At 67.1% G+C, this 452175-nt stretch carries 429 protein-coding genes, 6 tRNA genes and 2 riboswitches (2 of these 437 only partly in view); of the genes, 218 read left to right on the top strand and 217 right to left on the bottom strand.

Annotated features, from left to right (window positions below; translation table 11 throughout):
* Positions 1 to 1602, bottom strand: partial view of a long-chain-fatty-acid--CoA ligase gene (locus M5E06_RS06160; RefSeq protein ID WP_252137527.1) — the 5' portion only. 147 nt of this gene lie to the left of the window's left edge; the window shows 1602 of its 1749 coding nt (coding positions 1-1602); its start codon is at positions 1600 to 1602; its stop codon lies beyond the left edge, outside the window.
* A 171-nt stretch (positions 1603 to 1773) separates the two neighbouring features.
* Between M5E06_RS06160 and M5E06_RS06155 the strand changes: the two genes are divergently transcribed.
* Genes M5E06_RS06155 through M5E06_RS06145 form a run of 3 tightly spaced genes read left to right on the top strand, consistent with a single transcriptional unit; the run spans position 1774 to position 3089 of the window.
* Positions 1774 to 2076 (top strand): SCP2 sterol-binding domain-containing protein, encoded by a 303-nt coding sequence (locus tag M5E06_RS06155; RefSeq protein WP_085089532.1) that lies wholly within the window; start codon positions 1774 to 1776, stop codon positions 2074 to 2076.
* Positions 2077 to 2126: 50 nt separating this feature from the next.
* Positions 2127 to 2783 (top strand): DUF6134 family protein, encoded by a 657-nt coding sequence (locus M5E06_RS06150; RefSeq protein ID WP_252137526.1) that lies wholly within the window; start codon positions 2127 to 2129, stop codon positions 2781 to 2783.
* A gap of 21 nt (positions 2784 to 2804) precedes the next feature.
* A complete protein-coding gene (locus tag M5E06_RS06145) occupies positions 2805 to 3089 on the top strand; it encodes a DUF1488 family protein (RefSeq protein ID WP_042702619.1) in 285 nt (94 codons plus the stop codon).
* A 9-nt stretch (positions 3090 to 3098) separates the two neighbouring features.
* Here M5E06_RS06145 and M5E06_RS06140 read toward each other — a convergent pair whose 3' ends face one another.
* A complete protein-coding gene (locus M5E06_RS06140; protein WP_109152872.1) occupies positions 3099 to 3590 on the bottom strand; it encodes a flavin reductase family protein in 492 nt (163 codons plus the stop codon).
* 309 nt (positions 3591 to 3899) lie between these two features.
* Between M5E06_RS06140 and M5E06_RS06135 the strand changes: the two genes are divergently transcribed.
* The 6 genes from M5E06_RS06135 (at position 3900) to M5E06_RS06110 (ending at position 11127) form a co-directional block, all read left to right on the top strand.
* On the top strand, positions 3900 to 5045 hold the full coding sequence (locus M5E06_RS06135) for a flagellar motor protein MotB (protein ID WP_252137525.1): 1146 nt from the start codon (positions 3900 to 3902) through the stop codon (positions 5043 to 5045).
* 288 nt (positions 5046 to 5333) lie between these two features.
* A complete protein-coding gene (locus M5E06_RS06130) occupies positions 5334 to 6716 on the top strand; it encodes a circularly permuted type 2 ATP-grasp protein (protein WP_252137524.1) in 1383 nt (460 codons plus the stop codon).
* On the top strand, positions 6713 to 7690 hold the full coding sequence (locus tag M5E06_RS06125) for an alpha-E domain-containing protein (protein ID WP_136705708.1): 978 nt from the start codon (positions 6713 to 6715) through the stop codon (positions 7688 to 7690). The genes M5E06_RS06130 and M5E06_RS06125 overlap by 4 nt, the downstream gene beginning before the upstream one ends.
* Positions 7691 to 7759: 69 nt before the next feature.
* The gene (locus M5E06_RS06120; protein ID WP_109152880.1) at positions 7760 to 8509 is read left to right on the top strand and encodes an arginyltransferase; all 750 of its coding nucleotides are present in this window, start codon (positions 7760 to 7762) and stop codon (positions 8507 to 8509) included.
* Positions 8510 to 9094: 585 nt separating this feature from the next.
* On the top strand, positions 9095 to 9595 hold the full coding sequence (locus M5E06_RS06115) for a TRAP transporter small permease subunit (protein WP_247870813.1): 501 nt from the start codon (positions 9095 to 9097) through the stop codon (positions 9593 to 9595).
* Positions 9596 to 9615: 20 nt separating this feature from the next.
* On the top strand, positions 9616 to 11127 hold the full coding sequence (locus M5E06_RS06110) for a TRAP transporter large permease (RefSeq protein WP_252137523.1): 1512 nt from the start codon (positions 9616 to 9618) through the stop codon (positions 11125 to 11127).
* 87 nt (positions 11128 to 11214) lie between these two features.
* Here M5E06_RS06110 and M5E06_RS06105 read toward each other — a convergent pair whose 3' ends face one another.
* The 4 genes from M5E06_RS06105 to metC all read right to left on the bottom strand — a co-directional run bounded on the left by M5E06_RS06105 (position 11215) and on the right by metC (position 14722).
* Positions 11215 to 11712, bottom strand: coding sequence for a PRC-barrel domain-containing protein (locus M5E06_RS06105; RefSeq protein ID WP_247871147.1), 498 nt, complete (start codon positions 11710 to 11712; stop codon positions 11215 to 11217).
* Between the two features lie 124 nt (positions 11713 to 11836).
* A complete protein-coding gene (locus M5E06_RS06100) occupies positions 11837 to 12520 on the bottom strand; it encodes a calcium-binding protein (RefSeq protein WP_252137522.1) in 684 nt (227 codons plus the stop codon).
* Between the two features lie 559 nt (positions 12521 to 13079).
* On the bottom strand, positions 13080 to 13514 hold the full coding sequence (gene hisI, locus M5E06_RS06095) for a phosphoribosyl-AMP cyclohydrolase (protein ID WP_252137521.1): 435 nt from the start codon (positions 13512 to 13514) through the stop codon (positions 13080 to 13082).
* 29 nt (positions 13515 to 13543) lie between these two features.
* Positions 13544 to 14722, bottom strand: a complete 1179-nt coding sequence (gene metC, locus M5E06_RS06090; RefSeq protein ID WP_109152864.1) for a cystathionine beta-lyase — start codon at positions 14720 to 14722, stop codon at positions 13544 to 13546.
* A 326-nt stretch (positions 14723 to 15048) separates the two neighbouring features.
* Between metC and M5E06_RS06085 the strand changes: the two genes are divergently transcribed.
* The 5 genes from M5E06_RS06085 (at position 15049) to M5E06_RS06065 (ending at position 20655) form a co-directional block, all read left to right on the top strand.
* On the top strand, positions 15049 to 16068 hold the full coding sequence (locus M5E06_RS06085; RefSeq protein ID WP_252137520.1) for an amino acid ABC transporter substrate-binding protein: 1020 nt from the start codon (positions 15049 to 15051) through the stop codon (positions 16066 to 16068).
* Positions 16069 to 16278: 210 nt separating this feature from the next.
* A complete protein-coding gene (locus tag M5E06_RS06080) occupies positions 16279 to 17478 on the top strand; it encodes an amino acid ABC transporter permease (protein WP_252137519.1) in 1200 nt (399 codons plus the stop codon).
* Between the two features lie 5 nt (positions 17479 to 17483).
* The gene (locus M5E06_RS06075; protein ID WP_252137518.1) at positions 17484 to 18590 is read left to right on the top strand and encodes an amino acid ABC transporter permease; all 1107 of its coding nucleotides are present in this window, start codon (positions 17484 to 17486) and stop codon (positions 18588 to 18590) included.
* 31 nt (positions 18591 to 18621) lie between these two features.
* On the top strand, positions 18622 to 19407 hold the full coding sequence (locus tag M5E06_RS06070) for an amino acid ABC transporter ATP-binding protein (RefSeq protein ID WP_109152860.1): 786 nt from the start codon (positions 18622 to 18624) through the stop codon (positions 19405 to 19407).
* 162 nt (positions 19408 to 19569) lie between these two features.
* Positions 19570 to 20655, top strand: a complete 1086-nt coding sequence (locus M5E06_RS06065; RefSeq protein WP_109152859.1) for a pyridoxal phosphate-dependent aminotransferase — start codon at positions 19570 to 19572, stop codon at positions 20653 to 20655.
* A 336-nt stretch (positions 20656 to 20991) separates the two neighbouring features.
* On the opposite strand, the gene M5E06_RS06060 is transcribed toward M5E06_RS06065, so the two are convergent.
* A complete protein-coding gene (locus M5E06_RS06060) occupies positions 20992 to 21234 on the bottom strand; it encodes a hypothetical protein (RefSeq protein WP_252137517.1) in 243 nt (80 codons plus the stop codon).
* 84 nt (positions 21235 to 21318) lie between these two features.
* Complete coding sequence (gene ispH / locus M5E06_RS06055; protein WP_252137516.1) at positions 21319 to 22296, bottom strand: 4-hydroxy-3-methylbut-2-enyl diphosphate reductase; 978 nt, start codon at positions 22294 to 22296, stop codon at positions 21319 to 21321.
* 220 nt (positions 22297 to 22516) lie between these two features.
* On the opposite strand from ispH, the gene M5E06_RS06050 reads away from it, so the two are divergent.
* The 6 genes from M5E06_RS06050 to gcvPB all read left to right on the top strand — a co-directional run bounded on the left by M5E06_RS06050 (position 22517) and on the right by gcvPB (position 29326).
* Positions 22517 to 23053: a hypothetical protein gene (locus tag M5E06_RS06050; RefSeq protein ID WP_252137515.1), complete on the top strand. Its 537-nt coding sequence runs from the start codon at positions 22517 to 22519 to the stop codon at positions 23051 to 23053.
* A 215-nt stretch (positions 23054 to 23268) separates the two neighbouring features.
* Complete coding sequence (locus tag M5E06_RS06045; RefSeq protein WP_252137514.1) at positions 23269 to 24453, top strand: IS4 family transposase; 1185 nt, start codon at positions 23269 to 23271, stop codon at positions 24451 to 24453.
* Between the two features lie 119 nt (positions 24454 to 24572).
* Positions 24573 to 24688, top strand: a riboswitch (glycine riboswitch).
* A 171-nt stretch (positions 24689 to 24859) separates the two neighbouring features.
* Entirely contained in the window at positions 24860 to 25972 is a 1113-nt protein-coding gene (gene gcvT / locus M5E06_RS06040; protein WP_252137513.1) for a glycine cleavage system aminomethyltransferase GcvT, read from the top strand.
* A gap of 51 nt (positions 25973 to 26023) precedes the next feature.
* Positions 26024 to 26398 (top strand): glycine cleavage system protein GcvH, encoded by a 375-nt coding sequence (gene gcvH, locus M5E06_RS06035; RefSeq protein WP_109152854.1) that lies wholly within the window; start codon positions 26024 to 26026, stop codon positions 26396 to 26398.
* A gap of 1 nt (position 26399) precedes the next feature.
* On the top strand, positions 26400 to 27758 hold the full coding sequence (gcvPA, locus tag M5E06_RS06030) for an aminomethyl-transferring glycine dehydrogenase subunit GcvPA (RefSeq protein ID WP_252137512.1): 1359 nt from the start codon (positions 26400 to 26402) through the stop codon (positions 27756 to 27758).
* Positions 27755 to 29326 (top strand): aminomethyl-transferring glycine dehydrogenase subunit GcvPB, encoded by a 1572-nt coding sequence (gene gcvPB, locus M5E06_RS06025; RefSeq protein WP_252137511.1) that lies wholly within the window; start codon positions 27755 to 27757, stop codon positions 29324 to 29326. The genes gcvPA and gcvPB overlap by 4 nt, the downstream gene beginning before the upstream one ends.
* A 58-nt stretch (positions 29327 to 29384) precedes the next feature.
* Here gcvPB and M5E06_RS06020 read toward each other — a convergent pair whose 3' ends face one another.
* Entirely contained in the window at positions 29385 to 29600 is a 216-nt protein-coding gene (locus M5E06_RS06020) for a hypothetical protein (protein WP_252137510.1), read from the bottom strand.
* Positions 29601 to 29788: 188 nt separating this feature from the next.
* On the opposite strand from M5E06_RS06020, the gene M5E06_RS06015 reads away from it, so the two are divergent.
* From M5E06_RS06015 to M5E06_RS05990, 6 genes are all read left to right on the top strand, one after another.
* Positions 29789 to 32434 (top strand): glycosyltransferase, encoded by a 2646-nt coding sequence (locus tag M5E06_RS06015; RefSeq protein WP_252137509.1) that lies wholly within the window; start codon positions 29789 to 29791, stop codon positions 32432 to 32434.
* A 198-nt stretch (positions 32435 to 32632) separates the two neighbouring features.
* On the top strand, positions 32633 to 33715 hold the full coding sequence (locus tag M5E06_RS06010) for a phosphotransferase family protein (RefSeq protein WP_252137508.1): 1083 nt from the start codon (positions 32633 to 32635) through the stop codon (positions 33713 to 33715).
* On the top strand, positions 33715 to 34107 hold the full coding sequence (locus M5E06_RS06005) for a DUF6285 domain-containing protein (protein WP_252137507.1): 393 nt from the start codon (positions 33715 to 33717) through the stop codon (positions 34105 to 34107). The genes M5E06_RS06010 and M5E06_RS06005 overlap by 1 nt, the downstream gene beginning before the upstream one ends.
* 136 nt (positions 34108 to 34243) lie before the next feature.
* Positions 34244 to 36385, top strand: a complete 2142-nt coding sequence (gene uvrB / locus M5E06_RS06000) for an excinuclease ABC subunit UvrB (RefSeq protein WP_109155837.1) — start codon at positions 34244 to 34246, stop codon at positions 36383 to 36385.
* A gap of 80 nt (positions 36386 to 36465) precedes the next feature.
* The gene (locus M5E06_RS05995) at positions 36466 to 37365 is read left to right on the top strand and encodes a lytic transglycosylase domain-containing protein (RefSeq protein WP_252137506.1); all 900 of its coding nucleotides are present in this window, start codon (positions 36466 to 36468) and stop codon (positions 37363 to 37365) included.
* Positions 37366 to 37410: 45 nt separating this feature from the next.
* Positions 37411 to 38274 carry an alpha/beta fold hydrolase gene (locus M5E06_RS05990; protein WP_109152878.1) on the top strand — a complete coding sequence of 288 codons (864 nt, stop codon included), beginning with the start codon at positions 37411 to 37413 and terminating at the stop codon, positions 38272 to 38274.
* A gap of 42 nt (positions 38275 to 38316) precedes the next feature.
* Here M5E06_RS05990 and M5E06_RS05985 read toward each other — a convergent pair whose 3' ends face one another.
* Positions 38317 to 39444, bottom strand: a complete 1128-nt coding sequence (locus M5E06_RS05985) for an alpha/beta hydrolase (protein WP_252137505.1) — start codon at positions 39442 to 39444, stop codon at positions 38317 to 38319.
* 229 nt (positions 39445 to 39673) lie between these two features.
* Between M5E06_RS05985 and M5E06_RS05980 the strand changes: the two genes are divergently transcribed.
* Positions 39674 to 40162: a hypothetical protein gene (locus M5E06_RS05980; RefSeq protein WP_252137504.1), complete on the top strand. Its 489-nt coding sequence runs from the start codon at positions 39674 to 39676 to the stop codon at positions 40160 to 40162.
* Positions 40163 to 40165: 3 nt separating this feature from the next.
* On the opposite strand, the gene M5E06_RS05975 is transcribed toward M5E06_RS05980, so the two are convergent.
* Positions 40166 to 40810, bottom strand: a complete 645-nt coding sequence (locus M5E06_RS05975) for a GNAT family N-acetyltransferase (RefSeq protein WP_252137503.1) — start codon at positions 40808 to 40810, stop codon at positions 40166 to 40168.
* Positions 40811 to 41199: 389 nt separating this feature from the next.
* On the opposite strand from M5E06_RS05975, the gene M5E06_RS05970 reads away from it, so the two are divergent.
* Entirely contained in the window at positions 41200 to 41370 is a 171-nt protein-coding gene (locus M5E06_RS05970; RefSeq protein ID WP_158282444.1) for a hypothetical protein, read from the top strand.
* 99 nt (positions 41371 to 41469) lie between these two features.
* Here the strand turns inward: M5E06_RS05970 and M5E06_RS05965 are convergent, their stop codons facing one another.
* The 5 genes from M5E06_RS05965 to M5E06_RS05945 all read right to left on the bottom strand — a co-directional run bounded on the left by M5E06_RS05965 (position 41470) and on the right by M5E06_RS05945 (position 45922).
* Positions 41470 to 42816 (bottom strand): globin-coupled sensor protein, encoded by a 1347-nt coding sequence (locus M5E06_RS05965; RefSeq protein WP_252137502.1) that lies wholly within the window; start codon positions 42814 to 42816, stop codon positions 41470 to 41472.
* Positions 42817 to 43172: 356 nt separating this feature from the next.
* Positions 43173 to 44063, bottom strand: coding sequence for an RNA polymerase sigma factor RpoH (gene rpoH, locus M5E06_RS05960; protein ID WP_109152843.1), 891 nt, complete (start codon positions 44061 to 44063; stop codon positions 43173 to 43175).
* A 727-nt stretch (positions 44064 to 44790) separates the two neighbouring features.
* Positions 44791 to 45201 carry a Ros/MucR family transcriptional regulator gene (locus tag M5E06_RS05955; RefSeq protein WP_109152842.1) on the bottom strand — a complete coding sequence of 137 codons (411 nt, stop codon included), beginning with the start codon at positions 45199 to 45201 and terminating at the stop codon, positions 44791 to 44793.
* 35 nt (positions 45202 to 45236) lie between these two features.
* Complete coding sequence (locus M5E06_RS05950; RefSeq protein WP_012974184.1) at positions 45237 to 45512, bottom strand: HU family DNA-binding protein; 276 nt, start codon at positions 45510 to 45512, stop codon at positions 45237 to 45239.
* A gap of 113 nt (positions 45513 to 45625) precedes the next feature.
* Positions 45626 to 45922, bottom strand: a complete 297-nt coding sequence (locus M5E06_RS05945) for a hypothetical protein (protein WP_252137501.1) — start codon at positions 45920 to 45922, stop codon at positions 45626 to 45628.
* A gap of 25 nt (positions 45923 to 45947) precedes the next feature.
* Between M5E06_RS05945 and M5E06_RS05940 the strand changes: the two genes are divergently transcribed.
* Complete coding sequence (locus M5E06_RS05940) at positions 45948 to 46940, top strand: TerC family protein (protein ID WP_252137500.1); 993 nt, start codon at positions 45948 to 45950, stop codon at positions 46938 to 46940.
* Positions 46941 to 46992: 52 nt separating this feature from the next.
* Here M5E06_RS05940 and M5E06_RS05935 read toward each other — a convergent pair whose 3' ends face one another.
* From M5E06_RS05935 to M5E06_RS05910, 6 genes are all read right to left on the bottom strand, one after another.
* Positions 46993 to 47451: a hypothetical protein gene (locus M5E06_RS05935; protein ID WP_252137499.1), complete on the bottom strand. Its 459-nt coding sequence runs from the start codon at positions 47449 to 47451 to the stop codon at positions 46993 to 46995.
* A gap of 1 nt (position 47452) precedes the next feature.
* The gene (locus tag M5E06_RS05930) at positions 47453 to 49405 is read right to left on the bottom strand and encodes an acetoacetate--CoA ligase (RefSeq protein ID WP_252137498.1); all 1953 of its coding nucleotides are present in this window, start codon (positions 49403 to 49405) and stop codon (positions 47453 to 47455) included.
* A 244-nt stretch (positions 49406 to 49649) separates the two neighbouring features.
* Positions 49650 to 50249 (bottom strand): glycerol-3-phosphate 1-O-acyltransferase PlsY, encoded by a 600-nt coding sequence (gene plsY / locus M5E06_RS05925; RefSeq protein WP_252137497.1) that lies wholly within the window; start codon positions 50247 to 50249, stop codon positions 49650 to 49652.
* Positions 50250 to 50253: 4 nt separating this feature from the next.
* The gene (locus M5E06_RS05920) at positions 50254 to 51549 is read right to left on the bottom strand and encodes a dihydroorotase (protein WP_252137496.1); all 1296 of its coding nucleotides are present in this window, start codon (positions 51547 to 51549) and stop codon (positions 50254 to 50256) included.
* Positions 51549 to 52523, bottom strand: coding sequence for an aspartate carbamoyltransferase catalytic subunit (locus M5E06_RS05915; RefSeq protein ID WP_085089487.1), 975 nt, complete (start codon positions 52521 to 52523; stop codon positions 51549 to 51551). Before M5E06_RS05915 ends, M5E06_RS05920 begins: the two co-directional genes overlap by 1 nt.
* A gap of 57 nt (positions 52524 to 52580) precedes the next feature.
* On the bottom strand, positions 52581 to 53468 hold the full coding sequence (locus M5E06_RS05910) for a transcriptional regulator GcvA (protein ID WP_109155218.1): 888 nt from the start codon (positions 53466 to 53468) through the stop codon (positions 52581 to 52583).
* A 196-nt stretch (positions 53469 to 53664) separates the two neighbouring features.
* Between M5E06_RS05910 and M5E06_RS05905 the strand changes: the two genes are divergently transcribed.
* The 8 genes from M5E06_RS05905 (at position 53665) to M5E06_RS05870 (ending at position 59706) form a co-directional block, all read left to right on the top strand.
* Positions 53665 to 53880: a DUF1127 domain-containing protein gene (locus M5E06_RS05905; RefSeq protein ID WP_252137495.1), complete on the top strand. Its 216-nt coding sequence runs from the start codon at positions 53665 to 53667 to the stop codon at positions 53878 to 53880.
* A gap of 3 nt (positions 53881 to 53883) precedes the next feature.
* Positions 53884 to 54333 carry a GFA family protein gene (locus tag M5E06_RS05900; protein WP_252137494.1) on the top strand — a complete coding sequence of 150 codons (450 nt, stop codon included), beginning with the start codon at positions 53884 to 53886 and terminating at the stop codon, positions 54331 to 54333.
* Positions 54330 to 54752, top strand: a complete 423-nt coding sequence (locus M5E06_RS05895) for a GFA family protein (RefSeq protein ID WP_252137493.1) — start codon at positions 54330 to 54332, stop codon at positions 54750 to 54752. Before M5E06_RS05900 ends, M5E06_RS05895 begins: the two co-directional genes overlap by 4 nt.
* Positions 54753 to 55102: 350 nt before the next feature.
* Positions 55103 to 55444 (top strand): ArsR/SmtB family transcription factor, encoded by a 342-nt coding sequence (locus tag M5E06_RS05890; protein WP_109155244.1) that lies wholly within the window; start codon positions 55103 to 55105, stop codon positions 55442 to 55444.
* Complete coding sequence (locus M5E06_RS05885; protein ID WP_252137492.1) at positions 55441 to 56370, top strand: SRPBCC family protein; 930 nt, start codon at positions 55441 to 55443, stop codon at positions 56368 to 56370. The genes M5E06_RS05890 and M5E06_RS05885 overlap by 4 nt, the downstream gene beginning before the upstream one ends.
* A 203-nt stretch (positions 56371 to 56573) precedes the next feature.
* Positions 56574 to 56924: a cupredoxin domain-containing protein gene (locus tag M5E06_RS05880; RefSeq protein WP_252137491.1), complete on the top strand. Its 351-nt coding sequence runs from the start codon at positions 56574 to 56576 to the stop codon at positions 56922 to 56924.
* A 37-nt stretch (positions 56925 to 56961) separates the two neighbouring features.
* A complete protein-coding gene (locus M5E06_RS05875; protein WP_109155223.1) occupies positions 56962 to 57807 on the top strand; it encodes an FTR1 family iron permease in 846 nt (281 codons plus the stop codon).
* A gap of 102 nt (positions 57808 to 57909) precedes the next feature.
* Positions 57910 to 59706 carry a monovalent cation:proton antiporter-2 (CPA2) family protein gene (locus M5E06_RS05870; RefSeq protein ID WP_252137490.1) on the top strand — a complete coding sequence of 599 codons (1797 nt, stop codon included), beginning with the start codon at positions 57910 to 57912 and terminating at the stop codon, positions 59704 to 59706.
* On the opposite strand, the gene M5E06_RS05865 is transcribed toward M5E06_RS05870, so the two are convergent.
* The 3 genes from M5E06_RS05865 to M5E06_RS05855 all read right to left on the bottom strand — a co-directional run bounded on the left by M5E06_RS05865 (position 59703) and on the right by M5E06_RS05855 (position 62561).
* Positions 59703 to 60500 carry an ABC transporter ATP-binding protein gene (locus M5E06_RS05865; RefSeq protein WP_109075399.1) on the bottom strand — a complete coding sequence of 266 codons (798 nt, stop codon included), beginning with the start codon at positions 60498 to 60500 and terminating at the stop codon, positions 59703 to 59705. The two genes, M5E06_RS05870 and M5E06_RS05865, sit on opposite strands and share 4 nt — an antisense overlap.
* Positions 60497 to 61405 carry an ABC transporter permease gene (locus M5E06_RS05860; RefSeq protein ID WP_252137489.1) on the bottom strand — a complete coding sequence of 303 codons (909 nt, stop codon included), beginning with the start codon at positions 61403 to 61405 and terminating at the stop codon, positions 60497 to 60499. The genes M5E06_RS05865 and M5E06_RS05860 overlap by 4 nt, the downstream gene beginning before the upstream one ends.
* A gap of 175 nt (positions 61406 to 61580) precedes the next feature.
* On the bottom strand, positions 61581 to 62561 hold the full coding sequence (locus M5E06_RS05855; RefSeq protein WP_252137488.1) for an ABC transporter substrate-binding protein: 981 nt from the start codon (positions 62559 to 62561) through the stop codon (positions 61581 to 61583).
* Between the two features lie 351 nt (positions 62562 to 62912).
* Between M5E06_RS05855 and M5E06_RS05850 the strand changes: the two genes are divergently transcribed.
* Positions 62913 to 63293, top strand: a complete 381-nt coding sequence (locus M5E06_RS05850; RefSeq protein WP_109155228.1) for a DUF983 domain-containing protein — start codon at positions 62913 to 62915, stop codon at positions 63291 to 63293.
* Between the two features lie 139 nt (positions 63294 to 63432).
* Here M5E06_RS05850 and M5E06_RS05845 read toward each other — a convergent pair whose 3' ends face one another.
* From M5E06_RS05845 to M5E06_RS05835, 3 genes are all read right to left on the bottom strand, one after another.
* A complete protein-coding gene (locus M5E06_RS05845) occupies positions 63433 to 63600 on the bottom strand; it encodes an RSP_7527 family protein (RefSeq protein ID WP_252137487.1) in 168 nt (55 codons plus the stop codon).
* 229 nt (positions 63601 to 63829) lie between these two features.
* Positions 63830 to 64225, bottom strand: a complete 396-nt coding sequence (locus M5E06_RS05840; protein WP_252137486.1) for a hypothetical protein — start codon at positions 64223 to 64225, stop codon at positions 63830 to 63832.
* A 39-nt stretch (positions 64226 to 64264) separates the two neighbouring features.
* Entirely contained in the window at positions 64265 to 65080 is an 816-nt protein-coding gene (locus tag M5E06_RS05835) for a hypothetical protein (RefSeq protein ID WP_252137485.1), read from the bottom strand.
* Between the two features lie 118 nt (positions 65081 to 65198).
* Here M5E06_RS05835 and M5E06_RS05830 point away from each other — a divergent pair, with 118 nt between their 5' ends.
* From M5E06_RS05830 to moaE, 8 genes are all read left to right on the top strand, one after another.
* Positions 65199 to 65969 (top strand): SDR family oxidoreductase, encoded by a 771-nt coding sequence (locus tag M5E06_RS05830; RefSeq protein WP_252137484.1) that lies wholly within the window; start codon positions 65199 to 65201, stop codon positions 65967 to 65969.
* 404 nt (positions 65970 to 66373) lie between these two features.
* Entirely contained in the window at positions 66374 to 68320 is a 1947-nt protein-coding gene (uvrC, locus tag M5E06_RS05825; RefSeq protein ID WP_252137483.1) for an excinuclease ABC subunit UvrC, read from the top strand.
* Between the two features lie 78 nt (positions 68321 to 68398).
* Complete coding sequence (gene pgsA, locus M5E06_RS05820; protein WP_085089472.1) at positions 68399 to 69001, top strand: CDP-diacylglycerol--glycerol-3-phosphate 3-phosphatidyltransferase; 603 nt, start codon at positions 68399 to 68401, stop codon at positions 68999 to 69001.
* A gap of 11 nt (positions 69002 to 69012) precedes the next feature.
* A complete protein-coding gene (mobB, locus tag M5E06_RS05815; protein WP_252137482.1) occupies positions 69013 to 69513 on the top strand; it encodes a molybdopterin-guanine dinucleotide biosynthesis protein B in 501 nt (166 codons plus the stop codon).
* A 38-nt stretch (positions 69514 to 69551) separates the two neighbouring features.
* The gene (locus M5E06_RS05810) at positions 69552 to 70223 is read left to right on the top strand and encodes an HAD hydrolase-like protein (protein WP_252137481.1); all 672 of its coding nucleotides are present in this window, start codon (positions 69552 to 69554) and stop codon (positions 70221 to 70223) included.
* 70 nt (positions 70224 to 70293) lie between these two features.
* Complete coding sequence (moeA, locus tag M5E06_RS05805; protein ID WP_252137480.1) at positions 70294 to 71547, top strand: molybdopterin molybdotransferase MoeA; 1254 nt, start codon at positions 70294 to 70296, stop codon at positions 71545 to 71547.
* A gap of 10 nt (positions 71548 to 71557) precedes the next feature.
* Entirely contained in the window at positions 71558 to 71809 is a 252-nt protein-coding gene (moaD, locus tag M5E06_RS05800) for a molybdopterin converting factor subunit 1 (protein ID WP_149196930.1), read from the top strand.
* Positions 71810 to 71813: 4 nt separating this feature from the next.
* The gene (moaE, locus tag M5E06_RS05795) at positions 71814 to 72266 is read left to right on the top strand and encodes a molybdopterin synthase catalytic subunit MoaE (RefSeq protein WP_252137479.1); all 453 of its coding nucleotides are present in this window, start codon (positions 71814 to 71816) and stop codon (positions 72264 to 72266) included.
* A 24-nt stretch (positions 72267 to 72290) separates the two neighbouring features.
* Here moaE and M5E06_RS05790 read toward each other — a convergent pair whose 3' ends face one another.
* On the bottom strand, positions 72291 to 72881 hold the full coding sequence (locus M5E06_RS05790) for a YqgE/AlgH family protein (protein WP_085089466.1): 591 nt from the start codon (positions 72879 to 72881) through the stop codon (positions 72291 to 72293).
* 194 nt (positions 72882 to 73075) lie between these two features.
* On the opposite strand from M5E06_RS05790, the gene M5E06_RS05785 reads away from it, so the two are divergent.
* The 4 genes from M5E06_RS05785 (at position 73076) to M5E06_RS05770 (ending at position 77064) form a co-directional block, all read left to right on the top strand.
* A complete protein-coding gene (locus tag M5E06_RS05785) occupies positions 73076 to 75199 on the top strand; it encodes a protein-disulfide reductase DsbD family protein (protein WP_252137478.1) in 2124 nt (707 codons plus the stop codon).
* 89 nt (positions 75200 to 75288) lie between these two features.
* Positions 75289 to 75642: a zinc ribbon domain-containing protein YjdM gene (locus tag M5E06_RS05780; RefSeq protein ID WP_252138518.1), complete on the top strand. Its 354-nt coding sequence runs from the start codon at positions 75289 to 75291 to the stop codon at positions 75640 to 75642.
* Between the two features lie 157 nt (positions 75643 to 75799).
* Positions 75800 to 76282 carry a peroxiredoxin gene (locus M5E06_RS05775; RefSeq protein ID WP_252137477.1) on the top strand — a complete coding sequence of 161 codons (483 nt, stop codon included), beginning with the start codon at positions 75800 to 75802 and terminating at the stop codon, positions 76280 to 76282.
* A gap of 134 nt (positions 76283 to 76416) precedes the next feature.
* Entirely contained in the window at positions 76417 to 77064 is a 648-nt protein-coding gene (locus tag M5E06_RS05770) for a hypothetical protein (protein ID WP_252137476.1), read from the top strand.
* 28 nt (positions 77065 to 77092) lie between these two features.
* Here the strand turns inward: M5E06_RS05770 and rnhA are convergent, their stop codons facing one another.
* Genes rnhA through cysQ form a run of 4 tightly spaced genes read right to left on the bottom strand, consistent with a single transcriptional unit; the run spans position 77093 to position 80180 of the window.
* Positions 77093 to 77572 (bottom strand): ribonuclease HI, encoded by a 480-nt coding sequence (gene rnhA, locus M5E06_RS05765; RefSeq protein ID WP_252137475.1) that lies wholly within the window; start codon positions 77570 to 77572, stop codon positions 77093 to 77095.
* A 4-nt stretch (positions 77573 to 77576) separates the two neighbouring features.
* A complete protein-coding gene (locus tag M5E06_RS05760) occupies positions 77577 to 78560 on the bottom strand; it encodes a homoserine kinase (protein WP_136705663.1) in 984 nt (327 codons plus the stop codon).
* 13 nt (positions 78561 to 78573) lie between these two features.
* Entirely contained in the window at positions 78574 to 79407 is an 834-nt protein-coding gene (locus M5E06_RS05755; RefSeq protein ID WP_252137474.1) for a ferritin-like domain-containing protein, read from the bottom strand.
* The gene (gene cysQ / locus M5E06_RS05750; RefSeq protein ID WP_252137473.1) at positions 79404 to 80180 is read right to left on the bottom strand and encodes a 3'(2'),5'-bisphosphate nucleotidase CysQ; all 777 of its coding nucleotides are present in this window, start codon (positions 80178 to 80180) and stop codon (positions 79404 to 79406) included. Before cysQ ends, M5E06_RS05755 begins: the two co-directional genes overlap by 4 nt.
* 159 nt (positions 80181 to 80339) lie before the next feature.
* Between cysQ and M5E06_RS05745 the strand changes: the two genes are divergently transcribed.
* On the top strand, positions 80340 to 80825 hold the full coding sequence (locus M5E06_RS05745; protein WP_252137472.1) for a GNAT family N-acetyltransferase: 486 nt from the start codon (positions 80340 to 80342) through the stop codon (positions 80823 to 80825).
* Here the strand turns inward: M5E06_RS05745 and M5E06_RS05740 are convergent.
* Together M5E06_RS05740 and M5E06_RS05735 are read right to left on the bottom strand one after the other, a co-directional pair.
* Positions 80822 to 81520, bottom strand: coding sequence for an EAL domain-containing protein (locus M5E06_RS05740; protein ID WP_252137471.1), 699 nt, complete (start codon positions 81518 to 81520; stop codon positions 80822 to 80824). The two genes, M5E06_RS05745 and M5E06_RS05740, sit on opposite strands and share 4 nt — an antisense overlap.
* Positions 81521 to 81693: 173 nt before the next feature.
* The gene (locus tag M5E06_RS05735; protein ID WP_252137470.1) at positions 81694 to 84030 is read right to left on the bottom strand and encodes a xanthine dehydrogenase family protein molybdopterin-binding subunit; all 2337 of its coding nucleotides are present in this window, start codon (positions 84028 to 84030) and stop codon (positions 81694 to 81696) included.
* Positions 84031 to 84230: 200 nt separating this feature from the next.
* On the opposite strand from M5E06_RS05735, the gene M5E06_RS05730 reads away from it, so the two are divergent.
* From M5E06_RS05730 to M5E06_RS05720, 3 genes are all read left to right on the top strand, one after another.
* Positions 84231 to 84965: an SOS response-associated peptidase gene (locus tag M5E06_RS05730; RefSeq protein ID WP_252137469.1), complete on the top strand. Its 735-nt coding sequence runs from the start codon at positions 84231 to 84233 to the stop codon at positions 84963 to 84965.
* The gene (locus M5E06_RS05725) at positions 84943 to 85521 is read left to right on the top strand and encodes a thermonuclease family protein (protein ID WP_252137468.1); all 579 of its coding nucleotides are present in this window, start codon (positions 84943 to 84945) and stop codon (positions 85519 to 85521) included. The genes M5E06_RS05730 and M5E06_RS05725 overlap by 23 nt, the downstream gene beginning before the upstream one ends.
* Positions 85522 to 85778: 257 nt before the next feature.
* Entirely contained in the window at positions 85779 to 86579 is an 801-nt protein-coding gene (locus M5E06_RS05720; protein ID WP_252137467.1) for a PhyR family response regulator anti-anti-sigma factor, read from the top strand.
* 109 nt (positions 86580 to 86688) lie between these two features.
* On the opposite strand, the gene M5E06_RS05715 is transcribed toward M5E06_RS05720, so the two are convergent.
* On the bottom strand, positions 86689 to 86946 hold the full coding sequence (locus tag M5E06_RS05715; protein WP_085089454.1) for a GlsB/YeaQ/YmgE family stress response membrane protein: 258 nt from the start codon (positions 86944 to 86946) through the stop codon (positions 86689 to 86691).
* Between the two features lie 213 nt (positions 86947 to 87159).
* On the opposite strand from M5E06_RS05715, the gene M5E06_RS05710 reads away from it, so the two are divergent.
* Positions 87160 to 87600 (top strand): hypothetical protein, encoded by a 441-nt coding sequence (locus tag M5E06_RS05710; RefSeq protein ID WP_109151042.1) that lies wholly within the window; start codon positions 87160 to 87162, stop codon positions 87598 to 87600.
* 113 nt (positions 87601 to 87713) lie between these two features.
* On the opposite strand, the gene rpe is transcribed toward M5E06_RS05710, so the two are convergent.
* The gene (gene rpe / locus M5E06_RS05705; protein ID WP_109151041.1) at positions 87714 to 88367 is read right to left on the bottom strand and encodes a ribulose-phosphate 3-epimerase; all 654 of its coding nucleotides are present in this window, start codon (positions 88365 to 88367) and stop codon (positions 87714 to 87716) included.
* A 218-nt stretch (positions 88368 to 88585) separates the two neighbouring features.
* On the opposite strand from rpe, the gene modA reads away from it, so the two are divergent.
* The 3 genes from modA to modC are packed head-to-tail and all read left to right on the top strand — an operon-like array spanning position 88586 to position 91225.
* Complete coding sequence (modA, locus tag M5E06_RS05700; protein WP_252137466.1) at positions 88586 to 89395, top strand: molybdate ABC transporter substrate-binding protein; 810 nt, start codon at positions 88586 to 88588, stop codon at positions 89393 to 89395.
* Positions 89396 to 89405: 10 nt separating this feature from the next.
* Positions 89406 to 90101 carry a molybdate ABC transporter permease subunit gene (modB, locus tag M5E06_RS05695; protein WP_109075429.1) on the top strand — a complete coding sequence of 232 codons (696 nt, stop codon included), beginning with the start codon at positions 89406 to 89408 and terminating at the stop codon, positions 90099 to 90101.
* Positions 90102 to 90103: 2 nt separating this feature from the next.
* Positions 90104 to 91225 carry a molybdenum ABC transporter ATP-binding protein gene (modC, locus tag M5E06_RS05690; protein WP_252137465.1) on the top strand — a complete coding sequence of 374 codons (1122 nt, stop codon included), beginning with the start codon at positions 90104 to 90106 and terminating at the stop codon, positions 91223 to 91225.
* Between the two features lie 19 nt (positions 91226 to 91244).
* Here modC and M5E06_RS05685 read toward each other — a convergent pair whose 3' ends face one another.
* The gene (locus tag M5E06_RS05685) at positions 91245 to 91553 is read right to left on the bottom strand and encodes a hypothetical protein (RefSeq protein ID WP_109151038.1); all 309 of its coding nucleotides are present in this window, start codon (positions 91551 to 91553) and stop codon (positions 91245 to 91247) included.
* A 358-nt stretch (positions 91554 to 91911) separates the two neighbouring features.
* Between M5E06_RS05685 and M5E06_RS05680 the strand changes: the two genes are divergently transcribed.
* The 9 genes from M5E06_RS05680 to M5E06_RS05640 all read left to right on the top strand — a co-directional run bounded on the left by M5E06_RS05680 (position 91912) and on the right by M5E06_RS05640 (position 100148).
* Positions 91912 to 92283, top strand: a complete 372-nt coding sequence (locus M5E06_RS05680) for an FtsB family cell division protein (protein WP_252137464.1) — start codon at positions 91912 to 91914, stop codon at positions 92281 to 92283.
* Between the two features lie 194 nt (positions 92284 to 92477).
* Positions 92478 to 93497, top strand: a complete 1020-nt coding sequence (gene pdhA / locus M5E06_RS05675) for a pyruvate dehydrogenase (acetyl-transferring) E1 component subunit alpha (protein WP_109151037.1) — start codon at positions 92478 to 92480, stop codon at positions 93495 to 93497.
* A 118-nt stretch (positions 93498 to 93615) separates the two neighbouring features.
* Positions 93616 to 95019, top strand: a complete 1404-nt coding sequence (locus M5E06_RS05670) for a pyruvate dehydrogenase complex E1 component subunit beta (protein WP_252137463.1) — start codon at positions 93616 to 93618, stop codon at positions 95017 to 95019.
* A gap of 16 nt (positions 95020 to 95035) precedes the next feature.
* The gene (locus M5E06_RS05665; RefSeq protein ID WP_252137462.1) at positions 95036 to 96373 is read left to right on the top strand and encodes a pyruvate dehydrogenase complex dihydrolipoamide acetyltransferase; all 1338 of its coding nucleotides are present in this window, start codon (positions 95036 to 95038) and stop codon (positions 96371 to 96373) included.
* A gap of 20 nt (positions 96374 to 96393) precedes the next feature.
* Complete coding sequence (locus M5E06_RS05660) at positions 96394 to 96696, top strand: chorismate mutase (RefSeq protein ID WP_252137461.1); 303 nt, start codon at positions 96394 to 96396, stop codon at positions 96694 to 96696.
* A 15-nt stretch (positions 96697 to 96711) separates the two neighbouring features.
* Complete coding sequence (lpdA, locus tag M5E06_RS05655) at positions 96712 to 98109, top strand: dihydrolipoyl dehydrogenase (RefSeq protein WP_252137460.1); 1398 nt, start codon at positions 96712 to 96714, stop codon at positions 98107 to 98109.
* Between the two features lie 43 nt (positions 98110 to 98152).
* Positions 98153 to 98638, top strand: coding sequence for a DUF29 domain-containing protein (locus tag M5E06_RS05650; RefSeq protein ID WP_252137459.1), 486 nt, complete (start codon positions 98153 to 98155; stop codon positions 98636 to 98638).
* A 62-nt stretch (positions 98639 to 98700) separates the two neighbouring features.
* Positions 98701 to 99657: a lipoyl synthase gene (gene lipA / locus M5E06_RS05645; protein ID WP_109151032.1), complete on the top strand. Its 957-nt coding sequence runs from the start codon at positions 98701 to 98703 to the stop codon at positions 99655 to 99657.
* A gap of 35 nt (positions 99658 to 99692) precedes the next feature.
* Positions 99693 to 100148 (top strand): type II toxin-antitoxin system RatA family toxin, encoded by a 456-nt coding sequence (locus tag M5E06_RS05640; RefSeq protein ID WP_109151031.1) that lies wholly within the window; start codon positions 99693 to 99695, stop codon positions 100146 to 100148.
* 27 nt (positions 100149 to 100175) lie between these two features.
* Here M5E06_RS05640 and M5E06_RS05635 read toward each other — a convergent pair whose 3' ends face one another.
* Genes M5E06_RS05635 through M5E06_RS05625 form a run of 3 tightly spaced genes read right to left on the bottom strand, consistent with a single transcriptional unit; the run spans position 100176 to position 102119 of the window.
* Positions 100176 to 100364 (bottom strand): 4-oxalocrotonate tautomerase, encoded by a 189-nt coding sequence (locus tag M5E06_RS05635; RefSeq protein WP_098739878.1) that lies wholly within the window; start codon positions 100362 to 100364, stop codon positions 100176 to 100178.
* Positions 100365 to 100406: 42 nt separating this feature from the next.
* Complete coding sequence (locus tag M5E06_RS05630; protein WP_109151030.1) at positions 100407 to 100910, bottom strand: CinA family protein; 504 nt, start codon at positions 100908 to 100910, stop codon at positions 100407 to 100409.
* Between the two features lie 36 nt (positions 100911 to 100946).
* Entirely contained in the window at positions 100947 to 102119 is a 1173-nt protein-coding gene (locus M5E06_RS05625) for a bifunctional 2-C-methyl-D-erythritol 4-phosphate cytidylyltransferase/2-C-methyl-D-erythritol 2,4-cyclodiphosphate synthase (RefSeq protein WP_252137458.1), read from the bottom strand.
* Positions 102120 to 102307: 188 nt separating this feature from the next.
* On the opposite strand from M5E06_RS05625, the gene M5E06_RS05620 reads away from it, so the two are divergent.
* The 12 genes from M5E06_RS05620 to M5E06_RS05565 all read left to right on the top strand — a co-directional run bounded on the left by M5E06_RS05620 (position 102308) and on the right by M5E06_RS05565 (position 115440).
* A complete protein-coding gene (locus M5E06_RS05620) occupies positions 102308 to 103138 on the top strand; it encodes a cytochrome C assembly family protein (protein WP_109151028.1) in 831 nt (276 codons plus the stop codon).
* Between the two features lie 156 nt (positions 103139 to 103294).
* Positions 103295 to 104281, top strand: a complete 987-nt coding sequence (gene dusB, locus M5E06_RS05615; protein WP_252137457.1) for a tRNA dihydrouridine synthase DusB — start codon at positions 103295 to 103297, stop codon at positions 104279 to 104281.
* Positions 104282 to 104295: 14 nt separating this feature from the next.
* Positions 104296 to 105495 carry a two-component system sensor histidine kinase NtrB gene (locus tag M5E06_RS05610; protein WP_252137456.1) on the top strand — a complete coding sequence of 400 codons (1200 nt, stop codon included), beginning with the start codon at positions 104296 to 104298 and terminating at the stop codon, positions 105493 to 105495.
* Complete coding sequence (gene ntrC, locus M5E06_RS05605; protein ID WP_109151026.1) at positions 105495 to 106940, top strand: nitrogen regulation protein NR(I); 1446 nt, start codon at positions 105495 to 105497, stop codon at positions 106938 to 106940. Before M5E06_RS05610 ends, ntrC begins: the two co-directional genes overlap by 1 nt.
* Positions 106941 to 107150: 210 nt before the next feature.
* Complete coding sequence (locus M5E06_RS05600; protein ID WP_502801973.1) at positions 107151 to 109469, top strand: sensor histidine kinase NtrY-like; 2319 nt, start codon at positions 107151 to 107153, stop codon at positions 109467 to 109469.
* Complete coding sequence (gene ntrX / locus M5E06_RS05595) at positions 109459 to 110859, top strand: nitrogen assimilation response regulator NtrX (RefSeq protein WP_109151025.1); 1401 nt, start codon at positions 109459 to 109461, stop codon at positions 110857 to 110859. Before M5E06_RS05600 ends, ntrX begins: the two co-directional genes overlap by 11 nt.
* Positions 110860 to 111037: 178 nt before the next feature.
* A complete protein-coding gene (locus M5E06_RS05590) occupies positions 111038 to 111766 on the top strand; it encodes an HAD family hydrolase (RefSeq protein WP_252137454.1) in 729 nt (242 codons plus the stop codon).
* Between the two features lie 61 nt (positions 111767 to 111827).
* Entirely contained in the window at positions 111828 to 112076 is a 249-nt protein-coding gene (gene hfq / locus M5E06_RS05585) for an RNA chaperone Hfq (protein ID WP_012974114.1), read from the top strand.
* Positions 112077 to 112128: 52 nt separating this feature from the next.
* Positions 112129 to 113421: a GTPase HflX gene (gene hflX, locus M5E06_RS05580; protein WP_502801972.1), complete on the top strand. Its 1293-nt coding sequence runs from the start codon at positions 112129 to 112131 to the stop codon at positions 113419 to 113421.
* A gap of 164 nt (positions 113422 to 113585) precedes the next feature.
* On the top strand, positions 113586 to 113894 hold the full coding sequence (locus M5E06_RS05575) for a hypothetical protein (protein ID WP_109075644.1): 309 nt from the start codon (positions 113586 to 113588) through the stop codon (positions 113892 to 113894).
* A gap of 84 nt (positions 113895 to 113978) precedes the next feature.
* Positions 113979 to 114590, top strand: coding sequence for a hypothetical protein (locus tag M5E06_RS05570; protein WP_252137452.1), 612 nt, complete (start codon positions 113979 to 113981; stop codon positions 114588 to 114590).
* A gap of 37 nt (positions 114591 to 114627) precedes the next feature.
* Positions 114628 to 115440 (top strand): inositol monophosphatase family protein, encoded by an 813-nt coding sequence (locus M5E06_RS05565; RefSeq protein WP_252137451.1) that lies wholly within the window; start codon positions 114628 to 114630, stop codon positions 115438 to 115440.
* Positions 115441 to 115683: 243 nt separating this feature from the next.
* Here M5E06_RS05565 and M5E06_RS05560 read toward each other — a convergent pair whose 3' ends face one another.
* From M5E06_RS05560 to M5E06_RS05545, 4 genes are all read right to left on the bottom strand, one after another.
* The gene (locus tag M5E06_RS05560) at positions 115684 to 116511 is read right to left on the bottom strand and encodes a universal stress protein (protein ID WP_252137450.1); all 828 of its coding nucleotides are present in this window, start codon (positions 116509 to 116511) and stop codon (positions 115684 to 115686) included.
* 122 nt (positions 116512 to 116633) lie between these two features.
* Positions 116634 to 117575: an ABC transporter substrate-binding protein gene (locus M5E06_RS05555; protein WP_252137449.1), complete on the bottom strand. Its 942-nt coding sequence runs from the start codon at positions 117573 to 117575 to the stop codon at positions 116634 to 116636.
* Between the two features lie 47 nt (positions 117576 to 117622).
* Entirely contained in the window at positions 117623 to 118390 is a 768-nt protein-coding gene (locus M5E06_RS05550; RefSeq protein ID WP_252137448.1) for an ABC transporter permease, read from the bottom strand.
* Entirely contained in the window at positions 118387 to 119118 is a 732-nt protein-coding gene (locus M5E06_RS05545) for an ABC transporter ATP-binding protein (RefSeq protein ID WP_252137447.1), read from the bottom strand. Before M5E06_RS05545 ends, M5E06_RS05550 begins: the two co-directional genes overlap by 4 nt.
* Before the next feature lie 35 nt (positions 119119 to 119153).
* A riboswitch (TPP riboswitch) is annotated at positions 119154 to 119260 on the bottom strand.
* 133 nt (positions 119261 to 119393) lie between these two features.
* Here M5E06_RS05545 and M5E06_RS05540 point away from each other — a divergent pair.
* From M5E06_RS05540 to M5E06_RS05530, 3 genes are all read left to right on the top strand, one after another.
* Positions 119394 to 120521: an acetoin utilization protein AcuC gene (locus M5E06_RS05540; protein ID WP_252137446.1), complete on the top strand. Its 1128-nt coding sequence runs from the start codon at positions 119394 to 119396 to the stop codon at positions 120519 to 120521.
* Positions 120522 to 120684: 163 nt separating this feature from the next.
* On the top strand, positions 120685 to 121287 hold the full coding sequence (locus tag M5E06_RS05535) for a hypothetical protein (protein WP_252137445.1): 603 nt from the start codon (positions 120685 to 120687) through the stop codon (positions 121285 to 121287).
* On the top strand, positions 121284 to 121838 hold the full coding sequence (locus M5E06_RS05530) for a hypothetical protein (RefSeq protein WP_109154633.1): 555 nt from the start codon (positions 121284 to 121286) through the stop codon (positions 121836 to 121838). The genes M5E06_RS05535 and M5E06_RS05530 overlap by 4 nt, the downstream gene beginning before the upstream one ends.
* Positions 121839 to 121913: 75 nt before the next feature.
* On the opposite strand, the gene M5E06_RS05525 is transcribed toward M5E06_RS05530, so the two are convergent.
* The gene (locus M5E06_RS05525) at positions 121914 to 123578 is read right to left on the bottom strand and encodes a hypothetical protein (protein WP_252137444.1); all 1665 of its coding nucleotides are present in this window, start codon (positions 123576 to 123578) and stop codon (positions 121914 to 121916) included.
* Positions 123579 to 123847: 269 nt separating this feature from the next.
* On the opposite strand from M5E06_RS05525, the gene M5E06_RS05520 reads away from it, so the two are divergent.
* The 3 genes from M5E06_RS05520 to M5E06_RS05510 all read left to right on the top strand — a co-directional run bounded on the left by M5E06_RS05520 (position 123848) and on the right by M5E06_RS05510 (position 126133).
* Positions 123848 to 124642: a hypothetical protein gene (locus M5E06_RS05520; protein WP_252137443.1), complete on the top strand. Its 795-nt coding sequence runs from the start codon at positions 123848 to 123850 to the stop codon at positions 124640 to 124642.
* A gap of 207 nt (positions 124643 to 124849) precedes the next feature.
* Positions 124850 to 125278: a response regulator gene (locus tag M5E06_RS05515; protein WP_252137442.1), complete on the top strand. Its 429-nt coding sequence runs from the start codon at positions 124850 to 124852 to the stop codon at positions 125276 to 125278.
* Positions 125279 to 125629: 351 nt separating this feature from the next.
* Positions 125630 to 126133 carry a single-stranded DNA-binding protein gene (locus M5E06_RS05510; protein ID WP_252137441.1) on the top strand — a complete coding sequence of 168 codons (504 nt, stop codon included), beginning with the start codon at positions 125630 to 125632 and terminating at the stop codon, positions 126131 to 126133.
* Between the two features lie 71 nt (positions 126134 to 126204).
* On the opposite strand, the gene M5E06_RS05505 is transcribed toward M5E06_RS05510, so the two are convergent.
* A complete protein-coding gene (locus tag M5E06_RS05505) occupies positions 126205 to 127107 on the bottom strand; it encodes a LysR substrate-binding domain-containing protein (protein WP_252137440.1) in 903 nt (300 codons plus the stop codon).
* A gap of 130 nt (positions 127108 to 127237) precedes the next feature.
* Here M5E06_RS05505 and M5E06_RS05500 point away from each other — a divergent pair, with 130 nt between their 5' ends.
* On the top strand, positions 127238 to 128419 hold the full coding sequence (locus M5E06_RS05500) for an MFS transporter (RefSeq protein ID WP_252137439.1): 1182 nt from the start codon (positions 127238 to 127240) through the stop codon (positions 128417 to 128419).
* An 11-nt stretch (positions 128420 to 128430) separates the two neighbouring features.
* Here the strand turns inward: M5E06_RS05500 and M5E06_RS05495 are convergent, their stop codons facing one another.
* Entirely contained in the window at positions 128431 to 129195 is a 765-nt protein-coding gene (locus M5E06_RS05495) for a class I SAM-dependent methyltransferase (protein ID WP_252137438.1), read from the bottom strand.
* 99 nt (positions 129196 to 129294) lie between these two features.
* Here M5E06_RS05495 and M5E06_RS05490 point away from each other — a divergent pair, with 99 nt between their 5' ends.
* Entirely contained in the window at positions 129295 to 130149 is an 855-nt protein-coding gene (locus M5E06_RS05490) for a helix-turn-helix transcriptional regulator (protein WP_252137437.1), read from the top strand.
* 27 nt (positions 130150 to 130176) lie between these two features.
* Here M5E06_RS05490 and M5E06_RS05485 read toward each other — a convergent pair.
* The 5 genes from M5E06_RS05485 to M5E06_RS05465 form a co-directional block, all read right to left on the bottom strand.
* Positions 130177 to 130251, bottom strand: a tRNA-Gln gene (locus M5E06_RS05485).
* 120 nt (positions 130252 to 130371) lie between these two features.
* Positions 130372 to 132477 carry a glutamine amidotransferase gene (locus M5E06_RS05480; protein ID WP_252137436.1) on the bottom strand — a complete coding sequence of 702 codons (2106 nt, stop codon included), beginning with the start codon at positions 132475 to 132477 and terminating at the stop codon, positions 130372 to 130374.
* Positions 132478 to 135201, bottom strand: coding sequence for a DUF4159 domain-containing protein (locus M5E06_RS05475; protein WP_252137435.1), 2724 nt, complete (start codon positions 135199 to 135201; stop codon positions 132478 to 132480).
* A 54-nt stretch (positions 135202 to 135255) separates the two neighbouring features.
* Positions 135256 to 136173 (bottom strand): DUF58 domain-containing protein, encoded by a 918-nt coding sequence (locus M5E06_RS05470; RefSeq protein WP_252137434.1) that lies wholly within the window; start codon positions 136171 to 136173, stop codon positions 135256 to 135258.
* Positions 136174 to 136193: 20 nt separating this feature from the next.
* Complete coding sequence (locus M5E06_RS05465) at positions 136194 to 137159, bottom strand: AAA family ATPase (protein WP_252138517.1); 966 nt, start codon at positions 137157 to 137159, stop codon at positions 136194 to 136196.
* A 326-nt stretch (positions 137160 to 137485) separates the two neighbouring features.
* Here M5E06_RS05465 and M5E06_RS05460 point away from each other — a divergent pair, with 326 nt between their 5' ends.
* The 3 genes from M5E06_RS05460 to M5E06_RS05450 are packed head-to-tail and all read left to right on the top strand — an operon-like array spanning position 137486 to position 140041.
* On the top strand, positions 137486 to 138052 hold the full coding sequence (locus M5E06_RS05460) for a DUF1285 domain-containing protein (RefSeq protein ID WP_252137433.1): 567 nt from the start codon (positions 137486 to 137488) through the stop codon (positions 138050 to 138052).
* Between the two features lie 32 nt (positions 138053 to 138084).
* Entirely contained in the window at positions 138085 to 138723 is a 639-nt protein-coding gene (locus M5E06_RS05455; RefSeq protein ID WP_252137432.1) for a CoA pyrophosphatase, read from the top strand.
* Positions 138724 to 138766: 43 nt separating this feature from the next.
* Entirely contained in the window at positions 138767 to 140041 is a 1275-nt protein-coding gene (locus M5E06_RS05450) for a CCA tRNA nucleotidyltransferase (RefSeq protein ID WP_252137431.1), read from the top strand.
* Here M5E06_RS05450 and M5E06_RS05445 read toward each other — a convergent pair.
* Entirely contained in the window at positions 140017 to 141231 is a 1215-nt protein-coding gene (locus tag M5E06_RS05445) for a DUF2252 domain-containing protein (protein ID WP_252137430.1), read from the bottom strand. The genes M5E06_RS05450 and M5E06_RS05445 overlap by 25 nt on opposite strands.
* Before the next feature lie 555 nt (positions 141232 to 141786).
* On the opposite strand from M5E06_RS05445, the gene M5E06_RS05440 reads away from it, so the two are divergent.
* On the top strand, positions 141787 to 142551 hold the full coding sequence (locus M5E06_RS05440) for an SDR family oxidoreductase (RefSeq protein ID WP_252137429.1): 765 nt from the start codon (positions 141787 to 141789) through the stop codon (positions 142549 to 142551).
* A 50-nt stretch (positions 142552 to 142601) separates the two neighbouring features.
* On the opposite strand, the gene M5E06_RS05435 is transcribed toward M5E06_RS05440, so the two are convergent.
* The gene (locus M5E06_RS05435) at positions 142602 to 144182 is read right to left on the bottom strand and encodes a Ppx/GppA family phosphatase (protein WP_252137428.1); all 1581 of its coding nucleotides are present in this window, start codon (positions 144180 to 144182) and stop codon (positions 142602 to 142604) included.
* 23 nt (positions 144183 to 144205) lie between these two features.
* Positions 144206 to 146353 (bottom strand): RNA degradosome polyphosphate kinase, encoded by a 2148-nt coding sequence (locus M5E06_RS05430; protein ID WP_109154617.1) that lies wholly within the window; start codon positions 146351 to 146353, stop codon positions 144206 to 144208.
* Between the two features lie 191 nt (positions 146354 to 146544).
* Here M5E06_RS05430 and M5E06_RS05425 point away from each other — a divergent pair, with 191 nt between their 5' ends.
* From M5E06_RS05425 to trmFO, 7 genes are all read left to right on the top strand, one after another.
* Positions 146545 to 147063: a SixA phosphatase family protein gene (locus M5E06_RS05425; protein WP_109154616.1), complete on the top strand. Its 519-nt coding sequence runs from the start codon at positions 146545 to 146547 to the stop codon at positions 147061 to 147063.
* An 84-nt stretch (positions 147064 to 147147) separates the two neighbouring features.
* Complete coding sequence (locus M5E06_RS05420; RefSeq protein WP_252137427.1) at positions 147148 to 148755, top strand: CYTH and CHAD domain-containing protein; 1608 nt, start codon at positions 147148 to 147150, stop codon at positions 148753 to 148755.
* 159 nt (positions 148756 to 148914) lie between these two features.
* A complete protein-coding gene (uvrA, locus tag M5E06_RS05415) occupies positions 148915 to 151782 on the top strand; it encodes an excinuclease ABC subunit UvrA (protein WP_252137426.1) in 2868 nt (955 codons plus the stop codon).
* A 62-nt stretch (positions 151783 to 151844) separates the two neighbouring features.
* Positions 151845 to 152042 (top strand): hypothetical protein, encoded by a 198-nt coding sequence (locus tag M5E06_RS05410; protein WP_252137425.1) that lies wholly within the window; start codon positions 151845 to 151847, stop codon positions 152040 to 152042.
* Between the two features lie 146 nt (positions 152043 to 152188).
* Complete coding sequence (locus M5E06_RS05405; protein ID WP_252137424.1) at positions 152189 to 152494, top strand: nucleotidyltransferase family protein; 306 nt, start codon at positions 152189 to 152191, stop codon at positions 152492 to 152494.
* A complete protein-coding gene (locus tag M5E06_RS05400) occupies positions 152482 to 152889 on the top strand; it encodes a nucleotidyltransferase substrate binding protein (protein WP_252137423.1) in 408 nt (135 codons plus the stop codon). The genes M5E06_RS05405 and M5E06_RS05400 overlap by 13 nt, the downstream gene beginning before the upstream one ends.
* 51 nt (positions 152890 to 152940) lie before the next feature.
* Positions 152941 to 154284 (top strand): methylenetetrahydrofolate--tRNA-(uracil(54)-C(5))-methyltransferase (FADH(2)-oxidizing) TrmFO, encoded by a 1344-nt coding sequence (trmFO, locus tag M5E06_RS05395; protein WP_252137422.1) that lies wholly within the window; start codon positions 152941 to 152943, stop codon positions 154282 to 154284.
* Positions 154285 to 154306: 22 nt separating this feature from the next.
* Here trmFO and M5E06_RS05390 read toward each other — a convergent pair whose 3' ends face one another.
* Positions 154307 to 155161 carry a phytoene/squalene synthase family protein gene (locus tag M5E06_RS05390; RefSeq protein WP_252137421.1) on the bottom strand — a complete coding sequence of 285 codons (855 nt, stop codon included), beginning with the start codon at positions 155159 to 155161 and terminating at the stop codon, positions 154307 to 154309.
* Between the two features lie 123 nt (positions 155162 to 155284).
* Between M5E06_RS05390 and M5E06_RS05385 the strand changes: the two genes are divergently transcribed.
* The 4 genes from M5E06_RS05385 to M5E06_RS05370 all read left to right on the top strand — a co-directional run bounded on the left by M5E06_RS05385 (position 155285) and on the right by M5E06_RS05370 (position 159132).
* Positions 155285 to 156157, top strand: coding sequence for a squalene/phytoene synthase family protein (locus M5E06_RS05385; RefSeq protein ID WP_109154610.1), 873 nt, complete (start codon positions 155285 to 155287; stop codon positions 156155 to 156157).
* A gap of 70 nt (positions 156158 to 156227) precedes the next feature.
* Positions 156228 to 157157, top strand: a complete 930-nt coding sequence (hpnD, locus tag M5E06_RS05380; RefSeq protein WP_252137420.1) for a presqualene diphosphate synthase HpnD — start codon at positions 156228 to 156230, stop codon at positions 157155 to 157157.
* Positions 157157 to 158533 carry a hydroxysqualene dehydroxylase HpnE gene (gene hpnE / locus M5E06_RS05375; protein WP_252137419.1) on the top strand — a complete coding sequence of 459 codons (1377 nt, stop codon included), beginning with the start codon at positions 157157 to 157159 and terminating at the stop codon, positions 158531 to 158533. The genes hpnD and hpnE overlap by 1 nt, the downstream gene beginning before the upstream one ends.
* Before the next feature lie 5 nt (positions 158534 to 158538).
* Positions 158539 to 159132 carry a superoxide dismutase gene (locus M5E06_RS05370; protein ID WP_109075681.1) on the top strand — a complete coding sequence of 198 codons (594 nt, stop codon included), beginning with the start codon at positions 158539 to 158541 and terminating at the stop codon, positions 159130 to 159132.
* A 62-nt stretch (positions 159133 to 159194) separates the two neighbouring features.
* Here M5E06_RS05370 and M5E06_RS05365 read toward each other — a convergent pair whose 3' ends face one another.
* The 6 genes from M5E06_RS05365 to yajC form a co-directional block, all read right to left on the bottom strand.
* On the bottom strand, positions 159195 to 159557 hold the full coding sequence (locus tag M5E06_RS05365; RefSeq protein ID WP_252137418.1) for a type II toxin-antitoxin system PemK/MazF family toxin: 363 nt from the start codon (positions 159555 to 159557) through the stop codon (positions 159195 to 159197).
* Positions 159544 to 159759 (bottom strand): type II toxin-antitoxin system PrlF family antitoxin, encoded by a 216-nt coding sequence (locus M5E06_RS05360; protein WP_109154606.1) that lies wholly within the window; start codon positions 159757 to 159759, stop codon positions 159544 to 159546. The genes M5E06_RS05365 and M5E06_RS05360 overlap by 14 nt, the downstream gene beginning before the upstream one ends.
* A gap of 61 nt (positions 159760 to 159820) precedes the next feature.
* Entirely contained in the window at positions 159821 to 160198 is a 378-nt protein-coding gene (locus M5E06_RS05355; RefSeq protein ID WP_109075682.1) for an Mth938-like domain-containing protein, read from the bottom strand.
* A gap of 30 nt (positions 160199 to 160228) precedes the next feature.
* Positions 160229 to 161185 (bottom strand): protein translocase subunit SecF, encoded by a 957-nt coding sequence (gene secF, locus M5E06_RS05350; RefSeq protein WP_149197003.1) that lies wholly within the window; start codon positions 161183 to 161185, stop codon positions 160229 to 160231.
* Positions 161186 to 161196: 11 nt separating this feature from the next.
* Positions 161197 to 162795: a protein translocase subunit SecD gene (gene secD / locus M5E06_RS05345; RefSeq protein ID WP_252137417.1), complete on the bottom strand. Its 1599-nt coding sequence runs from the start codon at positions 162793 to 162795 to the stop codon at positions 161197 to 161199.
* A gap of 125 nt (positions 162796 to 162920) precedes the next feature.
* Complete coding sequence (gene yajC / locus M5E06_RS05340) at positions 162921 to 163346, bottom strand: preprotein translocase subunit YajC (protein WP_109154603.1); 426 nt, start codon at positions 163344 to 163346, stop codon at positions 162921 to 162923.
* Positions 163347 to 163598: 252 nt separating this feature from the next.
* On the opposite strand from yajC, the gene M5E06_RS05335 reads away from it, so the two are divergent.
* Positions 163599 to 164465, top strand: a complete 867-nt coding sequence (locus M5E06_RS05335) for an ATP-binding protein (RefSeq protein WP_109154602.1) — start codon at positions 163599 to 163601, stop codon at positions 164463 to 164465.
* Here the strand turns inward: M5E06_RS05335 and M5E06_RS05330 are convergent.
* Genes M5E06_RS05330 through serS form a run of 4 tightly spaced genes read right to left on the bottom strand, consistent with a single transcriptional unit; the run spans position 164422 to position 168432 of the window.
* Positions 164422 to 165720, bottom strand: a complete 1299-nt coding sequence (locus tag M5E06_RS05330) for a peptidoglycan DD-metalloendopeptidase family protein (protein ID WP_252137416.1) — start codon at positions 165718 to 165720, stop codon at positions 164422 to 164424. The genes M5E06_RS05335 and M5E06_RS05330 overlap by 44 nt on opposite strands.
* Positions 165721 to 165728: 8 nt before the next feature.
* Positions 165729 to 166382, bottom strand: a complete 654-nt coding sequence (locus M5E06_RS05325; RefSeq protein WP_252137415.1) for a protein-L-isoaspartate(D-aspartate) O-methyltransferase — start codon at positions 166380 to 166382, stop codon at positions 165729 to 165731.
* Positions 166379 to 167161: a 5'/3'-nucleotidase SurE gene (surE, locus tag M5E06_RS05320; RefSeq protein WP_252137414.1), complete on the bottom strand. Its 783-nt coding sequence runs from the start codon at positions 167159 to 167161 to the stop codon at positions 166379 to 166381. The genes M5E06_RS05325 and surE overlap by 4 nt, the downstream gene beginning before the upstream one ends.
* Positions 167161 to 168432 (bottom strand): serine--tRNA ligase, encoded by a 1272-nt coding sequence (gene serS / locus M5E06_RS05315; RefSeq protein ID WP_109075690.1) that lies wholly within the window; start codon positions 168430 to 168432, stop codon positions 167161 to 167163. The genes surE and serS overlap by 1 nt, the downstream gene beginning before the upstream one ends.
* Before the next feature lie 218 nt (positions 168433 to 168650).
* Here serS and M5E06_RS05310 point away from each other — a divergent pair, with 218 nt between their 5' ends.
* From M5E06_RS05310 to M5E06_RS05285, 6 genes are all read left to right on the top strand, one after another.
* A complete protein-coding gene (locus M5E06_RS05310) occupies positions 168651 to 169871 on the top strand; it encodes an MFS transporter (protein WP_109154597.1) in 1221 nt (406 codons plus the stop codon).
* 95 nt (positions 169872 to 169966) lie between these two features.
* Entirely contained in the window at positions 169967 to 170530 is a 564-nt protein-coding gene (locus tag M5E06_RS05305; RefSeq protein ID WP_252137413.1) for a 1,2-dihydroxy-3-keto-5-methylthiopentene dioxygenase, read from the top strand.
* A 439-nt stretch (positions 170531 to 170969) separates the two neighbouring features.
* The gene (locus M5E06_RS05300; RefSeq protein WP_252137412.1) at positions 170970 to 172253 is read left to right on the top strand and encodes a type III PLP-dependent enzyme; all 1284 of its coding nucleotides are present in this window, start codon (positions 170970 to 170972) and stop codon (positions 172251 to 172253) included.
* A gap of 144 nt (positions 172254 to 172397) precedes the next feature.
* Positions 172398 to 173819, top strand: a complete 1422-nt coding sequence (locus tag M5E06_RS05295) for a homospermidine synthase (protein WP_252137411.1) — start codon at positions 172398 to 172400, stop codon at positions 173817 to 173819.
* A 344-nt stretch (positions 173820 to 174163) separates the two neighbouring features.
* Positions 174164 to 176347 (top strand): LPS-assembly protein LptD, encoded by a 2184-nt coding sequence (locus M5E06_RS05290; protein ID WP_252137410.1) that lies wholly within the window; start codon positions 174164 to 174166, stop codon positions 176345 to 176347.
* Between the two features lie 111 nt (positions 176348 to 176458).
* Entirely contained in the window at positions 176459 to 177184 is a 726-nt protein-coding gene (locus tag M5E06_RS05285) for a PilN family protein (protein ID WP_252137409.1), read from the top strand.
* On the opposite strand, the gene M5E06_RS05280 is transcribed toward M5E06_RS05285, so the two are convergent.
* From M5E06_RS05280 to M5E06_RS05265, 4 genes are read right to left on the bottom strand one after another with little or no spacing between them, the layout of a single operon-like run.
* The gene (locus M5E06_RS05280) at positions 177175 to 179214 is read right to left on the bottom strand and encodes an O-linked N-acetylglucosamine transferase, SPINDLY family protein (protein ID WP_252137408.1); all 2040 of its coding nucleotides are present in this window, start codon (positions 179212 to 179214) and stop codon (positions 177175 to 177177) included. The genes M5E06_RS05285 and M5E06_RS05280 overlap by 10 nt on opposite strands.
* Positions 179211 to 179579, bottom strand: a complete 369-nt coding sequence (locus M5E06_RS05275) for a YdbL family probable chaperone protein (RefSeq protein WP_252137407.1) — start codon at positions 179577 to 179579, stop codon at positions 179211 to 179213. The genes M5E06_RS05280 and M5E06_RS05275 overlap by 4 nt, the downstream gene beginning before the upstream one ends.
* On the bottom strand, positions 179579 to 179827 hold the full coding sequence (locus M5E06_RS05270) for a YnbE family lipoprotein (protein WP_252137406.1): 249 nt from the start codon (positions 179825 to 179827) through the stop codon (positions 179579 to 179581). Before M5E06_RS05270 ends, M5E06_RS05275 begins: the two co-directional genes overlap by 1 nt.
* An 8-nt stretch (positions 179828 to 179835) precedes the next feature.
* Positions 179836 to 181506: an intermembrane phospholipid transport YdbH family protein gene (locus M5E06_RS05265; RefSeq protein ID WP_252137405.1), complete on the bottom strand. Its 1671-nt coding sequence runs from the start codon at positions 181504 to 181506 to the stop codon at positions 179836 to 179838.
* A 187-nt stretch (positions 181507 to 181693) separates the two neighbouring features.
* On the opposite strand from M5E06_RS05265, the gene M5E06_RS05260 reads away from it, so the two are divergent.
* Positions 181694 to 182263 carry a peptidylprolyl isomerase gene (locus tag M5E06_RS05260; RefSeq protein ID WP_085089375.1) on the top strand — a complete coding sequence of 190 codons (570 nt, stop codon included), beginning with the start codon at positions 181694 to 181696 and terminating at the stop codon, positions 182261 to 182263.
* Between the two features lie 77 nt (positions 182264 to 182340).
* Here the strand turns inward: M5E06_RS05260 and M5E06_RS05255 are convergent, their stop codons facing one another.
* Complete coding sequence (locus tag M5E06_RS05255; RefSeq protein WP_252137404.1) at positions 182341 to 184977, bottom strand: serine/threonine-protein kinase; 2637 nt, start codon at positions 184975 to 184977, stop codon at positions 182341 to 182343.
* 284 nt (positions 184978 to 185261) lie between these two features.
* Between M5E06_RS05255 and M5E06_RS05250 the strand changes: the two genes are divergently transcribed.
* A complete protein-coding gene (locus tag M5E06_RS05250) occupies positions 185262 to 186158 on the top strand; it encodes an aldose 1-epimerase (RefSeq protein ID WP_252137403.1) in 897 nt (298 codons plus the stop codon).
* On the opposite strand, the gene M5E06_RS05245 is transcribed toward M5E06_RS05250, so the two are convergent.
* Together M5E06_RS05245 and M5E06_RS05240 are read right to left on the bottom strand one after the other, a co-directional pair.
* A complete protein-coding gene (locus M5E06_RS05245; RefSeq protein WP_252137402.1) occupies positions 186155 to 187030 on the bottom strand; it encodes a lysozyme inhibitor LprI family protein in 876 nt (291 codons plus the stop codon). The two genes, M5E06_RS05250 and M5E06_RS05245, sit on opposite strands and share 4 nt — an antisense overlap.
* Positions 187031 to 187061: 31 nt before the next feature.
* Positions 187062 to 188003: a hypothetical protein gene (locus M5E06_RS05240; protein WP_252137401.1), complete on the bottom strand. Its 942-nt coding sequence runs from the start codon at positions 188001 to 188003 to the stop codon at positions 187062 to 187064.
* A gap of 237 nt (positions 188004 to 188240) precedes the next feature.
* Between M5E06_RS05240 and M5E06_RS05235 the strand changes: the two genes are divergently transcribed.
* From M5E06_RS05235 to M5E06_RS05220, 4 genes are all read left to right on the top strand, one after another.
* Positions 188241 to 191594 carry a transglutaminase family protein gene (locus tag M5E06_RS05235; RefSeq protein WP_252137400.1) on the top strand — a complete coding sequence of 1118 codons (3354 nt, stop codon included), beginning with the start codon at positions 188241 to 188243 and terminating at the stop codon, positions 191592 to 191594.
* A 243-nt stretch (positions 191595 to 191837) separates the two neighbouring features.
* On the top strand, positions 191838 to 193874 hold the full coding sequence (locus tag M5E06_RS05230) for a di-heme-cytochrome C peroxidase (protein ID WP_252137399.1): 2037 nt from the start codon (positions 191838 to 191840) through the stop codon (positions 193872 to 193874).
* Between the two features lie 278 nt (positions 193875 to 194152).
* Entirely contained in the window at positions 194153 to 196726 is a 2574-nt protein-coding gene (locus M5E06_RS05225; RefSeq protein WP_252137398.1) for a circularly permuted type 2 ATP-grasp protein, read from the top strand.
* Between the two features lie 4 nt (positions 196727 to 196730).
* Complete coding sequence (locus M5E06_RS05220; protein ID WP_252137397.1) at positions 196731 to 197669, top strand: transglutaminase family protein; 939 nt, start codon at positions 196731 to 196733, stop codon at positions 197667 to 197669.
* A 10-nt stretch (positions 197670 to 197679) separates the two neighbouring features.
* On the opposite strand, the gene M5E06_RS05215 is transcribed toward M5E06_RS05220, so the two are convergent.
* The 5 genes from M5E06_RS05215 to M5E06_RS05195 form a co-directional block, all read right to left on the bottom strand.
* Positions 197680 to 198060, bottom strand: coding sequence for a response regulator (locus tag M5E06_RS05215; protein WP_252137396.1), 381 nt, complete (start codon positions 198058 to 198060; stop codon positions 197680 to 197682).
* Positions 198053 to 199624, bottom strand: a complete 1572-nt coding sequence (locus M5E06_RS05210; RefSeq protein ID WP_252137395.1) for an ATP-binding protein — start codon at positions 199622 to 199624, stop codon at positions 198053 to 198055. Before M5E06_RS05210 ends, M5E06_RS05215 begins: the two co-directional genes overlap by 8 nt.
* Positions 199625 to 199817: 193 nt before the next feature.
* On the bottom strand, positions 199818 to 201425 hold the full coding sequence (locus M5E06_RS05205; protein WP_085089362.1) for a peptide chain release factor 3: 1608 nt from the start codon (positions 201423 to 201425) through the stop codon (positions 199818 to 199820).
* Between the two features lie 145 nt (positions 201426 to 201570).
* Positions 201571 to 202611 (bottom strand): aspartate-semialdehyde dehydrogenase, encoded by a 1041-nt coding sequence (locus tag M5E06_RS05200; RefSeq protein ID WP_109075713.1) that lies wholly within the window; start codon positions 202609 to 202611, stop codon positions 201571 to 201573.
* 278 nt (positions 202612 to 202889) lie between these two features.
* On the bottom strand, positions 202890 to 205388 hold the full coding sequence (locus tag M5E06_RS05195) for a glycogen/starch/alpha-glucan phosphorylase (protein WP_252137394.1): 2499 nt from the start codon (positions 205386 to 205388) through the stop codon (positions 202890 to 202892).
* A 179-nt stretch (positions 205389 to 205567) separates the two neighbouring features.
* On the opposite strand from M5E06_RS05195, the gene M5E06_RS05190 reads away from it, so the two are divergent.
* On the top strand, positions 205568 to 206077 hold the full coding sequence (locus M5E06_RS05190; protein ID WP_109154578.1) for a GNAT family N-acetyltransferase: 510 nt from the start codon (positions 205568 to 205570) through the stop codon (positions 206075 to 206077).
* Between the two features lie 467 nt (positions 206078 to 206544).
* A complete protein-coding gene (locus tag M5E06_RS05185) occupies positions 206545 to 207018 on the top strand; it encodes a sigma-70 family RNA polymerase sigma factor (RefSeq protein WP_085089358.1) in 474 nt (157 codons plus the stop codon).
* 134 nt (positions 207019 to 207152) lie between these two features.
* Here the strand turns inward: M5E06_RS05185 and M5E06_RS05180 are convergent, their stop codons facing one another.
* Positions 207153 to 208013, bottom strand: coding sequence for an SDR family oxidoreductase (locus tag M5E06_RS05180; protein WP_136705582.1), 861 nt, complete (start codon positions 208011 to 208013; stop codon positions 207153 to 207155).
* A 350-nt stretch (positions 208014 to 208363) separates the two neighbouring features.
* On the opposite strand from M5E06_RS05180, the gene M5E06_RS05175 reads away from it, so the two are divergent.
* Together M5E06_RS05175 and M5E06_RS05170 are read left to right on the top strand one after the other, a co-directional pair.
* Positions 208364 to 208588, top strand: a complete 225-nt coding sequence (locus M5E06_RS05175) for an anti-sigma factor family protein (RefSeq protein ID WP_085089356.1) — start codon at positions 208364 to 208366, stop codon at positions 208586 to 208588.
* 106 nt (positions 208589 to 208694) lie between these two features.
* Complete coding sequence (locus M5E06_RS05170) at positions 208695 to 210185, top strand: hypothetical protein (RefSeq protein WP_252137393.1); 1491 nt, start codon at positions 208695 to 208697, stop codon at positions 210183 to 210185.
* 15 nt (positions 210186 to 210200) lie between these two features.
* Here M5E06_RS05170 and M5E06_RS05165 read toward each other — a convergent pair whose 3' ends face one another.
* Positions 210201 to 211556 carry a tetratricopeptide repeat protein gene (locus tag M5E06_RS05165; protein ID WP_252137392.1) on the bottom strand — a complete coding sequence of 452 codons (1356 nt, stop codon included), beginning with the start codon at positions 211554 to 211556 and terminating at the stop codon, positions 210201 to 210203.
* Between the two features lie 588 nt (positions 211557 to 212144).
* Here M5E06_RS05165 and M5E06_RS05160 point away from each other — a divergent pair.
* Entirely contained in the window at positions 212145 to 212828 is a 684-nt protein-coding gene (locus tag M5E06_RS05160; RefSeq protein ID WP_252137391.1) for a transglycosylase SLT domain-containing protein, read from the top strand.
* 71 nt (positions 212829 to 212899) lie between these two features.
* Positions 212900 to 213742 (top strand): 23S rRNA (adenine(2030)-N(6))-methyltransferase RlmJ, encoded by an 843-nt coding sequence (locus tag M5E06_RS05155; RefSeq protein WP_252137390.1) that lies wholly within the window; start codon positions 212900 to 212902, stop codon positions 213740 to 213742.
* Positions 213743 to 213860: 118 nt separating this feature from the next.
* Here M5E06_RS05155 and M5E06_RS05150 read toward each other — a convergent pair whose 3' ends face one another.
* The 7 genes from M5E06_RS05150 to M5E06_RS05120 form a co-directional block, all read right to left on the bottom strand.
* A complete protein-coding gene (locus M5E06_RS05150) occupies positions 213861 to 214523 on the bottom strand; it encodes a phasin family protein (RefSeq protein ID WP_252137389.1) in 663 nt (220 codons plus the stop codon).
* A 236-nt stretch (positions 214524 to 214759) separates the two neighbouring features.
* Complete coding sequence (locus tag M5E06_RS05145) at positions 214760 to 215758, bottom strand: branched-chain amino acid ABC transporter permease (RefSeq protein ID WP_252137388.1); 999 nt, start codon at positions 215756 to 215758, stop codon at positions 214760 to 214762.
* 4 nt (positions 215759 to 215762) lie between these two features.
* Positions 215763 to 216650, bottom strand: coding sequence for a branched-chain amino acid ABC transporter permease (locus tag M5E06_RS05140; protein ID WP_109074807.1), 888 nt, complete (start codon positions 216648 to 216650; stop codon positions 215763 to 215765).
* Positions 216651 to 216773: 123 nt separating this feature from the next.
* The gene (locus M5E06_RS05135) at positions 216774 to 218003 is read right to left on the bottom strand and encodes an ABC transporter substrate-binding protein (protein ID WP_252137387.1); all 1230 of its coding nucleotides are present in this window, start codon (positions 218001 to 218003) and stop codon (positions 216774 to 216776) included.
* Between the two features lie 210 nt (positions 218004 to 218213).
* Entirely contained in the window at positions 218214 to 219506 is a 1293-nt protein-coding gene (locus tag M5E06_RS05130) for a cation:proton antiporter (protein WP_252137386.1), read from the bottom strand.
* Positions 219507 to 219785: 279 nt separating this feature from the next.
* Entirely contained in the window at positions 219786 to 220259 is a 474-nt protein-coding gene (locus M5E06_RS05125; protein WP_045580172.1) for a MarR family winged helix-turn-helix transcriptional regulator, read from the bottom strand.
* 265 nt (positions 220260 to 220524) lie between these two features.
* Complete coding sequence (locus tag M5E06_RS05120; RefSeq protein ID WP_252137385.1) at positions 220525 to 221586, bottom strand: enoyl-CoA hydratase/isomerase family protein; 1062 nt, start codon at positions 221584 to 221586, stop codon at positions 220525 to 220527.
* Positions 221587 to 221869: 283 nt separating this feature from the next.
* On the opposite strand from M5E06_RS05120, the gene M5E06_RS05115 reads away from it, so the two are divergent.
* The 5 genes from M5E06_RS05115 (at position 221870) to M5E06_RS05095 (ending at position 226389) form a co-directional block, all read left to right on the top strand.
* Positions 221870 to 222763 carry a diacylglycerol/lipid kinase family protein gene (locus M5E06_RS05115; RefSeq protein ID WP_252137384.1) on the top strand — a complete coding sequence of 298 codons (894 nt, stop codon included), beginning with the start codon at positions 221870 to 221872 and terminating at the stop codon, positions 222761 to 222763.
* 19 nt (positions 222764 to 222782) lie between these two features.
* On the top strand, positions 222783 to 223706 hold the full coding sequence (locus M5E06_RS05110; protein WP_252137383.1) for a metallophosphoesterase family protein: 924 nt from the start codon (positions 222783 to 222785) through the stop codon (positions 223704 to 223706).
* 117 nt (positions 223707 to 223823) lie between these two features.
* Complete coding sequence (gene hemB / locus M5E06_RS05105; protein WP_252137382.1) at positions 223824 to 224828, top strand: porphobilinogen synthase; 1005 nt, start codon at positions 223824 to 223826, stop codon at positions 224826 to 224828.
* A gap of 91 nt (positions 224829 to 224919) precedes the next feature.
* Complete coding sequence (locus M5E06_RS05100) at positions 224920 to 225477, top strand: YbhB/YbcL family Raf kinase inhibitor-like protein (protein WP_252137381.1); 558 nt, start codon at positions 224920 to 224922, stop codon at positions 225475 to 225477.
* 51 nt (positions 225478 to 225528) lie between these two features.
* A complete protein-coding gene (locus tag M5E06_RS05095) occupies positions 225529 to 226389 on the top strand; it encodes a helix-turn-helix transcriptional regulator (RefSeq protein WP_252137380.1) in 861 nt (286 codons plus the stop codon).
* Here the strand turns inward: M5E06_RS05095 and M5E06_RS05090 are convergent.
* Positions 226361 to 227011 carry a TetR/AcrR family transcriptional regulator gene (locus tag M5E06_RS05090; protein WP_252137379.1) on the bottom strand — a complete coding sequence of 217 codons (651 nt, stop codon included), beginning with the start codon at positions 227009 to 227011 and terminating at the stop codon, positions 226361 to 226363. The genes M5E06_RS05095 and M5E06_RS05090 overlap by 29 nt on opposite strands.
* Before the next feature lie 95 nt (positions 227012 to 227106).
* Here M5E06_RS05090 and M5E06_RS05085 point away from each other — a divergent pair, with 95 nt between their 5' ends.
* A complete protein-coding gene (locus M5E06_RS05085; RefSeq protein WP_252137378.1) occupies positions 227107 to 228090 on the top strand; it encodes an aldo/keto reductase in 984 nt (327 codons plus the stop codon).
* A gap of 39 nt (positions 228091 to 228129) precedes the next feature.
* Here M5E06_RS05085 and M5E06_RS05080 read toward each other — a convergent pair whose 3' ends face one another.
* From M5E06_RS05080 to dapA, 3 genes are read right to left on the bottom strand one after another with little or no spacing between them, the layout of a single operon-like run.
* Positions 228130 to 229170 carry a class I SAM-dependent methyltransferase gene (locus M5E06_RS05080; RefSeq protein WP_252137377.1) on the bottom strand — a complete coding sequence of 347 codons (1041 nt, stop codon included), beginning with the start codon at positions 229168 to 229170 and terminating at the stop codon, positions 228130 to 228132.
* A complete protein-coding gene (gene smpB, locus M5E06_RS05075; RefSeq protein WP_042704640.1) occupies positions 229157 to 229630 on the bottom strand; it encodes an SsrA-binding protein SmpB in 474 nt (157 codons plus the stop codon). The genes M5E06_RS05080 and smpB overlap by 14 nt, the downstream gene beginning before the upstream one ends.
* A 30-nt stretch (positions 229631 to 229660) precedes the next feature.
* Complete coding sequence (gene dapA / locus M5E06_RS05070; RefSeq protein ID WP_109154562.1) at positions 229661 to 230536, bottom strand: 4-hydroxy-tetrahydrodipicolinate synthase; 876 nt, start codon at positions 230534 to 230536, stop codon at positions 229661 to 229663.
* Positions 230537 to 230572: 36 nt separating this feature from the next.
* Between dapA and M5E06_RS05065 the strand changes: the two genes are divergently transcribed.
* A complete protein-coding gene (locus M5E06_RS05065) occupies positions 230573 to 232558 on the top strand; it encodes a lytic transglycosylase domain-containing protein (protein ID WP_252137376.1) in 1986 nt (661 codons plus the stop codon).
* A 51-nt stretch (positions 232559 to 232609) separates the two neighbouring features.
* On the opposite strand, the gene M5E06_RS05060 is transcribed toward M5E06_RS05065, so the two are convergent.
* Together M5E06_RS05060 and M5E06_RS05055 are read right to left on the bottom strand one after the other, a co-directional pair.
* Positions 232610 to 232798 carry a hypothetical protein gene (locus M5E06_RS05060; RefSeq protein WP_109074782.1) on the bottom strand — a complete coding sequence of 63 codons (189 nt, stop codon included), beginning with the start codon at positions 232796 to 232798 and terminating at the stop codon, positions 232610 to 232612.
* 39 nt (positions 232799 to 232837) lie between these two features.
* Positions 232838 to 233023, bottom strand: coding sequence for an entericidin A/B family lipoprotein (locus M5E06_RS05055; protein WP_199232143.1), 186 nt, complete (start codon positions 233021 to 233023; stop codon positions 232838 to 232840).
* Between the two features lie 295 nt (positions 233024 to 233318).
* On the opposite strand from M5E06_RS05055, the gene M5E06_RS05050 reads away from it, so the two are divergent.
* The 4 genes from M5E06_RS05050 to M5E06_RS05035 all read left to right on the top strand — a co-directional run bounded on the left by M5E06_RS05050 (position 233319) and on the right by M5E06_RS05035 (position 238424).
* A complete protein-coding gene (locus M5E06_RS05050) occupies positions 233319 to 234677 on the top strand; it encodes an MATE family efflux transporter (RefSeq protein ID WP_252137375.1) in 1359 nt (452 codons plus the stop codon).
* A gap of 158 nt (positions 234678 to 234835) precedes the next feature.
* Positions 234836 to 237619, top strand: coding sequence for a DNA gyrase subunit A (gene gyrA / locus M5E06_RS05045; protein WP_252137374.1), 2784 nt, complete (start codon positions 234836 to 234838; stop codon positions 237617 to 237619).
* Positions 237620 to 237642: 23 nt separating this feature from the next.
* Positions 237643 to 238206 carry a pantetheine-phosphate adenylyltransferase gene (gene coaD, locus M5E06_RS05040; RefSeq protein ID WP_109154559.1) on the top strand — a complete coding sequence of 188 codons (564 nt, stop codon included), beginning with the start codon at positions 237643 to 237645 and terminating at the stop codon, positions 238204 to 238206.
* 142 nt (positions 238207 to 238348) lie between these two features.
* A tRNA-Lys gene (locus M5E06_RS05035) sits at positions 238349 to 238424 on the top strand.
* A gap of 178 nt (positions 238425 to 238602) precedes the next feature.
* Here M5E06_RS05035 and M5E06_RS05030 read toward each other — a convergent pair.
* From M5E06_RS05030 to M5E06_RS05020, 3 genes are all read right to left on the bottom strand, one after another.
* Positions 238603 to 238679 (bottom strand) — tRNA-Arg (locus M5E06_RS05030).
* A 17-nt stretch (positions 238680 to 238696) separates the two neighbouring features.
* Positions 238697 to 238993, bottom strand: coding sequence for an ETC complex I subunit (locus tag M5E06_RS05025; RefSeq protein ID WP_014247573.1), 297 nt, complete (start codon positions 238991 to 238993; stop codon positions 238697 to 238699).
* A gap of 77 nt (positions 238994 to 239070) precedes the next feature.
* A tRNA-Pro gene (locus M5E06_RS05020) sits at positions 239071 to 239148 on the bottom strand.
* A 155-nt stretch (positions 239149 to 239303) separates the two neighbouring features.
* Here M5E06_RS05020 and M5E06_RS05015 point away from each other — a divergent pair.
* Positions 239304 to 239708 (top strand): hypothetical protein, encoded by a 405-nt coding sequence (locus M5E06_RS05015; RefSeq protein WP_252137373.1) that lies wholly within the window; start codon positions 239304 to 239306, stop codon positions 239706 to 239708.
* Here M5E06_RS05015 and M5E06_RS05010 read toward each other — a convergent pair.
* The 10 genes from M5E06_RS05010 to tpiA all read right to left on the bottom strand — a co-directional run bounded on the left by M5E06_RS05010 (position 239677) and on the right by tpiA (position 250797).
* A complete protein-coding gene (locus M5E06_RS05010; protein ID WP_252137372.1) occupies positions 239677 to 240909 on the bottom strand; it encodes an ABC transporter permease in 1233 nt (410 codons plus the stop codon). The two genes, M5E06_RS05015 and M5E06_RS05010, sit on opposite strands and share 32 nt — an antisense overlap.
* Entirely contained in the window at positions 240906 to 241628 is a 723-nt protein-coding gene (locus M5E06_RS05005) for an ABC transporter ATP-binding protein (protein ID WP_286208618.1), read from the bottom strand. The genes M5E06_RS05010 and M5E06_RS05005 overlap by 4 nt, the downstream gene beginning before the upstream one ends.
* Complete coding sequence (locus M5E06_RS05000; RefSeq protein WP_252137371.1) at positions 241618 to 243264, bottom strand: efflux RND transporter periplasmic adaptor subunit; 1647 nt, start codon at positions 243262 to 243264, stop codon at positions 241618 to 241620. The genes M5E06_RS05005 and M5E06_RS05000 overlap by 11 nt, the downstream gene beginning before the upstream one ends.
* An 85-nt stretch (positions 243265 to 243349) precedes the next feature.
* Entirely contained in the window at positions 243350 to 243787 is a 438-nt protein-coding gene (locus M5E06_RS04995; protein WP_252137370.1) for a DUF192 domain-containing protein, read from the bottom strand.
* 78 nt (positions 243788 to 243865) lie between these two features.
* On the bottom strand, positions 243866 to 244693 hold the full coding sequence (gene kdsA, locus M5E06_RS04990) for a 3-deoxy-8-phosphooctulonate synthase (RefSeq protein ID WP_252137369.1): 828 nt from the start codon (positions 244691 to 244693) through the stop codon (positions 243866 to 243868).
* 249 nt (positions 244694 to 244942) lie between these two features.
* On the bottom strand, positions 244943 to 245638 hold the full coding sequence (locus tag M5E06_RS04985) for a dienelactone hydrolase family protein (protein WP_252137368.1): 696 nt from the start codon (positions 245636 to 245638) through the stop codon (positions 244943 to 244945).
* A gap of 74 nt (positions 245639 to 245712) precedes the next feature.
* Positions 245713 to 247542, bottom strand: coding sequence for an autotransporter domain-containing protein (locus M5E06_RS04980; protein ID WP_252137367.1), 1830 nt, complete (start codon positions 247540 to 247542; stop codon positions 245713 to 245715).
* A gap of 167 nt (positions 247543 to 247709) precedes the next feature.
* The gene (pyrG, locus tag M5E06_RS04975; protein ID WP_252137366.1) at positions 247710 to 249341 is read right to left on the bottom strand and encodes a CTP synthase; all 1632 of its coding nucleotides are present in this window, start codon (positions 249339 to 249341) and stop codon (positions 247710 to 247712) included.
* Positions 249342 to 249541: 200 nt separating this feature from the next.
* On the bottom strand, positions 249542 to 249874 hold the full coding sequence (gene secG / locus M5E06_RS04970; RefSeq protein ID WP_109154550.1) for a preprotein translocase subunit SecG: 333 nt from the start codon (positions 249872 to 249874) through the stop codon (positions 249542 to 249544).
* A 167-nt stretch (positions 249875 to 250041) separates the two neighbouring features.
* Positions 250042 to 250797 carry a triose-phosphate isomerase gene (gene tpiA / locus M5E06_RS04965; protein ID WP_252137365.1) on the bottom strand — a complete coding sequence of 252 codons (756 nt, stop codon included), beginning with the start codon at positions 250795 to 250797 and terminating at the stop codon, positions 250042 to 250044.
* A 280-nt stretch (positions 250798 to 251077) separates the two neighbouring features.
* Between tpiA and mbfA the strand changes: the two genes are divergently transcribed.
* Together mbfA and M5E06_RS04955 are read left to right on the top strand one after the other, a co-directional pair.
* Positions 251078 to 252034, top strand: a complete 957-nt coding sequence (gene mbfA, locus M5E06_RS04960) for an iron exporter MbfA (RefSeq protein WP_252137364.1) — start codon at positions 251078 to 251080, stop codon at positions 252032 to 252034.
* A gap of 114 nt (positions 252035 to 252148) precedes the next feature.
* On the top strand, positions 252149 to 252661 hold the full coding sequence (locus M5E06_RS04955; RefSeq protein ID WP_098739700.1) for a MarR family winged helix-turn-helix transcriptional regulator: 513 nt from the start codon (positions 252149 to 252151) through the stop codon (positions 252659 to 252661).
* Between the two features lie 21 nt (positions 252662 to 252682).
* Here M5E06_RS04955 and M5E06_RS04950 read toward each other — a convergent pair whose 3' ends face one another.
* A complete protein-coding gene (locus M5E06_RS04950) occupies positions 252683 to 252910 on the bottom strand; it encodes a hypothetical protein (RefSeq protein WP_252137363.1) in 228 nt (75 codons plus the stop codon).
* Between the two features lie 228 nt (positions 252911 to 253138).
* Here M5E06_RS04950 and M5E06_RS04945 point away from each other — a divergent pair, with 228 nt between their 5' ends.
* Complete coding sequence (locus M5E06_RS04945; RefSeq protein WP_136705556.1) at positions 253139 to 253840, top strand: response regulator; 702 nt, start codon at positions 253139 to 253141, stop codon at positions 253838 to 253840.
* On the top strand, positions 253837 to 255258 hold the full coding sequence (locus M5E06_RS04940; protein WP_252137362.1) for an ATP-binding protein: 1422 nt from the start codon (positions 253837 to 253839) through the stop codon (positions 255256 to 255258). The genes M5E06_RS04945 and M5E06_RS04940 overlap by 4 nt, the downstream gene beginning before the upstream one ends.
* A gap of 147 nt (positions 255259 to 255405) precedes the next feature.
* On the opposite strand, the gene M5E06_RS04935 is transcribed toward M5E06_RS04940, so the two are convergent.
* On the bottom strand, positions 255406 to 256095 hold the full coding sequence (locus tag M5E06_RS04935; protein WP_085089312.1) for a LuxR C-terminal-related transcriptional regulator: 690 nt from the start codon (positions 256093 to 256095) through the stop codon (positions 255406 to 255408).
* Positions 256096 to 256620: 525 nt separating this feature from the next.
* Between M5E06_RS04935 and M5E06_RS04930 the strand changes: the two genes are divergently transcribed.
* Entirely contained in the window at positions 256621 to 256794 is a 174-nt protein-coding gene (locus M5E06_RS04930; RefSeq protein ID WP_252137361.1) for a hypothetical protein, read from the top strand.
* Positions 256795 to 256905: 111 nt separating this feature from the next.
* Here M5E06_RS04930 and M5E06_RS04925 read toward each other — a convergent pair whose 3' ends face one another.
* The 3 genes from M5E06_RS04925 to hflK all read right to left on the bottom strand — a co-directional run bounded on the left by M5E06_RS04925 (position 256906) and on the right by hflK (position 260990).
* Positions 256906 to 258402: a DegQ family serine endoprotease gene (locus M5E06_RS04925; RefSeq protein WP_502801971.1), complete on the bottom strand. Its 1497-nt coding sequence runs from the start codon at positions 258400 to 258402 to the stop codon at positions 256906 to 256908.
* A gap of 373 nt (positions 258403 to 258775) precedes the next feature.
* Positions 258776 to 259711 (bottom strand): protease modulator HflC, encoded by a 936-nt coding sequence (gene hflC, locus M5E06_RS04920; protein ID WP_252137359.1) that lies wholly within the window; start codon positions 259709 to 259711, stop codon positions 258776 to 258778.
* Positions 259712 to 259724: 13 nt separating this feature from the next.
* A complete protein-coding gene (gene hflK, locus M5E06_RS04915) occupies positions 259725 to 260990 on the bottom strand; it encodes an FtsH protease activity modulator HflK (protein ID WP_252137358.1) in 1266 nt (421 codons plus the stop codon).
* A gap of 172 nt (positions 260991 to 261162) precedes the next feature.
* Between hflK and apbC the strand changes: the two genes are divergently transcribed.
* Positions 261163 to 262317, top strand: coding sequence for an iron-sulfur cluster carrier protein ApbC (gene apbC / locus M5E06_RS04910; protein WP_109154112.1), 1155 nt, complete (start codon positions 261163 to 261165; stop codon positions 262315 to 262317).
* A 588-nt stretch (positions 262318 to 262905) separates the two neighbouring features.
* On the opposite strand, the gene M5E06_RS04905 is transcribed toward apbC, so the two are convergent.
* Both M5E06_RS04905 and M5E06_RS04900 read right to left on the bottom strand, forming a co-directional pair.
* Entirely contained in the window at positions 262906 to 264156 is a 1251-nt protein-coding gene (locus M5E06_RS04905; RefSeq protein ID WP_109074758.1) for an Hsp70 family protein, read from the bottom strand.
* Between the two features lie 104 nt (positions 264157 to 264260).
* Positions 264261 to 265283 carry an SDR family oxidoreductase gene (locus M5E06_RS04900; RefSeq protein WP_252137357.1) on the bottom strand — a complete coding sequence of 341 codons (1023 nt, stop codon included), beginning with the start codon at positions 265281 to 265283 and terminating at the stop codon, positions 264261 to 264263.
* 190 nt (positions 265284 to 265473) lie between these two features.
* Here M5E06_RS04900 and M5E06_RS04895 point away from each other — a divergent pair, with 190 nt between their 5' ends.
* From M5E06_RS04895 to M5E06_RS04885, 3 genes are read left to right on the top strand one after another with little or no spacing between them, the layout of a single operon-like run.
* Positions 265474 to 265695: a sulfurtransferase TusA family protein gene (locus M5E06_RS04895; RefSeq protein ID WP_252137356.1), complete on the top strand. Its 222-nt coding sequence runs from the start codon at positions 265474 to 265476 to the stop codon at positions 265693 to 265695.
* 45 nt (positions 265696 to 265740) lie between these two features.
* Positions 265741 to 266967: a DUF2478 domain-containing protein gene (locus M5E06_RS04890; RefSeq protein ID WP_252137355.1), complete on the top strand. Its 1227-nt coding sequence runs from the start codon at positions 265741 to 265743 to the stop codon at positions 266965 to 266967.
* A 32-nt stretch (positions 266968 to 266999) separates the two neighbouring features.
* Positions 267000 to 267326, top strand: a complete 327-nt coding sequence (locus tag M5E06_RS04885; protein WP_136705550.1) for a DUF1244 domain-containing protein — start codon at positions 267000 to 267002, stop codon at positions 267324 to 267326.
* Positions 267327 to 267395: 69 nt separating this feature from the next.
* Here the strand turns inward: M5E06_RS04885 and M5E06_RS04880 are convergent, their stop codons facing one another.
* On the bottom strand, positions 267396 to 268022 hold the full coding sequence (locus M5E06_RS04880) for a glutathione S-transferase family protein (protein WP_252137354.1): 627 nt from the start codon (positions 268020 to 268022) through the stop codon (positions 267396 to 267398).
* Between the two features lie 82 nt (positions 268023 to 268104).
* Positions 268105 to 268812: an ABC transporter substrate-binding protein gene (locus M5E06_RS04875; RefSeq protein WP_252138515.1), complete on the bottom strand. Its 708-nt coding sequence runs from the start codon at positions 268810 to 268812 to the stop codon at positions 268105 to 268107.
* Positions 268813 to 269395: 583 nt separating this feature from the next.
* On the opposite strand from M5E06_RS04875, the gene M5E06_RS04870 reads away from it, so the two are divergent.
* Together M5E06_RS04870 and M5E06_RS04865 are read left to right on the top strand one after the other, a co-directional pair.
* Positions 269396 to 272743 (top strand): response regulator, encoded by a 3348-nt coding sequence (locus tag M5E06_RS04870; protein WP_502801960.1) that lies wholly within the window; start codon positions 269396 to 269398, stop codon positions 272741 to 272743.
* Positions 272744 to 272875: 132 nt separating this feature from the next.
* Entirely contained in the window at positions 272876 to 273796 is a 921-nt protein-coding gene (locus M5E06_RS04865) for a response regulator (RefSeq protein WP_252137353.1), read from the top strand.
* Here M5E06_RS04865 and M5E06_RS35810 read toward each other — a convergent pair.
* The 4 genes from M5E06_RS35810 to cobD form a co-directional block, all read right to left on the bottom strand.
* A complete protein-coding gene (locus M5E06_RS35810) occupies positions 273759 to 274946 on the bottom strand; it encodes a PP2C family protein-serine/threonine phosphatase (RefSeq protein ID WP_252137352.1) in 1188 nt (395 codons plus the stop codon). The genes M5E06_RS04865 and M5E06_RS35810 overlap by 38 nt on opposite strands.
* A 3-nt stretch (positions 274947 to 274949) precedes the next feature.
* On the bottom strand, positions 274950 to 275267 hold the full coding sequence (locus M5E06_RS04855) for an STAS domain-containing protein (protein ID WP_252137351.1): 318 nt from the start codon (positions 275265 to 275267) through the stop codon (positions 274950 to 274952).
* A gap of 32 nt (positions 275268 to 275299) precedes the next feature.
* On the bottom strand, positions 275300 to 276688 hold the full coding sequence (locus M5E06_RS04850; RefSeq protein WP_502801970.1) for a diguanylate cyclase: 1389 nt from the start codon (positions 276686 to 276688) through the stop codon (positions 275300 to 275302).
* A gap of 142 nt (positions 276689 to 276830) precedes the next feature.
* Positions 276831 to 277925 carry a threonine-phosphate decarboxylase CobD gene (gene cobD / locus M5E06_RS04840; protein ID WP_252137349.1) on the bottom strand — a complete coding sequence of 365 codons (1095 nt, stop codon included), beginning with the start codon at positions 277923 to 277925 and terminating at the stop codon, positions 276831 to 276833.
* A 69-nt stretch (positions 277926 to 277994) separates the two neighbouring features.
* On the opposite strand from cobD, the gene cbiB reads away from it, so the two are divergent.
* Positions 277995 to 278957 carry an adenosylcobinamide-phosphate synthase CbiB gene (gene cbiB, locus M5E06_RS04835; RefSeq protein ID WP_252137348.1) on the top strand — a complete coding sequence of 321 codons (963 nt, stop codon included), beginning with the start codon at positions 277995 to 277997 and terminating at the stop codon, positions 278955 to 278957.
* 4 nt (positions 278958 to 278961) lie between these two features.
* Here the strand turns inward: cbiB and M5E06_RS04830 are convergent, their stop codons facing one another.
* The gene (locus M5E06_RS04830; protein WP_252137347.1) at positions 278962 to 279555 is read right to left on the bottom strand and encodes a hypothetical protein; all 594 of its coding nucleotides are present in this window, start codon (positions 279553 to 279555) and stop codon (positions 278962 to 278964) included.
* Between the two features lie 159 nt (positions 279556 to 279714).
* Between M5E06_RS04830 and M5E06_RS04825 the strand changes: the two genes are divergently transcribed.
* From M5E06_RS04825 to M5E06_RS04815, 3 genes are all read left to right on the top strand, one after another.
* The gene (locus tag M5E06_RS04825) at positions 279715 to 282081 is read left to right on the top strand and encodes a hybrid sensor histidine kinase/response regulator (RefSeq protein WP_252137346.1); all 2367 of its coding nucleotides are present in this window, start codon (positions 279715 to 279717) and stop codon (positions 282079 to 282081) included.
* 142 nt (positions 282082 to 282223) lie between these two features.
* Positions 282224 to 285040, top strand: coding sequence for a penicillin acylase family protein (locus tag M5E06_RS04820; RefSeq protein WP_252137345.1), 2817 nt, complete (start codon positions 282224 to 282226; stop codon positions 285038 to 285040).
* On the top strand, positions 285037 to 286251 hold the full coding sequence (locus M5E06_RS04815) for a threonine ammonia-lyase (RefSeq protein WP_252137344.1): 1215 nt from the start codon (positions 285037 to 285039) through the stop codon (positions 286249 to 286251). The genes M5E06_RS04820 and M5E06_RS04815 overlap by 4 nt, the downstream gene beginning before the upstream one ends.
* A gap of 11 nt (positions 286252 to 286262) precedes the next feature.
* On the opposite strand, the gene M5E06_RS04810 is transcribed toward M5E06_RS04815, so the two are convergent.
* The 8 genes from M5E06_RS04810 to M5E06_RS04780 all read right to left on the bottom strand — a co-directional run bounded on the left by M5E06_RS04810 (position 286263) and on the right by M5E06_RS04780 (position 292667).
* A complete protein-coding gene (locus M5E06_RS04810) occupies positions 286263 to 287033 on the bottom strand; it encodes an ABC transporter ATP-binding protein (RefSeq protein ID WP_109074744.1) in 771 nt (256 codons plus the stop codon).
* Entirely contained in the window at positions 287021 to 287791 is a 771-nt protein-coding gene (locus M5E06_RS04805) for an ABC transporter permease (protein WP_413340217.1), read from the bottom strand. Before M5E06_RS04805 ends, M5E06_RS04810 begins: the two co-directional genes overlap by 13 nt.
* A gap of 12 nt (positions 287792 to 287803) precedes the next feature.
* A complete protein-coding gene (locus tag M5E06_RS04800; RefSeq protein ID WP_252137343.1) occupies positions 287804 to 288832 on the bottom strand; it encodes an ABC transporter substrate-binding protein in 1029 nt (342 codons plus the stop codon).
* 183 nt (positions 288833 to 289015) lie between these two features.
* Positions 289016 to 289144 (bottom strand): hypothetical protein, encoded by a 129-nt coding sequence (locus tag M5E06_RS35460; RefSeq protein WP_256379244.1) that lies wholly within the window; start codon positions 289142 to 289144, stop codon positions 289016 to 289018.
* A 142-nt stretch (positions 289145 to 289286) separates the two neighbouring features.
* Positions 289287 to 289574 (bottom strand): DUF1330 domain-containing protein, encoded by a 288-nt coding sequence (locus M5E06_RS04795; protein WP_252137342.1) that lies wholly within the window; start codon positions 289572 to 289574, stop codon positions 289287 to 289289.
* Positions 289575 to 289673: 99 nt separating this feature from the next.
* Entirely contained in the window at positions 289674 to 291068 is a 1395-nt protein-coding gene (locus tag M5E06_RS04790; RefSeq protein ID WP_252137341.1) for an NAD(P)(+) transhydrogenase (Re/Si-specific) subunit beta, read from the bottom strand.
* Positions 291069 to 291072: 4 nt separating this feature from the next.
* The gene (locus M5E06_RS04785; protein WP_252137340.1) at positions 291073 to 291492 is read right to left on the bottom strand and encodes an NAD(P) transhydrogenase subunit alpha part 2; all 420 of its coding nucleotides are present in this window, start codon (positions 291490 to 291492) and stop codon (positions 291073 to 291075) included.
* Positions 291493 to 291518: 26 nt separating this feature from the next.
* Positions 291519 to 292667, bottom strand: a complete 1149-nt coding sequence (locus tag M5E06_RS04780; protein WP_252137339.1) for a Re/Si-specific NAD(P)(+) transhydrogenase subunit alpha — start codon at positions 292665 to 292667, stop codon at positions 291519 to 291521.
* Between the two features lie 385 nt (positions 292668 to 293052).
* Between M5E06_RS04780 and M5E06_RS04775 the strand changes: the two genes are divergently transcribed.
* Complete coding sequence (locus M5E06_RS04775; RefSeq protein ID WP_012973951.1) at positions 293053 to 293301, top strand: DUF2312 domain-containing protein; 249 nt, start codon at positions 293053 to 293055, stop codon at positions 293299 to 293301.
* Between the two features lie 51 nt (positions 293302 to 293352).
* On the opposite strand, the gene M5E06_RS04770 is transcribed toward M5E06_RS04775, so the two are convergent.
* Both M5E06_RS04770 and phoU read right to left on the bottom strand, forming a co-directional pair.
* Positions 293353 to 295599 (bottom strand): anthranilate synthase, encoded by a 2247-nt coding sequence (locus tag M5E06_RS04770; RefSeq protein ID WP_252137338.1) that lies wholly within the window; start codon positions 295597 to 295599, stop codon positions 293353 to 293355.
* Positions 295600 to 295875: 276 nt separating this feature from the next.
* Complete coding sequence (phoU, locus tag M5E06_RS04765) at positions 295876 to 296595, bottom strand: phosphate signaling complex protein PhoU (protein WP_252137337.1); 720 nt, start codon at positions 296593 to 296595, stop codon at positions 295876 to 295878.
* Positions 296596 to 296783: 188 nt separating this feature from the next.
* On the opposite strand from phoU, the gene M5E06_RS04760 reads away from it, so the two are divergent.
* The gene (locus tag M5E06_RS04760; protein WP_252137336.1) at positions 296784 to 298097 is read left to right on the top strand and encodes a pentapeptide repeat-containing protein; all 1314 of its coding nucleotides are present in this window, start codon (positions 296784 to 296786) and stop codon (positions 298095 to 298097) included.
* A gap of 85 nt (positions 298098 to 298182) precedes the next feature.
* Here M5E06_RS04760 and M5E06_RS04755 read toward each other — a convergent pair whose 3' ends face one another.
* Entirely contained in the window at positions 298183 to 298698 is a 516-nt protein-coding gene (locus M5E06_RS04755; protein ID WP_109157549.1) for a MarR family winged helix-turn-helix transcriptional regulator, read from the bottom strand.
* A 538-nt stretch (positions 298699 to 299236) separates the two neighbouring features.
* Here M5E06_RS04755 and aguB point away from each other — a divergent pair.
* Complete coding sequence (aguB, locus tag M5E06_RS04750; protein WP_252137335.1) at positions 299237 to 300145, top strand: N-carbamoylputrescine amidase; 909 nt, start codon at positions 299237 to 299239, stop codon at positions 300143 to 300145.
* Positions 300146 to 300187: 42 nt separating this feature from the next.
* On the opposite strand, the gene M5E06_RS04745 is transcribed toward aguB, so the two are convergent.
* Positions 300188 to 300781: a putative metalloprotease CJM1_0395 family protein gene (locus M5E06_RS04745; RefSeq protein WP_252138513.1), complete on the bottom strand. Its 594-nt coding sequence runs from the start codon at positions 300779 to 300781 to the stop codon at positions 300188 to 300190.
* Between the two features lie 92 nt (positions 300782 to 300873).
* Positions 300874 to 301908, bottom strand: coding sequence for a histone deacetylase family protein (locus M5E06_RS04740; protein ID WP_252137334.1), 1035 nt, complete (start codon positions 301906 to 301908; stop codon positions 300874 to 300876).
* A 253-nt stretch (positions 301909 to 302161) separates the two neighbouring features.
* Here M5E06_RS04740 and M5E06_RS04735 point away from each other — a divergent pair, with 253 nt between their 5' ends.
* The 3 genes from M5E06_RS04735 to M5E06_RS04725 all read left to right on the top strand — a co-directional run bounded on the left by M5E06_RS04735 (position 302162) and on the right by M5E06_RS04725 (position 306458).
* The gene (locus M5E06_RS04735; RefSeq protein ID WP_252137333.1) at positions 302162 to 305065 is read left to right on the top strand and encodes an SLBB domain-containing protein; all 2904 of its coding nucleotides are present in this window, start codon (positions 302162 to 302164) and stop codon (positions 305063 to 305065) included.
* Entirely contained in the window at positions 305062 to 305856 is a 795-nt protein-coding gene (locus M5E06_RS04730; RefSeq protein ID WP_252137332.1) for a glycosyltransferase family protein, read from the top strand. Before M5E06_RS04735 ends, M5E06_RS04730 begins: the two co-directional genes overlap by 4 nt.
* Positions 305857 to 305990: 134 nt before the next feature.
* Positions 305991 to 306458, top strand: coding sequence for a helix-turn-helix domain-containing protein (locus tag M5E06_RS04725; protein ID WP_252137331.1), 468 nt, complete (start codon positions 305991 to 305993; stop codon positions 306456 to 306458).
* On the opposite strand, the gene M5E06_RS04720 is transcribed toward M5E06_RS04725, so the two are convergent.
* Genes M5E06_RS04720 through M5E06_RS04700 form a run of 5 tightly spaced genes read right to left on the bottom strand, consistent with a single transcriptional unit; the run spans position 306368 to position 311469 of the window.
* Positions 306368 to 307414 carry a glycosyltransferase family 2 protein gene (locus M5E06_RS04720; protein ID WP_252137330.1) on the bottom strand — a complete coding sequence of 349 codons (1047 nt, stop codon included), beginning with the start codon at positions 307412 to 307414 and terminating at the stop codon, positions 306368 to 306370. The genes M5E06_RS04725 and M5E06_RS04720 overlap by 91 nt on opposite strands.
* The gene (locus tag M5E06_RS04715; protein ID WP_252137329.1) at positions 307411 to 308412 is read right to left on the bottom strand and encodes a GumC domain-containing protein; all 1002 of its coding nucleotides are present in this window, start codon (positions 308410 to 308412) and stop codon (positions 307411 to 307413) included. The genes M5E06_RS04720 and M5E06_RS04715 overlap by 4 nt, the downstream gene beginning before the upstream one ends.
* The gene (locus tag M5E06_RS04710; RefSeq protein WP_252137328.1) at positions 308405 to 309646 is read right to left on the bottom strand and encodes a glycosyltransferase family 4 protein; all 1242 of its coding nucleotides are present in this window, start codon (positions 309644 to 309646) and stop codon (positions 308405 to 308407) included. Before M5E06_RS04710 ends, M5E06_RS04715 begins: the two co-directional genes overlap by 8 nt.
* A gap of 43 nt (positions 309647 to 309689) precedes the next feature.
* Positions 309690 to 310922 carry a hypothetical protein gene (locus M5E06_RS04705; RefSeq protein ID WP_252137327.1) on the bottom strand — a complete coding sequence of 411 codons (1233 nt, stop codon included), beginning with the start codon at positions 310920 to 310922 and terminating at the stop codon, positions 309690 to 309692.
* Between the two features lie 31 nt (positions 310923 to 310953).
* The gene (locus M5E06_RS04700) at positions 310954 to 311469 is read right to left on the bottom strand and encodes a hypothetical protein (protein ID WP_252137326.1); all 516 of its coding nucleotides are present in this window, start codon (positions 311467 to 311469) and stop codon (positions 310954 to 310956) included.
* 368 nt (positions 311470 to 311837) lie between these two features.
* Between M5E06_RS04700 and hutG the strand changes: the two genes are divergently transcribed.
* Positions 311838 to 312662, top strand: a complete 825-nt coding sequence (gene hutG, locus M5E06_RS04695) for an N-formylglutamate deformylase (protein ID WP_252137325.1) — start codon at positions 311838 to 311840, stop codon at positions 312660 to 312662.
* Between the two features lie 111 nt (positions 312663 to 312773).
* Here hutG and M5E06_RS04690 read toward each other — a convergent pair whose 3' ends face one another.
* From M5E06_RS04690 to M5E06_RS04660, 7 genes are all read right to left on the bottom strand, one after another.
* The gene (locus M5E06_RS04690) at positions 312774 to 314447 is read right to left on the bottom strand and encodes an ATP-binding protein (RefSeq protein ID WP_252137324.1); all 1674 of its coding nucleotides are present in this window, start codon (positions 314445 to 314447) and stop codon (positions 312774 to 312776) included.
* A 509-nt stretch (positions 314448 to 314956) separates the two neighbouring features.
* Positions 314957 to 315439, bottom strand: coding sequence for a MarR family winged helix-turn-helix transcriptional regulator (locus tag M5E06_RS04685; protein ID WP_246194136.1), 483 nt, complete (start codon positions 315437 to 315439; stop codon positions 314957 to 314959).
* 241 nt (positions 315440 to 315680) lie between these two features.
* Positions 315681 to 316460 carry an SDR family oxidoreductase gene (locus M5E06_RS04680; RefSeq protein ID WP_252137323.1) on the bottom strand — a complete coding sequence of 260 codons (780 nt, stop codon included), beginning with the start codon at positions 316458 to 316460 and terminating at the stop codon, positions 315681 to 315683.
* A gap of 22 nt (positions 316461 to 316482) precedes the next feature.
* Positions 316483 to 317205, bottom strand: a complete 723-nt coding sequence (locus M5E06_RS04675; protein ID WP_109154003.1) for an HdaA/DnaA family protein — start codon at positions 317203 to 317205, stop codon at positions 316483 to 316485.
* Between the two features lie 13 nt (positions 317206 to 317218).
* Positions 317219 to 318286, bottom strand: coding sequence for an AI-2E family transporter (locus tag M5E06_RS04670; protein ID WP_109154002.1), 1068 nt, complete (start codon positions 318284 to 318286; stop codon positions 317219 to 317221).
* Positions 318283 to 318843 carry a CDP-alcohol phosphatidyltransferase family protein gene (locus tag M5E06_RS04665; RefSeq protein WP_109154001.1) on the bottom strand — a complete coding sequence of 187 codons (561 nt, stop codon included), beginning with the start codon at positions 318841 to 318843 and terminating at the stop codon, positions 318283 to 318285. The genes M5E06_RS04670 and M5E06_RS04665 overlap by 4 nt, the downstream gene beginning before the upstream one ends.
* Positions 318840 to 320225 (bottom strand): DUF2066 domain-containing protein, encoded by a 1386-nt coding sequence (locus tag M5E06_RS04660; protein WP_252137322.1) that lies wholly within the window; start codon positions 320223 to 320225, stop codon positions 318840 to 318842. Before M5E06_RS04660 ends, M5E06_RS04665 begins: the two co-directional genes overlap by 4 nt.
* Positions 320226 to 320322: 97 nt before the next feature.
* Between M5E06_RS04660 and purM the strand changes: the two genes are divergently transcribed.
* The 3 genes from purM (at position 320323) to M5E06_RS04645 (ending at position 322330) form a co-directional block, all read left to right on the top strand.
* Positions 320323 to 321384 (top strand): phosphoribosylformylglycinamidine cyclo-ligase, encoded by a 1062-nt coding sequence (gene purM, locus M5E06_RS04655; RefSeq protein ID WP_252137321.1) that lies wholly within the window; start codon positions 320323 to 320325, stop codon positions 321382 to 321384.
* A 23-nt stretch (positions 321385 to 321407) separates the two neighbouring features.
* Positions 321408 to 322061 carry a phosphoribosylglycinamide formyltransferase gene (gene purN, locus M5E06_RS04650; protein ID WP_252137320.1) on the top strand — a complete coding sequence of 218 codons (654 nt, stop codon included), beginning with the start codon at positions 321408 to 321410 and terminating at the stop codon, positions 322059 to 322061.
* A gap of 125 nt (positions 322062 to 322186) precedes the next feature.
* Entirely contained in the window at positions 322187 to 322330 is a 144-nt protein-coding gene (locus M5E06_RS04645; protein WP_158282093.1) for a hypothetical protein, read from the top strand.
* A gap of 157 nt (positions 322331 to 322487) precedes the next feature.
* Here M5E06_RS04645 and M5E06_RS04640 read toward each other — a convergent pair whose 3' ends face one another.
* The 5 genes from M5E06_RS04640 to M5E06_RS04620 all read right to left on the bottom strand — a co-directional run bounded on the left by M5E06_RS04640 (position 322488) and on the right by M5E06_RS04620 (position 328466).
* Positions 322488 to 325136, bottom strand: coding sequence for a valine--tRNA ligase (locus M5E06_RS04640; protein ID WP_252137319.1), 2649 nt, complete (start codon positions 325134 to 325136; stop codon positions 322488 to 322490).
* 52 nt (positions 325137 to 325188) lie between these two features.
* Positions 325189 to 325878 carry a DUF2497 domain-containing protein gene (locus M5E06_RS04635; RefSeq protein ID WP_252137318.1) on the bottom strand — a complete coding sequence of 230 codons (690 nt, stop codon included), beginning with the start codon at positions 325876 to 325878 and terminating at the stop codon, positions 325189 to 325191.
* A 96-nt stretch (positions 325879 to 325974) separates the two neighbouring features.
* Positions 325975 to 327378, bottom strand: a complete 1404-nt coding sequence (locus M5E06_RS04630; protein WP_252137317.1) for a TolC family outer membrane protein — start codon at positions 327376 to 327378, stop codon at positions 325975 to 325977.
* A gap of 2 nt (positions 327379 to 327380) precedes the next feature.
* Complete coding sequence (locus M5E06_RS04625; RefSeq protein WP_085089264.1) at positions 327381 to 327707, bottom strand: rhodanese-like domain-containing protein; 327 nt, start codon at positions 327705 to 327707, stop codon at positions 327381 to 327383.
* A 102-nt stretch (positions 327708 to 327809) separates the two neighbouring features.
* The gene (locus M5E06_RS04620; RefSeq protein ID WP_109152886.1) at positions 327810 to 328466 is read right to left on the bottom strand and encodes a protein-L-isoaspartate O-methyltransferase family protein; all 657 of its coding nucleotides are present in this window, start codon (positions 328464 to 328466) and stop codon (positions 327810 to 327812) included.
* 320 nt (positions 328467 to 328786) lie between these two features.
* On the opposite strand from M5E06_RS04620, the gene M5E06_RS04615 reads away from it, so the two are divergent.
* The 3 genes from M5E06_RS04615 to M5E06_RS04605 all read left to right on the top strand — a co-directional run bounded on the left by M5E06_RS04615 (position 328787) and on the right by M5E06_RS04605 (position 329681).
* Positions 328787 to 328860: transfer RNA gene (locus M5E06_RS04615), tRNA-Cys, on the top strand.
* 231 nt (positions 328861 to 329091) lie between these two features.
* Positions 329092 to 329167, top strand: a tRNA-Asn gene (locus tag M5E06_RS04610).
* 268 nt (positions 329168 to 329435) lie between these two features.
* Positions 329436 to 329681: a hypothetical protein gene (locus M5E06_RS04605; RefSeq protein ID WP_252137316.1), complete on the top strand. Its 246-nt coding sequence runs from the start codon at positions 329436 to 329438 to the stop codon at positions 329679 to 329681.
* A 7-nt stretch (positions 329682 to 329688) separates the two neighbouring features.
* Here the strand turns inward: M5E06_RS04605 and M5E06_RS04600 are convergent, their stop codons facing one another.
* On the bottom strand, positions 329689 to 329931 hold the full coding sequence (locus M5E06_RS04600; protein WP_085089261.1) for a hypothetical protein: 243 nt from the start codon (positions 329929 to 329931) through the stop codon (positions 329689 to 329691).
* A 77-nt stretch (positions 329932 to 330008) separates the two neighbouring features.
* Positions 330009 to 330188 carry a hypothetical protein gene (locus tag M5E06_RS04595; protein WP_252137315.1) on the bottom strand — a complete coding sequence of 60 codons (180 nt, stop codon included), beginning with the start codon at positions 330186 to 330188 and terminating at the stop codon, positions 330009 to 330011.
* Positions 330189 to 330417: 229 nt separating this feature from the next.
* Here M5E06_RS04595 and M5E06_RS04590 point away from each other — a divergent pair, with 229 nt between their 5' ends.
* From M5E06_RS04590 to M5E06_RS04560, 7 genes are all read left to right on the top strand, one after another.
* Complete coding sequence (locus M5E06_RS04590; protein WP_252137314.1) at positions 330418 to 331446, top strand: S1C family serine protease; 1029 nt, start codon at positions 330418 to 330420, stop codon at positions 331444 to 331446.
* A 78-nt stretch (positions 331447 to 331524) separates the two neighbouring features.
* The gene (locus M5E06_RS04585) at positions 331525 to 332136 is read left to right on the top strand and encodes an NUDIX domain-containing protein (RefSeq protein ID WP_252137313.1); all 612 of its coding nucleotides are present in this window, start codon (positions 331525 to 331527) and stop codon (positions 332134 to 332136) included.
* A 273-nt stretch (positions 332137 to 332409) separates the two neighbouring features.
* Positions 332410 to 333411, top strand: a complete 1002-nt coding sequence (locus M5E06_RS04580; RefSeq protein ID WP_109151359.1) for a cysteine synthase A — start codon at positions 332410 to 332412, stop codon at positions 333409 to 333411.
* Positions 333412 to 333427: 16 nt separating this feature from the next.
* Complete coding sequence (locus M5E06_RS04575; RefSeq protein ID WP_252137312.1) at positions 333428 to 334135, top strand: alanyl-tRNA editing protein; 708 nt, start codon at positions 333428 to 333430, stop codon at positions 334133 to 334135.
* A gap of 51 nt (positions 334136 to 334186) precedes the next feature.
* The gene (locus M5E06_RS04570) at positions 334187 to 335074 is read left to right on the top strand and encodes a rhodanese-like domain-containing protein (protein WP_252137311.1); all 888 of its coding nucleotides are present in this window, start codon (positions 334187 to 334189) and stop codon (positions 335072 to 335074) included.
* Complete coding sequence (locus M5E06_RS04565; RefSeq protein ID WP_252137310.1) at positions 335071 to 335499, top strand: GNAT family acetyltransferase; 429 nt, start codon at positions 335071 to 335073, stop codon at positions 335497 to 335499. The genes M5E06_RS04570 and M5E06_RS04565 overlap by 4 nt, the downstream gene beginning before the upstream one ends.
* On the top strand, positions 335475 to 336092 hold the full coding sequence (locus M5E06_RS04560) for a GNAT family N-acetyltransferase (protein WP_252137309.1): 618 nt from the start codon (positions 335475 to 335477) through the stop codon (positions 336090 to 336092). Before M5E06_RS04565 ends, M5E06_RS04560 begins: the two co-directional genes overlap by 25 nt.
* 49 nt (positions 336093 to 336141) lie before the next feature.
* On the opposite strand, the gene M5E06_RS04555 is transcribed toward M5E06_RS04560, so the two are convergent.
* The 4 genes from M5E06_RS04555 to M5E06_RS04540 are packed head-to-tail and all read right to left on the bottom strand — an operon-like array spanning position 336142 to position 339232.
* A complete protein-coding gene (locus M5E06_RS04555; RefSeq protein ID WP_252137308.1) occupies positions 336142 to 337608 on the bottom strand; it encodes a cobyric acid synthase in 1467 nt (488 codons plus the stop codon).
* Between the two features lie 18 nt (positions 337609 to 337626).
* A complete protein-coding gene (gene cobO / locus M5E06_RS04550; protein ID WP_252137307.1) occupies positions 337627 to 338238 on the bottom strand; it encodes a cob(I)yrinic acid a,c-diamide adenosyltransferase in 612 nt (203 codons plus the stop codon).
* On the bottom strand, positions 338235 to 338759 hold the full coding sequence (gene cobU / locus M5E06_RS04545) for a bifunctional adenosylcobinamide kinase/adenosylcobinamide-phosphate guanylyltransferase (RefSeq protein WP_252137306.1): 525 nt from the start codon (positions 338757 to 338759) through the stop codon (positions 338235 to 338237). The genes cobO and cobU overlap by 4 nt, the downstream gene beginning before the upstream one ends.
* A gap of 11 nt (positions 338760 to 338770) precedes the next feature.
* Complete coding sequence (locus tag M5E06_RS04540) at positions 338771 to 339232, bottom strand: cupin domain-containing protein (protein WP_252137305.1); 462 nt, start codon at positions 339230 to 339232, stop codon at positions 338771 to 338773.
* A gap of 166 nt (positions 339233 to 339398) precedes the next feature.
* Between M5E06_RS04540 and M5E06_RS04535 the strand changes: the two genes are divergently transcribed.
* A complete protein-coding gene (locus M5E06_RS04535) occupies positions 339399 to 340220 on the top strand; it encodes an alpha/beta hydrolase (RefSeq protein WP_252137304.1) in 822 nt (273 codons plus the stop codon).
* A 7-nt stretch (positions 340221 to 340227) separates the two neighbouring features.
* Here M5E06_RS04535 and M5E06_RS04530 read toward each other — a convergent pair whose 3' ends face one another.
* The 3 genes from M5E06_RS04530 to M5E06_RS35455 form a co-directional block, all read right to left on the bottom strand.
* Positions 340228 to 340458, bottom strand: a complete 231-nt coding sequence (locus tag M5E06_RS04530; RefSeq protein WP_252137303.1) for an FmdB family zinc ribbon protein — start codon at positions 340456 to 340458, stop codon at positions 340228 to 340230.
* 89 nt (positions 340459 to 340547) lie between these two features.
* Positions 340548 to 340754 carry a heavy-metal-associated domain-containing protein gene (locus M5E06_RS04525; RefSeq protein WP_252137302.1) on the bottom strand — a complete coding sequence of 69 codons (207 nt, stop codon included), beginning with the start codon at positions 340752 to 340754 and terminating at the stop codon, positions 340548 to 340550.
* Positions 340755 to 340781: 27 nt separating this feature from the next.
* Positions 340782 to 341921, bottom strand: coding sequence for a divergent polysaccharide deacetylase family protein (locus M5E06_RS35455; protein ID WP_286208616.1), 1140 nt, complete (start codon positions 341919 to 341921; stop codon positions 340782 to 340784).
* A gap of 139 nt (positions 341922 to 342060) precedes the next feature.
* Between M5E06_RS35455 and M5E06_RS04515 the strand changes: the two genes are divergently transcribed.
* The 8 genes from M5E06_RS04515 to lexA all read left to right on the top strand — a co-directional run bounded on the left by M5E06_RS04515 (position 342061) and on the right by lexA (position 348216).
* Entirely contained in the window at positions 342061 to 342513 is a 453-nt protein-coding gene (locus M5E06_RS04515) for an STY0301 family protein (protein ID WP_252137301.1), read from the top strand.
* A 112-nt stretch (positions 342514 to 342625) separates the two neighbouring features.
* Positions 342626 to 343234 (top strand): anthranilate synthase component II, encoded by a 609-nt coding sequence (locus M5E06_RS04510; protein WP_252137300.1) that lies wholly within the window; start codon positions 342626 to 342628, stop codon positions 343232 to 343234.
* Entirely contained in the window at positions 343231 to 344265 is a 1035-nt protein-coding gene (gene trpD / locus M5E06_RS04505; protein WP_109155569.1) for an anthranilate phosphoribosyltransferase, read from the top strand. Before M5E06_RS04510 ends, trpD begins: the two co-directional genes overlap by 4 nt.
* Positions 344265 to 345068, top strand: coding sequence for an indole-3-glycerol phosphate synthase TrpC (gene trpC, locus M5E06_RS04500; RefSeq protein ID WP_109151373.1), 804 nt, complete (start codon positions 344265 to 344267; stop codon positions 345066 to 345068). The genes trpD and trpC overlap by 1 nt, the downstream gene beginning before the upstream one ends.
* A 4-nt stretch (positions 345069 to 345072) precedes the next feature.
* A complete protein-coding gene (locus tag M5E06_RS04495; RefSeq protein ID WP_252137299.1) occupies positions 345073 to 345561 on the top strand; it encodes a GNAT family N-acetyltransferase in 489 nt (162 codons plus the stop codon).
* Positions 345558 to 346061 carry a cyclic pyranopterin monophosphate synthase MoaC gene (moaC, locus tag M5E06_RS04490; RefSeq protein WP_252137298.1) on the top strand — a complete coding sequence of 168 codons (504 nt, stop codon included), beginning with the start codon at positions 345558 to 345560 and terminating at the stop codon, positions 346059 to 346061. Before M5E06_RS04495 ends, moaC begins: the two co-directional genes overlap by 4 nt.
* Before the next feature lie 4 nt (positions 346062 to 346065).
* Positions 346066 to 347295 (top strand): molybdopterin molybdotransferase MoeA, encoded by a 1230-nt coding sequence (locus tag M5E06_RS04485; protein WP_252137297.1) that lies wholly within the window; start codon positions 346066 to 346068, stop codon positions 347293 to 347295.
* A 198-nt stretch (positions 347296 to 347493) separates the two neighbouring features.
* Positions 347494 to 348216, top strand: coding sequence for a transcriptional repressor LexA (gene lexA, locus M5E06_RS04480; RefSeq protein ID WP_252137296.1), 723 nt, complete (start codon positions 347494 to 347496; stop codon positions 348214 to 348216).
* Positions 348217 to 348336: 120 nt separating this feature from the next.
* Here lexA and M5E06_RS04475 read toward each other — a convergent pair whose 3' ends face one another.
* A complete protein-coding gene (locus M5E06_RS04475) occupies positions 348337 to 350490 on the bottom strand; it encodes a ComEC/Rec2 family competence protein (RefSeq protein WP_252137295.1) in 2154 nt (717 codons plus the stop codon).
* 156 nt (positions 350491 to 350646) lie between these two features.
* Here M5E06_RS04475 and gltX point away from each other — a divergent pair, with 156 nt between their 5' ends.
* From gltX to M5E06_RS04460, 3 genes are all read left to right on the top strand, one after another.
* Positions 350647 to 352053 carry a glutamate--tRNA ligase gene (gltX, locus tag M5E06_RS04470; RefSeq protein WP_252137294.1) on the top strand — a complete coding sequence of 469 codons (1407 nt, stop codon included), beginning with the start codon at positions 350647 to 350649 and terminating at the stop codon, positions 352051 to 352053.
* A gap of 100 nt (positions 352054 to 352153) precedes the next feature.
* Positions 352154 to 353467 (top strand): citrate synthase, encoded by a 1314-nt coding sequence (gene gltA / locus M5E06_RS04465; RefSeq protein ID WP_109151380.1) that lies wholly within the window; start codon positions 352154 to 352156, stop codon positions 353465 to 353467.
* Positions 353468 to 353489: 22 nt separating this feature from the next.
* On the top strand, positions 353490 to 353663 hold the full coding sequence (locus tag M5E06_RS04460) for a hypothetical protein (RefSeq protein ID WP_158280154.1): 174 nt from the start codon (positions 353490 to 353492) through the stop codon (positions 353661 to 353663).
* Between the two features lie 9 nt (positions 353664 to 353672).
* Here M5E06_RS04460 and M5E06_RS04455 read toward each other — a convergent pair whose 3' ends face one another.
* Positions 353673 to 354071, bottom strand: a complete 399-nt coding sequence (locus tag M5E06_RS04455; protein ID WP_252137293.1) for a rhodanese-like domain-containing protein — start codon at positions 354069 to 354071, stop codon at positions 353673 to 353675.
* A 100-nt stretch (positions 354072 to 354171) separates the two neighbouring features.
* On the opposite strand from M5E06_RS04455, the gene ftrA reads away from it, so the two are divergent.
* Positions 354172 to 355200: a transcriptional regulator FtrA gene (ftrA, locus tag M5E06_RS04450; protein ID WP_252137292.1), complete on the top strand. Its 1029-nt coding sequence runs from the start codon at positions 354172 to 354174 to the stop codon at positions 355198 to 355200.
* 27 nt (positions 355201 to 355227) lie between these two features.
* Here the strand turns inward: ftrA and gloA are convergent, their stop codons facing one another.
* The 16 genes from gloA to aspS form a co-directional block, all read right to left on the bottom strand.
* Complete coding sequence (gloA, locus tag M5E06_RS04445) at positions 355228 to 355623, bottom strand: lactoylglutathione lyase (RefSeq protein WP_109151382.1); 396 nt, start codon at positions 355621 to 355623, stop codon at positions 355228 to 355230.
* 17 nt (positions 355624 to 355640) lie between these two features.
* Positions 355641 to 356852, bottom strand: coding sequence for a lipid-A-disaccharide synthase (gene lpxB, locus M5E06_RS04440; RefSeq protein WP_252137291.1), 1212 nt, complete (start codon positions 356850 to 356852; stop codon positions 355641 to 355643).
* Positions 356849 to 357706: an LpxI family protein gene (locus tag M5E06_RS04435; protein ID WP_252137290.1), complete on the bottom strand. Its 858-nt coding sequence runs from the start codon at positions 357704 to 357706 to the stop codon at positions 356849 to 356851. Before M5E06_RS04435 ends, lpxB begins: the two co-directional genes overlap by 4 nt.
* Positions 357707 to 357718: 12 nt before the next feature.
* Entirely contained in the window at positions 357719 to 358513 is a 795-nt protein-coding gene (lpxA, locus tag M5E06_RS04430; protein WP_109151385.1) for an acyl-ACP--UDP-N-acetylglucosamine O-acyltransferase, read from the bottom strand.
* A complete protein-coding gene (gene fabZ, locus M5E06_RS04425; protein WP_109151386.1) occupies positions 358510 to 358992 on the bottom strand; it encodes a 3-hydroxyacyl-ACP dehydratase FabZ in 483 nt (160 codons plus the stop codon). Before fabZ ends, lpxA begins: the two co-directional genes overlap by 4 nt.
* A 212-nt stretch (positions 358993 to 359204) precedes the next feature.
* Positions 359205 to 359849, bottom strand: coding sequence for an OmpH/Skp family outer membrane protein (locus M5E06_RS04420; protein WP_109151387.1), 645 nt, complete (start codon positions 359847 to 359849; stop codon positions 359205 to 359207).
* Between the two features lies 1 nt (position 359850).
* Entirely contained in the window at positions 359851 to 362190 is a 2340-nt protein-coding gene (gene bamA, locus M5E06_RS04415) for an outer membrane protein assembly factor BamA (protein ID WP_199230843.1), read from the bottom strand.
* 27 nt (positions 362191 to 362217) lie between these two features.
* Positions 362218 to 363351 (bottom strand): RIP metalloprotease RseP, encoded by a 1134-nt coding sequence (gene rseP / locus M5E06_RS04410; RefSeq protein ID WP_109151388.1) that lies wholly within the window; start codon positions 363349 to 363351, stop codon positions 362218 to 362220.
* Positions 363352 to 363387: 36 nt separating this feature from the next.
* Positions 363388 to 364596 (bottom strand): 1-deoxy-D-xylulose-5-phosphate reductoisomerase, encoded by a 1209-nt coding sequence (locus tag M5E06_RS04405; RefSeq protein ID WP_252137289.1) that lies wholly within the window; start codon positions 364594 to 364596, stop codon positions 363388 to 363390.
* A complete protein-coding gene (locus M5E06_RS04400; protein ID WP_353654313.1) occupies positions 364587 to 365399 on the bottom strand; it encodes a phosphatidate cytidylyltransferase in 813 nt (270 codons plus the stop codon). Before M5E06_RS04400 ends, M5E06_RS04405 begins: the two co-directional genes overlap by 10 nt.
* A 19-nt stretch (positions 365400 to 365418) precedes the next feature.
* Positions 365419 to 366159, bottom strand: a complete 741-nt coding sequence (locus M5E06_RS04395; RefSeq protein ID WP_252137287.1) for an isoprenyl transferase — start codon at positions 366157 to 366159, stop codon at positions 365419 to 365421.
* A 6-nt stretch (positions 366160 to 366165) separates the two neighbouring features.
* A complete protein-coding gene (gene frr, locus M5E06_RS04390; protein ID WP_109151392.1) occupies positions 366166 to 366723 on the bottom strand; it encodes a ribosome recycling factor in 558 nt (185 codons plus the stop codon).
* A gap of 4 nt (positions 366724 to 366727) precedes the next feature.
* A complete protein-coding gene (gene pyrH, locus M5E06_RS04385) occupies positions 366728 to 367483 on the bottom strand; it encodes a UMP kinase (RefSeq protein ID WP_109151393.1) in 756 nt (251 codons plus the stop codon).
* A gap of 67 nt (positions 367484 to 367550) precedes the next feature.
* A complete protein-coding gene (gene tsf / locus M5E06_RS04380; protein ID WP_109151394.1) occupies positions 367551 to 368483 on the bottom strand; it encodes a translation elongation factor Ts in 933 nt (310 codons plus the stop codon).
* Positions 368484 to 368632: 149 nt separating this feature from the next.
* Positions 368633 to 369421, bottom strand: a complete 789-nt coding sequence (gene rpsB, locus M5E06_RS04375; protein ID WP_252137286.1) for a 30S ribosomal protein S2 — start codon at positions 369419 to 369421, stop codon at positions 368633 to 368635.
* Positions 369422 to 369662: 241 nt separating this feature from the next.
* Positions 369663 to 371489 (bottom strand): aspartate--tRNA ligase, encoded by a 1827-nt coding sequence (gene aspS, locus M5E06_RS04370; RefSeq protein ID WP_252137285.1) that lies wholly within the window; start codon positions 371487 to 371489, stop codon positions 369663 to 369665.
* Positions 371490 to 371832: 343 nt separating this feature from the next.
* Between aspS and rnd the strand changes: the two genes are divergently transcribed.
* Positions 371833 to 373023 (top strand): ribonuclease D, encoded by a 1191-nt coding sequence (rnd, locus tag M5E06_RS04365; protein WP_252137284.1) that lies wholly within the window; start codon positions 371833 to 371835, stop codon positions 373021 to 373023.
* A 284-nt stretch (positions 373024 to 373307) separates the two neighbouring features.
* Positions 373308 to 374594 (top strand): EAL domain-containing protein, encoded by a 1287-nt coding sequence (locus M5E06_RS04360; protein WP_109155547.1) that lies wholly within the window; start codon positions 373308 to 373310, stop codon positions 374592 to 374594.
* Positions 374595 to 374830: 236 nt separating this feature from the next.
* On the opposite strand, the gene M5E06_RS04355 is transcribed toward M5E06_RS04360, so the two are convergent.
* Positions 374831 to 375592: an SDR family NAD(P)-dependent oxidoreductase gene (locus M5E06_RS04355; RefSeq protein WP_252137283.1), complete on the bottom strand. Its 762-nt coding sequence runs from the start codon at positions 375590 to 375592 to the stop codon at positions 374831 to 374833.
* Positions 375593 to 375734: 142 nt separating this feature from the next.
* Here M5E06_RS04355 and M5E06_RS04350 point away from each other — a divergent pair, with 142 nt between their 5' ends.
* Positions 375735 to 376601 (top strand): YicC/YloC family endoribonuclease, encoded by an 867-nt coding sequence (locus M5E06_RS04350; protein WP_252137282.1) that lies wholly within the window; start codon positions 375735 to 375737, stop codon positions 376599 to 376601.
* Positions 376602 to 376623: 22 nt separating this feature from the next.
* Complete coding sequence (gmk, locus tag M5E06_RS04345) at positions 376624 to 377271, top strand: guanylate kinase (RefSeq protein ID WP_252137281.1); 648 nt, start codon at positions 376624 to 376626, stop codon at positions 377269 to 377271.
* Here the strand turns inward: gmk and M5E06_RS04340 are convergent, their stop codons facing one another.
* The gene (locus M5E06_RS04340; RefSeq protein ID WP_252137280.1) at positions 377272 to 378003 is read right to left on the bottom strand and encodes a DUF6065 family protein; all 732 of its coding nucleotides are present in this window, start codon (positions 378001 to 378003) and stop codon (positions 377272 to 377274) included.
* Between the two features lie 234 nt (positions 378004 to 378237).
* Between M5E06_RS04340 and M5E06_RS04335 the strand changes: the two genes are divergently transcribed.
* The 3 genes from M5E06_RS04335 (at position 378238) to M5E06_RS04325 (ending at position 381577) form a co-directional block, all read left to right on the top strand.
* The gene (locus M5E06_RS04335) at positions 378238 to 379926 is read left to right on the top strand and encodes a methyl-accepting chemotaxis protein (RefSeq protein ID WP_252137279.1); all 1689 of its coding nucleotides are present in this window, start codon (positions 378238 to 378240) and stop codon (positions 379924 to 379926) included.
* Positions 379927 to 380018: 92 nt separating this feature from the next.
* Positions 380019 to 381146 carry a PLP-dependent cysteine synthase family protein gene (locus M5E06_RS04330; protein WP_252137278.1) on the top strand — a complete coding sequence of 376 codons (1128 nt, stop codon included), beginning with the start codon at positions 380019 to 380021 and terminating at the stop codon, positions 381144 to 381146.
* A gap of 17 nt (positions 381147 to 381163) precedes the next feature.
* Positions 381164 to 381577: a winged helix-turn-helix domain-containing protein gene (locus tag M5E06_RS04325; protein WP_109151404.1), complete on the top strand. Its 414-nt coding sequence runs from the start codon at positions 381164 to 381166 to the stop codon at positions 381575 to 381577.
* A 237-nt stretch (positions 381578 to 381814) separates the two neighbouring features.
* Here M5E06_RS04325 and M5E06_RS04320 read toward each other — a convergent pair whose 3' ends face one another.
* A complete protein-coding gene (locus tag M5E06_RS04320) occupies positions 381815 to 382057 on the bottom strand; it encodes an Lrp/AsnC ligand binding domain-containing protein (RefSeq protein ID WP_085089209.1) in 243 nt (80 codons plus the stop codon).
* 4 nt (positions 382058 to 382061) lie between these two features.
* Positions 382062 to 383621: a DEAD/DEAH box helicase gene (locus M5E06_RS04315; RefSeq protein WP_109151405.1), complete on the bottom strand. Its 1560-nt coding sequence runs from the start codon at positions 383619 to 383621 to the stop codon at positions 382062 to 382064.
* 257 nt (positions 383622 to 383878) lie between these two features.
* Between M5E06_RS04315 and M5E06_RS04310 the strand changes: the two genes are divergently transcribed.
* Together M5E06_RS04310 and M5E06_RS04305 are read left to right on the top strand one after the other, a co-directional pair.
* Positions 383879 to 384424, top strand: a complete 546-nt coding sequence (locus tag M5E06_RS04310) for a hydrolase (RefSeq protein ID WP_252137277.1) — start codon at positions 383879 to 383881, stop codon at positions 384422 to 384424.
* A 16-nt stretch (positions 384425 to 384440) separates the two neighbouring features.
* Positions 384441 to 385166, top strand: a complete 726-nt coding sequence (locus M5E06_RS04305; protein WP_252137276.1) for an alpha/beta fold hydrolase — start codon at positions 384441 to 384443, stop codon at positions 385164 to 385166.
* A 6-nt stretch (positions 385167 to 385172) separates the two neighbouring features.
* Here the strand turns inward: M5E06_RS04305 and M5E06_RS04300 are convergent, their stop codons facing one another.
* The 3 genes from M5E06_RS04300 to parE form a co-directional block, all read right to left on the bottom strand.
* Positions 385173 to 385727 (bottom strand): hypothetical protein, encoded by a 555-nt coding sequence (locus tag M5E06_RS04300; protein ID WP_252137275.1) that lies wholly within the window; start codon positions 385725 to 385727, stop codon positions 385173 to 385175.
* An 89-nt stretch (positions 385728 to 385816) separates the two neighbouring features.
* Positions 385817 to 386623 (bottom strand): hypothetical protein, encoded by an 807-nt coding sequence (locus M5E06_RS04295; RefSeq protein ID WP_252137274.1) that lies wholly within the window; start codon positions 386621 to 386623, stop codon positions 385817 to 385819.
* 194 nt (positions 386624 to 386817) lie between these two features.
* A complete protein-coding gene (gene parE / locus M5E06_RS04290) occupies positions 386818 to 388806 on the bottom strand; it encodes a DNA topoisomerase IV subunit B (protein WP_252137273.1) in 1989 nt (662 codons plus the stop codon).
* A 108-nt stretch (positions 388807 to 388914) separates the two neighbouring features.
* Between parE and M5E06_RS04285 the strand changes: the two genes are divergently transcribed.
* On the top strand, positions 388915 to 389310 hold the full coding sequence (locus M5E06_RS04285; protein WP_085089201.1) for an acyl-CoA thioesterase: 396 nt from the start codon (positions 388915 to 388917) through the stop codon (positions 389308 to 389310).
* Between the two features lie 119 nt (positions 389311 to 389429).
* Here M5E06_RS04285 and M5E06_RS04280 read toward each other — a convergent pair whose 3' ends face one another.
* Genes M5E06_RS04280 through M5E06_RS04270 form a run of 3 tightly spaced genes read right to left on the bottom strand, consistent with a single transcriptional unit; the run spans position 389430 to position 392121 of the window.
* Positions 389430 to 390458 (bottom strand): ABC transporter substrate-binding protein, encoded by a 1029-nt coding sequence (locus tag M5E06_RS04280; protein WP_252137272.1) that lies wholly within the window; start codon positions 390456 to 390458, stop codon positions 389430 to 389432.
* A gap of 35 nt (positions 390459 to 390493) precedes the next feature.
* Entirely contained in the window at positions 390494 to 391294 is an 801-nt protein-coding gene (locus M5E06_RS04275; RefSeq protein ID WP_109155532.1) for an ABC transporter permease, read from the bottom strand.
* A 5-nt stretch (positions 391295 to 391299) separates the two neighbouring features.
* Positions 391300 to 392121, bottom strand: coding sequence for an ABC transporter ATP-binding protein (locus M5E06_RS04270; protein ID WP_109151415.1), 822 nt, complete (start codon positions 392119 to 392121; stop codon positions 391300 to 391302).
* A 268-nt stretch (positions 392122 to 392389) separates the two neighbouring features.
* Here M5E06_RS04270 and ftsH point away from each other — a divergent pair, with 268 nt between their 5' ends.
* From ftsH to M5E06_RS04250, 4 genes are all read left to right on the top strand, one after another.
* A complete protein-coding gene (gene ftsH / locus M5E06_RS04265) occupies positions 392390 to 394171 on the top strand; it encodes an ATP-dependent zinc metalloprotease FtsH (RefSeq protein WP_252137271.1) in 1782 nt (593 codons plus the stop codon).
* A 129-nt stretch (positions 394172 to 394300) separates the two neighbouring features.
* A complete protein-coding gene (locus M5E06_RS04260; RefSeq protein ID WP_252137270.1) occupies positions 394301 to 395089 on the top strand; it encodes a substrate-binding periplasmic protein in 789 nt (262 codons plus the stop codon).
* Complete coding sequence (locus M5E06_RS04255) at positions 395086 to 396672, top strand: SpoIIE family protein phosphatase (RefSeq protein ID WP_252137269.1); 1587 nt, start codon at positions 395086 to 395088, stop codon at positions 396670 to 396672. Before M5E06_RS04260 ends, M5E06_RS04255 begins: the two co-directional genes overlap by 4 nt.
* 165 nt (positions 396673 to 396837) lie before the next feature.
* Positions 396838 to 397596 carry a response regulator transcription factor gene (locus M5E06_RS04250; protein WP_252137268.1) on the top strand — a complete coding sequence of 253 codons (759 nt, stop codon included), beginning with the start codon at positions 396838 to 396840 and terminating at the stop codon, positions 397594 to 397596.
* A gap of 1 nt (position 397597) precedes the next feature.
* Here M5E06_RS04250 and M5E06_RS04245 read toward each other — a convergent pair whose 3' ends face one another.
* From M5E06_RS04245 to M5E06_RS04230, 4 genes are all read right to left on the bottom strand, one after another.
* On the bottom strand, positions 397598 to 398647 hold the full coding sequence (locus M5E06_RS04245; protein ID WP_252137267.1) for a sensor histidine kinase: 1050 nt from the start codon (positions 398645 to 398647) through the stop codon (positions 397598 to 397600).
* Positions 398644 to 399042 carry a DUF1987 domain-containing protein gene (locus tag M5E06_RS04240; RefSeq protein WP_252137266.1) on the bottom strand — a complete coding sequence of 133 codons (399 nt, stop codon included), beginning with the start codon at positions 399040 to 399042 and terminating at the stop codon, positions 398644 to 398646. Before M5E06_RS04240 ends, M5E06_RS04245 begins: the two co-directional genes overlap by 4 nt.
* Positions 399043 to 399065: 23 nt before the next feature.
* Positions 399066 to 399617 carry a SiaB family protein kinase gene (locus M5E06_RS04235; protein WP_149197178.1) on the bottom strand — a complete coding sequence of 184 codons (552 nt, stop codon included), beginning with the start codon at positions 399615 to 399617 and terminating at the stop codon, positions 399066 to 399068.
* A gap of 117 nt (positions 399618 to 399734) precedes the next feature.
* Positions 399735 to 401495, bottom strand: coding sequence for a hybrid sensor histidine kinase/response regulator (locus M5E06_RS04230; RefSeq protein WP_252137265.1), 1761 nt, complete (start codon positions 401493 to 401495; stop codon positions 399735 to 399737).
* 480 nt (positions 401496 to 401975) lie between these two features.
* On the opposite strand from M5E06_RS04230, the gene M5E06_RS04225 reads away from it, so the two are divergent.
* Complete coding sequence (locus M5E06_RS04225) at positions 401976 to 403670, top strand: sensor histidine kinase (protein ID WP_252137264.1); 1695 nt, start codon at positions 401976 to 401978, stop codon at positions 403668 to 403670.
* 36 nt (positions 403671 to 403706) lie between these two features.
* Here the strand turns inward: M5E06_RS04225 and hisE are convergent, their stop codons facing one another.
* Entirely contained in the window at positions 403707 to 404153 is a 447-nt protein-coding gene (hisE, locus tag M5E06_RS04220) for a phosphoribosyl-ATP diphosphatase (protein WP_252137263.1), read from the bottom strand.
* A 260-nt stretch (positions 404154 to 404413) separates the two neighbouring features.
* Here hisE and M5E06_RS04215 point away from each other — a divergent pair, with 260 nt between their 5' ends.
* Both M5E06_RS04215 and M5E06_RS04210 read left to right on the top strand, forming a co-directional pair.
* A complete protein-coding gene (locus M5E06_RS04215; RefSeq protein ID WP_247870680.1) occupies positions 404414 to 404608 on the top strand; it encodes a hypothetical protein in 195 nt (64 codons plus the stop codon).
* 42 nt (positions 404609 to 404650) lie between these two features.
* Entirely contained in the window at positions 404651 to 404848 is a 198-nt protein-coding gene (locus M5E06_RS04210; protein ID WP_252137262.1) for a hypothetical protein, read from the top strand.
* 114 nt (positions 404849 to 404962) lie between these two features.
* Here M5E06_RS04210 and M5E06_RS04205 read toward each other — a convergent pair whose 3' ends face one another.
* Entirely contained in the window at positions 404963 to 405724 is a 762-nt protein-coding gene (locus M5E06_RS04205) for a Crp/Fnr family transcriptional regulator (protein ID WP_252137261.1), read from the bottom strand.
* A gap of 188 nt (positions 405725 to 405912) precedes the next feature.
* Between M5E06_RS04205 and M5E06_RS04200 the strand changes: the two genes are divergently transcribed.
* Together M5E06_RS04200 and M5E06_RS04195 are read left to right on the top strand one after the other, a co-directional pair.
* On the top strand, positions 405913 to 406314 hold the full coding sequence (locus tag M5E06_RS04200) for a hypothetical protein (protein ID WP_252137260.1): 402 nt from the start codon (positions 405913 to 405915) through the stop codon (positions 406312 to 406314).
* A gap of 82 nt (positions 406315 to 406396) precedes the next feature.
* Positions 406397 to 407233 carry a DUF502 domain-containing protein gene (locus M5E06_RS04195; protein WP_252137259.1) on the top strand — a complete coding sequence of 279 codons (837 nt, stop codon included), beginning with the start codon at positions 406397 to 406399 and terminating at the stop codon, positions 407231 to 407233.
* Here the strand turns inward: M5E06_RS04195 and recG are convergent.
* Positions 407185 to 409266: an ATP-dependent DNA helicase RecG gene (gene recG / locus M5E06_RS04190; RefSeq protein WP_252137258.1), complete on the bottom strand. Its 2082-nt coding sequence runs from the start codon at positions 409264 to 409266 to the stop codon at positions 407185 to 407187. The genes M5E06_RS04195 and recG overlap by 49 nt on opposite strands.
* A gap of 702 nt (positions 409267 to 409968) precedes the next feature.
* Between recG and M5E06_RS04185 the strand changes: the two genes are divergently transcribed.
* Complete coding sequence (locus tag M5E06_RS04185; RefSeq protein ID WP_109074449.1) at positions 409969 to 410208, top strand: hypothetical protein; 240 nt, start codon at positions 409969 to 409971, stop codon at positions 410206 to 410208.
* Between the two features lie 23 nt (positions 410209 to 410231).
* On the opposite strand, the gene M5E06_RS04180 is transcribed toward M5E06_RS04185, so the two are convergent.
* The 7 genes from M5E06_RS04180 to M5E06_RS04150 form a co-directional block, all read right to left on the bottom strand.
* The gene (locus M5E06_RS04180; RefSeq protein ID WP_252137257.1) at positions 410232 to 410522 is read right to left on the bottom strand and encodes a DUF2934 domain-containing protein; all 291 of its coding nucleotides are present in this window, start codon (positions 410520 to 410522) and stop codon (positions 410232 to 410234) included.
* Between the two features lie 123 nt (positions 410523 to 410645).
* A complete protein-coding gene (gene mltG / locus M5E06_RS04175; RefSeq protein WP_252137256.1) occupies positions 410646 to 411653 on the bottom strand; it encodes an endolytic transglycosylase MltG in 1008 nt (335 codons plus the stop codon).
* A gap of 48 nt (positions 411654 to 411701) precedes the next feature.
* Positions 411702 to 412964, bottom strand: coding sequence for a beta-ketoacyl-ACP synthase II (gene fabF / locus M5E06_RS04170; protein ID WP_109074452.1), 1263 nt, complete (start codon positions 412962 to 412964; stop codon positions 411702 to 411704).
* Positions 412965 to 413091: 127 nt separating this feature from the next.
* The gene (locus tag M5E06_RS04165) at positions 413092 to 413331 is read right to left on the bottom strand and encodes an acyl carrier protein (protein ID WP_014247969.1); all 240 of its coding nucleotides are present in this window, start codon (positions 413329 to 413331) and stop codon (positions 413092 to 413094) included.
* 188 nt (positions 413332 to 413519) lie between these two features.
* Positions 413520 to 414257 carry a 3-oxoacyl-[acyl-carrier-protein] reductase gene (gene fabG / locus M5E06_RS04160; protein ID WP_109074453.1) on the bottom strand — a complete coding sequence of 246 codons (738 nt, stop codon included), beginning with the start codon at positions 414255 to 414257 and terminating at the stop codon, positions 413520 to 413522.
* A gap of 41 nt (positions 414258 to 414298) precedes the next feature.
* Complete coding sequence (gene fabD / locus M5E06_RS04155; RefSeq protein WP_252137255.1) at positions 414299 to 415240, bottom strand: ACP S-malonyltransferase; 942 nt, start codon at positions 415238 to 415240, stop codon at positions 414299 to 414301.
* A 266-nt stretch (positions 415241 to 415506) separates the two neighbouring features.
* A complete protein-coding gene (locus M5E06_RS04150; protein WP_252137254.1) occupies positions 415507 to 416493 on the bottom strand; it encodes an acyltransferase family protein in 987 nt (328 codons plus the stop codon).
* A 420-nt stretch (positions 416494 to 416913) separates the two neighbouring features.
* On the opposite strand from M5E06_RS04150, the gene rpsF reads away from it, so the two are divergent.
* From rpsF to M5E06_RS04105, 9 genes are all read left to right on the top strand, one after another.
* Complete coding sequence (gene rpsF / locus M5E06_RS04145) at positions 416914 to 417354, top strand: 30S ribosomal protein S6 (RefSeq protein ID WP_085089177.1); 441 nt, start codon at positions 416914 to 416916, stop codon at positions 417352 to 417354.
* Positions 417355 to 417624: a 30S ribosomal protein S18 gene (gene rpsR / locus M5E06_RS04140; RefSeq protein WP_012974291.1), complete on the top strand. Its 270-nt coding sequence runs from the start codon at positions 417355 to 417357 to the stop codon at positions 417622 to 417624.
* A 49-nt stretch (positions 417625 to 417673) separates the two neighbouring features.
* Positions 417674 to 418633 (top strand): DUF2232 domain-containing protein, encoded by a 960-nt coding sequence (locus M5E06_RS04135; protein WP_252137253.1) that lies wholly within the window; start codon positions 417674 to 417676, stop codon positions 418631 to 418633.
* Entirely contained in the window at positions 418633 to 419196 is a 564-nt protein-coding gene (gene rplI, locus M5E06_RS04130) for a 50S ribosomal protein L9 (RefSeq protein ID WP_109151437.1), read from the top strand. The genes M5E06_RS04135 and rplI overlap by 1 nt, the downstream gene beginning before the upstream one ends.
* A gap of 254 nt (positions 419197 to 419450) precedes the next feature.
* On the top strand, positions 419451 to 420719 hold the full coding sequence (locus M5E06_RS04125; protein WP_252137252.1) for an SAM-dependent methyltransferase: 1269 nt from the start codon (positions 419451 to 419453) through the stop codon (positions 420717 to 420719).
* Between the two features lie 325 nt (positions 420720 to 421044).
* Positions 421045 to 422268: an NADP-dependent isocitrate dehydrogenase gene (locus M5E06_RS04120; RefSeq protein ID WP_085089173.1), complete on the top strand. Its 1224-nt coding sequence runs from the start codon at positions 421045 to 421047 to the stop codon at positions 422266 to 422268.
* A gap of 148 nt (positions 422269 to 422416) precedes the next feature.
* The gene (locus M5E06_RS04115) at positions 422417 to 422797 is read left to right on the top strand and encodes an oxidoreductase (RefSeq protein ID WP_252137251.1); all 381 of its coding nucleotides are present in this window, start codon (positions 422417 to 422419) and stop codon (positions 422795 to 422797) included.
* 105 nt (positions 422798 to 422902) lie between these two features.
* The gene (locus tag M5E06_RS04110; RefSeq protein WP_109151440.1) at positions 422903 to 423859 is read left to right on the top strand and encodes an SPFH domain-containing protein; all 957 of its coding nucleotides are present in this window, start codon (positions 422903 to 422905) and stop codon (positions 423857 to 423859) included.
* Positions 423860 to 423863: 4 nt separating this feature from the next.
* Positions 423864 to 424307: an NfeD family protein gene (locus tag M5E06_RS04105; protein WP_252137250.1), complete on the top strand. Its 444-nt coding sequence runs from the start codon at positions 423864 to 423866 to the stop codon at positions 424305 to 424307.
* A gap of 93 nt (positions 424308 to 424400) precedes the next feature.
* Here M5E06_RS04105 and M5E06_RS04100 read toward each other — a convergent pair whose 3' ends face one another.
* The 6 genes from M5E06_RS04100 to M5E06_RS04075 all read right to left on the bottom strand — a co-directional run bounded on the left by M5E06_RS04100 (position 424401) and on the right by M5E06_RS04075 (position 431010).
* The gene (locus tag M5E06_RS04100; RefSeq protein ID WP_109074461.1) at positions 424401 to 424769 is read right to left on the bottom strand and encodes a GcrA family cell cycle regulator; all 369 of its coding nucleotides are present in this window, start codon (positions 424767 to 424769) and stop codon (positions 424401 to 424403) included.
* 174 nt (positions 424770 to 424943) lie between these two features.
* Positions 424944 to 425744 carry an anti-sigma factor family protein gene (locus M5E06_RS04095; protein ID WP_109151442.1) on the bottom strand — a complete coding sequence of 267 codons (801 nt, stop codon included), beginning with the start codon at positions 425742 to 425744 and terminating at the stop codon, positions 424944 to 424946.
* The gene (locus M5E06_RS04090; RefSeq protein WP_252137249.1) at positions 425744 to 426295 is read right to left on the bottom strand and encodes an RNA polymerase sigma factor; all 552 of its coding nucleotides are present in this window, start codon (positions 426293 to 426295) and stop codon (positions 425744 to 425746) included. The genes M5E06_RS04095 and M5E06_RS04090 overlap by 1 nt, the downstream gene beginning before the upstream one ends.
* 42 nt (positions 426296 to 426337) lie before the next feature.
* Positions 426338 to 427783: an NADP-dependent isocitrate dehydrogenase gene (locus tag M5E06_RS04085; RefSeq protein WP_252137248.1), complete on the bottom strand. Its 1446-nt coding sequence runs from the start codon at positions 427781 to 427783 to the stop codon at positions 426338 to 426340.
* Positions 427784 to 427924: 141 nt separating this feature from the next.
* A complete protein-coding gene (locus M5E06_RS04080; RefSeq protein ID WP_252137247.1) occupies positions 427925 to 430036 on the bottom strand; it encodes a multicopper oxidase family protein in 2112 nt (703 codons plus the stop codon).
* A 185-nt stretch (positions 430037 to 430221) separates the two neighbouring features.
* Positions 430222 to 431010: a hypothetical protein gene (locus M5E06_RS04075; RefSeq protein ID WP_252137246.1), complete on the bottom strand. Its 789-nt coding sequence runs from the start codon at positions 431008 to 431010 to the stop codon at positions 430222 to 430224.
* A gap of 508 nt (positions 431011 to 431518) precedes the next feature.
* On the opposite strand from M5E06_RS04075, the gene M5E06_RS04070 reads away from it, so the two are divergent.
* Positions 431519 to 431869, top strand: coding sequence for a hypothetical protein (locus M5E06_RS04070; protein ID WP_252137245.1), 351 nt, complete (start codon positions 431519 to 431521; stop codon positions 431867 to 431869).
* Between the two features lie 208 nt (positions 431870 to 432077).
* Here M5E06_RS04070 and M5E06_RS04065 read toward each other — a convergent pair whose 3' ends face one another.
* The 3 genes from M5E06_RS04065 to M5E06_RS04055 form a co-directional block, all read right to left on the bottom strand.
* The gene (locus M5E06_RS04065) at positions 432078 to 432278 is read right to left on the bottom strand and encodes a helix-turn-helix domain-containing protein (RefSeq protein WP_252137244.1); all 201 of its coding nucleotides are present in this window, start codon (positions 432276 to 432278) and stop codon (positions 432078 to 432080) included.
* Between the two features lie 528 nt (positions 432279 to 432806).
* Positions 432807 to 434507, bottom strand: coding sequence for a sensor histidine kinase (locus tag M5E06_RS04060; RefSeq protein ID WP_252137243.1), 1701 nt, complete (start codon positions 434505 to 434507; stop codon positions 432807 to 432809).
* 329 nt (positions 434508 to 434836) lie between these two features.
* Entirely contained in the window at positions 434837 to 436027 is a 1191-nt protein-coding gene (locus M5E06_RS04055) for a vWA domain-containing protein (RefSeq protein ID WP_252137242.1), read from the bottom strand.
* 70 nt (positions 436028 to 436097) lie between these two features.
* Here M5E06_RS04055 and M5E06_RS04050 point away from each other — a divergent pair, with 70 nt between their 5' ends.
* Together M5E06_RS04050 and ccoG are read left to right on the top strand one after the other, a co-directional pair.
* The gene (locus tag M5E06_RS04050) at positions 436098 to 436676 is read left to right on the top strand and encodes an HD domain-containing protein (RefSeq protein WP_252137241.1); all 579 of its coding nucleotides are present in this window, start codon (positions 436098 to 436100) and stop codon (positions 436674 to 436676) included.
* Positions 436677 to 436825: 149 nt separating this feature from the next.
* Positions 436826 to 438343, top strand: a complete 1518-nt coding sequence (ccoG, locus tag M5E06_RS04045; RefSeq protein WP_252137240.1) for a cytochrome c oxidase accessory protein CcoG — start codon at positions 436826 to 436828, stop codon at positions 438341 to 438343.
* A 69-nt stretch (positions 438344 to 438412) separates the two neighbouring features.
* Here ccoG and M5E06_RS04040 read toward each other — a convergent pair whose 3' ends face one another.
* Positions 438413 to 441256, bottom strand: coding sequence for a [protein-PII] uridylyltransferase (locus tag M5E06_RS04040; RefSeq protein ID WP_109151450.1), 2844 nt, complete (start codon positions 441254 to 441256; stop codon positions 438413 to 438415).
* 242 nt (positions 441257 to 441498) lie between these two features.
* Here M5E06_RS04040 and M5E06_RS04035 point away from each other — a divergent pair, with 242 nt between their 5' ends.
* Positions 441499 to 441849 (top strand): hypothetical protein, encoded by a 351-nt coding sequence (locus M5E06_RS04035; RefSeq protein ID WP_109151451.1) that lies wholly within the window; start codon positions 441499 to 441501, stop codon positions 441847 to 441849.
* 197 nt (positions 441850 to 442046) lie between these two features.
* Here M5E06_RS04035 and M5E06_RS04030 read toward each other — a convergent pair whose 3' ends face one another.
* A complete protein-coding gene (locus tag M5E06_RS04030) occupies positions 442047 to 442553 on the bottom strand; it encodes a hypothetical protein (protein WP_109074473.1) in 507 nt (168 codons plus the stop codon).
* A gap of 246 nt (positions 442554 to 442799) precedes the next feature.
* Between M5E06_RS04030 and mutS the strand changes: the two genes are divergently transcribed.
* The gene (gene mutS, locus M5E06_RS04025) at positions 442800 to 445436 is read left to right on the top strand and encodes a DNA mismatch repair protein MutS (RefSeq protein WP_252138511.1); all 2637 of its coding nucleotides are present in this window, start codon (positions 442800 to 442802) and stop codon (positions 445434 to 445436) included.
* 179 nt (positions 445437 to 445615) lie between these two features.
* On the opposite strand, the gene M5E06_RS04020 is transcribed toward mutS, so the two are convergent.
* The 4 genes from M5E06_RS04020 to radA form a co-directional block, all read right to left on the bottom strand.
* The gene (locus M5E06_RS04020) at positions 445616 to 446323 is read right to left on the bottom strand and encodes an SDR family NAD(P)-dependent oxidoreductase (protein ID WP_109151453.1); all 708 of its coding nucleotides are present in this window, start codon (positions 446321 to 446323) and stop codon (positions 445616 to 445618) included.
* 75 nt (positions 446324 to 446398) lie between these two features.
* Positions 446399 to 447847 (bottom strand): amidophosphoribosyltransferase, encoded by a 1449-nt coding sequence (gene purF / locus M5E06_RS04015; protein ID WP_252137239.1) that lies wholly within the window; start codon positions 447845 to 447847, stop codon positions 446399 to 446401.
* A 102-nt stretch (positions 447848 to 447949) separates the two neighbouring features.
* A complete protein-coding gene (locus M5E06_RS04010; RefSeq protein ID WP_109151455.1) occupies positions 447950 to 448639 on the bottom strand; it encodes a CvpA family protein in 690 nt (229 codons plus the stop codon).
* A gap of 59 nt (positions 448640 to 448698) precedes the next feature.
* On the bottom strand, positions 448699 to 450147 hold the full coding sequence (gene radA / locus M5E06_RS04005; protein WP_252137238.1) for a DNA repair protein RadA: 1449 nt from the start codon (positions 450145 to 450147) through the stop codon (positions 448699 to 448701).
* A gap of 315 nt (positions 450148 to 450462) precedes the next feature.
* Between radA and map the strand changes: the two genes are divergently transcribed.
* The 3 genes in view from map to M5E06_RS03990 are tightly spaced (each overlapping or abutting the next) and all read left to right on the top strand, a layout consistent with a single transcriptional unit that may run on beyond the window.
* Positions 450463 to 451272, top strand: a complete 810-nt coding sequence (gene map, locus M5E06_RS04000) for a type I methionyl aminopeptidase (RefSeq protein WP_252137237.1) — start codon at positions 450463 to 450465, stop codon at positions 451270 to 451272.
* Entirely contained in the window at positions 451269 to 451859 is a 591-nt protein-coding gene (locus M5E06_RS03995) for an NUDIX hydrolase (protein ID WP_252137236.1), read from the top strand. Before map ends, M5E06_RS03995 begins: the two co-directional genes overlap by 4 nt.
* Positions 451856 to 452175 carry the 5' portion of a cupin domain-containing protein gene (locus M5E06_RS03990; RefSeq protein ID WP_252137235.1) on the top strand. Its footprint extends 133 nt past the window's final position, so the window shows 320 of its 453 coding nt (coding positions 1-320); its start codon is at positions 451856 to 451858; its stop codon lies off the right edge, out of view. Before M5E06_RS03995 ends, M5E06_RS03990 begins: the two co-directional genes overlap by 4 nt.

The following is a 452175-nucleotide window of genomic DNA, read 5'->3' as shown; positions in this document are numbered from 1 at the left end:
CAGAGCCTCCACCGTCAGGCTGGCTCCCGGCTTCAACTGCACGAAAGCCTTCGGCGTCTGGCCGCGGTAATCGTCGGGCAGGCCGATGACGCAGGCGGCGACCACGTCGGGATGCTGGTAGATCGCTTCTTCGATCATGCGCGGATAGACGTTGTATCCGCTGCAGATGATGAGGTCCTTCAGCCGGTCGAGCAGGAAGACGTAGCCGTCCTCGTCCATCGTCCCGACATCGCCGGTCAGCAGGAAGCCGTCGACCACCGTGCGGTCGCTTTCCTCCGCCCGGCCCCAATAGCCGGCCATGACGTTGGGTCCGGAAATCGCCACCTGCCCCTTCTCGCCGATGCCAAGCTTGCGGGTCGGGTCCTCCAGGTCGCGGATCTCGATGGCGATTCCGGGCAGCGGCAGGCCGATGGAGCCCTCCTTGTTGACGCCCTTCAGCGGGTTGGCGGCGCAGACGGGAGAGGCTTCCGACAGGCCGTAGCCTTCGATCAGGACGCAGCCGGTCGCCGTCTCGAACTGGCGCTTCAACTCCATCGGCAGCGGCGCCCCGCCGGAGATGCAGTAGCGGATCGAGGTCATCGGATAGCGGGCGACCTGCGGGTGGCCCAGCAGCGCCTTGTACATGGTGGGCACGCCGGGGACGAGGGTCGGCTTGCGCTTGGCGATGGTCTTCAGCACCTGCTCCGTCTCGAAGCGCGGCAGCATGATCAGCTCGGCTCCGCAGGCCAGCCCCATGTTCAGCACCACGGTCATGGCGAAGACATGGAAGAAGGGCAGGACGGCCAGCACCCGCTCCTGGCCCAGCGCCACCTCGGGGAACCAGGCCTGAACCTGCCGCGCGTTGGACAGCAGGTTGTGATGGGTCAGCATCGCGCCCTTGGGCACGCCAGTGGTGCCGCCGGTGTATTGCAGCACGGCGACGTCGCGCAGTCCGTCGATCCGCACCGGGCGCAGCGTTCCGTCATTGGCGAGAAGGCTGTCGAAATCGACATGGCGGTCGTCGCGCGGCACGGCGGCGAGTTCCCCGCGCTTCAGCACGCTGAACAGAGCCTTCTTCACCACCGGCAGGATCGATGCCATGCGGCAGACGACGATCCGCTTCATCGGCGTGCGCGCCAGCATCGCCGCGACGCGCGGATAGATCTGCTTCAGGTCCAGCGTCACCATGATCTCGGTCTGCGAGTCGGTGATCTGGTGTTCCAACTCCCGCTCGACATAGAGCGGGTTGTAGTTGACGACGGTCCCGCCGGCCTTCAGCACCGCGAAATAGGAGATGACGTAGGCTGGACAGTTGGGCAGGCACAGCCCCACCCGCACCCCCGGGCCGACGCCCAGATCCTGAAAGCCGCGGGCGGCGCGGTTCACCAGAGCCAGGACCTCGGCGTAGGTGTAGCAGCGGCCCATGAAGTCCAGGCAGGGGCGGTCGGCATAGCGTCCGGCCGCCTCCTCGAACAGCATGTGCAGCGGCATCGGCGCGAAATGCTGGTCCCAGGCGATTCCCTTGGGGTAGTGCGTCAGCCAGGGATGGGTGGTGCCATTGGCGGCGGCGCCATTGGCATTGGTGGTCGGCGGATTGGCGCTCTGCGCAAGCGGCTCGGGCATGGTTCGCTCCCCTTGGCGGTGGCGCGTTCCGGATCACCTGACGGCCGGCACCGAACGGCGGCATCGACAAGCGGCGGGCGTCTGAAACGCTTTCGTTATGACGTTGACGTAAACGTAATGCGCGCCTACTGTCAAGACCAGTCCTACGAACAATCCTGAGGGCACGCTTTCATGGTCGACGACATTCTGCAGGAACTGCGCAGCCGCAGCGGCGATCTCCGCTCGCTCAACGCCTCGGTCCGCTTCCTGCTGGGCAAGGAGGGCGAGGTGATCCGGGTCGATGGCCGCGCCAGCCCGATCAGCATCAGCCGCGACGATGCCGAATCCGACTGCACCATCCGCATTTCGCCGGAAAACCTGCAAAAGCTCATCAACGGCAAGCTGAACCCGATGCTGGCCTTCACCATGGGCAAGCTGAAGGTCGAAGGCTCAATGGGCGTCGCGATGAAGCTGGCTCAACTGCTGGACGACTGACGCAGCGGCCGCAAGAGCCGCCAACCACACCCAACCGGGAGGAAACGAAGATGACGACGATGCGCACCAAATGCGCCACCCTGTCGGCTGCCCTGATGGCGGCCACGCTGTTGACCGGCCTGCCGGGTGCGGCGTCTGCCCAGGGGACAGCGCGCTCGCTGACCTACCAGATCCTGATGGGCGAGGACCCCATCGGCACCGAACAGGTGAAGATCGAACCGCAGGGCGACCGCACCAAGGTCACCGTCACCGCCACCACGCGGGTGAAGGTGCTGTTCATCAACTTCCGCTACGACCACAAGCGGGAGGAGATGTGGAAGGGCGGCGTTCTGGAATCGATGACTACCACCACCGACGACGACGGCACCCCGCACAAGATCGACATGGCGCGCGATGCCGGCGGTTACCGGCTGGTGGTGGACGGCAAGCCGCAGCAGGCACCGGCAGGCGCCCTGCCGCTGACGCTGTGGACGACGGACGTGCTGAAGCACCGCGAGCTTCTGTCGGTGATCGACGCGGCCCCCTACAAGGTGGCTACGCGCAAGATCGGGGCGGAGACGGTGGAGGCCGGCGGCAAGGCGATGGAGGCCGCCCACCACCGCATCGAGGGCGATGTGGAACGCGACCTGTGGTATGCGGCGGACGGCACGCTGCTGAAGACGCGCTTCAAACGCAGCGGCTATGATATCACCTATGTCCTGAAGTGATTTCTGCTGATTGAGGACCCGATGCCCATCTTCCTGTTTCCCGACGACCCCTTCTGGAACGAGGAGGCCGACGCCGTGGAGTTCGCGGTGCAGGTCGGGGAATATCAGGGTCGGGTCTTCGTCACCCGCCGCACCCTGCAGGGCATCGTCGGCCACACGCCGAAGCCGGACGAGGCGGTTCAGCAGGTGTGCATGAACCGCCCCCTGTTCGAACGGGCGACCGAACAGCGCATCATGGCCCGCGCGCTCGATCCCGATGCCAACATCCACCTGACCGGCCGCGACCTTCACCGCGCGGCCGGCTGAACAGAAGACTCAGCGGAGATGGGCGTAGCGGCCGCGGAAATACAGCAGCGGGTCGCCATCCTCGCGTGAGGTCAGATTGCGGACGCGGCCCAGCACGATGATGTGGTCGCCGCCGTCCAGCAGATGCTCGCGGTCGCATTCCAGCGTGGCGAGGCAGCCGGTCAGCAGGCGGACGCCGCCGCGGCCGGTGGTGGTCTCCAGCCCGGCCCAGCGCTCCTGCAGGTCGCGGCGGGAGAAGCGGTTGGACAGTTCCTCCTGGTCGGACGCGAGGATGTTCACCGCGAAATGCGGCGCGATGTTGAACGCCTCGAACGACATCGCGGCACGGCCCAGGCAGAACTGCACCAGCGGCGGATCGAGCGACACGGACGAGAAGGAGTTCACCGTCACCCCCAGCGGCAGCCCGTCGGGCGCGATGGTGGTGATGACGGCGATCCCGGTGGCGAAGCAGCCGAGGGCGGAACGGAACGCAAGCGGGTCGATCGGCTGTTCGGTGGTCATGACGTCCTGTGGTGTGGGCCGAAGTGGAGGGGCATGCGGAGAAGAGGGCAGGGGACCCGTGAAAGGCCCCCGGAGTGGCCGAAGATGACACTGAAAGTAGGAAATACCGCGAATTAATCCAGCACGCCATCCGGTGCAAGCCGCATCTCCGCCCCGTCTCCGTCGCATCCCTAGTGGCGGCAACGTCGTTAAACGGATCTTAATCAAACCCGGTCAAGGTTTTGCCGCGGCGGACGGCCGCCGCATCCACCGCGGCGCCGCGCGCGGAAATCGGCCTTCGGGCCTCGAACCATTCGCCACGGCCAGGGCATGAGCGGGAATTCCGGCGGCGACGAGCGGCCAATCATCATCAAGAAGAAGAAGGGCGGGCATGGCGGCCACCATGGTGGCGCGTGGAAGGTGGCCTATGCCGACTTCGTGACCGCGATGATGGCCTTTTTCCTGCTGCTGTGGCTGTTGAACGTCACCACCTCGGACCAGCGCAAGGGCATCGCCGACTATTTCTCGCCCGTATCGGTCAGCCGCGAACAGTCGGGCTCCGGCGGTATGCTGGGCGGCAAGACCATCACGGTGCCGGGCGCGCAGATCTCCCCCAGTTCGCCGATGTCGGCCGACGTGCCGGTGTCGGGTCCGCCCGGCTATTCATCGCAGCAGACCGACGATGCCGACGATCCGACCGAATCGGCCGTCGGGCCCGGACAGGGGACCGGCCCTGGAAAATCGGGCAAGGACGCCGCCGCCAATGGTGCGTCGGATGCCGACGTCGCCGACCAGAAGCCGAGCGAGACCCGGGCCGAGTTCCAGAAGCGGATGGAGGAGATGGCCAAGCAGCTGGGCATCCCCGGCCAGAAGCCTGGCGAGAAGCTGTCCGACTTCGGCGAGCGGGTGAAGGAGGCGATGGACAGCCTGCAGGGCGCGGCCAAGGAAGCCCGCCAGTTCCAGCAGGCGGCCACCGAGATCCGTCAGGCCATCCAGTCGGTGCCGGAACTGGAGCCGCTCGCCCAGAATCTGATGATCGACCAGACGCCGGAAGGCCTGCGAATCCAGATCGTCGACCAGGACCGCGTGTCGATGTTCCCCGGCGGCTCCGGCCAGATGTATCCGCAGACCCGCCAGCTGGTGCAGCAGGTGGCGAAGGCGCTGTCGAAGCTGCCCAACAAGCTGTCGATCAGCGGCCATACCGATTCCACGCCGTTCCCGGCCGGGTCCGGCCGCGACAACTGGGATCTGTCGACCGAGCGCGCCAACGCCACCCGCCGCGCCCTGCAGGCCGGCGGCATCGACCCGTCGCGAATCCAGGATGTCGTCGGCAAGGCCGACCGCGACCCACTTGTCGCCGATCAGCCCAACAGCCCGCGCAACCGCCGCATCACCATGGTCCTGCTGCGCGAGACCCAGGCGGCACCCGCGGCCGGTGGCCAGTCCGGCGGCGGCGCTCCCACCAAAGCACGATAAGTCTTCGGTGCCGCCGGTACTTTGGCGCTAATTTCCGGAATCGCCTGCGTCCGAATTCTTGCTTTGTCATTGCGTCGCACAACGGCGCGCGCGTTTGCCCTGTTCAAAGCGCGCGGCGATGGGTCATACTTCCTGCACAATGCGACATGGCCGGGGCGATGCCGCCCGGCCCGCGATGATCGGTCAGATACAAGCGCGGGGGAGTCTGTGAGCGTACCCGAGAGCAAACCGTCCGACCTTTTGTCATCCTACAATCCTGGTCTGTACTTCGACGAATTGTTCGGAGCCATGGATTTGCCGGCCGAACATACGGCGCTGATCCGCCAGAGGCTGGCCGCGCTCGACTTCGATGAATTGCGCCGCCGTGCGCAGGATGCGGAGCGGGAACTCTACAATCTCGGCATCACCTTCATCGTCTATTCCGACAAGGACGCCGTCGATCGCATTCTGCCGTTCGACGTCATCCCGCGGGTGATCTCCGCACCGGAATGGAAGCATCTGGAGGCGGGCGTCACGCAGCGGGTCGCCGCGCTGAACCTGTTCCTGCACGACATCTATCACGACCAGAAGATCCTGAAGGACGGGGTGATCCCGCGGGATCTGGTCGAGGGGAACCACAATTTCCGCCCGCAGATGATCGGGCTGGACGTTCCCTTCAACACCTACATCCACATCATGGGCACCGATCTGGTGCGCGACCGCCATGGCACCTTCCGCGTGCTGGAGGACAATGGCCGCGTTCCGTCCGGCGTCTCCTATGTCGTGGAGAACCGCCATATGATGCAGCGGGTCTTCCCCGACCTGATGCAGGACATCGGCATCCGCCCGGTGGACAATTACGGCCACAAGCTGCTCGACGCCATGATGGAGATCGCGCCGGTCGACGATCCCCAGGTGGTGCTGCTGTCGCCGGGCACCTATAACTCAGCCTATTTCGAGCACATCTTCCTGGCGCGCGAGATGGGCGTGCCGCTGGTGGAAGGGCGCGATCTGGTGGTGGACAACGACCGCGTCTTCATGAAGACGACCAACGGCCTCGCTCCGGTCCATTCCATCTACCGCCGGCTGGACGACGCCTTCCTCGATCCCAGGGCCTTCAACCCCGACAGTCTGCTGGGCGTTCCCGGCATCCTGGAGGCCTACCGCAAGGGCAACGTGGCGCTGGCCAACGCCATCGGCACCGGTGTGGCCGACGACAAGGCGGTCTACTGCTATGTCCCGCGGATGATCAAATACTACCTGGACCAGGACCCGATCATTCCCAACGTCGACACCCGCATCTGCCGCGAGCCGGACGCCCTGCAATACACGCTCGACAATCTGGCCGATCTGGTGGTGAAGCCGGTGGGCGAGGCCGGCGGCTACGGCATCACCATCGGCCCGCGCGCCAGCAAGGCGGAACTGGAGGATTGCCGGGCCAAGCTGCTGGCCGATCCGTCCAACTACATCAGCCAGCCGGTGGTCGACCTGTCGGTCTGCCCGACCGTCTGCGACGACGCCATCGAGCCGCGCCACGTCGATCTGCGCCCCTTCGCCATCACCGGCAAGAGCACCTGGGTCCTGCCCGGCGGCCTGTCGCGCGTTGCGCTGAAGAAGGGCACGCTGATCGTCAATTCGTCCCAGGGCGGCGGCTCCAAGGACACCTGGGTTCTGGAAGGTGGTGCGGCATGAACCTGCTGTCCCGTTACGCCGAGTGCATTTTCTGGATGGCCCGCTACATGGAACGGGCCGAGAATCTGGCCCGCATCCTGGACGTGCACGAAACCTTCGCGCGCGACACCCGCGGGGCCACCAACTGGTTCTCCATCGTCCAGCTGAACGCCGACGAGAAGGACTTCTTCAGCCGCCATGACCGCCCGACGGCGGAGGCGGTGATCCACTATTACATGTTCGACGGGCAGAACCAGAATTCGCTGCTGTCGATGCTGCGGATGGCGCGGGAGAATGCGCGGACGCTGCGCCCCTGGATCTCGACCGAGATGTGGACGCAGATCAACGTGTTCCACAACAAGCTGCTGGAGATGTCGGTCAAGGACGTGGCGGCGCAGAACCTGTCCAAGGTGTGCACCTGGATCAAGGAGGAATGCCAGACCCACACCGGCATCACCGAGGGCACCTTCTACCGCGACCAGGGCTGGTACTTCTACCAGATGGGCAAGTATATCGAGCGGGCGGACCAGACCACGCGCCTGCTCGACATCAAGTACCACACGCTGCTGCCGTCGCCGGCCGAGGTCGGGTCCACGCTGGACGTCAGCCAATGGACGACGGTCCTGCGCTGCACCGCCGGTTACCACGCCTTCCGTCGCGTCTATCCCCGCGGCATGTCGCCGACCACGGTTGCCGGCTTCATGCTGTTCAACGAGGGATTTCCGCGTTCCGTCGTGATGTGCGTGCGGCAGATCGACGGGGTGCTGACGCGGATGCGCTCGCGCTACGACCTGCGCGGCGGCTCGGCGGCGATGGAGCGGGTGGACGAGCTGCTGGCCGCGCTGCTGTCCCGTCCGATCGACGCGGTGCTGCGTGACGGCCTGCACGAATATCTCGACTGGATACAGCTGCAACTGAGCGTCGTGACCACGGAAATCGCACAAGCCTTCTTCGGTGCTCAGCCTCCTCTGGCAGTTCAGAGCCAGTCGCAGTAAGCTCTGGTCCGGCGGAGGGGATCACGCTCCTCCGCCTCCTCCTCACTGTCGTGGTGGTTGTCGGTCAGAATGTCGGTCATCCAGCCGCCGCAGCGTCCATTGCAGCAATTCTTCCGGTCGGGGCCGATGCCCTGCCCCTATCTGCCCGGACGTGTTGAACGCAAGCTGTTCACCCGCCTGATCGGTCCCTTCGCGACCGAGGTGAATTCGACCCTGTCACGCGCCGGCTTCCGCCGCAGCCACGACATCGTCTATCGCCCGGTCTGCCCCAACTGCCAGGCTTGCGTGCCGGTGCGCGTGCCGGTCGCGGAGTTCGTGCCGACCCGGTCGCAGCGCCGGGTGCTGAAGCTGAATGAAGGGGTGACGCTGGCGGAGCGCCCGGCTTACGCCACGTCGGAGCAGTACCGGCTGTTCGCGCTCTACCAGAACTCCCGCCATGGCGATTCCGACATGGCCCGGATGGCGATGGGCGATTTCGCCGCCATGGTGGACGAGGGCAGGGCGGACACCAACCTGCTGGAGGCGCGCGACGAGCGCGGACAGCTGGTCGGCTGCATGCTGACCGACCGGCTGTCGGACGGCTATTCGGCGGTCTACAGCTTCTACGACGCGGCGCAGGACCGCCGCAGCCTGGGCACCTTCATGATCCTGGGCCTGATCGAACGGGCGCGGCTGGCCGGCATGCCCTATGTCTATCTCGGCTATTGGATCGCCCACAGCCGCAAGATGGCCTACAAGGCGAAGTTCCATCCGCTGGAATGCCTGGGCGAGGACGGCTGGCGCCCGGCCGGGATCGCGCAGGATGGAGACGGGGAGTAGAAGCATCGTCGCCGCCCCGTCGACGATGCTTCCTCTTGCAGATGATGCCTGCACTCGGGCGGTACTGATGTTGCTCCCGAACCGCTCGGTTTGCCGGTGCATCGATCTTGCCGGTGCATCGACATTGTCTGCCGGGACAGTTGACGCCGGTATCCCAGGCGTGCCCGGTGGCGTTGCGTGCCTTGCCTGCCGGACGTAGCAGCAGAACGCGCTGATCCTTCCATACCTTAACGATGGCAACGATTGCAGTGGTGTGGCCGATGCCGGTGATCGCCGTTGATCGACGCCGACTGGCCCAAGCACATGGCGGGTGGTCGCAGACGCTGCGATTTGCAACGCATTCCGCGCCATCCGCCTACGGGATTCTACGTAGCTCCAACGTAGCCCTTGCCGCTGGGGGGCGGGAAAGGAATAGTCCCGTCCAATCATATCTTTTGGTATACCCTCCAATCGAGAGAGGGTTGCGACCTGTCGCGCGTGCGCGGCTGCAACAAAAGCAAAAGGGGACGGCTGAAGCCGCGCCCCCGCAACAGGGAGGTTTCTCCTTTGAGAGGTCTGCTCAGACTAAGTGGGCTGATCGATGCCATGAACGAAGGCATCGGCAAGCTCGCCTACTGGCTCGTGCTGGTCGCCGTCGTCGTCAGCGCCGTCAACGCAGTGGTCCGCTACGGGCTGAACACCAGCTCCAATGCGTGGCTGGAGCTGCAATGGTATCTGTTCTCGGGCGTGTTCCTGCTGTGCGCCGGCTATACCTTCCTGCGCAACGAACACATCCGCATCGACATCGTGCTGGGCCGCTTTTCCAAGCGGGTGCAGGCCTGGGTCGACATCTTCGGCATCATCTTCTTCATGTTCCCGATGACGCTCCTGATCATGGTGCTGTCGTGGCCCATGTTCATGGACAGCTTCGTGACCAATGAGATGTCGAGCGATGCCGGCGGCCTGATCCGCTGGCCCGTGAAGCTTCTGGTCCCGGTCGGCTTCTTCCTGCTCACCGCGCAGGGCGTCTCCGAACTGATCAAGCGCGTCGCCTTTCTCACCGGTCATCGTGACGAGCCGGGCGAGAAGATGCACAGCCATTCCTAAGGACCGGGAGCGCCCCCCAGATGGTCGAGTTCGTAACCGCCAACATGGCGCCGCTGATGTTCGGCGCGCTGGTGTTCTTCCTGTTGATGGGTTTCCCGGTCGCCTTCGCATTGGCCGCGAACGGTCTGGCGTTCGGTCTGATCGGCATCGAGCTGGGTCTGCTGACCCCGGCGCTGTTGCAGGCGCTGCCGGAACGCGTGTTCGGCATCATGCGCAACGACACGCTGCTGGCTATCCCCTTCTTCACCTTCATGGGCCTGATTCTTGAACGATCGGGTATGGCCGAGGATCTGCTCGATACCATCGGGCAGTTGTTCGGTCCGGTCCGCGGCGGTCTGGCCTATGCGGTGATCTTCGTCGGCGCGCTGCTGGCGGCGACGACCGGCGTGGTCGCGGCCTCGGTCATCTCCATGGGCCTGATCTCGCTGCCGATCATGCTGCGCTACGGCTATGACCGTCGTATCGCGTCAGGCGTCATCGCCGCGTCGGGCACGCTGGCCCAGATCATCCCGCCGTCGCTGGTGCTGATCGTTCTGGCCGACCAGCTCGGCCGCTCGGTTGGCGACATGTATGCCGGCGCACTGATCCCCGGTCTCGTGCTGACCGGCCTTTATACCGGTTACATTCTGCTCACCAGTATCATCAAGCCGGAGATGGTGCCGGCCCTGCCGCTGGAAGCCCGCACGCTGCGCGGTTGGAAGCTTCTGCTGCGCGTCATCACCTCGCTGGTGCCGCCGCTGGTGCTGATCTTCCTGGTTCTGGGCACGATCTTCATCGGCATCGCCACCCCGACGGAGGGTGGCGCCATGGGCGCGGCCGGCGCCCTCCTGCTGGCGCTCGCAAAGCGGCAGCTGAGCTGGAGCCTGATGCGTCAGGCGATGGACTCCACGGCCAAGCTGTCATCCTTCGTGGTGTTCATCCTGATCGGTTCGACCGTGTTCGGTCTGGTGTTCCGCGCGGTGAACGGCGACCTGTGGGTGGAGCATCTGCTGATCAGCCTGCCGGGCGGCGAACTTGGCTTCCTGATCGTCTGCAACATCCTGGTCTTCGTCCTGGCCTTCTTCCTCGATTTCTTCGAGCTGGCTTTCATCATCGTCCCCCTGCTGGGGCCGGTGGCGGACAAGCTGGGCATCGACCTGATTTGGTTCGGCGTGCTGCTGGGCGTCAACATGCAGACCAGCTTCATGCATCCGCCCTTCGGCTTCGCGCTGTTCTTCCTGCGGTCGGTGGCACCGAAGACCGACTATATCGACAAGATCACCGGGAAGAAGATTGCGAAGATCACCACCGGCCAGATCTATTGGGGTGCGGTTCCCTTCGTCTTCATCCAGATCATCATGGTCGCCCTCGTCATCTCCTTCCCGCAGCTGGTCGATGCCGGCCGCGATAAGGGACCGAAGATCAATCTGGACGACGTGAAGATCGAAATTCCGGCCTTCGACAACCAGGAAGTGGCTCCGCCCTTCGGCGCACCGGCGCAGCCTGAGTCGAACCCGAACGACGACATCATGAAGCAGCTGCAGGGCAAGTGACGCCTGTCGTCACCAAGCCTGGACAAGCAAAAGGGGGCCGGTTCATCCGGCCCCTTTCTTGTTGATGCGTGTTCGGTTGGGAAAGGGTCAGCGTGACTTGGTGGCACCGGCCCAGTTGGTCGGCGCGGTTCCGGAAGAGGGAAGAGCCCCGCCGCTGCCAAGGGAAACCATGCGGTCGCTTCCGGCGATGGGCGGCAGGGCGGCGAATTCCTCCGCCGTCATGCCGGTCAGGATCACGGCCTGACGATTGCGGGCGTAGCGCAGGTTGTCGCTGCCGACCATCACCTTGTGCTCGTTCGGGAAGCGCGGGGCGCCAACGGTGACGATCGCCTGTTCCACCCGGTTTGTCGGCCCGATCACGAGATCGCTGACGTTGCCGAGGATCCGGCGGCCGTCCGGCGTCTGCACGGTCAATCCGACGAGTTCCACCGGTGGCTTGGTCGCTACCTCCGCCGATGGGACGCCGCCCATGTCGGAACTGGCGCAGGCGCCCAATGCCAGAACCGGCAGGGCCAGAACCGGCAGGATGGCCAGAGCCGACAGGCTGGGGAGGGGCATGCGCAGGGAAAGGCGGCGGTGATCCATCGGTCTTGGCCCTTTTGCTGACGGCGCGGAACTGTGCGTCCCTAGAACAGCACGAGCATGGCCGGAGGTCCCGCGCGCCGAAGGGGTGACCCCATCGTCGGCGGAAGACCTCCATCGGGACGGGTCAGGTGAAGATGAAGTCGTGGGCGGCACTCAGGCCGATCTGGTCCACCGTCAGCGACGAGCCGTCGGTGAAGGTGAAGACCGAATTCGAGCCATTGGTCGTCATCGCCATCTCCCACGCGGCGTAGCCGTGGAACTCGATCTGGTCGATCCCCTTCTCGAAATAGTTGATGGTGTCGTGGCCGAAGCCGCCGGTGGCCCGCTCCATCAGGAAACGGTCGACTTGACCGTCGGTGTAGCTGACCATCAGGTCGTCGCCGGTGCCCGGCTGAAACAGGTCGGCGCCGCCGTCGCGATAGCTGTCGTACAGCGTGTCGTTGCCGGCACCGCCGATCATGGTGTCGTCGCCGCGCATCCCCTTGACGATGTCGTCGCCGGTGCCGCCGTTCAGCCAGTCGTTGCCGTCGCCGCCGAACAGCTGGTCGTTGCCGGCATCGCCCCACATCGAATCGTTACCGGCCTCGTTGCCGCCATAGGGATCGCCGAGCCAGTCGTTGCCGTCGCCGCCATGAAGCTGGTCGTTGCCCAGCCCGCCTATCAGCGAGTCATTGCCGCGTTCGCCATACAGCTGATCGTTACCGCCGGCGCCGTTGACGCGGTCGTCGCCATCCAGACCGTCGAGCCGGTCGTCATAGGCGGTGCCGGTCATGGCGTCGTTGTTCGAAGTCCCCCAAAACTGGCGCATGGCGTCTCTCCATCAGTGCCGTTAACGTGCTGTTAACGATTAACCAGATGTTAACCATGAGGCCCGGGCGGTCGAAAAGCGATAAAGGGGCAGTACAAACGGGACAGGGAGAGATGACACAGATAATCGAAGCTTAATTGGATTTATGGTCTTTAATGTTTCTTTATTCGACGTATTTGTGATCCAAAGCGGGATCTTTCTGTGACGGAACGGAGACTTTGCTGCTCCTATGGGCAGGTCCAGGCCGGCGGAAGGGCACAGGGGCGCCGGCCGAAGGCGATGCGCGGACGGGGAGGGCAGTAGGCCGCAGGCAAAAGCACTGTCGGAACGGATCGTCCGAAAGAGGATCGGCGGCGCAAATGTGCATTCCGCTGTCCACGATTGCGGATCCGGCGGTGTGCGCAAAAAATTACCGGGCGTCCAAAGGAACGCCCGGTGCAGTCATATACAGGGAGGGTTAGAGACAAGAAGCTGTGTATACCTTTCGGCGCGGGTGCTGCTTTGATGTGGATCAAGAAATCCGGCAGCGGCGTCGAACCGCGTCTTCATCGCCTCCCGCTCAGCCGTGGCTGTGCGAATGCCCGCCATAGAGAATGGACGGATCGGTTTCGACCTCCTGGATCGTTTCCAGCTTTCCCGCCCGCCAAGCCCGATAGAAGCAGCTGCGCCGGCCGGTGTGGCAGGCGACGCCGTCCTGTTCGACGATGAGCAGCAGCGTGTCGCCGTCGCAATCCACCCGGAAATCCTTCAGCCGCTGGACCTGCCCGGAGGTCTCGCCCTTGCGCCACAGTCCGCCGCGCGACCGCGACCAATAGCAGACGCGGCCGGTTGACAAGGTCTCCACCACCGCATCGCGGTTCATCCAGGCCATCATCAGGATTTCGCCGCTGCCCTCGGCCTGGGCGATTGCCGGCACCAGCCCGTCGGCGGTGAAGCGGATGGCGGCCAGCACCTCGTCAAAGGGGCCGGCATCGATCGACGGCGTGTCCGTCATGGCAAATCACTCCTTCACAGGCCCGCGGCTCAGAGGGCGGCGGCCATCCGGCGGAAGCCGGCCTCGAGATCGCGGATCAGGTCGTCGGGGCTTTCCAGACCGGCATGCAGGCGCAGGACCTGTCCCGGATCGGTCCAGCGGGTGGCGGAGCGCACGGCCGCCGGCCGCGTCGGCAGGATCAGGCTTTCGAACCCGCCCCAGCTGTAGCCCATGCCGAACAGCTCCATGCCGTCCAGCATCGCCGCCAGGGCCTTGCGCGGCACCTGGTTGATGATGATGGAGAACAGGCCGCTCGATCCGGTGAAGTCGCGCTTCCACAGCTCGTGACCGGGGAAGTCGGGGCGGGCGGGGTGCAGCACGCGCGTCACCTCCGGCCGGGCGGCCAGCCAGTCGGCGAGCGCCAGCGCGCTTTCCTGATGCTGGCGCATCCGCACCGACAGGGTGCGCAGGCCGCGCAGGCCGAGATAAAGGTCGTCCGGCCCGCCGCAGACGCCGAAGCGGGTGGCGGTCTTCTTCACCGCGGTCCAGCTTTCCTCGTCCCGGCAGGTGACCACGCCCAGCATCGCGTCGGCATGGCCGACCATATATTTGGTCGCGGCATGGATCGACAGGTCGACGCCGTGGTCGAAGGGGCGGAAGAACAGCGGCGTCGCCCAGGTGTTGTCGATCATCACCGTGGCGCCGACCTTTTTGGCCGCGGCGGCGATGGCCGGCACGTCCTGCACCTCGAAGGTCAGCGAGCCCGGCGATTCGAGGAAGACCACGCTGGTGTTCGGCCGCAGCAGTGCCGAGATGCCGGCGCCGATGCAGGGATCGTAGAACTCGACCTCCACCCCATAGGGCGCCAGCGTCTCCTTGGCGAAGCGGCGGGTGGGGCCATAGGCGCTGTCGGTGATCAGCACATGGTCACCGGCCTTGGTGAAGGCCGACAGCGCGATGGCGATGGCGGCGAGGCCCGAGCCGGTGTTCACCGACTTGTAGCCGCCCTCCAGCGCCGCCGCCGCCTCTTCGAAGGCGAAGGTGGTGGGGGTGCCCATGCGGCCGTAATGCACGCCTTCCAGCGTGTTGCGGTCGCTTTCCTCCAGCGCGTCCAGCGTCGGGAACAGCACGGTGGAGCAGTGATAGACCGGCGGATTGACGATGCCGTGGTTGTTCCGCGGATCGCGGCCGGCATGAACGAGAATCGTGTCCTGCGTGACGTCCTTCATCGACTGTCCGTTTGGCTGGTGCGGCGTTCCGGTGCGGCGGAGCCGAACATTGTGTCATTCCGAAGGCCCTGCGGCCAACACCGATTGCGCCGAAGTGCCGTCAGCGGGCGGTATAGTCTGGTATCACCACAAATGCACGGATGATTCGACAAGCGGGATCAAGTTGATACACTCTTGTCCCACGCGCATGGCTGCGTCGCGATCCCCACAGGGGCGGCCCGTCGGGGCTACCTCAGGCTCCCCGGGGATCACATGGCCGGCGTGGTCGGCGCGTCGTCAGACCGCTCAAATGCGAAGAACGCAAGAACAGGGTGGAGTTAATAATTATGAAGTCAGGGCTTCTCGCCGCCGCCGCGGCGGCTGTGGTCATTACCGCCAGCGCCGCCGCCGGTGCTGCCACGCTGGACACCATCAAGCAGCGCGGCTTCGTGCAGTGCGGCGTCAATGCCGGCCTGCCGGGTTTCGGCAACCCCGATAGCGCCGGCAACTGGACCGGCCTCGACGTCGATTACTGCCGTGCCGTCGCCGTCGCCATCTTCAACGACCCGAACAAGGTCAAGTTCACCCCGCTGTCGGCGCAGCAGCGCTTCCCGGCCATCCAGTCGGGCGAGGTCGACCTGCTGTCGCGCAACACCACCGCCACGCTGACCCGCGACACCTCGGTCGGCCTGAACTTCGCCCCCGTCACCTATTATGACGGCCAGGGCTTCATGGTTCCGAAGAAGCTGGGCGTGAAGAGCGCCAAGGAACTGAACGGCGCCACCGTCTGCGTCCAGTCCGGCACCACCACCGAACTGAACCTCGCCGACTATTTCCGCGCCAACAACATGACCTACAACCCGGTCGTCATCGAGTCGAACGACGAGGTGAACGCCGCTTACTTCGCCGGCCGCTGCGACGTGCTGACGACCGACGTGTCTGGTCTGGCCGGCACCCGCGCCGGTGTCGCGCCGGTTCCGGAAGACCATGTCATTCTGCCGGAAGTCATCTCCAAGGAGCCGCTGGCCCCGGCCGTGCGCCATGGCGACGACCAGTGGTTCGACATCGTGAAGTGGACGGTCTACGCCACCATCCAGGCGGAAGAGTTCGGCATCAACTCCAAGAACATCGACGAGTTCGCCAACTCCAAGAACCCGGACGTCCAGCGCTTTCTCGGCACCTCGCCGGGCATGGGCAAGGCTCTGGGCCTGGACGAGAAGTGGGCCTACAACGTCGTGAAGAAGGTCGGCAACTACGGCGAGATCTTCGACCGCAACGTCGGCCCGGGCACCCCGCTGAAGCTGGAGCGCGGCCTGAACGCGCTCTGGACCAAGGGCGGCCTGATGTACGCGCAGCCGTTCCGGTAAGGCAGACCACCGTTTGAAGGCCGCCCGTCGGGAACCTGCCGGGGGCGGCCTTCCGGTAGAGGAGCGGTCGCGAAGGGCGTCAGCGAAACGCCCGCGCAACTGGCCGCATTGGGAGACATGTCGCTTCCCCTACGGTGTGGAAATTGCCCGGAAAATGTCCGGGACCGCGTGGGCACCGTATGGGGCGCGATGGTTGGGGGAGAGTAGTCCGTGGCGACCGAGACCCGGACCACCCAAGGCGCTCCGCCGCCGGGTGGCGTATCCATTTCCCTCAGCGACCCGACGTTCCGTGCGATCGTCTACCAGATCCTGGTGGTCGGCGCGGTCGTTCTGGTCGGCTGGTTCCTTATTTCCAACACGCTCGACAACCTCGCGCGGCGCTCGATCGCGACCGGTTACGATTTCCTGGGGCGTGAAGCGGCCTTCGGCATCGGCGAGTCGCTGATCGACTATTCGCCGAAGGATACCTATGGCCGGGCCTTCCTGGTCGGCGTGCTGAACACGTTGAAGGTGTCGGTCATCGGCATCATTCTTGCGACGATCATCGGCACGGTGATCGGCGTCGCCCGGCTGTCCAGCAACTGGCTGATCGCCAAGCTGGCCTCGACCTATGTCGAGATCGTGCGCAACATCCCGCCGCTGCTGCAGCTGTTCTTCTGGTACGCGCTGGTGTCGGACGGACTGCCGGCGGTACGCCAGGCGTTGAATCCGCTGCCGGGCGTGTTCCTGTCGCAGCGCGGCCTGCGCATTCCCGTTCCGGTCGCCGATCCGGTCTGGACCAACATGGGCATCGCCCTGCTGGTCGGCATCGCCGCCGCCTGGGGCGTGTCGCGCTGGGCCAAGGCGCGGCAGGCGCGCACCGGACAGCCCTTCCCCGCGGGGTGGGCCGGGCTGGGTCTGATCCTCGGCCTGCCGATCCTGACCTGGATCGCCGGCGGGGCGCCGATGGCGCTCGATATGCCGAAACTGGCCGGATTCAACTTCTCCGGCGGCGTCGCGATCTCGCCCGAGTTCTTCGCCATCCTCACCGGCCTGACGCTCTACACCGCGGCCTTCATCGCCGAGGTGGTGCGTAGCGGCATCACGGCGGTCAACTGGGGGCAGACCGAAGCGGCGCGCGCGCTGGGCCTGCCGAGCGGTCCGACGCTGCGCCTTGTGATCCTGCCGCAGGCGCTGCGGGTGATCGTGCCGCCGCTGACCAGCCAGTATCTGAACCTGATGAAGAACAGCTCGCTGGCGCTGGCCATCGGCTACCCCGATCTGGTGTCGATCGCCAACACGACCCTGAACCAGACCGGTCAGGCGATCGAAGGCGTGACGATGATCATGGGCACCTATCTGGTCATCAGCCTCAGCATCTCGATCTTCATGAACTGGTACAACAAGCGCATCGCGCTGGTGGAGCGGTAACGGCCATGACCGACAACGTGCAAAGCGTCGGCCTGCCGGACGAGCGTCCGCCGGCCAACACCGTCGGCCCCATCGCGTGGCTGCGGAGCAACCTGTTCAACACCTGGTACAACGCCATCCTGACCATTCTGGTCCTGGCGCTTCTGGTCTCGGCGATCCCGCCCTTCGTCGGATGGCTGCTGGTCAACGCGCATGGCTTCGATTCGAACTCCACGGTCTGCCGGCAGGATGCCGGCGGCGCCTGCTGGGGCTTCATCGGCGAGAAGCTGCGCTTCATCATGTTCGGCATGTTCCCGTGGGATGAGCAGTGGCGTCCGCTGCTGACCATCGGCGTGTTCATCGCGCTGCTGGTCGCCAGCTGCGACCGCCGCTTCTGGAAGCCTTGGTTCGGGCTGGTCTGGGCCGCCGGGCTGACGGTGGTGGCGATCCTGATGTGGGGCGGCGTCTTCGGCCTGACCTATGTCGAGAACACGCTGTGGGGCGGCCTGCCGCTGACCATCATCCTGTCGGTGGTCGGTCTGGCCGTCGCCTTTCCGGTGTCGATCCTGCTGGCTCTGGGCCGGCGGTCGGACATGCCGGCGGTGAAGGTGCTGTGCGTCACCTACATCGAACTGATCCGCGGCGTGCCGCTGATCAGCCTGCTGTTCATGGCGTCGGTGATGCTGCCGCTGTTCCTGCCGAACGGCGTTTCCGTCGACAAGCTGCTGCGTGCGCAGATCGCCTTCATCATGTTCGCCGCCGCCTATATGGCGGAAGCGATCCGCGGCGGCCTGCAGGCGATCCCGAAGGGGCAGTATGAGGCGGCGGACGGGCTGGGGCTCGGCTATTGGCAGAAGATGCGCAAGATCATCCTGCCGCAGGCGCTGGCCATCGCCATCCCGCCGCTGGTGAACACCTTCATCAGCTTCTTCAAGGACACCTCGCTCGTCATCATCATCGGCCTGTACGACCTGCTCGGCACCGCGAAGGCCGCGTTGTCCGACCCGTCCTGGCGCGGTTTCTACCGCGAGGCCTATCTGTTCATCGGCGTGATCTACTGGATCTTCTGCTTCAGCATGTCGAAATACAGCCAGAAGCTGGAACGCGACCTGAACCGTGGCCATCGCCGCTAGATCAACGCCGTCAAGGGAGACTAGAAGACCCATGTCCCAGGCCATGTCGCAGGGCACCAAGCCGAAGCACACCCTCAGCGGCGAGGAGATCATCCGCTGCACGGGCGTCAACAAGTGGTACGGCGAGTTCCACGTCCTGAAGAACATCAACCTCAATGTCCAGAAGGGCGAGCGCATCGTCGTCTGCGGCCCGTCGGGCTCGGGCAAATCGACGATGATCCGCTGCCTGAACCGGCTTGAGGAGCATCAGAAGGGCACGATCGTCATCGACGGGATCGAGCTGACCAACAACCTGAAGAACATCGAACTGGTCCGCCGCGAAGTCGGCATGGTGTTCCAGCACTTCAACCTGTTCCCGCATCTGACCGTGCTGGAGAACTGCACGCTCGCCCCGATCTGGGTCCGCAAGATGCCGAAGGCGGAGGCGGAAGAGCGGGCGATGAGCTACCTGACGCGGGTGCGCATCGCCGAGCAGGCCAAGAAATATCCCGGCCAGCTGTCGGGCGGCCAGCAGCAGCGCGTCGCCATCGCCCGGTCGCTGTGCATGAGCCCGAAGGTGATGCTGTTCGACGAGCCGACCTCCGCGCTCGACCCCGAAATGGTCAAGGAGGTGCTGGACGTCATGATCGGGCTGGCCGAGGACGGCATGACCATGCTGTGCGTGACGCACGAGATGGGCTTCGCCAAGTCGGTCGCCGACCGCGTCATCTTCATGGACCGCGGCGAGATCGTGGAGCAGGACACGCCGGACGCGTTCTTCTCCAACCCCAAGTCGGAGCGCACGCGCCTCTTCCTCAGCCAAATTCTAAACCACTGATCCGGGCAGCAGGCCGGCACTTCCGTCCGGCCTGCTATTTGGAAATAAAACACCTCGAGTTGGGGTGCGCGACGCAATGTCCTGTGGCGTCGCGCACCAGTTTGCGGTTCAATCGGTCGCCCGACGTGCTGTTCGACCGATCCGCTTACGGAGACCGAGGTTATGGACCTGCTTAGCCCCCGTCCCAGCGTTGGCCAGATCAAGCCGTACCGTCCCGCTCGCCCGCCTCGCGACGGCCGCCGGTGGATCGACCTGTCGCTGACCCACAATCCGCTCGGACCCAGCCCGCTGGCGCTGGACGCCTATTGCGAGGCGGCCACGCGCATCCATTGCTATCCCGACTGGGATCAGGAACCGCTGCGCCACGCCATTGCGCGCCGTCATTCCATCGACGCCGACCGCATCGTCTGCACCGCCGGGTCGGAGGAACTGATCCATCTGGTCGCCCAGGCCTTCGCCGGCCCCGGTGACGAGGTTCTGTGCCACGAGCGGGGCTATCGCGGATTCCTCAAGGCGATCCGCGCCGCCGGGGCAACCGCAGTCGTGGCCGCGGAGCGCGACATGGTGGTGGATGTGGAGGCGATGATTGACCGCGCCAGCGAGCGCACGAAGATCTGCTTCCTCGCCAACCCCAACAATCCGACCGGTACCTACATTCCAGCGGAGGCGGTGCAGCGACTGCGCGCCGGTTTGCCGTCCACCACACTGCTGGTGCTGGATTCGGCCTATGCCGATTATTGCCGGATGCCGGACTACAGCGACGGCACGGAGATCGTCGAGAATTCCGACAATGTCCTGTTGATCCGCACATTCTCCAAGATGCACGGGCTGGCGGGCTTGCGGGTCGGCTGGGGCTATGGTCCCGCCACGGTGATCGAGGCGGTGAATGCCATCCGCGGTGCCTTCAACGTCTCGCTGCCCGCCCAACTGACCGCCGCCGCCGCTCTCAGCGATGCGGAGCATGAGGAGGCGACCTTTGCCCACAATGCGCGGTGGCTGCCCTGGCTGTCGCGCGAGTTGGAGCGGGTGGGGCTGCGCGTCTATCCCAGCGTTTGCAACTTCGTGCTGGCCCGCGTGCCGACCGATCCGTCGCTCGGCACCCAGGCGGTCATCGACCATCTCGCCCGCCGCGGCATCCTGGTGAAGCCGGTGACCGAGTACGGCCTGTCCGACTGCCTGCGCATCACCATCGGCCGCGAGGAGGAGAACAAGGCGCTGGTGGTGGCGCTGGCGGAGATTCTCGGTTGATCAGGCCGGCCGGAAGCTGCGACGGAACGACGCGAACAGAACGCACGGATTTTCGCCTCTTTTGATGCAGATCAACGAACGGTCTATGCGTTTCCGGATAAGGTCCTTCTTGTCTCTAACCCTCCCTGTATCACTGAGCCGGAGCATCCGCATGGATGTCTCCGGCTTTTTCTTTTCGGCCGGGGGGTGACGGAAAGTGCCTGTCCGTTGACCTGCATCAAGGCGGGAGGGGGTGGATGGGCGTAGACCTCTGACTGTCTCTAACCCTCCCTGTTTCACAGGAGGCCCCGGTTCCGGTGCCTCCTGTTTTTTTGTCCGCGTTTTGGACGGCAACGCCTACGAGGGCGGGCGCGTGCGATTCCAGCGCAGGACCAGCCCGATCACCGACAGCGGCACCACGATGACGGCGCCGATCAGGATGTAGGGCAGGGCCCAGCGGCCGGCGTCGATCATCAGCGCGACGATGTCCTGCACCGTCTGCCAGCTGTTCGTCAGGATGCTGGCCGGATCGATGTGCAGGAACGACAGCACGAAGCCGACGACGAAGCACAGCACCAGCGTCCGAATGATCCAACCCACCAAGGCTTCACCTCACGCTCGTCACGGTGGAGCATGCGCTCCGCCTGAAGCAACGCGCCGCCCCGCGACCGGGTTCCGGCGCCGTCAAACGGCCTCCCGCTCCACCGATAACGCGCGCGGCAGCTTGAAGACGATGTTCTCCGTCGCCGTGCGCAGCTCCTCCACCGTCACGTCGAAACGGGCGCGGGCGGCCTCGATGACCTCCTCCACCAGCACTTCCGGCGCCGATGCACCGGCGGTGATGCCGAGGCGGGCGACGCCGGACAGCGCGTCCCAATCGATGTCGTCGGCGCGCTGGACCAGTTGGGCGGCCGGGCAGCCATGGGTCTTCGCCACCTCCACCAGCCGCTTGGAGTTGGAGGAGTTCGGTGCCCCCAGCACCAGCAGCGCGTCCACCTTCGGTGCGATGGCCTTCACCGCCGCCTGGCGGTTGGTGGTGGCGTAGCAGATGTCTTCCTTCTTCGGCCCGGCGATGGCGGGGAAGCGGGCCTGGAGCGCGGCCAGGATCTCCGTCGTCTCGTCGACCGACAGGGTGGTTTGGGTGGCGTAGGCGAGGTTTTCCGGGTCGCGGACCTCCAGCGTCGCCACGTCGGCCACCGTCTCCACCAGCACCACGGCGCCGTCGGGCAACTGGCCCATGGTGCCGATCACCTCCGGGTGGCCGGCATGGCCGATCAGGACGATCTGCTTGCCTTCGTCGAAATGCCGTTCGGCCTCGCGATGCACCTTGCTGACCAGCGGGCAGGTGGCGTCGAGATAGAACAGCCCGCGCGCCTCGGCCGCCTGCGGCACCGATTTCGGCACACCATGGGCGGAGAAGACCACCGGGCGGCCGTCCGGCACCTCGGTCAGTTCGTCGACGAAGATGGCGCCCTTGGCTTCCAGGCTTTCAACCACGAAGCGGTTGTGGACGATCTCGTGCCGGACATAGACCGGCGCCCCATAGCGGTCGAGCGCCGTCTCGACGATCTGGATCGCCCGGTCCACCCCGGCGCAGAAGCCGCGCGGCGCCGCCAGCAGGATCGTCAAGGCCCGGGTGGCCTGGGGAGAGGTCGTGGTCATATGCGCTGTACCGCCCTTGCGTGGAGTGGGTCGCCCTTAGGTGGTCCTGCGCCAGACGGTCACAAGGGATAGAACCGCCGCGCGGTCTTGTGCCGGTCAAGCTGGGACACTAAAGTCGCGGTCCAACAGCCCGTCAACCGATCAGGCCGAACCGATGGACCGCCGCGACCGTAATATAGGAACCCCCGCCCGGAAAAGCCCGCTGGCGTCCCTCTTTGGGATGGGCCGCCCTGCGCTGCTCGCGGCCGGGGCCGTGCTGGTGCTTTCCGGCTGCTCCGGCCTGGGGATGGGGCCGACGAATCCGTCGGAAGCGGCGCTGGCCTGCCCGAAGGTCAACATCGTCCGCGACCTGCAGGAAGTGACGGTCTTCCGCCCCGGCGGCAAGGACCTGACCGATCTGGAGTCGCGCGCCGCCCTGGTCGATTTCACCGGCAGCTGCGACTACACCAGCAACGGCGTCACCGTGAACGTGAACGTCTATCTAGTGGCCGAGCGCGGCCCGGCCCTTCAGGGCAACACCGCCAAGTACCAGTATTTCGTAGCATTGGCCCAGCCAGACGACACGCTGGTGTCGAAGGCCTATTTCGACACCGACGTGACCTTCGTCCCAGGCCAGCCGCGCGCCGGCACCCGCGAGGAGTTGACGCCGAAGATCCCGCTGCCCAAGGACGCCAACGCCAAGGACTGGAAGATCTATCTCGGCTTCCAGCTGACGCCGGAGCAGCTGAACTTCAATCGGACGCAGATGAAGAAGTAAGGTCGCTGTTGATCGGTGCCTGATCGTTGCCCTTTTTGCCGTCATTCCCGCGAAGGCGGGAATCCAGCCGCATCAAACGCTTGACCTGGAAGCCTGGATCCCCGCCTTCGCGCACTGCTGTCCGGGATTTTTGGATGGATTGAAGCTGCACGGCAGACAAAGCCAGAGTTCTGGCCCAAAATCGCAGTCGCCAAACATAGATTTTGAGGTCTGCCGTGCCGTTCCAAGCTAGCGGATTTTTGCGCCTTGTGGAACCTCTGGACCGTCGTGTGGTGAACGGGATTGTGGCGCGGCACCGTGGCAATCATGGGGTTGGGAGTGGTGACAAGGGCTGGACGTGCCAGCGGCACCTGAAGGCGATGCTTTTCGCCCAGTTCGCCGGGCTGAAGAGCCTTCGCGAGATTGCGGAGGGGTTGGCGGCCCAACCGGCAGGGCTTTACCACACCGGGCTGCGGCCGGTTAGCAAGAGCACGCTCAGCGATGCCTCGGCGGCCCGGCCTGCGGCGGTGTTCCGGGAGATTGCCGAACAGGTCATGGGCGGCTTGGCCCGATCGGCGCGTCAGGAAAGCCGGGAGTTGGTGCGGCTGATCGACGGCTCTGCGATCATGTTGCGGGACCGCCGCTTCAACTGGGCCGAAGCCGATTCGCGCTGCCGTGGCCTGAAGCTCCATCTGGTCTACGATCCGCGGACAGCCACGCCGGTGCATTTTGCCGTGGAAACGCCCAAGCTCAGCGAAATCAAGATGGCGCGACGCCTGCCGTTCGCTGCCGGGGCCACCTATGTCTTTGACAAGGGATACACGGATTACCGCTGGTGGCATGAGATCACCATGGCGCAGGCGCTGTTCGTGACCCGGCTGAAGGCCAATGCACACCGCCGTGTAGAGCGAACCGTGGAGGCGGTTGGCGACAACATCGTGGCGGACCGCCGGGTGAAGGTCGGCCACAAAAAGCCGCGTGGCGGCGCGACCAACCCACTCTACGACGCCGAACTTCGTGAAGTGGTGGTGGCGCGTCCGGATAAGGAGCCACTCCATCTGATCACCAATGATCTTGACCGGACTGCTCAGGAGATCGCCGACCTTTATAAGGAGCGTTGGCAGATTGAGTTGTTTTTCAAGTGGATCAAACAGAACCTGAAGCTGAAGACATTCTTCGGTCGCTCGGAGAATGCCGTCAGAATTCAGATCTACACGGCATTGATTGCCTTCTGCTTGTTGCGGCTGTTCCAGAACACCTACGCCAAAAACCATGTCGGCGGTGCGAAGGCCCTGAAGATCAGGCTCAAGGTTGCACTCTTCGAACCTTTCGACACCACCAATCATTGTCCGACAAGACCACGGCCACCGCAAAAAAGACCGCCAGACCGTCAACTTAGTCTGCCCCTGGCGGAGCCCTGAAAATCCCGGACAGCAGTGCGCCTTCGCGGGGATGACAGCCGACGAGAGCGCGGGCTTGGCACCGGATCCGCTGATTGACAAACCTGTCTAATCGCGACAGTGTGCCGCCATCACGCCGATGATCCCTCGCGGGAGAGATCGCTTGTGAGCTTGTCGTAAATCGACAGGTTCTCAGGCGGCGCCGAAGGAGCAACCGCCCCCGGAAACTCTCAGGCAAAAGGACCGCAAGGGGATAAGGCAACTCTGGAAAGCAGCCTCGGCGCCCAATCGCCGCGACTCACCGAAGGAGTAAACCGGGTGTCCGGCTCGACCGGACGGCGGTGAATCTCTCAGGTCCAAGACAGAGGGGGCAGCTTCCTGCATCGATCCCGATGCGGGCGCTGAAACCTTGTCGGAGGACCCGCGCGTGACCGAGGCCGCAACCGCTCTCAAAACCACCCCGCTGCACGCGCTCCATGTCGAGCTTGGCGCCCGCATGGTGCCTTTCGCCGGCTATGACATGCCGGTGCAGTATCCGCTGGGCATCCTGAAGGAGCACCAGCACACCCGCGAAAAGGCCGGGCTGTTCGACGTGTCCCACATGGGGCAGGTCCGCCTGACCGGCGCCGATCCCGCCGCCGCCCTGGAAACGCTGGTTCCCGGCGACATCAAGGGGCTGGCGCAAGGCCGCATGCGCTACACGCTGTTCCTGAACGAGCAGGGCGGCATCCTCGACGACCTGATGGTGACCAATGCCGGCGACCACCTGTTCCTGGTGGTGAACGCCGCCTGCAAGGAGCAGGACGTCGCCCATCTGCGCGCGAAGCTGGCCGGCAAGGCCGAGGTGGAGTTGCTCGACGATCTGGCGCTGATGGCTCTCCAGGGTCCGATGGCGGCCGAGGTGATGGCCCGCTTCGTGCCGGAAGCCGCCACCATGAAGTTCATGAGCTACCTGTCCGCCACCTTCAAGGGCGTGCCGGTGATCCTGACCCGCTCCGGCTACACCGGCGAGGACGGCTACGAGATCTCCTGCGACAAGGGCGATGCCGAGATGATCGCCCGCGCGCTGCTGGCCGAATCGGAGGTCGAGGCGATCGGGCTGGGTGCCCGCGATTCGCTGCGGCTGGAGGCTGGGCTCTGCCTGTATGGCCACGACATCGACACCACCACCACGCCGGTCGAAGGCGCGCTGGAATGGACGCTGCCGAAGCGCCGCCGCGCCGAGGGTGGCTTCCCCGGTTATGACATCATCCACCGGCAGCTGACCGAGGGCGCCACGCGCCGCCGTGTCGGCATCCAGCCGGAAGGCCGCCAGCCGGCCCGTGAGCACACCGAAATCCAGGATGCCAACGGCAACCGCATCGGCGAGATCACCAGCGGCGGCTTCGGCCCGACCGCCGGCGCGCCGGTCGCCATGGGCTATGTCGACATCGCGAACTCCGCGGTGGGGACGCCGCTGACGCTGATGGTGCGCGGCAAGCCGCTGCCCGCCCGCGTCGCCGCCACGCCTTTCGTGCCGCAACGCTATTACCGGGGCTGACGCCTCTCTTCCTCGACCACAAACAACCTTTTTGATCAGGGATCCTTTCCGATGAGCAAGAAATTCACCAAGGACCACGAGTGGGTTCAGGTCGATGGCGATGTCGCCACCGTCGGCGTCACCGACTTCGCCCAGAGCCAGCTGGGCGACGTTGTGTTCGTCGAGCTGCCCGAGGCCGGCCGCGTGCTGGAGCAGGGCAAGGAAGCCGCCGTCGTCGAATCGGTGAAGGCCGCCAGCGACGTGTACGCCCCGGTGTCGGGCACCGTCGTGGAGGCCAACCAGGCCCTGGTGGACGACCCGTCGATGGTCAACAGCGCCGCCGAGACTGATGGCTGGTTCTTCAAGGTCCAGTTGAAGGACGCCTCCGAGCTCGATGGCTTGATGGACGAATCGGCCTACAAGGCCTTCGTGGAGGAATCCCACTAACATGCGCTATCTGCCCCTGACCGAGGCCGACCGGCAGTCGATGCTGGAGGCCGTCCGCGCAACATCGGTCGAAGACCTGTTCCGCGATGTTCCAAAGGCGGCCCAACTGGCCGGCCCGATCGGGGGCTTGCCCAACCACATGGGCGAGCTTGAGGTCGAACGGCTGCTTGGCTCGATGGCGGCGAAGAACCTGCCGGCGGGATCGGTGCCGAGCTTCCTTGGCGCCGGCGCCTACCGCCACCATGTGCCGGCCACCGTCGACCATCTGGTCCAGCGCGGCGAGTTCCTGACCGCCTACACGCCGTACCAGCCGGAGGTGAGCCAGGGCACGCTGCAGGTCCTGTTCGAATTCCAGACCCAGGTCGCGCTGCTGACCGGCATGGATGTGGCCAACGCCTCGATGTATGACGGCGCCACCTCCTGCGCCGAGGCGGTGATGATGGCCAACCGCGTCACCCGGCGGAAGAAGGCGATCCTGTCCGGCGGCCTGCACCCGCACTACCGCGACGTGACCACCACCGACGCCCGCTTCATCGGCTTCGAGGCGGTGGCTCTGCCGGCCGCCCCGACTGGCGGCGAGGATCTGCTGGCGCTGGTCGACGACAAGACCTCCTGCGTCGTCGTGCAGAACCCCGACGTGTTCGGCCATGTCCGCGACTACACCGATCTGGCCGCGGCTTGCCAAGCCAAGGGCGCGCTGCTGATCGTCGTGGTGACGGAAGCGCTGTCGCTCGGCCTGCTGACCCCGCCGGGCGACATGGGTGCCGACATCGTCGCGGCGGAAGGCCAGTCCTTCGGCAACGCGCTGAACTTCGGCGGCCCCTATGTCGGGCTGTTCGCGGTGAAGGACAAATATGTCCGCCAGATGCCGGGCCGCCTGTGCGGCGAGACGGTGGACGCCGATGGCCGCCGCGGTTTCGTGCTGACGCTCTCCACCCGCGAGCAGCACATCCGCCGCGAGAAGGCGACCTCGAACATCTGCACCAACTCCGGCCTGTGCGCGCTGGCCTTCTCGATCCATGTCAGCCTGCTGGGCGAGGCGGGGATCACGCAGTTGGCCCAGCTGAACCATGCCAAGGCGGTCCAGATGGCCGACAAGCTGGCGGCGGTTCCGGGTGTCGAGGTGCTCAACGACGGCTTCTTCAACGAATTCACCGTGAAGCTGCCGAAGCCGGCCGCTGCGGTGGTCGAGGAGCTTGCCAAGCGCCGCATCCTGGGCGGCGTGCCGGTGTCGCGCCTCTATCCGGGCGAGATGGAGGACCTGATGCTGGTCGCCGTCACCGAGACCAACACCGATGCGGACATGGACGCCTTCGCTGCCGCTCTGACTGAAATTCTTGGATCTGGGGTTCTGGCATGAGCATGAACAACCAGGGCCGTCCCTCGGCCATTCCCGCCGGCAGCGTCGGGTTCGACAGCGTGACCGGCACCGTCACCGGCAACCGTGGCCTCCAGATCGAAGAGCCGCTGATCTTCGAACAGGACAGCGCCGGCCGCACCGGCGTCGACCTGCCCGACGTGCCGAAGGTGGCTTCGCGCCTGGGCGCGGTGAAGCCGCGCGCCAAGGTCGGGCTGCCCGGCCTCGCCGAGCCGCAGGTGGTCCGCCACTACACCCGCCTGTCGCAGAAGAACTACGCCATCGACAGCGGATTCTATCCGCTGGGCTCCTGCACGATGAAGCACAACCCGCGCCTGAACGAGAAGATGGCGCGGCTTGCCGGCTTCTCCGACGTGCACCCGATGCAGCCGGTCAGCACGGTGCAGGGTGCGCTGGAACTGATGGACCAGCTGGCCCATTGGCTGAAAACGCTGACCGGCATGGCCGCCGTGACGCTGGCGCCCGCCGCCGGCGCCCATGGCGAAATGTGCGGCATCATGGCGATCCGCTCGGCGCATGAGGCCAAGGGTGACAGCGGACGCACCAAGATCCTGGTGCCGGAGAGCGCCCACGGCACCAATCCGGCGACCGCCGCCGCCTGCGGCTACAGCGTCGATGCCATCCCGGCGACCGCCGATGGCCGCGTCGATCTGGAGGCGCTGAAGGCGAAGCTCGGTCCCGACGTGGCCGGCCTGATGCTGACCAACCCCAACACCTGCGGCCTGTTCGAACGCGACATCATCGCGATCGCCGAGGCGGTGCATGCGGCGGGCGGTTATTTCTACTGCGATGGCGCCAACTTCAACGCCATCGTCGGGCGGGTGCGTCCGGCCGACCTCGGCATCGACGTCATGCACATCAACCTGCACAAGACCTTCTCCACCCCGCATGGCGGCGGCGGTCCGGGGTCGGGGCCGGTTGTGTTCGCGGAGTCGCTGGCGCCTTACATCCCGGTGCCCTACGTGACGCATGGCAAGGACGGCTTCGCGCTGGTGGAGAACGCCGGCGACGGCCTGGCCTTCGGCCGCATGAAGGCCTTCCACGGCCAGATGGGCATGTTCGTCCGCGCGCTGTCCTACATGCTGAGCCACGGCGCCGACGGGCTGTGGCAGGCGTCGGGCGACGCGGTGCTGAACGCCAACTATGTCATGGCGCGGCTGGAGGACGTGATGACGGCCTCCTTCGAAGGGCCGTGCATGCACGAGTGCCTGTTCGACGACCGCTTCCTGAAGGGGACGGGGGTCACCACGCTCGACATGGCGAAGGCGCTGATCGACGAGGGCTTCCACCCGATGACCATGTATTTCCCGCTGGTCGTCCACGGTGCCCTGCTGATCGAGCCGACCGAAACGGAAAGCAAGGCCAGCCTCGACCAGTTCGTCGACGCGCTGCGCGCGCTGGCCGAGCGGGCGAAATCGGGGGATGTGGCTTACTTCCAGGCTGCTCCGCGCCTGACGCCGCGCCGTCGCCTGGATGAGACGGCCGCCGCCCGCAAGCCGGTCCTGCGCTGGACCCCGCCGGTGCCGGCGGAGGCTCTGGCGGCGGAGTAAGTAAGGGGCTCTGCGTGGAAGCTCCCTCTCCCGCAGTGGGAGAGGGAGCTTCCGCCGCTCACTTGTCGGTCTTGTCGACGTACTTGTCGGCCTTCTTCTGATCCTCGGCGGCTTCGCGGGACATCTCCTCGCCGATCCTGGGGTCGATGCGCTTGGCTTCCTCGATCAGGTCGCGCGCCTTGCGGGGATCGCCGCCGGCGGCCTTGTCCAGTGCCTGCTCGGCCAGATCGTGGGCCTTCTTGTGTTCCGGGCTGTCTTCGTGGCGGGTGGCCATGGGGCGCTCTCCTGTATTTTGGGAGTATGGAACCGGACGTTGTCCAACAGAAGGCGACCGCCAGGGTTCCGCTCTCCGCAGCGCACAAAATTTTTTCGAAGAGCATGGAATAGGGAAGTTAGTCTGCCCGTTTGTGCGGATGTCCGGTGGCGAACGGCCACCCAGCAACAGGGCAACGCGAACTCCCCATGAGCAACCCGAAGAACTCGATCCGGCGCGCAGCCATCGCCGCCGCACTGCTGGCCGTGACCGCCGGCCACGCGTCCTTCTGGTCCTGGCGCAACGCGCCCACGGCGGTGGACGCGGAACCCGGCCGCATCGAATCCGTCTCCTATTCGCCTTCGGGCCGCAATTACGATCCCAACCACCAGCCGATCGTCCCGCGCAAGGACATCGAGAAGGACATGACCGCCATCGCCGGCTTCGCCGATGGCGTCCGTACCTACTCGACGCTGGGCTCGCAGGGCGAGGTGCCGGAGATCGCGGTGTCCAAGGGGCTGGACGTCACGCTCGGCATCTGGCTGAGCAAGGACAAGGTCCGCAACGAGCGCGAAGTCCTGCACGGCATTGCGCTGGCCAAGGAATTCCGCGGCATCAAGCGGATCGTCGTCGGCAACGAGACGCTGCTGCGTGCCGAACTGACCGACGCCGAGCTGGCCGGCTACATCAAGCGCGTGCGCGCCGCCGTTCCGGCTTCGATCAAGGTCGGCACCGCCGACGTGTGGTCGGAGATGGTCAAGGCCGATGCCACGGTGAAGGCGTCCGACTTCATGGGCGTCCACGTGCTGCCCTACTGGGAAGGCGTGCCGGTCACCGATGCGCTGACCTGGATCCGCGACCGGCTTGACACCGTGCGCAAGGCGCATCCGGGCAAGCAGCTGTTCGTGGGCGAGGTGGGCTGGCCGTCGGGCGGCGAGAACTTCCACGACGCCTATCCGACGCCGGAGGCGCAGGCCGCCGTCGTTCGTGGGTTCGCGGCGGAAGCCAACGCTCTCGGCATCCATTACAACGTCGTCGAGGCCTTCGACGGCATCTGGAAGTCGACCATCGAAGGCTCGCCCGGCCCGACCTGGGGCGTGTTGGATGCCGACCGTCAGCCGAAATGGTCGATGACCGGTGCGGTCGCCGCCCCCTATGGCGACCGGGTCGGTGCGGGCGTCGCGCTCGCCGTCGGCCTCGCCCTGTCGGCTTTCGCGGTGTTCCGCCGCCGGACCAACGCCGGTTTTGCGCTGGCCGCCTCGATGGGCGCCAACATCATCGGCTTCGCCATCGGTTCGGCCGTCGCCGGTGCCTTCGCCGAGTATCTGACCTTCGGTGCGCTGACCACCTGGGGCTCCGCCTTCGCGCTGGGCGCCCTGATGATGAGCGTCGCCTTCGCCGATCTGGTGGACGTTGCCCGCCGGCTGCTGACCGGCCGCGCTCCGGCGCTGCTGCCGCATGCCGTGCCCAGCATCGACCACAAGCCGATGGTTTCCATCCACGTCGCCGCCTGCCGCGAGCAGCCGGACGTGCTGAACGCCACGCTGGCCTCGCTGTCGCGGCTGGACTACCCGAACTATGAGGTCGTCGTCCTCATCAACAACACCGAGGAGGAGCATCTCGTCCGCCCGGTGGAGGAGATGTGCCGGGCGCTGGGGCGCAAGTTCAAGTTCCACTGGTACAAGAAGATCTCCGGCTTCAAGGCCGGCGCCCTGAACGCCGCTCTGCGCCACACCGATCCGTCGGCGGAGATCGTCGCCGTGCTGGATGCCGACTACACCGTGTCGCCCGACTGGCTGTCGAAGCTGGCCCCGACCTTCGCCGACCCGTCGGTCGGCATCGTCCAGGCCCCGCAGGAGCACCGCGACGGCCACGAGACGGCGCTGAAGGCCGCCATGACCGCCGAATACCGCCCCTTCTTCGACGTCGGCATGCAGGAAGGCGTGTCGTCCCAGGCCTTCATTTGCCACGGCACGATGATCATGCTCCGCCGCTCGGCGATGGATCAGGTCGGCGGCTGGTCGGAAGCCGGCATCTGCGAGGACACCGAACTGGGCCTGCGCATCCTGTCGGCCGGCTACCGCGCCGCCTACACCGACGAGCGGCTCGGTGCGGGGCTGGCCCCGGACAACTTCATGCAGTTCCGCAAGCAGCGTGACCGCTGGGTGTTCGGTTCCACGCAGATCGTCCGCGCCCACTGGAAGAAGTTCCTGCCGGGTTCGGCCGAGCTGAGCGCGCGGCAGAAGCTGGGCTACGTCACCAACTGGATCCGCTGGTGGTCCGACGCCGTCGGCCTGTTCGCCGCCGCCGCCGCCGTGGTCTGGACCTTCGCCTCGCTGGTTCTGCCGCTGCATCTGCCGCCGGTGGCCGCCACCGCCGCCGTGCTGAGCGCCCTGGTCCTGCGTGCCGGCTCCAGCCTGTTGGCGTCGCGCTATGCCTCCGGCAACAGCTGGAAGGAAAGCCTGGGTGCCTGCGCCGTCGGCATGGCGCTGTCCACCACCGTCGCCCTGGCCGTCATGCGTGGCCTGTTCCGTAAGCAGGACGCCTTCCGGGTGACTGCCAAGGGTGGTAAGCGCACCGCCGGCCGCTTCTGCGCCAAGCCCGAAGCGTGGCTGTCCGCCGCCCTGGTCGCCTCCTCGGCCACCGCCGCCCTGGTCAACCCGCTTGGCACCCTGTCGCTGGAGCTGTGGTCGGTGCTGCTCGCCGCCATGGCGGTGCCGAACCTGATGGCCGTCGCTTTCGGTATCGGTGACATGCTGCCGGTCCGCGAGACCAAGCCGGCGCTGGTCCCCGCCGCCCAGCAGGCCAACACGGCCGGCCAGGAGCAGGGGGCGAACCGTCCGGTCGCGGCGTAAATTTCCTCGGCCATATGCAAAGCACGGCCCCTTTCCCGCCTGCAAGGCGGGGGAGGGGCCGACTTTTTTGGGGGTGGAGTCGCTTTTCCCACCAAGGTGAAACTTGTCGGCAACAGCGCTTCGTGCCTACCATCGGCGGCTGAAACCGACAAGAACGCGCGACCCAACGCGCCAAGCAACCTCTGGAGGGAGAGCGCCATGCATGTCGTCAAAGCGTCCGACCAGTCTCCGCCGTCGCTGCTGTCGGGCGACAATCGGACTCAACTGGAAAATTGGCTGGCCGCACAGGCCGGCGCATCCCGCGTCGTGGTGACTGAGGATGGACGGCTCGGCGGTGGCGCGATCTCTCTGAACCTTGCGGTGACTCTGGACATTGATGCCGGGCCGTTTGCCGGGCGGCATGCCTGCGTGCTGCGGGCCGAGGGCGGCGGGCGTATTTCGGCCAGCATCGGCAAGCTGCGGGAGTTCGTGGTGCTGCGCGCCGCCTTCGCCGGCGGGGTGATGGCGCCGGAACCGCTGTTCGCCTGCGACGACCCGGCCGTGCTGGGCCATGACTTCTACATCATGCGCCGCGCCGAGGGGCTGGGCGCCGGCCATGCGGTGACGCGGTCGGAAGCGGCCCAGCCTGAACTGGCGCGCGAGCTTGGCCGGCAACTCGGCCTGCTGCACCGGATCGCCCCGGAAACCGAGGGGCTGGAGCGGTTGGGCGAGGTGCCGGAATGCCCGGCGCAGGAGACGCTCGCCCAGTACCGCCGCTGGTTCGGCGACCTTGGGCGCCGCGATCCGGTGATCGCCTGGGGGCTGCGCTGGATGGAGGTCAACGCGCCGCTGCCGGGGGCGGTGGTGCTGTGCCATCGCGATTTCCGCACCGGCAACTATCTGGTCAAGGAAGGCGCGCTGACCGCGATTCTGGATTGGGAGTTCGCCGGATTCAGCGACCCGATGGAGGATCTGGGCTGGTTCTGCGCCCGCTCCTGGCGGTTCCGCCGGCCCGACCGCGAAGCGGGCGGCATCGCCGACCGGGCGGACTTCTACGCCGGCTATGAGGAGACCTCCGGCCGCCGCGTCGATCCGGCGCGCGTCGCCTATTGGGAGACAGCCGCTTACCTGCGCTGGGCGGCCATCGCGGTGGAGCAGGGGCTGCGTCACAGCTCCGGTGCCGAGCCTTCGCTGGAACTGGCGCTGACCGGGCGGATGCTGCCGGAGATCGAGATGGACATGTTGCGCCACCTCCGCGCCATCGGCGGCATGGCGTCCGGTGCGGTGGAGAAGGTGGCCTGATGCGCGCCAATCCCGACGCCCGCGGTCTGCTGCAGATCGCCGCCTCCACCTTCCGTGCCGATGTGCTTCCCCATGTGGCGCCGGAAGCGCGCTTCGCCGCGCTGATGGTCGCCAACGCGCTGGAGATCGCCGAGCGCGAGTTGAAGGGGTTGGATACCGCCGGCCATTCGATGCTGGCGGCACTCGCCCTGCTCTATGGTGAGGACGCCGACGACGGGCTGTCCGGTGACGATCTGCGAAAGCGGGTGGAGGCCCTGCAGCATCGCTTGTGCATCGAGATCGGCGCCGGTGATTTCGACCACGAAGGCCAGGACGTGCTGATGGATTCGCTGGAGGCCATTGTCCAGGCGCGTCTGGGAATATCGAACCCGAAGGCGTTGGGACCACAGTAAGGCGGTTCCGGGTCGGCGCTGCGTCTCGCCCTGCACGGGATGCAGTGCCGCTCAGCCTGCGCTCGACAGTCGGGGGCGTTGCGGCCATATAATCGGTTCCCGTTCCGTACCCCTCCTCTGATCGGATCGCCGCCCCATGGCAAGTCCCGTTCTGTCCGCCATTCCCGCCCGGCCGCTCGCGAAGCTGGAAGCCGGAAAGCAGTTCGTCATTTCGTCGGAGTTCGAACCCGCGGGCGACCAGCCGAATGCGATTGAGGAGCTGACTGCCGGGCTGCGGCAGGGCGAGAAGGATCAGGTGCTGCTGGGCGTCACCGGGTCGGGCAAGACTTTCACCATGGCGCACGTCATCCAGACGGTGCAACGCCCGACGCTGATTCTGGCACCCAACAAGACGCTGGCGGCGCAGCTGTATGGCGAGATGAAGTCCTTCTTCCCGAACAATGCGGTGGAATACTTCGTCTCCTACTACGACTATTATCAGCCGGAAGCCTACGTCCCGCGCACCGACACCTATATCGAGAAGGAATCTTCGATCAACGAGCAGATCGACCGTATGCGCCACTCGGCGACGCGGGCTCTGCTGGAGCGCGACGACGTCATCATCGTCGCGTCGGTGTCCTGCATCTACGGTATCGGTTCGGTCGAAACCTATTCGGAGATGACCGTCGATCTGCGCAAGGGCGAGGTGATCGCCCAGCCGGAGCTGCTGCGCAAGCTGACCGAGCTTCAGTACAAGCGCAACGACGCCGCCTTCGGCCGCGGCCTGTTCCGCGTGCGCGGCGACACGGTGGAGCTGTTCCCGGCCCACATGGAAGACCGGGCGTGGCGCATCTCGCTGTTCGGCGACGAGATCGAAGGCATCCACGAGATCGATCCGCTGACCGGAGAAAAGCTCGCGGCGCTGGAGGCCGTGCGCGTCTATCCGAACAGCCACTATGTGACGCCGAAGCCGACGCTGAATCAGGCGATCAACCAGATCAAGAAGGACCTGAAGGACCGGCTGGAGGAGTTCGCCGCCGAAGGCAAGCTGCTGGAAGCCCAGCGGCTGGAACAGCGCACCACCTTCGACATCGAGATGATGGCGGCAACGGGGTCCTGTGCCGGTATTGAGAATTATTCCCGCTATCTGACCGGCCGCGCGGCGGGCGACCCGCCGCCGACCCTGTTCGAGTATCTGCCGGGCGACGCCCTGCTGATCGTCGACGAGAGCCACGTCATGGTGCCGCAGATCGGCGGCATGTATCGCGGCGACTTGGTGCGGAAATCGACGCTGTCCGATTACGGCTTCCGGCTGCCCAGCGCCAAGGACAACCGGCCGCTGAAGTTCGAGGAATGGGAGGGGATGCGGCCGCAGACGGTCTTCGTTTCCGCCACCCCCGGCCCGTGGGAGTTGGAGCGCACCGGCGGCGTCTTCACCGAGCAGTTGGTCCGCCCGACCGGCCTGATCGACCCGCCGGTGATCGTCCGTCCGACCGAAACCCAGGTCGATGACCTGATCGGCGAGTGCAAGGAGGTGGTCGCCAAGGGCTATCGCGTGCTGGTCACCACCCTGACCAAGAAGATGGCGGAGGCGCTGACCGAGTACATGCACGAGGCGGGATTGCGCGTGCGCTACATCCACTCCGACGTGGAGACGCTGGAGCGCATCGAGATCATCCGCGACCTGCGGCTGGGCGCCTATGACGTGCTGGTCGGCATCAACCTGCTGCGCGAGGGGTTGGACATCCCGGAATGCGCGCTGGTGGCGATCCTAGATGCCGACAAGGAAGGCTATCTACGTTCCAAGACCTCGCTGATCCAGACCATCGGCCGTGCGGCGCGCAACGTCGATGGCCGGGCGATCCTCTATGCCGACAAGATCACCGACAGCATGAAGTACGCCATCGACGAGACGGCGCGCCGCCGTGAGAAGCAGATGGCCTACAATCTGGAACACGGCATCACACCGGAATCGGTCAAGAAGGCCATCGGCGACATTCTGGAGAGCGTGTTCGAGCGCGGCGACCATGTGACGGTGAAGACCGGCCTGAATTCCAACGAGCTGGTCGGGCACAACCTCAAGAACGTCATCGCCGATCTGGAAAAGCGTATGCGCGCTGCCGCCGCCGATCTGGAATTCGAAGAGGCCGCCCGCCTGCGCGACGAGTTGCGCCGGCTGGAGGCGATGGATCTGGGACTGGAGACCCCCGGCAGCATCGGAATCAGCAGCGCCCGCCAAGGCCGCGGCATTCCTGAAGGCGCTCCGAAGAAGCAGGGCCGCCGCCGCCGGGGACCTTGACCAGCCCTTGTCGTCGGCAGGTTGCAACACCATACTTCCGCTTCCCGCGGGATGACGCGGGAAAGCAGGAGGGTCGAGGTTTGCTGGTTCGTCGTGTCGTGATGGTGCCGTTGATTGCGCTGGTGCTGTGGGGCGCCGGCATCGCGTCGGCACCCATCGCCACAGCGGCGGATGCCAAATCCGCAGCGAAGCCGGACGCGGTGGCCGAACTGCCCCCGCCCTCGCTCAAGACCAAATCCACCGATTGCGAGCTGGCCGAGCAGGGCGACGCCAATGCCGCCTTCCGGCTGGCCCGCCGTTATCTGTTCGGAAGAGGCGTGCGCAAGGACCGGCGGCTCGGCACCGCATGGCTGCGCGCCGCCGCCTCGCGCGGGCATCCGGAGGCGCGGCGGCTCGTCAATTACGTTCCCGGCCGCATGGGGCGCATCCGTCCCTGGTGCCGTCCCGGTGGCGGCCCGGTGCGCGAGATCGGTCCTCCCCCGGCGGAGGTGGTGGCCCTGGTCAACTCGATCGCGCCGAAATACGGAATCGACCCGGCGCTGGTGCTGGCGGTGATACAGGCGGAAAGCGCCTTCCGCACCGATGCGGTGTCGCCGAAGGACGCTGCCGGCCTGATGCAGCTGATCCCCGACACGGCCGACCGCTTCGGCGTCGGCGACGTCTTCGATCCCAAGCAAAACATCACCGGCGGGGTGAAGTATCTGCGCTGGCTGCTGGCCTATTTCCAGGGCGACGTGACGCTGGCGCTGGCCGGCTACAATGCTGGCGAAGGGGCGGTCGACCGCTACAAGGGCGTTCCGCCCTATGCGGAGACACGCAACTATGTCCGTGTCATCCGCCGCATTTACGACGATACCCGGCACCCCTTCGACCGATCGGTGGCGGAACCGTCGCCGGCGCTGCCCGCCATCCGCGCCGCCGCCGGACGCGATGCGGAGGCGGAGTTGCCACGCGGCGCCAAATCGCCGAAAAAGGGATGAGCCCCGTTGAATCGGGAAGTCAAATCCGAACAGGAGTGCCCGCCCGTGCCGATGTCCGAACGCAACGTCCTCGGCCTCAGCGCCGCCGGGTTCCACAAGATCGCCTACACCCAGTGGGGGCGTGACGATGCCGCGCGGACGGCGGTGTGCGTCCATGGGCTGACCCGCAACGGCCGGGACTTCGACCGGCTGGCGCTGGCCCTGGCCGACGGCTGGCGGGTTGCCTGCCCGGACGTGGTCGGGCGCGGGCGCAGCGACTGGCTGCCGGTGCCGGCGCTCTACGGCTATCCGCAATATTGCGCCGACATGGTGGCGCTGATCGCCCGCATGGGGGTGGAGACGGTCGACTGGGTCGGCACCTCGATGGGCGGTCTGATCGGCATGACGCTGGCGGCGCAGGCCAACAGCCCGATCCGCCGCATGGTCATCAACGACGTCGGCCCCTTCATCGCTCAGGCAGGATTGCAGCGGATCGCCGATTATGTCGGCAAGGATCCGGTATTCGAGGATCTGCCGGCGCTGGAATCCTATCTGCGCTTCGTTCTGATGGGCTTCGGCACGATCAGCGATGAATGCTGGCGCCATATGGCGGAGCACAGCGCCCGCCCGATGCCCGATGGCCGGTTCCGCCTTGCCTATGATCCCGCCATCGGGGAGGCGTTCAAGACCGCGCCCATCGCCGACGTCGATCTGTGGGCGCTGTGGGACCGCGTGCGTTGCCCGGTGCTGGTCCTGCGCGGTGCGGATTCGGACCTGTTGAGCGCCGAGACGGCGGAGCGGATGGCGGCGCGCGGGCCGGGGGCGGCCGGTCTGGTGCAGGTGGTGGAATTCCCCAACACCGGCCACGCCCCGTCCCTGATGACGGACGAGCAGATCGCAATCGTCCGCAACTTCCTGGCAGAGGGCTAAGGAGGAGAGGGCGGTGGGCTGAGCGGCCCGCCGCCCTGGACGTCAGTTCACCCGGCGCAGCACGGTGTCGAGCCGGCCGTGGCCGTCCTTGTCCAGCCAGCTGGCGGCAACGCGGCCGTCAGGGCGCAGGCGGTAGCGCAGGATGTTGCGGCCCTTCTCGTCGAAGACCAGTTCGCCATTCTCGACCCGGCCCTTGCGGCGCACCCGTTCGAAGGGCTGGTCGGCTTCCATGCCGGCGCCGAGCACATAGTCGGCATAGACGGCGTCGCCCTCCGCCTTTTCCACCGACAGCGCGACCTCGCGGCCATTGATGTAGCTGCCGTACCACATGCCGATGTAGGGACGGAGCGCCGCGGTCGCGTCGTTACCCTTGGCGGAACCCGACGCGTTGGCGGGCAGGGCCGCCTGCAGCAGTTCCGCGCTGGGGCTGCGGCCCCAGGATTCGTCGCAGGGCGGATCGTTCGGGGTCGGCGGATCCTCGGCGAAGCGGACGATGCAGGCGCCGAAGCGGCGGACGAACAGGCCGGTGTTGGCGGCGCCATGGCCGGTCAGCAGCGACGGCTGGTCGACGATCAGGCTGCTCAGTCCGCGCTGTGTCAGGATGTTGCGGGCCGGCTCGGCGCGCCCGCCCGGATCGAAATCATCGCCGTGGAAGAAGAACATCATCACCCGCGCCCGGCGAACCTCGCGCAGGATCGGCCAGAGCTGGGCGGCGTTCTCGCGGTAGCTGTCGAACGCCTCGGTGAAGTTGCCGAAGGCGGCGGGGGCGGTGGCGACGACGGCGTCGATGGCGTTGGTCTGACCCGCGGCGATCAGCGAGATGAAGGCGCCGAAGGATTGACCGGTCAGGGCGACCCGGCGATATCCCTTGGCCTTCAGCGCTTCCGAATAGCTGGCGAGCGCGCGGGAGCTGTTGGGCAGCGTGTCGCTGACGCGCATGCGGTCCAGCCGATAGACGTCCCAGCCGGCGTCGCGCAGCGCCTTCATGTAGAGCGGGGTGGGCGCCTCCGAATCCTCGGAGTCCACCGAGCGGCCGTGGCTCCACACCACCGCGCCGCGCGCCTTGGCCGGGCCGGCCAGCGACGCCTCCCCATAGGCGGACTTCAGAACGATCTGGGCCGCTGCCGGATGGGCCACCGTCAAGCCCGCCGCAACAGCAATTCCGATCACCGTGACCAGTCCGAAAACAGCTCCCCGTAGTGTCCGAATCATCCCCACCGATCCCCCTGTACTGCGAGTCGGTTCAGGATTGCCGCGGTTCGTTAACGCGACCTTTCCGGCATTCCGGGTGTCACGGGCGTCCGATTTTTGTCACAAGCAGCGGCGCAAATAAGAATGACTCGCAATTGGAATGGAGAGGCGTTAGGATGGTCCTGCAATCGGATGAAGGAGCTGCGGCATGTGCGGGACGATGGAAGAGGGGCGGCCGTCACCCTGGACTGTGATGGACCTGACCACGGCCGAACGGGCGCTGTTGACCGGAGTTCGCCAGTGGTTCCGCGCCGGCACCGCCGGGGCAATGGCGTCGATGCGCATTGGGCTGAACGTGGCCGGCGTACCGAACACGGCGCTGCTGCCGCTGTTCGCGCTGCTCGGTACCTTCGCGGTGACGGGTGCCAGCAAGCCGGAGATCCGCTGTCCGGCCTGCAGCCGCGTCAGTGCCGACGAGGCGGCCCTGCTGGATTCCCTGGCCGCGGTCCAGGGCGGCGATGCGGAGGTGGCGGCGCAACTGTTCGACCGCTGGCTTCCGCCGGTTGCGTTGTGCATGGCGGTCGATGCGATGGGCGAACTGGGCAGCATCCTGGATGGGGCCCGCATCTTCCTGCCGCGCAGGCGGGCGGCCCGGCTGGTGCCCCTTCCGGTCGGCGCGGCGCTGGCAGCGGAATAGCGGTCAGTCCCCCGCAAGCCGCAGGCAACGACCGTTGTCAGGACCTGCGGTGGCGGACTCCGCGCCTTCACCCAGCCGCTTGTGCAGAAGCCATTGGTCGATGGCGACACGGACCAGCCGTCCCTCGGGCGTATGGTAGAGGAACTGGCCGCGTTCCCGGCCACAATGTTCGTATCCCAGCCGTTCATAGAAGGGTAAGACGCCGGCATTGTCGCGGTCGACGCCCAGCTCGGCGTAGGGGACGGCGCGCTGGATCACGACCCGCTCGGCCGCCCGCACCAGCCGGCGGCCGATGCCCAGCCCGCGGAACGGCTGGAACACTCGCAGAGCCCACAGCGTGGCCCGGCCACTCGGCCGCTTGCGCAGGAAATCGATGCAGATTTGGCCGGCCGGGAAGCCGTTGACATCGGCCAGCAGCATGGAGCCGTCGCCGCGTTCCTGCAGACGGAAGGCACCCGTTATGATCTCGCGATGGGGGGTGTGCTGGCCGAACCACTCCAGGGCCGGCAAATCCTCCTGCCTCGCCGGACGGATCGTCAGTGGCAGCGCCAGAATGGCGCGTTTGCCGTCGCTATCGTCCGATTCCGCGCCGAGGCTGTCGTTGTTGGCCGTGCCGTAAGAGCCGGTGCGGCGGTGTACAGTTGCCATGATGCCGATGCCTCGCAGGTTCTTCCCCGCTGCATGCCGTCGATTGGACAGCAGCTTTCGGTGACAACCCTACACGGCACGCGGTCGTTCCCACGCGGCGCTGTCGGGATAAGGCTTTCGGACAGGCGGAGCCATCCCGCGAGTATACCGAAAGTCTCTAAAATTTTCAATAAAGCAAGAATAAATCAATAGGAGATGGTGGTGGGATGAAAGCAAGGGTTTTCAGGTGAAGATTGACCTATGAACTCGTCAGCCGGTTGAGTGACGGAAGTCTTATTGACGCGACCGGATATGTGCTGATACTTCTTTTGGACAGAGAGGTATTCTCTTCAAGAAAAAGAATCTAAATAAATTCTCTAAAATACCAGAGATCGGGCGGGGGTAAAATCATGATGAGGATTGTCAATCTGGGGCGTACGGGTCTGTTCGTGGCGATGCGGGGCGGTGTTCTCACCAGCCTCGGCGGTCGCAGCCATTGGCGCAGCGCCGACGATGTTCGCCGCGCCGCTCAGGCCGAGAATATTCCGGTCAGCGATCTGGTTGTTCGCACGATGCCGTGAGCCGCCCTGTCCGGGCGGATTGGACTGTTGAAGACATCCATATGAAAAAGGCGCGTTCCGTGGAACGCGCCTTTTTCATTTCCAAACCTGGGGATCCGATCAGCCGGCGCGGACGCGGGCAAGGAAGCGTTCGACCTCTGTCCGCAAGGTGTTGGACTGGCGAGACAGCTCGTTGGTCGCCTCCAGCACTTCACGGGCCTCTTCGCCGGCGTTGTCGGCGGAGGCGTTCACCGCGACGATGGTCTCGCTGACTTCGCGGGTACCGATCGAGGCCTGCTGGACGTTGCGGGCGATCTCGGTCGTGGCGGCGCCCTGTTCCTCCATGGCGGTGGCGATGGAGGTGGAGATCTCGTTGATTCGGGCGATGGTGCCGGAGATGGAGCGGATGGCGCCGACCGCCTCCTGTGTCGCACCCTGGACGGCCCCGATCTGCGAGTTGATCTCTTCCGTCGCCTTGGCGGTCTGGTTGGCGAGGCTCTTCACCTCGCTCGCCACGACCGCGAAGCCCTTGCCGGCCTCGCCGGCGCGGGCAGCCTCGATGGTGGCGTTCAACGCCAGCAGGTTGGTCTGGCTGGCGATGTCGTGGATCAGCTTCACCACCTGACCGATGCGGCTGGCGGCATCGGCAAGCCCCTGCACGGTGGCATTGGTCCGTTCGGCCTCCGTCATCGCGGCATTGGCGATGGCGGCCGATTGGGTCACCTGATGGCTGATTTCGCCGATCGAGGCGGTCAGCTCCTCCGCCGCTGCGGCGACCGTCTGGATGTTGACGGACGCTTCTTCCGCGGCGGCGGCGACCTGGGTCGACTGCTCGCTCGTCGTTTCAGCCGTGCGGCTCATGGCCTGGGCGGTGCCCTGGAGCTGCTGGGCGGCGCTTGCCACCGCCTGAACCACGCCCTTCACCTCGCGCTCGAAGCTGTCTGCGGTGCTGCCCAACTCCCGCGCGATGATCGCCGCGGTGTTCAGATCGATATAGACCGACGTGGCGAGGTCCATGTCCAGGAACACCGCCTTGTTGATGGCCTGGAGGAGCTGCGACAGCTTTTCCGGCTTCTTGCGATGGATCTGGGCAGCCAGTTCGATCAGCTTGTTCAGGGTGAAGCAGTAGGCGCCGGTATACCAGCGCGGTTCAAGCCCGATACGCTGGTGGGTCTGACCGATCTTCAGAACCTGGCTGACATAGGCATCATCGAAGGTGCCGGTGAAGACGTTGCGCAACCAGTGCTGCTTCTGCAGATCGCGCGCCCGGCCGGTCACTGCTGGATTGACCAGCATCGGCGCCACCTGCGGCACCGAACGGAGATAGACGTAGAATTCCTCGAGAATCTGATCGATGCGCTGCGCCAGATAGGGCTGGAACTCCCGCAGCGTCGCCTTCGTCGCCTCGTCGATGCGCAGGAAGGTGATGCGGTCAATGATCGATTGAGTCTGGGCAGCGTGCGACATGGAGCCCCTCTCCCATTTTAGATATGACTAGCGTACTAAGTATTGGAGAAAATGCAATCTTTCCCGCGAGCCGCACATCATGCGCAATCATTCGCATCTTTAAACCGGCCACTTTGTCGCACAACACCGAAAAATAGCAATAAGAGCAATGTGTGACAACCGACGGAGACCTGGCGATAGCCTGTCCGCGCAAGAAAATGCCGGCGGGCCAAGGGCGCCGCCGGCGTGAAGGTGACAGGTCTGGAGGCAACTGGCGGGCGGAGTGCCCGCGGCAACGATGCGGTGGCCGGCCGGCTGGCCGGCTCCGCAAGATCCCCGTCCGGCATCGCGTCCGCCCGACGGGGTAACCGGATGGGTCAGGCCACCATTGGCGTGGCCGGACGGCGCAGGGCCTGCGCGGCGCTGAGCACGGCCTTCTGGAGCTTTTCGAAGGCCCGCACCTCGATCTGGCGTACCCGTTCGCGCGAAACCGAGAACTGCTGGCTCAGCGCTTCCAGCGTGGACGGATCGTCCTTCAGGCGGCGTTCGAACAGGATGCGACGTTCACGGGCATCCAGCCGGTCCAGCGCCTGCCCTACCAGCCGGCGGCGTAGCGCCAGTTCGTCGGCATCGGCCAGCATGGTGTCTTGGGTGGGGCGGTCGTCGGCCAGCAGTTCCAGCCAATTGGTCTCGCCGTCGGTCGACAGGGTGGCGTCGAGCGAACTGTCGTTGGCGGCCAGACGGCGGTTCATCTCCACCACCTCGGTCTCCGGAACATCAAGTTCGGCGGCGATGGTGGCCACGGTCTCCGGCGACAGGTCGCCCTGTTCCAACTCGGCCATCTGGCTTTTCAGGCGGCGCAGGTTGAAGAACAGCTTCTTCTGCGCGGCGGTGGTGCCCATTTTCACCAGCGACCAGCTGTGCAGAATGTATTCCTGGATCGCGGCGCGGATCCACCAGGTGGCGTAGGTGGCGAAGCGGAAACCGCGCTGCGGATCGAATTTCTGGGCCGCCTGCATCAGGCCGACATTGCCTTCGGCGACCAGATCGACCAGCGGCAGGCCGTAACCGCCGAAGCCGCGGGCGATCTTGATGACGAGGCGGAGGTGGCTGCCCACGAGTTGTTCCAGGGCCTGCGGGCTTCCGCGCTCCCGCCAGGCGATGGCGAGGTCGCGTTCGACGTCCGGCGCAAGGATGGGGAAGCGCTTGGACTCCTCGATGTAGCGGGTCAGGCTGGCGCTTTCACCGGTCAGCAGTTTCTTCAGCACGCGAATGCCTCCTCTCCAACGCTTCCTGGGACGGCCGATTTTCGAGGGCCGGCCCATGTCGGGGCCCATGGCGGGGTCGCCTTAGAGGCGATTGTCCATCGGCGGACGCAGGAATATAGTCCGTCGCTTCGGCTCTGGCTGGTTCTGGTTTGTTGTGGGGTTCTATTTTGCCCGGTGTCTCAAGGAACTGCGTCCTTTCGACAATGTTAATGTGGCCGCGGAAATGCGGCGGATCAACCCTGTAAAGGGCGTGTTCCGGGTGTTTTTCGGCGTATACCCAAGCTCTTCTTCCACCCGCACCGGCAGTCTGGGGGAGGAGGCAATCCTATGACCCAAGACCTTCGGCAAGGTGCCTTTCGGGCGGGTGTCACCCTTCCAATCGGCCGGCATCTTTCCGGGCGGGCCGCCCTTGATATGCCACCGTCATGCCGCAGCCGCGAAGTGGATCGGCGGCAGGTCGGCCACCGGTCAACAGACATAGCGGGAGGCGACTATGCCTCTGCGGCGAGGAAGGTGATAGGACCGCACACGGCCCATGAACCCTACCGGAACCCTAGATGGGAAGGCCGAGGCGCTTCGCTACCTGAACATTGGTCATAGACCGTTGAACGGGAACGGGGTAGCCCGCGAGATGACGCGCTGGGCAGACCGGCGGCAGGGTGCGGAAAAAGAAAAAGGCGCGCCCCTGGGGACGCGCCTCTCTCTCGACAGCGTTGGGCGTAAGCCGTTATTCGGCCGCCGCACGCTTGCGGCCAAGCCCGAGCTTGGTCGCCATCTCGGAACGCGCCTTGGCGTAATTCGGGGCGACCATCGGGTATTCCGGCGGCAGGCCCCATTTGGCGCGATATTCGTCCGGCGTCATGTCATAGACGGTCTTCAGATGCCGCTTCAGCATCTTCAGCTTCTTCCCGTCTTCCAGGCAGACGATGAATTCCGGCGTGACCGACTTCTTGATCGCGACCGCCGGAACCAGTTCGGCCTTGGCCGGGGCCGGCTTGTCGTCGCCCAGATTGCGGAAGGCCACCTGGACGCTGTTGATCAGCGTAGGCAGATCCTGAACCGGCACCGAGTTGTTGCCGACATAGGCGGCGACGACCTTGGCGGTCAGCGATTGCAATTCGGTTTGATCGATGGACATGGCTGCGCTCCCCCTGGGACGTGGTTGCGGGCGGATCAGCCGTTCACCAGATCGCGCAGCTGCTTGGCCGGCTTGAACTTCGGAGCCTTGGAGGCGGCGATCGCCACGACTTCGCCGGTGCGCGGGTTGCGGCCTTCACGGGCGGCGCGCTCGGCCACCTCGAAGATGCCGAAACCGGCCAGCCGCACATCTTCGCCGCGGCCCAGCGCGCCGGAGATGCCCTCGAACACAGCCTGAACGACCTTGGCCGCGTCGGCCTTCTTGATGCCGGCGTTGGTGGCGACGGTTTCGATCAGCTCGGCCTGGTTCATGCAAAACTCCATTTGTTCGGTTTGGTTTCGGTTTTTCGGAGTTATTGGCAGAACGGCACCATCCGCACAAGAGCGAACACAGATTGGGCAACCATCGGTGTTTTTCTTGCCGGTCATTTCTTCGCCATCTGTGGCGGCATTGCATCAAGCGCCGAGTCCCGATGCCGTTCCCGCCGATCCAGCCGCAGTTTTCCGCAGTGCGGCCGGCATTCCGACGTTGCCGGCGGTGCGACTCGCAAAGGCCAGCGAAAGACGCCGTGCGATGTTTTTGCTTTCGCCGCCTTGTCGCTGTTTGCGGCCATCTTGACCTGCGGCGCGGTGACACCATCTGCGAGGAAGTTCGGGTCCGGGCCCCTCTGACGGCCGAGGCGTCGGTCGTGATGTCGGAACCGCTTGATCTCACCGCTCACGCAGCGTCATCAAGTGGGTTTTGCAATGGACGGTTTGTTTGCAACGATATTCCTGGAATTTCTGGGAAAACCGGTTTGGATTTGGCTCGTTTTCGTTGGGATCGTCCTGACGCTTCTGGTTCTGGACTTGGGTGTTCTCAATCGGCGCGACCATGTCATCGGCGTCGGTGAAAGCCTGAAGCTCTCCGCCTTCTACATCGCGGTCGCCATGCTGTTCGGCGGCTGGGTCTGGTGGTCGATGGGCGGCGAGGCCGGGTTGCAGTACTATACGGGCTTCTTCGTCGAGAAGAGCCTGTCACTGGACAATGTCTTCGTCATATCGCTGATCTTCAGTTATTTCGCCGTGCCCCGCGAATTGCAGCACCGTGTGCTGTTCTGGGGTATCCTGGGCGTCATCGTGCTGCGTGGCCTGATGATCGGCGCCGGTGCCGCTCTGGTGTCGGAATTCCACTGGATCCTCTATGTCTTCGGCGCCTTCCTGCTGCTGACCGGCATCAAGATGCTGTTCGCGAAGGACGAGGAGACCGACATCGGGGAGAATGCCATCCTGCGGTTCCTGAAGCGCCGCATCCGCGTTACCGACCGCTTCCACGGCCATCACTTCATCGTCAAGCAGCCGGTGGGCGACAGCGGCGTGATGCGCTGGACGGCCACGCCGTTGCTGCTGGCGCTGATCATGGTGGAACTGGCCGATCTGGTCTTCGCGGTCGACAGCGTGCCGGCGATCTTCGCCATCACCACCGACCCGTATCTGGTCTACACCAGCAACATCTTCGCCATCCTGGGCCTGCGCGCGCTGTACTTCGCCTTGGCGGCGATGGTCCACCGCTTCCGTTATCTGAAATACGCGCTGGCGCTGGTGCTGGTGTTCATCGGCGGCAAGATTTTCTACACGCAAGTCTTCGGCAAGCCCGACCCGCTGATCGCGCTGGGCGTCACCTTCGCCCTGATCGCCGGCGGCGTGGTGGTGTCGCTGTGGAGGACCAGCCGCGAGACCAAGGCAGCGGCTGCCGAGTAAACGGGTTTGTTGGAATAGGGGGCGGCGCGCAAGTGCCGCCCCTTAGGCATGTTCAGAATCCCAGCCTCGCCAATTCGGCGATGCTGTCCGCCGCATTGCGGTGGAGGATGAATCGGCCCCCGGCCGCCTCCCACGGGTCGCGGGCCTTCTCGCGGTCATCGACCAGGATGGCGCCGGGACTGGCGTAGCGGGCCTTGTCGCGGGCCATGCAGGTGATGACCGGCACCTCGGCCCCCAGCATGCGGGCGACCCAGCGCTTCTTCTGCTCCGGTGCCCAACTGCCCAGCGGCAAGCCGGTCAGGATGGTCGGCCGGTGCGGCGCGCAGAAAGCCCAAAGCTCCTGCGCGTCATGCATGAAGTCCAGCGTGCCGAAAAAGTCGGAGCGGCGGGACAAGGCCCGCCACATCTCCTTCATCGGCAGCTGTTCCGGCCGCTTGCCGGTGACCGCGACGACGCCGCGGTCGAAATCGGCAAGCACGCCGTCGAGGTCGAGGAACAGCGGCGACGCCACCTCACGCCCCGCTCAGTTCCGTCCGCTCGCGGAATTCGTCGAGCGCCTGCGGGTTGGACAGCGCCTCCGTGTTCTTGATCGGGCGGCCATGGACGGCGTCGCGCACGGCCAGCTCGGTGATCTTGCCGGAGCGGGTGCGCGGGATATCGGTGACCTGGACGATCTTCGCAGGGACATGGCGGGGGGAGCAATTGTCCTTGATCCGCTTGCGGATGGTGCCGGCGAGAGCCTCGTCCAGCTTCAGCCCCTCGCGCAGGACCACGAACAGCACGACGCGCACGTCGCCGTCCCATTCCTGGCCGATGCAGACCGCCTCCATGATTTCCGGAAGCTGTTCGACCTGGCGGTAGATCTCCGCCGTGCCGATGCGCACGCCGCCGGGGTTAAGCACCGCGTCGGACCGGCCATAGATCACCCAGCCGCCATGCTCGGTCTGCTCGATGAAATCGCCATGTACCCAGACATTGGGGAAGCGGTCGAAATAGGCGGAGCGGTATTTCGACCCGTCTGGATCGGCCCAGAAGCCGATGGGCATGCTGGGGAAGGGACGGGTGCAGACCAGTTCGCCCTTCTCGCCGCGCACGGCGTGGCCGTTGTCGTCGAACGCCTCCACCGCCATGCCGAGGCCGCGCGTCTGGATCTCGCCCTTCCAGACAGGGGAGATCGGGTTGCCCAGCACGAAGCAGGACATGATGTCGGTGCCGCCGCTGATGGAAGCGAGGTGGATATCCTGCTTGATCGAGCGGTAGACGAACTCGAAATTCTCCGGCATCAGCGGCGAGCCGGTGGATGCCAAGGCCCGGACGCTGGCCAGCGAATGGGTCTTCATCGGCTCCAGCCCGGACTTTTCCAGCGACTGGATGAATTTGGCCGAGGTGCCGAACAGGGTCACTTGCTCCGCATCGGCATAGTCGAACAGGATGTTGCCGGTCGGCGCGAAGGGCGAGCCGTCATAGAGGACCAGCGTCGTGCCGCTGGCCAGACCGGTCACCAGCCAGTTCCACATCATCCAGCCGCAGGTGGTGAAGTAGAACAGCCGGTCACCGCGCTTCAGGTCGCAATGCAGCCGGTGCTCCTTCACATGCTGAAGGATGGTGCCGCCGGTGCCGTGGACGATGCATTTCGGCTTTCCGGTGGTGCCGGAGGAATAGAGGATGAACAGCGGATGGTCGAAGGCGACGCGTTCGAAGGTCGGCTCGGCCGCCGGATGGGGCGCCATGAAGTCCTGGAAGCCGACCGCGCCGGGTATCGACGAGAGGTCGGGCGCCTTGTCGACGTAGGGAATGATGACGGTGGTGACGACGGTCGGCAGATCCTTCAGCACTTCCGCCACCTTGGCACGGACATCGTGGCTCTTGCCGTTGTACCAATAGGCGTCGGGTGCGAAGACCACCTTCGGCTCGATCTGGCCGAAGCGGTCGGTGATGCCCTGGATGCCGAAATCGGGCGAGCAGGAGGACCACACCGCGCCAAGGCTGGTGGTAGCGATCATCGCCGCCAGCGTTTCCGGCATGTTCGGCATGATGGCGGCGACGCGGTCGCCCTTGCCGACACCCTTGGCCTTCAGCGCCTGCTGCAGGCGGGAGACGGTGGCCTTCAACTCCGCCCCGCTCCAGCGGTACTTGACCTTGTCCTCGCCCCAGAAAATGACGGCGTTGTCGTCCGGTGCGCCGGCCAGCAGATTCTCGGCATAGCTGAGACGGGCTTCCGGGAACCAGCGGGCGCCGGGCATCTTGTCGCCGTCCAGCAGATCGACACTGCCGAGGTCGCCGGTCAGCCCCGCCCATTCCCACAGGAAGCGCCAGAACCGCTCCTTCTCCGCGATCGACCAGTTGTAAAGCGCGTCGTAATCGTCCAGCCGCAGTCCGAATCGCGCATTCGCCGCCTCGCGGAAAGCGGTCAGGTTGGCCTGCGCGATGCGCTCCTCACTCGGGCTCCACAGCGGAGTGTCCATTCTCGGTTCCCTCAGCGTCTCGTTGTCCGCCGGCGCCAGCCGCCGGCTCACCTGCCGGGTTGCTTGTTCGTGCCCCGGATTGCCGTGCAGCATAGCGCATGGCCGCACCGGTTGTCTGCGTCCGGGTGGGTGAAATCGGATAGGGAGGGCGAGGGAACTCTAACAGAATCAGAGGACTGCAAACGAAAAGGGCGAGGAGTTGCCTCCCCGCCGCCCATTCGCTCCGCCTCTTCGGTCCGCCCGCTCAGGCAGCCTTCTTCTTGCCGGCACCGATCTTCGGCTCCTCGCCTTTCAGCAGGCGCCGGATGTTTGCCTCATGGCGGATGAAGACCAGCGCCGCGATGAACAGGCAGAGGCTGCCGACCAGCGGGCCACCAAAGTACCAGCCGGTCAGCGGGCTGATGCCCAGCGCCGTCAGCGCCGACAGCGACGAGATGCGGAACAGCGCCGCCATCACCAGCCAGGTCAGGCAGGCCAGCAGCCCGACCGGCCACGACACCGCCAGCAGAACGCCGATCGCCGTGGCGACGCCCTTGCCGCCCTTGAAGCCCAGCCACACCGGGAAGCTGTGGCCCAGCATGGCGCCGCCGGCGGCCAGCACCGCCGCTTCCGGTCCGGCCAGCCACTGCGCCAGCAACGCGGCGATGGCGCCCTTGCCGCTGTCGAGCAGCAGGGTGGCGAGCGCCAACGGCTTGTTGCCGGTGCGCAGCACGTTGGTGGCGCCGATGTTGCCGGAGCCGATCTGGCGGATGTCGCCCAAACCGGCCATCCGGGTCAACACCAGCCCGAAGGGGATCGAGCCCAGCAGGTAGCCCAGCAGGGCGGCGAACAGGAGGATCGGCACCGGATCAGTCCTCCGCCTGCCAGACGGTGCGGCCGTCGACGATGGTGCGCAGCGGCCGGCCCTGGACCGGGCGATTCTCGAAGGGCGAGTTCTTCGACTTCGACTTGAAGCGGGTGACGTCGATCTGCCACGGCACGTCAGGATCGAAGACGACCAGATCAGCCGGCCCGCCCTTGACGATGCGGCCCAGGGCCAAATCGAGGATCGCCGCCGGGTTGGCAGTGACGCAGGCGAGCGCCTTCAGCAGCGGCATCTTGCCCTTGTGCACCAGTTCCATCGTCAGTGGGAACAGCGTCTCCAGCCCGATCACGCCGGGGGCGGCCTGGGCGAAGGGCAGGCGCTTCTGGTCCTGGTCCTGCGGCACATGGTCGGAGGCGATGGCGTCGATGGTGCCGTCGGCCAGCCCCTCGACGATGGCACGCCGGTCCATCTCGCCGCGCAGCGGCGGCGACACCTTGGCATAGGTGCGGTAGTCGCCGACGTCGGCCTCGGTCAGGGCGAAATAATGCGGAGCGGTGTCGCAGGTCACCTTCAGCCCGCGCGCCTTGGCGCGGCGGATCAGGTCGACCGATTCTCCGGTGCTGATGTGGGCGAAATGCAGGCGACCGCCGGTCAATTCGGCCAGCCGCAGGTCGCGCTCGATCATGATGATCTCGGCCTCGCGCGGGATGCCGACAAGGCCGAGGCGGGTGGCGATCTCGCCCGAATTCATCATGCCGCCGGATGACAGCGACGGCTCTTCCGGATGCTGGACGATCAGCTTGCCGAAGGTCTTGGCATAGCTGAGCGCCCGGCGCATCGTCTTGGCGCTGGCGATGGCCTTTGTGCCGTCGGTGAAGGCGACCGCACCGGCCTGACCCAGCAGGCCCATTTCGGTGATCTCGTTGCCTTCGGTGCCGCGGGTGGCGGAGCCATAGGCGAAGACCTTGACCAGCTTCACCTCGCGGGCGCGCCGCGCGATGAACTCCAGCCCGGCGACCTCGTCCAGCACCGGGTCGGTGTTGGGCAGCAGCGCCATGGCGGTGATGCCACCGGCCGCCGCGGCGCGGGATGCGCTCTTGATCGTGTCCTTCTCTTCCTCGCCCGGTTCGCCGATCAGCACCCGCATGTCGACGAGACCGGGGGCGAGGCACTGGCCGGCGAGGTCGATGACCTCCGCACCCTCGGGCGTGGAGTCGTTGAACAGGCCGGGACCGAAATCGGCGATGGTCTCGCCGTCGATCAGCAGGTCGCCGCGCTGGTCCAGGCCCGTCGCCGGGTCGAGCAGGCGGGCGTTGCGGTAGACGATACGGCTGCTCATCAGACGGCTCCCGCGAGATCGGACTGGCGGCGTTCACGGGTCAGCAGGTCGAGCACGGCCATGCGCACGGCCACGCCTAGCTCCACCTGATCGAGGATCATCGAGCGCTTGAGGTCGTCGGCGACTTCCGAGTCGATCTCGACGCCGCGGTTCATCGGCCCCGGATGCATGATGACCGCGTCGGGCTTCGCCACTTCCAGCTTCTCGTAATCCAGGCCGTAGAAGTAGAAGTATTCGCGGGTCGAGGGGACATACTGGCCGCTCATCCGCTCGGTCTGCAGGCGCAGCATCATCACCACGTCAGCGTCGCGCAGGCCGGTCTTCATCGAATGATGGACCTCGACGCCCAGCCGTTCGATCTGCGACGGCAGCAGGGTCGGCGGCGCCACGCAACGCACCCGGGCGCCCATGGCGTTCAGCAGGTGGATGTTGGAGCGCGCGACGCGGCTGTGCAGGATGTCACCGCAGATCGCCACGATCAGCCCGTCCAGCCGGCCGAGGCGGCGACGGATCGCCAGCGCGTCGAGCAGGGCCTGGGTCGGGTGTTCGTGATGGCCGTCGCCGGCGTTGATGACGGAGCAGTTGACCTTGTCGGCCAGCAGCTTCACCGCGCCCGAATCGGCGTGGCGCACCACCAGCGCGTCCAGGTGCATGGCGTTCAGCGTCATCGCCGTGTCGATCAGGGTCTCGCCCTTCTTCACCGAACTGCTGTCGGTCGACATGTTGATGACGTCGGCCCCCAGCCGCTTTCCGGCCAGCTCGAAGCTGGTGCGGGTGCGGGTGGAGTTCTCGAAGAACAGGTTCACCTGCGTGCGGCCGTCCAACAGGTTGGACTTCTTCACGGGGCGGCGGTTCTGCTCGACATAGCCATCGGCAAGGTCGAGGATCTGGGTGATCTCGCCGGCCCGCAGCCCCTCGATTCCGAGGAGATGGCGGTGCGGGAAGACCGTGTCGGGGGACGGGTTCGCGCTCATGGGCGCGGACTATAGGAGCGGTCCGTTACGCCCGCAAGCCGCTCAATTCAGCGCTTTTCAGACCGCTTCCGCCTCTTCGAACAACCAGTCGTGGAAGGCCTTCACCTTGGGCCGGGAAAAGTAATGCTGCGGCGCCACGACATAGTAGGCGAGGCTCCCCGGCAGCCGCACTTCGAACAGGCGGACCAGCCGTCCGGCCGCGATGTCGTCGGCCACCAGAACGCCGCGGGCCAGCGCGATGCCGTGGCCGTTGATCGCCGCCTGCAGGGTGAAGGACGAATCGTCGAATCGCAGGCCGCGGTCGGTGTCCACCCCCTCGATCCCCGCCGCCCGGCACCACACCGCCCAGGAGATGTTGTAGTCGTCGTGCAGCAGCGTGTGGTGCCGCAGATCCTCCGGATTGACCAGCGGCCGGTCGCCGGCCAGCAGCGATGGGTGACCGACCGGGAAGATGTCCTCGGTCAGCAGCCGTTCGACCCGCAAATCCGGCCACAGGCCATTGCCGAAGCGGATCGCCAGATCGACGTCGTGGCGGGCGAAGTCCACCACCTGCGACGTGCTGTGGACCCGCACATCCATCTCCGGATGGCGCTTCTGAAAACGCACCAGCCTCGGCACCAGCCATTTCGACGCGAAGCTGGGCATGGTGGAAATGGTCAGCGTGCCGCTGCTATCGGCGCGGATCAGGCGGTCGGTCGCCTGGGACAGCGTGTCCATCGCCTCGCGCACCGGCGGCAGATAGCTCTGCCCTGCCTCGGTCAGCGCCAGCGCCCGGTTCATTCGGCGAAACAGCGGTAATCCGAGCCACTCCTCCAGCGCCTTGATCTGGTGGCTGACGGCGGCCTGCGTCACATGCAGCTCGTCCGCGGCTTTTGTGAAGGAAAGATGGCGTGCGGCGGCTTCGAAGGCGCGCAGCGCGTTGAGCGGGGGCAGGCGGCGGGACATGGCGGGGGACGGACCAGCGGCTGGATTCGGATTAGCTTAGCTAATCGATTCTATGAGAAAGCGTCGTTTGTCGGCAAGCGGTCTCTGTACCATCCTCAGTTTCACAAGCGATCTGACCAACGGAGCGGCGAGGCCGAGGCCCCGCTCCCCATTCACCGGAAGGAACCGGATCATGGCAAAGGGAACGCATTCACCGATGTCCGGCGCAGAACTGTTCGTCCGCAAGCCGGCCCCGACCGGCGTGGGGCTGGGGGAACGCGTGGTGGCGCTGTTCGACCGCCTTGCCACCTGGAATGAACGCCGCCGGCAGCGCCGCGCGCTGGAGGCTCTGCCCGACCATCTGCTGTCGGACATCGGCATTTCCCGCGCCGACGCGGACTACGAGGCCGAAAAGCCGTTCTGGCGGGGCTGAGCGATGGACGCCCTGAAGGCAAGCGGGGAGGGGGAGCGGGGCTGGACCGGCGGTTGCCTGTGCGGCGGCGTGCGCTATGCCATCGACACCCGACCGGAGCCGATCTCCTTCTGCCATTGTTCCCAGTGCAGGCGCCAGCACAGCCATGTCGGCGCCTACACTGGCCTGCCCCGTGCGGCGTTGCATCTGCTCACCGACTCGACACTGACGTGGTACGCCTCCTCCGAGCAAGCCCGGCGCGGCTTCTGCGCGCGTTGCGGTGCCGGGCTGTTCTGGGAGGCGGTGGAACAGGCCGGTGCGGAGCGCCGCATCACGGTGACCGCCGGCAGCCTGGACGATGCGTCCGGGCTGCGGGTGGATCGTCATATCTTCGTCGACCATAAGGGCGCCTATTACGACATCGGCGACGATGGTGTCGAACGCCGGACCAGCACGGGAGAGGTGGTGGAATGAGCGAAGGCGAGACGGGGCGGGAGCGGGCGCTGGCCGGCGGTTGCCTGTGCGGCGGCGTGCGTTTTCTGCTGGCGGAACGGCCGGATGGGGTCGTGACCTGCCATTGCGGCCAGTGCCTCCGCTTCCACGGCCACATCGGCGCCTATGTCACGGTTCCGCGCGATACCGTCACCTTCGACGCCGATGAAACGCTGTCCTGGTACCGCTCCTCCGACATTGCGGAGCGGGGATTTTGCGGGCGCTGTGGCTCGTCCCTGTTCTGGAAGGGCGACGGCAAGACCGAGATCGAGATCGCCGCGGGCAGCCTGGACCAGCCGACCGGGCTGACGACGCTCCGCCATGGCTATGTGGCCGACAAGGCGGACTACTATGAAATCACTGATGGGCTGGAGCAGTTTCCCGGCTCGTCGGAAGCTTGAGCGCCTGACAAAACGGGGTTTGAGCTATTGGGAGGCGGATGGCTGCACATCACGTCTCCGACGCCCTATGGGTAGTGGTTAAACTGTTGCTCGCTCCAGAGCCTCCCAAGCCGAAGTCGAGTGCCGCCGTCGAGCAGGGCGAGATCGACAACGCCGTCCTGGTTCCGTACATCCGCCGGTCCTTGAGCACAGCGTCCACGTCATGGCGAGTCGGCATGACAGGGCGAAAGCCCCAGATCCACGCCGCGACGAAAGCCACCGCTTCAAGGAGCCCTGCCCGGTTGCAGGAAACTTAGCTAACTGACGAAGTGTTTGCTTGCAAGTGCAATGTCGCGCTGATACTTAGCAACATGGCTAAGCATGATCCCGATCTCTCGCTGCTCTTCCACGCGCTTGCTGATCCGACCCGACGGTCAATCCTGACCCGGCTCGCCAGAGAACCCGCGCGTGTAACGGACTTGGCCGGTCCCACCGGGCTGCGTCTGCCCACGGTGATGCGGCACCTTTCCGTGCTCGAGGACGCTGGATTGATCTCAACCTCCAAGGAAGGTCGAACACGGATCTGCGCCATGGTGCCGGAGGCTATGGATCCGGTGCGGACATGGCTGGATGAGCACCGGGCCATTTGGGAGGCCCGTCTCGACCGGTTGGATGCATTTGTGATGAACGTCATGAAGGAGCGCAAAGAATGACATCGGACCCCGTTTCGACCGGCATGGCGCCGGATGACAGGCCGGATGACAGGAAGGATCGCTTTGCGACGCTGACCTTCGAGCGGGAGGTGGCCGCGCCGTTATCGGTGCTGTGGCATGCGTGGACAGCCCCGGCCGCCCGGAGGGTTTGGGCCGCCCCCACGCCCTCGATCACCGTGGAGTTTCTGGAGGCCGACAGCAGGGTGGGGGGACGTGAGGTCTCGCTCTGCAAGGTGGAGGGGCAGCCGGATATCCGTTGCGAGGTTGGCTGGCTGGAATTGCAGCCTGCGCAGCGCAGCGTCAATTACGAGGTGGTTTCGTCCGGGCACGTGACGCAATCGGCCGCGCTGGTGTCGGCAGATTTCTCAGGCACGGACGAACGCAGCCGGCTGGTCGTTACGGTGCAGCTTTCCTCGATGGCCAAGAACATGGAGGCTGAATACCGGCAGGGCTTTGGTGCGGGACTGGACAATCTCTCGTGCGTGGCCGAGCGGACCATGGTGCTTGAACGAGTGATACAGGCACCCCGGTCCCTGGTCTGGGGGGCGTGGATGAACCCCGAGACGCTCCCGCAATGGTGGGGACCGGACGGGTTCTCCTGTCGGACGACGCGGATTGATCTGCGCGCGGGCGGCGAATGGGTCTTCGACATGATTGCGCCGGATGGAACGGTCTTTCCGAACCACCATCGTTATGGAGAGGTCCGGCCCGAGGAAAGAATCGGCTACACGCTTCTTTGGGGCGAGAATGGGCCGAAACATGCCGACGCCTGGGCCCTGTTCGGGGATCAGGACGGCGCAACGAAGGTGACGTTGGGCATGGTGTTCACCACAGCTTCCGAGTTCCAGGAGGCGAAGGGGTTCGGCGCCGAGAAACTGGGGCAGCAAACGCTGGGCAAATTGGAACGCTTCGTCACATCCCGCTGAAACGGCGAGGCTTCGCTTCGTCTCGACCTGGACTTGTCGAGACGGGCGAACCTGAGTAGGTGGCACGCTACGCCGCCGGGGTGCGCGATTCCGTCGCAGGTGCGTTGCGGAGCCTGCGGGTGCCTTTTCATTTGACCCCGGGGGGCTTGAGTGAGAATGATTTTCAGAAGCAATGGCCCACCAGCCCCTGAGGTTTTCCGCGAATGCGTCGTGTCTCTCTGCTTTCCGCCGCCTTCTTCGGCATCGCCCTGTCCGGAGCCGCCCTGATCCATGCCGTCCCGGCGCAGGCTGCCGACACGGTCACCATCGTCATCAAGGATCACAAGTTCGAGCCGGCGGAGGTGAAGATTCCGGCCAACAAGCGGGTGACCCTGCTGGTCGACAATCAGGACGCCACGTCGGAAGAGTTCGAAAGCGGCGAGATGAAGGTCGAGAAGATCGTCGGCGGCCGCAAGCAGATCAAGGTCATGGTCGGTCCGCTGAAGCCGGGGCGCTATCCCTTCTTCGGTGAATTCCACGAAGCGACGGCGCAGGGCGTCGTGATCGCCGAGTGACGTTGTCCCAGCAGACCGCACAGTACCGGAGACGACCATGCTCGCCAGTCTGATCATCGTCTTTCGCGAGGTCCTCGAAGCGGGCCTCATCGTCGGCATCGTGTTGGCCGCGACCCAGGGAGTGCCCGGCCGCGGCCGGTCGATTTCGCTTGGCATCGTCGGCGGCATGGTCGGGTCCTGCATCGTCGCCGCCTTCGCCGACGGCATCAGCTCGCTGTTCGCCGATACCGGGCAGGAGATGTTCAACGCCACCGTCCTGCTGATCGCCGTCGTCATGCTGGCTTGGCACAATGCCTGGATGGCGCAGCATGGCCGCGAACTGGCGCGCGACATGAAGGCGGTCGGCCGTGCGGTGCAAAGCGGGGAGAAATCGCTGGCGGCGCTGGCCATCGTCATCGGTGTCGCCGTGCTGCGCGAAGGGTCGGAGGTGGTGCTGTTCCTGACCGGCATCCTTGCGTCGGAAGAGGGCGGCATCGCCACGGTGGCCACCGGCGGGCTGGGCGGCATGGCGTTGGGCGCGCTGGTCTCCGTCCTGCTTTATGCCGGGCTGCTGCAGATCCCGACGCGGCATCTGTTCGCCACCACCACGTGGCTGCTGACGCTGCTGGCTGCCGGCATGGCCGCCACGGCGGTCAATTTCCTGGCGCAGGGCGGCATCCTGATGGCGGGCGGCACCGTGCTGTGGGACACCTCGGATGTCCTGCGTGACAACAGCCTCGTCGGGCAGGCGCTGCATGTGCTGGTCGGCTACACCGATCGTCCGACGGAGGCGCAGCTGATCGCCTATGTCGGCGTGGTCGTCGGCATCCTCCTGCTGACCCGCTGGGCGGCCAGTGGGGCGCCGCCGTCGAACAACTCGCGCGTGGCTTCCGCGGCCGAATAATCAATAGCATCTGGGTGTATGGCCACGCTGACGGTTAAGTGTCTGGCATCGGCCGTTGAAATCGCGCCATAGTGCCCCTGCGACAGTCGAGCGGCGGGGGACATGGCGGAGCTTGTGACGTTGGTTGTGCTGCTGGCGGCGATGGTGGTCGCCGTGCCGGTGGCAAAAAGGTTCGGGTTCGGTGCGCCGCTCGGCTATCTCGCCGCCGGGCTGGCGGTGGGGCCGGCCGGGCTCGGGCTGGTCACCAATGTGGGGGCGATCGCACACGCCTCCGAACTCGGCGTCGTCATGCTGCTGTTCCTGATCGGGCTGGAGCTGAGGCCCGCCCGCCTGTGGGTCATGCGGAAATCGGTGCTGGGGCTTGGCGGTGTGCAGGTTGCCGTCACCGGCGCCGCGATCACCGCGCTGTGCGGTTGGGGGCTGGGGCTTGCCTGGCCGACGGCTGTGGTTCTGGGCTTCGGCTTTGCCCTGTCCTCCACCGCCATGGCGCTGCCGATGATGGCGGAGCGTGGGCTGCTCGCCAACCAATCCGGGCGCAATGCCTTTTCCGTCCTGCTGTTCCAGGATCTCGCCATCATTCCCGCGGTCGCGCTGCTGCCGCTGTTGGGCAACGGCAGCGTTCCCCAGGCCGACGGTGCGTGGCTGTCCGTCGCCAAGGCGGTGATCGCGATGGTCGTGGTGCTGATCGGCGGACGCTATCTGCTGCGGCCGATCTTCCACGCGGTCGACCGCGCCGGCGCGCCGGAGATCTTCACCGCCACCGCCCTGCTGATCGTTATCGGCACCGCCGTGCTAATCCAGGAGGCCGGGCTGTCGATGTCGCTGGGCGCCTTCATGGCCGGCGTCCTGCTGTCGGATTCGGAATACCGGCACGAGGTTCAGGCGGACATCGAGCCGTTCGAAGGTCTTCTGCTCGGCCTGTTCTTCGTGTCTGTCGGCATGGGCGCCGACGTGCCGACGCTGATGGCGCATCCCGTCCGCTTCCTCGGCCTTGCCGTGGCGCTGCTGGTGGTGAAAGCGCTGGTAATGCTGGTTCTGGCCCGCATCGCCGGGGTGCCCTGGGCCGGGGCGACGCGGATGGCGACGGTGCTGAGCCAGGGCGGCGAGTTCGGCTTCGTGCTGTTCGGGCTGGCGGTCGGCGGCGGGGTGATGGCCGGGGAACAGGCGTCGGCGGCAATGCTGGTGGTCACCCTGTCGATGTTGGCGACGCCGTTCCTGTTCGCGGCGGAGGAGCGCTGGTTCGCGCCGCGCCTGATGTCGGGGAAGCCCAAGCGTCCCTTCGATACCCCGCCCGACGACAACCCACCAGTCATCATCTGCGGCTTCGGCCGGGTGGGGCAGGTGGTCGGCCGCGTGCTGCGGGTGCGCGGCATACCCTTCACCGCGCTGGAGAGCAGCGCGGCCCAGGTCGATTTCGTCCGCAGGTTCGGCAGCAAGGCCTACTACGGTGATCCGACCCGCGTGGAGCTTCTGCGCGCCGCAGGGGCGGAGAAGGCCAAGGTGCTGGTGGTGGCGCTGGACGACATGGAGCAGTCGCTTCGCGTGGTGGAGATGGCGACGCGCCATTTCCCCAACCTGACCATCTTCGCCCGCGCCCGCAATCGCCGCCATGTCCATCATCTGATGGACCGCGGCGTCACCCACATCGTGCGCGAGACTTTCGATTCCAGCTTGCGGATGACCGGCGACGTGCTGCGGCAGATGGGCTTGGCTGAAGGCGAGGTGACGCGGACGCTCGACACCTTCCGTGCCCATGACGAACGGACCCTGGTCCGCCAGCATGCCGTCCATAATGACGAGATCAAGCTGATCCAGACGTCCCGCGATGCCGCGGCGGAGCTTCAGTCGCTGTTCGAGGCGGATCGGGAAGGCGAAGCCAGGACGAAGGCGGAGGCTTAACCGATCAGCAGGCTGTCGTCGCTGATCTCCACCCCGCCGCGCTGCTTGGCGAACAAGGCCAGCAGGTGCGGCACATCCAGCCCGGCGCGCTCCTCGCCCGCCACGTCGAGGACGACGCGGCCCTCGTGCAGCATGAGCGTACGGTCGCCATAGTCCAGCGCCTGCCGCATCGAATGGGTGACCATCAGCGTGGTCAGGCGGTTGTCGCGGACGATGCGCCGGGTCAGGTCCAGCACGAAATCGGCGGTGGCAGGGTCGAGCGCCGCGGTGTGTTCGTCCAGCAGCAGGATCTTGGAGCCGGCCAGCGTCGCCATAAGCAGGCTGACCGCCTGACGCTGCCCGCCGGACAGCAGGCCCATGCGGTCGTGCAGCCGGTTCTCCAGCCCCAGCCCCAGCGCGGCGATGCGGTCGCGGAAGTTTCTGCGGCGGTCGCTGCCCAGAGCGAGAGCGAGGCCGCGGCGGCGTCCGCGGGCGGCGGCCAACGCCATGTTCTCCTCGATGGTCAGGGCGGCGCAGCTGCCGGCCATCGGGTCCTGGAAGACGCGGGCGACTAGACCGGCGCGGCGCGGTGTGTCCCAGCGGGTGACGTCGGTGCCGTCGATGGAGATGCGCCCCTGCTCCGCCAGCACGTCACCGGCCAGCGAGCCGAGGAAGGTCGACTTGCCGGCGCCGTTGGAGCCGATGACGGTGACGAACTCCCCCTCCGGGATGGTCAGGTCGACCCCGCGCAGCGCGTGCTTTTCCAGCGGCGTGCCGCGCCCGAAGGTGACGTGGATGTCCTCGACGACGATCATTTGGCGGCACTCGGGCTGCGGGAGACGTTACGGGAGGCCTTGGCCTTCAGGCGCGGCAGGATCAGGGCGACGGCGACCAGCACCGCGGTCACCAGATTGAGGTCGGAGGCCTGCAGGCCGATGGAGTCCGCCGACAGCGCCAGCTGCACCGCGAGGCGGTAGAGGATCGAACCGGCGACGCAGCCGACCAGCGCCAGAGCCAGAGCGCGGGCGGGCAGCACCGTCTCGCCGACGATGACGGCGGCGAGGCCGACTACGATGGTGCCGATGCCGGTGGTGACGTCGGCGAAACCGTTGGTCTGGGCGAACAGGGCGCCGGCCAGACCGGTCAGGGCGTTGGACAGGGCGATGCCGGCATAGACATGGGCGTCGGTGTCGACGCCCTGCGCCCGCGCCATCCGCGCATTCACGCCGGTCGCCCGCATCGCCAGTCCGAACTCGCTGGACAGGAAGCGGGCTAGCAGCAGCACGACGACCGCGACGATGACGCCGACCACCAGCGGGCGGACGACGTGGTCGGGGATTCCGAGGCCGTAGAAGGGCGTCAGCACCGTGTCCTGCATCAGCAGCGCCACGTTCGGCCGCCCCATGACCCGCAGGTTGACGGAGAACAGGGCGATCATCGTCAGGATGCTGGCGAGCAGATGCAGGATCTTGAAGCGCACGTTCAACGTCGCCGTCACCAGCCCGGCCGCGGCACCCGCGAGGGCGGCGGCGAGGCTGGCGAGCCAGGGGTTGACCCCGGCGATCAAGAGCACCGCGCAGACGGCCGCCCCCAGCGGAAAGCTTCCATCCACCGTCAGGTCGGGGAAGTCCAGGATGCGGAACGACAGATAGACGCCGATGGCGACCAGCGCATAGACGAGGCCGATCTCGATAGCGCCGAAGAGAGCGATTTCAGTCATTGCGGTGCTTTTGAAGGAGGCTTGGAGGAGAGAGTGTATCGCCCCCTCCCTATCCCTCCCCCGCTTACGCGGGAGAGGGGATTGGACTCTTGTCGGCGTTCTGCGGCAGTTCCCTCTCCCACCAAAGGTGGGGGAGGGTTAGGGAGGGGGCAAAGTGCCTTTCCCCAACCGCCGCTTACTGCCCGACCACCTTCGTCGCGCGCTTCACCACCGCGTCGGGCAGGGTGACGCCCATGGCGGCGGCGGATTTCGGGTTTACGAACAGGTCGGTGCCCTTGGCGAGCGACACCGGGATGTTGCCGGGCTTCTCGCCCTTCAGGACGCGGGCGACGATGGCGCCGGTCTGCTTGCCGACCTGGAGATAGTCGAAGCCGATCGAGGCGACGGTGCCGCGGGCGACGCTGTCGGTGTCGGCGGAGAAGATCGGCAGCTTGGCCTGCTGGCCGACGGCGATCACGCTTTCCAGCGCCGAGACGACGGTGTTGTCGAGCGGGATGTAGACGGCATCGGCCTTGCCGACGAGGCTGCGCACCGCCTGCTGGGCGTCCGACGACTTCGGCACGGAGGCCTCGACCACGGTCAGGCCGGCCTTGGCGGCCTCGTCCTTCAGCGCCTTGACCAGCACGATGGAGTTCGGCTCACCCGGATTGTAGAGCACGCCGATGCGCTTGGCCTGGGGCAGGATCTCGCGGATCAGGGCGACATGCTCAGCCACAGGGGCCATGTCGGACAGGCCGGTGATGTTGGCGCCGGGCTTGTCCATCGACTTCACCAACTGGGCTGACACCGGATCGGTCACCGCGGTGAAGACCACGGGAATGTCGCGGGTCGAAGCCGCCACCGCCTGGGCCGACGGGGTGGAGATCGGAACGATCACGTCGGGGCGGGAGCCGGCGAACTGGCGGGCGATCTGGGCGGCGGTGGCCGGGTTGCCCTGCGCGCTCTGATACTCGACCTTCAGGTTCTGGCCCTGGACAAAGCCGGCGTCCTTCAGCGCCTCCACCACGCCGTCGCGCGTCGCGTCGAGCGCCGGGTGCTGGACGATGGCGGTGATGGCGACGGTCTTGGTCTGCGCCATCGCCGACACCGGCATGGCGATCGGGCCGACGAAGGCGGCGAGGGCAGCGGCAGCGCACAACAGGCGGGTGACGGGCATGGCTGGGTCTCCGGAACGCAAAGGTCTTCCCCTAGACCGCGCGGTCGCCGCCGTCAACTCGGCAGCAGGGTTGGGGAGGCTGGAGTTGAACATTTGAAACGCTATGAAACAGAATCCGGGAGATGTTCCATTGTTTCATCCGGCGTCCGATCCATCATATCCCCCCATATCGCCTCTGCGGCGGCAAACAGCCTGCACACTTCATAGCACGGGGCGGCAGACGGGATAAGGACGGCCCGAAAATCCGGCCGGTCGCCACGATCCCGACTCCGCATGCCCGACCTGTCCGCAATCGGGGGTGTGGTTTGGCGGGCAAGAGCCTATATTGTCCGCAACACGGAAGGAGTGGCCATGATCGCAGGAACCGAAGCGGCTCCGTCGAAGTTTCTCGCCTCTTTCCGCGGCCTGATCGGCTGCTGTCCCAATTGCGGGCGCGGCCGGCTGCTGCGGAACTTCCTGAAGCCGGTGGATCACTGTTCGGCCTGCGGCGAGGCCTACGGCCATCTGCGCGCCGACGACGCGCCGCCCTGGATGACCATCCTGATCGTCGGCCATATCGTCATCCCCGCCCTGCTGTTCGTCGAACAGAATTATGAGCCGCCGACCTGGTTGCATCTGGCGATCTGGCCGGCGCTGACCCTGCTGCTGACGCTGATCCTGCTGCCGCGCTGCAAGGGTCTGGTGCTGGGGCTTCTGTGGTGCACCGGCGCGCCGGGGTCGGAACGCGGATAGGCGGTTGGAGAAACCCTGAATGCGAAAACGGCACCGCGCAGCAATGCACGGTGCCGTTTCTCTATCCGGGCCGTTTCTCTATCCGGGCCGTTTCTCTATCCGGCTGGAGCCTCGCCGGTCGGCGGAGGCCCGTCTGCCGTCAGCGCACGCTCGGCAGCGCGGTGCCGTGGCCGGTACGGCCGCCGAACAGGCCGGCGCGCAGCTTGCCGAACAGGTCGCGCAGATGATCGGCGCGCATCTGGCGGGCGGCCAGGATGATCTCGTCGTAGGAACGGGGATCGCGGACTTCGTTGAAATTGATGTTCATGGCTTTGGGAATCTCCACGTGAGGTGAGAGACGTCCACTCCCTTGGGTTCGTATGAGGCGTTGGTTCGCCTTGTGAAACCCAAGATAGGGCAGAGCCGCTGTCCCATGAAGCGCAGTCCGCGCAATGCCGCCCGACCTTTTCCGTATCAGCTTCATCAATCAACGGAGGAGCGAACTATTGTCGACGGCCATGGTCCGTAGCCTTTCCGACAATAGTTCGCCGTGCCGATTACTTGCGGTCCCGTGCCCCGTCGACCGCGACGTTGCGGTCGGAGACGATACGGTCCGACGATCCCCGCTCGGCTCCCCTGGTGTTCTGGCCCTGCGGGTGGTCGGGCTGGCGCGGCGGCAGCGGGCCGGTGCCGAGGCCGCCGGCCTCCTCGCTGCCGGGAATGCCGAAATCCTCGTCGGGCTGGTCGATCGGACCGCCGGCGCCGGGGCCGATGATGCGCTGGAAGCCTTCGATCCGCTCGTCCACGTCGGGATGCTCGACTGTCCGGGGGATGTCCAGCGGGATCTCGCGCTCGTCGATGCCGCCGCTGTCGCTGGGGCCGGTGGCGTTGCCGATGTTGCGGTCATCCCTGGGGCGGTCATCGCTGCTGCGGTTGCGGTCATTGGCGGCCATGGGCGCTCTCCCGTCTGCTGTGTCGAGGTCTCGGTTCCCTCAACAGGGCGGAAGTACACTCGTCACCGTCCGCACATCGAACCAGCCGCCGACGCTGTGGCGCAGATCCTGTCGCCGGTCCTGCTCCGGCGCCGGGGCGATGTCCCACAGCCAGGACATGTCGGGGGCGGGGAGAGCGAGGCCCCAGGTCGAATCCTCCACCTCGGTCACGGTGCCGCCATGCATCCAGGAGGCGTCGATGTCGGTGAACAGGGCCGCGCGTTCGGCGATGGCGGACAGCCAGCACAGATGGCCGTGGACCATGCGCAGGGCGAAGGCCATCCGCTCCGCCTCCGTGGTCGCCGGGGCGCGGCGTTCCACCGCCTCCAGCGGCAGCAGCGGCAGTTGGGACAGCAGGTTGCAGGAGACGGCAAAGCGGAAGGGGCCACCATCGGGAACCGGCGGTTTGAAATCGGTGGGCAGCGGGCCGCCGCTGTCCAGCGCGGCGGCAAGCGGCGCCAGCGCGCCGCTGACGTCCATCTCGACGAGGCGGACATTGGGCAGGGCCGCCGCACGGCGGCGGACGGCGCGGCTGTGGAGGATGTCCACCAGAACCACCTCGTCGAAACGGGCGGTCAGCGTCTCCAGCGGGATCTCGATCAGCAGCCCCGAACCGGCGACCAGCGCGCGCCCACCCGGTTCCACCCGCTGCACCGCCTGATCGATGAAGCGGTGGCAGGCGGCGACATGCGGCGCCCAGGCCCGCTTCTGGCGCCGGTAGCGGGCTCCCAAGGCCACCATTTCCGACAGGTAGCCGAAACGGCGCGCCAGCGGCGGGCAGGGCGTGGTCAGATATTCGAAGGCTTCGCGCAACATCGCCGGCTTACCCCCTCCGCCAACTTCGCCGCCAACGTCGCCATTGGCCCGTTGATCGGCCGCTTTTCCGGCCGTCTCACCCCTTGACCCGCGACGGTGGCAAGGTACCTATGGCGCCATGGTCGAGATCAAGAGGAAAACGGCCCTGGTCACAGGGGCCGGCAAGCGCATCGGGCGGGCCATCGCGCTCGATCTGGCGGGGCAGGGGTGGGACGTCGCCGTCCATTACCGAAGCTCCCGCGATGAGGCCGATGCCGTCGTCGCCGAGATCGAGCGGGCGGGCGGCCGTGCCATGGCCTTCGCCGCCGACCTCGACCGTGAGGCGGAGGTGAAGACGCTGGTGCCGGCGGCGACGGAGCGGCTCGGTCCGCTGACACTGCTGGTCAACAACGCCTCCCGCTTCGAACGCGACGAGATGGCCGACGTCACCCGCGAATCGTGGGACGCGCATATGGAGGCGAACCTGCGGGCTCCCTTCGTGCTGTCGCAGGATTTCGCGTCTCGGTTGCCGGAGGGCGAGCGCGGGCTGATCGTCAACGTCATCGACCAGCGCGTGTGGAATCCGACGCCACACTTCGTGTCCTATACCCTGTCGAAGATGGGGCTGTGGGCGCTGACCCGTACGATGGCGCTGGCGCTGGCACCGCGCATCCGGGTCAACGGCATCGGACCCGGCCCGACCCTGCGCAACGACCGCCAGACGGTGGAGGAGTTCGCCGCCCAGTGGGACTCGACCCCGCTGCAGCGCGGCACCACGCCGGAGGAGATCTGCGCCGCCATCCGCTTCCTGATCGCCGCCCCGGCGATGACCGGCCAGATGATCGCGCTGGACGGTGGGGAGCATCTGGGATGGGCGCAGCCGGCGCATGGCTTCGTGCCCAACGAATAGCGGCGGATTGCAATCCTTAAACAGGGAAAGGCACGTCCGTCCGGAGCCTTGCGGCCGGCGGGGCGGGTGCGGTGCGGCGAAAATGACCGCGCGTTTTACACAGGTGCCCCACCCCGCGCAAGAGGCGCCTGCACGCCCGCGACAATTTTGTGGCCGCGCGTCAATTCCCGCCCTTGACTCACACCTGACCTAAGGAAATCAACGGCTTAACGAAAATGCCTAAAAAATAGGCGGAAGCATGCGACCCGTTGTGGCGCCTAGCTCCGGATGGGCTACCCCCGTCGTTATCGACAAACTTATCCACAGGTTTCGTGGATATTCTTCCGGAGGGGTGAGTCGTTCCGCATGCGTCCTTCGCGTGCCCAACAGTTGACCCGCGACGGCCGCTCGACGACATTCTGGTCATGTCCGAAACGCATTCCTCAGAGCCCCTGGTTTCCTCTTCCGACGCCGATGCCTCGGGCGGTGAGGACGTTGCCGCGCGTCCGAAACGGCGGCCGGCCGACATCGACCGGGGTGTCGAGATCATTCGTGAGCATCTGAAGACCCTGCCGCAGACGCCGGGCGTCTACCGCATGCTGGCGGGTGACGGGGCGGTCCTGTATGTCGGCAAGGCGCGCAACCTGAAGCGCCGGGTGACCAACTACACCCAGGTGGGAAAGCTGCCAGTCAGGCTCCAGCGCATGGTCGCGGAGACCGAGACGATGGAGTTCGTCAACACCCACACCGAGGTGGAGGCGCTGCTTCTCGAATCGAACCTGATCAAGAAGCTGATGCCGCGGTACAACGTGTTGTTGCGGGACGACAAGACCTTTCCGCACATCATGATCACCAAGGACCACGACTATCCGCAGTTGACCAAGCACCGTGGCGCGCGCGGGCGCGATGCCGATTACTTCGGCCCTTTCGCTTCCGCCGGGGCTGTCAACCGGACGATCACGGCGCTGCAGCGCGCCTTCCTGCTGCGCAACTGCGCCGACACGGTGTTCGCCGCCCGCACCCGACCCTGCCTGCAATACCAGATCAAGCGCTGCACCGCGCCCTGCGTCGGCCGAGTCAGCCCGGCGGAGTATCAGGCGCAGGTCGGTCAGGCGCGCGCCTTCCTGTCGGGCAAGAGCCGCGACATCCAGACGGAATTCGCCGACCGGATGATGGCCGCCTCCGACGCGATGGATTTCGAGACGGCGGCGCGCTACCGCGACCGTATCCGCGCGCTGACGGCGATCCAGGCGCACCAGGACATCAATGTCGAGGGGGTGGTGGAGGATGCCGACGTCATCGCCGCCTATGCCGAGGGCGGGGTGACCTGCATCCAGGTCTTCTTCTTCCGCGGCGGCCGCAACTACGGCAACCGCGCCTATTTCCCCAGCCACGACAAGGCGGCGGAGACGGGCGAGGTGCTGGCCGCCTTCATCGCCCAGTTCTACGAGAACAAGGCGGCGCCGCCGCTGGTGCTGGTCAGCCACGCCCTGCCGGAACTGGAGCTGCTGAGCGAGGCGCTGGCCGTGCGCGCCGGGCACAAGGTGGAACTGGCGGAGCCGAAGCGCGGAGAGAAGCGGCGGATCGTCGAACATGCCCTGACCAACGCGCGCGAGGCGCATGGCCGCCGGCTGGCCGAAAGCTCCAGCCAGGCGCGGCTGCTGGAGGGGGTGGCCGCCGCCTTTGGCATGGACGGGCCGCCGGAGCGGGTGGAGGTCTACGACAACTCCCACATCCAGGGGGCGCACGCCATCGGCGCGATGATCGTCGCCGGGCCGGAGGGCTTCATCAAGAACGCCTACCGCAAGTTCAACATCCGTGAGCAGGGCGCGGCGGGCGACGACTTCGCCATGATGCGCGAGGTGCTGACCCGCCGATTCGGCCGGGCGGTGAAGGAGGACCCGGAGCGCACCTTGGGGACATGGCCCGATCTGGTGCTGATCGACGGCGGCCTGGGGCAGCTGAACGTGGCGTTGGAGGTGTTCGCGGAGCTGGGCATCGATGACGTGACGCTGGTCGGCATCGCCAAGGGACCGGACCGCGACGCCGGTCGCGAGCATTTCTTCATGGAAAACCGCCCGCCCTTCCAGATGGAGCCGCGCGACCCGGTGCTGTATTTCCTGCAGCGGCTGCGCGACGAGGCCCACCGCTTCGCCATCGGCACCCACCGGGCCAAGCGGACCAAGGCCATCGGCAAATCGCCGATCGACGAGATCGCCGGCATCGGTCCCGCCCGCAAGAAGGCTCTGCTGCATCACTTCGGCAGCGGGGCGGCGGTGGCGCGCGCCGGGCTGGCCGATCTGGAGGCGGTGGAAGGGATCAATCGCGCCGTTGCGAAAAAGATATACGATCACTTCCATCCCGATGGTTAGAATGCGGGCACAACAAACCAGCCGGCGCTCTCACGGGCGCCGTGCGGCGACATCCTCCAGCGGTTCGAGTTTTCCGTCATGCTGACCAGCCTGCCCAACCTGCTGACCCTGTCGCGAATCGCGGTGATCCCGGTGGTGGTCGGGCTGTTCTATGTGCCGGAGGCCTGGGCGGCCTATACCGCGTGCTCGCTCTATGCCGCCGCCTGCATCACCGACTGGTTCGACGGCTATCTGGCGCGCGCCTGGGCGCAGGAAAGCGTGATCGGCAAGTTCCTGGATCCCATCGCCGACAAGCTGCTGGTGGCGGCGACCCTCATCATGCTGGCGGGGTTCCACCGGCTGACCGGCCTGTCGATCCTGCCGGCGGTGGTGATCCTGCTGCGCGAGGTGCTGGTGTCGGGCCTGCGCGAGTATCTGGCCGGCCTGCATGTCGGCGTGCCGGTGACCTGGCTGGCGAAATGGAAGACGACGATCCAGATGATCGCGCTGGGTTTCCTGATCGTCGGCGATTATGGTCCGGCGGAACTGCCGGTGACCTTCATCGGCACGGTCGGGCTGTGGATCGCCGCGGCGCTGACCTTCTACACCGGGTGGGATTACATGCGCGCCGGGCTGACCCACATGATGGCGGAACAGCCGGCGAAGCCCGGCACCGCCCGTTCGGCCCGCAGCGCCGGTTGAGAGTTTCCGACATGAAGATTTTCGGCCTTACCGGCTGGAGCGGCAGCGGCAAGACCTCGCTGATGGTGCGGCTGATCCCGGCGCTGACGGCGCGGGGCCTGCGCGTGTCGACGGTCAAGCACGCCCACAAGGGCTTCGACATCGACCATCCCGGCAAGGACAGCCACAACCATCGCTTGGCCGGCGCCACGGAGGTGCTGGTCAGCTCCCCCCGGCGCTGGGCCCTGATGCACGAGCTGCGCGACGGCGAGCCGGAGCTGACGCTGGAGCAACTGATCGGCAAGGTGGCGCCGGTCGATCTGCTGCTGGTCGAGGGCTTCAAGCGCGACCGCCACGAAAAGATCGAGGTCTGGCGGGCCGAGGTGGACAAGGCGCTGATCGCGCCCGACGATCCCACCATCGTCGCGGTCGCCAGCGACGGCGCGGTGCCGGGATGTCCGGTGCCGGTGCTGGACCTGAACGATGCCGAGGCGGTTGCGGCGTTCGTGGTGGCGAGGTGCGGGTTGGGGTGAGGCCCCGCCTTCGCTGATTTGACATACCAAGAGACGACATGGACACCGCACATTCCCACATGCCGCAGGCGCTCGATCGCCGCGGCTATCGGCTTGCCGTCTTCGATTTCGACGGCACGCTGGCCGACTCGTTTCCCTGGTTCATCGGCGTGCTGAACGGCGTCGCCGACCGCTATGGCTTCAACCGGGTGCAGGCGGACGAGGTGGAGCGGTTGCGCGGCTATGACGCGCGGCAGATCATGCGGCACCTGCGGGTGCCGAACTGGAAGCTGCCCTTCATCGCCAACCACATGCGGCAACTGATGGCGCGCGACATCGACAATATCCGGCTGTTCGACGGTGTGCCGGAGATGCTTCGGGCGTTGAGCGACCGCGGCGTGACCGTCGCCATCGTCAGTTCGAACTCGGCGGAGAACATCCGCGGTATTTTGGGACCGGAGGCGGCTGGGCGGGTGGCGCATTACGGCTGCGGCGCCTCGCTGTTCGGCAAGGCGGCGAAGTTCAGCAAGATGCTGCGCATGACCGGTGTGCCGGCGGAGCTTGCCGTCGGCATCGGTGATGAGGTGCGTGACATCGACGCGGCGCGCAAGCTGGGCATGGGCTGCGCCGCTGTCTCCTGGGGCTATGCGCGCGAGGATGCTCTGGCGGCGCGGCGGCCGGACCGGTTGCTGACGCGCGTGGAGGAAATCCCCGGGCTGTTCGGCGGCTGAATGCCACGTCCCGGAAAGGACGCCTTTTCCCCCTTCGCAGCGGATGCCGCGGCGGACTAGAGTGGCGACCATGGTGCAACTCGACAATGATTGCTTCGCCTTCGGCGGGCCGATGATGGCGGTGGAGCCGGCGCTGGCTCTGCTGGCCGGGCGGGTCGGGCCGGTGACGGCGACGGAGACCGTGCCGCTGGCGGATGCGCTCGGCCGGGTGCTGGCCGCCGATCTGGTGGCGCCCTTCAACGTGCCGCCGCACGACAATGCCGCGGTGGACGGCTATGCCGTGTTCTTCGACGATCTGGCTGCCGATCAGCCGACCGTGCTGCCGGTGACGGCGCGGGTCGCCGCCGGGCAGTGGCTGGGCCGGCCGGCGGTGCGGGGGGAGGTGGTGCGCATCTTCACCGGCGCGCCGATGCCCGCGGGCATGGACACCGTCTTCATGCAGGAGGACTGCCGCAGCGACGGTACCACCGTCACCCTTCCGGCGGGCATCCGCCGCGGCGTGAACCGCCGGCTGGCGGGTGAGGACGTACGCGAAGGGTCGGTGGTGCTGGCCGCGGGACGGCGCCTGCGGCCGGAGGACATCGCGCTTGCGGCGTCGCTGGGGCATCCGACGTTGGCGGTGCGCTGCCGGCTGCGGGTGGCGGTGTTCTCGACCGGCGACGAGTTGCGGCAGCCGGGGCAGGTGCTGGAGCCCGGCGCCGTCTATGACGCCAACCGCTTTGCCCTGATCGCGCTGCTGACCCGGCTGGGTTGCGCCGTCACCGACCTCGGCATCCTGCCCGACCGGTTCGAGACGATCCGCGATGCGCTGGCGGAGGCGGCGATGAGCCATGACGCGCTGATCACCTCCGGCGGCATGTCCACCGGGGAGGAGGATCACGTCAAACCGGCGGTCGAGGCCAATGGGCGGCTGGATTTCTGGCGGCTGGCGATCAAGCCGGGCCGGCCGGTGGCGCTGGGCCGTGTGCGCGGCGCCGTGTTCGTCGGGCTGCCGGGCAATCCGGTCGCGGTGGTGGTGACCTTCCTGCGCATCGCCCGGCCGATCCTGCTGCGGCTGATGGGGGCGGCGGACGAGACGCCGCAGTCGATCCCGGTGCGTGCGAGCTTCGCCCACAAGAAGAAGCCGGGGCGGCGCGAGTTCCTGCGCGGTTCGTTGGCCCGTGGCGAGGACGGTGCGCTGGTGGCGGCGAAATACCCGCGCGACGGTGCCGGTGTGCTGTCGTCGCTGGTGGAGTCCGAGGGCCTGATCGAGTTGCCGGAGGATCTGGCCGGGGTCGAGCCCGGCATGACCGTCGATTTCCTGCCTTTCAAAGAATTCCTGTAGAGGTCGCGTGATGAAGATTCTCTATTTCGCCTGGCTGCGCAGCAAGATCGGCGTGCCGACCGAGACCGTGGAGTTGCCGGCGGAGGTGACTACGGCCGGCGCTCTGGTCGAATGGCTGAAGACCCGCAGCCCGCGCCATGCCGAGGCGCTGGCCAACAGCAAGGTGGTCAAGGTGGCGGTGAACCAGGAGCATGTGCCCTACGACCACCCGATCTCCGCGACCGATGAGATTGCGCTGTTCCCGCCGGTGACGGGGGGCTGACGGCATGGCGATCCGCGTCCAGGCCGAGGATTTCGACGTCGGCGTCGAATACGCCGCCTTCACCGCCGGTCGAACCAGCGTCGGCGGGGTGGCGATGTTTGTCGGGCTGGTGCGCGACATCGCCGGCGGCGCTGCCGTCAGCGCCATGACGCTGGAGCATTATCCCGGCATGACCGAGAAGCAGTTGGAAGCCATCGAGGAGGAGGCGCGGCGCCGCTGGCCGCTGGACGATGTGCTGGTGATCCACCGCTATGGCCGGATGGAGCCGGGGGACCGCATCGTGATGGTCGCCACCGCCTCGGCGCACCGCGACGCCGCCTTCGAGTCCTGTCGTTTCCTGATGGACTGGCTGAAGACGAAGGCGCCGTTCTGGAAGCTGGAAGCGACACCAGAGGGCGAACGCTGGGTCGAGGCCAAGGAAAGCGACGACGCGGCAGCGGCACGGTGGGCGGAATAATCTGTCAGGCGGGCGAGGGCGCGCTCAGGCGTGCCCGGCCTCGCCCGACAGCATGGAGACGCTGACGCCCAGCTTGCCGATGGCGCGCTCCCACTTGGCGTCCAGGTCGGTGTCGAACAGCAGCTTTTCGTCGCAGGGCACGTTCAGCCAGCCGTTGGCCTGGAATTCGGCGTCCAGTTGGCCCGGGCCCCAGCCGGCATAGCCCAGCAGCAGCAGGTTGCGGCGCGGGCCGCGGTCTTCGGAGATGGCCCGCAGGATGTCGATGGTGGCGGTCAGGGCCACGTCGTCGTTCACCACCAGCGTGCCGTCGCGGACATAGTCGGTGGAGTGCAGGACAAAGCCGCGGCCCGACTCGACCGGACCGCCGTAATGCACCGGCAGATTGTGGGTCGGCTGCGGGATGTCCATGTCGAGCTGTTCCAGCAAATCCTCGAACGTGATCGACCCGAACAGCCGGTTCACCACCAGACCCATTGCGCCGTCTTCATTGTGGGCGCACACATAGATGACCGTGCGCTGGAAACGCGGGTCCTCCATTCCGGGCATGGCGATCAGCAGCTGGCCGGTCAGCGATTCCGTGGTCTTGGAGTCCGGAGACTTGGTCAGACGCGGCATGGGCGATTATCCTTGTCGTCGGTTCGGTGCGGAAGACCGCCCCCGTCCCTACGGTCGGTTGTGGTTGGCGCTCTGGCGACGCTTTCACCGGAGTGTGACAGCACCGGCCGAGCTTTGTCACCATTATATGGGCTATCATATAGGGTGTCGGGGACGCCGATGCGCCCCTTCCAGGGAAGAGAACAGTGCGCGCGATGAAAAGACATGCCCTCGTCCTCCTGCTGCTTCTGGCCGTGCTGGCCGGCGGCGCCGTACCTGCTTTTGCCCAGGGCACTGGGGCAGGGGGCGGGATCGGCGCCTGGATCAAGGCCGGGCCGGTGGAGGCGCGGCTGGTGTCCGCGGTGCGAGGCACCGGTGACCTGACGGCGCTGCCGCTGGGGCTGGAATTGCGGCTGGAGCCGGGGTGGAAGACCTATTGGCGTTCCCCCGGCGATGCCGGATTCGCGCCGCGCCTGGACTGGAGCCGCTCGGGCAACCTGGGCGAGGCGACGCTGTCCTATCCGGCGCCGCACCGTTTCTCCGTTCTGGGATTCGAGACGGCGGGATACGATACCGCCGTGCTGTTCCCGATCCAGGGGACGCCGACGACTCCCGGCAAGCCCGTCGATCTGGCGCTGACCGCCGAACTGCTGGTCTGTTCGGAGATCTGCGTGCCGCAGACGCTTGACCTCGCGCTTGCGCTGCCGGCCGGGCCGGCGAACCCGAGCGAGGTCGCCAATGACGTGGCGCGCGCGCAGGCGCTGGTGCCGAAGGGGCCGAACGGGCTGCTGCGCATCGACTCCGTGCGCGGCAACGGGGCGTCGCTGGAGGTGGAGGCGACCGCCGCCGACGGCTTCATCACCCCCGACCTGTTCGTCGAGACCGATCCGGCCCTGACCTTCTCCGCCCCCAAGACGGTCTTTTCCGACAACGACCGCCATGTCCGCCTGACCCTGACGGTGACCGACCCGCAGCCGGGGCTGAATCTGGCCGGGCGCGCGCTGACGTTGACCCTGATCGACGGTGACAAGGCGGTCGAGGCGCCGGTCACGGCATCAGCATCGGCGTCGGCCGGTGGCGCCGCGCCAACTCCCGGCAGCGTCGGTCTGGCGGCGATGCTCGGGGTGGCGCTGCTGGGCGGGCTGATTCTGAACCTGATGCCGTGCGTGCTGCCGGTGCTGTCGCTGAAGCTGATGTCGGTGGTCAAGCATGGCGGTCGGGCGCCCGCCGCGGTGCGCGCCGGCTTCCTGGCGAGCGCGGCCGGCATCCTCACTTCTTTCCTGCTGATGGCCTCGGTTCTGGTCGGCGTCAAGGCGGCGGGCGGGGCGGTCGGCTGGGGCATCCAGTTCCAGCAGCCGCTGTTCCTGGTCTTCATGGTCGTGCTGGTCACGCTGTTCTCGGCCAATTTGTGGGGGCTGTTCGAAGTTCCGCTGCCGCGCGCGCTGGCCGACCGGCTGGGCGGCGACGGGCTGGCCGGGCCGTTCGCCACCGGCATGTTCGCGACCCTGCTGGCGACGCCCTGTTCGGCGCCGTTCCTCGGCACAGCGGTCGGATTCGCGCTGTCCAAGGGGCCGGTGGAGGTCTACGCGATCTTCGCGGCTTTGGGCGTCGGGCTGGCGCTGCCTTATCTGGCGGTGGCGGCTTGGCCGCGGGTGGCCGGCTGGCTGCCGCGGCCTGGACGCTGGATGGCGAAGCTGAAAATCGTGTTGGGCTTCGCGCTGATGCTGACGGCGGTTTGGTTGCTGTCGGTGCTGACCGCGCAGATCGGCGAGGTGGCTGCCGCCACCGTCGGGCTGCTGATGGCGGGGCTGGTGCTGGCGCTGTGGGTCGGGCGGAGTGCCCGAGGCGTGACGCGGACTGCCGGCCCGGCGCTGGCCGGTGTGCTGGCGGTCGCCGCCTTCGCCATGCCGGCGGCGGTCGGTCCGTCGGCCGGTGCGGCTCCGGTGGTCAGCGACAGCAAGGCGCGCTGGGTGCCCTTCGTCGAATCGACGATCCGCGACCATGTCGCCACCGGCCGCACCGTCTTCGTCGACGTGACCGCCGACTGGTGCATCACCTGCCAAGCCAACAAGAAGCTGGTGTTGAACCGTGGTGAGGTCGCCGAGCGGCTGGAGGACAAGGGCGTGGTGGCGATGCGGGCGGACTGGACCCGGCCGGACGCGACGATCGCGAAGTTCCTGTCCGACCATGGCCGCTACGGCATCCCCTTCAACATCGTCTACGGTCCCGGCGCGCCGGACGGCATCGCCCTGCCGGAACTGCTGAGCGACGGGGTCGTGCTGGAGGCGTTGAGCAAGGCGGCGGGGAAGGAGGCGGCGACGGCGGGCAAGTCGTCGTGACCCTAATCCGGAAAAGGCCTATGGCCGTTGCGGCTATTCTGCGGTAACAGGGCGGCTCCGGGAGCTTCTCCCGCGCCATGAGGACGATGATGGACGATCAGATCAACTGCCCGCAGTGCAACTCCGAGAACGCCTATAACGACGGCAGCCTGTGGAACTGCCCCGACTGCGGCCATGAATGGAACCCCGACACGGCCGTCGCCGCGGTGGATGCCGATGCGGGGCAGGGCGTGCGCGACGCCAACGGCAACCCGCTGGCCGACGGTGACAGCGTCACGGTCATCAAGGACCTGAAGGTCAAGGGATCGTCCCTGGTGGTCAAGGGCGGGACCAAGGTGAAGAACATCCGTCTGACGGACGGCGCCGACGGCCACAACATCGCCTGCAAGATCGACGGCATCGGCGCCATGAACCTGAAGTCGGAGTTCGTGAAGAAGGCGTGACCTTGGCGGTCTAATGCCAAGCGGATAGTCGGGCCAACCGCGCCTTGCGGCCATCCGCCGCGGGGGATAGAAGGGATGCAGGGCCGGGCTCCGCAACGAGGGTCCGGCCGAACCCGGAAAACGGGTCAGACCCATAAAATCGGAAGGGTTAGAGACGATGAGCATCCAGGTTGGCGATACCATTCCGTCCGTCACGCTGAAGTGGCTGACCGACAACGGCATGCAGGAAGTGACGACGGACGAGCTGTTCAAGGGCAAGAAGGTCGTCCTGTTCTCCGTCCCCGGCGCCTTCACCCCGACCTGCTCCGCCAAGCATCTGCCGGGCTTCGTCCAGCAGGCCGACGCGCTGAAGGTGAAGGGCGTCGACAGCATCATCTGCCTCGCCGTCAACGATCCCTTCGTGATGCGCGCCTGGGGTGACAAGGGTGGCGTCGGCGACAAGGTGAAGATGCTGCCGGACGGCAATGCCACCTTCACCACGGCTCTCGGCCTGACCATGGACGGTTCCGCCCACGGCCTGGGCACCCGCGGCCAGCGCTTCGCCCTGGTGGCGGAGGACGGCAAGGTCACCCACGTCGCCGTAGAGGCCCCCGGCAAGTTCGAGGTGTCGTCGGCCGAAGCGGTGCTGGAGAAGGTTTGATCTCATAGCTTGAGTGCAGAGGTATGGCGTCTCTGCTGAGTTTGCTGCGCCTCTCTCCGTTAATACGAATACGAGATTGACAGCAAAAGAGTTCTCCCAAAGGATTGCGCTGCTATCCTTTGGGAGTAACCCTTATGGCATTGGCTCTAAATGCGTTGATCAAGTGCGTCCACAATTCATTGGAAGAGGTTTGCAACGAATTTCAGGAGATCAGCGGCATCAGTTGCGATCAAATGCCCGAATATCTTTTGACGGCCGGATTGTACCGTAGTCTGAAGAAATTGAAGTCGGTCGGTTGGGTCAAGCCGGAAGCCAACATAAGACAGTCAATGGGTGAAGCCGGTGCTTTAGGACGAGGTAAATTTCCTGAAGCGCTTAACGCATCCGGGCGGTTTGATATTTTTGTTTATGACACTTCCGGTGCGCCGATCGGTGCTATTGAAGTAAAAAATGCGATCAATTCTCATGCTAACATTGCGAGCGACATTTCCCGTTTGCGATCTGCTTTAATGAAATCGCCAAACAGTTCAACTATTCAGTATGTTGGGATGGCATTTCTGGTGGCAAACGGAGACGGCGCGCGTAAATCCGCAGGTGACAGAGTTGACACCAGGGCGCACAACATAGGGGAAACTTGTTTTAGACTCGATTACCAGCGAGCCAAAGAAGGAATTTACCGTTATGGCGAGGATGGAGGTCCCGAGTCTTACAGCTATAGAATTTCTGAAGCTGATGACGAATCGTTCCGATTTGCCTCTTGTTTCTGGGCTATGACACGATGAGGTTGAGTAACGTATTCGAGGTTATGCCCTAAACTTGTGATTTTCGCACGTCGGCCACGCCACGGCGCGCCAGTTCGTCGGCGCGTTCGTTCTCGGGGTGGCCGGCGTGGCCGCGGACCCAGTGGAATTCGATCTCGTGCTGCCGCTTCGCCTCTTCCAGGCGCTGCCACAGGTCGACGTTCTTCACCGGCTTCTTGTCGGCGGTCAGCCAACCCTTGGCCTTCCAGCCATGGATCCATTTGGTGATGCCGTTCTTCACATATTCGCTGTCGGTGAAGAGGCGGACGGTCACCGGCTTCTTCAACGCTTCCAGCGCCATGATGGCGGCCATCAGTTCCATGCGGTTGTTGGTGGTCGCCGGTTCGCCGCCATACAGCTCCTTCTCCACCTCGCCATAGCGCAGGATGGCGCCCCAGCCGCCGGGGCCGGGATTTCCGCTGCAGGCACCGTCGGTGAAGATGTCGACTGTCTTGAGACCGGCTTCGGTCGAGGAGGTGGTGTCGGTCATTCAGTCAGGCCCCGCCCACGTCCGAATCGTCGAGGAAATAGTCGCCCAGCCCGCGGACCGACTGGTGGAAGCGCAGCTTGCGCAGATATTCCAGCGGATCCTTCGGCCGGACGAAGGCGCCCGGCGGGTGGTTCAGCCAGTCGTAGAGGCGGGTCAGCAGGAAGCGCACCGCGCTGCCTCGGCACAGCCAGGGCAGGGCATCCAGTTCCTCGCGGGACAGCGGCCGGACCTTGCGATAGTTGGACAGCAGCAGCCGGGCCTTGGTGGCGTTGAACGACCCGTCGATCTCGAAGCACCAGGCGTTGATGCAGATCGCCACGTCGTAGACGAAGAAGTCGTTGCAGGCGAAATAGAAATCGATCAGGCCGGACAGGCTGTCGCCGCGGAAGAAGACGTTGTCCGGGAACAGGTCGGCATGGATGACGCCGGCCGGCAGCCCGACCGGCCAGTTGGCCTCCAGCGCCGCCAGTTCGGTCTCCAGCGTCGCGCGCAGGCCGGGGGCAACCTCGTCGGCACGCTCGGCCGACTTGGCGAACAGATCCTTCCAGCCGGGCAGGGCCAGCGCGTTCGGCCGTTCCATGCGGAAGTCGCCGACCGCCAGATGCAGGCGGGCCAGCGCCTCGCCCAACTGGGCGCAGTGCTGCGGCATGATCCGGCGCGGCCACATGCCGGCCAGGAAGGTGACGATCACCGCCGGGCGGCCGCACAGCTCGCGCAGGGCCACGCCGTCGCGACCCGCCACCGGCAGCGGGCAGGCGATGCCCTTTTCCGCCAGATGCTCCATCAGGCCGAGGAAGAAGGGCAGATCCTCCTTCCGCGTGCGCTTCTCGTAGAGCGTCAGGATGTAGGGTCCGCGTTCGGTCACCAGCAGGAAGTTGGAATTCTCCACCCCCTCCGCGATGCCCTTGCACGACAGCACCGCGCCCAGATCGTACTGGGCGGCGAAGGTGCTGAGATCCTCGTCGGTGACTTCGGTGTATACGGCCATGATGTCCAGCGCCTTACCGGGTTTCCGGCCTGCGGTCAATTTCCGGTGTGATCGGCTCGTAATATTCCGGGCCGAAGCCGGCCAACTGGCGGCTGGCGGTGTTGAAGGGGCGCTTCAGCCCGCCGCGGAAATGGCGGCCGACCAGATCCTGCCAGAAGGCGACCGGTTCCGCCCCGCGGTCGGTACAGAGATGGACGAACCAGCGTCGGCCGGCGGCGACGTGGCTGATTTCCTCATCATGGATGGTCTGCAGCAGGTCGGCGCTCTCGGCATCGCCGAAGTCGCGCAGGCGGCGCACCGTCTCGGGGGTGACGTCCAGGCCGCGCGCCTCCAGCACCATCGGCACCACCGCCAGCCGGGCGGCGAGGTCGTGGGCGGTTTCCGTCGCGGCCTGCCACAGCCCGTCATGGGCGGGCAGGTCGCCATAGGACGAACCGAGAGCGTTCAGACGGGTTTCCAGCATCTGGAAATGCCGAGCCTCGTCGTCGGCCACCTGGACCCAGTCGTCGGTGAAGCCCTTCGGCAGGCCGAGATGCGCGAATCGGGCGACGATGTCCCAGGCGAGGTCGATGGCGTTCAGCTCGATATGGGCCAGCGCATGCAGCAGGGCGATGCGGTTCTGCGCGCTGCCGCCGCGCCCGCGCTTGGGCATGTCGCGCGGCAGCTTCAGCTCCGGCCGGTCGGGGCGGGCGGGGCGGTCGGGCGGCGGGGCCGGCACGTCGGGCGACAGCAGGCCGTCGCGCCATGCGGCGGCATGAAGGCGGGTCAGGCGCACTTTCTCCAGCGGCGCCGCGGTGGTCAGCACCGCGGTCGCCGCCTCACCCAGGCACGAAACGGAAGAGGTCATTTCCAGCCGTAGGCGACGAAGTGCGGGTTGAGGATGTCGTCCTTGCCATAGACCAGCGGCGAGCCGTCCGGCTGCTCCACCCGGCCGCCGGCGCCGATCAGCACGGCGTGACCGGCGGCGGTGTCCCACTCGCTGGTCGGTCCGAAGCGGGGGTAGAGGTCGGCCTTGCCGCTCGCCACCGTGCAGAATTTCAGCGAGCTGCCGCAGGACACCCGGTCCTTGACCGTGTACTTGCCAAGGAAGTCGTCCAGCACCGACCCGTTGCCGTGGGAGCGGCTGGCGACGACGGTCAGCCCGTCGGCCGGCGGGTTGCGGACGGCGATGGGGTGGTCGTGGCGGCCCTCCGCGCAATGGACGGCGGTGCCGGGGCCGGCCGCGGCGTACATGTCGCCGGTGGCGGGCGCATAGACGACGCCCAGGACCGGGGCGCCGTTCTCGACCAGGGCGATGTTCACCGTAAACTCGCCGTTGCGGGAGATGAATTCCTTCGTGCCGTCGAGCGGATCGACCAGCCAGAAACGGCCGCCGGAGATGTCGGGCTTGTGGCCCGCGGACATCGCCTCTTCCGCGACGACGGGCACGCCCGGCAGCAGGTGGTGCAACGCCGGGACGATCACCGCCTCCGCCGCTTGGTCGGCCTGCGTGACCGGGCTGCCGTCGACCTTGGTGGCGACGTCGATGCCGTCGTTGTAGAAGCGCAGGATGACCTGACCGGCCTCGTGGGCGATGGTGCGGACCGTCGGCAGCAGGCTCGCCACAGCGGCATCGGGCATGGGGTAATCTCCCTATGGTATGAAGAGTCAGCATATCCTGCCCGAAGGCGGGCCGGAAGCTCTTGAACGGGTGTGGAACGGAGAAGGCGGATGACGGCCGGGGAATTGTCGGACATCGGGCGGACTAAGGGCCACGGCGCATCGGCCCTATGGCGTGCTATGACTGCCGCCGATCTGGACCGGATCCTCGCCATCGCGGACATCGTACATCCGGACTATCCGGAAGAACGCGGCGTGTTCGAGGAGAGGCTGGCGCTCTACCCCGCCGGCTGCCGTGTGGCCGAATGCCGCGGCGAAGCAATCGGCTACGGCGTCATGCATCCGGGCAGGCTGGGGGTGCCGCCGCCGCTCGACACGCCGTTGGGGGGGCTGCCGGCGGATGCGGACTGCTTGTACCTGCACGACATCGCGCTGCTGCCGGAGGCGCGCGGCACCGGGCTGGGGGCGGCGGTGCTGGGCTATGCCCATAGGCTGGCGGCGCAGGAAGGGTGGCGGTGGCTGGCGCTGACCTCGACGCCGGGTGCGCGGAGCTATTGGGACCGCGTCGGCTTCGCACCCTATGCGGATGGCGGGCCGGCGCTGGAGGCCAAGCTGGCGAGCTATGGCGGCGGGATGAGCTACATGACGGCGCCGGTCAGCCGCTAGGCCGCCAGCATCGCCATTTCCGGGTCGGTCACCACGGATTGGAAGGCCGGCTTGGCGAACAGGTAGCCCTGCATCAGGGTGACGCCCAGGTCGCGCAGGGTCTTGGCCTCGCCGACCGTCTCGATGCCCTCGGCGATGGGGGTGATGGCGAGATCCTCGCAAACCGCCAGGATGGCCTTGACGATGCTGCGCCGGGCGCGCTCCGTGTCGATGTTGCGGGTCAGCTCCATGTCCAGCTTGATGATGTCGGGCTGGAATTCGGCCAGCAGGTTCAGACCGGAATAGCCGGAGCCGAAATCGTCGATGGCGGTCAGGAAGCCCTGGCGCTTGTATTCGCTGAAGATGCTCTTCAGGTGGTCGTGGTCCACCACCCGCTCGTTCTCCGTCACTTCGAAGATGATGCGGTCGGTGGGGAAGCCGGTGCGGCGGGCGGCGGCCAGCGTAGCCTTGATGCAGGCCTCCGCCTTGTAGACGGCGTTGGGCAGGAAGTTGATGGACAGGCGGGCGCCGTTCATCGGCAGGGAGGAGGCCAACTCGATCGCCTTGATGCGGCAGGACTGGTCGAAGGCGTAGCGGGTTGCATCGGTAACCTGGCCAAGCACCCAGCCGGCACCCTGGCCCTGGGTGCCGCGCACCAGCGCCTCATGCGCCCAGACACCGCCGCTGGCGACATCGACGATGGGCTGGAAAGCCATCGTGAAATCCAGATCGAGGCGGTCCGCACATTGACCGCCGCACCCACCGTCGCCAAACGCCATCGCCCTACCCCTGTCGGATCAAGAATTGCACTTTTAGGTAAGGAACAATGCCATGGATTTCATCAGACGGAGGTGTGGCAAGTGCCACACCTTCCGACTAGGACTTTCCCCTATTCCGCCGCCATGCGGGTCTCAGCGTTGCGGATTGCCGCCCACACCGATTCCGGCGTCGCCGGCATGTCGATGTGGGTGATGCCGAGGTCGGATAGCGCATCGACCACCGCGTTGATGATGGCCGGCGGTGCGCCGATGGCCCCGGCCTCGCCGGCGCCCTTCATGCCCAGCATGTTGGTGGTGCTGGGCACGCTGTTCAGCTTCACCTCGATCGGCGGCATGTCGACCGCCCGCGGCATCTGGTAGTCCATGAAGGAGCCGGACAGCAGCTGCCCGCTGTCGGGATCGAACACCACCCGCTCCTGCAGGGCCTGCCCCAGCCCCTGGGCCACGCCGCCATGGATCTGGCCGATCACCAGCATCGGGTTGATGACCGTGCCGAAATCGTCGACGACGCTGTAGCGCAGCACCTCGACGATGCCGGTGGTGGGGTCGATCTCCACCTCCGCGATGTGGCAGCCATTGGGGAAGGTGCTGGCCGGTGGGGTCCAGCGCGCCATCTCGGAGAAGGCGATGCCGCCGCCGCCGCCCGCCGCCGCCTTGGCCGCCACCTCCTTCAGCGAAACCGAGCGGTCGGTGCCGACGATGGTGAAGCGGCCGTCGGTGAACTCCACGTCGACCTCGGCGGTTTCCAGCAGGTCGGCGGCGACCGTGGTCGCGGCCTTCACCACCTTGGCCGCACCCTCCGCCAGCGCCGAGCCGCCGACCGGAACGGAACGCGAGCCTCCGGTGCCGGCGCCCCAACTGACGCGGTCGGTGTCGCCCTGCACCACCTCGACATCCTCCGGCGGGACGCCAAGCCGGTCGGCGAGGATCTGCTTGTAGGCCGTTTCGTGGCCCTGGCCGTTGGTCTGGGTGCCGATCATCAGCACCACCTTGCCGTCGCCATTGACCTGGACGGTCGCCTGCTCCGGCCCGCCGCCCGAGCACGCTTCGATGTAGGTGGATAGGCCGGCGCCGCGCAGCTTGCCGCGGGCCTTCGCCTCCGCCTTGCGGGCGGGCAGGCCGGCCATGTCGGCGAGGATCAGGCCGTCTTCCAGATTCTGGACGAACTCGCCGGTGTCATAGACCTGCCCCATCGGCGTGGCATAGGGCATGGCGGTCGGCGGAATGAAGTTGCGCCGCCGGATCTCCGCCGGGCCGAGGCCGGTGACGCGGCCGGCATGGTCGATCAGCCGTTCCAGCAGATAGGCCGCCTCCGGACGGCCGGCGCCGCGATAGGCGTCGACCGGCTGGGTATTGGTGAAGACGCCCTTCACCCGCACATAGACGGCCGGAGTCTTATAAGAGCCAACCAGCATCGCCGATCCGGCATCGGTCGGGATGAAGGGGCCGTAGTTGGAAAGATAGGCGCCGAGATTGGCGACGGTGTCGACCCGCAGGCCGAGGAAATAGCCGTCGGCGTCGAGCGCCAGCCGCGCCTTGCTGACATGGTCGCGGCCGTGGTCGTCGCTGATGAAGCCCTCGATCCGGTCAGCGGCCCATTTGACCGCGCGGTTCAGCCGGCGGGCGGCGAACAGGCAGGCGACATATTCCGGATAGTTGAACAGCTTCATGCCGAAGCCACCGCCGACGTCGGTGGTCAGCACGCGGATGCGCTGCTCGGGCTCGTTCAGGATCTTGGCGAACTGCTTCTGCAGGCCGTGGACGCCCTGGCTGGTAACGTAGATCAGCAGCCGGCCGGGGCCGCCGTCGGCCCCCGATTCGACACCGGCGACGCAGGCGCGACCTTCCATCGGATTGGCGACGACGCGGTTGTTGACCAGTTCCAGTTCCACCACGCGGTGGGCGCCGGCCAGTGCGGCCTCCACCGCCGCCTCGTCACCGGTATCCCAGTCGAAGCAGAGGTTGTTCGGCGCCTCGTCCCACACCAGCGGGCGGCCGGGCTCCAGCGCCGCCAGCGTGCCGGTGACGGGCTCGCGGTCCTCGTAATCGACCATCACCAGTTCGGCGGCCTCGCGCGCGGCCTCCAGCGTTTCGGCCACCACCATGGCGACCGGATCGCCAACATGGCGGGCGAAGCCGCGGACCAGCGCCGGGCGCGGGGTGCGGACATAGTTCGACCCGTCGCGCTGCTTCAGCACCGCCTGACAGGGGATCATGCCGACATTTTCGGCGTCGAGATCGGCGATGGTGTAGACCGCCAGCACGCCGGGCTGGGCCAGCGCGTCCGAGGTGTCGATGGCGCCGATGGCGGCGAAGGCATGGGGCGAGCGGACGAAGGCCGCATAGGCCTGTCCGGGGAGAGACACGTCGTCGGTGTAGCGGCCGCCGCCGGTCAGCAGCCGGGCGTCTTCGGTGCGCGGAACCGCCTGTCCGATGCCGAACTTCATGGGTGAACTCCCGCCTTCCGGTTCGATGCGATTGTTGTGCCCCGCGAAGATAGGCCGGCTTAAGCGTCAGGGAAACCCCGACGGGCGACATGGGTGACGGTTGTCCGCTGCAAGGATTGTCGGCTGAACCCTCAAGAACCGGGGCAAACGGCTGGCGGAATGGACCTGCAAGGGCCATATTTTACCACATGTGTGGACGCATGCTTCTCACCACCCCGGTCAGCGAGGTCCAGCGCCTGTTCGGCGTGCCCGAACGGCCAAACCTGATGCCGCGGTGGAATATCGCCCCGACGCAGGACATCCCCGTCATCCGACGCGAGGAGGACGGCCGCCACCTGGCGATGGTCCGCTGGGGGCTGGTGCCGCCCTGGGCCGACGATCCCGCCATCGGCGGGCGGATGATCAACGCGCGCGGCGAATCGGTGGCCGACAAGCCGGCCTTCCGCGATGCCTTCCGCAAGCGCCGCTGCCTGGTCCCGCTGGACGGATTCTATGAATGGACCAGCGTGGGGGAGGGGGCGAAGCCGCGCAAGCAGGGCCACGTCATCCGCCGCCGCGACCGCGGCCTTTTCGCGCTGGCCGGTTTGTGGGAGCGCTGGCGCGGGCCGAAGGGGGCGCCGCCGCTCGATCCGCCTCTGGAAACCGCGACGGTGGTGACGACGGCGACCAACGCGACCCTGTCCTTCCTGCATGACCGCATGCCGGTGGTGCTCGACCCCGCCGACTGGGATGCATGGCTGGATCCGGCGACCCCGCTGCCGGTGCTGGAGGGGCTGATCCGCTCCGCGCCGGAAGAGTGGCTGGACGTGGTGCCGGTGGGGCCGAAGGTGAACAGCGTGCGCAACGACGACTGCTCCTGCCTGGATCCGCCGCAGGAAATCGTTCCGGCCAAGGCGAAGGACAAGCCGGGCGATGACCAGCCGAGCCTGTTCTGACGCGATGCTGATGGCGGTGCTGCTGGCGGTTCTGCTCGCCCTGGCGGGACCGGCCATGGCGCAGACCAATCAAACGGCCAAGGGGCAGGCGGCCAAGGGGCGCGGCCCCATCGCCAACACACCGGACCAGACCATCAAGGGCACCGCCATGGCGGTTGAGGGCGACCTGCTGACCATCAACGGCACGGCCGTCCGGCTGATGGGAATCGACGCGCCGGATCCGGGGCAGAAATGCAAGAACCGGTATGGCCACGAGTTGGACTGCTTCAAGGTCGCCACCGCCGTGCTCGCCAATATGGTGAAGGGTGAAGAGGTGACCTGCACCGTCACCGAACAGGACCGCACCGGCGAGAAGAAGGGCGAATGCCGTGTGCGCGGCGTCGATCTGGGGGCGGCGATGGTGTCGCGCGGCTGGGCCTTTCAATATGCCAGCCTGTCGCCGGCCTATCAGAAGGGCGAGGCCTATGCGCAGAGCAAGCGCATGGGGCTGTGGGCCGGGCAGGTGGAAAAGCCCTGGCAATGGCGAAGCCGGCAGCTTCGCGAGAACGCCAAGTGAGATGAACCAGCCCTTCGACAAATCGGATTCGGTCGGCTCTGATCCTTGGGGCTTGATCGTCGGTTGTCGGCGGGCACCCCCATTTCCCATTCGACCGCCACGCTGCCCATGATAGGATTCGTCGACGACGAAGGACGATCTCAAAATCTGGTTTATGGCCTGACACGATTCGGCAGGGTCGGCGCGTTTCCCCGTTGAACGGTTCGAGAGGCGCGATTCCAGTGCGGCAACTCCCGTCGGGGAGCGGAGTCACGGGTATGCTCGTTTACGAATGCGAATTGTTCGAGGTGGTTCCGGTGCTGCGCCGCTATGCGCGGGCACTGACCGGCACGACCGACCGTGGCGACGCGCTGGTGACCCGCTGTGTCGAGGCGGCGATGATGGCGCCCTCGCGCTTCGGTCTGGATCGTGGCAGCGACGGAGCGTTGCTGCCGATGTATGCGCTGCTCAACCTGCTGTTCGACCGGTCGGAGGATTTCGGCCCGGCCGGCCGGCCGCTTCCCTCGCCCCACCCCATCGAACGCGCCCTTACCGAACTGCCGGAGGTCGACCGCCGTCTGTATCTGCTGACCGCGCTGGAAGGGCTGAGCCTGCCGCAGGCGGCGAAAGTGCTGCAACTGCGGCCGGGTGAGGCGATCGAGAGGTTGAAGACCGCCCGTACGTGGGTGCGCGGCGCCATGATCCAGCGGGTGATGGTGGTGGAGGACAACGCCATCCTGGCGATGGAACTGGGGGCGCTGGTCGCCGAGATGGGGCATGTCGTCTGCGGCACCGCCGGCAACGAGCCGGAGGCGCTCGCCCTGATGAAGGCGGAAAAGCCGACGCTGGCCCTGCTGGACGTCCGGCTGGCCGATGGCGGCAGCGGGATCGAGATCGCGCGGCGGTTGAAGCGCGTGCGTGAACTGCGCACCATCTTCGTCACCGCCTTCGACGATGACATCGAGGCCGGCGACGCCCGCCATCTGGGGCAGATCGTCCGCAAGCCCTTTACCAATGCCGGAATCCAGGCCGCCATCTCCCGCGCCATCTTCATGCCGCAGCCGGTGGCGCTGGCTTGATCCGCTCCGGAATGAAAAAGGGACCGCCGGCCGTCCGGTGGTCCCCTTATCTTGTCTGGCTATGTCTTGTCCGGCTTTCAGGCAAGCCGGCGTGTTCCGCTGCCGCCGCTTAGACCGTCGTCCGGCGGCCGGCGATCATGCGGTAGATGGCGAGAATGATGATCGCGCCGACGATGGCGCCGATGAAGCCCGCTCCCTCGCCCGGCCGGTACCAGCCGACGGCGGCACCCAGATACGTCGCGACGAAAGCGCCGGCGATGCCCAGCAGGGTGGTGATGATGAAGCCGCCCGGATCGCGACCCGGCATCAGGAACTTGGCGACGATGCCGGCGAGAAAGCCGATGATGATCGTCCAGAGAATGCCCATGGTGTTTTCCCTTCCGTTGCGGGACCGTCTTCCCATGCCCAATAACGGGCAGAGACGCATTTGGTTCTCGCCGATGCGTGATCTTTTAGGGTGCCTCGCCTTCGGGTATCCGAAACCCGACCGGGAACCTTTCCGGTGCCGGCCATGTTCTTCGCATCACGTTTCCGACGCTGCACTGCGGTGCCGCCACGGACGACTGTTAGGAGATGCGTTATGAACAAGACCTTCATTTTCACCGCTGTGGGTGCCGTTCTGCTGTCGACCGGCGCGATGGCCCAGGTGGCCGGTTCCGCGACGACGCCGCAGGCCGGCTCCAGCTACACGATGGGCTCGACGACCGGCGTGCCGCCGCTGAGCGCGCCGGCCCGCGGCCTGCCGTTGACCGACACCGCGCAGGGCGGCAAGGTCGTCGTGCTGGGCGAGAGCATCGGCGAACGCCAACTGGCCGAACGGCAGCGGGCGGAGAGCATGACCCCGCCCGTCACCTATTCCGGGTCGAGCGCCGGGACCTACGGCTACAGCAACTCCGGTTCGAGCTATACGGCTCCCAGCTATGCCGCTCCGAGCTATTCCGGCACCGGATCGCAGACGGAAGGCAACATGAGCACGCGCGGCATGAATGGCGGCGCGCCCTATACGCCGCCGACCCGCTGACGAGAGCTGTGGCCGGTCTGTAACCATTCCGGCCTGAATCGAAGCGGCCCCGCAACGCTCCTCCCATCCGGGGGAGCATTGCGGGGCCGTTGACGTTTATTCGAACTGTTCGCTCAGCGCAGCGCGCGGATGTTGGCGGCATACTGGTCCGGACCGCCGGTGAAGGTGGCGGTGCCGGCCACCAGCACGTCGGCGCCCGCCTCGATCGCCAGACGGGCGGTCTCCGGGTTGATGCCGCCGTCCACCTCGAGGTCGATCTGCTTGCCGAGCGCGTCGATGCGGGCGCGCAGGTCACGGATCTTCGGAAGCTGGCTCTTGATGAAGCTCTGGCCGCCGAAGCCGGGGTTCACCGTCATCACCAGCACGAGGTCGATGTCCTCCAGCACATGCTGGATGGCGTCCACCGGGGTGGCCGGGTTCAGCGAGACGCCGGCCTTCTTACCCAGCGACTTGATCAGCTGGATGGTGCGGTGCAGGTGCGGACCGGCCTCCGGATGGACGGTGATGATGTCGGCGCCGGCCTTGGCGAAGTCCGGAATGAACAGATCCACCGGCGAGATCATCAGGTGGACGTCGAAAACCTTGGCGGTGTGCGGACGCAGCGCCTTCACCACGCCCGGCCCGATGGTGAGGTTGGGCACGAAATGGCCGTCCATCACGTCGATGTGGATGTAGTCGGCGCCGGCGGCGTCGACCGCGCGGACCTCCTCGCCCAGCCGGGCGAAATCGGCGGAGAGAATCGAGGGGGAAATCTTCACGGCGCGCATGGGGCTTTCCTGGTGCGGGAGGGGGAGCGGGGAGCGATTATGGAACTGGTCCGATCAGCCGCACTTCCTATCACGGGGCCGCGACGCAAGTCATGACATGATGTGGATGGCCGCCATGCCTCCATGGTGCGGATTGCACCGTTTACGCTTTACCGCAACCGCGAAGCGTTGTATCCGTTGGAATATAGGTGGAGCGACGCATTCGGCAGGAGGTGGCGATGGTCGGTTTGAATGGGACGTTCGGGCGCCGCGGATTCACGGCGGCGGTTTCGGCCGTCGTGCTGGGCATCGGACTGACGGTCGCGGCACCGGCGGCGATGGCGCAGGACGTGCTGGTTTTGGCGGCGGCCTCGACCAAGAATGCGGTCGAGAAACTGGCGTCGCAGTTCAAGGCGAAGAACGGAACCGCCGTGACATCCTCTTTCGCCGCCTCGTCGGCGCTGGCCAAGCAGATCGAGAATGGCGCGCCGGCGGACATCTTCATCTCCGCCGATCTCGACTGGATGGATTATCTGCAGAAGCGCGATCTCATCAAGACCGACAGCCGGGTGAACTTGCTGGGCAACGAACTGGTGGCGGTGGTGCCGAAGGGCTCGACCCTGAAGCCGGACCTGTCCAAGGGCGGCAAGCTGGCGGACCAGTTGGGCGACGGGCGGCTTGCCACCGGTGACCCGTCGAACGTTCCGGTCGGGAAGTACGCCAAGGCGGCGTTGGAGACGCTGGGGCAATGGACGGCGGTCGAACCGAAGCTCGCGCGGGCCGACAGCGTGCGCGCCGCGCTGGTGCTGGTCAGCCGGGGCGAGGTGCCGCTGGGCATCGTCTATCGCACCGACGCCGCCATCGATCCGGGGGTGGAGGTCGCCGCTGCCTTCCCGCCCGACAGCTATCCGGCGATCACCTATCCGGCGGCTCTGGTGGCGTCGTCGAAAAGTTCTGCGGCGGTGGCCTTCCTCGACTACATGAAATCGCCGGATGGCATGGCGGTGTGGAAGGAATTCGGCTTCGTTCCGGCACCCAAGGCACCGTAAGCTCTGCCGCATGGAACTCCTGACGCCGATGGAAACCACCGCGTTGCTGCTGAGCCTGCGTGTCGCGGGCGTCGCCATCGCGTTGGGTTTGCCGGTGGCCGTGCTCGCCGCCTGGGTGCTCGGCCGTTATTCCTTTCCGGGCAAGACGCTGGTCGATGGGCTGGTCCATCTGCCGCTGGTCCTGCCGCCCGTGGTCACCGGTTATATCCTGCTGGTGACGATGGGAACCAAGGGGGTGGTCGGCGGCTGGCTCTACCAGACCTTCGGCATCAAGCTGATCTTCACGGCGGAGGGGGCGTCGCTGGCGGTGGCGGTGACCTCCTTTCCGCTGATGGTGCGGGCGATCCGCCTGTCGGTGGAGGCCATCGACGGCGGGCTGGAGGCGGCGGCGCGCACGCTGGGCGCCGGGCCGGTCGATCGCTTCTTCACCATCCTGCTGCCGCTGATGGCGCCGGGCTTGCTGTCCGGCGCCATCGTCGCCTTCGCCGCGGCGATGGGGGAGTTCGGGGCGGTCATCACCTTCGTCTCCAACATCCCCGGCAAGACGCAGACGCTGCCGCTGGCGATCTACGCCGCGACGCAGGAACCGGGCGGCGACGCGGTTGCGGCGCGGCTGGCGACGATCTCCTTCGGCGTGGCGTTGCTGGCGCTGATGCTGTCGGAGTTTCTGGCGAACAGGGTCCGCCGCCTGATCGGGCAGGTCTGACCATGCTGGACCTGCACATCCGCCAGACACTGGGGGCCTTCACGCTTGACATCGCCTTCACCGCGGAGGAACGCGGGGTGACGGCTCTGTTCGGCCGCTCGGGCTCCGGCAAAACCTCGGTTATCAATGCGATCGCCGGACTGACCCGGCCCGATGCCGGTCATATCCGCGTCGGCGACACTGTGTTCTTCGACAGCGCCCGGCGCATCGACATGCCGGTGGAGAAGCGGCGCATCGGCTATGTATTCCAAGAGTCGCGGCTGTTCCCGCACATGACTGTGCGCAGCAACCTGGAATACGGACTGCGTCGTGTGCCCGCCGGAGAGCGGCGGATCGCTTTCACGCCGGTGGTGGAGTTGCTGGGCCTGGGCCATCTGCTGGACCGCCGGCCTCGTGGCTTGTCCGGCGGTGAGAAGCAGCGGGTCGCTTTCGGCCGCGCCTTGCTCGCACAGCCGCGCCTGCTGCTGATGGACGAGCCGATGGCCTCGCTCGATGCCGCCCGCAAGGCGGAGATCATGCCCTACATCGAGCGGCTGCGCGACGAGATGAACATCCCCATCGTCCTGGTCAGCCACGCGCTGGACGAGGTGGTGCGGCTCGCCACCACGATGGTGCTGATCGCGGAGGGCAGGGTGCGCGCCGCCGGACCAGTGGGCGCGGTGATGGGCCGGCTCGACCTGTCGGCGGTGACCGGCGCGCATGATGCCGGTGCGGTGCTGGACCTGACGGTCGAGCGCCATGTTCCAGAGGATGGGCTGTCGGTGCTGGCTTTCGACGGCGGGCGCCTGACGGTGCCGCAGATCGACCGGCCGCCCGGCACGGCGGTGCGGCTGCACATCCATGCCCGCGACGTCATCATCGCTTTACAGCAGCCGAGCGGCGTCAGCCTGCGCAACGCGCTGACCGCAACCGTCGCGGAGGTAGCGGAGTCCGGCCCGTCGTCGGCCGACGTGCGGCTGGCGGTGGGCGGCTCCTTTCTGATCGCGCGAATCACGCGGGCGGCCGTTCGTGAACTGGAACTGAACCCCGGCCGCCCGGTGGTGGCGCTGGTCAAGGGTATCGCCTTCGAGCCCGACAGCAGCGGCGAGGCATCGGACCGGCGGAGGCGGGTGGTGGACGTGTGACCGTCCACCATGTCCGACCTTACTGACCGCCCGAGGGAGTCGAGGTGCCGGTGCTGGCGCCGCCGCCGGCCGAACCGCCGGCCGTCGAGCCACCCGGCACCGTACGAGTGGCGCCGCTGGTCTCGTTCATCGAATTGCCCGACGTGCCGCCCTGCACCGGTACGCCGGTCGAGGGCGGCGGGACGGTGGTGGATCCGCTGCTCGACCCGCTGCTGGTGGTCGGGCTGCTCTGGTTCGACGCGTTGGAATTCTGGGCGTTTTGGTCGTCGCAGGCCGCCAGACCCAGAAGCAGGGCGGGCAGGGCCACGATCAGAAACTTGCTGCGCATGGGGTATCGCTCCTCAGCCAGTTGGCGGCGCCATCGGCGGGACCGGAGTTGCGAAGACGCAATGGACTCGGACCCGGACACAACGGCACCGTGTGGGTCCAAACACGCCACCGTCGGTTTCATTCCATGCACCTTCGCTCTATGCCGGGTGGATGGCTGTACCGATGAGCGGGAGCGTCGCCCGGCGGGACATCCGATTACCGACGAGAACTTTACAGGAACATCCTGTCGACTTGTGGCTTGGGCGTGACGGATACCCATTACTGGGTTGCGCAAAGATCACGAAGCTTTTGCGACTTGGCTGTTCCATCTTTTTCGTTTGACCGGTGGAAAGCCGCTGTGATTCCATCGTGCCACCATGACGATGATCGCCGACCTCACCGACACGCTCGCCCGCGCCGCCAAAAGCGCGCTCCGCCAAGCAATCATGCCGGCGCTGTGCGCCTGCGTGGTCGCCTACTTCGCCTACTACGCGATCCATGGTGATCGCGGACTGGTGGCGATGAAGCAGATCCAGGGGGAAATCGCCCAGGCGGAGGATGTGCTGAACCAGCTCCGCACCGAGCGGGAAGACATGGAACGGCGCGCCCAACTGCTGCGCGGCGACGGTCTTGACCGCGACATGCTGGAGGAGCGGGCGCGGCTGATGCTGAATTTCGCCAGCCCGCGCGACGTCATCGTCAAGCTTCCCAAACTGGCCGATCCGGAAGGGGCGAGCCAGCAGAAGTAAGGGGATATCAGCCGATTAACCGAATCGCGGTTAATCTGAAATAGCGCTGCAAAAACAGACGTTTGCGCAGACCCAGAAGCTCGTGTAGTGTGCGCGCCATATTCGCTTCCGGTGCGGGCTCTCGCATGCCCGCAACGCGCGGCGGCAAAAGGTGTTGTCAAAGACCTTTGCCGCTTGAACCCTGGGGAGGAATCATGGCCGCGTCCCGACGCCGTTCCACCAAGGCGCAGACCGACACCGCGCCCGCTCAAGCCGTCTCTTCCGAAGAGCTTCTTCATTACTATCGCGAGATGCTGCTGATCCGCCGCTTCGAAGAGAAGGCGGGCCAGCTGTACGGCATGGGCCTGATCGGCGGCTTCTGCCATCTCTACATCGGCCAGGAAGCCGTCGTCGTCGGCGTGCAGGCGGCCCTGAAAGAGGGCGACGACGTCATCACCAGCTACCGTGACCATGGCCACATGCTGGCCTGCGGCATGGAAGCCAAGGGCGTGATGGCCGAGCTGACCGGCCGCATTGGGGGCTACTCCAAGGGCAAGGGCGGCTCGATGCACATGTTCAGCCGCGAAAAGAACTTCTACGGCGGCCACGGCATCGTCGGCGGCCAGGTTCCGCTCGGCACCGGTCTGGCCTTCTCGCACAAGTACCTCAATGACGGCGGCGTCTCCGCGGTCTATTGCGGCGACGGCGCCATCAACCAGGGCCAGGTGTACGAGAGCTTCAACATGGCGGCGCTGTGGAAGCTGCCGGTGCTGTTCGTCATCGAGAACAACAAGTACGCCATGGGCACCTCGCAGGAGCGCGCCTCGGCCGGTGAACTGCATCAGCGCGGCGCCGCCTACGGCATCCCGGGCTATCAGGTCAACGGGATGGACGTGCTGGAGGTGAAGGCCGCCGCCGACCAGTGGGTGAACTACATCCGCGAAGGCAACGGCCCGGTCATCCTGGAGATGAAGACCTACCGCTACCGCGGCCACTCCATGTCCGATCCGGCCAAGTACCGGACGAAGGAGGAGGTCGAGAAGATGCGGTCGGAGTCCGATCCCATCGACCAGCTGAAGTCGAAGCTGCTGGCCGGCGGCCATGCCGACGAGGACAAGCTGAAGGAGATCGATCGCGCGGTGAAGGCGATCGTGACCGAATCGGCCGAGTTCGCGCAGCAGAGCCCCGAGCCCGATCCGTCGGAGCTGTGGACCGACATCCTGGTCGAGAGCTGACCGTCGATCCACCGTCTGGTCCTGACGTCAACGAAAAGCAGGAGCGGCGCCAGAGGGACGGGTTGCCCCCATAAATGGGAGCGGCAACCGGTTTCCCCGCGCCGCCGGAGGTTGAGGAATGCCGATCGAAGTGCTGATGCCGGCCCTGTCGCCCACCATGACCGAGGGCAAGCTGGCGAAATGGGTCAAGAAGGAAGGCGACACGGTGAAGTCCGGCGACGTGCTCGCCGAGATCGAGACCGACAAGGCCACCATGGAAGTCGAAGCGGTCGATGAAGGCCGCGTCGGCAAGATCCTGGTGCCCGAAGGCACCGACAATGTCGCGGTGAACACCCCCATCGCCATCCTGCTGGAAGAAGGCGAGGACGAGAGCGCGCTGTCCAAGGGCGGCAACGCCCCGGCCGCCGCCGCTCCGGCCAATGCCGCCCCGGCCTCGGAAGAGACCAAGGCCGCACCGTCGGCGGTCCAGGCTCCGGCCCCCACCGTGCCGGCCGCTCCGGTGTCGACCCCGGATTCGGACGAGGACAAGTTCTTCGCCAAGACGGTGAAGAAGACGGTCCGCGAAGCTCTGCGCGACGCGATGGCCGAGGAAATGCGCCGTGACGAGAAGGTCTTCGTCATGGGCGAGGAGGTCGCGCAGTACCAGGGCGCCTACAAGGTGACCCAGGGCCTGCTGCAGGAGTTCGGCGAGCGTCGTGTCATCGACACGCCCATCACCGAGATCGGCTTTGCCGGTCTGGGCGTCGGCGCCTCCTTCAAGGGGCTGAAGCCGATCGTCGAGTTCATGACCTTCAACTTCGCCATGCAGGCGATCGACCACATCATCAATTCCGCCGCCAAGACGCTGTACATGTCCGGCGGCCAGATGGGCAGCCCGATCGTCTTCCGCGGCCCGAACGGCGCCGCCGCCCGCGTCGCTGCCCAGCATTCGCAGTGCTATGCCTCGTGGTACGCCCACTGCCCGGGTCTGAAGGTGGTCTCGCCTTGGTCGGCGGCCGACGCCAAGGGCCTGCTGAAGGCGGCGATCCGCGATCCGAACCCGGTGGTCTTCCTGGAGAACGAGATTCTCTACGGCCAGAGCTTCGAGGTTCCGGAGGACGAGGAGTTCGTCCTGCCGATCGGCAAGGCCAAGATCGAGCGCGCCGGCAAGGACGTGACGATCACCGCCTTCTCGATCATGGTCGGCCATGCCCTGGCCGCCGCCGAGGAACTGGCGAAGGAAGGCATCGACGCGGAGGTCATCAACCTGCGCACGATCCGTCCGCTGGACACCGCCACCATCGTCAACAGCGTCAAGAAGACCAACCGCCTCGTCTCCGTCGAGGAAGGCTGGCCCTTCGCCGGCATCGGTTCCGAAATGTGCGCGCTGATGATGGAGCAGGCGTTCGACTATCTGGACGCGCCGGTGGCCCGCGTGGCCGGCCTGGACGTGCCGATGCCCTACGCCGCCAACCTGGAAAAGCTGGCGCTGCCGCAGGTCGCCGACATCGTCAAGGCCGCCAAGCAAGCCTGCTATCGTTGAGAGGAGGGCTGATAGGATGACCGTTCAGATTCTGATGCCCGCCCTCTCGCCCACGATGACCGAGGGCAACCTCGCCAAGTGGCTGAAGAAGGAAGGCGACACGGTGAAGTCCGGCGACGTGCTCGCCGAGATCGAAACCGACAAGGCCACCATGGAAGTCGAAGCGGTCGATGAAGGCCGCATCGGCAAGATCCTGATCCCGGCCGGCAGCCAGGGCGTCGCGGTGAACACCCCGATCGCCATCCTGTTGGAAGAGGGCGAGGACGAGAGCGCACTGGCCTCGGCCGGCTCCGCTCCCGCCCCGGCGCCTGCGCCCGCTGCTGCCGCTCCGGCCGCAGCACCGGCGCCGTCGGCCGCCCCGGCCGCCTCTGCTCCGGCCCCGGCCGCCGCTCCGGCGGCTGCCACTGGCGAGCGTGTGTTCGCCAGCCCGCTGGCGCGCCGCATCGCCGAACAGGCCGGCGTCGACCTGAAGTCGGTCAAGGGCACCGGCCCGCACGGCCGCATCGTCAAGGCCGACGTGGAGGCCGCCAAGGCCGCCGGTCCGGCCAAGGCTGCCGCCGCTCCGGCGGCTGCCCCGGCTCCTGCTGCCGCCGCACCGGCTCCCGCCGCCGCTCCGGCCCCGGCGAAGGCCGAGGGTGTGGATGCCAAGTCGCTCGCCGACAAGCTGGGCATGGCCTACACCGCCGTGCCGAACAGCGGCATGCGCAAGACCATCGCCAAGCGCCTGGGCGAGGTGAAGCGCACCGTCCCCGACTACTTCCTGACGGTCGATGTAGAGATCGACGCGCTGATGAAGGTCCGTGCCGAGCTGAACGGCCGGTCCGACGCCTACAAGCTGTCGGTGAACGACTTCATCATCCGCGCCGTGGCGCTGGCGCTGAAGAAGGTTCCGGCGCTGAACGCCGCCTGGACCGACGAGGCGATGCTGCAGTACAGCCACGCCGACATCTCGGTCGCCGTCGCCACCCCGACCGGGCTGATCACCCCGATCGTCAAGAAGGCGGAAACCAAGGGGCTGGCCGACATCTCCAACGAGATGAAGGCGCTGGCCAAGAAGGCGCGCGACAACGCGCTGAAGCCGGAAGAATATCAGGGCGGCACGATCTCCATCTCCAACCTGGGCATGATGGGGATCAAGCAGTTCCAGGCGATCATCAACCCGCCGCAGGCCTGCATCCTGGCGATCGGCGCCAGTGAGCAGCGCCCGGTGGTGAAGGACGGCGCGCTGGCCATCGCCACGGTGATGAGCCTGACCGGCACCTTCGATCACCGCGTCGCCGATGGCGCCGTCGGTGCGGAATTCCTTGCGGCGGTGAAGAAGCTGCTCGAGGATCCGCTCTCGATGCTGCTCTGATGGTTTGAGGATCCGGTTCCATGTCGAAAAGCCTTGCCCCGCTCCGCGCCGAAATCGACGCCATCGACGACGAACTCGTCGCGTTGCTGGGCAAGCGCCTGTCCGTCGTCCACCGCGTCGCCGCGGTGAAGAAGGCGGAGAACCTGCCGGCCGTGCTGCCCGACCGCGTCGAAGCGGTGAAACAGCGGGCGGCCGAGGCGGGGCTGGCGTACGGCCTGGATCCGGACTTCATGGCCACCCTGTACCAGACGATCATCGACGAGGCGTGCCGGGTCGAGGAAGGCATCTTTGCCGCCGGCCGCGAGGATGCGCCTCGCTCCTGAATGGGGAGAACACCCTTGGCCGACATGAATTACGACGTCATCGTCATCGGCGGCGGGCCGGGCGGTTACGTGGCGGCGATCCGCGCCGCGCAGCTGGGCCTGCACACCGCGGTCATCGAGCGTGAAAACCTGGGCGGCATCTGCCTGAACTGGGGCTGCATCCCGACCAAGGCGCTGCTGCGCTCGGCCGAGGTGCTGCATCTCGCCAAGCATGCCGCCGACTACGGCCTGGTCATCCAGAACCCGTCCTTCGACCTCGACAAGGTCGTCGCCCGGTCGCGCAAGGTCGCCGGGCAGCTGAACGGCGGCGTCAAACACCTGCTGAAGAAGAACAAGGTCGCGGTGATCGAAGGCTCTGCCAAGCTGCTCGGCAAGGGCACGGTGGCGGTGACCAAGGGCGAGGCCCCGGTCGGCACCTTCGGCGCCAAGCACATCATCATCGCCACCGGTGCGCGCGCCCGCACGCTGCCGGGGCTGGAGGATGACGGCAAGCTGGTCTGGACCTATCGCAAGGCGATGACGCCCGACAGCATGCCGAAGTCGCTGCTGGTGATCGGGTCCGGTGCCATCGGCATTGAATTTTCCAGCTTCTACAATGCCTTGGGCGCCAAAGTTACAGTGGTCGAGGTGATGGACCGCATCCTTCCGGTGGAGGATGAGGAAATCTCCGCAATGGCCCGGAAGGCCTTCGAAAAGCAGGGCATGCGCATCATCACCGGCGCCAAGGCCGGCAATTTGCGCAAGGCCGCCGACAGCGTGACCGTGGCCGTCGAGGCCGGCGGCAAGACCGAGGACATCACGGTCGACCGCGTCATTGTCGCCGTCGGCATCAGCCCGAACACCGAGGGGCTGGGGCTGGAGAACACCAAGGTCAAGACCGACCGCGGCCACATCCAGACCAACGGCATGTGCGAGACCGACGAGCCGGGCGTGTACGCCATCGGCGACGTGACCGGCGCCCCCTGGCTCGCCCACAAGGCCAGCCATGAAGGCGTGATCGTCGCCGAGCACATCGCCGGCAAGCACCCGCATGCGCTGAACGTCCGCAACATCCCGGGCTGCACCTACTCGCACCCGCAGATTGCGTCGGTCGGCCTGACGGAGAAGAAGGCGAAGGAAGCCGGCTACGACATCAAGGTCGGCCGTTTCCCCTTCGTCGGCAACGGCAAGGCCATCGCGCTCGGCGAGCCGGAAGGCCTGATCAAGACCATCTTCGACGCCAAGACCGGCGAGATGCTGGGCGCCCACATGATCGGCGCGGAAGTGACCGAGCTGATCCAGGGCTACGGCATCGCCAAGTCGTCGGAGCTGACCGAGGCCGAGCTGATGCACACGGTGTTCCCGCATCCGACCCTGTCGGAAATGATGCATGAGTCGGTCCTTGATGCCTATGGCCGGGCGATCCACTTTTAACTAAGATTTTCCGAGGTGACGTTTTTCCCCTTTGGACGGAGCCATGGACCGCAGCAGCGCCGCCTATGACGAGGATTTCTACGCCTGGACGCAAGCCCAGGCGCAGGAGCTTCGCCGTGCCGGCGCCGAGCGGAACAACGCCCCGGTCGACTGGGAGAACGTCGCCGAAGAGATCGAGAGCATGGGCCGCAGCCAGAAATCCGAGATCGACAGCCGTTTGCGGGTCCTGCTGACCCATCTGTTGAAGTGGCTGTTCTGTCCGGATCTGCGCGAGCGATGCGAACGCGGCTGGCGCCGGACGATCCGCGAGCAGCGCGACCGGCTGGTGGATGAGATCGCAGCCAGCCCAAGTTTGCGGCCCTACATTGCCGCTGTGTTCGACAAGACCTACCGCAAGGCCCGGCTGGATGCCGCCGACGAGGCGGATACCCCCGACGGGCATTTCCCGGTCGAGTCGCCTTTCACGCTTGACCAAGCGCTTGATCCGGCCTATCCGGCCGAACTGTTTCCGCCGGAATGGCGGGTTTGACATCCTCATCGCACCTATTGTCGGGGCCGGGGCATCGCGTCGGCCATCGGGAGCTTTAGACCATGACCCTCGTCGACCAGTCCGAGAAGCTGCGCCACCCCGAGAAGGCCCATAAGCCCGACAACCCGATCCAGCGCAAGCCGGCCTGGATCCGGGTCAAGGCGCCGATGAGCCAGGAATACAACGAGACCCGCCAGCTGATGCGCGGGCTGAAACTGAACACCGTGTGCGAGGAGGCCGCCTGCCCGAACATCGGGGAGTGCTGGAAGCACAAGCACGCCACCTTCATGATCCTGGGCTCCATCTGCACGCGCGGCTGCGCCTTCTGCAATGTGGAGACCGGGCGTCCCGATCTGCTGGACCCGCATGAGCCGGACAATGTGGCCGAGGCAGTGGGACAGCTGAAGTTGAGCCACGTCGTCATCACCTCGGTCGACCGCGACGATCTGGACGACGGCGGCGCCGAGCATTTCGCCCGCACCATCCGTGCCATCCGCGCCGCGTCGCCGACGACGACCATCGAGATCCTGACCCCCGATTTCCAGAAGAAGAAGGGTGCGGTCGAGGTGGTGGTGGAGGCAAAGCCCGACGTGTTCAACCACAATCTGGAAACTGCGCCGCGCCTCTATCCGACAATCCGTCCCGGTGCGCGCTATTTCGCCTCGCTGCAGCTGCTGGCGCGGGTGAAGGAGCTGGATCCGACGATCTTCACCAAGTCCGGCCTGATGGTCGGGCTGGGCGAGACGAAGGAGGAGATCGGGCAGGTTATGGACGATCTGCGCTCCGCCGATGTGGACTTTCTGACGATTGGGCAGTATCTCCAGCCCACGCCCAAGCATGCGGCGGTGGATCGTTTCGTGACTCCTGAGGAGTTCGACGGTTATTCCACTGTCGGCCGCGGCAAGGGCTTCCTGCTGGTGGCCTCGTCGCCGCTGACGCGCTCGTCCTATCATGCGGGCGCCGATTTCGAGAAGCTGCGCGAAGCCCGGCTGCGCAAGCTGGGGGTCGCGGCCGCCTGATCCAGGCGGTTCAATAGAAGGACACGGGTACGGGCATGCCGACGCACGCGGAAAAGAAGGTTCTTCCCTACACGCCCCAGCAGATGTACGACCTGGTCGCCGATGTGGAGAAGTATCCGGAGTTTCTGCCCTGGTGCCTGGCGGCCCGAATCCGCAAGCGCGAAGGCAATGTCATGTTCGCGGACCTGATCATCGGGTTCAAGATGGTCCGCGAACGCTTCACCTCTCGGGTGGAGCTGAGTGCGCCAGCCTGCCGGATCGACGTGCAGTACACCGACGGGCCGTTCCAGTATCTGAACAATCACTGGATCTTCAACGATCATCCCGGCGGCTGCTGCGTCGACTTCTTCGTCGATTTCGAGTTCCGCTCGAAGATGCTGCAGAAGATCATGGGCCTGCTGTTCAACGAGGCTGTCCGCCGCATGGTGCAGGCCTTTGAAACGCGTGCGGCCCAGCTTTATGGGCCGGGCCGGGTGACGCAGCCGGCCTGACGCCGGCCGGATAGAGGACGTGGTCGGTCAGCTCTTGTCCGACCACAGCTCCCCGCCGCTGGCCCAGTCGCTTTTCTTCACGTCCTGAAAGATGATGTCCACCGCCGAGGGCGAGCAGCCGAGGACCTTCACGGTCGCTTCGGTCAACGCCTTGGCGTATTCGCGTTTCTGTTCGACGGTGCGGCCTTCGAACAGCTGGATGTTGATGGTCGGCATCGGGTGATTTTCCTTCTCTGTAAATAGCTTGCCGGTGTTTGTTCAGCGCAGGCTTCCGGTCGGGCGGGCCAGCCGCAACCGCTCCAGCGCCGCCTGAACCGTCGCCATGCGCACGGCATCGCGGTCGCCGGGGAAGGTGTATTCCTTGGCCTTCGCCGCCCCGCCGCGCACGGCCGTTGCGACATAGACGCGGCCCACCGGCTTGGTCTCGGTCGCGCCGCCGGGGCCGGCGATGCCGGTCACCGCCACCGTCACGTCGGCCCGCGACTTCGCCAGCGCACCGACCGCCATGGCGACCGCCACCTCTGGGCTGACCGCGCCGTGGGCGTGCAACAGGCTGGCGGGAACGCCGAGCAGCTCGGTCTTGGCGATGTTGGTGTAGGTGACGAAGCCGCGGTCGACCACCTTCGACGAGCCGGCGATGTCGGTCAGCGCGCCGGCGATCAGGCCGCCGGTGCAGGATTCGGCGGTCGCCAGCATGAAACCGGCGAGGCCGTATTCGGCCAGCACCTGGGCGGCAAGCTCGCGGATGGGCTCGGGAAACATGACGGCCTCTCCCGGTTCTGATCGTTGAATTGGATGTTAGCCGGGGAGCCGGATGGTCGCCACCGCCTGCGCGGCGATGCCCTCGCGCCGGCCGGTGAAGCCCAGTTGCTCGGTGGTTGTCGCCTTGACGCTGACCCGGCCGACCTCGATGCCCAGGATTTGAGCAATGCGCTCGGCCATCGCGGCGCGGTGGGGGCCGACCTTCGGCCGCTCGCAGATGATGGTGACGTCGGCATGGGCGATGACGCCGCCGCGCTCCGCCACCAGATTGGCGGCGTGGCGCAGGAACTTGGCGCTGTCTGCACCGCGCCAGCGCGGATCGGTCGGCGGGAAGTGGCTGCCGATGTCGCCGGCGGCCAGCGCGCCGAGGATCGCGTCGGTCAGGGCATGCAGGCCGACATCGGCGTCGGAATGGCCTTCCAGCCCGTGGTCGTGCGGCACGCGCAGGCCGCAGAGCGTCACGAAATCGCCGTCGGTGAAGCGATGAACGTCAAATCCGCTGCCCGTGCGCACATCCCACAGGCTGCTCATGATCGCGCGGGTGGCGCGGGTCAGGTCGTCGGGGGTGGTCACCTTGAAATTGTCCTCCTTGGACGGCACCAACGCCACGGCCAGACCAACGCGCTCCGCCACCGCGGCGTCGTCGGTCAGCGACAGGCCGGCGGCGGCGCGGTGCGCCTCCAGAATGGCGGGAAAGCGGAAGCCCTGCGGGGTCTGCGCCCGCCAGAGCCCATCGCGGTCCACCGTGCCGGCAATGGCTCCGGCACTGCCGCGCTTGAGCGTGTCGGTGACCTGGACCGCGGCGATGGCGCCCGGCGTGGTCTCCAGCGCGCCGATCACCGCGCCGATGGTGGCCGCGTCGATCAGCGGACGGGCGGCATCGTGGATCAGCACGAGGTCGGCGGCGCCGTCGGCGGCGAGAGCCTCCAGCCCGTTGCGCACCGAGTCCTGACGGCTGGCGCCGCCGGCCACCGGGTCGGGCAGGCCAAGGCCTGCAACGGCGGCGTCATAAGCCTCGCGCCAGGTGGGGTCGATGACCACGCGCACGCCAGTGACCTGGGGGTGGCTGAGAAAGGCTTCCACCGTCCGGCGCATCACCGGCTTGCCGGCGAGGTCGAGATACTGCTTCGGCCGTTCGGCGCCGAACCGCTGGCCGGATCCGCCGGCGACGATCAGGGCAATGCAGGTGGGCGCGATGCAGGTGGGCATGAGGCAAACCGTAAGATATGATAGCCACTTGACGGAAACGTCGCGGAGCCTAGCCTGTCGCCGTGGTTCCGCCAAGTGCCGAGCCTTGCCGCCTGTTAAGCTCCGGACGATGTCCGGGGGCGGGCGGCATGATATGGCGGCACGTCATGGCAGCATGACGGCGGAAGGACGGGAGTGCATTCGGGTCCATGTCGCAGAACATTTTCTTGAGCCTGACGGCGCTGGTGGCCCTGTTGCCTGCCGCCTTTTATCCTTACCGGCGCATCGCGGGGCAGGGGGTGGAGGGCCGCGGCTGGTCCTTCTGGGGTGCCTTGCTGCTCGCCGCCGCCGGTCCGGGCATGTGGGCGATCCTGCAGGTCGCCGGCCAATGGCAGACCGGATTCTCCACCGCGCTGTGGGTCACGACCGCCGCCTGCATGGCGCTGTTCATCGGGCTCAGCCTGCTCCATGACACGGCGTGGAGGCTGGCGCCGCTGCTGCTGCCCTATCTGCTGGCGGTCTGTCTGCTGGCGACGCTGACCGAGGATGCGCCGGCCCCGGTCCTGCGCGGCAATGCGCCGGGCGTGTGGATCGACCTGCACATTGCTGTGTCGGTCTTCACCTATGCCCTGCTGACGCTGAGCGCCGTGTCGTCCTTCGCCGCGGTGATCCAGACGCGGGCGCTGAAGAGCAAGCGGCCGACTCCGCTCAGCCGCTTCCTGCCGCCGGTGGCGGAGAGCGAGCGGCTGCAGCTGCGTCTGCTGATCGCGTCGGAGGTGGTCCTCGGCGCCGGACTAGCCACCGGCATGGCGGTGCTCTATTTCGAGCAGGGTCTGCTGTTCCGCACCGATCACAAGACCCTGCTGTCGCTGGCCACCTTCGTCGTCATCGGCATCCTGCTGCTGGCCGAATACCGGACCGGCGTGCGTGGGCGGACGGCGGCGCGGACCATGCTGATCGTCTATCTGCTGGCGACCCTTGCCTATCCCGGTGTCAAGTTCGTGTCGAACGTGCTGATCGGGCAATGGGCCTGGAGTTGAGGGCGCACCCGCCGCAAGTCGGTGGAAGAGCACAACTTTCACCCCAGGCCTGAGCGCGGCCAAGGGGCTTCGCGCTTGCACATATCCGCGGCAGCGTGATAAGTTGCCCAAAATGGTGGCACTTTGTTGATTTGCCCATCAATCGGGCAGGTGAGAATGACCATACAAATCGGACCCATCACGCTCGCCGGACCGGTGATCCTGGCGCCCATGTCGGGTGTCTCCGACCTGCCGTTCCGCCGTCTGGTGAAGCGCGCGGGCTGCGGCCTCGTCGTGTCGGAGATGATCGCCAGCCAGGCGATGATCCGCGAGAACCGCCAGACCCTGCGCATGGTGGAAACCGAGCCGGAAGAGTTTCCGATGGCTGTCCAACTCGCCGGCTGCGAGCCCGAGGTGATGGCGGAAGCAGCGAAGCTGAACCAGGATCGCGGCGCCGCCGTCGTCGACATCAATTTCGGCTGCCCGGTCAAGAAGGTGGTCAACGGCCATGCCGGCTCCTCCCTGATGCGGGACGAGGCTTTGGCCGGCCGCATCCTCGAGGCGGTGGTGAAGGCCGTCAGCATTCCGGTGACGCTGAAGATGCGGCTGGGCTGGGACGAGACCAACCGCAATGCCCCGAATCTCGCTCGCATCGCCGAGCAGTGCGGGATCAAAATGGTGACGGTCCATGGCCGCACCCGCATGCAGTTCTACACCGGCACCGCCGACTGGACCTATGTCCGCCATGTGAAGGATGCGGTGAAGATCCCCATCGTGGTCAACGGCGACATCACCGGTTTCGAGGCGGTCGACCGCGCGCTTGCCGAATCCGGCGCCGACGGCGTGATGATCGGGCGTGGCAGCTATGGCCGGCCCTGGTTTCCGTCGCAGGTCATGCATTACCTGCGCACCGGAGAAAGGCTGCCCGATCCGCCGCTGCACGAGCAGATGGACACGCTGCTGGAGCATTTCGACAGCATGCTGAGCCACTACGGCACCGACGGCGGCATCAAGGTCGCCCGCAAGCATGTCTCCTGGTATTCGACCGGCCTGCGCGATTCCAACGAGTTCCGCCAGGAGGTCAACCGGCTGGGCGATCCCGCCGCCGTGCGCGATCGCATCCGTGCTTTCTACGAACCGGCAATCGAAAGGATGGCCGCCTGATGGACCCCGTACCGATGACAGCCCCGGGCCAGCGTGGCCGCAGCCGGCCGGGTGCCTCACGGGCGCCCAGGCTGGAGTCCCTGGTGGTGCTGAACAGCCTGCCCGATCCGGTGCTGGTGGTGGACGGCAACGGCGACATCCGCTTCGTCAATCTGGAGGGGCAGGAGTTCTTCGACCTGTCCGCCAACGCCATGGAAGGGATGCCGCTGCCGGACCTGCTGCCGCCGGACAGCCCGGTGATGGGCCTGATCGAACAGGTGCGCCGGGGCAGCCGCCGGGTGTCGCAGGACGGGGTCATCATCGAGACGCCGCGCATCGGCCCGCACCATGTCACGGTGCAGGTGGCGACCATGGGCGACCCGCCCGACCATGTGGTGCTGACCATCCATGAGCGGTCTCTGGCCCGGAAGATCGACCATTCGCTGACCCATCGCCATGCCGCGCGATCGGTCACCGCCATGGCGGCGATGCTGGCACATGAGGTGAAGAACCCGCTGTCGGGCATCCGCGGCGCCGCCCAGCTGCTGGAGGAGAATGCCAACGACGAGGACCGGGTGTTGACCCGCCTGATCTGCGACGAGGCTGATCGTATCGTGGCGCTGGTCAACCGGATGGAGGTTTTCTCCGACGAACGGCCGCTGGAGCGCGCCGCGGTGAACATCCACACGGTGCTGGAACATGTGCGCAAGGTCGCCCAGAGCGGATTTGCCCGAAAAATACGCTTTGTCGAGCGTTACGACCCGTCACTGCCTTCTGTTTACGGCAATCGCGACCAACTTGTGCAGGTTTTCCTGAATCTGGTGAAAAATGCGGCAGAGGCTGCACCGGAATCGGGCGGCGAGATCACCCTGACCACCTCCTATCAGCATGGCGTGCGCATGGCGCTGCCGGGTGGCGATGTGCGCCGGCATCTGCCCCTGCTGGTGACGGTGCAGGATAATGGCGACGGCATTCCGGAAGACCTGCAGTCCAACCTGTTCGACCCCTTCGTGACCAGCAAAGTGAACGGCACTGGCCTTGGTCTTGCATTGGTGGCGAAACTCATAGGCGATCATGGCGGAACCATCGAGTTCGACAGCCAGCCTCGCCGGACCGTCTTCAAGGTGTCGCTGCCGATGTACGATGATTCGAAATACGACGATCCGAAACTTTCCGGGGGGTCGAAGATTTCTGACGCTGGCTTGCAGTCCAAGGGCGGCCGGGGGACTCGGTGATGAGCGCGGCGACCATTCTCATCGCGGATGACGATCGCGCCATCCGCACCGTCCTGACGCAGGCTCTCGCCCGGCTGGGGCACGAGGTTCGCACCACCGGCAACGCCGCGACGCTGTGGCGCTGGGTGGCGGACGGGCAGGGGGATCTGGTCATCACCGACGTGGTGATGCCGGACGAAAACGGCCTGGATCTGATCCCGCGCATCAAGAAGCTGCGGCCCGAGCTGCGCGTCATCGTCATGAGCGCGCAGAATACGCTGATCACCGCGGTGAAGGCGGCGGAACGCGGGGCCTTCGAATATCTGCCCAAGCCCTTCGACCTGAAGGAGCTGGTGTCGGTCGTCGAACGGGCGCTGAACACCAACACCCCGCCGGCCGCCATGCCCGGGGGCGACCTGGAGGGCGAGGAACAGCTGCCGCTGATCGGCCGCTCGCCCGCCATGCAGGAAATCTACCGGGTGCTGGCCCGCCTGATGGGCACCGACCTGACGGTGATGATCACCGGCGAGTCCGGCACCGGCAAGGAACTGGTCGCCCGCGCGCTGCATGATTACGGCAAGCGGCGGAATGGCGCCTTCGTCGCCATCAACATGGCCGCCATCCCGCGCGAGCTGATCGAGTCCGAGCTGTTCGGCCACGAAAAGGGCGCCTTCACCGGCGCGACCAACCGGTCGACCGGCCGCTTCGAACAGGCGCAGGGCGGCACCCTGTTCCTGGACGAGATCGGCGACATGCCGCTGGAGGCGCAGACCCGCCTGCTGCGCGTGCTGCAGGAGGGCGAATACACCACGGTCGGCGGACGCACCGCGATCAAGACCGACGTGCGCATCATCGCGGCGACCCACCGCGACCTGCGCACCCTGATCCGGCAAGGCCTGTTCCGCGAGGATCTGTTCTACCGCCTGTGCGTGGTGCCGATCCGTCTGCCGCCGCTGCGCGAGCGGACGGAGGACATTCCGCTGCTGGTCCGCCATTTCCTGAATCTCGGCATCAGCCAGGGGCTTCCGGCCAAGAGCATCGATCAGGCGGCGATGGACCGGCTGAAGCGCTATCGCTGGCCCGGCAACGTCCGCGAGCTGGAGAATCTCGTCCGCCGTCTGGCCGCGCTCTATTCGCAGGAGGTCATCGGGCTGGACGTGGTCGAGGCGGAGCTTGCCGACGCCACCCCGGCCGCCCAGCCGGTGGAGGAGCCGCAGAGCGAGGGCCTGTCCTCGGCGGTCGAACGCCACCTGAAGGACTATTTCGCTGCCCACAAGGACGGCATGCCGTCCAACGGCCTGTACGACCGGGTGCTGCGGGAGATCGAACGGCCGCTGATCTCGCTCAGCCTGTCGGCGACCCGCGGCAATCAGATCAAGGCGGCCCAACTGCTGGGTCTGAACCGCAACACGCTGCGCAAGAAGATCCGCGACCTGGACATCCAGGTGATGCGCGGCATCAAATAGACCGATCGACGCCCACCCACCACCGCAACCGGCCCGTGCCAAAATTGTGACACAACGTCGGTGCGGACGGTGGTGGACCGAAGGCCAGCAACCGACCTGCGGCTCCTGCGCCGGCTGGCCTAAGCGGTCCTGTCCGAAAGGCAGATCCATTGCGGCTTGGCAGGGCCGCAACAGAGGTGTATCTTTCCGGCAACAGATTAGCGCCGGATGATGCCACTCAATTCCGACACCGCAGCAGCCGGCCAAAGGCCGGTCTGGCAGAAGATTCTCCACTGGTCCCGGCGGGTAGGCCTGGGCAAGCGGATGGCTTTTGCCCTGTCGCTGGCAGCCTTGGCCGCCGGCTTCGCCACCTATGCGGCGATGACGGAAAGCGCGCCGTTCGGGCAGGCCAACCCGCGTACCGTCACGCTTCTGCTGACGCTCGATCTTGCGATCCTGCTGACGCTGGGCGTGCTGATCGCGCGGCGGATCGTCGCCATCCTGATCGGGCGGCGGCGCGGGCTGGCCGGATCGCGGCTGCACACCCGGCTGGTTCTGGTGTTCAGCGTGCTGGCGGTGGCGCCGGCCATCATCATGACGGTGTTTTCCACCCTGTTCTTCTATGTCGGGGTGCAGAGCTGGTTCAGCGACCGCGTGCGCACGGCGGTGAACGAATCCCTGGTGGTCGCCAGCGCCTATCTGCACGAGCACCAGCAGAACATCCGCGCCGACGCCCTGGCGATGGCCAACGACCTGTCGCAGGAGGCGCGGCTTTCCAGCGATCCGGAGCGGTTCGAGCAGGTCGTCGCCACCCAGGCGATGCTGCGCGCGCTGTCGGAAGCCATCGTCTTCAACGGCACCACCGGCGCCATCGTCGCGCGGGCCGGCTATACCTTCACCCTGGAATTCGAACCGATCCCGGAAGACAAGATCCAGCAGGCCCGCAACGGCGAGGTCGCGCTGATCGTCAAGGAATCCGACGACCGCGTCCGCGCCCTGGTCAGCCTCGACCGGGTGTCGGACACCTTCCTCTATGTCGGCCGCATGGTGGAGCCGCGGGTTCTGCAGCACATGGCCTCGGCCGAGGGGGCGGTGAAGGAATACACGGCGCTGGAGAACCAGCGCGGCAGCCTGCAGATCACCTTCACCCTGATCTTCCTGGTGGTGGCGATGCTGCTGCTGCTGGCGGCAGTGTGGGCCGGGCTGAATTTCGCCACCCGGCTTGTCCGCCCGATCAGCGCGCTGATCGGCGCCGCCGAGCGGGTGCGCGCCGGCGACTTGACCGTCCGCGTCTCCGAGCCGCCGGGCGAGGACGAGTTCGTGCTGCTGTCCCGCGCCTTCAACCGCATGACCACCGAGATCGAGGGGCAGCGGCGGGAGTTGCTGTCGACCAACCGCCTGCTGGACGAGCGGCGCCGCTTCACCGAGACGGTGCTGTCCGGCGTGTCCGCCGGCGTGCTGGGCGTCGATGCCGACGGCGTCATCAACCTGCCGAACCTGTCCGCCGCCCGTCTGCTGGGCGAGGAGGATCTGGAGCGTCTGGTCGGCATGTCGCTGGTCGAATTGCTGCCGGACATCGGCGACCTGCTGGAGAATGCGCCGAAGAAGCCCGGCCGCGTCGTGCAGGACCAGATCCAGATCCGCCGTCCGGGCAAGCCGACGCTGACCCTGCTGGTCCGCATTGCGGCGGAGGTGCGCGCCGGCGAAGTGCGTGGCTATGTCGTCACCTTCGACGACATCACCGAACTGGTGTCGGCGCAGCGCAAGGCGGCCTGGGCCGACGTGGCGCGCCGCATCGCGCATGAGATCAAGAATCCGCTGACGCCGATCCAGCTGTCGGCCGAGCGGCTGCGCCGCAAATACCTGAAGGAGATCTCCAGCGATACGGAGGTCTTCACCATGTGCACCGACACGATCGTCCGGCAGGTCGACGACATCCGCCGCATGGTGGACGAATTCTCCGCCTTCGCACGGATGCCGCAGCCGGTGATGAAGCCGGTCAACATCAACGATCTGGTGCGGCAGGCGGTGTTCCTGCAATCGAGCGCCCACACCGGCAAAATCCGTTTCGACACCCGGCTGCCATCCGGGCCGCTGACGGTGGCCTGCGACAGCCGGCAGATCTCCCAGGCGCTGACCAACCTGCTGCAGAACGCGGCGGACGCCATCGAAGGGCGCACGCCGCCCGCCGACGGGTCGGAGCAGCCGCCGGGAGAGGTGGGAATCGCGGTGGAGGACGATGGTGAGAAGGTCGTCGTCACCGTCGAGGACAATGGCAAGGGCCTGCCCGGCGGCGAACAGCGCGACCGGCTGACCGAACCCTATGTGACGACGCGGGCCAAGGGCACCGGGCTGGGGCTCGCCATCGTCAAGAAGATCATGGAGGACCATGGCGGCGTGCTGACCCTGGAGGACCGCGAAGGCGGGTCCGGGGCGCGCGTGACCCTGGTCATTCCACACCCGGTTACGGTCGCGAACGACGCGGGCGGCCGTGACGACAGGCCGGCGGAGACCGGCGGAGAGATGAGGCACGAAGCCCATGGCGCATGACATTCTGATCGTCGACGACGAAGCCGATATCCGGATGCTGATAGCCGGCATCCTGAACGACGAAGGCATCAAGACCCGCGAGGCCGCCGACGCCGATCAGGCCTTCGCCCAGGTGGCGGCGCGCCGGCCGAGCCTCGTCGTGCTCGACATCTGGCTGCAGGGCAGCAGGCTGGACGGCCTGCAGATCCTGGAACAGCTGATGCGGGACCATGGCAACCTTCCGGTCATCATGATCTCCGGCCACGGCAACATCGAAACCGCGGTCCAGGCGATCAAGGTCGGCGCCTACGACTTCATCGAGAAGCCGTTCAAGGCCGACCGGCTGCTGCTGATGGTGGACCGCGCCATCGAGGCGGCGCGGCTGAAGCGCGAGAACCAGGAACTGAAGCTGCGTGCCGGCGGCGACGTCGAGCTGATCGGCCGCTCTTCGGCGGTCAATCAGGTGCGCCAGTCCATCGACAAGGTGGCGCCGACCGGCAGCCGCGTGCTGATCTCCGGCCCGCCCGGCGCCGGCAAGGAGGTGGTCGCCCGCCTGATCCATGCCCGCTCGCGCCGCGCCAGCGGCCCCTTCGTCGGGCTGAACTGCGCCACCATGCGGCCGGAGCGGCTGGAGATGGAGCTGTTCGGCACCGAGGCCGGCGTCGACGGTCCCGGCCGCAAAATCGGCACCTTCGAACAGGCCCACGGCGGCACGCTGCTGCTGGACGAGGTTGCCGACATGCCGCTGGAAACCCAGGGCAAGATCGTCCGCGCTCTGCAGGAGCAGGTGTTCGAGCGCGTCGGCGGCGGCCAGCGGGTGGAGGTGGACGTGCGCGTGATCGCCACCTCCAACCGCGATCTGCAGGCGGAGATCGAGCAGGGTCGTTTCCGCCAGGACCTGTTCTACCGCCTGTCGGTGGTGCCGATCCGCGTGCCGTCGCTGGCCGAACGGCGGGAGGACATCCCGGTGCTGGCCCGCCATTTCATGCAGCGCTCCGCCGAGGCGTCGGGCCTGCCGGTCCGTGAGTTCGGCGAGGACGCGATGGCGGCGCTCCAGGCCTATGACTGGCCGGGCAACGTGCGCCAGCTGCGCAATGTGGTGGACTGGCTGCTGATCATGGCGCAGGGCGACCCGAAGGAGCCGATCCGCGCCGACACCCTGCCGCCGGAAATCGGCGCCATCACGCCGACGGTGCTGAAATGGGACAAGGGCGGCGAGATCATGGGCCTGCCGCTGCGCGAGGCGCGCGAGGTATTCGAGCGCGAATATCTGCTGGCCCAGGTCACCCGCTTCGGCGGCAACATCTCCCGCACCGCGTCCTTCGTCGGCATGGAACGCTCCGCCCTTCACCGCAAGCTGAAGTCGCTGGGCGTCCATGGCAGCGAGAAGGGGAAGATGTTCATCGAGTGAGTTGCGCCATCGCTCGACGCCTATCACTTCTCAGTCCGTCCGTCATTCCCGCGAAGGCGGGAATCCAGCGTTTGCGCAGGAGTGACTGTGGGACAGCCTGGATCCCCGCCTTCGCGGGGATGACCTTCACGTGAGGGCGGCTTCGTGCCGCCATTCCCACGTCTACCGGAGCATCTCCTTGTCCGCCCCCATCACCCTGCCGCGCGCCGTCATCTATGACTGGGACAACACCCTGGTCAGCAACTGGGACACCGTGCGCGAGGCGCTGAACCATGCGCTGGTGTCCTTCGGCCTCGATCCCTGGAGTGCCGAGGAGGCGCGCGAGCGGATCAAGGCGTCGCTGCGCGACAGCTTCCCCCGGATCTTCGGCGAGCGCTGGACCGAGGCACGCGATCTCTTCTACGGCTATTTCGCCGCACATCACCTGGACGGGCTGAAGCCGCTGCCGGGTGCGGAGATTCTGCTGCGCCATCTCCACGAGCGCGGCGTCTATCAGGCCGTTGTCTCCAATAAGAACGGCAAGTTCCTGCGGGCCGAGGCCGATGCGCTGGGCTGGAGCCGGTATTTCGGCACGCTGGTCGGCGCCCAGGATGCCGAGTTCGACAAGCCGCACATCGCCCCGGTGCGGATGGCGCTGGAACCGGCGGGGATCGAGCCGGGTTCTGATGTCTGGTTTCTCGGCGATGCCGACATCGACATGGAATGCGCCCATGGCGCCGGACTCGTTCCGGTGCTAATAGGGCTGGGCGAGGGGAGTGGCTTCGACCGTTTTCCGCCCGCCCATCGCCACACCGACTGTACGGCGCTGCACAGCGTCCTGTATGGCTTGGTGGACGGCAATGGTGATACCATATCCCTGCAAACGGCTGTCGAGACGGTACCTGCGCGCACCATACCTGCACCGTGAAACGGGGAGCGGACCACCTGAAGAAGGGGTCCCAAGAACATTGAAGAAGGGGGCATGAAAAATGTCTGAAAAAAGCCAAAACGTGCAGGACGTGTTTCTCAATCACGTCCGTAAGAACAAGACTCCCGTAACCGTCTTTCTCGTGAACGGCGTGAAACTCCAGGGCATTATTACTTGGTTCGACAACTTCTCGGTACTTCTGCGGCGCGACGCGCATTCTCAGCTCGTCTACAAGCACGCAATCTCGACGGTCATGCCGGCCCATCCCATTCAACTTTTCGAGCCGCCTAAGGAAGGTGAAAGCGTCTGATCCCTTGACCAATGGCAACGGCGCGGCCCCTGAAGGCGCCGCGCGGGCCATCGTGGTCCACCCTGTCCTCCGCATCGAGGCGGACGGGGACATGCGCCCTCCCGAATCCCGGCTCGAGGAGGCGGTCGGTCTTGCCCAGGCCATTCAGCTGGACGTCGTCCATGCCGAATGCGCCAAGGTGAACCGGCCGCAGCCGTCGACCCTGCTCGGCTCCGGCACGGTGGAGCAACTGGCACAGGTGGTGGAGGAGACCGAGGCGACCCTCGTCGTCCTCGACCATGCCCTGTCGCCGGTCCAGCAGCGCAACCTGGAACGGGCGCTGAAGGCGAAGGTCATCGACCGCACCGGCCTGATCCTGGAGATCTTCGGCGCCCGCGCCCGGACGCGGGAAGGCATGCTGCAGGTCGAGCTGGCGTCCCTGACCTACCAGAAATCGCGGCTGGTTCGGTCCTGGACCCACCTGGAACGCCAGCGCGGCGGCTTCGGCTTCCTCGGCGGCCCCGGTGAATCGCAGCTGGAGCTTGACCGCCGCCTGATCGGCGACCGGATCATCAAGATCAAGAAGGAACTGGAAGAGGTGCGGCGCACCCGCGGCCTGCACCGCAAGGCGCGCGCCAAGGTGCCGTACCCGGTGGTGGCGCTGGTCGGCTACACCAATGCCGGCAAATCGACGCTGTTCAACCGGCTGGCGAACGCCGACGTCTTCGCCCAGAACCTGCTGTTTGCCACGCTCGACCCGACCATGCGGCAGGTGACGCTGCCGTCGGGGCGCAAGGTGATCCTGTCTGACACGGTCGGCTTCATCTCCGACCTGCCGCACGGCCTCGTCGCCGCCTTCCGCGCCACGCTGGAGGAGGTGGATGCCGCCGACATCATCCTGCATGTCCGCGACATCGCCCACATCGACAGCGAGGCCCAGAAGGCCGACGTCCATGAGGTGCTGTCCGACATGGGCATCGACCCGGAGACGGACGACCGGGTGATCGAGGTGCTGAACAAGATCGACGCCCTGGACGAGGAAAGCCGCGCGGCGGTCCTGGCCCAGACCGGGCGCAATCCGCGCGCGGTGGCGGTCTCCGCCCTGTCGGGCGAGGGGATCGACGATCTTGATCGCCTGCTCGACCAGCGGATGAACGTCAATCGGCAGGTCGTCGACCTGTCCGTTGACCTTGGCGACGGGGCGGCGCTCGCCTGGCTCTATGCCAGGAGCGAGGTTCTCGACCGGCGCGACGACGAGGAGCATGCGCATCTGCAGGTCTCCATCGACCCCGTCGATCTCGCCCGGTTCGAGAAGCGGTTCCAGCCGGCCGAACAGCCGACCGAGCAGGTCCAGCCGCAACCTTAAGCGGCGCGAGCCTGTACTCCTGGCCGAAGGAAGGGGGTGCGACACCGGGTCTATGACCTGTTGCACCCCACTCCGGTCTTACGACGAATGCGGCGTGGTTATTTCCCCGTTGGGGCCCGATTATGGGAACGGAGCAGTGCGCTCCCCCATCAGGAGGACTGCCAATGCGGTTGCAAACCGATCCGTCGTGCTTTTCGATCACGGCTTTCCTCGCCGATCAGGTTGCTATCGTCGCCCGTCAGGAGAAGCTGCCGCCGGGTGCGGCGCTGCTGCGGTTGCAGGAGCTTTCGCGCACCCCCGAAGGCCGTGCGACCCTGATGCGACTGATCGAATCCGCCGCCCAGCGGGAGCCGAATGCCGAAGAGGCCGCGAAGATCGAAGCAATCTGCCGTGAGTTGGCTGCCTGGGGCTATGGCGGTTTCACCGGCGGAACCCGCCACGACCCCCATCACGACCATCGCGCCGCAGCCTGACGGTGATTTGACACATGCTTGAGGGATGACGGCGCGGGCGATGGCGGGCCATAATGGGCCGTTCGCCATCGCCGCGGTCCCATCGTGCTCCGTTCCCCTTCCCGTACCGTCCTGATCGGCGCCGGCCGCCTGCTTCCGGCACTGCTGATCCCGGCACTGCCGCTGCTTCTGGCATTCGCCCAGACCGGGGCGGCCGAGCCGGTGCGGTACGGAATGCCGCTGCCGCCCGGCTATGTCGAGGAGCCGGCGGTGCCGCCAGAGGATCCGCTTCCCCCGCCGCCGAAACCCTTGCCGTTGGCGCCCGACGAACCGCTTGTCGTCGCGCCGGATGCTGCGGAGCTGTTGAAGGATTGCAAGCAGCAGGCCTTCACCGACTGCTTCCGCCTGTGGCAACCGCCGCCTCCGCCCCATCCGGAACCGGAGAAGGAAACCGCGGGCACCCCACTGCCACCTCCACCGCCCGACCCCAAGGCGCCGCGTGAGCCGGCACAGGGTGGCCCGGTGTTGCCCCCGCCGCCCGATCCCGCCAAGGAAGCCGCAGCAGCCGCCGCCGACCGCGCCACCTTCGATGCGCTGTCGAAGGCGCTGAAGGACAGCGGGCTGGACGGCAGGGTTCTGCTGACCGACCCGAAGGGCGGCGATCCCACGTTGAAACTGGACAGCGTGCCCGGCAAAACGCCGGCGGCGAAGCGCTGAACCGCCGTCCCCTCAAGCCATCAGGAACCTTCCGACCATGATGGGTTTCCCGCTTCCCGACATCGACCAGGTTTCCGACCTGATCCGCTCCGTCGCACGGACGGAGATTATGCCGTATTTCCAGAAGCTCGACTCATCGGGCATCCGGCAGAAGACCGGCCCGACCGACCTTGTCACGCTGGCGGACGAGGCGGCGGAGCGGGCCTTGACCCCGGCGCTGTCCACCCTGCTGCCGGGCAGCCGCGTCATCGGCGAAGAGGCCGCGTCGGAGGACGAGCGTGTGCTCGACCGCATCCATGGCGACGATCCGGTGTGGATCATCGATCCGGTGGACGGCACCATCAATTTCGCTCAGGGCCGGCCGATGTTCGCGGTGATCGTGGCGCTTGCCTGGAAGGGCGAGACGGTCGCCGGCTGGATCCACGATCCGGTCGATGGCCGTATGGCGACGGCGGTGAAGGGGCAGGGCGCGCGGCTGAACGGCAACCGCGTCCATGTGGCACCGGCCGTGCCATTGCCGCAGATGGTCGGCGCGCTGTCGACGCGCTTCTGCGCCGAGGAGATGGGGCGGCAGTTGGAGGAGCGCAGCGCCGGGCTGGGCGAGCGCGCCTGCCTGTCGAGCGCCGCGCAGGAGTATCTGCGGCTGCTGGAGGGGCGGGCGCATTACTCGCTCTATCACCGGCTGATGCCGTGGGATCATGCGGCCGGCGTGCTGATGCATGCGGAGGCCGGCGGCTATTCCGCGCTGATCGACGGCACGCCCTATCGGCCGGGGCTGCTCAGAGGGAGCATCCTGCTGGCGCCCGATCGCGACAGCTGGCAGGCGCTGCACGGGCAGCTTTTTGGGTGAGTTGATTGGGTAGGGAGGTGCTGATTGCCCCCGCTCTAACCCTCCCCCGCTCTCAGCGGACCTACGGTCCGCCTGCCGCGTCAGCACAAAGCGAAGCTTTGTGCGAGAGCTTTGCGGGAGAGGGAACTCCGCCTATCCTTTGCAGAGCGTCAGGCTGACAAGCATTCAATCCCCTCTCCCTCGAAGAGGGGGAGGGATAGGGAGGGGGCATCCGCCGCACACCCCTCCCTCCCTGCAACACCCTCAATGCGTCAGCAGTGCCGGCAGGGTCAGCCCATCCAGCACTGTGCGGGTCGCGCCGCCCAGTACCAGTTCACGCAGACGGGAATGGCCATAGGCGCCCATCACCAGCAGGTCGGCACCCTGGTCGCTGCAGCAGGACAGGATCATGTCGCCGACCTCGCCGCCCGACGCTATGACCGACTGCGGGCGGGCGGCGATGCCGTGGCGGTGCAGCCAGTCAACCAGATCGGCGGCATCGTTGCTGTGCTGACCCGGCGGCTCGACCGACAGGACGGTGACGGAATCCGCCGCTTCCAGGAAAGGCATGGCGGCGCGGACGGCGCGGGCCGATTCCGGGCTGTTCTTCCAGGCGACCAGCACATGGCGGCCGATCGGGGCCGCGGCCGGCTGCTTCGGCGGCAGAACCAGCACCGGGGTGGGGGTCTCCAGCGGCAGACGGTCGGGGATATGGTGCAGCGACACCCGTTCGCCCGCCCGAACCGCGGCCGACTGCGCCACCACGACCAGATCGGCGTAGGAGGCCCGCTCCGCCAGCAGATCGACGTGATCGCCCTCTTCGATCGTCCAGTCGAAGGACAGGCCGTCGAGCGCCTGACGCACCTCCCGCTCGATGCGTTCGGCATTCTCGTGGGCGATGGCGGTGGCCTCCGCCATGAAGCCGTAGGAGGCGGCGCGGCCGGTGGCGCCGGCCGGCATCGACACCGGGGTGGCGATGTAGAGAGCCTGGATATGGGCGGAGAGGCGCTTGGCCAGGGCAGCGGCCACCGCCAGACGGCTGGCGTAGGCGTCGTCGTTGGCCATGTGCAGCAGGATGGTCTTGATCGGCATGCCCTCGCGTCTCCCAATCTTATGCTTTGGCCCGCCATCGGCTCGACAGTCGGCCGGCGGAGCGCTTTCCTTTCAGATAACGCTCCGCCGGGGCGAATGGCAATGTCTGCAAGCGGACGGTGTTACTTCACCACCACCGCATAGTGGTCGAGCGGCGCCACCGTCTTGATCAGGCCGCGCGCCTTCAGGAACTCGGCGAAGCGGGTGTAGCGTTCGGCATCCAGCGCCGCCGGGCTGTGGGAGAAGCGCGGCAGGGTGTCGGCCCAGGCGCGGCGGTTCAGTTCGTCGTTCAGCTCCGGCCGGCCCTTGACGAAGGCGGCCTGCGATTCCTCCGGATGGTTCAGAATGTAGAGCGTCGCCCGTTCCACCGCCGCCAGGAAGCGCTTGAAGCGCGGGTCGTTCGCCTTGTCCTTGCGGGCGACCAGGATCAGCTCGTCATAGGGCGGCACCCCTTCCTCCTCCGGGTAGAAGGCGCGGCCGGGATGCTTCTCGATCTCCATCTGGTTCAGCTCGAAGTTGCGGAAGGCGCCGATCACCGCATCGACCTGACCCGACAGCAGCGACGGCGAGAGCGAGAAATTGACGTTCACCAGTTCGACGTCCTTCAGGCTCAGCCCCTGCCTCTCCAGCATGGCGCCGAGCAGGGCGTCCTCGAAGCCGGCGATCGAGTAGCCGACCTTGCGGCCCTTCAGGTCCTTCAGCGACTTCACCGGCCCGTCGCGCAGCACGACGACGGAGTTCAGCGGCGTCGACACCAGCGTGCCGATGCGGACCAGCGGCAGCCCCTCGTCCACCTGCAGGATCAACTGCGGCTGGTAGGAGACGGCGATGTCGGTGCCACCGGCGGCGACCAGCTTCGGCGGATCGTTGGGGTCGGCCGGGGCGGTCAGAGTCACGTCCAGCCCGGCGTCCTTGAAGAAGCCCTTCTCCTGCGCCACCACCAGCGGAGCGTGGTCGGGGTTGACGAACCAGTCCAGCATCACGGACAGCTTGTCCTGGGCCAGGGCCGGAAGCGAGGTCATCAGGCTGGCGGCCATCAGGCCGGCGGTGAGCAAGTGCTTCATCGGGTGTCTCTCCCCCTTCGAGGGTTGGCGGCTTAAGGGTTGGCGGCTTAAGGGTTGGCGTCTTCGGCAGGTTGGGTATCGGGTTGCCAGGGTAGGGCGCGGCGGGCCAGCGCATCGACGGCGGCGTAGAGCGTCACCGCGAACAGCCCCAGCACCAGCACGGCGGCGAACAGAAGGTCGATCTGCATGCGGGCGTTGGCGTGCAGCATCAGGTAACCGAGGCCGGAGGACGACCCCACCCATTCGCCGATCACCGCGCCGATCGGCGCCACCGCGGCGGCGACACGTACGCCGGACCAGAAGGCGGGCAGGGCGGCCGGCAGGCGGATGCTCCACAGGATGGCGGCGGGGGAGGCTCCCATGGTGCGGGCAAGGTCGAGCCAGCCGGGATCGGTGCGCCGCAGCCCGTCGAACAGCGCGGTCGTCACCGGGAAATAGATGACCAGCACCGCCATGGCGATCTTGGAGGCCATGCCGTAGCCCAGCCACAGGACCAACAGCGGCGCCAGGGCGAAGACCGGGATCGCCTGACTGACCAGCAGCAGCGGCATCAGCCAGCGCCGCGCGGTGCGGAAGCGCGCCAGCAGCAACGCGCTGACCCCGCCCAGCGCCACGCCAGCCACCAGCCCGATCAGGATCTCCGACAGAGTGGTCAGGCCGTGGGTCAGCAACAGGGGCGCCTGCCGCCGCATGGCGTCGGCGACCGCCAGCGGGCTGGGCAGCAGGTAGCGCGGCAGGCCGGTGGCCCAGACCAGCGCCTGCCAGCCGGCGACCAGCACCAGCAGGGTGACCAGGGCGCGCAGCAGCGCCTTCATTCCGCCAGCCTCCGCAGCAGCTCGGCCTGATGCGCGAGCAGGCCGGGATCGTCGACACGGCGCGGCACCGCGCCGGACGGCTCCAGCGCCGGCCCCATCACGGCGGGACGGCCGGTCATCACATGCAGGCGGTCGCCGATGCGCAGCGCCTCCAGCGGGTCGTGGGTGACCATCAGGACGGTGCGGCCGGCCAATGTCTCCGCCGCTGTTTCCTGCAGCCGCAGCCGGGTGATGGCGTCGAGCGCCGAGAAGGGCTCGTCCATCAGGACCAGCGGCTTGTCCTCCATCAGCGTGCGGGCCAGCGCCACGCGCTGTCGCTGCCCGCCGGACAGGGCGGCCGGGCGGTCGCGTTCCCTCCCCGCCAGACCGACGCGGTCCAGCAATGCGCGGGCCTGCTCCACCCGCGCCGGGCTGGGCCGGCGGTGGCGCAGCCGGTCGCCGAGCAGGACATTGTCGAGGACGGTCAGCCAGGGCAGCAGAAGGTCCTGCTGCGCCATGTAGGCGATGCGGCCGGCCAGCGGTTGCCCATCGCCGGTAACGACTTGCGTCGGCGGTTCCGGCTCGGCAAGACCGGCGAGGATGCGCAGCAGGGTGGTCTTGCCGACGCCGCTCGGTCCCAGCAGGCAGGTGGTCCGGCCGGCCGGCAGCTCCAACGTCAGGTCGGAGAACAGCAGCGTGCCGCCATAGGTCAGCCGGGCGCGCGAGATCGTCACCGAAAGCGGCGTCATCGCAAGCATGTCGTTCTGGCGGAAAAGGAGTGGGTGCGGTCCCGCATCACTGATCCCTACGCCGGCATGAACCGGATCAGGTTCCAGGGGTCGTCCCGCAACAGGACCTCTCAGCCGCCCATCGGCTCCCCCCAGTGAAGGCGGCGACTATAGGCGCGGACGATCCGCGACCGCAAGCATTGCCGGATCGGACTTCCGGCCAGCGGAATCCCGACCTTGGAAGCGGGCGCTTGACCGGAACGCGGCCACGCCTAGTTTCTGGCGGGCATCATGGAGTGCCAGCCCTGACCACGCCCTTTCGCACCCCGCTGTTCATCGGCGGCGAGATCTATCGCGGCTCGACCTATGGGCCGAAACATCCGCTGGCGATTCCGCGCGTCTCGACCGCCATCGACCTCAGCCGCGCCATGGGCTGGCTGCCGGACGAGGTCTATCTCGACACCCATGTGGCGAGCGAACGGGAGCTGGCGCGCTTCCACACCGCCGATTACATCGCGGCGCTGAAACGGGCGGAGGTGGAACAGCGGGTGGATGAGGCCACCGCCGCCCGCCATAATCTTGGCAAGCTGGAGAATCCGGTCTTCGCCGAGATGTACCGGCGGCCCGCCCACAGCAGCGGATCGGCATTGCAGGCGGCCCGGATCCTGGGCGACCGGCCGGCCGGTCTGGTCTATGCCCCGGCGGCGGGGACCCACCATGCGCGCCGCGACCGGGCCAGCGGCTTCTGCTATTTCAACGCGCCGGTGCTGGGCATCCTGGAACTGCTCGACCATGGGCTGGAGCGGGTGCTCTACGTCGATCTCGACGCCCACCACGGCGACGGGGTGGAGGAGGCCTTCGCCAACGACGACCGGGTTCTGACAATCTCCATTCACGAGGACGGCCGCTGGCCCTACACCGGCAAGGCGGAGGACCGCGCCGGCGGGATGGCCCGCAACCTGCCGGTGCCGCCGGGCTTCAACGACAGCGAGATGGAACATGTGATGGAGGCGGCGGTCCTGCCGCTGACCCGCGCCTTCCGTCCGCAGGCGATGGTGATCCAGACCGGCGCCGACGCTTTGGCCGAAGACCCGCTGAGCCGTCTGGAGCTGTCCAACCGCGCGCTGTGGGATGCCGTGGCGGCCCTGCTGCCGCTGGCGCCGCGGGTGCTGGTGGTGGGTGGCGGCGGCTATAACCCCTGGTCAGTCGGGCGCTGCTGGGCCGGGATCTGGGCGGTGATGAACGGCATCGATCCGGCGATCAGGCCGACTGCGGAGGCGGAGGCGGTGTTGCGCGCCCTGACCTGGAGCCGCGCCGCGGGCCGCAATCCGCCGGAACACTGGTTCACCACGCTGGGCGACGAACGCCGGCCGGGGCCGGTGCGGGACGCGGTGAAGCGGGTGGCGGAGATGGCGCTGTCCTGAACCGTGGCAGATCGTTTCATTTGGGTCGAATTTCGAACCAAGCCGTGACGATTCGTTGACGGATCTGGATTGTTCGGTGATCCTCATTCCACTGCGCCGGTGCAGCTTCCGCTTCGGATGATGCGGCCTTGGGCCGGGCTTTGGTAGGAGAACGGGCGGGCGGATGTCGAACACGACCCTGTTCCTGATCGCCATCGTCATCATCATGCTGGCCGCCGTCCCGGTCGCCATGATGCTGAAGGATTTCCTGCCGAACATCATGGAAAAGAGCAGCGGTCTGGAGCAGATCGAGAACCGCGTCTATGTGCTGCATGCGGAATCGCAGGAGCTTCAGAACCGCGTCAACCAGCTGGTTCAGCGCCGCAATAGCCAGTCCTCCGACCGCAACCGGCTGGAAAGCGACATCCGCAAGGCGGAAAAGCAGATCCGCGAACTGGCCGAGCAGCCGCCGATGTTCGTGCACGAAGTCGGCGACCCGCAGGCCGGCCTGATGAAGTTCGTCGCCACCGTCACCCAGGAAAAGGCGTCTGCCGCCGCACGGGCCGCCGGCGAACGCGGGCCCGTGAATCCGATCTGGCGCTGTTCCAACGTGGCGGAGGTCTGGGCCTCCAGCTTCGACGAGGCGAAGCAGATGTGCGACGTCGCCTTCCCCTTCAAGCTGGGGTTCCAGAAGTCCTTCATGCGCGGCGATGCGAGGACCGGCGGCAAGGGGGGCGTGCCGGTGCCGCCCGCCACCGCTCGCGCCAAGGCCGGTGCCGCGACATGATGATCAACTTCATCATCGTCCTGGCGATCGTCGCGATCGGCGCATGGCTCGGCAATGTGCTGATGACCGTTGAACAGCGGGTATCGCAGGCGCGCCAGCGTGTGCGCGGCGTGCGCAACAGGCTGGACAAGCTGGACGCCACCATCCACCGCCTGCACCGCGAGGAGGAAAACCTCCATGCCGAGATCGAGGAGCTGACGCGGGACATCGTGGAACTGCGCAAGAAGCAGGTGGAGGTGCAGCAGCGCCTGACCGAAGCGCAGCAGAAGCGCCGCCCGCAGATCCTGGTCCTGACCGACCGGCGCAATCCCGGCGACAAGGAATGGCTGGTGACCGTGGTGAATCAGCAGATCGGCGAGATCGACGCCACCCACCCGCTGGCGGTCGAATGGGCACGCGGGCGCAATTATCTGGTGTGGGCGGAATCAGACCGCGAGGCGGCCGAACGCGCCAACCGCCGGTTCAGCGCGCGTCCCGGCTATCAAGTGCGGTCGGTGGCACCGGTCAAGGAAGACCTCTACAGCCCCAGCGCCGCCCGCAGCGCGGCGTAGAGACGGAAAAGCCCTTCTCCCTGGGTGGGAGAAGAGCTTCCGGAAACAAAAACAACCTGACCTGTCGGTCCAGCCTCAGCGCGCCTTGGCGGTGGCCGGGGTCTGGCGGAAGGCGTCGTGCAGGTAGGGCGACAGCGCCTGACGCATGTTGCGCAGCCATTCGTGGATGATGATCAGCGAGCGGGAGGCGACCGGCGGGGTCATGCCCAGCTTCACCAGATCCTCGCGGGTCATCGTCGCCACCTGATCCAGGCGGTGGCCGGTCAGGCGCGCCCAGGCCGGGGCGGTGCAGGGCTGCATGGAGATGACCTGCAGGCCTTCGCGCTCAACCATCTCGGCCTTGCGGCGGGCGTACTGGCTGTCCTCAAGCTGCGAGAAGGGGCCGGAGAAGCCGTTTTCGACGAGGACGCGCTTGGCCTTCGGGGCGATCGTCGCCACCCGTTCCAGCGTCGTCATGCCGGTGGAGAGCGAGGCGAGGTCGACGGTCACCGGAACCATGAAGGTCAGCCGTTCGCCGTCGCCGACGTAATAGTCGAAGCCCGACACCTCGGCCCAGTTGAAGAACCACTGCGAGATGTTACCGCCGAAGTCGTACAGACGGCCGCCGCGCTGCAACTCCGGACCGATCAGATCCCAGAACTCGTAGAAGCCGTCGCCCGACCCCATCATGTTCATGAAGTCCTGGGTGATGCGGCGATGTTCGACCACGTCCGGGCCGAACAGGCGGGCGAGACGCTCGTTCACCTCGTACTCGACGACCTTCAGTTGCAGGCCTTCCAGCATGGCGGTCGCCATCAGGTGATGGGACAGCAGCGTCTTGCCGACGCCGCCGCGGTCATTGAGGACGAAGATCGTGCCCAGCATGCGATCGCCTTTCCAGTATGCGTTCGTTGATTCGTCTTGGGTCGTCGTGGGAGGCACAGGCGGAGACGCCGGCGAACCGGTGTCCCGCGCAGCCGCCGCGGGGGTCTGGTTGGCGGCCGGCTGTGGTTCCGGCCTGGAGATCTTGGAGTCGGAAGAGGCGTCTTGCGACACGCTATCGTCGGCGCTGCTTTCCTCCACCTGCCCTTCGTCGGCAACCGGGGGCGCCGGGGCGAGCAGATCCTCCGGAGCGGGGGAGGCGGATTCGGTCTCGTCCGCCTGCGGTGCGGATTCGGCGACATCGGGCTCTGATCCAGCCGGCTCCGGCTCTTCCGTTACCGGCTCCTCCACCGCCACGGCATCCGCGGCGGCGTCCTGGACGGCTTCCTCGGCGGCCTCCGCCACAGATTCCGGTTCGGAAGCCGACACCGGCGCCTCGTCCGCAGCTTCCGTATCGGAGTCGGCTGCTTCGTCCTCCTCCGCGTCGTTCAAACCGGCGGACAGCGCGGCTTCGTGAACGGCGGCCAGCGTCTCCGCCGGCATGACGGAGCCGCCGGCATGGTCGTCGGCAGTCTCGCCGCGCCCCTCGTTCCCGACAAGGAAGAAGGCGGAGCGCAGGGTGACGGGCGAAATCGGCTGGTTGTCGCGGGCGGTGACGCCCAGCTTCGCCAGCAGATCGGAGATCTCGGCCCAGGACAGGCCGCGTTCGCGCATCAGGCCGATGTCGGCGTAGCTCTCGCGCACCGCCTGCATGGCGCTGCGGTTGCCTGCCGGGCGATCGGCAAGGAGCCGTTCAAGTTCCGAGCGGTCGATCGACACCGTATGGGATTCCGGCAAGATGAAATGGCGGCGGGGAAGCGCCTGGATGTTGGATCGCAAGGATTCCATTCCCCTGGGGCCGAAAAAATAGTACAAGCGGCCATCACGCGCAAACGGTTTCCAAACGACATCAACGGCGCTAAACATCGTTGCCCGATCTGGGGCAGGCCGTGACTGGTGCAACTTCGCCGACGTTCCGGCAGTTCGCGCCATCATGTCGGCTTTTGGAACCGGCCGTTGGTTGCGCGGGTTGCCATACGGGGGCACCGCCGCATCATGCCGGCCGGGCGCCCTCATCGGGCTGGGCTTGGAACCGGGGTAAGGCCAAGATGCCTCACGATTTTGGTTCATCACGGGACCGGCGATCCGCACCCCTGCTGGGGGCGGGTATCGGCTTCCACGAGTTGCGGCAGGCGTGCGAAATCTCCGCCCTGCGCGAGGATTTGGAGCGGCTGGCACATGAGGCCGGCGCCCTGCGCGACGGCGTGGAAAATGCGGTCGAGATCGTGCGCGACCGCTTCGCCGCGCTGAGCGCGGAGGAAATGGCCGATCCCATGGTTCTGGCCCCGCTGTTGCAGTTGGCGGTCACCACCCTGTTGGATATTCGCGAGCAGGCGCGGCAGCTCAACACCCAGACCGGACCGCTGGCGGACGACGAACGCCCGTCCTGGCTGGGCGCCGCCGATGCGCCGCGCCTGCGTCAGGCGGCCGCAGCGGTTTGGGACGATGATGCCGACCACCGATCGGACGGCGACGACGGGAGGATGGAGGTGGATCCGGCCCCGGTTCAGCTCGATGCGCCGCCGCCGCGTCCGACCAGCCCGCCGGCCCGCGCGGGGCAGCAGGCGCTGGCCGCACCGCGCCCGCCGGAGCCTCTTCCGCCCGCACCGGTCCCGGAGCCGTTCCTGACTGCACCGGCGGGTGCCCGGCCTCGAGCCAAGCCCGAGCCCACTGTGGCAGAGGGGCCCAAGTCAGAGGCGCCGGTGTCAGAGCGACATGCATCCTGGCTGGCCGGTGAACCGGCGCCGGCGCCGCCGCCTTCGCGCGCCGCGACGGTGCGTGCGAACGGCGGCGGGCCGCGCACCCCGGGCGGTATCGACTGGCTCGGACCGGCAGGGCGTTGACCCTTTTTCTGACGGCTGGAGCCTTGTTGACCGGGGCGCGACTCGGGTCGATGACGACCGCCTATGTCGGGGCGCAAAAGGTCAGGATCTGAACGATAGAGCTTGCAAATTCGGGTTGGTTCTAGTACAAACGGCGTATCGGTAAACGAAAATTTACCAAAATTCGCCGCATATTGCGCAACACTGGGAACGCCCGAGGTCGGTCGCATGCTCAGGATCGACTCCATCGCCAAGCAGAATATGCCCCAGCGCGTCCGTTCGCCCGGGCAGCCGCTTCGCGTGCTGGTGCTTGAACATGACGACGCCGTTTCCGACGCATTGTCCGTCCTGGTGGCGGATTTGGGCCACACCGTCTGCGGCGTCGCGCGGACGGAGGTCGAGGCGGCGGAACTGGCCGGACGTGAGCGGCCGGATCTGGCGTTGACCGATGTGCGGTTCGGCGGCGGGGACGGCATCGCCACGGCACGGCGGCTGAACCTGGACCATGGCCTGCGGTCCATCTTCCTGTCGGGAAACAGCGACCACGGCACCATGGCCCGCATCACCGAGACCTATCCGCTCGGCGTCGTGCACAAGCCGCTTTCCCATGCCCAATTGAAGATCGCCCTGGATCTGGCCGCCCGCCGTCTTCGTTGAATCCGGCTTTCCTTGAATGCCGACTTCGGTGGTCCCGCTTGGACCAGTAGGAATCCTGCGCTACGGCGAAGGAATCGGTTTTCCGGCGCCCACTGCTCTGCTATATTTGTTCATGGAGTGTTCTGGTGCGGAACGGCTGGGCGAGTGAGCCGGTCCGGGCATTGCCGGAGCATATCCGACGGCGGTTGACCGGCGTCGGTCCCTCGTGCTTCGTTGCGCGGGACCGGGGGGATGGTCGCCATTGAACAGCCGGCCCTGCGAATGGGAACCCTCGGCATCTGGATGCCTCCGCCGGGCATCCTGACGGGTCGGCATGGATGCTGGGACACTCGCGCTTAGGAGCAACGAGCGATGAATGTTTGGACGTTTACGGGACGCCTGGGCGCGGACGGCGAATTGCGCACGACCCAGAGCGGCGAGAAGGTGCTGGGCTTCCGCGTCGCCAACGACGTCGGTTTCGGCGAGCGCAAGACGACCCAATGGGTCGATTGTTCGATCTGGGGCCGCCGCGCCGAGTCGCTCGCTCCGCACCTGACCAAGGGCAAGAGCGTCGTCGTGTCGGGCGAGGTGACCCTGCGCGAATATGAGAAGCGCGACGGCACCCGCGGCGCCGGCCTGTCGGTCCGCGTGGCCGAGATCGACTTCACCGGCGGTGCCCGTGAAGAGGGTGGCGGCGGCAGCTTCGGCGGTGGCGGTGGCGGTGGCGGCTACGAATCGCGTGGCGGCGGCAGCGGTGGCGGCAGCGGCTATGGTGGTGGTGGCGGCAACTACGGCGGCGGTTCGTCGGGCGGCGGTCGCAGCGGCGGCGGTGCTCCGCCCCGTCACGAGGACCTCGACGACGAAATCCCGTTCTGAGGCGCCACGCCACAGCGGTAAGAACCATCGGCCGGATGCCCGTCATCCGGCCGATTTCCTTTTCGGGCCCGTCAATCCGCGAGCATCGCCCGCAATCGCGGCGCCATGTGGTCCAGGAAGGCGCGGACGCGACGCGGCGCACGGTCGCGGCCGGTATAGACGGCGTGGATTTCCTCGGTGTCGACCAGCGCGTCGTCCAGAACCGCCACCAGCCTGCCCTCGCGCAGATCGGCGCGGACGTGATAATCGGCCAACCGCGCCAGCCCCAGGCCGAGCAGTGCCATATGGCGCACCGTCTCGCCATTGTTCGCCAGGATGCGGGTCGGCACCTCGCGGTCGACCAGACGGCCACCGGACTTCAGCGGCCAGACCGCTGCGGCGCGGCGGAAGTTGAACCCCAGGCAATCATGCGTCTCAAGATCGGCGGCGGTCATCGGCACGCCCTTGCGTTCCAGATAGGCGGGCGAGGCGACGATCCGGCGCCGGACGACGCCCAGCCGTTGGGCCAGCAGAGCCGAATCGCTCAAGGGGCCGGCGCGGAAGGCCACATCGACACGGGCGGCATAGAGGTCAACCACCTCGTCGGTCATCGTCACGTCCAGCGTGATGCCGGGATGGTCGCGCAGGAATTCCGGCAGCAGCGGTAGCAGGCAATGCTGGCCGAACGGGACCGAGGCATTGGCGCGGATCAGACCGGTCGGCGCGCGGGCACCGCCGGCGATTTCCGCATCGAGCGCGTCCATCTCCCCCAGCAGCGCCTCCGCCCGTTCACGGTAGAGATCCCCTTCAGCGGTCAGCCGCAGCTTGCGGGTGGAGCGTTCGACCAGTCGCACGCCCAGCCGCTCTTCCAGCCGGCCGATCAACTTCGCCGTGGATGACGGCGTCATCCCGACATCGCGGCCGGCGGCGCTGAAGCTGCCGCGGGCGGCAACCCGCAGGAACACCCGCATTTCCCAGGCGCGTGGATCGCTCATGCCGGTATCTCCGCTCTTACCTTGTCCCTGAATGACAAAATCATGGGAACAGCGTGGGCATTCCCGTTCCCGACCTTATGGCGCACATCGTCTCACCAGCACAGTCCTTCTTGGAATGGAGAGTTTTGAAATGCCTCTCGCACTGCTGGCGCTGGCGATCAGCGCCTACGCGATCGGGACGACGGAGTTCGTCGTCGTCGGTCTGCTGCCCACCGTGGCGAGTGACCTGGATGTCAGCCTGCCGTTGGCCGGCATGGTGGTCAGCGTCTATGCGCTGGGCGTCACCTTCGGGGCGCCGGTGCTGACCGCGCTGACCGGCCGGGTGCCGCGCAAGCCGCTGCTGCTCGGGCTGATGGGGGTGTTCGTCGCCGGCAACCTGCTGGCCGGTGTCAGCCCCAATTACGAAACGCTGCTGGTGGCGCGGGTGCTGAGCGCCTTCGCCCATGGCGTCTTCTTCTCGGTTGGGTCCACCATCGCTGCCGATCTGGTGCCGGAGGACAAGCGCGCGTCCGCCATCGCCATGATGTTCTCCGGCCTGACCATCGCCATTGTCACCGGCGTGCCGCTCGGTACCTGGATCGGCCAGACCTTCGGCTGGCGCGCCACCTTCCTGGCGGTGTCGGCGCTGGGCGTCGTCGGCGGGCTGGGCGTCGCGGCGCTGGTTCCGGCACGGCTCAGCCAGCCGCCGGCGGCCGGCTTGGGGGTGCAGGTCGGCGTGCTGGCGAAGCCGCGCCTTCTGCTGGCCTTCGCGATCACGGCGCTGGGCTATGGCGGCACCTTCGTCGCCTTCACCTTCCTGGCGCCGATCCTGGAGACGATCACCGGATTCTCCAGCGCCACCGTCAGCCTCGTGCTGGTGCTGTATGGTGCCGCCATCGCGGTCGGCAACCTCGTCGGCGGTCGGCTCGCCAACCGCAGGCCGGTGCGGGCACTGGCCTGGTTGTTCGCCCTGCAGGCGCTGGTCCTGATCGTCTTCACCTTCACCGCGGATGCCAAGATCCCGGCGCTGATCACGCTGGCCGGCATGGGGGCGCTGGCCTTCGCCAATGTTCCGGGGCTTCAGCTCTATGTCGTCCAGCTGGCGCAGCGTCATGCGCCTGGGGCGGTCGACGTGGCGTCGGCACTGAACATCGCCGCCTTCAACCTGGGCATCGCGGCGGGCGCCTTCTTCGGCGGGCAGGTGGTGTCCTCCCCGCTCGGCCTCGGCGCCACGCCCTGGGTCGGTGGACTGTTCGTGCTGGGTGGTCTGGTCCTGACGCTGGCGAGCGGGGCGCTCGACCGGCGGGAGAGGACCGTTCCGGCGGCTTGCTAAACCGCGCCCCGCTAAATCGGGTCAACCTCCAGCGTCAGCGTGTCGAGCAGGAAGCTGCCGTCATCGGTGATGTCGAAATAGCCGCGGACTTCCGCCGCCGCGCTGCGCTGGAGCGAACGGATGGCCTGGGCATGGAGGTCGGGCGTGCGGGTGCGGGCGGTCCAGACCGCGAACTCCATGCGCAGGCGACGCGGAGACAGCGACCGGACGGCGAAGCCCGCCCGAGCCAGGGTCGCCATCCACTCCGCCGCCGTGTAGTTGCGGACGTGGGAGGGGTCACGCAGCACCTCCACCACCTGCAGGTGGGTGTCCAGCACTGCGGCGGCCGGGGCGATGCAGTCGATGAAGATCGCGGTGCCGCCGGGCGCCAGCACCCGCCGCGCCTCGCGCAGGCCCGCCTCGAAATCGCGCCAATGGTGGGCGGTGAAGCGGCAGAGCACCACGTCGAACCGGCCGTCTTCAAAGGGCAGCCGCTCGGCCGCGGCCTGCCGGGTGGCGATGTTGGTCAGGCCGCGCTCCACCGCGGTACGGGTCACCGCCTCCAGCATCTCCGGAGTCAGGTCGACGGCCACGACCTCCGCCACATGCGGCGCGGCGCGGTAGCTGACATGGCCGCCACCGCAGCCCAGATCCAGCACCCGCGCATCGGATCGGCCGCGCAGAGCCTGTTCGATCTGGTCGAGGTCGGCACCGCCGGCATGGACGGCACTGGAGACATAGGCATCGGCACGCGGGCCATAATTCTCGGCGACGACGCCATGGTGGCTTTGGGTCATGGGGGGCTTCCTTGTGACGGGGTGGCTGATGGGGCAAGCGTCGCGCCGATTTCAACCGGGTACAAGGCGGGTGGTTATCCTGGTATAAGCACTGCCACCATGACCTCTGCGACCTCCGAAATCACTGCCGCCGCCGATCCGTCCGCAGAACGCCGGCGCCTGCTCGGCGCCTTCCTGCGCCGGCATCGCGAGCGGCTGACTCCGGCAGAAGCCGGTTTGCAGGGAGGCTCGACCCGCCGCCGCACACCCGGTCTGCGGCGCGAGGAGTTGGCACAGCTCTGCGGCATCAGCCCGACTTGGTACAGCTGGCTGGAACAGGGGAGGGACATGTCGGTTTCCCCCCAAGCGCTGGCCCGGTTGGCCGAGGCGTTGCAGCTGTCCGTGGCGGAACGGGCCTATCTGTTCGAAATGACGCGCAAGCGCGACCCGGATGCGCCCGCGGCCGGCTTGACCGACCGACCGCCGCCGTCGTTGCTGGCAGCGTTGGAGGCAATGACCGCACCGGCCTATCTGCTCGACCGGCTATGGACCGCGGTCGGTTGGAACCCGGCGGCGGAACGGCTGTTCGGCGGCTGGCTGGGGCAGGGGGGGCCAAGTCAGGGCGGTGGAGAGCGCAATCTGCTGCGCTATGTCTTCCTCGACCCCACGGCCCGGAGCTTCATCCTGGATTGGGACAATCGCGCCCGCCGCCTGCTGGCGGAGTTCCGCGCCGAAACAGCCCGCCATCCCGAAGACCCGGCGGTGCAGGCGCTTGTCGACGGGTTGCGGCGGGAGAGCCCGCCCTTCGTCCGGATGTGGGACGATCATGGCGTGCTGGAGCGGGAAGGGGGGCTGCGCCGCTTCGACCATCCGCTGGATGGCCCACTGACGCTGGAACAGGTGACCCTGCGCCCCGGTGACCGGACCGCCTACACGCTGGTCATGCTGCTGGATCCGGCGGACGGCGCAGCGTAGGGAAGTCGGCTGTTTTTCTGGGAAATTTGGCTGGGGCGCCAGGATTCGAACCTGGGAATGGCGGTACCAAAAACCGCTGCCTTACCACTTGGCGACGCCCCAACCGGCGCGGCGATCGTTCGTATCGCCGGAAGGAGCGGCACCATAATCGGAAGCCCGGCTGAACGCAACAGGCTGTTTTCAGAAAATTTTCACTGCCAAATCAGACATCCGGAAGCCCTCTCAACGGCCCTCTCGGCGCCATGCCATCAGCAGTCCGCCCAGCACCAGGGCCAGCACCGCGCCCACCGGCAGAAGCGGGACGTCGGTCACTCCGGTCACCGTGTAATCGCCGTTGGCGCGCAAGCCGATCCAGCCGGAGCCGGTCTGGCTGCGGTCGGGCTGGGTGCGGCGCACATCGATCCCGGGGTTGGGGCCGCTGTCGGTGTCGGTCACCCAGTGGATGCCGCCGCCGGTCGCCTCGGCCACCGGTTTCATGCGGTCGCCGGTGGAGCGGACGTCGGCCAGTTCCGGCGTGTTCACCGCGCCGACCACGGCCAGCGTCGTCCGTTCCCCGTCGGAGATGCGGTAGATGCCGGGTGCGGCGGCGGTCACCGTGGCGATGGCGCGGCCGGTGCGGTCGTCGGTCAGTTGCAGGGTGCTGGTCTGGTCCGACGGGTCGGTGATGGTGACCGAGCGCGGATCGGGGGTGAGGGAGCGGCGTTCGACCGTGATGCGGTTACCATCGACATGGGCGCGCAGGTCGTTCTCCTCCAGTTCCGGTTCCTTCATCAGCCAATGGGCGAGGCGGCGCAGAAGCTCCGCCTGCGGGCCGCCGCCTTCGAAGCCGCGGCTCCACAGCCAGATCTGGTCGGAGGCGAGCTGAGCCACCCGGCCCTTGCCGACGCGGTCGAGCACCAGGAGGGGACGGTTGTCGGCGCCCTGCATCACCACCGTGCCGTTGTTCGGCGTCACATCGACCTGATGGAACCAGCGGCCCCAACTCGGCGGCGCGTCCAGCCGGTCGCCGGGAAGCCCGGCGGTCACCGGATGGCGGCGGCCGACATCGGTGACGGTCGGCAGGAAGGGACGATCCACCGTCTGGCCGCTGGGGGCCGCCGGCAGGATCGAGCCCAGCGGGGTGCGGTAGAGCGACAGCGGGCCGGCATAGCCCTGGCCGGAGGTCTCCAACAGGGCGCCGCCCTTGCGGACATAGTCGGCGATGTTCTCGAGATACATCTGCGGCAGCACGCCACGGCGGCGGTAACGGTCGAAGATGATCAGGTCGAACTCGTCCAGCTTCACCTCGAACAACTCGCGGATCGGGAAGGCGATCAGCGACAGTTCGCGGATCGGCGTGCCGTCCTGCTTTTCCGGCGGGCGCAGGATGGTGAAGTGGACCAGATCTACCGCCGGGTCGGCCTTCAGCAGGTTGCGCCATGTGCGCTCCCCGGCATGGGGCTCGCCGGAGACCAGCAGAACGCGCAGCCGGTCGCGCACGCCGTTGACCACGACCGCCGCGCGGTTGTTGGCGAGCGTCAGTTCCTGCTTGGCCGGTTCGACCTCCAGCTCAAGCACATTCTGGCCGCCATGGGTGACGGGAAGGTCGACGCGCACGTCGCGGCCGACCGGCACGCGGATGGTGCCCGGCGTGCCACCGTCCTGGCGCAGCGTCACCGCTGCGTCGGCGGACTGGTGGCCGGGCATGTCGTCGACGCGGATGGTCAGTTCCACCGGCTTGCCGACGATGCCGTAGTTCGGCGCCTGCACGATGGCGATGCGGCGGTCGCCCTCGTCGCGGTCGCCGGTCAGCAGAGTGTGGATCGGGCCGATGTCGGCCAGCTTGCCGGGCACCTGCGGCACGTCGTGCACCTGACCGTCGGTGATGAAGACGGCGCCGGCCATGCGGCGGCGCGGCACGTCGGCCATGGCACGGTTCAGCGCGTCGAACAGGTGCGTCTCGTTGATCGAGCCGCCATTGTCCGCACCCTCCGTGCTGCGGACGACGCGCACTTCCAGGTCGTCGAAGCGCTTCAGTCGCTCGGTCAGCTGTTCGGCCGCGCGCTCGGTGCGGGCGCGGCGGTCGCCGATGGCTTGGCTCGGCGAATCGTCGATCACCACGACGGCGACGTCCTTGATCGGGTCGCGCTTCTCCTGGACCAGCGAGGGGTTGATGAGCGCGAGCGCCAGAACCGCCACCGCCAACAGGCGCAGCCAAGTACCACGCGCCCGGCGCAGCGCCGCGACCAGCACGACCAGAAGGGCGAAGCCGATCAGGACACCCAGCACCGGCCAGGGCAGCAGCGGCGCCAACGCCACGGAAAGTCCGGAGAGCAGATCGACGGGCATTTACTGGCCGAGCCTTTCCAGGATGGCGGGCACATGAACCTGATCGGCCTTGTAGTTGCCGGTCAGCGCGTACATCACGAGATTGACGCCGAAGCGATAGGCCATCTCGCGCTGGCGCTCGCCGCCGGGGATCACGGCGAACAGCGGCTGGCCGTTGCGGCCGACCGCCCAAGCCGACGCCCAGTCGTTGCCGCCGATCACGACGGAGGAGACGCCGTCATTGGCCTTCCCCTCCCGCGCCTCGATCCACAACTGGCCGCCGGCATAGCGGCCGGGGAAGTCGGACAGCAGGTAGAAGGACTTGCGCAGCACATGGTCCTGCGGCACCGGGGCCAGCGGCGGAATGTCCAGCCCCTCCACCAGAGTCTGCAGCACGGCGGGGCCGCCGCCCGGCGACTGATCGCGGGTGTCGAACAGGATGGTGCCGCCGTTGCGCATATATTCGTTCACCCGCTGGCGCGCCTGATCGGACAGCGGCTTCTGCCGGTCGGACACCGGCCAGTAGAGCAGGGGATAGAAGGCCAGCTCGTCCTGTTCGGGATCGACGCCGACCGCACCCGCGGCCTCCACCGCCGTGCGCAGGCCCAGCACGCTGACCAGCCCCTCCAGCCCGGCGCGGGCGGTGTCGTCGATGCTGCTGTCGCCGGTCCGGACATAGGCGAGGTAAGTCTCCTCCGTCACCTTGACCGCCTTGTCCAGGTCGAGAGCGTGGGCGGGCTGCGGCGCGGACGACAAGGCCAGGGCGAGCAGCAGACCGGCCGCGGCACCGCCGGCGCCACGACGCAGGCGCGGCGGGCGCAGCAGGCCGCGGAGGGCCAGCGCGATCAGCAGGTCGATGGACAGCAGGGCGAGCGCCGCCGCCAGCAGCGATGGCTTCAGCGGAACCTCGCCGCGGGCACCATAGCCGTCGCGCCCGACCCCGGCCGGCATCGGCGGCAGCGGGGAGAGGGTGGTGACGGCGGCGGACAGGTTCAGCGCGCGCCGCGCGTCGTCGGTGCCGTAGAAGCCCGGAGGGTGGCGCGGCCCGATCACGTCGGCGGTGGCGTTGCCGGGAATCGGGAAGGCGGTCGGCGGCGGCGGAACCAGCCGGCCGGTGCCGTCCAGCACCTCCACCGGGTCGAGCGAGGCGGTCGCCGCCGTTCCCGTCACGCCGCCGCTGAGCGCCACCAGACGGCGCAGCATGTCGACGAACAGGCCGGACAGCGGCAGGTTCGACCAGTCCGGGCTGGCGGTGGTGTGGACCAGCACGACCCAGCCGTCGCCGCGCTTCTGCGATGTGACCAGCGGCGTGCCGTCGGCCAGCCTCGCCCAGGTACGGTCGGCAAGATCCAGGGCGGGTTCCGCAAGGACTTGCCGGTTGACCTGCACGTCGGGCGGGATGGTCAGACCTTCGAAGGGCGATTTGGGCGGGAAGGGCTGGAGCTTTGCCGGCTCCGACCAGGACAGGGCGCCGCCCAGCGCACGGTCGCCGATGCGCAGGCGCTCCGGCACCAGCGTGTCGGCATGCTGGGCCAGTCGCGGACCGGCGAAGCGGATCAGAACGCCGCCCTTCTTCACCCAATCCTCGATGTCCTGCACCTCGGTGCCGGTCAGGGCACCGATGTCGGACAGGATCAGCACGGCCAGATCGCGTTTTAGCAGGTCCAGCGTCTCGCCGCGCCGCACCTCGTTGTAGGGCGACAGCGCGCGTTCAAGGTAATAGAGGTCGGACAGCAGCGGCTGGCTTTCCCCCTCCGACCGGCCGGAGACCAGACCGACGGGGCGGCGTCGCCAGCGTTCATCCAGCAGGACGGTGGCGCCGGCGGTGGTGTCGCCCTCCACCCGCAGGCTGGCGGCGTCGTTGCGCAGTTCGGTCGGCACATCCAGCCGCACCTCGCGCATTTTCTGGCCGGGTTCGAAAGCGACGGTCTGGCGGGTCAGCAGCCGGCCGTCGGTGGCGCCAAGACGGACCGTGACCGGCTCCGGCTTGGACGGGTCGGCGCGCACGATACGGGCGGTCAGGGCGGTGCCCTCGCTGGAGGGCGGGAGCAGCAGGTGCGGTGGATGCTCGGCGGAATCGTCGAGAATGTCGGCGGACCCCAGCCGCTGCAATCCGGCGGCCAGCGCGGCGGCCTGATTGTCGCCGACGCCGTCGCTGAGCCACACCGCGTGGATGGAACCGCGTCCATTGGCCTGCGCCGCCACCGCCTTGAGGGCATCCAGCGCTGCGGCGCGGTCGGTCGGCCAGGGCAGGGGGACCATCGCCTGAGCCAGACGGCGCGCCTCCTGCGCCGGCACGATGGCGCTGGCATGGATCGGCTGTCCGTCAGCCGGCGGGGCGGTGGGCAGCAAGATCACCGGGCGCTGCTGGCGGTCGGCCTGGGCGATCAGTTCGTCCATCGTGCGCTTGCGGGTCGGCCAGTCGCGTCCGGCGGCCCAGCCATTGTCCACCACCAGCAACAGCGGCCCGCCGCCGGGCAGGGCTGCCCGCGGATTCAGCAGCGGCCCGGCCAGCGCCAGGATGATGAGCGCCGCCACGATCAGCCGCAACAGCAGCAGCCACCAGGGCGTGCGGGCCGGCGTCTCCTCTTGAGCGATCAGATCGCGCAGCAGGCGAATGGCCGGGAACTGGATGGTGCGCGGCGCCGGGGGCGTGACACGCAGCAGCCACCACAGGACCGGCAGGGCTGCCAGTGCGGTCAAGACCCAGGGGGCGGCGAAGGCGATCGGTCCTAGACCCAGCATTGGCGCGTCTTCAAGAGGGGAAAGGGCAAGAGGGTGATGTGGTCGGCAGGCGCGTCACACCGCCTCCATCGCCATGGCACCCCACAGGGTGAGCAGCGCGGATTGCGGCGAACGGTCGGTGCGGTGGACGGCGAAACTCCAGCCGGCGGTGCGGGCCAGTGCCGCCAGCCCGTCCTGCTGGGCCTTCAGCCGCTCGCGGTAGGCTTCGCGGACGGCCTCCACCCGGGGGACCAGAAGGTTTGTTTCACCCTCCATGCCGTGGAAATCGACACGGCCGTCATAGGGCAGCGTCTCTTCCGCCGGATCCAGAATCTGGACCAGATGACCGCGCAGGCCGCGGCCGGTCAGGCCGGCGACGGCGGCGTGGATCTCCGGCAGAGGAGACAGCAGGTCGCCGAACAGAACCGCCTGGGCATGGCGGGGCAGGGGCTCCACCCGCGGCAGCGGGTCGGGCGCCGCCGCGGCGCGCGGGTCGGTCATCAGGCGGGCGATGCGGTCGATGGCGGTCTTGCCATGGTCTGGCCGCACGCCGCTGTTCAGCAGCGCCACCCGCTCACCGCCACGGGCCAGCAGGACGGCGGTGGCAAGCGTCAGCAGATCGGCCCGCTCGCGCTTGGTCGGCAGGCCGGGCGCGGAGCGGAAATCCATCGAGGCGGAGCGGTCGCGCCACAGCCAGACGCTTTGCGCCGCCTCCCATTCATTCTCGCGGACATAGACGGGCTGGGTCTTGGCCGACTGGCGCCAGTCGATCATCGATGGCGCGTCGCCCGGCTGGTAGCGGCGAAACTGCCAGAAGGTCTCGCCCAGACCGACACGGCGGCGGCCGTGGACGCCCTGGGCGACGGTGGCGGCCACCCGCTCCGCCGCGACCAGAAGCGGCGGCAAGGCGGATGCCAGCTCCTCCGCGCGATGGCGCGCCAGCAGGGTGTTCGACAGCTGACCCGGTTGCGGGGAGGTTGGGCTTCGCGGCATTGCGGCTCCGCTGCGGAGGGTCACATCAGGGGGGCGCAGAGGCGGTCGATGACGTCGTCCAGCGTCACCCCGTCGGCCCGCGCGGCGAAATTCAGCGCCATGCGGTGCTTCAGGATCGGCTTGGCGAGCGCCACCACGTCGTCCAGCGACGGCGACAGCCGGCCATCCAGCACCGCGCGGGCGCGGGCGGCGAGCATAAGCGCCTGACTGGCGCGCGGACCGGGGCCCCAGGCGACATGCTGGCGCACCTCCAACAGCTCCGACATCTCCGGCCGGCCACGGCGGACGAGGTCGAGGATGCCGTCCACCCCCCCTTCACCGACCGGCACGCGGCGGACGAGGCGCTGTGCAGTCAGAAGATCGGCGGCCGACAGCACGGTCACCGCCCGCTCGTCGGTGGAGCCGGTGGTGGCGATCATCATCCGCCGTTCGGCCTCGCGGTCCGGGTAATCGACGTCGATCTGCATCAGGAAGCGGTCGAGTTGGGCTTCCGGCAGCGGATATGTCCCTTCCTGTTCCAGCGGGTTCTGGGTCGCCAGGACGTGGAAGGGCTCGGGCAGGGGATGGTATTGGCCGGCCACCGACACCCGGTGCTCCTGCATCGCCTGAAGCAGGGCGGACTGGGTGCGCGGGCTGGCGCGGTTGATCTCGTCCGCCATCAGCAGCTGGCTGAACACCGGGCCGGGCAGGAAGCGGAAGGACCGGCGGCCGCTTTCCCCCTCCTCCAGCACTTCGGAGCCGAGGATGTCGGCGGGCATCAGGTCGGGCGTGCATTGGATTCGTTTTTCGGCGAGGCCCAGCACGGTGCCCAGCGTTTCCACCAGCCGCGTCTTGGCGAGGCCGGGAACGCCGATCAGCAGGACATGGCCGCCGGCCAGCAGCGTGACCAGGGTGCGGTCGATCACCTCGTGCTGGCCGAAGATCACGCGGCCGATGCGGTCGCGGACCGAGGCGAGCCGGTCGCCCAGCGCCTCGATCTCCTCCATCAGCCGTTGCGGGTCCTCCGGCACGGGAGGCTGCCCCCTCAGGATGTCCTGTGCGCTCAAGGTCTGCTGCTCCCCGATGATGGGCCGGTCGGTGTCGTCGTCGCGGCCACCCTTGGTAAGGTTGCCGTGACGTGAAACACGGGATCCGCATGGTTGGCCCTGTTCCTGCGCCTTGTCGACACCCATTTTCCGAATCCCACCGCCGGATGTGACGCCGGACGGAGGATGCCGCAGGGCCAACGGGGTGGACCTAGCGGCCGAGTGTGGCGAAAATGCGCATGTCCGGGGACAAAACGGCTCCCAACTCCTTGAAGGTCGGTAACGCGATGGCGAATGACAAGCGCTCAGATGGGCAAACCGTTTCGGGGACGCCGCCGGACCTGCCGGCCGCGTTGGGCCGGACGCCGACGCTGGAGCAGTACGACATCCGCATTGCGCGCGACGGCACCTGGTTCCACAATGGCGATCCCATCCGCCGCATCGAACTGGCGAAGCTGTTCTCCACCGTTCTGAAGCGCGACGACGACGGCGATTACTGGCTGGTCACGCCGGTCGAGCGCGGCAAGATCGTCGTGGAGGACGCTCCCTTCGTCGCGGTGGAGATGACGGTGGCCGGCAGCGGGGCCGATCAGGTCCTGTCCTTCCGCACCAATCTGGACCATTGGGTGGAGGCCGGCCCCGAACACCCGATCCGCGTCGCCGTGAACCCTGAAACCGGGGAGCCGGCACCCTACATCGAAATCAGAAGCCGGTTGGAGGCGCTTATCCTGCGGGCCGTGTTCTACGACATGGTGGAGCGCAGCGAGACGCGCCGCACCGAAACCGGCGAGTCCGAGGTGGGTCTATGGAGCAACAAGGTCTTCTTCGCGCTGGGCAAGCTGCCTGGCGACTGAGCCTGGACGAGGTCCGCCGGCGCTTTCCGGCGATGAGCACCGACGCGGCCGTCGAAAACGCCGTTCACTCGAACCGGATGCCGCCCAGGGCGGCGGCCAAGATCAGGGGCGACCACGACCTCAATCCGGAGATGGGGCCGCCATCGACCCTGCGCGAGGCGGCGGTTCTGGTCCCCCTGGTCGACCGGCCGGAGGAGCTGACCGTCATCTTCACCCAGCGCACGGCGACGCTGAGCGCCCATGCCGGCCAGATCAGTTTCCCCGGCGGCCGGATGGAGCCGGAGGATGCCGGCCCCGAGGACACCGCGCTTCGCGAGACGGCGGAGGAGATCGGGCTGGAGCGCGGCCGGATCGAGATCGTCGGCCGGCTGGACACCTATGTCACGCGCACCGGGTTCCGGGTGACGCCGGTGGTCGGGGTGGTGTCGCCGCCCTTCATGCTGACGCCCGACCCGACCGAGGTGGCGGAGGTGTTCGAGGTGCCGCTGTCCTTCATCCTCGATCCGTCCAACCCGCAGCGCCACAGCCGCGAATTCCTGGGCAAGCCGCGCTGGTTCTACGCCTTCCCCTATCCGCAGCGTTACATCTGGGGGGCGACCGCCGGCATGCTGGTGAACCTGCGCGACGTGCTGGGCGCCGCCGCGCGCGAAACGGGGGAGGGGGCGGGCTGACGGCTGTGGCACGGATGGCCTTAATCGGATAGCGTCGCGCGCCATGACCGTTGCCGCACGCCTGTCGCCCCAACCCTGGATGACCGCGCCCGAAAGCCTCGCGGTGTTCGATGCCCTGGCGTCGGGCGGCGCCGATGCGCGATTCGTCGGCGGCTGCGTGCGCGATGCGTGGCTCGGCCGGCCGGTGAAGGACATCGACATCGCCACCCACGCTCCGCCGGAACGGGTGATGGAGCTGCTGGAAGGCGCCGGGATCCGCGTCATCCCCACCGGCATCGCCCATGGCACCGTCACCGCACTGTGCGGCGGCAAGCCCTACGAGATCACCACGCTGCGGCGCGACGTGGAGAATTTCGGCCGCCATGCCCGCGTCGAGTTTACCGACGACTGGATTGAGGACGCCGCCCGCCGCGACCTGACCATGAACGCGCTGAGCTGCACGCCCGACGGCTCCATGTTCGACCCGTTCGGCGGTCTGGCCGACCTCGCCGCCGGTCGCGTCCGCTTCGTCGGCGCGGCGCGGCGGCGGATCGAGGAGGATGTGCTGCGTCTGCTGCGCTTCTTCCGCTTCCATGCCCATTACGGCCGCGGCGAACCCGATGCCGAGGCGATGGCCGCTTGTCGTGAGCTGGCGCCGCGCCTGCCGACCCTGTCGGGCGAGCGGGTGCGGGGGGAGCTGTTCCGCCTGCTGACCGCCCCCTGCGCCGCGGCGGTGTGGCGGCTGATGATGGGGCAGGGGATCATGGTCCACCTGCTGCCCGAAGCAATGGACACCGACCGGCTGGAGCGGCTGATCGCGGTGGAGCGCGACCTGGGGGCAACGCCCGATCCGACGCGCCGGCTGGCTGCGGTGCTGGACAGCGACCGGCCGGGCGCGCTGCGGGCCGCCGAGGCGCTGCGCCTGTCCAACCACGAGCGCGACCGTCTGCTGGCCATGGTCGAGCCGCCGGTCGCGCTGGCGCCGGCCCCATTGGCAACCGCTGACGACCGCAAGGCTCTGCGACAGGCGCTCTATCGCCTTGGCGATGCCGAACTGTTCGGCGACCTGCTGCTGATCGCCGCTGCTATCCATGACGGCCCGCTGGACCTGACGGTGCTGCGCCGGGCGCTGGCGCTGGCCGACGATCTGCCGGGCTTGAAGCTGCCCATCGCCGGTCGCGACCTGCTGGGGCTGGGAATCCCGCGTGGCCCGGCGGTCGGCGAAACGCTGAAGCGCGTCGAGGGTTGGTGGATCGCCGAGGATTTCCAGCCCAGTCGCGACGCCTGCCTGGAGATGGCTCGCAATGTTTTCGATCAGCCGTCCGGGCGTTCGGCGTAGCGGCGGCAGTGCTCCAGATAGGCCGCCTCGTGGCCGACGATCAGATCGACGATGCTGGACCACAGCCAGGATGGCGCATCGAGGCTCTTGGTGCGGTTGCGCGCCAGCTCGTTGAGCCATGATTTGCGTGTCGCCTCGTCCATCTGGCGGGCATGCGCCTTGCCGACCACGGCGGCCAGGAAGAAGGCGGCGCGGGTCGCTTCCTCGCGCGTCAGATGGTCGAAGTCGAGCTTGATGTCCTGCGGCAGCAGTTCGCGCAGGAAAACCGCGCGGTCGAGCAGACGGGCAGGGCGCATGCGGTCGCCGAGATAGGGCGAGAGATTCTGCGCCCCCGTTACCACGCGTTCCGCGTTGTCGCGCGGCATGCCATTCTTCGTGGCGCGGGGTGCGGCGGCCTGCACCGCCTCCTTGATGTCGATCAGGCTGAGACCGCCCTCGTCGTAATGACCCTCGCCGACGCCGAGCAGCACCGCCACCCGCAGCCGGCCCAGCGAACTGCAACCCTTGACCCAATAGGCGGCGTCCAGAAGCTCGATCCGGTCATCGTCGTCGCGGGAGTGCAGGGCGGTCACCAGACGGCGCACCTGATCCTTGGCAAACAGCTCTTCCACCGCCGCGCGTTCGTCGTCGGTCAGCGGCCAGAAGCGCTTGCCCAGCGGGATGGTCGGTCGGATGTCCTTGATCCGGTCCTTGGCCAGATGCTTCCAGGTGCGGCCGATGGCCTGACGCATGCCGACGCGGACGACCGACGGCTTCTTCCGCAGGGTCTCTCCGCCGAGATCTCCGTCGAGGGTCATCATGTAGCCCTCGATCATCTGCTCCAGCATCAGCGCGGTGGTGACGCCGGGCAGGTCCGACCCGCGCGCCGCGGTGGCGAGCGACAGGCCGAGGCGGATCAGGTCGTGGGCGGGATTGCCGACCACCGTCTGGTCGACGTCGCGAATCTGGATGTCGATGTTGCCCTTGGCGTTGGCGACCGGCCCCAGATTGCCAACGTGACAGTCGCCGCAGATCCAAACCGGCGGCCCGTCAGGCACCTTGCCGCCGGACTGCTCGAGCCATTCGTAGAACTTCACCGTGCTGCCGCGCACATAGGCGTGGGCGGATTCGGCCATCTTGAGGTTGCGACGCTGGGACAGAACCGCCTGACGCTGGTCGGGCGGGGTGGGCTGGTTCTTCGACGACATCATCCATCCGGGTCAGAAGGTGCGACGCCGGAAATGGGTAGCGGAAATCCGAAATGCCACGGCTCAACCGGTCAACCAACTGAATGCGCGAAATTTGAGATTTTCCTGCTGGATGCGACTCCCGCAAGAAAGCGCCACTGGATATAACCGGTGCGCGGACGCGGTGGCGGACTGGCCGCCACCGCCGCCGCTCAGCTGGGAGACAGAGGATGTCAGATATCCTCAAGCTCCTGATCCTGCTGTTGCAGGTGGTCAAGCTCGTGCTTGAGTACCTGAACCGCTGATCGGGCGGGCGCGCCGAGGCTGGTACCCTCGGCGCGCCTTCCCAGAAGATAGTCAGAATTAGACCGCCTAACAACCGTGCTCTGGCGCTATGTCCTTACAGCACTATTTAGAAATGCCGCCGGTGAGGGCGGATATAAAACACATAAGGAAGGTTATGGAAATTAAACCTGTCGCCGACCGCTCCAGCCTTGCGAATTCGAAAGCAAGAACCGGATAGCCCGGACAGCACCACATTCGCGACCCTCGGGCCGTTCATCGCAAGGGAGAATGGCAATGAGACAGCTCGACGGGAAAACTGCAATCGTCACGGGCGCCAGTTCCGGAATCGGACGCGAGGCGGCGCTGCTGTTTGCCGAGCATGGCGCGAAGCTCGTGCTCGTGGCCCGGCGGCGCGGCGAACTGGAACGGCTGGCCGACGAGATCCGGGACAATGGCGGCAATGCCGTCGCCGTGGCCGGCAATGTCGCTGACGCGGAGACCGCGCGTGAAGCCGTGGAGGTCGCCACGCGACAGTTCGGCGGCCTGGACGTCGCCTTCAACAATGCCGGAACGACCGGCGCGATGGTGCCGGTTCCGGAAATGACGGCGGAGATGTGGCATGAGGTGATCGACACCAACCTGACCAGCGCCTTTCATGCCGCCAAACACCAGATTCCGGCGATGCTCGCCCTTGGCGGCGGATCGCTGATCTTCACCTCGACCTTCGTCGGCCACACGGTCGGCTTTCCCGGCATGGCCGCCTATGCGGCCAGCAAGGCCGGACTGATCGGGCTGATGCAGGTGATCGCCGCCGAGTACGGACCGCAGGGCATCCGTGCCAACGCGCTGCTGCCGGGCGGCACCGACACGCCGATGGGACGCGCCGTGTCCAACACGCCGGAGGCTTTGGCGTTCGTCCAAGGTCTTCATGCGCTGAAGCGGCTCGCCGCGCCGCGTGAAATCGCGCAGTCCGCGCTCTATCTGGCGTCGGATGCGTCCAGCTTCACCACCGGAACCGCGTTGCTGGTCGACGGCGGCGTGTCGATCACCCGAACCTGACGGGGGCGGGCCGCCTGTCATTCGTCGACGGGCGGCCCATCTGCCCTGCCCTATTCCGCCGCCTGCGGCCGCAGCGGCTGGACCACGTCGCCCTTGAGATTCATCGCCTTGGCCAGCGCATCGATGCGGCGCTGGACCGCTTCACCCGATGGGACGCTGTGGTCGTCGGGCAAGGTCAGCACCACCCGGCCGTCGCCGACCTTCAGGCTGGTACGCTCCAGCAGCGCCGTGGCGCCGCCGGACAGAGTGTGGGCGAGGCGGAGCGCCAGACCCAGCACCAGCGCCTTCATGCCCTGCCCTTCGGTCACCAATGTCCGCACCGGTGCAGTCAGCGGCACGTCGATGGTGCCGGAATAGCGGGCGTGGGCGGCGAGCGCCAGGAACGCCCGCTCGTCATGGTCCAGCGCCGGGAATGGATAGCGCAGCACGCGCAGGAAGGCATGCTCCGCCCGGTAATCGGGATGGTCGGCCCAGCCGACGTCACTCAGCAGGCAGGCGGCATGGCGCAGGCGAATGGCGTTGTCGTCCTCCCCGGCAAACAGCCCGGCGGTCCAGGACATCAGCAGCGCCGGATCGCCCATCCGCACGAAGCGTTGCGCCCAGTCGGCGGCCGACGCCATCAGCGGATCCTCGCGCTGCCCCTCCGGCGAGAGCAGCGAATAGAGATGCCCCTCGCGCAGGCCATAGGCGGAGAAGACCAGCTTCGACGGTTGGGCGATGCGCAGCAGCCGTTCCAGCACCAGCCCGGCCAGGGGCAGCGTATCGAGTCGCCGGCGCGACCCGGCCATCTTTTCCAGCGACGAGCGGCTCTGCCGGCCGATCAGCCCGGTGAACTCGCGCGCGTCGGCGGCGGGGATGGTATAGTGGTGGATGATGTGCAGCGGATGACCGGACTGCTCCATATGCAGCTTGGCGATGGCGCGCCAGCTTCCGCCGACCGGGTAGAAGGGCCGCCCCTTCATCGCCGACAGCCAGGGCAGCGATTCCAGATGCTGGTCGATCAGCTTGGCCGGACCACCCTTGGACGAGCCGACCTCCATCAGCCGCAGCGGGCCGAGCGGCAAAGTCACCTGCCTGCCGATCACGCCGCGGTCGAGCGGCACCAACTCCAGGCTGCCGCCGCCGAGGTCGCCGACGAGCCCGTCGGCGCCGGGGGTGCCGGACAGCACGCCCATGGCCGATAGCCGCGCCTCCTCCTCGCCGCTGATGACGCGGACGGTCAGGCCGGCGCGGCGGCGAATGGCATCGACGAAGGCGGCGCCGTCGCGGGCGTCCCGCACGGCGGCGGTGGCGATCACGTCCAAACGGCCAACGCGCATGCCCTGGGCCAGCGTGGCGAAGCGTTCCAGCGCCACCAGCCCCTGGGCGACGCCATCGGGGTTCAGCACGCCGGACTTCTCGACACCGCGGCCGAGACCGCACAGCACCTTCTCGTTGAACAGGGCGAGCGGAGACCGGGTCAGCCCGTCATAGACGACCAGACGGATCGAGTTGGAGCCGATGTCGATCACGCCGACGCGCTCGCCGGCGTTGTCGGGGACGTGATCGGGGGCGGCAGCCATGCCGAATCCGCCGACGCCCGCCTGCCCGACATCGCCCGGGATGGCGGCCGCGCGTTTGTCCTTGCTCATACTCTCGCTCCCGTCACCCGCCCTCAGGACACCGCATGCAGCATGAGCCGCGGCGGCGTGCGCTTGCTGCTGAGCGCGCTGCCCCGGCCGGACAGGCTGGGGTTGGTCATGAAGTAATTATGGGCGCTGAACGCGTCCGGGCCAGCTTTGATCCGATGGTACACGCCATCGGGCCCCAGCTTCCAGGTGCTTGCGTCGTCCTTCATGTTGGCGACCATGATCTGGTCGAGCACCTGTTCATGCACCGTCGGGTTTTCGATGGGAACCAGCGTTTCGATGCGGCGGTCCAGGTTGCGGGTCATCCAGTCGGCCGAGGAGATGAACACCTTGGCCTGATTGCTGGGCATCGGATGACCGTTGCCGAAGCAGATGACGCGGCCATGTTCCAGGAAGCGGCCGACGATGCTGCGCACCCGGATATTCTCCGACAGCCCCTTCACCCCGGGCCGCAGGCAGCAGATGCCGCGGATGATCATGTCGATCTGCACCCCGGCCTGCGACGCCTTGTACAGCTTGTCGATGATGACCGGATCGACCAGCGAGTTCAGCTTCACCCAGATCGACGCCGGACGGCCGGCGGCGGCATGGGCGATTTCCGCCTCGATCAGGTCGAAAAGGCGCTGGCGCAGAGTGATCGGCGCGATGGCGATCTTCTCCAGCACCTTCGGCGTCGCGTAGCCGGTCATGAAGTTGAACATGACGGCGGCGTCGTGGCACAGCGCCGGATCGCAGGTGAAGAAGGACAGGTCGGTGTAGACCTTCGCGGTGATCGGGTGATAGTTGCCGGTGCCGAAATGGACGTAGCTGCGCAGCGCCTTCTTTTCGCGCCGCACCACCAGCGACACCTTGGCGTGGGTCTTCAGGTCGACGAAGCCGTAGACCACCTGGGCGCCGGCGCGTTCCAGGTCGCGCGCCCAGCGGATGTTCGCCTCCTCGTCGAAGCGGGCCTTCAACTCGACCAGCGCGGTCACCGATTTGCCGGCCTCCGCCGCCTCGATCAGCGCGGCGACGATGGGGCTGTCCTTGCTGGTGCGGTAGAGCGTCTGCTTGATCGCAACCACCTGCGGGTCGCGCGCCGCCTGCCGGATGAACTGCACCACCACGTCGAAGGATTCGTAGGGGTGGTGGACGACGATGTCCTTGTGGCGGATCGCTGCGAAGCAATCGCCGCCGAAATCGCGAATTCGTTCCGGGAAGCGGGCATTGAAGGGGCGGAAGACCAGATCCGGCCGTTCGTCGACGATCAGCTGCTTGGTGTCGCTCAGGCCGATCAGCCCATCCAGGATGAAGACGTCGTCCGAGGCGACGTTCAGCTCATGACGCAGGAAATCGCGCAGGTCGGCCGCCATGCCGCTGTCGGTGGCGAGCCGGATGACGCTGCCGCGGCGGCGGCGCTTCAACGCGCTTTCGAAGGTGCGGACCAGATCCTCCGCCTCTTCCTCGATTTCGATCTCGCTGTCGCGCAGGACACGGAAGACGCCGTGCGCCTTGACCTGGAACGGAGGGAACAGGCGGTCGATGAACTGCATCACCACCTTTTCCAGCTGGAGGAAGCGGATGTCCGAGCCGGGCAGGCGCAGGAACCGCTCCAACTGCGAGGGCAACGGCACCAGGGCGTCGATGTGACGGCCCTTGACCGGATCATGCAGTTGCAGCGCCAGCGAGAATCCGAGATTGGGCAGGAACGGGAAGGGGTGGGCGGGATCGACGGCGATGGGGGTCAGAATCGGGAAGATGTCGTCTAGGAACTTGGCTTCCAGCCAGTCCAGCTCGCCCTCGCTGAGGTCCTTGGGATCGACCACGGAGATTCCGGCTTCCCGAAGCTCGCCCTTCAGCGTGCGCCACATCGTCTGCTGGCTGTCCATCAGCAGGGCGATGCGCTGCTTCACCGCGGCCAACTGCTGGGCGGGCGTCAGATTTTCCGGGCTCGGCGCCTTCACGCCGGCGGCCACCTGCCCTTTCAGGCCGGCGACGCGGACCATGTAGAATTCATCGAGATTGCTGGCGGAGATCGACAGGAAGCGCAGCCGCTCCAGAAGCGGGTGATTCGGATTGGCGGCCTCGTCCAGGACGCGCTGGTTGAAGGCCAGCCACGACAGCTCCCGATTGATGAAGCGTTCCGGAGCGTTTGGCTCGATACCGACCGAATCGAGTTCCTGGAGTTGCGTCACGTCGACCTCTGAAATCTTGAAACCCTGAGCGCCGGCGCCTGCCTTCCAGCGGCGCCGACGACGGTTATATGATGGGCAGACAGAGTATCCCATATGCGTTACGGTTTCAGGACTCCCATTTGGCTATAGGCTGCGACCGCGCCCAGTCCGCTCGCTCCCCTCTCCCTCCCCTGCCGCGACCGATTTCCGCCATGAAGACGCTGTTCCTGCTGCGCCACGCCAAATCCTCCTGGGACGATCCGTCGCTGGGCGATCACGACCGGCCGCTGAACGCCCGTGGCGAGAAGGCGGCCACCCTGGTCGGCGGCTATCTGGCCAAGCATCACGCCCACGTCGACCTCGTCCTGTGTTCCACGGCGGTGCGGGCGGTGGAGACACGCAAGCGCGTGATGGCGGCCATCGGCGCGCCATACCCACCGGTGGAGCATGAGCGGGGACTTTACCTGTGCGGCGCCCGCACGCTGCTGGAACGGCTGCGCGACGCGCCGGATTCGGCGACCGGCCTGATGCTGGTGGCGCACAATCCGGACCTGCACGAGCTGGCGAACGCCCTGACCGGCAGCGGCGATCACGGGCTGCGTCACGCGCTGGCCGACAAGTTCCCGACCGGAGCCTGTGCCGTCCTGGTCTTCGAAACGCTGCATTGGGCCGACCTGGAATTGGGGGCGGGGCGGCTGGCGGATTTTGTGCAGCCGCGTAAACTCTCTTAACCTGCGGCGGCGGTTGGGGTATCCACGGAGCCACTTGGTTCATTCGAGGCCGCGCTCCGGCCGGATTCGGGAGGATGCCAACCCTTGCCACCCGCCATTCCGCCGTTCAGCCCGTCCGCACTTCCCGATGCGCAGCCCTCAACCCCCTCCGCTTTCCGCGAGGTGGAGCTGAAACTCCATGCCGCATTGGCGGATCTGGCTCGGGTTGCCTGCCTTCCGGGGCTGCTGGCGCTGGCCGACGGGCCGGCGACGACGCAGCGGCTGCGCACCGCCTATTTCGACACGCCCGACCTGAAGCTGGCGGCGAACGGCGTGGCGTTGCGCGTGCGGCAGGAGGGCGACCGCTTCATCCAGACCTTGAAGACCGTAAACAGCGCCAGCCCCGGCGATTCCGCCGCCGTGGCGGTGCGGCGGGAATGGGAGTGGATCGTCGCGGGCGAGGCGGTGGACGTCGGCGTGCTGAGCGATCCCGGCGTCGCCGGGCTGGTTCCGGCGGCGGCACTCGATGCGCTGGATTGCCTGTTCATCACCGATTTCCGCCGCACCACCCTGCTGCTGCGCCCCGATACGCTGACGGCGGTCGAACTGGCGGTGGATGACGGCGCCGTTTATGCCGGCGGCAACTCTCTGCCGGTCGGCGAGGTGGAACTGGAGCTGAAGGCCGGCAAGGTCGCCAGCCTGTTCGATCTGGCACTGACCCTGCAAGCCGCCATCCCCATGCGCATCGGTACCGAAAGCAAGGCGGAGGCCGGGCTGCGGCTGGTCACCGGCAAGGCGCCGGGGCCGGTGGAGGCCGAACCGCTCGGCCTGTCGCCGCTGACCACGGTGGCCGAGGCCTATCGGCACATCCTGCGGCAGGCGCTGCGCCAGTTCCTCGCGAACGAATCCTGCGCGCTGGCCGGCGGCGACGTGGAGGGGCTGCACCGCATGCGCGTCGCGCTGCGGCGGCTGCGCATCGCCCACCGCTTCTTCGCGCCGCTGGTCGCCTCGCCCGAGGCCGACCGGCTGGTGGAGGAAAGCCGCGCGCTCGCCAAGCGGCTCGGGCCGGCGCGCGGGTGGGACGTGCTGATGTCCGGCGTCATCGACCCGCTTCTCGCCGATCCGAAGACGGCGCCGGGCATCGACCGCGCGGCGCTGGAGCGGCTGGCAACGCTCGCCCGGTCCGCCGGGGCCGGGCCGGCGCGGGAAGCGGTGGCGGCGATCCTGGCGCCGGGCTGCACGACCATGGTCCTGGGCCTCGCCGCGTGGCTGGAGCATGGCCGCTGGATGTCGGAGGCGGACGGCCACCGCCGGGCCGCACTGTCGGCTCCGGTCACGACGCTCGCCGGCGGCTGGTTGTCGGCGCGGATGGCAAAGCTCGGCAAGACGGCGAAGCCGCCGGAGGATGCCAAGGCGCGCGACAAGCTGCGCCGGCGGCTGCGCACGCTGCGCTACACCGCCGACTTCTTTCGCGGGCTCTATCCGGAGGCCACCACCCTGCCCTTCTTCGCGGCGCTGGAGCCGTTGCAGGCGGCGCTGGACGCCGAGCAGGACGCCATCACCGGCGCCCGCATGCTGGGATCGTTGAAGGGAGGGGATCAGAAGACGGCCGCTGCCGTCGCCGCCTGGATCGACCGGCAGTCCGACAAGCGGCGCAAGGCGCTGCCCGATCTGTGGAAGCGTTTCCGCGCGGTGCCGCCCTTCTGGTCATGACCGACCCGCGCCGGGCGCCGGTGGCAATGGCGCGCCCAGCGCATATATCGTCAGCCGGCCGGCCTTAGGGGCACTGCTTTTCGAACGGCCGTTTTTCGTCATGCGTCGCGGCGCCTTGCCGCTTTCCATCCGGAAAAGCTTCGGGTAAAAGAACACTCCATGAACAAGTACATCAGCGTCCGCGGCGCGCGGGAACATAACCTGAAGAACGTCGATGTGGATCTGCCGCGCGACGAGCTGATCGTCATCACCGGCCTGTCGGGATCGGGCAAGTCGTCGCTCGCCTTCGACACGATCTATGCCGAGGGGCAGCGGCGCTATGTGGAGAGCCTGTCGGCCTACGCGCGCCAGTTCCTGGAGCTGATGCAGAAGCCCGACGTCGATTCGATCGAGGGGCTGTCGCCGGCCATCTCCATCGAACAGAAGACGACGTCGAAGAATCCGCGCTCCACCGTCGGCACGGTGACGGAGATCTACGACTATATGCGCCTCTTGTGGGCGCGCGTCGGCATCCCCTATTCGCCGGCCACCGGCCTGCCGATCGAAAGCCAGACGGTCAGCCAGATGGTCGACCGGATCATGGCGATGCCGGAGGGCACGCGCCTGCTGCTGCTGGCGCCCTTCGTCCGCGGCCGCAAGGGCGAGTACAAGAAGGAAATCCAGGACCTGCGCAAGCGCGGCTTCCAGCGCGTGCGGGTCGACGGCACCATGTACGAGATCGACGAGGTGCCGGCGCTCAACAAGAAGCTGAAGCACGACATCGAGGTGGTGGTCGACCGCATCGTGGTGCGCGAAGGGCTGGGCAACCGTCTGGCCGATTCGCTGGAGACCGCTCTGGGGCTCGCCGACGGCATCGTCTGGGTCGAGAATGCCGAGACCAACGAGCAGACCGTCTTCTCGCAGAAATTCGCCTGCCCGGTCAGCGGCTTCACCATTCCGGAGATCGAGCCGCGGCTGTTCTCCTTCAACAACCCGTTCGGCGCCTGCCCGGCCTGCGATGGCTTGGGCAGCAAGATCTATTTCGACCCGATGCTGGTGGTGCCGGACGAGCGGTTGACGCTCGCCAAGGGTGCCATCGCGCCGTGGGCCGGATCGACCTCCAAATATTACGACCAGACGCTGGACAGCATCTGCGAGCATTTCGGCGCGTCGATGACCACGCCCTGGCAGGATTTGCCGGAAAAGGTCCGCCAGACCATCCTGTTCGGCTCCGGCGGGTCGGCCATCACCATGACCTATGACGACGGGCTGCGGCGCTACCAGACCAACAAGCCGTTCGAGGGCATCGTCAACAATCTGGAACGGCGCTACCGCGAGACCGACAGCGCCTGGACGCGCGACGAGCTGTCGAAATACCAGTCCTCCCAGCCCTGCGAGGTCTGCAAGGGCGCCCGGCTGAAGCCGGAGGCGCTGGCAGTCAAGATCCGTGGCCGCAACATCTCGGAGGCGGCGGAACTGTCCATCGCCGGCGCCGGTGCGTGGTTCAGCGAGCTGAACGAGCATCTGCGCCCGAAGGACCGCGAGATCGCCTATCGCATCCTCAAGGAAATCAACGAGCGGCTGGGATTCCTCAATGCCGTCGGGCTTGAGTATCTGACGCTCAGCCGCGGGTCGGGCACCCTGTCGGGCGGCGAGAGCCAGCGGATCCGGCTGGCCTCGCAGATCGGCTCCGGCCTGACCGGCGTGCTGTATGTGCTGGACGAGCCGTCGATCGGCCTGCACCAGCGCGACAACGACCGGCTGCTGGAAACGCTGAAGCGCCTGCGCGACATCGGCAACACCGTTATCGTCGTCGAGCATGACGAGGACGCGATCCGCAGCGCCGACTACCTGGTCGACATGGGACCCGGCGCCGGCCAGCATGGCGGCACCGTCATCGCCCAGGGCCGGCCGGAGGAGGTTCAGAAGAACCCCAACAGCATCACCGCCCAGTATCTGAACGGCACCCGCTTCGTGCCCGTGCCCGACACCCGCCGGCCCGGCCATCCCGGCCAGTTCCTGGAGGTGCAGGGCGCCCGAGCCAACAACCTGCAGAACGTCTCGACCAAGATTCCGCTCGGCACCTTCACCTGCGTGACCGGCGTGTCGGGCGGCGGCAAGTCGACGCTGATCATCGAGACGCTGTACAAGGCGGTGGCGCGCAAGCTGATGGGCGCCCGCGAGCATCCGGCCGACCATGACGCGGTGCTGGGGCTGGAACATCTGGACAAGGTCATCGACATCGACCAGTCGCCGATCGGCCGCACCCCGCGCTCCAACCCCGCGACCTACACCGGCGCCTTCACGCCGATCCGCGACTGGTTCGCCGGCCTGCCGGAATCGAAGGCGCGCGGCTACGGCCCCGGCCGCTTCTCCTTCAACGTCAAGGGCGGGCGTTGCGAGGCCTGCCAGGGCGACGGCGTCATCAAGATCGAGATGCACTTCCTGCCCGACGTCTACGTCACTTGCGATGTCTGCCACGGCAAGCGCTACAACCGCGAGACGCTTGAGGTCACCTACCGCGACAAGACCATCGCCGACGTGCTGGACATGACGGTCGAGGAGGGTAAGGAGTTCTTCAAGGCGGTGCCCGGCATCCGCGACAAGATGGACACGCTGGAGCGCGTCGGCCTCGGCTACATCCACATCGGGCAGGCGGCGACAACGCTGTCTGGCGGCGAGGCGCAACGCGTCAAGCTGTCCAAGGAACTGAGCCGCCGCGCCACCGGCCGCACGCTGTACATCCTCGACGAACCGACCACCGGCCTGCACTTCGCCGACGTCGAAAAGCTGATGGAGGTGCTGCACGCGCTGGTCGATCAGGGCAACACGGTGCTGGTGATCGAACACAATCTGGAGGTCATCAAGACCGCCGACTGGATCATCGATCTGGGGCCGGAGGGCGGCACGGGCGGCGGCGAGATCGTCGCCGAGGGCACCCCGGAGGATGTCGCGAAGGTGGAACGCAGCTATACCGGACGCTACCTCGCCCCCTACCTGAAGGCGAAGCCGGTGGTGCGGAAATCGGCAACCCGAAAGAGAGCGTGAACAAACACAAGCTGCGCCACGTTCTCCCCTGCAGAGTTCGCACTGCAAGGGAGACGAGAGGCATGAGCAAGACGCTTCTGACCGGTTTGGGGGCCACCCTGGGTGCGGCCCTGCTGCTGGCGGCCTGCGGGTCCGACAAATCCACCACCAGCACGACGACCACGACGACCAGCACCCCCGGCTATGGTTCGACGGCCGTGCCGCCGCCGCCCACCGGTTCCACCACCGTCGAGCGCAGCACGACGACGAAGAGCGAGTGAGCCATCGCTTCGGTTGACGACTCTGGCTCGAGGTAAGCAGTTCGATGTTCTGACTGACTCCTGATCGACTTGCAGCCGGCCTTCCCAGCGGAGGCCGGCCTTTTCCTTTGGCCGCATCCCGGCCGGAGCTGTGGTAAACTGCGGCCATGATGAACCCGGTACGCCTGCGCGCCCTCGACACCGTGAAGCGCATCGTCTTCGAGCGATTGGCTGGGCACCCTGCCCGCGTCTACCTGTTCGGCTCCTGCGCCCGCGGGGATGTCGGTCATTGGAGCGACATCGACGTGGCCATCGACCCGTTAGAGCCGCTACCGCCCGGCCTGATCGGGGAGATCAACGAAGAGTTGGAAGAGAGTACTGTTCCATACTTCGTCGATGTGGTGGATCTCCGGACAGCCCGGCGAGAGCTCCGGCAAGAGGTCGAACGGGAAGGAATCGAATGGATAAGGTAAGCCGGAAGCTCGACAACGCGCGCCAAGCCTTGGCGCGGCTTCAGGAAGTCCTCGCCCGCCCCGTGGATGATGTCGTTCGTGACTCTGCGATTCTGCGCTTCACCCTGGCAACGGAGACGGTGTGGAAAGCCGCAAGGTCGGTAATCGCCGACCAGATGGGGGCCGAACGCCTAAACTCGGCAAGCCCGAAAGCCATGGTCCGTGAAAGCCAGATCGCCGGATTCTTGACCGAGGATCAGACGGAACTCGCCCTTGCGATGATGAACGACTGGAACCTGACGGTTCACACCTACGACGAAGAAAAAGCTGAGGAACTGTTTTCCCGCCTTCCCGCCCACGCCGCGCTCATTGAATCCTGGATCTCGGCGATGCAGAGCGCCATAACCCGCCCCTGATCCGCCTGCTCTTCGCCCCTCTGCTCATCGCACAGTGTTCTGGAAAGTCCAATGACCGACACCCTTCGCCCCGTCCATGTCATCGGCGGCGGTCTCGCCGGCTCGGAAGCCGCGTGGCAGCTCGCTTCCCGCGGCGTGCCCGTCGTGCTGCACGAGATGCGGCCGGTCCGCAAGACCGAGGCCCACGACACCGACAAGCTGGCGGAACTGGTCTGCTCCAACTCCTTCCGGTCGGACGATGCCGAATACAACGCGGTGGGGCTGCTGCACGAGGAGATGCGGCGCTGCGGGTCGCTGATCCTGCGCTGCGCCGATGCGCACAAGGTGCCGGCCGGCGGCGCGCTTGCCATGGACCGCGACGGTTTCGCCGACGCGGTGACGGAAGCCGTCACCACCCATCCCCTCATCACCATCCAGCGCGAGGAGGTCGCCGGCCTGCCGCCGGAGGAGTGGGACAGCGTCATCGTCGCCACCGGCCCCCTCACCTCCCCGGCCCTGGCCGAGGCGGTGCGGGCCCAGACCGGCGAGGAATCGCTGGCCTTCTTCGACGCCATCGCCCCCATCGTCTATCTGGAGAGCATCGACCTGTCGAAGGCGTGGTTCCAGTCGCGCTACGATAAGCCCGGCCCCGGCGGCACCGGCAAGGACTACATCAACTGCGCCTTCGAGAAGGACGATTACCGCGCCTTCATCGACGCGTTGATCACTGGCGAGAAGCTGGACTTCAAGGAGTGGGAGAAGAACACCCCCTACTTCGAAGGCTGCCTGCCGATCGAGGTGATGGCGGAGCGCGGCGTCGACACCCTGCGCTACGGCCCGATGAAGCCGGTCGGGCTGACCAACCCGCACAAGCCGGAACGCCGCCCCTATGCGGTAGTCCAACTGCGCCAGGACAATGCGCTGGGCACGCTGTACAATCTCGTCGGCTTCCAGACCAAGCTGCGCCATGCCGAACAGGCGCGCATCTTCCGCATGATCCCCGGCCTGGAAAATGCCGAGTTCGCTCGGCTGGGCGGCATGCACCGCAACACCTTCCTGAACAGCCCGCGCATCCTCGACGGCGCCCTGCGGCTGAAATCGCTGCCGCGCCTGCGCTTCGCCGGGCAGGTCACCGGCTGCGAGGGCTATGTTGAGAGTGCGGCCGTCGGCCTGCTCGCCGGCCGCTTCGCCGCGGCGGAACGTCTGGGCCAGGAGATCAGCACGCCGCCGGTGACCACCGCGCTCGGCGCCATCCTCGGCCACATCACCGGCGGGGCTGAGGCGGAGACCTACCAGCCGATGAACGTCAATTTCGGCCTGTTTCCGCCGGTGGACGACAAGATCCGTGGGCGTGACCGCAAGCTGGCCTACACCCGCCGGGCGCTGGCCGACCTCGACGGCTGGTTGAAGGACTGACCGGCAATCGCAAGCGCGGGCGTCAGTAGCGCCCGCGCATCGCCGCCCAGCCCAGCCGAAGCTGACGGAACGGGTTGGCCAGCATCACGCGCGGCGCGAACACGTCGTTGCCCTCCCGCGCGATCACGCCCAGATGCAGGTCCGCCAGAGTCGCCGGCAGCAGCGCCGGAACCGCGGCCTTGGGCATCTCGTGGCGCAGGGCGCGCGCCTCGGCCAGATGCTTGCGGGCGACCTCGGCGATCTCCTGCACCACCGGCCGCAATTGTGGCGTCGAGCGGCTGGCGAACAGGTCTTCGCTGCTGGCGCCATGCCGCTGCATCAGGTCGTCCGGCAGACGCTGCCGGTGCTGGCGGGCGAGGAAGGGAACCGCGCGCAGAATGCCCGAGAGGGCATAGGCGATGCCGACATGCCGCCCGGCCGCCATCGCCGCAGCATCCCGCACGCCAAGAATCTCCAATGCCAGTTGGACCAGCGGCGCGCCGGTCACTTCGGCATAGTTGACGAGACAGGTCAGGTCGGCCGGTGGCGTGTCGTCCAGATCGGCTTCGCGCGCGTCGATCAGCCGGTCGAACAGGGCACGGCTCAGCCCCAGTCCGCGTGCGGCCTGGGCCAGCGGCTCCATCACCTCGTGGCGCGGTACGGGTCCATCCTCATAGACGGCTTCGATGCCGTCGCGCCAGAATTGCAGCCGCATCTGGCCCAGGATCGGTTCGCTGACCACCTCCCGCGTCTTAGCGATCTCCAGGTTGAAGGCGTAGAGCGCAAAAGTCGCCTCACGCCTGTCGGCGGGGGTAAACAGACCTGCCAGAAAGTGGTCGTTGTCATATTTCCGAACCTCCCGTCCGCAATAGGACAGGTCGGTCGCAGCCTTCACCATGTGATGCTCGATTGGAAAAAGAGGGGAGGAGCGATGGAAGGACGGGCCAAAGCCAGTTGCTACGCCTATATGAAGCACACACGGTCGCACCGCCAGCCCCGACGCGCAGCAGGCAGGGATCCCATGACGGATTTCAACATCGCCCCGACGAAGCCCCGCAAGACCGGCCCGGTCGCCCGCAAGGACGAGACGGGTGAGAATTTCCCGGTCGCCTCCCGCCTGATTCCGAAGCACCTGCGTCCCCATGTGATCGCCTTCTACCGCTTCGTGCGTCTGGCCGACGACATCGCCGACGATCCGGATCTCGAACCGGAGACCAAGCTGGCCTATCTGGAGGCGCTGGAACGGGCGCTGACCTCCGGCCAGGCCAAGCACGCCTACCTGAAGCCGGCCACCGAACTGCGCGAGAGCCTGCAGAAGACCGGCGTCAGCGACCGCCATGCCCGCCAGATCCTGCGCGCCTTCCGCCGCGACTCCGTCGGTGCCCGCTGCCACAGCTGGAGCGACCTGCTGCTCTACTGCCGCTTTTCCGCCAACCCGGTCGGCCGCTACCTGTTGGACCTGCATGGCGAGGGTGTGGCCGCCGGGCCGGCGTCGGACGCACTGTGCTCCGCCCTGCAGGTGCTGAACCATCTGCAGGACGCGCGGGAGGACTGGACCCAGCTCGGCCGCTGCTACATCCCGCTCGGCTGGTTCGACGAGGCAGGGATCAGCGTCGAACGTCTGGTGGAAGTCGAGAGCGACGCCCGCCTGCGCGCCATCTTCGATCAGGCGCTGGAGCATACCGACCGGCTGCTGGAGCGTGCCGCCGCCCTGCCCGGCCTGATCCAGCACCGGGGCCTGCGGATGGAGGCGGCGGTGATCCTCAGCCTCGCCGAATCGCTGTCGCGGCGGCTGAAGGCGCGCGACCCGATGAAGGCGCGGGTGACGCTGGGCGCCCATCACAAGCTGGCCGCCGTGGCGCGGGGGCTGGCGCGGAGCTTCTCCGCCGCATAAACTCCGGGGCCACACGTCGCGACGTGCGCCAAAAGGCACGTCAGGACGGGCAATGCCCAGGATGCTACAGATGACCCCTCCGCCGCTGGAGACGGCCCCGCTGGAACCGGTATCCACGACGTTGCCGGACGACAAGGCACCCGATACGGCGACCAGCGTCACCGCGAAGTCGGGCAGCACCTTCTACTGGCCGATGCGTCTGCTGCCCGCTTCCAAGCGGGCGGCGATGTTCGCGATCTATGCCTTCTGCCGCCGCATCGACGACATCGCCGACGAACCGGGCGAGCCCGCCGCCAAACGGGCGGCGTTGGACGTCTGGCGGTGCGACATCCGCGATCTCTATGTCGGCGGGGCTCCCGGCGGCCCGCTGACGGCAGCGCTGAAAGGCGCGATCGAGCGGTACGGCCTGCCACGGGCGGAGCTGGAGGCGCTGATCGACGGCATGGCGATGGATGTCGCTGGCGAGGTCCCCGGTTCCGGCGGCATGCGGGCGCCCGACCTCGATACGCTGCGGCTCTATTGCCGCAGGGTCGCCGGTGCCGTGGGTATGCTGGCCATCCGTGTGTTCGACCGCGCCGATCCGGCCACAGAGCGCTTCGCCCTGGCATTGGGCGAGGCCTTGCAACTGACCAACATCCTTCGTGATCTGGCCGAGGATGCCGAACTGGACCGGCTCTACCTGCCGCGGGAACTTCTGCTGGCCGCCGGCATCCACAGCGACCGCCCGGACGAGGTCCTGACCCATCCCGCCCTACCCCGCGCCTGCGAGGCGCTGGCCGAACTGGCCGAGGCCCGCTTCGCCGAGGCGCGGTCCGCCATCGCCGGCCATGCGCGCGGATCGCTGTGGGCGGCCACCGCCATGATGGTGCTGTATCACCGGCTGCTGAAGCGCCTGCGTGCCGCCGGCTGGCGCGACCTGAACGCGCGTGTCCGGGTCGGCCGACGCGAAAGCGCCTGGGTGGCGGTGCGCTGCATGCTCGGCTTTCCCCCGGCCGCCTGATGAGCGAGGCGGGCATCGTCCATGTGATCGGCGCCGGGCTGGCCGGGTTGGCCGCCGCCGTCCGGCTGGTGGAGGCCGGTCGGCGCGTCGCGCTCTATGAGCAGGCTCCGCAGGCCGGCGGGCGTTGCCGCAGCTTTCACGATGCCACGCTCGGCCGGTCGATCGACAACGGCAACCATATGGTGCTCAGCGGCAATCGGGAGCTTCTCAACTATGCGAAGCGGACCGGCGGTAGCGATGCGCTGGAGGAGTTGCGGCCGGCGGCCTTTCCTTTTCTCGACCTGCGCGATGGCGCCAGTTGGACACTTCGCCCCGGCGGACTGTGGCTATTCGACCCGGCCCGGCGGGTGCCCGGCAGCCGGCCGCGAGACTATCTGGCCGCGCTACGCTGCCTGACTGCCAGCCTGAATCATTCCGTCGCTGAACGCCTGTCGCCCGAGGGGGCGTTGTTCGAGCCGCTGTGGCGACCGCTGGCGGTCTCCGCGCTCAATGGGCCGGTGGAGCGTGTCTCCGCCCGTCTGTTCGGCGCAGTGCTGCGTGAGACGCTGCTGCGTGGCGAGGCGGCCTGCCGGCCCGTGTTGGCACTGCGGGGCCTGTCCGCCGCCTTCGTCGATCCGGCGCTGGCGCGGCTGCGGACCGCCGGTGCGGCGCTGCATCTGGGCGCGCGGGTGGAGGGGCTGACCTTCGAGGAGGACCGTGTGACCGGCATCTCCGCCGGCGGCAGTGCCGTGACACTCGGTCCGCTCGACAGCGTGGTTCTCGCCGCGCCGGCCTGGGTGGCGGAGCGGCTGGTGCCGGGGCTGACCGTGCCGCCGCCGGGACCGGCCATCGTCAACCTGCATGTCCGGCTGGACGGGCCGGTGCGGCTGCCGGGCGGCCTCCCCTTCGTCGGGCTGGTCGGCGGTACGGCGGAATGGCTGTTCGCCCGCGACGACCTGTTGTCGGTCACCGTCAGCGACGCCGACGCGTTGGCCGACCTGCCGGCCGAGGAGATCGCCGCCCGGCTGTGGGCGGAGGTCGCCCCTCACCTGCGACTCGGAGGTGCGACACCGCCCTTCCGCGTGGTGAAAGAGCGGCGGGCGACGCCGGACCAGTCGCCCGAATCGGTCGCGCGCCGTCCGGGCGCCCGCACCCGCTGGAGCAACCTGACGCTGGCCGGCGACTGGACGGAAACGGGGCTTCCTGCCACGTTGGAGGCCGCCGTGCGCTCGGGAAACCGGGCTGCCAATGCCACTTTATCGAATGGAAATAACCCTATACGACGGTCGGGACCGTTTCCGGCCTTCACAAGCTTCCGTCATCGGCCTATTTGGACGGACGGAGGTGCCGTGCTCGCAAGGCCCGGCCCGGAAGGACAATCAAAGAAGAGAGGGTAAATCAAATGGCGTTCGAACTTCCGCCGCTTCCGTATGCGTACGACGCTCTGGCTCCGTACATCTCGTCGGAGACCCTGCACCTGCACCATGACAAGCACCACCAGACCTACGTCACCAACCTGAACAACCTGACCAAGGACACCCCGCTGGCCAATGCCAGCCTGGAGGAGGTCATCAAGGCTTCCGCCGGCGATGCGTCCAAGGTCGGTATCTTCAACAACGCCGCCCAGGTGTGGAACCACACCTTCTTCTGGCAGTGCCTGAAGAAGGACGGCGGCAAGATGCCGGCGGCCCTGGAGCAGCGCATCGTCGCCGACTTCGGCAGCGTCGAGAAGTTCAAGGAAGAGCTGACCCAGGCCGCCCTGACCCAGTTCGGCTCGGGCTGGGCCTGGCTGTACCTGGACGGCGGCAAGCTGAAGGTCGGCAAGACTGGCAACGCCGACACCCCGCTGGCGCACGGCCAGAAGCCGCTGTTCACCATCGACGTGTGGGAGCATGCCTACTACGTCGATTTCCAGAACCGCCGCGCCGATTTCGTGAAGGCGGTCATCGACAACCTCGCCAACTGGGACTTCGCCGCCGAGCAGCTGGCCGCGTAACTTTCCCGTCGAGAGTTGAAAACGCAAAGGCGCCCGAAAGGGCGCCTTTGTCGTTTTCGAGCTCAAGCGTCCCTGCCCGCTTTCAGCATCCCCGCAAGATGATGGCCCACCTCCCGGCTGACGGCCCCGCGATCACCCGCGGCAAGCGAGCCGAGCAGTTCCGCATCGCGGGAGTCGATCACCGCGAGCTTGGCCGTGCGCACGACCGAGGGGGCCGGAAGTCCTGCCGTTTCAAGATCGCCGACAGGCACATCCGACGGCCACCCGCGGTTTTCGGCGCTGGTGATCATCAGAACCCATAGCAGGCTGTGGCTTGCTTGCAGGTCTTCGGCCGCGACGACCAATGCCGGTCGACGTTGGCGAACCGGACGGTCGGCGTAGGGGAATGGGACCTTGACGACGTCCCAGATTTCAAAGGTCGGCATAGGCCTGCCGATCCGCTTCACTGTCCCATTCCGTGAAGCAGCGGAACGGGTCGTCGGCGGCCGCCGGAGCGGCTCGGGTCAGGATGACGCGGCCGTCCTCGATGCGATAGGCGATCTCGTCGCCCTCGTGCAGACCCAACGCAGCCCGTACCGGCTGCGGAATCGTCGTCTGGGCCTTGCTGGTCAGCTTGCTGGTGATCATGGGGCACCGCGGTAAGGAACATCCTTACCTTAGTGCCCGATCGCCACAGCTTCAATGGCTGTTAAACCGGCAGCATCGCCGCCGCGACCCGCCGGCCTTCGGCCAGCAGGACGTTGTAGGTGCGGCAGACCGCCCGGCTGTCCATCAGTTCCACCACCACGCCCTGTTCGCGCAGGCCGAGGCGCAGGTCCTTCGGGATCATCCGCATGGTGGGGCCGGTGCCGAGCAGAAGGATTTCCACCTTCGGCTCGGCCTCCAGCACGGGGGTGAAGTGGCCCACCGACAGGGAGGCGGCGTCGGATGCCTCCCATGCCAGGGTGCGGTCGGGCAGGACGATCACCGCGCCGACGCGCCACTGGCCGGAAATGCAGAACTGTCCCGGACCATAGCCGTCGATGACCTGACGGTCAGACGGAATCATCGGCATGATGTCGGCCATGCTGCCCTCCCCTTCCCCAAACGTCCGGCGTTACGGCGTGGTCGCCGGAGTGTTGCCCGCCGAGGCGGCATCCGGAGCACCGCGCCGCAGGCGGTTCTCGCCAAGGAACAGCAAGATGGGGGCGGCGATGAACACCGACGAGCTGGTCGCAAGGATAACGCCGAAGATCAGCACGATGCCGAAGTCCTGCAGGGCCTCGCCGCCGAACAGCGCCAGCGGAATGATCGACAGCAGGGTGCAGACGGAGGTGCCGACGGTGCGGTTCAGCGTCTCGTTGATCGACATATCGATCAGGTCGCGCAGCGGCATCTTCTTGTAGATGCGCAGGTTCTCGCGCATGCGGTCATAGACCACGACCTTGTCATTCACCGAATAGCCCATGACGGTCAGGATCGCCGCCACGGCCGTCAGGTTGAACTGGATGTCGGTGATCGCATAGAACCCGACGATCTTGGTGATGTCGAGGATCAGGGTCACCACCGCGCCGAAGCCGAACTGCCATTCGAAGCGGAACCAGATGTAGACCAGCATCGCCAGCATGGCGAGGCCAAGCGCCAGCATGCCGTTGGCGAACAACTCGCCGCTGACCGACGCGCCGACCGCTTCGACGCGGCGGACCTGGGTGCCTGGGATCGCCTGCGCCAGCGTGTTGCGCACCTTGTCGGCGGCCACCTGCTGGGCGGCATCGTCGCCGGGCTGGCGTTCCAGGCGGATCAGCACGTCCTGCGTCGATCCGAACTCCTGCAACGCCACCTGCCCCATGCCGAGGCCGGACAGGGTGTGGCGCAGCGAGGCGAAGTCGGCGGCCTGCGGCGTGCGGGCTTCGATGACGATGCCGCCACGGAAGTCGATGCCGTAATTCAGGCCGGGGTGGAAGAACAGGATGACGGACGCGATGGACAGGATCGCCGACACGACGAGGCCGGCGATGCGGCCGTTCATGAACGGGATCTTGGTGTTGTCGGGGACGAGGCGGAGATGGAACATCGTAAGACCTCTCAGACCGGCAACGCGGCCGGACGCGTCCGGCGCAGCCAGGTCACCATCATCAGGCGCACGAGCACCGTGGCGGTGAACATGGAGATGAGGATGCCGAAGGTGATGGTGACGGCGAAGCCCTTGATGGTGCCGGTGCCGAAGACGAACAGCAGCGCCATCTTGATGGCCGTCGTCAGGTTGGAGTCGACGATCGTGCTGTAGGCGCGGCTGAAGCCGGCCTCCATCGAGGCGAAGACCCCGCGGCCCTTCTTCGTCTCTTCGCGGATGCGCTCGTTGATCAGGATGTTGGCGTCGACCGCCAGACCCAGCGTCAGCAGGATGCCGGCGATCCCCGGCAGCGTCAGCGTGGCGTGCAGCAGCGACAGCGCCGCGATGGTCAGCACGATGTTGACCAGCAGGGCGAAGCACGCGAAGGCGCCGAACAGCCCGTAGCAAGCGATCATGTAGACACAGACCATCAGGAAACCGACGACAACGGCGGTCAGGCCGGCGCGGATCGAATCGGCGCCCAGGTCGGGACCGACGGTCCGCTCCTCGATCACCTTCAGCGGGGCCGGCAGGGCGCCGGCGCGCAGCAGGACGGCGAGGTCGTTGGCGTTGGCGGCGGTGAAGTTGCCGCTGATCTGGCCGCGGCCGCCGGTGATCGGCTCGCGGATGACGGGCGCGCTGATGACCTTGTTGTCGAGCACGATGGCGAAGGGGCGGCCGACATTCTGCTTGGTCACTTCGGCGAAGCGGTTGGCGCCCGCCGTGTTGAATTCGAAATTCACCACCCATTCGCCGGTCTGCGGGTTGGTGCCGGCCGACGCGTTCTGCAGCGTGGCGCCGTCGACCTCGACCTTCTTGCGGATGACGTATTTGGACTGGTAGCGGTCGCCTTCGGCCGACGGCAGGATCTCCGACCCCGGAGGGGCGCGGCCGGTGTTGGGATCGGCGTTCACGTCGACCAGCCGGAAGGTCATCTTGGCGGTGGTGCCGAGCAGCCGCTTGATGCGGTCGGGGTCTTCCACGCCGGGCAGCTGGACCAGGATGCGGTCGTTGCCCTGGCGGGCGATCGTCGGCTCGTTCACGCCGGTCTCGTCGATGCGGCGGCGGACGATCTCGATCGACTGTTCGATGGCCTGGGTGGCGCGGTCGCGCAGCGCGACCTCGCTCAGCGCCACGGTCACCGTGCTGCCGTTGACGGTCACGTCGAGGTCCGGCTGCCCACCGCCAAGCGCCGTGCGGCCCACCGGGCTGGAGAGCTGGCGCAGGGCCTTCACCGCCTCTTCGGCCTGGGCCGGGTCGCGCAGTTGGACGGTCACGGCGCGCTCGCCAGCGTTCAGCGCGGTGTAGCCGATATTGGCGGTGCGCAGCTGCTGCCGGGCGCCGTCGACCAGACCTTCCACCCGGTCGCGGATGACGGTGGCCATATCGACTTCAAGCAACAGATGCGATCCGCCGCGCAGGTCGAGACCCAAAGACACCCGGGTGTTGGCATACCAGGACGGCAGCGCCGCCAGCGTGTCGCGGCCCAGGAAGTTGGGCAGCATCAGGATGAAGCCGGCGATGCAGGTCGCCAGGATCAGGTAAATCTTCCAGCGCGAAAAATAGAGCATGCGTCACTCGAATCCGATCAGACACCCGGTCCGGGCGACCGGTCCGCCGCTTGTGGGCGGACGACGGCCGGGCCGGACGGGAAGCGCCTTCGGGCCGACCCGCGGAAGAGGGGCCCGGCTGCGGCTTACTTGCGGCCGAACAGCTTGCCGATCCCGCCGGCGGCGGTGGTATCGGCCGGCTTGGCCTCGCCCTCGGTGGCCGGGGTGGCGTCGCCGCCGGACTTGCCGGCCGGCTCGGTCTTGGCGAGCACGAGGTTCACGGTGGAGCGCAGGCAGCGCACGCGCACGTTCTCCGCGATCTCGACGGTGATTTCGTCGTCGGTGCCGACCTTGGTCACGATGCCGATGATGCCGCCGCCGGTCACGACGCGGTCGCCGCGGCGGATGGCCGACAGCATGGTCTTATGCTCCTTCATCTTCTTCTGCTGCGGACGGATCAGCAGGAAGTAGAAGACGACGAAGATCAGGATCAGCGGCAGAAACTGGACGAGCATGTCACCGCCGCCGCCAGCCGGGGCCGCCGTCTGTGCATAAGCCGTCGAAACGAACATCTGGAAGCTCCTTACAGGTTTGGTCTCGGCACCCAATCGGCGTTCCGCCGGGACGCCGCGACTATAGCCGCCCATGACTGGGATGCAATGGTGATGCGCCACAATCCGCGGGGCGGCCACAGCTTGTGTGCTTGCCCTGCTGTGTTACCGTGCGAAGGCGTCGGAAAGATGGCTGCGCGGGCGCCCACTTTCCATGGAACATCCTGAAAAAATATCCGGAAAATTATGTCGCAATCCGTCAATAGCTCAGGCATGGGCGCTGGTGCAGATCAGTCGCTTTTCCCCCTGCTGACCCGCATCGCCGAGGCGCTGGAGCGTCTGGCCCCGCCGCCCGACCGGCCGCTGGACTTCGGTGCAGCCGACGCCTTCGTCTGGCATCCCGATCCCGACCGGCTCGAGCCGGTGCCGGTGGTCAACCGCGTCGACATCATGCTTCTGCAGGGCATCGAGCGGCAACGGGAGATCCTGCTGGACAACACCCGCCGCTTCGCCGCCGGGCTGCCGGCCAACAACGCCCTGCTGTGGGGCGCGCGCGGCACCGGCAAAAGCTCGCTGGTCAAGGCGGCCCATGCCGCCATCTGCCTGGAACGGCCGGGCGAGCTGGCGCTGGTGGAAATCCACCGTGAGGACATCCCCACCCTGCCCCGCCTGCTGACCCGCCTGAAAGGTGAGGCGCGCCGCTTCATCCTGTTCTGCGACGACCTGTCCTTCGACCATGACGACGCCCATTACAAGTCGCTGAAGGCGGTTCTGGACGGCGGTATCGAGGGACGGCCGGACAATGTGGTGTTCTACGCCACCTCCAACCGCCGCCACTTGATGCCGCGCGACATGATCGAGAACGAGCGGTCGACCGCCATCAATCCGGCGGAGGCGGTGGAGGAGAAGGTGTCGCTGTCCGACCGCTTTGGGCTGTGGCTGGGCTTCCACAACTGCGACCAGGATACCTACTTCGCAATGATCGAGGGCTATGTCCGCCATTTCGGACTGGACATCCCGGCGGACCGGCTGCGCGCGGAGGCCGTGGAATGGTCGGTCACGCGCGGAAGCCGGTCGGGCCGGGTGGCCTGGCAGTTCATCCAGGACCTGGCCGGTCGCCTCGGGCAGCCCCTTCGCTGACCTTGCGGTCCATCTGGTCGCTCGGGTCGACGGCCTGGCTGCCCTTGCGCAGCTCGAAATGCAGCTGGGGCGAGGACACGCCGCCGGTCTGGCCGACCCGGGCGATCACCTGCCCCCGCTTCACCGTCGCGCCGCGCTCCACCTCGATCTTGTCGAGATGGGCATAGGCGGTGATCCAGCCGTCGGAATGCTTCAGCAGCAACAGGTTGCCGAAGCCGCGCAGCTCGTTGCCGGCGTAGGCGACCACGCCGTTGTCGGCGGCAACCACCGCGGTTCCCTTCGGCGCCGCGATGTTCAGGCCGTCATTGTGCAGCCCGTCGGGCTTCGGCCCGAAGCCGGAGATCAGCTTGCCCTTCACCGGCCACAGGAAGCGGGCGCTGCCGCGCGGCGGCGGGGCGCCGACTTCGGCCTTTGGCTCCGGCTTGGGCGGCGGCGCGGCGGTGGCCACCTCCTGCTGGGGAGCGGCAGCCGGTGGCGGCGTGGTTGCGGCCGGGGCCGGGATCGGCGTCGGAGCCGGCTTGCTGCCGGGCGGGCGCAGCATCGTCGGCGCCTGCCCCGGCTGATAGGTCGTGTCACCCTGGGCGGCCGGCGCGGCGGGGGTCTGCTGGGCGGTCGGCTCCGGCATGACGCCCGGCTTCGACGGCGGCGGCAGCGGCGTGGCCGAGATGCCGCCCGACGAAGAGGATGCACCCGGAGGCGGCAGTTCGGCCGACTGGATCGAGCCATGCCCGGCGGTAGAGCCACCCGGCGCGTTCCCCTGCGGCGTCAGGGAGATGGCACCGCCACTCGCTACGCCGCCGGATGCCACTCCACCGGATGCCACCATGGTGCCGCTGCCGTCGTTGGCGCCCGGCAGGCGCAGGGGCTGGCCGACCTTCACGCCATAGGGCGGCGTCAGGTTGTTCAGCCGCGTCAGCTCGCTGACGTCGACATTGTACATGCGGGAGATGCTGTAAAGGCTGTCGCCCTTCTGCACGATGTACTGGCGCGAGGTCGGCAGGACCAGCCGCTGGCCGACCTCCAGCCGATAGGGCGCCGCCAGCTTGTTCGCCTCGATCAGGTCGCGCAGCGGCACGTTGTACCGGCGCGACAGGCTGTAGGCGCTGTCGCCCTTCTGCACCGTGATGGCACCGCCGGCCGAATCCGGCACATCGGAGACGGTGGTGAAGGGGGCGAGCCCGCCCACCCGTTCGCAGGCGCCGAGCGCCAGGACGGCGGTGGACAGGACCATGGCGGACAGCAGGCGCTTGGGCATGGCGGATTTCATGCGGAACGGACCGGTTGCGGCGGGTCGGACAGCAGCGGAACGAAACGGACGGGCCACAGGTCCTCCCGGGTAAGGCCAGCTTCGGAGCGCCGGAAACGCACGACCCTCTGGTCGCGGTGATCGGCCCCCAACGGAATGAGCAAGACACCACCAACGGCGAGTTGATCCGTCAAGTCTTTTGGCGGCTCCGGCCCACCGGCGGCTGTGACCAGTATACGGGCGAAGGGCGCCTGCTCCGGCCAGCCCCGCGTCCCGTCGCCGAGCCGCGTGGTGATGTTGCCGATGTCGAGCGCCTTGAACCGCGCCTCCGCCTCGCACAGAAGCGGCTTCAGCCGCTCGATGGTGAAGACCCGGCGGCAGAGCCGCGACAGCACCGCCGCCTGATAGCCGGAGCCGGTGCCGACCTCCAGGACAAGATGCCGCGGCTGCAGCTCCAGCGCCTGGGTCATCAGACCGACCACCAGCGGCTGGCTGATGGTCTGGCCAAGGTCGATCGGCAGTGCCGTGTCCTCCCACGCCCGGTCCTGGAAGGCTTCCGGGACGAACAGCTCGCGCGGGATCCGCTCGATGGCCGCCAACACCTTGGTGTCGGTGACGCCGGCCCCGCGAAGGGCCATCAGCAAGCGGATCTTGCGCGGGTTGTATGTCACACGAAGGCCTGCCTCAACGTCTGCAGCGTCGGCGTGTGGGTGAGGTCAAGGTAGACCGGCGTCACCGAGATGCCGCCGTTGAACACGACATGGATGTCGGTGTCGTCCGCCACGTCGGCTTCGCCGCGCAGGGTGCCGATCCAGATATAGGGCTTGCCGCGCGGGTCCACACGCTCCAACAGCTCGTCGCCGATCTTGCGCTTGCCGTGGCGCACCACCTGGATGCCCGTCACTTCCTCGGCCGGGCGGGCCGGGAAGTTGACGTTCAGCAGCACGTTCTTCGGCCAGGCCACCGTCACCGCCTTGCGCACCACGTCGGCGCCATGGGCGGCGGCGGCGGACCAGTCGATCGGCTGGCCCGGCTCGTAATGCTGGCTCATGGCGATGGCGGGGACGTTCAGCAGCGTCGCTTCCATCGCCGCGGCGATGGTGCCGGAGTAGGTTACGTCCTCGCCGATGTTGGAGCCCTGGTTGACGCCGGACAGCACCAGCGTCGGACGGGCGTCCTTCATCACATGATTGACCGCCAGCAACACGCAGTCGGTCGGCGTGCCGTCGACGGTGAAGCGGCGTTCGTCCAGCTTGCGCAGGCGCAGCGGCCGGTTGATGGTCAGCGAATGGCTGGCCGCCGACTGCTCCATCTCCGGCGCGACGACCCAGACGTCGTCGGACAGCTCGCGCGCGATGGCTTCCAGGACCTTCAATCCCTGCGCATGGATGCCGTCGTCGTTGGTGACGAGGATGCGTGTCCGGGACAGGTCGAGCGGCAGGTCGAACATCAGATGGAAATCCTCTCCACTCCGCGCATGTAGGGACGGAGCGCTTCGGGAACCAGGATCGAACCGTCGGGCTGCTGGTAGTTCTCCAGCACCGCGATCAGGCAGCGCCCGACCGCCACACCCGATCCATTGAGGGTGTGCACGAATTGAGTTTGCTTCTCGCCCTTCGGCCTGCAACGGGCTTTCATCCGCCGCGCCTGGAAATCTCCGCAATTGGAGATGCTGGAGATCTCGCGGTAGGCGTTCTGACCGGGCAGCCAGACCTCGACGTCATAGGTCTTGCGCGAGGAGAAGCCCATGTCGCCGGTGCATAGAACGATGGTGCGGTAGGGCAGGCCCAGCCGCTCCAGGATCGTCTCGGCGCAGCGGGTCATGCGCTGGTGTTCGTCCTCCGACTGTTCCGGCGTGGTGATGGCGACCATCTCCACCTTCCAGAACTGGTGCTGGCGGATCATGCCGCGGGTGTCACGCCCGGCCGACCCGGCCTCCGCGCGGAAGCAGGGGGTCAGCGCGGTGTAGCGCAGCGGCAGCTCCTCCGACGCCACGATCTGGTCGTTGACCAGATTGGTCAGCGGCACCTCGCTGGTCGGGATCAGGTAATGGTCGGTCGAGGTGGTCTTGAACAGATCCTCCTCGAACTTCGGCAGCTGGCCGGTGCCGAACAGGGCGTTGTCGCGCACCATCAGCGGCGGTGCGATCTCGGTGAAGCCATGCTCGGACGTGTGGATGTCCAGCATGAAGTCTGCGAGCGCGCGTTCCAGCCGGGCCAGACCGCCCTTCAGCACGGTGAAGCGGGCGCCGGACATGCGGGCCGCCGCCTCGAAGTCCATCAGGCCCAGCGCCTCGCCCAGCTCGTAATGCTGCTTGGGGTTGGCGATGTCGGGCGGGGTGCCCCAGCGGCGGACCTCGACGTTGGCGGTTTCGTCCGGCCCCTCCGGCACGTCGTCGGCCGGGATGTTGGGCAGGCCGGCCAGGATCGCGTCGAGTTCGGCGCCGAGCGCGCGTTCCTCCTCCTCGACCTGGGGCAGGCGCTCCTTCAGGGTCGCCATCTCGTCCAGGATCGGCTGGGCATCGCGGCCTTCGCGCTTGGCGAGGCCGATTTCCTTCGCCGCCTCGTTCCGGCGGGCCTGCATCTCCTGCATCTGGGTCTGCGCGGCGCGGCGGCGGCCGTCGAGGTCGAGCACGGAGGACGACATCGGCGCCAATCCCCGGCGGCCAAGGCCGCGGTCGAAGGCTTCGGGATTCTCACGGATGGCGCGAAGGTCGTGCATGGCTCGAACAATCAACGAATTGGGTGGGGGATTGGTTATACGGCGCGACCCCGCCAAGGTCCAGTGCAAGCCCGTCCATCCACACGGTCCATATGGATCTGCGCAAACGGCATGGCGGCTGCGCCCCGGCTGTTGTTGGAACCGACGGGCACGACAGGGCAATGTCTGTTGTGCGCCGCAATGGACGGTGCCAATGCCAGAAAAACGGAGCCGAGCGCGTGCGCGACGAGATCGAGACCGGTGCCCAGGCCGATGCAGAAACCGCCTATCTGCAAGCCGGCACCCCCGCCTATCGCCGTGCCAGCCGCATCCTGTTCGTCGCCGGTTTCTCCACCTTCGCCACGCTGTACTGCGTACAGCCGCTGCTGCCGGAGTTCGTGCAGGAGTTCGGGGTGACGCCGGCCGAATCCAGCCTGTCGCTGTCGCTGACCACCGGCGTGCTGGCTGTGGCGCTGCTGGTGGCGGGCGCCATCTCCGACGGGATCGGGCGCAAGCCGGTGATGGTGGCGGCATTGCTCGGCGCCGGCATTCTCGGAATCATCGGCGCGCTGATGCCGGGCTGGCACGGATTCCTCGCGGTGCGCGCACTGGAGGGGTTGGCCTTGAGCGGCCTGCCGGCGGTGGCGATGGCCTATGTCTCCGAAGAGGTCGATCCGAAATCGGCCGGCGTCGCCATGGGGCTCTATATCGGCGGCACCGCCATCGGCGGGATGTCCGGCCGGGTGCTGACCGCCGTCGTCACCGATCTCGGCACCTGGAGGCTGGCGGTGGGGGTGGTCGGGGCGCTGGCGGTGGCGGCGGCCGTCACCGTCTGGCTCGCCCTGCCGCCGTCGCGCCATTTCGTCCGCCGCGCCGCCGGGCTGCCGGCGCTGGTGCGGGCGTGGCGCGGGCTGCTGACCGACCCGGCGCTGCTCGGTCTGTTCTCGCTCGGCTTCCTGCTGATGGGCGGCTTCGTCACCGTCTTCAACTATATCGGCTTTCGCCTGAGTGAACCGCCGTTCGAGCTGCGGCCGGCCATCGTCGGTGCGGTCTTCCTGGTCTACAGCTTCGGCGTGGTCAGCTCGCCGCTGTTCGGCGGCTGGTCGGGTCGATTCGGATCGAACCGCACGCTGGCGGCGGCGGTGGCGCTGATGGTCGCCGGACTGGCAATGATGGAGATCGACAGCCTGTTCGCCATCGCCCCCGGCATCGCACTGTTCACCTTCGCCTTCTTCGGCGCCCATTCCATCGTGTCGGCCTGGATCGGCCGGCGGGCGGCGGTGGCGCGCGGGCAGGCCTCGTCGATCTATCTGTTCTGCTACTATCTGGGGTCCACGGTCGCCGGAACGCTGGGCGGGCTGTTCTGGCACGGCTTCGGCTGGACCGGGGTCGCCGCCTTCGTCGGGCTGCTGATCCTGATCGCGGTGGGTGTGACGGCCGGCCTGCAGCGCAGCCGCTGATGGCGCGGCGAACGGTCGCGCCAGCGATTCGCCTTATTGCGTTGCGCTTTCCCGCGCCTCAGGCTGTAGCGGTTCGATCGGCAGGAGGGCACGCGTTGAGTAACCTGACCGTCTATCTGGAAAGCGATGCCCGCCGGCCGGAACTCCGCACCTCCGAACCGGCGCTGATGGCGGGCCATCTGGCCCATATCGGCATCCTGTACGAACGCTGGACCGCCGACGCCCCCCTGCCCGCCTCCGCCGATGGCGACACCGTGCAGCGGGCCTATGCCGCGTCCATCGACCGGCTGAAGGTTGGCCGCCGCTTCTGCACCGTGGACGTGGTTCGCGTCACTCCCAAGACCGACGGTGTCGAGGCCCTGCGCGCAAAGTTCCTGTACGAACACACCCATGACGAGGACGAGGCGCGGTTCTTCGTGGAGGGCACGGGCGCCTTCTACATCCATCTTGACCAGCGGGTCTTCCGCGTGGTGTGCGAGGCGGGTGACCTGCTGAGCATTCCTGCCGGCACGCCGCACTGGTTCGACATGGGGCCGCGGCCGCGCTTCACCACCATCCGCTTCTTCAGCCGGCCCGACGGCTGGGTGGCAACGCCGACCGGCGACACCATCGCCGCGCGCTTCCCGCTTTTCGAACCGGAAGCTGTGGAGGCGGCCTGACTCCGCCCCATTTCCGTCCCAAAAAATTCACTTGAATCACGGGCGGAAAAGCGTAAATCAATCGGCACGACGCACCCGCACGTGCCTATGGCCCTCTGTGGTTATGCTACGACGTACCGCGTCCTTTTTGGCAGAACCGGCCATTCCAGTGGGCCGGTCCCGAGAGGGAGGTCAGTATGTACGCTGCCCACGGCGGGGCTGTGAGACGGTAGCCCTTTAGCCGGTAAACGACGCGCTGTTGCCTGGAGCTTCACAGCCCGGGGCCGCTGCTCGCACCGGCTATTTCCGTCTCCCCCCTTTCCAAAAATCCGATCAATCGCCGATTCCACTGCGCCACCCGCGCCCAAGCCCTGTGCTGGCCGGTTCGTGACGCGGCCGGGAATCGCCGTCTGCTCACCGGGCCGGCCTGCACGCCACCGTCCGGGGATAGGAGTGCGCCATGGGTTTCCTGCGTTCCCGTTCCGCCGTCACCCCGCTCCGCCGCGTCGGCCTGAACGACAGCAGCGCCGTTTCGCTGTCCACCGGCCGCCGTTCGACCGTGACCCAGGCCGTCGCCTTGCACCGCCCGGAAGAGCCGATGCACTGCATCCGCCCCGGCGTGCTGGCCGACACCGCCGGCAGCTTCCTGGCGGCTTTCGCCGGTGCGACCGATGCGGTCGGCCCTGGCGGCGACGTTCTGTATGCCGTGAAGTGCAACCCGGAGCCGGCGGTTCTGCGCGCCCTGTGGGCCGGCGGCGTGCGCCATTTCGACGTCGCCTCCCCCGGTGAGATCCGCCTGATCCGCCAGATGTTCCCCGACGCCGTCCTGCATTACATGCACCCGGTCAAGGGCCGTCAGGCCATCCGCAACGCCTACCACCAGTATGGCGTCCGCGACTTCGTGCTCGACAGCCGGGAAGAGCTGGACAAGATCCTGGCGGAGACCGACGGTGCCGCCGACCTCGGCCTCGTCGTGCGGCTGGCGCTGCCGAAGGGCAACGCGGTCTATGATCTGTCGGGCAAGTTCGGCGCCGCCACGGCCGATGCGGTGGACCTGCTGCGCGCCGCCCGCGCCGTGGCGCCGAAGGTCGGGCTGTCCTTCCATGTCGGCTCGCAGATGCTCGACCCGTCGGCCTACGAGCGCGCCATCGCGCTGGCCGGCCGCGTCATCGCGGAGAGCGGCGTCGCCATCGACGTGCTGGACGTCGGCGGCGGCTTCCCGGTGTCCTATCCGGGCGTCACCCCGCCGCCGCTCGGCGATTTCATGGCCGCCATCGCCCGCGGGATCGCCGCCATCGACCTGCCGGCGCACTGCCGCCTGTGGTGCGAGCCCGGCCGCGCGCTGGTCGCCCCCGGCGTCTCGCTGGTGGTGCAGGTGGTCAAGCGGCGTGGAGCCGAGCTGTTCATCAACGACGGCGTCTATGGCGCCCTGTCGGATGCCGGCGTGCCCGGCTTCCGCTTCCCGGCACGGCTGATCCGCCCGTTCGAGGCGATGACCGACACCGAGAGCGAAGCCTTCAGCTTCTACGGCCCGACCTGCGACAGCGCCGACAAGATGGCCGGCCCCTTCCATCTGCCGGCTGACGTGAAGGCCGGCGACTGGATCGAGCTGGGGCAGCTCGGCGCCTATGGCTCCTGCCTGCGCACCGCCTTCAACGGCTTCGATCAGGCGCGGGTCGTCGAAGTGTCGGACGCGCCGCTGCTCGCCACCCCCGGCTACGAGCTGCGCTCCTGCGCGGCCTGAAAATGAAGCCGGTTTTCCGTGGATAAAGCGTAAAGACATCCGTAACATTCAGTGGCCCGGCGCATCCCGATTCCTCTTCTCCGAAGTGGGCGGGAGCGTCGGGCTATGTCGTTGGCCTAAACTACCTCGGGGAGACAAAAAATCATGGCCCTGGACACGAAGCTCTGCACGTTCACAGGCCGCATGGTCATCGTTGGATTCGGTTCGATCGGCCAGGGTGTCTTGCCGCTGCTTCTCCGTCACATCGACGGACTTACGGCCGACCGAATCACCATCGTCACCGCCGAGGAGCGCGGACGGGAGGAGGCGGAGCTTTACGGCGTCGCCTTCCACAACAACCCGCTGGACAACGACAATTTCTTCCAGGTTCTGAAGCCGCTGATCGACAAGGGCGATTTCCTGGTCAATCTGTCGGTCGACGTGTCGTCGATCGCGCTGATCGAATTCTGCCAGCGGGTCGGCGCCTTCTACACCGACACCTGCACCGAACCGTGGGCGGGCGGCTATACCGATTCCAACCTGTCGCCGTCGCTGCGCTCCAACTATGCGCTGCGCGAATCGGCGCTGGCGCTGCGCCGCCGTTTCGAAGGCGGCCCGACCGCGTTGATCACCCATGGGGCGAATCCGGGTCTGGTGTCGCATTTCGTCAAGCAGGCGCTGCTGAACATCGCCGCCGACACCGGCGTCGAGACCGATGTCCCCACCGACCGCGACGGCTGGGGACGGCTGGCGCAGAAGCTGGGGATCAAGACCATCCATGTGGCGGAGCGCGACACCCAGGTGTCGAACCAGCCCAAGCAGATCGGTGAGTTCGTCAACACCTGGTCCATCGACGGCTTCGTCAGCGAGGGCTGCCAGCCGGCCGAACTGGGCTGGGGCACACATGAGAAGGCCTTGCCGCCCGACGGCCGCCGGCACGAGTTCGGCTGCGACTCCGCCATCTATCTGATGCGGCCGGGTGCGGCCACGCGCGTGCGCACCTGGACCCCGTTGGAGGGGCCGTTCCACGGCTTCCTCATCACCCACAGCGAATCGATCTCGATCTCCGACTATTTCACCGTGCGCGAGGGCGACACCGTCGTCTACCGCCCGACCTGCCACTATGCCTATCACCCCTGCGACGACGCGGTGATGTCGCTGCATGAACTGGCCGGCAAGAACTTCAACATGCAGGCCGAACAGCGGCTGATGATGCACGAGATCTCCGGCGGGATGGACGAGCTTGGCGTCCTGCTGATGGGGCATCCCAAGGGCGCCTATTGGTACGGCTCGCGGCTGGACATCGACACGGCGCGGTCGCTGGCGCATTACAACAACGCCACCTCGATGCAGGTGACCTCCACCGTTCTGGGCGGCATCGTCTGGACGCTGGAGAACCCGAATCGGGGCCTCGTGGAACCGGACGAGGTGGACTTCCGCCGGGTGCTGGACATTGCCACCCCCTATCTCGGCGAGGTGGTCGGCGCCTATGGCGACTGGACGCCGCTGCAGGACCGCAATGTCCTGTTCCCTGAGGACATCGACGAGGATGACCCCTGGCAGTTCAAGAACTTCCGGGTCGTTTGAGAGAAATCGGATGAAGTGCCGCAGCCGTCGCCGCCCATCGGGCCGCGGCGGCTGCGGCAGTGCTGCCACAGGGCGCATGGCGACACGGTGACATTGCCCGCCGAAGGGCTCTGAAACCGTTGACTTGGGCTTTCGCTTCCCCCAATCGTTCAGCCATGCCCAAGCACGTCTCCCGGCGCGCCCGCGCCAAAGCTCCGACCGCCGCCTCCCTCATCATGCGCTCCGGCATCGTCGGGCTTATGGTGACTTGCGGGATTGCCGTCGTGGATCTGGCCATTCCGGATTCGGCAAACGCCCAATCGCCCGCGACCCGGGCTCCGGGAACGAAGCCGGATGCCGCGGCCGTGCAGGGAAGCGCCGCCCAGGGGAACGCTACCGGTACCGCGTCCAAGCAGGAACCGGTCCTGCTGACCGCCGATCAGGTCACCTTCGACGAGGTGAACAGCGTCGTCACCGCCAGCGGCAATGTGGAGCTTGCGCAGGGCAAGCGCAGCGTCCGCGCCGACAAGATCACCTACAACCAGAAGACCAAGGTCGTCACCGCCACAGGCAAGATCCGGCTGGTGGAGCCGTCGGGCGACATCATCTTCGCCGATTATGCCGAACTGACCGACAATCTGAAGGACGTGTTCATCGAGAACATCCGCGTCCTGATGACCGACAACGGCCGCATGGCCGGCAATGAGGGCGAGCGGCGCGAGGGCCGCCTGACGCGCGTCAACCGCGGCGTCTACAGCCCTTGCGACCTGTGCAAGGAAGACCCGACCCGTCCGCCGCTGTGGCAGATCCGCGCCGTGCGCATCGTTCACGACAACGAGGAGCACGAGGTCCGCTACAAGGACGCGACGATGGAGATCTTCGGGATCCCCGTCGCCTACACGCCCTATCTGTCGCATCCCGATCCGTCGGTGGACCGCAAGAGCGGCTTCCTGACGCCGTCCTTCGGCAACAACTCCAATCTCGGCGCGATCCTCAAGACCCACTATTACTGGGACATCGCGCCGGACCAGGACGCCACCTTCGACCTGCATTACTATTCGCAGCAGGGTCCGCTGCTCGGCGGCCAGTACCGCAAGCGGTTCGAGAGCGGTCGCCTGGAACTGGAAGGCGCGATCACCCGCGGCGACGTGGCCAACACCACCATCGTGCCGAAGGAAACGCGCACCCGCGGCTATGTCGCGGCGCGCGGCCTGTTCGACATCGACGAGACCTGGCGCGCCGGCTTCGATGTGAAGCGGGCCAGCGACCCGACCTTCCTGCGCCGCTATTACGATTTCCGCGAAGATTACCTGACCAGCAAGGCCTACGTGGAGGGCTTCCGCGGGCGGAACTATGCGGCGATCACCGGCTACAGCTTCCAGGACATGCGGTACGGCAACACCGTTCCCGAGCCGGTCGCCCTGCCCTATGCGCAGTACAACGCGCTGGGCGAGCCGGGCAGCCTGCTGGGCGGCCGCTGGTCGTTCGATACCAGCCTGCTGGCGGTGTCGCGCTTCAAGAATGCCGGCCCGGACACGCAGCGCTTCATGGCGCAGCCGGGGTGGGAGCGCAACATCGTCTCCAACGCCGGCTTCGTCACCACCCTGTCGGGCAGCGTGCTGGTCGCCGGCTATACCGCGCAGCAGTTCAACACTGCGGATCCGACGACCCGCGGTAATGACAACATCAGCCGCTTCCGCTTCTTCCCGCAGGGGCAGGCCACCGTCCGCTATCCGTTCGTCCGCTATGGCGAAAGCTCGTCCCAGCTGGTGGAGCCGATCGGGCAGCTGACCTTCGCGCCGAAGCTGCCGAACGGCCGCGTCTTCCCGAACGAAGACAGCCTGGACGTCGAGTTCGACGACGTGAACCTGCTGCAGCCCAACCGCTTCACCGGCATCGACCGGCTGGACGACGGCATGCGCTTCACCTACGGCCTGCGCACGGCGATCTACGGCAATAGCCAGGGGTCGGCCAGCCTGTTCCTGGGCCAGAGCATCCGCCTGACCGACAGCAATGTCGGCTTCACCGGCGATTCCGGCCTGGAAGAGCGGGTGTCCGACTATGTCGGCCGCCTGGACCTGCAGCCGGCCGACTGGCTGGACGTCAATTACGGCTTCCGCGTCGACCACGAGACCTTCCGTCCGCGCCGCCACTCGTTGAACGCGACGGCCGGCGTGCCGCTTCTGCGGCTGTCGACGTCCTACACCTATGTCGACCAGACCACTGCGCGCAACGCGGTCACCCGCAACCGGGTCGAGCAGGCAAGCTTCGGGGTGTCGTCGCAGTTCACCGATTACTGGAGCCTGGGCGTCAGCCACACCCAGGCGATGGAGCCGCAGCCGGGTCCGCGCTCCAGCCTTGCCGTGCTGTCCTATTCCGACGAATGCCTGGTCTTCCAGACCATCGCGCGCCGCGACTACACTGTCAGCACGACCGGCGAGAAGGACGGCAACACCATCTTCTTCCGTCTGGTCTTCAAGAATGTCGGCGAGTTCAAGAGCCCCGGCATCAACGCCAGCTTCCTGGGCGGCAGTTCGGCCAACCAGTAAGCGCGGATCGGTGGGAAAAGGCGGCGGTCACCGACGGCCAGGGGGTTGCATCCCTTGGCCGTTGCCGTTAGCCATTAACGCCCGACGAGACAGCCCGCCGCGACCGGAATCATGACCCTGGGACGTTACGACTACGAAAGACGCTACCGCAAACGCATGCGGGCCGGCGTGATCAAGTTCGTGCTGCTGGCGGCACTGGTGCTCGGTGTCGGGTTGTTTTCCTACCAGATGGGGATCGAGCAGCTGAAAGGCCGCGACGTCACCCTGCGGGAGGAGATCGCCACCCTGTCGCGCCAGAAGGCCGAGCTGGAACTGCTGGCCAGCCAGATGCAGCACGCCGCCCGCACCGCGGAGGCGCGCGTCGGCGAGCTGGAAGGCCGCCTGCAGCGCGAGGTGCCGACCGGCGACCTCGCCAAGCTGACGCAACTGGTGTCCGAACGCCTGAAAGGCGGCCTGGACGCCAACCGTCTCGCCTTCGTCATCTCGCAGGCGCAGATTCCGCGCAACTGCCAGCCGACCGACACCAAGCGGTTCACGCTGACCACCCCGCTGATGAAGGGCGGCTCGCGCGGCGTGACCTTCGGCAACGGCACCGTGACCGTCACCGGCGAAGGGCAGTCGGCCCATAATGCGCAGGGCAATGCCGAAAGCTGGTTCGATCCGGGCCAGCCGGTGACCATCCGCATCACCGGCATCGGCGGCAAGGGCACGACCGTCAGCGGCGTGCTGCCGCTGCACCAGTCGCTGGTGGTCGACAACAGCGAGTACCGCTTCACGATCGCCGCCTCCCAGCGCTCCTTCGTGGAGGTCACTGGCGACCGCTGCGCCTATCCCTGAGGCGGAACGGCGAACCCGCGCGGCGACTCTCCACCCGCGTGGATACCCCACATCGTGGCGTAGGCCGCTTCGATGGACCGGGCGAAGCGGCCGGTGTCGAACAGCGGCGCGGTGCCCCGCGCCTGCTCCAGCCGCAGCTTCAATGCCGCCATTTCGGCGGGCTGCCCGGCCAGACGCCGCGCCGTCGCCTCGTACGCGTCCCAGTCCGACACCGCCAGTTCCGGCAGTCCGACCGCGTGCAGCAGGTTGGCGGCCACCCGCCCGGCGAAGGAGCGGCCAAGGACCGTCAGCACCGGCAGGCCGGCCCACAGCGCGTCGCTCGCCGTGGTGTGGGCGCCGACGGGGCTCGAATCGAGGAACAGGTCGGCCAGCCGGTGGCGGGCCAGATGCGCAGGGCCGGGCAGGCGCGGGGCAAAGACCAGCCGCTCCGGTGCCACCCCCCGCTCCGTTGCCGCACGCCGGAGGTTGACCGCGACCTCCGCCGGCCCCTCCAGCAGCCATAGCACCGATCCCGGAACGCGATCCAGAATCCGGCACCAGCGGCCGAACAGTTCAGGGCCGATCTTGTAGGAGGCGTTGAAGGCGCAGAAGACCACGCCGTCGTCGGGAAGCCCGCAGTCGGCGCGGGCCGGCACCGGGCCGATGATGCGCTTGCGGTCGTTCGGCTGGTAGCTGCCGGGCAGATGGACGATGCGCTCGCTGTAGAAGCGCTGGTGTTCGGCCGGGGCCACCACCGGATCGGCGATGACATAGTCGACGGCCGGGCTGCCCAGCGTGCCCGGATAGCCCAGCCACTGTGCCTGTATCGGCGCCGGGCGATGGGCGGCGATGCCGGGGCGAGCGTTCTGGGTGTGGCCCTTGAGGTCGACCAGGATGTCGATGCCGGCCTCGTGGATCAGGCCGGCCGCCTCCCCGTCCGTCATGGCGGACAGGTCAATGAAGCGGTCGAACCCGGCGACCAGCCGCTGGCGCAACGGGCCGCCGTCATCGGGACCATAGGAGCAGCCGACGATCTCGAAACGCTCGCGGTCGTGCCGCTCGATCAGTTCGGCGATCAGAATCGCGGTCGCATGTTCATGGAAGTCGGCGGAAAGATAGCCGATGCGCAGCTTTGGCCCGCGGATGCTGCGGGTCGGAAAAGCGGTGCGGATGCCGCGCGTCTTCCAGGCGGCATAGCGTTCGGCGCAGGCGCGCTCCAGTGCCGGTCCCGCCCCTTCGCCGAGGAAGATCCACGGATGGGCCTGCTGCGTCCGCCCCTCCCGCACCAGCTCGACCAGCCTGCCCGACAGAGCGGTCAACCCGTCCCAGCGGCAGAGATGGCGGCGCTGCTGAACCAGCTGGGCCAGCACCCCGCCGGCGTCGGGCAGGCCGATGCGGAGCGCGCGTTCGAAGCCGACGATGCTCGCCGCGCCGTCTTCCGCCGAGCCGCCGCGCTGCCCGCGTTCCTTCAGTGTCAGGGCGAGGTTCGCCTGCCCCTCGGCCAGATCGGGCCGCAGGCTGAGGCAGGCACGAAAGCCGGCGGCGGCCTTGTCCAAGTCACCGCGGTCTCGGTGGAGGGCGGCCAGGGCCAGCCGGGCGGGCACCAGGGTCGGATCAAGCTCCAGAGCCCGGCGCAGGGCAGGTTCCGCCTCGTCCAGCCGGCCAAGCTCGCGCAGCAGGACGCCCTGGTTGCAGGGGGCGGGGGCGAATTGGGGCATCAGCCGGGCGGCCTCGCCGTAGGCGGCGGCCGCCTCCGCCGGGCGACCAAGCGCCTGGAGGGTCACGCCCCAATTGTAATGGTTGCCGCCAAAATCGGGCAGCCAAGCCAAGGCCTTGCGGTGATGCGATTCCGCTTCCGCAAGGCGGCCCTGGCGCCGCAACGCCTCGCCGAGGTTGGAGCGGGCGACCGCCTCCTCCGGCGTGCCGGCCTGACCCAGCGTGTCGAGGGCCGAGAACAGGGCCGACAGCAGCGCGCCGTCGCCGGGCTTGCCGGCCAGACGGCGGCGCAGGTCGGCGACGGCGCGTTGGCCGGACACGGATACGGAGGTCACTTGCGCTGCCACTGGCCCGAGGCGGTCATCACGAACTGGCCGGCCGGGGTACGCTCGATCAACTGCTGGCCGGCCACCGCCTGGACCTTGTCCAGAGCCGTGCCGTTGCCCTTGGCGATCTCCTGATAACGGGCGAGACGCTGGGCGTTCACCTGCTGCGCCAGCGCCTGGGCCGAGGCCGGCGCACCGGGGACGACGCCGACCATGCCGTCGGGACGCTCGCCCAACTGGCCGGCGGCCTTGGCGGCGGCCAGCGCATCCTGCGCCAAGGCCAGCTGCGGCATGGCGGACACCAGCAGTCCGGCGGCCAGCGCGGACAGGGCGAGCCGGTTGAAACGGCGGCGGCTGATGGAATCGGTCTTCATCACTTCTTCCCCTTCGTGGAAGAGGTCGTGGAGTCGGCGGGCAGGCCGAACAGAGCGGGGTCGTTGCGGATGGCGTCGTCGACGTCGCGCTCCAGCTTGACCCGCACCTCCTGCTCGATCCGGACGTTCAGGTTGATCTCGATGGGCTTGTCGGGCGCTTCGATCTTCACCGTCGGGGCGCAGGCGGCAGCGGCGGCCGAAATCAGCAGAGCAGCCGCAAGGCCGGTAGATTGGAATCTGGTAAGCATAATGGCGGTCAAGGGTCCTTCTGGTCGAAGCCGGTCATCCGGTCCCGCAGCGTGTCGGGGATCCGGTAGACGTCGAGGTTCTGGCGCAGAATCCGGTCGAGCGCGCCGGACAGCTTAAGGTTAAGCGCAACCGGATAGCCATCGTAGAATGACGGGTTCGATCCGCGCAGCGAGAAGCCGGCGCTCAGTTCGCCGCCGGCCTCCCCGTCGATGGTGATCCGCAGCGTGTCGTAATGGAAATCGGTCAGCGCCCCCATCAGCATGGCGGTGGGGCTGCCCTCCTCCCCCTTCAGGGCGGGCGGCGGCTTGGCCGGGTCGTAGCGCAGGGTGCCGGGACCGGACGATTCGAGCACGCCGCCGTCGATTGTCACCTTATCGCCGGCGAACACCACCGGCAGGGTGCCGGCCAGCGTGCCATTGGCCGCCAGTCCGTCGACGGCGATCAGGTTCAGCAGCTTGGCGGCGTCGATCCGGTCGGCATGCAGGGTGACCCGCCCTTTGGGCTTCTCGGGCGACAGCTCGAACGGGTCGGCGCGCAGAAGGCCGCCGGCCCAGTTCCATTCCGCCCGGTCCACATCCAGCCGCCCGTCACGACCATAGCCGAACAGCAGCGTGCCGTCGGTCAGCGGAATGCCGACGTCCAGCAGGCCGATGGACAGCTTCTGCCCGTCCGGGATCACCGGCGGCGACAGGCTGGACAATGCGATGGTGCCGCTGACCCCGGCGACGGTCACCGGCCCGGCGGCACCGGCAAGCCCCTTCACCACCGCCTGTCCGGCCGTGGTCATGCCCTTCGCGGTCAAAGCGACCGTCGCCTTGCCCGACAGGGTGCCCGACGCCTTTTCGAGGAAGGTCGCGGCGAGCGGCGAAACGGCGGCGAGACCGGGGCCATCGGCGGCAAGGCGGAACGGCTTCGCCACCGCCTCCAGCTTTCCGGCGCCGGCGGTCTGGTCATAGCTGCCGTCGAGCGTGACGGTGAGGAGCCCGTTCGCGCCCTTGGCGGTGCCGTCGATCGTCCATGGCCCCTGCCCCGCCTGCACCGCCTGCATTGTGACGGCGAGCGGCACGATGGGCGCCGGCTTGGCGGTGTTGGTCAACTGCCCGACCACGGCGTCAGCGCGCCGGCCATCGCCGTCCTGCGAAAGCCGCAGCACGACCTTGTCGGCGCGCAGTCCGCTGGCGGGCGCATCGAGGCGCGGCGCCTGAAGCTCCGCCGTGACCGCCATGGCATCGGGCGACCAGCGCAGGAGCGGAGTTTCCCCCGCCGGGCACAGCGTCGCCCCCTGCGGCAGGCCGAGCGGCTGTCCGGAGACCATAAGCCGTTCCGCTTTGGCCGGCAGGCAGCCGGCGGGTGCGATGGTCACCGCGCCGCCGTCCATCCCGACCACCAGCGCGCCGGACAGCGTCATGTGCCCCGACATCGGCAGGTCGAGCGTCTTGGCCGCGGCCTCCAGCGGGCCGCTATCGGCGGCGAACTCCAGCCGCAGGCCGCCCCAGCCATCGGCGATGCGCAGGCCGGTGACGGTCACCGCGGCTTCGGTGAAGCCGGCATCGCGCAAGGTCTGCGTCGCCGTCCCGCCGATCAGCGCCGGACCGGCCAGGATCGCACCGCCCAGCCCGACCACGGCCAAGGTCACCGTGACCGCCACCGTGCCGGCTATCGCCCGTCCCAGCCTCAAGCCCCTGTCCTTTCCCCAACGTCCCGTCATGACCGGCATGCCACGTCCATGTCCGGATGAACACCCGGACGAGTGGCCGTCATCCGTGACTTTTGGCGGATCGCCATCCCCGCCAGCGCGGCTTTGCATTCCCGCGCTTTTCCCCTATGGTCCGGGGCGCGGATTTCGGCTCATCGGAGTGTTTCGCATGAAGCGGTGGACCCGCGCATTGCTGGCGGCGCTTTTCGCCACAATCTTCACTGTCTCGTTCTTTACAGTTTCTCAAGGGGAGGCGAAGGCCTTGGATCCGGAAAACACCATTTACCTCGACCTGAAGGACGGTCGCGTGGTGATCGAACTGCGGCCCGACCTGGCGCCGAACCACGTCGCCCGCATCAAGGAACTGACCCGCCAGGGCTTCTATGACGGCGTCGTCTTCCACCGCGTCATCGACGGCTTCATGGCCCAGACCGGCGACCCGACCGGCACCGGCATGGGCGGCTCCGGCAAGAAGCTGAAGGCCGAGTTCTCCAGCGCTCCGCACATCCGCGGCACCCTGTCGATGGCCCGCGCCCAGGATCCGGACAGCGCCGACAGCCAGTTCTTCATCTGCTTCGCCCCGTCCCAGTTCCTGGACCGCCAGTACACCGTCTGGGGCCGCGTGGTCGAGGGCATGGAGTTCGTCGACATGATCAAGAAGGGCAGCCAGTCCCGCAACGGACAGGTCACCGACCCGGACAAGATCATCAAGATGCAGGTCGCGGCCGACGTCAAGTAACGTCGCCTCCGCAGCCGTTCAGGGAAAGGGGGACCGGTGCGCCGGTCCCCCTTTTTCTTGGCACCGATTTCAGTCCGTCAACCGCCGGCCAGCGAATTGGTCATGGCGCGCAGCAGGTCCTTCATCGATTGCGGCCGGTCCTGCCAGCGCATGGCCAGCCCGGACAGCAGCACCTTCTCGAATCTGGGGGCCAGTGCCACGCCCAGTTCGGACGGCTTCGGCACCTTGTCGTTCATGAAACGGGCGGTCGCATCGGGTGGGGTGCGGCCGGTCAGCGCCAGATAGATCGTGGCGCAGAGCGCATAGACGTCCGACCAGGGACCCTGCCGCCCTTCATTGGAATATTGCTCCGGCGGGGCGTAGCCGGGCTTGAGGATCACGGTCAGGCCGGCGCCCGGACGGGCGGTCTGCCTTGCGGCGCCGAAATCCAGCAGCTTGCGGTCGCCGCCGTTGGTCAGGAAGATGTTGTCCGGACTGATGTCGCGGTGGATCAGTCCCTGCTCGTGGATGGCCTGCAGCGCCTTGGCGATCGGCATCACCACCGAAAGCGTCCGCTTCACGTCAATCCGGCCGCCACAATCGGCCAGATATTTCTTCATGGTGCGGCCTTCCAGCAGTTCCATGACCAGATAGGCGGTGGCGTTCTCTTCGAAGAAATCCTGGATGCCGACGATCTCGCGCACGTCGCGCAGGCGGGCGAGCGTCCGCGCCTCCTCCAGGAACTTGGTGAGGCCGGCGGCGAAGGTCTCCGCATGCTCGTCGGAGAAGGGGGAGACGGCCGCGGCGTTGGGAACGCGGGAGATCAGGTTGGATGGATAGTATTCCTTGATGGCCACCTTCACCTGCAGCCGGTCGTCCCATCCCAGATAGGTGGCGCCGAACCCGCCCTGCCCCAGCACACGCCCGGCTCGGTAGCGGCCATGCAGCAGCGTCCCCGGCACCAGATGCACGCCCGGCCGGTTGTCCGATTGGGCCGGGAAGCCGCAGGCGCCGCAGGTCTCCGACCGTCCTTTCGCGGAATAGCAGCTTGGGCACAGCCCCGCCGTATCGTCGGTAACAACGGGGGTGGCGCCTGCCGCATCCCGTGGCTGGCTGGCCGGATGAAGAATTGTCTCGGCACTACGAGCGCCCCGGGACGCCGGAGGCGCCACTTCCACGGTGGCCGGCGGAGCGGGCGGCAAAACAGGCGGGGGTGCGGGCGCGGTCGCCATCTGGCGCAGCCGATCCAGCAGTTCCAGCAGCCTTCTCACCTCCGCCTGGGCGACCTCGCTTTCGGGCTGGGCGAGTTCGGCCTGGAATTGCGGCTGGCGGACGATTTCCAGGATGTGCTGGCGCATCAGCGGCAGGGCGCCATCCTCACGGATCAGGCCGGAACAGGCGACCTCCGCCAGCCGGACGGTGCGGCGGCGCAGGACCGGTTCCACCTGCTTCAGACGAACCGCGAGCTGCCCGGTCTTCACGAAACCATCGACTGCGCGCTCGGCCCGTTCAGCGATTCGCTCGCAGGCGACCGCCGGCAGCGGCGCGGCGCGGATGGCCGCCAGAGCGCGGGCGAAATCGCGCTCCAGCAATGCGGTGTCCGGCGTCTGCACCAGCATGTTCTCGATCAGCAACTCGTTGCAGACCGCCGCGTCGAGCGACGCGAGGATCTCGTCGGCATGCCGTTCGGCGGCCGGGGCAGCAGCGACACGGGTCAGGTAATGGATACGGCAGATCAGGTCCGATTGCCCTTCGCCCATCCCGATGATGGAGCGGCGATAGGCACTGGCCCCGCCCTGCTCCAGTCGGCGCGAGTAGCGGACGGTCAGCGCGTCGGCCATGACCGCACCGCCGACCAGCCCGTCGCGGGTCAGCAGATGCCCGACCAGCGTCTTCAGCATCTCCGCCTCCTGGTCGAAGGCGCCGCGGCCCAGCGGCTGGGGTGCCTTCAACTGGCGGCGGATGCGATCCAGCACCGCGGCCTTCGCATGGGGCAGCTTGCCCTGGCGGAACAGGGCGTTCAGCACGCCGATCCGGTTCGGCCCGATGGCCTCCATGCCGATGCGGCCGAACAGCATGTCGCAGAGGCTGGACAGCAACGTGCCCGGCAGCAGATTGATTCCGAACAATTCCGCCCCGGCGGCGGCGGAGGCTAGGACGTCGCCGATCACCCCATCGACCGCAGCGGCCAGCCGCTCGTCCCGGTCCCACTGGTGCAGTTCAAGCAGACGGTCCAGCTTGCCGTTCCAGCTCTTGATCTCCACCAATTCAAGGGCGATGGCGACACGCAGGTCGTACTCCGCATCGCCGGTGAGGGTCTTGGCCCCCTGGGAGAGCAGCCAGTCCACCGGCTTGCGGCCGCGCGGCATGGCGGCGAAGGCGGTCTGGGCAGCGCGCGCCTTGGCCCAGCTTTCGTCCACCGCGGCGCGGATGGCGCGTTTGCGCGTCTGCTGCTCCTGTCCCGGCGCACGCGCCTGGGCCGCCGCGACCTTGCTCAGGGCCGCCTCGATCAGCGTCCCCTGTTCCAGGCAGGCTTTCAGCGGCTTGGGCAGATGGATCAGTTCGGTCGGGGTCAGGAACAACGGGTCCAGGTACGACCGCAGCACCGTGCCGATCACCAGCCGCGCCGGCAACGCGTGGTAGTCCGGCAGCGAGTCGCACGGCTCCACCTCGTCGAGCGTGGCCATGGCCGACGACGGAGTCGGCATCGCGCGGCTGAGTTGGGGAGTGGACACTCCGGGCCTTTCCTGGACGAGACGAATTGCGCGGCCGGGCTGCAACACCGGCGCCCCTTCCGCGTTGTCGATACAACCGGCATTCCGCACCCGCCGGGGAGCGGTGCCGGACGGGCATCGTCGCGCAAGGAGGGTAAATGACGAGTGTACGATACCCGCATTTTTCGACAAAAACAGGTGAACTGTGTCAGCGTCGAGGCAGCCGGCGCCTTGACGGCGGCGACCGTTTCCTTCGGCTTTCGCATGTGCGATAAGAATCGGGACGCCGACGATGGGAGAAACGCATGATCCGGACGGGCACCATCATCGCGTTGCGGCACGGACCGATGACGCTCACCGCGGCCCCCCTATGCGGCGGTTCGCTGGCGAGCTGGAGCCTGTCCACCGCCGATGGTCCGGTCGAGCTGTTCCGGCGGGCCTCCGACGGCGCGCTGGCCGGAAATTTCGCCCCGGACCTGGCCTGTTTCCCGCTGGTCCCCTTTTCCAACCGCATCGGCGGCGGCCGGTTCGTCTTCCAGGGCCGGGAGGTCGTGCTCGCCACCGATCCCGGATCACCCCACCGCATCCACGGCCATGGCTGGTCATCCCCCTGGAGCGTGGAGGCCGTCGCCGACGATGCCCTGCGCATAGGCTTCGCCCACCGGGCCGACGACTGGCCCTGGAGCTATCGCGCGGCACAGACGGTGGCGCTGGACGACGAAGGGCTGACCGTCACGCTCGACCTCATCAACGACTCGGACAGCGACATGCCGGCCGGGCTGGGGCTGCACCCCTATCTGGTCAGGTCGCCGGGCAGCCGCGTGACCGCCGACGTCCAAACCGTCTGGGAGAATGACGACACCATCCTGCCCTGCCGGAATCGCCCGGTGCCTGCCGCCTGGGACTTCCGTCACGGCGTGACCATGGACCATGTGGCGTTGGACAACGGCTTCACCGGCTGGAGCGGTGCTGCGACGCTGGACCGCCCGCGGGAGCGGCTGCGCCTGACCATGCTGGCCGACGGGCCGGTCGGGCACCTGATCGTCTACGCCCCGCCCGGCGAACCCTATCTGTGCCTGGAGCCGGTCACCCACATGACCGATGCGCTGAACCGTCCGCAGGAACCCGGCGCCGGGGTGATCGCCCTGCCACCGGGTGAACGGCTGTCGATGACCGTGCGTTTCCTCGTGTCACGGCTTTAACGGCAGCGGACGAATTCCGCCGCAAAGCTGGCAGGCGGCTCCATACGCAGGATCAGCCGGTCGAACCGTGGCGAATCAGCCGGCAGAAGCCGCAGGGTCGCCAGCGGTGCCGCCGCCTGGGCTTGAGCCCCTTCCGACGGAGCCGGCGGCAGAAGCGCCACCCCCTGCACGGGGTCTCCGTCGGCCGCCAGGGTGCCATCCAGCGGGAAGAGCTGCATCCGCGGCTCCACGGCGTGGAGGCTGCGGTCGGTGCCGATGTCCAGATAGGAGCTTCGGCAATCGTCGATGGCGGTGCGGTCGGCCGGATCGGCCTTTGCCCAGCGGCCGGCCAGAGTCTCCAGCGAGACCTTGCGGCTGATCGGCGGCACCGGCGGCTGGGGCGCGGCGAACCGGCGGGCAGCGGCGCCGGTGACGGACAGCGGCAGATCGCCGACCGGCCGGGACCGGGACTGCCGCTCCGCCTCCAGCGCCGCCGTGCGCTTGCGGATGACACGCGCCAGGCAATCCGCGCGCGTCTTTGCCAATTTCGCGTCGGCCAGATCGGCCGCGGTCACCGGGCAGGTCTCGTCCCGCTTTGCCCGCCAGACGGTCTGGCTGTCCTCGATCGCCGCACGGCCGCTGTCGTCGGTGGTGGCGCCAAGGGCCGCCAGCGCCGCATCCATCGCCGCACCGGCCGCCGCCAGCTTCGCATCGCGGCACATCAACTGCGCGGTCGGCGTCTCCGCCGCCTCGCAGCCGGGCGCTGCCGCCTCGGGAGCGGCGGCCTCCGGCGGGGGAGTGTCCGCCGGAGCCGAAAGGGCCGGGACCGCAGTCAGAACCGCGAGCAGGGAGCCGGCAGCCAGGAAACCGCCAACCAGGGACAGGGCGCGCATCGCAGGAAACCTTGGATAAGGAAGCGGAACGTCACGAAGCGGGGAAGGCCTCCAGCACGGCCTTGACCTGACGCTGGAAATCCTGGTCGGTGCGATAGCGCGTCACGACCGACTTGTCACGCTCCACGAAAAACAGCATGTCGTCGCGGCTTGGCAACATGCGCGGATTCGGCTTTTCCAGCAGTTCGCCGTTCCAGTCGATCCGCGCCATGAAGTAGACCGCGCGGGCGAACAGCATGAACAGCTTGTTGTCCGGTGCCAGCTTCTCCCGCCGCAGCAGCGCATAGTAATAATAGTTTCGGCCATGGAAATAGTTGGTGTGGATCGCCTGCAGCGCCGCGAATTTCTCGTCCGGACTGTTGACCTTCTTGATCTGCCTTTCCAGGCGAAAGCCCGCGAAGAAATACTCCCGCGCCTCGTGCTCGAAGGAAAAGGCACTGCCCTTGATCAGGGCCATCTGCTCGCCGTACCGCTTCAGCGCGCGGGTCATCAGCAGTTCGAGAAAGCGCCGCTCCACCGCGAACCTGTCGGGGATGGTCGGCAGCATCTCGAACACATGGCGCAGGTGATAGGGATGACGCACGACGACGACCGGAACAGACAGCTTCCTGTTCTTTGCCGGCGCCCGCTTTTCCGCCACCAGCGTGACGGCGGGCGACAGCGAGGCCATGGTCGCCTGGATCGTGTCGTGCAGCTTCCAGCGCAGCTTGGTGTCGGCCGATTGGCTGCCGAGGTTCATGCGGGCGAAAAACCGCTTCACACGGCTGCCGAAGGTTTCCTTCGGCAGTTTGTGCGTCGGCAGGTTGGGGACGATCAGCGGATTGCCAAGAATGTCGGCCGACGGAGGCAGGGGCTTGAAATTGAAGTATTTTCCGGTGACGACACCCCGTCCGGCGCCGCCGGGGCCGGTATCGCCCGAACCGCTCGCACCGCGGTTGCCGCCCATGAGTGAAGAAGCCGCCACCGACACCATCCAGACGCGAGTTCCCGCCGCCGCGATACTCCGATCGCTTAGGATATAAAGGGTAACGCGAACGGAAGAAAGCCGCAGCGCGCGTCATCCGCAACTTCGTGACTTTTTCGCAACTGCGGTAGGATCGGTGCCGGGGCGCTCTGTCGGGTCCGATTCAACGGTGTTACCGTTGCATCGGCGACCCTGGACCAAACCGGGGCGCGAACATCATCGAACAGGCATGAGGCGGGGTTTTCCATGGCGATCCACGTCGCGCTGAACCATAAGACGATCTATCGTTACGACCGGCCGGTGTCGCTCGGCCCACAGATCATCCGGTTGCGGCCGGCGCCCCATTGCCGGACACCGATCCTCAGCTATTCCCTGAAGGTCACGCCCAAACAGCACTTCCTGAACTGGCAGCAGGATCCGCAATCGAATTTCCAGGCCCGCTTCGTCTTTCCGGAAAAGACGCGCGAGTTCATCGTCGAGGTCGATCTGGTCGCCGAGATCGCCGCGATCAACCCCTTCGACTTCTTCCTGGAGGAGAAGGCGAGCCACATCCCCTTCGTCTACGAAGACTGGCTGCTGCGCGAGTTGCGCCCGTACCTGGAGACGGAGGAGCCGGGGCCGGAACTGACCGCCTATCTGAAGGACATTCCGCGGGAAAGGACGCCGACCATCGATTTCCTGGTCGCGGTCAACCAACGGCTGCAGCAGGACATCGGTTATGTCATCCGGATGGAGCCCGGCATCCAGAGCTGTGCGGAGACGCTGACCAGGCGCACCGGCTCCTGCCGCGATTCGGCCTGGCTGCTGGTGCAGATCCTGCGTCACCTGGGTCTGGCCACCCGCTTCGTCTCCGGCTACCTGATCCAGTTGACCGCCGACCAGAAGGCGCTGGACGGTCCGTCGGGTCCGGAGAGCGACTTCACCGACCTGCATGCCTGGGTGGAGGTGTTCCTGCCCGGGGCCGGCTGGGTCGGGCTGGACCCCACCTCCGGCCTGCTGGCGGGCGAGGGGCACATTCCGCTGGCCTGCACGCCGGACGCCTCCTCCGCCGCCCCCATCTCCGGCCTCGTTGACGAAGCGGAGGTCGAATTCGGCCATGAGATGTCGGTCACCCGCATCTACGAGGCGCCGCGCGTCACCAAGCCCTACACCCCGCAGCAATGGGCGGCGATCGAAGCGCTGGGCCACCGGGTCGACGAGGATCTGAAGGCCGAGGACGTCCGCCTGACCATGGGCGGGGAGCCGACCTTCGTCTCCATCGACGACATGGACGGCGCCGAGTGGAACACCACCGCGCTGGGTCCGCAGAAGCGCAAGATGGCTGCCGACCTGATCCACCGGCTGATGGCCCGCTTCGCTCCCGGCGGCCTGCTGCATTTCGGCCAGGGCAAATGGTATCCCGGCGAATCGCTGCCGCGCTGGGCGATGACGCTCTACTGGCGCCGCGACGGCGAGGCGCTGTGGGCGAACCGCGACCTGCTGGCGCGCGAGGATACCGACTACGGCCACACCGCCCAGGATGCCGGCGTGTTCCTGATGGCGCTGGCAAAAAGGCTGGGTCTCGACCCGAACCTCGTACTCGGCGCCTATGAGGACCCCTGGCACTATCTGCGCAAGGAATCGCAGCTTCCGGTCAATGTCGATCCGCTGAACAGCAAACTGGATGACAAGGAGGAGCGTGAGCGGCTGACCCGCGTCTTCACCCGTGGCCTGAACGAGCCGGTGGGCTTCGTCATGCCGATCAACCGGCGCATGACCCAGCAAGGGCCGGTCTGGCTGTCCAGCACATGGCCGCTGCGCCAGGAGAAGCTGCTGCTGATCCCCGGCGACAGCCCGGTCGGCTACCGCCTGCCGCTGGGCTCGCTGCCCTGGGTGTCGAAGTCCGATTATCCCTATGCCTGGGAGACCGACCCGTTCGAGGAGCGCGGCCCGCTGCCGCCGCACCCGGTGCAGCGCCGGCAGGAGATCCGCGGTGCCGTTCAGGAATCCGATCGCGGCGTCCACACCGACAAGCGGATCGCCCAGCGTCAGCGCATCATGGCGGAGATACGCGACGAACTGCCGGAGGAAGGCAAGTCGGCCTGGTGGGTGGTGCGCACCGCCCTGAGCTGCGAGGCGCGCAACGGGCGCCTGCACCTGTTCATGCCGCCGATGAGCACGCTGGAAGACTATCTGGCGATGCTGGTGGAGATCGAGGCGACGGCGGTCGAGCTGGAGATGCCGGTCGTGATCGAAGGCTATCAACCGCCGAAGGACCCACGCCTGAACTCGCTGGCCGTCACCCCCGATCCCGGCGTGATCGAGGTGAACATCCACCCCGCCCACAGCTGGGACGATCTGGTGCGCAACACCATCGCGCTGTACGAAGATGCGCGCCAGTCCCGCCTGGGGGCGGAGAAGTTCATGATCGACGGGCGCCATTGCGGCACCGGCGGCGGCAACCATGTGGTGATGGGCGGCGCCACCGCGGCCGACAGCCCCTTCCTGCGCCGTCCCGACCTGCTGCGCAGCCTGATCACCTACTGGCAGAACCACCCTGCCCTGTCCTACGTCTTCTCCGGCCTGTTCATCGGCCCGACCAGCCAGGCTCCGCGCGTGGACGAGGCGCGCGATGACCAGCTCTATGAGTTGGAGATCGCCTTCAACCAGATCGATCAGGCGGCGGCGAGCGGCAATTGCCCGCCCTGGCTGGTCGACCGGGTGCTGCGCAACCTGCTGGTCGACGTGCAGGGCAACACCCACCGGGCGGAATTCTGCATCGACAAGCTCTATTCGCCGGACAGCTCCACCGGCCGCCTTGGCCTTGTCGAGTTCCGCGCCTTCGAGATGCCGCCGCACGCGGAAATGAGCCTGACCCAGCAGCTTCTGATGCGGGCGCTGGTCGCGCGCTTCTGGAGGCACCCCTACAAGGGCAAGCTGGTGCGCTGGGGCACCGAACTGCACGACCGCTTCATGCTGCCGCATTTCGTCCAGCAGGACATGGCCGACGTGCTGCAGGACCTGCGCGACCATGGCTATCCGCTGGAGGACAGCTGGTTCGCGCCGCACTTCAACTTCCGCTTCCCGGTCTATGGCCATGTCAGCCAGCGTGGCATCACCATGGAACTGCGCATGGCGCTGGAGCCCTGGCACGTCCTGGGCGAGGAGCCGGGCGGCGGCGGCACGGTGCGCTACGTCGACAGCTCCGTGGAGCGGGTACAGGTCCGCGTCACCGGCCTGATCGACGCCCGCCACGTCATCACCTGCAACGGCCGGCGCGTGCCGCTGATCCCGACCGGGGTGGAGGGCGAATTCGTCGGCGGCGTGCGCTATCGCGCGTGGCAGCCGCCCTCCTGCCTGCATCCGACGATTCCCGTCCACACCCCGCTGATCTTCGACATCCTCGACAGCTGGGCCGGCCGGTCGATCGGCGGCTGCACCTATCACGTCATGCATCCGGGCGGCCGCAACTACGAGACCTTCCCGGTCAACGCCAACGAGGCGGAGGGCCGCCGTCTGGCCCGCTTCTTCCCCTTCGGCCACACCCCCGGCCCGATGGACGCCCCGGCGGAGGAACGCAACCCGCAATTCCCGATGACCCTGGATCTGCGGCGGGGCTGAAGCCTATCGCCCATGGTGATAAACGCCCTCTCCCGCCTCTCGCACAAACTTCGTTTGTGCTGACGGCGTCAGGCGGATCGAAGATCCGCTGAGAGCCCCGGGAGAGGGCGCTTCACGCATGACCGCCCCGTCATCCATTTTTCAGCGTCATAACGCGATAGTACTACCCGTATAACGGTTATCGAATTTACCCTCATCGGTCGAAGGCCAAAGCGCTACACACCAGATGAGGGAATAACAGGGATGAAGCTGCCCTTCTACGCGACGCTGGCGGCCGCCGCGCTGCTGCTCAGCTCCTGCGCCGAGCCGCCGCAGCCGCCCCGCCCGGTGCCGGTCAAGCCGCCGGTCGAGGTCAACGGCCTGTGGTACCTGGACCAGGGTTGGTCGGACGAGGCCCGCCAGTGGTACTACAACACCACGCAGGGCTCGCAGATCATGCGCTATGACTGGTTCATGGCGTTGGAGGATCCGCAGACCAAGCAGCCCTTCGTCAAGAGCATCACCCGCTACGGCTATGCCGCCGGCACCGCCAGCAGCTGGAACCCCGATCTGCTGCCGGTCGGCTTCGTCAAGGACACCGATCCCGACAAGACCACCTGGTTCGGGATGACCTGTGCCGCCTGCCACACCGGCGACGTGACGGTGAACGGCAAGACCATGCGCATCGACGGCGCGGTCACCACCGGCGACCTCTACGGCTTCATCAGCGGGCTGAGCGGCGCGGTCCACACCATCGTGACCAGCGATGCGGCCTTCCAGCCCTTCGCCACCCGCGTGCTGGGCACCGGTGCCACCGATCAGCAGAAGCTGGCGCTGTACAACGACCTGAAGGCCTTCGACCAGTCCTTCGCCGCCTTCGTCGCCGCCAGCACCCCGGACACGCCCTGGGGGTCGATGCGCACCGACGCCTTCGGCATGATCTTCAACCGGGTTTCGGCGATCGACCTGAACCTGCCGAAGAACAATCGCGCGCCGAACGCCCCTGTCAGCTATCCCTTCCTGTGGGATGCGCCGCACCAGCCGCGGGTGCAGTGGAACGGCCTGCTGCCGAACGCCACCGCCTTCGATGCGCTGGGCCGCAATGCCGGCGAGGTGCTGGGCGTGTTCGGCAAGGTGGCGCTGAAGCCGCCGGCCGACGCCGCGCACTACTATTACAAGTCGACGGTCCGCGGCCGGAATCTGGTCGACATGGAAAACCAGCTGCGCAAGCTGCGCTCGCCGGTGTGGCCGGACAGCCTTGCCGGCAATGTCGACATCGTCAAGGCGGCGGCCGGCGAGACGATCTACAAGGAAAGCTGCCAGAGCTGCCACGCCGTCCTGCCGCGCGGCGAGACTTACACCACCGCGCCGATCGAGATGGTGCCGCTGTTCAACTGGGTGAAGCCTGACGATGCCAAGGCGGTGATCGCAGCCTTCGGCACGATCTGCACCAAGGGCGTCGATGCCGCCGTCTCCGCCGGAATGGTGACGGTCAACTATGCCGCCGACCCGAAGATGGCGGTCGATGCGCTGTGCCGTCAGGTCGATACCGGCGTCCTCGCCAACGTCGCCATGCCGCCGCAGCTGCTGGGCGGCAAGCCGCTGAAGAACCCGGATCTGGCGGCCAACCTGCTGTCCAACGCGGTGATCGGCGCGATCTTCGGCGATCTGGTGCGTGAACAGGGCCTGCTGGCCGACCTGCTGAAGGGCGACAACGCCCCGGCGCCGTGGCTGACCGCCAGCGCGCCGGCCGGCTGGTCGCCCGAATCGCAGACGAAGGGCGGCACGCTCGACACCACGCCCTTCGTGAAGCCGGGCGCCAAGATGACCGCCGACCACCAGAAGGTGATCGCCGCCCTGACCGGCCGCGGCGAGAGCAAGCCGACCGTCGGCGCGGTTCCCGCCGGTGGCCGTGCGGCGAAGGCGGCTGCCGCTCCGGCGAAGTCCACCTCCGGCGGGGCGACCGCCGACGAGGAGGCGCTGGCCGGCACCATCAAGCAGCTGCTGGCCTACAAGGCGCGTCCGCTGGACGGCGTGTGGGCTACGGCGCCCTTCATGCACAACGGGTCGGTGCCCAACCTGTATGAGATGCTGCTGCCGGCGTCCCAGCGGTCGGTGACCTTCCGCATGGGCAGCACCTCCATCGACCCGGTCAAGGTCGGCGTGGATTCCTCCGCCAAGGATGCCACCTTCGTCTATGACACGACCAAGCCCGGCAACCACAACAGCGGCCACGAATTCGGCGTCGGCCTGACCGACGACCAGCGTTGGCAGCTGGTGGAATACCTGAAGACGCTCTGACCGTTTCCGGGATCTCCGCTGCATCCGGCAAGCCGGAGCGTCGCCATCCGCGGCGCTCCGGCTTTTTTCATTCATAAGGGTCGCCCATGGCCCAGGCGGCTGCGAACGGATATGGGCGGAATCTTTCCTCTTTCGGATGGATCGGCCGGCCGCCAGCCTTGCATCGCCGGGCGGGGACGTTCAGACTGTTGCTTCCTTCATAGGCAATACGCACCAGTCCGACCTTGTCCCAATCCGACCAGCCATTCCGCGCGCCGGCATCCGTGATCCCGTCCGGGATGCCGCCGGTTCCCTTCACTCAGGGATCGCTGTTCGGCGAGGCCGACGCCATCGGCTATGGCTCGGGCCAGGTCTATGACGAGATGGTGAACGGCCAGGGCCGGCTTCGGCCGCACTGGCAGACCTTCATGAGCACGCTTGGCCCCCTCGACGCCGAACAGATGGCGCAGCGCTGGGAGGAGGCGCGGCGGCTGCTGCACCAGAACGGCGTCACCTACAACATCTACGGCGATCCCAATGGGATGGAGCGGCCCTGGCCGCTCGACATGATGCCGCTTCTGCTGCCGGCCCATGAATGGAAGGCCATCGAATCGGGGCTGATCCAGCGGGCGTCGCTGCTGAACGCCATTCTGACCGACCTGTACGGGCCGCAGACGCTGACCCGTTACGGCCGGCTGCCGCCGTCGGTGATCCATGCCGACCCCGGCTTCCGCCGCGCGGTCCACGGCATCCGGGTGCCGAACGACGTGCATCTGCACTTCTACGCCGTCGACCTCGCCCGCGCGCCGGACGGGCGCTGGTGGGTGCTGTCCGACCGCACCCAGGCGCCGAGCGGAAGCGGCTATGCGCTGGAAAACCGCGCGGTGATCGCCAAGGTGCTGCCCGACAGCTTCCGCCATTGCCAGGTGGAGCGGCTGACCGGCTTCTTCGACACCTTCAAGGAGACGTTGCTGTCCATCGCGTCCCGGAATGGCGGCACCAACGGCGGCGCCGGCAGCGGACGGGCTCCGCGCGTGGTCCTGCTGACCCCGGGTCCCTACAACGAAACCTATTTCGAGCACGTCTATCTCGCCCGCTACCTCGGCCTGACGCTGGTGGAGGGGGCGGACCTGACGGTGCGCGACCGGACGGTCTATCTGAAGACCCTGTCGGGGCTGGAGCAGGTGGATGTGATCCTACGCCGGCTCGACGCCGATTTCGCCGATCCGCTGGAGATGCGCGCCGACAGCTCGCTCGGCGTCGCCGGGCTGATCGAGGCGGTGCGGGCCGGCAATGTGGTGATGGCCAACGCGCTGGGTTCCGGCCTGATGGAATCGATGGCGATGAAGTCGTCGCTGCCGACGCTCTGCCGCCATCTGCTGGGGGAGGAACTGCGGTTGCCCGGCGTCGCCAGTTGGTGGTGCGGCAACGACGCGGAACGCGCCTACGTCATCGACCATCTCGACGGGCTGGTGGTCAAGCCGGCCTTCCCGTCGCTGTCCTTCGAGCCGATCTTCGGCGCCCAGCTGTCGGCCGCTGAGCGCTCCGTCCTCGTCGAGCGGATCAAGCGCCGTCCCTGGTATTTCGTGGCGCAGGAGCAGATGGCGCTCTCCACCGCGCCGGTCTGGCAGGATGGCCGGCTGCAGCCGCGCCCGCTGGTGCTGCGCGTCTTCCTCTGCGCCACCCCCAGCGGCGGCTATGCGGTGATGCCCGGCGGCCTGACCCGCGTTTCGAGCGAATCCGGCCGGCTTGTGGTGTCGATGCAGAGCGGCGGCGGCAGCAAGGACACCTGGATCCTGGCACCGCGCCGGGCCGACGTCTCCTCCACCCAGCCGCGCCCGGCACTGGCGACGGAGCCGACGGCCAGTGGCGCCCGCCCGTCCGCCAACGACCTGCCCAGCCGCGTCGCCGACGGCCTCTATTGGCTCGGCCGCTATGCCGAGCGGGCGGAGGGTGCTTTGCGCCTGCTGCGCGCCACCCAAAGCCGGCTGATCGACAGCAACATGCCGGGCGCCACCCTGCAGCTTCGCCCGTTGCTCGACCTGCTCAGTTCGCAGAGCATGATTCCGGCGGAGATGGCGCGGGTGACGGAGAGCGGCGCCAACCGCGGGCTGCGCGAGGCGCTGCACGCGGCGGTGACCGACCCCGACCATCCCAACAGCCTGCGCTCCCAGGTGCTGCGCCTGCACCGCACCGCATATTCAGTGCGCGACCGCCTGTCGATGGACATGTGGCGGGTGGTGTCGGCGATCGACCGCCAGACCCAGCCGCCGAAGGGCCGGATGGACGCGGCCTCGCTGCTGCTGCGGCTGGACGACGTGATGATCACGCTGGCCGCCTTTTCCGGCCTCGAGCAGGAAAGCATGACGCGGGGCGCCGGCTGGCGCTTCCTCGACATCGGACGGCGGATCGAACGCTCGTTGCACATGATCGCGCTGATGCGCGGGGTCCATGTCGCCGACCTGGACCGAGAGGACGAGCCGGTGCAGGCCGCCACCCTGTCGGTGCTGCTGGAACTGGGCGAGAGCGTGATGACCTACCGCGCACGCCACCTGACCAGCGTGCTGCGCACCCCCGTGCTCGACCTGCTGCTGGGGGAGGAGGCCAATCCGCGCGCGCTGGCTTTCCAGCTTGCGGCGCTGGACCGCCACATGCGGGCGCTGCCCAGCCAGGGCGTCGGTACCGGGACGGACCCGACCGGCGGCGCGCTGGCCATCGTCGCCGCCGCGCGCAACAGCCTGGAACGGACCGACGCGATGGCGTCCGGCGAGGGGTTGCGCACGCTGCTCGACACGCTGGCGATGTCGTTGCCCGATGTGTCCAACTTCCTGGCGCACGCCTATTTCAGCCATGCCTTCGCACGATCGGCCTGACGCGATGACGCCCCCTTCCCCCGCTCCCGGCCCCTCCGCCAGCAGTGGCGGCCTTTCCACGCGCTATCGCGTGCGCCACGCCACCGCCTACGATTATGGCGAGGATGTGCCGATCTCCCACCATCTGCTGCATCTCAGCGCCCGGCCGCACCCGCGCCAGCGCATCCGGCGCAGCCTGCTGACCATCGATCCGGTACCGGCGGTGCGGGCGGAGCGGGTGGATTATTTCGGCAACACCGTCACCTATGTCGCGGTTCAGGAACCGCACCGGACCTTCTCCGTAATCGCCGAAAGCGAGGTGGAGGTGTTCGAGCCGCCGGCGCTGGTTCCGAACGACTCGCAGCCGTGGGAACAGGTGCGCGACAGCCTGCGCGGTCTGACCGGGCCGGACGACGGGGCGGAGATCACGCAATATTGCTTCGACAGCGCGCTCGTCGCGTCCAGCCCGGAGTTGCTGGAGTATGCCCGGGGAAGCTACACCCCCGGCCGCCCGGCGGTGGCGGCGGCCATCGACCTGATGAACCGCATCAACCGCGAATTCGCCTTCGACCCCACCGCGACGACAGTGGCGACGCCGCTGGCGGCGGTGATGCGCAACCGTCGCGGCGTCTGCCAGGACTTCGCCCATATCGCCGTCGGCTGCGCCCGCGCCGTCGGCCTGCCGGCGCGCTATGTCTCCGGCTATCTGCGCACGCTGCCCCCGCCGGGACAGCCGCGGCTGGTCGGCGCCGACGTCAGCCATGCCTGGGCATCGGTCTGGTGCGGGATCGCCGCCGGCTGGCTCGACATCTGCCCGACAAACGCCTGCGTCGCCAATCGGGATTTCATCACCGTAGCCTGGGGGCGCGATTACGACGATGTCAGCCCGGCTCGTGGCGTGCTGGTCGGCGGGGCCGGCCATGGCCTGACCGTCAGCGTGGACGTCGAACCGCTGGAGGACTGAGCGAACCCGCTCAGGCTTCCTGCGGCAAGCCCAGCATGCGGTGCAGCGTCTCGCAAATGGTGCGCGGATTCACGGGCTTGCTAAAGATCTCCAGCGGCTTCCAGCGCTCGTGTTTCAGGTCGCTGTCCTGGGTCAGGTAACCGGTCATCACCACCACCGGCAGGGTGGCATCCCGTTCGCGGATTTCCCGGATCAGCGTCTGGCCGTCCATACGCGGCATGCGAAGGTCGGTGACCAATGCGTGCACCCGCTCATTGGCATAGCGCTCCAGCGCCTCCACGCCATTGGCGGCGACAGTCACGCGGAAGCCCTTGAAGGTCAGGAAATCCTCCAGCGCCATCGCCGCCAGCACCTCGTCCTCCGCGATCAGGATGTGCAACGGATCAGGCATGCGAGAACTCCCTGTCGGATGAGGAGACCGGCTGGCTCGGCAGGGTGATGCTGAAGCGGACGCCGCGGCTTCCTTCCTCCAGCTCGACGTTGCGGGCCTCGATCCGTCCGCCCATGCCGTCGATGATGCCGTAGCCGATCGACAGGCCAAGGCCGGATCCCTTCCCGACTTCCTTGGTGGTGAAGAAGTGATCGAAGATCTGCGGCAACACCGTGGGGTCGATGCCGCCGCCGTCGTCGGTCACCTGGATGACCACGCTCTGTCTGTCCGGGTCGTCGCCGACTGCCACCATGATGCGTCCCGCTTTCCCACCATTTGCACGAAGCGCGACGATAGCATCGCGCGCGTTCGAAAAAAGGTTGAGTATCACCTGCTCCAATTCAAGGGGGCGTCCGGTTACCGGCAGTTGCGCCGAGCCTGCGCTCTCGACGATCTCGATGTCTTCCAGCGCATATTGATGGCGCACAAGCTCGACAGCACTCTGCACGCAATTGGCGGGTTGGAAGGCCCGCATGCCGCCGCCATCCCGCCGGCCGAAGGTGCGGACGTGATCGATCAGCTTGCCCATGCGTTCGGTCTGCTCGATCACCAGTTTCAAGGCCTTTTCGGCACGGGCCGGTTCGAGCAGATTTTCCTGCAGGCGGTTCAGGGTGTTTTCGGTCCAAAGCCTGATGACGTTCAGCGGCTGGCTCATCTCGTGCGCCATGCCGGCGGCCAGCGTGCCCAGCGTCGCCAGCTTGGAGGTCTGGACCACCTCCTCCTGCAGGCGTTTGCGCTCGGTCACATCACGGCCACTGCCCAGAATTTGGATTACCCGTCCGGCGGCGTCCTTCACCGGCACCAGCATGGTGTGGAAGACGCGCTGACCGGCCGGCATGTCCAGCGTTTCTTCGTAATCAATGGTCTTACCGCTATCGCGGCAGGCGGTGTACCGGGGAATCACCAGATTGGCCAACTCCGGCGCCACAGCATCCCGGACACGGCGGTCACGCAATTGTTCAGGGTCCAGGCCGCCGATCCGCGCCAGCGCCGGGTTGATCGCCTCATAGGCGAAATCACCGTCCGGAAGGACCTGGACGATGAACAGCGCCTCGGCCAGATTGTTGAAGAAGCCGGAATAGCGGGTTTCCATCTCCCGCCGTGTCGCCACCTCCAGCGCCAACGCCCGGTTGCTGGCCTCCAGTTCACGTGGGCTGGGCAGGGCCAGCAGGCGCGGCATCAGCCACCAGAGTGCCCCCGCCGTCGCCAGAGAGGCCAAGGCGGTGATGAACTTCACCAGCCCTTCCAGCACATAGTCGGGAGTCCACAGCGTCCAGACCGACAGGAAATGGGTGGTGCCGCAGGCTATGATGAACAGCGCGAACAGCAGCGCCACCCAACCGAAGGCCACGTCACGGCGCCGCATGACGAAATAGGTCAGCGCCACAGGGATGGAGAAATAGGACAGGCCGATCAGTATATCGGACCCGACATGCAGCATCAGGATATCGGGGCGCCAGAGCAGGCAGACCCCATGGGGTATGAACCCGCCGCTATCCAGAAGCTCGTCCAATCCCGTTGCCATGTCCGCCTCTTTTCCGACCATACCCGTCCGACGGAGGCCATCGCTTAAGTGTCGAAACCATCACACGCACCCGCACAAGGTCCGCCACCGGACCGACGCCGTCAAGCCGTCAGTCCGTTCAGGTTGAGCTGTACAGATTTGTCTCATGGAGAGACGCCCGCCCACGGCCTATGCCGGGTGACGGGCGTCGATTTCATGCGGCCGTGTGGACCTTGCGGTTCTGCTCGCGGGTCTTCAGGAAGCGCAGCGCCGGGAAATCCTCCTGCGCGCGGTTCAGATGCCAGGCATTGCGGGCCAGGAACACCAGGGCGCCGTCATGGTCCTCCGCCAGTGCCGAGCGGTTCAGCTCGATGAACTTCTCCAACTGGACCTTGTCGTCGGTCTCGACCCAGCGGGCGGCGTCCAGTCCGGCTCCTTCGAAGCGGGCGGCGATGCCATATTCCGCCTCGATCCGCGAGGCCAGCACTTCGAACTGCAGTTGTCCGACGACACCGACGACCCAGTCGGCACCGGTCAGCGGCTTGAACACCTGGGAGGCGCCCTCTTCGGCGAAATGCTCCAGCGCCTTGCGCAGATGCTTCACCCGCATCGGATCGTCCGGTCGGACGCGCTGCAGCAGTTCCGGCGCGAAGCTGGGCACGCCGGTGAAGCGCAGATCCTCGCCCTCCGTCAGCGTGTCGCCGATGCGCAAGGACCCGTGGTTGGGGATGCCCATGATGTCGCCCGGCCAAGCCTCTTCCGCCACCTCGCGGTCGCGGGCCAGGAACAGCACGGCGTTGTTCACCGCCATCAGCTTGCCCGAGCGGATGTGCTTCAGCTTGGCACCCCGCTTGTAGCGGCCGGAGCAGAGACGGACGAAGGCGATGCGGTCGCGGTGGTTCGGGTCCATGTTGGCCTGGACCTTGAACACAAAGCCGGTGACCTTCTCCTCATCCGGCTGGACGGTGCGCGGATCGGCCGGTTGCGGACGCGGCGGCGGGGCGTTCTCCGCCAGACCGGACAGCAGTTCGCGCACGCCGAAATTGTTGATGGCGGAGCCGAAATAGATCGGCGTCAGATGACCGGCGCGATAGGCCTCCAGATCGAAGGCCGGCATCAGGCCGCGCGCCATCTCGACCTCTTCGCGCAGCTTGGCGACGGCGTGGGCGGGCAGCAGCTCGTCCAGACGGGGATCGTCCAGGCCGTTGCACTCGATACCTTCGTCGATCTCGTCGCCCTTGCTGCGGTCCATCAGGATCAGCCGGTCGCGGATCAGGTCGTAGCAGCCGAGGAAGTCGCGGCCCATGCCGATCGGCCAGCTGGCCGGCGTGACCTCCAGCGCCAGCGCGCTCTCGATCTCCGAGATCAGGTCGAAGGGATCGCGCGCCTCGCGGTCCATCTTGTTGCAGAAGGTCATGATCGGCACGTCGCGCAGACGGCAGACCTCGAACAGCTTCAGCGTCTGCGCCTCGATGCCCTTCGCGCCGTCGATCACCATCACCGCACTGTCGACCGCGGTCAGCGTGCGGTAGGTGTCCTCCGAGAAATCCTCGTGGCCCGGCGTGTCGAGCAGGTTGAAGGTGCGCCCGTCGAAATCGAAGGTCATGACGGAGGCGGTCACCGAGATGCCGCGCTCGCGCTCCACCTTCATCCAGTCCGACTTGGCGCGCCGCTGCTCGCCGCGCGCCTTGACGGCACCGGCCATCTGGATGGCGCCGCCGAACAGCAGCAGCTTTTCCGTGAGCGTGGTCTTACCGGCGTCGGGGTGCGCGATGATGGCGAAGGTCCGACGGCGGGAGACGGCGTCCTGAAGTTCGGACATGCGCTAAGTCCCGTGACAAGAGAAGGTGATCGTGAGAACGGCGAAAGGGCCGACAGGCGAAACACGCCCATCGGCCCCCGTCGCATTACATAGCAGTGCCAGCCCTGGGATTCCAGAGCCTTGGGATCGGGCTCGGCCGCCTGTCTTACAGTGCCAGCTCGGCGATCTGCACCGCGTTCAGAGCGGCGCCCTTCAGCAGCTGGTCGCCGCAGACGAACAGGTCGAGGCCATGATCACCGAACACCAGGTTGGTGCGGATGCGGCCGACTTCGACGTCATACTGGCCGGTGGCGTTCAGCGGCATCGGGTAGGCGCCGTTGGCCGGATCGTCCACCACCTTCACGCCGGCGGCATCGGCCAGGACGGCGCGGGCGGCGTCGGGCGTGACCGGCTGGATCGTCTCCAGCGTGATGGCTTCGGAGTGCGCGCGGTAGGTCGGGATGCGGACGGCGGTGCAGCTGACCAGCAGGTCCGGGACCTCCATGATCTTCCGCGTCTCCCAGGTCACCTTCATCTCCTCCTTCGTGTAGCCGTTCTCCTGGAAGGCATCGATCTGGGGGATCAGGTTGAAGGGGATCGGGTGGCGGAACACGCTGTTGGTGACCGGCTTGCCGTCCAGCTGGTTGCGCGTCTGCTCCTCCAGCTCGGCCATGCCCTCGGCACCGGCGCCGCTGGTGGCCTGATAGGTGGAGACGATGGCGCGCTTGATGCCGAAGGCCTTGTGCAGCGGCCCGAGGGCCACGACGGCGATGGCCGTGGTGCAGTTCGGGTTGGCGATCAGGCGCGAACCTGCAGCGTACGCCTCGCGGAAGACGTGGGCGTTGATTTCCGGAACGATCAGCGGGATGTCGGCGTCGTAGCGGAAGGCCGAGCTGTTGTCGATCACCAGCGCGCCGGCCGAGGCCAGATCCTTGGCATGCGCCTTGGCGAAGTCGCCCGAGACCGCCAGCAGGACAACGTCATAGCCCTTCACCACCGCGGCGTCGAAGGCCTGCAGGGTCAGGGCGCCGTAGGGGGTCTCCTGCACCTTGCCGGCCGAGCGCTCTGAGGCGAACAGGCCGAGTTCGGCGACCGGGAAATTGCGGTCGTGCAGGACCTTGACCATCTCGCGGCCGACGGCGCCGGTGGCGCCGACCACGGCGACGCGGAGGGACTTGGAAGAAGCGGAGGCGTTGTTGCTGCTCATGGCGGGGTTCCGTCCTGTCTATCGCACTGTTGATCGGACCGGCCTATCGGTCGTTCGGACAGCGGACCCCGGATACGACGAGGCCCCGTCCGTTTTCCGGCGGGGCCTGCCTCGTGGAAGAAACGCTGGTCGATCCGATCAGCACGCACCACGCCGCTGCCCGCCGAAGCGAGTCGCTTTTTTGGTCGTAGTGGTGGTGATGGCCGTGCGGTTCATGGGGCCTTCTTATCCGAATGCGCAGGCATTGTAAAGCGCCTGCGCATTCGCCCTTTCTGAAATTACCGGAACCCCTCGCCGTCATGGCTCGGATGTACCGGGTGTACGTCCCAGATCTCCTCGGCGTACTCGTTGACCGTACGGTCGGACGAGAACCAGCCCATGTTGGCGGTGTTCAGGATCGCCTTGCGGGTCCATTCCTCCGGATCGCGGTACAGCTCCATCGCGGCGTCCTGCGCCCGGCAATAGTCGGCAAAGTCCGCCGTCACCAGGAAATGGTCGCCGCCGTCGGTCAGCGCCTGGACGATCGGGTGGTAGCGGTTGCGGTCGTCCGGCGAGAAGGCGCCGGTGGAGATCATGTCCAGCGCCCGCTTCAGGCTGGGGTTCGACGCGATCACATCGCGCGGGTTGAAGCCGCCGCTGGCGCGCAGGTCGTTCACCTCCTCCGCGGTCATGCCGAAGATGAAGATGTTGTCCGGCCCGACATGCTCGCGGATCTCGACGTTGGCGCCGTCCAGCGTGCCGATGGTCAGGGCGCCGTTCAGCGCCAGCTTCATATTGCCGGTGCCCGACGCCTCCATGCCGGCGGTGGAGATCTGCTCCGACAGGTCGGCGGCCGGGATGATGATCTCCGCCGCGGTGACGTTGTAGTTCGGCAGCAGCACGATCTTCAGGTTGTCGTGCACCGACGGGTCGTGATTCACCACCTTGGCGACGTCGTTGATCAGTTTGATGATCAGCTTGGCCATGTGGTAGGACGGCGCCGCCTTGCCGGCGAACACCTTGGTCACCGGGACCCAGCTGACCGTCGGGTTGTCGCGCATCTCGTTGTAGAGCGCGATGGTGTGCAGAACGTTCAGCAGCTGGCGCTTGTACTCGTGCATGCGCTTGACCTGCACGTCGAAGATGCTGTCGACCAGCACCTCCTCGCCGGTCTGGCGGGCGATGTAGGCGGCCAGACGCTTCTTGTTCTTGCGCTTGGCCCGGCGGAACTCCTCGCGGAACACCACGTCGTCGGCCTTCTCGCGCAATGCCGCGATCTGCGACAGGTCGGAGATCCAGCCTTCGCCGATGCGGGTGGTGATGAGTTCCGACAGGGCCGGGTTGGCCTGCTTCAACCAGCGGCGCGGGGTGATGCCGTTGGTCTTGTTGTTGATGCGGTCCGGGAATTCCTCGTGGAAGTCGGCGAACACCGTCTGCTTCATCAGCTCGGTGTGCAGGGCCGACACGCCGTTGACCTTGCGCGAGCCGAGGAAGGCGAGATTGCCCATGCGGACCCGGCGTTCGCCGCGCTCGTCGATCAGCGACAGGCGCGACAGCTTCGCGTTGTCGCCGTCTGCCTTGGCCTTGGTCCGGTTCAGGAACTTGGCGTTGATCTCGTAGATGATCTGCATGTGGCGCGGCAGCACCCGCTCGATCATCCGCACCGGCCAAGCTTCCAGTGCCTCGGGCAGCAGGGTGTGGTTGGTGTAGGCGAAGGTCGCGCGGGTGATTTCCCACGCATCGTCCCAGCGCAGGGCGTGCTGATCGACCAGCAGGCGCATCAGTTCGGCGATGCCGATGGCCGGGTGGGTGTCGTTCAGCTGGATCGCCGCCTTGTTGGGCAGATTGTCGAAGGTGGAGTGATGCTGCAGATAGCGGCGCAGGATGTCCTGCAGCGAGGCCGACGTGAAGAAATACTCCTGCTTCAGCCGCAGTTCCTTGCCGGTTTCCGTCGCGTCGTTGGGATAGAGGACGCGGCTGAGATTCTCCGACAGGATCTTCTGCTCGACCGCCTTCATATAGGCGCCGTCGTTGAAATGGCCGAAGTTGAAGTCGCGGGTGGCACGGGCCGACCACAGGCGCAGCGTGTTGATCGTCTCGCCGCCGAAGCCGACGACCGGCGTGTCATAGGCCATCGCCAGCACGCGGTCGGCATCGACCCAGCGATAGGCGCGCTCGCCGACGCTGTCGCGGAACTCCTCGACGCGGCCATAGAACTGGACCGGGTACAGCACCTCCGGACGGGCGAATTCCCACGGGTTGCCGAACTGCAGCCACTGCTCGGGATATTCGACCTGCCAGCCATTCTCGAAACGCTGCTCGAACAGGCCGAACTCGTAGCGGATGCCATAGCCGTAGCCGGGCAGCCCCTGCGAGGCCATGCTGTCGAGGAAGCAGGCGGCGAGACGGCCGAGGCCGCCGTTGCCCAGCGCCGCGTCCGGCTCGGCATCGACCACGTCGTCAATCGACAGGCCCAGGCGGTCGAGCGCCTGACGGCACTCGTCCATGATTCCCAGGTTCGACAGGCTGTTGGTCAGAAGCCGCCCGATCAGGAATTCCAGGGACAGGTAGTAAACGCGCTTGGCGTCTTCCTGGTAATAGCTGCGGGTCGTGTCCATCCAGCGGTCGACGACGCGGTCGCGAACGGCCAGCGCCACGGTGTGGAACCAGTCGCGGCGCGTGGCGGCGCGTGCATCCTTGCCGACCGAATAGACCAGCCATTCCAGGAACGACCGTTTGAGGCCATCGACATCAAGGCTGCGGCGTTCGATGTCGCGAGATTTAAACCGAGCGTCCATGTCCTGACTTTCTGCGTGAAAGGCCTATAGGAGCGGGCGGCTGGAAATACGGCGCTCCAATCATGGCGGAAGTGTCTGCCCTGTTGGTTAAGCAAAGCTTTCCCCAGATGGAACGCACCGTCGTTTCGCTGTGGTAAAAGGGAGTAGGCTGTCGTCCCCTCCCCTTTTTCCCGTCAACGATGCTTCACGAATCCGATCCTGTCCACTGCGATGCAGCATGCATCCGCATCCGCCACGCCGAATTGGCCGACATCGCCGCGCTGCTGGCGATCGAGGAGCGAAGCTTCCCGACCGACCGGATGACGCAGCGCAACTTCCGTTATGCGATCCGGAAGGCAAAAGGTGTGGTGCTGGTGGCATACCGCCAAGTGCCGAATATGGAGGGGCCGCCACTTGCCTATGGGGTGGTCGGCTTCCATGCCGGCACGCGCTTCGCCCGCCTGACATCCTTCGCGGTGGCGCCGGGCAACCGCGGCCAGGGGATCGGCCGCCGCCTGCTGGCGGCGCTGGAGGAAGCCGCGGCCGCCCATGGCTGCGTCGGCATCAGGCTGGAGGTGCGGGCGGACAATGCCGCCGCCATCGCGCTCTATATCGCGGCCGGCTATCGCCGCTTCGCGGAATATCCCGATTACTACGAGGATGGAATGGCGGCGCTTCGCCTGGAAAAGCCTCTGTTTTCCAACGACTGAGTGTTGCAGCGGCGCACCGGCGGGCGCGTTCGATGGTGGTAAGCCCGGCAAGCGGAGACGGGACCGGAATCTCCGCGATCTGCCACCGATGTCACTCTTTCCGGATCCTGCGGTGGAACATCCGCGGCGGACAGCGCGTTTAGCTCCCGACACGATCAACGACGGGCAACAACGGGACCTCCTCAATGACGCCACCGCCGACCGGATCGTTCCGCAACACCCCCCAGGGACCGCCGACCCGCACCGGATGACGGGCCGGGCCGGAAGCGCCCTGGAGACGACCGCCAGGGCACACTGAGCGCTCAAGACCGCAAAGACACTGTCAGCCCTTCGAACCGGTAGCGCCGCCATTGCGCGCCGGAAAGCCCAATGCCGTCCCTGCCCTGCGCCCCGCCCGTACCGCGAAGGGCGCTGCCGTTCACCCGGCCGGCAGGAGACGTACACAGACCGTGGAGGAAGGAAAGACCATGGCGTACTCGTTCGAAAACGAACTGATCCGCTGCATGCCGAACCTGCAGCGCTATGCCTGCAAGCTGACCCGTGACGCCAACGCCGCAGAGGACCTGCTGCAGGACTGCCTGGCCCGCGCCCTATCGCGCCAGCATCGTTTCGAACCCGGCACGAATATGCAGGCGTGGCTGACCACCATGCTGAAGAACCTGCATTTCAACAACCTGCAGCGTGACCGCCATGTGACGAAGGTGGAGCTGTGGGACGGCGCCATGTCGGTCGACGCGGCGCAGATGTCGCGTCTGGTCTTCCGCGATGTCGACCGCGCCTTTTCCTCCCTCACCCCCAGCCAGCGCAAGGTCGTGAAGCTGGTCGCCATCGAGGGGCGTCCCTATCAGGAAGCGGCCGAGACGCTGAACGTGTCGATCGGCACCATCCGTTCCCGCCTGTGCCGTGCGCGGGAGCGGCTGAACAACCTGATGACCGCCTGATCCGACACCTTTCCTGATGGCCCGCCGGCCAGCTTCGAACACTCCACGAATGAAAAGCCCCCGTGCACCCTGCACGGGGGCTTTTCGCATGGGTCCGACCTTGTGAGGGCTGCCCTTCCGGTCAGCCAGTCCGCTCAGCCGTTCACCACCGTGCCGCCGTTCGGGTGCAGCACCTGCCCCGACATATAAGAAGAGTCATCGGATGCCAGGAACACATAGGACGGCGCCACCTCGTCCGGCTGGCCGGCCCGCTTCATCGGCACATTGCCGCCGAAGTTCTCGACCTTCTTCTCGTCGAAAGTGGAGGGAATCAGGGGGGTCCAGATCGGACCGGGAGCCACCGCGTTGACGCGGATGCCGCGGTCGCTCAGGGCCATCGACAGCGACCGGGTGAAGGCGACGATGGCGCCCTTGGTCGCCGAATAGTCCAGCAGTTCCGGACTGCCCTTGTATGCGGTGACGGAGGTGGTGTTGATGATGCTGGCACCCTCGTGCATGTGCGGCAGGGCGGCCTTCACCATATAGAATTGTCCGAAGATGTTGGTGCGGAAGGTCCGCTCCAGCTGCTCGGCGGTGATGTCCTCGATCGATTTCTGCGGATGCTGTTCGGCCGCATTGTTGATCAGGATGTCGAGGCGGCCATGCTCGCCGACGATGCGCTCCACCGCCTTGCGGCAGGTTTCCTCACTGCCGACGTCGCCGCTCAGGATGGTGCAGGGCTGGCCCTCGGCTTCGACCAGCCGGCGGGTCTCGCGGGCATCGTCGTCCTCGTTCAGGTACAGGATGCCGACCTTCGCGCCTTCGCGCGCGTACAGCACGGCGATGGCCCGGCCGATGCCGCTGTCGCCGCCGGTGATCAATGCCACCTTGTCGCGCAGCTTGCCGCTGCCGCGGTAGGCGGGGCGCGTTTCCGACGGCTGCGGAGTCATGGGCGCCTGATGGCCCGGCTGCGTGTTCTGGTGCTGGGGCGGTTGTCTGCCCTCCTGTTGCGCCATGGCATTCTCCTTCTTCGGCAACCCTGTCGGGGCGCGCATGGGGTGAGTTGCACAATCACAACAGTCCCCATTGCGCGGCGTTCCGCACCAACGGAAACCGGAACAATCGGCTGCACCGCCCTGTTACTTGGCCGGGCGACGCGAAAGAGGATGGCAGTGCCGGTTTGCTCGCCTCGAAAGTGAGCAGTGATCGCGCCGTTTGTCGGACTGGTATGGCTGAGGATCATGCCCATAAGATGGGGTAGGCGTCCTTTAGGCCAAGCTTTCCGGGAACGGCGGGGCCACCGGACGTGTCACGGTTGATCGTGTCCCAGGGGAGAACCCCGGCGACCCATCCGGGAACGACAGAGATGAAGCGTGTGACGATGACCGATATCAACGCCTATCTGGACGGCGCCCTGGACGAGCGGGAGCGCGCAGAATTCGAAAGCGTGGTCGAGAGCGATCCCGACGCAAAGGCGCTGCTCGCCCAGCATCGCCAGCATGTGGAGGAGCTTCATCGCCTGTACGACCCGGTCCTGAACGAAGAGGTGCCGCCCCGAATGCTGGAGCTGTTGCGCAAGCGGAACGGCTGACCGTACGTCTCGGAGCGCGATATTTTTTCGCCGTCCGGCGGCGCCTTGCGCTATTGCATGCGGCAGGCCCATCTTTGGGGGAAGGGTCGGTTCGGACGGATGAAGCATGGCGCCGAGACGAGCGGAACCGAGCATCCTGCTCGGTCCCATCCTGTATTTCCGTGGTGAGCAGCGTGACCGTTGGTGGCTGTCGGCGCTGTTCGTTCTGGATGGGGAGGTCGAGCCCGACGATCTGCGGGTGGACGGCGTCACCCTGCCCGTCCCGCCGCGCCACCTGACGCACTGGCGCCACCGCCAGCTCTGGCGATTCGACTTCGCCGTCCCCCGCGGCATGCGCGACACCGACGTTACATACGGCTTTCCCGACGGTCCCCGCTGGACCGTGGTCGTTCCGGGTCGTCATTCACTCCCACGTATAGCCATTCTTTACGGAAGCGGAATGACCGGCGGTGGCGATCCGGAGGCCGAAGGCCCGACCGGCGCGTCACCGGCCCTCTGGTCCGATCTGCTGTCCCGGCAGTCCGCCGATCGCTATCACCTGATGGTCCAGGCCGGCGGGCAGATCGACGGCGATGCCGTGACGGCCGCCGCTCCCCAGACGAATGGCCTGCTGTCCGATGTCTCCCGCCGGCTTGGCCCCCCACTGCCCGGCGTGGCGGAAGAGCTGATGGCCGCCGGCTTCGACCGCATGCTGCGGACCTGGAGCGGTGCCGCCGCGGCCTCGGCGTTGGCGTCGATCCCCTCGGTGATGGTGTGGGACGGCAGCGATCTCGGCCGGCTGCTGGCCGGCGCCTGGGGCGGCCGGGAGGAGGGCGACGCCGCCTCGCGCAGCCTGCGCCCGCTGTTCGCGGCGACCCGCCGTCAGGTCCAGCTTTTCCAGACCGGATCCGTCGCCGACAGCCCGCCCGATTGCCTATGGGGATCGGCGTGCGGAACGCTGGCCCAAGGCTTCACCATGGGCGAAGTCGGATTGCTGACGCTCGACAGCTGGAGCGACCGCAACGGCCGGCGCATGCTGTCGGAACGGGGCTGGAGCATGCTGCCGGACTGGCTCGACCGCTTCGCCGCCTGTCGTCACCTGATCCTGGTCAGCGGCGGGCCGCTGCTGACCCCGGCCGCCGCCTTGCTCGACCGGCTGGGCGGCGTGCTCCCTTCCCGGCTGCGCGGCCGGTTCGGCGATCACTGGGCGGCACCGGGCCGTCATGCCGAATGGGAGCGGATGGTCCGGACGTTGGCCGATTTCTCCCGGCGCAGCGGCTGCCGCATCACGGTCGCCTCGCGAGGCATTGCTGGTGGAGCGGCGGCGCGGGGCGTGCTGCGCGGCGGCGGACTGGAGATGTGGCAGCTTTACGCGCCGCGCTTCACCAAGTCCACCTCCCCGGCGGCGGGATGGAAGTCGCGGCTGGCGGAGCCGCTGGCGACCCGCCCTGACCATCCCCTGCCCGCCCACCGGTTCGAGATGCCGCCCTTCGCAGAGGGCGGGCGACGCCTGCTGTATGGTTCCGGCTGGATCGCCTGCAGCTTTGACACCAAGGGGCAACTGCATACACGCTGGTGCCTGCCCGGCGATACCGGCCGCTATACGCAGGCGATCTGACCCGCAACCGGATCGCTACCGCGCCGCCCGTTCCACCACGAACAGGAGGCCGGGGACCGGTATGCCCTTTTCCCGTCGCGGGCTGCAGGGTTCCATCAGGCAGATGAGGAAGCCGGCCGCTTCCGCCGTCATGCGCACATAATGTTCGGCATGGGCATAACGGCGGGTCGCGCCGAGCACGAAAGACTCACCCGTAAGCGAGGCCGGTTCGTCCGGCAGGCGTTCCACGGTGGCGGCGAAACGGCCTCCCGTCGGAAGGGCGCGGGCTGCCGCCGCGAAGACGGGGACGAGGTCGCCGATATAGACCAGCACGTCGGCGGCGACCAGCAGGTCCCAGCCGCCGGGCGCCCGCTCCATCGCCTCAACGACGTCGCCGACGGTCAGTTCGTCATAGAGCCGGCGTTGCCGCGCCTTCTCGACCATCCGCGGCGACAGATCGACTCCGGCAAGCCGGGACGCCAGCGGCTTGAAAACGACGCCCGCCAACCCGGTGCCGCAACCGAGATCGAGGATGCGCAACCCCGCAGCGGCGGGGATAACGCGATCGACCGCCGACCGCAGCAGATCCGGTGCCGTGTAGCCGAGCTTGCCCACCAGATCCTGGTCGAAGCGATCGGCATAGCGGTCGAACAGGGCGCGGACATAGGAGGCGGACAGGTCGGCACCCTCCCCGGCCTCCAGCGCCGCAATCAGGCGTTCGATCGCCGCCGCCTCGTCCCCTTCGGCGATTCCTGCGGCGTGGCGCAGCGCGGTCAGCGCCTTGGCCGGTTCGCGCAGGGCAAGCCAGCTGCGGCCCAGCGCGTGATGGACGGACGCATCATCCTCAAGCCGCCGGGCCAGCGGCTGAAGCAGTTCAACCGCCGCCAGCGCATCCCCTGACAAAGCCAGCGCATCCGCCAGCGCGAGAACGGCGTCGCGGTCGTTGGGGCGCAGCGCCACCGCCTCCCGGTACTCCTCCAGCGCCTCCTCTTGGCGGCCGGCCGCACCGAGGCAGCGGGCGAGTCCGAGTCGTGCCTGTGCCGAATCGCTCCGCTCCGCCGCAAGAGACTGGAACAACGCGTGTGCAGCATCGGTTTCACCGCACTGCCGCAGGGCATCGGCCAGCATCAGCCGCCAGCCCCAATTGCCCGGTTCCAGAGTGACGGCGCGCCGGAAACAGGCCGCCGCCTGCCCTGCCGCATCGGTCCCGCCGCCGGCTTCCGCCAGTGCCGACCATGCCTCCGCATGGGACGGATCGACTGCGACGCCGGCGCGAAATGCGCGGGCGGCTCCGACATTATCCCCTGCGTAGAGCCGGTCGTATCCGAACCGGAACATTTGATCGAGATTGTAGATTTGCGGCTCGTCGCCGATGGAGGGATCCGCGGACACGGATGGAGTTCCTCTGATCGCGGGCTTCGACCAGGGGAATGCCGCCGGCCCGGATAGCCCGCCTCCGCTCGCCATCGGGCCGTCCCGGGCGTCGCTGCGGCACCGACTTGGCCCAGGGAACCGAGTCCAGGGAAACAGGGCGGCGGAGTTTACTGCCCCAACATGCTGCGCCGCGCAAGGGGGTCGTGAAAATCCTTCCGAAGTGTGATTCGGGCGACACGCGGTCGCAGTAGCCCTTTTTTTGTCCCCCATCCGAAAGGTCAAGAGAGGCAGCGGTACCACCCCAATCGATTTTGCCGGCAAATGTGGCGATTCAATGGCTTATGAACCTAACCGAGGCGCCTAAGCCGTCCGTTCGACGGGCCCGAGTGACATCTGACGGACGAAAGCTGTGGTATTACCAGGGCGCAAGCGGGTTGACGATGGATCAAATTTTTGGAAGTGTTGCCGCGGCGCCCAATCGGGAGGCGCTGAACATCTGGGTAGGAGGCGGTCGCCGTAAGCGACTCGGTGACCGGAACAACGGCCCCGCGCGGGGGGTCAAACAGCCGCCGTACAAGACGGGGCGACAGCAGAAGGAGATTTGGGATGCGGAAACGAAATCAGCGCGTAGGCGCCACAACGTGTGGACGCTTCGCACTGGCTGCGGGACTGCTGACGGCTCCCCTGGTGGCGCTCTCCGTTTCCGGAACCGCCCAAGCCCAGACCGTTTCGAAGGAAAGCTGCGTCACCCACGCGGTGGAGGCCGAACAGAAGCTCGGCATTCCCTCCGGCATGCTGGTGGCCATCGCTCTGGTCGAAAGTGGCCAGGACGGCACTCCCCACCCCTTCGCCATGAGCGTGCAGGGCCGTCCCTACTACGCCCGCAACGTCAGTGACGCCGCCCGTCATCTTCGCGATCACCGCGGCCAGCTTCGCTCCAACACCTATGTCGGCTGCATGCAGCTGTCGGTCGCCACCCACCGTGGCGAGTTCCAGCCGCTGGAGAAGATCGTCGAGCCGCGCGACAACGTGTTCTACGCCGGCCAGCTTCTCGTCCGCTTCCATGGCGAGGAAGGCAACTGGAAGACCGCGCTGGCCCGCTACAACGGCAGCTCCGGCCGTCGCGCTCAGGCCTATGTCTGCAAGATCTGGCAGAGCCTGGGCGAACTGGACACGCAGAGCGCCAAGCTGCTTGCCTCTTCCCGCTGCGAGGATTCCGATCCCGTCAGCGTCGCCCCGCGCACCCGCCGCAGCTTCCACAACGCACAGCAGGTCGCGGCGATCAACTGATCCGTCCGCCGACCGGCCGCGCCGGCAAGAGCCGCTGGCGCCGCGTTGCGTGATCGGGTAAACCCCGACGCATGAACTACCGCCACATCTTCCACGCCGGCAACCCGGCCGACGTGATGAAGCACGCCATGCTGGCGCTGATCCTGGATCATCTGCGCGCCAAACCGACGCCTTTCTGCGTGCTGGACACCCATGCCGGCATCGGCCGTTACGACCTGACCTCCGAGGCGGCCCGCAAGACCGGTGAGAGCGACGAGGGCATCGGCCGGCTGTTCGGCCATCCCCTGCCGCATCCGGCGCTGGCGCCCTATCTGGATGCCGTCCAGGCGCTGAACCCCGACGGCGCCCTGCGCTGGTATCCCGGTTCGCCGCGAATCGCCCGCGCCGCGCTGCGCCCGCAGGACCGATTGGTGCTGGTCGAACTGCACCCCGACGACGCCGTCAGCCTGAAGGCGGAGTTCGCCGGCGACCGCTCCGTCGCCGTCCACCAGTCCGACGCCTATACCGCGCTGAAGGCCCATCTGCCGCCCAAGGAGAAGCGTGGGCTGGTCCTGATCGATCCGCCCTTCGAGCAGCCCGACGAGTTCGCCCGCATGGCGGAGGGGCTGGCGCAGGCGCACCGCCGCTGGTCCACCGGCATCTTCGCCCTGTGGTATCCGATCAAGGAGCGCGCGGCGGTCTGGCGGTTCCAGGATGCGGTCGAGAAGACCGGCATCCCGAAGGTGCTGATCGCCGAACTGACCTGGCATCCCGAAGACACCCATCTGCGGCTGAACGGCTCCGGCCTGCTGATCGTCAATCCGCCCTGGAAGCTCGACGAGACGCTGAAGGAGATGCTGCCGGCCCTGCACGACGCCCTGCCCTCCACCGGCGGCGGGGCCGCGGTGAGCTGGCTCACGCCTGAAGCGCCCTAACCGGCGGGCTGGCGGCGTATATCCGGCACAGAAAAAACCCCGGTCCTTGCGGGCCGGGGTTCAGTCAGGATGGAGATCGTTCGTTATCGATGGCGTGCCGGTGCAGTCGGCCAGGTCTTCAGAAGCGGCGCTCCGTCTGCTGCGCCGCACCTTCCAGACGGGCGTTCAGCTTGCCCATCGCCGTGTTGGCGGTGTTCGCCGACATCTCCGAGATCTTGACGCTGCGGCTGAGGACCATCTGCATGTTTTCCTTCAGCATGCGGCTCTGCGTCGCGTAGAAATCGGGGACGGTCCGGCTGCGCATCAGCGCGTTCATTCCCTCGGCATTGCGCGAGGCGACGTCCTGCGCCAGCCCCATCCATTCGCGCCAGGCATTCTGCCAGCCGTCGGCCAGAACGCTGCCGCACTGGACCATGACGTCCATGGTTTCGCGGGTTTGTCTGGCGACCGCGCCCTGCGCTTCCTTCGACAGGCCCAGCGCGCGCTGGAGCTGCTCGGTCGTGCGGCCGGCGACATCGGATGCCTTGTTCATCATGGTGCCGGCGGTCTCAGCGCTGCGGCGGGTCATGTCGGCACCCGCCCCCATTGCCTTCTGACCAGCGTTCAGGCTGGCATCGGCGGCCTCCCGGCCGGTCTCTGCCGCGTTCTCACCCATCGAGCGGGCGGCATCGGCGGCGCGGCGGGTGGTGGCCTCACCGGCGCGCGTCATGTCCTCCACCGTGCCTTTTGCCCGGTCAGCGGTTTCACGCGCGCTGGTCGTGGTATCCTTGTCCATAGCCATGCGGGATGCTCCTCGAATACGTTCGTCCGGGTGGACGCCTCTTCCCAAAGCTCGCGTCGGTCATTTTGCTGCACCGCCGCACGCGTTGAGACCTATAACACCCAGAAAGCAGAACGTTCCAGGACGCAAAATAATAACCGCACACCCGTTCTTTCGGGGTATGCGGTATCTTGCAACCTTAGTGTCTTATGAACGAAACCGTCCTTAATATGCGTGCTGTTTTTCTGTGCAGTGACTTAACTATTCTGGCTGTGCTTTCCAAAACGCGCCGCGATTTCCCCGGCTATTCCCCGACGGAACACCAGCACGCAGGCGACGAAGATGCAGCCGATCACGACCGGCACCGGCAGGCTGGTCGCCGCCAGATAATTCTCCAGCGTCACCACCAGAGCGGCACCGATGACCGGGCCGCTCAGCGTGCCCATACCACCCAGCAGCGTCATCAGCACGACTTCGCCCGACATCTGCCACGTCACGTCCGTCAGCGTCGCCAACTGGAAGACGATGGCCTTGGTGCCGCCCGCCAGCCCGGCCAGCGACGCCGACAGCACGAAGGCCAGCAGCTTGTAACGGTCGGTGCGGTAGCCCAGCGAAATGGCGCGTGCCTCGTTCTCACGGATCGCTTTCAGCACCTGCCCGAACGGCGAATGCACCGTTCGCCAGATGATGGCAAATCCGATCAGGAAAACGCCCAGCACCGTGTAGTACATCGCCAGCGGGTTGTGCAGGTCGAAGACGCCGAACAGGACGCCGCGCGGCACCGCCTGGATGCCGTCCTCGCCATGGGTGAAGGGCAGCTGCAGGGCCAGAAAATAGACCATCTGGCTCAACGCCAGCGTGATCATGGCGAAATAGATGCCCTGCCGGCGGATGGCGATCAGGCCGAAGACCAGCCCCAGGACGACCGCGGCCAGGGTGCCCAGCAGAATCCCCAGTTCAGGCGACCATCCCCACTCCTTCACCGCATGGGCGGTGACATAGGCGGCGCTGCCGAAGAATGCCGCATGACCGAAGCTGAGCAGCCCGCCGAAGCCGATCAACAGATTGAAGGCGCAGGCGAACAGCGCGAAGCACAGCACCTTCATCAAAAAGACCGGATAGAGCACGAACGGCACTGCCAGCAGAGCGGCCAACACCACCAGCGCGCCAACTCTCGCCATGGTCAGGCCCGCCGTCGCCGGTGCGCCGGCAGCCTGTGCGGACGCCCGGCCGCTGCTCTGCGAATGAAGGCTCATGCGCTTACCTCTCCCGTCCGAACAGACCGGCGGGCTTTACCATCAGCACCACCGCCATGATGACGAAGACCACGATGTTCGAGGCCTCCGGGTAGAAGACCTTGGTCAGTCCTTCCAACAGGCCCAGCCCGTAGCCGGTCAGCACGGCGCCGATGATGGACCCCATGCCGCCGATCACCACCACCGCGAACACGACGATGATGAGGTGCGAGCCCATCAGCGGCGATACCTGATAGATAGGTGCCGCCAGCACGCCGGCGAGACCGGCCAAAGCCACGCCGAAGGCGTAGGTCAGCGTGACCATCCGCGGCACATTGATGCCGAAGGCCTGGACCAGCACCGGATTCTCGGTCGCCGCGCGCAGATAGGCGCCCAGCTTCGTCTTCTCGATGGCGATCCAGGTGCTGATGCAGACGATCAGCGACGCCACCACCACCCAGCCGCGGTAATTGGGCAGGAACATGAAGCCCAGGTTCCGGCCGCCGCTGAGTTCGGCGGGAATGGGATAAGGCTGGCCGGACACGCCATACTGGTGCCGGAACGCCCCCTCGACGATCAAAGCCAACCCGAAGGTCAGCAGCAACCCATAGAGATGGTCGAGCTTGTAGAGCCGCGACAGCAGCGTCTTTTCCAGCACGACCCCGAACGCGCCGACGATCAGCGGCGCCAGCAGCAGCGCCCACCAATAGCCGATGCCGAGCTGGTTCAGCAGCAGCCACGCCACGAAGGCGCCCATCATGTAGAGCGCGCCATGGGCGAAGTTGATGACGTTCAACATGCCGAAGATCACCGCCAGCCCAAGGCTGAGCAGCGCGTAAAACGATCCGTTGATCAGCCCCAGCAGAAGCTGGCCGAACAGCGCCTGGGGCGGAATGCCGAAAATCGTTCCCATCATGAGCGTCGCTCTCCTCAGCGGCATCCCCGCCGCGGCATTGGTCCGAAGACCGCCGCCCTGGCGGGGATGCCGCTCCGTCACGTCACGGCTTTTGCCCTGTCGTCCTGTTTACCGACACGATCACTTCGGCAGCTTGCAGCCGCTCTCCTCGAAGGTGGCGAAGGCGTCCTTGCCGGGGATGGTGCGCAGGATCTGGTAATAATCCCAGGCGCCCTTGGACTCGGACGGCTTCTTCACGCGGGCCAGATACATGTCATGGACCATGCGGCCGTTCGGCAGGATCGTGCCGTTCTTGGCGAACATGTCGTTGACCGGCATCTCCTTCATCTTGGCGGCGACCGTCGGGCCGTCGTCGGTCCCGGCCGCTTCGATCGCCTTCAGATAGTGGCGGACGGCGGAATAGCTGCCGGCCTGCACCATCGTCGGCATCTTGCCATAGCGGTCGAAGAACTTCTTGGACCAGGCGCGGGTCTCGTCGTCACGGTCCCAGTAGAAGCCGGTGGTCAGCACCAGATCCTGGGCGACCTGCAGTCCAAGCGCATGCACGTCCGACAGGAAGATCAGCAGGCCCGCCAGCTTCTGCTGACCGCTTTGCGTCAGGCCGAATTCGGCGGCCTGCTTGATCGAGGTGATGGTGTCGCCGCCGGCATTGGCGAGACCGACGACCTTTGCGCCCGAGGCCTGGGCCTGCAGCAGGAAGGAGGAGAAGTCGGCGGTGTTCAGCGGCGCCTTCACCGAACCGAGAATCTTGCCGCCGGCCTTTTTCACTTCGACGGAGGTGTCGGCCTCCAACTGATGGCCGAAGGCATAGTCGGCGGTGATGAAGAACCAGCTGTCGCCGCCCTCCTTGACCATGGCCTGTCCCGTACCGACGGCCAGCGCATGCGTGTCGTAGGGCCAGTGGAAACCGGTGGGGGAGCAGGCGTCGCCGGTCAGCCGCGAGGTCGCCGGACCTTCCATCAGGAAGATCTTCTTCTTCTCCTTCGTCACCTCCTGCACGGCGAGGGCGACGCCGGAATTCGGCACGTCGACGATCACGTCGACACCGTCCTGGTCGATCCACTGGCGGGCAAGGTTGGCGCCGATATCGGGCTTGTTCTGGTGGTCGGCCGAAATGAATTCGATAGGCTTGCCGAGAATCTTGTTGCCGAACTCCTCGGCCGCCATCTTGGCGGCGATCACCGACCCTTCGCCGCCGAGATCGGCATAGAGGCCCGAGCGGTCATTCAGCACACCGATCTTGACCATATCGCCGGAAAGCTTGCCCTGCTGGGCCATGGCGGGCCCGGTGGACAGAACACCGATCGTCAGGGCAGCAAGGGCGGCACCGGCCAAAAGACGTGCGATCATACGTGAATTCCTCCCCATCAGCGTTGCGTTGCGCAGATTGCGGATGACCGTCCGGATCGGTTCTTCCGGCGGTTCCCGGGTGGTCGTGTCGGCCTGCCCATTTGGTTTCATTCGAAACCGTCAGGTCGTCCACGCCGCCCCTTCCCGACCACTATGCAGGCGCATCACCTTGTACGGAAAGCGGAAATTCAGCTTCACCAACAATTTTCATCAAGAGTCGGCTGAAACGCGCGCTTTTTCCATTCGGCGGTGTATGGAGGGCGACGGTTGCGCCACCGCCGCCTGCCGGCGCCGGTCGATCCGCTGCATGACCGGCGTCACACTGATGCCATGGACGAGAATCGAGAGAAGCACGATCAGGCCGGTGACCGCCCACAAGGCGTTGGGCACGTCGAACTCCGCGGCGTTCAGCGCATAGGCGACGTAATAGATGCTGCCCATGCCGCGGATACCGAAGAAGCCGATGGCCAGCTTCTCGCCGACCGGCATCGGCACGCCGGCCAGCCCCGCCACTCCGGCGACCGGACGCACCAGAAGCAGGATGACGACCGCGGCGCCGACGGCACTCCAAGACAAGGCGTCGATCAATCCATGGACCAGCGTGCCGCCGAACAGCACCAGCATCAGCATCATCATCAGCCGCTCGGTCTGCTCGACGAAATCATGCAGGCGTTCATGATACTCGCTGTTCCGTTCCGCATCGCGCAACGCGAGTGCTGCGACGAACACCGCGAGAAAACCGTACCCGCCGACCAGTTCCGTCAGGCCGTAGGCAATCAGCGTGATGCCGAGCGACACGAAGCCGTCACCGGTCCGTGACAGATTCGCCCGATTCGGCACCCGGAAGGTGACATAGCCGAGGAACCGTCCGACCAGCCAGCCGACTCCGACGCCGGCCCCCAGCTTCCACACCACATCCAGCAGCACCCAATGTTGCAGCATGTCCCAGGGTGGGTTGCCGTTCAGCAGGGCGACTCCAATGGCAAGATGGACGAAGGGAAAGGCCAAGCCGTCATTCAGTCCGGCTTCGGAGGTCAGGCTGAAGCGGATCTCATCCTCCTCGCCGGACTTGGGCGGACCGACCTGGACGTCGGAGGCGAGAACCGGATCGGTGGGCGCCAGTGCGGCCCCCAGCAGGATCGACGCCGGTAACGGGAAATCGAGCCAGTACCAGCCGATCAGGGCGATCATCAGGATCGACAGAGGCATGGTGATGCCCAGCAGCCGCCACGTGATGATCCAGCGGCGCCAGCCGATGCGGCGATCCAGTTTCAGCCCCGCGCCCATCAGCGAGATGATGACGATAAGTTCGGTCAGCCGCTCGGTGGCCTGGGGAAAGGCCAGCGGTTCCGGGTTCTCCAGCCGCAGGGTGCTGAACACCGCGAAGCCCAGCCCGACGCAGATGATCGGCAGGGAAAGCGGCAGCTCCTTCAACACCATCGGCAGCCAGGCCACCAACAGGATCAGGACCCCAAGCCCCACCATCATGACGATATAAGACATAAGCCGCCCGTTGCCGTGACGCCTTCGGCACTGCTCGGCGGCCGGAAATCGTCCGGCCGGACCAACTGCGGCCGCGCAAAGGCCAATCCCCGTCAACACGCGAAGGCGCCGATGGGTTCAGAGCGGATGCAGGAACGATGTGGAATGGATGGCGGAGGTGCCGGCTCGCTCGACGTCGCTTCCCTGCCGTCCATGATAAGGGTGGAGGCCGATGGGAAGCGGGAACCCGATGCCGCCCGCGGGAGCCGGAACCGCGGGGGCCTCGCAAATACCGGCCGGTCAGGCCGCGGAGGTCATCGGAAAGCCGCTGTAGTCGAGCGACGCCGACCAGAAGCGTTCCAGCTTGCGCAGGGTCTCGTTGGCCTTGGTCAGTTCCTCGTCGCTGAAGCCCGCCTTTTCCAGGGCGGTCAGATGACGTTCGAACATGACGCTGATCTTTTCGCGCAGGTCCAGGCCCTTCTCCGACAAGCGGACACGGACCGACCGGCGATCGTGCGGGGAGCGTTCCTGGCCGAGATAGCCGTTCTCGACCATCTTCTTGACGTTGTAGGAGACGTTGGAACCCAGATAGTAACCGCGCGCGGTCAGTTCGCCGACCGTCATCTCATCTTCGCCGATGTTGTACAGGATCAGGCTCTGGACGTTGTTGATGTCCTGGATCCCGAGCCGGTCCAACTCAGTCTTGAGCACTTCAAGAAAGTGGCGGTGAAGCCGCTCGATCAACAGAATGCTCTCGTAATAGGGTTTGCGCACCGCGGTCTCCTTTGGCTCTAACCGGCCGTTCCCCGCGCAAGGACGATACCGGGACCTTAAAGCGAGATTAACCGATCATTCGTCGGCAATCATCCTAATAATTCCAGAAAAAGTCTGGCACAACCCGTCTGTACAGGCGCCTTTCGCTGGGTGTCCCCACACGAAGGTTTTCGGCCGGGCGGCACCACCGGCATAAGCGGAAAGGAATGGTCCCGCGACCGCCTGCGTGACCATTCCTCCGGGATCTTTCCCCGACGGCGGTTGCTCAGTCGCGGAACACCAGATCGCCGCCCGCCGGTTCGGCGAAGTGCCGCTCGACGTCCGACGGGCCGACATCGGCGAGTTCCGCCGGTTTCCATTTCGGGTTCTTGTCCTTGTCGACCAGCACCGCGCGAATGCCTTCGTAGAAATCATCCCCGGCAAGGCAGGCGAGGCTGAGGCGCAGTTCCTGCACCATGCAGCCTTCGAAATCCAGCTTCGTCCCGCGACGGAGTGCGGCCAGCGTCACCTTCAGGCTGGTCGGCGAAACCCGGCGCAGGGTGGCGAGTTGCCCGGCCGCCCAGTCGGTCCCCTCGGCCTCCAGCGCCTTGACGATGGCCTCCACGCTGTCGAAGGCATAGCAGCGGTCGACCGCTGCCCGGATGGCGCTCACCGCCGCCTCGCCGGCTTCGCCGCGATGGGCCGCGATCGCTTCGTCGGCCGGGACGCCGGCGGCGAGATCGTCGATCAGCGCCTCGATCCCGGCGCTCGGCACGAAGGCGTCGGCGGCGCCAATGGCCAGCAGGTCGGCCGCCTTCAGCCGGTCGCCGGTCAGCCCCAGCCAGATGCCGACCTGCCCCGGCAGCCGCGGCAGGAAATAGGTGCCGCCGACGTCGGGATAGAGGCCGATGCCGGTTTCCGGCATGGCGAACATCGTGCGCTCGGTGACGATGCGGTGGGTGCCGTGGACCGACAGGCCGACGCCGCCCCCCATGGAGATGCCGTCGATCAGCGCGACATAGGGCTTGGACAGGCGCTTGATCCGCCGGTTCAGCACATATTCCTCGCTGAAGAAGGCGCGGATCGGCCCGGTATCGCCGCGTCCCTCCTTCACCGCCTTGCCGGCCTCGTACAGGCTGACCACGTCGCCGCCGGCGCAGAAGGCCTTTTCGCCGGCACCGCGAATCACGACGGCTTTGACCTCCGGATCGGCATCCCACATCCGGAGCTGCGGATCGAACAGCCTGATCATGCCCAGCGTCAGCGCGTTCAGCGCCTTGGGGCGGTTGAGCGTGACGAGGCCGATCGCGCCCCGACGTTCGAACAGAATCTCAGCAGCGTCGCTCATCGTCTTGTATTTTCTCGGTTATCGTTGCGAATCGGGCGGTGGCGAGCAGTCTGTTCCAGCCCCGCGATGCTCCAGGGCGTGGAGACCGGCCCACCGCGATGATACGGGAGCCGGCGGCGCTGTCAAACCTACCATACGGGTCCGGATGTTCGCCGATCCGCTGATTAGGAACAACCCCCCTCTTGGACCGTTGCGGTCACGCTCTCATCTGAGAACGGCTCCTCCTCTGAAGCATTACGGAAGGTCAGATGCCGATGCCGCTCCACATCCTGCCGGGTGACGCATGAAGGTTGGAATCATTCTCAACCGGCAGGCGGGCTCGCTGGTCGACCGCCCCATCGACGGCGCCGAAGGGGCGATCCGCAACGCCTTTCAACGGCACGGCGCCACGGTGGACCTGCACACGGTCGACGGCGCGCAATGCGCCGACACGATCCGGCGGGTGCTGGACTCCGATGCCGAGACGGTGGTTGTCGGCGGCGGCGACGGCACGTTGCACAGCGCGGTGAAGCTGGCGCTGCCGACCGGCAAGACGCTAGGCGTCATTCCCTTGGGTACTCTCAATCTGTTGGCCCGCGATCTTCGCATTCCACTTGAATTGGAGGGGGCGGCGGAGGCCCTGGCCGCGGGCCGGGTGCGGGTCATCGACATCGCCGAGGTGAATGGAGAGCCCTACACCAACAGCTCCGTCCTCGGCTTCTATCCGCAGGTGGTCCAGGAGCGCGAGCGCCAGCGCAAGCAGCACCGGCTGCTGAAATGGCCGGGAGCGGCGGTGGCCATGGCGAAAACGCTCTACCGGCTGCCGCTGCTGGATGTCCGCCTGGACTGGGGCGAGGGTCCCCGCCGCATGCGCACGCCCATCCTGGTCGTTTCCAACAACGTTTATGACGACGGGTTCGGCCTCGTCCTGTCCCGCCAGTCGCTCGACGCGGGAAAGCTCGGGGTCTATGTGGCCCGCGAACGGAACGCATTCGCGATGCTGCGGTTGATGGGAAGGCTGGTTGCCGGTTCCTGGAAACAGGACGAAGGGCTGGAAACCTATGCGGTGACCAGCCTGACGGTCCACAGCCGCCGCCACCGCCTGAAGATGGTCAACGATGGCGAGATCCGGAAGCTGCACGCGCCGCTTCACTACCGGATTCTCCCGGGGGCTCTGAAGGTTCTGGCACCGGGCTGAGAAAAAGGATGAGGATGGCGTGAAACGGCTCGCTCACATCTCCGACCTGCATTTCGGACGGATCGACCAGCGCGTGGTGGACGGTCTGCTGGCAGACCTGACCGCGCAGGCCCCCGACCTGATCGTTATCTCCGGCGACTTCGTGCAGCGGGCCAAAGAGCGCCATTTCCGGGAAGCTCGCGCCTTTCTGGAGAAATTACCCTTTCCTTACATGGCGGTACCGGGAAATCATGACATCCCGGTTTACAACGTGTTCAAGCGCTTCACCGACCCGTTCGGCCATTATCGCCGCTACATCACCAGCGACTTCAGCCCGCTGCATGTCGATGACGAGATCGCGGTGCTCGGCATCAACACCGCCCGTCCGGTCATCATGGATTTTTCCGAAGGTCGGATGAACCGGCGCCAGATCGCGCGGGTGCGCGAGGTGTTCTGCGGCATGCCGGACACGGTGTTCAAGGTACTGTTCACCCACCATCCCTTCCTGCCGCCACCAGACCTGCCCAAGACGCAGTTGGTCGGCCGGCACAAGCTGGCCCTGCCGGCGCTGGAAAGCTGCGGCGTCGACCTGTTGCTGGCCGGTCATCTGCACAAGGCCTATTCCGGCGACATCATGAGCTTCCACACCCAGATCGCCCGCTCCATCCTGGTCGCCCAGGCCTCCACCGCCACCTCCACGCGGCTGCGGAACGAAACCAACGCCTACAATCTCATCACCGTCGACCACCCTTCGGTGACGTTCGAGGTGCGGTCGTGGGAGGGCGCGGCCTTCACCGGCGGGCTGGTGTCAAGCTATCGCAAGCAGGGGCACCGCTGGACTCTGCAGGGACAGGACACCGGCTTCCGGCCCGTTGACGGCGGTGCAGCCACCGGCGATCCCGTGGCCGCCCATTGGGACAAGGTCGCCCGGCATGCAAGCGGAGAGGCCCACGGCGGGGCATGAGACCTGCGCAAGGCAGCCGGCCCGGTCCCAAAGGACTGGAGCCGCCGCCGCGGCTTGAGTTCACTATGCGGGAAGGCGTAGGATCGCCGCACTCGTTCTAAGTGCATGGTCTCCCCGATGCCGATCACCCTGCCCGCCGCCTTCCCGCGCACCCGTCTGCGCCGCAACCGCGCCGACGCCTGGACCCGTCGTCTGGTCGCCGAGAACACGCTGACCGTCGACGACCTGATCTGGCCGGTCTTCGTGATCGAAGGCGAGAACCGGCGGGAGCCGGTCGCCTCCATGCCCGGCGTGGAGCGCCTGACCATCGACCTGCTGTGCGAGGCGGTGGTGGAGGCCGGCTCGCTGGGCATTCCCTGCATCGCGCTGTTCCCGGTCGTCGGCTCGGATGCGAAGTCGGAAGACGCGGCGGAAGCCTACAATCCCGACAACCTGATGAACCGCGCCATCCGCGCGGTGAAGGCGGCGGCGCCGGGGGTCGGCATCCTTGGCGACGTGGCGCTCGACCCCTACACCACCCACGGCCATGACGGCATCCTGCGCGACGGCTACATTCAGAATGACGAGACCGTCGAGGTCCTGATCCGTCAGGCCCTGTCGCAGGCGGCGGCTGGCGTCGACATCGTGGCCCCGTCCGACATGATGGATGGCCGCATCGGCGCGATCCGCGACAAGCTGGATGCCGAGGGTTACCAGCTGACCCGCGTCTGCTCCTACGCCGCGAAATACGCCTCCGCCTTCTACGGCCCGTTCCGCGATGCGGTGAATTCCGGCGGCTTCCTGAAGGGCGACAAGACCACCTACCAGATGAACCCCGCCAACACCGACGAAGCCCTGCGCGAGGTCGCCTGCGACCTGCAGGAGGGGGCGGACATGGTGATGGTGAAGCCGGGCCTGCCCTATCTCGACATCATCCGCCGGGTGAAGGACCAGTTCGCGGTGCCGACCTTCGCCTACCATGTGTCGGGCGAATACGCGATGCTGCGCGCCGCGTCCGCCAACGGCTGGCTGAACTACGACAAGGCGCTGCTGGAGACGCTGATGGGCTTCAAGCGCGCCGGCTGCGACGCCATCCTGACCTATGGCGCGGTGGACGCGGCGAAGCTGCTCAAGCAGGGCTGAGCAGTTCGGGGCCATCTTTGAGCCGTTCAGGGCCGCGGGGAAATCCGCGGCCCTTTATCGTCAGGGCATCCCAATCGACGGAGACGCCCCGATGAGCCCGAAATTCCCCTTCCGCCCGGCATTGTTCGCCGCAGTGCTGCTGGCCGCCTCCCCCGCTGCCGCGTTCGAGCTGCACAGCCCCGACTTCACCGACAATGCGCCGATCCCGGAACGGAATGTGCTTGCCGGATTCGGCTGCACCGGCGCCAACCGATCGCCGGCCCTCAGCTGGACGGAGCCGCCGGCCGGCACCCGCAGCCTCGCCGTCACCATCTACGATCCCGATGCGCCGACCGGCAGCGGATGGTGGCATTGGGTGGTGTTCAACCTGCCGGCCGACACCCGCGGCCTGCCCGCCGGCGCCGGGGATCCGACCAAGAACGGCCTGCCCGCCGGTGCCGTGCAGAGCCGCACCGATTTCGGCACCTCCGGCTATGGCGGTCCCTGCCCGCCGCAGGGCGACAAGCCGCACCGCTATGTCGTCACCGTCCACGCGTTGAAGGTGGAGAGCCTGCCGCTGCCGGCCGATGCGTCCGGCGCCATGGTCGGCTTCAACCTGAACGCCGCCAGCTTGGGCAAGGCGACGCTCACCGCCCGCTACGGCCGTTGATCGGTCGCGCCGGCCGGTCCTAGGATGCGCGAAGGCCAGAGGATGAACGCCATGGGTCCGGATCTGCTCGCCCGCCTGTCCCGCTTCGCCGCCCGCGACCTGCGTCCCGGCGGCGGCGACCGACCACATCGGCCGGAGCTGTGGGCCTTCGTCGCCCATGACCGTGAGCGTCTGGCCGAGGTGCGGATCGAGCGTACGGCTCTGATCGCCGTTCTGGAGGGCACCAAGGAGCTGACCGACCAATCCGGCACCACCCGCCGCTTTCCGGCCGGCAGCGCCATGCTGCTGCCTCCGGGCTGGTGCGGGTCGGTGGTGAACGACCCCGGTTCCGGTGGCCGCTACCGTGCCCTGGTGCTGGAATTCCCGGCGGAGATGGTCCGGCGGCTTCTGCGCGCCCATGGCACCGATGGACTGGCACCGCGCGCCCGGCCGGGTGACTGGCATGTCACTCTGACCCCGGCCTTGACCGACGCCATCCAGCATGCCGCCACCGGCCTGACCGCCGACCCGCCGCTGCCGGCCAAGCTGGCGGAGCATCGCTGCATGGAGGTCCTGCTGGCTTTGCTGGAAGACGGCGTCTGGTGGCTGGGTCCGGTGGCACCGACGGGAATCGCCGATGCGGTGCGCCAGCTCCTGCGCACCCAGCCCGATATGCCTTGGACCGCCGAGCGCGTGGCCGGCGCGCTCAACCTCAGCACCGGCACTCTGCGCCGCCGCCTAACCGAAGAGGGCTGCTCGGTCCGCAGCATCCTGACGGAGGAGCGGGTCGCCCACGCCCGCGACCTTTTGCAGGGCGAGGGGCTGAGCGTTCAGGAAGCGGCGGAAGCCTGCGGCTATGCCAACCGGTCCCATTTCGCCCGCCGCATCCGGACGGCGGTGGGCGTCAACCCCTCGGGCCTGCGGGGGCGCTGACCGGCTCGGTTCCATAGGCGCGTAGCAGCGCCGCGACCGAATCGGCGATCACCCGCTCCGGATCGGCGGTGACCGGCAGCCCCAGCATGGTCGGCCAGAACAGCACCTCCTTCATGCCGCCAAGCAGTTGGGTCGCCACCACATGCGGGTCCGGCGCGTTCAGGCGACCGCGCGCATGCTGGGCGGCAAGATAGTCGTCCAGCAGCGCGTAAGCCTGGCTCTTCCCGCCCTCCAGATAGTCCTGCGACAGTTCGGGGAAGCGCTGGTGCTCGGCGATCACCAGGCGGAGCAGGCCACGCACTTCCGGCCGCCCTGTATGGACCAGCAGGGAGCGCAGGAAGACCGGCAGAGCCTTCTCAGGCGGCTGGTCGTGGGAGAGCAGGCTCTGGCCGTCGGCGCTGCGGAACCCCTCATACAGGCCGGACACCACGGCCTGGAACAGCTCGCGCTTGCCGGGGAAGTGATTGTAGACGGTGCGCTTCGATACATTCGCATCGGCGGCGATGGCGTCCATCGACGACGCCTCGTACCCGTGGGTCAGGAAGGCGCGGGTTGCTGCCTCCACCACCGCATTCCGCTTCGCCGACCCGCGCGCGCCACCTCCCGTCAGAGACGTTGACATTCCCCATCCTCTAAGTACACTGCACAGTGTAGTGTAGTTGTTGCCGCAGGCTCCCAGGGTAATCCGCCCGGCCGCGGCACGGGAGGGGTAAAGCGATGAAACAGCGCAATATCGGTGGCATTCTCGCGGTTTCCGAAATCGGGCTCGGCTGCATGGGCATGTCGGAGTTCTACGGCCCGACCGACGACGCCCAATCGCTCGCCACGCTGGAACGGGCGTTGGAGCTTGGCGTCACCCACTACGACACCGCCGACATGTACGGCAGCGGCCACAACGAATCGCTGCTCGCCCGCTTCCTGACCGGCAGGCGTGACCGGGTTACGATCGCGACCAAGTTCGGCATCGTCCGCCAGCCCGGGGAGTATGCCCGTCGGGTCGACACCAGCCCCGCCTATGTCGCCCAAGCCTGCGACGCCTCGCTGAAGCGGCTGGGGGTGGAGACCATCGATCTCTATTACGCGCACCGCGTGAACCCGGACATCCCGGTGGAGGAGACGGTCGGCGCCATGGCCGAACTGGTGAAGGCCGGGAAAGTCCGGGCACTCGGCCTGTCGGAGGTGTCGGCCGCCACCCTGCGCCGTGCCCATGCCGTTCACCCCATCGCCGTGGTACAGAGCGAATATTCGCTGTGGACCCGCGACGTGGAGGCGGCGGTGCTGCCGACCTGCCGCGAGTTGGGCATCTCGCTGGTCGCCTACGCACCACTCGGCCGCGGCATGCTGACCGGTGCCGTCAGCAGCCCCGACCAGTTCGCCGAGAACGACTTCCGCCGCATCGCGCCGCGCTTCGCCGGGGACAATTTCGACCGCAATCTTGCCCTGGTGGAGCAGGTGAAGGCGCTGGGGGCACAGAAGGGCTGCACCGCTGGACAGGTGGCGCTGGCTTGGCTGCTGGCCCAGGGGCCGGAGATCCTGCCGATTCCGGGGACCAAGCGGATCAAGTATCTGGAGGAGAATGTCGGCGCCGCGGCGGTGACGCTGACCGATGCGGAGGTGAAGGCGCTGAGCGACGCGCTGCCGCCGGGTGTGGCGGCGGGGGACCGCTATACGGCGGAGGGGATGCGGGGGGTGAATGTGTGAGCGGATGGGGGCCTTGCCAGCCAAGGCCCCCTGCTCGCCCTACTTCGGCGTCCCTGCCCAGACCTGGAACTGCGTGGTTTCCATCAGCATGTCGCTGTGGCCGAAGGCGGTCTTGAACAGCTTGCCGACACCGGCCGTCCGCTGGGTCACCGCCACCAGCGTGCCGCGCAGCTTCAGGTACTGCTTGGTCCCCGCGACCAGCGCGTCGAGCATGCCGAAATCCTCGTCCTTGCCGCGATGGAGCGGCGGGTTGGACAGGATCAGGCCGAAGCGCTCACGGGTGCCCAGTCCGGCCAAGCCGTCGCTCAGCACCAGTTCGGCGTCCGGTACATTCTGGCGGGCGGCGTGCAGCGCCACCGCATCGATGTCCAGCAGCGTCAACGGCGCGTCCGGCTGGCGTTCGCGCACGGCCCGCGCGATCACTCCGGCGCCGCAGCCGAAATCCAGCACACGGGTGCCGGCCGCCACATCGGGCAGCACTTTCAACAGGCATTCGGTGCCGGCATCCAGATGCCCGTGGGCGAACAGGCCAGGATAGGACACCAGTTCCAGCGTCCGGTCGGGCAGCGTCAGGGTGACGGTCTGCCGCCAATCCTCCAATGCCCCCTTGGCCGGCGCATCGGTGCGGCGGGTCAGCAGCAATCGGGCGCGCCTCTTGATGATGAGCGTTTCCGGCTCCTCGGCCAGCCCGTCGAGATGCTTGGGCGCGCTGGTCACGCCTTCGTCGTTGCCGCCGGCGATCCACAGCGGGGCACCGGGGGCAAGGCGGGAGGCCAGCGCATGCAAGGCCATTTCGAACCCGGCCCAGCCGCGCGGCAGGCGCAGCACGGCACCGTCGAACGGTCCCTCGGCCGGCCAGGGCGTGGCCGCCTGCCCGCCAACAGCGAGTCGGTTCCACACCACCACCTCCGCCCCGCCGTCGCGCAGAGCCTCGGTGATTGCGCCATCACTGTCGAAGGCGACGAGGATCCGGCCCTGCGGCCGGATTTCGGACAGGGCTTCGGCGGCCACGGCGGCGACGGTGGAGTCGCGGTCCGTGGCCCGATTGTCGAGACGTGCCACCGTATCAGCCCTTGTCACGCATCAGCCGCGCCTTGTCGCGCTGCCAGCTGCGTTCCTTCTCGCTCTCGCGCTTGTCGTGCTTCTTCTTGCCGGTGGCGAGGCCGATCTCGACCTTGGCGTAGCCGCGGTCGTTGAAATAGACCGACATCGGCACGAGCGTGACACCCTTCTGCTTGATGCCGGCCGCGAGCTTGTCCAACTCGCGGCGGCGGACCAGCAGCTTGCGCGGACGCTTCGGCTCGTGCTGATCGATGCGGCCGGCCTGGAGATATTCGGGGATGTACGCGTTGAACAGGTACAGCTCCCCGCCCTTCAGGCCGGCATAGGCCTCGTTCACACTGGCGCGGCCGCCACGCAGCGACTTCACCTCCGACCCGGTCAGCATGATCCCGGCTTCGAGGACATCATCGATGAAGAAGTCGAACCGCGCGCGGCGGTTCTGCGCCGCATATTTTTTTGCTTCCTCGCGCGTCGCCAAATCTCTCTCCTATACGGCCTGTTCCGTCACTCAGGACAACAGGCCGGCTTTGGTCATGGCTCCACGCACGGCGGCCCGGGCGGTTTCCGTCGCCGGAACCAGCGGCAGGCGCACCTCGTCGGTGCCCAGGCCCAGCAGGCTGGCGGCGAACTTCACCGGGGCCGGGCTGGTCTCCACGAACATCGAGTCGTGCAGCGGCGACAGCACGTCACGCAGGCGGAACGCCTCCTTCAGGTCGCCCTTGGCCCAGGCGGTCTGCATGGCGGAGCACAGCGCCGGCGCCACATTGGCGGTGACGGATATGCAGCCCACGCCGCCCTGCGCGTTGAAGGCCAGCGCGGTGGCGTCCTCGCCCGACAGCTGGATGAAGTCGGGGCCGACCTCCTGCAGCAGGCGGGACGGGCGCGACAGATCGGCGGTGGCGTCCTTCACGCCGACGATGTTGGGCAGCTTTGCAAGCCGCGCCATCGTCGCCACAGACATATCCACGACACTGCGGCCGGGAATGTTGTAAATGAAGATCGGCAAATCCGCCGCGTCATGGATCGCCTTGAAATGCTGGTACAGACCCTCTTGAGACGGCTTGTTGTAGTAGGGCGTGACCACGAGCGCCGCCTGCGCGCCTGCCTGCTTGGCATGGCGGGTCAGGGCGATCGCCTCGTCGGTCGAGTTGGAGCCGGTGCCGGCCATCACCGGCACCTTGCCGCCGGCCGCCTCGATGCACAGTTCCACGACGCGGTTGTGTTCTTCGTGGGACAGGGTCGGCGACTCGCCGGTCGTGCCGCAGGGCACCAGACCGTGGGTGCCCTGGGCGACCTGCCACTCCACAAAGGACTGGAAGGCCTTCTCGTCCACTTTCCCGCCCTTGAACGGAGTCAGAAGGGCGACGATGGAACCGTGGAACATGGCTGCCTCCTCAGTCGGCTTAGCTGGAAAAAAGAGTTGCGCACATTATCCCTCCCCGCCGCCCTCGGCAAGAGCGCCCGGACCTCTGTTTTCGCGGGTCTCCTCACCCTTTTCGCGGCACTTCCCGGCGCCCTTCCCGCCGCGGCGCTGAGCCCGCAGGACATCGCCATCTATCGCGAGGCTTTCAAGCTCGCCGATGACGAAAGGCTGGCCGAGGCATTGGCCGCGGCGTCCCGCGCGCAGGATCCGTTACCGGCGAAGGTTCTGCGCTGGATCGCGCTGGCCAATCCGGGCGGCGGCAGCTTCAGCGACATCGCCGCCTTCATCCGGGACAATCCCGACTGGCCGAACATGGCGGCGCTCCGCCGTCAGGCGGAAATGGCGATGCCCGACATCCCGCCGGCGGAGGTGGTGGAATGGTTTCGTCAGAACCCGCCGCTGACCAACGACGGCTTCGTCCGCTATGCCGACGCGCTGATCGCCACCGGCAGCGCCGAGCGCGCGACCACTCTGATCCGCAAGCAGTGGGCCGACGGCACCTTCACCGCCGACGAGGAGGCGACCTTCCTCGCCCACTATACGCCTTATCTGCGCCAGCAGGACCACAAGGCGCGCATCGACCGGCTGCTGTGGGCCCGGCAGGAGGCGCCGGTGCGGCGGATGCTGCCCTTCTTCGACGAAGCCTATGACACGCTGATCGAGGCGCGCATCGCGCTGGACGGCGACCGTGCGGGGGCCGACGCGGCCTTGGCGCGCGTGCCGCCCGGCCTGCTGAGCGATCCGGGGCTGATGTTCGATCGCGCCCGCTACCTGCGGCGCAAGGGCGACGATGCCGGCGCGCTGGAGATCATCGCCCAGGCCGGCGCCGACATGGGCCGCCCGCAGTCCTGGTGGTCGGAGCGCCATCTGCTGGCTCGCCGCGCGATGGAGCGGGGCGACTACAACCTCGCCTACCGTCTGGTCAGCGCCAACGGCATGAGCGACGGCAGCGCCTTCGCCGATGCGGAGTTCCTGTCGGGATTCCTGGCCCTGCGCTTCCTCGACAAGCCGTCGGAAGCCTTTGTCCATTTCCACAAACTGTATCGCTCGGTCACCGCACCAATCAGCAAGGCGCGCGGTGCCTATTGGTGCGGACGCGCGGCCGAGGCGCTGGGCCAGACCGGACCGGCGCGGGAGTGGTATGCCAAGGCCGCGACCTACTCCACCACCTTCTATGGTCAGCTGGCCTTCCGCCATGTTTCCGGCGGCGCCGTCACCCTGCCCACCCCGCCGTCGGTCTCCAGCGCCGAGACGGCGGCCTTCAACAAGCGGGAGGTGGTGCACGTCGCCCGGCTGCTGTCGGAAATCGGCGGCAACGCTGCCGATCAGGTGACTGGCTTCGTCCGCCGCATCAGCCTGGATGCCAAGACCCCGGCCGATTATGTTCTGGCCGCAAAGCTGGCGAGCGAAGTCGGCCGCCGCGATCTGGCCGTCGCCGCCGCGAAGGACGCCGCCCAGAACGACGTGTTCCTGGTCGAAGCCGGGTATCCGATGATCGACGCCCGTCCGTCGGCGCCGGAACTGGCGCTGGTCCATGGCATCATCCGGCAGGAGAGCACCTTCAACCCGACCATCGTGTCGTCCGCAGGCGCGCGCGGGCTGATGCAGTTGATGCCGACGACGGCGCAGCTGGTGGCGGGAAAGCTGGGGCTGAAGCACACGAACGCGCGGCTGACGTCGGACCCCGGCTACAACGTCACGCTGGGCTCCGCCTATCTTGCTGAGCTGATCGACCGCTTCAATGGTTCCTGGGTGTTGGCAATCGCCGGCTACAACGCCGGTCCGAACCGTGTGCGTCAGTGGCTGCAGACCTATGGCGATCCGCGCACGGAATCCATCGACGTGGTCGATTGGATCGAGCTGATCCCGATCTCCGAGACCCGCAACTATGTCCAGCGCGTGCTGGAGGCCGTCCAGGTCTATCGCGCCCGCCTGAACGGCGACCGGGCGGAACCGAACCTCGACAAGGATCTCCGGCGCTAGGAAGGATGCGAGAGATCGGCCTCGCCGATCTCTCGCGTTCCCCTCAGCCGATCAAGCCGTCGTCGGATTCGGCATGCCCGGCATCGGCTCGTCGGCCGGCGGGGGGACTTCCGGCAGGATGCCGGGGTTGTCGGGCACCGGATAGGGATCGGGAGTCGTCGGGCGGCCGGGCTGAGGCGGATTTGGATTGGACGGGGCTGGGATCTCGCCGGGGGTGGACGGCTTCTGCGGATCGCTCATGCGGCAACTCCTGACTGGGTTGGTCCCTCGGATAACGCTTTACTCGGCCGTCCGTTCAATCGCCCGGCCGCCGGATTGGAGGTCCTGCCCGGCCCCCTCGACCGTGTTGCAGCCGGTCAGCATGGCGGCGAGCGCCATCAGGAAGGTCAGGATCACCACCTCGCGCGCGGGGAACGGGATGGCGCGGGCGGTGGCGCGCTGCCGGCGGTTCGTGGCGTGCTGCATGGTGTCTCTCCGGTCTGGGGTGAGGGGACAGGGGTGGCGGGGATGAGCGATGGCCTGGGTGTCGTTCGTCTCTGCTTTTTTGACAACGGGGCTGCGGCGGCTTGGTTCCGCAGCCGACCCCGCCGCCATGCAGAGAATGCAACGGTCCTTTCGGGGCTCCCGAAATCCTTGACGCGGTACGCCCACCGGGCAAGATGACCGGCTTTTGCGCAGTCTGCCCGCTTTCCGGCCAAGCCTTACGGTCCGGCGGCGCGGCACGGGCCGCCGTCATCCCTCCGTCGCCACAGGTCCAGTCATGAGCACCGCCACACTGCCCGCCCCCGAGCCGTTGCGCGCGCGTCTCGCCGCCCACATCGGCGAGCTGTTGCGGCTGGCGGCACCGGTCATCGTCTCTCGCGCCGGGCTGATGGTGATGATGGCGGTCGATACCGCGATCGTCGGCCGCTTCTCGGCGCAGGAACTGGCCTATTACGGGCTGGCGCACCTGCCGGGCAACATCATGGTCGGCACCGGCGTCGGGCTGCTGATGGGGACGGTGATGATCACCGCCCACGCCTTCGGCGCCGGCAGCGACGTGGAGTGCGGCCGGGCATGGCGTCGGTCAGTTCCCTACGCTCTGCTGCTGGGCGTGCTGTTCGCGCTGATCTCGTTACTCGGCGATCCGCTGTTCCAGGCCGGCGGCCAGACGCCGGAGATGGCAGCGGGCGGCGCCCATGTGCTGGCGGTGCTGGGGCTGGGGGCGCCGGGCATGATGCTCTACATCACCACCGGCTTCTTCCTGGAGGGCATCAAGCGCCCGCTACCGGGCATGGTCGCCATGGTGATCGGCAATCTCGTCAATGCCGCGCTCGCCTGGGCGCTGGTGTGGGGCCATATCGGGCTGGAGCCGCTGGGCGCGGTCGGGTCCGCCTGGGCGACCAGCATCGTGCGCTGGTCCATGGGGCTGGGGCTGGTCGCCTATGTCTGGTGGATGCGCGACCATGACCGCTGGCAGGTCCGCCTGCCGGTGTCCGGCTGGTGGAGCGGTGCCGCCCGCCAGCGTCACCTCGGCTATGCCGCTGGGCTCAGCATCGGGGTGGAGAGCGGCGCCTTCGCGGCGCTCGGCCTGTTCGCCGGCATGATCTCGCCGCTGGCGCTGGGTGCCTATACGGTCGGACTGAACCTGACCGCCCTGCCCTTCATGGCGGCGGTCGGTCTGGCGTCGGCCACTGCCGTGCGGGTTGGCGTGGCCTATGGCCGCGGCGACCGCAGCGACATGGCGCTGGCGGGCTGGACCGGCCTCGGAGTCACCAGCGCCATCCTGGCCTGCGTCGGCGTGCTCTATCGCAGCCTGCCCGATGCGCTCGGCGCCATCTACACCAACAACCCGGAACTGCTGGAGGCGGTGGCGCCGCTGATCGCCTTCGCCGCCTGGATCCTGATCGCCGACGGCGGCCAGACGGTGATGGCGAACGCGCTGCGCGGCCGGCATGACGCCTGGATTCCCACCGCGCTGCACTTCTTCTCCTACGCGGTGGTGATGATTCCGGTATCGGCCTTCCTGGTCTTCGGCCTCGGCCACGGCGCCCATGGGCTGTTCGAGGGAATTCTCATCGCCAGTCTGGTGTCGGTCACCATCCTGTCCCTGCGATTCGCACATCTCAGCCGGCGTTGAACCGGCATCAGTGGGGGCACCGACAGGGGTTTCCAGCCCCGAATCATTGTGTGCAATTGCGAGAGTTGCTATATTTCCTTGGCAAACTTTCGGCCCGCAAGGCCAGTGACTGCCGCGGATTCCCGAGCGGCGGCGCATTCGAAGAATGAGTGTCCTGCTTGAGCAATACGCCCCTTCCTCCCGCCTCCGACATCGCGCCGATCAACATCGAAGACGAGATGCGGAAATCGTATCTCGACTACGCGATGAGCGTGATCGTGAGCCGTGCCCTGCCCGACGTCCGCGACGGGCTGAAGCCGGTGCACCGGCGCATCCTCTACGCGATGAAGGAGGGCGGGTACGACTCGACCAAACCCTATAAGAAGTCGGCGCGCATCGTCGGTGACGTGATGGGTAAATACCACCCGCACGGCGACAGCGCGATCTACGACGCCATGGTCCGCATGGCGCAGGACTTCTCCATGCGCCTGCCGCTGATCGACGGCCAGGGCAATTTCGGCTCGATGGACGGCGATCCGCCCGCGGCGATGCGCTACACCGAGGCGCGTCTGGCCAAGGCGGCGGAAGCGCTGCTGGACGACATCGACAAGGACACCATCGACTTCCAGGCCAGCTACGACGATTCGGGCCGCGAGCCCACCGTCGTCCCGGCGCGCTTCCCCAATCTGCTGGTGAACGGCGCCGGCGGCATCGCCGTCGGCATGGCGACCAACATCCCGACCCACAATCTGGGCGAGGTGATCGACGCCTGCTGCGCCTACATCGACAATCCCGACGTCACGCTCGACGAGCTGATGGAGCATGTGCCCGGCCCCGATTTCCCGACGGGCGGCCTGATCCTCGGACGGTCGGGCAGCCGGGCGGCGCTGCAGACCGGGCGCGGCTCGGTCATCCTGCGCGCCAAGACCCATTTCGAGGAGGTGCGCAAGGACCGCACCGCCATCGTCGCGACCGAGATTCCCTATCAGGTCAACAAGGCCAAGCTGATGGAACGCATCGGCGAGGTCGTGAACGAGAAGATCATCGAGGGCATCGCCGACCTGCGCGACGAATCCGACCGCGACGGCGTGCGCGTGGTGATCGAGCTGAAGCGCGACGCGGTTCCCGACGTGGTGCTGGCCCAGCTGTTCCGCCACACCCAGCTCCAGACCTCCTTCGGCGTCAACATGCTGGCGCTGAACGGCGGCCGTCCGGAGCTGATGAATCTGCTGCAGATCATCACCGCCTTCATCCGCTTCCGCGAGCAGGTCATCACCCGCCGGACCGAGTTCCTGCTGGGCAAGGCTCGCGAGCGGGCGCACACCTTGGTCGGTCTGGCGGTCGCCGTCGCCAACCTGGATGCGATGATCCAGCTGATCCGGAGCGCGCCCGATCCGGTCTGGGCGCGCGAGGAGATCATGAACCGCGAATGGCCGGTTCACGACGTCGGCCCGCTGATCGAGCTGATCGACGAACCCGGCCGCGGCGTCAGCGAACAGGGCACCTACCGCCTGTCGGAGGTCCAGGCCCGCGCCATCCTCGACCTGCGCCTGCACCGCCTGACCGGGCTGGAGCGCGACAAGATCGGCGCCGAGCTGACCGACGTCACCGACCAGATCGCTGACTTCCTAGCCACGCTCGCCAACCGGCCGAAGCTGATGGGGATCCTGCGCGACGAGCTGGTGGAGATGAAGGAGCGGTTCGGCAACCCGCGCCGCACCGAAATCCAGGATCTGGAGTTCGAGGCCGACATCGAGGACCTGATCCAGCGCGAGGACATGGTCGTCACCGTCAGCCAGTCCGGCTATGTGAAGCGGGTGCCGCTGTCGACCTATCGCGCGCAGAAGCGCGGCGGCAAGGGCCGCTCCGGCATGTCGATGAAGGCGGAGGACGCGGTCAGCGACCTGTTCGTCGCCAACACCCACACACCGCTGCTTCTCTTCTCGAACCGCGGCATGGTCTACAAGCTGAAGGTCTATCGCCTGCCGCTGGGCAACCCGCAGGCGCGCGGCAAGGCCTTCGTCAACCTGCTGCCGCTGATCGACGGGGAGACCATCACGACCGTCCTGCCGTTGCCGGAGGACGAGGCCGCCTGGTCCGACTTGCACGTCGTCTTCGCCACGTCGAAGGGCAACGTGCGCCGCAACCGAATGTCCGACTTCGCCAACATCCGCTCCAACGGCCTGATCGCCATGAAGCTGGAGGAGGAAGGCGAGCGTCTGATCGGCGTCCACACCTGCTCCGAGACCCACGACGTCCTGCTGGCAACCCGCGGCGGCAAGTGCATCCGCTTCCCGGTCGATGACGTCCGCGTCTTCGCCGGCCGCACCTCCACCGGCGTGCGCGGCATCAGGCTGGCCGACGGGGACGAGGTGGTTTCGCTGTCGATCCTGACCCATGTCGATGCCACGCCCGAGGAGCGCGCCGCCTTCTTCAAGATGAAGCGCGACGAAGGGCTGGAGATGGAGGGCGAGGCCGCGCCGGAAGCCGACGAGGTGCCGACGGACAGCGTCACCCTGTCGCAGGAGCGATACGAAGAACTGAAACAGAAGGAACAGTATATTCTGACCGTCTCCGACCGCGGCTATGGCAAGCGCAGTTCGTCCTACGAATATCGCACCGCCGGACGCGGGGGCCAGGGCATCTGGAACATGGAGATGGGCGAGCGCAACGGCTCCATCGTTGCCGCCTTCCCGGTCGAATCGAACCATCAGGTGATGATGGTCACCAACGGCGGCCAGGTGATCCGCATGCCGCTGCACGACGTGCGGGTGGCCGGCCGCAAGACGCTGGGCGTCACGCTGTTCCGCGTGGGGGCGGACGAGCGCGTGGTGTCCGTCGCCACCATCGCCGAGGAAGAAGGCGAGAACGGCGTGGATACGGGCGTTGAGACTGGCGATGACGCCAACGGTTCGGTCGAGCCCACCGGTGATGCCGGCAGCTCCGCCGCGCCGAACGAATAACGGAAGGGCGTAAAGGGGAACCCATGGCGACCAGCCAGACCGAGACCAGCGAAGGTCGTCGAATCGGTGTCTATCCCGGCACCTTCGATCCGATCACCAACGGTCACATGGACATCATCCAGCGCGCCGCCCGTCAGGTCGACCACCTGATCATCGGCGTCGCCCGGAATGCCGGCAAAGGGCCGCTCTACTCCACGGACGAGCGGGTCGCCATGGTTCGCGAGGATGTGGCCGGGCTGAACGCCGCCGGGGCCAGCATCGAGGTGCGGGCGTTCGACAATTTGCTGATGCATTTCGCCATGGAGGTGAATGCCAGGGTCATCATCCGCGGCCTGCGCGCCGTCTCGGACTTCGAATATGAATTCCAGATGGCGGGCATGAACGCGCGGCTGAACCCGAAGGTCGAGACGATCTTCCTGATGTCGTCGGAGAAGCACCAGTTCATCTCCTCCCGCTTCGTGAAGGAGATCGGGCGGCTCGGCGGCGACATCCGCCATTTCGTCTCGCCCCGCGTCGCGGAACGGCTGGCCGAACGCTTCGCCCTCGAAGCCGGCAACGGCATAGTACCGACGACCAGCCAGACCTGATCCCGGAACCATGGGTTTGGTGGGCGGGCTTGATGGCAAAATCCTGCATTTCCCATCAAGCCCATGGTTGACCTTTCGGGCGCGTCTTTCTATGGTGCGCCCACTTCCGGCGGGGGCCAGTTTCGCACCGCCGCGAGAGGATGATCCGGTAGCTCAGTCGGTAGAGCACGTGACTTTTAATCATGTGGCCGTGGGTTCGAATCCCACCCGGATCACCATCCAATTCAAGGCCTTAGCCTTCCTCAAGGGGTCGCTTTAGCGGCCCCTTCGGCGTTGTGGGGCACGGCATGGGGCACGGCTTGACCTGCACGCCTCCCCCGTCCTGCATGACGACCGAGAAAACAAAAAGCCCCGCCGAAGCGGGGCTTTTCCTATTCTTCAACGGCTTGGCCTGGATGGCGACCCCAGCTGGATTCGAACCAGCGACCTGCCGCTTAGAAGGCGGCTGCTCTATCCAACTGAGCTATGGGGCCTTGTCCCGGGTTTGCGATCAGAAGCGCGGGCGATCGGTGCGGAAGTTGTCGGCGTAGTTGCGCGGACGGACGCGGCGGACCGGAGCTTCCTGCACGGTGTAGTTCCAGCCTTCACGCTCGGCGAACGCAATGGCCTCTTCCTTCGTTTCGAAGGACAGGCGCACCTGGTTCAGCGTGTCGCCGGAGCTGGTCCAGCCCATCAGCGGTTCCGGACGGCGCGGTGTCTCGATCTCGTAATCCAGCATCCAACGGTGAGTCTTGGCCCGGCCGGATTGCATGGCCGTCTTGCTCGGCTGATAGATCCGGACGTTCATGGCTCGCTCGTCTCCCCAAATGCCTGCGATGGCGTCCCCGGCGCGGACGGCCTGGACGCGGAGTTGTCCCCTGGCGATGGTCGGGGCGCCCGGATTCGAACCGGGGGCCTCCAGTACCCAAAACTGGCGCGCTGACCAGACTGCGCTACGCCCCGTCGCCGCGTTGTGAGATACACGAACGCCACGCCCACGGCAAGCGGACGGCGCACCGCTTTTGCGGACTTTTCCATCCAGCCTGCCGCCTTGGGCATTTGGTGCGGCGTTCGGTCGCTCAACAGCCTGTCTCCAACACCGTTCCGGATCCGTTTCGTTGCCATCGCTCACCCCCGCCCCGTTTGCCGTCGCCCTGTTTTTGCCCGACCTCAAGGACCGGCCGGACCGCCGCTCGGCGGTCGATCTCGCCCATCGATTGCTGCGCGCCGGCGTTGCGGTGGATGTGGTGGCACCGATGGGCGGGGGACCGCTGCGCGCGGCGCTGAACCCGGCCGTCGGGCAGATCGACCTCGCCAAGCGCCATGCTGCAACCTCGGCCCTGGCTCTGGCCCGTGTGATGGCTGAACGGCAGCCGTCACTGCTCGCCATAGCGCGCGAGGTGGCGTGGGTCGGGCGGCTGGCGCTGTGGCTGGCCCGCAGCGATGCGGGGCTTGTCGTGCTGGAGGGCGATGCGGAGGCCGATTTCGCCGCTATTCGTGCCGCAGCGCCTCGATGGGGTTGAGGCCGGCGGCGCGCCGCGCCGGGTAAAGGCCGAAGAAGACGCCGACCAGCCCGCTGACCACCACCGCAAGCACGATCGAGTCGATCCGGATCAGCGTCGGCCAGCCGGCCAGCGCCGCGACCGCCACGGCGGTTCCGATGCCCAGCGCCACCCCGACCGCGGCCCCGATCAGCGACAGGGTGATCGACTCGATCAGGAACTGCACCAGAATGTCGCGCCGCCGCGCCCCGATGGCGAGCCTCAGCCCGATCTCCCGCGTCCGTTCGGTCACCGACACCAACATGATGTTCATGATGCCGATGCCGCCGACCAGCAGCGAGACCGCAGCCACGGCGGCCAGCAGGAAAGACAGGGCGCGGGAGGACGCGTCGCGGGTCGCCGACACCTCCGACAGGTCGCGCATCCAGAAATCGTCGTCCTGGCCGGGGATCAGCCGGTGGCGCTGCCGCAGCAGGTCGCGGATCTGCGCCTGCGCCTCCGCCATGTCGGCGCCGTCCCGCATCTTCACCGCCATGCTATGGATGAAGCGCGGGTTGCTCTTCGCCATGCCCGGGATGTTGCGCTTGGCGGTGGACAGCGGCACGAAGATGACGTCGTCCTGGTCCTGGCCCTGCGTGTTCTGCCCCTTCTCCGCCAGAACACCGACGACGGTCAGCGGGGTGGAAAACAGCCGCACCGGCTCTCCGATGGGATCGCCGCCGCCGAACAGGTTGCGCACCACCGTCTGACCGAGGACCACGACCTTGTTCGCCTGCGCAACATCCTCGTCCGACAGGCCGCGTCCCAGCGCGATGGTCCAGTCGCGGGCGTCCATGTAATCCGGCGTGATGCCGAACAGAATCGTCCCCCAGTTCTGGTTGCCGGCGACGATCTGCAGGCCCCAGCGCACCGACGGCGCGGTCACCACCACGCCGGGGATCTCCGACAGCACCGCCAGCGCATCGTCCTCCGTCAAAGAGGATGCGGTGCCGGCCCCCAGCTTCACGCCGCTGCGGACGATGCTGCCCTGCCCCACCAGGATCAGGTTGGTGCCAAGGCTGGCGATCTGGCGCAGCACCTGATCGCGGGCGCCGGCTCCCACCGCGACCATGGCGATCACCGCCGCCACGCCGATGACGATACCCAGCATGGTCAGCGCGCTGCGTAGCGGGTTCGCCCGCAGGGACTCGAGCGCCGCGCGCAATGCGTCCCAGGCGGTCATGCCGCGACCTCCGGTTCCTGACGCAGATCGTCGATCAGGCGGCCATCGCGGAACTGCAGGACGCGGGCGGCAAAGCGTGCCACCTCCGGCTCGTGCGTCACCAGCACGATGGTGATGCCGCGGCGGTTCAGCCGCTGGAAAAGGCCGATGATCTCCAGGCTGGTGGCAGTGTCGAGCGCGCCGGTGGGTTCGTCGGCAAGCAGCAACAGCGGATCGTTGACCAGGGCGCGGGCGATGGCGACCCGCTGCTGCTGCCCGCCGGAAAGCTGGGTCGGCCGGTGCCTTGCCCGTTCCCGCAACCCCACCGAATCGAGCGCCGCCAGCGCCCGCTCGACCCGCTGGGCATGGCCGACGCCGGCATAGACCATCGGCAGCATGACGTTGTCGAGCGCGGTCTGGCGCGGCAGCAGGTTGAAGGACTGGAAGACGAATCCGATGCTGCGGTTCCGCACCGCCGCCAGCGCGTCGGAGGACAGGCCGGCGACCGCCTGCCCGTCCAGACGGTACCGTCCGGCATCGGGGCGGTCCAAGCAACCCAGCAGGTTCATGAAGGTGGATTTGCCGGATCCCGACGGCCCCATCACTGCCACGAACTCGCCCCGGCGGATGGTGACGGTCACGTCGTCCAGCGCGTGGACGGTCTGCGGCCCCATGCGATAGCGGCGGCTGAGGCGTTCGACAGCGATCAGGGGTTCGGGTGCCGTTGGGTCAGAAGCCAAGGCGCGGCCCCCGGCGGCTGTCGCGGTCGGGGACCAGGATGCCGGTGATGACCTCCTGCCCGGCCCGCAGGTCGCCCGACACCACCTCGGTATAGCTGCCGTCGCCAATGCCGAGCCGCACTGCTATGCCGACCGCGCTGCCATTGCCGGGGCCGGGCACCCAGACCGTCCGCATCGCCTCCACCGCCCGCCCGGGGACCACCAGAGCCTCGAAGCGGTCGCGCTGTTCCGGGTCGAGCAGCCCGGCGATTCGCTCCAGGGTCGCGGTGCGGATGGCGTTCGCCTCCACCCGGCGGCGTTCGGGGTCGCCGCCCTCGGCGTCCAGAGCGGCGAAGCGGTCGCGCGCCTCCGCCACCAGGGTGGTGATGTCGCGGCGTCTCGTCTCGTCCAACTTCAGCCCGTCAATCACCCGCCTGGCCGTCGCCTCCAGCGCCGCGGCGCCGCGCCCGCCATTGGGACCGCCGGTGGTCGGCGTCGGCGCATCGGTCGAGGCCTCGGCTCCCGGCGGGCGGAAGCGCAGGGCGGCGTTGGGCAGCTTCAGCGCGGACGGCCGCTCGTCCACCGTGATGCGCAGGTTGGCGGTCATGCCTGGCAGCAGCCGCAGCTCCGGATTCTCCACCGTGATGACGACGATGTAGGTGACGACCGTCATGTCCTCCTTCGGCGCCAGCCGCACCTGCGCCACCCGGCCGGTGAAGCTGTCGCCGGGGAAGGCGTTGACGGTGAAGCGCACTGGCATGCCTTCGCGCACCCGACCGATGTCGGCCTCGTCGATGTTGGCGAGAACCTCCATCTGACGCAGATCCTGGGCGATGGTGAACAGGGTGGGCGCCGACAGGCTGGCCGCCACCGTCTGGCCGGTGCTGACCGCCCGGTTCACCACCACCCCATCGATGGGGGAGCGGATGACGGAGCGGTTGAGGTCGACGCGGACCAGTTGCAGGGCCGCCTCGCGCTGGGCGACCTGGGCGCGGGCGACCTCCACCTGGGCGGCGGCGACCGCCAGCGAGGCATCGGCCGACGCCTCCGCCGCTTCGGCTTGCCGCCTCTGCGCACGGGCGGCGATCAATTGGGCCTGCGCGCTGTGCGCCGCGGTTTCCGCTTTCTCCAGATCGGCGGCGGCGACGACGCCGCGTCCCTGCAGGTCGCGTCGGCGCCGCAGGTCGCGCTCCGCGTCACGCTGGGCGAGATCGGCACGGACGATCTGGGCGTCGGCATTGGCGACGCTGGCCTTGGCGCTGGCGAGATCGGCCCGCGCCTTGTCGTGCAGCGCCTGCTGCTGGATCAGAGATGCCTTGGCGGAATCGACATCGGCGCCGGCCTGGGCCAGCCGGGCGGCCAGTTGGTCGCCGTTCAGCCGGGCGAGGATCTGGCCGCTGGTGACCCGGCTGTTGAAATCGGCATACAGTTCGGCGATCTGGCCGGAGAGTTGGGAACTGACTTCCACCGTCACCAGGGCGCTCATGGTGCCGGTGGCGGTGATGGCGCTGACCAGCGGGCCCTGTTCGACCCGCGCCAGCCGGTAGGCCGGCCCCGGTTCCGCCCGCGCCAGCACGACATAGGCGGACAGGCCGGCCGCGGCGCTGAGCGCCAGTCCGAGGAAAATCGCCGCCCGGCCGCTTGCTCCCTTGGCCATCCCAGCCCTCCGCGCCGCTCAAGCCCCGCGCGATTGATCTGGGAGAGTTTACGCGAAAGTCATGGGCGGCGGATCATCTATCCGCTCAGGGCTTGGCGATGTCGGGAGATACCACGCGGTCGCCGGGACGGATGCCCAGCCGCGAGGCCATGCCGCCGTTCAACTCCAGGATCGCCTTCACCGGACCGTCGGAATTGACCGAGTCCAGCGATTCCGGCACCGCGCGCTCGTGGATGTTCACGATGCGGCCGTCGGCGGCGATGAACAGCATGTCGAGCGGGATCAGCGTGTTCTTCATCCAGAAGCTGGCCGGCTGCACCCGGTCGTAGACGAACAACATCCCGGCATCGGCCGGCATCGACTGGCGGAACATCAGACCCTGGGCCTGCTGGCCGGGCGTCAGCGCCAGTTCGACGTCGAAGCGGAACTTGCCGCCGCCCGACGTTTCGACGGTCAGCTTGGATTTCTGAAAGCTTTCCAGCGCCATCGCCGGGAAGGCGACCACCAGCAGCAGGAGCGCCACGACTGCACCCCGAAAACTCCGACCGACCATCATGACTGTCCCCGAAGGCTGAACCGGCCCGTTCCAAGTTACACGTTTTTAGGACTTCGCCAGACGGTCGAAGGCCTGGAGCTTCGCCAGCAGGGCCGGCATGTCCTTCAGCGGGACCATGTTCGGGCCATCGCTGGGGGCGCAATCGGGGTTCTCGTGCGTCTCCATGAAGACGGCGGCGACGCCGACCGCGATGGCGGCACGGGCCAGAACCGGCACGAACTCGCGCTGCCCCCCCGACGTGGTGCCCTGCCCGCCCGGCTGCTGGACGGAATGGGTGGCGTCGAACACCACCGGGAAGCCGGTCTCCGCCATGATCGGCAGGGAACGCATGTCCGACACCAGCGTGTTGTAGCCGAAGCTGGCGCCGCGCTCGCACAGCAGGACGCGCTCATTGCCGGAGGCGACCAGCTTGGCGGCGACGTTCTTCATGTCCCACGGCGCCAGGAACTGGCCCTTCTTGACGTTCACCGCGCGGCCGGTTTCTGCGGCGGCGATCAGCAGGTCGGTCTGGCGGCAGAGGAAGGCCGGGATCTGCAGCACGTCCACCGCCTCGGCGACGGGGGCGCACTGGGTCGATTCATGCACGTCGGTGATGACCGGGCAGCCGAAGCGCTCGCGGATTTCCGCGAAGATCGGCAGCGCCTTGTCCATACCCAGGCCGCGCGCGGTGGTGATCGAGGTGCGGTTGGCCTTGTCGAAGCTCGACTTGTAGATCAGCCCCATGCCCAGCGCCTTGGTCATCTCCACCAGGGCAGACGCAGTCTCCATCGCATGGTCGCGGCTTTCCATCTGGCAGGGGCCGGCGATCAGGACGAAGGGACGGTCGTTGGCAACGGTCAGGTCGCCGATCTGGACAGGGCGCGGCGTGGTCATCGGAGTGCTCCAAAACAAAACGGGCGAGAGGGCGCCAGTGGGCCTTTGCATCCCATTAAATGGGGGGATGGTCAATGGCGGGCGGCGGTGCGCGCTGCAAGCCACTTAGGCGCCTGCCGAATGCCCCCTCCCCGACCCTCCCCCGCTTTGCGGGAGAGGGAGCTGAGCGCATGAGCGGCGGAGTTCCCTCTCCCGCAAAGCGGGGGAGGGTTAGGGAGGGGGCAAAAGCACCTCAGAAATCGATCACCCTCACCCCAGATGCGTGCGGAAGAACTCCACCGTCAGCCGGTTGGCCTCGTCGGCCGCGTCCTGGTCGTAATGCTCGCCGCCCGGCCGGGCGAAGGCGTGGTCCATGCCGGGATAGACCTTGGCGGTCACCCACCTGTTGTCCTTCACCCCGGCCACCACCGCGTCGCGCTTGTCGGGGCTGGAGAACTTGTCGTTTTCCGCGATGTGCAGAAGCAACGGCTTGGAGATCTTACCCACCTCGCCCAGCAGGCCTTCCAGCCCGACGCCGTAATAGCCGACATTGGCGTCGGCGTCCGACCGCGTCGCCATCATGAAGGCCAGCCGGCCGCCCAGGCAGTAGCCGACGCTGCCGGCCTTGCCGGTGCATCCATCCTGCCCGCGCACCCAGGCCAGCGCCGCCTTCAGGTCCTCCACCGCCTTGTCCTGATCCATGCCGTTCATCAGGGCGAAGGCCTTGTTCCACTCCTCCTGCGTCTTGTCGGTCAGCTGCACGCCCGGCTGCTGGCGCCAGAACAGGTCGGGGCACACGGCCAGGAATCCTTGCGAGGCATACCAGTCGCATTGCTCGCGCATCACCGCGTTGACGCCGAAGATTTCCTGGATCACCACCAGACCGCCGGCGGGCGTCACCTTGGGCTTGGCGACATAAGCCGAAAAGCGGCCGCCATCGGCGGCATCGATCATCACCTCGGACATGGCTTTGTTTTCCTCCCGTTGACAAATCCGCCCCTGATATGGAGCGGACTTGCCCCCGGTCACCCCGCCTTTCGTCAGAAACCGACGCTGACGCCGACAAAGCCGCCGTAATCGCGGCGGTTCTCCTCACCCACCCGCGCATTCAGGCCGAGCGTGCCGGTGACCGACTCCGCCAGCTTGAAGGAGGCGCCGGCCGTCAGATCGACATAGCTGCGGTCGGGCTTCGCCACCGCTACATCGTAGGCGAGCGTGGAGATGCTGCGGCTTTCCACCGTGATGCTGCGCTGGTCGTCCTTGAACTCCCGGTTCAGCGTCACCTTGGCGTAGGGCAGGACGCTGCCGAAATCATAGGCCGCCTGATAGCCGACGCTACCGACCAGCGAATTGCGGGTCTGCGAGCGGTAGGTGAAGCCGAACAGGCTGCTGTCCTCGCTGAAGCCCTCGACCTCGACATGCTGGTAGCGCAGGCCCAGCACCGGGCCATGGGTCAGCCCGCCGGTCATGAACTCATAGCCGCCCTCGGCACCGATGGAGGCGTTGATGCCCTCGGTGCTGCCGACGGTGGAATGGTCAGTGCCATTGATGGTCACGCCGCGCCGCAGGTCGTAATCGGCGAAGCCGATGGACCCGACGCCGTTCACAAAGGCGCCGCCCATGCGATAGATGCCGTAGCCGCTCAGCACATACTCCCGCTGCTTGTAATCGCCGCCGGTGGAGAAGCTGCCGCGGTAATGCGACGCCGTGCCGGCCACGCCGAGCAGCAGGTTTTCGGTGAAGCGCTTGTCGATGCCGACGCTGACAGACAGCGGCGTGCCGCGCACCTCCGTCTGTTCGCCGATGCCGGGATCGCCGGTGCGGTCGCTGGTCAGCCGGCCGACTCCGCCGCTGACCCAGGCGCCGGTCGTGCCCGGCTTGCGGCTCCACAGGCTGGTTGCCGCCTGGGCGAGGATGGTGGCGGTCAGCCGGTCGCGGGTGTGGATCGGCGATTCGGCAAGCTGCGCCACATTGCCGGGGGCGGTCAGCGCGTTCAGCACGAAGTCCGACACCGCGCGATGACCGGCCGTGGTCGGGTGGACACCGTCGGCGAACAGGTAGCTCTCCGCGGCGTTCGGCGCCACCAGCGAGGCGGAGGTGCAGAGCAGTGAGCTGCTGGTGGTGCAGGCGGTGCCGGTCGCATTGGCGAAGCCGAAGGAGGCCGGATTCGCCACCGCAGCCCGCAGCAGCGAATAGGTGTCGATCGGAATGACCGAGACGCCAGCATTCGCCAGTCCCAGCGTGACCAGCTGGTTGTAGCCGCTGACCAGCTGCGTGATCTGCGCCGCCGCCGTCGCGCCCTGCGCCTGCCCGAACGGGGTCGATCCGATGTCCGGCACCGTCGGCACCAGGATGGTGCGCGCCCCGGCGGCGCGCAGCCGCGCCACCTGAGTCACCAGATCGCCGGCCGCCTGCGTCACCGTCGCCTGGGCGGTCGCCGGATTGCTGAGCGCGGCGAAGATATCGTTGGCGCCTCCCCAGACCGTGTAGAGCGCGTTCGGATCGGCCCGTCCGCCGGTGGAGGCGAGATAGCCGGAGACCTGCGTCGCCACGCTGGGCGCCAAGGCCGTCGGGCCGGTCGCCGGGACGCCGATGGAGGTGTTCACCCGCGCACCGCCAACCGCATAGTCGGTGCCGCCCCGCGCCGCCGTGGTGGCGGAGGTACCGAGCGCGCCGGCAAGGTTCTCCGCCCACACCGGCCCCGGATTGGTGGTGAACTTGCCGCCGAACGGCAGCAGCGACTGGAACGCCCCGCTGTCGGTCAGGCTGTCGCCGAAGAAGATGGTGGAGGAATAGTCCGCCGCGACGGCCGGGACCGCGGCGAGCGCGGTCAGGCAGGTGGCGAGCGCAGCGATCCTGACGCGATTCATGGTCACTCCCCGATCCGATTGCTTGGTTATGCGATTTTCCGCGGATCGTCGCACAAGGTTTTCGGGGGCGCAAGGAAGCTGACGTATAGGGAAAGTGCCGGACGTGAAAACGCCCCGCCTTTGGGGGCGGGGCGTTTTCAGGCCTGAAAATGTGGCTTAAGAAACCGTCAGACCAACCGGCTCTGATCGATGGCCGCCTTGATGAAGGCGGTGAACAGCGGGTGCGGCTCGAACGGCTTGGACTTCAGTTCCGGGTGGAACTGCACGCCGATGAACCAGGGATGGTCGGGGATCTCGACGATCTCCGGCAGTTCCCCGTCCGGCGACAGACCGCTGAACTTCATGCCGCAGCGCTCCAGACGCTCCTTGTAGTACACGTTCACCTCATAGCGGTGACGGTGACGTTCGGAGATGTCGGTGGTGCCATAGACCTCGGCGACCTTGCTGCCCTCCAGCAGCTTGGCGGGATAGGCGCCGAGCCGCATGGTGCCGCCCAGATCGCCGACCTCGGCACGCCGCTCCAGCGTGTTGCCGCGCATCCACTCCGTCATCAGGCCGACGACCGGATTGCCCGGCTTGCCCAGCTCGGTGGAGCCGGCATCCTCGATCTTCGCCATGTTGCGGGCGGCTTCGATCACCGCCATCTGCATGCCGAAGCAGATGCCGAAGTACGGCACCTTGCGCTCACGCGCGAATTGGGCCGCCCGGATCTTGCCTTCCGTCCCGCGCGAACCGAAGCCGCCCGGCACCAGGATGCCGTGGACATTCTCCAGCCGCTTCACCGCCGCGTCGTCATCCTCGAAGATCTCCGAATCGATCCAGTCGAGGTTGACCTTGACGTTGTTGGCGATGCCGCCGTGGGTCAGCGCCTCGGCCAGCGACTTGTAGCTGTCGAGCAGGCTGATGTACTTGCCGACCACCGCGATGGTAACCTCGCCCTGCGGCTTGCGCACCCGCTCCATGATGCGGGTCCAGCGCGACAGGTCCGGCTCCTTGTCGACCGGCAGGCCGAAATAGCTCAGGACCTGGGTGTCGAAGCCTTCCTCGTGGTAGCTGATCGGCACCTGATAGATCGAATCGACGTCCAGCGCCGCGATCACCCGCTCCGGACGGATGTTGCAGAACAGCGCGATCTTCTTGCGCTCGTTCTCCGGAATCGGACGATCGGCGCGGCACAGCAGGATGTTGGCCTGGATGCCGACGCTCAGCAGTTCCTTCACCGAATGCTGGGTCGGCTTGGTCTTCAGCTCGCCGGCCGTCGGGATGTAGGGCAGCAGGGTCAGGTGGATGTAGAGGACATTCTCCTGCCCGACCTCGTTGCCGAACTGGCGGATCGCCTCCAGGAAGGGCAGCGACTCGATATCGCCCACCGTGCCGCCGATCTCGATCAGGATGAAGTCCTCATCGGTGGCGTCGGCGCGGATGAACTCCTTGATCTCGTCGGTGATGTGCGGAATGACCTGGACGGTGCCGCCCAGGTAATCGCCGCGACGCTCCTTCGCGATCACGGTGGAGTAGATGCGGCCGGTGGTGATGTTGTCGCCCTTGCGGGCCGACACGCCGGTGAAGCGCTCGTAATGGCCGAGATCCAGGTCCGTCTCAGCCCCGTCGTCGGTCACGAAGACCTCGCCGTGCTGATAGGGGCTCATCGTGCCGGGATCGACGTTCAGATACGGATCCAGCTTGCGCAGCCGCACCTTGTAGCCGCGCGCCTGGAGAAGCGCCCCAAGCGCCGCCGATGCCAGACCTTTGCCCAGCGAAGAAACGACGCCACCGGTGATGAAGATGTAGCGAGTCATGTCCGTCCGAAGAGCTTGAGAGCTGTTCCATGTCCCCGGAGGGGACGCATGTTTCCTGTCCCCATAGGGGGCGGATATTTCATGTCCCCGAGGGGTCGGCGCCGAAACTCACGTCGCGGTCGTCGGCCCTCAAAAGAAAGAGGCGGCTTCGGGGAGGCCGCCTCGCTGTCCGCTTCGTACCCGTGCGCTGGATGGTCCCTTTACTGGGACACCGGCGGCGCGGGTTGGGCCGGAGCGGCCGGGGTCGCCGGCTGGGCCGGGGCCGTCGGAGAGGCCGGCAGCGTGTCGATGATCGACGCCGGACGCGAATGGCCGCCGGCCAGGATCGCCAGCACGATGCTGGTCGCGAAGAAGCAGCCCGCCAGAATGCCGGTGGTCCGCGTCAGCAGGTTGGCCGTGCCACGGGTGCTCATCATGCCGCCCATGGTACCGCCGCCGATGCCGAGTCCGCCGCCTTCCGACCGCTGGATCAGGATCACGCCGACCAGCCCGACGGCGATCAGCAGGTGAATAACCAGAATCACCGATTCCATGCGATGCTCACCCCACGCCCATCCCAAAAATCGAATAGCGCGCCACAGGCCGTCTTAAGGGCCCGTGGCGCGCGCCCATTGTTTGTACCGCGCCGCCGCGGGATATGCCAGCGCCAAAATACCCAGGCCATATCCATTGGCGGCATGGCTGACACCAGCGTGGTGTATCAGCGGCAGGCGGTGGCGATGGCCCAGAAATCGTCGGCCTTCAGGGCCGCGCCGCCGACCAGCGCGCCGTCGACATTCTCCACCGCCATCAGCTCCGCCGCGTTGTTCGGCTTGACCGAACCGCCATAGAGGATGCGGACCTTCGTGGACTCGGCGATCTTGCCGTCCAGCTCGGCGCGGATGTGGGCGTGCATCGCCTTCACGTCGTCCGGAGTCGCGGTCTTGCCGGTGCCGATGGCCCAGACCGGCTCATAGGCGATGACGGTGTTCTCGGCCGTCGCGCCGGCCGGGATGGAGCCGGCGAGCTGGCCCGACACCACGGCATTGGCCTGGCCGGCGTCGCGCTGCGCCTCGGTCTCGCCGACGCAGATGATGGCGACCAGGCCCTCTTTGTGGGCGGCCACCGCCTTGGCGTTCACCACGGCATCGCTCTCGCCATGGTCGGCGCGGCGCTCCGAATGGCCGAGGATGACGAAGCGGCAGCCGGCATCCTTCAGCATGGTCGGCGCCACGTCGCCGGTATGGGCGCCGGAGGTCTTCGGCGCGCAATCCTGGCCGCCCAGCGCCAGCGGGCTGTCGGCAATCGCCTCTCCCACCGGGAACAGCAGCGGGAAGGGCGGGCAGACCAGCATGTCGAAAACGACCGGGCCGGCACCCTTCAGCCGGCCGGCGAGGTCGGAGGCGAGATCCAGCCCGTCGGCCTTCAACCCGTTCATCTTCCAGTTTCCGGCGATCAGCTTCCGGTTGGCGATCATGGTCGTTTCCTTCTTGTCTCGGCTTTATATGGGAACTTGTGGAACGTTCTTGGCCTCTCGTGACCCAAGCCCATAGCAAGCCCGCCGCGGAAATTCCACTCACCCGACCGGCACATCGGCCGTCGGCAGCCATAAGAGACATCTTGTAGCAGTCCCCCGGCGAAGGCCCATCAGCCCCCCGGCGACGCCACATCAGACGAAGTGCCATGTTGCGGATGCTCCTAGGCGGAATAGCATCATTCGCAACGCACCATCCAGACGCGGCGAAGGCCTGACCCCCATGAAGAACTTCTCGGACCTGACGGAAAAGGAGCTGCTGGCGCTCGCCATCGCGCTGGAGGAGGAGGACAGCCGCATCTATGACGAGTTCGCCCACGCCCTCACCGACAATTACCCGGACACGGCCAAGCTGTTCAGCGCCATGGCGTCGGAGGAGAGCGGGCACCGGCACCGGCTGCTGGAGCTGTTCCGTGCGCGATTCGGCGACCACATCCCGCTGATCCGCCGCCAGGACGTGAAGGGATTCGTGGAGCGCAAGCCGGTCTGGCTGAGCCGGCCGCTGGGCCTCGAAACCGTGCGCCGGCAGGCCGAATTGATGGAGGCGGAGACCAAGCGCTTCTACACCCGCGCCGCCCAGCGGTCGCAGGACGCAGCCGTTCGCCAGTTGCTGGGCGATCTGGCCGAGGAGGAGCGCCGGCACGAGGCCAAGGCCGAACGGCTGGAGGCGAAATACGTCTCACCGGAGGTTCGGGAGCAGGAACACGAATCGGAACGCCGGCTGTTCCTGCTGCAGGTGGTGCAGCCGGGTCTGGCCGGGCTGATGGACGGGTCGGTGTCGACCCTGGCCCCACTGTTCGCCGCCGCCTTCGCCACCCAGGACAGTCACGAGACCTTTCTGGTCGGTCTGGCCGCCTCCATCGGCGCCGGCATCTCCATGGGATTCGCCGAGGCTCTGTCCGATAACGGGTCGCTGACCGGGCGCGGCAGTCCCTGGCTGCGCGGGCTGGTCTGCGGCGCGATGACCACGCTGGGCGGGCTGGGCCACGCCCTGCCCTATCTGATCCCGCATTTCTGGACGGCGACCGCCATCGCCGTTGGCGTGGTGGTGGTCGAACTGGCCATCATCGCCTGGATTCGCAACCGCTATATGGACACGCCGCTGCTGTCCGCCGCCTTCCAGGTGGTGGTCGGCGGGCTGCTGGTTTTCGCCACGGGCATCCTGATCGGCAGCGCCTGAGCGGCGGCGGGAAAAGCCGTTTGCGGGAATGAGCTTGTTCTTGTAACCGGGCGCACGATTGTTTATGTCTGAGTTGCTGTCCTAATTAGAACAAATTGAACCAACCGCGTCGCCATGGCCGATCTGAAAGCAGGCGTTAACCAGCTCTTCCTCCGCGAGGAGGAACTCCGTACCGGGATGGAGCTGCTTTTCTACGCCTATCGCGAATTCACCGCCGAACCGGACGAAATTCTGGCGGAGATCGGCTTCGGCCGCGCGCATCACCGCGTGATCTACTTCGTCGGCCGCTATCCCAAGATCACCGTTTCGGAACTGCTGGCGATCCTGAAGATCACCAAGCAGAGTCTGTCGCGCGTGCTGGGCGAGTTGGTGCGCCAGGGCTTCATCGATCAGCAGACCGGCGCCCGCGACCGGCGGCAACGGCTGCTGGAGTTGACGGAAAAGGGTGTCGAGCTGGAACGCCAGCTGTCGGAAACCCAGCGTCAGCGCATTGCCCGCGCCTATCGCATGGCGGGGGCCGAGGCGGTGGAGGGATTCCGCAAGGTGATGATGGGCATGCTGGACGAGGAGGACCGGGCGAAATTCGCACCGCCCGTTCCCCCTGCCCGTCTTGCCGTGAAACGCTAAATCAGGAAACGCTGGACCGGATCAGCCGGCCTTCGATTCGGTAGTCTCCACCGGCGCTGCGGATTGGGTTTCCGCCGGCTTGTCTTCGGTTGCGCCCTGGGTTGCACCGTCAGCCGGCTTTTCGGCCGCCGCCTTTGCCTCATTGGGATTGCGGCGGCGGAAGCCGCCCTTGCGGTAAACCACGTTTTCGGAGGCACCCGGCGGGCATTGGACGATGTTCCCTCCCTTCGCGAGGAAGGCGCGGGTCATGTCGGCGAGGTCTTGGGCGTCCAGGTCCCTGGGGTCGTTGGACCTGTGGTGGTCGGCCATCGTGATCGCTCCTCGTGTCTCTCGGCCCTCGTAGAGGACATATGGAGGATAACACGGTTCGAGGTCGAAACGGCCAAACGCTTACACGCCTGCCCGCCATGCATACCCAAGGTATGTCTCGCATGGCGCCCCTATGTCGATTGCGGGGAGCCGCGTTATAGTCCCGTCATGACCGAAGATCAGCCCCACATCCTGGTCGTCGACGACGACACCCGCCTGCGCGAACTTCTGCGCAAGTATCTCGCCGGAAACGGCTTTCTTGTCAGCACGGCCCGCGACGCCGCCGACGCGCGGGCGCAACTGGGCGGGCTCGCCTTCGACCTGCTGGTGCTCGACATCATGATGCCGGGCGAGTCGGGGCTGTCGCTGACCGAATCGCTGCGGCGCGAGCGCGACCTGCCGATCCTGCTGCTGACCGCCCGCGACGAGCCGGACGACCGCATCGCCGGATTGGAGGCCGGGGCCGATGATTATCTCGCGAAGCCCTTCAATCCGCGCGAACTGCTGTTGCGCATCAACTCCATCCTGCGCCGGCAGGCGACGCGCCCGCCGGAACCGGCAGCCCCGCCCGCGGCGCCAGTGCGGCTCGGCCCCCTCATCTACCTGCCCGACCGCGACGAGCTGCGCCACGGCGACGAGGTGATCCGCCTGACCACGGCGGAGGCCAGCCTGCTGCGCATCCTCGCCGCCTCCCCCGGCGTGACCTTCACGCGCGATGAACTGACGGAGCGCAGCAAGGTCGCCGGCAACGCCCGTACCGTCGATGTCCAGGTGACCCGCCTGCGCCGGAAGATCGAGGCCGACCCGCGCGAGCCGCGCTATCTCCACACCGTCCGTGGCGAGGGCTATGTGCTGAGGCCCGATCCGTGACGGCGGCCGGCAGCGGACGGGCCGACAGCGGAGGGGCCGGCGCCGACGGCGCGGCGGCCGGCCGGGCGGCGGCGCGGCGCGCCGAACGACGGCGTCGCACGCCGTTCCTGAAACGCTTCCTGCCGCGCACCCTGTTCGGCAGGTCGCTGCTGATCATCGTCACGCCGGTGATCCTGGCCCAGGCGGTGGCGACCTGGATCTTCTACGACCGCCATTGGGACACGGTGACCAACCGGCTGGCCTATGCGGTCGCCGGCGATATCGCCACCGTCATCGCCATGCTGGAGCGCGACCCGTCGCAGGACGGCCGCGACTGGACGCTGGCCACCGCCGCCCGCACGACGGACCTGATCGTCACGGTGGAGCCGGACCAGATCCTGCCGGACAAGCGCCGGGAGCTGAGCGGCCTGCTGGAACGCACGCTGGGCAAGGCGCTGGACGAACGGGTCGGCCGCCCCTTCACCATCAACACCCGCGTCGCCCACGAATGGTACGAGATCCGGGTGCAGATGGCCGACGGCGTGCTGTCGGTGATGTCGCCGGAACGCCGGCTGTTCACGCCGACCAGCTATATCTTCATCCTGTGGATGGTCGGATCGGCCATCGTGCTGTTCGCCGTCGCCATCCTGTTCATGCGCAACCAGATCCGGCCGATCAAGCGGCTGGCCATCGCCGCCGACGCGCTCGGCAAGGGCCGCGACGTCTCCAACTTCAAGATGGAGGGCGCGACGGAGGTGCGGCAGGCGGCCTCCGCCTTCCTGCTGATGCGCGAACGCATCCAGCGCCAGATCAACCAGCGCACCGAGATGCTGGCCGGTGTCAGCCACGATCTGCGCACGCCGCTGACCCGGATGAAGCTGGCGCTCGACATGATCGAGGATCCCGATCTGGATCCGGAGGTGGAGGAGCTGAAGGCCGACGTCGCCGAGATGGAAACCATGATCGAAGGCTATCTCGCTTTCGCCCGCGGCGAGGGGACGGAGGCGGTGCAGCCGACCGACCTGACCCGCCTGCTGAACGAGGTCGCCGCCGGCGCGCGGCGCGACGGGACCGAAGTGACGCTGACCGCGCCCGACGGGCTGATCCTGCCGCTGCGCCCGAATGCGGTCCGCCGCTGCATCGCCAACCTGCTGGTCAATGCCGGCCGCCATGCCGGCACCGCCTGGGTCAAGGCCGAACCGAAGGACGGCATCATCGAGATCACCGTGGACGACGACGGACCCGGCATCCCCGCCTATCTGCGCGACGATGTGTTCAAACCCTTCTTCCGCGTCGACAGCAGCCGCAATCTCGACACCGGCGGGTCCGGCCTGGGGCTGACCATCGCGCGTGACGTGGCGCGCAGCCACGGCGGCGACATCACGCTGGACGACAGCCCCTACGGCGGCCTGCGCGCGGTGATCCGGCTGCCGGTTTGATCCCCGGTTACTCCGATCCAATGATGTAATCGCATGAAAAAGCCCGCCTTCATTCAGGCGGGCAATTCATGTCATGCAATGACGGCCACATCCCACCTTCCCTGCGGACAGGCAAGGTGGGGATGGGGGCAATGGACGGGTGTATCGTTACTGGTTCGCCGCCGCGGCGACCACGTTGGCGCCGGCCAACTCGCCGCCGATGCCGTTGTTCAGCGCCCAGATGGCGGCCTGGGTGCGGTTGGAAGCGTTGATCTTGCGCAGCAGGCTCTTCAGGTGAACCTTCACGGTGGCTTCCGTGATGTTCAGGTGGTTGGCGATCATCTTGTTGCTGTCGCCGTTCAGCAGGCAGCGCAGGATCTGAACCTCGCGCTGCGACAGGCCCTTGCGCGACACCGGCATTTCGGTGCCGTTGCCGTTGACGCGGCCAGAGATCAGCAGAGCCGCCAGATGGGTCGGGAACACCTTCTCGCCCATCATCACCAGCTTCAGCGACTGGGCCAGCGCATCGGACGACAGATCCTTCATCAGGTAGCCGTCGGCACCGGCCTCCAGCGCATTGGCAAGACGGCGGGTGCACAGGTCGCTGGTCAGGATGACCATGCGGGTTTCCGGAAGCAGGGCGCGCAGACGGCGCATCCCGTCGGCTTCCTCGTCGCCGCCATTCTGCAGATCCAGAAGGACAAGCTGAGGCCGCAAGCCGCTTTCAACCGACCCCAGCGCCTCCCGCAGGTTTCCCGCCTCGGCAACGATCTGGAAGGGCGAATCATCGAGAAGGCGCTTCAGCCCCTCGCGAAACAGCTTGTTCGAGTCGATTAGAAAAGCGCGCACTGAGTCCATCGTCCGCTCCCGCAATTTTGGTCGATCGTCATGACGTCGTGGCCAGGGTGGAGGCCGTTGTACAGAGGAAGGTCCCGACGCATTGGCGATTCGGCGATTACCCCTGGATAGCTTCGGCAGGCCGTTATTTAGGGGGAGGTTACCCCCGTGTCGTGTCCTACGGTACCACTCTCCGGAGTTAAAAGAAGAACGCATTGGGCATATGCGCAAAGCCTCTCCAAGATTGCCGGTTCCAAAGATATCACAGTAGCGAACATTGACGCGCTCGAAGGCGTTAACTGTTTTGTTAACCACCACTTATTTGCGTAAGACAGCGTCTCTTAAGCGAGGAAGGGCACATTTTTCTCACACGAAGTTGCATCGGCAGCTGCCGACGTGGTGATGCGAACAGATAACCCGAATGGAGAGGATACACTTTCGATATAGTCGCGCCTGCGGCCATGGTCGTACCGCTTGACCGGTCCGGGCCGCGCATGCGCATTTCTGCCGGCTTCCGCCGCCCGGCGGACACAGGACGAGGACGGGATGGGCTGGCAGATCATCGTCGCCGCCATGGCGGGCTATCTGGTGCTGCTGGGGCGCAGTGCGTGGAAGCAGGGCGAGTTCCGCCAGTTCCTGCGCAGCCTCGCCATCGTCGGCACCCTGTGCGCGCTGGTGGCCGGCGCCGTGGCCCTGGCGATGCTGCTGGACCGCACATAGGCCGCTGAGCCGCCTCCCTGCCCCCTCTCCCCACCGCCGCAACAAAAAAGGCGCCGGCGGTTTCCCGCCGACGCCCCATTTTGGACGCACGTGTTCCTTCGCCGCAGCCGGTCAGCTGAGCGGGATCGCCACGAAGCGCAGATCGCCCTTGCGGTCGACCAGAAGCAGAACGGACTTCTTGTTCTGCTCCTTGGCTTTCTGGACCTTGGCGGTCACGTCCTCAGGCTTGCGAACCTCTTCCTGCCCGACCTCGATGATGACGTCGCCGGCACGCAGGCCCTTCTCCGCCGCGGTGGAGTTGCCGGCCACATCGGTGATGACCACGCCCTTCATGTCGGGCTTGATCTCATACTGCTGGCGCAGCTCCGGCGTGATGGCGGTCAGCTTCATGCCGAGCGATTCGGTCGGCTTCTGGGCCGGAGCCTTTTCCTTCGGCTGCTGCTTGTCTTCCGGACCGGCGGCGAGCAGACCTTGCTCCTCCGCGGCTTCCAACTCGCCGACCTTGACCTGGACGGTCTGCGACTTGCCCTTGCGCCACACCTCGACCGGGACGGCCTTGTCGATGCTGGTTTCGGCGACGACGCGCGGCAGGCGACGCATCTCGTCGATTTCCTTGCCGTCGAACTTGGTCACCACGTCGCCGGCCTGGATGCCGCCCTTGGCGGCGGGACCTTCCGGCGTGACGGAGGCGACCAGCGCACCCTTGTGGTTGGGCAGCCCCAGGCTTTCGGCGATCTCCGGCGTCACCGCCTGGATGCGCACACCCAGCCAGCCGCGGCGGGTCTTGCCATATTCCTTCAACTGCGCCACGACCTGCTTGGCGAGGTTGGACGGAATGGCGAAGCCGATGCCGACCGACCCGCCCGACGGCGAGAAGATGGCGGTGTTGATGCCGATGACCTCGCCGTTCAGGTTGAACATCGGGCCGCCGGAATTGCCGCGGTTGATCGAGGCGTCGGTCTGCAGGAAATCGTCATACGGGCCGGCGTCGATGTTGCGCTGGCGCGCCGAGATGATGCCGGCGGTGACCGACCCGCCCAGACCGAACGGGTTGCCGATGGCCAGCACCCAGTCGCCGACGCGCATGGCGTCGCTGTCGCCGAAGGGCACGGCGACCAGCGGGTGGCTGGTCTTGATCTTCAGCAGGGCGAGGTCGGTCTTGCTGTCCTTGCCGACCAGCTCCGCCTTGATGTTGGTGTCGTCCTGCAGGATGACGGTGATCTCGTCGGCGTCCTGAACGACGTGGTTGTTGGTGACCACATAGCCGTTCTTGGCGTCGATGACGAAGCCGGAACCCAGCGAGGTCGCCTTGCGTTGCGGCTGGTCCTGCTGCTGCTGGCGGTCGAAGAAGTCCTTGAAGAAATCCTCGAAGGGCGAGCCCGGCGGGAATTGCGGAATCTCCGGCCGCTGGCCCTGCGGACGCTGCGGCGCGTTCTGGCTGGTGGAGATGTTGACGACCGCCGGCAGCAGCTTTTCCGCGAGGTCGGCGAAGCTGCCGGGCGCATTGCGGGGCGGCGTTGCCGCCTGGGCTTGGGCCGCCTGGGCCTGGGCGGGTGCGGCACCGGCCAGCGCGCCGATGACGGCACCGCCGGCCATGACCGAAGTCATGCCCCAGACGATGGCGGCGACCAGCGGCCGGACGCCCGCCTTGCGAGGCCGGGCTTTGGCCACGGCGCCGCGCGTGGCGGGTTCGAAGTTGGGTATGCGAATCAACGTGCTCTCCCTACCAGACGTCCGGCCGATTCCGTGGGCGGGAGCGGCCGCCCGGTTCTGGGCCATATATGTGTTGGGCCACGAGTATGGCCGCAAGATGGCGTGCCGGTCCAGTCGGCACCAGTGGAAATCTTAAGCCTTCGGATTTCCATTGAACCAGTGCTGCGGACTGCCTGCCGTGGATACAGGATGCCGAACATGCCTGCGGCCGGATCGGGGTTGAACCCGACCCGGCCGCAAGACCGCGTCAATCCCGCGTTGCGGGGACTTACTCCGCCGGCGCGGGGGGCGGTGCGGGGGCCGGAGCCGGAGCAGCGGCGGCAGCCGGACCACCGCCCGCCTGCGGACCCGGGCCGCTGAAGTAGCGGAAGAACTCTCCGTTCGGCGACAGCACCATGGTGGTGTCGTTGCCGTTCAGCGACTTCCGGTAGGCCTCAAGCGACCGGTAGAAGCCATAGAAGCCGGGGTCCTGCGACGTCGCCTCGGCGATCAGCTTCAACGCGGTGTTGTCGCCTTCGCCGCGCAGGATCTGCGCGTCGCGCTGGGCCTCCGCAATGATGACCGTGCGCTCGCGTTCGGCGCGCGACTTGATCTGCTGCGACTGTTCCTGACCCTGGGCGCGGGCCTCCGCCGCTTCGCGTTCGCGTTCGGAGCGCATGCGGGCGAAGATCGACTGGCTGGTCTCTTCCGGCAGGTCGGCGCGGCGGATGCGCACGTCGACGATCTCGATGCCGAAGCGCTTGGCCTCGTCGTTCACCTGCTGCTTGATGTCGGTCATGATGCGGGCACGCTCGTCCGACAGGACGGCCAGCACCGTGACGTTGCCGAGCACGCGGCGCAGCGAAGAGTTGACGATCGAGTTCAAGCGGGTTTCGACCACCGCCTCGGTCCCGGCGGTCTGGTAGAAGCGCAGCGGGTCGTGGATGCGGTAGCGGGCGAAGGCGTCGACGTCCAACCGCTTCTGGTCGGCCAGGATGACCTGCTCCACCGGCGGGTCGAGGTCGAGGACGCGGCGGTCGATCAGCCGGACTTCCTGGATGAAGGGGATCTTCACCTGCAGGCCCGGTTCGCGGATCACCCGGCGCGGTTCGCCGAACTGCAGAACCAGCGCTTGCTGGGCCTCGTTGACGGTGAACAGCGAGGACGACGCGACGATGCCGAGCGCGACGATGGCGATGCCGGCGATGGCGAGGGTGCGTTTCATGATGCGATCCTCCTCACTGGCCGGACATTGAAGAATTCTGGGACGGGTTTTGCGACAGCGAGGACAGCGGCTGGGTCTGCGTGCCGGACCGCGCGCCGCCCTGGCTGCCGCTCTGGTTCGGCTGTGCCTGGCGCGGCGCCTGCTGCTGCGGCGCGGGCACCGCGTGTGGGGCCAACTGGTTCAGCGGCAGATAGGGCACGACGTTCTGCGCCGATCCGTCGACGATGATCTTGTTCCGGCCTCGGAAGATTTCTTCCATGGTTTCCAGATACATGCGCTTGGCGGTGACGTCCTTGTTCAGCGCATATGCCTCGTACACCTTGCGGAAACGTTCGGCATCGCCCTGCGCCAGGCTGACCACCTGCTCGCGATAGGCCGAGGCCTCCTGCACCAGCCGCTCCGCTTCGCCGCGGGCGCGCGGGATGATGTCGTTGCGGTAGGCTTCCGCCTCGTTGCGGGCGCGTTCGCGGTCGGCGCGGGCACGCTGCACATCGTTGAAGGCGTCGATGACCGGCTGCGGCGGATCGGCCTTCTGCAGCTGGACCTGGGTGATCTCGATGCCCGACTGATATTCGTCCAGCATGGTCTGGAGAAGCTGGCGGGTCGAGGTTTCGATCTGCTGGCGCGCCTCGGTCAGGGCGGGCTGCAGGTCGGTGCGGCCGATGACCTCGCGCATGGCGCTTTCGGCGGCCTTCTTCACCGTCACTTCCGGTTCGCGGATCTTGAACAGGAAGTTGCCGGCGTCCTTGATGACCCAGAACACCGTGAAATCGATGTCGATGATGTTCTCGTCGCCGGTCAGCATCAGCGACTCGTCCGGCACGTCGCGGTCGGTGCGACCGCCGCCGACGGAGGAACGGTAACCGACCTCGATCCGGTTGACGCGCGTCACCTTGGGCAGCAGCACCGTCTCGATCGGCGACGGCAGGCGATAGCGCAGGCCGGGCTGCTCGGTGCGGGTCCATTGGCCGAAGCGCATGACCACGCCCTGCTCGTCCGCCTCGACGCGGTAGATGCCGCTGGCGAGCCAGATCAGGCCGAGCACGCCGGCGACGAGCGCGATGCCGCGGCCGCTGCCGAAGCCGCCGGGCATGGCGCGGCGCAGACGATCCTGGCTGCGGCGCAGGAGATCCTCAAGGTCGGGAGGCTGCGGGCCACCGCCACCGCCGCCATTTCCCCCGCCCTGGGGACGCCCCCACGGATTGCCCGGGCCGTTGTTGCCCGGCGGGGGACCCCAGGGGCCGCCACCACCGCCCCCACCTTGATTGTTCCACGGCATCCGACTGCGTCCCCCTCTGCGATTCGTCCCATCATGTGGAAGCGCAACGGCTTAAGCCCCGCGCATCCCTTTACCGATCTCATCCGTCGGTCCTATAGTCCCCCATACCCTTCGGCAAGGATTCCACCAACGGATATCCGCCAATATCGGGAAGACAGCGGAGTTTTCAACCATGGCGCAGATCAGCGAAGCTCAAGTCATGCAGGCGCTGAAGACCGTCATCGACCCGGACCGGGGCGGCGACATCGTCAGTTTGGGCATGTTGTCGGGCCTCGTGGTGCGCGACGGCCATGTCGCTTTTTCCATCGAAGTCGACCCCAAACGCGGCGCCCAGGCCGAACCGCTGCGCCACGCGGCGGAGAAGGCGGTCGATGCCCTGCCCGGCGTCCTGTCTGTCACCGCGGTGCTCACCGCCCATCGCGCCGCGCCCCAGGCCGCGCCGCAGCAGGGGCATTCGCATGGCGGACATGGCCACTCGCACGGGCATTCGCATGGCGGTGCGCCGCAAGGTGATCCGCAGAAGCCGCTGGTCCCCGGCGTGAAGGCAATCGTCGCGGTGGCATCGGGCAAGGGCGGCGTCGGCAAATCGACCACCGCGGCCAATCTGGCGCTGGCTCTCGCCGCCAACGGGCTGAAGGTCGGGCTGCTCGACGCCGATATCTACGGCCCGTCGATGCCGCGCATGATGGGCATCTCCGGCCGCCCCAACAGCCCCGACGGCAAGCGCCTGGAGCCGATGGAAAATTACGGCGTCAAGGTGATGTCCATGGGCTTCCTGGTGGCCGAGGACACGCCGATGATCTGGCGCGGTCCGATGGTGATGAGCGCGCTGCAGCAGATGCTGCGCGACGTGAATTGGGGCAATCTCGACATCCTGGTCGTGGACATGCCGCCCGGCACCGGCGACGCGCAGCTGACCATGGCCCAGCAGGTTCCGCTGGCCGGCGCGGTGATCGTCTCCACCCCGCAGGACATCGCTCTGCTGGACGCCCGCAAGGGCCTGAACATGTTCCGCCGCGTCGATGTGCCGGTTTTGGGCATCATCGAGAACATGAGCTATTTCTGCTGCCCCAACTGCGGCCACCGCACCGACATCTTCAGCCATGGCGGCGCCCGCAAGGAAGCCGACGATCTCGGCATGGAGTTCCTGGGCGAGATCCCGCTGCACCTGTCGATCCGCGAGACCTCCGACCAGGGCCAGCCGATCGTGGTGTCGCAGCCCGACTCCGAGCATGCCCAGGCCTACCGCCGCATCGCCAACCGACTGTGGGAGAAGATCGGCGGCGGCACCGGCGGCCGCGCGGCGCCGCGCATCGTGGTGCAGTGAGGGCGAACGCAGAAAGATCGCCTCTCTATTACGCACTTGCAGACCTGTGCAAGATGGCAGATATAGAAAAGGCATCACCTGTGCCGGACTAACGTCTGGCAGATCGCGCCGAGGCCCGCCGTCTACCACCGGCGGGCCTCAATTTTATTGGGTGGGAGAGGTCATACCTCAAGACCTCTCCCTGGCTCATGCCGTCAAATCATCACCGCCGTAAGGCGATCAAGATTTGGACGATCATCAGCGCAATTACCACAGCATCACCTGTAGTCATCGCGTTCTCCTTTCCGCCGCCGGGTGTGGATTTCCTCAGGATGCGCTACCACACGCCTCCTTTGGTTCCCATCAACTTGCGTCCAAGACTTCTGCGAGGTCAGGTTAGCCTTGGCTATGAGCGCGCTGACTTGCGGCAGGGCGAATATGCCTTATGTGACAATCTTAAGTCAGGAGAATATGCAGCTGACGAAAAATATTCATACCAGATGTGGTGCGAACGCCGCAGAAACTCCTTCTGGATGTACCAGCCAACCTTTTTGAGCGGATGAGTCGGTATCGGCTTTTCCGCCTGATGCGTCCCGGAAAAATGAGGCTTTACCCATACCGCCGCAGCGCCTCCACCGTCAGCCCCAAGCCGACGGAGCCGAAGATGTTGCCTTCCACCACCCGCGCGCCCGGCGCCTCGGCAAGGATCGCGGCGCGGACCTGGGGCAGCAGGGTGGAGCCGCCGGTCAGGAACACCGCGTCGATGCGGTCGGCGGTCACTCCGGCATCGGCCAGACAGTCGCGGATGCGCGACCCGATGCGGGCCGCCAACGATCCGGTGGCGCGATTCAGCGCGTCCCGGTCCACCGCCAGCGCCAGATCCCCGTCGCCCCAATCCAGCGCCAACTCCGTCGCCTCATGGTCCGACAGCGCGATCTTGGTGCGCTCCACCGCCATCGCCAGCGCATGGCCCTGGCGGTGCTCGACCACGCCGATCAGGCGCTCGATCTTTTCGGGCTCGGCGGAATCGCGCTGCAGGCGCTCCAACTCGGCCATCGCCTTGGCGGTGTAGAGGAAGTTGATCTTCGCCCAGGTCGCCAGATCGAAATAGATGCTCCGGGGGGCCAGCAGCCCAGCGCGCTTCATGGCGCTGCCAAACCCGAGTTCCGGCATGGCGGTGGCAAGGCTGAGGTCGCGGTCGAAGTCGGTGCCGCCGACGCGGATGCCGTCATTCGCCAGAATGTCACCGGCCCGGTCGGCCTTGCCACGCCGTTCCGGCCCGATCCGCACAACCGAGAAATCCGACGTGCCGCCGCCGATGTCGGCGATCAGCGCCAGTTCCTCCCCCGCGACCTGCTGCTCGTAATCGAGCGCGGCGGCGATGGGTTCGAACTGGAAGGAGACGTTGCGGAAACCCGCGGCCCGCGCGATCTGCCCCAGCGTTTCTTCCGCCGCCGCATCGCCGGCCGGGTCGCCGTCGACGAAATGGACAGGGCGGCCGACGACGACGTCGCCCAGTTCGCCGCCCATCGCCTCCTCCGCCCGCTTCTTCACCAGATCGAGGAAGGTGCCGATCACCGCGCGGAAGCTGATGCGGCCCTTGCGCAACGCGGTGTCGGCGTCGATCAGGTCGGTGCCGAGCATCGACTTGATCGAGCGCATCAGACGCCCCTCCACCCCCGACACATAGCCGTCGATGGCCGCCTGTCCGATGGTGGTCCGGTCATGCTCGAAGTCAAAGAACACCGCGGTCGGCAAGGTCGTGCGCGTGCCGTCCAGCGCCAGCAGCCGGAAGCCGTCGGCGTCCTGCACGCCCAGCGTCGTGTTCGAGGTGCCGAAATCGAGCCCGCACGCCGTCATGTCCCGCCTCCTGCCCGGATGACCGGTGCGGCCACCCGCCGCACCGGAAAAGGGGCGAGCGTATAACGGCTCCGGCGCGCCGGATCAAGCACCGCGCCTGAATTTCACCAGGAGTGGCGCATCCGCCGGGCACCCAGCGGACGGCTCGCCAGCACCACCGGCAGCAGGAACAGGGTCAGGTTGGTCCAGGAGAAGGAGCGTTCCCGCCCGTCCTCCCTGCCCCGGCTGCGCTCCGGCTGCCGTTCCATCCAGCCGCCGCTGGCGCCCTGATATTCCGGCATGGCGGTCATCACCCCGCCGGACGTGGCCGGTGCCGAGCGGTTCTGGAACATGTCGCGCTCGATGGTGTGGGCCAGCGCCCGTTCGGTCATCTGCGGCGCCATGGCGTTGCCGACGGCGGCGAGGCGGCCTTCGGCGCCGACGAACATCTCGCGCTGCGGGTTGCGGGCCAGCGACAGGATGGCGGCGGCGACCTCCTCCGGCGGGTGGATCGGGTTCAGCGGCTTGACGGCGCGGCCGGTGTAGTTGGCGGCATGCTGCCACAGCGGGGTGTCGATGGAGGCCGGCATCACCATGCAGACATGGATGCCCGGTTCGTCCACCAGTTCCTGCCGCAGGGATTCGGAGAAGCCGCGCACGGCGAACTTCGCGGCCGTGTAGGGGGTGGCATAGCGCTGGCCGATGTTGGACACCATCGACGCGGTGTTGATGATGATGCCCTCGCCACGGTCGAGGAAATGGGGCAGCACGGCACGGCAGCCGTGGACCATGCCGAAGAAGTCGGTGCGCACCACCTGCTCGAATACCTCGTCGGGGATGTCCTCGAATCGGCCGAAGGCGATGACACCGGCATTGTTGACCCACACGTCGATGCCGCCGAAGGCCTGAACGGCGCGGTCGGCCAGATGCTGCATCGCGCGCTGGTCGGTCACGTCGGTCGGCACCACCATGGCCCGGCCGCCGGCCTCGACGCATTCCTCCGCCACCTCGTGCAAGGCCGCCATCCGCCGGGCGGCGAGGATCACCGCCGCCCCCTGGCGGGCGAATTCCAGCGCGGTCGCCCGGCCGATGCCGCTGGAGGCGCCGGTGATGACCACCACCTTGTCGTCCATAGAACGCTTCGCCATGACAGCCATCCTTCCATTCCGGTTTCGTCGATTGCGCCGTACAACAGCGCCGGTTGACGAAAATCCCGGATGCGACCTTTCGGCCGCCGGTCTGGAGAAGCGGGCGCGAACCCGCTACAGTCATACGTCCTTGAAGGAATTCGTCCTCAACCAGTGTGGAGCGGGCTCGGTGCCGGCGAGAGAGCTTGACGTGAAGGGGCTGCATTGCCCGTTGCCCATCCTGCGCACCCGCGCCCTGCTGAACGGGATGGAGACCGGGGAGGAACTGGTGGTCTATGCGACCGATCCGGCCTCCGTCATCGACTTTAAGCATTTCTGCAACACGACCGACAACGCGCTGCTGTCGCACGAGACCCAGCCGGACGAGGTCCACAAGACGGTCTTCATCTACCGCATCCGCCGCGGCGGTTGAGGCCTCCGCCGCCACCCGCCCGCCGTCCCGCGAAAGGTCCTCCCGATGCCGCTTCCTCCCGCCTCCCTGCCGCCGCTGCGCCCCGGTGCCGTGATCCATGGCCCCGGCTCCTACGGCGTCGACGCGCTGCTGGACGGCTTCACGGCGGAGCTGAAGCGGCGTGGCTTCCGCGTCGGCGGGCTGGTGCAGCGCAACCACGGGCCGGGCGACGACTGCGCCGAGCGGATGGAACTGGTCGATGTCGCCACCGGCCGCGCCTATGACATCACCCAGAAGCTGGGGCGGGAATCGCAGTCCTGCCGCGTCGATCCGACCGGCGTGGCCGAGGCCAGCCAGGCGATCCGCAATGCCGTCGCGTCAAGGGTCGACCTGCTGGTGATCAACAAGTTCGCCGGTTTGGAATCCCATGGCGACGGCCTGTCGGACGAGATGCTGACCGCCATCGCCGAGGGCATTCCCCTGCTGACCAGCGTCGGCAGCCGCTATCTCAACGAATGGCAGACTGCCACCGGCGGATTCTGCGACCTGCTGTCGCCGGTGGCGGACGCGCTGTGGCGCTGGTGGGGACCGCAGCGGATGTATGTGGACCTCGTCCAGGGCGTCGCCGATGCCGCGGTCCGCCGCGTCATCACCGGCGACAAATGGGTGCTGGTGGAGACCGCCGATGGCCTGGGCGTCGCCGCCCGGCAGGCTCCGGCGGCTGAGGACGATCCGCAACGCTGGGCCGGCCGGTCTTTGCGCGATCTCGCTGCGATGGCTGCCCAATCCTGGGATCCGCTGGAAGTTGCGGTCGGCGTCGCCGCCCTGAACGCGCATTACAACCAGCCGGACGTGACCGGCGTCCCCGGCAACGGGCTCGACCTGTTCGCCTCGGTGGAGGGCCGGGTGGTGGTGATCGGCGGTTTCCCCCAGCTTGCCCGCCGCCTGCCGCGCGCCAAGGTCATCGACCTGAACCCCCAGGATGGCGAATATCCGGAGGCCGCCTGCGATTGGCTGCTGCCGGGGGCCGAGGCGGTGGCCATCACCGCGTCCGCCTTCGCCAATCGCACCCTGCCCCGCCTGCTGCGGGTTTCGGCCGGCGCGACGGTGGCGATGATCGGCCCCGGCACGCCGCTGACTCCGCGCCTGTTCGAGTATGGCGTCCATTCGCTGGCCGGTTTCGTCGCCATCGACCGCGAGGCGGTGGTGCGCACCATCGCCGGCGGTGGCGGGTCGCGCGATTTTCATCCCTATGGCCGGATGGTCACGCTGCACCGGCCACCCCACTCTTAACTGAACAAGAACACCGGAGGAGTTGAGACCCCATGGCCGATCTGGACCACCAGACCCGCATCGAACTGGAAGCCGCCGCCTTCCGCGGCTTGGTCGAGCATCTGCGCAAGCGCACCGACGTGCAGAACATCGACCTGATGAACCTCGCCGGCTTCTGCCGCAATTGCCTGTCCAAATGGTACGCGGCGGCGGCCAAGGAACGCGGTGTCGAGCTGTCCGACGAGGAGGCCCGCATCGCCGTCTATGGCATGCCCTATTCCGAATGGAAGCAGAAGCACCAGAAGGAAGCCACCCCCGAACAGCAGAAGACGTTCGAGGACACCAAGCCGCTGCATGCGGAGATCAGCGGGCACCGGTAAGGCTCCACGCCGGGTTGTCACGCCCCCTCGCCTCCCTGGCGGCCCAATGGGAAGCAAGGGGGCGCCGGCTCAGGCGCTCACCGAAAAGGGCTGCACAACCGCCTGGAACTCCGCCATAGCCTCGCAGGCGTCGGAATGGGCGGCGAGCGCCGGCCAGCGGGAGCGGTCGAAAACCTGCGGATGGGCCTCGCCGACGAAGCGCAGGGCGCAGGCGGCGGCGATGTCGGCGTGATTGATCCGGTCGCCGAACCACCAGGGGCCCGGAGCGGCGGCGCGATCGGCCTCCAGCACATCCAGAACCGCGCCGATCTGGCCGGTGCAGCGCTCCACCCACAGGTCCGACCGCTCCTTGTGCAGAACCCGTTCATAGACGAGGCTCACCGCCTTGTCGGCGAAGCCGGTCGACAGCGCGCAGAGCTTCAGCGCCCGGCGGCGGTCCGGCCCATGGCGGGCGATCAGCGCACGGTCCGGCCCGGCGACCTCGTCCAGATGGTCGAGGATGGCGCCGCTTTCGATCAGCACCTCGCCATCCTCCAACACCAGGGTCGGCACCCGTTTCAGCGGGTTGAAGCGCGCGACCTCCGCCGCGTCGGAAAAGACCGACCAAGGCCGGTGCTCATAGGCCATGCCGTAGAGGCGCAAGGCCACGGCGACGCGGCGCACGAAGGGCGAGTCATACTGTCCGATCAGGATCATCGACGATTTCCCTGCTGACTGCTGGAAGACACCACCGATCCTAATACGGATTTGTCCCGTGGTCGCATTCGTGCAACGCGGCTCAGTCCCGCGCCACGATGGGGGTCAGCTTGTAGCGTGCGGCGATGGTCTCCAGCCGGCCGTCGGTCTTGATCGCGGCAACGAAGGCGTTGACCCGCTCCAGCCACGCCACGTCGCCCGGCGCCACCGCATAGGCATAGGGGGTCGGCTGTACCGGCACCTCCGGCACGATCAGCCGCGCCCAGGAATGAAAGGCCAGCATGCGCTGCCCATAGGGATAGTCGGTCAGGAAGGCGTCGGCGCGGCCGGACTGCACCTCCTCCTCGCGCTCCTGCGGACGGGTGACGGCGACGATGCGCGCAGCCTTTATGGCCGAGCGCGCATAGCCGTCCATGTAGGTGTCCTTCTGCACCGCCACGACGTTGCCGGCGCGGTCGAGGTCCTCCCACCGCCGGATGCCGTCGTTCGTCTGGGTGGTCACCGCATAGATGCCGCTGCGCAGATAGGGCTGGCTGAAGGCGACGCGCTGCGCCCGCGCCGGGGTGGCGCCGATGGCGAACATGCCGATGTCGCAGCGATCCGCCAGCAGATCGTCGATGAAGCGGGGAAAGCTGCTTTCCACCACGGCCAGCCGCACGCCAAGATCGTCGGCGAAGGCCTGCGCCAGTTCCGCATCCAGCCCCTCCAACGCGCCGGTGCGCGGATTACGGAACGAGATTGCATAGTAATCGGGCCAGGAGCAGACACGAAGTTGCTTGTGCTCTGCAATTTTCTGAAGTTTCCCATCGGCTGCTATAGCCGGTTCTGCGATGGAAACCGATAAAACCGACAGAATTGCCGAGCCGATTGCCCATAGGACCCGCGTCGCCATGTCACACCTTTCGTTAACCAACCGCCCCAGTTCTTCACACCCCAAACACAAATTGGCGAAGCGGTGCTGATATCTTAGCATAACAAGAGCATGGACAGCAGCGAATGCTTGGCCTCCGCCACCCGTTCCTGCTATTATCCCGGACGCAAACTTCGACCACGGCCGACGTCCAGCGCCTTGATTCGACTGCAATCCGGAGGCGGTTGCGCGTCGGGTCCGCGAAACCTGCCGGGTCGCTCGACCACATCTGACCGTCCGGAACGCAGTCCTGTCCCTGTCCCCAGCCAAAGCGGACCTGAAAGGTCTCTTCGAAAAGCGGGGCGGCATCATTGCCTTCGCCCTTCTGGCGGTCTTCGCCCTGCTGATAAACCAGGGACAGCAGCTGATCGCCGCAAGGCAGGCCGCGCTCGATTCGGCGGAGGCCAGCCTGTCCAGCCTCGCCGCGGCGCTGGAGGTATCGACCACCCGCACGGTTCAGTCGGTGGACGTGACCCTCTCCTCCATCGTCGATTCGCTGTCCGATGCCAGCTGGACCGGCGAGGATGGGGCGACCGACCCCGACCCGACCGCCATGCTGACCGACCGGCTACGCCGCTCGCCGCACCTGCGCGGGCTGACGCTGCTCGACCGCACCGGCCGCATCGTCGCCACCACGGAGGGGACGCGCCCCGCCGGCTTCTATCTGACGGAGCTGGACGTCTTCCGCCTGCAGGCGGCCGGCCAGGGCAGCGGGCTGGTGATCGGCGATCCGCGCCCGGGGCGAAGCCTGATCGACCGCGCCGATGGCGGAGAGCGGTCGGGACGCTGGATATTGCCGATGAGCCGCGCCCTGCGCGACGCCGACGGCACGCTGCAGGGGGTGGTCGTCGCCACCGTCAATCCGGACTATTTCCAGGGCCTGTATCGCGCGGTCCAGGGCGGCCACGTTGCCGACAACGTCTCCATCGTGGGCGACCGCATCGCGCTGTACCGCTATGACGGCACCCTGCTGACCGTCCAGCCACAGGCCGGGGAGGAGATCGCCCGCTCCTTCGCCGCGACCCCGCTGTTCCAGCGCCATCTGCCGCAGGCCGAATATGGCGTGTTCCGCCATTCCGGGACGGATGTCGGCGCCGGTCCCGACACGCGCATCGTCGCCTACCGGACGACGCCGGTCTGGCCGCTGGTCCTGACGGTCAGCGTGCGCAAGGACGCGGTGCTGGCCGGGTGGCGCGACAATCTGTGGACGGCGACCCTGCTGTCCGGCGGGATGATCCTGCTGCTGGGCCTTTTCGGGCTGATGCTTGCCCGTTCACTGGCGGCGCAGCGACGGCAGGGTAAGGAACTGGAAGAGACCAACGCCCGTCTGACCGCCATCGTCGACACCGCCGCGGAGGGCATCGTCACCGCAAGGCCGGACGGCGTGATCGAGGCCGCCAATCCGGCCGCACACGCCATCTTCCGCTGCGCGCCGGGCGGGCTGATCGGTCGGTCGGTGCTGGAGTTGCTGCCGCCGGACATGCGGACCAATGCTGCCCGTGCGATGGACGAAATCGCACAGGGCCACCGCGGCATGGGTCGGGCGGGGCGGGGCGAGATCGTCGCCCTCCGGCCGTCGGCGTCCGACGGCACCGGGGAGGCGGAGAGCTTCCCGCTGGCCTATTCCATGGCGCTCGTCAGGATCGGGGCCGGGCCGCTCTACGCCGCGATCCTGCGCGACCTGACGGAGGAAAAGCGGCTGGAGCATACGCTGCGCGACGCCAAGGAGCGGGCGGAGGATGGCCAGCGTATCAAGATGGAATTCCTCGCGACCATGAGTCACGAGATCCGCACGCCGATGAACGGCGTGATCGGCATGGCCGGGCTGCTGCTCGACACGCCGATGGAGGCCGAACAGCGCACCTATGCCGAGACGATCCGCGATTCCGCGGAATCGCTGCTGGTCATCATCAACGACATCCTCGACTTCTCCAAGATCGACGCCGGCCGGCTGGACCTGGAGATCGGGGAGTTCGAACTGGTGCCGATGGTCGAAAGCGTGGCGGAGATCCTGGCGCCGCGCGCCGCGGCCAAGGGGCTGGATCTCGCCAGCTACGTGCCGCCCGGCCTGCGCGGCCCGCTGCTGGGCGATGCCGGGCGGCTGCGGCAGATCCTGCTGAACCTTGCCGGCAACGCCGTGAAGTTCACCGATACCGGCAGCGTCACCATCCTGCTGAGCGAGGAGCCCGCTTCCGCCGGTTCCGAATCCGACGGCGTCCGCGTCCGGTTCGAGGTGCGCGATACCGGAATCGGCATTCCGGAGGAGGAACGGCCACGGCTGTTCGCCATGTTCACGCAGGTGGATTCCTCACCCGCCCGCCGCCATGGCGGCACCGGGCTGGGGCTGGCGATCTGCAAGCGGCTGGCCGAGCTGATGGGCGGCCGGATCGGGGTGGACAGCCAGCCGGGATCGGGCAGCACCTTCTGGGTGACCATCCCGCTGAAGCGCGGCGCCGGCAGCGCCCATCCGCCGACACCGGCCGGCGATTGGGCCGGGCGCCGCCTGCTGCTGGTCGACGACATCGCCGTCAACCGCGACTTGCTGACCCGGCAGATCGACGGTTTCGGCATTGTGACCGAAACGGCGGAAAACGGGGAGCAGGCCCTGTACCGGCTGATCGCCGCCGCCCGGAACGGCAAGCCCTTCGACGCCGCCATCCTCGATCACCGCATGCCGGGCCTGACCGGTCCCGAGCTGGCCCGCCGCATCCGGTCCATTCCCGAACTGGCCGGCATCCGGCTGGCGCTTGCCTCGTCGCAGAGGCTGGAGGGGCAGGAGCCGGACCGGGCGCCGGTCGATACCCACCTTCCCAAGCCGATCCGCTTCAGCACTCTCTGCCAATGCCTCGCCCGGCTGCTGGAACCGCAACCGCCTGCGGATAGCCTCGCATCCGGGCCGCATCCCCTGCCGGCAAGCGCTACGGCCACCGCGAAAATCGCGCCGCTCCCCATCCGCGGGCCGGTTGAAATGGCGGCTGTCGCCAAAGCCGATGCCCCGTCCGCCCAACAGCCGGAGGCGAAGCAGCGCGCCCGCGTGCTGGTGGCGGAGGACAACCCGGTCAACCAACAGCTGACGCTGGCCCTGCTGCGCCGCGCCGGGCACAGCGCGGAAGCGGTGTCGAACGGCGAGGAGGCGGTGGAGGCGGTGACGTCCCGGCCCTACGACCTCGTCCTGATGGACGTCCAGATGCCGGTGATGGACGGGCTGACGGCGACACGGCGGATCCGCCGGCTGTCCGGCCCCGCCGCGCGCATCCCGGTGGTGGCCCTGACCGCCAACGCCATGCAGGGCGACGCCGCCATCTGCCTGGAAGCCGGCATGGACGATTATCTGTCCAAGCCGATCAACGCCCGCAAGCTGCTGGACACCATCGCCCGCTTCGTCGTTCCGGCCGCCGACGACACCGCCGATGGCGGCGGGCAAGCCCCTGCCCCGCCACAGCCGCCGTCCGAACCGGAGCCGGCCACCGTCAATGCGGAAAAGATCGATGAACTGCGCGATGCGCTGGGCGGTGACGGGTTCGCGCTGCTGCTGGAAACCTTCTTCAGCGACAGTCCGCAGCATCTCGATCTGCTGCGTGCCGCCATCGCGCGCGGGGACTGCGCCGGCATCGAACGCGAGGCGCATATCCTGAAGGGATCCGCCGCCAATGTCGGGTTCGACCGGCTGGCCGCCACCGCCCATCATCTGGTCGCCGCCGCCCGCAGCGGCGACCTCGACGCCCTGACCGCCACCGCCGGCGAACGGGTCGCCGCCGAGCTGTCGGCCGCACGGAAGGCCGCGGCGGCCGTGGAGGCGTCCGTCGGCTGAACCGCTGACCGGGTCGCCGGCCCGCCATGCTGCGACGCAGTGCCGCCGGTGATTGTGCAATAGCGTCAGTTTCAGTAAAATGCCGCGGATTTCCCGATCCCGCTCCCCGAACCGTTGGAGTAGACGCCGACCATGGCCGATGCCGTCACCGCTCTGGTCGTCGATGACGAGGAAATGACCCGCGCCATCGTTGCCGGCTATCTCTCCCGCATCGGCTACCGCACGCTGGAGGCCGAGACCAAGGCGCAGGCGTGGGAGATCCTGTCGGCCAGCGGGTCGGCGATCCATGTCGTTCTGCTCGACCGGCGGCTCGCCGACGGCGACGGGCTGGAACTGTACGAGTGGATGAAGCGCGAGCCGTATCTGGCCGATATCCCCGTCATCGTCCAGACCATCTCCGACAGCAGTTCGGAGATCGCGGCCGCCATCCGCGCCGGCGTGTTCTACTACCTCCTCAAACCCTATGACGGTGCGCTGCTGCGCTCCGTCGTCCGTGCGGCGGAGGAGACCACCGGGCGGATGCGGAGCCTGCAGGGCGACCTGCGCTCCCGCTCCGACGCCATCGGGCTGCTGCGCGACGGGCGTTTCCGCTTCCGCACCTTGCAGGAGGCGCAGAATCTCGCCATCACCCTGTCGTCCGTCGCCGCCACCGCCCACAGCCTGACCTTCGGCCTGTCCGAGATCCTGGTGAATGCGGTGGAGCACGGCAACCTCGGCATCGGCTTCGAGGCGAAGGGCCGGCTGAAGGCCAGCGGCATGCTGGCGCGCGAGATCGAGGCGCGGCTGGCCTCGGCCGAGCATCGCGACAAATACGCCACCCTGCATGTGGAGCGCAGCGACAGCCGCGTGATCTTCACCGTGACCGACATGGGGGCGGGTTTCGACTTCAACCGCTACCTGTCGGTCGATGCCTCCCAGTCGAACGCCACCCATGGCCGCGGAATCGCGCTGGCCCGCATGGTCGGATTCGACCAGTTGACCTATGTCGGCAACGGCAACCGGGTGGTCGGCATCGTCAATCTGGACCGGACGCCGGACGGCCTGTCCGACTGATCCACAGCACCGTCAGGTCGTCGGCCAGCAGCCGCGGCATCGCCGCGAAATAGCGGTCGAGCAGGCAACCCAGCGGCCGGTCCGGCGCACCATCCCCCAGGCCGCGCACCAGATCGGTCACACCGCCATAGCCGAACATCTGCCCGTCCCATCCGCGCGCCTCGTACAAGGCATCGCTGAACAGGACCAGGGCGGAGCCCGGCGGGAAGTCCAGGCGTTGGTTGCGGTAGCGCGCCTCGGCCGCGACGCCCAGCGGCAGGCCGCAGCTCGAACCAATCTCCAGCTCGCCATCGGGGCGGCGAACCAGCGGCTTCGGCGCGCCGGCCGTGGCGTAGACCAGCCGGTCGGCGGCGACATCCACCACGGCATAGATCATCGCAGCGAATTGCGTCTCCGGCAGCAGGCCGACCAGCAGGCCGTTCAGCACCCGCAGCGCTTCGGCCGGATCGTCGGCCGGCAAATCGCTGCGGGCGAGCAGCGCATGCAGCCGGAAGGTGTTCAGCGCCGCCGCCACCCCATGGCCGGTGAAATCGCACAGGAACAGCGCAAAGCGGCGGTCGTCGATCGGCCGTGCCCCCCACAGGTCGCCACCAAGCTCCGAACTGGATTCGAAATGGCTGTCCAGCGCGATGCCATAGCGCCGCTCCAGCGACCGGCAGAGCTTGGCGTCGGGCAACAGGTCCAACTGCATGTCGCGCGCCAGCGCCATCCGCTGCATGGCGTCGCTGTGGTGGTTGCGCAGGCTGCGGATCACCTCCTGCAGCGAGCGGTCGAGCCGGCGATTTTCCAGATGCAGCGACAGGCGGGCCGACAGCTCCGCCAGGGTCAGCGGACGCGCCAGCAGATCGGTCGCACCCGCCCGCAGCAGTTCCGCCCGCTCCCGCCCGCCGGGGAAGCGGCCGAGCACGAGGATCGGCAGGTCGCGCAGATGAGCCTCCGTCCGCAACCCCGCCAGCAGTTCCGCCCCGAATCCCGGCAGTCCGGCATGCAGAAGAAGCATCTGCGGCGTCCCGGCCGCCAATGCCCCGGCCAGCCTGTCGCCGTCGACCACCATGATGTTTCGAACCCCCAGCCGGCCCAGCACATCGCGCAACGGCCCCGCAGCATGGGGACGCGGATGGCCGATCACGACCAGCGGGCTGCCGCTCACCGGCTAGAACTCGCAGGGAATGATGGTGTGGAACTCCGAGATCTCGATCAGCTCGCGGACCTGACCGCGCGGATGCTTGATGCGGAAGACGACGCCCGTCCGCTTGGCCGCATTCTTCGCCAGGACAAGCAGCCCCAGCCCGGCGGAGTCCATATACTCGACGGCCGACAGGTTCAGCACGCACTCCGCGATGCCGCCCTTTTCCCACTCCGCCAGGATCTCCCGGAACCCGGCATCGGCCTCGAACGTCATCTGCCCGCGCAGTTCCAGTTCGCGCACGCCGCCGCTGTCGCGCACCGTGTAGTCCATCACCCGATCCACCGTTGCCCGATCCACCTTGAAGCCCTGCCGGCCTACATTCCCGGTTCGAACACCGCGACGCGGTTGCGGCCGAGGTGCTTCGCCCGATAGAGCGCGAGGTCGGCACGGTGGATCGCCCGCTCCAGCGTGTCGGTCGCCCCCTCCAGCCCGGCGATGCCGATGCTCGCGGTCAGGCGGAAGGTGCCGTCGGTCGCCTCGATCGGCATGCGGGCCAGATGGCGGCGCACCCGTTCGGCCACCACGCGGCTCTCGTCGGCGGTCGCACCGGGCAGGACCACCACGAACTCCTCCCCGCCCAGCCGGCCGAGAATGTCGTATTCCCGAAGAATCGCCTGACAGCCGGCCGCCACCATGCGCAGCGCGTCGTCGCCGGTGGCATGGCCGAAGGTGTCGTTGATGCGCTTGAAATGGTCGACATCGAGGACGAAGACGGACAGCGGCTCGTGGAACCGGTGGGCGCGGGCCAGTTGGGCGCGCGCCATGTCCATGAAGGAGCGCCGGTTGTAGATGCCGGTCAGCGGATCGCGCGACGCCATGTCGCGCAACGCCTCTTCCATGCTGCGGCGCTCGGTGTAGTCGTAGATCCAGGCGAGATTGACCGCTATGCCCTGGATCACCGCCTGATTCACGGTGAACAGCGTCCAGAAGGGCGAGCCGTCGGCCCGCTTGAACTGGACCTCCATATTGGTGACGCCGCTGCCGCCGCGCAGCCGTTCCAGCACGCGCAGGCGCTGGTGGCTGTCCAGGTAATAGTCGCGGGCGCGGCTGCCGATCAGTTTTTCACGCGGCAGGCCGATCAGTTCGGCGAAGCGGGTGTTGACGAAGATGATCCGGCCGTCATCGCGCCGGGACACCGAAACGCCGATCGGACTCTGTTCGAGGATGGCCTCCAGCCGCTCCTCGTTCGGGCGAGATTCGGTCAACTCGTGGATGGCGGTTTTGGTCGGATTGACCGTCCGGATCGCACCTTCGGCCGTACCGATCGGCGCCTCGTACAGCAGAGCGTCGACCGCCGACATCTCGGCGGGCGCTTCCGCATCGCCCGGATCGCCGGCCTGCCGAAAAATCGAATCGACGTCTGTCACGGTCAGAAGCCGGCTAATGCCGGTTTTGTCGTCCGCTTCGCCAATCCATGGACTTTCAGCCACCGTCACCCAGCGTGTGGAACCATCGTTCCGCAGGGCGCGCTGCGCATCACCGGAAGTCTGCGCCCCCCTGCCGGAGCCACCATGGTCGAGTTCAAATTCGCACAGACTCCGGCCCGGCAACCCGCCCGCCTCACAGCGCAGCAGGTCATGCAGGGCTGGATTCGCGTGGTGGATGATCCCCGATGCCGTGACGAGGCAAACCCCGACCGGCAGACGGTCGAAGACTGAAAACGCGGTATCGCGCCCGTCATCCACACCACGGCCTGAGATCATCACCATGCAACCCGGTACCGGCATGGCCGAGAGTGTTTCATAGAATTTTATGTCCCCGCAACGCCGGCGATTTCCGACAGGGTCGAAGTGTGACGGCCGGATTTCTAAAAACGGTTGAGTATATAAAATTTTCGCCGATTGTTCAAGACGCGGACGTTTCAAGCGGTTGCAGTGCCCGGCGTCTTTCTGCAGCCAATGCGACACCAAGTCGCTCCCAGTCCTCAGCGGCGTCCGGCAACCCGAAGCGCAGCCGGTCCGCCCGGCCCTCGAATCGGCGCACGAGAATCCCGGCTTCACCCAAGGCGCGATAAAGTGCCGGTGCCCGAGGGTCCTCGACGAGACGGAACAGCTCGGTCCCGCCGATCACCCGCAGGCCGGCCCCCTCCAGCATACGGTCCAGTTCCGCCGCCGCCGCCGCCAGCCGCCGCCTGGTCGCCTCGATCCAATGGCGGTCGCACAGCGCCGCCGTGGCGATGGCCAGCCCCGGACCCGACACCGCCCAGGGCCCGATGGCCTCGCGCAGCGCCGCCGCCAGCCCGGCCGGCGCCAGTGCGATGCCCAGCCGCAGCCCCGCAAGCCCGAAGAACTTGCCGAAGGACCGCAGGATCACCAGCCCCGACTTGCCGGCATGCGCCGCGAGGCTGTCCTCCGGCCGCATGTCGGCGAAGGCCTCGTCCACCACCAGCCAGCCGCCGCGCGCCGCCTGTGCGTCGGCTATCTCCAGCAGCCGGGCGGCGGGCCAGCGCCGGCCGTCCGGGTTGTTGGGGTTGACGATCACCAGAACGTCGGCCTCCTCCACCTCCTCCACCATCCGGACCTCATGGCCGGCCAGCGCCCAGCAACGCGCGTGCTCGGCATAGGTCGGCCCCAGGACGGCGACGCGGCCCGGCGCGCGCAGCCGCGGCAGCAACTGGATCAGCGCCTGCGATCCCGACGCCGCAGCCACCACCTCGGCCGACGGCGCGCCATAGCAGGCCGCCGCGGCGTTCCGCAGCGACGCCTCCTCTCCTCGGCCGGGCAGCCGGTTCCAGGCATCCGGCCGCACCGGCGGCAGCGGGTAGGGCCAGGGGTTGATGCCGGTGGACAGATCGACCCACGGCTCCGGCGCGCCGGGAAACACCGCGCGCGCGCCGTCCAGGTCGCCGCCATGCAGCAGGGTGCCGCCCGTGGAGGCCTCCTGCCCCGTCCCCCCTTCGTCCGCCACGCACGGCTTGGTCACCGGGCTGTCTTCGGCCATGATCGCGCCTCTTCCTCATTCACCGACGCGCGGCCAGCGCGCCGCCCCATTGCCTGGAACGTCCCGCCCGTGCCGCTGCATCCCTTCCTGCTCGCCACCGCACTCATCGTCGAAGCGCTGGCTGGCTATCCCGATCCACTCTACGCCCGCATCCGTCACCCGGTCGTGTGGATCGGAGCGCTTATCGCCCAGCTTGACCGTACGCTCAACCATGAGACCGATGGCTTCGGCCGTCGCAAGGCCTTCGGCGTGCTGGCGGTTGTGGTGCTTCTGCTGACGGTGGGCGGTGTCGCGGTGGCGGTGGCCTGGGTCTGCCGGCTGCTGCCGTTCGGCTGGCTTGTCGAGGCGGTGTTGGCCTCCACCCTGTTGGCCCAGCGCAGCCTGCACGACCATGTGGCGGCCGTTGCCAAGGGCTTCCGCACCGGTGGGCTGGAGGGTGCGCGCAAGGCGGTGTCGATGATCGTCGGCCGCAACCCGGCGACGCTCGACGAACCCGCCGTCGCCCGCGCCGCCATCGAAAGCCTCGCCGAGAATTTTTCCGACGGGGTGGTGGCGCCGGCCTTCTGGCTGCTGGTGGGCGGGCTGCCCGGTCTGGCGCTCTACAAGGCGGTCAACACCGCGGACAGCATGATCGGCCACCGCACCCCGCGCCACGAGGCCTTCGGCTGGGCGGCGGCGCGGCTGGACGATCTGGTCAACCTGCCGGGGTCGCGCCTGACCGCCCTTCTGCTGGTGGGAGCGGCCTGGATGACCGGCGGGGCAGACGCGCGGCAGGCTTGGGCGTCGGTCCGGCGGGACGCCCACCGCCACCGCTCCCCGAATGCCGGCTGGCCGGAAGCGGCGATGGCCGGCGCGCTCGACCTGCGGCTGGGCGGTCCACGGGTCTATGGCGCCACCCGGATCGAGGATGTCTGGCTCGGCCCCGGCCGCACCGCCGCCACCCCCGACGACATCGACCAGGCGCTGGTTCTCTATCGCCGCGCCTGCGCCCTGCTGATCGCCTCGGCGCTGGTGCTGGCGGCGCTGGGATAGACGGTCACCCCCGAGCCAACCGCCGCATCATCAGCGACAGCCGCCGGCCGACCCGGCGACCGACACGGCGGAGGCCGGACAGCAGGCGACGGGCGGCGCGGACGGGAGCGGTCTCCTTCAGCCAGGCGAGCCAAGCCGTCACCCGAACATAGCCCCAGGCGAACCAGCCGATGGTCAGCAGCTTCGGCTTGGCGGCATGGAACAGCCGCTCCACCAGCGTGATCTTGACCAGTTCCGCCCCGACGATCACGGCGGCGCCGGCCATCGGGCGGCCGGTGGCGAACAGCCATGCCCCGACCGGCTTTGCCGGCTCCAGCAACGCCAGGGGCACCAGGACGAGGATCAGCGACGGGTAAGGCCCCAGCCCGGCCACCCAGCGGCCGATCCGCCCGAACAGCGGCAGCCGGGCGATCCGGCGGACCACCGGCCGCACCACCCAGTAGGCCAGCGCATCCAGAAGAAAATATCCGACCGCGAACAAGGTCGCAACCGGACGCAGCAGCCGCGACAACAGCCGCCACGGCTGCTTCGGCCGAACCGGCGAGGCGGTATGCTTGTCTGCCCCTGGCGTGGGGCCGGGCGGGAGTTTGCTGTTCATTCGAAATATCCCGACGGACGTCCTAGGTCGCCTGTCTACCACCAAGGCGAGCCTTTCGTTTGCAGGAAGGGGCTGGCACCTTCACCAAAATTGTTCCTGTACACGCACAATCAGGTCTGCTCCTTCCCCGAACGTGGTCCCACAACAGCAAAGTCCACCGTGCCCGGCCATTACGACCCCCTCCTCGTCGCGTTGTCATACGTAATCGCCGTGTTCGGCGGTTATGTGGCGCTGGATCTCGCCCATCACAGCGGCAACGGCACGGCCAGCCCCTCCATTGCGCCGAACCGCCGCGACGGTTCCGAGCGCGACCCGGGCGATGGCCGCCGGCTGGCGAGTGCGGCGCTGGCGCTGGGGGCCGGGATATGGTCGATGCACTTCATCGGGATGCTCGCCTATCGCAGCGACATACCGATCAGCTACGACGCCGGGCTTACCGCATTGTCCTTCCTGCTGGCGGTCGCCGTTTCCGGGGCCGGCCTGTTCGCCGTCGCCCGCAACCGCCCCCGCCGTCACACCCTGCCGGTGGCGGGAACCCTGACGGGGCTGGGCATCGTCAGCATGCACTATGTAGGGATGGCGGGCATGCGCATGGACATGAAGCTGTCCTACGACGTCTTCCTGGTCGCCGTTTCGGTGGCCGTCGCCATCGCCGCCTCCACCGCGGCCTTGTGGCTGGCCTTCCGGACCCAGCGTCCGCTGCAGCGTGCCGCCGGCGCCGTTCTGCTGGGCCTGGGCGTGGTGACGATGCACTACACCGGCATGGCCGCGGCCGGAATGGAGCCGATAACCGAGGTGAGCACCGCGACGCTCGACGGCATGGGCGCTTACCATGCCATGCCGGCCCATGCGATGACCTCCTCCGGGCAGCGGATGGCGCTGTCCCCCTCCCTGCTGGCGATCATGACGGGGGTGGGCACGCTGCTGCTGCTTTCGCTGGCGATGCTGTCATCGCTGCTCGACCGCCGGCAGCAGGCGGAGCGGTCGGCGGAACAGGAGGCGCGCTATCGCGCCATCGTCGACACCGCGGTCGACCCAATCATCCTGATCGACGACGAGGGCACCGTCGAATCCTTCAACCATGCGGCGGAGAAGACCTTCGGCTACCGCGCCGACGAGGTGATCGGCCGCAACGTCAACATGCTGATGCCGGAGCCGTACCGCAGCGCCCACGACGGCTATCTCGACCGCTACCACCGGACCGGAGAGCGGCGGATCATCGGCATCGGCCGCGAGGTGACCGGCCAGCGCAAGGACGGCTCCACCTTCCCGCTCGACCTGTCGGTCGGCGAATGGCATGTCGGCAAACGCCGCATGTACACCGGCATCATGCGCGACATCACCGCGCGCAAGGCCGCCGAAGACGCGATCCTGCGTGCCCGCGACGAGGCGGAGGCGGCGAGGATCCAGGCGGTTCAAGCCCGCGACGACGCCCTGCGTGCCGATCGCGCCAAGACCAAGTTCCTCGCCGCCGCCAGCCACGATCTGCGCCAACCGCTGCAGTCGCTGTTCTTCTTCGCCCACGCGTTATCCGACAAACTGCAGGACCACCCCACGTCGCCGCTGCTGGCCAGCATGACCGATTCGCTGAACGGTCTCCGGGTGATGCTGGACAGCCTGCTGGACGTGTCGCGGCTGGATGCCGGGGTGGTGAAGCCCAGCGTCACCGATTTCGCGCTCGGGCCCCTGCTGGACCGGCTGGCCGAGGAATACCGCATCCGCGCCACCGAATCCGGGCTGACGCTGCGCCATGTCCCGACCTCCGCCTGGACCAGCAGCGACCCCGCCCTGCTGGAGCGCATCCTGCGCAACCTGATCGAGAACGCCATCCGCTACACCGAGCGCGGCCATATCCTGGTCGGCTGCCTGCACCGCGGCGGTACTCTGCGGCTGGCGGTGATCGACCAGGGCATCGGCATCCCCGCCGACAGGATACAGGACATCTTCCAGGAGTTCATCCAGCTCGCCAACCCAGAGCGCGACCGGCGCAAGGGTCTGGGGTTGGGGCTGGCAATCGTGCGGCGGCTGGCCGGGTTGCTGGACCATGGGGTCGTGGTGCGCTCCACCCCCGGCCGCGGCAGCGGCTTCTTCCTCGACCTGCCGGCGGCGGTGCCGCGCCCGGTCCCGAAGCCGGTGCGCATCCCGACCGAGTTGCCGGACGCCAAGGGGCTGATCGTGGTCGTCGACGACGACACCATCATCCTGCTCAGCATGCGGGCGATGCTGGAGGAATGGGGATACGAGGTGGTCGCCGCCGTGTCCGCCGACGAGGCGATCGCGTCGCTGCTGAATCTCGGCCGGCAACCGGCGATGATCGTCGCAGACTATCGCCTGCGCGAAGGCCGGACGGGGGTGGAGGCGATCCGCGATATCTACGGCGTCTGCGGCGTGCGCGTCCCCGCCGTGGTACTGACCGGCGACACCGACCCCGCCCGCATCGCCGAGGTGCAGCGCAGCGGCCACCGCCTGATCCACAAGCCGGTGTCGGCCCCGATGCTGCGCGAGATCCTGACCTCGGCCGCATAGGCGGGACGCGGCGGTAAAAAGCGCCCGACACCACCGAAGCAACCCTGGACGGGCCGGCGGCCGGGAGACTAGCATCCGCCACCCGAACGAGCCCCCCGGCGGCCCCCGCCCGTCGCCGCCCCATTCTCTCTCACGGATCGTGATGCTGCGCCGTTCCCTGATCCGCGCCGGCGAGACCTGCGCTTTCCATCTCCGCGCCGCCCTGGCGCGTGCGCTGTCCCGCCCCGCCCCTCCTGCCGCACCGCCCGCTGCACCTCCTTATGCCGGCCATCCGGCGCCCCCGCAGCAGCCACCGGTCCAGTACCCTGGTGCGCCCTATCCCGGCGCACCCTACCCGCAGGCTCCGCAGCAGCCGGTCTATCCGCCCGACGGCTACCCGCCCGGAAGCTATCCGCCCGGCCAGCCCTATCCCTATCCGCAGCAGCCGGCGCCGCCCTATGGCGTGCAGCAGCCGCAAGCGGTTCCTCCCTACGCCCCACCGCCGCAGTATCCCACCCAAACCCCGCCGTTCAACCGGCCGCCGGGACTCCCGCAATTCCGCCTGCCGCGCGGGCGCTGGGGCAAGGTGGCGGTCGTCGCGGGCGTGCTGGTTCTGCTGCCCCCGGTGACGCTGGTCGGCGCCTATTGGTGGATGCGGGCGCAACAGCCGCAGACCAGCGGCACCATCGCCATCCCCGGCAGCGGTGCTCCGGCGGAAATCGTCCGCGACCGCCAAGGCGTCGTCCATATCTTCGCGGCGACGGAGCGCGACGCCTACCGCGCGCTGGGCTATGCCCACGCCCAGGACCGGCTGTGGCAAATGGAGACGATGCGCCGTGCCGGCGCCGGCCGGTTGGCCGAGCTGATCGGCACCAAATACGGCGACTTCGCCCTGCGCAGCGACCGGCTGATGCGCACGCTGGGCGTCCGCCGCTCGGCCGAGGCGATGGAAGCCACCCTGTCGCCCGAAGCCCGAACCGCCTTCGAGTCCTATGCCGAGGGGGTGAACGCCTATCTCGCCACGCGGTCGGAGGCGCTGCCGGTCGAATTCCAGCTTCTGCGCCACACGCCGGAGCCCTGGACCGTCACCGACAGCCTGGTCTGGGCCAAGCTGATGGCGCTGCAGCTGTCCGCCAACTACCGCGACGAGCTGTTCCGCTCCCGCGTGCTGGAACGGCTGTCGCCGGTCCAGGTCGACGACCTGTTCCCGCCCGACGCCCCCGGCTCCCCCACCACGCTGACGACCGACCTGCGCGGCATGGATTTGCGGGAAACCGTGCGCCGCACCTTGGCGGCCCTGCCGCAGATGGGCTTCGATACCGCGTCCAACGAATGGGTCCTGACCGGCGCCCGCACCACCACCGGCAAGCCGATCCTCGCCAACGACCCGCATCTCGGGCTGGAGGCGTCGATCCTCTGGTATCTCGCCCGCATCGTGACGCCCGACTTCAGCGTCACCGGCGCCACCGTGCCGGGCGTGCCGTTGGCCATCCTCGGCCACAACGGCAAGGTCGCCTGGGGTTTCACCACCACCCATAGCGACACCCAGGACCTGTTCGTCGAGAAGCCCGACCCGCAGGATCCCGCCCGCTATCTGACCCCCGACGGCAGCCAGCCCTTCGAGACGCGCGCCGAGACCATTGCCATCGCCGGCGAGCCGTCGCAGACGCTGACCGTGCGCAGCACGCGGCATGGCCCGGTCCTCTCCGACCTGGACGCCGCGCCCGCCGGTGGAACCGCGCCCGGCCCGGTGCTGGCGCTGTCCTTCCCCGGACTTGCCGACGACGATACCAGTGCGGAGGCGCTCTACCGCCTGAACCACGCGGCATCGGCGGAAGCGGCGCGTGAAGCGATGCGCCTGCATGTCGCTCCGCAGCAGAACGTCGTCTATGCGGACGTGTCGGGCACGGTCGGCTTCATCTCCGCCGGCCGGGTGCCGATCCGCCGCAAGGGCGACGGCCGCGTGCCGGTTCCCGGTTGGACCGGCGAGTATGACTGGACCGGCTTCCTGCCCTATTACGCGCTGCCGCAGTCGGTGAACCCGCCGTCCGGGCAGTTCGTCAACGCCAACAACGCGGTGGTCGGGCGAGACTATCCCTATCGCCTCGCCACCGAATGGCCCGATCCGTCGCGCGCCAAGCGCATCGTCGAGATGCTGGGCACCGGGCGCTTTTCCGTCGAGGAGGTGGCCCAGCAGCAGATGGACATCCTCTCGCTTCCCGCCCGCGACTTCCTGCCCGAACTGCTGAAATATCCGGCCCCGCCCGGCCTCGCCAGCGATGCGGCGGCTCTTCTGCGCAATTGGGACGGTCGGATGGACCGCAACCGGCCGGAACCGCTGATCTTCACCGCCTGGATGCGCGAGCTGGTCCGTGCGGTGTTCGCCGACGAACTCGGTCCCGATTTCGCCTCCTACTGGGAGCTTCGTCCGGAGGCTTTGCGCCATGTGCTGAACGAGCGGCCGGAGTGGTGCGACGACGTCACCACGCCGCAGAAGGAAAGCTGCGCCGACGTGATCGGCCGGTCGCTGGAGGCGGCGGTGGCGATGCTGGCCGAGCGTCACGGCTCCAGCCCGAAAAGCTGGCGCTGGGGCGACGACCACAAGGCGGCGCTGGTCCATCGGATGCTGAGCCGCCTGCCGCTGATCGGCGGCACCGCCGACCTGTCGGTGGAGACCGACGGCGGCTTCTTCACCGTCAACCGCGGATCGACCAGCACCCGCGATCCCGCGAACCCCTTCCGCCATGTCCATGGCGCCGGGTTCCGCGCGGTCTATGATCTGGCCGATCTGGACAACTCCCGTTTCGTGATCGCCACCGGCCAGTCCGGCAACATCTGGTCCCGCCATTGGGGCGATCTGGTCGGGCTGTGGCGCGACGGCGGTTCGTTGCGTCTGGCCGGCGACCGTGGCACGCTGGTCTCGGCAGGGGCGGAGGTGCTGACACTCACACCACGCAACACCGGGACAAACAAGAAATGACCATCACTCTGGAGGACGTGCGCGCCGCGGCGGCGCGCATCGCGGGGCATCTGTCCCGAACGCCCACGGTTCCGGCGCCCCGCCTGGGGGACATGGCGGGCTGCCGGCTGCACGTGAAGCTGGAGAGCCAGCACGCCACCAGTTCCTTCAAGGAGCGGGGCGCGCTGAACAAGCTGCTGTCGCTGGGCGAGGCGGAGCGCCAAGCCGGCGTCATCGCCATGTCCGCCGGCAACCATGCCCAGGCGGTGGCCTGCCACGCCACGCGGCTCGGCATCCGCTCCACCATCGTCATGCCGGCCTTCACCCCCTTCACCAAGGTGGAGCGGACGGAGAATCTGGGCGCCACCGTCGAACTGCATGGCGAGACGCTGAGCGAGGCCGCCGCCTTCGCCAATGATCTGGCGGCGCGCGACGGGCTGACCTTCGTCCATCCCTACGACGACCCGCTGGTCGCCGCCGGCCAGGGCACCACCGCGCTTGAACTGCTGGAGGACGTGCCGGACCTCGACGTTCTGGTGATTCCCATCGGCGGCGGCGGGCTGATCGCCGGCATGGCGACGGCGGCCAAGGCTCTACGGCCGGATCTGGAGATCGTCGGCGTGCAGTGCAGCCTCTACCCCGCCGTGCGTCAGGCGCTGGCCGGACAGCCGATCACCTGCGGCGGCGCCACGGTGGCCGAAGGCATCGCTGTGAAGGCGCCCGGCGCCCTGACCTTGCCGATCATCCGCGCGCTGGTCGACGATGTGGTGGAGGTGGGCGAGGCCCGGCTGGAGGAAGCGGTCTACCGCCTCGCGACAATGCAGAAGCTGGTCGCCGAAGGGGCCGGCGCCGCCGCGCTCGCCGCCATTCTGGAGGAGCCCGAGCGCTACCGCGGCCGCAAGGTCGGCATGGTGCTGTCAGGCGGCAACATCGATTCTCGCATCATGGCGCAGGTGCTGATGCGTGGTCTGGTCTATGAGGGGCGGATCGTCCGCCTGCGCATCGGCATCACCGACGCCCCGGGTGCGCTGGCCCGCGTCACCCGCCTGCTGGGCGAGGCCGGGGCCAACATCGTCGAGGTGCACCACCAGCGCCTGTTCCACAATGTGCCGGTGAAGATGGCCGAGGTGGACGTGGTGCTGGAAACCCGCAACCAGACCCATGTCGATGCGCTGATTGCACGGATGAAGGAAGCGGGCTATCCGACCAGCCTGATGGTGGAGGTGGGGTAGGACCCCACCCCTCAGATGCTGTAATTGTCCGCGATCTCGGAGCGCAGCTGTTCCACCTGATCGCGGAACACCGAGCCGTCCCGGCCGGCGCTGTTGCGCACGTCGCGCACCACGCGGGCCGGGGTGCCGCCCAGCACGATGATGCGATCGGCCAGATGCACCGCCTCTTCCAGATCGTGGGTCACGAACAGCACGGTCTTGCCGGTCTCCTGATGAATACGGCGAAGCTCGTCCTGCAGATTGTGGCGGGTGATGGCGTCGAGCGCGCCGAACGGCTCGTCCATCAGCAGGATGTCCGGGTCCACCGCCATGGCGCGGGCGATGCCGATGCGCTGGCGCTGGCCGCCCGACAGCTCGTAGGGCCAGCGGCGGGCATAGCCGTCGAGCCGCACCAGCTTCAACGCGGCCTCCGCGCGCCGGCGGCGCTCGTCGCGGCTGACCGGCAGCCCCTCCAGCCCGAACTCCACATTGCGGATCACCCGGCGCCAGGGCAACAGGCGGGAGTCCTGGAACACCAGCCCGACCGGGCGATGGCCGGGCCGCTGGTCCTGGTGGATGGTGACGCCGCCGCTGCGCGCGGTGTGCAGCCCGGCGACGACGCGCAGCAGCGTGGACTTGCCGACGCCGGACGGACCGACGATGGCGACGAAGCTGCCGCGCTCGACCGACAGGTTGACGTCAACCAGCACAGGCGGCGCGTCCTTGCCATAGCCGATGGACACGTCCTCGAGGTCGATGACCGATCCGGCGGTGGACGTCTTGGAAAGGGTCACCGCTGCCATGAGAGCACCCGCGACTGAACTTGCATGAACAGGAAATCCGACACGCCGTAGAGCAGCGCGATGGTGACCATGTAGAGCACGACGATGTGCGTGGCCAGCAGGCCGGACGCCTCCATCATCCGCATGCCGAGGCCGGAGATGCCGAACAGCTCGGCCGCGACCACCGTCATCCAGCCCTGCCCCAGCCCGGCGCGCATGCCCGACAGGATGCCCGGCAGGGCGCCCGGCAGGATGATCTTGAACAGGCGCGGGATCAGCCCGCCCTGCCCGAAGGCATGGCCAAGCTCGATCAGGTCCTTGTCCACCCCGCGCACGGCCGCGTAGCTGGCGTAATAGTTGATCCAGAACACCGTCAGCGAGATCAGGAAGGACGCCGCCCCTTCGCTGACGCCGAACCAGATGATGGCGAAGGGGATCCAGGCGATGGCCGGGATCGGGCGCAGCATGCGCACGACCCAGGCCTGGAAGGCGTCCCACTTGCCCCACAACGCCGCCGCCGTGCCGAACGACACGCCGAGGAAGGTGCCCAGCGACAGCCCGACCAAATAGTGCGACAGGCTGGCCAGCACCATCTCCTGCCAAGTGCCGCTTTTGAACTCGGTCAGGAAGGCGGCGGGCACCGCGCTTGGCGACGGCAGCAGCCGGGCCGGCACGACTCCGCTGCGCGCCACCGCTTCCCACGCAAGCAGGAAGACGAGGACGCCCAGCGCCGAAAGGGCGACTTTCTGATAGGACTTCATCGGCTTGTCGGTCTGCATCGGTCGGCCGGCTTACTTGGCGGCGGCGTCGTAGAAGCTGAAATCAAAGGCCTCGGCCACCGGAACCGTCTCGCTGGCCGAGCCGATCTCCTTGGTGTAGGCCATCATCTGTTCGACCGCCGGGACGACCTTGTGCGGGTCGGCGAGGAAGTTGGACCCCGGCCCCTTGAAGGCGGCCTCCAGCGTCGCCGGCTCCAGCAGGCCCTTACCGAGATAGTTGTTCACCACCTTCGCCGAGGTGGCCGGATCCTTGGCGATCATGTCGACGGCGCGGATGTGGGCCTTCAGCAGGGCCTTGATGGCGTCGGGATGCGCCTTCAGCACCTCCGCGCGGGCGGAGACCACAGTGCCGGGCTGGTTCGGAAACATCTGGGCGCCGGTGGCGAGCAGCGCCACGTTCGGATCCATCTGCCGGGTGACGGTCACCGTCGGCTCGCGGATGGTGGCGGCGTCGAGCGCGCCGGCCAGCAGGGCCTGCTGCGTCTTCTCGATGCCCATCGGCACCAGTTCGACGTCGGCGGGATCGACCTTCACCACCTTGAACAGCCAGTACTTCAGCACGGTGTCGGGAACGGAACCCGGCGGCTGGGTGCCGAACTTCGGCTTGCGGCCGGTATCGGCGGCGAACTTCTTGAAGGACTCCGCGGTCGGGTTGGCGCCCAACGCCTTGGCGAAGGGACCGCGCGCGGCGACCACCATCTCCTCCACCGCCGAATTGGCGATGACCGAGATGTCGGCGCCCTTGGTGCGGGCGACCAGCACCGGGGCGACGCCGGCATAAAGCAGGTCGATCTTGCCGGCGGCCATCGCCTGGATGGCGTGCGGGCCGGATTCGAAGCGGGTCAGCTTCAGTTCGATCCCCGCATCCTTGGCCCAGCCCTGCCCATCGACGATGAACAGCGGCGACGCCGCCAGGATCGGAATGTAGCCGATTTCCAGCTTCACCGGATCGGCGGCCCGCGCAGTGCCAGGCAAGACGGCGGCGGCCGTTCCAAGGGCAACGAGGGCGGCAAGGGTGAAGCGGCGGGTCGTGCGGAGCATCGGATCGTCCTCGACTGGGGTTCCGAGGCTATTTAGCACGATTGCGCGGATGGAGAAGAGCGATTTCCACATAATTGGAAAAGGGAATTCAATATCACACAAAAATATTTTGTTATTATTGCGTCGGTATCCTCCGAAAAGCCGCAGAAATCGTGGGTTTGGCGCGGCTTGGGCGGTACGGCCTCAACTCTCCGTCAGCAGGTAGAGCGACACGCCGCAGAGCGATACCCCCACCAACAGGATCGCAACCGCGATGCGAGTCCAGAGCGTGAGGTGCGAATCGAACGGTTCGCAGAGGTCGTCATCGTCCATGGCCCGGCTTCCGTCACTGTGGGGGGGACGGCGGGGATAAGCCGCCGTCTCTCGGTGACGGTAAGCGATAGCGGCGCCGTGTTGCTGCGGTGTGTCCCACGGACGGTGTTGTGTAACCGACGGTAACGGCGCCGGCCGTTCGTTACAGACCCTCGACCACGATCATCTTGAAATCAGCGGCATCGCGACGCACCTCGCGGGCCTTGCGGTACTCCGGGCTGTCGTAGAAGGCCTTGGCCGCCGCCACATCCGGGAATTCCAGGACGACGATCCGGTTGGGCTGCCAGTCGCCTTCCAGCACCGCAGTCTCGCCGCCGCGACTGATGAAGCGTCCACCGTTCTTGGCGATCGCGTCGGGGGTCAGCGACTTGTAGACCTCATAGGCGACGGGGTCGGTCACGCGCACGTCGGCAATGATGTAGGCGGTCATGGTCTCGGCATCCTCTCTTGTCGTTTTTCGGCCCAAAAGAAACGGGCGCGGAAAGCCTTGCTTCCCGCGCCCGTTCCGGTCAACTGCAATGGATGCCGGTCAGGCTTCCATCGCCTTCACGACCTCTTCGGTGACCTTCTTGGCGTCGCCGAACAGCATCATGGTGTTGGGGCGGAAGAACAGCTCGTTCTCGACACCGGCGTAGCCGGCGGCCATGCCGCGCTTGATGAAGAACACCGTCTTGGCCTTCTCCACATCCAGGATCGGCATGCCGTAGATCGGCGAGGTCGGATCGGTCTTGGCGGCCGGGTTGGTCACGTCGTTGGCGCCGATGACGAAGGCCACATCCGCCGTGCCGAAGTCACGGTTGATGTCCTCCAGCTCGAACACCTCGTCGTAGGGCACGTTGGCCTCAGCCAGCAGCACGTTCATGTGACCGGGCATGCGGCCCGCCACCGGATGGATGGCGTACTTCACATCCACGCCCTCATGCTTCAGCACGTCGGCCATTTCACGCAGGGCGTGCTGGGCCTGAGCGACGGCCATGCCATAGCCGGGAACGATGATGACCGACTGGGCGTTCTTCATGATGTAGGCGGCATCCTCGGCCGAGCCGGCCTTGACGCTGCCCTGCGGACCCTTGGCCGGACCGCCCGCCGCAGCACTCTCGCCGCCGAAGCCGCCGAGGATGACGTTGAAGATCGAGCGGTTCATGCCCTTGCACATGATGTAGGACAGGATCGCGCCCGAGGAGCCCACCAGCGCACCGGTGATGATCAGCAGGTTGTTCTGCAGGGTGAAGCCGATGCCGCAGGCCGCCCAGCCGGAGTAGCTGTTCAGCATCGAGATGACGACCGGCATGTCGGCGCCGCCGATCGGCAGGATCAGCAGGAAGCCCAGCGCCAGCGCCACCAGGATGATCAGCCACATGGCGGCGGACGAGTTCGACTGCACCAGCCAGATGATCAGGATGACGGTCAGCACGCCCAGCGCCGCGTTCAGCGGGTGCTGCATCGGGAAGACCAGCGGCTTGCCGGTGACCAGACCCTGCAACTTGGCGAAGGCAACCAGCGAGCCGGTGAAGGTGATCGCACCGATGGCGGTGCCGAGCGCCATTTCGATCAGCGAACCCTTGGCGATGGCGCCGGGCAGGCCGATGCCATAGGCCGCCGGTGAGTAGAAGGCGGCGAGCGCCACGAAGACGGCGGCCAGACCGACCAGCGAGTGGAAGGCGGCGACCAGCTGCGGCAGCGCCGTCATCTCGATCTTCTTGGCGACGACGTAGCCGATGGCGCCGCCGATGGCGATCCCGAGCACGATCATCCAATAGGACTGGACGATGGGCGAGGCCAGCGTGGTCAGGATGGCGATGGTCATGCCGACCATGCCGTAGATGTTGCCCTGGCGCGAGGTCTCCGGGCTCGACAGCCCGCGCAGCGCCATGATGAAGCAGATGGAGGCGACGAGATAGAGAAGGGCCGACAAGGTTTCCATGGTCTTACTTGCCCTTCTTCTTGAACATGGAGAGCATGCGCTGGGTCACGAGGAAGCCGCCGAAGATGTTGACGGACGCCAGGATGACGGCGAGGAAGCCCAGGACCTTGGAGAAGTCCAAGCCGGCGGGTCCGGCGGCGATCAGGGCGCCGACGATGATGACCGACGACACGGCGTTGGTGACCGCCATCAGCGGCGAGTGCAGGGCCGGGGTGACGCGCCAGACGACGTAATAGCCGACGAAGCAGGCCAGCACGAGCACGGTCAGGCCGGTGACGAAGAAGCTGCCATGGCCGCCGACGGCCTCGGTAACGGGCTGCGCGGTGTGCGCGGCCTGGGCGGCCAGCAGGTCGGCCTGCTGGCTCAGCGCCGCGAGGTTCGCCTTCAGCTCGGCAATACGGGCGGACAGTTGGGTCTGATCCATTGCGGTAAGTCTCCTCAGGCGCCCGGTCAGCCGGCGAAGGCGGGGTGGACGACGGCGCCGTCGCGGGTCAGCGCGATGGCCTTGACGATCTCGTCGTCCCAGTTGACGGCCACGCCGGTGTCCTTGCCGTGCAGCGACGTCAGCAGCGCCAGCAGATTCTTGGCGTAGAGCAGCGAGGCGCTCTCGGCGATGCGGCTGGCGTAGTTGGCATGGCCGACGATCTTCACGCCGTTGGCCGTGGTCACCACCTCACCCAGCTTGGCGCCCTCGACGTTGCCGCCCTGCTCCACCGCCAGATCGATGATCACCGACCCCGGCTTCATCGATGCCACATGCTCCGCCGTCACCAGGATCGGCGCCTTGCGGCCGGGGATCAGCGCGGTGGTGATGACGAGGTCCTGCTTCTTGATGTGCTCGGCGACCAGAGCGGCCTGCTGGCGCTTGTAGTCGTCGGACATCTCCTTGGCGTATCCGCCGGCGGTCTCCGCCTGCTTGAACTCGTCATTCTCGACGGCGACGAAGCTGCCGCCCAGCGACTGCACCTGCTCCTTCACCGCCGGGCGCACGTCGGTCGCCGAGACGATGGCGCCGAGCCGCTTGGCGGTGGCGATGGCCTGCAGGCCGGCGACGCCGACGCCCATGATGAAGGCGCGCGCCGGCGGAACGGTGCCGGCGGCAGTCATCATCATCGGGAAGGCGCGGCCATACTCGCTGGCGGCATCGACGACGGCCTTGTAGCCGGCGAGGTTGGCCTGGGAGGACAGCACGTCCATGACCTGGGCGCGGGTGATGCGCGGCATGAACTCCATGGCGAAGGCGTTCACGCCGGCATCGGCGTAGGCTTTCACATGGTCGCGGCTGTTGTGGGGATTGAGGATGGCGAACAGCAGCGCACCCTTGCGGATCAGCGACAGTTCGTCCACATCCCCTTCGCCGGCGATCAGCGGCCGCTGCACCTTCAGCACGATGTCGGCATCGGCCAGTGCCGACGCCTCGTCGGCGGCGATGGACGCCCCCGCCGCCTCATAGGCCGCGTCGGTGATGCTGGAACCGAGACCGGCCCCGCTCTCCACCACCACGTCCAGTCCCAAACCCTTCAGTTTCTTCACCGTTTCCGGTGAGGCGGCCACGCGAAGTTCGCCCGCACGTCGCTCCTTTGGAATGGCGACTTTCATTAGATAAAACTCCCCTGCCTCAGATACGCCGATCCCGGCATCCCCCATGGATCATCGGCCCAGACGACGTGCATACATGCCGTATCCATGTGCCTTTGTGAAGCCGAACCCACCGATGGTAATACCAGCCTATTGGGTGCGCCGCAACAAAGGGAATGGCTGCTTAAGCCCATCGTACGATTGTTTCATACATTAAGACAAATCAGCCATGAGCTGTTCAAACTCCGGCGACGGTGACGCTTGTACGAAGGAATGGTCGCGACGCGATGACGCAGCCGGACCTCTGCCGTGCGTGTCCGCGGCGCATCGCCGGCTTGCCATTCCCCCCGCCCGCCGATATTGTCCCGCCCCGTTCCCGAACACCCCCATCGTTTGAGGTTTTGCCATGTCCGACGTCGGCGGCATCGCGGCGGATCGCCTGAAGTCCTTTGTCGAACGCATCGAGCGTCTCGAAGAGGAAAAGCGCGGTCTGCAGGAAGACATCAAGGAAGTCTATGCCGAGGCGAAGGGCACCGGTTTCGACACCAAGATCATCCGGCAGATCATCCGCCTGCGGAAGATGGACAAGGCCGACCGCCAGGAGCAGGAAGCCATCCTGGAACTCTACAAGGAAGCGCTGGGCATGGTGGAGTGACGGGTTTCCCCGTCACTCTTCCTCCATCGAAGTCACGAAGCGGCGGCCTCTTCAGGCCGCCGCTTCGCGTTCGGGCACCGCGCTGACGCGCCCGGCCAGCCGTTCCATCACGTTGGCGATCAGCGCCAGCCCGGCCCCACCATCGGCGGCGCCGTCAAGAGTCAGAATCGATTCGGGATGGAACTGCACCGCGGCCAGCGGCAGCGTCCGGTGCTCGATCGCCATCACCGTGCCGTCCTCCGTCTCCGCGGTTACCCGCAGGTCCGGCGGCAGGCTGTCGCGCCGCGCCACCAGCGAATGGTAGCGCCCCGCCCGCATCCCCTGCGGCAGCCCCTCGAACAACCCGATAGGCAGCCCACCACCCTGGTGACGCAGGGGCGAGGCCTTGCCATGCATCGGCTCCGGCAGGCGCTCCAGTTCCGCACCGAAATGCTCGGCCATCCCCTGCAGTCCCAGGCAAACGCCGAACACCGGCACGCCGAGGTCGAGCGCCGCCTGCACGCTGCCGCCGACATCGAAATCGGCCGGCCGCCCCGGTCCCGGCGACAGAACCAGCAGGTCGGGCGGGTCGCTGCGCACGGCCGCCCGCGCGTGGACATGGCGCAGGGTGGTGACGCTGGCGCCAGTCTGACGGAAATAGTCGGCCAGCGTGTGGACGAAGCTGTCGTCATGATCGACCAGCAGCACCCGCCTGCCCTCCCCGCTCCGCCTCACCCCGGCCTGGACCACCGACAGCCGCGGCCCAGCGCCCTCGCCACGCACCGCGTCGAGGAAGGCTGACGCCTTCAGCCGGCATTCGGCATCCTCCGCATCCGGATCGCTGTCTGACAGCAGCGTGGCGCCGGCGCGGACGAAGGCGATGCCGTCCTTCATGCGGATGGTGCGCAGGGTCAGCCCGGTGTCCATCCCGCCGTCGAAGCCGATGCGGCCGAAGGCTCCGCCATACCAGCGGCGCGGCGACCGTTCGGTATCCTCCAGGAACTGCATGGCCCAGCGCTTCGGCGCGCCGGTCACCGTCACCGCCCAGCTGTGGGTGAGGAAGGCGTCCAACGCGTCGAAGCCATCGCGCAGCCGCCCTTCCACATGATCGACGGTGTGGATCAGCCGCGAATACAGCTCGATCATCCGCCGGCCGATGACGCGGACGGAACCGGGCTCGCACACCCGCGCCTTGTCGTTGCGGTCGACATCGGTGCACATGGTCAGCTCCGCCGCATCCTTGGCGGAGTTCAGCAGCGTCAGGATCTGCGATGCGTCGCCCATCGCGTTACCCCCGCGCGCCACGGTGCCGGAGATCGGGCAGGTCTCGACCCGCCGACTGCCGACGCGCACATACATTTCCGGGCTGGCAGCGACCAGGAACTCGCCGTCACCCAGATTGATGAGCGCCTCGTAGGGGGCCGGGTTGGCCGTGCGCAGGCGGCGGAAGATGGTGGCCGGGCTTTCGGCGCAGGGCTCGGCAAAGGTCTGGCCGGGCACCACCTCGAACAGGTCACCGCGGTTGAACGCCTCCTTCGCCGCCCGCACCACCTGCTGGTACTCGCCCGGGGCATGGTCGCACTCCGCGGCGGCGTTGGTGTCGGGGCGGTAGGCGTGAGCCCGTCCGCCGCCGGCGATGTCTTCCGTCGAGACGCCATCCACCACGAACTCGTAAGCGAAGCGCCGCGCCACCCCGGCGGCGTGATCGACCACCAGCAGCCGGTCGGGCAGATACAGCACGAGATCGCGCTGGTCGTCCGGCCGCTCCAGCCGGCGCCGGATCGCCTCGAACTGGAAGGCGAGGTCATATCCGAAGGCGCCATAGAGCCCCAGGAACGGCTCCTCCGGGCAGGCGAACAACGCCATCAGCGCCCGCAGCACGCTGAAGACGGAGGGCTGGCGGCTGCGCTCCTCCTCGGCGAAGACGCCCGCCGGGCGGCGCACCAGGGCGGTGACACGCCCGGCGGTGACCTCCAGACCGACCAGCGCCTCGTGCCCGTCCAGCGCGCGGGCCACGGCAGGCAGCAGCAGCCGGCCGCGCGGGTTCAGCGCGTCGATGCGCACCGTGCGCCCGCGCGCGGTCACCGACAGCGGCGGATCGACGAAACCCAGTGCCTGACGCCGGTAGCGGCCGGGTGCCTCCACCCCGCCGGACAGCAGCAGGCCGCGCCGTTCGTCGAGCGCGGTGACGTGCGCATCGACCGACTCGGCAATCGCCACCGGCTCGGCGGTGCGGCGCAGACCAAGACCACCGCCGGTCACGGCAGCGACGGGTTCGAGGAAGACGGGGTCGGCGAGGAACAGGTGGGACGGGATCATGACGGCGGTGCTCCGGTTCGGGCGTCTTGTCGGTGACGCCGCCCGGTGCTTCCGCCTGCCTGTCCGTTCTTCCGCTGGATGACCCGCTGTGTCGGGTCAGGAAAAAGGCCGCTCCGGATGCACCGGGCGGCCTTTTCTTCTCAATCCACGCTTAAGCGCATTGCCAGGCCGGCCCGTGGGAGACGGGCCACCACCAATGCTGCGATAGGAGGGGCGAGGACATGTTCATGGCAGCAACCGCAACACAGGGCGGGGTCGCCTGTCAAGCACTCCCTGTCAGGCACCTTCCCGCGGCGGGGCGACGGCGTAGCTGCTGAGGTCCTCCTTGCGGCGCTCGTCCGACGGCAGCCGGCCCTTGACCAGGAAGCTGATGTTCTCCGCCACGTTGGTGGCGTGGTCGCCGATGCGCTCGATCGACTTGGCGGCGAACAGCAGATGGGTGCAGCCGGTGATCTGCGCCGGCGTCTCCATCATGTAGGTCAGGAATTCGCGGAACAGAGCGGTATAGGCGGCATCGACCTCCCCGTCGCAATCGCGGACGGCGGCGGCGAGGTCGGCATTCTGTTCGGTGTAGGCGCGGCGCATGTCGCCGATCATCGCCTGCACCATACGTCCCATGCGGACCAGCGAGGCGACCGGCGGCGCCACCGGCAGTGTGGCCAGCGTGACCGCCCGCTTGGCGACCGATCCGGCGAAATCGCCCATCCGCTCCAGGTTCGAGGCGATCTTCAGCGCCGCGACGATCTCGCGCAGGTCCTTCGCCATCGGCTGGCGCAGGGCCAGAAGGCGGACGGTCATCGCCTCCACCTCCATCTCCAGCCGGTCGATTTCGGCATCGCCCTTCAGCACCTCGCCCGCGATCTCGGCATCGGGGCCGGCCAGCGAATCGAGCGCCAGCCCGACCTGCCGCTCCACCAGTTCGCCCATCCGGTCGATGGCGCTGCGCAGGGCCGCCAGCTCGGTGTCGAAAGCCGCAAGCGTGTGTCCACCCGACATGATCCCCAACTCCCCATTATGACTGGCCTGTTGCAGGCGGTGCTGCACCCGACGCCCCGCAGATGGGGCCCGGCGGCGCCGTCGCCAAGCCGCCTCGGCACTGGAGGCGGCTTTAACCTTTGGCATAGATTATTTCCGGACACTGGTCTATCGATGGACCACGCAACCATGCAGACCGGACCGGACCGATGACACCGCACGAGTTGGTTGCCGTGCTGGAAAAGCACGAGCGCTGGCTGAAGAACAAGTCGGGCGGTTCGCGCGCCAACCTGACCATGGCGAACATGGAAGGCTCGAACCTGTCCGGGGTGAACCTGGCGCAGGGCAAGCTGTCCGGCGCCAACCTGTCCCATTGCGACCTGTCCAACGCCAATCTCAGCACCGCCGACCTGTTCGCCGCCCATCTGACGAAGGCGGATCTGTCCGGTTGCAACCTGTACCGCGCCGACCTGCGCGGCGCCCACATGCGCGGCGCCAAGATGAAGCGCGCCATCCTTCGCGAGGCCGATCTGCGCGGCGGCGCGCTGCTCTATGGCGGACAGGGCGGCAAGAACGGCAAGGGGCTGGATTTCGTCCGCTCCGACCTGACAGGGACGGATTTCGACGATGCGTCGCTGACCAACGCCAACCTGTCGGGCGCCGACCTGACCGACGTGTCGATGAACGGCGCCGATTGCGAGGGCGCGCTGCTGACCGGCGCCACGCTGATGCGCGCCAGCATGAAGAACTGCAATCTCGCCCGCGCCGACCTGCGCGGCAGCAACCTGTCCGGCGTGAACCTGCAGGGCGCGGTGCTGCGCGACGCCAATCTGACCGGCGCGATGCTGGCCGGCGCCAACCTGCGCAATGCCGATCTGCAGGGCGCGAAGCTGGAGGGCGCCGATCTGACCGGGGCCGACACCACCGGCGCCAATCTGGCGCGGTCGGCCGACAATTTCTCGGTCCAGATCCAGCAGGCCCTGCACAGCCACTACACTTGGATCAACACCAACGGCACGATGGGGGCACGGGCCGACCTGACCGGCGCCGACCTCAGCCACATCGACCTGACCGGGGTGAACCTATCGGGCGCCAACCTGAAACGGGCCAATCTCAGCGGCGCCAAGATGCGCGAGGCGCTGCTGATCATGTGCGACATCTCCGAAGCCGTGCTGGCCGGCGCCGATTTCAGCGCGGCGATCCTGGACGGCGCCAATCTGCGCGGCGCCGACATGGACGGGGTGCGGCTGGACGGGGCCGGAGTCGGCTGGGTCGACATCAAGGGGCCGGACGGCCAGCCGACCGGGCGGCTGTGGGCGGCGAACCTGACCGGGGCGCGGCTGACCGGCAGTTCCTGCGTCCGCACCAACCTGCGCGGGGCCAACCTGTCGGACTGCGACTTCAGCAATGCCAACCTGACCGGGGCGATCTTGAGCGACGCCAACATCCAGGACGCGAAATTCTCCGGCGCCAATCTGACCGGCGCCAGCCTGCCGCCGCCGCCGGATCCGGATGACGACTGATCCGACGGCGTGTGATCTGGACGGTGATTGATCCGCCGTAGCGGCCTCGGCCCGTGGCGGCGATGGCCGTCTGCCGCCGCCGACGCTACTCTTCCTCGCTCTCCCGGGCGGCGGCGGAGGCGGCGTTGAGGTTGGCACCGACGCGGCGCAGCACGTCCAGCGTCACGTCCAGTTCCTCCGGCGCGATGCCGTCAATGGCGATCTGGGCGATCTCGGAGGCGCTGGGCATCATCGTGTCGCGCAGGGCCCGGCCCTTGTCGGTCAGGAAGATGTTCATCTTGCGGCGGTCGTGGCTGTTGCGGACGCGCTGGACCAGCCCCTGCGCCTCCATCACGTTGACCGCGGTGACGGTGGTCGGCTCCATCATGCCGACGCGGTGGCTCAACTCCCGCTGGGTCAGGCCGTCCTCCTCCCACAGGGCGCGCAGGAAGAACCATTGCCCCATGCTGACCCCCGACCGCGCGATGCGCGTCTGCAGGGCGCGGGCGAAGGCGCGATTCACTTCCCGGACGACGAACGATAAAGCACCGTCGGCCGAACCGGCCTGGTCCTCCGACTCGCCGGGGCGTTCGGGCCCCCACCCCTTGACAGACGCCTCCATACCGACAATCTCTCTGCCGTCGTTCCCATACCCGCAACCACCCACGCCGACCGGCGCCGACCGCCGGGCAGTCACCTGTCGAGGCGACGCTGCGGCATCGTGTCCGTCGGGTCCATGCCTGTCTGGTAACACCACCTTGACACGAAGGGGCATGGCTGCGTCATCCAATCATAACGTGTTGTGTGCAAAGCGCAAATCAATTGCGCGGCCTGCAATCACCGACATGCAATGATATGTCACCCCCGGCCCCACCGAACACCGTCAGCATAAGCAGAACGTCTCATTCGATGCTTCGCATGGCCGCCTTGTGTCGCCTCCATCTTTTTGGCGCGACCAACGGGCACCATATCCGCATATGATGATCGATATGATGATTGCCAATTGGATCGGTATTACTTGGCAGTTCGTGCGGCACCGATCGTGCAATGTGAATATTTCGCTAAATTGTTGATAAACCCCTTCCAACGGCTTGCATAGGATGCGGCCTTTGGTCACACGAGTACGCAAACCGCCTTCACACAGGAGCCGAGAGCCCGCAATGACCGCTTCGCCGACCGTTCCTTCGTCCCGTACCGTCACCGTCGCCGCCACCCAGATGGCCTGCAGCTGGGACCGTGCCGCCAACGTCGACGGCGTCGAATCGCTGATTCGCGAGGCCGCCGCCAAGGGCGCGCAGATCATCCTGCCGCAGGAGCTGTTCGAGACCCCCTATTTCTGCAAGGACCAGAAGCAGTCGCTGTTCGAACTGGCCGCTCCGGCCGAGGGGCATCCGGTGATCGGACGCATGCAGGCGCTGGCCCGCGAGCTGTCGGTGGTGATTCCCGTCAGTTTCTTCGAGAAGGCGCGCAACGCCTATTACAACTCGATGGCCATGGTCGATGCCGACGGCAGCCTGCTGGGCGTCTACCGCAAGTCCCACATCCCCGACGGCCCCGGCTATCAGGAGAAGTTCTATTTCAGCCCCGGCGACACTGGAATCCAGGTATTCAAGACCCGTTACGCCACCGTCGGCTGCGCCATCTGCTGGGACCAGTGGTTCCCGGAGACCGCCCGCGTCATGGCGCTGAAGGGGGCGGAGATCCTGCTCTACCCCACAGCCATCGGGTCGGAGCCGCAGGATTCCTCCATCGACAGCCAGGGTCATTGGACACGGGTGATGCAGGGCCATGCCGGCGCCAACCTGATGCCGCTGGTCGCCTCCAACCGCGTCGGGGTGGAGCAGGGGGAAAGCTGCGCACTGACCTTCTACGGCTCGTCCTTCATCGCCGGGCCGCAGGGGGAGATCGTGGCGCAGGCCGACCGTGAGAGCCGGACGGTGCTGACCGCGAGCTTCGACCTCGACCGGATCGCGGCACAGCGCGCCTCCTGGGGCGTTTTCCGCGACCGTCGTCCGGAGCTGTACGGCGCCCTGTTGACGCTGGACGGCGAAACGATGCCGCGGCGCTGATCGGGTCGGGGAACCCGGAGTAAGTGCCGACGCCGCGCGGCGTCAGACCGTCAGCCCCCTCCCCGCTCCGGCGGAATTGCCCAAGGCCTGTGCCGCGCCATAGGCGGCAGCCGCCCGTCCGGACGCGGTGTCACCGCCCTGCCGGCGCTGTTCCGACTGGGCCTGAAGCTTCGCCGCGTCCGCCTGCGCGGCGACGCGCAAATCCTGCGGCGACGGGTCGGCCGGGGCAAGAGCCGCAGCCTTCACCTGCTCCATCTTGGCGACGGTGGCGGTCGGCTCCGATTCGGGACTGACGTCGATCGGCACCTCGCCGGCGGTGGCGTAGTTCTTGCCGTCCGGCCCGCGGGTGAAGGTGAAGGAGGCACCGCCGGCCTGGGCGCCGCCGGCCGCCTGATGCGCCGCCTCGTGCTGGCGGACGCTGGTGTCGGCCTGCTTGAGCTTCTGGACCTGCTGTTGTGCCGCGTCGGACAGGGTGACGGTGTCAGTGGAGCCGCCGCCCTGCCCCTTCCCTTCGGCACTGTCCTTCCCGCCGTCCGACGCGGCATTCCCATCCCGCCGCAGCGGCTGGCTGCGTGGGGTGGCATAGGTCCCGATGGACGGGCTGGTGATGGAAAGGTCGGCAGCCACCGCCCGCATCCTCAAGAAAAGAGGCCGAACTTCCCCTTAATTTAGGACGATTCGGCCGCACCGGCAATGGTGCGACCGCCGTTATGCCGCGATCGCCGCCTTCAGCCCTGCTCGAAACTGGTCAGGACGTTGGCGACATTCACGCCGAGATCGTCGACGGCATAGCCGCCCTCCATCACGAACAGGGTCGGCAGGCCGATGCCGGCGATGGCCGCGCCCATGCGCAGGAAATCCTCCGACAGCAGCCGGAAGCGGGAGATCGGGTCGCCACCATAGGTGTCCGCCCCCAGCGACAGCACCAGCGCGTCGGCACCGAAGGCACGGATGCGCGCCGCGGCGGCGGCCAGCGCCTGGGCATAGCCGTCCCAATCGGTCCCCCAGGGCAGCGTCAGGTTCAGGTTCGCTCCCTCCCCCGCCCCGGCCCCGGTCTCGTCGGCATGGCCGCAGAAATAGGGGAATTCGTCGGCCGGATCGGCGTGGATCGACACGAACAGCACGTCGCCGCGCTCCCAGAAAATCTCCTGCGTGCCATTGCCGTGGTGATAGTCGACGTCCAGCACCGCCACCCGTGCGACCCCGCCGTCGCGCAGGGACTGCGTCGCAATCGCCGCGTTGTTCAGGAAGCAATAGCCGCCGTAGAAGGCATGGCCGGCATGGTGCCCGGGCGGACGGCACAGCGCGAAGGCGCTGCGATCGCCGGCCCGCAGGCGGTCGACACCGGTCAGCGCGCTGTCGGCGGCGGCGGTGGCGGCCCGCCATGTCCCGGCGGTGATCGGCGTTCCGGCATCGAAGGAGTAGAAGCCGAGTCGCCCGTCGATGGAGCGCGGCACCCGGCGCCGCGACATGCCCGGCGCCACCCAGTTCAACGGCAGCGCGTCGATGTCGGCACCATGTTCCTTCACCCAGTCGTCCCAAGCGGTCTGCAGAAAACTGAGATAGCCGGCGTCATGCACCCGTTCCAGCGGCGCGATGCCGTGACGGGTGGGTTCCATGATCGGGCCCAGCCCCACCGCCTCGATCCGCGCCCGCACGATGTCGGCACGGGCCGGCTTCTCGTAACAGGGCACAAGCTGGCCGTCGTTGAGTTCGGACCGGCCGGCCTGCAGCCGGTGCTCTTCGCTGTGAATGACGATCACGCCACTGGTTTCCCTGATTGTTCCACGACTGTTCCGCCGCCAGGAGCTGTCCGGGCCGGCGCAGTTCGGATCATCATAGACCCGCTGACGGGACGATGGACGATGCCCTTTTGCATGGCGACCCGGATGCGGGCCATTGCCTTTCGGTCGAACGCACGCAATAGTGTTCATTGCCTTCAGCTCGCGTTGTGCGGGTGGTGGATTGGGTTATTGGACATCGATGCTGGCTGCTGCGTGCAGGATATTCGCCCGAATGGTGCCGGGAATGGCGCCGGTTTTGTGGGCTTGCGCCGTGTTGGCCGCCGGGCCGACGCGAACTGACCAGCCATTGCCGCAATCGCCTGGAAGCGCCGCAAACTCTATCGCTTCTCCCCTCGAAGCTGCCTTCTCCGCCCGCGCCGGCGAGTCGCTGCGCCAATTCGGCTATGACCTGTTCGGCCCTGCCGCGGATGCCGCAGGGGCGGACGCAGCCCCCGGCGCCATTCAGGGCGATTACGTGCTGAACACCGGCGACGCCGTGCTGGTGACCCTGCGCGGCCAGAAATCCTTCAGCAAGCGCTTTACCATCGACCGCAACGGGCAGCTGGTGGTGGACGACCTGCGCCCGCTGACCGCCGCCGGCCTGACGCTGGATGCCCTGCGGCGGGACCTTGCCGCTGCCGCTGCCGCCACATGGCCCAGCACCGACGCCTTCGCCTCGCTGGCGGAAGTGCGGCGGATCGGCGTTCTGGTCACCGGCGTGGTCCGCCGGCCGGGCCGGCAGGAGATCAGCGCCTTCGCCACCGTGCTGGACGCGCTGTCCGCCGCCGGTGGGGTGGAGCGTGGCGGCAGCCTGCGCGCCGTGCGGCTGATGCGGGCGGGCGGCAGCGTCGCCATCGACCTCTATGCCCTGCAGATCGCCGGTGCCTCCGGCAATGCGGACATGCCGCTGCGCGACGGCGACCGCCTGTTCGTCCCGCCGCTGGGCGCCACCGTCGCCGTCGCCGGCCCGGTGAAACGGCCGGGAATCTACGAGCTTCCGCCCGGCGGCGGCCCGCTGTCGGCGGCGGAGTTGCGCGACCTTGCCGGCGGCTCGCTGCGGCCCGGCCAGGGGCGGCTCCTCCGGTTCGGCATCGGTCCCACCGGCGAGGAGACGACGGAGGAGGTTGCGGACGCCGAAGCCAAACGCTTCGCCGACGGCGACCTGCTGCTGCTCGCCCCGCAACGCGAGGACCGCCGCGGCGAGGTGCGGCTGGAGGGGCATGTCCTGCGTCCCGGCCCGCGCGCCTGGAGCCGGGCGAAGACGCTGCCCGGACTGCTGTCCCGCACCGATCTGCGCCCCGATCCCTATCTGCCCTTCGCCGCCCTGGAAAGCACCATCTCCGCCACCGGTGCGCGTGAGCTGCGGCCGGTCGCCCTGTCCGCCGTCCTGAACGGCCGGGACCGCCGCGACTTGGCCGAAGGCGACACGCTGTATGTGCTGGGGAGCGCGGACGTAGATTTCCTGACCTCGGAGCCGGTCTTGGCCATCCTGCGCGGCGACCGGCAGCCGCCGCAGGATGCCTGCCCCGGGCTGGTCGCCCTCGCCAGGACCCTGGCGGCGGAACCGGCTGGGCCGCTCGCCACCGGACCGCAGGCCCGCGCCGCCGCCACACTGACCGGCGCCCGCACACCCTGTCCGCCGCTGTTCGCCGCGGTGCCAGACCTGCTGCCACTGGCCCTACGCCATTCGGTTCTGCGCCTTACCGGCGTGCCGCGCCCCGGCTTCTATCCAGTGGCCGATGGCACGGAGAGCGCCGGCGCCCGCGAGACCATCGTCGAGTCGCAAGCGCCGCAGTACGAGCTTATCGGCCATGTCCGTCACCCCGGCACCCGCCGGCTGGGCGCCGGAACCACGCTGCGCAAGGCGCTGGGCGACGGCAAGCTGTTGAGGCGCGATGTCTATCCGTTGCTGGGCATCGTCGAGCGATACGACCGGCGGACCCTGACCCGGCTCTATCTGCCCTTTTCTCCGCAGGAGGTTGCCGCCGGGCGGGCGGATCGCGGACTGGCCGACGGCGACCGCATCCACCTGTTCGCCGCCGACGACATCCGCAGCCTGGAAAAGCCTGCGGAGGCAGCGACCGACGACAAAGCGGACGGCGACAGCGAGCCGGCGATGCTGGCCGCCGTGCTCGATCCCGCCATCGTCGCGGTGATCGGCGAGCGGACGGTCCAGGTGCGCGGTGCGGTGCGCGATCCCGGCGGCTACCCGGTCGCCGACCGCACGCCGCTGGAGTCGCTGATCGCCGCGGCCGGCGGGCTGTCCGCCGATGCCGACCCGACGGTGGCGGAACTGACGGCCGTCAATGGCACACGCAGCAGCATCGACCTTTCCCGCGACGGCTCCCGCTCGGTCGGCCCCGGCGATGCGCTGCGGATCAATCCGCGGCCGCAGGCGCTGGAATCGCGCGCCGTGGCCATCGAAGGGGCGGTGCGCCGCCCCGGCCGCTACGACATCGGCCGCGGCGAGACGCTGTCCTCGCTGATCGCGCGGGCCGGCGGCCTGCTGGACGACGCCTATCCCGCCGGGGCGGTGTTGACCCGCGAGAGCGAGCGCCGCCGCGAGAAGGAGCAGTTCCAACGCCAAGCCCGCGAGCTGGAACGGACGCTGGCGCTGGAGATGGAGAAGGGCGAGCCGGTGAAGGCGGAGAATGTGGCACTGGCCCGCCAGCTCGCCGCCCAGCTCCGCGGCGCCGAACCGCTCGGCCGCGTGGTGGTCGAGGCGGACCCCGCCGTCCTGCGCGGCCGGCCGGAGCTGGACCCGCTGCTGGAGCCCGACGACCGCATCCTGATCCCGAAACGGCCGTTGACCGTGGCGGTCTCGGGCGAAGTGCTGCACCCCACCGCCGCGCAGTTCGTCAGCGGCAAGACGGCGGAGGATTATCTCGGCGAGGCCGGTGGCACCACCCGCGATGCCGACACCGGCCGGAGCTTCCTGGTCCTGCCCGACGGGCGGGCCCGGCCGCTGGCGCTGTCCTCCTGGAACCACCGGGTGGACACGATTCCGCCGGGTTCGATCCTGGTGGTGCCGCGCGATCCACGCCCCTTCGACGGTCTGGACGCCACCAAGGCGGTCGGCAACATCCTGAGCCAGCTGGCGATCACGGCCGCCTCGATCTCGGTGATCACGCGATGACGGCGCCCGCCCCTCCCCGCCTCGCCATCCTGACCGTGGTCCGCAACGACCGCGCCGGGCTGGCCGACACCCATGACAGCCTGCGCGGTCAACTGGGCCGCGATGTCGTCTGGCTGGTGGCCGATGGCGCCTCCACCGACGGAACCGCGGAGTGGCTGACCGCCCATGCCGAGAGTCCGCTCTGGTGGCGGTCGTGTCCCGACTCGGGGCTGTACGACGCGATGAACGACCTGCTCGACGCCGCCCGTCGGCTGGACTGCAGCCATGCCCTGTTTCTGAACGCCGGCGACCGGCTGGCGGCGGCGGACAGCGCGCCGCGCCTGCTGCAGGCCATCGCCCGGCACCCCGGCTGCGCCCTTCTCTACGGCGATGCGCTGGAGCGGCAGGGGGACGGACGTATCCTCCTGAAGCGCGCCCGGTCGCACCGCTGGGCGCCGCTGGGTATGTTCACTCACCATCAGGCCATGATCTACCGGGTTTCCGCTCTGGCAGACCTTCGCTTCGACCCCCGCTATCGGATCGCAGCCGATTACGCCTTCACGCTTGCCGTTCTTGGCCGCGGTGAGGCGGTGCGGCTGCGCTGGCCCGTCTGCCTGTTCGCCCCCGGCGGCCTGTCACAACGCGATGCCGCCGCGGGCCGGCGAGAGCAAGCCGCGATTCGCCGATGCCATTACCGCTGTGGAGCGGCAAGCGCAGCGGCGGTCGCCGCGGCTCAGCGAGTCGCGCTGGCAGTGCGTCATTATTTTCCCTCAGCATACGCGAAATTACGTTTCCGGCGCCCGGAAACATAACGTCTTTTGCATAGATCCTCCCACTTCCACCCGAACGGGCCATTGATACGCACAAATGGTTGCATAGAATTTACTTTCTGAACTAAGCATTCTCGCGGCGCCTTCCCTCCGGCTTTCCCTTCGAGGTACGACTTATGAGCGCGACCAAGACCAAACTCGCCCCCGCCCACACCCTGTCGCGCCGCGGCGAAGGTCCCAACCCCATCGACATCCATGTCGGCGCCCGCCTGCGGCTTCGCCGCACCCTGCTCGGCCTGAGTCAGGAAAAACTGGGCGAAGCGGTCGGGATCACCTTCCAGCAGCTGCAGAAGTACGAGCGCGGGTCGAACCGCATCAGCGCCAGCCGCCTTTACAATCTTTCGCAGGTGCTGGGCGTGCCGGTCAGCTACTTCTTCGACGACATGCCGTCGCCCGACCAGATCACCGCCGAGTCCCCTGCCGAGAGCATGAGCGAGACGGACGAATTCGAATCGATGGCGCGCCGCGAAACGCTGGAGCTGGTCCGGGCCTATTACCGGATCGAGGATCCGGGCGTGCGCAAGCGCACCTTCGACCTGCTGAAGGCACTGGGCGGCGACCGCATCGCATTGTTCGAGGAGTAAGGATCGCTCACCGGTCGCATGACCGATGGGATTTCAGGGAAGGTATCGACCACCGGGAAGCGGGCTGATGCCTCCCGCGCCTGTGCGGCCGACCGCATCTTGAACCCGACCTGCCAATAGTAGAACGCGCGCGCCAGCGCGTGATCGAGCCCTGCTGCGCCGTCGAGAAACCCCAGGCGCAGCACATAGGCATGCAGGAAGGCCCAGAGCGGCCGGCCGGGCAGGCGCTGGAACAGCCGCTTCTGCGTCCGCCGGCCCGCGATTCCGCGCAGGCGCTTCAAAGAGGCGGGGGCGATGTCCGGCTCGCCATCGATCAGCCGCTCCATCCGGCCGTCGGCGCGCAAGGCCGCCTCCCAGTCGGAATAGCGGTTGTGCCGGTCGAACCAGGCCGAGAGCGGCTTGGCGTCATCATGGTCCATCGGCTGGCGCAGCCGGCCGGTCGTGCCGGCGACCTGCGGCTGGTAATGCCCCTCCACCTCCCACATGGAGGCGACATCCAGATCGGGCTGTTCGGGAAAACGCACGCGCCGGCGGTCGAGCAGGGCGAGCTTGCGGTTCCAGCAGCCGAACCGCAGCGGCCGGCCACGGACGACCGGCCGGCCATCGATCCAATAGGCGGCATGGCGCGGTCCGTCGACCGGCGAAACCGCCATCAGACGGCCAATCTCTTCCGCCAATTCCGCCGTCGGCCGTTCGTCCGCATCGACAAAAAGAACCCAGTCATGAGCGAAGGGCAGAGTGTCCAGGCACCACTGCTTCTTCTTGGGATAACGGCCGTTCCAGCGGAAAGGAACCATCTGCGCACCGTGGGATAGGGCGATGTCCGGCGTTCCGTCGCCGCTGCCGCTGTCGACCACGAAGCACTCGGCAAAACGGGCGAGCGACGACAGGCAGATGGGCAGGTTCGCCGCCTCGTCGCGCGTCATCACGACCACAGATACCGGAATGGCTTTCATTGCACCGCCTCCACGCCGATGGCATGGTCCTTCAGCGCATGGCGCGCCGACAGGCCGAAGGCGGCGGCGATCAGCCCGACCAATCCGGCCAGCGGCACCACGACGGCCGGATTGGGCCAGTCCGGCAGCGCGCCGGCGGTCGGCGGCTGTATCAGGTCGGCGGCAAAGGGCAGGTCAACGCCGATCATCATCGCCACCCGCTCCTGGTCGAGCAGCAGGTCGCTCAGGGCCTGCCGGTGCTCCGCCACGGTGACGGCGCCAAGGCGGAGCTTGATGTGGGCGATCTGCGCGGCGCTGCGCCGGGCCGCCTCCGCCCGCAGATGGGCGTCGGTTGCCGCGGCGATCCGCCCCAGAAGATCAACCGCCATCTCCCGGTCGGCGTGACGGAAGGTGATGCGCCGCATCGGCCCCGACCGCAGCATGTCGACCACCAGCCTCTCACGCAGCGCGCGCGCCACGCGGTCGCCGTCCGGCTCCACCCAATCCTCGCGTCCGACCAGCGCCAGCAGCCCCCGCTTCACCATTGGCAGCAGCCCCGGCGGCGATCGCCAGCGCCCCGTTTCCGCATCCCAGCGGTCGGGGAACAGGGCGCGCAGGATGTTGGGATCGCGCGCCAGACGCTCGGCAACAGGGCCCGACCCGAACAATTCCAAATAGCGGGCGAAGTCCGACAGCGATTCGTCACCCGCCCCCGGTTCGGCGACGCCGGCGGAATCCCGACCGCTCAGCGTCGGCACCCGGGCGCCCATCGCGGCCGATCCGACCCGCGCCGTCGGCCCGATGACCATCGCCGCGGTATAGGCCGGCGTTACCGTCCACAGCCCCGCCACCGCCAGCGCCAGCCCGCCCAGCCAGCCGGCCAGCAGCCAGCGCCACCCCGTCTGCAAGGTACGAACGAAGGCGCGCAGATCGCCCTCCCCGCCCGACGACGGCAGGACCAGGGTCAAGGCCTGCGGCTGAGGCTGGCGTTGGGTTGGCGAGATCACGCCGTCAGGCATGGGGCAGCGGCCTTCCTATCACCGGCCGGGCAAGCCTGCGCTCCGCCACGAGGCGTTCGGCCAGTCCGGCGAAGGCCGCGGCGGCGCGGTCGGCGGTCCAGGCGGCGGACAGCCGGGCCGCGCGCGCTCCCTCCGCCGCGCACCGGCCGGGATCGGCGGCATAGGCGCGGACCGCATCGGCGATGGCCGGACCGTCGAACGGGTCGATCAACAGACCGCAGCCCTCGACCCGTGCCGCCGCCTCGCTTCCCGCCGGCCCCAGGAACAGGCAGGGCCGCCCCGCCGCCTGCACCCCGGCCAGCTTGCTCGGCACCAGCATCCCCTCCGCCGCCGGGTCCATCGCCACCAGATGCAGATCGGCGGCGGACAGGCACTCCGCCAGCCGCTCGGCCGGCTGCCAGGAAAGCCGCCGCAGGTTGCGCAAGCCCCGTTGGCGCGCGGCCTCCTCCACCGCGGCGAAGCCCCTCCCTTCGCCGACCAGCAGGAAAAGCACGGCGGAATCGCTGTCCTGCAGCCGGGCCGCGGCCTCCAGAACGCCTTGCATCGGGTGGGCAAGCCCAAGCGTCCCGGAATAGACCACCAGGAAACGGCCATCGCCCTCCTCCAGGCCCAGCGACTTGCGGAAGTCGTTTTCTTCCTTCGGCAGCGGGCGGATCGCCGGATCGGGCCAATTCGGCAGCAGAGTCATCCGGTCGGCCGGTACACCCGTCGCCAGGATGCGCTCGCGCATGCAGCGCCCGATGGCGACCACCCCGCTATGCCGGCGCAGCGCGCGCGTCATGCCGTGGCCGGCCATTCGCCGGAGAATCGCCGGCATCCGCACGCCCAGCACCGGCAGCAGGTCGGGGTAGAGGTCCTGGCACCAGTGCAGCGACGCCGCCCCATGCCGGGCGGCCAGAACCGGACCGGCCAGCGCCAGCAGCGGCGGATCGGTCATCGTCACCACCAGATCGTGGCGCGGCAGGCGCAAAGCCCGGCCGGTCAGTCGGCACAGCGAATCGAGATAGGCGCGCGCGTCCGGCCTCTCCCCTGCCGCAACCACGCCGCCGGTGCGGCAAAGCGTGACGCCGGCCGGCGCACGGCAGTCCGTCCGCGCCCCGTCCGCGACCACCGTCACCCGCCAGCCCGCTGCCGCCATCCGGGCGGAAAGGTCCGACAGGCAACGGCCGGTGGCCCCGCGGTCCGGCGGGAACACCCGGTTGACGAACAGGATGGACGGCGGATCGAACGTCACGGCGCACCGATGCGGGAATTACACGCGAAAGTATGCAGATCCGCTAAGGTGCCGACAACCCTTTCCTGCGCTCCGCCACCACAAGCATCAGCGACAGGATGACGCCGGTGTCGAGATACTTGAAGCTGGTGTGGAGGCAGAGCGCCATCAGCAGGGGCGGCACCACCGCAAGCGCCAGCGGCGGATCGGTCGCCAGCAGCCGGCACCAGGGCCGGACCAGCGCCGTCAGATAGGCCCCCAGCGCAACCATGCCGAAAAGCCCGGTCTTCAGCAGGCTGTAGCTGGCCAGCGTGTGGGTGTAGCTGACCCGCCAGCCGCCCACCGCCGGGTTGGCGATCCGCGCGCCCCAGCCGTCGCCGAACAGCAGAGCCCAGGGCGTGGCGACGGCATGGTCGATCACCGCCGCGGCTTCCTCCCAACGGGCATTGACGCCGGTCAGCCGCGTCTTCTCCGCCGCCTGCTGCCATGCGCCGACCAGGGCATCGCCGCCGGCCATCGCCAGCAGGCCGACTCCCAGCAGCAGCGGCAAGGCCAGCCACGGTCGCCGCCGCGCCAACCACAGGGCGGTCAGAGCGAGCGACAGCACCGCCAGCCCGAGCGCCGTGCGATGGACCGCGCCGGCGAGCGCGCCAAGGCAAAGCGCTCCACCGGCGGCACAGGGAATCGCCGCGACCCAGTACCGGATTCGCCCACCCACCGCCACCAGCGACAGCGCGAGCGCCGGCAGCAGCACCGCGGCGAACAGAACCGACGGGGCATTGAGCAGATAGACGCCGCCATCGGCCATCGCCCGCCGTCCGATGGCGCCGAATCCCCAATCCGCCTGCCGCCACCAACGCAAGGCCAGCAGCAGCCCGGCCATCGCCAGCCCACCCGCCAACGCGCGCACCGTCCGGTCTCCGCCGCTCCGCAGCGCCGGCACCAGAAGCACGGGAAGGAACAGGAAGACCAGGGGCACGACGTCCCGCAGGATGTCGGCCGCCTCCCACCCCAGCGCAGCCCCGCGCAGCAGCGGCACCCACAGAAGCCACGCGAACGCGGCGACCACCACCGGCATCCAGCGCATATCCGACTGCCCGACGCCAGACGGCGTCCGAAGGGCATGACCGCTCGCCACCGCCAGCGGCCATTTCCAGCCAATGGCGGCCAGGATCAGCAGGCCGATGGACAGTTCGATCCCGCGCAAGGCGGGCGGCGCCGGGACGCTGAGGCCGCCATAGAGCAGCAGGGCCCCCGTCATCGACAGCGCGCCAAAGCTGCCTGCCGCCACCCTCACGGCCGATCTCCGGAACGCGGGCCTACGGAACTCAGGCCCAGCGCTGCTCGGCGCGGTCCAGACGGTAGAACAGCCCTTCCTGCGGACGAAGTCGCAGCGTGCCGGTCAGGGTCAGCGGTTCCCGCGTCGCCGGCAGGGCGATGGCGGTGTGGACATGCATCATGGTCGCCGGTCCGGGATTCTCGCAGGCGGGACACCCCATTGGATTGGCGGACAGGATAAAGCGGTTGTGGCTGGCGCCGTCGGTCAGCGGCACCATGAAGCCGCGGATGGTGACCGGCCGGCCATCCAGCGCCGAAACCTTCGTGGGAAATTGCGGATTGCCGGCAAGGCCGCCGAACCGCACCGTGCCCAGATCGCGCCAGATCGCCGTGGTTTCGTCCAGCGGCAGGTGGAAGGGGCCGGCGGGATGGCTCGGCGCATCCGCCGATCCGGCGGCCCAAACGGCCCAACCGGCGACGGGAGCGAGCGCAAGCGGCAACAGAATCTGGCGCCGGCCGGGCATGGCCGTGCCCAGGGCCGCACCAAAACGGGTGGCGGTGTTCATGGTCGCTTCTCCCCTGCTGCGTTGCTTCGTCACCGGGGCTGCGAAATCGGGGCGCCGTGTGTTGTGGAAGTCTTTTGTCCGGTCGCCAGGGAACAGCTTTGTCCGGTGCGGGGCGACGCCTTCTGCCGGGCGGTCGCCAATTGCGCGAAAGTCTCCGGCAAGCGCGGCCCCCGGTCAACCGGCAATTCGCCGGAACGCAAGCGGAATACCGGCGCGTTAGGACAGGTTTCCCGCGGCGCGCTATCCCGGCGCATTCAAAAAAACGCAATCTGTTTGACGGGGTGCGGCACCGCACTCCATAGTCCCAGCACTGGCCGTGCCGCACTGCACACAGTCCCGCGCAAGCCGTTCCGATGACGAGACGAGCCATGGAAACCTTTCGCTTCCAGCCGGGCGAAACCCCGGTCCTGCTCAGCATTCCGCATGTCGGGACGATGATTCCGCCGGACATCGCAGCCACGATGACGCCGGAAGGGCTGGCCCAGCCCGACGTCGACCGCCACCTGGACCGGTTGTACCACTTCGCCCCCGCGCTCGGAATCGGTTTCCTGACAGCGCTGTGTTCGCGCTACGTGGTGGATCTGAACCGCGACCCGGACGGCGCCATGGCGCAGCCGGGGCTCGACCCGACCGAAATCTGCCCGCTGACCACCTTCGACCGCAAGCCGATCTATCAGCCGGGGCGGGAGCCCGACCGGGCGGAGGTCGACCGGCGGGTCGGCGCCTACTGGCGCCCCTATCACGAGCAGCTGCGCAGCGAGCTGCGCGCGCTCCGCGACCGATACGGCGTCGCCGTCCTGTTCGATGCCCATTCGGTGCGCAGCCGGGTTCCGCGCTTTTTCGACGGCACCCTCCCCGACTTCAACCTCGGCACCGGCGACGGCAGCAGCACCGCCCAGCCGCTGGTCGTCCGGCTGATGAACGTGCTTTCGGCGTCGGAGCGCTATTCGGCCGCGCTGAACGGCCGCCTGCGCGGCGGCTTCATCATCCGCAGCTACGGTCAGCCGGAAGAGAACATCCACGCCATCCAGCTGGAACTGACCCAGTCAACTTATATGGACGAGGATGCGCCTTATCACTTCCGCCCCGACCTCGCGGCGGAGGTAAAGCCGTCGCTGGAGCGGCTGCTGAGCGTCGTCGTAGAATGGGCGTGGCAGAAGGCCAGCGGACAGCGGCGTGCGGCGTTCCTGTAACCCCGCCCTCCTGTAACCCCGCCCACGACTCGACCGTTCGCCCCTCACACCAAAGAGTGGCCCTTCCCCGTCGCCGGGGAAGGGCCGAAGGACGGCCTGATCGGGGATGGATCAGATCTGGCCGCGCTCGCTGGCCTGACGCATCAGGACATATTGGCGCATCATCTGGTTGCGGAAGCGGTAGCGTTCCAGTCCCGGTTCCACCACCGGGGCCAGAATGCCGCCATGGTCCTCCCGCGTCAGACGCTTCAGCAGGTCGAGCGTCGCGGCGCTCGGCAATTCGCCGCTGTCGCCCGCCAGATCGTTGGGATCGAACACGCCATAGGCGTCGGCCGGGCACAACGCCGCAGCCAGCAGGGCATCCTCCAGTTCGACCCGGCGGTCGGCGGCCAGCGCGCGGGCATAGCTTTCGACGATGCCGCGTTCGGCCTCCTGCAGGCAGCGGGCGACGGCATAGCCAAGATCCGGCCGTTCCACCAGCTTGCTTCCGCGGCTAACGGCGCTGCGCGCCGCATGCAGGCCCAGAAGCTGCGCGTAGTACGGCAGGCCGCGCACGAACTCGGCGATCCGCCGCACCACGTCGGCGGCAAACTCGATTCCGGCATTCTGCGCACCCGCCTGGATTAGACGGCCGATCTCCTGATCGGTCATCAGCGGCAGATGCACCGGCACCAGGGAGCGCTGGATCGACGGATGCTTGCCCAGCAGCTGGTCGAGATTCTCGGCGACGCCGACCACCAGCAGCGTGACGGGGATCGAGCTGTCGGTCAGGTTCTTGAACAGCTCCGCCAGCTTGTTGCGGAAATCCTCGTCGGTGACGCGGTCATACTCGTCGAGGATCAGCAGCACATGGGTGGCGTGGATGCCCGCCAGCACCTCGTTCAGCTCGGTGACGCTGAAGGCGCCCTCCGGCAGCAGCTCGTTGAAGCTGGCGAAGTTGCGCCGCGCCGCGAACGGGTTGTCGAGCGCCGAGCGGTAATAAGTCGAGGGGATCTTCTTCAGGAAGTGCCGAAAGATGTCCTCGAAGCTCAGCTCGCCGCTGCAGGTCAGCTTCAGCGACAGATAGCCCGCCTGCCCGGCAATCTTCTCGATCGCGTTGGCGACGGAGGTCTTTCCGCGGCCGCGGTCGCCATAGAGGATGACGTGCGCCCGCTCCTCCTCGATGGCCGAGATGATGCGGCGCAGCGTGTCGTTGCGGCCGATGAACAGGCCGTTCAGCTGCTGCTTCGGTCGGGTCGGAGTAAAGGCTTCGCGCAGAAGGCCGTTCAGCTCCGGCGTCAGGCCCTTCAGCATCGCCGGCGCGTTGGCGCCGCCATTGGCCCCGAAGCCGCCGCGGTAACCGCCATTGACCGACATGGTGAAGCGCGGCAGGTCGTGCTCGCCATCAGCATCATGGCCGCCGGGCTGTGGGAACATATGGCCGCGGCGGTCGCCGGTGGCCTCGTTGTCGATGACGTCGGGCAGACGCGGGGCGGCGGGGCCGCGCATCGCCTCGAACCCTGCCCGGCCACCGATAGGCCCACCGACAGGATTGCCACCCGCATTCCCATCGACCGGACGCAGATGGAGCCCGCTCGGCCGTCCCGGCGCGTTGGAAAAGCCGCCGGCTCCCGGTCCGTTCATGCCGCCATTCATACCGCCGGCCATGCCGGGTCCGCCGGTCAGCGGACCGGACCCGAGCCCTCCGCCGGTGATGCCGGGACTACCCAGGCCGGCAGCACCGGCAGCCGGCAGCCGCTCGTCCGCCACGGCGGCCGATCGACGCTTTCGAAAGAAATTCCGCATCCGTCCCAATCCCCACGCGTTGTCGGCGTTCGCGGAACCGGCCCCCTTTCGGCTTCTCTGCTGGGCCAGGGACGGTTCCGCGTGTTCCCGATGTAAGCGCTGCGCCGGCCGGGGTGGGCTGGGATTTCGGATATAATACCGACGCGGCATCCCTCGTTCGGAGACCTCTTCCGAAGGGCTCCACCGCCCCGCCCTGCCCCGGACCGCATATTGGGCGCTTCGACGGTCATCACCCGATCAAGATCGGTCCAACCGTGGCCCAGCCATAGAGCACCGCGAGGAACAGGGCGAGAGTCACGCACTCACGCAGGAAAGCCAAAACCGACATGCCACCCTCCATTGTTCGCGTCTTGTTCTGATAGAGCTACCAGAACGGACGCGGAACGGCAACTGCGCAGTTCCGTCTATGTTCTCGTTACGGACTCAGGTGTTCCATTCCGGACACAGATCGAACGGACAAGCGGTCAGAAAGTTACGTGTCGAATGCGTGGAGTTTAACGCTTGGAATTTCAGGCCGGATCGGCGTCGTCGTAGCGGATCAGGTCGGTCCAGGCACGTTCCAGCCGCCGCAGCGTGCGATAGGTGGTTTCGAAATCGGCGCCGTCGCTGTCGGTGCGCAGCAGACTGTCGGCGCGCATCGCTTCCAGCTTCTTCAGCGCCTCGCAGGTCGCCAGCCCCTGGTCGGACAGCTTGAGCCGGGCGGCCCGGCGGTCGCGCTGGGACGGGCTGCGGTCGACATAGCCCGCCTCCACCAGATGCTTCAGATTGTAGGAGGCGTTGGAGCCCAGGTAATAGCCGCGCTCCAGCAGATCGCGGACCGACAGTTCCTCGGTGCCGATGTGCAGCAGCATCAGCGCCTGCGTCGGGCTGAGGTCGGTCACGCCGATGCGGGCCAGTTCCATCCGAAGCACGTCGAGGAAGCGTCGGGTGATGCTTTCCATGACGCGGCCAAGGTCGGTGTAGACCGCGGGGGCCGCCACACTCTGCTGCATGCTCATCATTCCTGTGCCAGTGGCTTGCAAAGCTCCAGTGCTTTGCAAACGCCGTTATCCGGTCGCCGCGGCACTGTCCTGCGCCTGCCGACCGGCGGACCGGGGAAAGGGTGCCGCGACACCCCTTCCCGTCGCCGTTTCTTAATGGCCTGTGACGATGGGCGGATTTTGTAGCGAATTGGAGGGACAAACTTGAGACGCGGGGGTGTTCCGCCCCCCGCCGCCAGCAATAACCGGCAGATTACATGGTGCCGGGAAAGGCTCCGCCATCCAGAAGAATGTTCTGCCCAGTCATGAAACCGGACTGGGCGGCACAGAGAAAGGCACAGGCGGCCCCGAATTCCTCCGGATCGCCGAATCGGCCGGACGGGTTCGTCTTGCGGCGCAGCTCCATCTCTTCGTCAATGCTGCGGCCGGCGGCCTTGGCGCCACCCTCCATGGTCTTGCGCAGACGGTCGGTCTCGAAGGGGCCGGGCAGCAGGTTGTTGATGGTGACGTTGTGCTTCACCGTCTGCCGCGACAGGCCGGCAACGAAGCCGGTCAGGCCGGTGCGCGCGCCGTTCGACAGACCGAGAATCGGGATCGGCGCCTTCACCGCGGCGGAGGTGATGTTGACGATCCGGCCGAAGCGGCGAGCGATCATGCCGTCCACCGTCGCCTTGATCAGGAAGATCGGCGCCAGCATGTTGGCGTCCAGCGCGCGAATCCAGTCGTCGCGGTCCCAATCGTGGAAATCGCCCGGCGGCGGACCGCCGGCGTTGTTGACGAGGATGTCGGGTTCCGGGCAAGCGGCCAGAGCGGCGGCCCGCCCCTCTTCCGTCGCGATGTCGCCGGGGGCGGTGGTGACGGTGACGCCGGTGGCCTTGCGGATCTCCTCGGCGGTCGCCTCCAGGGCCTCGGCATTGCGGGCGGTCAGGGTGACGTGAACGCCCTCGCGGGCCAGCGCAAAGGCGCAGGCACGGCCCAGCCCCTTGCTGGCGGCGCAGACGATGGCGCGGCGGCCGGCGATACCCAAATCCATGGTCGTCTCTTCCCTTTTTGAATCAGAGGGTCGTTTTGGAACCGGATCGTTGCGGTTCCGTCCGTTGCAGATCCGAAAGGACCTCGCGCGCCAGCGGCACGGTCACGCCACGATGGGCCGCCAGCGACGCATGGTCCAGCGCCGCCACCAGACGGCGGGCGAAATCCAACGACCGTTCCATCCGCGCCAGCAGATAGGTGATGACCTCCATCCCCGGCCGCAGTTGGCGGTCGGCGAACAGCTTGACCAGCACCGCGGCCAGCAGCGCGTCGTCGGGCGGCCGAACCTCCACCGCCGGTGCACCCTTGATGCGCGAGCGCAGGTCGGGCAGCCGGGTGCGCCAGCGCGACGGCGCCTTGCGCGACAGGAGAAGCAGATGGCCCTGCTGTTCGCGGGCGAGGTTGTAGAGGTGGAACAGCGCCTCTTCCCGCTCGGGCTTGCCGGCGACCATGTCGGCATCCTCCACCACCACGGCGTTGGCGGGAGCCAGCAGGGACGGCACCACGCCCGAATCGAGAGCATCGCCGCGGGTCACCACCGCGTGGCTGCGGGCGCGCCAGACCTGGGACAGATGGGTCTTGCCGCAACCGGCCGGGCCGAACAGGGTCAGCGCCGGGGCCGGCCAGGACGGCCAGCGGTCCAGCCACGCCACGGCGTCGGCGTTGCTGGACGCCACGAGGAAATCCTCGCAGCCCATCGCCGTCCGGTGCCCGAGGTCGAGCGGTATCTGCGCCGGCAAGCTCATGCGGACACACCCATCAGCGTTCCGCGTCGGTGCCGCGGTAGTACGGGCTTGAGAGATACTGTCGCAATGCGAAGCGGGTCAACACGCCGATCACCGCGGCCACCGGCACCGCCAGCAGCACGCCGACGAAGCCGAACAGGCTGCCGCCAGCCAGCAGGGCGAACATCACCCAGACCGCATGCAGCCCGACCTTGTCGCCCACCAGCTTCGGCGTCAGGACGTTGCCTTCCACCGCCTGCCCGAACAGGAAGATGCCGACCACGATGGCGACGCGCCAGAATTCGTCGAACTGCAGCAGGGCAAGGCCGGTGCTGGCGACGAAGCCGAACAGGCTGCCGACATAGGGAATGAAGGACAGCAGACCGGCGACCAGACCGATCACCAGTCCAAAGTCCAGCCCCGCCGCCGACAGCGCCAGCGCATAGAAGACACCCAGAACGACGCAGACCATCGCCTGCCCGCGCACGAATCCGGACAGGGTGACGTTCACCTCGCGCGCCTGCTCGCGCACCGTCTCGGCATGCTGGCGCGGCAGCCACGAATCGACCTTCCCCACCATCAGGTCCCAGTCGCGCATCATGTAGAAGGCGACGATGGGCGTGATGAACATCAGCGTGACGATGTCGAACAGCGCCAGCCCGCCCGACAGGATGCGGGTGACGACCCGGCCGACCAGCCCCGCCACCTCCCCGGCATAGGTGCCGGCGGCGGCGCGCAGCCGTTCGACATCGTCGGCGGGCAGGCGGTGGATGAAGCGGTCGAGCGCCGGGATCAGCCGCTCCTTCACCAGCGTCGCATACGTCGGCAGCACCTCCAGCAGGTGGGAGACCTGCCCCTGCACCAGCGGCAGCAGCAGCAGCGCCACCAGCACCATGACCAGGACGAATCCCAGCAACACCAGCGTGGTGCCGAGCCAGCGCGGCAGCCCCGCCGCCTCCAGCCGGTCGACCGCCGGGTCGAGCAGATAGGCGATGGCCAGCCCGACCACGAAGGGCAGCAGCATGTCCGACAGCAGCCACAGCGCCAGGACGAACAGCCCCAGCCCGATCAGCCAGAAGCGGAGCTGCTTGGCCGCCGTCACGGAACGCCGCCGAGCCGGTTGAACAGCAAGGCGCCGCGCCGCGCGTACAGCAGACCCGACAGCACCGTCGTCACCGTACAGGCGTACACCAGCACATCGACCAGCGCCCAGCCGTACAGGTGGATGTCCGGCAGTCCCAGCGCCGGCGGCGCCAGAATCGCCGCGGCCAGCGCGATCTGCACCACCGTGTTCACCTTGCTGATGTAGAGCGGCTGCATCGCCAGCGTCTCCTTCAGCGTGAACAGCAGGATGACGCCGCCGATGATCATGATGTCGCGGAACACCACCATCATCGCCAGCCACAGCGGGATCGCGCCGACCCAGGCCAGCGCCACATACACCCCGACGATCAGCGCCTTGTCGGCCAGCGGATCGAGATAACCACCCAGCACCGTACGCGCGCGGAACATGCGGGCGATGGCGCCGTCCAGCGCATCGGACAGACCGGCGGCGACGAACAGGGCGAAGGCCCACTCCATGTTGCCGGTCAGGATCATGTACATCGCGGCCGGAACCGCCACGATGCGCAGGAACGTGATGATGTTGGGAACGCTCACGGCTGGCTCTTGGCCGGCAGCGTGCCCAGGTTGCGCGGCGGCGCGCCCATTGTGGCCGGACCACCGGCGCCCATATTGCCGGCGCCCATTGGGGCTGACGGCGCCAGCGACGTCGGCGACGCCATCGGCGAGGCCGCGGAAGGAACCGCACCGGCCGACGCCGCACCCGACCCGCGCGGCAGCAGGGTCAGCTGCCAGTCGGCCGACTGCACCGGCAGCGGCGCCCCCGGATAGGCCGGCGGATAGCCGGCGGGCTGGGCGACGGGCTGGGCGGCCGACCGTGCGAATCCGAGATCCTGGCGAGCGAGCGCCTGGGCCAGCTGTTCGGGATCGCCGCGATAGGTCAGGGTGATGAGCGCCTCGTTGCGGCTGATCGACATCAGGCTGGTGCGGCTCACCGCGGGAACGGCCGACAGCCGCTTCCGCGTCTCGACCCAATCATTCACCGCGGTCAGCGGCACGCTGACGATGGTGTTCTGCTCCGGCCCGGTGGCGGTGGTGTGCTCGCGCCGCCACGAATCGTCGATTTGGGTGCCGACCGCCGCGACCGCACGGTTCATCAGTTCGCCGGCACTGCCGCCGCCCTTCACCTGGACCGTCTGATTCTCGCGGTTGCCGTCCAGCCCATAGCGGGTGACGTCCACCGTCAGGCCGCGCGCCGGGTCGGGACTGTTCGCCGGCAGGTCGGTGCGGGCGACCACGACTCCGCCGGCCTTATAGGCCTGCGCGATGCGGGCGAGCGCCTCCGAGTTGCCGGCGATGGCGTCCTCCCCGCTGATCGCCTGGGCGTCGGAAAGCTCGCCGTCCGGTACCACCAGCGGCACCAGCGAGGCGGCGGGCTGCCGCGCTTCCCAAGCCGCGCGCCAGGGGGTGCGGTCCTGCCACAGGATGACGCGGCCATCGCTCTGGGTCACCGGCAGAATGACGAAGGGGCGCGACGGCGGCTCGACATACTGGGTGGCGCCGCCGCTCTGGCCGAGCGCGTCGCGCACCGCGTTGGGTCGGAAGCGCACGGTGATGGCGCCGACATAGCGGGTGGCCGACACCTTCTCCTCGTCGATCTCGAAGCCCTGGACCATCCTGGCGATCTGGTTGTCCGACAGGCGCGGCGGATTGCCGCCGCCGGGCACCAGACGACCGTACAGCTCAGCCCAGGCCTTGGCCTGCGCCTCGCGGATCGCCTGATCGCGGATGGTGGTCGGATTTCCGCCGCTGATGTCGACCTGCACGCCGGACACGGCGAAAGGATCGGCGGCGGACGAGACGGCGGCCGGCGGCGGGGAACCGGTCTGCGCCCCGGCCGGCCCGGTCATGGTCAGGACCAGAGCGGTGGACATGGCAGCAAGACCGGCGAGGAGCGGCGCGCGGCGGCGGTGGAGCATTGCAAAGCCTTCCGATTCGAGTATGTTCGGCCCGAGCCCAAGGCCCGGTATATAGCTCAGCCCAAGCGAGGATACCATCAGCACCCAGTCCTATAACATGTCCGACGCCTACAAGCAGGCCGGTGTGGACATCGATGCGGGCAACGCGCTTGTCGAAGCGATCAAGCCCCTTGCCCGCTCCACCGCGCGTTCAGGCTCCGACGCGGGCCTGGGCGGTTTCGGCGCGCTGTTCGATCTGCGCGCCGCCGGCTACCAGGATCCGCTTCTGGTCGCGACGACCGACGGCGTCGGCACCAAGCTGAAGGTGGCGATTCTCGCCAACCGTCACGACACGGTCGGCATCGACCTCGTCGCCATGTGCGTCAACGATCTGGTCGTGCAGGGCGCCGAGCCGCTGCTGTTCCTGGATTACTACGCCACCGGCAAGCTCGACGTGGCCGCCGGCCGCGACATCGTCGCCGGCATCGCCGAAGGCTGCCGTCAGGCCGGCTGCGCCCTGGTCGGCGGCGAGACCGCCGAGATGCCGGGCATGTATTCGGAAGGCGATTACGACCTCGCAGGTTTCTCCGTCGGTGCTGTGGAACGCCAGCATGCCCTGACCGGTTCCGCCGTCCAGGCGGGTGACGTGGTCCTTGGCCTCGCCTCCACCGGCGTGCATTCCAACGGCTATTCGCTGGTTCGCAAGCTGGTCGAGAAGTCAGGCCTCGGCTACGACGCCCCCTGCCCGTGGGACGAGTCGAAGACTCTGGGCGAGGCGCTGCTGACGCCGACCCGCATCTATGTGAAGAGCACGCTGAAGGCGGTGCGCGCCGGCACGGTCCGTGCCATGGCCCACATCACCGGCGGCGGCCTGATCGAGAACATTCCGCGCGTCCTGCCGGATGGGCTGGGTGTGGAGCTCGACGCCTCGACCTGGACCCTGCCCCCCGTCTTCTCCTGGCTGATGAAGACCGGCGGCATCGCTCCCTACGAGATGGCGCGCACCTTCAACGTCGGCCTCGGCATGGTCGTCGTGGTTCCCGCCGACAAGGCGCAGGAGGCCATCGACATCCTCCGCGAGGGCGGGGAGACGGTCTATACCGTCGGCACCGTCACCGCGCTGAAGGACGGCGATGCCCGCGTGACCGTCAATGGCATGGACGCGGCCTGGACCGCGTAAGGGACGCCTAAGGATCCTTGGTGATGAGCAAGTTGAAGCTCGGCGTCCTGATCTCGGGGCGCGGCAGCAATCTCCAGGCGTTGATCGACGCCTGCGCCGCGTCCGATTTCCCGGCCGAGATCGCGCTGGTCCTGTCCAACAACGCCGATGCCTTCGGCCTGGAGCGGGCGGCCAAGGCCGGGATCGCCACCGCGGTGGTCAGCCACCGCGACTATCCCGGCGACAAGCCGGCCTTCGAGGCGGCGATGGACGCCACCCTGCGCGAGTCGGGTGTCGAGCTGGTCTGCCTCGCTGGCTTCATGCGCCTGCTGTCGCCCAGGTTCGTTGGGCAATGGCACAACGCGCTCGTCAACATCCACCCGTCCCTGCTGCCCTCCTTCAAGGGGCTGGACACCCATCAGCGGGCGCTGGACACCGGCGTCCGCTTCCATGGCTGCACCGTGCATTATGTGCGGCCGGAGATGGACGAAGGCCCGATCATCGCCCAGGCTGCGGTTCCGGTCCTGCCCAACGACGACGCCCACAGCCTGGCCGACCGCGTGCTGGAATCGGAGCATCGCCTCTATCCGCATGCCGTTCGTCTGATCGCCGAGGGCCGCGCCCGAGTCGACGGCGATCTGGTGCGGATCGGCGGCCCGATTCCCGAGCTTGCGGCCGTGACGAACCCGCCGCTGTAAGCGCGCTGTTCCTTCCGATCATCCCTCTTCCGGCATAGTTGACGGTTCCGCTCGGAATCTGTTGCGTTTCCGTGCGTCCGCGTCAAAAATTGCGGGCAAAAGAAACTGTTGGAGGGTTGATCGATATGGCGGCCGTCAGTCCGAACCCGGTCAGTGAAGAGACCGTCCGTGCACATCAGGCGAACTGGATCGCCTTCACCAAATTCATGAAGCTCAGCATCGCCGGAGTCATCGCGGTGCTGGTGCTGCTGGCGATCTTTACGCTGTAGCGGGGGAATTGCGGCACTTTTGCCCCCTCCCTAACCCTCCCCCGCTTCGCGGGAGAGGGAACTCCGCAGCATACCCGCAAAGCTCCTGCCCCCTCTCCCGCGAAGCGGGGGAGGGATGGGGAGGGGGCGCCCCTGGAGGAGCCCCCTCCCCCACAACTCACCCCGCCAGCATCTCCAGCGCCTTCTGCAGCTTGTCGCGAGCCTGATCGGCGGCCTCGCGGCGGTCGCGCTGCTCCACGATCACCTCTTCCGGAGCCTTGGCGACGAACTGCTCGTTCGACAGCTTGGCGTCGATCTTCTTGATCTCACCGGTCAGCTTGTCGATCTCCTTGGACAGGCGCGCCTTCTCCTTGTCGAGATCAACGATGCCTTCCAGCGGCAGCACCAGCGTGGTCTCGTCCAGCACAGCCTGAACGCTGCTCTTCGGTACGTCGCCCTGAAGCGGATCGACGCTCGACAGACGGGCCATGCGCAGGATCAGGTCGCGGTGGGTGTCCAGCCGCTTCAGGCTGACCGCGTTCGGATCCTTCAGCTTCAGCTCGATCTGCGCCGCCGGCGGGACGTTCATCTCCGACCGCATAGAGCGGACCGAGGAGATCAGCCGCACCACCCAATCCATCTCGTCGCGCGACGCCGGATCGATGACGTCTGCGGCGAACTCCGGCCATTCCGCCGAGATCAGGCGGTTGGCGCGGGCCGGCGACAGCTGTTCCCACAGCTCTTCGGTGATGAAGGGCATCAGCGGGTGCAGGATGTGCAGGATCTGGTCCAACACCCAGGCGGTGGTCGCCCGAGTCTCGGCCTTCGCCGCCTCGTCCGTGCCGGCCAGGATCGGCTTGGTGAACTCCATGTACCAGTCGCAGAAGGTGCCCCAGGTGAACTGGTAGGCGGCGCCGGCGGCCTCGTTGAACTTGTAGGCGTCGATCGACTCGGCGACCTTCTTCGCCGCATCGGCAAGCGCGCCGACGATCCAGCGGTTGACCGTCTGCGTCAGGCCGACCGGACGATAGCCGGCGACCGGCTCACAGCCGTTCATCTGGCAATAGCGGGCGGCGTTCCACAGCTTGGTGGCGAAGTTGCGGTAGCCCTCGACCCGGTTCACCGCCAGCTTGATGTCGCGGCCCTGCGCCGCCATCGCCGACAGGGTGAAGCGCAACGCGTCGGTGCCGTACTGGTCGATGATCTCCAGCGGATCGATGACGTTGCCCTTCGACTTCGACATCTTCTGCCCCTTCTCGTCGCGGACGAGGGCGTGGATGTAGACGGTGCGGAAGGGAACGTCCTTCATGAAGTGCAGACCCATCATCATCATCCGGGCGACCCAGAAGAAGATGATGTCGAAGCCGGTCACCAGCACGTCAGTCGGGTAATAGCGGTCCAGCTCCGGCGTCTGGTCGGGCCAGCCCAGCGTCGAGAACGGCCACAGCGCCGACGAGAACCAGGTGTCGAGCACGTCGGCATCGCGGGTCAGTTCGACGTCCTGGCCGTAATGCGTCTTGGCCGCGGCGCGCGCCTCCTCCTCCGTCTCCTCGACGAAGAAGGTGCCGTCCGGGCCGTACCAGGCCGGAATCTGATGGCCCCACCAGATCTGGCGGCTGATGCACCAGGGCTGGATGTTGCGCATCCATTCGAAATAGGTGTTCTCCCACTGCTTGGGCACGAACACCGTCTTGCCGGTCTCCACCGCCTCGATCGCCGGCTTGGCCAGAGTCGCGGCATCGACATACCACTGGTCGGTCAGCCACGGCTCGATGGCGACGCCGGAGCGGTCGCCGTGCGGCACCATGTGGGTGTGCGGCTCGATCTTCTCCAGGAGCTCCAGCGCTTCCAGCTCGGCGACGATCCGCTTGCGCGCCTCGTAGCGATCCAGCCCGCGATAGCCCTCGGGAACGTTGTCGTTCAGCCGGGCATCGCGATCCATGATGTTGATCTGTTCGAGCCCGCAGCGCTTACCGACCTCGAAGTCGTTGAAGTCATGGGCCGGCGTGATCTTCACCGCGCCCGATCCCGTTTCCGGATCGGCATACTCGTCGCCGACGATGGGGATCAGGCGGCCGACCAGCGGCAGGCGGACCATCTTGCCGATCAGGTCCTTGTAGCGCTCATCCTCCGGGTGCACCGCGACGCCGGTATCGCCCAGCATGGTCTCCGGACGGGTGGTGGCGACCACGATGAAGCGACCCTCCTCCCCGTCGATGGGATAGCGGAAGTGCCAGAGATTGCCCTTGATCTCCTTCTGCTCGACCTCGAGGTCGGAGATCGCGGTGTGCAGCTTCGGGTCCCAGTTGACCAGCCGCTTGTCCTTGTAGATCAGGCCCTGGCGGTGCAGTTCGACGAACACCTTGCGGACGGCGCGGCTCAGCCCCTCGTCCATGGTGAAGCGCTCGCGCGGCCAGTCCGGCGAGGCGCCCAGGCGGCGCAGCTGGCGGGTGATGGTGCCGCCCGATTCGGCCTTCCATTCCCACACCTTGTCGATGAAGGCGTCGCGGCCGAAATCGTGACGGGTCTTGCCGTCCTTCGCGAGGTTGCGCTCCACCACCATCTGGGTGGCGATGCCGGCATGGTCGGTCCCCGGCTGCCACAGGGCGTCGCGGCCGCGCATGCGGTTGTAGCGGGTCAGCACGTCCTGGATGGTGAAGGTCAGCGCATGGCCCATGTGCAGGCTGCCGGTGACGTTCGGCGGCGGCATCATGATGGTGTAGGGCTTGCCGTTCCCCTGCGGCTGGGCGGCAAAGGCGCCCGACTCTTCCCACAGGCGGTAGTGCTTCTCCTCGACCTCGGCGGGCCGGTACGTCTTTTCCAACATCACCACGAACTTTCGCTAGAAACGTCTCAACCGGGGCTTAAAAAAGACAGGATCAGAACTTCTGCGACCGCCGGATCATGCGGTCGATCTCCTGCTGGACCAGCCGCTCGACCACCGTCGGCAGATTCTCGTCCAGCCATTCCTTCAGCAGCGGCTTCAGCAGCTCGCGCACGACCTCTTCAACCGTGCGGATGCCGATGGGCATCGGGCCGATGGACAGGTCGTCGCCCAACTCGCGCGCCAGATGGGTCAGGTGGTGCGAGGCATCCTCCGCCGTCCGGCGGGAGATCAGCCCATCATCCGGATCGACCGCGCGGCGGCGCGGACGCGGCGGGGGCGGCGGCTCGTCATCCTCGAACTCGTCGAACACCGGCGCCGGCCGCCGGGCGGCGGGACGCGGCGGCGGCATCGGCTCGGGCTCCGGCTCGTCCCACCGGGGCGGCGGAGGCGGAGGCGGCGACGGTTCCGGAAAAGCCGGCTCCTCCGGCCACGGATCGGGGTCCGGCTGGCCGAAGTCGGGCCGCTCGTCCGGCTCGTCCTCCACCATCTGGGTCAGTTCCAGGACGTCGTCGTCCTCGTCCACCGGCGGGGGTGGCGGGGGCGGCGGAGGGGGTGGCGGCGGAGGAGGCGGCGAAGGCGCCTGGGTTTCCGACTTGGCAGGCTCGCCGTCCTCGGAAATGATCCGCCGGATGGAGGCGAGGATTTCCTCCATCGAAGGTTCTTGCTGGCCCTTATCGCTCATCGTGGCAACCCAAGACGTCAACCTGACCCAAACCTAGGGCAGGGCTGACAAAAAAGCCATAATACAAAAACGGCCCGCTTTCGCGGGCCGTCTCGTTCATTCGGTCACCGACGTTCCGAACCACTTGCCCCGCGTCTTGTCGTAATTCGCTTGCGGGTCGTATTTCTGGACCGGCAGGTTGAGCCGGTCGGCGGTCAACTGTCCGCTGGACGCCAGAACATTGAAGGCCGCCACCATCTCGTCGTGCTGGGCACGGACCAGGAAGACGCGGGCGTTGAGCAGTTCCTGTTCCTGGTTCAGCACGTCGAGCACGGTGCGCGAGCCGACCTGCGCCTCCTGACGGACGCCTTCCAGGGCGATCTGCGCCGCCTTGATCTGCGCCGAGTAGGACTCGATGCTGGCGCGCGCGGTCTGCAGGGCCTGCCACGCGCTGACCGCCGATTCGGTCACCTGACGGCGGGCCTCCTCGATCTGCAGGCGGGCCTGATTGGCCGTCTGCTTGGCCTCGCGGACCAGGGCTTCGGGCTGGCCGGCCTGATAGAGCGGGATGGTCACCTGGGCGGTGATCTGCGCGCTGTCGGAGCGGTTCAGGTCGATGCCGGAGGAGCGGCCGGGATCATAGGTGCGGCTGCCGGAGGCCGACAGGTTCACCGACGGCAGCAGGCGGCCGTACTGCTGATCCACCGCCTCGCGCTGTGCCGCTTCGCTGTAGGAGGCGGACAGGACGTTCGGGTTGTTGGCGCGGGCCAGCTCGACCAGCTCGTCCAGGTTCTTCGGCAGGCGGAAGGCCGGCTTCGGCGCCTTCAGCTCGCCGGGAGCGGCGCCGACCAGACGCTCGTAGGTCGCGCGGGAGGCGCGCAGCGTGCCTTCGGCCGAGATCTTGGAGGCGATGGCGGCCGACAGGCGCGACTCGGACTGGCTGACGTCGGTGCGGGTGTATTCGCCGACGCGGAAGCGGTCGCGGGCGGCGTCCAGCTGACGGCGCAGCACCTGCTCGTTGTTCATCTGCAGCTGCAGGATGGCCTGGTTCTGGACGATGTCCAGATAGGCCTGGGCAGCGGCCAGCAGCACCGACTGTTCCGACGCGATCAGGGTGGCGCGCTGCGCCTCGACCAGCCGTTCGGCCCGGCGGACGGCCGGGGCGACGGTGGCGTCGTAGATCGGCTGGGTGGCGGTGATGCCGACGCTTTTGGGATTGGCTTCGGATCCCGTCGAGCCGCCGTCATACTTGCTCTCGCCCGTCGAGCGCGAGATGCCGGCGGTCACGCGGGCCGTCGGGCGGTAGCCGGACAGCGCCTGCGGCACGCCTTCGTCGACGGCACGCAGACGGGCGCGCTGGGCGCCGATCGTCGGGTTGTTGGCATAGGCCTGGGCGAGGGCCTGTTCCAGGGACTGCGCCTGGGCCGTACCACCGCCGGTCACTGCTGTGCCCATCGTGGCGGTCAGGGTCAGGGCCGTCGCCAGCAGCCAGCGGCGCGCAAAACGGCTTCGCACGGTCATGTTCAGTAGACCTTCATGTTCGGGTCGATTCGGCGCGCCCAGGCATCGACACCGCCATCCAGGTTGATGGCGCGGTCGAAGCCCCTGGAACGCAGCCACATGGTGACCTGCGCGCTGCGGCCACCGTGATGGCACACGACGACGATGTCGCGGTCCTTCGGCAGCTCGTCCACCCGGCCGGGAAGCCCGTTCATCGGGATGTGCAGGCTGTCGTCGATGGCGCACAGCGCAAACTCCCACGGCTCGCGCACATCGAGGACGACCGGATCGTCACCGGCCTTGCGGCGGCGGTCCAGCTCTTCCACCTCGATCTCAAACGGCGCGGCCATGGGTGCTCACTTTCGTGCAAGGGCGACGGCGACGGTAGCGCAGAACCGCGCAGAGGTAAACTGCACGGTTCAGTTCAAGACCTGTCCAACTGGCGAATCCGGTCAAAACACGAAGGACGCCTTCTTCTCGAAGCCTGGCAGCGCATGCGGCTGGGCCTCGAACAGGATGCGGCTCGACACCACGCCGGCGCTCCGCTGGAACAGGCGGACCTCGCCGACGGCGCCCTTGCCCTGGACGATGGCGACGAGGCGTCCGCCTTCCGCCAGCTGGTCGGTCAGCGACGCCGGCACCTCCGGCACGGTACCTTCGACGACGATGACATCGTAAGGGGCGTTTTGGGCGTACCCCTCCGCCAGCGGGCCGGTGACGGCCTTGGCATTCGCGATGCCCTGCCCGGCCAGCGCGGCGGTCGCGGCGGCGGTCAGCCCTTCGTCGCAGTCGATGCCGACCACGGACGAGGCGAGACGGGCCAGCACCGCGGTGGAGTAGCCGCCGGCGGCGCCGACGTCGAGCACCCGGTCGGTCTCCTGCACGGCAACGGCCTGCAGCATGCGGGCGAAGACCATCGGTTCCAGCAGGAAACGGCCCTTGCCGATGGGGAGGTCGTCGTCGACATAAGCGACGCCACGCGCCGTCTCAGGAACGAAGGCTTCGCGCGGAAGCTCCGACAGGACGTCGACGAGACGTTGATCGGTCACCTTGTTGGGGCGGATCTGTCCCTCGACCATGAAATAGCGTGCGGCGGCGAAATCGGTCATGGCGGTCGCTTATTGATGTGTTGTGACGACACCGGCACCAAGCCGAACAGCGAACGGCTTCCTGCCATGGCGGTATATAGCCGCAAAGGCCCGGCGAACACAACGCCACGAGCGATGGGACCACGGGCGAAGGACGTCCGGCCTTTGCCGGTTGCCGGGAAAACGGCCGGCCGAACGGCTGTCGCGAGGATGTCCGGACGGCGTGGCGAATGATGTTCAAAAATCGTCACCATTCGCCTTGACCGCTCCGTTCCGGGCCGCTATACCACCGCTCCACACCGAGGGCGCACCGGAAACGGCGCGCCGGTGCCGGTCAGGATGGCGCGGTGGCAGAGTGGTGATGCAGCGGACTGCAAATCCGTGTACGTGGGTTCGATTCCCGCCCGTGCCTCCATACCTGACGATAGCATAGCAGACGACCGATCGGTCCGAACGCAGCCCCGCCCCCGGCGGGGCTTTTTGCGTTTTGGCCTTGTTTTCATTGGCGGAATGCCCTTCCCCCACCCCTTCGCGCCCTGGGCCAAGAAAATTCATTTTCCTGTCGGAATTGGCTTGGCAGGGCCGGATGGTTCGGCTATACACCCGCCACGCCAACAACGGCGGCGGCCGAAAGGCCAGTCACCGATCCCGGTTAGCTCAGTTGGTAGAGCAGCGGACTGTTAATCCGCTTGTCGCTGGTTCGAGTCCAGCACCGGGAGCCAGATCGAAAAGGCCGGATGCCACACGCATCCGGCCTTTTCTTATTTCCGCATCATTGCGCCTTGACTGTGGCGGTTAAGTAACCGAATTCGGTTTAAAGCAGTCGGGCTAGGACCGACGGTCGCCCGTTATGGCAAGAACTAGTCCCAAAAGACGATCCTGATTTGCCGGAAGCGAAATGCCGAGTCCGGCCGCATGGCGTTAGACTTGATAACAATCCGGACCCAGTCTTGGACCGGGCGTCTCCAGCCATGGAGGATCGCCGTGCTTATGCCATTCCATTCCGAACGTCTTCGCACCGCGCCGCCGGTCGACGGAACCGGCCGCAGCTCGCCCGAACCTGATGATCATCCGGTGCGGACGGTGGATTGCGTCACCGCGGTCCTGCTGTTCCTGGCGGCCGTGCTGGTCGCCCTGCTGGTTTTCAGCACCGATTGGGACGGATCCGCGACCGACCATCGGCCGCAGTCCTACGAGAACACGCCGGTCCTGGTGATCCCGCCCCACCCACGGTGAGGCGGCCCTACTCCACCAGATCGTCATAGATGGTGTCGCCGGACTCTGACGGATCGCCACCGACCGCGGCAACGGCCACCCGTTTCCATTCTCCGCACCAGTCGGTGGACAGCGTGATCGGGAAGTCGCCTTCGGGGCTACGCGGCGTCACCACCGGCGGATAGCGCCGGCAGGTTCCTTTCGGCCCGCGCTGGCGGAGCCCCTGCCCCTCCCAGAAGCGGCAGGTGTAGCAGGTGTCGAGTCGCTTCATCGCGGACCGGTCTCCTTATGGCCGATTCTGCCTGCCGATCGAGCCGGAAGCCCCCCGGACCCGCTGCCCAACCCCGGTCAGCCGGTGGAGGGCGGCTTGGCCGGCCGCATCGTGTTGGCGCATCTGGCGTAATACGCCTTGATGTCCGCGTCCAGAACACTGCGGCGGCGTCCTTCCTCCGAGCCCTCGGGTGCATCGCTCAGGCGCTGGAATTCCTGGACGGCCTGTTCCAGTTCCTGTTCGCTGTTGATGGACATGCTGTCGCCTTTCCTCTTCATTGTCCGGGCCGATTTCCGGTCTCGGACAGGACAACACCGGCTGGCGGCGGTATGTTTCCTCCCTCAAAGGCCCGGCCGGCGTCAGGCGACCGCTTGATGAGCCGCGACTCGAGCGCAATGTCATGTCAGTGTCACGCGAGTCGCGACGGACAGGGCCGCGCGACCGCGGGGGTGCCCTTGGCCCTGCCTTGCGCGGGAGTGCGGTGTCATGCGGGTCGTCTCTGCACCGGTCGTGCCGCGGTTGGCGGCCGCCATCCTCGTTCTTGTCGGCATTCAACTGGGCGCGCTCGGCGCCGGCCCGGCGCAGGCGGCGGATCCCGAGCAGCTGGATCCCGATCGCGTCGTCCGCTCCGTCGTCGGCATCAGCGCCGTCGTGCCGCCGGACAGCCAGAGCGCCCGCACGCTGGGAACCGACCGCGAGGGCAGCGGCGTCGTCATCGACGGGTCCGGCCTGATCCTGACCATCGGCTATACGGTGATGGAGGCCTCGCAGATAGAGGTCACAGCCGCCGACGGGCGCAGCTACCCCGCCAACATGGTCGCCTACGACCCGGTCAGTGGCTTCGGCCTGCTGCGGGCGGAGATGGGATTCACGGCGCCCTGGCTGCGGCTGGCCAACGTCAGTGCGGTCAAGGAGGGCGACACGCTGCTGGCGCTCAGCGGCGGCGACAATCGCAGTGCCACCGCCGTGAAGCTGGTCAGCAAGCGCGAGTTCGCCGGCTATTGGGAGTATCTGCTGGACGAGGCGCTGTTCACCTTCCCGCCGATCCGCGCCTTCAACGGCGCCGCGCTGGTCAACCGCGAGGGCCGGCTGGTCGGGATCGGATCGCTGCTGGTGATGGAGGCGGTGGAGGGCCGCGGCCTGCCCGGCAACATGTTCGTCCCGGTTTCGGCGCTGGAGCCGATCCTCGCCGACCTGCTCGCCTATGGCCGCCGCCAGGAGCCGGCGCGGCCGTGGTTGGGCGTCACCCTGCGCGAGGAGTTGGGCCGGCTGATGGTGGAAAAGGTATCGCCGCGCAGCCCCGCCGAGTCGGCCGGACTACGTCCGGGCGACTGGATCGTCGGCGTCGGCGGCCAGCGCTTCAGCGGATTGGCTGATTTCTATCGCAAGCTCTGGGGCCTGGGGCCGGCCGGCGTTGTCGTGCCGCTGGAGGTGATGCGCGGCGCCACCCTGACTCCGATCCCGGTGACCTCGGCCGACCGCGTGCGCTTCCTGCGGCTGAACCCGACGCTGTGACGCCCTCCCCGGCGCTTGTGATGGGCGTGGCGGCGTAGCACCCTGTCGCAAACAGCCATCCGTGGGACCACGCCGACCATGAATCATCCCGACATCGAGATCGTCGACAAGAAAACGCCCTACAAGGGCTTCCTCACCATCGACGTCTACCGCCTGCGCCACAAGAAGTTCGACGGATCCTGGACCGACGTGCTGCCGCCGCGTGAAGTGTGCGACCGCGGCGCGGCGGTGGGCGTGTTGCTGTACGATCCCGACCTCGACAGCGTGGTGATGATCGAACAGTTCCGCGTCGGCTCCGCCGCAGCCGGCGGCCCGGCCTGGATGACTGAAATCGTCGCCGGCATGGTCGGCGAGGGCGAGAGCCCGGAGGACGTCGCCCGCCGCGAATCGATGGAGGAGGCCGGCTGCGCCATCCAGGAGATCGAGCAGATCTGCGACTATTACGTCAGCCCCGGCGCCTTCACCGAGGTCGTCACCGTCTTCTGCGGCCGGGTCGACAGCCGCAACCTCGCCGCCACCGGCGGCTTGGCCGAAGAGCATGAGGACATCCGGATTTTTGCCCTGCCGGCCGACGAGGTGATCCGCCTGATGGACGAGAACCGCCTGCGCAACTCCGTCGCCATAATCGCGGTCGGTTGGCTCGCCCGCCACCGTGAGAACTTGCGCAAGCGCTGGCTTGGTCAGGGGTGAGGGTAGAGGTGCGGGTTGCCCCCTCCCTCCCACGCTGACGCGTGGGTCCCTCCCTCCCCCGCTTTGCGGGAGAGGGTAAGTTTGTAAGGCAGCGGCAGTCCCCTCTCCCGCGTAGCGGGGGAGGGTTAGGGAGGGGGCATTCAAAGCCTGAACCTCGAAAATTCACACCGAAACCTCGTTCAATGCAGCATTTCACACCGCCGCCTTGAAACCGCCGCTCCCCAACCTGATAGTATCGTCAGCAATCCACACCTGACCCTGGGAGTACCCGTCTTGGACATCCGCAACGGCTTTATCGGCGCCATCGGCAACACGCCGCTGATTCGCCTGGAAGGTCCATCGAAGGCGACGGGCTGCGAGATCCTGGGCAAGGCGGAGTTCCTGAACCCCGGCGGGTCGGTCAAGGACCGCGCGGCTCTCGCCATCGTGCGCGACGCGGAAAAGCGCGGGCTTCTGCGCCCCGGCGGCACCATCGTCGAGGGGACGGCCGGCAACACCGGCATCGGGCTGGCGCTGGTCGGCAACGCCCTTGGCTATCGCACCGTCATCGTCATGCCGGAGACTCAGAGCCAGGAAAAGAAGGACATGCTGCGCCTGATCGGCGCCGACCTGCGGCTGGTTCCGGCGGTCCCCTATTCCAATCCCGACAACTACGTCCGCTATTCCGGCCGGCTGGCCGAGGAACTGGCGAAGACCGAGCCCAACGGCGTCGTCTGGGCCAACCAGTTCGACAACACCGCCAACCGCGAAGGCCACCGCACCACCACCGGCCCGGAAATCTGGGAGCAGACCGGCGGCAAGGTCGACGCCTTCACCTGCGCGGTGGGCAGCGGCGGCACGCTGGCCGGCATCGCCATGGCCCTGAAGGAGCGCAACCCGAACATCCGCATCACCCTTGCGGACCCGATGGGCGCGGCACTGTTCAGCTACTACACCAAGGGCGAGCTGAAGTCGGAAGGCAGTTCCATCACCGAAGGCATCGGCCAGGGCCGCATCACCGCCAATCTGGAACAGGCGCCGATCGACGATGCCCTGCAGATCCCGGATGAGGAGGCGCTGCCGATCATCTTCGACCTGATCAAGACCCAGGGTCTGGTGCTGGGCGGCTCGTCGGGAATCAACATCGCCGCGGCGATGCGGGTGGCGCGCGACCTCGGCCCGGGCCACACGGTGGTGACCATCCTGTGCGACGGGGGGCAGCGTTACCAATCGAAGCTCTTCAATCCTGACTTCCTCCGTGAGAAGAATCTTCCGGTGCCAGACTGGCTGGCCTGATTTTTCCGAGGGGGATATGGACGCGCTTTTCCGCGAGGACGCCTACGCCCGCAACTGCGTCGCCACCGTCACGGCGGTGGACGACCGCGGCATCCGACTCGACCGCACCGTCTTCTACCCGACCGGTGGCGGTCAGCCGGGCGACAGCGGGGTCCTGCGCTTCGACGGGTTCGAAGTGCGCATCAAGGACACGGTAAAGGGCGATGGTGGCCCCGACGACGTCATCCATTTGCCGGAGGACGGGCAGGAGTTGCCGCCCCCCGGCACCGCGGTGGAGGCGGAAATCGACTGGGACCGCCGCTATCGCCACATGCGCATGCACACCGCACTGCATCTGTTGTGCGCGGTGGTTCCGGGATCGGTCACCGGCGGCCAGATCGGGGCCGACAAGAGCCGGCTCGACTTCAACGTTCCGGCCGAAGCGCTGGACAAGGATGCAATCGCTGAGGCTGTGAACAAGCTGATCGCCGCCGACACGCCGGTCGGCACCCGCTGGATTTCCGACGAGGAAATGGCGGCGCAGCCGGAGTTGGTCCGCACCATGTCGGTAAAGCCGCCGACCGGCAGCGGCCGCGTGCGCCTGCTGAATGTCGAGGGCGTCGATCTGCAGCCCTGCGGCGGCACCCATGTCGCCCGCACCAGCGAGATCGGCGGAATCGAGGTGACGAAGATCGAAAACAAGGGCAAGCAGAACCGGCGCGTCGTCATCGCGCTGAAGGACTGAGCCTGTCACACCGATCTTCCGCCCGAAATATCCCTTTCAAGGACGCGCAGAATGAGCGACAGCACCGTGGAACCGCTGACCGGCCCCGTCGTCTCCACCGATTGGCTCGCCCGCAATCTGGGCCGGGCCGGCCTGAAGATTCTCGACGGGTCCTGGCACATGCCGGCCCTGAAGCGCGACATCCGGGCGGATTTCGCCGCCTGCCACATCCCCGGCGCCCGGCTGTGTGATGTCGACGAGGTGGCGGCGCCGGACACCGCCCCCCTGCCTCATATGGCGCCCGACGAGGCGACCTTCGCCGCGAAGATCGGCGCGCTGGGCATCGGCGACGGCGACACGGTGGTTGTCTATGACGCCGCCGGCATGGCGACCGCGGCGGCGCGCGTCTGGTGGCTGTTCCGCCTGTTCGGCTTCGACCGGGTGGCGGTGCTGGACGGCGGCCTGCCGAAATGGCTGGCGGAGGATCGCCCGACCGACTCGGGCGAGGCCGCCCCGGTCCAGCCAGCCTCCTTCACGGCGCGCAAGCGGCCGGAGCTGATCCGCAGCGCCGATCAGGTTCTCGCCAACATCGACACCCGCGCCGATCAGGTGACCGACGCCCGCGCCCAACCGCGATTCGAAGGCGCGGTCGCGGAGCCCTGGCCCGGCCGCCGCAGCGGACGGATTCCCGGCAGCTTCAACCTTCCCCACACCGACCTGATCGACGCCGAGGCCAAGACCCTGCTGCCGCCGGACGTCATCGCCGGGAAGGCCCGCGCCGCGGGGCTGGACCTCGACCGACCGGTGGTCGCCTCCTGCGGCAGCGGCATCACCGCCTGCGTCATCGCGCTCGGCCTCGCCACCGCCGGCAAGCAGGACGTGGCGATCTATGACGGCTCCTGGGCGGAATGGGGCCTGCGCGAGGATCTGCCGCTGGAAACGGGACCTCGGCAATCGTGACCCTCTCCGTCCGGCCTTGCACGGCGGAGGACTGCGACGCCGTCGTGGCACTGTGGACCGCCTGCGGGCTGGTGGTGCCGTGGAACGACCCGGCGGCCGATTTCGCGCTGGCTCTGTCGAAGACCAGTTCGACCGTGCTTGCCGCCGTTGAGGACGGGCGGATCGTCGCCACCGCCATGGTCGGGCAGGACGGCCATCGCGGCTGGATCTATTACGTCGCCGTCGATCCGGCTTTGCAGGGACAAGGGCTCGGCCGGCGCATGGTGGCGGAGGCCGAAGGATGGCTGGCTGCTGCCGGGATGCCGAAGGTCCAACTCCTCGTCCGTGAAACCAACCAACGGGTGCTGGCCTTCTATGAAAGGCTGGGCTATGCCAAATCGCCCGTCACGATGATGCAGAAATGGCTGACAAACCCTTCTCCCTGACCCGCCCCGCCGTGCCCGCCGCCAGTCGGGCCGGCCATCTGTCGGTGATCGTCACCTATCTGGAGATGACCGCACCGCCGGCCCACGCGCCGGTGCGCCAACCGGCCGGCAACATTTCCCTGGTGCGGGCCAACCCGCCGACCTGGTCCTTCTACCGCTATCTCTATGACACGGTGGGCGAACCCTGGCTGTGGCACGAGCGTCGCCGCATGCCGCGCAAGGAGCTGGAGCGCTCGATCCACGATCCGCTGGAGGAAGTCTGGGTGCTGTATGTCGACGGCACGCCCGCCGGCTATGGCGAGCTGGACCGGCGGACCCAGGAAACCGATCTCTCCTATTTCGGGCTGATCCCCGATTTCATCGGCCACAAGCTCGGTCCCTGGCTGCTCGACACCATCATCCGCAAGGCTTGGGACGGCGGCACGGCCAAGTTGCTCGTCAACACCTGCACCTTCGACCATCCGAAGGCGCTGCCGCTCTATCAGAGCATGGGCTTCGTTCCGACCCGCCATGTCGCCCGCGAGGTCCGCGACCCGCGCCTGGATGGCGTGCTGCCGCGCAGCTCCGGGGAGCATATTCCGCTCGCCCGCTAAGTCAGAGAGGGCGGCGACGTTCCGCCGCCCCGTCTTCCCAACAGAAGCGTCAAGCGCCCTCGGCCACCGCCAGCAGCGCGTCGACATCGACCGACGACTCCAGCCGGTCGGCAACGGCATCGAGCGCCCGCTCCACCGCCACGCCATAGGCCAGTTCCGACCCGTCGCCGCCCAGCCGGCGCAGATAGGCGGCACGGAATCCGTCCGCGCCGAACAGCCCGTGCAAATAGCAGCCGGCAACCCGCCCGTCCGCCGACTCCGCGCCGTCCGTCACGCCGCCCGCAAGTTCCAGCATCGGCCGCGCCCGGTCCGGCCCCTCGGTGCGGCCCATGTGCATCTCATAGCCCGCCACCGCCGCGCCGGTGCGGCGCTCGGTGCCGCGTGCCTCCTCCAGCACCTTCGGCCCCATCAGCACCGTTTCAACGTCCAGCAGCCCGAGCCCGGCGGCGTCTCCCGGTGGTCCCTCGATGCCGTCCGGATCGGCGATGCGCCGGCCCAGCATCTGATAGCCGCCGCAGATGCCCAGTACGCGCCCGCCACGCCGCCAATGGGCCAGCAGGTCGACGTCCCAACCCTGCGCCCGCAGGAAGGCGAGGTCGGCAATCGTCGCCTTGGTGCCGGGCAGGATCACCAGATCGGCATCGCCGGGCAGCGGCTGCCCCGGACGGACCATGGTCAGCGCGACACCCGCTTCCTGCGCCAACGGATCGAAATCGTCGAAGTTGGCGATGCGCGACAGCATCGGCACCGCGACGCGCAACGACCCGTTCCCCGCAGCGCGCGGCCGGTCGAGCGCCACCGCATCCTCCGCCGGCAGCGTTGCCGCCTCGTGCAGCCAGGGCACCACGCCGAACCCACGCCATCCGGTGTGGCTCTCGATGATCCGCAGCCCTTCATCGAACAGGCGCATATCGCCGCGGAACTTGTTGATAAGAAAGCCCTTGATCCGCTCCTGTTCAGATTTTGGTAGAAGTGCGTGGGTGCCGACCAGACTGGCGATCACACCGCCGCGGTCGATGTCGCCGACCAGCAGGACCGGCACGTCGGCGGCCGTCGCGAAGCCCATGTTGGCGATGTCGCCGGCCCGCAGATTGACTTCCGCCGGGCTGCCGGCGCCCTCGACCACAACGATGTCGGCCTCGCCCCGCAGCCGCTCGAAACTGTCGAGGACGGTGCCCAGCAGTTCGCGCTTGCGCACCTGATAGTCGGCGGCCCGCGCGGTGCCGACCACCACGCCGCGCACCACCACCTGGGACCCGACATCCGACTGCGGCTTCAGCAGCACCGGGTTCATATGGACGCTGGGCGCCACGCCGCAGGCCCGCGCCTGGAGCGCCTGTGCGCGGCCGATCTCGCCGCCGTCAGCCGTCACCGCCGCGTTGTTGGACATGTTCTGCGGCTTGAAAGGCCGGACGGTCAGCCCACGCCGCACCAGCGCCCGGCACAGCCCGGCCACCAGCAGCGACTTGCCGACGTCCGAGCCGGTGCCCTGCAGCATGATCGCCCCAGACCGCATCGCCCGAGTTCGCATAACTCAGAACTCGATCCCGGCCTGGGCCTTCACCCCGGCCTCGAACGGGTGCTTGACCAGCGTCATCTCGGTGACGAGGTCGGCGGCGGCGATCAGCTCCGGCTTGGCGTTGCGGCCAGTGATGCAGACATGCAGGTCGGGCCGGCGGGCGGCCAGCGTCGCCAGCACCTCGTCCAGGGCCAAGTAGTCCATGCGCAGCACGATGTTCAGTTCGTCCAGCACGATCAGGCGATAGCGCGGGTCGGCCATCAGTTCCTTGGCCTTGGCCCAGGCGGCCTCGGCGGCGGCGATGTCGCGGGCGCGGTCCTGGGTGTCCCAGGTGAAGCCCTCGCCCATCGTGTAGAAATCGACCAGATCCTCGAAGCGCTCCAGCGCCACCGTCTCGCCGGTGGACCAGGCGCCCTTGACGAACTGCACCATGCCGACGCGCATGCCGTGGCCGACGGCGCGCATCATCAGGCCGAAGGCGGCGGTGGACTTGCCCTTGCCCTTGCCGGTGTGGACCATCAGCAGGCCCTTCTCCACCGTCTTGGAGGCGAGAGCGCGCTCCTGCAACGCCTTGCGCCGCTTCATCTTCTCGGCGTGGCGGCGGTTCAGGTCTTCGGTGTCGGTCATACGGGAGTTCCCTTCACGAACATCGGCAGACCGGCGACGGTCAGCACGACGCGCGGCGCCACGGCCGCGATGGATTGGTGCAGGCGGCCGACATGGTCGCGGAAGCGGCGCGCCAGCGCATTGTCGGGCACGATGCCCATCCCGACCTCGTTGGAGACCAGGACCACCCGGCCCGGCAGAGTCGGCAGAAGCTCCACCAGCGCCGCGCTCTCCGCCGCGACGTCGGCCTCCGCCATCATCAAATTGGTCAGCCACAGGGTCAGGCAATCGACCAGGACGCCGGTGCCCTCGGCGGCATGGCGGCGCAGGACCCCGGTCAGGTCGCGCGGCTCCTCCACCGTCGTCCAGTCGGGGCCGCGGTCGTCGCGATGCTTCGCCACCCGCTCCGCCATTTCCGAATCCCACACCTGCGAGGTGGCGATGTAGACGCGCGGGCCACCCAGCGCCGTGGCCAACCCCTCGCCATAGCGGCTCTTGCCCGACCGCGCGCCGCCCAGCACCAGCGTCAGATCGGCGCTCATTCCCCCAACCGTCATTCCCAGGCTGTCCCGTCGCGATGCCGATAGGCGCCGTCGCGCCAGATCATGTCCTCGTCGGAATAGTCGATCTCGTCGCCGGCGCTGCGGTCGCCGACCTCCAGATAGCTGGCCGGGCGGTCGCTGCGGTTGATCAGCCGGTGGCCGTCGGCGACGCCATGCGGGAAGCCGGCGCACATGCCGGCGGTCAGCAGCGTCTCGCCGGCGTCGGTCACCAGCGTCAGTTCGCCCTCCACCACATAGACGAACTCGTCCTGTCTGCTGTGCCAGTGGCGCAGGGCGGAGGAGGCCCCGGGCGCCAGCCGGGTCAGGTTGACGCCGAAATTGCTCAAGCCCAGCGGATCGCCCAGCACCACCCGGTGCCGCCCGGCGACCTGCGCCCGGAACGGCCGCGGATAGTCAGTGGCGCCGGTTTCGGCGGTCAGCGTCGCGGGATCAAGGACCGGTGGGTTCGGCACGGGCGCTCTCCGGTTCTGCAGTGCGGGTCCGGACTGTCGCAAACCGCACCGGCGGCGTCAAACGGCTCAAGTCCCCTTACAGGGCAGGGTTGCCCGCCCCATGGCTGGACAGGTGCCCGTTCGCCCACCATGCTTATTGCAGCGCAAAACAACAACCTGCGATGCGATGTCGACCCTGGAAATTATCAGCCGCCGTCCCACCGGCATGCCGCCCATTAGCACGCCGAAAGCGCCGCCGCTCCTGTTCGTCCATGGCGCCTTCAGCGGCGCCTGGATCTGGGATGCCAAGTTCCTGCCCTGGTTCGCCGCGCGCGGGTGGGAAGCCCATGCCGTCTCTCTGCGCGGCCATGGCAACAGCGAAGGGCGCGACCGGCTGCATGATTTCGGCATCGCTGATTACATCGATGACGTGCTGGAGGCGGCAGATCGCCTCTCCGCGCCGCCGGTGCTGATCGGTCATTCGATGGGCGGCATGGTGGTGCAGCGCGCGCTGGCGAAGCGCCGCTTTCCCGCCGGCGTGCTGATGGCGTCCGCCCCGCCCTACGGCCTGCTGTCCTCCACCATGGGGCTGGCCTGGCGCTCGCCCTATGTGTTTCAGCAGATGTCGATGCTGATGACCTTCGGCGAGAAGGCGATCGACCCCGACGCCATCCGCCGCGCTATGTTCTCCGACAAGATGCCGCGCGCCGAAGCCGCCAAGTACGAGAGCTACCTGCAGGAGGAATCGCGCCGCGTCCTGCTGGACATCGGCGGCTGGATCCCCTTCCCCGTCCTGCCGCCGCGCGACATGCCGATGCTGGTGATGGGCGCGGAGGAAGACCTGCTGTTCCCCCGTGCGGAGGTGGTCGCCACCGCCGCGACGCTGGGTACCCAGCCGGTGTTCATGCCGGGCATGGGCCACGCGATGATGCTGGAGCAGGACTGGCAGACGGCCGCCGAGCGGGTCGAGGCGTGGATCACCGCGACGGTGACGGCCGAGGTGGCCTGAGGCCACCCTAAGCCTTGGGCCGCTCCGACCGGGAATAGTTGCTGAAGTGCCCCTCCTTCGCCGCCATCCGGCGGGCGGACTGGACGATGGCGCCGGACTTGCCTTCCGACGCCACGTTCGACAGATGGCGGGTCAGGTCGGCGCTGCCGCAGGATGGGCAGGCGGGCGTCTCACCGAAGCGCACCAGGGTCTCGAACCCATGGTCGCAGGCCTTGCAGCGATAGGAATAAAGCGGCATCGCACCCTCGCGGAACGGATCGCATCGTCCCGAGAATGCCGCAATATCCATAACAATAAAATGGTTTTGTTGCGCCGCACCAAAATCGGTCAGGCGGCAGCCCCGCCGAAATCGAAGCCGGCCGCTTCGACCGCCTGCCGCACCACATCGGCCGGAATGCCGCCGTCGACCACCACGGTGCCGGTGGCGAGGTCGACGGTCACGGCAGCATCGGGGGCCGCCTTGGTGATCGCGTTGGAAACGGAGCGGGCGCAGCCGCCGCAGGTCATTCCATCCACCTTGTACGCATCGGCCATCGTCACGGGGCTCCCCTTTGGGTCGGGTCAGCCGCCGGCATGGTGCGTCCGCACCACCGCGCTGACCGGGACAAGAACGAAGCCACGCTTTTGCACATCCGGCAGCCAGGACGCCAGAGCTTCGATTGTCGCATCATGCGGATGACCGATGGCGACGGCATAGCCCTGCCGCTTCGCCACCTGCTCCGTCTTCGCCAGCTGGGCCTTCACCGCCGCCACTGTCTCCTCGTTGTCGAGGAAGATGTCGCGGCCGACCCAGGGCATCTTCAGCTCCCGCGCCAGCCCGATTCCGGCGCTGTTGGGCGTCGTCCGGCTGTCCAGCCACAGCAGGCCTCGGCGGTGCAGCTCCGCCAGCACCGGCGCCAGCGCCGCCCGGTCGGCGGTGAACCGGCTGCCCATATGGTTGTTCACGCCGACATAGCCGTCAAAGCTGTCGAGCGCGGCGCGGAACCGCTTGACGATCTCACCCTTGTCCAGCGAGACCAGCAGAGCGTTCGGCCCCGGATCGGCCTTCACGCTGGGCTCCATCGGCATGTGCAGCATCAGCTCGTGCCCATTGGCGCGGGCCGCCTTCGATTGGGCCGACAGGTCACGGGCATAGGGCAGCCAGGACAGCGTCAGCGGACCATGCAGCCCGACCATCCGCGCCGAGCGGTTGCGGTCCAGCCCCATGTCGTCAATGACGATGGCGATGATCGGCCTGCCCGGCGGCACCTCGGCCGGCAGCGCGTTCTTGCGCCACAGCGCGGCGTTGCCCGAAGGTGCCTGCACCGGCGGCTGAGCCGGCGGCGCCGGCGGCGGCAGCATCGCCACCGTCGTAGCCGGCGGACGCACCTCAACCTTATCCTGCGCCGGCTTTTCAGGCACCGCATGTTCCGGCCCTTCCGCCGCATGCGCCGGCGCCTCGGCCTTCGCCGCGGGCGGCGAAGGTGGCGTTGCGGGTGGCGCGGAGGCTGGCGCAGGCGGCACCGCGGCCTGCTGAACCGGCGCCTGCGGTGCCTTTTCCCCGCCGGACCGTCCGCCGGTCAACGTGGCGACGCCCATCGCCACGGCGAACACCGCGGCGACCGCAGCCAGAGCCAGAACGAAGGGATTCGACAGAAACGGAGGAAGCGAAGTTTTGCGGGCTTTCGAAGGCGCCTTGCGGGCCATGGTGACGATGTCCATCCTGCGACCGGGGCGCCGCACAGTGGCACCCCACCGCCGCCGCCGCAACCGCCCAAACGGCGCAAAGGGCCGGGGCGGAACCCGTCCTTTCCATACCGCCAAGCCCACCCGGCCAAGCCCACCCGGAAGAGTCCATCCGATGCGTCCCATCTTTGTTACCGCAACGCTCCTGCTGGCGACCACCGCCCCGGCTCAGGCGGCCGGCGGCCTGCAATGCCCGGCCAGCCTGACGGTCCAGGCGCAGCCAGATGCCCCCGGCGGCTGGTCGCCCTACCCCGGCCGCGACAGCCACGGCTTCGCCGGCATCTCTCTGGTCGAGGGCGACCGCGCCAGCGAAATGACCAGCGCCTCGCCCGCCACCCTGGCCCCCGACCGCGAGGTCCGGCGCGGCCGCAGCATCGTTCAGGTCTGGGAGTTCACCGGCGCCCGGCGACGGAACATCTTCCTGGTCTGCCGCTATCGCGACACCCAGGCGACGCTCGCAGCCGACCTGCCATCCCATATCCGCCGCTGCACCCTGACGCTGGCGACCGACATCCGCGGGACCGTCCTGGACGACCCGAAGACCCCGCCGCAGCTCGACTGCCGGTGAAGAGGCGAAGTTCTGCGCGGAGGCTGGAAATCCGCCCCCTCAGCGGCTAGGGTGTCCATCGTTGGAACAGGGCCGGAACGGTCCCGACGGTCAGGTGGAAGGCGGAAGGCGCATGCTGCTGCTCATCGATAACTACGACAGCTTTACCTACAACCTCGTCCATTACCTGGGCGAGCTTGGCGCCGACGTGCAGGTCCGCCGCAACGACGCCCTGACGGTGCAGGAGGCGATGGATCTGCGCCCCGACGGCATCGTGCTTTCCCCTGGCCCCTGCGATCCCGACCGCGCCGGCATCTGCCTGCCCCTGATCGACGCCGCCGCCAAGGCCCGCCTGCCGCTGTTGGGCGTGTGCCTGGGCCACCAGTCCATCGGCCAGTCCTTCGGCGGCCGGGTGATCCGCGCGCCGGTGCCGATGCACGGCAAGGTCGACAACATCCTGCACCAGGGCCGCGGCGTGCTCGCCGGCCTGCCCAGCCCGTTCCGCGCCACCCGTTACCATTCGCTGATCGTCGAGCGCGAGACGCTGCCCGCCTGCCTGGAGGTGACCGGCGAAACCGCCGACGGCCTCATCATGGCGCTGGCCCACCGCGAGCTGCCGATACACGGCGTGCAGTTCCATCCCGAGAGCATCGAGAGCGAGCACGGCCACAAGATCCTGCAGAATTTCCTGGACCTGACCCGTCCCCGCCCGGAGAACGCGACCCTGGAGACCGCAGCATGAGCGGCGACCTCACTGATATGAAGGCCATCCTGGGCAAGGTCGCCACCGGCGCCGCCCTGACCGAGGCCGAGGCCGGTTTCGCCTTCGACATCATCATGTCCGGCAACGCCACCCCGTCGCAGATGGGCGGCTTCCTGATGGCGCTGCGCGTCCGCGGCGAGACGGTGGACGAGATCACCGGCGCCGCCCGCGTCATGCGCGCCAAGGCAATCCCGGTCGAAGCCCCTCCCGGCACCATCGACACCTGCGGCACCGGCGGCGACGGCGCCGGCACCTACAACATCTCCACCGCCGCGGCGCTGGTGGTGTCGTCCTGCGGCGTGCCGGTCGCCAAGCACGGCAACCGCGCCATCTCGTCGAAGTCCGGCGCCGCCGACGTGCTGGGTTCGCTGGGCGTCAACCTCGACTGCGACTTCGCGCTGGTGCGCAAGGCGCTGTGGGATGCCCACATTGCCTTCCTGATGGCGCCGCGCCACCATATCGCCATGCGCAACGTCGGCCCCACTCGGGTCGAGCTTGGCACCCGCACCGTCTTCAACCTGCTGGGTCCGCTCGCCAACCCGGCGACAGCCAAGCGGCAGGTGCTCGGCGTCTTTTCCAAGCAGTGGGTGGAGCCGCTGGCCCAGGTGCTGAAGCGTCTGGGATCGGAGGCCGCCTGGATCGTCCATGGCTCCGACGGGCTGGACGAAATCACCACCACCGGCCCCACCACAGTCGCCCAGTTGAAGGACGGCGAGGTGACGGTGTTCGAGGTGACGCCGGAGGATGCCGGCCTGCCCCGCGCCCGCATCGAGGACCTGAAGGGCGGCGACGCCCAGGTCAATGCCGAGGCGATCCACGCCCTGTTCGACGGCGTGCATAGCCCCTACCGCGACATCGTCCTGCTGAACGCCGCCGCCGCCCTGCATGTGGCCGGCAAGGCCGCGACGCTGAAGGAGGGTGTGGCGATGGCCGCCGACGCCATCGACAGCGGCGGCGCCCGCGACCGCCTGCGCCGGCTGGTCGCCATCACCAACGAGGCAGTGGCCTGATGAGCGACGTTCTGACCCGCATCAACGACGACAAGCGCGCGCTGGTCGCCTCCCGCAAGGCCGCCCGCCCGCTGTCGGAGGTGGAGGCCGCCGCGAAGGCCGCCAATGAGACCAACCCGCCGCGCGGCTTCATCCGGGCGCTCGGCGCCGCGGTGGAGGCCGGCCGCTACGGGCTGATCGCCGAGATCAAGAAGGCCAGCCCGTCCAAGGGCCTGATCCGCGCCGATTTCGACCCGCCGGCGCTGGCCCGCGCCTATCGCGAGGGCGGGGCGACCTGCCTGTCGGTGCTGACCGACGAGCCCTATTTCCAGGGCAAGGACGAGTATCTCGTCGCCGCCCGCGCCGCGGTGGACCTGCCGGTGCTGCGCAAGGACTTCATGGTCGATCCCTATCAGATCGTGGAGGCCCGCGCGCTGGGTGCCGACTGCATCCTCATCATCATGGCCTCGCTGTCCGACGCCCAGGCGGCGGAGATCGAGGATGCCGCGATATCCCAAGGTCTGGACGTGCTGGTCGAGGTGCATGACCGCGCCGAGCTGGACCGCGCGCTGCTGCTGAAGACGCCGCTGCTCGGCGTCAACAACCGCAACCTCAAGACGCTCGCCGTCGACATCGCGACGACGGAGGAACTGGCGGCCAATGTCCCGGCCGACCGCATGCTGGTGGCGGAAAGCGGCCTCTACACCCCTGCTGATCTCGCCCGCATGGCGAAGGTCGGGGCGCGCTGCTTCCTGGTCGGCGAATCGCTGATGCGGCAGGCCGACGTGACCGCCGCCACCCGCGCCCTGCTGGCGCCGGTGTGACGCAATGGCAGATGTCGCCATCGCCACGGAGAGTCCGCGTCAGGACGAGGTGATCGCGCTGGTCGCCGCGCTCGACCGCTATCTGCTGGACCTCTATCCGGCGGACACCTGCCATCTGCTCGACATCGGAGAGCTGGAGGCACCGGACGTGCGCTTCTTCGTCGCCCGCAAGGACGGCGTTCCGGTTGGCTGTGCCGCGCTCCGCGTCGATCATTCGGGTGATGGCCCGACCGGCTATGGCGAGGTCAAGCGCATGTATGTCGATCCCGCCGCCCGCGGCCTCCGCATCGGCGACCGCCTGCTCGCCCGGCTGGAGGAGCAGGCACGGGCCGAGGGGCTGACCGCCCTGCTGCTCGAATCCGGCATCCACCAGCACGAGGCGCTGGCGCTCTACCGCAAGGCCGGCTTCACCGACCGTGGCCCCTATGCCTGTTACGAAGACAACGGCGTCAGCGTCTTCATGGAAAAACCGCTTTTGGAGACCGTGCGATGACCGGCTTCACCCATTTCGATGCCGAGGGCAAGGCGGTGATGGTCGACGTCTCCGACAAGGCGGAAACCGAACGCACTGCCACCGCAGCCGCCACCGTGCTGATGCAGCCGGAAACCCTGGCGCTCATCATGCAGGGCGGGGTGAAGAAGGGCGACGTTCTGTCGGTCGCCCGACTGGCCGGCATCATGGGGGCGAAGCGCACGCCGGACCTGATCCCGCTGTGCCACCCGCTGATGCTGACCTCGGTCAAGGTCGACCTCTCCTGCGATCCCGCCCGCAACGCCGTGGACGTGACCGCCACCTGCAAGCTGAAGGGCCAGACCGGCGTGGAGATGGAGGCGCTGACCGCCGTCACCGTCGCGGCGCTGACCGTTTACGACATGTGCAAGGCGGTTGACCGCGGCATGACCATCACCGACGTCCGCCTGCTGCACAAGGCCGGCGGCAAGAGCGGCAAATGGGGCGCGTCCTCCACCGCCAGCCCATCCGCAGGAGCGTAATCCGATGATCTCCGTCGCCGAGGCGCGCGCCCGCATCCTGTCGGCCTTCGCCCCTCTGCCGGCGGAGACCGTCGCCCTGCCCGACGCGCTGGGCCGCGTGCTGGCCGAACCGGTGATTGCCCGGCTGACCCAGCCGCCCTTCCACGCCGCCGCCATGGACGGCTGGGCGGTGCGCGCCGCCGACATCGCCGCCGCGACCGCCGACACGCCCGTTCCCCTGCGCCGCATCGGCGAATCCTCCGCCGGCCATGCCTTCGACGGCCCCGTCGGCCCTGGTGAGGCGGCGCGCATCTTCACCGGCGCGCCCCTGCCCGACGGCACCGATGCCGTGGTGATGCAGGAGGATTGCAGCGCCGACGACGCCACTGTGCAGATCGGCCGCGCCGTAGTCGTCGGCCGCTTCGTCCGCGAGGCGGGCTTCGACTTCACCCTCGGTCAGGAGCTTCTGCCGAAGGGCCGCCGCCTGACTGCCCGTGACATCGCGCTGGCCGCCGGCGGCAATGTCCCCTGGCTCTCGGTCCATCGCCGGCCGCGCATCGCCATCCTCGCCACCGGCGACGAGATCGCCCTGCCCGGCGACCCGCTGGGGCCGAGCCAGATCGTCAGCACCAACGCGCTCGGCCTCTGCGCCCTCGTCACCGCCCAGGGCGGCCTCGCCCACAATCTGGGAATTGCCAAGGATACGCCGGAGAGTGTGGCGGCCTTGGCGAAGGGGGCCGCAGGGTGCGACCTGCTGGTCACCACCGGCGGTGCCGCCCATGGCGAATACGACCTCGTGCGCGACGTGCTGGCCGAACGCGGCGTGGCGCTGGAGGTGCAGACCGTGGCGATGCGGCCGGGCAAGGCGCTGATGTTCGGCCGCGCCGGATCGGTGCCGCTGCTGGGTCTGCCCGGCAATCCGGTGTCCACCGGCGTCACCGGCGTGCTGTTCCTGCGCCCGATCCTGCGCCTGCTGCAGGGTCTGCCGCCCGAGGACGACCGCCTGCCGCTGCGCGCCCGCCTGACCACCGCGCTGAAGGCCAACGACCGGCGGGAGGAGTATCTCCGCGCGACGCTTGCCGCCGGCCCCGACGGCGTCCTGACCGTCACCCCCTTCGCTCGGCAGGACAGCGCCATCACCACGCTCTACGCCCAGGCCGATTGCCTGATCCCCCGCCCACCCAACGCCGACCCCGAGCCGGCCGGGGCCATGGTGACCGTGCTTCCCCTGACCGATGGAGCGCTCAGCATCTAGACTTGGGACACCCCCCGGACGGCGGATGGAACAGTTGAACAGCATCCCGAAAACTGTTTCACGCTGTTCCAAATGTTCCGTTCAAGTTCTAAAAGAAGCCGATGGGGGGCTTGACGCGCGGCAGGAACCAAACTAGAACATGGAGGCAACGTTTGGTTTTTGTTCCATCTTCAGTCTGGCGACGGCCGGGAGGCATCCATGCTCACGCGCAAGCAGCACGAATTGCTGCTGTTCATCCACGAACGGCTCGGCCAGGGCGGTGTCTCGCCGTCGTTCGACGAGATGAAGGACGCCCTGGGGCTGAAGTCCAAGTCGGGCATCCATCGCCTCATCACCGGACTTGAGGAACGCGGCTTCATCCGCCGCCTGCCCCACCGTGCCCGTGCGCTCGAAGTTCTTCGCCTGCCGGAAGGCCTGGACGCCGCCCGCAGCCGCGCCGCCGCCAAGCCGAAGTTCCAGCCCAACGTCATCAAGGGCGATTTCGTCTTCGCCGGCCGCGACGCCGCTCCGCCCGCCCCGACCCCGGCCGCCGCCAACGAGACGGTTCAGCTCCCGCTCTACGGCCGCATCGCCGCCGGCACGCCGATCGAAGCCCTGCGCGACAACAGCGCCTTCGTCGACGTCCCCGTCTCGATGCTGACCGCCGGCGACCATTACGCGCTGGAGGTTTCCGGCGATTCGATGATCGAGGCCGGCATCCTCGACCACGACACCATCATCATCCAGCGCTGCGACGCGGCGGAGAACGGCACCATCGTCGTCGCCCTGGTCGATGAAGGCGAGGTGACGCTGAAGCGTCTGCGCCGCAAGGGCAACACGGTGGCCCTGGAACCCGCCAACGCCGCCTACGAAACCCGCATCTTCGGCGCCGACCGCGTCCGCGTGCAGGGCAAGCTGGTCGGCCTGGTCCGCAAGTACTGAGGCCGTTGCCCCCTCCCCAACCCTCCCCCACCTTCGGTGGGAGAGGGAGCGAGTGGCGGCGCAGCGGAGTTCCCTCTCCCGCGAAGCGGGGGAGGGTTAGGGTGGGGGTAACAGCGCCTCTCACCTCCCCCCGGTCCAAGGCCGATCCCCCCTAAGCCCCCGCACCGTCTCCACCCGGACACCCCCGGCCGTCACCGTCAGCGTATGCGCCCCTTCTTGCCGCAGCGCCCACCGGTCGATCACCACTCCGGCCCGGCACCCGCGCGCTACCGCCGCCGTCACCACCGCATCCGCCGCGCCACAATCCTCGTCCAGCGCGTCCGGCAGCCGCGGCAATGCCAGCGTCTTCCCACGCACGCGATACAAGCACCCCAGCGCATCGCAACTCAGCGACCGCCCGCCCTCGCTCCATCCGCCCGCCGCCGGCCAGGGCTCCGCCGCTGTCCGCTCCCCATCGCGTTCCCTCCAGGTCTCGGTCAGCCGCCCGCCGCCCTTGCCCGAGCCACTGAGCCGCCCGTCCGGCAGCCTCACCGCCACCACCGTCCCGTCCCCCGCCACCAGCACATCCGGCCGTTCGACCAGCATCGGCGAGGCCAACCCCGCCAGGATCGGCAGCATCCCCAACCAGCGCCACCGCCGCGTCCACACACACAGCCAGAGCCCGCCCGCCACCAGCGCGGCGAACCCCTCCACCGGCATCGCCGGCACCGTCAGCGATGCCCAGGGCAACCGGCCGAAGAACTCCGCGGTCCAGATCACCGCCCGGTCACCCCAGTTCATGGCGATCAGCGCCGGCGCCTCCAGCCCGATGGGCAGCAGCGCGTAGGCGATCAGGCTCCACGGCATGACCCAGAAGGACGTGATGGGAATCGCGATCAGATTCGACAGCACGCCATAAAAGGCGATCTGCTGAAAATGGAAGAGCGAGAACGGCAAGGTCGCCAGCGTCGCCACCACGCTGGTCAGCAGGATTCCGCCGACATAGAACAGCCCGCGCACAAGCCATCCCGCGTCGCGTCGCCATTCCGCCAGCTTGACACTGCCACGCTCGAACGCCGCGATCAGCGCCACCACCGCGGCGAATGACATCTGGAAGCTGGGTCCCAGCATCCCCTCCGGGTCCATGGCGATGGTGACCAGCCCGGCGAAGGCGACCAGCCGCATGCTCAGCGGATGGCGGTCCAGCATGATCGCCCCCATCACCATCCCGGTCATCAGCACCGACCGCACCGTCGGCAGCGGCGCCCCGACCAGCAGCGTATAGGCGAGCGCCGACACAATCCCGAACAAAGCCGCGATCTTCTTGATCGGCCATCGCAGCGCGATATAGGGCACCGCCGCCATCAGCGCCCGCACCACATAAAACAGGATGCCAGCCGCGATGCCGACATGCAGGCCGGAAATCGACAGAAGATGCGCCAGCCCGCTGTTGCGGAAATCATCCAGCGTCGCTTCGGGAATGCCAAACTCCTCGCCGTTCAGCAGCGCCGTGGTGACGCTCGCCTCCACCGGGTCGCCGATCGCCGCCGCGACGCGCTCCGCGATGGCTCCCCGCGCCCGCTCGAAGGCGATGGCAACCGTGCTCCATCCCGTCACCGGCGGCGCCTCCACCTGTTCCACCGCCCCTGTGGCAAAGCCGGTCCCACCCAGACCCATGAACCAGGCCCGCCGCTGGAAGTCGAAGGCACCGGGTTCCGCCGGCGCCTGCGGCGGCAACAGCGTCGCCCGCAGCCGGACCACCGATCCCGGAGCGGGAGCGGGGTTGCGGTCGGACAGGCGGATTCTCAAGGCCGCCGGCATCTGCTCCGGTGCCAGTCTGCTGACCGTTACCTCGCGCAACGTGATGCGCACCGCACCCGGCCGCCGCTCCACCGCCATCACCCGCCCGGTGACGGTGGCACCCGCGATGCTTCGGGTCAGGACCGGCGCCGCCATGCGCGCCGTATGCGCCTGCGCCACCAGGAATCCGGCCGCCACCATCAGCAGAGCCATCGCCACTCCGGCCAGTGCGAACCGGCGCCGCACAGCCAACAACAGAATCACCGCCCCGCCGACCGCCGCGAGCCCGCCCCACCAGACCGGCTCCTGCCGCAACCAGAAATACAGCGACACCCCCGCCCCAAAAGCGACGGGCAGCCACAGAACCCAACGCTCCCCCTCGGCTCCTGCCAACGCCGCGAGTCGCCTGCCGGCGCGCGCCAACAGGCGCCACCATGGTCCGCTGAGCGCCGGTGGGTTGTCCGTCTCCTCCTCCGGCCAGCCGGCGGCGGTCACCGGCAGCGGCTTCCCGGCGCAGCGATGCCGCCCGCGAGCCCTTCAACGACCGTCCATGCACGCATCGCATTGCCTCCAAGCCGGGTGGCTGTGTTAAACCACGGTGTCGAACCACCGGCGCATCATACCAGCGCCGAACCGGAAATTGAGAGACCGATGACCGTCGTCACCCGCTTCGCTCCGTCGCCGACCGGCTTTCTGCACATCGGCGGTGGCCGAACCGCCCTGTTCAACTGGCTGTACGCCCGCAACACCGGCGGCAAGTTCCTGCTGCGGATCGAAGACACCGACCGGCAACGTTCGACCCAGGCGGCGGTGGACGCCATTCTCGATGGGCTGAAGTGGCTGGGGCTCGACTGGGACGGCGACGCCGTCAGCCAGTTCGAGCGCAAGGACCGTCATGCCGAGGTGGCGCACCAGATGCTGGCCGCCGGCAAGGCCTATCGCTGCTATTGCAGCCCGGAAGAGCTGGAGGAAATGCGGGCCGCCCAGAAGGCGGCCGGGCAGCCGATGCGCTATGATGGCCGCTGGCGTGACCGTCCCGAGTCCGATGCCCCTCCGGGCGTTGCTCCGGTGATCCGGCTGAAGGCGCCGCAGGAGGGCCAAACCGTCCTGAACGACCTCGTCCAGGGCGAGGTGACGGTGCAGAACGCCCAGCTGGACGACCTGATCCTGCTGCGCGCCGACGGTACCCCGACCTATCTGCTGGCTGTGGTGGTCGACGACCACGACATGAACGTCACCCACGTCATCCGCGGCGACGACCATCTGACCAACACCTTCCGCCAGATCCAGATCTTCAACGCCATGGGCTGGGATCTGCCGCGCTTCGGCCACATCCCGCTGATCCATGGCCCCGACGGCGCCAAGCTGTCCAAGCGTCACGGCGCGCTGGGCGTCGATGCCTACCGCGACATGGGCTATCTGCCGGAAGCGGTCCGCAACTATCTGCTGCGGCTCGGTTGGTCGCATGGCGACGACGAGATCATCTCGACCGAACAGGCCATCGAGTGGTTCAACCTGGAGAGCATCGGCCGCTCGCCGTCGCGCTTCGACTTCGCGAAGCTCGAGAATCTGAATGCCCATTACATGCGGCTTGCCGAAGATTCCCGGCTGCTCGGCCTGATCGCCCCGCGCCTGGAGGCGGAACTCGGCCGCGGCCTGAGCGATAGCGAACGCGACCTTCTGACGCGGGCTATGAACGGCCTGAAGCAGCGCGCCCGCACCGTGGTCGATCTGGCGCAGAGCGCACGCTTCTATGTCGCGCCGCAGCCGCTCAGCTATGACGAAAAAGCGTCCGCGCTGCTGGACGAAAAGGGCCGCAATCTGTTGAAAGAACTGGCGGCTGCCTTCGCCGAAGAGCCGGAATTCACCGCCGCTGCGCTGGAATCGCAGGTTCGCGCCTTCGCCGAGGCACGGGGCGAAAAGCTGGGCAAGGTGGCTCAGCCGTTGCGCGCCGCGCTGACCGGATCGACGGTGTCGCCGCCGATCTTCGAAGTGGCCGAACTGCTGGGCCGCGAGGCAACGCTTTCTCGCATCCGCGATGCAGCGGGTGCAGCATAATGGTCACTTCCGTGCGTTGCCATCGGGCAGCCTTGGAACTATGCTGCGCCGACGAAAAAAGGGCGCCAAGCCCGACCCTCAACGATAAGGACGTGCCGAGATGACCCAGACTGAGGACGGCAAGGATACCGTAACCCTCATCGACAATAAGACGGGCAAGCAGGTCACGATGCCGGTCCTGCACGGCAGCGTCGGGCCGAGCGTGATTGACATCCGCAAGCTCTACGCCGAGACCGGCCACTTCACCTACGATCCGGGCTTCACCTCGACGGGCAGCTGCGAATCGCAGATCACCTACATCGACGGCGACGAAGGTGTTCTGCTGCACCGCGGCTACGCCATCGACGACCTGGCCGAACATTCGACCTTCCCGGAAGTCTGCTTCCTCCTGCTCAACAACCACCTGCCGACCGCGGCCGAGCGCACGGAGTTCGAGAACATCCTGCGCCGCCACTCGATGGTGCACGAGCAGCTGACCAAGTTCTACAGCGGCTTCCGCCGTGACGCCCACCCGATGGCGATCATGTGCGGCGTCGTCGGCGCCCTGTCGGCCTTCTACCACGACTCGCTGGACATCAACGATCCGCAGGCGCGCAAGATCGCCGCGCACCGCCTGATCGCCAAGATGCCGACGATCGCGGCCATGGCCTACAAGTATTCGACCGGCCAGCCCTTCATGTATCCGCGCAACGACCTGTCGTATGCGGAGAACTTCCTTTACATGACCTTCGGCACGCCCTGCGAGCCGTTCAAGGTCAACCCGATCCTGTCCAAGGCGATGGACAAGATCTTCATCCTGCATGCCGACCATGAGCAGAACGCCTCGACCTCGACCGTCCGTCTGGCCGGTTCGTCGGGCGCCAACCCGTTCGCCTGCATCGCCGCCGGCATCGCCTCGCTGTGGGGTCCGGCCCATGGCGGTGCGAACGAAGCCGTTCTGAAGATGCTGGAGGAGATCGGCTCGGTGGATCGCATCCCCGAGTTCGTCCGCCGCGCCAAGGACAAGAACGACAACTTCCGCCTGATGGGCTTCGGCCACCGGGTCTACAAGAACTACGATCCGCGCGCCCAGGTCATGCGCCAGACCTGCCACGAGGTCCTCGGCGAGCTCGGCATCAAGGACGAGCCGCTGCTGGACATCGCGATGGAGCTGGAGAAGATCGCCCTGTCGGACGAGTACTTCATCGAGAAGAAGCTCTATCCGAACGTCGACTTCTACTCGGGCATCATTCTGAAGGCGATGGGCTTCCCGACCAGCATGTTCACCGTGCTGTTCGCGTTGGCCCGCACCGTCGGCTGGATCAGCCAGTGGAAGGAGATGATCGAGGACCCGGTGCAGAAGATCGGCCGTCCGCGTCAGCTCTACACCGGCCAGACCAAGCGGCCGTTCGTGCCGCTAGCCGAGCGTGGCTAACCGGCCCACAGCCCACATCGGAATGGGCGGCTCCAACGGAGCCGCCCAAGACCCGACTGCGTACATCGTTCCGGCCCGGCGGGTGCGTCTGCGCCCGCCGGCCAACGACAACAGGGCGCCGCTCGGTTGGCGCGTCCGCCGCCTGATCGTCTATCTGTTGATCCTGGCACTGATCGCCGGGATCGTCTTCATCTGAGGCAACGCCTCAGTTCTCGCACTCCAGTGCGAAGCCTTCGTCGATCCACCCCGTGATGCCGCCGATCATCAGTTTGACCGGCCGCCCGATCCTCGCGAGCCGCAAGGCGGCGCGATCGGCCCCGTTGCAATGGGGTCCGGCGCAATAGACCACGAACAGCGTGCCATCCGGCCAATCTGCCATCCGACGTACCGTTATCTTGCCGTGTGGCAGGTTCAGCGCTCCGGGCAGGTGCCCACGTGCGAACGCTGCGGGGCCGCGCACGTCGAGCAGGATGAAGTCCGGCGTTCCCGACTTCAGCGTCTCATGAACGTCCCAGCAGTCGGTCTCCAGCGACAGCCGCTTGGCAAAATGAGCCGCCGCCATCTCGGACGGCGCAGCAGGAATTTCGGTGACGAGACTGGGCATGGGGTCCTCGTTGCTGGGGTCCGGTCGGAAGTGATGCCCCCATCATTCCAGTCGCTCCTTCGACTGGAAAGTGGCGCAACCGCCAGCTATCGTGCAGATCATGCCAATCGCCACGCCTCCGCTGGTCGTAGCCCTTGCCTATGACGGCCTCTGCACCTTCGAGTTCGGCGTCGCCGTCGAGGTGTTCGGTCTGTCGCGCCCGGAACTTGGGCCGGATTGGTACCGCTTCGCAGTCGCCGCCCTCGATGCCGGACCGCTGCGCGCGGTGGGCGGCATCCGCGTGGAAGCCGATGGCGGGCTCGACCTGCTCGACCAGGCCGATATCATCATCATTCCCGGCTGGCGCGGCGCGCGGGAGCCAGTACCGGGCGACCTGATCGCTGCGCTGCACCGGGCCGACAAGCGCGGCACGCGCGTCCTGTCGATCTGCTCCGGCGCCTTCGTTCTTGCCGCCGCCGGGCTTCTGAACGGACGCCGGGCGACCACGCACTGGCGATATGCCGCGACGCTCGTTGAACTCTACCCCGATATTCGGGTGATGCCCGACGTGCTGTATGTGGACGAAGGCAACATCCTGACCTCAGCCGGCAGTGCAGCCGGCATCGACCTCTGTCTGCATCTGGTCCGCCGCGATTTCGGATCGGAGGCGGCGAACAGCGTGGCCCGCCGTCTGGTCGTCCAACCCCACCGCGAGGGCGGACAGGCACAATTCATTGAAGCACCGGTGCCGACCGCCCGCGAAGGAGCCCGCTTGGCCCCCCTGCTCGATCATTTGCGGGAAAGGCTGGCGGAGGTACACAGCCTGTCCGGCATGGCGTCGCAGGCGGGGATGAGTGTCCGCACCTTCCTGCGCCGGTTCCAGTCCCTCACCGGCACCACCCCTGGCGACTGGCTGCTGACGGAGCGACTGGCGCGCGCCCGTGACCTTCTGGAAACGAGCAGCCTGCCGGTGGAGGAGGTGGCGACCCTGACCGGCTTCGGCTCCGCCGCCACCCTCCGTCACCATTTCCGCCGCCGGCTCGGACTCAGCCCGGCCAACTACCGCGAACGTTTCCGCCGTATGGCCGGGCCCGCGCCAACGAAAAAGGGCGCAGCCGTCACCGACCACGCCCCTCCTCCTAACCTTTGACCCAATGACCTTAGACCCAATGGCCGGTCACTTCCTCTCGATCAACTCCACCTTGTAACCATCCGGGTCTTCGATGAAGGCGATGACTGTGGTGCCATGCTTCATCGGACCCGGCGGGCGCGGAATCTTGACACCTTCCGCCGCCAGCTTCTCGCAGGTCGCATAGATGTCCGGTACGCCGAGCGCAATATGACCGTAGGCAGTACCGATCTCGTACGGTTCCTTCTGATCCCAATTGTGGGTCAGTTCAAGGACCGCAGTGTCGGACTCTTCGCCATAGCCGACGAAGGCGAGGGTGAAGCGGCCGCCCTCATAGTCATTGCGGCGCAGCAGCTTCATGCCGAGCAGCCGCGTGTAGAAGTCGAGCGACTTCTCCAGGTCCAGCACGCGCAGCATCGTGTGCAGCAGACGGAATTCACTCATGATCTCTGATCTCCCATTCAGGGTTTGCCCTCTGGGGGCCTGTTCAAGCGTCGCTCCGCAACGACGTTCAGGATCGTACGGGCAGCCCGTTCGCTGGGCGGAGTGTCGCCTTGCCCCAGCCAGCGGGCCACCTCGGCAACGCCATCGATCTGCGCCTGACGTGCCGCCGGATCATCCAGCAGGCGGCCCAGTTCGGTGGCCAGTCTATCCGGCCGGCAATCCTGCTGCAGCAGTTCGGGAACCAGCATCCGATCGAGCATCAGGTTGACGAGGTTGACGTATTTCACCCGGATCAGCCGCCGATAGAGCGCGACCGTAACCGGGTTCAGCCGATAGGCGATGACCGTCGGCAGCCGCGCAAGAGCCAACTCCAGAGAAACGGTGCCGGATGCGGCGAGTGCCGCTTCCGCCGCGGCGAAGGCATCGTATTTTTCGGCGTCGCCTTCCACCAACACGGTTCGGACCGGCCAGTCGGCGATCGCCGCCGCCACCCGGTCGCGTACCGTGGCCACTGTCGGCACCACCGCCACCAAAGTCGGGTGGGTGGGTTGCAACCGCTCCAGCGTTGCCCGGAAATCCGGCAGCAGCCGCGACACTTCGCCTTTGCGGCTGCCGGGAAGAACCGCGACCACGCGGTCGGTCGATGCAATCCCGTGACGATTGCGGAAGCCGGCACCATCGCCCTTCCCCGCCCCGCCCTCGACCACAGAATGGCCGACGAAGGTACAGGCCAACCCCTCCCTCTCGAAATAGGGCGGCTCGAAGGGAAGGACAGCAAGCAGATGATCGTAGATGGCGGCATATTTCGCCGCACGCTTCGGCTTCCAGGCCCAAACCGTCGGTGCGACATAGTGGATCAGCGGGATGGCGGGTGCCGCCGCACGCACCTTCTTCGCCACGCGCACGGTGAAGCCCGGCGAGTCGATGCCAACCACGGCGTCGGGACGTACACGGATGATCTCCGCGACCGTCTGGTCGATGCGACGGATCAGGTTGGGCAGGTGCGGCAGCAGTTCGAAGATGCCGAACAGGGTCAGTTCCGCCATGGGAAAGAGGCTGACCAGCCCCTCCGCCATCATCTTCTCGCCGCCGATGCCGACGAACCTCACCTTTCCGCCGGTCAGCCGCTTGGCCGCAGCTATCAGCCGGGCGCCCAGCGCGTCGCCGGACGGCTCGCCGGCGATCAGGAACAGTGTCGGACCGCCGTCCGCCGCAACTGGGTCGTTCATTGCGGAATCTCGATGCCGACAACGAACAGGCCGAGGCGATCTGCTGCCTCGGCCACCGCAGGTCGGTCCACCAGCAGGCTGCCGCCAGCCTCAACCGCGATCCCCCGCAGACCGGCCGCCGAAGCCTTTTCCACTGTGGTGACGCCCATGGTGGGAAGGTCGACGCGGCGATCCTGCTTCGGCTTCCTCACCTTGACCAGCACGCCACCGGGCCCCGGACGCGCCAAGGCGGCACAGCGATCGAGCATGGCGTCGGTTCCCTCGATCGCCTCGATCGCCAGTACGATTCCCTGCTGAACCACCGCACCCTGGCCGACGTCCAACGCCCCTATTGCGCGGGCGACCTCGACCGCACGGGCAATGTCCCGCTCCGCGTCCGCGTCGGGCGCGAGACGGCCGACCGGTCCGGCAACAGTCAGCAGATCCTTCAACAGATCATGCAATCCGACCACGCGGAACCCATCCTCCTCGACTTCGCGCACGACGGCGCGCAGCAAGCCGTCATCGCCGAGCGCGCGGGTGCCGACGCGGGCAAGGAAACGCGCGGTGCGCCAGTCCGGCATCAGTTCGGTGAAGGAGGGACGCTTCACCGGTCCGGCGAGAACGACCTCTCCCACGCCCTCCTCGTGCAGACGCCGCAGGATCGTGCCGGCGGCACCGAAGCGGCTCCAAACATGGGGCACCCCGGCAACCGTCTCGGGATCGGTGTGTCCATCGAAGGCCACGATGAAGACCTCACGCCCCTGCCCACGCACCGCATTGGCGATGCGGGCCGGGAGCGTACCGCCGCCGGCCAGGATCGCCAGCTTCGGACCCGCTGCCGGTAATCCGGTGCTCTGTCTGGTATCGGCCATCGGCCGGTCGCCTCAGCTCTCGCGCGGCTGGCAGAGAGACCGGGCTTCCTTGGCCCGGATGAACGAGAGAACGTCCGAAATCAGCGCACGCTCGCCGAAATCGCGACCGACCTCATCCACCCGCTCGGCGAAGGTCCCCTCCGGACCGAACAGCATGCGATAGGCCGCGCGAAGCGCGTGGATGTCATCCTTCTTGAAGCCGCGGCGTTCCAGACCGACCAGATTCAAGCCGGCCAGCCGGGCACGGTCGCCCATGACCAGGCCGAAGGGGATCACGTCGTTCTCGACTCCCGACATGCCGCCGATCATGGCGTGGGAGCCGATGCGCACGAACTGGCGCACCGCCGACAGCCCGCCGATGATGACATAGTCACCCAGCGTGACATGACCGCCCAAAGTGGCGTTGTTGGCCATGATGACATGGTCGCCGACGATGCAGTCGTGGGCCACATGCGAGCCCATCATGAACAGCCCGTCGTCACCGACGCGGGTGATCATGCCGCCGCCCTCGGTGCCCGGGTTCATCGTCACATGTTCGCGGATCTGGTTGCGGGCGCCGATGACGAGTTCCGACGGCTCGCCATGGAACTTCAGATCCTGCGGCCGGTGCCCGATGGACGCGAAGGGATAGATGACGGTTTCGGCGCCGATGCTGGTTCGCCCATCGACCGCAACATGAGAAACCAGCCGAACGCCGTCGCCCAGCGTCACGTCGGGACCGACGACGCAGAAGGGGCCGATGCTGACCCCCTCCCCCAGCTTGGCCGCGGGATCGACGATGGCGGACGGATGGATGGTAACGGTCATTTTTCGTCCAGGATCATGGCGGAATAGACGGCTTCAGCGACGAGGACGCCATTGACCTTGGCCTCGCCCTTGAACTTCCACACGTTGGCACGCTGACGCTGCTTGGTGACGTGGATGTGGATGGTGTCGCCGGGGGTGACGGGGCGGCGGAAGCGAGCCTCGTCGACGGTCATGAAATAGACCAGCTTGCCTTCGGCGTCGGGACCCAGGGTCGCCACGACCAGCACGGCGGAGGTCTGGGCCATCGCTTCGATGATCAGCACGCCGGGCATGACCGGGCGCGACGGGAAGTGGCCCTGGAAGAATGGCTCGTTGATCGTGACGTTTTTCACGCCGGTGGCGCCTTCGCCCAGCGTCACATCGATCACCCGGTCGATCATCAGGATCGGGTAGCGATGCGGGATCATCTTCATGATCCGCATGATGTCGATGTCGTCGATCTTATTGCTTTGCGCGTTGTTGTCCGCCGTCACGTCCATTGCCCGGCCGCCCGCCTTTCCACCAACCGATAGGGTTCATCGCTCCCAAAACAGGGAACGGGCACCGCCGCCCGATAAGGAACGCCGGTGCCTTATTGTTTGCTCCGCCTTCTTGCCCCATTTCCGCGGCGACCGCAACCGCCGAACCCAGAAACGGAACAGGGCCGCCACCGTCCCCGCTCGGGATGGCGACGGCCCTGTTCAGACCAGCATCACTGCTTGGGGACGTTCAGCGCGACCTGCGGCAGCTTCTTGTTCACGCGCTCCATCACCGCGTCGGTGACGTCGAGCTGCGTGTCGACCAGAACGAACTGCTGGCGGGCCAGAACGAGATTGGCGCCGCGCTCGCGGGAGATGTCGGCGACCACCTCGACCATCGTCTTGTGAACGACGGCCATCGCTTCGTTCAGGCTGGTCTCCAGAGCGCGCTTACGGTTCTGGACCGTCTTCTGCACGTCGGCGACCTGCTTTTCGAAATCGCGGCGCTTGTTGGCGAGAGCTTCCGGCGACAGGACGGTCTGCTGCTTGCGCAGTTCGTCCTCGTTCTTGCGGAGCTTGTCCTCCAGCGCGGAGATTTCCTTCTGGTAGGAATCACGCAGCGATTCGAAGGACTTGGTGATGCCCTTCGACGCGGCGGATTCCTGCATGATCTTCTGGACGTCGATCACGGCGATGACAGGCGCCTTGAGCTCCGCACCCGGACCCGGAACTTCGGCCTTCGGGGCGTCGGTCTTGGGTGCCGATTGGGCCGGAGCCGCCTGGGCCATGGCCGAGTTCGCGGCAAAGAGGAGACCGGCAGCCGTAATGGCCGACAGAGCGGCGACGCGGAACGGCGTCTTCGACAGGGTGGATTGCATCTTAGAACCTGGTTCCGAAGCTGAAGCGGATAAGCTCTTTCTTGTCGTAGCCTTCCTTGCGGATCGGCAGGGCGACATCGAGCCGGATGGGGCCGAACGGCGACTTCCACGACACGCCGGTGCCGATGGAGACGCGGATGCTCTCGTCATCCTTCACGTTCGGATCGCTGATATCGGCCTTGCCCAGCGTGCCGACATCGGTGAAGGCATGGCCGAGCAGACCGAATTCCTCCGGCAGGCCGAAGGGGAAGCTCATTTCCACCGAGGCGCGGGCATAGCGCGTGCCGCCCAGCGCGTCGCCGGTCGAAATATCGCGCGGGCCGATACCGGCGGTGTTGAAGCCCCGCAGGGTGTCGCCGCCGATGAAGAAGCGGTCGCCCAGATCCACCTTCTTGCCGAGGCCGTGGATGTAGCCGATTTCGCCGGTGGTGCTGAGCACCCACTGGTCCTCGCCGAGCGGCAGGTAGTAGCCGGCAGCCAGCTTGTTCCGCAGGAAGCGCACCGACCCACCGAGACCGGCGATGTCATTGGTAAGGCGAATGAAGTAGCCCTCGGTCGGCGTCAGCTTGCTGTTGCGGACGTCGTAGGTCAGCTCCTGGCCGATCAGCGAGGTCAGGCGCTCACCGCGCTGCTCCTGGATGTACTTCGACGCGGTGGTCGGCACTTCCTCGATCAGCGTGTCCTGCAGCTGATAGTAAACGCGCTGGCGCAGACGCTCGGTCAGCGGATAGCCGAGGCGCAGGGCGAAGCCGGTGTTCTTCTCGTTGAAGGAGCTTTCGTCCTGGTAGTTGTAGCGCGTCCGGAAGACGTCGACGCCGGCCGACAGGTCGCGGTCCATGAAGTACGGCTCCGTGAAGGAGATATCGTACAGCTGGCGCCGACCGGACAGCGTAGCACCCAGACGCAGGTCCTGACCGCGGCCGAGGAGATTGCGCTCACGGATCGAGAAGTCGCCCAACGGGCCGTCGGAGGTCGAGAAGCCCGCACCGATGGAGATTTCACCGGTGGACTGTTCGGCCACGTCGACGTTGACGACGGTGCGGTCCGGCGCGCTGCTCTCGGACGTCGTGATGTTCACGCGCTCGAAGAAGCCGAGGTCCTTGATGCGCTGCTCCGACCGCTTCAGCTTCGACGCGTTGAAGGGGTCGCCTTCGGACAGCAGCATCTCTCGGCGGATCACCTTGTCGAGCGTCCGGACGTTGCCGGAAATATCGATGCGGTCGACGAAGGTGCGCGGACCTTCGTTGATCTCGTAAGTGATGTCGATGGTGTGGGTTTCGCGGTTGCGCGAAATCCGCGGACGGACATCGACGAAGGCGTACTGCAGGTCGCCGACCGCGTTGGTCAGCTTCGTGATGGTGTCTTCCACCTTCTGGGCGTTGTACCAGTCGCCTTCGGTGGTGGTGACGCTGTTCTGCAGAACCGCGGGGTCGAGCTGCTTCAGCGAGGTCTTGATGTCGACCTTGCCGAACTTGTATCGTTCGCCTTCCTCAATGGTGAAGGTGATGAAGAAATCCGATTTGTCCGGAGTCAGTTCGGCGACCGCCGACACGACGCGGAAATCGGCATAGCCTTCCTTCAGGTAGTAGCGGCGCAGCAGGTCGCGATCGTAGTTCAGGCGATCCGGATCGTAATTGTCATCCGAAGACAGGAACCGCCACCAGGCGGATTCCTTGGTCTGGATGTTCTCGCGCAGGGTTCCGTCCGAGAAATGCTCGTTGCCGATGAAGGTGATGCCGCGCACGCCGGTGCGCACGCCTTCATTGATCTCGAACACCAGATCGACGCGGTTCTGGTCGAGCTGGATGATCTTCGGTTCGACGGTCGCGCCGAATCGGCCTTGCCGCCGGTAAATCTCCTGGATGCGCTGGACGTCGGACTGGACCCGGGTTCGGGTATAGACCACGCGCGGACGCAACTGGATTTCCTTCTCCAGCGTATCCTTCTCGATGCGCCGGTTGCCCTCGAACGCGATGCGATTGATGATCGGGTTCTCCGCCACCGTCACCACAAGCGTGTCGCCTTCGCGCTTCAGCACGACGTCGGCGAACAGGCCGGTGTTGAACAGCGACTTCAGCGACTGGTCGATCCGGTCGGGATCGAACGGATCGCCGGGCTGGACGGTCAGGTAGGAGCGGACCGTGGAGGGTTCGATTCGCTGGGTGCCTTCGACCCGGATGTCGCGCACCGTACCGCCACTGAACACCTGGGTGACCGTGGACCCGGTGACCGCCTGAGCCCGACCGGGCGAGGCGGCGGTTTGGGCGAGGGCGACAGACACCGTCGTCATGGCGCAGCCGGCCATCAGGCCCGCCACCAGAACTTTGCTCGACACCGGCAAATCACGCTCCCTGGCAAGGGGCTGGCTTTAGGAAACCAGTCCCCGGAAGAAATCGACCACGCGCAATTGAACAAGGTCGTTCCACGTGGCGAAGACCATGAGCGTTAATACCAAGGCCAATCCAATTCGGAAACCGTATTCTTGCGCTCGCGCTCCAAGCGGCCGGCCGAGCAGCTTTTCGACGCCGTAAAAAAGCAGGTGTCCGCCGTCCAGCATCGGAACCGGAAACAGGTTGATGAGGCCCAGGTTCACAGACAGGAACGTCATGAACCAGACCAGCGGATACCAGCCGGATTGCGCCACCTCGCCCGACATCTGGGCGATGCGCAGCGGGCCGCCCAACTCCTCCGTCCCGCGCGATCCCTGGACCATCTGGCCCAGCGCTGTAAAGGTGCCGGTGATCATGCCTGCGACTTCACGTCCCGCCTGCCAGACGGCGGTCACGGGGTCATGACGCATCATGCCGACGCTGCCGCGGCTGATCCCGAGCAGGCCGATCTGGTGAGCATTGCCGAGTCGGTCGGTGACGGTCTGCGACTCCGGCGTGGCGGTCAGGGTCATCACCCGTCCATCACGCTTCAGTTCGATGGCCAGCGGCTCGCCCGGGCGGATCGAAACGATCTGCCGGATCTCTTCGAATCGCTGAACCCCGGTACCGTCGACCGACAGGATCAGATCACCCGGCTGGATGCCGGCGCGTTCCGCCGCACTGCCGGGCTGAATACCACCGACGTCCGGCGGGGTGAAGGACTGACCGGCGGTCATGAACAGCAGGGAAAGAACGACGATGGAGAAGACGAAATTCGCGATCGGTCCGGCCGCGACGATGGCTGCGCGCTGCCCCACCCGCTTGTGGTGGAAGGACACCGCGCGCTCCTCCGCCGACATGGCGGTCAGATGGGCCCCCGGGGTGCTGGCCGGATCGGCATCGCCGAACATCTTGACGTAGCCGCCGAGCGGAAGCGCGCTGAATTTCCAGCGGGTGCCCACCCGGTCGGTGAAGCCGAACAGTTCCGGTCCGAAGCCGATGGAGAAGGTCTCGATCCGCACGCCGTTGCGGCGCGCGATCAGATAGTGACCAAGCTCGTGCACGAAGACGAGCACGGTGAGGACCAGCAGAAAGGCCAGCACCGAGGTCCAGAAACCGCCGATAACGTCCATATCAACCCTTGCGCCTTCCAGCGCCTCGAACGCGGATCATCGGCTGCCAACCGTCGTCGCACCGATGGCCGCAACGCGGCCGGCGGCATCCCGCCTCGCGTCCGCGTCGGCCTCCCGCACGGCGGCGAGATCGCGCAGCGGGCGGTGGGGCAACGCCGTCAACGTCTCCTCGACGATCCGTTCGATGTCGAGGAAGCCGATCCGGCGGTCGAGAAACGCCTGGACGGCCACCTCGTTGGCGGCACTGAGTATAGTAGGAGCGCCCCCCCCGCTTTGCAAGGCGGCCCGGGCCAGCCTCAGCGCAGGGAAACGCACGGGATCCGGAGCCTCGAAGGTCAGCGTCGCCGCCTTGACCAGATCGAGCCGCTCCGCCGGCGTGGCGATGCGGGCAGGCCAGCCGAGCGCATAGGCGATCGGCGTGCGCATGTCAGGCGTGCCGAGCTGCGCCAGAACCGAGCCGTCGACATATTCGACCAGCGAATGGATGACCGACTGCGGGTGAACCAGCACATCGATGCGCTCTTCCGGAATGCCGAACAGGAAGTGGGCTTCGATCAGCTCCAGCCCCTTGTTCATCATCGTGGCGCTGTCGACCGAAATCTTGGCGCCCATGTCCCAGGTCGGATGGGCGACCGCCTGCTCCCGCGTCGCAGCCGCCATGAAGGCGCGATCCCTGGTGCGGAAGGGACCGCCCGACGCCGTCAGGATCAGGCGGGCAACGCTGTCGGTACGGTCGAAATCGAAGACCTGGTAGATGGCGGAATGCTCGCTGTCGACCGGCAGCAGCGTCGCGCCGTGGGCCTTCACCTCCTCCATCATCAGGGCACCGGCGCAGACCAATACCTCCTTGTTGGCGAAGGCGACGATGGCGCCACGCCGCACGGCGGCGAGCGTCGGCTCGAGCCCGGCGGCGCCGACGATGGCGGCCATCACCCAGTCGGCCGGACGCTCTGCCGCGGCGGCAACCGCTTCAGACCCGGCGGCGACCTCGATGCCGGTGCCGGAGAGCAGGCTCTTCAACTCGGCATAGGCGGAGGGGTCGGCGACCACGGCCAAGCGGGCATTCAATTGCCGGGCTTGCTGAGCCAGCAGAGTGACGTTGCGGTTGGCGGTCAGCGCCTCCACCGGGAAGCGCTCCGGATCGCGGGAGACGAGGTCCACCGTCTGCGTTCCGACCGAGCCCGTGGACCCGAGGATCGTTACGCTGCGCGGCGCATCAGGCCCCGCTCCCGCTTTCACCACCATGACAGAACCGATCCAACAGCCGCGTGAAACAGGGCCAGCACCGGGGCCGCGGCCAGAAGCCCGTCGATGCGGTCGAGGATGCCGCCATGCCCGGGAATGAGCTGACCGCTGTCCTTCACATTGTAACGCCGCTTGATTGCCGATTCGAACAGGTCGCCGGCCTGCCCGACCACGGCGACGGCAGCGCCCACCGCCAGAGCGATGTCCGGGCGCGCCGCTCCGAAGGCCAGAGCCACCAGCCAGCCGAAAAGCGCCGACGACGCCATGCCGCCGATCAGGCCGGCCCAAGTCTTTTTGGGGCTGATGCGCGGCGCCAGCTTAGGTCCGCCGATGCTGCGGCCCGCGGCATAGGCCCCGATGTCGGTTGCCCAGATGGCTATGAGGACGAACAGGAAGAGCGACAGCCCGGACTCCGGCAGATCACGCAGCCACATCAGGCCGGCCATGCCGACAGCGACATAAAGCACGCCAAACCCGAGCAGGTTGCGGTCGGCGCCGCCACCCACAATCGCCGTCAGAACGGCGAAGGCAGCCGCCGCCCCCAGCCCTGCGGCCGGGCCGGCGGCGATCTGCGCCATCACTGCCACGAGGATACCGACCGCCGCCATGATGCGGGCCGGCAAGCGGCGGGTGCTGGGAACGATGCTGGTCCATTCGGATACGGCGACCACCGATCCGAAGGCGATCAGGGCATGGAACACCCAGCCGCCAATCCAGACGGCACCCAGCACGACCGGCGCCATGACCAACGCCGACAGGACGCGAACCTTGAGGTCCCCTGCCCTGGATGGCTTAGCCGGCACTGCGAGCGAATCCGGCGTGTCAGCGGGACCCGGCGGTGGTGGCGCCGAAGCGGCGTTCCCGTCGGTGGAACTCTTCAATCGCCGCCTCCAGATCGCGCTTGGTGAAATCGGGCCAGAGGGTGTCGACGAAGACCAGCTCGGCATAGGCCGCCTGCCACAGCAGGAAATTGCTGATCCGCTTCTCGCCGCTGGTGCGGATGATCAGGTCGGGGTCGGGTATGTCGGCAGTGTAGAGCCGCGCCGACAGCGCGTCTTCGTCGATGGCGTCAGGCGACAGACGCCCGGCAGCGACCTCTTCCGCCAGCCGGCGAGCCGCATGGACGATCTCCAGCCGCGAGCCGTAGCTGAGAGCCACCACCAGCGTCATCACCCGGTTGTCGCGGGTCAGGCCCTCGGCATTGTCGATCAGCCGGTTGATGTCCTCGGACAGCCGCGTACGGTCGCCGATCACCCGCAGGCGGACGCCCGCCCGGTGCAGTTCGGCGACTTCGCTGCGCAGGTAGAAGCGCAGCAGACCCATCAGGTCGCTGACCTCTTCCTCCGGCCGGCGCCAGTTCTCCGAGGAGAAGCTGAAGATCGTCAGAGTGCCGATGCCAAGTTCGCGCGCCGCTTCCACGGTGCGGCGGACGGCGTCCACGCCCTTCTTATGACCGGCGGTGCGCGGCAGGCCGCGCGCCTTGGCCCAGCGCCCGTTGCCATCCATGATGATGGCGACATGCCCTGGGGCCGTGTTGGACCGGTTGTCGTCCGCGTCGCGCATTCCGGATCAGACCTGCATGATTTCCTTTTCTTTTTGCGCAAGCGTGTCGTCGACCAGCTTGATGTGCTGATCGGTCAGCACCTGCACCTTGTCCGCCTGGACCTTGTGCTCGTCCTGGGTGATCTCGCTGGCCTTCTCGGCCTTCTTCAAGCCGTCCATCCCGTCGCGACGGATGTTGCGGACGGCGATACGGCACTGCTCGGCGTACTTGTGGGCGACCTTCGCCAGTTCGGCGCGGCGCTCCTGCGTCAGGTCGGGCAGCGGCACGCGGATGACCTGGCCTTCGGCCTGCGGGTTCAGGCCCAGGCCGCTGTCGCGGATGGCCTTCTCGACCGCCTTGATCATACCGCGGTCCCACACCTGCACCGAGATCAGGCGCGGCTCCGGAACGGAGACCGTCGCGACCTCGCGCAGGTGCATGCGGCTGCCATAGGCCTCCACCATCACCGGTTCGAGCAGATTGGACGAGGCGCGGCCGGTGCGCAGACCGCCCAGTTCCTTGCGAAACGAGTCAAGCGCGCCTTCCATGCGGCGCTTCAGATCCGATAGGTCGGGCGCAGCCACGGGCCTACTCCCTTTCTTCCGTTATGATGGTGTGCTTGCCACGGCCCTGCATCACTTCGGCGAAGGCGCCGGGCGTGTGGATCGAGAAGACCAGAATGGGAATGTGGTTCTCGCGCGACAGCGCGATCGCCGAAGCGTCCATCACCTGCAGGTCCTTGGTCAGGACGTCCATGTAGGTGAGGCGTTCGTAATGCTCGGCCGACGGATCCTTCTTCGGATCGGCGGTATAGACGCCATCGACCTGCGTTCCCTTCAGCAGACCGTCACAGCCCATTTCGGACGCGCGGAGCGCCGCGGCGGTGTCGGTGGTGAAGAAGGGGTTGCCGGTGCCGGCGGCAAAAATCACCACCCGGCCCTTTTCCATGTGGCGGACGGCGCGGCGCCGGATATAGGGCTCGCAGACCGTCGCCATGGGAATGGCCGACTGCACCCGCGTGCTGACGCCCATCCGTTCGAGCGCGCTCTGCATCGAGAGCGCGTTCATCACGGTGGCGAGCATGCCGATATAGTCGGCCGAAGCACGCTCCATGCCGCTTGCCGCACCCTTCACACCCCGGAAGATGTTCCCCCCGCCGATGACCAGACAGACCTGGACGCCGAGTGCGATGACCGCCTTCACCTCGTTGGCGATGCGGTTCACCATCTCCGGGTCCAGACCATAGTCGCGCTGACCCATCAGCGCTTCGCCCGACACCTTGAGGAGAACGCGCTTGTAGCGGACGCCCTCGGCCGGCGCGGTGGTCCCGGTGGTTTCGACCATGGGGGGAACGCTCCCTTGCTGTTTCAGAATGCGGCGTACGGACCTTTAGCGTTCGACCTTACCGGTCTCAGCCCTGACCGCCGGCAGCGGCAGCGACCTCGGCGGCGAAGTCCGACTGGGCCTTCTCGATGCCCTCGCCCAGCGCGAAGCGGGTGAAGGCCGTGACCTTGACCGGAGCGCCGATGTCCTTGGCGGCGTTCTCCACCACCTTGCGGACCTTGGTCTCGCCGTCGATCACGTAGGTCTGCTCCAGCAGGCAGACTTCCTCGTAGTACTTGCGGACGCGGCCTTCGACCATCTTCTCGATGATGTTCTCCGGCTTGCCCGAAGCGCGGGCCTGCTCGGCCAGCACATTGCGCTCACGCTCCAGCGACGAGCTGTCGACATCGGCGATGTCCAGCGCGTCCGGGCGGGCAGCGGCGATGTGCATGGCGATCTGCTTGCCGAGGTCGGCCAGCTTGGCGGTGTCGCCGGTCGACTCGAGAGCCACCAGAACGCCGATCTTGCCCAGGCCCGGCGCGATGGCCGAGTGGACGTAGCTGACGACGACACCGGCCGAGACCGACAGGGTGACGGCGCGGCGCAGGTTCATGTTCTCGCCGACGGTGGCGATCAGGCTGGTAAGCTCATCCTGGGCGGTGTGCGAGGTGCCCGGATAGGTGGCGGCCTTCAGTGCCTCGACGTCGCCGGCAGAGGTCAGCGCCAGCTCGGCGGTCTTGGCGGCGAAAGCCTGGAACTTGTCGTTGCGGGCGACGAAGTCGGTCTCGGCGTTCACCTCGACGACGGCACCCTTGGTGCCGGCGGTGGCGACGGCGACCAGCCCCTCGGCGGCGACGCGGCCCGACTTCTTCGCAGCGGCGGCGAGGCCCTTCTTGCGCAGCCAGTCGACGGCGCCCTCGAGGTCGCCCTGCGTCTCGTTCAGCGCCTTCTTGCAGTCCATCATGCCCGCGCCGGTCTTCTCGCGCAGTTCCTTGACGAGCGAGGCGGTAATCTCGGCCATGTTGCGCCCTCTTCCTTCCAAGCGATCCGGCAGGCGGATCGGATTGAGTCACAAAGTCAAAACGGGTGGCAACCCATAAAAAAGCCAGCCCATAAAAAAGGCAGCCGGGCCATAGGTCATAAGGCCCGGCTGCCCTTGAACCGTCAGGGTCAGGCCTGGGCGGTCTCGGCGGCGGCGGCGGTCTCTTCCTCCGGCAGCTGCTCGGCCGGGGCATCCTCGGCGGCGCCGACGTCGATGCCGGCGGCGCTCATCTCGGCCTGCAGGCCGTCAAGCACGGCGCCGACCGTCAGGTCGCAGTACAGCTCGATGGCGCGCAGAGCGTCGTCGTTGCCGGGGATCGGGAAGGCCACGCCGTCCGGATCGGAGTTGCTGTCGAGGACCGCGATGACCGGGATGCCCAGCTTGTTGGCTTCCTTGACCGCGATCGACTCCTTGTTGGTGTCGATGATGAAGATGACGTCCGGCAGGCCGCCCATCTCCTTGATGCCGCCCAGCGCACGCTCCAGCTTGTCGCGCTCGCGGGTCAGCTCCAGGATCTCGCGCTTGGTCAGGCCCGAGGTGTCGCCACCCAGACGCTCTTCCATCTCGCGCAGGCGCTTGATCGACTGGGAGATCGTCTTCCAGTTGGTCAGCATGCCGCCGAGCCAGCGGTGGTTGACGTAGTACTGGCCGCACTTGGCGGCAGCCTCGGCGATGCGCTCCTGGGCCTGGCGCTTGGTGCCGACGAACAGGACGCGGCCACCGCCGGCGACGACGTCACGCACGGCCTGCAGGGCGCGGTGCAGCATCGGGACGGTCTGCTCGAGGTCGATGATGTGCACGCCATTGCGGACGCCGAAGATGTACTGGTTCATCTTCGGGTTCCAGCGACGGGTGTGGTGACCGAAGTGGACACCGGCTTCCAGCAGCTGGCGCATGGTAAAGGTGGGCATGGTCATGTGGAAAAAATCCCTTTTTCCGGTTGCTCCGCCGCGGGCATTGTCGACAGCGCATGGAAACCATGGCTGAAGACACCGGATCGGGCCATCGGAGTAAAACCGAAGGTCCGCCAGCCCGCGTGAGGTTTTGACGACGGCGCTTACATAGCCCCGCACGCGCATGTTGACAAGGAAAAAGGCCACCCGGACCAGCGTCCGGATGGCCTTTTCAGCAAACCGCCAAGGACCGGTAAAAGTTCCTTTACGCCTGCGGCGCAGACGGGGCCGCAACCTTCGGCTTCGGCAGGTCGAGCTTCAGATGCAGCTCCCGCAGGCGGGCAGTGTCGACCGGCGCCGGGGCCTGCATCAGAAGGTCTTCGGCCCGCTGGTTCAGCGGGAAGGCGATGACCTCGCGGATGTTCGGCTCGTCGGCCAGCAGCATGACGATGCGGTCGATGCCAGGGGCGGAACCGCCGTGCGGCGGGGCGCCCAGCTTGAATGCGCTCAGCATGCCACCGAATCGGGCCTCCAGCTCCTCCGGCGGGTAGCCGGCGATCTCGAAGGCCTTGTACATCACCTCCGGCAGGTGATTACGGATGGCGCCGGACGACAGCTCCACGCCGTTGCAGACGATGTCGTACTGGTAGGCCTTGATGTCGAGCGGGTTCATCGTCTCCAGAGCCTTCAGGCCGCCCTGGGGCATGGAGAACGGGTTGTGGCTGAAGATGACCTTGTTGGTCTCCTCATCCAGCTCGTACATCGGGAAGTCGACGATCCAGCAGAAGCGGAAGGCGTTCTTCTCGATCAGGTCCAACTCCTCGCCGATGCGGGTGCGGGCGAGGCCGGCCAGCTTGGCCGCCGGCCCGGGCTGGTCGCAGACGAAGAAGATCGCGTCGCCGTCCTCAAGACCGGCAAGCTCACGCAGGGCTGCCTGAGCGGCCTCCGGCACGAACTTGGCGATCGGACCTTTGCCGCCGCCGGCTTCCATGACGATGTAGCCGAGGCCGGGGGCGCCGAGACCGCGGGCCCAGTCGTTCAGCTTGTCGAAGAAGCTGCGCGGACGGTCGGAGACCTTCGGCGCGCGGATGGCGCGGACGACGCCGCCCTTTTCCAGCGTCTGCTTGAACGCGCGGAATTCGACGTCGTCGCGCTTGAACACCTCGGTCACGTCGGTGATGACCAGGGGGTTGCGCAGGTCCGGCTTGTCGTTGCCGTACTTCAGCATCGATTCGGCGAAGGAGATGCGGCGGAACGGCAGCCCGTCGATGGCCGGCTTCGACTCGCGGCGGAAACCACCGAACTCGTCGAAGATGCCGTGCAGCACCGGCTCGATTGCGGCGAAGACGTCTTCCTGGGTGACGAAGGACATCTCGAAATCGAGCTGGTAGAACTCGCCCGGGCTGCGGTCGGCGCGGGCGTCCTCGTCGCGGAAGCAGGGGGCGATCTGGAAGTAGCGGTCGAAGCCGGCGACCATCAGCAGCTGCTTGAACTGCTGCGGCGCCTGCGGCAGGGCGTAGAACTTGCCGGGATGGTTGCGGCTCGGCACCAGATAGTCGCGCGCACCCTCGGGCGAGGAGGCCGTGAGGATCGGCGTCTGGAACTCGGTGAAGCCCTGGTCGATCATGCGGCGGCGCGCCGAGGCGATCACGCGCGAACGCAGCATGATGTTCTCGTGGATGCGCTCGCGGCGCAGGTCGAGGAAGCGGTAGCGCAGGCGCACGTCCTCGCCGGCATCGGTGTCCTGGTTGACCTGCAGCGGGATCTGCTCCGCCTCGCCTTCGGCGGTCAGTTCGGCGATCTGCAGTTCGATGCGGCCGGTGGGCAGCTTGTCGTTGATGGTCTCGGCCGTGCGCTTCACCACCTTGCCGGTGACGGTGATGACCGATTCCAGCTTCAGCCGGTTGGCGACCTCGAAGGCCGGGTTGGAGGTATCGACCACGCACTGCGTCAGGCCGTAATGGTCGCGCAGGTCGATGAACAGCAGCTGTCCATGGTCGCGCTTCCGGTTCATCCAGCCCGACAGGCGGACGGTTTCACCGGCATTCTCTTCACGAAGCTGGCCGCAGGTGTGCGTGCGGTAGGGGTGCATGGGTCGAAACACCTTGAAAAGGGCGGATTCCGGCGGAAAAAGCGGTTCGACACACCACACCGGACGCGCGCGAAAGTCAAGCCGCGATAGGGTGCAGCGCAGTGTGGCGGGAGCCCGGATGGAACGTTTGGAACAGTATGAAACATCCTGGGCCACCCTGTTCAACCGTTCCATCCGCCGGCAGGCCGGCTGCCGGACCTCAGTTTAACACCCCCATGGCCGTGGGATAAGCGGAGCGGGAAAATCGGGCCGCCGGCCCGGCCGGCATGTCCTTTTGCAACGCGCATCGGCTCCGCGCGTCGGCGGACTTTCGCGCACCCGCACGGTCGTGTATGAAGCAACCATGACGCTCATCACGACAACCGACGCCCTTCAGGCCTTCTGTCAGTCGCTGGCAGGGGCCGAGTACATCACGGTCGACACCGAGTTCCTGCGGGAAAAGACCTATTGGCCGCAACTGTGCCTCGTGCAGGTCGGCGGGCCCGACGGCGCGGTCGCCATCGACCCGCTGGCCGAGGGCATCGACCTGGCGCCGCTGTTCGCGCTGATGAGCGACCCGTCGGTGCTGAAGGTGTTCCACGCCGCCCGCCAGGATGTGGAGATCTTCTGGCACCTGTCCGGCCAGATCCCGCATCCGCTGTTCGACACCCAGGTCGCGGCGATGGTCTGCGGCTTCGGCGAGAGCGTCGGCTACGAGACGCTGGTGACCAAGCTGGCCGGCGCCCGCATCGACAAGTCCAGCCGCTTCACCGACTGGTCGCACCGGCCGCTGACCGACCGCCAGCTGACCTACGCCCTGTCCGACGTCATCCACCTGCGCCCGGCCTATGAGAAGCTGAAGCGCCGCCTCGCCCGCTCCGGCCGCTCGCATTGGCTGGAAGAGGAGATGGCGATCCTGACCGATCCGGCGACCTATCAGGTCGATCCGGAAAGCTCCTACATGCGGCTGAAGGTACGGACCAACAAGCCGCGCTTCATGGCCGTCCTGAAGGAGCTGGCGGCGTGGCGCGAGCGCGAGGCCCAGCGCCGCGACCAGCCGCGCTCCCGCGTGTTGCGCGACGAGGCGCTGCTGGAGATCGCCGCCCACGCGCCGACCACGGTCGACGACCTCGCCCGCACCCGCGGTCTGGGCCGTGGCTTCGCCGAGGGACGCCAGGGCGCCGACGTGCTGGCCGCGGTGCAGGCAGGGCTGGACCTGCCGGACAGCGCCCTGCCCCGCGTCGAACCGCGCGAGGAACCGCCGCCCGGACTGCAACCGATCGTCGAATTGCTGCGCGTGCTTCTGAAGATGAAGTGCGACGAGAACAATGTCGCGGCGAAGCTGGTGGCGTCCTCGTCCGATCTGGAGGCGTTGGCGGCCGATGATCGGGCAGAGATTCCGGCGATGCAGGGCTGGCGGCGCGAACTGTTCGGCAATGATGCACTTGCCCTGAAGCACGGAAAGATCGGACTTGCGGTCATAGACCGTCGCGTCCGCATCGTTCCTGCTGGCGAACCGCGCCACACCACCGATTCGGCCGAATCCGAAACTTGACCTTTTCGGATGGCGTCGCTTCGATGATTGCGGCGCCTTTTGCGGCGGTCCGGGTGCCTCCTGCGCCCGGACTTTAGCCTTAAGGGCTTTTTAAAGAAAGTTACCGTTAAGATCGGTTCGGCTTCGTAGGATCGGACGGATCGGGCATGCCCGGCCTGTTCGCGGGCCGCCGGAATCGGCCGGGCCGAAGCGCCCGGACGGAAAGAAAAAGGCTGCCGAACAACGAGCGGCCGAAGACATGGGTGGTTGGCAGGCGTGACGCTTGTTGTGGGAGTGAGCAAGGTATGAGCAGGTTTGGCGGCAGACCACCTCTGGGACGGGACCGTGTCCGGCTTTCCACCACGGAAAAGCAGGCCGCCGTCGCCGCCGCCAAGGACCAGAAGCCGGAATTCGACAACGACAAGCTCCTGAACCTGCTGCGGTCGGCGAAGAACGAACTGCAGGGCATGCGGCTGATCCACATGCATCTGTCGCTTCTGAAGGATCGCGACCCGACCAGCCAAATGATGGTCCGCTCCATCATCCAGGAACTGGCGACCAAGGCCTCCTATCTGCAATCCTTCAACATCTCCAACGGCGATGTCATCGTCCTCTACAAGGGGCTGAAGCTGACCGGGGTCACCGACGTCTGCCAGACGGTGGAACAGGTTTTCCTGTCCAAGACGACGCTGACAGGGCCGAATCCCTACAAGGAATATTCGCTCTATTCGATCATGGAACTGGCGTTGAACTTCATCAACGTAATCCGTTTCATCGAAGAACTGCAGGCGAACGAGACCGGGCAACACGTCACCGAGACCAAGCCGCCGATCACGCTGGAGGAACTGGGCAAGCTCGAACGCTCGATGCAGATGTTCGATCTGTCGCCCTTCCTGTTCAACCAGGGCATCGCCAACATCGGCGGCGGCGATGCGGAGATGGAGTATTATGAACTCTACATCTCCATCAAGCTGCTTCAGGAGCGGCTGTGCCCCGATTACGACATCACCGCCAATAAGTGGCTGTTCAACTACTTCACCGCCAATCTTGACCAGTCGGTGCTTCGCGCGCTGAACCATGGCCTGAGCTTCATGCGCGGGCGGCGGATCGGCATCAACATCAACCTGTCGACCGTCATCTCCACCGGATTCGTGAAGTTCGACGAACGGCTGCCGATCGATTTCCGCGGGCAGGTGGTGCTGGAGGTGTCGAAGGGCGACCTGATCGAGAATCTGTCGCTGTTCAACGAGGTGGTGGAGTTCGCACAGGACCGCCGCTATCAGATCGCAGTGGATGGGCTGAACCCGTTCTGGGTGACGAATTTCGATCTGGAATATCTGAACGCCGACTATGCGAAGATCTTCTGGTCCAACGACATGCTGGAGATGGACCCGCAGTTCGAGAAGTATTTCCGCGATCGCATCGCCGAGCAGGACCGCTGCAAGTTCATCCTGGCGCGCTGCGACAGCGTGACCAGCCTGGTCTATGCCCACAAGATGGGGATCAATCTGGTCCAGGGCCGCGCGGTGGACAATATCATGCGCAAGGGCGTCAGCGTCCGCGAGGCCATCGCGCACGCCAAGGTGGATTGAAGCCAAGGTGGATTGACGGCGGCGTCAAGGCTTGCGCGGCGCCTATCCGTACCGGAGTCGCATTTTATCGGACGTCATCCCCGCGGAGGCGGGGAACCAGAGTTTCCGATGCAAGCGCCTGAACAGACTGGATTCCCGCCTTCGCGGGAATGACGGCTGAAGAGGCTTCGGTACTTTACAGGACTCGACGCACCGGCACATAGGCTGCTGTTGAACTGATCGCCAAGCGCAGGGACCTAGGGCTTGCGCGGCGCCTGCCGCAGCAGACCGTCGGTCCAGGCCGGGGGAAGCAGGGCCAGCAGCCAGACCGCGGCCATCATCGGCCAGGGAAAGGCGATTCGCGCCTTGTTGCGCTCCAGCCCACGGCGGATGACACGGGCGGCCGCATCGGTTTCCATCAGGAAGGGCATGGGGAAGCGGTTCACCGCCGTCATCCGGCTTTTTACGAATCCGGGGCAGATCACCGACACGCCGATCCCCTCCCCGGCCAGATCGCCGCGCAACGCCTCGCCATAGACCCGCACCATCGCCTTGCTGGCGCAATAGGCCGGCGCGCCGGGAAGACCGCGGAATCCCGCCAGTGACGCCATGATGGCGATCTGGCCGCGCCGCCGCGCCCGCATGGCCGGAAGCAGCGGATGGATGCTGTTCAGCACGCCGTCGATGTTCACGGCCAGGATGCGCCGGGCCTGCTCCTCCGTCTCACCGCCATCGCCCGTGCCCGCCGACATGCCGGCGTTGGCGATCAGCAGCTCGACCGGGGCAGCGGCGTCGACCTGCGCCAGCCAGCCGGCCATGGCGACGCGATCGGCCACGTCGATCACCGCCGTCTCAACTTGGGCGCCGGCGGCGCGGCAGCGCTGGGCCACCGCCTTCAGCCTAGCGGAGTCGCGGCCGGTCAGCGCGAGGGCTGTGCCGGGCGCGGCGTAAAGGACAGCCAGTGCCTCGCCGATGCCGCTGGAAGCGCCGGTAATGACAATGGACCGCGGCTGCTTCATGGAGTCCCTGCCCTGTTCGTGGGATGCCGCATGGCGCGGACGCTTGTTGTAGGTTGGTGTGGCGTTTATAAGCACGACACACATCGACACCGCTTTTCAAATGAGGCCGCCTTTGCCAGCCCATCGCCCCGTCATTGCCAGCATGACCGGTTTCGCGCGCGTCGACGGGCACGGCGACGGCTATTCCTGGACCTTCGAGGCCAAGAGCGTCAATGGCCGCAGCCTGGATCTGCGCTGCCGCCTGCCATCGGGCTTCGACAGCGTCGAAGCGGTGGCGAGAGCCGAACTGCCGAAGCGGCTGGCCCGCGGCAACGTCAACCTGACCCTGACCGTCAACCGCGCCCAGGCGGTCTCCCAGCTGCGCATCAACCGCGAGCTTCTGGCACAGGTCCTGGAGATCGCGCGGGAGATCGAAGGGGCCGGCGCCGCCCCGCCGCGGCTGGATTCGCTGCTGGCGGTCCGCGGCATCATCGAGCCGGTGGAAGAGGACGAGACCGAGGCGCGCGAGCGCGTCGAGTCGGCGCTGAAGGGCGAGCTGGCCAAGCTGGTCGACCAACTGGTGGTCAACCGCCTCGCCGAGGGCGCCCGCATTGCCGAGGTTCTGAACGGCCATCTCGACGAGATCGCCCGGCTGGTGGACGCGGCGTCGGCCTGCGCCTCCACCCAGCCGGAGGCGCTGCGCGAGAAGCTGCGCGCCCAGGTTGCCGCGATCCTCGGCTCCTTCCCCGCCCTGTCGGAGGACCGGCTGGCGCAGGAGGCGGCGATCCTGATCGGCAAGGCCGACGTGCGGGAAGAGCTGGATCGGCTGCGCGCCCACATCCAGGCCGCGCGCGACCTGATGGCGGAGGGCGGAGCGATTGGCCGCCGGTTCGACTTCCTGTGCCAGGAGTTCAACCGCGAGGCCAACACGCTCTGCTCCAAATCGGCGGACGTCGAACTGACCCGCATCGGCCTGTCGCTGAAAGCCTCGATCGAGCAGCTGCGCGAGCAGGTCCAGAACATCGAATAACTGGCAACAGCGAGTGAGCGCCATGGCTGCGACCAACACCTCCCTGATCCACCGGCGCGGCCTGATGCTGGTGCTGTCCTCCCCCTCGGGCGCCGGCAAGACCACCATCGCCCGCGGCCTGCTGGAGCGTGACGCCGGCATCACCATGTCGGTGTCGGTGACCACCCGGCCGATGCGCCCCGGCGAAGCCGAAGGGCTGGATTACTACTTCATCGATCAGCAGCGCTTCGACCACATGGCGGAGACCGGTGACCTGCTGGAGCATGCCCGCGTCTTCGGCAACTGCTATGGCACGCCGCGGGTGGCGGTGGAGGATGCGCTGGGCGCCGGACGCGATGTGCTGTTCGCCATCGACTGGCAGGGTGCGCAGCAGCTGGCGCAGAATGCCCGCGACGATCTGGTCAGCGTCTTCGTCCTGCCGCCGTCGGTCAGCGAACTGGAACGCCGCCTGCGCGGCCGTGGCCAGGATTCGGAGGAGGTCATCGCCAACCGCATGGCGAAGGCGTCCAACGAGATCAGCCATTGGCCGGAATACGACTACGTGATCGTCAACAGCGACGTGAACGAGAGCATCAATGCGGTCGAGTCGATCCTGCATGCCGAACGGCTGCGCCGCCGCCGTCAGGTCGGCCTGCCGGAGTTCGTGCGCAGCATCCAGGACACGCTGTAACTACTTGCTTGGAAACGGCTTCGCCCGGACTTTGGTCTCATGGCCGGGCGGGCCGTCGGTACCGTCCGGCTGTTTGCCGCGGTAATAGCCTTTCTGCCAGCGTTCCTGCGCGGCGGCGCTGCCCGGCGTCTGCAGGTCGTTGTTGAACTGGCTGCGCGAGGCCGCCCAGGCACGGTACTGCGCCGCCGTCTCCGGATCGCTGTCGAGGTCACGCACCTCCGGCGTCAGGCTTTCCACCAGACCGCGCTGGATGGGCATCAGATGGGCGAAGGGTTCGCCCTTCTCCCAGGTGACCGGTACGCCGGGCGCGGTGAATTTCCAGTTCATGGTGAAGGGGTACGGTGACCAGTCGGTTTCGATGATGCCCGACAGGCCCATGATGCCGTGCTTCGGGTGGTTCAGCGGCCCGGTGACCATCAGGTTGACGCCCGGCGGCGTGCGGAACAGCGCCGCGACGTGGAAGGTCAGCACGCCGCTGCCGAAATGGCTGGCGGGAAGCAGGGGGTGCGGCTCATCCGCGGTGACGGTGATGGCCTCGACGCCGACTCCGCCATCCCACACCGCCGTCACCCTCACGGGGCAGCAGACCTCCCACCCATGCATGCTGGCGATGTTGAGCGGCAGGCAGCGATAGCCGTACTGCTCCGGCAGGGCGTCGATCCAGTCGCGGGTCGGACGGGCCGGGCGGATGTCGGGCAGCGCACCCGAGAGCGGATAAGCGGTCAGCGTCATGGCGCCGCATCCTGCCAGACTTCGCCATCCGGTGTAACCCTGAGGCTGGCGATGGTCACAACCGGCCGCCTGTCCATCCGGATTATTCCTAGGCCCCCGTTAGAGATTGCGCAGTCGCGGAGTACCCAAGTATGTGTCACACTTCGCATTAGAGTTACATCAATTAGCGAACCGCACTATGCCGTGCCTACAGGCGACGGCCGCGGTGGCGCGCGTATCGTGTGGGGCTGGGCAATGTTCACCAAACTCAACAGCATCAAGGCGAAGCTCCTGATCCTTCAGGGGCTGTTCCTCGTCACCATCCTGGTGGCCGGCATCTGGTCGGCGACGTCGAAGCGCGAGACGATGGTCGAGGGATACCACAAATCCATCGAGGCGGTGGTGCAGACCTCGCTGTCGATCATGAAGTCCTACGACGCGCGCGCCGCCAAGGGCGAGTTCAGCCGCGAGGAAGCACTGGACCGCGCCAAGTCTGCGCTGCGGGCCCTGCGCTTCTTCGGCAACGAATATATGTTCGGCTACGAGTTCGACGGCACCAACGTGTTCCACGGTGTCCGCCCCGACCTGGAAGGCACCCGCAAGCTGGCCGATTTCAAGGACAGCAACGGCGTGATGGTGATCCGCGGACTGATCGACTCGGCGCGCAACGGCGACGGCACGCTGATCTACAATTTCCCCAAGGCCGGCGGCACCGAACCGTTTCCGAAGCTGGCCCATGCCGCGATCTATGAACCGTGGGGCTGGATGATCGGCACCGGCGTCTACATCGACGATGTCGACGCCGCCTTCCGCAGTACGCTGATCAACACGCTGGCGGTGACGCTGGCGGCGGCGCTGGTGCTGGGGCTGTTCGGCTTCCAGTTGGTGTCGCGCATCGGCAAGGGTCTGGACGGCATCGCCTCCGCCACCGGCCGCATCGCCAAGGGCGATCTCGCCACCCAGGTCGCCGGCACCGACCGCGCCGACGAGGTGGGGGCGCTGGCCCGCTCGGTGGAAACCCTGCGTCTCAGCGCCATCGAGGCGGACGATCTGCGCCGCCGCCATGCCGCGCTGGAACGGGAAGCCGATGAGGCCCGTCGCGCCACCATGAAGCGGCTGGCCGACGAGTTCGAAGGCACCGTCGGCGCGCTGGTCCGCTCTGTCGCCGAGTCGGCGGGTCAGCTGACCCACACGTCGGGCGCCATGAGCAGCGGGGCGGAACAGACCACCCGTCTGATGGACGGCGCCGCCCGCGCCGCGGGGACGACCTCCGGCAATGTCCAGGCGGTGGCCGGCGCTACCGAGGAACTGGCCGCCTCCATCCGCGAGATCGCCCAGCAGATCGCCGAATCGACGACCGGCTCGGCCCGCGCGGTGGAAGATGTCCGCCGCACCTACGCCCTGATCGAGCAGCTGGACAGCGTCGCCCGGCGCACGGTGGAGGTGGTCGACCTGATCCGCTCCATCGCCGAACAGACCAACCTGCTGGCCCTGAACGCCACCATCGAGGCCGCCCGCGCCGGCGAGGCCGGCAAGGGCTTCGCCGTGGTGGCGAGCGAGGTGAAGAACCTCGCCAACCAGACCGCCAAGGCCACCGACGATGTCCAGGCGCAGATCGCCGCCATGACCGATGCCACCTCGTCGGTGGTCGAGGCGATGCGCGGGGTCGGCGGCGCCATCGAGACGGTGAACAGCGTCGCATCCAGCATCTCCGCCGCCATCGAGGAACAGGGGGCGGCGACCCGCGACATCAGCCGCAATGTCAACGAGGCGGCGCAGGGTGTCAGCTCGGTGTCCGACAGCCTGAACCTGGTGTGCACCCACGCCACCGCCACCGGGCAGGCCTCCGCCGAGGTCGCCGCCGCGGCCCGCGCGGTGGGTGAGCGCGCCGACCGCATGCTGGGCGAGGTGTCCGCCTTCGTCGCCCGCATCCGCCAGGGCTGACCGCCTGATGCGGCGGGGAGGGTATTCTACCGGATGCATTCGGTAAAATTCCGCGCTATGGATGGGGCCAGCGAATTGTCGGACAGGACTCCATGACCGCCCCCTCCCCCGCTCAGACCACCCCCACCTCTGCCCGCCGGGGCTGGCTCGACGAGGCGCTGCGCCGGCTCGAGGCGGACGTGAACCGCTCCGCCGACACCCACCTGCTGCGGCTTCCGGTCCCGGCGGCGCAGGGGATCACGCTGTACCTGAAGGACGAATCGACCCACCCCACCGGCAGCCTGAAGCACCGGCTGGCGCGGTCGCTGTTCCTCTATGCCATCTGCAACGGCTGGGTGCGTGAGGGTACGACGGTGATCGAGGCGTCATCGGGATCGACAGCGGTGTCGGAGGCCTATTTCGCCCAGCTGCTGGAGTTGCCCTTCGTCGCCGTGGTGCCGCGCAACACCTCGCCGGCCAAGATCGCGCAGATCGAGTTCTATGGCGGCCGCTGCCATATGGTGGAGCGCGCTTCGGAGGTCTGTGCCGAGGCGCAGCGGCTGGCCCGCGACTGCGACGGCCATTTCATGGACCAGTTCACCTATGCGGAGCGCGCCACCGACTGGCGCGGCAACAACAACATCGCCCAGTCGATCTTCGAACAGCTGGCGCAAGAGCCGCATCCGGTGCCGGATTGGATCGTCTGCGGCGCCGGCACCGGCGGCACCTCGGCCACCTTCGGGCGCTATGTGCGCTATCGCCGGCTGCCGACGCGGGTGTGCGTCGCCGATCCGGAACATTCCGCCTTCTTCGCCGGATTTCGCGACCATGACCCGAAGGCCAGCGTCGGACGGGGGTCCGGCATCGAGGGGATCGGGCGGCCGACGGTGGAGCCGTCCTTCCAGGCGACGGTGATCGACCGGATGATCCGCGTGCCCGATGCCGCCAGCATCGCCGCCGTCTGGGTGCTGCGCGAGCGGCTGGGCCGCGCCTGCGGCGGCTCCACCGGCACCAATCTGGTGGGCTCCATCGAGCTGATCGCCGAAATGATGCGCGAGGGCCGGCAGGGCAGCGTCGCCACGCTGATCTGCGATCCCGGCGACCGCTATATGGGAACCTACTTCAACCGCGATTGGCTGCAGGCCAACGGGTTTGACATCGACCCGTGGTGTCAGCGGATCGACGGCTTCTTCCGGACCGGCGCCTGGAGCGGCGACGGGCTGGAAACGGCCGGGCGCTGACCGGGGAGCCGGCCGCCATGACCCGCATGCGGATCCGCATCGATTTCGAGACCGGTGGCTCGATCGGTCCCGGCAAGATCGCTCTGCTGGAGCGGATCCGCGAGACTGGCTCCATCTCTGCCGCCGGTCGGGCGCTGGGCATGTCCTACCGGCGGGCCTGGCTGCTGGTGGACGACCTGAACCGCATCTTCCGCGAGCCGGTTGTGAGCGCCGCGGTCGGCGGCAAGCATGGCGGCGGCACGGTGCTGACCGGGTTCGGCGAACAGGTGATCGACCATTACCGCGCGGTCGAGCGCGAGGCGCATGTGGCGACCGCCCACCGGCTGGCGGCGCTGGCCGCGGGGATCAATCCGGATTACGGCGCGGACAAGCAGGTGGACGACGGCAGCTTTGCCGGCGATCCGGGGGTAGGGCCGGGGTGTGGACGGTGAGGCTGTCGGTCGTCGACTGAGTATGCGGGTTGGGCTGGGTGCGCTTGCCCCCTCCCTAACCCTCCCCCGCGTTCCGCGGGAGAGGGAACTGCCGCTTTCTTCCCCTCCACTGCCGAAGGCGGGGGAGGGAGGGACCCGCGGCGAAGCCGTGGGAGGGAGGGGGCCGATGGTTTCGGCTAAACAAAAAAAGGCCGGGCGCACTGCCCGGCCTTTTCCTTTTCCAACCCTGCGAACCTTCTACGCGAACGCCTTGTATGCAATCAGCGTGAAGGTGTCGCGGACGCCGGGAAGCGTCTGCACATGCTCCGTCACGAAGCGGCCGATGTCGTCGTCCTGCTTCAGGTAGCATTTCATCAGCAGATCATACTGGCCGGAGATGGAATGCACCTCCGACACCTGTTCGATCAGCTGCACCGCCTGATCGGCGACTTCATAGGCGCGACCGAGATCGCATTTGACCATGACGAAGATGGTCTGCACGGGCTCAGCCCTCCTCGGTCGAGGCTTCGCTGGACGGACGCGGGCGGGCCGAGCGCAGCATGAAAGCCGGCATGTGATCGCCGAAGCCGATCACCGGCACATCATCGTCATCGTCGTCGCGGCGGCGACGGCGGTCACCGCGGTCACGGTCGCGGCGCGGCTCGTTGCTGCGGCGGGATTCGGCGGCGGCCAGCGATTCGCGGGGCTGGCGCTCCTCACGAACCGGACGGTCTTCGCGCACGGAACGCTCCTCGCGGACGGGGCGCTCTTCACGGGCCGGACGCTCCTCGCGGGGGGCGGCGGCCTCCTCACGCGGGGCGCGCTCTTCACGGCCGCCGCGGGGCGGACGGGCTTCCGAGCGGCTGTCCGGCTTGGCACCACGGCCGCCACGACCACGGCCACGACCGCGGGAGCTGCCGTCTTCCTCGCCGAACTCGGCCGTCTCCAGGCCGTCGATGGCGATCATGGGAATCTCCCGCTTGATGAGGCGCGTGATTGCGCCGACAAGTTTCGTGTCGTCCGGCGTGGCCAGCATGAAGGCCCTGCCCTGCTTGCCGGCGCGGCCGGTGCGGCCGATCCGGTGGACATAGTCGTCGGGGGTCAGCGGCACGTCGAAATTGAAGACGTGGCTGAGACCCTGGACGTCGATGCCGCGGGCGGCGACGTCGGAGCAGACCAGCAGCGAAATCTCGCCCTGCTTGAACCGCTCCAGCGTCTCGGTGCGCTTGGACTGCACCATGTCGCCGTGCAGCGCGCCGACATTGAAACCGTGGCGCTCCAGCGACTTCTGCAGGACGGCGATGTCGCGCTTGCGGTTGCAGAAGATGAAGGCGTTCTTGACGTCCTCGGTCTGCAGCAGATGGCGCAGCGCCTTGCGCTTGTCCATGTCATGGACCAGCACCATCGCCTGGGTCACCGTCTCCGCCGGCGAGGCGGGTGGAGCGACGCTGATCTCCAGCGGCTGGGTCAGGAAGGCATCGGCCAGCCGACGGATTTCCGGCGGCATCGTCGCCGAGAAGAACAGGGTCTGGCGGTTCTTCGGCAGCTTGCTGACGATGCGCTCGATGTCCGGGATGAAGCCCATGTCGAGCATGCGGTCGGCCTCGTCGATGACGAAGACCTTGATGTCGTTCAGCATGATGTTGCCGCGCTCGAACAGGTCGATGAGACGACCCGGAGTCGCGATCAGCACATCCACGCCACGGTCGAGCTTCTTCACCTGTTCGGTGAAGGTCTCGCCGCCGATCAGCAGCGCCATGCTGAGCTTGTGGTACTTGCCGTAGGTCTCGAAGCTTTCCGACACCTGGGCGGCCAGCTCTCGCGTCGGCTCCAGGATCAGAGACCGCGGCATCCGCGCGCGGGCACGGCCCGACGCCAGGATGTCGATCATGGGCAAGGTGAAGCTCGCCGTTTTGCCGGTGCCCGTCTGCGCGCAGCCCAGCACGTCGCGGCGTTGCAGGACACAGGGAATTGCCTGTTCCTGAATGGGCGTCGGTTGGGTGTAACCCTTGTCCTCGATGGCGCGCAGGACGTCAGGGCCAAGCCCAAGTTCCGAAAAAAGCATCCAACCTGTTTCTGTTCTGGAGTGCGGAAATCGAGCGTTCGACGCCCGATGCCTGGATGAGGCCGAAGAATAGGAAGTCAAAGCTGCATGTCAATAGATCCGATGTTCCGAAACCGAAAATTGGCGCGAAAACACACTGCGTTGGCGAATTCGGCGCTCTGCGCTAGGCTGTCGTCCGGCAGTACCGCGAGTCGCGGCGCTTGCCGGCGCCCCGATCGGGGGCTGTCCGCTTCAAATGGAACGGTCGAGAGCATTTGATGATTCTTCGTGCCCAGGAATCGGTGCTGGTGGTGGTGGATGTGCAGGAACGGCTGCTGCCGGCCATCCACGACTCAGAGCGCGTCGTCCGCAACGCCGCGATGCTGCTGAAGGGTGCCGCCGCCCTGTCGGTGCCTGTGCTGGTCACCGAGCAGTATCCGCGCGGCCTGGGGCCGACGGTGGACGCGGTACGTGCCCACCTGCCGGAAGGCACGCCGGTGATCGAGAAGATCACCTTCGGCAGCACCGGCGAGCCGGCCTTCAATGCGGCGGTCGAGGCGTTGAATCGCCGGCAGATCGTGCTGTGCGGCACGGAGGCGCATGTCTGCGTGATGCAGACCGCGTTGGGACTGCGCCAGCAGGGCCACGCGGTCTATCTGGTCGCCGACGCGGCCTCGTCGCGCACCCCCGCCAACCACGCCATGGCGCTGGAGCGGATGCGTGCCGCCGGCGTGACCATCGTCACCACCGAGATGGTGCTGTTCGAGTGGATGGAACGGGCCGGCACGCCGGTCTTCAAGGTCGTCAGCGCACTGGTGAAGTGAGCGCAGGAGAAGCCGCATGTCCGCTAACTCTACCAACTCTACCGGCCGCCCGGCCCTGATCCTGCTGCCCGGCATGCCGCTGGACGCGGCGCTGTGGGACCATCAGGTCCGGCACCTCGGTGACATCGCCGCCCCGCAGGTGGTCGAACTGGCGGATTGCCCCAGCATCGCGGCGATGGCCGACAAGGTGCTGGCCCAGGCGCCGGAACGCTTTGCCGTCGCCGGCCTGTCGATGGGCGGCTATGTCGCGCTGGAGATCCTGCGCCGCGCGCCGGAGCGGGTGGAGCGGCTGGCCCTGCTCGACACCAACGCCCGCCCCGACACGACGGAGGCGACGGCGACCCGGCGGGAGGCGGTGGCGCTCGCCCGTCAGGGGCGCTATGGGCAGGTGATCCGCGCCGCCCTGCCCCGCCTGATCCACCCGGACCGATTGGCCGATGACGGATTGGTCCGCTCCGTCCTGGCGCAAATGGAGCGCGTGGGCGTCGACGGCTATGCGCGGGAGCAGGAGGCGATCATCAACCGGGTGGACAGCAGGCCGGGGCTGGGCGCCATCCGCTGTACCACCCTGGTGATCTGCGGGCGCCAGGACATTCTGACGCCGCCGGCCCTGCATGAGGAGATGGCGGACGCCATCCCCGGCGCCCGGCTGGTCCTGATCGAAGACTGCGGCCATCTGTCGGCGATGGAGCAGCCGCAGGCGGTCACCGCGCTGATGCGCGACTGGCTGCTGCGGGACTGATTCGGCTCAGCAGTCGGAGCCGTTGCAGAACAGTTCTGCCCGCGGGCTGGGGAACAGCGAGAAGGTCATGTCGCTGATCAGGCTGCGGAAATCCGGATCGTCCGGCCCCTGCGGCCGGTCGAGCCATCCGGTGGCGGAGGTCAGGGCGGCACCCGACCGGCAGAACGCTCCCTGCACGACGATGGCCCCGCCCGGTGGAGAGGTCCGGATCGGGCTGTTCGTGCAAAGCTCCGAGTTCAGCGTGTTTTCCGCCACATTGAAGGCCAGCACCACCTTGTAGTCGCGCCGCGCCGTATCGTTGGGCGTGGTGGTGAGAGTGGTCTTCACGCCCATCACGCGGTTCTGCATGTGCGGCAGCACCTTCTCCGCGAAGCGCTCCGGCGGCAGACCGAAGGGATCGCCGTGCAGCACCACCCGCAGGTCTCGGTTGCCCGCCGCATAGGCGACTTCGCTGCGCGTGTAGGCCGGGGCGGGCTCGCTCGCCACCACCCGCTCGTTGGTGCAGGCGGCGAGAGTCGAAGCGCCCAGCAGGAGGGCGGCGAGCGGCGGGAGGATGCGCATGATGTGATCGTCCGTTTGTGTCTCTGCCGCCGATATGGGGAGCGGCGCCGCACCGGACGAGAGGGTCAGCCCGGTGCGTGGCCTGAGCGTCACACGTCCTTCAGCCATTTGTCCGCGACATGGCCGATCAGGGACGGATAGCCGGGAAGCTCCGGCCCGATCAACGGAAGATCGAATTCGGCGACGATCCGCGCCACAGTCTCGTCGGTCAATTCCAGCCCAAGTGCGCGGGCGCGGCGGGCGATGACGAGTTCCTGGCCCCAGACATAGACCCGCCGGGCGCCGGTGTTGCGCGCCATGATCCGGGACTGCTCCATCCGCTCGTCGCCGTTGATCGGCAACCAGATGTCGGTCATCAGCGTGTCGGCCGGCTCGTCGGTGCGGAATTCCAGCGCATCGGCGTTGACGAGGGAGATCTTGGCCACCGCCTCCGCCGGAAGCTGGTCGAACAGGCCGACGCTGCGGTTGACTTGAATTACGTCGGGATCGAGTTCGACGACCGTGACCCGCGTCACTTCCGGCCGCAGGGCCGCGTTCACCGCCGCCCAGCCCATGCCCATTCCCATCACCACCGTATGGCCGGTGGCGGCGCGGACGCCGATCTCCTGGCTCTCGATCTCCATCGGCGTCATCGACATCCAGCAGCGATACTCGCCGTCTGCCTCGCGCCGCAGCAGGGCAGCCATATCGGTCGTCATCAGCGCCGGACTCCAATAGCCGGCACTGAGCAGGATCGGCGCCACCCGCAAACGCCAGCGCCCGACCTCGCAGGGTTGATAGCGGGGAACGAAGAGGTCGGTGACGAAGGGAGGCAACGGTGACAACACGTCGGCGACCATCTCGGGCGGGATGGCATCGGCCGGAATGTCGGCACCGGAATGGGTCAAGGGGGGCATGCGCCTCCTGCGGGTCGGGCCGTGGTCCGCGAGACGGTCTCCCGGAATGGCGGCATCGCGAATGATAGCCCAGAGGACGCATTCCCCAAAACGGAGAAATGGATGTGGGTTTCTCCACTCACTTCCAAGCATGCCCGATACCTGGCCTGGATCCCCGCCTTCGCGGGGATGAGACCACCGTTGGGCCGCCGCCATCAAACGTCGATGTCGTCGGCCTTCACGAACTTCGCGTTGTCCTGGATGAACTTGAAGCGCAGCTCCGGCCGCTTGCCCATCAGGTCTTCCACCAGCGACCGCGTGCGCTCGCATTCCGGCTTTTCCTCCGGATCCGCGGCATTGGGCACGACCACGCGCAGCAGCGAGCGCTTGGACGGGTCCATCGTCGTGTCGCGCAGCTGGGCCGGCATCATCTCGCCCAGGCCCTTGAAGCGGCTGATGTCGGGCTTCTTGCCCTTGAACATCTTCGAGAGCAACTCGTCCTTGTGGGCGTCGTCGCGGGCGTAGACCTGCTTGTTGCCGTGGCTGAGACGGTAGAGCGGCGGCAAGGCGAGGTAGAGGTGGCCCTCCTGGATCAGGCCCGGCATCTCGCGGTAGAAAAAGGTCATCAGCAGCGAGGCGATGTGGGCGCCGTCCACGTCGGCGTCGGTCATGATGATGACGCGCTCGTAACGCAGCTTGTCGGTCGAGAAGTCCTTGCCGATGCCGCAACCCAGCGCCTGGGTCAGGTCGTTCAGTTCCTGGTTGGCCTTCATCTTGTCGACGGACGCGCTGGCGACGTTCAGGATCTTGCCGCGCAGCGGCAGGATGGCCTGGGTCTCGCGCTGGCGCGCCTGCTTGGCGGAGCCGCCGGCCGAGTCGCCCTCCACCAGGAACAGCTCGGTGCCCTCCGGGGAGTTGCGCGAGCAGTCCGCCAGCTTGCCGGGCAGGCGCAGACGGCGGGTGGCCGACTTGCGCGTCATTTCCTTGGACTGCTTGCGGCGCGCCCGCTCCTCAGCCTTTTCGATCAGCCGTTCGAGCAGGCCGTTGGCACTCTGCGGGTCGCCGGAGAGCCAATGGTCGAAATGGTCCTTCACCGCGGTCTCGACGAGGCGCTGCGCCTCTGCCGTCACCAGCTTTTCCTTGGTCTGGCCCTGGAAATGCGGTTCGCGGATGAAGACCGACAGCAGGACGCAGGCGTCGCCCATCACGTCATCGGCGGTGACCTGCCCGGCGCGCTTGTTGTTCGTCAGCTCGCCATAGGCCTTCAGGCCGCGGGTCAGCGCGGTGCGCAGGCCGGCCTCGTGCGTGCCGCCCTGCGGGGTCGGCACGGTGTTGCAGTAGGTGTGCGAGAAGCCCTCGTCATCGTCGGGCCACGCAACCGCCCACTCCACCCGGCCCTGGCCGTTGGGGAAGTCGAGCGCGCCGGCGAAGGGCGCCCGCGTCAGCGTCTTGCGGTCCTTCAGCGCGGCGTTCAGGTAATCCTGAAGCCCGCCGGGGAAATGCAGGGTCTCCGAAGCGGGCGTGGTGGCGTCGACCGACAGCAGCGAGGGGTCGCAGCTCCAGCGGATTTCGACGCCGCGGTAGAGGTAGGCCTTGGAGCGCGCCAGCCGATAGAGCCGGTGCGGTTCGAAGTGAGCGGACTCGCCGAAGATTTCCGGGTCGGCGTGGAAGCGGATGGTGGTGCCGCGCCGGTTGACATTGCCGCGATGGGCCAGCGGCCCCTGCGGCAGGCCGCGGCTGTATTCCTGGACGTAGAGCTGCTTTTCGCGGGCGATCTCGACGGTCAGCCGGTCCGACAGGGCATTCACCACCGACAGGCCGACGCCGTGCAGACCGCCCGAGGTCTGGTAGACCTTGTTGGAGAATTTTCCGCCGGAGTGCAGCGTGGTCATGATGACCTCCAGCGCCGACTTGCCCGGATATTTCGGGTGGTCGTCGATGGGGATGCCGCGACCGTTGTCGCGGACCATCACCGTATAGTCGGCGCCCAGCTCCAAGTCGATTCGGCTGGCGTGCCCTGCCACCGCCTCGTCCATGGCGTTGTCCAGGACCTCCGCCACCAGATGGTGCAGCGCACGGTCGTCGGTGCCGCCGATATACATGCCCGGCCGGCGCCGGACAGGCTCCAGCCCCTCCAGAACCTCGATGTCCTGGGCGGAATAGCTGTCGGCCTTGGGGGCCGTGTTCTCGAAAAGATCGCTCATGACGGGATGATAGGAATTTCGTCAGGGGTGCGCAAGCGCGTCCTGGGCCGTTTATAGTGCGGTGCCACAGGCTTTGGGGCAGGAATTTTTCGTGACGCCGGAGGAAGCATGAGCGCAGCGGACACATACGACTTCGACAATGGCCCTGCCCTGCGGGCCATCGCGATGCCGGCGGACACCAACCCGAACGGCGATATCTTCGGCGGCTGGCTGCTGGCGCAGATGGATTTGGCTGGCGGAACGGTGGCGGTGCGGCGCAGCCATGGCCGCGTCGCCACCGTCGGGATCGAGGCGATGACCTTCCACAAGCCGGTCTTCGTCGGCGACGAGGTCAGCTGCTTTGCCCGCATCGAGAAGGTCGGCCGCACGTCGCTGCGCGTCCGCATCGAGACCTGGGTGCGGCGCGAACGCTCCGGCTCCGATCCGATCAAGGTGACGGAGGGCGTGTTCACCTACGTCGCCATCGGCGAGGACCGCAAGCCGCGCGAAGTGCCGCCGGAGTGAGGGGTACCAGCCGTCGAGGCATTCGCTTTCGTCCAGTCTAACGGCGGCGCAGAATAGAAAAAGGGCGCGACATTCTGCCGCGCCCTTTTTCTATGGATATTCTCAAGCGGTCGGCAGGCTCACTTCTGCAGGCGCTTCAGGGCGTCCTCGACATACTGGTTGGTGTAGGTCTTGGACAGGTCGATGTTGGCGGAAGCCACCGCCGGATCGAAGGCCTTCAGCACCTTCAGCGCGGCTTCGGCGCCGTCCTGGGTGAAGCGGCCGTCGGGCGAATAGGTCGGCTTGGAATGCTCGAAGGCCTGGGCGTAGAGGTCCTTGTTGCCGAGGAAATACTCCGGCGGCAGCACCTTCAGCACATCCTCCGTGCTGGCCTTGTTCAGCCACAGCATGGTGCGGACGAAGACGTCGGTCAGCGCCTGGGTGGTCTTCGGGTTCTCCTTCACGAAGTCCGGCTTGGCGTAGAGCACGGCGGCCGGATAGGGGCCGCCATAGACGTCCATGGTGCCCTTGGCCGTCCGGGTGTCGGCCAGCACGGTGATGTCGCCATCGGCCTCGGCCTGGCTGATGACCGGGTCGAGGTTGACGATGGCGTCGATCTCACCGCGCTTGATCGCGGCGATGGCGCTGGGGCCACCGCCGACGCCAATCACCGACACGTCCTCCGGCTTCATGCCCAGAGAGGTCAGGACATAGTTCAGCATGAAGTTGGTGGAGGAGCCGGGGGCGGTCACGCCGACCTTCTTGCCCTTCAGGTCCTTCACCGACTTGACGGTGCCGGCCTTGTTGACGGCGGCCAGCACGATGCCGGGATAGCGGCCGAGCTGCGTCACCGCGACGATGGGCTGGCCCTTGGCCTGCATCTGGATGGTGTGGTCGTAGGCGCCGGTGACGACATCGGCCGAGCCGCCGATCAGGGCCTGCAGGCTCTTGGCGCCGCCGCCGAAGTCGCTGATCTCGACGTTCAGTCCGGCATCCTTGAAGTAGCCCAGCCGCTCGGCCAGCGTCAGCGGAAGATAGTAGAGCAGCGGCTTGCCACCGACCGCGATCTTGATGTCGGTCTTCTCAAGCTTCTGCTGGGCGGCGGCCAGTCCGGCGGTTCCCAGAGTCAGGGCGACCGCGGCGGCCGCGATCAGCGATTTGAATTTCATTGGTTTCCTCCCTTTTTGGATTTCCCTGTGGGATTTCAGTGCTGCCCGCCGCTGGTATCCTGCGGGCGCCAATGCAGAAGCCGCTTTTCGATCATGGTGACGGCGGTGTCGATCAGGACGACGAAGATCGTCAGCACCAGCATGCCGGAGAAGACGCCGACGGTGTCGAACACGCCCTCCGCCTGATGGATGCGGTAGCCCAGCCCGGCGGCGGAGCCCAGATACTCGCCCACCACCGCGCCCACCATGGCGAAGCCGACGGCGGTGTGCAGCGAGGAGAAGACCCAGGACAGGGCCGAGGGCAGATAGACGTGCCGGAACAGGTCGCGGGAGCTGGCGCCCAGCATGCGGGCATTGGCCAGCACCACCGGGCTGACCTCCTTCACGCCCTGGTAGACGTTGAAGAAGACGATGAAGAAGACCAGCGTCACCCCCAGCGCCACCTTCGACCAGATGCCGAGCCCGAGCCACAGCGCGAAGATCGGCGCCAGAACGACGCGGGGCAGCGCGTTGGCCGCCTTGATGTAGGGGTCGAAGACGATGGAGACCAACGGCGCGCGGGCGAACCAGAAGCCGAAGGCGATGCCCGCCACCGTGCCGATAACGAAGGCCAGCGCCGTTTCCAGCAGCGTGATGCCGAGATGGTACCAGATGACGCCCGAGGCGAAATCGGCCCAGGTGCGGGCCAGCACCGCTCCCGGCGTGCCGAAGAAGAAGGGGCTGAGGATCTTGGTGTCGGTCAGGACATGCCAGATCAGGAAGAAGGCGATCAGGACGCCCAACTGAAGCAGCAGGATGACCGGACGGCTGGGCAGGCGTTTGGCGTGGGATCTCATGTTCGTCACCGCAGCTTGGTCTGGGCGTAGCCCTTCAGCACCTCGTCGCGCAGCTGCGACCAGATTTCCTGGTGCAATGCTAGGAAGCGCGGGGTCATGCGGATTTCCGCCACGTCGCGCGGACGGTCCAGATCGATGCGGTATTCGCCGATCAGCCGCGCCCCCGGCCCGGCGGACAGCACCAGCACCCGGTCGGACATGGCGATGGCTTCCTCCAGGTCGTGGGTGATGAAGACCACCGACTTGCGGTCGGCCGCCCACAGGTCGAGCAGCTCGTTCTCCATCATCTGGCGGGTCTGGACGTCGAGCGCCGAGAAGGGTTCGTCCATCAGGATGATCTTGGGATCGACGATCAGCGTCTGGGCCAGCGCCACGCGCTTGCGCATGCCGCCCGACAGCTGGTGCGGAAAGCGGTCGCCGAATCCCTCCAGCCCGACGCGGGACAGCCAGGGCCGCGCGCGGTCCCGCGCTTCGGACTTCGAGACGCCGCGGAACTCCAGTCCGGCGGCGACATTGTCGAGCGCCGATTTCCACGGCATCAGCGCCTCGGCCTGGAACATGTAGCCGGCCTTGGGATTGATGCCGGTCACCGGCTGCCCAAACGACAGCGCGCGGCCTTCGCTGGGCTTCAGCAGGCCGGCGGCGACGTTGAGCATCGTCGATTTGCCGCTGCCGGTCGGGCCGACGATCGACACGAACTCCCCATCGGCGACGGTGAAGCTGGCGCCCTGTACGGCGGTGTAGGAACGTCCCCGGCCGTCGGGTGAGGGAAAGGTGCAGGTCACGCCTTCCAGCTGGAGGGCGGGCGCCGCGGCGGCCTCGGCCATGTCGGTATGGTCCTTATCTTTTTGGCGGTGCGGTTCGGCGGGCGATGCGCTTTGGTTGGAATGCCATACTGTCCGAACTGAAGCCTATCGGCAACCGATTGAGATCTCCGTGGAATCCGAAAGGAGCCATTCCGCAAACGCACCGCTTACGGTGTCAAAGAAGGGACGCGGGCCCTTATCGGTTGCCGCGGCGGCCTGCCGTCCAGCATCAATGCTTCCATCAATGGCATAGATCGAAAGCCAGTCCTTTTTCCTTCGCGGAGCCGATATGCCCACGCTGCCGAAACGCCCGTTGATCGCACTCGCCGTCCTGGCCGCCCTGCTCGCCGCGTGGCTCGGTTTCGCCGCCTGGTACGATCACCACCAGCGGGCGGACGAGCGGCCGGCCACCTACAGCGCGCTGATCGAGCAGGCGGGACGTGGGGAGATCAGCTCCATCACCTTCGCCAACGGCACCGGCCATGCGGTCGCCGCCGACGGCAGCCGCTACCGCGTGGTCATGCCGGTCACCGACGATCTGTTGAAGGAACTGCGCGCCCACACGGTCGCCATTTCCTTTGAAGAAGGGCCCGGCGGGCTGATGGCGCAGACGGTGGGCGTGCTGGACCGCGCCGCGCCCTTCGTGGTGGTGGCCCTGCTGATCGGCGGGCTGCTGATGAGCGGCGGGCAGTTCTTCGGCATGGGCCGCGCCACCCGCGTGCGGCCGGAGGACACCAACACGGTGTTCGCCGACGTGGCCGGCGTCGACGAGGCGAAGGAGGAACTGCGCGAGACGGTCCAATTCCTGAAGGACCCGCGCCGCTTCGCCATGGCCGGCGCCCGCGTGCCGAAGGGCATCCTGCTGGTCGGCCCGCCCGGCACCGGCAAGACCATGCTGGCGAAGGCGGCGGCGGGCGAGGCCGGCGTGCCGTTCTTCGCCGCGTCGGGGTCGGATTTCGTCGAGATGTTCGTCGGTCTGGGCGCGGCGCGCGTGCGCAGCCTGTTCAAGACCGCCCGCGCCAATGCCCCCTGCATCCTGTTCATCGACGAGATCGACGCGCTGGCCGGCAAGCGCGGCGAATCGACCAGCCATTCGGAACGCGAGCAGACGCTGAACCAGCTTCTGGTGGAGATGGACGGCATCGTCGAAGGGGGCGAGGTGGTGGTGATCGCCGCCACCAACCGGTCGGAGATGCTGGACCCCGCCGTGCTGCGCCCCGGCCGCTTCGACCGCCACATCCATGTCAGCCTGCCCGACGTGGCCGGGCGCGAGGCCATCCTGGGCGTCCATGCCGGCCGCCTGACCCTGGCCCCGGATGTCTGCGCGCGGACGGTGGCGCGCGGGACGCCGGGCTTCTCCGGCGCGGAACTCGCCAACCTGACCAACGAGGCGGCGCTGTTGGCGGCGCGCCAGGGCCGCGTCGTCGTCACCATGGCGGATTACGAGGCCGCCAAGGACCGCGTGCTGATGGGAACGGAACGCCGCAGCCTCGCCCTGACGGCGCACGAGCGGCGGCTGATCGCGGTGCATGAAGCCGGCCACGCGCTGGTGTCCTTGCGCTGCCCGCAGGCCGACCCGATCCACAAGGCCACCATCATCCCGCGCGGCGGCGCGCTGGGCATGGTGGTGCGGCTGCCGGAGGGCGACCGCGTTTCGGTCTCGCGCGCCAAGCTGATGGCCGACATCGCCGTCGCCATGGCCGGCCGCGCGGCGGAGGAGATGGCCTTCGGTCCCGAACACGTCACCACCGGGGCGGAGGCCGACTTCCGCGCCGCCACCGATCTGGCCCGTCGCATGGTCACCGCCTGGGGCATGAGCGAGGAGATCGGCTTTGTCGCCCATGCCGCGGCGGAGCCGGGTGCGCGGTCGGAACGGACGGCCTGGCGCATCGACGAGGAGGTGCGCCGCCTCACCGACGAAGGCATGGAGCATGCCCGCCGCCTGCTGCGCACCAACCGCGACGCACTGGACGGGATCGCCCAGGCCCTGCTGGAGCGTGAGACCCTGAGCGGCCACGAGATCGCCGAACTGGCCGACCGCGAGCAGGAGCGCGCCACCGAAGCGGCCTGATGCCGGGCATGGACAGTCCGGCACTTTCCGGGGCGCTGCCCTGATAGGGGAATGTCCCGCATTGCAGCATGTGTGCATACGGGGGTAGACTGACCCTTACGCGAATAGGGGTTACAGGAGAGGGGCGCGATGACGGGGCCGCTATCCCGCCGCAGGATTCTGAGGACCGCGCTGCCTCTTCTTTCCGCCCTGCCCTTCCTGGTCTCCCCGCCGGCGGCGGCGCACCAGACCCCCGCCGTCATCCGAGTCGGCGCCTACGAATTTCCGCCCTATGTCGACGAATCGGGCGGCGGCGTCACGCGCGACCTTCTGGACCTGTTCAACGCCGCGCAGGATGAATTCCGGTTCGACATGGTGAGGACCGCTCCGCAGCGGCGCTATGACGATCTGGAACAGGGGCGGTTCGACATGATTGCCTTCGAATGCCTCAGCTGGGGCTGGCAGGATCGTCCGGTCGACGCAACCCGGCCCTTCCTGCGCGATGCGGAGGTGTTCGTCGCCAGGGCGGCGCCGGGAATAGACCAGCATTATTTCGACGACCTGAGCGGCAAATCGATTCTCGGGCGGCTGGGCTATCACTACGCCTTCGCCGGATTCGAGGCAGATCCCAAGCTGCTGGAACAGCGCCATCACACCCGCGTCACGGTGACGCACGAGGGCAATGTCCGCAGCGTCGTCGCCGGCCGGGCCGACCTCGCCATCGTCACCCGCTCCTTCCTGACCCGCTTCCTACAGCGCGAGCCGGACCTAGCCCGCCAGGTCCTGGTGTCCGAGCGCACCGACCAGATTTACGAGCACACCATCCTGACGCGGCGCGACCGCAAGGTCACCGTCGGTTGGCTCGACGCGCTGCTGGACCGGCTGGAGGCGGACGGACGGCTGGAGACCCTGTGGCGGCACAGCGGAATCATCGCGTGAGGCGGCGGTCCTCCCTGCTGGCGCGGGTGGCCGGGGCCATCCTGCTGACGACGGCGAGCATCGGTGCCGCCGCCATGCTGCTGTCCGAGCAGATCGTCGAGGGGCAGCGCCACCAGGATCTGCTGCACCGGGCGGAACTGGTCGCCGCCACCCAGGCCGACGCGCTGAGCGGCCCGGTGTGGGAACTCGACAACCGCAGCGCCGAGCGCATGATCGAGGCGCTGACCGTCCGCGATCCGGCCATCCGCTCCATCGCCGTCTTCGAGAGCGACCGCGAGGAACCGCTGGCACGCACCTCGTCGGGAGACGTCGGGGACGGCGCCGGTCGAATCACGGTCGAGCGCCCCATCGTCCTGCATGGGCGTGAGGGACGGGTGCAGACGGTCGGGCATCTGCGCATCGTCTATTCGACGGCCGAGGTGCGGCAGGCGACGTTGAACGCGCTGGTTCCGGTGGCCGGGCTGTTGCTGCTGTCGCTGCTGGGTGCGATGGCGGCGCTGGGGCTGACGCTGAACCGCATGGTGCTGCGGCCGCTGCGGCGGCTGACCCAGCTTGCCAGCGCCATGGCGCGCGGTGATTACGGCGCCCGCATGGATGCCGGGCGGAGCGACGAGATCGGCGTGCTGGCCGACGGCTTCAACCGGATGGCGGCGACGGTGCAGGACCATACCAGCACCCTGGAAAGCCGGGTCCGCGAACGGACGGAGGCGCTGGCCGCCACCAACCGCGCCATCATGGACAGCATCAATTACGCCCAGCTGATCCAGTCCGCCATCCTGCCGTCGGCCGATGCGCTGTCGGCCGGGCTGACCGAGCATTTCGTGCTGTGGCGCCCGCGCGATGTGGTGAGCGGCGATTTCTATGTCTGCCGCGAGGTGGCGGACGGCTTCGTCGTCGCGGTGGCCGATTGCACCGGCCATGGCGTGCCCGGCGCCTTCATGACGATGACCGCCAGCGCCATGCTGAACAATGCGCTCGACCAGATGGGAGCGGACGATCCGGCGGCGGTGCTGGCCGCCGTCGACCGCAAGGTCCGCGCCGCCCTGCACCAGGAGGGGAAGGCGCGCAGCGGGACGGACTGCTTCGACAATGGTCTTGACCTGGGGCTGTGCCAAATCCGTCCGGCCGAAGGGCGGCTGGTCTTCGCCGGCGCCCGCGTTCCGCTGTTGATGGTGACCGGCGGCGAGGTGACGGAGCTGCGCGGCGATCGCCTCAGCCTGGGCTATCGCCCCACCGCGAGCGGGCCGGTCCCCGAAGACGCCCAGGGCACTGCCGAGTCGCCCTTCACCAACCACAGCATCGCCCTGCGCCCCGGCCAGACCTTCCTCATCGGCACCGATGGGCTGGTGGACCAGAATGGCGGTGAACATGGGCGCAGTTTCGGCCGGGTCAGGCTGCGCCAGCTGCTGAGCCAGGGCGGCGACGGACCGCTTGACCGGCTGAAGTCCGACCTGGAAAGCTCGTTGGACCGGTTCCAGGGCAACCGCGAGCAGCGGGACGACATCACCCTGTTCGGCTTCCGCGTGCGGCTGACCGACGCAGCCGCCGTTTCCGGCGCCGGATCCAGCCGCTACGCTGCGTAAAACTCCTGACCGCTTCCCTCAAATCTGTTACAGAGATGCTATTTTTTGTGACAGGTTGTGACGGCAACCCGTCGCGGACGGCAGAAGCCTGCCGAGTTTCTTTCAAAATTTAGGCATCCTAGGGTATGCTGCACCCGCTGAAGTGGTGATTGGGGAGAGCACGGCATGGCAGGTCCGACGATCGTCGTGGTCGAAGATGAGAATTCCCTGCGGTCCGACATGGTCGAGTATCTGTCGAGCTGCGGATTCGATGCGATCGGCGCACGCGATGGGGCGGAACTGGACCGGCTGCTGCGGAACCGCAACGCCGCCATCATCATCCTGGACGTGAACCTGCCGGACGAGGACGGGTTCAAGATCGCGGCCCGGCTGCGCGACAACCATGGCGCCGGCATCATCATGGTGACCGCGCGCAGTTCCACCGTCGACCGCGTGGTCGGGCTGGAGATCGGCGCCGACGCCTATCTGGTGAAGCCGGTCGAGCTTCGCGAACTGGAAGCGCAGGTGAAATCGCTTCTGCGCCGGCTGAGCGAGCGCGCCGCGGAAACGGCGATCCAGGCCGCCAACGGGACCGCAGGCGCCGAGGCCGGCGATTCTGCCGACGAGGCGCGCTGGTCGCTGGACCCTACGGAATGGAGCCTGACCAACCCGGCCGGAATCCGCATCAGCCTGACCAGCATGGAGATGAAGCTGACCAGCCTGCTGGCCGCCCAGGCCCGCAAGCCGGCGACGCGCGACCAGATCTCGCAGGCGCTCTACAACCGCCGCTGGAACCCGGAAGACCGCTCCATCGACACCGTCGTCGGCCGCCTGCGCCACAAGGTGGAGGGCGCCATCGGCGGCCCGGCCCCGCTCAAGTCGGTGCACGGGGTCGGCTATGTCTTCTCCGCACCGATCCGGGTGGTGGGCGCCGCGCAGGTGTGAGTCAGTCCGGCAAACCCTGGCCCGGCGACGCCCGATCGGGCGTGCGGCGGGGGAACAGCAGGGTGAAGCTGGTGCCGCGATCCGGCGCGCTGTCCACGGTGATCGACCCCATCAGCGCTCCGACCACCAGATTGTGGACGATGTGCAGCCCCAGCCCGCTGCCGCCGCGACCGCGCCGGGTGGTGAAGAAGGGCTCGAACACCCTGGCGCGATGCTCCTCGATCATGCCGCGCCCATTGTCGGTGAAGCACAGGCGGACGGTGTCGGGATCGGGACAGTCGACCGTGATCGTCATGTCCCCTGCCCGTCCGTCGGCGAACGCATGGGTCAGCGCGTTCATCACCAGATTCGACAGGATCTGCGACAGCACGCCGGGATAGCTGTCCAGTTCCAGGTCGGCCGGGCAGTTTACCGCGACCGCATGGCCCGATGGCCGCAGCTTCGGCTGCAGGCTGACCAGCGTGTCCTGGATGTAGGCGGCGAGGTTGACGCTGCGCCGTTCGGCACTGGCACGGTCGACCGCAACCTGCTTGAAGCCGGCGATCAGCTGCGCCGCCCGTTCGCAATTGCCGAGGATCAGGTCGGTGGTGTCGGTCGCGGTGGCGAGATAGCGGGCGAATTCCGCCTTGCCCAGTTCGCCGTCGGCGGCCCGCCGGCGCATCACCAGGGTGGCGTCGGCCAGATGCGAGGCGCAGGAAACGGCGATGCCGACCGGCGTGTTGATCTCGTGGGCCACACCGGCGACCAGCGCACCGAGGGAGGCCAGCTTTTCCGACCGGATCATCGCCTCCTGCGCCTCGCGCAGCCTGTCCAGCGCCGCCTCCGCCTCGCTGCGCCGCCGCTCCAACTCGTGGTTGGCGTCGCTCAACTGGGCCTGCAGCCGGTCGCTGACCCGCACGAGGCGCTGCTGCTCCCGCGTGCTGAGTTCGAAGGCGGCGATCAGGTCGCGGAATTCCGGCAGGCAATCGGGCGCCAGCGCGCCCAGCCTCGTCTCCAGCGCGCGGGCCTTGGCAAGCGCCTCCTCCTCCGCGGCGAAGAGGTTGAAGCTCACGGGGCCCCGCCGGCGGGCAACTCCCGCATCTGGAAGACGACATGCCGCAAATCTTCGGCGAAGTCCTCGCCGAGTTCGCGCATCGATTCGTCATTCTCTTCGACGCACCAGGTCACCGTCACCGGCCGCCCGCCCCGGGCCACCGTCTCCAGCATCTGGAAGATGTTCATCAGCGCCTTGGCGCTGGAGCTGTTGAAATAGAGAAGTTCCATGTCGAAGCGGATGGCGCCGCCGTCCGGACGGTCGAGAAAGCCGCGCAACGCGTTGAACACCGGACCGAAGAACCCGGCGACGTCGTCCGGGTAGGATTCTCCGGTCATGCGTAAATGGCCGACGGCGAAATCGAAGAAGACGCCCGGCGTGCGTCCGGTGGCGGGGATGATCAGGCTGTCCATGTCGTATCGCTCGGTTCGGCCGCTCACACGCGGACCTTGAGGCAGAAGAAGCTGCGGTCCGCGTCCATCGCATCGAAATCATAGTCGATGGGGTCGCTGGCCCGCCGTGCGATCTCGATCAGCCCCAAGGTCGCGCCACGGCTGCCGTCGTCCGGCTCCTCCCGAAGCTGTTCGCGGTAATAGGTCTTGATGCCGTCGCGATCCAGACTCTTCAGATGGTCCAGCCGCTCCTTCAGGCGCGGGACCTCGCTGTTGCGCACGGTGTTGCCGCAGACGATGAAGACCTTGCCGCCCTCCATCCCGATGGTGACCATGCCGGCACTGAGTTCCACCGTGCGGCCGGCGCTGCCCGACATCTTTTCCGCGGAATAGCGGATGATGTTCTGCATCTGCTCGACGAAGACCGAGAAGACGCGGCGGATGGTGGGGCCATCGGCCTCCTCCAGCGCCATTTTCTCGCGCAGTGCTTCGCCGAGGGAGTAAAGTATCCCTTCCGACAAGTATCCGCTGAAAGAGAACACGATCCCCCTCTCGTCGAGATCGCGTTTAATCGACGCATATTGTTGGGCGAGCATGGTTGTGGCCTGAGGTTCCACAGGTGCCGGGAGCCTGCCGACTATGTCATTTCCCTTGGAAAAGGGCCATAGTCTTTCGGGCATCGGGCTCTTGGGCAGCCGCGACATCGGGCTGCATCACACGGGAAGCACGACCCGGAAGGTCGATCCCTTTCCCAGCGTGCTGTCGACCGCGACGGCGCCGCCATGCAAATGAACGATCTGCTGCACCGTGTGCAGACCGATGCCGGTGCCCGGCACGCCGGACGCGCCCGACCCGCGGAAGAAGCGGTCGAACAGGCGCGGAAGCTCCGGTTCGGGAATGCCGCGGCCATGGTCGGTCACCTCGATCACCGCCATGGCGCCGTCGGTATCGCCGTGAAGATGGATCGCTTCGCCAGGACCGGAATATTTGACGGCGTTGTTGACGAGATTGGTCAGGACCAGCGCGATCAGGTTGGCGTCGACCTCCGCCCGCCGCGGCAAACCGGCCAGGGTCATCCGGAATTCACGGTCGGGATAGGCGACGCGGAACGGCCGGACGACATTGGCGATCAGGTCGGCCAAGTCGATCTCGGCCCGCTCCAGCACGAGGGCGTTGGTCTGCAGCCGCTCGTCGGTCAGATGGGCGTCGATCAGGCCGGTCAGACGCTGCACGCTGCTGCGGATCACCGCCAGCCGTTCCAGCATCTCCGGCTCCACCTGCCCGGCCCGCATCGCCAGCAGCTGCGCCGCGCTGTCGATGATGGCGAGCGGCGTGCGGAATTCGTGGCTGACCATACCCAGGAACTGGCGCTGCCGGTCGCGGGCGAGCAGTTCGCGCTCCAGCGCCCGCTCCACCCGTTCCTTGGCCAGGATCAGCGCCTTCTGATTGGTGGCCAGTTCAAGCGTGCGCTCCTCCACCCGCTGCTCCAGCGAGTGGTTCAGCGCCACCAGCTCCTCGTACAGGCAGACATTGTCGAAGCCGATGGCGACACGGTTGCAGAACAGTTCCAGCAGGCGGTGCTCGTCCGCGGTGTAGGGCTCCGCCCGTTCAAGCCAAAACACCGTCACGCCATGCTCGCGCGTGCGGAAGACCAGAACGCAATGGCCGTCGTGATAGAGGTTGCGCTGGGTCAGCAGGGCGTCCGCCACTTCCGCCGCCGCGCCGATCGACAGGACATCGGCCACCGGCAGCCCGATGCAGCCGGAAAAGACCCCCAGCCCCGCCACCACGGCGACCGTCCGGCTGCCGTCGGCGCGGTCGACCGGACGGCAGGCCAGAACCGCCGGCGCGCTGCCGTGATCGACGACCCGGGCGATCTGCTCCACCAGCCGCTCGACGAAGGCGCGCATCGGCCGCATCTCGAACAGCGGGGCGGAGGCGCTGAGAATCCGTTCCAGCCCCTGCCTGTTGCGCTCGATCGTCACGATGTCGCGCCAGGCGCGCAGCCCGCTGACCAGCGTGGTGAACAGACGCTGCGCGGTCAGCTCGCTCTTGGCCTTGTAGTCATTGATGTCGTAGCCGACGATGACGTCCCGCTCCGGCGCCTGACCCGGCTGGCCGGTGCGCAGGATGATCCGCATGCGGCGGTTGCCCAATTCCTCCCTGATGTGGCGGACCAGCTTCAGGCCGGCATCCTCCGTCTCCATCACCACGTCGAGGAGGGCGATGGGCAGATCGGGCCGCTGGGCGAGGACCGCCTTCGCCTCTTCCGCCGACAGGGCGCTCACCACCTCGAACGGGCGTCCGTCGAAGTCGAAGTCGCGCAGCAGCACCGCGGTCATGGCGTGAACCTGGGGATCGTCGTCCACCACCAGGACGGGCCAGGGCGTACCGGACGGCCGTTGAGAACTTGCCACCGTCGCGGCGCCGTCCTCCGGGCCGAACAGCAGTTCGTCGTCCAGCCCCCCGTCCATCCCCGCCATCCGCCGCCCCCGTCACACTATGCGTGATTGCCTATGCCTGCCGCAATGGAACCACCGTACGGTGCCGCTTCCAAGTCCGATAAGGCGGATTGGCAGCATTCGTTTCAATTTGTCGCATATGAACGAAGAGTCATGTACGGCAGAGCCAGTGTTGTGCAATGCTTTATTACGACAGTGCATAACGGAGTGTCCGGAAAATAAGGGTGCGAAGCGTCGACGACAACGGCGTCCCTGCCCGGCCGGCGCCGCCATGGCCGTCTCGCCTTTGCGATTCACCGGGATTCTCATTTTCAGGGGCATCGAATTCGGGCCGTCGATCGACGCCCTGGACCGAAGCGATACGAAAGATGCCGACCATTCAGAGAATTTGTATGCGGTTTTATCGCTACATGGTTGTTGAGTGACGGGCGTTGACCTTTGCGCTATTCTTGAGCCTCGCCATACCCCCCGCAAACGGATGACCTCCCCCCGATGACCCCTGCCGGCTTCGAACAGGATGCACATGCCGCAGGACCCCCGGGCACCATCCGTGGTGGACGCAAGGCCGTTTCACCGGCAATTCTGGCGCTGCTGGCGGTCGCCCTCGCCCTTACGGCCGCCCTGCTGGTGTTTGCGGCCTATCAATACCGCAGCCAGGTGATCGACGAGGCGGAGACCCACACCGCCGCGATTGCGCGCGTGCTGGAGGAGCATGCAGCCAAGACGCTCGGCATCCATGCCGCCACCCTGTCGCATATGGAGTGGATGGTCGATGACCTGGGATGGAACCGTATCGACAGTTCTCCCCTGCTGCACGAACGCCTGAAAGCCATGGCGGCCCAGACGCCGGAGGTGCAGTCCTATTGGATCACCGACGAGAGCGGACGCGTCCGCGTCAGCAGCTTCGAATGGCCGATGCGCCCGCTGAACGCGAGCGACCGCGAATATTTCCGCGCTCTTCTGAACCCCGGCAGCGCCATCCATATCGGCCCGCGACTGTCGGGCAAGATCAATTCCGAGATTTTCTTCACTCTCAGCCGCCGGATGGAATTGTCGAACCACCAGTTCCAGGGGGTGGCGCAGATCTCCCTCCTGCCCAGCTATTTCGCCGACTTCTACCGCTCGGTCCTGCGAGGGTCGAGCGACGTCATCCTGCTGATGCGCGAAGATGGCGAGGTGCTGGTCCGTACCCCGCAGAACGCCCCGGCCAATCGCACCGACATCGGACGGTTGCCGGAACTGATCTCGGTCCCCGACAGGAACGGCGTCTTCCACGCGGTGACGCCCTCCGACGGGGTCGAGCGGCTGATGGCCCGCCGCAAGGTGCCGGACATGCCGATCTATGTGGTCTACGGCACCGACGTCGGCTCCATCGAAAGGGCATGGCACGACCGGGTGATGCCCTACGCACTGTTCGCGACACCGGCTTTGGGACTGCTTGTCCTGCTTGGCGGCATCGCGCTGCACCGGTCGCGTCAGGCCGCCGAGGCGCAGGAGGCATTGCGCCGCTCCAACGAGGCACTGGAGGACCGGATCACCGAACGCACCCGACATCTCGACCAGGCCTTGGCCGACAAGGAGGTGTTGCTGCGCGACATCCATCACCGGGTGAAGAACAATCTGCAGGTGATCCTCAGCCTGCTGGAGCTGCAGGCGCAACGCGCGCCGGAATTGGAGGCGCCCTTCAGCGAGGCGCTGACCCGCATCAACACGATGGGACTGATCCACGAGCAGATCTACCGCGCCACCGGCATATCGGCGGTCGCGCTCGACAGCTTCATCGAGGCGCTGGCCGGGCATTTGAACAGCTTCCACAGCCGCCCGGGCAGGACCATCACCATCAGACATCGGGTGGAACCGCTCAGCCTCGACCTCAACCGGGTGGTGCCCTTCGCCCTGATCCTGAACGAAGTGGTGTCAAACGCGTTCAAGCACGCCTTCACCGGCCGCTGTACCGGGACCATCGACATCGTGGTGACGGCCGAGAACGGATCGCTGCATCTGACGATCCAGGATGACGGCACCGGCGCCCCCGAGCCGGAGGATCCCTCCACCCCCGGACGGCGGTCGATGGGCATGGACCTGATCCGGGCCTTCGCCCGGCAAATACGCGGCGAGTATCATTTCACCAGGGGAGCCGGCACACGGTTCGATCTGGTCTTCCCGCAGGAGAGCGACGCCGTTTAGACGCTTTCGGATGTTTCGATGAGCATCTGAAAGACTTCAGCGTTTGCAACGTTTGACGGGGCCGGTCTTGGGAGAGTTGGCCGCCACACCGTTGGTGGAGCCGTTGCCGTTGCCGGAGCCAGAGGCCAAGCCGTTCGGCGGTTCTTCGGATTTCGGAAGCTTTTCCGCGATGCCGAAGGCCAATTCGCGCCGCCGCAGTTCAGCCAGGATCTCGTCGGGGGCGATGTCGAAGTCGGCCAACAGCACGACCAGATTATACAAGAGGTCGGCCGCCTCCATCACCAGTGCGCCGCGGTCGCCGCGCATCGCCTCGATCGCCACCTCGATCGCCTCCTCCCCCACCTTCCGTGCCATGCGGGCTCGGCCCTGCGCCAGCAGCTTTGCCGTGCGCGAGGCTTCAGGGACGGAGGAAGGCTCGCGCCGCAGGGTTTGCACGGCCTCGTGCAGGCTGCGGAGCGGATCGGGACCGATGTATTGAACCATGTCCCTGAAATCGTTTTTCAAACCGGCGCTGTCAAGACGTTGGTTTGCCGGCTAAACATTTCACCGGTGCCACCGGACGATCGGATCGCTCCCGGCCGCTGACAATAGTCAGTGATACTGATTGATTTGGTATTCGACCATTGGCCGAAGGAAATCTCTGTATAGCTGTAATTTTTGCAGCAGCCAGCAATGCAAAGCCGGCGTATTTGGCATTGGGTATACCAGTATATAGTCTCCTCAACAGCCCGATGGAGACGACAATGACCACCACCACTTTCCAGCCCGGCACCGACAACCACACTTCGAACGACGCCCTGCACGCCGTCGCCGAATTCCCGGTGGCCTGGTTCGAAGCCACCCCGGCCTATCTGGTCCTTGGCCCGATCGGCGCCTTCCTGCGCGAATGGGCCGCCGCCACCCCGGCCGGCTTCGTCCTGAGCCTGCTGAAGCGCTGACGCCCGGCCACCCCGCGCAACACCCGATCAACGGAGTCGATCATGAGCATCCTCAGCCTTCATCACGGCGACCATGGCGTCCATGGCGACAGCCAGACCCTGCACCCGGTCCGCGACTTCGTAGCCGACTGGCTGGAAGCCACCCCCGCCGCCATCCTGCTGCGTCCGGTCGGTGCATTCCTGACGGAATGGGTGAAGTCCACCCCGGCGGTGATCCTGTTCCGGTCCCTGCACCGCTGACCGGGTTCCAAGAACAAGAAAATTCGAGGGTTTGAAAGGCGACCGCGGCACAGCCCAACCATTCGGGCGGCCGCGGCCTTTTCTTTTTTGGGAGGTCCGCTTACGGCCTGCGCCTCAGGCGCCGCCACGGACGTCCTCGACCAGCAACTCCAGCCGCGGAAGATCGCGCACCACCAGCGCGTCGGAGCGGCGTTCCAGCATCCCGTCTCGGGTCAGGTCGCTCAACACGCGGGCCACGGTCTCGCGGGTGGTGCTGACGCGTGCGGCAATGTCGGAATGGACGGGGATCGGCGTAATGACCGCGGACTCGCCCTGCCGCGATGCGCGCCGGGCAAGGCGCAGCAGTTCCGCATGGACCCGGTTGTTGGCGCCGAGGGTCGACAGTTCCATGATGCGGTCGGTCGCGCCGCGCAGCTTGTCGCACAGGCGCAGCATCATCGCCATCGCCAGTTCCGGATGGGCCGTCACCAAGGCCTGGAAGGGCTTCGCCGGCAGGAAGGCGACCAGCGCCCCCTCCTCCAGCGCCACCACCGACGCGGAGCGCGGCCGGCCGTCCAGCGCCGACATCTCCCCCACCAGTTCCCCGGCATCGATATCGCTGAAGCTGATCTCGCGCCCGCCGGCCGAGTGGCTGAGCACCCGCACCCGCCCCTCCACCACGAACCCGACGTCTCGGGTCTCGGCCCAATGGTCGATCAGCTGCTCGTCCGGAGCGAAGCGGCGCCAGCGGCTTTGGCGTGCCACCGCGGCGCGCTGATCCGCGGAAAGCGGACGCAGCAACTCGATGCGGTCCAGCCCGGCGGCCGGCGTATCGGCCGGGGTGTCGGGCAGCGCATTGGCCAGACGGTCGGATTTGGTCATTTCGGCCTTCGGCACGGGAAGTTCCGGAGCCGCCCCGGACTGTTTGTTGCGCCAAAGGATAGCGTGACCTGCGCAAAGGTGGAAGGCGCTGTGACCAATGGCCGGTGTCAACCCTCCGTTAACGCCGAACGCGCAGAAGGGAACGACGCCTCGCCGACCCATCCCTCAACCGCACCCCGTTCATCGTTGCCGGAGCGCCGATCATGACCAGCCTGTTCACCGTGCCCACCGCCCGTCGCGTCGATTCGCAACGGCTGCTGTCGGTCGCCCTGATCCCCTTCGCCGCGGCCATCGCCATGGCGAGCACGGTCGCTGCCACCGGCTTCACCGCCAGCCCGCTGGGCGAGGCGAACAGCACGCTGGGCTTCCTGCTGGATTTCGTGAAGCTCTGCTATCTGGCCGTCGCCATGGCCCATCTGTCCGGCGCCATCGCCGACCGCACCTGCGGCGGCATGGCCGCCGGCCTGTCGATGGACGAATTCGACGCGCCGGAACCGATGTCGCGCGAAGAGTTCTGGCGCGCCTTCCCCAATCATGTCGACGGCGCCGCCATCGCCGGGGCCGTCACCCTCTTGTGCGTGATCGCCGGATCGCTGGTCGGCTGACCCATCACCGCCAAACGGCAGTTGAGAGAGGGCCGCGCTTGCCCCACTATGGCGCGGACAGACGATCGGCGGATGGGCGGGCGTGAGCGGAGATCAGACTGAACCGAAGGTCCCCGGCAAGGGTCAGGTGAAAGCCCAGACGAAGGCCCAGGCGGCAGAGCCGGCGCGGCACCGCCGCGAGGGCATCGGGTTTATGGGGAGGCTGCGCGCCTATTTCCTGGCCGGCATTCTGGTGACCGCCCCCATCGCCATCACCGTCTATATCGCCTGGTGGTTCGTCTCGCTGATCGACGGCTATATCCGGCCGCTGATCCCCAGCACCTACAATCCCGAAAACTACCTGCCCTTCTCGATTCCCGGCATCGGCGTGCTGGTGGTCATCGTCGCCGTCACCCTGATCGGCGCCTTCACCGCCGGCTATGTCGGCCGTCTGGTTCTTGGCGTAGGCGAGGGGGTGGTCGGGCGCATGCCGGTCGTCCGCTCCGTCTATGGCGGGGTGAAGCAGATCTTCGAGACGGTGCTGGCCAAGAAATCCAATGCCTTCCGCGAGGTGGTGGCGATCCAGTATCCGCGCCCCGGCGTGTGGTCGCTGGGCTTCATCACCGGCGCCGCCCACCCGGAGGTGCAATTGCAGCTGGCGGGCGTGGCCGACGATTTCGTCAACGTCTTCATTCCCTGCGCGCCGCCCACCGCCGGCTATCTGGCGATGGTGCCGCGCCGCGAGGTGACCGTGCTGAACATGAGCGTCGAAGACGGGCTGAAGCTGGTGATGTCCGGCGGCATCGTCGTCCCGCCCGAGCGGCGCCCGACGCTGGTGGAGCCGCCGGCCGGCCCCGACCAGGAAGGCCCCAACCAAGAAGGCAACGACGATCAGCCCGACCGCAAGGTCTTGGCCGCCGCGTCGCGCTCGAACAGGTAGAGCAGCGTCCGCAACGCCTGCCCGCGCGGGCTGGCGAGGTCGGGGTCGCGGTCGACCACCAGCCGAGCATCGTCCCGCGCGACCGCCAGCAGGTCGCCATGCACGGCGAGGTCGGCCATCCGGAAGCCGGGCAGCCCCGACTGGCGCGTGCCCAGCACCTCGCCGGCACCACGGAGGCGCAAGTCCTCTTCGGCGATGATGAAGCCGTCCTCGGTGTCGCGCAGGGTCTTCAGCCGCGCCCGCGCCGTCTCCGTCAGGTTCGAGTCGAACATTAGCAGACAACTCGACGGCTTCTCGCCGCGCCCGACCCGGCCGCGCAACTGATGGAGCTGGGCGAGTCCGAAGCGCTCGGCATGCTCGATCACCATCACGGTCGCCTCGGGCACATTGACGCCGACCTCGATCACCGTGGTGGCGACCAGCACGTCGAGGCTGCCCTCGGCGAAGGCGGCCATCACCGCGTCCTTGTCCGGCCCGCGCATCTTGCCATGGACCAGCCCGACCCGGTCGCCGAAGGTGGCGCGCAGGAAGGCATGGCGCTCGGTGGCGGCTGCAAGGTCGCTCTGTTCCGATTCGTCGACCAGCGGGCAGACCCAATAGACCCGCGCGCCTTCCGACACCTTGCGCTGAATGCCGTGGACCACCTCCTCCAGCCGGTCGAGCGCGATGGTGACGGTCTGCACCGGTTTGCGGCCGGCCGGCTTCTCGGTCAGGCGCGACACGTCCATGTCGCCATAGGCGGTCAGCGTCAGCGTGCGCGGAATCGGAGTGGCGGTCATCACCAGCACATCCACCGCCCGGCCCTTGGCCGACAGCTGCAGGCGCTGATGGACGCCGAAGCGGTGCTGCTCGTCAATCACCGCCAGAGCCAGATCCTTGAAGGCGACATCTTCCTGGAACAGGGCGTGGGTGCCGACCAGCAGTGGCAGCTCGCCCGACGCCAGCCGGTCGAGCACGGCCTGCCGCGCCTTGCCCTTGTCGCGGCCGGTCAGCAGGCCGATTTCCACGCCGGCGGCCTTGCACAGCGGCGCGAGGCTTTCGGCATGCTGGCGGGCCAGGATCTCGGTGGGGGCCATCAGCGCGGCCTGGGCGCCAGTCTCCACCGCGTTCAGCATCGCCATCAGCGCGACCACGGTCTTGCCGCTGCCGACGTCACCCTGGAGGAGCCGCAGCATCCGCCGCTCCGCAGCCATGTCGGCGTAGATGTCTTCCAGAGAGGCCGCCTGCGAACCGGTCAACGAGAAGGGCAGCGCCGCGAGCGCCGCTTGGCGGAGCCTGCCGTCACCCTCGGTCGCGCGCCCGGCCAAGCGCCGCTGGCTGGCCCGCACCAGCATCAGCGCAAGCTGGTTCGCCAGCAGTTCGTCATAAGCGAGACGGCAACGGATCGGCGCGGTGGCGGCGAGGTCGCCCTCGTCCTCCGGCGTGTGGGCGCGCTTCAGCGCCTCGGCCCAGGTCGGCCACTGCCGGCGGGCGAGCCATGCCGGGTCCTGCCATTCGTCGAGCGCCGGAATGTCGTTGAGCGCAGCGCGCACCGCCTTGCGCAGGGTCTTGGCCGGCAGGCCGGCGGTCATCGGATAGACCGGCTCCACCAGTTCCAACTCTTCCTTGGCATCGACCGGGACGACGGCGTCGGGATGGGTGATCTGGGCGGTGTCGTTGAACCACTCCACCTTGCCGGAGACGACCATGGTGGTGCCGGCCGGGATCTGCTTCGACAGCCAGTCGCCACGGACATGGAAATAGACCAGTTCCAACACGCCGGTCTCGTCGGTGCAGCGGATCTTGTAGGGATGACGCGGGTTCACCGGCGGCGCATGCGAATCGATGCGCACGGTCAGGGTGGCGATGCGCCCGTGCGGCGCCTGCGCGATCTTCGGCGAGAAGCGGCGATCGACGACGCCGCAGGGCAGATGCCACAGCAGGTCGACGACGTGGGCGCCGGCAAGCTTCTCCACCAGCTTGCCCAGGCGGGGGCCGAGGCCGGGGAGTGCCGTGACCGGTTTGAACAGCGGAAACAGGATGGCGGGACGCACGGGCGGGACGCTACCGGGAAAGCCTTCGAGGGCTTCCAGAAAGCCGGGTGGACCCAGCCACGTCAAGGCCACTGAACGGCATCTGAGAAAAGAAGGGACGGCGGAGCGCACCCGAGGCCAGGGGCCTATGGTGGGGGGCAACGTCGGCCTTGGATTTGGCCACGGACGCGCTCCGCCGATAGGTACCGTCCGGAGGCAAACGGGAGAACCGGACGGTCATATCCGATGGCAGGGGACCATCGGGAAGAGACACCAGATAAGAAGACGCTCTCGTGACGGGCCGGTGTTTCAGGGGGGCTGGCCCGACCGCGTCACAAGAAGGACAATAGCCCGGCCGCCCTGTCCCCAACCTGACTCGTCCATGAAATCCACTTCATGAACTGCGGCCGCCATTTTCGTGATGTCCATCGATGAACTGCCGGTCCACGGCACATGCCTGAGTCCCGGGAGCCGTCGAGCAGAGAAGGTCACTGAAGTTCTTTGATGGCGGTTGGAAGGGAAGCGTGATCCCGTCACCAGAAACGGCAGGCAACCGGCGGCTCCATAGAATCCGAAGTGGTAATTCTTAATCCCCCGCCGGAGATATCTGGCATTTAAAGTTCTTTTAACCCTATTCGACGCCTAATCAGCCCCGCGGGACATTCGATCCCGAGAAGACGCTCTACCGATCATTAGACCCACACGACACCAAGGGAGCTACCCATGCCCGCACAGAAGGTCGCCGATGAAGTCCGCTTGGCCAGCCGCATCCATGCGCGCCTGCTGGACGCCTTCATCGACTTGACGGAGCGGGAACTGGCCGGACTGGCCCCGGGCTTCGCCGAGGAAAGCCTGATCGAGGCGCTGGAGGCCTTGCGCGCCGCCCGCAAGAACTATGGCACGACCGCCGGGGTGATGGTCGTCTCGAACCTGGAATTGCCGCAGGCCTCCAACGCCGCCTGATCCCGGCGGGCTCCGTCGAACTCTCAGACGGAAGCCGGCTTGCGGCTGCGTGGCTTGCGCGCCTTGGGGGGCTCGGAAGTCGTGGCTTCCGGTCCGATGGACTTCACCACTGCCCGCGGCTTCGCGTTGGTGGTCTTGCGCGGGGCTTTCACCACCGCGACGACCGGGGCGACGTCGGCAACGGCCGCCGCTTCGGCCAGGATCGCACGTTCGGCCTGGAGCCAGTGGTCGGCGTCACGGCCGTGGGGACGGCCCTCGTCCAGCCAGATCGCATAGGCGCGGTCACGGATGCGTTGTTCGAGATCCACGCTCATCACATCTCCCCAGGGAAGGTGGTTGGGTTTGCTGCGATGCGAAGACTGCACAATTCGCGACATACACGCAACCAAGCGGATCGTTATCGGCCCTCCGCCGCAGACCGCCGTACTCCCCGGCCGTCACTCCGATGACGTTTCGCCGTGGTCGGGCTGCCGGCTCTGCTGGACTTCGCGCCATTTGGCGACGTTACGGTTGTGGTCGGACAACGACTTGGCGAAGACATGGCCACCGGTGCCATCGGCGACGAAATACAGGAACTCGTGCCGCTCAGGCTTCATCACCGCCTGGATCGACGCCTTGCCCGGATTGGCGATGGGGCCCGGCGGCAGGCCGGTCGCCACATAGGTGTTGTAGGGCGATTCGAACTTCCAGTCGTTGCGGGTCAGCGCCCGGCCAAGTTCTCCACTGCCATCGGACAGCGCGTAGATCACCGTCGGGTCAGACTGCAGCTTCATACCGGCTTCCAACCGGTTGACGAAAACCCCCGCCGCCCTGGGCCGCTCGGCGGCGATGCCGGTCTCCTTCTCGACGATGGACGCGAGGGTCAGCGCCTGCTGCGGCGTCTCGAAGGGAAGATTCTGGTCGCGGGTCTTCCACGCCTCCGCCAAGGCCTGGGTCATCGCCGTCTGCATCCGCTCGATCAGAGCGCTGCGGCTGTCGCCATAGGCGTAGTGGTAGGTCTCCGGCAGGAGCGAGCCTTCCTTCGGCGGCTTCGCGAGGTTGCCGGTCAGCATGGTTTCCCGCTCCAGAAGCGCCACCACCTGGGTCGAGGTCAGCCCTTCCGGCACGGTGAGGCGATGCACGACGGTGCGGCCCTGGCGCATCTGCTCCAGGACACCTTCGATGCTGATTCCTGCGGGGAATTGGTATTCGCCGGCCTTCAACTCACGGAAGGTGCCGGACAGCTTGGCCGCGGCGACGAACACCAGCGGCGAACCGATCACGCCGGAGTCGCCCAGGGTGATGGCAATGGCCTCAAGCCCGCTGCCGCGCGGGATGAAGACCGTCTCAGCCTGCTCCAACGGTCCGCGGGCCGAATAGCGCTGGTAACCCCATACGCCGATTCCGCCCGCCGCACCGACCGCGAGGGCCAGCGTCCCCGCGAAAATCCGGAGACCCCAGCCCATCGCTCACCTCTTGAAGACTGCAGACCGCAACGTCGGTGGGAGCTTCGCTTACGCGAATTCCTTGAACACCAGCGAGGCGTTGGTGCCGCCGAACCCGAAGGAGTTCGACAGCGCAGCGCGCACGCGGCGCTCCTGCGCGACCTTCGGCACCAGATTGACGCCCATGCAGCTTTCCGACGGGTTGTCGAGATTCAGCGTGGGCGGCACGATGCCGTGGTTGATCGCCTTGATCGAGTAGATCGCCTCGACCGCACCGGCGGCCCCCAGCAGGTGGCCGATGGCCGACTTGGTGGAGGACATCGCCAGATTGTTCATGGCGTCGCCGAACAGGCGCTTCACCGCACCCAGCTCGATCTCGTCGCCGAGCGGCGTCGAGGTGCCGTGGGCGTTGACGTAATCGATGTCGGACGGGTTCAGGCCGGCGCGCTTCAGCGCACCCTTCATGGCACGGAAACCGCCATTGCCGTCTTCCGCCGGGGCGGAGATGTGGTAGGCGTCGCCCGACAGGCCGTAACCGACGACCTCGGCATAGATGGTGGCGCCGCGCTTCTTGGCGTGCTCCAACTCTTCCAGCACGACGACACCGGCACCCTCGCCGATGACAAAGCCGTCGCGATCCTTGTCATAGGGACGCGAGGCCTTTTCGGGCGTGTCGTTGAAGTTGGTGGACAGCGCGCGCATGGCGGCGAAACCGCCGACGCCGAGCCGGCTGACCGCCGCCTCCGTGCCGCCGGCGACCATGATGTCGGCATCGTCCCACATGATCAGACGGGCGGCATCGCCGATGGCGTGCGCGCCGGTCGAGCAGGCGGTGACGACCGCGTGGTTGGGGCCCTTGAAGCCGTGCTGGATCGAAATGTGGCCGGAGGCCAGATTGATCAGGCAGCCGGGGATGAAGAAGGGCGACAGGCGGCGAGGACCCTTTTCATGCAGGGTCACGGCGCCGTCGGCGATGCCCGGAAGGCCGCCGATGCCCGAACCGACCATGACGCCGGTCCGCTCGCGCTCTTCATCGGTCTGGGGAATCCAACCCGAATCCTTGATTGCTTCCTGCGCCGCGGCGATGGCGAAGATGATGAAGTCATCCATCTTCCGCTGATCCTTCGGCGAAACGAAGGAGTCGGCGTTGAACTCGCCTTCACCCGTTCCGCGCGGGAGCTGCCCGGCGACTTTGGAGGCCAGGTCCGAAGCATCGAACCCCGTGATGCCGCGGATTCCCGACGTTCCGGAAATCAGCCGCTCCCAGTTCAGCGTGTGGCCGACGCCGAGCGGCGTGACCATACCGAGTCCGGTGACGACGACACGTCTCATGAGGCTGTTCCTTGACCTTTCCTCGAATAAACTGTCGACGATCTGGTCGTCGACGGCCAGGCCCCGCGCTGCTGGTATCGCAATTGCGGTTCGCCTGGCCCTCGGGGGCTCAATGCCCGCAGCCCGATCAGGCGGCGGCGTTGGCCTTGATGAAGTCGATGGCGTCCTTCACCGACAGGATCTTCTCCGCGGCGTCGTCCGGGATCTCGACACCGAACTCTTCCTCGAAGGCCATGACCAGCTCGACGGTGTCGAGGCTGTCGGCGCCCAGATCGTCGATGAAGGAGGCGTTCTCCACCACCTTCGACTCCTCGACACCCAGGTGGTCCACAACGATCTTCTTCACGCGCTCGGCGATGTCGCTCATCTTTTAAGACCTTCCAATCCTTGAAACCGCTCGGGATAATCCGGTCGGAGCAACACGCGAAGAACGTGCCGTCCTGCCGCGAAAAGCCCCGTCCGATAACACATTTCAGCAGCCTTGACCAGCACCCGCGAGGGAGCCTGGTTGGCGCCGTTCTTCACACGTGGCGATGCCGCCCCGTCGGATCCTCATCAGATCATGGCCATGCCGCCGTTGATGTGCAGCGTCTGGCCGGTGACGTAGGCGGCCTCCTCGCTCGCGAGGTACACGACCCCGGCGGCGATCTCGTCCGGCTGGCCCATGCGGCCGGCCGGAATGGCGGGGAGCAGCTTCTGCTTCTGCTCGTCGTTCAGGGCGTCGGTCATGGCCGTGGTGATGAACCCCGGCGCGACGCAGTTGACGGTGATGTTGCGCGAGGCCAGCTCGGCGGCCAGCGACTTCGACATGCCGATCAGGCCGGCCTTCGACGCGGCATAGTTGGCCTGCCCCGGATTGCCGGTGACGCCGACGACCGACGTGATGTTGACGATGCGACCCCAGCGGCGCTTCATCATGCCGCGCATGGCGGCCCGCGACAGGCGGAAGGCCGCCGTCAGGTTCACGTCGATGACCGACTGCCAGTCCTCGTCCTTCAGCCGCATCGCGATCTGGTCGCGGGTCAGGCCGGCGTTGTTGACGAGGATGTCGATCTTGCCCAGGGCCGCCTCGGCGTCCTTGAACAACTGCTCGGTCGCCGCGGCCTCGGACAGGTTGCCGGGCACGACGAAGGCGCGCTCGCCCAATTCGGCGGCCAGAGCCTCCAGCGGGGCGACGCGGGTGCCGGACAGCGCGACGGCTGCGCCCTGGGCATGCAGCGCACGGGCGATCGACGCACCGATGCCGCCGGACGCGCCGGTGACGAGGGCCGACTTGCCGGTCAGATCAAACATGGATGGCCTCACGAGGCTGATGTATCACGGGTCTGAAGTGGTCACAGGGACTTCAGGAACGACTCGACATCGGCCGGCGTTCCGACCGACACCGCCGCCAGATCCTTGTCGATGCGCTTGGTCAGCCCGGCGAGAACCTTGCCCGACCCGACCTCGACCAGCCGCTCGACACCCTGCTCCTTCATATAGAGCACGCATTCGCGCCAGCGGACCATGCCGGTCACCTGCTCGACAAGCAGGCGGCGGATGGTATTGGGGTCCGACACCGCCGAGGCGGTGACGTTCGCCACCACCGGAACCACCGGGGCGGAAATCGTGACGTTCGCCAGAGCCTCCGCCATGGCGTCGGCGGCCGGCTGCATCAGCGAGCAATGGAAGGGAGCAGACACCGGCAGGCGCACCGAGCGCTTCAGCCCGCGCTCCGCCGCCAGGGCAATGGCGCGGTCGATGGCGTCGGCGCTGCCGGAAATCACCACCTGCCCGACCGAGTTGTCGTTGGCGATGCTGCACACTTCGCCTTGGGCGGCGTCGGCGGCAATGGCCTGCGCCTGTTCCAGGTCGGCGCCCAGCAGAGCCGCCATGGCGCCCTTGCCGACCGGAACCGCCTTCTGCATCGCCTGCCCGCGCAGCTTCAGCAGGCGCGCGGTGTCGCCCAGCGAGAAGGCACCGGCGGCGCAGAGCGCCGAATATTCGCCCAACGAGTGGCCAGCGACGAAGGTGGCATGCTTGGGCAGGTCGACCCCGCCCTCGCTCGCCAGAACCCGCATCACCGCGACGCTGACCGCCATCAGGGCGGGCTGCGCGTTCTCGGTCAGGGTAAGGTCGGCCTCCGGGCCTTCGACCATCAGTCGCGACAGCCGCTGGTTCAGCGCGTCGTCCACCTCTTCGAAGGTGTGACGAGCGACTTCGAACGCTTCGGCGAGTTCGCGGCCCATGCCGACAGCCTGGCTGCCCTGCCCCGGAAAGACGAACGCCCTGGTCATGCTTCGGTGAAACCCTGGATGAATGCGCCCCGCCCCTGCGGCGGCACCATGGATTGGGCGACAGTCATACCCTCACTTTTGAGCAAGTCAAGCGACGCGCGATGACCAAAGCGACAATGGTGCGATAAAACGCCACGTATTGACGCAGAAGGCCCACGAAAAACCGCCGCGCGGAAGGGGTTGTTCGTGGGCTGACCCAGACGTACCGCAAATCGGGTCTTGCGGGTCTTGCGCCTTATGCTGCGGCGCAAATCAAAGCGCCGCGGTCATGCCTTGCCCACCAGCGCCACCCTGGTCCAGGGCCTGATCTGCGCCAACGCCTCCAGCACCATCGGGCCGATCAGGCCGACGATCAGCGCCACGCAGAAAACCACGCCATCCCCGGCGTCCAGCCGGTGCAGCACCACCCGCGCACCGGCGGCGAACAGGGCGTGGTGCAAGTAGATGGCGTAGGAGGAGGCTCCCACCATCCGGAAAACCCGGCTCGTCGGCATGGCATGCAGCAACGTCACCGCTCCGCCCATCCCGCACAGCAGCGCGACACCGCTGTTCCAGCCGAAATGCGGCAGATAGCCCCACAGCGACGCCTGATGCAGGGCCACGCCGATGGCGAGCGCGGCAGCGGCGCTGCCAACCATCGCCGACCGGGGAACCATGGCGCGGAAGCGGGTCACCCCCACCCCCAGCAGGAAGTGCGGCAACAGGAAGCAGGCCTCGTTCACCGACAGGATGTTCGAGTCGACATGGACCGTCAGGCACATGACCACCGCAGCCGCCATGGCGAACACAAACCCGCCCGGCCGGTCCATCGCGTGCAGCGTGTCGAGCAGCGCGACGCCCGTGAAGATCAGGAACAGCGCCTGCAGGTACCAGAAGTGGGCATAGGAGAAGACGTAGATCCGCCACATCGAATCGGGGGCGGCGGTTCCGTTCGCACCCGGCGCATGGGTCTGCAGCAGATAGAAGAGAGTCGACACCACCAGGAACGGAAAGCCCAGCCGGCGCAGCTTCTTGACGAAGAAGGTGCTCAGCCGGTCGCCTGTGGCGGGGTTCAGGGCGTACACGAGCCCCGAGATGAAGGTGAAGAGCGGCATGCGGATCAGTTCGAAGCTGTCGGTGGCGTAGCGGTACACCGACCCATCCGCCACCTGCATGCCGGCCCCGGGAATACCGACCACGTGGTAGGCGACCAGCAGGATGCAGGCCAGCCCCCTCAGTTCCACGACATGATACGGCAACATGTTCTTGCGCATGGGGCTACTCCAGGCACCGGGCTGTCAGCGCCGCGGACGGAGCGCGCGGTCGACCGACGCACCGCAAGCTCCGCTGTAAACGGCAGGCTGAACATGGCGCCTGGAGCGATCCAATGCACTTCGGTCAAATGCGCCGGAGCTTATCCCGCGCGATAGCCACCCCTGCCCCGCCCGGCCCACCCCTTGCCCAAAGCAGCGCGGCGGGGGTCATCCGGGCAGCTCTCTATAACGCGAATAGATTTTTCCGGAAGGTGGCGCATCCCGGGCCGGATTTCCGCTTGCTACCACCGCCGGCCTGTGCATACTGCGCCGCTTCATAACTCCTTGCCGGCGGTCCGCCGTCGGCTAGGCCCGGGCAGCTGATCCGATCCATGAGGGATGGGGCGCAGCGCCGGACCATGAACAGCCATGGGGAGTGCAATGGCACTTTACGAGTGCGTGCTGATCGCGCGCCAGGACATTTCGGCCGCCCAGGCCGAGCAGCTCTCTGAGCAGTTCGCCCAGATCGTTCGCGACAACGGCGGCACGATCGCCAAGAGCGAATACTGGGGTCTGAAGACCCTCACCTACAAGATCAAGAAGAACCGCAAGGGTCACTACACCCTCTTCAACATCGACGCTCCGGCCGCCGCCGTCGCCGAGATGGAGCGGAACATGAGCATCAGCGAAGACGTGCTGCGCTTCATGACCGTGCGTGTCGACGCCCTCGATGCCAACCCGTCGGCGATGATGCAGAGCCGCAACGAGCGTGGTGAGCGCGGCGATCGTGGCGACCGTGGTCCGCGTCGCTTCGACGACCGTGGCCCGCGTCCGCCGCGCCGCCAGGAAAACGTTGCCGCCGCCGAAGGGGAGACCGCGTAAATGTCCGACAAGCAGACCACGGGCGCTCCGGCCCGCACCGGCGGCGCCCGCCGCCCGTTCTTCCGTCGCCGCAAGACCTGCCCGTTCTCGGGCGCGAATGCTCCGGCGATCGACTACAAGGACGTCAAGCTGCTGTCCCGCTTCATCTCCGAGCGCGGGAAGATCGTCCCGAGCCGCATCACCGCGGTCTCGACGAAGAAGCAGCGTGAACTGGCCCGCGCCATCAAGCGCGCCCGTTTCCTGGCCCTTCTCCCCTACGTGGTGAAGTAAGCCCGGCAACGGCCGAACTGTTTCGGTGAAGGTTCTTCAAGGGGTTTCCATGGCCTTGGGTCCGGCCGTACCGCTGGTGGTCGCCGTCGGCGGCGGTCTGGCAAGCGCGTTCTTCTACCTGTCGGTCACGTTCGGCGGGATGGGTGCGCTGATCCTGGGCTATCTGGCCCCCCTGCCGCTGTTCCTGACGGGACTGTGGCTTGGGACGCCCGCGGTGATGCTAGCCGGTCTGGCCGGCGCCGCCGCGGTGATGCTGGGCACCTCCGGCAGCATGCTGGTGGCACTGTCCTACCTGGTGACCGGGGCCGCCCCGGCGATCCTGGTGGTGCGGCAGTCGCTGCTGGCACGCACGCGGGAGGATGGAACCCTGGAATGGTATCCACCCGGCCGGGTCCTGATGGGCCTGACCGGGATGGGTGTGGCGGCGCTGCTCGCCGCGGTGATCCTGACGCTCGACCAGCCCGGTGGGTTGGAAGGGCTGATGCGGCAGACCCTGGCCCGAGTCGTCGAGCCGGCGTTCCGTTCGCAGGGCCAACCGGCCCCGGATCCCGAGGATTTCTGGGTGGCGGCCGTCCTGCCGGGGCTGGTTGCGGTCTCATGGCTTGTCATGACGATCGTCAACGCGGTGCTGGCGCAGGGGGCGCTGATGCGGTTCGGCCGCAACCGGCGCCCTGCCATGCGTCTGGCCGAGCTGGAATTGCCGCATTGGCTGGCGCCGCTGTTCGCGGTGGCGGTCGTGGCGGCCTCGGCCGTACCGGGAACCTTCGGGTTCCTGGCGGTCAATCTGGCTCTGATCCTGGCGGTACCCTTCGCTTTCGCTGGACTTTCGGTGGTCCATGTATTCGCCAGCAGCAAATCGGCGCGCACGCTGATCCTGGTTGGCTTCTACATGATGCTGTTTCTCTTCGGGTGGCCGATCCTGCTTTTGGTCGGCCTGGGCATGATCGAGCAATGGATCGGGCTGCGCCGCCGGTTTTCCCCCGCGGCCCCCGGTCAGGAGGACGAGTGATGGAAGTTATTCTGCTGGAGCGGGTCGAGAAGCTCGGCCAGATGGGTCAGGTCGTGAATGTGCGTCCCGGCTTCGCCCGCAACTATCTGCTGCCGCAGAAGAAGGCCATGCGCGCCACCAAGGCGAACCTGGCCGTCTTCGAGAAGCAGAAGGCCCACCTTGAGGCCGTGAACCTGGAGCGCCGCAAGGACGCCGAGCAGGTCGCGACCAAGATGGACAACGTGTCGGTCGTCGTGATCCGTCAGGCTGCCGAGACCGGCGTCCTGTACGGTTCCGTGACCACCCGCGACGTCTCCGACGCGCTGACCGCCGCCGGCTACAAGACCGACCGCAAGCAGGTCCAGATCGACACCCCGATCAAGACCCTGGGTCTGTTCAAGCTGCGCGTCGTCCTGCATCCGGAAGTGTCGATCGCGGTCACGGTCAACGTCGCCCGTTCGGCCGAAGAGGCCGAGCTGCAGGCCCAGCGTGGTGGCATGATCACCGCCGCCGACCTGCGCGACGAGGAAGACGAAGAAGAGACCTACGTCGAAGAGACCGCGACCGAGGAAGAGGAGGGCTGATCGCCCTTCTGCGGCTGAAGTCCCGAAGACGCCTTTGGGATTTTGGCGGCACGTCGTACCGCTCGTCCGGAAACCGCCCGCCCCATTGGGGGCCGGGCGGTTTTCCGCGTTCTGGGCAGGCGGCAGCAACGACAGACATGACTGTGTGCATACGTCCGCAATACCCAATTGGGTAGCAGTTCTGACCGATTGACGAATTGTCGCACCCCTTCCTGCGCGCCATGCTTGGAACGGCACCGCGGAAGGAGTTCGGCATGCTGCTGGTTCGTCTGCTTGCCGCCGCCAAGGGCGACGGAACCCTCAATCTCATTACGGCCGATGGAAAGCACCATCGGATCGGATCCGGGTCACCAAACCTGACCCTCCGCCTTCACGACCGCGCCGTGGAGCGCGACCTGCTCATCAATCCGCGCCTGCGGTTCGGCGAAGCCTATATGAACGGCCGCTTTTCGATCGAAGGCGGCGGCATCTACGACCTGCTGTCGATGCTGATGAGCGGTGCCGAGGTGCAGGGCGCCCTGGGCCGCGCCCTGGAGTCGCTGTCGCCGCTGCTGCGTCGCGTGCAGCAATACAACCCGATGCGGCGTTCCCGCCAGAATGTCGAGCACCATTACAACCTGTCACGCCAGTTCTACCAGCTGTTCCTCGACCGGGACATGCAGTATTCCTGCGCCTATTTCGCGGAGCCCGGCCTGTCGCTGGACGAGGCCCAGGAGGCCAAGAAGCGGCACATCGCCGCCAAGCTGCTGATCGTGCCCGGCATGCGGGTGCTCGACATCGGCTGCGGCTGGGGCGGCATGGCGCTCTATCTGGCGCGGCATACCGGAGCGCGGGTGACCGGCATCACCCTGTCGTCGGAACAGCTCGCCGTGGCGCGCCAGCGGGCGGACGAGGCGGGGCTGTCGGACCGGGTCACCTTCGAGCTGCGCGACTATCGCGAGTTCGCCGCCGCCCATCGCGGGGCCTTCGACCGCATCGTCTCGGTCGGCATGTTCGAGCATGTCGGCGTGCCGCAATACCGCAACTACTTCGACGCGGTGCGCGACATGCTGAACGACGAGGGCGTGGCGCTGATCCATTCCATCGGTCGGTTGGACGGACCGGCAAGCACAAACCCCTGGATCCGCAAATACATCTTCCCCGGCGGCTATTCCCCTGCCCTGTCGGAGGTGCTGCCGGTCATCGAGCGGTCCGGCCTGCTGGCCACCGACCTGGAGGTTCTGCGCCTGCATTATGCCGAGACCTTGCGCCACTGGCGGGCCCGCTTCACCGCCCATTGGGAGGAGGCGAAGGCGCTGTATGACGAGCGCTTCTGCCGGATGTGGGAGTTCTATCTGGTCGGCGCCGAACTGGCCTTCCGCCTTCAGGGCCATATGGTGTTCCAGGTGCAGGTCGCGCGATCGCTGGGCGCCGTGCCGCTGACACGCGACTACATGCTGAATGCGGAACGGGACATTGCCGGCGCATCGGCCGGCCAATCGGCGGAGTTGCGGCCGTCTCGCACCCCGGAGTCGGCGGCCTGATCGCACCAAGGGCCGGATTTGCAGTTCTTGGGCGGCATTCCGCCGCCAAAGCGGCTCAATCCGGCCAACCGGTAATACCAATTGACCATCATGGCCGGCTGCGGGGCTGCGTTGCAAGCGGAATCATGCGACATCGACGCCTAAGCCACCGCCGTGCCTTCCTTTCCGTCACGGGGCGATGCTATATAACCGCGATTGATTTCCGCCCGGGGTACCGGGGAGCCACCCAAGCGGCAGGCTCCCCGGCAACAAGCGCCCGCTGGACGACGCGCCCGGCTCCCAAGGAATGACAACGCCCTTACCCGTTCGGGGAGATCTCGCACCCATGACCAAGATCAAGGTAGCCAATCCGGTCGTCGAACTCGACGGCGACGAGATGACGCGCATCATCTGGCAGTTCATCAAAGACAAGCTGATCCTGCCCTACCTCGACATCGACCTTAAGTACTACGACCTCGGCATCGAGAACCGCGACAAGACCGACGACAAGGTCACCGTCGAGTCCGCGAACGCCATCAAGCAGTATGGCGTCGGCGTGAAGTGCGCGACCATCACCCCGGACGAAGCTCGGGTGAAGGAGTTCAACCTCAAGAAGATGTGGAAGTCGCCGAACGGCACGATCCGCAACATCCTGGGCGGCACCGTCTTCCGCGAGCCGATCGTCTGCTCCAACGTTCCGCGCTACGTCCCGGGCTGGACCAAGCCGATCATCATCGGCCGTCACGCCTTCGGCGACCAGTACAAGGCCACCGACTTCGTCGTTCCCGGCCCGGGCAAGATGACGATCAAGTGGGAAGCGGCCGACGGCAGCCAGCAGATCGAGCACGAGGTGTTCGATTACCCGAGCGCCGGCGTGGCGATGGGCATGTACAACCTCGACGATTCGATCGAGGGCTTCGCCCACTCGAGCTTCATGTACGGCCTGGAGCGCGGCTACTCCGTCTATCTGTCGACGAAGAACACGATCCTGAAGGCCTATGACGGCCGCTTCAAGGACATCTTCCAGAAGGTCTTCGACGAGACCTACGCCGACCAGTTCAAGGCCAAAGGCCTGGTCTACGAGCACCGCCTGATCGACGACATGGTCGCCTCGGCCCTGAAGTGGGAAGGCGGCTTCGTGTGGGCCTGCAAGAACTACGACGGCGACGTTGAGTCGGACGTGGTGGCGCAGGGCTTCGGCTCGCTCGGCCTGATGACCTCGGTCCTGGTCACGCCGGACGGCAAGACCGTCGAGGCCGAGGCCGCCCACGGCACGGTGACCCGCCACTATCGCGAGCACCAGAAGGGCAAGGAAACCTCGACCAACCCGATCGCCTCGATCTATGCCTGGACCCAGGGTCTGGCCTACCGCGGCAAGTTCGACAACACCCCGGACGTGATCAAGTTCGCCCAGACGCTGGAGCGCGTCTGCGTCGAGACCGTCGAGTCCGGCTTCATGACCAAGGATCTCGCCATCCTGATCGGCCCGCAGCAGCCGTGGCTGACCACCAAGCAGTTCCTGGACAAGCTGTCGGACAACCTGGAAAAGAAGATGGCCGCCTGGTCGTAAGGCCGGCACCGTCTCTGTCCAGCGCTTATACTTCACAGGGTGCGACGCCGCGTCCGGGTCAAACCGGACGGCGGCTCAGCTAGGGTTCGGGCGGGGAGTTTCGGCTCCCCGCTTTTTTCTTGTCCGATTCGTGAAAGGACCGAACCCGATGCCCAACAATCTGTTCCGTGTCGCCGTCGTGGGCGCCGGCGAGACCGGAACGCCGCTGCTGCGCAAGTTGCTGGCCGCCTCCTTCGTCGAGTTGCTGGGTGTGGCGGACCTCGATCCCGAGGCGCCTGGTATGCGGCTTGCGCACCATCGCGGCGTGAAGACCACCACCAATTTCCACGAGCTGGCACAGTTGGGCGAGCAGTTGGATGTGCTGATCGACGTCACCGGCGTGCCGGCCGTACGCGATGCGCTGCGCAAGGCGATGCAGGAGACCGGCAACCACCATACGGTGATCGTCCACGAGATGGTCGTGCAGTTGATGCTGTCGCTGCTGAACGGCGAACTGGTTCGGCTGAAGCACGATACCCGGGATTATTGAGACGGATCATCGCGGCGGAGGCGGGATTTGCAGCCTCTGCGAATTGCCTCATGATGGGCAGAGGACGTCCGGCGCGGCGTCCGCCCATGTCAGGAGCGGCCATCGATGGAACTCGGCATTCTGGTTATCGCGGCGTTCGTGCTGGTTGTCATTCTGGCGATCACCAGCGTCCGCATCGTCCCCCAGGGCTTCAACTTCATCGTCGAGCGGTTGGGCCGTTATCAGGAAACGCTGCATCCCGGCTTCAACGTGATCTTTCCGATCATCAGCTCGGTGCGGGCCAAGGTGGACATGCGCGAGACGGTGGTGGATGTGCCATCGCAGAGCGTCATCACCAAGGACAATGCCGCGGTGACCGCCGACGGCGTGCTGTATTTCCAGGTGCTCGACCCGATGAAGTCGACCTATGAGGTCAACGACCTGCAGCGGGCGATCCAGACACTGGCGATGACCACCATCCGCACGGTGATGGGCTCCATGGACCTGGACGAGTTGCTGAGCCAACGCGAGGCGATCAACGCCAGCCTACTGCGCGCGGTGGACGAGGCGACGGCCTCCTGGGGCGTGCGGGTGACCCGCATCGAACTGCGCGACATCACCCCGCCCGACGACATCGTCCAGGCGATGGGCCGGCAGTTGAAGGCAGAGCGCCTCCGCCGCGCCCAGATCCTGGAGGCCGACGCCGAGAAGGAAAGCCAGATCCGTATCGCCCAGGGCAAGCTGGAAGCCGCCAAGCTGGAGGCCGAAGCACGCGAGCGCCTGGCAGAGGCGGAGGCCAAGGCCACCCGCCTGGTGTCGGAGGCGGTGGCCCAAGGGTCGAACCAGACGCTGGGTTATTTCCTCGGCCAGAAATACATGGAAGCCTTGAAGGCCTTTGCCGCGTCCCCCAACCAGAAGACCATGATCCTGCCGGTGGAACTGGCTGGCGTCGCCGGTGCGCTGGCGGGGTTGGGCGATCTGGTGCGCGATGCCACCCCGTCCCGGCCGCCCTCCTCGCCCTCACCCGCTCCGCGTAATCCCTGGTCGGTGCCGCCCACCACGACCGCGTCGGACGGGGAGTGAGCGAATGTCGCCTTTGTTGTGGGGAGCGCTGGGTGCCGTGCTGATCGCGGCGGAACTGGTGATCCCCGGTATTTTCCTGGTCTGGTTCGGCGGCGCTGCACTGCTGACCGGGCTGGTGACGGCGCTGTGGCACGACTGGGGGCTGGTCAACGAGGCCGGATTCTTCACCGTCGCCGCAGGCGCGGCCGTCTCGGTCGCCATCATCCTTGCCCGTCGCCGCAACGCATCGGTGGAGGGCAATGCGGAGCGGATCAATGACCGGGCCGGGCAGCTGGTCGGACGCGCGGTGACGCTGAGCGAGCCGATCGTCAATGGACATGGACGGGTGTTCGTCGGCGATACCTTGTGGTCGGTCGAGGGTCCCGATCGGCCGGCAGGTGCGGCGATGCTGGTCGCCGGCCACAAGGGGATGGTGCTGGTGCTTCGCGATGCGGCAGAGGGGCGGTAAGGCCTCGGCTGCGTGGCCAATCTCAGGATTCTGCCAACAAAAAAGCCCGCCTCTCCCCCGAGAGCGGGCTTTTTTGAATGGCTTGTCGACCGGTCAGGCGGCGCCGACGTTGCGGTCTTCCTCACGCTTCTTGCCGCCCGAGGCGGGCTGGTAGGCCAGCGCGGCGTGTTCCGCGCAATAGGGCATGCCGGGCAAGGCGTTCTTGCCGCAGAAATGGAAATCCTGGTGCTTCGGGTCGCCGACCGGCCATTTGCACATCCGCTCCGTCAGAGCAAGGATGGTGGCGCCGCGCGTCGGCTTCTTCTTGATGGGCGACGGCCGGCCCGACAAGCCCAGGCGATGGGCCTTGCCGATGACCGCGTTGCGGGTGATGTCTCCCAGAATGTCGGCGATCTCGCTCGCGCTCAACCCCTGGGACCAGAGATCCTTGAGCTGTTGAATCCGCTCGTCCGTCCAACTCATCCCCGAGTACTCCCGATCCGGTGTCCGGTTATGCTGTGGCAAACAGGTCACGGTCTAGTGCCGTTTTCCATAAGCCGCAACATTTTGTGCCAGCCGGTGAAGAAGCTACCAGATGACGGCCGCAGACGATAGGGGGGCGCGGCAACATTCCTGTTGATAAGTCCGTGGGCAGACTCACGAGTTCAGCGCGCCATAGACCTCTTCGGCGACGCCGGACAGGGTATCCCGATCGGCTTCTCCGGCGACGGCCAGAGCCAACCCATTGTCCTGCCAATACAAAGCGCGCACACCGCCATCCTGGGCGAAGCGGAACGCTGAACCGGAGGTATTTGGAGAGGGGCGGATATACAACGTAATGCGACGCCCGGCCGCATCCTCGTACATGTACATTGCCACAGGTCCAGCGGAATCGGCCAAAAGCCGCCCGCCGATCAGCTGGTAGCCCCCTCTTGTGACTTTTGGGCAACGCATGTTCTTGCCCAGCCGCTTGGACAGCCAATTCACCAGATGGGCTTCCTCGTCGACACCGATCTCGACCGGATGGCGGACTTCGACGGAGAAGACGCGATGGGCGGCGACGGCATCGGCGATGAAGGCGGCGGTCAGCGGCTCGGCCCGCCAGCCGACGCGGTCGCGCAGCAGCCAGCCGCCGGCGCCACCGGCGACGAACATCAGGAGGGAGGCGGCGATCGCCGTACCCCACCAGGCCCCCCTGCCCCGGCGTTGCGGGACCGGAGCGGCATGGTCGCGCGCGGTGAAGGGCGGGGTCAGGCGGTCGGGCAGCGGCTGGTCGATCAGCGGGCCGAAGCTCTGGCCGAGCAGCGAGCGCTGGGCACGGTAGCGGTCGAAGCGCTGGGCGATCTCGGGATTATCGGCAAGGTGGCGCTCGACGTCGGCCAGCCGTTCCTCCGGCAACTCTCCGTCCAGCCAGGCATGAAGCTCGGCCTCGGTCACGGGATTGCGGGTGCCGCTCATCACTTGATCCTCCTGACGACCTGCTGGGTTCCACCGTCCAGCAGGACCCTCAATTTTTCGCGCGCCCGGGCCAGCCGCGACATTACCGTCCCGATCGGCAATTCCAGAACCTCCGCCACCTCGCGGTAGGACAGCCCCTCCATTCCCGTCAGCAGCAGGATGGTGCGGTGCTCGTCGGACAGCTGGGTGAAGGCGCGGACGAAGTCGCGCACCGCCCCGCGGTCGGCCGGCGGGGCGCTCAGCGCCAGATCGTCGGCGAGATCCTCCACCGGCACCTCCGCACCGCGCCGGCGCCGGCCGCGCTGGCCGGAGATGTGCAGGTTGTGCAGGATCGTCATCAGCCAGCCGCCGAGCTTCGACGGGTCACGCAAGGCATGGCGGTTGGCCAGCGCCTTCTCCACGCAGTCCTGAACGAGGTCGTCGGCGTCGGACCGGTTGCCCACCAGGGCGGTCGCATAGCGCCGGAGCCGCGGCACATGCGCGGCGATGGCGCGGTCGTCGATGTCTGGCGGGGTCATGTCGGGTCCGGGCAGGGCGTCGTCACCTGTCATGACGCCCTGCCCTGCCGCTTTATTCCCGCTGCGGCCATGGGATCACTGACCCGGTGAGGAGAAGCCGGCCTTGCCGTCGAAATTGCTGAGATTCTCGGTCTGGGTGAAGTCGATCCCCGCTTCCGCCAAGCGGCCAAGCAGTTCCACGATGGCGCCATGCTGCACCGGGCCGTGCTGCGACATGAAGCGGCAGCGCCAGTGGTCGGTGCAGAAGACGTCGGCGTTGCCGTCTGGCCAAACCCGCTGCGAGCGGTTGGAGATGCTGGTCAGCTTCAGCGCATCGGTCGACAGCGGCAGCACCAGCTCCGCCAGATCGTCCGGCAGCCCGCCGGACCATTGCAGGAAGACGTCGACGCCGACCAGTTCCTTCAGCGCGCGCACGCGCGGGGCCAGCCGGTTGATGCCGTCATAGGCCGGACGCGCGGTCGAGTAGCCGACCGGCGGCATGGTGACCGGGGTCTGGCCCAGCCGCTCCACCACCGCCTCGGCGAAGGCGGCGGTGCCGGCGCGCACCCGGCCCAGCCCGCGGGCATAGATGTCGGCGGTGTGGATGCCGTCCTCGATGGTCTTGAGCCAAGCATTGTGGATGCGCGCGGCGATGTCGCCCTGGCCGATATGGACCAGCATCATCACCGCCGCCATCAGCAGCCCGGACGGGTTGGCGATGCCCTGTCCGGCGATCATGGGGGCGGAGCCGTGGATCGCCTCGAACATGGCGCAGGTCTCGCCGATGTTGGCGGAACCGGCCAGCCCGACCGAGCCGGTCAGCTGGGCGGCAATGTCGGAAACGATGTCGCCATAGAGGTTCAGGGTGACGATGACGTCGAAGCGCTCCGGCTGGTCGGCCAGACGGGCGGCGCCGATGTCGACAATCATGTGGTCGGCCTTGATCTCCGGATAATCGGCCGCGATCTCGTAGAAGATTTTCAGGAACAGCCCGTCCGTCATCTTCATGACGTTGTCCTTGACGAAGGCCGTCACCTTTTGCCGGTGGTTGGAGCGGGCGAAGTCGAAGGCGTAGCGGACGATTCGCTCCGAACCCGGCCGCGAGATCAGCTTGACCGACTGGATCACGTCGTCGGTCTGGCGATGCTCGATGCCGGCGTAGAGGTCTTCCTCGTTCTCGCGGATGATGACCACGTCCATGCGCGGGTGCCGGGTCCGCACATAGGGGTGGTAGGACACGCAGGGACGGACGTTGGCGAACAGGCCGAGCGTGGTGCGGGCGACCACGTTCAGCGACTTGTTGCCGTATCCCTGGGGCATGGTGATCGGGCCCTTGAGGAAGACCCGCGTGCGGCGGATCGACCCCCAGCCGGCGGCATCCAGCCCGCCGGGATGGCCCCGTTTATAGACGGCCTCGCCGGCCGGAACCTCTTCCACCTTCAGCCGCGCGCCGGCCGCGTTCATCACATATAGCACCGCGTCCGTGATTTCTGGGCCGATGCCGTCGCCGCGTGCGACCGTGACGGGGGTGATATCGCGCATGCACTCACTCCAAGGGGACGCGCGACCGTAGACGCAAACAGGGGCCTTTTTCAATGGTTGGAGGCAGCGGCGGATCGCAGCAATCGGGGAACCGCACCCCCGCCCCCGCGGCGTGCGCGGAAGCGGGGAGTGCGGCACCGGTCAGTGATGCGCCCCGGCGACGCCGCCGCGGCCGTCGGGCACGCCGATGCTGACATTCTGCATCATGCCCTGGTCCTCGTGGTCGAGGATGTGGCAGTGCAGCACATACTCGCCGATGAAGCGCTCGTAGCGGGTGCGGACGGTCACCTTGTAGACGCCCTTCGGCGGCTGGTCGGTGGTAAGCGCGCTGCTGTTGTCGCTCTTCACCCAGATGGTGTCCTTCCAAACCCCCTTCATGCCGGCGTAGTCGGGATCGCCCGAGCCGGGCTCGCTGACGTCACGCCCGTCGGGACCGATGATCGAGATGATCTCGAACGGGTTGACGTGGATGTGGAAAGGATGGCTGACGAAGTAGGAGGCCAGTTCCCACTGCTGGGCGGTGCCCAGAACCACCGGCCGGTTGACCACGCTCGGCTGATAGGCGGCGGCGCCCTTCGGACCATAGGTGCCGTCGGGATTCTCGACCACCTGGAAGCTGTTGGCGACTTGGAACAGCGGGTTGGTGCGCTTGCCCCCTTCCGGCGGCAGGTTGATGAAGAAGGTCAGTTCCTGCTTGGGCTGGTTCATCACCTCATGCTCGGTGATCGGCCGGTGGGCGGTGAACTTGGCAAAGCGCGGGCAATAGGGGGTGTCGACCATCGTCTTGGCCATGCAGCGGGCGGTCAGCCCATCGATGACCTCCTTGGCGACCGATGGCGCGTATTTCGTCGCGTTGACCGACAGTTGGCGGATGGTCTCCTTCACCGGGTCCTTGACCACGCGGTCACCCTTCACCCGGACGAAGCCGAGCACGCCGGTGGAGGAGGCGGTCTGGTCCGGGCTGGAATTGGCCGCCGACGGCTTGTTGACGACGCAGTAGATGCCGGGTTCGGGGAAGTTGACCAGCAGATCGTCACGATAGCCCGGCTGCATCGGCACGCTGGTGCGCACCTGCCCCTCTGCCATGGTCAGGCCGTCGGAGGCCGCCAGGATGTAGGGCACCGGCTGTCCGGTGCAGCGTTCCTTGGCGAAGCGGTCCTGGTCGGCGGCCGACAGGGTCTTTTCCCGCTGGAGGAAGTCGGTGACGTCCAGCTTGCGGAACTCCACCGTGATGGGGGAGCGGACGCCGCCATGGATAAGGCGCCAGCGTTCGGCCTGCCCGGTCTTGGCGTTGGCGAACATCGGGCGCACGCGGCCGTTGACGGTGGTGAAGCGCCCTGACTGTTCCCAGGTGCCCGGCCCGAACTGCTGGTAGGACACGACCTCGCCCACCTCGCCCGGTGCGCAGCTCCAGTCGATCGAACCGTCGGACTTGGTCTTCAGCTGGCCGTCCTTGGTGCAGGCGTAGGGGATCTGCTCGAACAGCAGGACCCGCTCGGTCATCGCCACGCCCTTGGGGCTTTTCAGCAGGGTGTCGAGGTCACCGTTGGCCTCCGGGGTCGGCGGACGGTCGCCGCGGATGATCAGCGCGCCGGCCATGCCGCTGCCGACCTGCAGAGCGGTCGAGCCGTGGCGGTGCGGGTGGTACCAGAAGGTGCCGGCCGGATGGTCGGCCGGGATGTTGTATTCATATTCGAAATCGACGCCGGGATTGATCGACACCAGCACATTGTCGCTGTTGCCGGTCGGGCTGACCCAGACACCGTGGCTGTGCAGGTTGGTGCCGTTGAAGCAGTGCGGCGTGTTGATGTCCGCCGCAGCCTGGTTGGCGCAGTTCGGATCGTCCGGCAGCTGGTTGTGCAGCTTGATGCGGACGGTGTCGCCCGGCGTCGCTTCGATGGTCGGCGCGACATAGGGATGGGCGGGGTCGACATTGGTGCCGCGATAGCTGCGCAGCCGCACCGCGTCCGGACGGCCCTGGGCCGGGTTGCGGATGTAGCCGTCGGTGAAGGAGACGAACAGGTCGTAATTGCGCGCCTGCCCGGCGTGCGGACGCGCGGTCGCCTGCGGCTGGCGCATCAGCAGCGAACCGACGCGGGGCGATTCGGAATTGGTCAGGACCGGCGGATTGCCGACCGCCTCGCCGGCCGTATCCGGATTGTCCTTCGCCGCCGCCGCGGTTGCCGCCATGGCGGACGGCGCCGCCCCCAGCGAGAGGGGCAGCAGCAGGCCGATCAAATATGCATGCCTCATGAAATGCTCCATCCGAAAAGACTTATGGGAGCAGATATGATTCCTGATAATTGATCTTTTCAACGGTTATACACGTAGATCCCTATGGCGGGGCCTCTGCCTTGGCGGGGTGGCCGAGGGCGGTGAATGGAACGTTTGAACCGCTGTGAACCGTTTTCCGGGCGGCGTTCCATCGTTGCATCCGTTTACCGGCGGCGGGTAAAGGCACCCTGCCCGCCCCGCCGTTCCAGCGCCGAGCCGAGGTTGGGGAAGGCATCGTCGGGGTTGTAGGTCCAGGGATAGACGCCCTTCGGCCCCTCGGCTTCCGGCCGGGCGAGAATCGCCGCGATCTCCGCCGGGTTGGGCGGCGTGCGCTCGCGCAGCGCGCCGGGGGCGGAGTCGTCGTCGAATGGCTCGGCCGTGTCGGCGGAGTCGTCGTCGAATGGCTCGGCCGTGTCGGCGGGGTCGGCCGAAGCGGCCGGGGGTGCAGGCTGAGGATCGGCGGGCGGGAGGTCCGCAGCGGTGGCGGCGGGTGCGGGGGCGGCTGCGCTCTCCCTGCCCTCAATCCCTCTGCCGTCCTTGCCGGGCTGGGCGTCGAAATCCTTGAACAGGCCGAGCCGCTCGGCCAGCCAGCGCACGGTGGAGGGATCGCCGGCGGAGACCAGCCGTTCGATCTGCTCCGTCACCTGGGCGCGCAGCGAGGCCAGCCGGAGGTCCGATTCGCGGTTGAGCGCCTGCCTCTCCCACCAGACGCGATGGCGGAACGCCTTCGACCCGTAATAGGCTCGCCACAGCGTGGTGCGGCTGCAGCCCATGGCGCGGGCGACCTGCATGAAGGAGGCCCCGCGCGCCAGCATGCCGGCGGCCATGATCCACTGTTCCTCGTGGAAGCGCGAGCCGGGGACGAGGGAGCCTTCGGGCGGGACCGGCGGCTCTTCGGCCCAGAGCGGGAAGCTGTCGGTGGGGCGGCTGGTGGGGGGCAGGCAATCGGGCATGGGGCGTCTCCGGGATCGGGTGGGTGGACGCTCCTATTTCAACCGGAAAAGAAGAGAATTTATAGGATAAAAATCATATTTATGTTGCGGCCCCGGTCCTGAAGGGCAGGAGCCGATCATCGCCAGCCGAACGGGTCCGCGCCGCATCCGGGGGCTCGGGTCGGACCATTGGCAAACAAACGGACGCCAAGGCCACGGAAGATCGACCGCAACGCCCTTCAAGTGGACAGAGCAAATTTGGAAGGATTTTCCTTCGGAGACAACGGCCTCCATACATTCGAATATATTCTTCAAACGATTGAAAATACTCATGCAGGAGTATTCGCAATATATGAATACGACTGCACTAAATTACATTCCGTGACAATCTACACATCTCCACACGACTCTTTTTGAATCATATATTTTATTGAATGCGCCTCGTTGCGGAGCGAATGTGTCTTTGCACAGGGCGAAACGCTTCTTGTGCGGTGTATTAATATCAATGATAGAGACCTGGAGTATAGAAATGCGTTCTTCTTTCAAGGCCGCCATGATCGGCACCGTTCTGTCCATCGCTGCTTTCGCGGCCGGCGCCGCCCATGCCGACACCGTGGTCGTCACCTCCAACTCCACCGTCGCTTCGCCGTCGCAGTCCATGTCGTCCAGCATGCTCTGGGCGCAGAACCCGACCACCCCCAACCTGACGGTCCAGGTGGCCGGCAAGACCTGCACGCTGGTCAGCTCGGCGCAGGCCATCGGTGCGACCGGCTGCAACTACTCCCTGAACGTCGGCCCGGACGGCACGATCACCGGCGCGCTGATCGCCGGCAACCCGGGCTGCACGCCGACCGCCCAGGTCGCCAGCAGCTGCAAGTGATGCGGCAAGCGTCGGCGGCATAGTTTAGCGCCATAGCCGCCCACGACAGTCCGGCAAACACCCTCATCCTCGCGGTCATTACCGAACCGATGTGGACAGGGGTGCTTGCCGGATTTTTGCGTTTGTGAGGCGGGGTGAGGCCCGTACCGCTTCGGCATCGGAGATGGCCGGGAGTGGCCACAGGAGACGCGACTGCCGCCATCGCCTTTCACTCCTCCGACCACCATCCGTAGAATTGGGACGGTTGCGGGAGATTGGCTATGGGCACCCAACGCAAACCGTTGGAGCATCGCAGCGAGAAGAAGGTCGGCACCATCCGCGTCAGCCGCGACAGCGTGGTGCGGCTGCAGCCCATGGCGCGGGCGACCTGCTGGAACGAGGCCCCGCGCGCCAGTATGCCGGCGGCCATGACCCATTGTTCCTCATGGAAACGCGAACCGGGGACAAGGGAGCCCTCGGGCGGCACCGGCGGCCCAGAGCGGGAAGCTGTCGGCGGGGCGGCTGGTGGGGGGCAGGCTATCGGGCGTCTCCGGGAGACGGTGGGTGGACGCTCCTATTTCAACAAGAGCTAAAAGAATTTCTTAGGGTAAAAATCATATTTTTGACAAGCCGGTAAACTTTGAGTCGGACGAGATCCAGATCAAAGACATACTGCAATGCTGCACACTGATTTGAGGGGATGCCGAACCTCGATCCTGCAAACACCTCCGCCCTTGGGTTCATTGCCGATCTGATGCGAAAGGTGAACGCTTGGCCGGATCGTCCGCATAGGGATTAAAATGCGGAAAGCCACTGAAAATCATACGCTTAGGGCAGCGTAGTGCGGGCTTTTCCGCCAATGGCCCAGGGTGCGGCAACCTCGGACTTCTGCCAAGCGCGGGAGCCCCTTGCGGGTTGATGCGGATAAAATCTTATTTCTATCAATCATAACGGGCCATTACGGGCCGTTATCAGCCATGCACGGAATTTGGAAGGACAGGCTCAAGCTCGTTCCATTTCCAGTCGTCCATGCCAGTTCCGCGTCGACCTGTTGAGCAAGCATCTCGATCAAGCGAATACCCGAATTCCGTGTCCGCTGCGCTGGAAGACCAACCCCGTCGTCTGCCAATCTCATGTGAATTTTCTCGGGACAAGACGCGTCCAATTCCAGCATAATTTCTCCAATTCCCTCTGGGAATGCATGCTTTGTGCTGTTCGTGATGAACTCATTGGCGATTAGCCCCAGCGAAACAGCAGTGTTATGATCTACACATACCTCAGAGATACAAAATTGAATCGTTATCATTCCTCCAACTCCATGAATATTGACTGCATTTGTACAGAGGTCCCGTAAATACCCACCCAAGTCCACCGTGGAAACTTGATTGGCTTCATAGAGACGTGCATGAACGAGACGAAGCGCTTCAATCCGCCCGTGCATTTCATCAATGATCCGAAAGGTCTCTTCGCTCTTTGCCTGACTACCTTCAAGAACAAGAAGGCTGGATATGGATTGAAGATCATTCTTTACGCGATGCTGAAGTTCACGCATTGACATTATTCGATGCTCTTCTGCCCGCCTTAGAAGAGAATTGGTACTTTGCATTGTATTATAGACATTTGAGAGTTCCTCAAAATCATTTGGCGGCGGCGGCGGCAGCCCCTCTCCCGGAGTTCGCATCGCTTCCGCCACCTGAACCAATTCGGTAATCGACCGGGAAAGGCGACGAGCGTAACGCAACACCAGCAGCGAGGCACCGCCGAGCGCCAGAGCGCTGGCAATGATCGCAACCCACATCGAATGGCGCCGTGGCACCTCGAACAGGGAATCCGGTGCAGCGAACGCAACAGCCCAGTCCGCGATCGTGGAACGTGAAAAGACGAGTGACAGCGGCTCCCCTTCCAAGGCCGGTCCGTTCGCATGTCCGGAAGACGCCGTTACGATGGCTTCCTGCACCCACTCAGGGGCCGGCTTTCCGACTGACTCCGTGGCTGCCCGTGTGCGGGCGACGACGACACCGTTCTGATCGATGATCCCAGCGACCCAGCCATCGGGTATCATCTGATTTTGCAGGAGAGTTTCCCATTTCGACGCGGTGACCACAGCAACGAGAGCGTAACGCTTGCCGTCTCTTGCTTGAGCAGGGACAAGAACCGCAGCGACATGTGCACCCGCAATTGGCCCGTACAACAGACGAGATATCTGCGGTCGGCCGGTATCAATGGCCCTGGTAATCTCCGAAGTGATATCAGCTGCCTTCATCGACGTTCCGTACGGAAATGCAGTACTGAAAACCACGCTTCCATCGGCGTTTCGAAGTGTTACATGGGACCAATAGGGGTGTTTATCTTTGATGGCCTGAGCAATCTGGTAAAGCCGCTCCGGATCTCCATCAACCGCCATCGCTGCTGCAAGCCCCTCCAACGCAGACGTGGTGATGAGCAACTGCTGATCGAGAGCGGTGGCGATGGCTTTCACGGTTAGAGACATCTCCGCTTCGGCGAACTTCCGTTGAGCGGTCATGCTCCAGACCACCAAACCCACAGCAATCAGAGCCATCGCGGCCAACGCGGTAACCACGATGCGGAGCAGGTAGCGGCTGATATTGTGTCGGGCTGATTTGGTCGGGAAAAATCCTGTTAAGTCCGTGTCAATCAAGGTTCGGACCTCCGTTATATGACTTTGAGAGGTGGCGCAGGAATTCTCGACTGCACAGCCCGTCACATATTAATATTTCCAGAAATAAAATTAGGTAAATAACGCATTACGCCGCAGTCAGCTTCCGAGATTGGCTTTTATAACCCTCCACCGGTACGGGCGCTGAATATCGCTGAATTTCCTCAAGGTCGCAGTTCCGGCGATGCAACCCGATTGGCCGGAACAGTTGTTCAGCCAAAATATTTAGTTTGCAATGGAAGGTTTTTCAGGAAAACAGCATCTCAACCAATCCGTCCGTCATCGGCACGCCATCGACCACCCGGGTTTGCTCACCGCCCCAACTCCCTCATAGCCCCGTCCAGCCCCTCCAGCGTCAGTGGGAACATGCGCCCGTCCATCAGGCGCTGGAGCAGGCGGGTGCTTTCCGTGTAGTCCCAGTATTGCGGCGGGGTCGGGTTCAGCCAAACCGCCTTGTTGTAGACCGACAGCAGACGCTGCATCCAGACCTGACCGGCTTCCTCGTTCCAGTGCTCGACGCTGCCGCCGGGATAGACGATCTCGTAAGGGCTCATGGCGGCGTCGCCGACGAAGACCAGCTTGTAGTCGGCGGGATAGGTGCGCAGGACGTCCCAGGTGGACAGGCGCTCGGTGTGGCGGCGGGCGTTGTCGCGCCAGACGCCCTCGTAGACGCAGTTGTGGAAGTAGAAGTGCTCCAGGTGTTTAAATTCGCTGCGCGCGGCGGAGAACAGTTCCTCCACGAGGCGGATGTGGTCGTCCATCGACCCGCCGATGTCGAGGAACAGCAGCACCTTGATCGTGTTGTGCCGCTCCGGAACCATCTTCAGGTCCAGCCAGCCGGCGTTGTTGGCGGTGGCGCGGATGGTGCCGGGCAGGTCGAGTTCGCTGGCCGCACCGCTGCGGGCGAACTTGCGCAGGCGGCGCAGGGCCACCTTGATGTTGCGGGTGCCGATCTCCACCCGGTCGTCGAGATTCCTGAACTCGCGGCGGTCCCATACCTTGACGGCGCGGCGGTGGCGGCTCTCGTGCTGGCCGATGCGCACGCCCTCCGGATTGTAGCCGTAGGCGCCGAAGGGCGAGGTGCCGGCGGTGCCGATCCATTTCGATCCGCCCTGGTGCCGGCCCTTCTGCTCGGCCAAGCGCTGGGCCAGGGTTTCCATCAGCTTGTCCCAGCCGCCGAGCGCCTCGACTTGCGCCTTCTCCTCGTCGGTCAGGTAGCGTTCTGCCAGCTTGCGCAGCCAGTCCTCCGGCAGGTCGGTGACGGGGACCTCCTCGCCGGCCGGGGTCTCGTCGGTCAGGCCCTTGAAGGTGGCGCCGAAGATGCGGTCGAAGCGGTCGAGGTTGCGTTCGTCCTTAACCAAGCATGCACGACTGAGATAATAGAAGTCCTCGACGCGGAAGGACGCGGTGCCCTGCTTCATGGCTTCCATGAGCGTCAGGTACTCCGTCAGCGAGACGGGGACGCCGGCCTTGCGCAGATCGAAGAAGAAAGACGTGAACATGGGCGCGGTCCTTCGCTTCTGGGTTCCCCAGGGGCGGAGAATACTGCAATGCCCCAGCCGAGAGAACAGCATGAGCCTGCCAAACGCCTCCCTTTCCGGCGCTCCCCTCCTCGATTTCGCGCGGGCGCTGGATTTCGCCGCGCACAAGCACATCGACCAGCGCCGCAAGGGCGTGCGGGCCGAACCCTACGTCAACCACCTGTCGGAAGTGGCCCTGCTGGTGGCGCAGGCGACGGAGGGCAAGGACCATGTCGTGGTGATCGCGGCGCTGCTGCACGACACGCTGGAGGACACCGACGCCAGCTATGAGGAGATCGAGGAGCTGTTCGGCGTCGAGGTGGTGCAGGTCGTCGCCGAGACCACCGACGACAAGCGCATGTCGAAGGCCGAGCGCAAGCAGCACCAGATCGACGCCGCCCCCCATGCCTCGACGCGGGCGAAACTGGTGAAGCTGGCCGACAAGGTGTCGAACCTGCGCTCCATGGCGCACAGCCCGCCCGCCGACTGGCCGCTGTCGCGCAAGGTCGAGTATTTCGAATGGGCCTATGCGGTGGTCGCGGGTCTGCGCGGCGTCGATGCCCGGCTGGAGGCTCTGTTCGACCGCGCCTATCACGACGGGCTGGCGGAACTGCGCGGGCAGACGGCTTGAGGAAATGAGGGGGTAGGACGGATCGGAGGGAGCGGAATCGGGGCCGGATTGATTTCGCGCAATGCGGCTTCATGACGGAAGCCTTATGGAGAAGGGAATGCCGCCCGTGCCGCTGACGGCCGAGGAAACACGCGCCGAGGAAACTCGCAATGTCCCTTCCGCAAGAAGATTCCACCCTCACCCGTCGCCCCGCCCCCGCGGCCAAACCGGCCGCCTCTTCCCACGCCGAGCCGCATGAGGAACCGGGACGCCATTGGTTCGTCAACCGGCCCAAGGTTTATGCCGCCGACGTGAAGGGCCGGTTCCGGCAGATCAAATGGGCGGCACTGATCGTCCTGCTGGCGATCTACTACATCACGCCGTGGATCCGCTGGGAACGCGGGCCGGGGATTCCGGATCAGGCGGTGCTGATCGACATGGTCGGGCGCCGCGCCTACTTCCTGTGGATCGAGATCTGGCCGCAGGAGGTCTATTACCTGACCGGCCTCTTGATCCTGGGCGCCTTCGGCATCTTCTTCGCCACCACGCTGGCCGGGCGCATCTGGTGCGGCTATGCCTGCCCGCAGACGGTGTGGACCGACCTGTTCATGTGGGTGGAGCGCAAGATCGAAGGGCCGCGCACCGCCCGAATCCGCCTGGACAAGGCGCCGATGACCGGTGCGAAGTTCGCCCGCAAGACGGCCAAGCATGCGGCGTGGGTCGGCATCTCGCTGCTGACCGGCGGGGCGTGGGTGTTCTATTTCAACGACGCGCCGACGCTGATGAGCGACCTGCTGCACGGCAACATCACCAGCGGCGTCGCCACCTTCATCGCGCTGTTCACCTTCACCACCTATTTCTTCGCCGGCTGGGCGCGCGAGCAGATCTGCATCTATGTCTGCCCGTGGCGCAGCTTCCAGTCGGCGATGGTGGACGAGGACACCTTCCTGGTCACCTATGAGGACTGGCGCGGCGAAGGCCGCGGGCCGCTGCGCAAGTCGCAGAGCTGGGAGGAACGTCAGGCGGCGGGGCTGGGCGACTGCATCGACTGCAAGCAGTGCGTCCATGTCTGCCCGACCGGCACCGACATCCGCGAAGGCCAGCAGATCTCCTGCATCGGCTGCGGCCTGTGCGTCGATGCCTGCAACGACGTGATGCGGCAGATCGGCCGGCCGATCGACCTCGTGCGCTTCGACACCCAGTCCAACCAGATCGCCAAGATCGACGGCAAGCCGGAGCGGGTGAAGCTGGTCCGGCCGCGCACGGTGATCTACTCGCTGATCATGCTGGTGGTGCTGTGCGCCATGGGCATCGCGCTGATGCTGCGGCCGACGCTGGACGTCAGCGTGCTGCGCGACCGGGCGCCGTTGTTCGTGACGCTGTCCGACGGGTCGGTGCAGAACGCCTACACCATCAAGGTGCTGAACAAGACGCACATCGCCCGCAGCTATCTGGTGACGTTCGACGGGTTGCGCGACGCGCATCTGTCGGTGGCCGGCGACGAAGCCGCCGGCAGCGGCAGCAGCCTGACGCTGAAGGCCGATGCCGACACGGTGGCGACCTACCGGGTGTTCGTGAAGGTGCCGGCGTCGGCGGTGAAGTCGGGCTCGACCGGCGTGGCGGTGATCGCCAAGGACCAGACGAGCGGCGAAGTCGGCAAGCACGCCAGCGTGTTCATGGCGCCTTGAGCGCTGGAACTCTTCAGGAGCCTTCCCCTCTCCCCCCGGGGAGAGGGTTACCGCTCCGAGTGGGAGGTTCTACGCCCCCGTCACCTTGGTCCTGGTCCGCTTCACCGTCGCCGGGGGCGGGGCGTCGCCGGTGGGGTCGTCCAGGGCGCTCAGCAGGCGTTCCTTGATCTTCGCCAGCTTGCCTTCATGCGTCACCTTCAGGCCGAAGACGTCCTTCACATAGAAGACGTCGATCGCCTTCTCGCCGAAGGTGGAGACCTTGGCCGAACTGATCTGCAGGGTCAGGTTCGACAGGGCACGGGTCAGGTCGTAGAGCAGGCCGGGACGGTCGCGGCCGTTGACCTCGATCACCGTATGGGTGGTGGAGGCGTTGTTGTCGATCAGCACGCGCGGCGGCACATGGAAGACGCGCGTGCGGCTGGCCTGGGTGGTGCGGCGGGTCGACAGGTCGTTCAGCGGCTTCAACTGGCCCGACAGCACCTTCTCGATCATCACCGACAGCCGGGCGAGCTTGTCGCCGCTCTCGAACGCACCGCCGGCAGCGGCGTCCTGGACCGAGAAGACGTCGAGCGCCATGCCGTTGGTCATGGTGAAGATGCGGGCGTCGACGATGTCGGCGCCGCAGGCGGCCAGCGCCCCGGCAAGGCGGGAGAACAGGCCGCTGTGGTCGGTGGCGTAGATCGTCACCTCCGTCACCGCCCGGCCGCGATCGACGCGGGTCTCCACCGTCAGCGGGCGCTGCTCCCGCTCCGCTTCGCGGACGAGGCGGGCCTGATGGGCCAGGGTGTCGGTGTCGAAGGCGAGCCAGTAGCCGGGATAGCCGAGGCTCTTGTGACGCTCGAACGCCTCGTCGTCGAAGTCGGTCAGTTCGGCGCGGAGCGCAGCCTGTGCCGACTGGATGCGCCGGCCGCGCCCCTCCACCGTCATGCCGCCGGACATCAGCTCTTCGGAGCGGTTGTAGAGTTCGCGGAGAAGCGTGGCCTTCCAGTTGTTCCAGCGCTGGGGACCGACGGCGCGGATATCGGCGACGGTCAGCACCAGCAGCAGGCGCAGGCGTTCCGGCGACTGGACCAGCGCCACGAAGTCGCGGACGGTCTTGTCATCCTCCAGATCGCGCTTGAAGGCGGTGTGCGACATGGCGAGGTGCCAGCGCACCAGCCACGCCACGGTTTCCGTCTCCTCCGCTGTCAGGCCGAGACGCGGGCAGAGCTTTTCCGCCACGCGGGCGCCGAGCACCGAATGGTCGCCGCCGCGGCCCTTGGCGATGTCGTGCAGCAGCACGGCGACGTAGAGCGCGCGCTTCGAGACGACTTTGTGGATCACCTCGGTGGACAGCGGCAGCTCGTCGGCATGCTCGTGCGAGGCAATCTTGTGCAGGATGCCGAGCGCGAACAGCGTGTGCTCGTCCACCGTGTAGACATGGTACATGTCATACTGCATCTGCGCGACCACCCGGCCGAAGTCGGGGATGAAGCGGGCCATCACCCCGGCCTCGTTCATGCGGCGCAGCGTGATTTCCGGGTCCTTGGGGCCGGTCAGGATGTCGAGGAAGAGGCGGTTGGCCTCCGGATCGTTGCGCAGCTTGGGACCGATGGCGGTCAGCGAGCGGGTGATGGAGCGCAGCGCCGCCGGGTGGATGTCGATGTCGTTCATCTGCGCGGTGTGGAACAGGCGGATCATGTCGATCGGCTGTTCCTTGAACTGCTTGTCGCTGCGGGCGTTCAGCCGCTCGCCATCGACGATGAAGCCGTCCACGTCCTTGCGCCGGGCGACGGAGGCCAGACGCAGCAGGTTGAACTTGGGCGGGCGCTTCGACTCGGCTTCCAGCGCGGCGCAGAAGATGCGCGTCAGGTCGCCGACATCCTTGGCGACCAGGAAGTAATGCTTCATGAAGCGTTCGACGCCCTTGGTGCCGGCATGGTCGGTGTAGCCCATGGCGGCGCCGATGCTGGTCTGGACGTCGAAGGTCAGGCGGTCTTCCAGCCGGCCGGTCAGGTAATGCAGGTGGCAGCGCGCGGTCCACAGGAAGTTCTGCGCCTTGGCGAAGCGCTGCGCCTCCTCCGGCGTCAGCACCTTCTTGCCGACAAGCTCGTCGACGCCCTCGACGCGGTAGAGATACTTGGCGATCCAGAACAGGGTCTGGAGATCGCGCAAGCCGCCCTTGCCGTCCTTCAGGTTGGGTTCCAGCACATAGCGGCTGTCGCCCATCTTCTGGTGGCGGGCGTCGCGTTCCGCCAGCTTGGCCTCGACGAATTCGGGGCCGGTGCCGGCGACCACCTCCTTGTCGTAGCGCTTGCGCAGCTCGGCGAACAGCTTGCCGGGGCCCCAGAGATAGCGCGATTCCAGGATCGCGGTGCGGATGGTGACGTCGGCCTTGGACTGGCGGATGCAGTCGTCGACGCTGCGCACGGCATGGCCGACCTTCAGCCCGAGATCCCACAGGATGTAGAGCATGTATTCGACCACCTGCTCCACCCGCGGCGTGCGCTTGTAGGGCAGCAGGAACAGCAGGTCGATGTCGGAAAACGGCGCCAGCTCGCCGCGGCCATAGCCGCCGGTGGCCGCCACGTCGAACACCTCGCCGGAGGTCGGGTTGGCGGTGGGGAAGATGAAGCGGACGGTGAAGTCGGCCAGCGTGCCGACCAGCCGGTCGGCGAGGTAGCAGTTTTCCCGCACGCACTGCTCGCCCGATCCGCCGGCGTCGAAACGTTGCCGAACCTCCGCCCGACCGTCGGCCAGCGCCTTGCGCAGGCAGGCGATCAGCGCCGGGCGCAGCTTGTCGCCGGTGCCGTGTTCTGCGACCAGATCCTCCAGTTCCCCCGCCAGCTTGCGGCGGGAGATGATGGCGCGCTTGTTCGGAATGGCGGGCGCGGGCGATTCTGGCGGGGTCGGCGCCTTGGAGCGGGACAGCATCGGTCGGAAAGAACCTCGGCTTCTGGGGCGGCTTCTGGGGCGGCTTCAACAGCGGCGTTCAGGCGATCCGGACCGGCCGCAACGGTCGCACTATAGCGGTAAAGCCTTCAGGTAGCACGCCCGCACTGGAAAACCAGTGCGCCGGGCGGTGCTTGTGCCTGCGGTTGTGACGGCCGTCACAGCGGTACCCGTGTTGCGGGGCCAGACTGGTCCCATACGGAGCGTATTGCGGGAGATGGGCCATGACCGGCCGGACGATCACGAAACGCGCGGCGGGAGAGCCTACCTTGAAGGGGCGGCGGGAGCTGGCGGCGCTGAACGACGCGCTGACGCTGGCCGAACGCGGGCTGGGGCGGCAGACCACGGCGGCGCTGATGGCGCGGCTTCTGCGGGTCGCGGCGATGTTCCCGCGGTCGGTGGACGACACGCTGATGTGGCAGGTGACCGACCTCGTCACCGGCGACGATGTGTCGGACACGGTGAAGCTGTCGCTGATCCGCATGGGATGGGCGTCGATCGTCCAGGCGCAGTACCGGGTGCACGGGCTGCGGATGGTGGAGCGGCGCGGGGTGGAGCGGGCGCAGGCGGCTTGAGTTGCTAGCACGTTTTGCCCCCCTCGCGCGTTTTGCCCCCTCCCCATCCCTCCCCCGCCTTTGGCGGTGGAGGGGGTAGTACGCTTGCGGAGCCGATGTAGAGGACAGCGGCAGTTCCCTCTCCCGCGATCGGACCGGCCTTCGGCCGGCCGAGACCGGGGGAGGGTTAGGGAGGGGGCAAGTGCAGCGCTTCTATCTCACCCCTCCCGCACACTCACATGCACGTTCACCCCACCCTCGCGCTCCAGCAGCGCGGCGGCCTGAGCCTCCTGGTCCGGCGTGTCGATGCGCACCCACAGGATGACGCCGCCGGCTTCCAGCGCGCGGGTGAACTCGTCGGGCTTGGGGTGGCTGGTCAGTTCGTCCAGATAGTCCTTGATGGCGGCACCGCCGACGCCGGCCGCGACGAGAGCCGCCAGCGCCGCCTCGATCGGGCCGCCGACGATGGCGATCAGACCGGCGGTGGTCAGGGGAAAGGCGTATTTCAGCTCGCCCACCAGACCGGTCAGCGCCTCGTCCCGGGGTTTGCCCTTCGGATCGGCAGCGTCCAGCGAGGCGTGGCTGGCGAGGACCGACAGGTCGGCGCGGTCGAAGCCGGCCGCCAGCAGCGCCTCCACCGCACGGTCGAAGCCGGCGCGGGTGGAGAAGAGGGCAACGACCTCCCGCACCTCGGCAGGTACGGTTTCCTCGGTCATTTGCGTCATGATGGCCGTCTCCCTATTTTTCAGGTTGCCCCATTGTAGCGACCGGCGGTGCGCGCCCGTCAACCGCAACAGGGACGGACCCCGAGTCGTTCGTGCGCGTCTGATTGTCCCATGCTCGGCCAAGCGGCCTATCCCGCGGCCGCATATCCCGTGATAGGGTGCGCGCCTGATAAAACACCCACCCAAGGCCCCGTGGTTCCCGTGTCCGACACCGCAGAAATCGTCATCCCGCCCGACGCCACGCCGATGATGGCGCAGTATCTGGAGATCAAGCAGGCGCATCCCGATTGCCTGCTGTTCTACCGGATGGGCGACTTCTACGAGATGTTCTTCGAGGATGCGGTGAATGCCGCGGCGGCGCTGGACATCGCGCTGACCAAGCGCGGCCAGCATCTGGGCGAAGACATCCCGATGTGCGGCGTGCCGGTGCACAGCCACGAGAATTACCTGCAGCGCCTGATCCGCCAGGGCTTCCGCGTCGCCATCTGCGAACAGATGGAAGACCCGGCGGAGGCGAAGAAGCGCGGGTCGAAATCGGTGGTGAAGCGCGGCGTCATCCGCATCGTCACCCCCGGCACCCTGACCGAGGACAGCCTGCTCGACGCCCGCTCCTCCAACTGGCTGGCGGCGGTGGCGGAGACGGCGGGCGGGCTGGGGCTGGCCTGGCTGGAGATGTCGACCGGCGAGCTGGTGGTGCAGCCGGTGGAGCGGACGGGACTTGGCGCTGCACTCGGGCGGCTCGATCCGCAGGAAGTGCTGATTTCGGAGAAGCTGAGCCAGACGCCGGAGCTGTTCGAGCTGTGGGGCGAATGGAAGTCGCGGCTGACCGTGCAGCCCAACCCGCGATTCGACAGCGAGAACGGCAAGCAGCGCCTGTTGAGCCAGTACGGAGTCGGCACGCTCGACGCCTTCGGTAATTTCAGCCGGGCGGAGGTCGCGGCGGCCGGCGCGCTGGTGGGGTATGTCGAGCTGACGCAGAAGGGGCGCGTGCCCCGGCTGTCGCCGCCGCGCCGGCTGGGGCCGGGCGCGGTGATGGAGATCGACGCCTCCACCGCCCGCAATCTTGAACTGACGCGAACGCTGAGCGGGGAGCGGCGCGGCAGCCTGCTCGCCACCATCGACCGCACGGTGACCGGGGCCGGCGCCCGGCTGCTCTGCGCCCATCTGGCGGCGCCGCTGACCGATCCGGCCGCCATCGGCCGCCGGCTGGACATGGTGGAGTTTGCGCTGGCCGAGGAGCGGCTGCGCGTGGAGCTGCGCGGCGCCTTGCGGAGCTGTCCGGATTTGGAGCGGGCGCTGTCGCGGCTGACGCTGGGGCGCGGAGGACCACGCGATCTGGCGGCGATCCGCGACGGGCTGCGGCAGGCCGGGCTGATCCGCGAACTGCTGGCAGGATCCATGCCGCTGCCGGACGGACTTGCGGCGCTGGACAAGCGGCTGGGCGCGCATTCGGAACTGGTCGACCAGCTGAGCCAGGCGCTGGCGCCGGAGCTGCCGCTGCTGGCGCGCGACGGGGGCTTCATCGCCCGCGACTACAGCTATGCACTGGACGAGCTGGTGACGCTGCGCGACGAGAGCCGGCGGCTGATCGCGGGGTTGCAGACGAAATACGCCGAGATCGCCGGGGTGCCGTCGCTGAAGGTCAAGCACAACAACGTGCTGGGCTATCACATCGAGGTCACCGCCGCCCATGCCGACAAGCTGATATCGGACCGGGCCCGCGAGGTCTTCATGCACCGGCAGACCATGGCGAACGCGGTGCGATTCGGCACGGTGGAGCTGTCGGATCTGGAACGGCGGATTTCCGAGGCGGCCGACCGGGCGCTGGCGGTGGAGCTGGAACTGTTCGGCGGGCTGGTGGAGGCAGTGGCGGCGAAGGCCGACGCCATCGCCCAGGCGGCCCACGCTCTGGCGGCGCTGGACGTCGCCACCTCGCTGGCAGAATTGGCGGAAGAACGGCGCTACAGCCGGCCGCTGGTGGATGACAGCCTGGGCTTCACCATCAAGGGCGGGCGGCATCCGGTGGTGGAGGCGGTGCTGGACGCCGGCCACGCCGGGCCGTTCGTGGCGAACGACTGCGATCTGGCGCCGGACAACCGGCTTTGGCTGCTGACCGGCCCGAACATGGCCGGTAAGTCGACCTTCCTGCGGCAGAACGCGCTGATCGCGGTGCTGGCGCAGATGGGCAGCTTCGTGCCGGCGGAACAGGCGCATATCGGGGTGGTGGACCGGCTGTACAGCCGTGTGGGGGCGGCCGACGATCTGGCGCGCGGACGCTCCACCTTCATGGTGGAGATGGTGGAGACGGCGGCGATCCTGAACCAGTCGGGATCTCGGGCGCTGGTGATCCTCGATGAGATCGGGCGCGGCACGGCGACCTTCGACGGGCTGTCGATCGCCTGGGCCTGTGTGGAGCATCTGCACGACGTGAACCGCTGCCGGGCGCTGTTCGCCACGCATTATCATGAATTGACGATGCTGGCCTCGAAGCTGCCGGCGCTGTCCTGCCACACCATGCGGATCAAGGAATGGCAGGGCGACGTGGTGTTCCTGCACGAGGTGACGGCGGGGGCGGCGGATCGCAGTTACGGCATCCACGTCGCCAAGCTGGCCGGCCTGCCGCCGGCGGTGGTCGGCCGAGCCGACGAGGTGCTGAAGCTGCTGGAGTCGGGCGACCAGAACGCGACGATCCACCGGCTGGCGGAGGATCTGCCGCTGTTCAGCGCGGCGCTGAAGCGGCCAGCGGCGAAGGTGGAGGCGGAGGTGGCGCCGGCCGGGCCTTCGGTCGTCGAGGAGGCGCTTGCGGGGATCGATCCGGACAGTTTGACGCCCCGGCAGGCGTTGGAGGAGCTGTATCGGTTGCGGGGGATGCTGAAGGGGTGAGGTTTTTTTGGGGAGCAGGTTCGTCGAATGCCCCCTACCCATCCCTCCCCCGCCTTCGGCGGTGGAGGGGGTTGGACACTTGGCGGCGTGGGTTATCCGCGAAGCAGCAGCAGTCCCCTCTCCCGCGGAACGCGGGGGAGGGTTAGGGAGGGGGCAATCGCCTCATCTCCCGCCGCACTTCACTGCCCCTGCACCAGCTCCCCATGGCGCTCGCAGCCGGCTTCGGCCAGTTCCACGAAGCGCTCGGTCACCTGATCCGGCTGCGTCACCTTCGTCGGGTCCTCGCCCGGAAACGCCTGGGTGCGCAGCTTGCTCGCCACCACGCCGGGGTCGATCAGGTTGACGCGCAGGGTCGAGCCGGCGACCTCCATCGCGTAGGTCTTCACGATCATCTCCAGCGCCGCCTTGCTGGCGCCGTAAGGCATCCAGTAATGGTGCGGCGCCTTGGCCGCGGCCGAGGTGACGAAGATGGCGCGGCCGGTGCCGGACGCGCGCAGCAGCGGGTCCATCGAACGGATCAGGCGGAAATTCGCCGTCACGTTCAGGTCCATCACCCGCGCCCACAGCTTCGGATCATACTGGGCGACCGGGCCGAGCGCCTCCAGGGCACCGGCATTGCCGACGACGATGTCCAGCTTGCCGAAACGCTGGTAGAGCGCGTGGCCGAGCTGGTCGATCTTGTCGTAGTCACGGAGATCCATCGGCACCAGGGTCGCCGACTGGCCGGAGATCTTCTGGATGGCGTCGTCGGTCTCCTCCAGCCCGCCGACGGTGCGGGCGACCAGGACCAGATGGGCGCCTTCGGCGGCGAAGCGCTTGGCGACGGCGGCGCCGATGCCGCGCGATGCACCGGTGACGAGGGCGATGCGGCCGGAGAGACGGGACATGGGGACGACTCGTTTCCTGGGTTTTGTTCGTTCACATATGAAAAACCCTCTCCCAGGACGGGAGAGGGTTCAGGGTCAGGCGCGGACGGGGACGTTCGCCTCCGCCGGCGGGCTTTCCAGCGCGTCGGTCAGCGGGATCGGATAGTCGCCGGTGAAGCAGGCGTCGCAATAGCCCAGATTGGCCGGGTCACGCTTCTGCTCGCCCATGGCGCGGTACAGGCCGTCGAGCGAGATGAAGGCGAGGCTGTCGGCCTGGATGAACTCGCGCATCTGTTCCACCGTCATGCGGTGAGCCAGCAGCTTGCCCTGCTCCGGCGTGTCGATGCCGTAGAAGCAGGGGTGCGAGGTCGGCGGGCTGGAGATGCGCATGTGCACTTCGGCGGCACCGGCGGCGCGGACCATCTCGACAATCTTCTTCGAGGTGGTGCCGCGGACGATGCTGTCGTCGACCAGCACGACGCGCTTGCCCTCGATCATCGCGCGGTTGGCGTTGTGCTTCAGCTTCACGCCGAGATGGCGGATCTGGTCGGTCGGCTCGATGAAGGTGCGGCCGACATAATGGTTGCGGATGATGCCGAGGTCGAAGGGCACGCCGGCTTCCTGGGCATAGCCCAGCGCCGCAGGCACGCCGCTGTCGGGGACCGGCACGATCACGTCGGCGGGCACGCCGGCCTCGCGGGCCAGTTCACGGCCGATGCGCTGGCGGGCCTGATAGACGGAGGTGCCCTCCATCACGCTGTCGGGACGGGCGAAGTAGATGTATTCGAAGATGCACAGACGGCGCTGCTGCGGCTGGAACGGGCGCAGGCTGTGGACGCCGCTGCCGTCGATGACGATCATTTCGCCCGGCTCGACATCGCGGACATATTCGGCGCCGACGATGTCGAAGGCGCAGGTCTCGCTGGCCAGCAGATGGGTGTCGCCCAGCCGGCCCAGCACCAGCGGACGGACGCCCAGCGCGTCACGCACGCCGATCACTTCCTTGGAGGTCAGCGCCACCAGGGAGAAGGCGCCCTCGACCTGCCGGACCGCCTCGATCAGGCGATCAACCGGCGAACCGCCGCGGGCGGTGGCCATCAGGTGGACGATGACCTCGGTGTCGGTGGAGGACTGGAACAGGCAGCCGCGGCGGACAAGTTGGCGGCGCAGCGCCTGGGCGTTGGTCAGGTTGCCGTTGTGGGCCAGCGCGAAGCCGCCGAACTCGAAATCGGCGTAGAGCGGCTGGACGTTGCGGATCGAGGTGTCGCCGGTGGTGGCGTAGCGCACATGGCCGATGGCGCTGCCGCCCTTCAGCTTGGCGATGATCGCCTCGGAGCTGAAATGGTCGCCGACAAGGCCCAGCGTGTGCTGGAGATGGAAGCGCCCGCCGTCGAAGCTGACGATGCCCGCCGCCTCCTGCCCGCGGTGCTGCAGGGCGTGCAGGCCCAGCGCCGTGATGGCGCCCGCCTGCGGGTTGCCGTAGATGCCGAACACGCCGCACTCTTCGCGCAGCTTGTCGTCGTCGAACGGATGCGTCGTCAGCATCACCAGAAGTCCTTCGTCCAAGAGGCGCCCTGGGGCGCGTCAGCACATGCAACGAAAAAACGGTCCACAAACGTCGATAGCGCCGAAACCGAGCGGTCAAGCTCAGCGGGCGTTGTTCTGCATCAGCCTTTCAAGGTCAGCGCGGTCGCGGTCCTTATAACCGGTATCGGGCGCCTGCGCACCCCCGGTCTTCGCGGGGCTGGGCACCGGTGTCGACAGGCGGTCGAGCGCCTGCTTGGCCTCCATCGCCTGACGCGCACGGTCGCGCGCCATGTCCATCTGGCCGAGCCCTTCCTTGCGCAGGTTCTCCGGCACGAAGGCATAGAGGGTCTCGGCGCCGGCGGCCAGGAAGGGACGGGTCTTCGCCTGCTGCAGCCACACCGGCTGTTCGGCCGGATTGGGCACCAGCCAGAGGAAGAACAGGTAGGCGATGGAAACCAGGATGCCACCCTTCACCAGCCCGAAGGCGAAGCCCAGCGTGCGGTCCAGCGCCGACAGCGCGGACGCCTGGACCCCGCGCGACAGGCTGCGGCCCAGCAGCGACAGCACGATCAGCGCAACGATGAAAACGCCCACCGCCGAGGCGGCGTAGGCCAGCATCTCGAAGCGGATGTAGATCTGCGCGTAGGGAAGGACATGGGGCAGCGCGTAGAGCGTAATGATCGCGGCGCCGGCCCAGGCGGCGACCGACACCACCTCGGCCACCAGACCCCGGCTGAAGGCCAGAAGCGCGGCCAGAAGCACGACGGCGATGACGACGATGTCGACCGGATTGACGGGAAGATTATCCATGTCCCTGTGCCGATTGCCTGTACCGATTGATGAGTTACCGATTGATGACGGAAGTGCGGTCAGATGTATTCGTCGTCGCGCCAGCGGCGCGTGTCATTGTCGTCGTGAGGGCGCCGTGACGGCGGCCGGCCGGAGGAGCCCTGCGGCTGGAACAGCGGCATCAGCTCGCCCAACTGCTGGAGTTCGACCGTCTTCAAACCGTTGTCGCCACGGCTGCCTTTCTTGCCGGTGCGCCGTGCCGGGAAGATGGCCGACGAGAAACCGAGCTTCGCCGCCTCCTTCAGGCGCGTGTCGCTCTGGCCGACGGCGCGGACCTCGCCAGACAGGCCGATCTCGCCGAACACCACGGCGTCAGCCGGCACCGGCTCCCCGGTCAGCGACGACACCAGTGCGGCGGCGACCGCGAGGTCGGCGGCAGGTTCGGTGATGCGCAGGCCGCCGGCGACGTTCAGATAGACGTCGTTGGCGCCGATCTGCACGCCGCAGCGCGCCTCCAGCACCGCCAGGACCATGGCGAGACGGGCCGAGTCCCAGCCGACCACCGCGCGGCGCGGCGTGCCGAGCGGCGACGGGGCGACCAGGGCCTGCACCTCCACCAGGACGGGGCGGGTGCCCTCCATCCCGGCGAAAACGGCGGCGCCGGACACGTCGCCGCGGCGTTCGGCGAGGAACAGGGCCGAGGGGTTGGCGACCTCGCCGAGGCCGGCGTCGCCCATCTCGAACACGCCGATCTCGTCGGTCGGGCCGAAGCGGTTCTTCACCGCGCGCAGGATGCGGAACTGGTGGCCGCGCTCGCCTTCGAAATAGAGGACGGTGTCCACCATGTGCTCCAGCACGCGGGGACCGGCGATCATGCCTTCCTTGGTGACATGGCCGACGAGAAGCAGGACGACTCCGCGCCGCTTGGCGACGCGGATCAGCTCCTGCGCGCTGGCGCGGACCTGGGCGACGGTGCCGGGGGCGCTGTCCAGATTGTCCATATACATGGTCTGGATCGAATCGATGACGATCACCTCCGGACCCTTGACGTCGTCGAGCGAGGCGACGATGTCGCGCACGCTGGTGGCCGACGCCAGATCGACGGGGGCGGTGGCGCAGCCAAGGCGCTGGGCGCGCAGGCGGACCTGATCGACCGCCTCCTCGCCCGAGACATAGGCGCAACGGTGATCCTGCGACAGCCGGGCCATCGCCTGGAGCAGAAGAGTCGATTTGCCGATGCCGGGGTCGCCGCCGATCAGGATGGCCGAGCCGGGGACCAGCCCGCCGCCGCAGACGCGGTCGAACTCGGCGATGCCGGTCATACGGCGCGGCGGCGCCTCGCTGGAGCCATGCAGGCCGACGAAGTCGATGCGGCGGCCGCGGGCAGTACCCAGCCCCTTGGGCGCGCTGTCGGGCGCCGCCTCCTCGACAAGGCTGTTCCATTCGCCGCAGGCGTCGCACTTGCCTGCCCATTTCGGGAAGGAGGCGCCGCAGGCCTGACAGACATATCGGGTGGTGGGCTTCGCCAAAGGTCTGGTAGTCCGATGGGGATAGGGCCCGCCACATATAGCAAGCCGTTCCGCCGAATCCTACGTTTGCAGGGGTGGAATGCAGGAGCTTTTTTCGGACGGGGGGCGTGATAGGTTGGTGGGCGGTTTTCCAGACCGACGAGACGATCGGAGGAAGTATTCCCTCTCCCCCCGGGGAGAGGGTTAGGGTGAGGGGGTCGCGCGGCGGCCCTTTCCCGAAAACCCTCCCTGTGCATCCCCCTCACCCCGACCCTCTCCCCGGGGGGGAGAGGGGGATAGAGTGAAAAGAGGAATTCAGTGACGGATGAAGGTCTGATGGACAGGGAAGGACGGCGGATCGTGCTGCACGGTCCGGAAGGGTTCGAGGCGGTGCGGAAGGCCTGCCGGCTGGCGGCCGAGACGCTGGACTACATCGCGCCCTTCGTGGTGCCGGGGGTCAGCACCGGGCGGCTCGACACGCTGATCGAGGAATTCCAGCGCGACCGCGGCGGCATTCCGGCGACGCTGGGCTATCAGGGCTATCCGGCCAGCAGCTGCATCTCGCCCAACCATGTCGTCAACCACGGCATCCCCAGCGACGACAAGAAGCTGGTCGAGGGCGACATCGTCAACATCGATGTCACCGTGATCCTCGACGGCTGGTACGGCGACAGCAGCCGCATGTATTTCGTCGGCGACAAGATCGGCGTGAAGGCGCGCAAGCTGGTTGACCTGACCTGGCGCTGCATGATGGCCGGCATCGCCCAGGCCAAGCCGGGCAACCATCTGGGCGACATCGGCCATGCCATCCAGACGATGGCGGAGGCGGCGCGCTGCTCCGTCGTGCGCGATTTCGGCGGGCACGGCATCGGGCAGGTCTTCCACGGCGCGCCCCATGTCGACCATTTCGGCAAGCCCGGCACCGGCGTGGAACTGCGCCCCGGCATGATCTTCACGGTGGAGCCGATGATCAACGCCGGCCGGCCGGAGGTGAAGATCCTGTCCGACGGCTGGACCACGGTCACCCGCGACCGCTCGCTGTCGGCACAGTTCGAGCACCAGATCGGCATCACCGAGGACGGCTGCGAGATCTTCACCCTCTCTCCCGCCGGCTTCACCCAACCTCCATATGGAAACGCCGCATGAGCGACGACGAGCTGGAGCCGTGGGAGGTGCTGGGCAGCCGCGAGCTGCTCGACGCCAGCCCGTACCTGAAGGTGCGGGCGGAGACGGTGCGGCTGCCGGACGGGCGGACGGTGGAGAATTTCTATCAGCTGGACCAGCCCGACTTTGCCTTGATGTATGTCGAGACCGAGGACCGCAAGGTCGTGATGCTGCGCACCTACAAGCACGGAGCGCGGCGCGTCAGCCTGACCTTCCCGGCCGGCGCCATCGACCCCGGCGAGGAACCGCTGGAGGCCGCCAGGCGCGAGCTGCTGGAAGAGACCGGTTATGCCGCCGACGACTGGACGGCGCTGGGCGGCTTCGTCGTCGGGGCCAATTCCAAGGGCAGCACCTGCCACATGTTCCACGCCAAGGGCGCCCGCAAGGTGGCGGAGCCCGACAATGGTGACCTGGAGGACATGCGGATCGAGCTGCACAGCGCACGCGAACTGATCGACGCGGCGGCGCGCGGCGATTACGCGGTGCTGCCGGTGATCGCCATGCTGGGGGCGATGCTGATGCCGGAGCTGCGCGAGGGGCTGGGCATGGCGGCGCGGAACGTACGATGACGGACGGCGCACTGACGGCCGAGCGGCTGATCGAGTTTCTGGGGCTGCAGCCGCATCCGGAAGGTGGCTGCTACGTCGAGACCTATCGCGCACCGGCGGATGGCGGGCGCGGGGCGGTGACGGCGATCTATTTCCTGCTGCGGGCGGGGGAGCGGTCGCACTGGCATACCGTGGATGCCGTGGAAATCTGGCTCTGGCACGGCGGGGCGCCGCTGGAGCTTTCGGTCTTCGAAGAGGGCGGGACGGTCGAGCGCCGCCGGCTGGGGATGGACATCGCGGGCGGCGAACGGCCGCAGGCGGTGGTGCCGGTCGGGGC

This window comes from Azospirillum sp. A1-3, from assembly GCF_023806445.1.
Lineage (GTDB): Bacteria > Pseudomonadota > Alphaproteobacteria > Azospirillales > Azospirillaceae > Azospirillum.
Note: the sequence above shows the minus strand (reverse complement) of the source record. Positions and strands in the feature narration are given on the sequence as shown.

Excerpts from the sequence above, each read along its gene's own strand:
- M5E06_RS05810 (WP_252137481.1), top strand. The coding sequence starts at position 69,552 with ATGGACACCGCACATTCCCACATGCCGCAGGCGCTCGATCGCCGCGGC.
- M5E06_RS04570 (WP_252137311.1), top strand. The coding sequence starts at position 334,187 with ATGAGCGACAGCACCGTGGAACCGCTGACCGGCCCCGTCGTCTCCACC.
- M5E06_RS04355 (WP_252137283.1), bottom strand. The coding sequence starts at position 375,592 with ATGAAGCAGCCGCGGTCCATTGTCATTACCGGCGCTTCCAGCGGCATC.
- uvrC (WP_252137483.1), top strand. The coding sequence starts at position 66,374 with ATGTCCGAAACGCATTCCTCAGAGCCCCTGGTTTCCTCTTCCGACGCC.
- M5E06_RS05980 (WP_252137504.1), top strand. The coding sequence starts at position 39,674 with ATGTGCGGGACGATGGAAGAGGGGCGGCCGTCACCCTGGACTGTGATG.
- lexA (WP_252137296.1), top strand. The coding sequence starts at position 347,494 with ATGCTCACGCGCAAGCAGCACGAATTGCTGCTGTTCATCCACGAACGG.
- M5E06_RS04560 (WP_252137309.1), top strand. The coding sequence starts at position 335,475 with ATGGCTGACAAACCCTTCTCCCTGACCCGCCCCGCCGTGCCCGCCGCC.
- M5E06_RS05680 (WP_252137464.1), top strand. The coding sequence starts at position 91,912 with ATGACGATGATCGCCGACCTCACCGACACGCTCGCCCGCGCCGCCAAA.
- M5E06_RS05230 (WP_252137399.1), top strand. The coding sequence starts at position 191,838 with ATGAAGCTGCCCTTCTACGCGACGCTGGCGGCCGCCGCGCTGCTGCTC.
- M5E06_RS05565 (WP_252137451.1), top strand. The coding sequence starts at position 114,628 with ATGATGGGTTTCCCGCTTCCCGACATCGACCAGGTTTCCGACCTGATC.
- M5E06_RS05870 (WP_252137490.1), top strand. The coding sequence starts at position 57,910 with ATGGCGGAGCTTGTGACGTTGGTTGTGCTGCTGGCGGCGATGGTGGTC.
- rpe (WP_109151041.1), bottom strand. The coding sequence starts at position 88,367 with ATGCGCGCCGTGAAGATTTCCCCCTCGATTCTCTCCGCCGATTTCGCC.
- gloA (WP_109151382.1), bottom strand. The coding sequence starts at position 355,623 with ATGAGTGAATTCCGTCTGCTGCACACGATGCTGCGCGTGCTGGACCTG.
- M5E06_RS05220 (WP_252137397.1), top strand. The coding sequence starts at position 196,731 with ATGACGCCCCCTTCCCCCGCTCCCGGCCCCTCCGCCAGCAGTGGCGGC.
- M5E06_RS05740 (WP_252137471.1), bottom strand. The coding sequence starts at position 81,520 with ATGGCTTTCCAGCCCATCGTCGATGTCGCCAGCGGCGGTGTCTGGGCG.
- M5E06_RS04815 (WP_252137344.1), top strand. The coding sequence starts at position 285,037 with ATGACCATCACTCTGGAGGACGTGCGCGCCGCGGCGGCGCGCATCGCG.
- M5E06_RS05370 (WP_109075681.1), top strand. The coding sequence starts at position 158,539 with ATGGCGTTCGAACTTCCGCCGCTTCCGTATGCGTACGACGCTCTGGCT.
- M5E06_RS04435 (WP_252137290.1), bottom strand. The coding sequence starts at position 357,706 with ATGGCCGATACCAGACAGAGCACCGGATTACCGGCAGCGGGTCCGAAG.
- M5E06_RS05790 (WP_085089466.1), bottom strand. The coding sequence starts at position 72,881 with ATGCCGCGTCTGACCAAGTCTCCGGACTCCAAGACCACGGAATCGCTG.
- rnhA (WP_252137475.1), bottom strand. The coding sequence starts at position 77,572 with ATGACCGACACCACCTCCTCGACCGAAGCCGGTCTCAAGACAGTCGAC.
- M5E06_RS04780 (WP_252137339.1), bottom strand. The coding sequence starts at position 292,667 with ATGAAAGTCGCCATTCCAAAGGAGCGACGTGCGGGCGAACTTCGCGTG.
- M5E06_RS06085 (WP_252137520.1), top strand. The coding sequence starts at position 15,049 with ATGAAGTCAGGGCTTCTCGCCGCCGCCGCGGCGGCTGTGGTCATTACC.
- M5E06_RS04810 (WP_109074744.1), bottom strand. The coding sequence starts at position 287,033 with ATGGCAGCGGTGACCCTTTCCAAGACGTCCACCGCCGGATCGGTCATC.
- M5E06_RS04260 (WP_252137270.1), top strand. The coding sequence starts at position 394,301 with ATGACGGGGCCGCTATCCCGCCGCAGGATTCTGAGGACCGCGCTGCCT.
- lpxA (WP_109151385.1), bottom strand. The coding sequence starts at position 358,513 with ATGACCGTTACCATCCATCCGTCCGCCATCGTCGATCCCGCGGCCAAG.
- M5E06_RS05090 (WP_252137379.1), bottom strand. The coding sequence starts at position 227,011 with ATGTCAACGTCTCTGACGGGAGGTGGCGCGCGCGGGTCGGCGAAGCGG.
- M5E06_RS05355 (WP_109075682.1), bottom strand. The coding sequence starts at position 160,198 with ATGGCCGACATCATGCCGATGATTCCGTCTGACCGTCAGGTCATCGAC.
- ispH (WP_252137516.1), bottom strand. The coding sequence starts at position 22,296 with ATGACCACGACCTCTCCCCAGGCCACCCGGGCCTTGACGATCCTGCTG.
- M5E06_RS04700 (WP_252137326.1), bottom strand. The coding sequence starts at position 311,469 with ATGAACACCGCCACCCGTTTTGGTGCGGCCCTGGGCACGGCCATGCCC.
- rpsB (WP_252137286.1), bottom strand. The coding sequence starts at position 369,421 with ATGACCATGCCCACCTTTACCATGCGCCAGCTGCTGGAAGCCGGTGTC.
- hfq (WP_012974114.1), top strand. The coding sequence starts at position 111,828 with ATGTCTGAAAAAAGCCAAAACGTGCAGGACGTGTTTCTCAATCACGTC.
- M5E06_RS05100 (WP_252137381.1), top strand. The coding sequence starts at position 224,920 with ATGAGCCCGAAATTCCCCTTCCGCCCGGCATTGTTCGCCGCAGTGCTG.
- M5E06_RS04315 (WP_109151405.1), bottom strand. The coding sequence starts at position 383,621 with ATGCTTTTTTCGGAACTTGGGCTTGGCCCTGACGTCCTGCGCGCCATC.
- gltX (WP_252137294.1), top strand. The coding sequence starts at position 350,647 with ATGACCGTCGTCACCCGCTTCGCTCCGTCGCCGACCGGCTTTCTGCAC.
- M5E06_RS04880 (WP_252137354.1), bottom strand. The coding sequence starts at position 268,022 with ATGATCCTGATCGGACAGTATGACTCGCCCTTCGTGCGCCGCGTCGCC.
- M5E06_RS04720 (WP_252137330.1), bottom strand. The coding sequence starts at position 307,414 with ATGAAAGCCATTCCGGTATCTGTGGTCGTGATGACGCGCGACGAGGCG.
- M5E06_RS04270 (WP_109151415.1), bottom strand. The coding sequence starts at position 392,121 with ATGGCCGAGGCCGCCGCGGCGCCCGCCCTCCAGCTGGAAGGCGTGACC.
- M5E06_RS05470 (WP_252137434.1), bottom strand. The coding sequence starts at position 136,173 with ATGCCGCGAAGCCCAACCTCCCCGCAACCGGGTCAGCTGTCGAACACC.
- aguB (WP_252137335.1), top strand. The coding sequence starts at position 299,237 with ATGACCGCTTCGCCGACCGTTCCTTCGTCCCGTACCGTCACCGTCGCC.
- M5E06_RS05260 (WP_085089375.1), top strand. The coding sequence starts at position 181,694 with ATGAAGCGGTGGACCCGCGCATTGCTGGCGGCGCTTTTCGCCACAATC.
- M5E06_RS05495 (WP_252137438.1), bottom strand. The coding sequence starts at position 129,195 with ATGACCCAAAGCCACCATGGCGTCGTCGCCGAGAATTATGGCCCGCGT.
- M5E06_RS06110 (WP_252137523.1), top strand. The coding sequence starts at position 9,616 with ATGGTCGAGTTCGTAACCGCCAACATGGCGCCGCTGATGTTCGGCGCG.
- ccoG (WP_252137240.1), top strand. The coding sequence starts at position 436,826 with ATGTCCCTTCCGCAAGAAGATTCCACCCTCACCCGTCGCCCCGCCCCC.
- M5E06_RS05710 (WP_109151042.1), top strand. The coding sequence starts at position 87,160 with ATGAACAAGACCTTCATTTTCACCGCTGTGGGTGCCGTTCTGCTGTCG.
- M5E06_RS04605 (WP_252137316.1), top strand. The coding sequence starts at position 329,436 with ATGCCATTCCATTCCGAACGTCTTCGCACCGCGCCGCCGGTCGACGGA.
- M5E06_RS05920 (WP_252137496.1), bottom strand. The coding sequence starts at position 51,549 with ATGAGCAGCCGTATCGTCTACCGCAACGCCCGCCTGCTCGACCCGGCG.
- M5E06_RS05500 (WP_252137439.1), top strand. The coding sequence starts at position 127,238 with ATGCCTCTCGCACTGCTGGCGCTGGCGATCAGCGCCTACGCGATCGGG.
- M5E06_RS05475 (WP_252137435.1), bottom strand. The coding sequence starts at position 135,201 with ATGCTGGGTCTAGGACCGATCGCCTTCGCCGCCCCCTGGGTCTTGACC.
- purN (WP_252137320.1), top strand. The coding sequence starts at position 321,408 with ATGAGCAAGTTGAAGCTCGGCGTCCTGATCTCGGGGCGCGGCAGCAAT.
- M5E06_RS04715 (WP_252137329.1), bottom strand. The coding sequence starts at position 308,412 with ATGCCTGACGGCGTGATCTCGCCAACCCAACGCCAGCCTCAGCCGCAG.
- M5E06_RS04110 (WP_109151440.1), top strand. The coding sequence starts at position 422,903 with ATGGAACTCGGCATTCTGGTTATCGCGGCGTTCGTGCTGGTTGTCATT.
- pdhA (WP_109151037.1), top strand. The coding sequence starts at position 92,478 with ATGGCCGCGTCCCGACGCCGTTCCACCAAGGCGCAGACCGACACCGCG.
- M5E06_RS05455 (WP_252137432.1), top strand. The coding sequence starts at position 138,085 with ATGAGCACCGACGCGGCCGTCGAAAACGCCGTTCACTCGAACCGGATG.
- secF (WP_149197003.1), bottom strand. The coding sequence starts at position 161,185 with ATGTTCCATCTCCGCCTCGTCCCCGACAACACCAAGATCCCGTTCATG.
- hpnD (WP_252137420.1), top strand. The coding sequence starts at position 156,228 with ATGACCCCTCCGCCGCTGGAGACGGCCCCGCTGGAACCGGTATCCACG.
- rnd (WP_252137284.1), top strand. The coding sequence starts at position 371,833 with ATGACGCTCATCACGACAACCGACGCCCTTCAGGCCTTCTGTCAGTCG.
- M5E06_RS05830 (WP_252137484.1), top strand. The coding sequence starts at position 65,199 with ATGGTCGAGATCAAGAGGAAAACGGCCCTGGTCACAGGGGCCGGCAAG.
- M5E06_RS05465 (WP_252138517.1), bottom strand. The coding sequence starts at position 137,159 with ATGGAGGAGATCGAGGCGCTGGGCGACCGGCTCGCCTCGGTCCGCGAC.
- M5E06_RS04030 (WP_109074473.1), bottom strand. The coding sequence starts at position 442,553 with ATGACGCAAATGACCGAGGAAACCGTACCTGCCGAGGTGCGGGAGGTC.
- M5E06_RS04150 (WP_252137254.1), bottom strand. The coding sequence starts at position 416,493 with ATGCGCAAGAACATGTTGCCGTATCATGTCGTGGAACTGAGGGGGCTG.
- M5E06_RS05855 (WP_252137488.1), bottom strand. The coding sequence starts at position 62,561 with ATGCCCGTCACCCGCCTGTTGTGCGCTGCCGCTGCCCTCGCCGCCTTC.
- M5E06_RS06140 (WP_109152872.1), bottom strand. The coding sequence starts at position 3,590 with ATGACCACCGAACAGCCGATCGACCCGCTTGCGTTCCGTTCCGCCCTC.
- M5E06_RS04230 (WP_252137265.1), bottom strand. The coding sequence starts at position 401,495 with ATGGACGGGGGGCTGGACGACGAACTGCTGTTCGGCCCGGAGGACGGC.
- moaC (WP_252137298.1), top strand. The coding sequence starts at position 345,558 with ATGACCGGCTTCACCCATTTCGATGCCGAGGGCAAGGCGGTGATGGTC.
- M5E06_RS04925 (WP_502801971.1), bottom strand. The coding sequence starts at position 258,402 with ATGACTTCGGTCATGGCCGGCGGTGCCGTCATCGGCGCGCTGGCCGGT.
- M5E06_RS05660 (WP_252137461.1), top strand. The coding sequence starts at position 96,394 with ATGTCGAAAAGCCTTGCCCCGCTCCGCGCCGAAATCGACGCCATCGAC.
- ntrX (WP_109151025.1), top strand. The coding sequence starts at position 109,459 with ATGGCGCATGACATTCTGATCGTCGACGACGAAGCCGATATCCGGATG.
- gcvPB (WP_252137511.1), top strand. The coding sequence starts at position 27,755 with ATGAGCATGAACAACCAGGGCCGTCCCTCGGCCATTCCCGCCGGCAGC.
- purF (WP_252137239.1), bottom strand. The coding sequence starts at position 447,847 with ATGCTGACGACGCATCCGTTCGACGACGACAAGCTGCGCGAAGAGTGC.
- M5E06_RS05940 (WP_252137500.1), top strand. The coding sequence starts at position 45,948 with ATGGACGGTTTGTTTGCAACGATATTCCTGGAATTTCTGGGAAAACCG.
- M5E06_RS04950 (WP_252137363.1), bottom strand. The coding sequence starts at position 252,910 with ATGACCCGCGCCTTCCTCGCGAAGGGAGGGAACATCGTCCAATGCCCG.
- M5E06_RS04625 (WP_085089264.1), bottom strand. The coding sequence starts at position 327,707 with ATGGCCGCGCCGTTTGAGATCGAGGTGGAAGAGCTGGACCGCCGCCGC.
- M5E06_RS06125 (WP_136705708.1), top strand. The coding sequence starts at position 6,713 with ATGAACCTGCTGTCCCGTTACGCCGAGTGCATTTTCTGGATGGCCCGC.
- ftrA (WP_252137292.1), top strand. The coding sequence starts at position 354,172 with ATGCCAATCGCCACGCCTCCGCTGGTCGTAGCCCTTGCCTATGACGGC.
- M5E06_RS04725 (WP_252137331.1), top strand. The coding sequence starts at position 305,991 with ATGAGCGCGACCAAGACCAAACTCGCCCCCGCCCACACCCTGTCGCGC.
- M5E06_RS04100 (WP_109074461.1), bottom strand. The coding sequence starts at position 424,769 with ATGAGTTGGACGGACGAGCGGATTCAACAGCTCAAGGATCTCTGGTCC.
- M5E06_RS04760 (WP_252137336.1), top strand. The coding sequence starts at position 296,784 with ATGACACCGCACGAGTTGGTTGCCGTGCTGGAAAAGCACGAGCGCTGG.
- M5E06_RS04210 (WP_252137262.1), top strand. The coding sequence starts at position 404,651 with ATGAGCATCCTCAGCCTTCATCACGGCGACCATGGCGTCCATGGCGAC.
- M5E06_RS04730 (WP_252137332.1), top strand. The coding sequence starts at position 305,062 with ATGACGGCGCCCGCCCCTCCCCGCCTCGCCATCCTGACCGTGGTCCGC.
- phoU (WP_252137337.1), bottom strand. The coding sequence starts at position 296,595 with ATGTCGGGTGGACACACGCTTGCGGCTTTCGACACCGAGCTGGCGGCC.
- M5E06_RS04275 (WP_109155532.1), bottom strand. The coding sequence starts at position 391,294 with ATGAGATCCCACGCCAAACGCCTGCCCAGCCGTCCGGTCATCCTGCTG.
- M5E06_RS05270 (WP_252137406.1), bottom strand. The coding sequence starts at position 179,827 with ATGCTTACCAGATTCCAATCTACCGGCCTTGCGGCTGCTCTGCTGATT.
- cysQ (WP_252137473.1), bottom strand. The coding sequence starts at position 80,180 with ATGCCCGATGCCGCTGTGGCGAGCCTGCTGCCGACGGTCCGCACCATC.
- M5E06_RS05560 (WP_252137450.1), bottom strand. The coding sequence starts at position 116,511 with ATGCCGATCAAGACCATCCTGCTGCACATGGCCAACGACGACGCCTAC.
- M5E06_RS05865 (WP_109075399.1), bottom strand. The coding sequence starts at position 60,500 with ATGATCGTCGTCGAGGACATCCACGTCACCTTCGGGCGCGGCACGCCG.
- M5E06_RS04225 (WP_252137264.1), top strand. The coding sequence starts at position 401,976 with ATGACCCCTGCCGGCTTCGAACAGGATGCACATGCCGCAGGACCCCCG.
- M5E06_RS04295 (WP_252137274.1), bottom strand. The coding sequence starts at position 386,623 with ATGCCCCCCTTGACCCATTCCGGTGCCGACATTCCGGCCGATGCCATC.
- M5E06_RS04065 (WP_252137244.1), bottom strand. The coding sequence starts at position 432,278 with ATGGCCGCCGGCATACTGGCGCGCGGGGCCTCGTTCCAGCAGGTCGCC.
- M5E06_RS05620 (WP_109151028.1), top strand. The coding sequence starts at position 102,308 with ATGTCGCAGAACATTTTCTTGAGCCTGACGGCGCTGGTGGCCCTGTTG.
- M5E06_RS04310 (WP_252137277.1), top strand. The coding sequence starts at position 383,879 with ATGATTCTTCGTGCCCAGGAATCGGTGCTGGTGGTGGTGGATGTGCAG.
- modA (WP_252137466.1), top strand. The coding sequence starts at position 88,586 with ATGGTCGGTTTGAATGGGACGTTCGGGCGCCGCGGATTCACGGCGGCG.
- M5E06_RS05715 (WP_085089454.1), bottom strand. The coding sequence starts at position 86,946 with ATGGGCATTCTCTGGACGATCATCATCGGCTTTCTCGCCGGCATCGTC.
- M5E06_RS04890 (WP_252137355.1), top strand. The coding sequence starts at position 265,741 with ATGCCGCTTCCTCCCGCCTCCCTGCCGCCGCTGCGCCCCGGTGCCGTG.
- M5E06_RS04200 (WP_252137260.1), top strand. The coding sequence starts at position 405,913 with ATGACCAGCCTGTTCACCGTGCCCACCGCCCGTCGCGTCGATTCGCAA.
- M5E06_RS04955 (WP_098739700.1), top strand. The coding sequence starts at position 252,149 with ATGGCCGATCTGAAAGCAGGCGTTAACCAGCTCTTCCTCCGCGAGGAG.
- M5E06_RS04755 (WP_109157549.1), bottom strand. The coding sequence starts at position 298,698 with ATGGAGGCGTCTGTCAAGGGGTGGGGGCCCGAACGCCCCGGCGAGTCG.
- gcvH (WP_109152854.1), top strand. The coding sequence starts at position 26,024 with ATGAGCAAGAAATTCACCAAGGACCACGAGTGGGTTCAGGTCGATGGC.
- M5E06_RS05555 (WP_252137449.1), bottom strand. The coding sequence starts at position 117,575 with ATGAAGCACTTGCTCACCGCCGGCCTGATGGCCGCCAGCCTGATGACC.
- M5E06_RS04945 (WP_136705556.1), top strand. The coding sequence starts at position 253,139 with ATGACCGAAGATCAGCCCCACATCCTGGTCGTCGACGACGACACCCGC.
- M5E06_RS35455 (WP_286208616.1), bottom strand. The coding sequence starts at position 341,921 with ATGGACATCGTCACCATGGCCCGCAAGGCGCCTTCGAAAGCCCGCAAA.
- mutS (WP_252138511.1), top strand. The coding sequence starts at position 442,800 with ATGATGGCGCAGTATCTGGAGATCAAGCAGGCGCATCCCGATTGCCTG.
- M5E06_RS04235 (WP_149197178.1), bottom strand. The coding sequence starts at position 399,617 with ATGCTCGCCCAACAATATGCGTCGATTAAACGCGATCTCGACGAGAGG.
- M5E06_RS06120 (WP_109152880.1), top strand. The coding sequence starts at position 7,760 with ATGTCGGTCATCCAGCCGCCGCAGCGTCCATTGCAGCAATTCTTCCGG.
- M5E06_RS05635 (WP_098739878.1), bottom strand. The coding sequence starts at position 100,364 with ATGCCGACCATCAACATCCAGCTGTTCGAAGGCCGCACCGTCGAACAG.
- ntrC (WP_109151026.1), top strand. The coding sequence starts at position 105,495 with ATGAGCGCGGCGACCATTCTCATCGCGGATGACGATCGCGCCATCCGC.
- M5E06_RS05300 (WP_252137412.1), top strand. The coding sequence starts at position 170,970 with ATGGGTTTCCTGCGTTCCCGTTCCGCCGTCACCCCGCTCCGCCGCGTC.
- M5E06_RS04420 (WP_109151387.1), bottom strand. The coding sequence starts at position 359,849 with ATGCAATCCACCCTGTCGAAGACGCCGTTCCGCGTCGCCGCTCTGTCG.
- M5E06_RS05050 (WP_252137375.1), top strand. The coding sequence starts at position 233,319 with ATGAGCACCGCCACACTGCCCGCCCCCGAGCCGTTGCGCGCGCGTCTC.
- moaD (WP_149196930.1), top strand. The coding sequence starts at position 71,558 with ATGAAGATTCTCTATTTCGCCTGGCTGCGCAGCAAGATCGGCGTGCCG.
- M5E06_RS04330 (WP_252137278.1), top strand. The coding sequence starts at position 380,019 with ATGACCGCCCCCTCCCCCGCTCAGACCACCCCCACCTCTGCCCGCCGG.
- M5E06_RS05445 (WP_252137430.1), bottom strand. The coding sequence starts at position 141,231 with ATGATGTCGTCGAAGAACCAGCCCACCCCGCCCGACCAGCGTCAGGCG.
- fabD (WP_252137255.1), bottom strand. The coding sequence starts at position 415,240 with ATGACCAGGGCGTTCGTCTTTCCGGGGCAGGGCAGCCAGGCTGTCGGC.
- M5E06_RS05505 (WP_252137440.1), bottom strand. The coding sequence starts at position 127,107 with ATGAGCGATCCACGCGCCTGGGAAATGCGGGTGTTCCTGCGGGTTGCC.
- M5E06_RS05425 (WP_109154616.1), top strand. The coding sequence starts at position 146,545 with ATGAAGACGCTGTTCCTGCTGCGCCACGCCAAATCCTCCTGGGACGAT.
- M5E06_RS05185 (WP_085089358.1), top strand. The coding sequence starts at position 206,545 with ATGGCGTACTCGTTCGAAAACGAACTGATCCGCTGCATGCCGAACCTG.
- M5E06_RS05095 (WP_252137380.1), top strand. The coding sequence starts at position 225,529 with ATGGGTCCGGATCTGCTCGCCCGCCTGTCCCGCTTCGCCGCCCGCGAC.
- M5E06_RS05900 (WP_252137494.1), top strand. The coding sequence starts at position 53,884 with ATGGACGCCCTGAAGGCAAGCGGGGAGGGGGAGCGGGGCTGGACCGGC.
- M5E06_RS05515 (WP_252137442.1), top strand. The coding sequence starts at position 124,850 with ATGCTCAGGATCGACTCCATCGCCAAGCAGAATATGCCCCAGCGCGTC.
- M5E06_RS06065 (WP_109152859.1), top strand. The coding sequence starts at position 19,570 with ATGGACCTGCTTAGCCCCCGTCCCAGCGTTGGCCAGATCAAGCCGTAC.
- modB (WP_109075429.1), top strand. The coding sequence starts at position 89,406 with ATGGAACTCCTGACGCCGATGGAAACCACCGCGTTGCTGCTGAGCCTG.
- M5E06_RS05245 (WP_252137402.1), bottom strand. The coding sequence starts at position 187,030 with ATGCGCGCCCTGTCCCTGGTTGGCGGTTTCCTGGCTGCCGGCTCCCTG.
- M5E06_RS06130 (WP_252137524.1), top strand. The coding sequence starts at position 5,334 with ATGGATTTGCCGGCCGAACATACGGCGCTGATCCGCCAGAGGCTGGCC.
- M5E06_RS05480 (WP_252137436.1), bottom strand. The coding sequence starts at position 132,477 with ATGCCCGTCGATCTGCTCTCCGGACTTTCCGTGGCGTTGGCGCCGCTG.
- M5E06_RS05055 (WP_199232143.1), bottom strand. The coding sequence starts at position 233,023 with ATGCAGCACGCCACGAACCGCCGGCAGCGCGCCACCGCCCGCGCCATC.
- M5E06_RS05085 (WP_252137378.1), top strand. The coding sequence starts at position 227,107 with ATGAAACAGCGCAATATCGGTGGCATTCTCGCGGTTTCCGAAATCGGG.
- M5E06_RS06075 (WP_252137518.1), top strand. The coding sequence starts at position 17,484 with ATGACCGACAACGTGCAAAGCGTCGGCCTGCCGGACGAGCGTCCGCCG.
- M5E06_RS06050 (WP_252137515.1), top strand. The coding sequence starts at position 22,517 with ATGGGCCGCCCTGCGCTGCTCGCGGCCGGGGCCGTGCTGGTGCTTTCC.
- M5E06_RS06010 (WP_252137508.1), top strand. The coding sequence starts at position 32,633 with ATGCATGTCGTCAAAGCGTCCGACCAGTCTCCGCCGTCGCTGCTGTCG.
- map (WP_252137237.1), top strand. The coding sequence starts at position 450,463 with ATGGACAGGGAAGGACGGCGGATCGTGCTGCACGGTCCGGAAGGGTTC.
- M5E06_RS05140 (WP_109074807.1), bottom strand. The coding sequence starts at position 216,650 with ATGGGAACGATTTTCGGCATTCCGCCCCAGGCGCTGTTCGGCCAGCTT.
- M5E06_RS05930 (WP_252137498.1), bottom strand. The coding sequence starts at position 49,405 with ATGGACACTCCGCTGTGGAGCCCGAGTGAGGAGCGCATCGCGCAGGCC.
- M5E06_RS05175 (WP_085089356.1), top strand. The coding sequence starts at position 208,364 with ATGAAGCGTGTGACGATGACCGATATCAACGCCTATCTGGACGGCGCC.
- M5E06_RS04340 (WP_252137280.1), bottom strand. The coding sequence starts at position 378,003 with ATGACGCTGACCGCTTATCCGCTCTCGGGTGCGCTGCCCGACATCCGC.
- M5E06_RS05895 (WP_252137493.1), top strand. The coding sequence starts at position 54,330 with ATGAGCGAAGGCGAGACGGGGCGGGAGCGGGCGCTGGCCGGCGGTTGC.
- M5E06_RS04070 (WP_252137245.1), top strand. The coding sequence starts at position 431,519 with ATGCGTTCTTCTTTCAAGGCCGCCATGATCGGCACCGTTCTGTCCATC.
- M5E06_RS04770 (WP_252137338.1), bottom strand. The coding sequence starts at position 295,599 with ATGATCCCGTCCCACCTGTTCCTCGCCGACCCCGTCTTCCTCGAACCC.
- M5E06_RS05860 (WP_252137489.1), bottom strand. The coding sequence starts at position 61,405 with ATGACTGAAATCGCTCTCTTCGGCGCTATCGAGATCGGCCTCGTCTAT.
- M5E06_RS04120 (WP_085089173.1), top strand. The coding sequence starts at position 421,045 with ATGACCAAGATCAAGGTAGCCAATCCGGTCGTCGAACTCGACGGCGAC.
- M5E06_RS04010 (WP_109151455.1), bottom strand. The coding sequence starts at position 448,639 with ATGGATAATCTTCCCGTCAATCCGGTCGACATCGTCGTCATCGCCGTC.
- M5E06_RS04515 (WP_252137301.1), top strand. The coding sequence starts at position 342,061 with ATGCGTCCCATCTTTGTTACCGCAACGCTCCTGCTGGCGACCACCGCC.
- hisE (WP_252137263.1), bottom strand. The coding sequence starts at position 404,153 with ATGGTTCAATACATCGGTCCCGATCCGCTCCGCAGCCTGCACGAGGCC.
- M5E06_RS06145 (WP_042702619.1), top strand. The coding sequence starts at position 2,805 with ATGCCCATCTTCCTGTTTCCCGACGACCCCTTCTGGAACGAGGAGGCC.
- M5E06_RS05730 (WP_252137469.1), top strand. The coding sequence starts at position 84,231 with ATGCTTCTCACCACCCCGGTCAGCGAGGTCCAGCGCCTGTTCGGCGTG.
- M5E06_RS06015 (WP_252137509.1), top strand. The coding sequence starts at position 29,789 with ATGAGCAACCCGAAGAACTCGATCCGGCGCGCAGCCATCGCCGCCGCA.
- pyrH (WP_109151393.1), bottom strand. The coding sequence starts at position 367,483 with ATGGTCGAAACCACCGGGACCACCGCGCCGGCCGAGGGCGTCCGCTAC.
- M5E06_RS05575 (WP_109075644.1), top strand. The coding sequence starts at position 113,586 with ATGCGGTTGCAAACCGATCCGTCGTGCTTTTCGATCACGGCTTTCCTC.
- hflK (WP_252137358.1), bottom strand. The coding sequence starts at position 260,990 with ATGCCGTGGAACAATCAAGGTGGGGGCGGTGGTGGCGGCCCCTGGGGT.
- dapA (WP_109154562.1), bottom strand. The coding sequence starts at position 230,536 with ATGTTCCACGGTTCCATCGTCGCCCTTCTGACTCCGTTCAAGGGCGGG.
- M5E06_RS05205 (WP_085089362.1), bottom strand. The coding sequence starts at position 201,425 with ATGTCCGAACTTCAGGACGCCGTCTCCCGCCGTCGGACCTTCGCCATC.
- M5E06_RS05000 (WP_252137371.1), bottom strand. The coding sequence starts at position 243,264 with ATGGCCAAGGGAGCAAGCGGCCGGGCGGCGATTTTCCTCGGACTGGCG.
- M5E06_RS05910 (WP_109155218.1), bottom strand. The coding sequence starts at position 53,468 with ATGTCCCGCCGCCTGCCCCCGCTCAACGCGCTGCGCGCCTTCGAAGCC.
- M5E06_RS04735 (WP_252137333.1), top strand. The coding sequence starts at position 302,162 with ATGGTGCCGGGAATGGCGCCGGTTTTGTGGGCTTGCGCCGTGTTGGCC.
- M5E06_RS05950 (WP_012974184.1), bottom strand. The coding sequence starts at position 45,512 with ATGAACCAGGCCGAGCTGATCGAAACCGTCGCCACCAACGCCGGCATC.
- M5E06_RS05840 (WP_252137486.1), bottom strand. The coding sequence starts at position 64,225 with ATGGCCGCCAATGACCGCAACCGCAGCAGCGATGACCGCCCCAGGGAT.
- uvrA (WP_252137426.1), top strand. The coding sequence starts at position 148,915 with ATGAACAAGTACATCAGCGTCCGCGGCGCGCGGGAACATAACCTGAAG.
- metC (WP_109152864.1), bottom strand. The coding sequence starts at position 14,722 with ATGAAGGACGTCACGCAGGACACGATTCTCGTTCATGCCGGCCGCGAT.
- yajC (WP_109154603.1), bottom strand. The coding sequence starts at position 163,346 with ATGTTCGTTTCGACGGCTTATGCACAGACGGCGGCCCCGGCTGGCGGC.
- M5E06_RS04590 (WP_252137314.1), top strand. The coding sequence starts at position 330,418 with ATGCGGGTCGTCTCTGCACCGGTCGTGCCGCGGTTGGCGGCCGCCATC.
- M5E06_RS05285 (WP_252137409.1), top strand. The coding sequence starts at position 176,459 with ATGACCCTGGGACGTTACGACTACGAAAGACGCTACCGCAAACGCATG.
- mltG (WP_252137256.1), bottom strand. The coding sequence starts at position 411,653 with ATGGGCTGGGGTCTCCGGATTTTCGCGGGGACGCTGGCCCTCGCGGTC.
- cobD (WP_252137349.1), bottom strand. The coding sequence starts at position 277,925 with ATGGCCGAAGACAGCCCGGTGACCAAGCCGTGCGTGGCGGACGAAGGG.
- M5E06_RS04455 (WP_252137293.1), bottom strand. The coding sequence starts at position 354,071 with ATGCCCAGTCTCGTCACCGAAATTCCTGCTGCGCCGTCCGAGATGGCG.
- M5E06_RS04185 (WP_109074449.1), top strand. The coding sequence starts at position 409,969 with ATGCCCGCACAGAAGGTCGCCGATGAAGTCCGCTTGGCCAGCCGCATC.
- aspS (WP_252137285.1), bottom strand. The coding sequence starts at position 371,489 with ATGCACCCCTACCGCACGCACACCTGCGGCCAGCTTCGTGAAGAGAAT.
- M5E06_RS06115 (WP_247870813.1), top strand. The coding sequence starts at position 9,095 with ATGAACGAAGGCATCGGCAAGCTCGCCTACTGGCTCGTGCTGGTCGCC.
- M5E06_RS04745 (WP_252138513.1), bottom strand. The coding sequence starts at position 300,781 with ATGCGGGCGGTGGCTGCCGACCTTTCCATCACCAGCCCGTCCATCGGG.
- M5E06_RS04805 (WP_413340217.1), bottom strand. The coding sequence starts at position 287,791 with ATGCAGACCGACAAGCCGATGAAGTCCTATCAGAAAGTCGCCCTTTCG.
- M5E06_RS05060 (WP_109074782.1), bottom strand. The coding sequence starts at position 232,798 with ATGAGCGATCCGCAGAAGCCGTCCACCCCCGGCGAGATCCCAGCCCCG.
- M5E06_RS06150 (WP_252137526.1), top strand. The coding sequence starts at position 2,127 with ATGACGACGATGCGCACCAAATGCGCCACCCTGTCGGCTGCCCTGATG.
- uvrB (WP_109155837.1), top strand. The coding sequence starts at position 34,244 with ATGGCAAGTCCCGTTCTGTCCGCCATTCCCGCCCGGCCGCTCGCGAAG.
- coaD (WP_109154559.1), top strand. The coding sequence starts at position 237,643 with ATGGCGACCAGCCAGACCGAGACCAGCGAAGGTCGTCGAATCGGTGTC.
- M5E06_RS06020 (WP_252137510.1), bottom strand. The coding sequence starts at position 29,600 with ATGGCCACCCGCCACGAAGACAGCCCGGAACACAAGAAGGCCCACGAT.
- M5E06_RS05835 (WP_252137485.1), bottom strand. The coding sequence starts at position 65,080 with ATGTTGCGCGAAGCCTTCGAATATCTGACCACGCCCTGCCCGCCGCTG.
- M5E06_RS04685 (WP_246194136.1), bottom strand. The coding sequence starts at position 315,439 with ATGCAGCAGAGTGTGGCGGCCCCCGCGGTCTACACCGACCTTGGCCGC.
- M5E06_RS05880 (WP_252137491.1), top strand. The coding sequence starts at position 56,574 with ATGCGTCGTGTCTCTCTGCTTTCCGCCGCCTTCTTCGGCATCGCCCTG.
- M5E06_RS05520 (WP_252137443.1), top strand. The coding sequence starts at position 123,848 with ATGCCTCACGATTTTGGTTCATCACGGGACCGGCGATCCGCACCCCTG.
- M5E06_RS05535 (WP_252137445.1), top strand. The coding sequence starts at position 120,685 with ATGTCGAACACGACCCTGTTCCTGATCGCCATCGTCATCATCATGCTG.
- moeA (WP_252137480.1), top strand. The coding sequence starts at position 70,294 with ATGGTGCAACTCGACAATGATTGCTTCGCCTTCGGCGGGCCGATGATG.
- M5E06_RS05775 (WP_252137477.1), top strand. The coding sequence starts at position 75,800 with ATGAGCATCCAGGTTGGCGATACCATTCCGTCCGTCACGCTGAAGTGG.
- gcvPA (WP_252137512.1), top strand. The coding sequence starts at position 26,400 with ATGCGCTATCTGCCCCTGACCGAGGCCGACCGGCAGTCGATGCTGGAG.
- M5E06_RS05115 (WP_252137384.1), top strand. The coding sequence starts at position 221,870 with ATGAAGGTTGGAATCATTCTCAACCGGCAGGCGGGCTCGCTGGTCGAC.
- M5E06_RS05200 (WP_109075713.1), bottom strand. The coding sequence starts at position 202,611 with ATGAGCAGCAACAACGCCTCCGCTTCTTCCAAGTCCCTCCGCGTCGCC.
- gltA (WP_109151380.1), top strand. The coding sequence starts at position 352,154 with ATGACCCAGACTGAGGACGGCAAGGATACCGTAACCCTCATCGACAAT.
- M5E06_RS04600 (WP_085089261.1), bottom strand. The coding sequence starts at position 329,931 with ATGAAGCGACTCGACACCTGCTACACCTGCCGCTTCTGGGAGGGGCAG.
- M5E06_RS04240 (WP_252137266.1), bottom strand. The coding sequence starts at position 399,042 with ATGGACAGCCTGATCATCCCCGCCACCGGACGCACGCCGGGCGTCTTC.
- M5E06_RS05225 (WP_252137398.1), top strand. The coding sequence starts at position 194,153 with ATGCCGCCGGTTCCCTTCACTCAGGGATCGCTGTTCGGCGAGGCCGAC.
- M5E06_RS05120 (WP_252137385.1), bottom strand. The coding sequence starts at position 221,586 with ATGAGCGACGCTGCTGAGATTCTGTTCGAACGTCGGGGCGCGATCGGC.
- tpiA (WP_252137365.1), bottom strand. The coding sequence starts at position 250,797 with ATGATCGCCAACCGGAAGCTGATCGCCGGAAACTGGAAGATGAACGGG.
- M5E06_RS05405 (WP_252137424.1), top strand. The coding sequence starts at position 152,189 with ATGATGAACCCGGTACGCCTGCGCGCCCTCGACACCGTGAAGCGCATC.
- rplI (WP_109151437.1), top strand. The coding sequence starts at position 418,633 with ATGGAAGTTATTCTGCTGGAGCGGGTCGAGAAGCTCGGCCAGATGGGT.
- secD (WP_252137417.1), bottom strand. The coding sequence starts at position 162,795 with ATGCTCTATTTTTCGCGCTGGAAGATTTACCTGATCCTGGCGACCTGC.
- M5E06_RS05845 (WP_252137487.1), bottom strand. The coding sequence starts at position 63,600 with ATGAACATCAATTTCAACGAAGTCCGCGATCCCCGTTCCTACGACGAG.
- M5E06_RS05160 (WP_252137391.1), top strand. The coding sequence starts at position 212,145 with ATGCGGAAACGAAATCAGCGCGTAGGCGCCACAACGTGTGGACGCTTC.
- M5E06_RS05365 (WP_252137418.1), bottom strand. The coding sequence starts at position 159,557 with ATGCCGACCTTTGAAATCTGGGACGTCGTCAAGGTCCCATTCCCCTAC.
- M5E06_RS05360 (WP_109154606.1), bottom strand. The coding sequence starts at position 159,759 with ATGATCACCAGCAAGCTGACCAGCAAGGCCCAGACGACGATTCCGCAG.
- M5E06_RS05640 (WP_109151031.1), top strand. The coding sequence starts at position 99,693 with ATGCCGACGCACGCGGAAAAGAAGGTTCTTCCCTACACGCCCCAGCAG.
- M5E06_RS05785 (WP_252137478.1), top strand. The coding sequence starts at position 73,076 with ATGAAAAGACATGCCCTCGTCCTCCTGCTGCTTCTGGCCGTGCTGGCC.
- M5E06_RS04495 (WP_252137299.1), top strand. The coding sequence starts at position 345,073 with ATGGCAGATGTCGCCATCGCCACGGAGAGTCCGCGTCAGGACGAGGTG.
- M5E06_RS05400 (WP_252137423.1), top strand. The coding sequence starts at position 152,482 with ATGGATAAGGTAAGCCGGAAGCTCGACAACGCGCGCCAAGCCTTGGCG.
- kdsA (WP_252137369.1), bottom strand. The coding sequence starts at position 244,693 with ATGACCACGCCGCGCCCTGTCCAGATCGGCGACCTGACCGTTGCCAAC.
- M5E06_RS04125 (WP_252137252.1), top strand. The coding sequence starts at position 419,451 with ATGCTGCTGGTTCGTCTGCTTGCCGCCGCCAAGGGCGACGGAACCCTC.
- M5E06_RS04020 (WP_109151453.1), bottom strand. The coding sequence starts at position 446,323 with ATGTCCCGTCTCTCCGGCCGCATCGCCCTCGTCACCGGTGCATCGCGC.
- dusB (WP_252137457.1), top strand. The coding sequence starts at position 103,295 with ATGACCATACAAATCGGACCCATCACGCTCGCCGGACCGGTGATCCTG.
- M5E06_RS05335 (WP_109154602.1), top strand. The coding sequence starts at position 163,599 with ATGGGCGCTGGTGCAGATCAGTCGCTTTTCCCCCTGCTGACCCGCATC.
- fabZ (WP_109151386.1), bottom strand. The coding sequence starts at position 358,992 with ATGGACGTGACGGCGGACAACAACGCGCAAAGCAATAAGATCGACGAC.
- M5E06_RS05130 (WP_252137386.1), bottom strand. The coding sequence starts at position 219,506 with ATGTCTTATATCGTCATGATGGTGGGGCTTGGGGTCCTGATCCTGTTG.
- M5E06_RS05195 (WP_252137394.1), bottom strand. The coding sequence starts at position 205,388 with ATGGACGCTCGGTTTAAATCTCGCGACATCGAACGCCGCAGCCTTGAT.
- M5E06_RS04620 (WP_109152886.1), bottom strand. The coding sequence starts at position 328,466 with ATGACCGATTTCGCCGCCGCACGCTATTTCATGGTCGAGGGACAGATC.
- M5E06_RS06105 (WP_247871147.1), bottom strand. The coding sequence starts at position 11,712 with ATGGATCACCGCCGCCTTTCCCTGCGCATGCCCCTCCCCAGCCTGTCG.
- lipA (WP_109151032.1), top strand. The coding sequence starts at position 98,701 with ATGACCCTCGTCGACCAGTCCGAGAAGCTGCGCCACCCCGAGAAGGCC.
- surE (WP_252137414.1), bottom strand. The coding sequence starts at position 167,161 with ATGTTCGACCTGCCGCTCGACCTGTCCCGGACACGCATCCTCGTCACC.
- M5E06_RS05780 (WP_252138518.1), top strand. The coding sequence starts at position 75,289 with ATGGACGATCAGATCAACTGCCCGCAGTGCAACTCCGAGAACGCCTAT.
- M5E06_RS06100 (WP_252137522.1), bottom strand. The coding sequence starts at position 12,520 with ATGCGCCAGTTTTGGGGGACTTCGAACAACGACGCCATGACCGGCACC.
- M5E06_RS05760 (WP_136705663.1), bottom strand. The coding sequence starts at position 78,560 with ATGGCCGTATACACCGAAGTCACCGACGAGGATCTCAGCACCTTCGCC.
- M5E06_RS04575 (WP_252137312.1), top strand. The coding sequence starts at position 333,428 with ATGGACGCGCTTTTCCGCGAGGACGCCTACGCCCGCAACTGCGTCGCC.
- fabF (WP_109074452.1), bottom strand. The coding sequence starts at position 412,964 with ATGAGACGTGTCGTCGTCACCGGACTCGGTATGGTCACGCCGCTCGGC.
- M5E06_RS04485 (WP_252137297.1), top strand. The coding sequence starts at position 346,066 with ATGATCTCCGTCGCCGAGGCGCGCGCCCGCATCCTGTCGGCCTTCGCC.
- M5E06_RS04800 (WP_252137343.1), bottom strand. The coding sequence starts at position 288,832 with ATGCTCCGCACGACCCGCCGCTTCACCCTTGCCGCCCTCGTTGCCCTT.
- fabG (WP_109074453.1), bottom strand. The coding sequence starts at position 414,257 with ATGTTTGATCTGACCGGCAAGTCGGCCCTCGTCACCGGCGCGTCCGGC.
- pgsA (WP_085089472.1), top strand. The coding sequence starts at position 68,399 with ATGCTGACCAGCCTGCCCAACCTGCTGACCCTGTCGCGAATCGCGGTG.
- M5E06_RS04325 (WP_109151404.1), top strand. The coding sequence starts at position 381,164 with ATGACCCGCATGCGGATCCGCATCGATTTCGAGACCGGTGGCTCGATC.
- hutG (WP_252137325.1), top strand. The coding sequence starts at position 311,838 with ATGGAAACCTTTCGCTTCCAGCCGGGCGAAACCCCGGTCCTGCTCAGC.
- M5E06_RS04405 (WP_252137289.1), bottom strand. The coding sequence starts at position 364,596 with ATGGTGGTGAAAGCGGGAGCGGGGCCTGATGCGCCGCGCAGCGTAACG.
- hpnE (WP_252137419.1), top strand. The coding sequence starts at position 157,157 with ATGAGCGAGGCGGGCATCGTCCATGTGATCGGCGCCGGGCTGGCCGGG.
- M5E06_RS35460 (WP_256379244.1), bottom strand. The coding sequence starts at position 289,144 with ATGGACGATGACGACCTCTGCGAACCGTTCGATTCGCACCTCACGCTC.
- M5E06_RS05905 (WP_252137495.1), top strand. The coding sequence starts at position 53,665 with ATGTCCGGCGCAGAACTGTTCGTCCGCAAGCCGGCCCCGACCGGCGTG.
- M5E06_RS05330 (WP_252137416.1), bottom strand. The coding sequence starts at position 165,720 with ATGCCCAAGCGCCTGCTGTCCGCCATGGTCCTGTCCACCGCCGTCCTG.
- moaE (WP_252137479.1), top strand. The coding sequence starts at position 71,814 with ATGGCGATCCGCGTCCAGGCCGAGGATTTCGACGTCGGCGTCGAATAC.
- M5E06_RS03995 (WP_252137236.1), top strand. The coding sequence starts at position 451,269 with ATGAGCGACGACGAGCTGGAGCCGTGGGAGGTGCTGGGCAGCCGCGAG.
- M5E06_RS04215 (WP_247870680.1), top strand. The coding sequence starts at position 404,414 with ATGACCACCACCACTTTCCAGCCCGGCACCGACAACCACACTTCGAAC.
- M5E06_RS05450 (WP_252137431.1), top strand. The coding sequence starts at position 138,767 with ATGACCGTTGCCGCACGCCTGTCGCCCCAACCCTGGATGACCGCGCCC.
- M5E06_RS04640 (WP_252137319.1), bottom strand. The coding sequence starts at position 325,136 with ATGTTGGAAAAGACGTACCGGCCCGCCGAGGTCGAGGAGAAGCACTAC.
- M5E06_RS05490 (WP_252137437.1), top strand. The coding sequence starts at position 129,295 with ATGACCTCTGCGACCTCCGAAATCACTGCCGCCGCCGATCCGTCCGCA.
- M5E06_RS04460 (WP_158280154.1), top strand. The coding sequence starts at position 353,490 with ATGGGCGGCTCCAACGGAGCCGCCCAAGACCCGACTGCGTACATCGTT.
- M5E06_RS04985 (WP_252137368.1), bottom strand. The coding sequence starts at position 245,638 with ATGTCCGAGGTGATGATCGATGCCGCCGATGGCGGCCGCTTTTCGGCT.
- M5E06_RS04690 (WP_252137324.1), bottom strand. The coding sequence starts at position 314,447 with ATGCGGAATTTCTTTCGAAAGCGTCGATCGGCCGCCGTGGCGGACGAG.
- M5E06_RS05850 (WP_109155228.1), top strand. The coding sequence starts at position 62,913 with ATGATCGCAGGAACCGAAGCGGCTCCGTCGAAGTTTCTCGCCTCTTTC.
- M5E06_RS04555 (WP_252137308.1), bottom strand. The coding sequence starts at position 337,608 with ATGCGGTCTGGGGCGATCATGCTGCAGGGCACCGGCTCGGACGTCGGC.
- M5E06_RS06005 (WP_252137507.1), top strand. The coding sequence starts at position 33,715 with ATGCGCGCCAATCCCGACGCCCGCGGTCTGCTGCAGATCGCCGCCTCC.
- M5E06_RS05155 (WP_252137390.1), top strand. The coding sequence starts at position 212,900 with ATGAACTACCGCCACATCTTCCACGCCGGCAACCCGGCCGACGTGATG.
- M5E06_RS05600 (WP_502801973.1), top strand. The coding sequence starts at position 107,151 with ATGCCACTCAATTCCGACACCGCAGCAGCCGGCCAAAGGCCGGTCTGG.
- M5E06_RS04525 (WP_252137302.1), bottom strand. The coding sequence starts at position 340,754 with ATGGCCGATGCGTACAAGGTGGATGGAATGACCTGCGGCGGCTGCGCC.
- M5E06_RS04795 (WP_252137342.1), bottom strand. The coding sequence starts at position 289,574 with ATGACCGCCTACATCATTGCCGACGTGCGCGTGACCGACCCCGTCGCC.
- M5E06_RS04790 (WP_252137341.1), bottom strand. The coding sequence starts at position 291,068 with ATGGAAACCTTGTCGGCCCTTCTCTATCTCGTCGCCTCCATCTGCTTC.
- M5E06_RS05725 (WP_252137468.1), top strand. The coding sequence starts at position 84,943 with ATGACCAGCCGAGCCTGTTCTGACGCGATGCTGATGGCGGTGCTGCTG.
- M5E06_RS04660 (WP_252137322.1), bottom strand. The coding sequence starts at position 320,225 with ATGCTCCACCGCCGCCGCGCGCCGCTCCTCGCCGGTCTTGCTGCCATG.
- M5E06_RS05235 (WP_252137400.1), top strand. The coding sequence starts at position 188,241 with ATGGCGATCCACGTCGCGCTGAACCATAAGACGATCTATCGTTACGAC.
- M5E06_RS04635 (WP_252137318.1), bottom strand. The coding sequence starts at position 325,878 with ATGAGCGATAAGGGCCAGCAAGAACCTTCGATGGAGGAAATCCTCGCC.
- M5E06_RS04250 (WP_252137268.1), top strand. The coding sequence starts at position 396,838 with ATGGCAGGTCCGACGATCGTCGTGGTCGAAGATGAGAATTCCCTGCGG.
- M5E06_RS05965 (WP_252137502.1), bottom strand. The coding sequence starts at position 42,816 with ATGTCGCACGCTGCCCAGACTCAATCGATCATTGACCGCATCACCTTC.
- M5E06_RS04035 (WP_109151451.1), top strand. The coding sequence starts at position 441,499 with ATGACCGGCCGGACGATCACGAAACGCGCGGCGGGAGAGCCTACCTTG.
- M5E06_RS04075 (WP_252137246.1), bottom strand. The coding sequence starts at position 431,010 with ATGCCCGATTGCCTGCCCCCCACCAGCCGCCCCACCGACAGCTTCCCG.
- M5E06_RS05770 (WP_252137476.1), top strand. The coding sequence starts at position 76,417 with ATGGCATTGGCTCTAAATGCGTTGATCAAGTGCGTCCACAATTCATTG.
- rpsR (WP_012974291.1), top strand. The coding sequence starts at position 417,355 with ATGTCCGACAAGCAGACCACGGGCGCTCCGGCCCGCACCGGCGGCGCC.
- M5E06_RS04105 (WP_252137250.1), top strand. The coding sequence starts at position 423,864 with ATGTCGCCTTTGTTGTGGGGAGCGCTGGGTGCCGTGCTGATCGCGGCG.
- M5E06_RS04080 (WP_252137247.1), bottom strand. The coding sequence starts at position 430,036 with ATGAGGCATGCATATTTGATCGGCCTGCTGCTGCCCCTCTCGCTGGGG.
- M5E06_RS04595 (WP_252137315.1), bottom strand. The coding sequence starts at position 330,188 with ATGTCCATCAACAGCGAACAGGAACTGGAACAGGCCGTCCAGGAATTC.
- M5E06_RS04785 (WP_252137340.1), bottom strand. The coding sequence starts at position 291,492 with ATGGATCAGACCCAACTGTCCGCCCGTATTGCCGAGCTGAAGGCGAAC.
- M5E06_RS05215 (WP_252137396.1), bottom strand. The coding sequence starts at position 198,060 with ATGCCTGATCCGTTGCACATCCTGATCGCGGAGGACGAGGTGCTGGCG.
- M5E06_RS05275 (WP_252137407.1), bottom strand. The coding sequence starts at position 179,579 with ATGAAGACCGATTCCATCAGCCGCCGCCGTTTCAACCGGCTCGCCCTG.
- M5E06_RS05435 (WP_252137428.1), bottom strand. The coding sequence starts at position 144,182 with ATGAGCAAGGACAAACGCGCGGCCGCCATCCCGGGCGATGTCGGGCAG.
- M5E06_RS04905 (WP_109074758.1), bottom strand. The coding sequence starts at position 264,156 with ATGACGGCGTGCGGGCTCGATTTCGGCACCTCGAACACGACGCTGGGC.
- M5E06_RS04360 (WP_109155547.1), top strand. The coding sequence starts at position 373,308 with ATGAGCAGGTTTGGCGGCAGACCACCTCTGGGACGGGACCGTGTCCGG.
- trpD (WP_109155569.1), top strand. The coding sequence starts at position 343,231 with ATGAGCGGCGACCTCACTGATATGAAGGCCATCCTGGGCAAGGTCGCC.
- M5E06_RS05890 (WP_109155244.1), top strand. The coding sequence starts at position 55,103 with ATGGCTAAGCATGATCCCGATCTCTCGCTGCTCTTCCACGCGCTTGCT.
- M5E06_RS05210 (WP_252137395.1), bottom strand. The coding sequence starts at position 199,624 with ATGGCAACGGGATTGGACGAGCTTCTGGATAGCGGCGGGTTCATACCC.
- rpsF (WP_085089177.1), top strand. The coding sequence starts at position 416,914 with ATGGCACTTTACGAGTGCGTGCTGATCGCGCGCCAGGACATTTCGGCC.
- M5E06_RS05145 (WP_252137388.1), bottom strand. The coding sequence starts at position 215,758 with ATGAGCCTTCATTCGCAGAGCAGCGGCCGGGCGTCCGCACAGGCTGCC.
- M5E06_RS05875 (WP_109155223.1), top strand. The coding sequence starts at position 56,962 with ATGCTCGCCAGTCTGATCATCGTCTTTCGCGAGGTCCTCGAAGCGGGC.
- M5E06_RS05745 (WP_252137472.1), top strand. The coding sequence starts at position 80,340 with ATGACTGCCGCCGATCTGGACCGGATCCTCGCCATCGCGGACATCGTA.
- M5E06_RS05240 (WP_252137401.1), bottom strand. The coding sequence starts at position 188,003 with ATGGTGTCGGTGGCGGCTTCTTCACTCATGGGCGGCAACCGCGGTGCG.
- M5E06_RS05385 (WP_109154610.1), top strand. The coding sequence starts at position 155,285 with ATGACGGATTTCAACATCGCCCCGACGAAGCCCCGCAAGACCGGCCCG.
- M5E06_RS04095 (WP_109151442.1), bottom strand. The coding sequence starts at position 425,744 with ATGAGCGGCACCCGCAATCCCGTGACCGAGGCCGAGCTTCATGCCTGG.
- M5E06_RS05975 (WP_252137503.1), bottom strand. The coding sequence starts at position 40,810 with ATGGCAACTGTACACCGCCGCACCGGCTCTTACGGCACGGCCAACAAC.
- M5E06_RS04900 (WP_252137357.1), bottom strand. The coding sequence starts at position 265,283 with ATGGCGAAGCGTTCTATGGACGACAAGGTGGTGGTCATCACCGGCGCC.
- M5E06_RS04980 (WP_252137367.1), bottom strand. The coding sequence starts at position 247,542 with ATGAATCGCGTCAGGATCGCTGCGCTCGCCACCTGCCTGACCGCGCTC.
- mobB (WP_252137482.1), top strand. The coding sequence starts at position 69,013 with ATGAAGATTTTCGGCCTTACCGGCTGGAGCGGCAGCGGCAAGACCTCG.
- M5E06_RS05665 (WP_252137462.1), top strand. The coding sequence starts at position 95,036 with ATGACCGTTCAGATTCTGATGCCCGCCCTCTCGCCCACGATGACCGAG.
- M5E06_RS05410 (WP_252137425.1), top strand. The coding sequence starts at position 151,845 with ATGAGCAAGACGCTTCTGACCGGTTTGGGGGCCACCCTGGGTGCGGCC.
- M5E06_RS04040 (WP_109151450.1), bottom strand. The coding sequence starts at position 441,256 with ATGCTGTCCCGCTCCAAGGCGCCGACCCCGCCAGAATCGCCCGCGCCC.
- cobO (WP_252137307.1), bottom strand. The coding sequence starts at position 338,238 with ATGACCGACACCGAAGACCTGAACCGCCGCCACGCCGAGAAGATGAAG.
- hemB (WP_252137382.1), top strand. The coding sequence starts at position 223,824 with ATGCCGATCACCCTGCCCGCCGCCTTCCCGCGCACCCGTCTGCGCCGC.
- modC (WP_252137465.1), top strand. The coding sequence starts at position 90,104 with ATGCTGGACCTGCACATCCGCCAGACACTGGGGGCCTTCACGCTTGAC.
- M5E06_RS04085 (WP_252137248.1), bottom strand. The coding sequence starts at position 427,783 with ATGCGCGATATCACCCCCGTCACGGTCGCACGCGGCGACGGCATCGGC.
- M5E06_RS04885 (WP_136705550.1), top strand. The coding sequence starts at position 267,000 with ATGGCCGATCTGGACCACCAGACCCGCATCGAACTGGAAGCCGCCGCC.
- M5E06_RS05755 (WP_252137474.1), bottom strand. The coding sequence starts at position 79,407 with ATGACCTCTTCCGTTTCGTGCCTGGGTGAGGCGGCGACCGCGGTGCTG.
- parE (WP_252137273.1), bottom strand. The coding sequence starts at position 388,806 with ATGAGCGATCTTTTCGAGAACACGGCCCCCAAGGCCGACAGCTATTCC.
- M5E06_RS05550 (WP_252137448.1), bottom strand. The coding sequence starts at position 118,390 with ATGAAGGCGCTGCTGCGCGCCCTGGTCACCCTGCTGGTGCTGGTCGCC.
- M5E06_RS04675 (WP_109154003.1), bottom strand. The coding sequence starts at position 317,205 with ATGAGCTTGCCGGCGCAGATACCGCTCGACCTCGGGCACCGGACGGCG.
- M5E06_RS04585 (WP_252137313.1), top strand. The coding sequence starts at position 331,525 with ATGAATCATCCCGACATCGAGATCGTCGACAAGAAAACGCCCTACAAG.
- M5E06_RS04300 (WP_252137275.1), bottom strand. The coding sequence starts at position 385,727 with ATGCGCATCCTCCCGCCGCTCGCCGCCCTCCTGCTGGGCGCTTCGACT.
- M5E06_RS05530 (WP_109154633.1), top strand. The coding sequence starts at position 121,284 with ATGATGATCAACTTCATCATCGTCCTGGCGATCGTCGCGATCGGCGCA.
- M5E06_RS04180 (WP_252137257.1), bottom strand. The coding sequence starts at position 410,522 with ATGAGCGTGGATCTCGAACAACGCATCCGTGACCGCGCCTATGCGATC.
- apbC (WP_109154112.1), top strand. The coding sequence starts at position 261,163 with ATGGCGCAGATCAGCGAAGCTCAAGTCATGCAGGCGCTGAAGACCGTC.
- serS (WP_109075690.1), bottom strand. The coding sequence starts at position 168,432 with ATGCACGACCTTCGCGCCATCCGTGAGAATCCCGAAGCCTTCGACCGC.
- M5E06_RS05720 (WP_252137467.1), top strand. The coding sequence starts at position 85,779 with ATGCTCGTTTACGAATGCGAATTGTTCGAGGTGGTTCCGGTGCTGCGC.
- M5E06_RS04055 (WP_252137242.1), bottom strand. The coding sequence starts at position 436,027 with ATGTTCACGTCTTTCTTCTTCGATCTGCGCAAGGCCGGCGTCCCCGTC.
- M5E06_RS05190 (WP_109154578.1), top strand. The coding sequence starts at position 205,568 with ATGCTTCACGAATCCGATCCTGTCCACTGCGATGCAGCATGCATCCGC.
- M5E06_RS04930 (WP_252137361.1), top strand. The coding sequence starts at position 256,621 with ATGGGCTGGCAGATCATCGTCGCCGCCATGGCGGGCTATCTGGTGCTG.
- M5E06_RS05510 (WP_252137441.1), top strand. The coding sequence starts at position 125,630 with ATGAATGTTTGGACGTTTACGGGACGCCTGGGCGCGGACGGCGAATTG.
- M5E06_RS04350 (WP_252137282.1), top strand. The coding sequence starts at position 375,735 with ATGACCGGTTTCGCGCGCGTCGACGGGCACGGCGACGGCTATTCCTGG.
- M5E06_RS05970 (WP_158282444.1), top strand. The coding sequence starts at position 41,200 with ATGATGAGGATTGTCAATCTGGGGCGTACGGGTCTGTTCGTGGCGATG.
- M5E06_RS05630 (WP_109151030.1), bottom strand. The coding sequence starts at position 100,910 with ATGTTTCCCGAGCCCATCCGCGAGCTTGCCGCCCAGGTGCTGGCCGAA.
- M5E06_RS05735 (WP_252137470.1), bottom strand. The coding sequence starts at position 84,030 with ATGAAGTTCGGCATCGGACAGGCGGTTCCGCGCACCGAAGACGCCCGG.
- M5E06_RS05135 (WP_252137387.1), bottom strand. The coding sequence starts at position 218,003 with ATGATCGCACGTCTTTTGGCCGGTGCCGCCCTTGCTGCCCTGACGATC.
- M5E06_RS05670 (WP_252137463.1), top strand. The coding sequence starts at position 93,616 with ATGCCGATCGAAGTGCTGATGCCGGCCCTGTCGCCCACCATGACCGAG.
- M5E06_RS04115 (WP_252137251.1), top strand. The coding sequence starts at position 422,417 with ATGCCCAACAATCTGTTCCGTGTCGCCGTCGTGGGCGCCGGCGAGACC.
- hisI (WP_252137521.1), bottom strand. The coding sequence starts at position 13,514 with ATGACGGACACGCCGTCGATCGATGCCGGCCCCTTTGACGAGGTGCTG.
- M5E06_RS05295 (WP_252137411.1), top strand. The coding sequence starts at position 172,398 with ATGGCCCTGGACACGAAGCTCTGCACGTTCACAGGCCGCATGGTCATC.
- M5E06_RS04935 (WP_085089312.1), bottom strand. The coding sequence starts at position 256,095 with ATGGACTCAGTGCGCGCTTTTCTAATCGACTCGAACAAGCTGTTTCGC.
- trpC (WP_109151373.1), top strand. The coding sequence starts at position 344,265 with ATGAGCGACGTTCTGACCCGCATCAACGACGACAAGCGCGCGCTGGTC.
- M5E06_RS05390 (WP_252137421.1), bottom strand. The coding sequence starts at position 155,161 with ATGGTGAAGGCTGCGACCGACCTGTCCTATTGCGGACGGGAGGTTCGG.
- ftsH (WP_252137271.1), top strand. The coding sequence starts at position 392,390 with ATGCCCACGCTGCCGAAACGCCCGTTGATCGCACTCGCCGTCCTGGCC.
- tsf (WP_109151394.1), bottom strand. The coding sequence starts at position 368,483 with ATGGCCGAGATTACCGCCTCGCTCGTCAAGGAACTGCGCGAGAAGACC.
- purM (WP_252137321.1), top strand. The coding sequence starts at position 320,323 with ATGTCCGACGCCTACAAGCAGGCCGGTGTGGACATCGATGCGGGCAAC.
- secG (WP_109154550.1), bottom strand. The coding sequence starts at position 249,874 with ATGGAATCGGTGATTCTGGTTATTCACCTGCTGATCGCCGTCGGGCTG.
- M5E06_RS04510 (WP_252137300.1), top strand. The coding sequence starts at position 342,626 with ATGCTGCTGCTCATCGATAACTACGACAGCTTTACCTACAACCTCGTC.
- rseP (WP_109151388.1), bottom strand. The coding sequence starts at position 363,351 with ATGGACGTTATCGGCGGTTTCTGGACCTCGGTGCTGGCCTTTCTGCTG.
- lpxB (WP_252137291.1), bottom strand. The coding sequence starts at position 356,852 with ATGAACGACCCAGTTGCGGCGGACGGCGGTCCGACACTGTTCCTGATC.
- M5E06_RS05440 (WP_252137429.1), top strand. The coding sequence starts at position 141,787 with ATGAGACAGCTCGACGGGAAAACTGCAATCGTCACGGGCGCCAGTTCC.
- M5E06_RS05170 (WP_252137393.1), top strand. The coding sequence starts at position 208,695 with ATGGCGCCGAGACGAGCGGAACCGAGCATCCTGCTCGGTCCCATCCTG.
- mbfA (WP_252137364.1), top strand. The coding sequence starts at position 251,078 with ATGAAGAACTTCTCGGACCTGACGGAAAAGGAGCTGCTGGCGCTCGCC.
- M5E06_RS04280 (WP_252137272.1), bottom strand. The coding sequence starts at position 390,458 with ATGAAATTCAAATCGCTGATCGCGGCCGCCGCGGTCGCCCTGACTCTG.
- M5E06_RS05915 (WP_085089487.1), bottom strand. The coding sequence starts at position 52,523 with ATGAGCGCGAACCCGTCCCCCGACACGGTCTTCCCGCACCGCCATCTC.
- trmFO (WP_252137422.1), top strand. The coding sequence starts at position 152,941 with ATGACCGACACCCTTCGCCCCGTCCATGTCATCGGCGGCGGTCTCGCC.
- M5E06_RS04820 (WP_252137345.1), top strand. The coding sequence starts at position 282,224 with ATGCTGCGCCGTTCCCTGATCCGCGCCGGCGAGACCTGCGCTTTCCAT.
- M5E06_RS04050 (WP_252137241.1), top strand. The coding sequence starts at position 436,098 with ATGAGCCTGCCAAACGCCTCCCTTTCCGGCGCTCCCCTCCTCGATTTC.
- M5E06_RS04630 (WP_252137317.1), bottom strand. The coding sequence starts at position 327,378 with ATGACCGTGCGAAGCCGTTTTGCGCGCCGCTGGCTGCTGGCGACGGCC.
- M5E06_RS04135 (WP_252137253.1), top strand. The coding sequence starts at position 417,674 with ATGGCCTTGGGTCCGGCCGTACCGCTGGTGGTCGCCGTCGGCGGCGGT.
- M5E06_RS04865 (WP_252137353.1), top strand. The coding sequence starts at position 272,876 with ATGGCCGATGCCGTCACCGCTCTGGTCGTCGATGACGAGGAAATGACC.
- cobU (WP_252137306.1), bottom strand. The coding sequence starts at position 338,759 with ATGAGCGCCGATCTGACGCTGGTGCTGGGCGGCGCGCGGTCGGGCAAG.
- M5E06_RS04530 (WP_252137303.1), bottom strand. The coding sequence starts at position 340,458 with ATGCCGCTTTATTCCTATCGCTGCAAGGCCTGCGACCATGGGTTCGAG.
- hflC (WP_252137359.1), bottom strand. The coding sequence starts at position 259,711 with ATGAAACGCACCCTCGCCATCGCCGGCATCGCCATCGTCGCGCTCGGC.
- M5E06_RS05150 (WP_252137389.1), bottom strand. The coding sequence starts at position 214,523 with ATGGCTATGGACAAGGATACCACGACCAGCGCGCGTGAAACCGCTGAC.
- gmk (WP_252137281.1), top strand. The coding sequence starts at position 376,624 with ATGGCTGCGACCAACACCTCCCTGATCCACCGGCGCGGCCTGATGCTG.
- M5E06_RS05180 (WP_136705582.1), bottom strand. The coding sequence starts at position 208,013 with ATGGCGCAACAGGAGGGCAGACAACCGCCCCAGCACCAGAACACGCAG.
- M5E06_RS04395 (WP_252137287.1), bottom strand. The coding sequence starts at position 366,159 with ATGCGCGACGCGGACGACAACCGGTCCAACACGGCCCCAGGGCATGTC.
- M5E06_RS04775 (WP_012973951.1), top strand. The coding sequence starts at position 293,053 with ATGTCCGACGTCGGCGGCATCGCGGCGGATCGCCTGAAGTCCTTTGTC.
- M5E06_RS05460 (WP_252137433.1), top strand. The coding sequence starts at position 137,486 with ATGGCGAATGACAAGCGCTCAGATGGGCAAACCGTTTCGGGGACGCCG.
- M5E06_RS05610 (WP_252137456.1), top strand. The coding sequence starts at position 104,296 with ATGACAGCCCCGGGCCAGCGTGGCCGCAGCCGGCCGGGTGCCTCACGG.
- M5E06_RS04090 (WP_252137249.1), bottom strand. The coding sequence starts at position 426,295 with ATGACAGGTGACGACGCCCTGCCCGGACCCGACATGACCCCGCCAGAC.
- M5E06_RS05010 (WP_252137372.1), bottom strand. The coding sequence starts at position 240,909 with ATGACCGCCTGGGACGCATTGCGCGCGGCGCTCGAGTCCCTGCGGGCG.
- M5E06_RS06070 (WP_109152860.1), top strand. The coding sequence starts at position 18,622 with ATGTCCCAGGCCATGTCGCAGGGCACCAAGCCGAAGCACACCCTCAGC.
- M5E06_RS04285 (WP_085089201.1), top strand. The coding sequence starts at position 388,915 with ATGAGCGCAGCGGACACATACGACTTCGACAATGGCCCTGCCCTGCGG.
- pyrG (WP_252137366.1), bottom strand. The coding sequence starts at position 249,341 with ATGACTCGCTACATCTTCATCACCGGTGGCGTCGTTTCTTCGCTGGGC.
- M5E06_RS05625 (WP_252137458.1), bottom strand. The coding sequence starts at position 102,119 with ATGCCCACCTGCATCGCGCCCACCTGCATTGCCCTGATCGTCGCCGGC.
- M5E06_RS06135 (WP_252137525.1), top strand. The coding sequence starts at position 3,900 with ATGAGCGGGAATTCCGGCGGCGACGAGCGGCCAATCATCATCAAGAAG.
- M5E06_RS05685 (WP_109151038.1), bottom strand. The coding sequence starts at position 91,553 with ATGCGCAGCAAGTTTCTGATCGTGGCCCTGCCCGCCCTGCTTCTGGGT.
- M5E06_RS04535 (WP_252137304.1), top strand. The coding sequence starts at position 339,399 with ATGTCGACCCTGGAAATTATCAGCCGCCGTCCCACCGGCATGCCGCCC.
- M5E06_RS04335 (WP_252137279.1), top strand. The coding sequence starts at position 378,238 with ATGTTCACCAAACTCAACAGCATCAAGGCGAAGCTCCTGATCCTTCAG.
- M5E06_RS04850 (WP_502801970.1), bottom strand. The coding sequence starts at position 276,688 with ATGATCTCAGGCCGTGGTGTGGATGACGGGCGCGATACCGCGTTTTCA.
- M5E06_RS05025 (WP_014247573.1), bottom strand. The coding sequence starts at position 238,993 with ATGAACGTCCGGATCTATCAGCCGAGCAAGACGGCCATGCAATCCGGC.
- M5E06_RS06155 (WP_085089532.1), top strand. The coding sequence starts at position 1,774 with ATGGTCGACGACATTCTGCAGGAACTGCGCAGCCGCAGCGGCGATCTC.
- M5E06_RS04830 (WP_252137347.1), bottom strand. The coding sequence starts at position 279,555 with ATGAACAGCAAACTCCCGCCCGGCCCCACGCCAGGGGCAGACAAGCAT.
- M5E06_RS04305 (WP_252137276.1), top strand. The coding sequence starts at position 384,441 with ATGTCCGCTAACTCTACCAACTCTACCGGCCGCCCGGCCCTGATCCTG.
- M5E06_RS04680 (WP_252137323.1), bottom strand. The coding sequence starts at position 316,460 with ATGGATTTGGGTATCGCCGGCCGCCGCGCCATCGTCTGCGCCGCCAGC.
- M5E06_RS04645 (WP_158282093.1), top strand. The coding sequence starts at position 322,187 with ATGGCGGCCGTCAGTCCGAACCCGGTCAGTGAAGAGACCGTCCGTGCA.
- M5E06_RS05650 (WP_252137459.1), top strand. The coding sequence starts at position 98,153 with ATGGACCGCAGCAGCGCCGCCTATGACGAGGATTTCTACGCCTGGACG.
- M5E06_RS05955 (WP_109152842.1), bottom strand. The coding sequence starts at position 45,201 with ATGTCCATCGATCAAACCGAATTGCAATCGCTGACCGCCAAGGTCGTC.
- M5E06_RS04165 (WP_014247969.1), bottom strand. The coding sequence starts at position 413,331 with ATGAGCGACATCGCCGAGCGCGTGAAGAAGATCGTTGTGGACCACCTG.
- M5E06_RS05885 (WP_252137492.1), top strand. The coding sequence starts at position 55,441 with ATGACATCGGACCCCGTTTCGACCGGCATGGCGCCGGATGACAGGCCG.
- M5E06_RS05545 (WP_252137447.1), bottom strand. The coding sequence starts at position 119,118 with ATGACGCCGCTTTCGGTGACGATCTCGCGCGCCCGGCTGACCTATGGC.
- M5E06_RS05250 (WP_252137403.1), top strand. The coding sequence starts at position 185,262 with ATGATCCGGACGGGCACCATCATCGCGTTGCGGCACGGACCGATGACG.